Genomic DNA, 443,720 nt, shown 5'->3' on the forward strand with positions numbered 1-443,720 from the left:
GCACGGCACGGATGTTCTGCTCGACGCTGAGGCCGCGGAAGATCGAGGCTTCCTGCGGCAGATAGCCGATCCCGAGCCGCGCCCGCTGGTACATCGGCAGTTTGGTCACGTCGTGACCGTCGAGTTCGATGGCGCCGCGATCCGCGGGGATCAGACCAGTGATCATGTAGAATACGGTGGTCTTGCCGGCGCCGTTCGGACCCAAAAGTCCGACCGCCTCGCCCCGGCGGACATAAATGCTGACGCCGCGTACGACCTGACGGGAGCCGAAACTTTTTTCCACCCCGTGTACGGCGAGGTAACCAGAACGTGCGGCCATCTGCGGCGCGGAAGTCCCGTTGGAGGCGGCGCGCGGTCGGGAAGCTTTCGGCCGGGGCGTTTCAGGCGCTGAGCGAGCTGGAACCCGGGGTTGCGAAACGGGCGGGGCCGGTGGAGCGTTGCGACGGGTCCCGTGAGCAATCGGCGGTGCGTCGCGCACCGGGTTGGTCAGCATGTCGCCGATAGTATCGCCGAGTGCCGTGATGTCCGTCCGGGTCCGCGCAAATGCTTGCGCCCCGCGTTTCTGCGGCCGTTTACGGAATACATTGAAGATATCCACCATGGGCGCCTGCTCAGCCTCTCACGGTCGTTCGCCTGCATCCCGCAGCGTGCCTGATTCGTCGCGTCACCATGAATGAGGAAACAGCCGTTGCCCGCAACACCCGCCTCCGTCGCGGCAGCCTTAAATCCGCTCGTGGTAGATACAAACGAGCGACTGCGGATTCAACGTCCTGCCGCCATGTCCTTGGACAATTAACTGATATCATTTGGGTTTTTGTGTGGATCCAGGGAGCGACAGCGGTCCGCCCAGCGGCCCTCCCTGCCCGGACGACTGAAACAGGCCCTGTACCCGCCCATTCTTCGATTCGACGCGGGAAACGCCGGTGGTCATGTCTACGATCAGCCTGTCGCCGCGTAATACGTTCTTGCCCTGGGTCAGAACAACTCCGCCAAGCATGGTGACCAGATTTGTCTTGGTGTCGAACACCGCGGTTTCGCCGGTCACGACCTGGTCCTTCTGGGTCACGACCACGCTGCCCTTGGCCTCCAGCCGCTTGATCGAGGATGCGCCCGATGGGCCCGGTTCCGCCGATTTCATCGCCGTCTTCGCTGGTGCCTTTGTCTTGCCATCGGCGGACGAACTGCCACCCTCGTAATAGACCACGAGCGTCTTCGATGTCATCGTGGTGTCGCCCTGCACCACCTTGACGTTTCCGGAGAACGTCGCTTCCTTTTTTTTGTCACGCATCTCCAGCGCGGCGGCTTCGATCTGGATCGGCTGATCGCGATTCTGGGAAAAACCCTGCATCGCGTTGGGAACGCCCTGCACCGAGCTTTGCCCGGCCGCTTCGCCGACAGCCATCACAGCGGCGACGATCAATCCAGCCCGCATCAGGAGAGCTATGCGGGGGGCCGGGGGAAAGCAGCGAAAACTAGGCACGGTCGAATTCATTTCGTATCGCCGCCCGCACCGGCAGTTGCGGGAGGGCGGTCCATCACCAGATGCATGACGACATTTTTCTCGAATCGCACCACGTCGCCCTTTTCGGTGACCTGCATGGTGTCGGCGGTCAGCGTTCCGTTCAGCAGTTTGACATCGACGGGCTGGTCCGAGGTGACGGTGCCCCGGCCCATATCGACCATGGCATGGGTTAGCCGTGCCTCGTATCCGGTCGAAGACTGCATGAGGATATCCTTGTGCAGGTCGAGCACTTGCGTTTTCGTGTTGAACATCCCGGTGCGGGAATTCAAGGTCACCGCCGAGTTGTCCTCCATCCGCACTTTGGCCTGCAAGGTATGCAGTTCGACATGATCGGGGTCGGTGACGTCCTGCGTTGCTGTCGTGGCCTGCATCTCGTAGGGCCGCTTATCCGGCGTGAAGCCAGCGAGGCGCGGCGATTCCATCGTGATCTTGGTGCCGGAGACGACGAGATTATCCATGTCGAGCGGCAGGCTCGCCAGCGCGCGGAAGGGATTGAAGGTCGCGATCCCGATCAGCGCGGCCATCGCCAGTCCGACCGCCCCGGGCACCGCGATCCGCAATACCCGCACCAAGCGGCTGTGTCGGGCGGCGCGGGCGAACCTTGCTTCCAGCCCGGCCTGCATTCCGGCTTGATAGGTGGGATTGTGAACCGAGTACACCGCTGCTCCAGGCGCCTGTTCTGGTTATCCTACCCCGAAATGGGGGTCTTCGCAGCCCGGACATCGTGCGGCGGCACACCCGCACGGCGCATCTTCGGTCACTGCTGGCGCCGAGCGCGTTTGCTACATTAGCCGCTGTGACCTCGAAGCCTGCCCCACCGAGGACGAGGAGTGTGACCGAAAGGGGGCGAAAGGCCGACCACGAGGCGGCGATCTTCGCGGCTCACGAATGCGCGAAAATGTCGTCGGCTTCCCAGCCGGAGAGATCGAGCTTCGCTCGCGTCGGCAGGAACTCGAAACACGCTTGCGCCAGCGCGGTGCGATCCTCGCGCGCCAGCATCATGTCGAGCTTGGCGCGCAAAGCGTGCAGATGCAGCACGTCGGAAGCGGCGTAAGCGAGCTGCGCATCGCTCAGCGCCTGCGCTCCCCAATCGCTCGATTGCTGCTGCTTCGACAGGTCGATGCTGAGAGCCTCGCGCACCAGATCCTTCAAGCCGTGCCGATCAGTATAGGTGCGGGTCAGTCGCGAGGCGATCTTGGTGCAGTAGACCGGCCGAGGCATCACGCCAAATGCGTTGTACAGCGCGGCGAGGTCGAAGCGCGCGAAGTGGAAGATCTTGACGACGGCCGGATCGCCGAGAAGCTTCTTCAGGTTCGGCGCGTCACGCTGCCCTTTGGCGATCTGAATGACGTCGGCCGAACCGTCGCCCGGCGACATCTGGACCACGCACAGCCGGTCACGGTGCGGATTGAGGCCCATGGTCTCGGTGTCGATCGCCGCCGAACTGGTGTAGCGCGTAAGGTCCTGGTCCGGCAGGTCGCCACGGTGCAGGCGGATGGTCATGATGTCTCGGCCTCGTCGAATCGATTGGGGCTAAAATATCGTTGCAATGACTATAGCGTTTTCGAGCGAAGTGGGCACCGGTTCGCGCAAAGAAAACGCGTCAAATCAAGATCATAGAGCCTCGCTTCTGATTCCGTCGGAAGCGGGAAGGGTTCTAACAAACGAGGGACGATCCTTTGAAAGACCTGGGCGGCCAGCAGCGCTCGCAGCGGATAATGCCGGGTGGCTCATGAATACTTCCAATACAAGGAAAAATCTGGGTTCTTTCACAAGATTTCGCTGACTCCGATCCCTGCTTGTGTGCAGGACGGCGGCCCATCTTTCAAAAATATCAACGAAATCGCGACAACATCGGCAGGTTAGGTCTCTCAAGGTGTTGGATGAAAGTCGAGCAACAACGATCGCCCTGTTTAGCTGTCCTGATCGATGCTGAAAATGTTTCGCCGAAATTTGCTGACGGAATCTTTAAGACAATCGCCCAACTGGGCGACGCGCCGGTCCGGCTCATCTACGGAAATCTCTCGGGTTCGAACCTAAAGGGGTGGGCCCACGTCCTGCCAGATCATTCGCTCGAAAGGCGTGATCAAGCGCGCTCGGCGAAAGGCAAGAATTCTGCGGACATGGCGCTCGTTATCGACGCCATGGACCTCTTGCATGACGGCCGGATCAATGGATTCTGTCTGGTCTCGTCTGACAGCGATTTCACAAGTCTTGCCGCCCGGCTGCGGCGAGAAGGCGCGAAAGTTTATGGGTTTGGCGAAAAGAAAACGCCGGGCAGTTTTCAGCGAGCTTGCGATAGGTTCATCTCGCTTGAAAAGCTTCTTCCGCAAAAAACTGAACTCAAACCCGTAGCTACTCCGTCATCGATATTGCCCCACTCTAAAATCCTGAAGCCGCCGAGCGCCGCCGTTCCGATCCTTAACAAGGCCCTTTCGCAGATCGAAAGCGAGGATGGATGGGCGCTTCTCGGTCCTGTGGGGCAACAGATATCAAAACTGGCTTCGGATTTCGATGTCCGTACCTATGGGTTTGGAAAGCTCAGCAGTCTTGTCCGAGAAATCGATGCGTTTGAGATCGACGAAACGAACGGACCGATGCGCATCCGCCGTGCAAAACGACGGAAACCGACGCCCCTAGGGCGTCAAGTGCAGAATTGACCATGAACCTTGAAACCACGGGCAGGCAGTTCGGCCAGGTCGTCCTGATCCTTGCGTGGCGAGTTTCCCGACGATACGATTCCGAGCAGCGGAGTAGCTGGAGGCAAGGGTAGCGATGCAGGCGGATATCAAAGAACAGATACTTTCCATAATAAATCTCCGGCTGCTGACGATCTTGCTGCCGGCAGTCGTCCTGTCGATCCTGGCGGGATGGATAATGTACGCGCTGGGTTATCCGGCGATGGTGTACGGGGAGGTGGCGCTCATTCTTAAGACGCTCATGCACCTGTTGCTCGCAGTCTGGTCGGCGTTTAAGGCGATTCTTCTGGGGATCGTGGTCTTCGGGCTTCTGCTCGTTTTTCTATCGCCGGTCTTGATCGTCCTGCGGGAACTGCGGAAGAAACAGAACCCGCCATCCAACGCCTCAAGCTTGGCGGCCTCATCCAGCACGGCGGTAGAAACACGGCCATAAACGCGCGCCACATGGCATCCGGGCGGCCTCTCTCAGCGGCGGTCTCGGCGCTGGCATGGTTACCGTCACCTTAGCCGACGCTCATCCTGGCAGCGTTTTCGAGCGAAGTGGATGCCGATTCGCGTGATTTTATCAGAAGCGAAAAAGGCTCTAAGGACTGCCGGTGCTCCCCTTCTGGGCGCTATACAAGTCGTCCAAATTGCTTCGGGATTTCACGACATCGGCGTGGTCGGGGCCGAGCCCTTTCTCCCGGATCGCCAGCGCTCGTTTGTAGAGCGGCTCGGCCTCGGCGTAGCGGGCCTCCGCTTTGTAGAGTGAGGCCAGATTGTCCAGCGCCGACGCGACGGAGGGGTGACCCTCGCCGAGCGCCTTCTCGAAGATGACGACAGCCCGCTTGTAGAGCGGCTCGGCCTCGGCGTAGCGGCTCTGGGCGGTATACAGTTTGGCCAGACCGTTCAGCGATTGCACGAGATCGGGGTGACTGGGCCCGAGGGCTTTTTTCCAGGTCGCCAACGCCCGCTTGCAGAGCGGCTCGGCCTCGGCGTAGCGGCCCTGGAGGCCGTAGAGTTCGGCCAAATCGGTCAACCCTAGCGCGACAGAGGGGTGATCGAGCCCGCGCGTCTTCGCACAGATCGCCAGCGCTTGTCTGTAAAGCGGTTCGGCTTCGGCGTAGCGACCCTGCTCTTTAAAGAGCTCGGCCTGATCGTTCAGCCTCGCCGCCAGCATGATATCGGACACGGCCATGAACGGTGCACTCCTGACGCATGGATGAGTTTAGCAAGAAAGCCGGTATGCCACTAATTCCTACCGATTGGCAGTGGGTGCTTCCGGCGCCTCGGCGACAGCAAAGCAGGGCTGTTTCCGGTACGGGGTTGAAGGCTCGCCAACGCCCGCAACTCAGCGTTAGTATGTGGAACTCGGCAGATCAAGCATAGTTCTATCCACCAGCAGTTCCTCGCACGCAGCGTCTATTGGAGATCTGACCTGCTTACGAATTCCTCGATTCTCATACCGGGACAAACCGTGTGGTTCAAGTGCCGGGCGTCTCGAATGGCGGTTCTCAATGATGCCGCCGAATACTTCGCGGCGTTGCGGGAATCCTTTCTGCGGGCCGAAACACAAATACAGATTGTCGGATGGGATATTCATAGCGAAACCCCGCTGGTCGGGCCCTCGGGGGTCGTCAACGACGGATTACCGCTTTCGCTGGCCTCTTTTCTAAAGGCGCTGTTAAAACTCAAGCCCAAACTCACAATCAACATTCTCATTTGGGACTTTGCGGCGCTGTACGCCGCCGAGCGCGAAGTCAGTTCTGCTGCCAAATTCGCCGATGCGGCCGATGACAGGATTCGTTTCTGCTGGGATTCGTGCCTTCCGCTTGGATCGGCGCAGCACCAGAAATTTGTCGTCGTCGATAACTCGCTGGCTTTTGTCGGTGGGCTCGACCTGACGATCCGGCGCTGGGATACCAGCGACCATCTTCCCGAGCATCCATTTCGAAAAGATCCGCAAGGAAAGCGCTATCCCCCCTTCCATGACGTCCAGTGCATGGTCGACGGCGAAGCGGCAACGGCTCTCGGTGAGCTTGCGATGCGGCGCTGGCAGGCGGCGGGTTGCAATTTTGAGAAGGTCGGTTCTGTCGGCGACGACCGGTGGCCGAAATCCGTACCGATCGGGGCCCGGGAAGTCACCGTCGGGATCGCCAGAACAGAGGTGGCAAGCCACTTATCCGAGGACGTTCACGAGGTTGAACTCCTGTTCGAAAGGTTGATTGGCGCCGCGAAGACGTTTGTGTACCTCGAAAACCAGTTCATCAGTGTCGGGAAGATCGCCGAGCTCCTCGCCCAACGGATGGCAGCTGTCCCATCACTTCAAGTGCTGATTATCGTGCCGAAGCTACATTCGTCATGGCTTGAGTCGCGGGCGATGCAGAGCGGTCGCGACTCCTTTCTTGATCCATTCAAGAAAGCCGGCGTCACGGAACGATTGCGCATTCTTCATCCATCTACGGCGGGCCAGCCTATCATGGTCCACAGCAAGCTGATGATTATCGACGATGACCTCGTCCGGATCGGATCGGCCAATCTCAACAACCGCTCAATGGGTGCGGATAGCGAATGCGACCTTGTGTTTGAAGCGACGACCGAGGCCCACCGCGACTTTGTTCGCAGGTTGCGTCGGCGACTCATCGGTCATTTTTGCGGCGCGGCCGAAGAAGAAGTTGCTGAGAATGAATCTCGTCTGCTGCGGTTCCTCGATGCTTATGCAGTAGTGGGAGCGACCAAGGCGTTGCAGCCGATCGAGGTCGGTCAGGTTTCGTTTCGTGCGCTCAATGATTTTATCCAACCCATTGCCGATCCCCGCATACCTTTGAATCTCAAACGCGCCGCAAACAGAATGTGGACCACAAGAACCATCCTGGGAACGGCGGGCCTCGTGCTTATGCTTATGGCCCTGGCGTTGCTCTGGCGTTACACGCCGCTGCGCAGCTACGCTGATATCGGCTTTCTGTCGGCCATCATGAGTCAGCAGGACTCCCCGTTTGCTGCGCTCATCGCGGTTGCCTGCTTTGTGCTCGGCGGTTTGATCATATTTCCTGTCGTGGTTTTGATCGCAGCGACAGCCGCAGCATTGGGACCCTGGACCGGCGCGATAACTGCTGTGGCAGGGGTCATTTTGAGCGCCTCTCTACTCTTCATGATTGGGCGCTATCTTGGCCACAAACGGTTGCAAAACCTTGTCGGGCCTCGCGCGCTGCGCCTTCAGGGGCGGCTGGTTGGGAAGGGGATTATCGCGGTCGCCATCCTCCGGATGGTCCCACTCGCACCATTCTCGATCGTCAACGTTGTCGCGGGCGCGAGTCAGTTGAAATTGAGAGACTTCCTGGTGGGAACGATTTTTGGCATGATGCCGGGTATCGCGGTCATGGCTGCGCTGGGTTCACAGATCGCCGATTTTGCGAGGAACGAATCCTGGGCGAATGTGATTCCTCTCGGATTGACGATTGTTATCTGGATTGCGATCTGCCTCGCGGCTCAGTTTGTCGTCACTTGGCTCGCCGGGCGGAAAGCATGACGCTTACAATCCGCGTGATGACGTGGAACGTACACGGCACATTCAACCTCAATCCGCGCTTTGACATCGGGGTGGTCTCTTCGATCATTCGGAAATGGTCGCCCGATATTGTGGGACTGCAGGAGATCGACTCTCGCGGACGCAGCGACAATCCTTTTGAGCGTCTTGCAGGTGTCGTGGGCGCGCATAACGTCGATGCCAAATCGATCGTCACGGCGGATGGCGATTACGGACAGGTTTTGCTGAGTAAGTGGCCCTTCATCCGGGCGCCGACCATCGTGGATGTTTCATACCGGGAGCGAGAGGCGCGCAGGGCGATTTCCACTTGTATTCAGTCCCCTCTCGGAGAGATCGCAGTGATCGCTACCCATCTCGGGCTGAGCATCCGCGAGCGTCAGGAGCAGGCTCGCGCAATCGTCAATCTCATCGATGCTCCCAGAACGATCGTGCTCGGTGATTTCAACGATTGGCTCTGGGTCAAATCGGTCAGGCGAATACTGGCGCAGCGATGTCCTGTGCGGACCAGACTGCGCACCTTTCCATCATGGTGTCCCGTGCTTCGACTCGATCGCATTTACACCGTGCGGACGGGGAGTATCGCCAGGGCATGGACCGATCCGGAAGCCCGCGCTTGCTCGGATCATTTGCCGGTCATCGCCGACGTGACGTTCTCCTGAGGCCACGCTTAGGTTCCGCAGGCGGAGCAAGGACCGGGCCAGGCAAGCGCTCACTGATCGCACTGCTGCTTAGTCAGTGGATCTGCCGTTGAAAGAACGACGCGCGCAGCCTGGAGGAACGATCTCCGAGGTAGCCCGTTTTTTTCCTGAGCGATACGCAGTTCCGCAACGGATACCCAACAAATTTCGGAGCGATCGAATGGCAAAGATGGAAAACGGACACATCGTCGAAACCGCAATGGAAGCACGGGGCGCAGAGCGCGGACCAACGGTACGCAACGTTCTCGTGGCAGGAACCGGTTTGGTCGTGGCCGCCTTCATAGTTGTTTATATCGCGTACTTCGCAGCCTGAGGGCTGGCGGGCATATCGCCGCATCGCGAACTGCCCTGCGATCTTTTCCGCTCGCAGGGCAGTTCCTCTCAAGATTCCATCATCGTCCAATCCAAAATCAATGATGAGAAAACCCACCCCGGCACAGATTCGCCGCCGTGCGTATGAGCTATGGCAGAAAGAAGGCTTCCCTTCCGGGAAGGATGAGGAGTTCTATCGTCAGGCCGAGAAAGACTTATCCGACGAAGAAAAAGCAGATTCCATTCAGAACGAGTAGCGCGGACTGAATGACACCAGTCTGCCAGGTCCGATCGGACTATTTTAATTCATCGGTTGGATGTTTTGACAATCGGAGAAGGGCAGGCCGATAAGGCGGATAGGGATCTTCGTCGTCGGGGATCGCGCAATATCCAAATTCCTGCTGTATCCGCTGAATCTCAGCGGCGCGTTCATTCAAGCGTTGCGCATGCTCCTGCGACTGGGCCCTCCAATAGCGGAAGGTTTCGGACGTGACGGGTACGAACGCCGTGCCGAAGAGCGTCGGATCGGGGACGGCGGTTCGCCCGAGCAGGAGAAATTTGTCAGAACCGACGAAGACGAGGGTGGCATAGCCGGGGCTTCCTCTCGCCCTTATCCCATTGAGTGACAACTCGCACAGCTTGCTGAAGTACGGCTCCTGCCGCCATCGGTCGGGATATTCGGGATCGACCTGAACGTTGACCGTGTTCTCGCTGAAATGCATCACCAGGCGAGCCTTCTCGGGGAACCAGTCGTCGTTGAAATGACCTTGCAGCCAGGCGCACGTGAACGATCGACACATTTGAGGACGATCGTTGTAGATGGTGCATCCTTTGTCGGTCTCCCAATGCTTGCATAACTCATTCACCGGTTTTGCGACCGCTGTCACCTCGAGGATATCGCAACAGCAGTTGCACGATCCACATTGCCGGACGTTTGGTTTCGTCGGCATGCCGGTTGGCTTGAAGCCTGCACTGTCGCGAATAATCCGCTTCTGCTTCTCAAGCGATTGCAATGCGCGTTCGACTTTCAGACGAGACAATCCGGTCACGTCGATAATGCCACGAACCGTCGTTGCGCCTCTTTCGACCGCGAGAGCAACTTGCGAAATCGCTTCCATCGCTTTTTTCCTACTTATGACTCAGCTGCGGCGCGCCTCTTCCCACCCTTTCGTTGAAGCCGCCTTGTCCGAGTCAGCAGTGCGCTATTCTACAGGAATGCGCCGCAGATCGTATTGATTCCGCGAACCCTCGCGACTCATCGGAAATCCGCTTTGCCCTCCGGGCTTTTGCTCATTGGAACGGGCTCCGGGCGCGATTCTCACCGTCTGCCCAAATGCGATAGAGCTCGCCGCGAGTGCGGTAGCCTGGTGATGCGCGCATCTACGGGAATCCGCTACACGAAAATCGGAATGCGAGAGCCATCGCGCTTCATCGAACCGACCAGCCGAAACAGCATTGTTACTCACCCTTGTTACACAGCCGGGCAAGCGCAACACTCTGATAGGGCTTAACTTATTGAAGAGGAAAGAGGTCTTCAATGAAATGGTGCCCAGGATAAGGACTCGAACCTTCACGACCTTGCAGCCACTGGCACCTGAAGCCAGCGCGTCTACCAATCATCCCAACGGCGCGCTGTGTAGCACCCACGTGCGGCACTGACAATGACCCGACACTGCCCCAACGATCCGCCGCCCTTCGGGCGGCAGGAACGAGAGGGCGTTGGCAAAGCTGGTGAAGGAGCCACGCGAGCAGACTAACATCAGCGCAACCGAATCAGATGGCAGCGGATGTAATTAGCGACATGCAGTCGTTAACCCCAAGACGGGCTTTCTCTTTCGGGAACAACTCACGATTGCTAGGATTAAAGAATGGGCGGGCCTTTCTCCGATCCGTCCTCCCCAGAACCCGCCGGTGAGTCCCCTCATTGGCGGGTTCGCACGTTACCGACGCTTCATCGGGGAACTCGATGACCTGCGCTGAGATTTCGATCTACGCACGAACGTAGATGGTCATCATGTCGTCCCAAAAATGCCCCCGCCGATAAATAGAGCAACGCTGCGCTGATGGGCGCATTTCGTTGGTGTCGTCGCCCCGGGGGACCTCGATGGGGCGCGTGCCATGGGGAAACTATCGAAGCTATCAGGAGAAGTGTGGATGGCAACTATTCCGCTGAGCTGGAATGATCCGCTATTTAGCGACAATGCTAATTCGGGTTCGGTTTCGCTTAATAATGGCGCGACACTTTCGAATAAAAGTATTAGCTCTACTGCTGATGCCACTTCTGTCTCGGGGGGTGGCTCATTCACTCTCGATGACGTTCGAATCGACTCAAGAGAGGGCGTTCGCATTGGAGGAAGCGGCGACATCGTCATCAATAATTCGTACATTGAGACGACGGGATTGTCGGGCGATCACGCGGATGGCATTCAGGCTTATGCCCCTGGCAGCACTGGTAACGTAACCATCACCAACACGGCAATTGTATCCCATAACGATAACGCGACTGCCGGGATGTTTATTGCAGATGATTACAGTGGCACGTTTACGTTCAACAATGTGGTGTTCCAAGGTGGGCCATATGGGTTACGCATGGCCGCTGATGCGGACGATCTCTATCTCTCTCTCAAAGACGTGTATTTTGTGGGGCCGTTCAAGTACAATCCGTTCCTTCTTGAAGAAGTTAATGCGGACATACACATCACCCAATGGGACAATGTGCGTTACGCAACGATCGTGAACGGTGAACTCGTTCCGGGTGCTCTTATTTCGCCGCCCTCTCCGGTGGAGGGTGGTACGACGGCGCCGGCACCTGCGCCTACGCCGGGTACGACACTAGCTGCGCCCCATATCGCTTCCTACTCGACAGACAGCGGTAAAATCGGTGACGGTATTACCAACGACAACACCTTGACGCTGACGGGTTCAGCTCCTGTCAACACCACTGTGAATTTGTTCGATGGCGTGAGCAAGGTAGGCACCGCACAGGTGAACAGCAGCGGTCAGTGGAGCCTGACCACGTCGGCACTGAGTGACGGCCTCCATAAGCTGACGGCGACGGATACGAACTCGGTCGGTAAGACCAGTGCGGCCTCGGAAGCTATCTCCGTTACGATCGACACTCTTGCGCCTACCGCACCGAAGATGGGAATCTACTCGACGAGCGGCGCTGCGGTCAGCGGCACGACGGCGAATAACGACTTCATACTGAAAGGGACCGCTGAAGCATCTAGTACCGTCAAGGTTTTCGACGCTGATAAGCAGATCGGCACCGCGACAACTAACAGCAGCGGCGCCTGGAGCTTTGAGGCCAATGATCTGGCCAATGGCGGTCACAACTTCACCTCCAAGGCAATGGACGCCGCCGGCAATACCAGCTCTGCCTCCGCAGCCAGCGAGATCACAGTGTCAGCGCCAACGACAGCGCCAACGCCAACTTCTGGTAAAATAATCGAGTCGGCTGGTGCGACAAGTCTCGTTGAGAGCGGTGACAAATATTATCTCAACAGTAGCAGCGGATCGGGCCCCTCGCTGAAGGTTGATGGTGTGGCTTTTGTGGACGGGACAGATGGTACCTGGGCACCAATTGGTGCGGAGAAGACGACGACGGGCTATCAGGTTGCCTGGAAGGAGGCGAGCACCGGTCTGTACACGGCCTGGAACACCGACAACAACGGCAACTACGTTTCCCATGTCAGTACCCTGACCGGCTCCACGTCGGGCGGCGTCGTCTCGGGTACGAGCTCTGGCCTTAAATCGCTTGAGACGAGCTTCCATCAGGATCTCAACGGTGACGGGCAGATCGGTGCTTCCAGCGCAGCTGCGCCGACCGTTCCTACTTCGGGCCAGACGATAGTGGGCTCGACCGGAAACGACACTTTAAAGAGCACGACTGGCGACGACTTCCTCGTTGGCAACGGCGGCAATGATACATTTGTGTTCGCCGATAATTTCGGCAATGACACCATCAAAGACTTCGATGCAGTCGGATGGAATCACGATACGATCGAGTTCAGCAAAAGCGTGTTCGACAGTTTTGCGGATGTCCTTTCTCACGCAAGCCAAGTTGGTCAGGACGTCGTCATTTCCACTGGGAATGACTCGCTAACGCTGAAGAATGCCAAGCTAACCGATTTCAATCAGCATGACTTTCACTTCGCGTAAGCGTGCTTGGTAGTGGAAGTCGAATCGACTGAATTTGGCCTGATGCGTCACGCATCATCCGAAAAGGACAGGTAAGCAATCCCCCTTGTCCCATCCCAAACCCGTCGACGAGTTTCTTCGTCGGCGGGTTTTTGCTTTGGCTGCTAACGCCAAAAAACACACAACGCCGCACGGCGGAGTATGTTCGCAGACGGCGCTGTCTTTACGCACTGGGCCCTGAAATCCCCCAGCGATAATGAGACGATCGAACCCGTCAAAAGGTTCAGGTTAGGCTCGCGAAAAACTGGAGCCACTGGAAACCTCTGGTTACAGAACCGGGCAGCTTGTTGAGATGAGATGTGATGCTATGATCGTCGCAGAATCTCTGAGTGCGAGGGGTCCTACCCATGTACGCTCACATTCTCATTTCCACTGACGGCTCCGAACTGGCGCAGAAAGGTGTCGACCATGGCTTGTCGCTGGCCGACGAAAACGCCAGCAAGGTTACAATCATCACTGTGACGGAGCCATTTCCAGTTCCTTCTATCAGCGCATGGGGTATGGAGGGTATGGAGCCGGATCGGCTTAAAGATGCCAACACACGGCATGCACAAGCTATCCTTTCCGCAGCGAAAGCGGCGGCAGAGAAATGGGACTGACGGTCGAGACACTTCATATCTCGAATACCTCACCGGCCGCAGCTATCGTTGATGCTGCGAAAACGCAGGGGTGTGACCTGATCGTCATGGCCTCCCATGGGTACCGTGGAATCAAGAGGGTCCTTTTGGGCAGCCAGACTACCGAGGTTGTTGCTACTGCGCATATTCCGGTTCTTGTGGTCCACTAGATCGGGGGGCAGCATTGGCTTGTCCGGGCAGCGCCGTGCAACCCCGTCCCGCCATGGCATATGGGTGTAGATCGCCAGTGCGTTCGCTCGCTCCGTGCGCGGCCCGCGCAGCATGGTAGTCCGAATGATATTTCATATGGAGGACGAACACTATGAGCAGCGTCAAAACAGGCTGGATTATCGGAGGTGCAATCCTCGTGCTACTGGTCAGCCTTTCCAGCTTTTACACTGGGAGCGGCACGCATTCGTCGAATACCGCAACGCAGACGCAGTCGCAGAGATGAGCATGAAACCGCCGGTCCCGACGGTCGCGGACGACATACGAACTGCGCAAGGCAACCGCTAGCCTTGCTGCCCATCTGACCGGCGGTGTCGGCATTGCCGACGCCACTCTGAGCTTGTCATGCATCACCCCGCCGATTTCGACGGGGTGCGCAGGTTCGCTTATGACCGGGACCAGTGAGCCTTGCCCCCAGCAAAAGCGGGGGGCAAATGAATGCCGGACAGCGGTACTTCGTAGTGTCCGGCTCGAAAGCAAATCCGTTCAGTTGCTTCCCGGTCCGGATGCTTCCGGTAGAGGGTATCGTAGCTGACGACGCTGTCAGCGACCGGGTTGCGACTCAAGGCGATGTTAACGGCGGCAGTTTCCGTGTTGACCTCGGCCAACTTCGCAAGAATTTCCGCGATGGCATTGGCGTGCTCCGTGTAGGATGCAAGCAATACCTTAGCTTCCTTCGTGTTCGCATTCCGACACGCTTCGGCGCGCTTGCGCAGAGCCTCATCCTTGGCTGCGGCTTGAGCTGCTGCTTCTTCGGCTTCCACGCGAGGAAGGTCATCCTTCAAAAGCGATACGCGTGCTTCCAGGCGCGTGATGGCGCGGCGGTCTGCGGAGATTTCGTTCTCGATCTTGATGTGAGCTTCATCCGAAAGAAGGGCCACACTGACGTTTGCAGCCTGAATCTTTGCGCGATGGTTGGCGAGTTCGCTTTCGGCGCGCTCAATTTCCGCCGCGATGGTTGCAGACGTGATGGCGGTCTTAGCGGGGAAGAACTTTTCGAGGATACCCATGGTTTCTCTTCTTTCTGTCAGGTGTTGAGCGCCGCGAGTGAGCGACGCCAAAGTTGATTTGCGGAATACTCGTTCGCGGCAGCGGCTACCGTGTCGCGTTGGAGCGCTGTTGCCTCAATGAGTTGCTTTCTCGCGCGAGCATACGTCTGTGACGCAAGCTGTGCCGCGCGAATGGCGTTCTTTCGGGTCATGCCTTTAGTCCCGGCACGCCTGGAATGCTTCGCTCGCCCTGAGCCAGGCATGGAACGCTCCGGCTTCGACATGCAGTGCAAAGACGACGTCACTGGCGAATCCGGCGCGAGCGAGATTCCTCGCATCCTCGAGAGATTGCCGTGCCGATGCCAGCCGCTCCGTGGTCGCCGCGACCGACTGAAACAGAATTTTCTGGTTTGCAGTCATGACCGGGATTTCCTTTGGAGTGTGCCGCTGGGCCGGCGTAGGTGCGGTCGTTTGCTGCGTCGGCTTCGCTGGGGGATACTCGGATGCGCGGCGTTCGGCGGCGGCTGCCCTCTGTTCGGCGGCGATGGCGCGACGTTCAGCCGCTTCTGCACGTTGCGCGGCCGCATCCGCACGACGCGTCTGATCAGCTTCGGCTGCCGGCATTGATGCGCTGGCCCGCTTTTGGCGAGCAATCAACGGCTCGTCGATATACGCACTCAAGCCCATTGCGAGTCTCCATGCATATTGTCGGCTAACCACCGAACAAGCGCGGCCTCTGGGTAGGCAGGACGGTCTCCGATCAGCAAGAACGGAGGCCCTTCGCCGCGCTTGGCCAGGTTGCGCATGGTGCGGTGACAACGACCGCAGCGCCGGGCCGCTTGGGTGCGAGAAAGAAAGCGAGTCATCGTGTCCATTCCGAAAAATGGCCGGTGCATTGTAGATGAAACGCACCGGCCCAGTCTTTTCACTGGCGTTACTTGGTGAGGAAATGAACCAAGCAACGGTCGGAGTATGGGAAAAGCTGAGACGCTTGTCGGGGCGGTTCGAGATACCCTAAGCGGCGCTCTCGGCTTGCTTAGTGTTGTCGTTTGCGGGAGACTTGCGGCGGCGACGGGTTTTGTCGTTTGCGGCGCGGCTGGCGATGCGGGCATTTCGTAGTGCGACGCGCTCAGCCTCGCGCGCCTCAACGCGCTCCTTCGCGCGTTCACGAAGGAATGTTTGATCGGCCGCAAGTTCTCCCAATGCTGACCACACCTCAGGGAGGTCGGCTTTCATCTTCGCGGCGAGTCGCGCGAGGTCTGCCGCGATTTCACTGGGCAGAGTCTCTACCTTCGGGCACGGAAAAAAGTGCCAGCCGATTGCATTGAAGCACGCTTCGATTGAGGAGTAAGTTGGTGCCGTGCGGTGCCGCCAAGACTTCAGAGTGCTTCTCAAAATTCCTGACGCTTCGGCAACTTCGTCATAAGATCGGCCATTCGCCTTCAGCAGAGAGAACAGCAATCTGGCCACCGACACTGCGTTCGTCGGAACCGTCAATGCGCGCTGCGCGCGAGGGTTGAGCGGCCGAAGGTAGAGAGGACCTTGGGTTCTATCGTAAGGATGATAGCGAGGCATTTTCAGAAACTGCGCTGATGAATCTGTACGCAGGATCGCCCATGGCGCCATCAAAATGGAGCCCATTTCAGTTGTCTTTAAATCGCTCGCACCACCGCTGTCGGCCTCGATCGTAAGAACAACAACCTACTTTTATTTTTTTGTACCTACCACTATCTGGCAGTTGCGCGTCACCCGCTACCCGGGTACCGTCTGGAAGTACCTTTTTACCTTTGTGCATCGCAATAATAGAATAAATTTCTTTCAATCGTGCGTTTGAGAGAATTATATTCAGATGCGTTCAGGTTGATGAAGGCTGCGCACGACCGTCACCGCGTGGTCGCGGATCATGGCTGCGGGCATGGTCCGGTCGCTCCGCATCGCGCGTTCGATTGAAATCGAGGGACCAAAAACGGCTCGCTTCGATACCCTTTCGATCCGCGTCCCTTTCCAATCTTTATCGTTTCAATGCGCATCGTCGCGCGAACGTTTGTTCGCTGTGCTTGCGTTCTTGCTCGCCAATAATCGATCACGCTTCGTGTTACGTCCTTGCGGGCAGCTCGATCAGATGCGCCTCAGATCGATTTAGAGGCGCGCTGGCTGGTGTTGGCAGATGCTAGCAGTGTTGCCCGCTTCTCCTGGTTTACAGAGCGAGCACAGCGCGCTGTAAGACCTACAACACCAACTTCTCAAAGCTTCTCGATCCGGCTGAATCGCAAGATGAACTCCGGATCGCTCATTGAGCCGTGCAACGTCATGCTTCCTTCTTTGAAGCAATCCGTGGTCGAGGAAACAAGACCGCCAGAGAATTTGACCTCATCGCCCTTCTGCAATTCGCCGAGTTGTGAGAAGACACTTGTGCCGGGCTCAACGAGCGTTTTGTCTCCAATATCGGAAAGCGAATTGTTCCACGTCGTTAAAGTGACGTGATCGGAAATGCTAACTCCAATCACACCCTTGCCGTCGCTATTGGTGGTGAGCGTCGTAACTTTTCCAATCCAATCGGAAATGTTCTTTTTTATTTCTGATCGGCAGAGATTCTTCGCACGTGCCGGGCGGGTTGCCCCTTTCTTGAAGTCGGTATCGGCGGCCCGATATTCGTCGCGCGAGCCTTCGACAGCCTTTACGAAGCGATTCTGGTCATGAGGATGAACCTCGCCAGACGCAGTAGCAATCATTTGAGCAGGCGCGTTCGACGCGGCGGGGCTGGCAGCGGTCGCACTCTTCTCAGGGGCAAGCTGAACTGAAGCAATGATCAGAGCAACAAATGACGCACTCAAAATTCCGAGACCGCGAAGCCTGCTCTTGATCCCCACAAATCGTAACGGGATGATGATCGAAATGAGCCCAGCCAAACCGATGAAGAGTGCCGCCAGCGCAACAAATGTCCACATAGATAGCTCCCCAGCTATTTCATGTTGAACAGATATTACTCGTGTTTGGCGGCGTGGGAGAACCCCGCAAGCAAAGTATTCGCGTTACGCTTGCTCTGTTGGAGAACGATAGCGGTCCCGCAGAAGCGCCAGCAAGTTACGACGGTGTGGCCAAATCGATCCCACTCCGCAAGAAACGGCCGGTGTTTAGGTCACGGGCATTGGTTGCATGTTGATTGCCTCAAGCGGACGGCAGGGCGCGCGCCCCATCTCAAAGCGTCCCCACTGCGAATCATTCGCATGAAACGCTACTTTTTAAGTAATTGAAATATATCGTGTTTTAGCGTCCCCAAAAAGCGTCCCCCTATAGGACCTGGACGCTGCGACGCTTGTTATTTTGGGCATCCTACCCACCCACCCCTAAAGGGGTGGTGGGGTCGGATTTTGCCAGCGTCTCTAGCGTCCCTAAAGTGAGAATGGATTTGGGGACGCTAAATGTTCAATATCTTCAACAAGATAAATAGGCGTGTCCCGGGCGTCCCTAAGATATATAAAATCCGGGGGACGCTATACCCGCCAAATCAATGCATTCTCGGCATTGGGCTGCCAGCCGGCCACGGTGCCCGCCATCATGGCGTTATCGAACGCTCGCTTCCATGCGCTGCGCTCACCTGAGCCGGCATTGCCTGAACCATCTTCGACATAGCGTCGGGCAAATTCCTTACGCACATGTTCGCGGGATACAGCGCGAACCACAGGGCCATCGCCATGCACCCGGTGTTCCTTACCGTGAGCCAGGCTGATTTCGTCGAGCGCGGCGAAGAAACACCGGTCACCGCGCGTGAGCGGCTTGGTCTTGCCCTTGCTGCTCGTTTCCAGAGGAGCGTACTGCACATAACCGACCGGAATACCCTCGCCATCCCGATCAACCCCGATCACAACCTCGTCGATCGTGAACGTTGTCAGCGAGCCCGGAACGCCGCCCCGAGTCTTCGCGAGCGATAGGGTACGCGGTCCAGTTACTTGCCCGGTCGTGGGATGGATATCCGCCAAAGCAGCAAGCACAGCGTCCGCGCCTGCGCCGAGTGCACTTGCTCCCCGGAGTCCACCATCCGCGTTCTTGCCGACATGATGAATCGGCATGATCAGGACATTCATATCCCGCGCGATCTTGCCAAGCTTCGCCACGAAGGTTGCGACTTCAGCGTTGTCGTTTTCGTTTTCGAGTAAAAAATAAGCTGGCAACGTATCGACCACGACAAGCCGCAGAGGTCGGTCAGGATGAAGCTCTTCGCATTCGTTCTTCGCTTCCCGGATCATGGTACCAAGGCTGGCCAAAATGGCATCGGTGTCCCTCTCCGACTTCGGCTCTCTCCAAAGGAACGGGAAGTGAGTTGCATCAATGCAAGCCTCGAACTTCGCCAGCCTCGCGGCCTCCATACGTTGCTCCACGATGCCCGCGCCTTCCGCAGCAATCCATAGTACCGCGCCGTGCTTCGTCTTGCGTCCAAGGAACTCCGTCCCGTGGATGAGGTGCATCCCGATGTCCATCGCAAGAAAGGTCTTGCCGGCACTGTACTGCCCGCCGAGAACTGCAACGCCGTGCAGCGGGAGAATACCCTTAATCAGGTACTCGGCGACCTCGAACTGCCTAGGAACGAAGCGTTTGAATGATGAGCCCGGTGCGTTGGTAGCAATGCGCGGCCGGTTATCGTTGTCGTGAGGCGGCTTCTCAATGAGCGGTTCACGACCCTGCTCCCGGATTCTCGCGATAGTCTTCGGTCCATTGACCAGCATGGGTTCGCCCATCACGCTTCCTCCCGCGCGCGAATGCGCTCAAGCGTCTTCGGCCCGTTGACCAGCATGATTTTCGGCGTGTCATCCGGAAGTCGTTCGAGCAGCCAACCCAGCGCGGTGTCCGTATCACAGCCGCGCGCCTTCATGACCAGATCGATCGGCGTGAACTTCTCGCCCGTCCCGAAGTCTTCGATGCCCTTGCGGACGATGCTGAGATTCCGCTTGCGCAGTTCCAGTGCCCGCCCAGTGCTGGATGATCGCCAGTGCGCGACGGCCTCATAGCCGCCAGGCTTTCGCCGCCACCGGTAAAGATGAAGCTCGGGCACCCAACAGTCGAGATTGGCGAGCGCATCGTCATTGGCCTCGCGCCAGATACTGCTTGCCTTTGCAGCCCCAGCGCTGCGCTCCGGGGTCTCGCCCCGTGCCAGCGCCGGCCTCTCGGCTTCCGGGTCATACCCATATGGCTTCAGGACTTCGGCGAGGCGATCAGCGATGTCGTTCGGCAGTTCGGGAAGCTCTGACAACGGGGTGTCGCAGAGCGTGGCATCGGTCCACCAGAAGTAAGGCTCGTTGGTGTCGGGGTGGATCGATGGAGGCAAGACCGTCTGCTTACCTTCGGCGAGCAGATCGAGCAGGCCGATGCGCTCCTTGGTGCGATAGTTGCGCGACCTGATCTTCTCGGTGTCGCCGCGATAGAACAGCGAGATGCCCTTGCGACCTTTCTTCTGCACCGGGGACGGTGGCAGCATCGCGAGGATCGGATCGAGCAAATATTCCTGATCGATGTCGATGCAGATCAGGCCACGCCCGCAAGCGACGCCGACGCCGGCGTCTTCGGCGGTGCCGATCATGCGCCCCCATGCTCGTACCAGATGCGCGGAGACCTGCTCGTAGCACCACCCCTCCCAATGCAGCATGAATCGCCAACTGCCGTCAGCGTTGCGCAAACCGGGCGCTTTGCCTTCCGGCACATGAGGATCCTCATGTGCCGGTCGCTGATCCGGTGCGATCGGCAGCGGACTAAAGCCACGCTCAACGAGTGCAAGCGCGACTTCTTCAAACTCGGTGGCGTTCATTGGCGCGGCCCCTGACTCGCGAGCCAGCTATCCGAGTTCATACAGCGGTTCGGATTGGCGAGCATCCGCTCGCACTCTGAAATCCAGTATTCGCGCGGTGAGCCGTATCGATTCGCGTCGTAATCGCGAAAGTCCCACCGATCGCCAACGGCGTAGATTCCGATCCGCGTGACGACCTTGAACATGAAATAGCCCGGAGCGTAGCGTCGCGATCGGTGCAGCTTCAGCCGAAACGGCATCTCCGCATAATTGCGGAAATATTCTTCATCGGTTTCGGCGCGCGAGAACACGACGCGGTATTGGCCTCGATACATCACTGCGAACGTGCCGGGCGGCACATCAACCGGACGCCAGCGACCGTTCTTCAAGCAAATGAAATTTTGAGGGTGATCGGACTTATCTTGATGCGCGCGGGGCGCGTTGGTAATGTGAGACACTTCAGGAAGACTCCAAATTCAAAGGTCGCAGCGGTGGCACGCTTGCGGCCTTTTTGTTGCGGTTATGCTGGCTTTCCGCCCGGACGGATTTGCTGAGCGCGCATCCAGGACGCGACCGATTCGCGCGTGTACATTACGGATTGGCCAAACCGCATCGCGACCGGACCACGGCCTTGCGCGCGCCACCGCTGCATCGTCTTGGTGCTCTTGCCGATGAAATCGGCTACTTCCCGCTCCGTAAGGAGAGTGATGTCCATAGCTATTCCCTCTCTGAGTTTCGATTGCTCGATCTGAGCAGATGTGTCCGAGTTTGTCGGGGCTATTCGAGTATCCCCAAAATGAAATGACGGCTAAGTGGTTGTTCTAAAACAAAAACAGCCGTCAAACTTTCTTCATTGAACGGGTTGACTACAAGAAAAACCCCGCCGAAGCGGGGTTTCTGGGTCGGATCAAGCCACCGGGCCAGACCTCAGAGGCTTGCTGCAAGCCTGTCCAGCGCGGCGGCGCAAAGATCGCTGTCTGTCGGCCCCATCATAATCCCCTCGGAATCACGTAATTGATCCGCGAGGCCTTTGATATAATCGACCGTCGTCTCGCCAGTTTTGAGACTAGTAATCATATCGGTGATGTAAATTTCTTCGGCCGTTTTCAGTTTCTTCTCGTCGCTCATCTTAGGTCTTCCTCTATTTCATGCTGTGAAAAATAACGCCGCAAGCTTACCGGGCGGCGCATGCCGGCCGTCAGTCGTCTTGCCTCCTTTCGGTTTTGGGAACGGGAATCCGGTTGATGGCGTCTGCCATCGTCCTGAGAGAGATGTGTCTGTAAGTAGCCGCTGCCCCGCCTTTGAGCGTGTGGCCTTGGATGACATCCACAACGCTGTCTTGCATGCGAAGCGCGAGGCATTTGGATTTGAACCAGTGCCGGAGCGCGTGACTCGGGTCTTTCCTCGGATCGCAGAAACCCTGTTCGCGAATCCACGTCGCGAGATGATTCGCCACGCCCTTCGATGCGTGCTTCGGAGGCCGGCCGTTGGCGGGACGTTTTTTGGGCGTGCCACGATAGAACAGCGGTCCGCCAGCTTTCGTCCCGACGAAGTCGAGAAAGCCGCGATCTATGATGGCCGGATGGATCGGGACATCACGTTCGGACCCGACGTTCTTGATTGTGCCACCATCGGCTGCCGGTGCGATTCTCATGACGGGGATACCGTCAATTTCGACGACGCGGTTGCCCCATAGTTGGGCGATCTCGCCGACACGAGCACCGCTCAATGCGGTGAGCCAGGGTAGCCAGCGGCGCGAGGGTCGTGTTTCGCGGTCCGCCAGCGCAAGCAGCCGCGCAACTTCGTCGTCCGTATAGGGAAGCCTGCGCTTGCCAGCCGGTGTCTTCCGGACGGCGGTCAGCCCCTCGGCCGCGTTGCGCCTCAGCAGCCGATTACGAACGCCGTAGTTGAATAGCGTCTTGACCGCCGCGAGATGCCCATCGCGCACGCTTGTGAGCCCACGAGCCAATAAGGCGTCTTTCCACGCCACCACATCGTCCGGAGTGACACGGCGCGGATCGTCATGTCCCAGGTGCCGCTGAAATTGCAGCACGTAGCCCCACCACGTTGAAACGGTGCTCGGGGCGGGCTTCGCTTCCCGTTCCCAGCGTATCCAGAGCGACTCAAAGGTTAGGGGTGTCTGTTCGTCGGGCGAGGATGCGGACACATCGTCGCCCTGATCCGGCTGCCCGGCACGAACCGCGCTGCACCACCGTTCAAACTGGGAGACAACGACCGCATGACGCTCTTTTGCGAGGATCGCAATTGGCGTCCGCAATGAGAATGAGATTTCCGGTCGGACGGTGACGGCTATCTGAGCGCCTTCACTCCTGCCCGTAGGCAGGTGGAAGGTGACGCGTTGACCGAACGCCAACGCGAGCACGTCGGCGGGCACGCGCTTCCTGAATTGGTGATGCGACGATCGTCGCCGCTTCGTCGGTCTGGCAGTTCTAAGCGCCAATGTGCCTCACCCGTGTGCTACACTCGGGTGATTGCAGACCGATTTGTGCTCGATTATCAGTTACTTACGAACCGATGGTGCCCAGGAAAGGACTCGAACCTTCACGACCTTGCAGCCACTGGCACCTGAAGCCAGCGCGTCTACCAATTCCGCCACCTGGGCCCGGCCGGGTTAGTAGGCATCGGCCGCGCGCTTGTCAAATCCTTGAAGGCGTCCTCAATAGCCGGCTGAGCGGTCCGCCGGTTGACGTATCGCGGAACGGCGGAATATCCATTCCCTAGACCTGAAATTATCGCCCTTGAGGACCGCATCATGGCATCGCATTCGGACACGCTCGTCACGGTTTTCGGAGGCTCGGGCTTCCTCGGCCGGTATGTGGTGCGCGCTCTCGCCAAGCGGGATTACCGTATCCGGGTTGGTGTTCGGCGCCCTGAACTGGCCGGACATTTGCAGCCGCTCGGCAAGGTCGGCCAGATCCATGCCGTGCAGGTCAATCTGCGCCATCCGGGGTCGGTCGGCGCGGCCATGCGGGGATCCCACGTGGCCGTCAATCTGGTCGGCATTCTGACCAAGAACGGACGGCAGACTTTCGACGCCGTGGTGGCCAAAGGCGCCGCCACCATTGCGGAGGCAGCCGTGGCCGCCGGCGCCCGCATGGTGCATGTCTCGGCCATCGGTGCCGATGCGACATCGGCCTCGGCCTACGCCCGCGCCAAAGCCTCTGGGGAAAGGGCGGTACTGGCGGCGGTGCCGTCTGCGACCGTCCTACGGCCGTCGGTGATGTTCGGCCCCGAGGACCAGTTCACCAACCGGTTTGCCGCGCTGGCGCGGATGTCACCCATGCTGCCGCTGATCGGCGGCGGCGCGACCCGGATGCAGCCGGTCTATGTCGGCGACGTCGCAACCGCCGTGGCCAACGCGGTCGACGGCTGGACCAAAGCGGGCGCCGTTTATGAACTCGGCGGCCCCGAGGTGCTCTCGATGCGCGAGATCATGCAGATCATCCTGCGCGTCATCGAACGGGAGCGGATGCTGGTGCCACTGCCGTTCGCGATTGCCCGGCTCCAAGCGATGTTTCTGCAGTTCGCGCCGGGGCCACTGAAGCTGACGCCGGATCAGGTTACGCTGCTCAAGACCGACAACGTCGTTTCCGACGCGGCGACGGCCGCGGGCCTGACGTTGCAAGGACTCGGGATCGCACCGGACTCGATGGAGGCGGTGGTGCCGCAATATCTCTGGCGCTTCCGCAAGGCCGGTCAGTTCGCGCCGAAGGGGGCGTGACCTCTATCGTTGAGAGCGTATGAGCGACGAAGCGATGAGCTTCGTGGACTTCCGAGTTGATCCTGCGCTCGCGATGATGATGGTCCGGCGAGACTCTACCGTCCCAGCGCCAACGCGATCAGACCGAGCGTGCCGACGATCACCCGCCACCAGGCGAAGAACGTAAAGCCATTGCGCGTGACGTAGCTCAGGAATGCCTTGACCACGATGATTGCCGTGACGAACGACGTCACGAAGCCGATCGCAACGAGCCCGAGATCGTCGGTCGTCATATCGGCGCGGTTCTTGTAGAAATCATAAGCGAACGCTCCGATCATGGTGGGGATCGCGAGGAAGAACGAAAACTCCGCCGCCGCGCGCTTGTCGGCGCCGAGCAGCATCGCGGAGACAATGGTGGCGCCGGAGCGCGACACGCCGGGAATCATCGCAACGCATTGTGCGATGCCGATCCATATATACATCGGCAGCGGAAAGGCCGTGGCGTCGTGTTCGCGCGGCCGGTGATCGAGCTGATCGACCCACATTAAAGCCGCGCCGCCGACGATCAGCGAGAAGCACACCACCCACGGATTGAATAGTAGTTCCTTGATGTACTTGCCGGCGATCAGGCCGACGATCACAGCAGGCAGAAAGGCCGCCAGCACGCCGATGACGAAGCGCCGATCCGCGGCGTTGGAGAACATGCCGAGCGCGATCGGCCACAGTTTCGCAAAATAGATGACCACAATCGCCAAAATTGCGCCGAGCTGGATCAATACGGTGAATGTGTTCCAGAAATTCCCCGAACCGAGATCGAAAAAGCGCTCCGCCAGTAGCAGATGGCCGGTTGAGGACACCGGCAGGAATTCGGTGACGCCCTCAATGATGCCGAGAATCACGGCTCTGATCACATCGGAAATCATGGGAAGGGCCTACCCTGAATTCTAGTCGACTGCGAACGATGTGTCCTTCTCGCTTATTCGCCGCAGGGCAGCAATGCCCAAATCCATGAATCTGGCCCGGGCGAACGCAGTTTCACCCGCTACTCGACAGCTCAGTGGAGGCGCGCGTGCCGCTAACGCTCTGCCGTTAACGCTTTGGAGATAGTTTCTTAAGCATCGCAAACTTATCAAGGGCCCCATGTTCACGTTGCTTCACCATCCATTCTGTCCGCAATCGCGCTTTATTCGCTTGATTCTCGGCGAACACGGACTCGATGTCCGGCCGGTGGAAGAGCGGGTGTGGGAGCGGCGTGAAGCTTTCCTGACACTCAATCCGGCCGGCACCACGCCGGTGCTGATCGCCGAAGGCATCCCCGCGGTTCCCGGCGCCGGTATCATTGCGGACTATCTCGACGAGACCTATGGCGAGCGTGTCGGCGAGCGTCGGTTGTTGCCAACGTCGATGCCCGAGCGCATCGAGGTGCGCCGTCTGATGGCCTGGTTCAACGAGAAATTCTTCGAGGAGGTCTCCGGTCCGCTGGTGACCGAACGCATCTACAAGCGCTTCATGGGAGAGGAGATCGGCGGCGGCCCGCCGGAGACCGATGTGATGCGCGCTGCCCGGACGAATGTACGCTATCATCTGGCCTATATCGGCTGGCTGGCGCGAACGCGGAATTATCTGGCTGGCGATCGGTTGACCTATGCCGATCTCGCCGCGGCGGCTCATCTGTCGGCGATCGATTATCTCGGCGACGTACCGTGGGTCGAGGACGAGGCGGCGAAGGCGTGGTATGCGCGGATCAAGTCGCGGCCCTCGTTCCGTCCGTTGCTAAGCGAATGGCTGGCGGGCGTCCCGGCGTCGCGTACCTACGTGGACCTGGACTTCTAAAAAAAGACCTGGATTTTCCGGCGGCCGCTTTGGCCGGCGGGCTTGCCGCGTGGGAGTCATTCGCGCCGTTTCTCGTAAGCCTTCAGATGCGTGTAGACCGTGCGCAGCTTCGGCACCGGCAGCTTCGCGGCCTCAGCGCGGGTGATGAGATCGCCGATGATATGATCGGCTTCGACCCGCGCGCCGGCCTCGATATCGCGAAACATGGATGCGGTCAGCGGCGAGTTCTCCGTCGTCAGGATTCCGGTGGTGCGGGTCATAATCGCCTCGCGTGGCGGGTGACCGGCGGCCTTCGCGATGCCGGCGATTTCGTCGCGGGTGCTGAGGATGAAATCCCGGCCGCCGGGCGCGGCGACAATCTGTCCGATGGACGCGCGCATCAGGCAGGTGGCGCCGGCCAGCGTCGCCAGAAACACCCATTTCTCCCACATGTCCTGCACGATGTCGTCGGATGCCTGCGATCCGCAATCGCCGCTGGCGAAGACCGCAGCGATGGCCCTGACGCGATCGCTCGTGCCGCCGTCGCGCTCGCCGAAGCCGAGCGACTGCATCGGCGCGAGCTGGACGACTTCACGCATCTTGTTGAGCGTGACCGCGAGCGAACACAGGCCGCCGAGCACGCGCTCGCGGCCGAATTTCGCATCGAGCGTTTCCATGTGCCGCATCCCGTTGAGCAACGGGAGGATCGCCGTCCGCGGCCCGACCGCAGGCGCGAATGAAATGATCGCGTCATCGAGATCGAAGGCCTTGCAGCTCAGCAGGATGACGTCGAACGTCTCGCTCAAGCCGCTGGCCAGCACCGTCGGCGGATTGGTCAGCGTCGCGTCGCCGTGCGGACTCCTGATGACGAGACCGGCGCTCGCCAGCTCAGCGGCCCGTTTGGGGCGCACCAGGAAGGTGACGTCCTGACCGGCCTGGAGCAGTCTGCCGCCGAAATAGCCGCCGGTCGCGCCGGCTCCTACAACGAGAATGCGCATCGATCTGTTCTGTTTTGCCTTTTAAGTTTCTTCGACGCAGGTTCGCGCGGCGTAAGGCTCGTTCCTGTTTCGTCAGATCAGCCGCTCGATCGTCTGTTTGCGCCAGACCGTGGAGCGAATGTCAAATCCGCTCCACCAGCTTGACGATGTGATCGCGGATGTCGTCTGGCCAGCCGGCGATCAGGGCCGCTAGCCGCCGCCGGTCGTTGGCGAACAGCGCGCGTGCGGCTTCCTCGAAGTTTGCAAGATCGCCCGCCATCGCAGACATGAAGTAATAGGCGGCGTCGCGTGCCGCGCGGCTGCGATCCCTGTCGCTATTGGCGCGGCGCGCCTCGTCGACCAGCTTGCGCAAGGCGACCGACGCCCCGCCGGGTTGCGCGCTCAGCCACTCCCAGTGCCGCGGCAGCAGCGTCACCTCGCGCGCGACCACGCCGAGTTTCGGCCGGCCGCGGCCGCGCGGTTCGCCCGGTTTGGAGGCCCCGCTGGCTTCGGTCGTTTCCACCGGCAAGGTCTGCCGCAGGCGAGCCGCGATCTCGTCGTCGGACCCACGCAAATCGAGGTCGATCGGGCGCCCGGTTTCGTCGCTGTAGATTGCGATCGGAGCGGTCGTGCGCGTGCCCGCGTGTTTGACGGCGAGCGCGACATCGGTGAGCGGGCCAGATGCGATCCGTCGCTGGCCCTCGAAAGCGGTAAAATAGGAGGTTTGGTCATGCATCATCGGAGGTGTCCGGCTGCGGGTTGGCTGGTATTTATTACCCGGATATAATTAATCCGTCAATATTACCCGGATAAATATTGCGAGCCATATCGTTCGGCTTCAAACGGTACGCCCGACTCAATATCCCGCAGCATGCGAGCCGCGGGTACGCGGGTCCGGCGCACCGAACAACCCGTCCGGGGTGATGGCGATGGAGTTGGCCGAAGTCTGTCCCATCGGCGCGACAACCGTGTGGCCTCGCGCCTGCAATCCCGCGATGATGCCATCGGGGAATCCCTGTTCGGCGCGGACTTCGTCCGGCAGCCACTGATGATGCAGCCGAGGCGCCTGGACCGCGGCTGCAATGTTCATATCGTAGTCGAGCACGTTGACGATCACCTGAAGGACCGTGGAGACGATGCGGCTGCCGCCGGGCGATCCCGTCACCAGCACCGGTTTTCCGTCCTTCAGAACGATCGTCGGAGTCATCGAAGACAGTGGTCGCTTGCCGGGGCCGGGCAGGTTGGCCTCGAATCCGACCAGCCCGAAGGCGTTCGCCGCGCCCGGCGCGGCGGTGAAATCGTCAAGCTCATTGTTGAGCAGGACGCCAGTGCCCTCCGCCACCAGCCCGACGCCGTAGCTGAAGTTCAGCGTATAGGTGTTGCTGACGACATTGCCGAAGGCGTCGGCCACGGAAAAATGCGTGGTGTTGTCCCCCTCGCGCGGCGGCGGCTGGAGCACGGCGGCCGCGGGCGTCGCGCGCATCATGTCGATCGAGGCGTGCTGTTTTGCGGCATAGTCCTTCGCGAGCAGGGTTTGGATCGGGGCGTTGACAAAAGCGGGATCGCCGAGATAGCGCGCGCGATCCGCATAAGCGCGCTTCATCGCCTCGACCAGCACGTGCAGCGAATCCAGCGATCCCTGATGCAGATCACGCATCGGAAAGCCTTCGAGGATGTTCAGAGATTCAAGCAGCACGGTGCCACCCGACGAGGATAGCGGCATCGAAACGACGTCGTAGCCCCGATACCTGCCACGAACCGGCTCTCGGATCAGCGGCCGATAGGACTTGAGGTCTTCAAGCGTCATGATCCCGCCGGTCGCGTCGATCGCCTTCACCAGGTTCGAGGCCACCGAACCTTCATAGAAACCCTTCGGCCCGTACTCGGCGATTGCGGTCAGGGTCGCGGCCAGATCGGTTTGGACCAGCCGGTCGCCATCGCGCAGCGGAGTGCCGTCGGGATGCGCGAAAATCTTCATCGAGGACGGCCATCGCACAAAACGGTCATGCGATTGCGACAGCGTATCGGCGTTGTCGTCGGCGATTTCGAGTCCGTCGCGTGCCAGCGTGATCGCAGGCTTGAGAAGACGGGCGAGGGTGAACTTGCCCGAGCCGTATTTGTCGAGCGCCAGCGCGAGCCCCGCGACGGTGCCGGGCACACCGATGCCGAGCGCGGAATCGCGCGACTTCGCCGGGTCGGGCGCGCCGTCTGCGCCGAGGAAGATGTCGCGTCTGATCGCATCGGGTGCGGTCTCGCGATAATCGATGGCGATGTCGCGTCTGGAATCGGCGAGGTGTATCAGCATGAACCCGCCGCCGCCGATGTTTCCGGCGCGCGGGTAGGTGACCGCCAGGGCGAAGCCGGTCGCGACCGCTGCATCGACCGCATTGCCGCCCTGCGCAAGCACCTCCGCCCCGATCTTGGCCGCGAGCCGCTCCTGCGCCACCACCATGCCGTGTTTGGCGGCAACCGGACGGGCCGCATCGGAGGTCGCGGCCGGAGCCGTGCCGCGTGCATCCTGCGCGACCGCGGGCCATGACAGCGGCGCAAATGCTACGATCACGCAGAAGGCGATCACGGAAAATACGGACCGACGCGGCTCGCGGTGGATCATCCATTCGGTTCCGGATCTGGAGGAGTCGCTCTGTTGATGGGAGCAATGCTATAGGAACTCAGGCGCAAGGTCAGACGGCCACGTGATACGACACAACATATTGGGCATGACGGTGACGACAGCCTTACCGGCAGCCAAGGCGAATCTCGGAGAGGGCTGTGCCTCTCGCGCCGCCATTATCAGCTGGATCATGTTCGACTGGGCGGCGCAGCCCTATTTCACGCTGATCACGACCTTCGTATTCGCACCCTACTTCGCGACTTTCGTGGCGGCGACACCGGCGGAAGGGCAAACGCTTTGGGGATTTGCGACTGGCGCGGCCGGCATCGTGATCGCGCTCGCCTCGCCGGTGCTGGGCGCCATCGCCGACGCCAGCGGTCGGCGCAAGCCGTGGATCGCGGCCTTCGGCGCGCTATTGGTGCTCGGCTCCAGCCTGATGTGGATCGGCAAGCCCGGTGACTCCAGCCTGATCCTGCCGCTGTTGATCGCTTACGGCATCGCCACCATCGGCGTCGAATTCGCCACCGTGTTCAACAATGCGATGATGCCGTCGCTGGTGCCGCCGCACAAGATCGGTCGCCTGTCGGGGACCGGATGGGCCACCGGCTATATCGGCGGCATCCTCAGCCTGATCCTGGTGCTCGGTTTCCTCGCCGCCAATCCGACAACCGGCAAGACGCTGTTTGGCTTGTCGCCGCTGTTCGGTCTCGATCCCGTCACCCACCAGGGTGATCGCATCACAGGCCCGCTGACGGGCCTCTGGTTCATCGTCTTCGTCCTGCCGATGTTTTTGCTGACGCCGGATTTCCCGGCCAAGCGTCCGGTGCGAGCGGCGCTGCGCGAAGGGTTGATCGAGTTGCGCGGCACGCTCCACGAATTGCCGAAACGACGGTCGCTGGCGACCTTCCTGCTCGCCAACATGATCTACACCGACGGGCTGGTGTCGCTGTTCGCGTTCGGCGGCATTTATGCCGCCGGTACCTTCGGCTGGCACACCATCCAGATCGGAACCTTTGGCATTCTGCTCGCGGTTGCCGGCGCACTTGGCGCGTGGATCGGCGGCAAGCTCGACGACCGGGTGGGTCCGAAATTCGTCATCGCCGCGAGCATGACTGTTTTATTGTTGGCGATCGTGGCGATCCTGATGGTCGACAAGGATTCGATCCTGTTCGTGAAGGTCGCGCCGCCCGTGCCCGGCGGCGGGTTGTTCGCAGCACCCGCGGAAAAAGCCTATCTCATCCTCGGCTGCCTGATCGGCGGCGCCGGCGGTCCGTTGCAGGCGGCCTCGCGCACGTTGCTGATCCGGCTGGCGCCGAAGGATCGCATTGCGCAGTTTTTCGGATTGTTCGCGCTGACCGGAAAAGTGACGTCGTTCGTTGGCCCGCTGCTGGTCGGATTCATCACCGCGATCACCGCTAGCCAGAAGGCGGGCATGGCGGTGCTGGTGTTGTTCTTCGTCGCGGGGCTTGCACTGCTGTCGCGCGTGCGGGAGTAGCCGTGCTTCCGCGTTCAATCCTCCGCGTTGATCGTCCCTGACGGCGGCGACTTCTCGCCAAGCAGGACGCCGTTCACGACCAGGCCGTATTTCGATGTCGGCTCGTCGTGGAATCGCTTGCGAGTTTCCCCGACCGAATCGACGAACCTCGGATCCTGCGGCCGCTCCTGACTGTCCATGTAGGTTGCGATGTCCCACGCCTCCTGATCGCTCAGCGAGCCGCCGAGACCGAGCGGCATGTTGGCCTTGATGAATTCGGCGGCATTGTTGATCGAGGCCATGCCCGCGCCCCAGTTGAAGGAGCGCGGTCCCCATAGCGGCGGAAACGCGGTTTGTCCGCCCGCCAATTTTTGTCCTGCGCCGTCGGCGCCATGGCAAGACGAGCAATTCTGTGCGTAGGCTTTCGCGCCGCGATCATAGTCTGCCGGCTGATCTGGCGCTTTCAGCTTGGGATAGCCCTGGCCCTTGACGGCAACGCCGGTCGGACCGCCCTTCGCCAGGAAGTACGCATAGGTCTCGAGCGCCACCAGTACCTTGTCGTTGAACGGGGGCGCTTTGCCGTTCATGCTGAAGCGGAAACAGTCTTGCAGCCGCTCCTGAAAGGTATTCACGTGGCCGTTCTTCGCGCGATAGGCCGGATAAAGAAGATAAGCGGCGCCCAACGGTATGGCGTTCGGTTGACGGCCGCGATCGAGGTGACAGTTTGAGCACTGCAGATCGTTGCCGACGAAGCCCTTCGCATTGTTTTGGGTATCGTGAACGATCGCTTTGCCGAGCCGGATCATGTCGCCGAATGGCCCGTCCGGAATGTCGCTGTCCGCAGGCGGCGTGTAGGAGGGACGCGCGGCTTCCGTTTTTTGCACCGCAGGCTGTTCGGGCGTTGTACCTGCCGGCGGATTCGCCGCCCCAATATTGGGCAGCATGATAAACCCGGTGGCCGCGAGAACGAGAGCAACTGCTGCCGGGATCGAGGGTGCAACAGGATTGCCTCTCATGGCTTGGTTTCCGAGCCGTGAATTGGTGCTGCCACAGGCAAACTCTCGTAATAGGCGGCCACGCTTTTGATCTGATCGTTGGTCAGCTTGTTCGCGACATTGGCCATCACGCCCATTGGATCGTTCTTGCGGTCGCCGGACTTCCACGACTGAAGTACTTTCTCGATATAAAGGGCTGACTGTCCCGCGAGGCGGGGAAAGTTCGCTCCCGCGTCAAGGCCCGCTGCACCGTGGCACTGTCCGCAACCGGGCAAGTCTTTCGAGGGATCGCCGGTCGCGGCAAGCTTCGCTCCGGCCGCGATCACGGCTTGATCAGCGGGCGTGGTTTCGGGCTTCGGTGTCGTCATGCCCGCATAGTAGTTGGCCAGCGCCTTTCTTTCGTCGTTGGACAGATCCGATGCGATCATCAGCATGACACGGTTCTTGCGCGCGCCGTTATTGAAACCATCGAGCTGACGTTCAAGGTATTCCGCATTGAGACCGGCAAGGCGTGGAATGCCCCTTGCCGGCTGGCCCTCTCCATTCCGGCCGTGACACGGTGTGCAGGTTGTCGCTCTGCCCGGCGGCTTGGTGATGCCCTCGCCGTTGCCCGCGAGCACAGGTAGCGACGACACGCCCAGCAGCAGCAGCGCTCCGCCTATCACCTGTCTCATCCGTTCTGCCCGCATCCATCTCAACGTGTAGTATCTCGCTTTAAAGCGGGATGAGGAAAAGTGTGAAGCGGTTTTCCGCCCGCATCCCGCTTCTCAGAATACTGGAATCGATCATGTTCATGATTTTGGATCGATTCGATTCAAAATCATCGTGATCTAATGACGGAAATGCCTGATGCCGGTGAACACCATGGCGATGCCGTGCTCGTCGGCGGCCTTGATCACCTCTTCGTCACGCATGGAACCGCCGGGTTGAATGACCGCGGTGGCGCCGGCCTCGACGCAGGCGAGCATTCCGTCGGCGAATGGGAAGAACGCATCCGACGCCACGACCGAGCCTTTGGTCAGCGGCTCGGTGAGGTTCAGCTCGCGCGCGGCATCCTCCGCCTTGCGCGCTGCGATGCGCGCGGAATCGACACGGCTCATCTGTCCCGCGCCAATGCCGACGGTGGCCAGATCCCTGGCATAGACGATGGTGTTTGACTTGACGTGCTTTGCGACGCGGAAAGCAAAGCGCAGGTCGCGCATCTCAGCCTCGGTCGGTGCGCGTCTGGTTGCAACCTTGAGCGACATGTCGTCGACAACAGCGTTGTCCCGACCCTGCACTAAAAGTCCGCCGGCGACGGTCTTCGCGGTCAGGCCGCGCGCGCGCGGATCGGGCAGGCCACCGGCCAGCAGCAGCCGCAGGTTTTTGCGCTTACCAATGATCGCAATCGCTTCCTCGGTCGCATCGGGGGCGATGATGACTTCAGTGAAGATGCCGGCTACCGCATTGGCGGCGTCGGCGTCGATCGTGCGATTGAACGCGATAATGCCGCCAAAGGCCGAGGTCTGGTCGCAAGCGAGCGCTTTGCGATAGGCCTCGGTGAGACTTGAGCCTTCCGCGACGCCGCAGGGGTTCGCATGCTTAATGATGACGCAGGCTGCGGTGCGCGCCGCGTCAAATTCGGCGACGCACTCATAGGCCGCGTCGGTGTCGTTGATGTTGTTGTAGGACAATTCCTTGCCCTGCAATTGCCGCGCGGTGGAGACGCCGGCGCGACGTTCCGGCGTGCGGTAGAATGCGGCGGTCTGATGTGGGTTCTCTCCGTAACGCAGAGTCTGCGCGAGACGTCCGCCGACGGCGCGATAGTCGGGGGCATCGGTCTCAAGCTGCAGCGCAAACCAGTTGGAGATCGCGGCATCATAGGCGGCGGTCCGGGCGTAAGCTTTCGCGGCAAGGCGCTTGCGCAAGCTCAACCTGGTCGCGCCCGCGTTGGCGTTGAGCTCGTCGAGCACCGTCTGATAATCCTGCGGTTCGACCACGACCGCGACGTCATCATGGTTTTTCGCGGCGGCGCGAATCATCGCGGGGCCGCCGATGTCGATATTCTCGACGCAGTCGTCGTAAGCAGCGCCTCTGTCGACCGTCGACTCGAACGGATAGAGATTGACGACCAGCAGGTCGATCGGGGCAATGCCGTGGTCCTTCATGGCTTTCGCATGATCGGCATGGTCGCGGATGGCGAGCAGGCCGCCGTGTACCTTTGGATGCAGCGTCTTGACCCTGCCGTCCATCATTTCCGGAAAGCCCGTCAGGTCGGAGACATCGCTGACCCTCAGTCCTGCTGCTGCGATCGCCTTGGCGGTGCCGCCGGTCGACACCAGATCAATGCCAAGGCTGGCAAGCGCGCGGGCGAACTCGGTCAAGCCGGTCTTGTCGGAAACGGAAAGCAATGCGCGGGTCACGCGGCGCGGTCGGTCGGTCATGATTGTCGATCCTGGGAGGTCATAGCGTTTTCGAGCGAGGAGGGCATCGGTTCGCGTCAAGAAAACGCGTCAAAACGGAAGCCCGGTGCCGACTTTGATTCCATCAAAGCCGACAACTTTAGCGCAGCCGGTTAGCATGAATTTGCCAGTGATGAAACCGGCCTGCTCTGGCGAGGCCGCCGGCACATTTCGTCTACAGTGGCAATTCCGGTTCGCGCCGCGCATTACGGCGGGCGTTGGTGACCGTGGCCGACGTCGTCGAACGCACGAAACCCCAACGCACTCGGGGGACTTCCCGGGCATTCTGGTGAATCACGATCTGTGCGGACCGTCGCGGACCGTCGTTGCCGGCGAGAAAAACGCTGTCTTCGAGCTCGACCCGGTCGTCGGCCGCTTCGAACGTCCAGACCTCGCGGTTTGGCAAAACCAGCATCACGGCATGCGCATCATCGAGGCGGCTGGCCTTGACGGACGGATGGAGGTGAAAACGCAATGCGTAACGAATCTGGCCGCCTTTGATGCGGCCGCCGGGGGCAGGCGCTAGCATGTCCTCGCCCTCCAGCCGCGAGCCGTCCGGCGCCATCGTCAGCACACGGCGATGGATCAGACCAAACCGGGCGAGATAGCCGTCATGCGAAGCCGTCAGCCGCTCGCCGTCGTCGATGGTTTCGCGAAAAGTTTCGACGTGGGCCGGACCGCTGACAATCGGCGCCCCCTGGAGCAGCCGCTTCATCGCCGATTGTTCGACGAACTGACACGAGGACGTTTGATGGCAGACCAGCGTGGAATGCGCTGCTGTCGAGCGCGCGAAGACGCGCCATGTCTCGCGGCCGGTCGAGGACATTCCGCAATTCGTGACGACCCGGTTCAGTCCGGAGGACAGCTCGAACGACAGGCAGCCGGCATTCGCTTCCTCGCTGAGGTTCGGTGGCGGCGGCGGCCCGGCATCGACGATCAGGATTGTCGCGCCGGCGTCGATCCGCTGGAAGCCCGTGTGCGGCATGCTGGCCATCGGTATGCCGCGGGTGTCGTCATAGGCCAGGAGCGTCGCCAAAAGGTCGGACGGTGTGCTGCTCATGCCGTTGAACAGCGCAAAGCCGCCGTCGCCGTGACGGAAGAAGCGCAGCATCGGCATCACGCGGTCGATGGCGTTCAGCAGCGCCGGCGGCGGTGCGATGTTGCGTGCGGCAAAGGTTTGCCGGAGCGGCAGCAGGTCGATCAGCAGTTCGATTAAAGCTCCCGGATTGCGCGAGACATGTCCGCCGTCGGGCAGGATTTGCCGCCGCAATTCCTCGGAGAGCTTGCGGGTCGCGTTGCGGATGGTGCGGGCTTGGTTGGCAAGACACAGCGAGGCATAGCACAGCGCGATCAGAACCTGCAGCCGTGACACGCCGTCAGGCGCGTCGTGCAGGCCGAAACGTAACAGACGGATGTCGCGGGCAAGCGCGCGCAGATAGCGGCGGTAGAATTTTCCATCCGCATCGCCGAGCACAAGCGGGGCCTGCGACAGCAGCGAGATCACGCGCCTCGACATAACGTCGGCGCGCCGACCTACAGGCCGCCTGCGCGCGGGATTCGAGATCCAGTCTTCCATCAGCGATCGCGCATTGGCGCGCGTAATCGCCGTATCGGCGGCGCGGAGATGCCGCAGCCAGCCGAAGCCGAGCAGAGCGGCTTCCCAATCCTCGGACGGCGGTTCGAGGTCGAAAACGGAGCGGGAGTGACAGGTGACGATCTTGCCCGCGAATACGAAGCGGCCCGCATAAATTTCGGCGGCGCGGGTGGCGTCGGCCGTACGAAGGTCGTGTGGTGCGATGGTCAGGCGGTCGGCGCGGCCGGGCCATAGCCGCGAAAGCGCCGCAGGCCCGTCGCTGGCGCGCGCAATCGTCCGACGAGCGAAACGGCGGACGATCAGAATTGAAATGCGTCTGCGATGAGCGACCGACACGCGCGCCTTCGGTGTGAGGATTCCCGCGAATCCCTTTGCAGTGATGAGGACTGAGTCCTTGTAATCCGGAAAGGCCGGCAACGCACCATCTTGAAATGCCGCGAATCTCTCGCCCTCGTTTTGCGAATCAGAACTTGGTCAATCGTGCCGCATAGAAGCCGTCTAGTCCGCCCAGCGTGGGATCATCGTGTGGCAGATGGCAGGGCAGAGTGCGCAGATCCCCCGCGGGCGTCACGATATCAGACAGTCCGGCCACTTCGGCGTCGCTGACCGGCACGCGCCGGATGCCTGGTTCGGATGCAAGCAGCGTGGCAACGACCTGTTCGCCCTCTTCGGGTTCCAGCGAGCAGGTGCAATAGACCAGTGTTCCGCCGGGCTTGAGCAGCGTGATCGCCTTTTTCAGCAGCCTTTGTTGCAGGGCGGTCAGCGCCGCGATATCCGATTCCTGCTTGAGCCAGGCCACGTCCGGATGACGGCGGATGGTGCCGGTTGCGGAGCAGGGCGCATCGACGAGCACGCCGTCGAAGCCGTCGCCGTCGACATCATCGTGCCAGTCGATGGCATCGGCGACGAGCGACCGCGCGTTCAGCGATAGACGGCCAAGATTCTCGCGTAGCCGCGCTACCCGATTTGGCGATCGGTCGATCGCGGTTACGTCTGCACCGGCCTGCGCGAGTTGGGCGGTCTTGCCGCCCGGCGCCGCGCAGAGGTCGATGACCCGCCGTCCGGCGACATCGCCGAACAGTCGCGCGGGCAGCGCGGCGGCGGCGTCCTGTACCCACCACTGCCCCTCGGAGAATCCCGGCAGCATCGTCACCGGACCTTGCAGCGAGGTACGAACGGTTCCGGTCGGCAATGCCTCGCCGTGCAGTCGTGTCGCCCAGTGTGCCGCGTCGGCTTTGATGGTGAGATCGAGGGCGGGCTCGTGGTTGATCGCGTCGGCAATCGCTTTCGCGGTGCTTTCGCCGTAATGTCCGCACCAACGTGCCAATAGCCATGGCGGGATATCAAGCGACTCGGAGCGGACCTCATCGATCAGGGACTGGCCTTCGCGCGCGCAGCGGCGGAGCACCGCGTTGACAAGTCCGGCATATTTCGCTGCGCGGCGGTCGGATTGCACCAGCCGTACTGACAGATCGACAGCGGCATGATCCGGCACGTCCATCCAGAGAATCTGCGCCGCGCCGATCAAAAGCGCGCTTTGCGCGCGCGGCGCATCGGTCGGAATGCCGCGATCGAGCAACCGTGACAGCAAATGGCCGAGGGTTCCGAGCCGGCGCAGGATCGTCGCCACCAGACGCCGCATCAAGGCACGGTCGCGGTCGGCAAGCGATTTCAGCGCGGGATGCGCGGTGGGGCCCTCGAGCTGTTCATCGAGGGTGCGACGCTTGTGAAGGACGCCGTCGAGGATATCCGCTGCGATGCGCCGGGCCGCAAGGCCCGGAGCCTCGGTCGGCGGTGCGAATCTGGTGGACGGCATGAGGCAGGCACATCGCTTAAGGGGATCAGGGGATGACGGACGCATCTGCTGTGCGTCCGTCGCGGCGGATCCAGATTTATGACATGCGAATAAGCCAAATATAAGAATCGCCACCATCTTCACGCATTTGCATGATCTGTGGAAACGGTTTCATACGCTTCGTCTCGCTGACCGGAGAATATGCATGAGCGACGAGCCGTCCGCGTTGCTGCGGAGCGCAGAGATGGACCCGCGCAAGTCGCCGACGCCGGCGGCTCAGCGCGCGCTTGCCGAGGCCGAGGCTCGCCGCGCCGCGCAGACCGATGCATCTGCATGGGCTAAAGAGGTTTTGGGGCCGAAGGGTCCCGAACCGACGCGGTTCGGCGATTGGGAACGCAACGGCATCGCATCGGATTTCTGAGCGGCGCGCTTTTCGCTCAGCCACCGCTTGCGTGGGCTTGCCGGATGACCCGACTCGCTCTATGCTAGGAATATGTACCCAATATTGTACTTTACGGACCCCCGCTCGTACAATCGAAAGGCGGGTGAGTCGTGACGCCCGAGGAATCCGGTCTTCAAATTATTGGGCTGGTTTGCGGCTATCCGGGGGATCGGGCGCTGCGGCGGAATATTTTGATGCTCAATGCATTCAAGGCTTTTGTAGACGGAAGCGGCAGCGGGAACCCCAACCTACTGGTTATCGCCGGTTATATCGCTCCCGCCGCTACATGGCTTGAGTTTTCGAAAGAATGGCAGCGCCGCCTAGATGCGGCCGGCATCAACTGTTTCAAAATGAGCGAGATGGCCGCATCTAAAATGGAGATCGCGGCTTGGTTTTACCGGGCAATAGAGGAGTCGGGGGTTACCGCTGCGATCTCATGCTCTATCCGAACTGACGCGCTCGCAAAACTTGTACTTAACTATCCGTGGCCTCCGGAATTTGGAGACATGAGAGAAGCCGCTAATCCATTACTATTTCGGCTATAGGAAAATCATCGATCTACTAAGTATGAACCAAGAAAAATTACAGATCGATGAGCCGGTAGATTTCATATTCGATGATCAATCGGAGGCTCGCCGAGTTGAATCGTGGGGATGGCATTGGGACATGCTCAAACTTAGTAGCGGCGAATTTAGCCGTAACTTAGGTGACCGACCGACATTCAAATCGGATCAAAAAATTCTACCGTTGCAGGCGGCTGACTTATACGCTTGGTGGATAAGAAAATGGGAGACGGAGGGCATCGAATGGTCAGACGTCATTCCTTTTCCATGGAAAGAAAAGCGCTTGATACCACATCTACATGCCCACTATTCAGAAGAAGAGATACTGGACAAGCATCGAAAACATCCTTACTCCAGAAGCGCGTGAGCGAATGAGGCTTGTAAATCCTGAATGGGGCGGGCGGAGATCCCCCGAAAAAATTGGGATTACTATGACCCTACCCGACCCTTCTTCGCCTTTGTGGTTTTTGCGATCAGGGAAGTGAGTGCTTTCTCAAATTCCTTTCCGCTCTCGTCAAGACCAATCTCCCGCGCGGCTTTTATGAACCGCGCGGATTGTTCTTTTTGCTTGCTCGCAGCATCTGTTTTAGCCGGAGCCTTTCTAGCTTTTGGCTTCTCAGCCATCGCGGGCCTTCCTCAATTAGTCGTTCGATAGGTTAGGCGCTTGCCAACGATACCTTTGAGCGCGATGTCAGCCCGCGCCACATCGTCAACACCCAGCTTGACGCGATTGTTGTAACGGAAATCGAATTCCGCAAGGTAACGATGCAAGTGCTTTTCTTTGCAATGTTGGTAGTTGCCTTTCATGCCGCGCTTGAAGATTGAGAACACGCCTTCAATGGTGTTGGTATGAACGTCACCACGAACGTATTCCTTGGCGCTGTGCTTCACGGTTTCATGAGCAGCGAACTCGCTACCAACTACGGTGTAAAGGCGGCTTTCGTCGGTATGCAGACGGGTCTCGTGAGCGATGTTCTCGGCAACGATTTTCGCAACGGTGCTTTTGTCGGCATTCTCGACTTGGAAGGAACGGACCTTGCCGCCGCGTTGGACCAGAGAGACGATAGCGCGCTTGCTCGCGGGGCCGGTACGACCGCCCTTGGTGAAAGGCCGCCCCTTCCGCTGTGGTGAAATCTTCTTTTCTTCGGTAGGGCCGAAATAGGTTTCGTCCGCCTCAACGATCTGGCCAGCGCCGCCCATTGGCGCGAGATCGCCGTCCCGCATCGCCTCGCGGATGCGATGTCCCATGAACCAAGCGGTCTTGAGCGAAACGCCTACGCGGCATCGACACAGCGGAAATGAAGGCCTCATGTTCCGAGGAATTTCGGCTGGCGAAAGCCGCCAGCGCCCGGCTGCGGGATCTGCTCGGCGAGGGCGGCGTCACGATCGCCAATATCGGCCCCGACAAATATAACGGACGGGTGGTTGCCGATGCCGCGATGGCGCGAACCTCCGACATCGCAGCGGCGATGGTGGCAAGCGGTCTTGCCCCCGCCTATCATGGCGGTCATCGCGAAAGCTGGTGCAACAGCGTGGGCCGGTAGTCACCGCAAAAAAGCCGCGTGAGCCGCGGCCTTTTTGTTGGGACGGTGCGCTGCCGCGTTGTGATCGCGTCAGAAGTTTAAGAATCCAGGAATTCGCTCGCCGTGAACAGGGAGTCGAATTCAATATTTCTCCCTTTATAAACGGCCACGGCCCCCTCGCCTCTGTCGACGATCGATAACACCATCACGACTTCGGCGCCTGCAGCTTGGGCGGCCGACACCGCGATCATGGCTGACTCGCCGCTTGTCGTGACGTCTTCCAGGATGACAACCTTCTTGCCGGAGAGGCCGCCGTTGGGAACCCCTTCGATGAGTTTTTGGGTTCCGTGTTTTTTGACCTCTTTCCGAACGAAGAAGCCGGGAAGCGGTTCATTCTTGATGTGGCTGAGAAGGCTTACGGTCGAAATCAGCGGGACCGCTCCCATCTCCAATCCACCGATAAAATCTATGCCCTTGCCGAAAAGGCGAGCGAGAATGAGTTCGGACAGCGCATGGGCTCCTTCGGGAAACAACATCGTCGGCTTCATATCGAAGTAAAACGTGCTGCTTTTCCCGGAAGACAATTTGATGTCACCGCGACCGAACGATCGGGCCTTGATAATCTCAAAAGCCCTTTGGCGGACTTTGCTGTCTTCAGCCATGGCTTCGGGCTCAGTCGATGTGGCGAATTGACGGGCCATCGTGTCCTATCAGCGTATGGGAGAGAAGCCGTTCTATACGCTCAACCAGTCGCCGTGACAATGATTCCTCAGATAGGCGACCGATGTCGAGCATATTTAAAGACTCGTCGCGATCTATTGTTGCGTCACCACCACGGGCGTGCCGACCGACACGCGCTGATAGAGATCGTCAATGTCGGCATTATGCATGCGGATGCAGCCATAGGACACGAAGTGGCCGATCGTTCCCGGTCGGTTGGTGCCGTGAATGGCGTATTGCCCGCCGCCGGAGAGCGTCATCGCCGCGACGCCCATCGGATTCGCAGGTGATCCGCCGGCGATCACGTCCGCGATTTTCGGATTGTCGCGCTTTATATCCTCCGGGGGCGCCCATGCCGGGTCGCGATACTTGCCCTCGATGCGCGAGGTGCCTGTCCATTGCTTGCCGGCTTTGCCGACGCCAACGGGATATCGCAGCGCGCGATCATGATCGATGATCAGATACAGCCGGCGCTCGTTGGTTTTCACGACGATGGTACCGGGCGCATAGTCGCCCCGATAGCCGACCATATCGGGCCGCGCTTCGGCTGATGGGATGCCGGAAAAGCCCATTGTGATCATGGCGGCAAACACCGCCGCAACCCGCCTCAACATTTTTCGCTCCAATCCGCTTCAAAAAAAGTCCTGCTTCAAATCTGTTTGCATCAAATGAGCGGAGGAAGAAAGATGCTAACCCGCCCGCGCCAATGCGCCGTCGACCATCGCGATGGCATTCTGCGCGCCGTAGACCGCGACGAACGAGCCGAAGCGCGGTCCCTTCTCCTGACCCAGCAGCACCTGATAGAGCATGTTGAACCAGTCGAGCGAGACGCCGGGCCGTCCGTCCTTGGCGAGCTTCTTGTGGTTGAGAAAAGGTTCGCGGCGGCCGATCTCGTAGACCGTGTTCTGGATGTCTTCTGCCGAGGCGTCTGCGGGCAGTTGTGACAACGCATCGCGCAGGTCTTGCAAGGCGGCTCGTTCGCTCGCGGTCGGCTCGCGGAACGTTTTGGTCGGCGCCACGAAATCACGGTAATAGTTGATGGCATAGCCGACCAGTGCGTCAAGCCTCGGATGGGTAGTCGGCGTGACGCCCGGCCGATAGCGGCCGATGAAACCCCACAGGGTTTCGGCATTCTCCGCGTTCGAGGACGAGACCAGGGTCAGCAGCAACTGGAACGTGACTGGCATATCGGCCGCGGGCGGGTGGCCGGCATGAATGTGCCAGACCGGATTCGCGAGCTGCTGCCTCGCATCCTGACGCGGATAACTTTCGAGGAACTGCTGATAGTCGTCGACATTGCGCGGGATCACGTCGAAATGCAGCCGCTTCGCCGCCTTCGGTTCGCGGTACATGAACAGCGACAGCGATTCCGGCGAGGCGTAGCGCAGCCACTCGTCGATAGTCAGGCCGTTGCCTTTCGACTTGGAAATCTTCTGGCCCTTGTCGTCGAGGAACAGTTCGTAATTGAAGCCTTCCGGCGCCGTGCCGCCGAGCGCGGAACAGATTTTGCCGGACAGTTTGACCGAATCGATCAGGTCCTTGCCGGCCATCTCGTAATCGACGCCGAGCGCGGTCCAGCGCATCGCCCAGTCCGGCTTCCATTGCAATTTGCAGTGCCCGCCGGTGACGGGGACTGTGACCCGCTCTCCGGTTTCGGGGTCATCGTAGGAAACCGTGCCTGCTGCCGCGTCGTGCGCGACAATCGGCACCTGCAGCACCACGCCGGTGCGCGGGCAGATCGGCAAAAACGGCGAATAACTCGCCGCGCGCTCCTCGCGCAGGGATGGCAGCATGATCGCCATCACCTTGTCGATCTTTTCGAGCACCTTCAGAAGTGTCGCATCGAAGCGGCCCGACGTGTAGTAGGCGGTCGAACTGGCGAACTCGTAGTCGAAACCGAAGGTGTCGAGGAAAGCGCGCAGCCGGGCGTTGTTGTGCTCGCCGAAGCTCGGATGAGTGCCGAAGGGATCGCGGACTTTCGTCAGCGGCTTGCCGAGATCCAGCGCCAGCAGTTCCTTGTTGGGCACATTGTCCGGCACCTTGCGCAAGCCGTCCATGTCGTCGGAAAACGCCAGCAGCCGTGTCTTGATTTTGTCTTCGGTCAGCACGCGGAAAGCGTGACGCACCATCGTGGTGCGCGCGACCTCGCCGAAGGTGCCTATATGCGGCAGGCCGGAGGGGCCGTAGCCTGTCTCGAACAACACCTCGTCCTTCGGCGTCTTCTTCAGGCGCGCGACGATCGCCTTGGCCTGCTCGAACGGCCACGCATTGGATTGATCGGCGAGTTCACGAAGATCGCTCGCTGATGGGACGTCAGACATTTGGCTCTCCATGGCGCGGCGTCTTTCGCTGCGCCACATTTTTTCAGGATCGTGCTCTAAAACGGACTGACGGAAAAATACCGCAGCCACAGATCGGTATACCGGCCTTTCTCCCAGATCCGGAATAGCGCCCAGTTCAGTGTCTGGCGCAGCACGTCATTGCCCTTCTTCACTGCAATGCCGATGCCCTCGCCGAAATAGCGGCTCTCGATAAAGGGGCCGCCGCTGAATGCGCAGCAGCTTTCCGAATCGGTGCCGTTGATCCAGAACGCCAGTGAGATGGCGTCACCGAAAATAAAGTCGACTTCGTTCCGGCGCAGCGCCTGCCGCAGCGTCTCGTCGTTCGGATAGCCGTGGAGTTCGGCGTCGGTGAAGAAAACCTTGAGGTAGGCCTCGTGCGCGGATCCCCCAATGACGCCAACCTTCTTACCCTCGAGATACTCCGGGCGCACCTCGGACATGACGACGTCGCGCCGTGACACGAAGCGGGCAGGCGTTCGATAGTAAGGGTCGGTGAAATCCACACGCTTGCGTAATTCCGGAGTGACCGCGAGAGAGGCGATGATGGCATCGCCCCGGTTACTGGAAAGCGCGTCTACCAGCGTCTCGAATCGCCGCATCTGTACTGTGCAGGTGACTTTGATTTCCTCGCACAGGGTGCGCGCCAGATCGACATTGAAGCCGGCCGGGTTGCCGTCGGGACCGGTATAGTTGAAGGGCGGATAGTCGGTTTCCGTCAAAAAACGAATCACGGTGAGGCGGGACAGATCGGGCCGGTCCGGACGGTGGCGCGGGTCCCAGAAGCCCGGCACGGCCTGCGGCGCGACGGTTGCGGTCTCTGCGCGCGCGCAGCCGGTTGCTGCTCCTGCAACCAGCATCCAGCCGGCGGCGAGCAAACAACCCAGCGTGGCCGCGCTGCGGCGGATCAATCTTTCGTTGTCGGAAACTGTAATCTGTGGTTGCATTGACAGGGGCTTTTCGAACGGAGGGTTTTATAGACCATCCGGAACGGGATGCGAGTATCGTTTGCGTGGGACGCGACTTGTCGGGGTGGAATCGTGTAGAGGATGGCGGTCGGGCCGACGCGCTCCGCCGTGCTGTGCCTGAGAGTTCGGCGTTTCCTCCCGGCTTCATTTGCATCCCCCGGTCGAGCAACGACAATTGGCTGGGCGACCCCGAGCCCGGTCCGGCGAGCGAACTGGATTGCCTGCGGCATGTTCTCGCTCCGGCGCTGCTGAACGCTGCCGAAGCGCGCGGCCGGGAAGTGGGCACCGGCGCGGATCAAGCGCTGATCCGGTCGGGCGTCATTGACGAAGGCGCGTATCTGCAAGCACTTTCCTTTCAAACGGGTCTTGCGATCGAGACGTTTGCCGAGATTTCCCGCTCCGATTGCCCCTTGCCCGATCGTTACTTATCCCGCGTCGCACAACACGGGCTGCTTCCGCTGCGCCAGCGAGGACAGTTGTTTTGGGTTGTCGCGCCGCGCGGATTCACGGCACGGCGACTCTGCCGTCTCGCCGCCGCCTATCCATCTTTACGCGACCGGGTCCTGCTGACATCGAAGCAAAACCTCGATCAATTTCTGTTGCGGCAGGAGGCGGGCGACGCGCTCGGCCGCTCCGCCGCCAATGCGCTCGGCCGGCGATTCCCCACTTTGTCCGCCGCGCCCGTTGCCAATGACACTCCCCGCGGGCACCGGCTGCGCACAATGCGACGGCTTGCTCAGACTGTCCTCCTGAGCGTTATGATGACGCTGACGCCGACGGTCGTCCCGAACATCTGGAGCAGCGCGCTGGCGCTGTGGTTCCTCGCATTTATCGGCTTGCGGCTCGCGGCCAGCTTGATGCCGCGGCGCTCGGTCCGGAGCCCGGCACGCATTCCCGATGATTGTTTGCCGGTCTACACGGTGATTGCGGCGCCTTATCGCGAGGCCTCATCGGTCGCGTTGCTCTTACAAGCCATCGGAGCCTTGGACTACCCCGGTATTATGGCGCAAACGCCACTGGACTAAAAAACCAGTCGTTTCGACCTAATGCCGTTCATTCTTGAAAGGATGAACGATGTTCGGGGTTATTTTTGGAATACTAGCTTGTGGTATTGCCCTCATCGCAAAATGCGAAGTGGGGCTTGCCAACATCATCAATATCAACACGGAAACGGTATTGAGTAGTTCTGACTACATCTGTGAAAACGTCGCTGTAGGTGATCTTCCCAAATACAAAGAATTGTCCCCCGCCCTTCTTAATAGAAGGCAAGATCATGCTGTGCCACACCTCTCGCCCCATCACGCTAGACTTACCAATCTTCTGATCGGGGCCGAGGTCGGAAACATTGGTATCGTCCTTAAGATCAAAGGAGCCAGGTCCGGCGATGACCAACGTATTCCCAATTTTATGCCGAACCTTGAGAGCGGGCGTTTTTCCGAAATTCTTGATGTTAATCCTTATTACTGGCGACCAATCGTCATCAACGTGGGAGAGTTTAACGTCGAAGACGTGGATGTAAGCCCGCAATTGCCGCTCGGCGGTCTTGTCGGCGCCTCTTACGAGGCGGTCGGTGGCCCGCCAGAGCAGCCAAGTGGCGATTCCCAAGATAATTGTAAAGAGCGCTATAATCGCTTCGGCGTTTTTGTGGACAAACTCCCCCAAGCAGGGGGCAAAGCCCTCAGAGATTACGATGAAGTAGGCCGCACCCTTTTGAAGGCTATCGCCGGCCTCGTGTTGATAGCGCTCGCCTACGCAGGCCTGAAAAGATGGTGAAGTGCCTACGATAACACCGAAGAAAGACAACCACAGCACAATGAAAATTGCTGTTTTTACGCGCTCTTTGGTGATCATCTAAGACAGGCTGCTGCAATTAGGGTGCTTAAATCTCCTCCAAAGTTACCCCTTCAAGTTCCATCGCCGCAAGACAAGCCAGAAAGAACGTTGCGGAAAACGTCCCGCGTTTGAGCTTCATAGTAATCCCGGCTTCGGTTTCATCCTTGAACCCGTGTTTTTTCAGCCGTTTGGCTAGTTCTGCATAGGTAACCTCGGCCTCTTTCATCTTAGCCTTGAGAAAGGCGCTGGCTCGGTCAGCCCATTCCTTTTCTGCCTTGGGTAAGACCATGGCTCTCTCCTAACGAATCTGTGACCTAACGTATATGATAGATTGGTGTTGACAGGGCGTCAAACCTATCATATTCGTTACCTAACGAATACGTTAGGTAATGACGTGGCCCAACACTTCCTCCTCAGCAAAACGGCAAAGACCCTGAGCCTAGCTCAGGTCTTCCGCATGTCTGACGCGGAAGCCGAGACGATGTTCCGGAATATCCGTTGGGCCGATACCCAAGGTGCCCCGGTTTGCCTATCCTGCGGTTCGGTTGAGGCTTACGAATGCCGCCGTCCAAACGGCGCGCTTCGCTTCCGCTGTAAGGGCTGCAAATGCGATTTCAGCATCACCAGCGGGACGCTATTTGCCAGCCACAAGCTGCCCCTTAAGGGATATCTGGCGGCTATTGCAGTGTTCTGCAACGAGGTGAAGGGAAAGAGCGCTTTGGCTCTCAGCCGCGATTTGGGCCTGTCCTACAAGTCCGCATTCGTTCTGCTGCACAAGCTACGGGAAGCCATGGCAGAGGAAATGAAGGGCCGTGTTGTCGGCGGGGAAGGCAAAGAGGCTGAGGTGGACGGTGGCTATTTTGGCGGCTACGTGAAGCCTTCGAACATGAAAGAGAACCGCCGCGATCGTCGCTTGCTCCGCAACCAGAACGGTAAGCGCAAGGTCGTTGTGATCGTCCGCGAGCGTGGCGGAAATTCGGTTCCCGCCGTGTTCAACTCGGAAAGCGCCGCTTCCTCATTCATCCGCGCTCGTATCGCCAAGGGCACGACAGTTCATGCTGACGAGGCCGGATCATGGGACAATCTGCACGACCGTTTTGAAATGAAGCGTATCGACCATTCGCAGGCTTATAGCTTCGACGGTGCCTGCACGAACCAAGCCGAGGAATATTTCTCCCGCCTGCGCCGCGCTGAGATCGGCATTCATCACCACATTGCTGGCGCGTACCTGCTCCGCTATGCGCAGGAGTCGTCATGGCGGGAAGATAACCGCCGCCAGTCAAACGGCGAACAGATCAGCCGCCTAGCCTCGCTGGCAATGAAACGCAGCAAGTCCGTGGACTTTACCGGCTACTGGCAGCGTCACGTTCAGGCAGCTTAATCCTCAGCCGCTGCAGCCCAAATCCGAACGCCCTTAAATTTGCCGCCGTCAACGATTGATCCACGCAACAGTTGCTTGCGCAGGATATTAATAAGGCGGGACGCTACGGCTTTGGCCAGAACGCGGTCATTCGTATCCAGACCCTTGGCCTTCATGATCGCCAGTGACAGGTCGCGGGTATTCATAGGGCCTTGCTTTAGGGCCGCCAGCGCCATTTCAAACACTTCGCCATACTTGAACAGCCGGTGCGTATCGACATAGGCCGACAGGCCCTTAATGTTGCCCGATGCCTCAAAGATCGCGATTGCCGCGCTGATATGCGCCAAGTCCGAACGCGCCTGGTTCAGCTTTCGCTCGTAATTCTCAATAGATTTGACGATCTCGGAACGCTTGTGCCGTAGCGTCGTGACGGTTCTGATTTCTGACATACCGCCAAAATAAGCTACGGCTGGCTAAACCGCTTGTGGCGTTTGCGCCATAATACCGGACTACCCGCGCGAAAAGCTCGACGTCATCATCGTGATCGAGCTTGACGATCTCGAAACCCGCGCCGCGCTGGCAAGGCTAGGGCCGATGCCGCAAGTCCAGGTCCTGCTCGCTCCGGCGGAAGGGCCGCGCACCAAACCGAAGGCGTTGAACTGCGCGCTGCCGTTCGCGCGCGGCAGCTTCACCGCCGTGTTCGATGCCGAAGATCGTCCTGATCCCGGCCAGCTACGTGCCGCGCTCGATGCCTTCCGCACTCAAGGCGTCGATGTAGCTTGCGTGCAGGCCAGCCTCTGCATTGAAAACCAATCGGACAGCTGGCTCTCGCGCATGTTCGCCGCCGAATATGCCGGACAGTTCGACGTCTTCCTTCCCGGGCTCGCGTCCTTTGGCGTGCCATTGCCGCTCGGCGGGTCGTCGAACCACTTTCGCGGTATTAGGTAGCAAACTCACCAAGCGAGGGGGCTGCGGTCTGGCGAATTTTTGAGGAAGCCGGCTTCATACGCCTCACCAGAGATCGTGCAAACCTAAGCTTGGCTTCCGGGGATGGAGTGAGTCGCGCAGTAGCGACGTTCACAGCTTGTTCTTAGTTTCTCAGCTTACAGATTCTGCGGCGTCACTAAGACTTGTCCTTACAGGGCATTCCGTGTATCTAGTGGGCATGGACAAGATCGACAGCCCCGAAGTCTTTTCTCTAAAGACGCTCAACCGAAAGGTTCTGGCGGGCTTGGATGCCAAGGAAGCAGCGCTTGTAGATCGGGAGGTAGAAGCTTCTAAGGTATTGGAAGAATGTAAGAAAGAACGAAGTCTTATTGAGACACAGCGCAAGATGATTATTGAGGCCGAGGTGCTTCAGATAGAAGCATTGACCTTCGACTCAGTTAGCGAATTAGGAGCTGGGCCATCGTCCGCGCCGCAGCCAACTCCATCGCTCATAACAGAAACTTCGGCCGTCTCGGATGACGACGAGAAGAAACGCAGGGTTCGGATAGGCGATCAGCGCTATGCGATTCTGAAATCTCTGCAAGAGGGCTGGTCTAAATCGATAGCGGAGGTCGCTAATATAACCGGCCTGAACCTCAAGAGGATAGCGGACCAGTTTCGCGTGGACATCCCCAAAGGGGACGTGGGCGAAGATCAGATTCACGGGCAGACGCTTTATCGCCTTACCCAGTCCGGGCACGACCTTCTGAACAAGTTTGAGCAGAATCGGCGTGAAGCTGGTCTCCCTCTCCCCCCGCTACGGGTGGAACTTGCGACCATAGAAGAAGGAATTTTTGAATGATCTTAGGCAAGCCGCTTTCCGGAGAGTTGGTCCACATCGGAAAGTAAAACGGCTCAGGTCTGGAACACCTGAGCCGTCGTTAGGACCGCAAAAACTACCCCCTGTCAGGGAACAGTCGGCTTGCGGCGCTTTGGAATACTAAGAATCGCATGTTGAGCAGCCTTTTTCAAGACCGGGGTCCTGTTTATCTTAACAAGGACTTCTACACATGCACTCCCGAAAAGCCTTTCCCTGCAACTTCACTAAAGCGTGCCACGTTCTCTGGGTGGTTCGTGTGGTCGGTCTGTCTCAGACTGCCGCAGCGATCATGCTCGATCTCAACGTCGGGACTGTGAACCATATAGTTCACGGTCGCCGCTTCCACACCGCTTATCCGGTGCCGTTGCCCTAAACCAAGACCCCGGCAATCTACTGGTTGCCGGGGTCTTTCTGGGCCGGGGCTGGTGCCGCTAGCTGGATTTCCACCCGCGAAGCTTGGGTCCGATCCCCAACCGGTCCACCTTACTCTTTGCGAATCGGGCCTGTCAGGCCGGAACGGTCAGAGCCATCCAAAAATGACATACCGCCAGTTTCCAAAGCAGCTTTCATTGCCGTTAGATTGTTTCGTGTCGGCTCCCGCCGACCCGCTTCAAAGTCTCGCACCGTTGAAACGCCCACGTTCGCGGCTTTTGCAAGCGCGTCTTGAGGCCAGTTTAGCCATGCTCGCGCGGCTCGACACTGTTCCGGGGTCATTCCCCAAATCTACGAACCTAGACTATTTTCGTCAAGGTCATAGATTTTCGTTGACGCCATCACTTTCATTACTTATCAATGAGGTCAACGGAAAACGTTGGTCTCATGTCGCAGCACTTCCTCCTCTCAGCAAAGGCGCGGACGCTAAGTCTAGCGAAAGTCGCGCGCCTTTCTGACGACGAGGCTTATGAGACGTTCCGGCTGATCCGCTGGGCTGCGACCGATGGCTCTCCGGTCTGCCCGCGCTGCGAATGCGCCGCCGTCTACACCTACACCACGCGCCGCTTGTTCAAGTGCAAGGCTTGCTCGCATCAGTTTTCAGTTACGTCGGGCACGATCTTCGCCAGCCGGAAGCTGCCGGTCCGCGACTATCTCTTGGCCATCGCGATCTTCGTCAACGGCGCAAAGGGCCATAGCGCGCTCCAACTGAGCCGCGACCTCGATTGCCAGTATAAGACCGCGTTCGTGATGGCTCACAAAATCCGTGAAGCATTGGCTTCGGAAGCTCAGGGCGCTACGGCCTCGGGCCAGGTCGAAGTTGATGGCGCATACTTCGGCGGCTACGTGAAGCCTGCAAACCACAAAGGTAACCGCCGCGACCGCCGCCGCATCGTCAACCAAAACGGCAAGCGGCGCGTGGTGGTCATCATGCGTGAGCGAGGCGGTCGCACGTTGCCCTTCGTTTTTAAGAGCGAAGATGCTTCGCTTGTGAAAATCGCGCAAACCGTTGCGTCGGGCAGCGTCATCCACGCGGATGAAGCAACGCATTGGGACGCGCTACATGCGCGCTTCCTTACGAAGCGGATCAATCATAGTGAAAGCTATTCGGACGGCGACGCTTGCACCAATCAGGCCGAGTCGTTCTTCTCTCGGATGCGCCGCGCTGAAATCGGCATTCATCACCGTATCGCTGGTGACTACCTGTCAGCCTACGCTGGTGAAATGGCGTGGCGCGAGAACAACCGGCGCATTAGCAATGGCGAGCAGTACTTAATGGCTGCGGATGCAGCGTTGCAGCATCCTGTTTCTAGACAATGGAAGGGCTATTGGCAGCGGAAGCCTAGAAGACCGCATCACAGTGCTACTTTCTAAAAAGGCATAACAAAATGGTGGAAATCAATCCGATGACTGCCACGAACGTACTCCCGACAAGCAACTTCAAAACACTGTCCGGTAAACTGAACCCACCTGCCTTGAAGCCGTCACACACGATAATCGCAAAGGCACAAAACGAGAAAAAAAATACAAAACCTAAAGTCCCAAATGCTAGGGGGCGCATAAGCCTTGCTTTGATTGAATCGACGTCAGTCTCCGCCGTTAATCTAGCATTGTCCGCCTGAAGGGACTCGTTCTCAACCTGTAGATCGGAAACCAATCTCCAGATTGGATGATTAGCTGGTATTGGCGGAATAACGTCGCTTCCCGACGGCTGGACTGAATCCGGTGCGTCGGAAATCACAGATGGCGAAAGTTTACTATCCGGCGGCTGCGATTGGGGCACTATTCGCCAACGTTAGATAATGTTGACGAACCAAGTCGTCAGTGATCTCGGAATTTTTCCCCGGGCCAAAATAAGTCTCGTACCAAGGCGTCCCCGGCTTATGTGTCATATCCGAAAGACTAAATGCCGAATATCTGCTGTACCTGTCCCACACCCTATCAATTATTTCTCGTTCTTGTGGCGTTAGAACCGCCGCATAAGGCGACGCGTGTTCTTCGTTCTTACCAATAAAAAAAGAAACTTTGTTGTTGTCTCGGTCAGTAATCAGCCGTCCGATAGGGGATTTACCGAAGAACTTTGCGTGCTCATAAAGCATCGGGAACACAGGGCCATAATCCCACGCTTGCAACTCGTCGGTGACTAGCCTCGCTCCGTTCAGAGCAAGATTCCAACCATGAGAAATGTACGTAAGTTTTTGGAGCTGCATCTGCGTCAATACGCCGATGCCTCCCGGCTTCCGAAGAAACTCGTTTGCAACCGCCATCGAAAGATTGGGCATTATCGATCCTCGGATCACCCTACTTAGGCGTTGAGTGGCAAAAAGTCCACACGTGAGACGTATAAACCATTGAATCTGCGCACGGATTCGAATTGTTGCCTAAAAATTAGATAGATGATGCAGGGACATACGCTGATTGTGACAATCGTAACGACCAAGCTAAATTGCGCTTGGAATCTACTGCTGACCGCACCGCGCCGGTCTCTTTAAGTACCCGCAACGCCTTACTCACCCGTCTTGTCAGGTCCGTGACGCACTTACGGTCCCGCGCATCCTGACCACTGAGCGCAACAATCTCTTGAGCTATCTCCCGGCTTCCGAGTGGTCGCGGGGCGTCTCTCAATTCATCCAAGATCGCCCGCGTCAGCTCACCGCGCCCGAACAGGACTTGCCGCTTCTGGCGCGGCATTTCGGCGTCTAGATCGCCGGTATATCCGAGCGTCCCTAACACCCGATCCAATGCGCCAATGTCGTTCTTAATCTCCGCCATCCGGTCGCGGATGCGCGCGGCTTCGTTGAACAGATCGGCGCGCTTTTTGAGCAAGCCGGAGATGGTGTGCTCGTAGGTATCGGTTCGGGCAAGTCGGATGGAGTCGGACATAGGCCGAAACGTCGCAAAACGCGCCTCGCTAGACCATCCCCTGCTTGGTGAGTTTGCTACCTAATACCGCACTTTCGCACCGCGGTCCTTCGCGAGGTTGGCGCCTGGGATGCCTATAACGTCACCGAGGATGCCGATCTCGGCTTTCGGCTGGCGCGCTTCGGCTATCGATCGACCACCTTCGCGTCGACGACTTTCGAGGAGGCGCCGGCGCGTTTCGGCGGATGGTTGCGTCAGCGCTCGCGTTGGATGAAGGGTTGGATGCAGACCTGGAGCGTGCATATGCGCCGGCCCCAGCGGTTATGGAGGGATGCGGGTGCAAAGGGGTTTTTCACGCTGAATGCCATCATTGGGGGCAACGTGCTGACGGCGCTGACCTTTCCGATCCTCGTCGTCGATATGACGTTGCGCTTGCTGGCGGATGCCGGCGTCATCAGCGGTGGATTTGCCACGGGCGCGGTCACGCCGCTGCATCTGACTACAATCGCTGCCGGGTTCGTCTCCACGATCGTGGTCGGCCTGATGGGCCTCGCGCGGCGCGGGCAGTTGCGTCAGGGCTGGATCCTGGTGTTGACGCCGATCTATTGGGCCTGTCTTTCGATTGCGGCGTGGCGCGCGCTGTATCAACTGCTGAGCGAACCGTATAAATGGGAAAAGACCGAGCATGGCCTTTCCCCGCAAATCCGATCAGCTGCCGCCTCGCGAACGCCCGTCCTCCGCGACACGGCGGCGCAACGGTGGCAGCGCTACAGATAACGCTTGAGATCGGCGGCGGCCGCTTCAGCCGAACGTTTGAGATCGAACGGCGAGACGAAGCGGCCCTCGCGATCCATCAGATAGATCAGCGCCGTGTGATCCATCGAATAGGCACCATCCTTCAGCGGGACTTTTTTTGCGTAAACCCGAAAGGCGGACAGGGCTTTCTGGACAGCCGCCGGATCGCCGGTCAAGCCTTTCAGATGTGGATCGAAGCTGGAAAGATAGCTTGCCATCGTTTCCTGCGTATCGCGTTCCGGATCGACCGTGACGAAATAGGCGTTGATGCGGTCGGCGTCCGGCCCCATCGCCCGCAACACCTCCGACATCTCGAACAGCGAGGTCGGACAGACGTCGGGACAGTGAGTATAGCCGAAGAAGATAATCGTCGGCCGGCCGACCATGTTCTTTTCGGTGACAGTCTGACCGGTCTGGTCGGTCAGTTTGAATGGGCCACCGCCGACCGTCGCTGCGGTGCGTGTGTCGGCAAGACCGCCGAGCAGCCACAGCACCACCGTGAGACCGACGACGAGACTACCGGCGAAGGCCGCAAACAGGATCAGCGGACGGGCTACTCTATTTGACATCGGTTATCCTTGGTGTCGCGCCTTCCGAAGGCCGCGTCTTCGCTAGCAAGCCTTCGTAACTTACGGAAAAGCCTAGAGCATTTTCGCTTCTGACGAATCAGAGGCGAAGCTCTAGATTGTTGTTTTGACGCGTTTTCTTCACGCGAACAGGTCACCACTTCGCTCGAAAACGCTATGGAAGCGGACGGCGAGGCCGGAAGCGTGCGTCTCGAAGACCCCAGCGGTTCCGTAGCGCCCACAGCGCCCTGCCGACACGGCGAGGCTTCAGATAAGGCCAGTCCCGCCCTTAAGGCAAGCGCAACCGGGTGCGATCACGTGGTGATGAATTGGCCAATTTTGACGATGAATCGGCAATGTCAGATCAGCGCGCCGACGACGCCTGCGCGTCAAGGTAGCATGGACGATACATGTCAGCGAGTTGGCGGCCACGCAGGAAGATCATGCGCCGCGTCAAACCACCGCGCTCTTTGATCCAGCGCTGGATTGCGGAAGGGTACATCGAATACAGCATAAGGGTCGCCTCGGAATTGGTGACGGCGCGGCCGTTCGATCCGAGATCCCAAGCGGCATGAAACCCGAGAGCAGCGTGGGACGTCACGCAAATCTTGTCATGCGGGACCGTACCGAGAACGATGGTGCAAGCTGATGCACATAGACCGTCGATGACAACGGACTGACCAGAATTGCGAACGGCCTCATATTTATCAAGATAGGTTCCGATCCGGCCGCCCCGATCCTCTCCGATCCGAACCACGGCATGACTTGCAGCAACATGTCCCAGCAGGAATATCGCTGCAAGCAATCCCGTCACGACCCTCATCATCTGCCCCGTGTCGATTTCGAATCGGCGGTGATCTTTGCGCGACTCCAAGTCCGTAGCCTCTGGTGAGATCGGCGTTTTGTCCAGATCGCCTTGATCGCTCAAATAAGATTCGAATTCAGTGTTGCCGACGCGCTGCACTTGCCGGAGCGTGTTGGCTTAAGGAGAACCCGGTTCGCGTGAAGAAATGCTTGATCAATTTGCTCGGATACCGACGCAAAACCGGTATCCGCTTTTTCCCACGCCGCTCGAACGGGACGATTCATCGGAACAGCGGAATTATGGTTAACAAACCAAAGCCGGGAACCTGGCCGACTTTGCCGCATCTATTCCTCTAACGGTGAAGTATCCTGAGATCCGGAGTGATGCGACATGCAACAGGTTCAGTCCCGGCTGGTTGTCGGCCCCGGCGACAACGATTTGGAACTGGTTCGCCGCGCTCGTGCGCGCGACGAAGGCGCGATCCGCGCCATCATGCAGGCGAACAATCGCAAGCTCTACCGGATCGCGCGTGGCATCCTGCGCAACGACAGCGAGGCCGAGGACGTCGTGCAGGAAACCTACGTTCGTGCCTTCACGCATCTTGAGAGCTTTCGTGGCGACTCCCGTCTCGCGACCTGGCTGGCGCGCATCGCCATCAACGAGGCGCTTGGCCGGAGGCGACGCCTGCGTCCCACCGTCGACTGGACCACGTTGGAGCCGGGTGTGCTGAACGCTCAGATCATCCAGTTTCCCGTGTCCGCCGTTTCCGATGACCCCGAAAAAACCATGGCCCAGCGCGAAATACAGCATGTCGTCGAGCAGGCGGTTGACGAATTGCCAGAGGCGTTCCGCATTGTCTTCATCACTCGCGTGATCGAGGGAATGAATGTGGAGGAAACCGCTGAGATCCTCGATCTCAAGCCGGAAACCGTGAAGACGCGGCTTCATCGTGCCCGCGCGATGTTGCGCGCGAACGTGGAAAAGAAAGTCGGCCCGGTTTTGATGGAGGCCTTTCCCTTCGCCGGCAAACGCTGTGCGCGTCTCACCGATGCGGTTCTCGGCCGGCTTGGTCTGACCAAATAATTCGGGAACTTGTTCCGCGGGGCCACATCCAATCCTGTGTGTCGCAACAAAACGTCCGGCGATTTTCGAATCGCGGCGTCACAGGAGTATCAAGAATGTTCGTTCGACTGAGCACAGCGATCGCCGCCGCAGCACTGCTGAGCAGCGGTGCCTTCGCGCAGGGCGCGAAACCCACCGATCCGCAGATCGCGCATATCGCCTACACCGCCGGCGTCATCGATGTCACCGCTGCAAGGCAGGCGCTGAAGAAATCCAACAATAAGGAGGTGAAGGCTTTCGCTAGCGATATGGTGCGCGATCATGAGGCGGTGAACGACAAGGCACTCGCGCTGGTCAAGAAGCTCAAGGTCACGCCCGAGGATAACGACACCAGCCGCACGCTGTCCAAGAACGCCGCCGCCAAACTCCAGGAGCTGTCGAAGCTGAAGGGTGCCACGTTCGACAAGGCCTATGTCGACAACGAGGTCGCCTATCACAAGGCGGTCGACGACGCGCTCGAAACCCTGCTCATTCCGTCGGCCAGCAATGCCGAGCTGAAGAGTCTGTTGCAAACCGGGCTGAAGATCTTCCAGGGCCACGAGCAACATGCCGAACAAGTCGCGGCCGAACTGAAGTAGGGCGCACCATGAAGCCGGACGGATATCTCCCGATTGTCGCAGCCTTGGGAATCGCAGCCCTGAGTATCGTAGGCATGGGGGTCGCGACCTTGGGACTATCCGCCGTGGCCCGCGCGGCGACGGTTCGAGTTTCGATGCAGGATCTCGCTTTCATGCCAGTCGAGACGGAGGCCAAGGTCGGCGACACCGTCGAATGGGTCAACGAGGACATCTTCGCACATACCGCGACGGCGCGAAACGGCGACTGGGACGTGACGCTGCCGCCGAACAAAACCGTCAAGCTCGTTCTGAAAAAGGCGGGAATGATCGACTACTACTGCCGCTTCCATCCCAATATGAAAGCCAGGCTGACGATCGCGCCTTAATCCTTGGGTGCCGGAAGCGCACGGTCGCGCGACAGGAGACAGCCGGACGACGTTGGAGCGGGCGAAGGGAATCGAACCCTCGTATGCATGCAGCTTGGGAAGCTCAACGGTTCTCAACCTGCACAAGAAGTTAGGGGCAAAACCCCCGACAACACCCCTCAAGCTAATCAAGGGGTTAGCTCGCAAAAGCAAAACGTGGAACAAGGGGATGCGGCCGGCAGCTTTCCGCGCCTCATTTCTCAATGGGACCGTAACAGGCGCGAGGTGATTCGGGTTGAGCTTGACCAATACAATGGTCGGCACATCCTTGGCATTCGCGTGTGGTATCGCGACGGCGAGGTTTTGAAACCGAGCCGGACAGGCCTGACGGTTTCGGTGAAGCACCTGGCGCCGCTTGCAACGGCGTTGTTGCTCGCGTTGAGCGGTGCGCAGGATGCGGGTCTGATCGATGATGAGGATGAGCGATGAGCGCGCTCGCCAAACCGTCAGCGGACTTCCTCGCCCTTTGTGCGGCGCACGGTGTCGATCCAGACAGCATTCCGGATGCGCCGAGAGTAGCGGCCGCGAAGCGGCGCGCCCATAGATCGGTCCCACGCCAGCGCCCCCGCGCACCGGAGCGTCAGGCCGCACGCGACCGCCGGCGACTACTCGGTGGTTCGAACGTGCTGCCGCCGCAGCTCCGCTGCGCATACACGCAAGGGCAAACCGCTGTGCTTTGCGTCATTGCGGGCGAAGTGAAGAGCAGAGACGTTTGCAAGCTACCGATCGGCACGATTGCGTCGAGAGCTGGCGTCTGTCGGACCACGGTGCAGACGACGCTGCATGAAGCGCGGCGTCTTGGGCATCTTCGTATCGAGGAGGTTCGTCTTGCCCGAGATCGAAACGCGCCGAACGTCGTCAAGGTTATCTCGCGCGAATGGCTGACTTGGATCGAACATGGTCGAGCACGGCCGTGGTATGGCGGGAGTGGGTCCAATTCGATGGATTTGGTGAGCGCGTCGAAGACAAGAAGCAACAAAGCAGAAACGTTTCCGCCGAGGGATGTGCCGCAAGGGGCCTTGCAGAGGGACGTCCGGGGCTGGCCTTTGATACATTCGCGACTGGTCATGGTGCGGCCAGCGGAGCTCAATCTCCTAACTATCAGAAAACTACCGCGCGGCTTTAGAGGTCAAGGCTATGCCGTGTCGTGCGGTCTGACCATCGGCCCGCTGCGCGTCCGGAGCCAACATTCTTGGGTCCTTCCGTATTGGTTCGGCCTGCGGGGATACGTCCCCCCGAGATTTCGCTACAGTAAAATTGATAGCTAAATGCGAAGCGCAGAAAATGCCGGTGTATGCTGTTTATGCATGACTCTCGTTCATTCCAGCATCCGGCAGCGTCAGATAGTCCTGATGAACTTATTGTTCCGATGAAGAACAATTCGCGCGTGACGCTCGATGAGGCCTTGGCGTGCCGCGTCGTGAGTGTGGATAACCAAGGTTGCATCCATCATTGGAAAACATAGGCAAACGTCAGAAAAACTAAAATTCGGTCGAACACCGGAAACCCTTGCGGCGCAATGCTTTCAGCGCGCACCTGACGAGCGAGCTAAAAGTTTAGTTAGCCGCCGCAGGAAAGTTGATGTCGTCGCCATTCCAACTCGCCGCCGCTATAGCGTCAGCCTCGCTAGACCAAATCTTCGGCGAGGTGTTCGAGCTCGCCGCCATGAAAGCTGCCAGCGACGTTTGTTCTCCAAAGATTGCCGACGAGACGAGGCCCTCATTTTCCGTCGCAGGTATCCTGACTTCGCCGTCCGAGTCGACTTTTCCACGCGCTCGCGGCGCCATTCGCGATGTCGGCGCCGCGTTAATGGTTACTGTGACGCCGCCGCATCTCTCCTTGGACAGACGATTGCTTCCATGGTCCCCCCGACAAGGCGATCGCGTCACCCGGATCTAGACCGGTGACGTCTATGGATCAACAAAGTCTTGCCCGGTGCCTCCGCGGTGCGAACGGTGTTCGGTCTGACCAACCGTAGGGCGGCGGCGCAGTGATCCCTTTATCCCTGCAGCGCATGCTTCGTGCGATCGTAACCCGTTCATTCGGGTACGACGGGGCCGCCGGCGGCCGGCGCTGGCGCGGTCATCCTGATATGCCGGCGACGCTGGCCGCCATGCATGCGGCGCGTGGACCATTAGCGCGCCGGGCGCGGTACCTCGCCAGCAACAATGCACTGGCGGCTTCCGGTGTGGAAGCGTGGGTGTCTGCCCTCGTTGGCACCGGCATCAAGCCGCAATCCTCGCACCGAGATCAGTCCGTCCGGCAAGCGCTCAACCTATCGTTCGAAACATGGACTGATGACGCCGACGCGGATGGGTTGACAGACTTTTATGGTCTTCAAACGCTCATGGTGCGCCGCATGGTGATTGACGGTGAATCTTTCGCATTGCTGATCAGCACCGCCGTCGGTCTGCGGATTCGTGTCATTGACGCAGAGCAGGTCGATCCATCGCTCAATCGCGAACTGACCGGCGGCGGCCGGATCGTCCAGGGCATCGAATTCGATGCACAAGGGGCGCGCGTTGCCTACCATATTCTGCCGGAACGGCCGGGAATGCCCTTCGCGCATTTCGCACTGACGCCGCGACGCGTGCCTGCGGAAGCGTCATCCACCTTTTCCGACCGGAGGCACCGGGACAGGTGCGCGGCATCAGCTGGTTTGCGCCGGTGCTACTACGCCTGGCGGACCTCGATAGCTGGCGCGATGCGCAGCTTGTTCGCCAGAAGGTGGCGGCGATGCTTACAGCATTCGTCACGACGATGGACGGCGGCGGGGCGCCGTTTGAGGGTGCGCCGGATACAGGTGGTAACTTGGTCGGCGGCCTCGAGCCCGGCACGATCAAATTCCTTGACCCGCAACAGGATGTGAAATTCTCGACTCCGGCCGGCATCGGAGACGAGGTGATAGACTTCGCCAAGATCACCGAACGGGAGATTGCGGTCGGGCTTTGATTGCCGGCGTCGGTGCTCACTGGCGACTTGTCGGCAGTGAACTACTCCAGCATTCGCGCCGGCCTTATCGAATGGCGGCGACGTACCGAAGCGCTGCAGCACGGTGTCATCGCTTTTCAAGCATTGCGGCCGGTGTGGCGGCGCTGGGCGGCCATCGAAGTGCTGTCCGCTCGCGTCAGAGGCGAAGTATCGACGGCCTTGCCGGTCAAGTTCATCGCCCCGAAACAGCAGTGGGTCGATTCCAAGAAGGACGTTGAGGCCGAGCTCGATGCTATCGCGGGCGGGTTGATGTCGCGCCGCGAGGCAGTCACCAGCCGCGGCGTCGATATCGAAGCGCTCGACGCAGAGATCGCCGCCGACAAGGCGCGCGCAGAAACGCTTGGCCTCACGTTCACGAACAATCGCAAGAAGGACGATCGCGATGCTGACTCGCAACCTGCCGAGTGACGTGGCCAATATGCTGACCCGCGAAGCACCGATCCGGGTATCGTCGTGGAACGCCGAGCGGCGGACCTTCGAGGTTGTGCTTTCGGTCGGTAGCGCCGTCTCCCGCTACGATCATGCGGGTCCTATGACGAGATCCTTGATCTGCGTGGTGCGTCGGCGCCACCGCTATTGCCGTTGCTCAATTCGCACAATCGGTTCGATCTTGATGCACGGCTGCCCGACTGCGATCTGTGCGCCTCGTCAATCAACACGGCAAAGCGCCGGTTGCCCTGCCCGGTGATAACGCGAAGGTGCTCCGTCGAAAATTTTTGAATCGTTGTGATGACAATCTTCGCCTGTCCCTCGATAGCAGCTTTCAGTTGCCGGGAGGTGCCGTCGATCTTGCGGACGACGCCGGGCGTTTGTTCGAATTGCGCGATCGTGCCTTGAAGCTGGCGGTCGAGGACCACGCGATCCGTGACGACAATGGCCGTGTCGAAGACCGGCTCGTCGGCCTCGTCGTGCAAGGTAATCAGCCGATGCGCGGTCCATGCAATGGTGTTGGACTTTCCCGATCCCGCCGAATGCTGGATTAGATAATTCTTGCCGCTGCCGTTCGCGCGGGCGTGCGCAACCATTTTGAGGACGGCGTCGATCTGGTGGAAGCGCGGAAAAATCAGCGCTTCCTTCCCTCGCTGATGTCGAGGTGGACAAACCGCCCTATGATGTCGAGCAAGATGTCCCGCGAGAAGATAGCCTTGCCTTCCGGCTGGTCGGCCCAAAGGTAAGCGACGCGAAACTCGTTCTTGATGTCGGGGTTTCCGGCCCCGCCGCTGTTGCCGCGATTGAACGGGAGAAAGCGGGTCTTGCCGTTCTGAAGGCGGGTGGTCATGGACACGTTGTCCTGATCCACGGCGAAGTGGACCAGCGCGCCGCGCTTGAATGTCAGCAACGGCTCGTTGGCCGGGGCGCGGTCATAGCGATATTGGCGCTCGGCGTGCCGGAAAGTCTGTCCGGTCAATCCAATCGTTTCGAGCATCCAGCGCCGGATTTCGCTTTCGCCCGATCCGGCTCCGCCCGTGAAGAGCGGCGAGCCGTTCATGACGATGCCGATGCGCGAACCGACTTCGTCCGTCCGCATTTTGGAAATCATGTGCTGAAGAAAAAGAAGCTGGCCATCCGAGATGCGAGGCAAGCCCGCGCCGAAGCGGCCCTGCGTGCCTTTGGTCTGGGCTTCCTCCTTGATCGGCTCCTGATATTTCTTCCAGTCCACGTCTTAGGGCGGGTTCGACAACATGTAGTGAAACTGCCGGCCATTGTGGGCGTCGTGGGTCAGCGTGTTGCCGAAGGCGATGTTCTCCGGATCGTGCCCGGTGACCAGCATGTCGGACATACAGATGCCGAAGGACTCGCCGTTGAGTTCTTGCCCGAAAAGCTCAACCCGGACATCCGGGTTGAGGTCGCGCATTCCTTCTTCCGCGAGCGCCAACATGCCGCCCGTGCCACATGCCGGATCGTATACTTGCCGGATAATTCCCTTGCCGGTCAGGGCTTGCACGTCGTTGACCAGCAGAAGATCGACGATAAGGCGGATGACCTCGCGCGGCGTGAAATGCTCGCCCGCCGTCTCGTTTGAGATTTCCGAAAAGCGGCGGATCAGGTCTTCGAACAGGTAGCCCATCGCCAACGTCGTGACCGACTGAGGCCGCAGGTCGAGGGTCGCGAACTGCTCGAACACCTTCCACAGGATCGAGGCTTCGTTGAGCCGCTTCAGTTGATCGGTAAAGAGAAACTTGTCGAGGAAAACATCGCGAATCGAATCCGAGAAGTCGGTGATGTAGGCGATGAGATTCTTATGCGCGTCCGTCGGGTTCTGCGACCTGATCTTCGCGAAGGTGAGCGGGCTTTTATTGTAGACACGGATGCCGCCGCCAATGGCGGCATAGAGCATCATCTCGCGGGTCTGTTCGTCGATGCCCTTCGGAAGGGAAGCGTGAGCCGCGAGAACCGCGTCTTTGGATGGCTCAAGAATGCAATCCAGCCGTCGCAGGACGACGAACGGCAGGATAACCTTGCCGTACTCGGATTGTTTGAAGTCGCCTCGCAGGATTTCGGCGATCTGCCAGACGAAGCTGGCAAGCGTCTTAGCCTGTTGTGCGGTATTGTCGTCCATGCGGTCTTGCCCCGGTGCATTTCAACCGCAGGACCGAGGTGCCAAATCCAGTGCTTGGATTTGAAAAAATCGTGTTAACTCAGCAAGTTAACTCAACGCTCAATCCCGACACGGCCGGGGTAGCAGCCTGCCCCAAGGCATCATAGCGGCGGTCGATGAGGATGTCTGCACCGGGTTACGGGAGAGGTCGAGGTTCGACGACTGGGTAAACCGTGGAAATTAGCGCGCATGCTAAGTGAAATTTTCGACCACCGCCCAGATTTTTCGGCCACGGTGGGCGTTACGGCTCAATGACCCGTTCGCGGGGTAGGGGGAGCCCTCCCTCCCCCTTGGAGGTCTGAGTCATTTTGTCGTCGAATCGCTTGCGGCAGCATCATCGTACTTGCGGCGCTCGCTGCGAGGCACTGTTGGTATCGATGTTGGTATCGGTTTATTTGAACGAAATAAAAGCGATTCACGATCAATCGCTTACGTCCTTTATGCGGCTCCGCCCCTGGCACCATTTCATTGAAGACATCTATCCCTTCAATAAGTTAAGCCCTATCAGAGTGTTGCGCTTGCCCGACTGCCTAACAAGGGTGCGCAACAATGCTGTTTCGGGTGGTCCGTCCTATGAAGCGGAAAAGTTCGCGAGTTGCCTATTTCGTGCAGCGCAGGCATCCCTAGCGATCTGAGGGCCAAAGTCGTAGGTCAAAAGCTCGCGATTCCGTTCGGTGAACCGCTTCGCCAACTGATCGACCTTGCGCCAACAAAACATCGACCTGGCGCAGCTTCGCGACGATCTCTTCCGCCTTGTGCTTCTTCTGGGGCATTCCAAATCCTTTCTAACGGCGAATAGCCTAAGTCAGGGAGGACCACTTTTCAGGGGGCAGACCACCGGCCGGTTTCCTAACCGGCATTCAACCAGCCGGCGCGGATCGGAAATTCCTCGCCGCCGAGTAGCGCAATCGACTCATTGAGTGGCAATCCGACCACATTGGTATAGGAGCCCACCAGCTTGACCACGAACGAACCGGCGATGCCCTGAACCGCGTAGCCGCCTGCCTTGCCTCGCCATTCGCCTGAACCGACGTAGGCTCGAATGTCTTCCTCGGTCAGTCGTTTGAAGCGAACACGCGTTTCGACCAGCCGCTGACGAAAGTTTTCCTTCGGCGTCACGAGGCATACCGCGGTGTAGACGCGATGATTGCGGCCCGAGAGCAGCCGCAGGCACTGGGAGGCCTCATCGACCAGGTCGGCCTTGGGCAGGATGCGGCGGCCGACTGCGACAACGGTATCGGCCGCCAGAATGAACGAGCCGCGGAGTTCGTCGTCGAGCTGCAACGCTCTCAAGGCGGCATCAGCCTTGGCGCGAGCAAGACGATTAGCGCAGGCGCGTGGAAGCTCCCCTTTTGTCGGCGTCTCGTCAATGTCGACAGGCCGCAGCGCGTCGGGTTCGATGCCTGCCTGGTTGAGGAGGCTAAGCCGTCGCGGCGAACCGGAGGCGAGTACGAGTTTGGGGCGGCCTGACATGCGTTTCGTGTCTATAGCGTTTTCGAGCGAAGTGGAATCCGGTTCGCGTGAAGAAAACGCGTCAAATCCGGTTTTCGGACAAGATCATGTTCGGTGGAAGAAAATATAGCAGAGCTTAATTCAACGCAGTGAATTCGGACTCTTAAGGGCAGGGATCGAGTGCGCGGAAGCTATCGGAACGCGCCCGGTTCCACAACCGTGACCGCAACGATGTTCCGCTCTCCAAGCCCTTGAGAGCGTTCCGGCGGCGGGGGTGACCGATTGGCGGCTGACATCTGTCGAGGGCTTGCTACACAGGTGCGATGCGGAGCCGAGTGATTCGTCGTTGTCACCAAATCGTCGTGGGCGCATTGTTGCTTGCGCCGCTCGCCGACGTTTCCCAGGGCGTGGCGGCTCCCGCGACGCCAGCCGACGCGATGGCGCAGGCCGCGGCCCCGGCCGCAATTGCGGATTACCGCCGCAAGCTGAACGCGTATCAGGAGGCCCGCGCTGCTTTCGAGCAGGAGGCGGGCGCCTACTGGAACGCGATTGCCGACAAGAGACGTATTCGTAGTGCCAAGCGGCGCAGCCACCAGCCTGTCACGCTCGACGACTACGTGCTGGCCCGGCCTCCGCTCTACGAGGGACCGCCACGTCCCATCAATCCGGAGCCGGAAGAGGAGCGTTCGCCGCGGCAGCGCAAACACATTCCCGTCGTTGCCGACTTCCTGAAGGCTGCGGCGGAGCAGTTCCAGTTCGCGCCGCAGCGGCCCAGAACCGAAATCGATTTCAAGCGCGCATATGCGAGGGTGGCGCAAGCCTACGGCCTGACGAAAGAGCAGGCGGTTCGGGTCTATTCGTTCGAGACCGGCGGCAACGGCAATCACGACATGCAATCGGGTCTCAGCACGTCCCGACCGGGATCCCGCGCCATCTCCACCGCGATTGGCTATAACCAGTTGCTCACCACCAACAGCGTCGAACTTCTCGCCGAGCAAGGCGATGACATCCTGCGTGCGCTTGGGGAGAAAGCGGCGCGGTTGTCAGGACCGCAGCGCGCCGCGATGGAGCGCAAGATCGCGGCGATCAAGCGGATGGTCGCCTACGCACACTCGATGCCCGATACCTGGAGCGCGCACGAGAAGCTTGCCGACACGCCGAAAGGCTGGGCGATCCATGCGCTGGTGCTGGATATCGATGTCGGTCCGCTGTTGCAGACCCACAAGCTTCTGACCTCGATCATCTTCGCACGCAACAAGGGCTACGCTCGTCCGCTGACCGCCGCCGAACTGGAGATGATGAATCTCACCGGTGACGGCACCGGCCTCGACATGGTGACGATGCCGCCGGCAATGCGCGAACGCGTCCCGACAGCGAATTTTTTCCAGCGTCAGGGCTACGAACGCAATCCGGTGGCGATCCGTCACGACACGGTGGCGAAGCTGCTCGCGGTCACCGACGCCCGGATGGACAGCAACAGCGCGAAGCCGGGTGCGCGGGATCTGGCGGCGGTGTTCTAATCAGGTCAGAAGCGTTTCTGAGGGAAGCGTGTCTTCGGGCTTGACCCGAGGATGAATACCGGTTCGCCTGAAGACAACGCGTCAGATCAGAATGAACCCGAATTTTGCCAGGGGACCGCCGATGACCGAAGCCGTGATTGTTTCCACCGCCCGCACGCCGATCGGCAAGGCCTATCGCGGCGCCCTCAATGCCACTGAAGGCGCGACCCTGCTCGGCCATGCTATCGGAGAAGCCGTTACTCGCGCCAAAGTTGATCCCATGGAGATCGAGGACGTGGTGATGGGTGTCGCCATGCAGCAGGGTACCACAGGCGGCAACATCGCCCGCAAGGCGCTGCTTCGCGCCGGGCTCCCCGTAACCGTGGCCGGCACCACCATCGACCGCCAATGCGCCTCGGGCCTTCAGGCAATCGCTCTCGCCGCGCGCTCGGTCCTGTTCGACGGCGTCGGAATCGCGGTCGGCGGCGGCGGCGAATCGATCAGTCTGGTGCAGAACGAGCACGCCAATACCTTTCACGCGCAAGATCCCGCGCTTCTCGCGATCAAAGGCGAAGTCTACATGCCCATGATCGACACCGCGGAAGTGGTGGCGAAGCGCTACGGTATCTCGCGCGAGGCGCAGGATGAATACGCGCTGGAAAGCCAGCGCCGCACGGCGGCCGCGCAGCAGGCCGGCAGATTCAAGGACGAGTTGGCGCCGATCTCCACAAGAATGGCGATCGTCGACAAGCAGACCAAGGAGGTCACGTTCAAGGACGTGACGCTGTCGCAGGACGAAGGTCCGCGTCCTGATACGACCGCTGAAGGTCTCACCGGGCTCAAGCCGGTCCGCGGCGAAGGCTTCACGATCACAGCCGGCAACGCCAGCCAGTTATCGGATGGCGCCAGCGCCAGCGTGATCATGAGCGACAAGGAGGCGTCGAGGCGCGGGCTGAAACCACTTGGCATCTTCCGCGGTTTCGTCGCCGCGGGCTGCGAGCCCGATGAAATGGGCATCGGCCCGGTGTTCGCGGCTCCGCGCCTGCTCAAGCGTCACGGCCTCACGGTGGGAGACATCGATCTCTGGGAGTTGAATGAGGCATTCGCGGTGCAGGTGATCTATTGCCGCGACAAGCTCGGCATCGATCCGGAGAAACTCAACGTCGACGGCGGCGCCATCGCGGTCGGCCATCCCTATGGCATGTCGGGCGCGCGCCTCGCCGGCCATGCTCTGATCGAAGGGCGCCGGCGCAAGGCCAAGTACGCCGTGGTTACCATGTGCGTTGGCGGCGGCATGGGCGCGGCAGGCCTGTTCGAGGTGCTCTCGTAAGCTACTCTGCGCACCCGAAGCGCGGAATCCACACACGTGCATGGATTCCGCATCGCATTCTTTCGATTGAGCATGTGTCCGAAAACCGGTTTCCATTTTTCGGGATCATGCTCCAAGGGCAATCAGCTCCCCGCTAATCCACGTCGATTTTGGTGATGGTCTTTTCGGTACTTTTGGGATCGCCGCCGTCCCTGACGGAAAACTTCACCTTGTCGCCGGCGTGCACCGACTCCGACAGCTTGTGGTCGATCTTGAACTGCGTGGCCGCGTCTTCGACGTCAGCCTTATCCTTCTCTTTTTCCTTGGCCTTATTCTCTTTCTCTTTATCTCCCTCCTTGCCCTTGTCGTCCTGCTCCTCCCGGATCGCAATCGTGCCGTTGAGCCGGTTGACGACCGTCACCAGACCCTTCCGGGTCTCCGCCGATGGAGTCTGCTGGGTCGGAGGCGTTGCTTGAGCGGAGGCCGTTGCACCGACCATCGCGAACAAGGAGCCGGCCAAAATCATCTTTGCCAGTATCATCTAGGGTCTTTCGGTTGCTGAATTGTCATGGACCAACGAGTGTAATTTGCTTTCGGTCGGGCACTTCCGCCCGGTGGGACGGGCGGTCGGATAGAAGCCGTGCCGGTATCTTATCCTTTCGTCGGAGGGAAGCATGAATCAAAACGAAGGCACAAACTTGACCTTGGTCAGGCAATCCGCTTGCCTCGACCCTCCGCTTGCTTGGCGCAGCCGGGGAGCAAGCCCGCAAGTTTGAGAAGAAATTCATGGAAACTCACATTCTCGCCATCGATCAGGGCACCACATCGTCGCGCGCCATCGTGTTTCGCGCTGACATCTCCATCGCCGCGATCGCGCAGCAGGAATTTCCGCAGCACTTTCCAGCGTCGGGCTGGGTCGAGCACGAGCCGGAAGACATCTGGACCTCGACCGTTGCGACCTGCCGGCAGGCGATGACGAAAGCGGGCGTCACGCCGAAGGACATTGCCGCCATCGGCATCACCAACCAGCGGGAAACCACGGTGGTCTGGGATCGCGCCACCGGAAAGGCGGTGCATCGCGCGATCGTGTGGCAGGACCGGCGCACGGCGGATATTTGCGCGCGGCTGAAGGCCCAGGGCCATGAGCCCGCGATATCGGCGAAAACCGGCCTGATCGTCGATCCCTATTTTTCCGGCACCAAGGTCGCCTGGATCCTCGACTCGGTGCCCGGCGCGCGTGCGCGAGCGATGCGCGGAGAGCTGATGTTCGGTACCGTGGATTGTTATCTCTTGTGGCGGCTGACCGGCGGTAAGGTGCACGCGACCGACGCCACCAATGCGTCGCGCACGCTGCTGTTCAACATTCACACCGGGCAGTGGGACGACGAGCTCCTGGATATGCTTCAGGTACCGCGCGCGATGTTGCCGGAGGTGAAAGATTCGTCCGTGCATTTCGGAAACAGCGCCCCCGAGCTGTTTGGCGCGCCGATCTCGATCCGGGGCATCGCCGGCGACCAGCAGGCCGCGGTGGTGGGTCAGGCGTGTTTTGCCCCCGGTATGATCAAGTCGACCTATGGCACCGGCTGCTTTGCGCTGCTCAACACCGGTACGATGCCGGTCGCCTCGAACAACAAGCTGCTCACGACGATCGCCTATCAGCTGAACGGCCAACGCACCTACGCGCTGGAAGGCTCGATCTTCGTCGCAGGCTCTGCGGTGCAGTGGCTGCGGGACGGCCTCGGTCTCATCAAGCAGGCTTCGGAGACCGGGCCGCTGGCCGAACAGTCCGATCCCACCCAATCCGTGTATCTTGTGCCGGCTTTCGTCGGCATGGGAGCGCCGTACTGGAAACCGAATGTGCGCGGTGCGCTGTTCGGACTGACCCGCAACACCGGGCCGGCGGAATTCGCTCATGCGGCGCTGGAAAGCGTCTGCTACCAGACGTTTGATCTTTGGGACGCAATGCGCGCCGATTGGCCGGGCGCCGATGCCGCGCACACCGTGCTCCGTGTCGACGGCGGCATGACGGCCTCGGACTGGACCATGCAGCGCCTTGCGGACCTGCTCGAGGCACCGGTCGATCGGCCGGTGATTCAGGAGACCACGGCGTTGGGCGCGGCCTACCTCGCGGGGCTCTCCGCAGGCGTTTATCCGGAGCCGTCGAGATTTGCCGACAACTGGCGGCTCGAGCGCCGCTTCAGGCCGGCGATGAGCGCCGCGACGCGGACGCGAAAGCTCAAGGGTTGGGCGGCGGCAGTGCGTGGCGTGCTGGCGAGCGACGAGCAATAGGCTTTTCGTATGTGGGGAATGTGGCATGCCGGCCGCGCACGCGCGGCAGGACCCGGTCGTTCAGACTTTCGCCGCCGCCTTGTGGCGCAGTTGACGGATTTCCTCGAAACGGGCGGTGACATCGCGTAGCACCGACACCAGCCCGGTGATGCGGCCAGCGGCATCTGTCAGCGGCACGATGGTGAATTCGAGCGAGATGCGCCGGCCGTCTCGGTGAAGCGCGGGAACGGCAAGCACGTCGCCACCACTGTAGCGGCTCTGCCCGGTCAGCATCACCTCGCGGTATCCGGCCCAGTGCCGGGCGCGCTGGTTTTCCGGAATGATGAGGTCGAGCGACTGGCCGATTGCCTCGCTGGTGCTATGGCCGAAAATCCTGACTGCGCCTGGGCTCCAGAACGTGATCGTGCCGTTGCGATCGGTGGCAATGATCGCGTCCGCGGATGAATCCAGCAGTGCGGCGGCGATCGCGGATGTGTCCACGGTCAGCCCGCCCGCGCAGCGGTCTTGCGCAATTTGAGATGCACCGCGCATTGGCAGCCCGGCGGATGACCGGCGACGTCGGCGGAGGCGTCGTTGGCGGGCGCGGGCACCGGCGTCGCGGTGGGCTTTCCGGACTGGCCCGAAACATCCTGGCCGGGAATGTAGTTGAGGATCGACGCCAGCCAGCGCTCGATCTCGGCGACTTCCATCCCCTTGCGCGCGGCATAGTCCTCGACCTGATCGCGCTCGATCTTGCCGACGCCGAAATATTGGCTTTCGGGATGGCTGTAATAGAGACCGGAGACCGAGGAGCCGGGCCACATCGCAAAGCTTTCGGTGAGTTCAACGCCGGTCGCGCGAGTCGCATCCAGCAGGCGGAACAGTGTGGCCTTCTCGGTATGGTCGGGCTGCGCCGGATAGCCGGGCGCGGGGCGGATACCGACATATTCCTCCCGGATGAGCTGATCGTTGGTCAGCGCCTCATCCGGCGCGTAGCCCCAGAATTCCGTTCGCACGCGCTGATGCATCCGTTCGGCGAAGGCTTCCGCGAGGCGGTCGGCCAGCGCCTTCACCAGAATGGACGAGTAGTCGTCATTGGCGTTCTTGAAGCGCGCCGCGATTTCATCCTCGCCGAGCCCGGCGGTGACGGCGAAGCCGCCGATATAGTCGGCGATGCCGGTCTCCTTCGGCGCGATGAAGTCCGCCAGCGCGGCGTTGTGACGGCCCTCGCGTTTTTCGAGTTGCTGGCGCAGGGTGTGATAGGTCGCGATCTGTGTGGTGCGGCTCTCGTCGCTGTAGACCGCGATATCGTCGCCGACGCGGTTGGCGGGCCAAAAGCCGATCACGCTGGAGGCCTTGAACCACTTTTCTTTGACGATGCGGTCCAGCATCTTGCGTGCGTCGTCATAAAGGGCGCGCGCGGTTTCGCCCACCACCTTGTCGTCGAGGATCGCTGGAAAGCGCCCGGCCAGTTCCCACACCTGGAAGAACGGCGTCCAGTCGATCACCTCCACCAGTTCTTCCAGCGGATAGTCGGTGAAGGCTTTGGTTCCGAGGAAGGTCGGCTTGACCGGGCGGTAGCTGCTCCAGTCGATCGGCACTGCGTTGGCGCGGGCGACTGCGAGCGGCAGCCGTTTCTTATCCTGCTGGGCGCGGAAATGCGCCGCGGAAATCTTGGCGTATTCGGCGCGCACTCCGGCCGCGTAGGCCTCCCGCCGCTCCGGCGACATCAGCGAGGCAACGACGCCGACGGCGCGGCTGGCGTCGTTGACATGGATGACCGGGCCGTTGCGATAGTTGGGGTCGATCTTCACGGCGGTATGGACGCGGCTGGTGGTCGCGCCGCCGATCAGGAGTGGCAGGTTGAGGCCCTGACGCTCAAGCTCCGCCGCAAAATAACCCATCTCGTCCAGCGATGGCGTGATGAGGCCAGAGAGGCCGACGATATCGGCCTTCTCAGCCTTCGCTGTCTCGATGATTTTGGCGGCCGGCACCATCACGCCGAGGTCGATCACCTCGTAGTTGTTGCACTGGAGCACGATGCCGACGATGTTCTTCCCGATATCGTGGACGTCGCCCTTGACGGTGGCGAGCAAGATCTTGCCGGCGGAGGTGCTGCCCGCGCCCTCGATGCCGGCGGCCTGATTGAGTGCCTTCTCCTCCTCCATGAACGGCATCAGATAGGCGACCGCCTGCTTCATCACCCGCGCCGACTTCACCACCTGCGGCAGGAACATCTTGCCGTCGCCGAATAGGTCGCCGACCACGTTCATACCGGCCATCAGTGGCCCTTCGATTACGTTGAGCGGGCGCTCGACCGTCAAGCGCGCGGCTTCGGTGTCTTCCTCGATATATTCGGTGATACCGTTGACCAGCGCGTGGCTCAGCCGCTTCTCCACCGGCCATTCGCGCCAGGAAAGATCCTTCTCCTTCACTTCCTTGCCAGCGCCGCGGAATTTCTCGGCCAGTTGCAGCAGCCGTTCCGATGCGCCGGGATCGCGGTTCAGAATCACGTCTTCGCAGGTCAGTCGCAGCTCGGGGTCGATGTCGTCGTAGATGATCATCTGCCCAGCATTAACGATGCCCATGTCCATGCCGGCCTTGATGGCGTGATACAGGAACACCGAGTGCATCGCCTCGCGCACCGGCTCGTTGCCGCGGAACGAGAACGACAGGTTGGAGACGCCGCCTGAAATATGCGCGTGCGGCAGATTCTGGCGGATCCATCGCGTTCCTTCGATGAAATCGACGCCGTAGTTGTTGTGCTCCTCAAGGCCGGTGGCGATGGCGAAGATGTTCGGATCGAAGATGATGTCTTCCGGCGGAAAGCCGACCGTTTCGGTCAGAATGTCGTAGGCGCGCTTGCAGATTTCGGTCTTGCGCTGATAGGTGTCGGCCTGCCCGGTCTCGTCGAACGCCATTACCACCACAGCCGCGCCGTGGCGTCGTGCAATCCGCGCCTCGTGCAGAAACTTCTCCTCGCCTTCTTTCAGCGATATCGAGTTCACCACCGGCTTGCCCTGGATGCACTTCAGGCCGGCCTCGATCACCGAAAACTTGGAGGAATCGACCATCACCGGCACGCGGGCGATGTCGGGTTCGGACGCGATCAGGTTGAGGAAGGTGACCATCGCCGCTTCCGAGTCCAGGAGGCCTTCGTCCATGTTGACGTCGATGATCTGGGCGCCGTTCTCGACCTGGTTGCGCGCCACATCGAGCGCGGCGGTGTAATCGCCGGCCTTGATCAGGTTACGGAATTTGGCCGAGCCGGTGACGTTGGTGCGCTCGCCGACATTGACGAACGGAATATCCGCCGTCAGCGAGAACGGCTCCAGCCCCGACAGCCGCAGCCGCGGCGCAATGACCGGCACCACGCGCGGCTTGTGCGGGGCGACCGCGGCTGCGATGGCCGCGATATGATCCGGCGTGGTGCCGCAGCAGCCGCCGACGATGTTGACGAGGCCGGCCTGCGCGAACTCGCCGATCAGCCGCGCCATGTAGTCCGGGCTCTCGTCGTACTCGCCGAACTCGTTGGGCAGGCCCGCGTTCGGATAGGCGCAAACCAGCGTGTCGGCGACGCGTCCGATCTCGGCGACATGTGCGCGCAGGTCTTCCGCGCCGAGCGCGCAATTGAAACCGATGGTGAGCGGATTGGCGTGCCGTACCGAGTGCCAGAACGCTTCGGGCAATTGGCCCGAAAGCAAGCGGCCGGACTTGTCGGTGATGGTGCCGGAGACCATCACCGGAATCTCGATGCCGCGCTCCTCGCCGATTTCGGCGACGGCGTAAAGCGCCGCCTTGGCGTTCAGCGTGTCGAAGATGGTTTCAACCAGCAACAGATCGGCGCCGCCGTCGAGCAGGCCGTTGATCTGTTCGCCATAGGCCTTGCGCAGGTCGTCGAAGGTAACCGCCCGGTAGCCAGGATTGGCGACGTCTGGTGAGATCGACGCGGTGCGATTGGTTGGGCCGATAGCGCCGACGACAAAACGCGGCTTGCCATCCTCGGCGCTGACACGGGCGGCGGCGGCGAGCGCGAGCTTCGCGCCCTCGCGGTTGAGTTCGTAGACGAGATCCGACATGTCATAGTCGGCCTGCGCGATCGAGGTCGATGAAAACGTGTTGGTGGCGACGAGGTCAGCGCCGGCGCGCAGATATTGCGCGTGAATGTCTTCGATCGCTTGCGGTTGGGTGAGGATGAGGAGATCGTTGTTGCCGCGCACGTCGCGGTGAAAATCCTTGAATCGCTCGCCACGAAACGCGGCTTCATCGAACCCTCGCGCCTGGATCATGGTGCCCATGGCGCCGTCGAGCACCAGAATGCGCTCGCGCGCGAGGTTCCGGAGTTTCTCGGCAGTGGAATTCGAACTTTTTGTCACGCTTGTTATCCTGTGATCGTCATGCCCGCGTTTATCGCGGACATCCACGTCTTTGGGCGGAAGATGGGATCACGCTGCCTTCTGGGCGGCATCGGGCCGGATGCCGAGCAGATGGCAAATCGCGAACACCAGGTCGGCGCGGTTCATGGTGTAGAAGTGGAACGTATCGACGCCGCGCTTGGCGAGCTTCTGGACCTGACCGGCCGCGACCGTCGCCGCGATCAGCTTGCGCGTTTCCGGATCCTCATCGAGCCCTTCGAATTTTTCGGCGAGCCAGGTTGGAACCGTGGTGCCCGCCTTGGTCACAAAAGCTCTGGCCTGCTTGAAGTTGTGCATCGGCATGATGCCCGGCACAATCGGAATATCAATGCCGCGCGCGCGGACGCGATCGAGATAGCGAAGGTAAAGGTCGTTGTCGAAAAAGACCTGAGTGATGGCGCGGGTCGCGCCAGCATCGACCTTTGCCTTGAGGACATCGATATCGGTATCGATGTCGGGACTCTCCGGATGCTTTTCGGGATAGGCCGACACAGAAATTTCGATGTCGCCATGCCGCCGCTTGATGCCGGCGACGAGGTCGGTCGAACTGCGATAACCTTCGGGATGGGTGCTGTAGGCCGTGCCGATGCCGCCCGGGGGGTCTCCGCGAAGAGCGACGATATGGCGGACGCCGATGTCGCGATAGCGGCTGACAATCTCATCGACCTCCCCGCGCGGCGCGCCGACACAGGTGAGATGCGCTGCGGGGCGAAGCTGGGTCTCCGACAGGATGCGCGCGATGGTCGAATGGGTGCGCTCGCGAGTCGAGCCGCCGGCGCCGTATGTCACGGAGACAAAGCTCGGATCAAGGGGCGCGAGGCGAGTAATGGTGCCCCAAAGATTGTGCTCCATCTCCGCGGTTTTGGGCGGAAAGAACTCGAACGAGATCGTGGGTCGTTTTTGCGCACCAAGGTCATTATGAGCCGGGGCGGAAGCGTCTGTCATGACTCGTGAACTCCACTGCATCTGCCTCAACGTGCCCGCATCGCCGGAAAACGCCCAGGCGTCATGGCCGTGCCATCACAGGTTGGCGTTCCCACTAGGATAGCCCAAAATTGGACGCCACTACGATGGGAAGTAGCCCACCTTACCCATAAATGTAAGGCATATAGATTAGCCATGCAGTATAATGGGCAAACACAAAATCTATATTATATTGAATTCATTGATGATATAAAATATTCCGGCGTTGGGAAAATGCGCATATATCGACATAAACGTGAAATTGCCCAACTTGAGGGAACGGCAAAACGCGCGAAACTCGGTCAATCCGCTCGTTCGCGGAAAGTCGCGCGGAACGGATGAGCCGGATAGACGCCCACGATGCGAAGCTCCTTTGAAAAGAACCTCAACTCCTCCAGTGCGAATGCGAGGCCGCGATCGTCTGGGTGGCCTTCGACATCCGCATAGAATTGTGTAGCGAAGAAGTTGCCATCGACCATGTAGCTTTCGAGCTTGGTCATATTGACGCTGTTGGTGGCAAATCCCCCCATCGCTTTATAGAGCGCGGCCGGCAGGTTGCGCACTCGAAAGACGAAACTGGTGACCAGCGGCCCAGATCCTTGCTTGGCCCAGTTGGCCTCTCGTGCCAGCACCACGAAACGCGTGGTGTTGTGGTCCTCGTCCTCGACATCCTCGGCGAGAATGTCGAGATGATGGAGTTGCGCAGCGAGACGCGAAGCGATCGCCGCACAGCTGGTATCGCGGCGTTCGGCGACAAGGCGGGCGGCGCCGGCGGTATCGCCCGAGACGATCGGCCGGATGCCAAGTTTGCGGATGATACGGCGGCATTGCCCGAGCGCGTGAACGTGACTTTCGACGGTCTTGATATCCGCGAGCGTTGCTCCGCGTGGCGCCACCAGCTGATGGCGGACCGGCAGGAAGTATTCGCCGACGATGAATAACCCCGACTGCGGAAGCAGGTGGTGAATGTCGGCGACGCGGCCGGCCACCGAATTCTCGATCGGGATCATGCCGAGGTCGGCTTCGCCGGACGCGATGGCGGCGAGCGCGTCCTCGAAGGTCGCGCAAGGCAACGGTTCGGCATCGGGATAGGCGTCCGCAATGGCAATATGGGAATTCGCGCCGGGTTCGCCCTGGAATGCGATTTTCATCATCTTGGTCATAAGCTGTTCTATCAGCGGGCCGGGTGTTCGCCAGAGACTGAATTGGCGAGGAGCCGGCGGGCGGTTTCGAGGTCGGCCGGGGTATCGACGCCCCGCGGCACGTCGTCCACAATCATGATGTCTATCCGCATTCCGCCTTCCAGCGCCCGCAACTGCTCGAGCCGTTCCTGTCGCTCGAGAGGCGAGGGCGGCAGCTCGACAAAGCGCTGCAAGGCCTCGCGGCGATAAGCGTAAAGCCCGACATGATGGTAGCGCGGGCCCTCGCCATACGGGGCGGTGGCGCGGGTAAAATAAAGCGCGCGCAGTCGCCGAGAGTCGACCGGAGATCCGATGGCCTTGACCACATTCGGGTTGGTGGCCTCCTCATCGGAGTGAATTTCGGCGGCCAGCGTTGCGATATCGACCGAGGGGTCGGCCAGCGGCTTGAGCACGTCGCGAATCGTGCCCGGACGGATGGTCGGGAAGTCGCCCTGGAGGTTGACGATTGTATCGACGCTGCCTTCGGGGTCCAGTCTGCCCAGCGCCTCGAAAACGCGGTCGGACCCGGACGGATGATCGGCGCGCGTCATGATTGCCTCGCCGCCATGGGCCGTCACCGCGGCCGCGATGTCGGGAGTGTCGGTGGCGACGGCGACGCGCCCGATGCCGGCGGCCTCAGCCCGCCGCAAGACATGAACGACCATCGGCAGACCGCCGATATCCAGCAGTGGTTTGCCTGGAAGTCGGGTCGCGGCCATGCGGGCGGGTATCAGCACGAGGGTGCGGGTCTGGGTCATCGGTTGGGGGAGAGCCGAAATTGGCGCAGCTTCTTAAGATCTGCGGCATTTATACGGGTTGTCAGAACGCCGGCAAACCGTTATCTCGTCCTGCCGCCTCCGCGAGGCCGGTCCGCGGCATCTCCGTCGTCGTTCAGTCGGCCGTGCGGCCGACTTTCGAGCGTGGAGCCTTGCCGCAGATGGACTTCCTCAATGATCAATAAATTTCTTGGCGCGGTTCTGGGCACCTGCCTCGTTCTGCTGGTCATGAATTTCGTTGCCAAGGCGATTTTCGCGTCGCATGCGCCTGCGAAGCCTGGTTATAAAATTGAGGTCAAGGAAGCGCCGGAGGCAGCTCACAAGGAAGCAGTTCACAAGGACGACAAGCCGGCGGCTTCGAGCAAGGACGCCGACGTCGCGTCGGCGGTGTCGCTGGGGAAGAGGCTGCAAGCCGCTTCGGTTGAGAACGGCGCCATCGTGGCCAAGAAGTGCGCCGCCTGCCATACCCTTGAGAAGGGCGGACCGAACCGCGTCGGTCCTAATCTTTATGGCATCGTCGGCGAGCCGCGCGGCAAGGGTCATGACTTCAATTTCTCGGCTGCCATGAAGGCCAAGGGCGGCACCTGGACGCTTGATGAACTGGACAAGTTCCTGGCCGGTCCGAAGGAATACATCCCCGGCACGGCGATGTCGTTCGCCGGCGTGCCGAAGGATAGCGACCGTGCCGACCTCATTGCCTATCTGCGCAAGAATTCCGACAAGCCCTAGCCGCTGACGGATGCCGCGGGGTTACGCTGCATAGCCTGGCCAACCGGCGGTGGGAGTTTCCAAAGTCGCTTACCTTACCGGTCGCCCACACTCAATCGGCGGATTTCGCCGCACAAGTTCGAGAGGTGGGTGGCATCGTCCCCGAAAACCGACATAATCGGCCGAAACAGTGTGCTTCGTGTTGCACCGCCAGGGCATGATCCCGAAAGTGGAAACCGGTTTTCGGACAAGATCATGCTCAATCGAAAAAATAGAACAGAGTTTGATTCAACGCAGTTGAATCGGACTCTGGAGCGCGATCAGCAGTCCTGGATCGATTGCGCTCCAGGAGTGAGAACGCGCATGATCATCGCCAGCCGATCACACTTTGGCGCATCATGCGTAGCTCGCCCCGATAACTCGTAGGGATATTCGCATTGGCCTTCACACGACGACGTCTCCTTCACGGTGGTGCCCTGATCGCAGCCGCGCCCGCGATCAAGGTCTTCACCGGGGCTTCGACAATCGAAGCGGCGCATGCGCAGGCCGGATCGGTCGGCCCCAAATGGCGGCATGGGCTTTCGTTATTCGGCGACGTGAAGTATCCGGCAGGCTTCAAGCATTTCGACTATGTCAATCCGAACGCGCCCAAAGGGGGGATGGCGCGGCAGATCGGGATAGGCACTTTCGATAATTTCAACCCTGCCGTGGCGGGCGTGAAGGGTTTGATCGCGTCAGGAGTCGCGCTGATCTATGAATCGCTGACGACTCAATCGCTGGACGAGGTTTCAACGGAGTATGGCGCGCTGGCCGAGTCGGTTGGTTATCCCGACGATTTCTCGTTCGTGACCCACCGCCTGCGGGCTGAGGCAAAGTGGCACGACGGCAAGCCGGTCACGCCCGATGACGTGATTTTTTCGTTCAACGCGCTGAAGAAGCATCGTCCGTTTTATGCAGCTTATTACCGCCATGTTGTGAAAGCCGAAAAGACCGGGGAGCGCGAGGTGACCTTCACCTTCGATGCGCCGGGCAACCGCGAACTGCCGCAGATCGTCGGACAGTTGATGGTGCTTCCGAAGCACTGGTGGGAAGGCACCAACGAGGCGGGCGTCAAACGGGATATTTCCGCGACCACGCTGGAGCCGCCGCTCGGCAGCGGCCCCTACAGGATCAAGAGTTTTGATGCAGCGCGCTCGGTGACGCTGGAGCGGGTCAAGGATTACTGGGGCCGCGATCTCAATATCAACGTTGGCCAGAATAATTTCGACGAGCTGCGCTATGAATATTTCCGCGACGGCACGGTTGCGCTCGAAGCCTTTAAGGCCGACCAGGTCGACTGGCGTACCGAAAACAGCGCCAAGAACTGGGCCACGGCTTACAATTTTCCGGCGGTGAAGGACGGCCGCGTCATTTTGGAGGAATTTCCCAATCGCAGTTCGGGCGTGATGCAGGCGTTCGCCCTCAATATCCGCCGCGACAAATTCAAGGATTCTCGCGTGCGGCGAGCGCTGAACTTCGCGTTCGATTTCGAGGAAATGAACAAGCAATTGTTCTACGGGCAGTACAAGCGCGTCAGTAGCTATTTCCACGGCACCGAACTGGCATCAAGCGGCTTGCCCGAGGGCAGGGAGCTTGAAATCCTCGAGACCGTTCGCGCCGAAGTTCCGGCCGAAGTGTTTACGACGCCTTACAGCAATCCGGTCGGCGGCAATCCCGAAGCGGTTCGCAGCAACCTGCGCGAAGGTATGAAGCTCTTCAAAGAGGCGGGATATGAGGTGCGTGACCACAAGCTGGTGGACAGCAAGACCGGCGCGCCATTCGAACTGGAATTAATGTCGGAAGATCCGAGCGCTGAGCGCATCATGCTGTTCTTCAAGCCGTCGCTGGAGCGCATGGGCATCACTGCAACCGTCCGAACCGTTGATACGACGCAATACGAGAACCGGATGCGCAGCTGGGACTTCGATGTGGTCGTCAATAACTGGATTGAATCGCTGTCGCCCGGCAATGAGCAGCGAGAGTTCTGGGGTTCGCATGCGGCGGACATGCCGGGCTCGCGCAATGTCGTCGGCATCAAGAATCCTGCCGGCGACAAGCTGATCGAGCGGGTGATCTTCGCTAAGGACCGCGCCGATCTCGTCGCAGCCACCAAGGCGCTCGACCGCGTGCTGTTGTGGAATCACTACGTGGTGCCGCAATTTACCTATCCGTTCCATCGCACCGCCCGTTGGGACCGCTTTGGGCGGCCGGCCGAGATGCCGAAATACGGTCTCGACGCCTTTCCGGCTTTGTGGTGGTACGATGCCGACAAGGCGGCCAAGGTCGGCAAGCGATCTTGAGGAGGGTCGCGCGGATGAGGCAGCCCAGCCGCCGGCAGGTGATCGCTCTCGGGATCGGTGCGGCGAGCGCGGCCTGGCTACGGCCGGCCGCTGCCGCGAACGACGCGAAGACCGAATCCCATGGCGAATCCCACGGCATGTCGGCATTCGGCGACCTGAAATACCCTGCTGATTTCCACCACTTCGATTACGTCAATCCCGACGCGCCGAAAGGCGGCCTGTTCTCGACCATTCCGTCGAGCCGCGCCTTCAACCAGTCATTCCAGACCTTCAACTCGCTCAACGCTTTCATCCTGAAGGGCGATGGCGCGAAAGGCATGGAGATGACGTTCACGTCGCTGATGGCGCGCGCCGGCGACGAGCCCGATGCGATGTACGGCCTGGCTGCAAAGTCGGTGCGCATCTCGGCCGACGGTTTGACCTACCGTTTCACCATGCGGCCCGAAGTGCGGTTTCATGACGGGAAGAAACTGACGGCACGCGATGCCGCGTTTTCGCTGACGATCCTCAAGGCCAAGGGGCACCCGCTTATCACGCAACAGATGCGCGACATGGTGAGCGCGGAAGCGGCCGATGACGCGACGTTGATCGTGACCTTCGCGCCCAAGCGCGGGCGCGACGTGCCGCCGTTCGTCGCCAGCCTGCCGATCTTTTCGCAAGCCTACTACACCGCGCATCCGTTCGAGGAATCGACGCTCGACGTTCCGCTCGGCAGCGGGCCCTACAAGGTCGGCCGGTTCGAGTCGAATCGCTTCATCGAATTCGACCGCGTCAAGGACTGGTGGGGTGCGGATCTTCCTGTCTGCCGTGGTGCTTACAATTTCGACACGGTGCGGTTCGATTTCTACCGCGACCGCGACGTGGCGTTCGAGGGTTTCTCCGGCCGCAGCTATCTGTACCGCGAGGAGTTCACCTCACGCATCTGGAATACGCGCTACGATTTCCCGGCGTTGACCGAGGGCCGCGTGAAGCGCGAGCAGTTGCCCGACGAGACACCGTCCGGCGCTCAGGGCTGGTTCATCAACACCCGCCGCGACAAGTTCAAGGACCCGCGCGTTCGCGAGGCGCTGGGCTGCGCCTTCGATTTCGAGTGGACCAACAAGTCCATCATGTACGGTGCCTACGTTCGCACGGTGTCGCCGTTCCAGAACTCCGACCTGATGGCGAGTGGCCCGCCGTCGCCGGAAGAAGCGACGCTGCTGGAGCTGTTCCGCGGCAAGGTGCCGGATGAGGTGTTTGGAATGCCGTTCGTTCCGCCGGTGTCGGACGGCTCGGGGCAGGACCGCAAGCTGTTGCGCAGGGCGGCGCAACTGCTCAACGACGCGGGCTTTCCCATAAAGGACGGCAAGCGGATGACCCCGCAGGGCGAGGTCTTCCGCGTCGAGTTCCTGCTTGATGAGCCCGCGTTCCAGGCCCATCACATGCCGTATATCAAGAACCTCGGAACGCTCGGCGTCGATGCGACGTTGCGGTTGGTCGATTCGGTGCAGGCGAGAGCGCGGCGCGACGACTTCGACTTCGACATGGTGATCGAACGTTTCGGCTTCTCGACCGTTCCGGGCGATTCGCTACGGCCGTTCTTTTCGTCGAAGGCGGCAGGGACCAAGGGATCGAACAACCTCGCCGGCATCGCTGACCCCGCGGTCGATTCTCTGATGGAGCAGGTGATCGCCGCCGATACCCGCGCGAAACTGGTGTTCGCCGCGCGCGCGCTGGACCGCGTCATTCGCGCCGGCCGCTACTGGGTGCCGCAATGGTATTCGAACACGCACCGGCTGGCCTATTGGGATGTGTTCGGACATCCGCCGAGCCTGCCGAAGTATCTCGGCGTGATGGCTCCTGACATCTGGTGGTCGACGCAGACGGGTGCGGCGTCATCTGGGCAGGCAAAATAAGCATGGCTGCCTATATCGCCCGCCGCATTCTGCTGATGATCCCCACGCTGCTGGGCATCCTGTTCGTGTCGTTCGTCGTGGTGCAGTTCGCGCCCGGCGGTCCGGTCGAGCGGGTGATCGCGCAATTGAGCGGTTCGGATACCAGTGGGATGTCGCGCATTTCCGGCTCGTCCGGTGGCGACTTCGGCGCGCGCGGCCAGGTCGGGGCGTCGTCCGACGCCGTCAGTTCGAAATATCGCGGTGCCCAGGGGCTTGATCCGGCCTTCATCAAAAGCCTTGAGCAGCAGTTCGGATTCGACAAGCCGGCGCCCGAACGCTTTCTGCTGATGCTGTGGAACTTCTCCCGCTTCGATTTCGGAAAGAGCTATTTCCGCGACACCACCGTGATCCAGCTCATCAAGGAGAAGCTGCCGGTTTCGATGTCACTCGGCATCTGGATGACGCTTTTGACCTATCTGATTTCGATCCCGCTCGGAATCCGCAAGGCGGTGAGAGACGGATCGCGCTTCGATACCTGGACTTCGGCGGTCATCATTGTCGGGTTTGCGATTCCGGGATTCCTGTTTGCGATTCTTCTCATCATTCTGTTCGCCGGCGGATCGTTCTTCAGCATCTTCCCCTTGCGCGGATTGACGTCGGACGGCTGGAGCCAGTTTCCCTGGTACTGGAAGATTCTCGATTATTTCTGGCATCTCACGCTGCCCATCATCTCGATGGCGCTCGGCGCCTTCGCCACCATGACATTGCTGACCAAGAATTCGTTCCTCGACGAAATCCGCAAGCAGTATGTGATGACGGCGCGCGCCAAGGGCTGCAGCGAGCGGCAGGTGCTCTACAATCACGTATTCCGCAACGCCATGCTGATCGTCATCGCCGGATTTCCGGGCGCGTTCGTTCACGCTTTCTTTTCAGGTTCGCTTTTGATCGAAACCATCTTCTCGCTCGACGGCCTCGGCCTTCTCGGTTTTGAGAGCGTGCTCAATCGCGATTATCCGGTGGTGTTTGGCACGCTGTTCATCTTTTCGCTGGTTGGGCTTGTGATCAACCTGATCTCCGATCTGACCTACATGTGGATCGACCCGCGGATCGACTTCGAGGCGCGGGAGGTCTGATGGCGGTGACGTTGCCAAAGCCCGTTGAAGCCGATTCCGTGGCGCCGCTCGGGGAGGCCGTGCCGCCGGCCCGCCATCCGCTGCGCCTGTCGCCGCTCAATCGCCGCCGCTGGCAGAACTTCAAATCGAACCGGCGCGGCTACTGGTCGCTCTGGATATTCCTGATCCTTTTCTTCATCTCGCTGTTCGCGGAATTAATCGCCAACGACCGGCCATTCCTGATCCGGTTTGATGGGCACCTTTATTTCCCGGCATTCGTGACCTATCCGGAAACCGCATTTGGAGGCGACTTCGAGACCGCCGCCGATTATCGCGATCCCTATTTGCAGAAGCTGATCGCGGCCAAGGGCGGCACCATCATCTGGCCGCCGATCCGTTATTCCTATGACACCCACAACCTCGATTTGCCGACGCCGGCGCCTTCAAAACCGACCTGGCTTTTGACCGAGGCCGAATGCAAGGAGGTGGTGCAGCGAAAGAACCTCACAAGCTGCCGCGACCTCGAATACAACTGGCTCGGCACCGACGATCAGGGCCGCGACGTCGTGGCGCGGCTGATCTACGGATTCCGGATTTCGGTCCTGTTCGGGCTTTGCCTGACCATTGTCTCGTCGGTCATCGGTATCGCGGCTGGCGGGGTGCAGGGTTATTTCGGCGGCTGGGTTGATCTCGGCTTTCAGCGCTTCATCGAAGTCTGGACCGCGATCCCCTCGCTCTATCTGCTCTTGATCCTGTCGTCGATCTTGGTGCCGGGATTCTTCGTCCTGCTCGGAATCCTGCTGCTGTTCTCGTGGGTCTCGCTGGTCGGTCTTGTGCGCGCCGAATTCCTGCGTGGCCGAAACTTCGAATACATCACGGCGGCGCGGGCGCTCGGCGTATCGAATGCGACCATCATGTTCCGCCATCTTCTGCCGAACGCCATGGTCGCGACCATGACGTTCCTGCCGTTCATCGTATCGTCGTCGGTCATGACTCTCACTGCATTGGATTTTCTCGGCTTCGGATTGCCACCGGGCTCGCCTTCGCTCGGCGAAATGCTGGCGCAGGGCAAGGCTAACGTGCAGGCGCCGTGGCTCGGCTTCACAGGGTTCTTCGCGCTCGCGATCATGCTGTCGCTGCTGATCTTCATCGGCGAAGCCGTGCGTGACGCCTTCGATCCGCGCAAGACGTTCAGGTAAGGCCCCGGATGGACACCATCGATCAGCCGCTGCTCGACGTTCGCGACCTGTCCGTTGCATTTCACCATGCCGGCGGACCGTCGATTGCCGTTGATCGCATTTCATTTGAGATCAAGCGTGGCGAGTGCGTGGCATTGGTCGGCGAGTCCGGTTCTGGAAAGTCTGTCAGCGCGCTCTCGGTCCTGAAGCTGTTGCCTTATCCGGCCGCATCGCATCCCTCCGGGAACATCCGCTTTAACGGACGCGAGCTGCTCAGCCTGTCCGAGCGCGAAATCAGGAGCGTTCGCGGCAACGACATCTCGATTATCTTTCAGGAGCCGATGACCTCGCTCAATCCGCTGCACACCATCGAGGCGCAGATCGGCGAGATATTGCTGTTGCATGGCGGAATTCGCGGGGCGGCGGCGCGGAAGCGGACGCTGGAATTGCTGAGCCAGGTCGGCATTCTTGATCCGGAAACCCGCCTTGCCAGCTATCCGCATCAGTTGTCCGGCGGCCAGCGTCAGCGCGTGATGATCGCGATGGCGCTCGCCAATGAACCCGACCTTCTGATCGCGGACGAGCCGACCACCGCGCTCGATGTTACGGTGCAGGCGCAGATCCTGGCCCTGTTGGCGGATATCCGCGCCCGGCTCGGTATGAGCCTTCTGTTCATCACGCACGATCTCGGCATCGTCCGCCGCATCGCCGATCGCGTCTGCGTCATGAACGGCGGCAAGATCGTCGAGAAGGGATCGGTCGAGGAGGTTTTTGAGTCGCCGCGGCATCCTTACACGCGCGAACTGCTGGCTGCGGAGCCGAAGCCCGACCCGGCGCCGCCGCGGCCGGAATCGCCCGTTGTGATCGCGGCCGACGACCTCAAGGTCTGGTTTCCAGTCCGGCGCGGCCTGTTACGCAGAACAGTCGACCACATCAAGGCAGTGGACGGTGTGACGCTGAAGGTGCGCAAGGGCGAAACGCTCGGCGTCGTTGGCGAATCCGGGTCCGGTAAGACTACGCTCGGGCTGGCGCTGTTGCGGTTGATCTCGTCGGACGGCCCGATCGTGTTCCTCGGAAAAAATATCCAGGGTTTGCGCTTCAAGCAGATGCGGCCGTTCCGTCGCGATATGCAGATCGTTTTTCAGGATCCGTTCGGAGCGTTAAGTCCGCGGATGTCGGTCGGCGATATCGTGGCCGAGGGCTTGAGCGTGCATCAGCGTTCACTGACGGACGCCGAGCGCGAAACACGGGTGGTCAAGGCTTTGAAAGATGTCGGGCTCGATCCGGCGACGCGCTTCCGCTATCCGCACGAATTTTCCGGCGGCCAGCGCCAGCGTATCAGTATCGCGCGCGCCGTGGTGCTGGAGCCGAATTTCGTCGTGCTGGACGAACCGACCAGCGCACTCGACATGCTGTTTCAAGCACAGATGGTCGATCTCTTGCGTGAGCTTCAGCGCAAGCGCGACCTGACCTACATGTTCATCTCCCACGATCTGCGCGTGGTCGCTTCCCTTGCCAGTCATCTCATCGTGATGCGGCACGGCAAGGTCGTCGAGGAAGGGCCGGCGTCGGCGCTGTTCAAGAGTCCGAAATCAGATTACACGCGCGCGCTGTTCGCCGCCGCCTTCCGGCTGGAGACTGCGTCGGGGAAATCGAGCGCAGACTAGAGCCTTTCCGCTTCTGATGGAATCAGAAGCGGGACTTTGGATCCACTTCGCTCAAAAATGCTATCATCAATCAAGCCGCTTGATGCAGGTGACGGTGCTGCCTCCCGCCTGGATGCGGGCGAGCGCCACGTCGATGGTCTCGATCGCCGTTGCCATGTGATAGGCGTTGGCGTGGACGAGCGTGGTTGCGTCGCGGACGATGGCGACGTGTCCTTTCCAGAACATCAGATCACCGCGCCGCAGCTCTTGCGATTCCGCCGAAGACAACGTGCGACCCATGGCTTGCTCCTGCATATCGCTGTCGCGTGGACATGCGATGCCGGATGCGTTGAGCGCGACCTGCACGAGGCCAGAGCAGTCGATGCCGAGGCTGGTCTTGCCACCCCACAGATACGGCGTTCCGACGAACATTTCGGCGACCGCGACGAAATCCGCCACAATATGATCGAGTGGCGCGATATGGATGGCGGGTATGTAGAGATGACCATTGGCAACGGCAAAATCGCCGCCATGACGCTCGACGGTTAGTCTGGCGCCGATCGATAGCGTCTCAACCGGCGGCAGTTTGATCGACGGTCCGGGAAACGCAAACGTCCGCAAGGCAACGACCTTGTGCGTCGGTGCCGCGCCGGGCCTTGCAAGCGCGCGGTCGGGGAGCCAGCCGACATAGCCGTCGCCTTCCAACTGGCCCCAGGCCCAGCCTTCGGCACTATGGTCGTAGATCGTGACGCGTTCACCGCGCAGCGCCTGGGTCTCGAGCATTGCATCCGGCGCAGGCTCGCGCTGTAGGGGAGCTACCGCTTCGACGACTTCGTGTTCCTCGCCGTCGGTGAAGCGCGCCGCATTGATCTTGCCCTCGAGATAGCGGGCGGCGACCTCCGGTCGGGCCGGTGTGAGACGCGGATCATCCATAGCGTTCGCTCAGCAGTCTGTAGATCGCGCGCGCGGCCTGGCATTCGCCGCCTTCCGGACGCGCCGGTTTGGCCGACGGCGTCCAGCCGTAGATGTCGACGTGAAGCCAGCTCGTCGCCGCCTCGACAAAGCGTTGCAGGAACAGCGCGCATACGATCGATCCGGCAAAGCCGCCCGACGGCGCATTATTGATGTCGGCGACCTTGGAATCGAGCCAAGCACCGTAGGCCGGCCACAGTGGCATCCGCCACAGCGGATCGTTCTCGGTCTGCGCGCATCGCGCAATGTCGAGCGCCAATGCATCGTCGTTTGTATAGAACGGCGGCACGTCCGGCCCCAAGGCCACGCGGGCCGCGCCGGTGAGCGTTCCGAGATCGATCAGCAGCTCAGGTGCCTCTTCGTCGGCCAGCGCCAGCGCGTCGGCAAGGACCAGTCGGCCTTCGGCATCGGTGTTGCCGATCTCCACCGTCGGTCCCTTGCGCGACGGAAAGATGTCGAGCGGCCGGAATGCGTTCCCGGCCACGGCGTTCTCAACGGCCGGGATCAGCACGCGCAACCTGACTTTCAGCTTCGCATCCATCACCATCAGCGCCAAAGCGAGCACATTGGCGGCGCCGCCCATGTCCTTCTTCATGATCTGCATGCCGCTGGCGGGTTTGAGATCGACGCCACCGGTATCGAAGCAGACGCCCTTGCCGACCAGCGTGACCTTCGGGTGCGTGGGATCGCCCCAGGCCATATCGATCAGGCGCGGCGCGCGCGGCGAGGCCATGCCGACCGCATGGATCAGCGGAAAATTCCGCTGCCTTAGATCGTCGCCGACGATGCAACTAAATTCTCCGCCGAAACGCTGGGCGAGATGTTGAGCCGCTGCCGCAAGTTCTTCGGGTCCCATGTCGTTGGCGGGCGTATTGATCAGGTCGCGGGCAAGTGATGCCGCTTCCCCCATCCGCGAGATGGCCGCGATGTCGACGCCCTCGGGCGGCACCAGACGCGCTTTGGGTGCGTCGGCCTTGCGATAGCGATCGAAGCGATAGTTGCCGAGCGCGAAGGCCAGCGTTGTGAGATGGATATCGCGCGGCGCATTGGCAAAGCGGTAGGTGCCGGGCGGCAACAGACCCGGCAGCTTGCCCGCGAGAAAGGGATCACGCGCTTGGTCTGATTCCTCGCCGAGACCGAAGAGAATGTGTGAGATGTCGCCGTTCGCCGCGGGTAGCGCGAGGTACTGTCCTGACTTGGCCAGAAAGCCGCTCGCCTCGGCAAAACGGCGAGCAGGTCCGTCGGGCGTTGCGTCAGCCGCTTGCCAAGCTGCCTTCGACACAAAAATGATCGGAATAGCCGCCTCGGCTGACGAAGTCGCAAACGCGGGATGCATGGTGGGTGATCTCATTCCGTTAGAAGAGGGAGAGTTAAACCGGAAGCGACGCTGGCGCCAGTCGGAGTAGTTAACCAGACGTTAGGGTTAACAGTCTATTGCTGAAGTGGCCCAACTTTCGATCAGCCGCAATTGCGAGTGAAAGTGCCATGCGTCAGCAGTCGTGCCTTGCTAGGCTTCTCGCATCCGCTACCGTAACGGCAATGCTGGCGTCCGGTCTTGCCGGCTGTCAGACCGCGGGCATGCGTGATGTCACCGGCTCGCTCGGCACAAAATCCGCGACAAATTCCGAAACCGATCCTCATCAAGCGGCCGAACTTTATGGCGAGAAGTTTCACGCCAACCCCAAGGATGTCGACGCAGCCCTGAAATATGGAGCGGCATTGCGCGCCATCGGGCAGCGCGCTCAGGCGGCCGCGGTGTTGGAGCGCGCCGCGATTCTCAATCCTGGAAACAAGTTGGTGCTTGCCAGCTGGGGTCGGGCATTGGCTGACAACGGGCAGTCGCAGCAAGCCTTCGATGTTCTCGGCCGGGCGCACACGCCTGCGAATCCGGACTGGCGGATTCTTTCCGTCCAGGGGACGACGCTCGACAAGCTCGGCCGTCACGAGGATGCGCGCCGCTATTACGCGAGCGCGCTCAGAATCGTGCCCGACGAGCCCTCGGTGCTGTCCAATCTCGGAATGTCGTATGTCCTGACCAAGGAGTTGCCGAAAGCAGAGGAGACCTTGCGTCGTGCTTATGCCGGCGCTCCGGCCGATGGCCGGATCCGGCAGAACCTGGCTCTGGTCGTCGGATTGCAGGGCAGGTTCGACGAAGCCGAGGGTATCGTGAAGGCCGATCTGCCCGTCGATGAAGCAGCGGCGAACGTGGCCTATCTGAAGCAGATGCTCGGGCGCGGCGCCAACGCGCGGGTCGGTGCGGCTGATGCTGTCAGGCAAGACTCTCGCAGATCACGGGCGGAAAGCTATCCACGGTCGGACGGGCCGGTCTCTTAAACCGCCGTTCTGCAAAGCCTTCAGTGCATTTGCGCTGCGATCTTGATGCCGCTCGGTCCGAGAATGACCACGAACAGAACGGGCAGGAAGAACACGATCATCGGGACCGTCAGCTTGGGCGGAAGAGCGGCGGCCTTCTTCTCGGCCTCGTTCATGCGCATATCGCGATTTTCCTGCGCCATGACGCGAAGGCTTTGCGCGAGCGGGGTGCCGTATCGCTCTGACTGCTGGAGCGCGAGGCACACCGATTTAACTCCTTCGACACCGGTGCGGTTCGCCAGATTCTCGTAGGCGATCTTGCGGTCCTGAAGGTACGACAGTTCTGCTGTGGTCAGAGTAAATTCTTCTGCCAGCGCGACCGACTGGCTGCCGATCTCCGTGCTGACCTTGCGAAACGCGACTTCGATGGACATGCCGGATTCAATGCAGATCAGCAGCAGATCGAGCGAGTCGGGGAAAGCTCGCTTGATCGAGAGCTGGCGCTTGGTAATGGCGTTTTTCAGAAACAGCATTGGCGCCTGCAAGCCCAAGAACGCGGCGCCGATGCAGATGCCGATCTTGATAGGGGTGGACTGCTGCGTGTGCGATAGCAGAAAAACGTATATGATCGCTCCGATCAGCATCACGATCGGGGTGACCATGCGGAAGAATAGAAAGGTGATGTAAGGAGCCTGACCGCGATATCCCGCCATGACGAGTTTTTCGCGTGCGGCCTCCTGAGCCACCCACTTCCCAAGATTGAGATCGTCCACGATCTTCGAGACGAACTGCTTCGGTGCTTGACGAAGAGAGACCTTTTCGGATTTCGCGAGCCGCTCGCGCTCCCGCTGCCGAATGCGCTCGCGCTCGCTGGCGACGGCCTTCATCCGCTTGGTAAAGCCATCCGTCGCAAGAAAAGGCGTGACCAGCGTGTAGACCGTCGCGCTGGCGGCGATGGCGGCGAGGACCATCGTCATGAACCGCGGGTCGTGGAGTTTCTCGATCAGGAACTCGAGCATGTTGCACCGTCAGAAATCGAAATTGATCATTTTCTTCATCACATAGATGCCGGCCGACATCCACAGCACGGAGCCGGCCAGCATTAGCCGCCCGGTGGGATGGGTCCACAGCGTCGCGATGTAGTCAGGCGTGGATAGATAGACCAGCAGCATGACGATCGGGGGTAGCGAGCCGATGATCGCGGCGGACGCCTTGGCCTCCATCGACATGGCCTGGATTTTCTCGGCCATCTTCTTGCGGTCGCGCAGCACCTTGGACAGGTTGCCGAGTGCTTCCGACAGGTTGCCGCCGGATTTCTGCTGGACCGAAATCACGATCCCGAAAAAGTTCGCTTCCGGCACCGGCATGCGTTCGAACAATCGCGAACAGGCCTCGCCGAGTGGCATGCCGATCGCCTGTGTTTCGATGATGGCTCGGAATTCGCTTTTTAACGGCTCCGGCGAGTCGGTGGCGACGACCTTGAGCGATTCGAACAGCGGCAAGCCGGCCTTGATGCCGCGGACGATCACGTCCACCGCATCGGGAAGAGCCTGCAGAAACTTAGTCTCCCGGCGATTCTTGAGAAATCCGAGGAGCCAGCGCGGCACACCGAAGCCTGCCGCGAATGCCAGGCCGACCGCCGCAATCGGTCCGGCTCCCCAAATCATTGGAACGGCGAAACAGATCAGGGCGAAAATGCCGGAAGCGATCAGAAACTTCTCCTTCGACCATGACAGGCCCGCCTGTGTGATGCGATGGTTGAGGGTGACTTTTCTGTCGCTTTTCTGGCGTTGCTCGATTTCCCGTAGCGATCCCTCGATCTGCTCGCGGCGCGAGCGCTGGGTTCTATCGACTTGTCGGATATCCGGATTGGTTCGCGCGAACGCGGCTCGGCGCTTCTCCGCCTTCACCTCGCCCGACAGCGTCGGATACAGGAAAACCCATGCGACGCCGCCCACTGCGGTTGCAGCCATGAATGCCAAGGCCAGTATCTGCAAGCTCATGAGCGCGCGTCCTCAAATCTCGACCTTGACTTCCGACGCATCAAGCGCGGCTGCGAGCCGCTTCTCTTCGTTATAGTACCGCGCGCGTTCCCAAAATCGTGGCCGGCCGATTCCCGTCGAACGGTGCCGGCCGATCACGTTGCCGTTGGCATCCTCGCCAAGCAGGTCGTAGACGAAGATATCCTGGGTGATGATGGTTTCGCCCTCCATCCCCATCAACTCGGTAATGTGAGTGATGCGCCGCGAGCCGTCGCGCAGCCGTGCGGCCTGGATGATGATATCGATCGAGGCGCAGATCATCTCGCGGATTGTCCGCGAAGGCAGCGCAAAGCCGCCCATTGTGATCATCGACTCGCAGCGAGATAGCGCTTCGCGCGGATTGTTCGCGTGCAGTGTGCCCATCGAGCCGTCATGGCCTGTGTTCATTGCCTGTAGCAGGTCAAACGCTTCCGGTCCGCGAACCTCGCCGACGATGATGCGTTCGGGGCGCATGCGCAGGCAGTTGCGGACCAGGTCGCGCATCATGACCTGACCCTCGCCCTCGATGTTCGGCGGACGGGTTTCGAGCCGAACGACGTGCGGTTGCTGCAACTGAAGCTCGGCCGCGTCCTCGCAGGTGATGATGCGTTCGTCGTGGTCGATATAGTTGGTGAGGCAGTTTAGCAGCGTGGTCTTGCCGGAGCCGGTGCCGCCCGAGATCAGCACATTGGCACGGCACCGACCGATGATTTGAAGAATCGTGCTGCCTTCCTGGGTGATGGCGCCGAACTTTACCAAATGGTCGAGGGTCAGCTTGTCCTTCTTGAACTTGCGGATCGTCAGCGCGGGTCCGTCAATCGCGAGTGGCGGGACGATGGCGTTGACGCGGGATCCGTCGGCAAGACGCGCATCGCATATCGGCGAGGATTCGTCGACCCGCCGGCCAACCTGGCTGACGATGCGCTGACAGATGTTCAATAGTTGTTGGTTGTCGCGAAACCGGATTCCGGTTCGCTGGATTTTTCCTGCGACTTCGATGAAGACCGTGCCGGCGCCATTGACCATGATGTCTGCGATATCGTCGCGGGACAGGAGCGGCTCGAGCGGGCCATAACCGAGAACGTCGTTGCAGATGTCGTCAAGCAGTTCTTCCTGCTCGGCAATAGACATCACGATATTCTTGATCGCGATGATCTCGTTGACGATGTCGCGAATTTCCTCGCGCGCGGATTCGCCGTCGAGCTTGGCGAGCTGAGCGAGATCGATGGCCTCGATCAGCGCGCCGAAAATGGTGGCCTTGACCTGGTAATAGGTGTCTGACCGGCGGGTATCGATGGTCGGCGTTTGGGTCGCCGGGCGTGTTGGCGCGAGCTGCGGTGAGGAGACTTTGGGCGGAGCGATTTCCGTGGACGTTTGCGCAAGCGGGGCGGGCGGTGTGATCTCCGTCAGGCCCGCCAGCTTCCGGGCGTTATCCTCTGGTCCGCTACGCTTGCCAAACACGACGGTACTCCACGCAATGACTTATTTTGCCCGCAACTTCTCGATGAATGGCGGCAGGAACGATTTTCTCGGCTTTTTCGCTTCGCCGCGGCCGGTCAGGCGTTGGGCGATCTGCAGGAACATTTCGGTAGTGCGATGGTTCGGCGCGATTTCCGCGATCATCTGGCCGTTGTTCGCGGCCGACCCGAACATCTGTGGGTCGAACGGGATGCTGACGATCGGCTGGCTCTCAATGGCCTTGGCGAATTCACTGGCGTTGATTTCCGGCCGCTTTGGAACCCCGACCTGGTTGAGGCAATACAGCGGAGGTCGATCGTTCGGCCGCGCGGCCTTCAGCAGGTCGAACAGGTTTTTTGTGTTGCGAAGGCTGGCGAGATCGGGTGTCGCGACGATGAGGATATCGTCTGCTCCGATCAGGGCTCGCTTGGTCCAGCCCGACCATTGATGCGGAATATCGAGCACGATGCAGGGCATCGTCGCCCGCAGCGTATCAAGGGTCGAATCGAATGCTTCCGTCCCGAAGTCATAGACGCGGTCCAGCGTCGCCGGCGCGGCGAGCAGACTCAGATGATCGGTGCATTTCGACAACAGGCGATCGACGAAAGCGGTGTCGACACGGTCCGGCGAAAAGACGGCATCGGCGATACCTTGAGATGGGTCCTGATTAAAGTCGAGCCCAGCGGTACCGAAAGCGAGGTCGAGGTCGGCGACAACGGAATCGAGCGCCAGATCGCGTGCAATGGCCCAGGCGACATTGTGGGCGATCGCCGAGGCGCCGACGCCGCCCTTGGCGCCGGCAATTGCGATGACCCGGCCGACCGCTTTCGCTTCCGGGGCTGAAAACAAGCCGCAAACGGAGCGTACGATGTCGATGGGAGCGACGGGCGCGATGACATAATCGCTGACGCCGCGCTTGACCAACTCGCGATACAGCGTCACGTCGTTGATGCGGCCGATCACGATAACGCGCGTGCCTGCGTCGCACACGGTCGCAAGGTGGTCGAGTGCCGCCAGAATGTCGCCGCGCTCTTCGGTCTCGAGAATGATGACGTTCGGTGTCGGCGCCGACCGATAGGCTTCCACCGCAGCGGCCATGCCGCCCATCTGGATCTTGAGGTGAGCCTTGGCCAGCCGGCGGTCCTCGCCGGCGGCTTGAACGGCCGTGGCTGTTTCCATCGTCTCGCAAAAGACCTGCACCGATACGCGCGGCGCCGGTGCGATATGATCCTCCGCGCCCGGCGGAAGGGATGCGGTCGAGTCTGCGTCCTGGCGAGCGTAACTGATCATTTGGCTGTGTCGCTGAGTTTGGCTCTTTCGGCTTCGGGATAGTCCGTCGCGGTGGTCATGCCCTTGCGATACTTTTCAAAACCTTCCGTGCGGCGAGCCGTGTAGGGCGGGGTTTCGGGCCGCGGCTGGACGAGGTCCGATGGATTGTCGATCATCGATGCAAGGTTGCGCTGAGTGGCGCACCCAAAATTCCAGTAAGGCTTGTTATCGAGATAGCCCCTGTTCTTGATCGAAGGGCCGAGATCGTCAGGCCAGACACCGCACGGGCCTGCCACGGCGCCGATTCGCGGGTAGGTCAGGCGAATGGTTGCGAACAGGCGCGGATCGGCGGGGTGGTATTGCCGGACGATGATCCCGCGTGGCGGCACCCCGGCTGCGTTCAACAGCGAACGCACCTCCTTGAATGAATCTGCCGCCGCCTGGGCATTGCTGGTGCCCGTGGGTACCTCAGCGATAATGGCGCCGGTTCCCTCGCGGAGCCAGACGCTCGCAAGCCCGATGACATCTGCGCGCTGCGGAGCCGTCAGGCCGCCTCGTGTGTTGCCGACGAAGATATTGACGGTTTGGTCGGTTTCCTGGATCGCGATAGGATGCCGCAAGCGATAATCGTTCGGAATGCTCGCGGTGGTTTCCACCGGACCTGTATGAGTGCAGGCGCCAAGCGCGGCGGTAAGGCCGGCGACGAGGACGGCCATGCGAAGGCTGCGGCGTTCGGCGGAATCTGCGGATGTCATCGTTTCGTTCCTTGCCAGCCTCAGTCGGTGATGAAGCCGTAGGTGCCGCGATAGTTACGCGCGGGTTCGGCACGACCCGGAGCGCCGTAGATGCGGTTGATGCTTCCCAGGAGGTCGGACTGCGGGTCGGATGCGTCGGCGAAACCGTCATCGGGCCGTGACAGATCCTTTTGTGCGACGGCGCGCACCACATAGGGAGTTACGAGGACCACCAGTTCGGTCTGTCCGTTGACATAGTCGCGGCTGCGGAACAGCGATCCGAGGACCGGCAGCTGGGTGAGTCCGGGCAAGCCATTGATGGCCTGCTTGGTCTGCTCCTGGATCAGGCCGGCCATGGCCATCGAGCCGCCGGACGGAATCTCCAGTGTCGTTTCCGCGCGCCGGGTTCTTATCGATGGGACGGTGAGTGAGTTGCCGATTGTCTGGGTTATCGTCATCGAGTTCTCGCTCGACAGTTCCGAAACCTCGGTCATCACCCGCAGGCTGATCCGGCCTTCGGTCAGTACCACCGGCGTGAAATTTAGCGAGATGCCGAACTTCTTGAATCTGATCTGCGTCAAACAGACCCGGGTTGCGGGATCGCATGAATAGCCCGCTGGAATGGGAAACTCGCCTCCCGAGACGAACGTTGCCGACTCACCGGATATCGCGGTGAGGTTCGGCTCGGCGAGAGTCCGGATCACACCTGCGCTTTCCATGGCGCGAAGCGTGGCCTGTACGCTCGGGACCACACCAGGATAGCCGGCCTGCCCAGGCAGGAGATTTGTCAAGCCGGAGGATCCGGTAAGACCATTTCCAGTTACAAGCGGCCTACCGAGAGCGGTGAACGGATTCGAATTGCTGAAGTTCACGACTGCGGTGCCGTAGTTCATGTTGGCGGTGAGGTCGATGCCCATCTGCTTGATGATGGTGCGAGCGACTTCGGCGACCGTGACCTTGAGCATGACCTGGTCGCGGCCGCGGACGGCGATATTGTTGACGACTTTTTGTGCGCCGTCGGCGAGACGCGCGGCGAGATCGCCAGCCTGTTGCGCCTCGATCGGGCTCGACACCCATCCTGAGAGCATGACTCCGTCACCCAAGCCATCGACCTTGATAGCGGCATTCGGCAAAAGCTGCTTGAGCGCGGCGCGCAAGCCGTTTAGGTCGCGCGTGACCGCGATATCGTAAGCCGAAATCTGCTGGCCGCTGCTGTCAAAGAATATGATGTTGGTTTGACCGACTGCCGCGCCGATGATGTAGGCGCGTTGCGCTGACCTCACCACGGCATTTGCGATCTTCGGGTCGGCGACCAGAACGTCCTTCACATCGCGGGGCAAATCCACGACCACCGATTTACCGATACCGAGCGAGAGAGATTGCGCGGACATCTTTGCGCCGGCCGTTGCGGCGGACACGCGGTAATCGCTCGCGAACACCGGCGTCAGCGCCGGGTTCAGCGTGAAAGCGCCAATTGCTGCGAAGGCGAATGACCGTGACACAAAGGCCCGTACTGATGTGGGTTTTGTCGTCCATTCCATGACGGGCGTCCTCATTACCTCTGCACGGTGGTTTGAGACGGAACGCCGTAACGGACGACATTGATGCTGTCGCGCCTCCGATCATCGGTGTCGCTTTCCGGGGCATTGGCGTCGGCGAGGCTGCGTAGCGCGAGCGACAGCGTTCCCATCTGGCGCGACCGCGCCAGCGTCTCCGCCTGCTCCGGTTTCAATTCGAGCGTCGCGGTCCTGCCGACCACGACCTTTTGCCCGTTCTTCTCCTCGATGGTCTGATCGACCGCGAGAACGCGCACGTTGCTGAGAATGGTCTCCGAGTTGACGGAATCCCCGCTCGGATGATCGGCGTCTTTCTCCCGCCTCGAGAGGATCACGTCGACGCGGTCATTGGGAAGAATGAAGCCGCCAGCTCCTGTCTCCGGCGAAATTTCGGTCGAAATCGCGCGCATCCCCGTTGGCAGGATCGCCGCCATAAACCCGGATCCCTTTGCGCTGACGAGCTTGGGTTCGCGAATGGGCTCTCCGGCGATGAAGGGCGAGCGGGCGATCGACCCCTCGAGTTGCGTGGTGGCGTCCGGACGTCGGTCGCGGCGAATGAGGCTGCTACTGGCGCTATCCGCTGGCCAGGTCTGCCATGCCACGTCGCTTGCGGTGACCGCCTGGCCGAGCGGGATGTCGGACTTCGCAACCAGGACATCGACGGTCGGGAGTTGTACCGTCTGAGCGGGTTCGGGTTTCTTGTCGGATCCGCTCGCGAGGTAGGCGGCGAGGCCGCCAGCGCCGACTGCGATAGTCAGAACGACAATGCGTGCGGTATTCATGCGCTTGATTTTCCACGTTACGGCGCCGCGCTTGCGTCGCCGTAACGGGAGTTGAACATTTATTCGTCAAAGCATGGTTAATGAGGCGTATCTAAATCGCGTTAATGAGATGTTGCTTGTGCGCGATCACTGGAAACTAAAGCGCGTCAGATCGACTGCACGTATCCAGTCGGTCTCCGGATAGATCAGCAGAGCGGCAAAGGCGAGCGCGATGCCATAGGGAATTCCTGTATCCCTGCCGTGCAGTCGGAGAAGCCAGTCTTGACTGCAAAGCAATGCCGGCAAGGGCCATTGCCGGAACTGGAGCAGCGATAGCGTCAGAACTCCGCCGAGCAGGGAAGCATAGACGAGGTACTCCAGCGTATGTCCGAAGCCGAACCAGAGGGCGGCCGCTGCGGCCACCTTGGCGTCGCCGCCGCCGATCCAACCCATCGCAAAACAGGAGAAGGCCACAACGAGAACCGCCAGCCCCGCTCCCGCATGGGATAGCATCTCGTGAAGTCCCATGCCGCTCAGGAGAGCCATCACGAGAAAGCCGGCTACCAAAAGCAGCGAGACTCGATTCGAGATCGTCATGGTAAGCAGATCGCTCGCGGCCGCGAACGCCATCAAGGCGGGGAATAACAGCAATCGTGCGACATCGAGTGCCATGGAGATACCAGTCCCGATTTCCTCTACGGCGTAATCCGTTATGGAGTCCGATCGTAGCCGTCCGATGTGAACATTCTGGAAATGAGAAAGGTCATGGCCATACAGCGATAATTCTGGCTGCAATAGCAATGACGGCGATGGTGAGTGCCATGCAAATGGTTTGGATCGCCCGTTTCGTTGGCTCATCATAGGGCGAAGAATGCGTCTTGGGCACGGAAGGTCTGGACATGATCGTGGCTGCGCGAAAAAGAAGGGAAGTAGGAACAGAAAAGGTCCCGGCATGCCGGGACCTTTTCGATCGCAAAACCGGAAGGTTTTCGCTTACTTCATATTGTCTCTGACACTCTCGAACGCGGTGTTCACCTTGGTTCCGACCGCGTTGACGGCGGCGATGATCACGACGGCAATGCCGGCGGCGATGAGGCCATATTCGATGGCGGTCGCGCCGGACTCATCCTTCAGAAAACGGGAAAAAAGGGTCTTCATAACTGGCTCCATGTGCTCACGTGGCTGTCGAACTACACTGGTCCAAACGGCGTTCTCAGCACCGTGACCATGGCGCCACCGTATGAGGGGACAATTGCAGCGCAGTTAATTCGATTGAATAAAACAGAGTCATAACCGGCTGTGTGTGTCTCAGAGTGAATTTATATTTAAGGGAGGTTTATAAAAATGCGCTCTACTTAGAAGTCGCGCTGGAGCATGTTCGCGGCGGCGGCTTCTGCAGATCGCCCTCCGTCCGAAAGCGAGGCGCCGGCACGTTCCCCTGGTACGCGTTTGCAGTTCATTCATCAATTAACGGCAAATTTCACGTCGTGGCCGGCAGTGTTGGCATTGTCCTTTTCGGCCCCTGTGCGTTCCGGAGTAGAGTATGTGGTTTAAGTCCCTGCGCGGCCCTTCGCCTGCTTCGGTCATCGGCATGTCGCTCGCAGCGGCAATTTTGTTTGGTCCGGTGGCGGCTCCCGCCGAAGTGACCAGTGAGCCGATTTCGGTCAATGTCGACCAGGCGAAGCTGGTCAGGCTGCCCGGGCATATCGCAACGATTGTGGTCGGTAACCCGCTAATTGCCGACGTTACCCTGCAGCCTGGCGGCCTCGTTGTCGTGACCGGTAAGGGTTATGGCGCAACCAACATGATTGCGATGGACCGCGCTGGAAGCATTCTGGTCGATCGCGTCATTCAGGTCGAAGGGCCAAGCGATCAGGTGGTGACGGTCTATCGGGGCCTGGAGCGTGAATCGTATAGCTGCATGCCGATTTGCCAGAAGCGGGTCACCCTCGGGGACAGCACCGCTTACTTCAAGGCGACAATGGATCAGGCCAGCAACCTGAGTTCGCAGGCCGGCGGCACCTCCACAAAATAAGAACGCCGATTAATGACTGGCTTCCAGCTTTGCTGGCAGCATTCCTTCACGGATACTGAATCGGTTAATATCTGGTATACGGCGAGGGGCATTCTGCTCCTATCTGACGAAACACTTCAACAATCAGTTTCGGCTAGTCCTTGACGGTAGATAAATCCCGCCGTGTGCAAGGATTTCACGATGTCGCCGTTTCTCCGCTTCAGGTCCACAGCCGCAAGCGCGGCTCGGTTTCGCCGCAATCAGCGCGGATCCGCGGCGGTGGAATTTGCTCTCGTCGCGCCGCTGTTCTTCGCGCTCCTGTTCGCGATCATCGAGACAGGAATGGTGTTTTTTGCGAGCCAGAGCCTTGAGACCGCCTTGCAGGACTCCGCGCGGACGATCCTGACCGGCCAGGCGCAGATCAACAATCTCACGAAACAGAGTTTCAAGGCCAACATCGTCTGCAAGTACGCCAGTGTTCTGTTCGACTGTGAGAACGGCATCTTTGTCGATGTCCAGAGCTACCCGTCCGGATTCGGGAGCGTGGCGATCTCCGATCCGGTCTCGAGCGGAGATTTCAATAACACGAGATACAACCCCGGCGGTCCGGGAGACATCGTCGTCGTGCGGCTGTTCTATCAGTGGCCGCTGTATGTCACGGGGCTCGGTTACAACATCGCCAACCTAGGCGACAACAAGCGGCTGCTGTCGGCGACGGCCGCCTTCAAGAACGAGCCCTATCCGACCCCGACACCATCATCCTGATGATCGATGCGGGAACGGCAGTGTATACGAATTGAGAATGTGAAGCCGATGTTGAGAGTGTTTTCGAGCGAAGTGGATGCCGGTTCGCGTGAAGACAACGCGTCAAAACAAGAATCGGGAGCCTCGTTCCGATTTGGTCGGAACGGAAATGGCTCGAACATCCGGTCTTGCCTCAGACGTACGGCCGCAGCGCTGCGGCGGGATTCGCGCGGCATGGCAGCGACCGAGTTTGCGATGATCGTGCCGATGATGCTGGTGATGCTGTTCGGGACCATCGATGTGTCATCAGGCGTGGCTGTCAAGCGCAAGGTCACGCTGGTCGCGCGCACGCTGTCCGATCTCACCTCGCAGTCCAGGGCGGTTAACGATGCCGATGTGACGAATTTTTTGGCGGCCGGCTACGGCATCATGTGGCCCTATCCCTCGGCACCGGTTCAGGCTACGATTTCGGAGTTGTATATTGATCCTGCGTCTTCGGTGGCGCGGGTGCAATGGAGCCAGGGTAAAGCGCCGCGAGGTACAGGGTCGACTGTCGGCATTCCCGCAGGCCTCATCGGGCGGGATTCGTCGGGTAACGTGCTCCCCAATCAGTACCTGATCTTCAGCGAGGTCAGCTACCTCTATCAGCCGATCGTCGGCTACGTCATCTCGAAGGCCGGCATCAAGCTGAGCGACACCACCTATACCCGCCCGCGTAAGTTCAGCTGCGTCATCTATCCCACGCCGCCCTCGGGCAATTTTCCTTCTTGCCCGACCAATTGAAGTTACGCGACAACTCCAAGGTATCGTCACAAACCAAAAAAAGGCCGCGCTGAGGGCGCGGCCTTTTTTCTGATGTTATCTTTTGGTTATCAACAGGAGCGGGTCGCTGCCTAACCAGCCGCGCGGAGATTGTCGGCTGAAGATTTTCCAGAACGGCGATCAGCGACGATTTCGTAGCTGATCTTCTGTCCTTCACGCAGCGTTCCGAGTCCGGCACGCTCAACCGCGCTGATGTGAACGAACACGTCGTTGCCGCCATCGTCAGGTTGAATGAAGCCGTAGCCCTTGGTTGCGTTAAACCACTTCACGGTTCCCATGCTCACGGGTAGTCCCTTTATCAAGTACGTATGTCGAAGCCCGCTTTTGGCGGGCTGGTGAGATTGGATTTTTGGAAGGGTCGTCAGCGTCTAAACCGGCTATACCGGTGGTAGCTAATGTCGTCCGGCCGAAAATCGCTAACCCTATATTATTCGAAGGTAAGCTCCGAAACAATCCTGACGTGCAGGATTTTTTAAAGGTGCGTCGCCGGGCCTTTGGCCCCTATCGGCGAGCGGTCTCCCCCACGCCGAGAAGGGGTTATCTGCGGCGAAACTGGCCACCGCGCGGTGGGCCGCTGCGCGGCGGGCCACCGGGACGCTCGTCCTTGTGCCGGAAGATCAGACGTCCCTTCTCCAGATCGTAGGGGGACATCTCGATGGTGACGCGGTCGCCCGCCAGCGTCTTGATCCGATTTTTTTTCATCTTGCCGGCGGTATAGGCAACGATTTCGTGTCCCGCATCGAGCTGCACCCGATAGCGGGCGTCGGGCAGAATTTCGGTAACCAGTCCTTCGAACTGGATCAGTTCTTCTTTCGCCATGAGTTTCTCCGGATCGAGTGGCGGTTCACTAGATCACGATGATGGTGGATCGAAGCGATCCAAAACCATGACCGTGATCGATTCCGATATTCTGATAAGCGGGAAGGGTCGGAAAACCGCTACTTGCTCGCCCGCTCTGGTCTTGCGATTCTAGCATTTGCATCCGTCGGGCAGGAGTCCTGCACAGGAGTCCTGCAAATGATCTCTGGATCGGCATTCTCTTATCGACTTGCCGCGAGTGGATAGCAAACGTCACATTCACCCGCTAGCGCTGAGGCGGCTGGTTGGATTTAAGGCGCGCCGGCCGACTTTTGCGATGCAGGAACGCAACCCCCTGTATCCCGTCGGCCTTGCTCCCCTGTGATGAACGGGAAGGCTCTTGCCGGGCGGTCTCCGATCGGCGGTTTGTTTGCGGCGTCCCCTTGCCATTACGGCGGCGACGGCGCGGGCTTTTTGCGCCGGGAGCGGCGGTGTCCGCTCTGGTCGCATGACCGTGGGGTGCGGGGCGTCCGCTGCGAGGTTGTTGCTGAGCCGGCGCGGACTCGCGCTGCCCGGGTGTGCGGCGATCTTCTCTTGGCAGCGCCACGCGGATCAGCTTCTCGATATCGCGGAGATAGGCCATTTCTTCCGCTCCGGCGACCAGTGAGATCGCCGCGCCTTCGGTGCCTGCGCGCGCGGTGCGGCCAATGCGATGGACGTAGGTCTCCGGGACATTCGGAAGGTCGAAATTGACGACGTGGCTGATCCCGTCGACGTCGATGCCCCGCGCCGCGATGTCGGTCGCAACCAGCGTCCGGATCTCGCCGGTCCGGAACGCCGCCAGCACGCGCTCGCGGTGGTTCTGCGATTTGTTGCCGTGGATCGCGTTGGATTGGATGCCGGACTTGGCAAGGCTTTTCACGACCTTGTCGGCGCCGTGCTTGGTTCGCGTGAAGATCAACGCCCGGTTGACCGGCTCCTGCTTCAGGAACTGGGCTAGGAACGCGGACTTGTTGGCATGATCGACCTGGATGATGCGTTGGGCGATGCGGTCCACGGTCGAGGCGACCGGTGTTACCGCGACGCGAGCCGGATCGCGTAACATCTGGTTGGCGAGTTCTGCGATGTCCTTTGGCATGGTGGCCGAGAAAAGCAGCGTTTGCCGCTTCATCGGCAGCTTGGCGATGACTTTGCGAATGTCGTGGATGAAGCCCATGTCGAGCATGCGATCGGCTTCGTCCAGCACGAGAAATTCGACCTGGCCGAGTTTCAACCCGTTGCTTTGAACGAGATCGAGCAAGCGTCCTGGCGTAGCGACCATGACGTCGACGCCGTGCATGACAGAGCGGACCTGCCGTCCCATCGGGACGCCGCCGATCGCGAGAGCCGAAGTCAGGCGCATGTGACGGCCGTAGGCGTTGAAGTTTTCGAGGATCTGGCCCGAAAGCTCGCGCGTTGGGCTGAGCACCAGAACCCGGCAGTTCTTGGATTGCGGCTTGATGCGATTCTGTAGCAGCCGATGCAAGATCGGCAGCGCGAAGGCCGCCGTCTTGCCGGTGCCAGTCTGCGCAATCCCGACAATGTCGCGTCCCGTAAGGGCAAGAGGAATGGTTTGAGCTTGGATGGGCGTGGGCGTCAGATAGTTTTCTTCCGCGAGCGCACGCAAAATCGGATCGGCAAGGCCGAAATCCTGAAAGGTAGACAAAAGGCTGTTTCTTTCCATTATGCGACCAGGCGCCCGGGCCACATCGGCCGGAGCGTACCAGGGCGTCTGTGACACCCGCGTGTTTGGGGCGTCGATGAGGTTAGCTAGAGAAAGGGCAAGCCAGAAACCGTCGGACGGGCTCAGAACACGCGGCTCGCAGTGACCTGATATCTTTCAAGGTCGTGCTATCATATGAAGCAGGAACGCGACGGATTCAAGGTGAATTGTCGTGGTTTCGCCCCGCGACGAGTTCCCGTGGAGCTATAGCCAGCCTGCCATCGTCGGCGCTGAAGTTCCAACCCGGCCAGGAATGCACAGAACTTGGCCGTTGACTGACAGCCCGACTGCCAGTCGGCCTTTACTTTTACTGCCCGCTCCAACCGCAGACCTTGAGCAACGCGTGCAAATGCGCCGGCACCGGCGCGGTGACCACGACAGGCGGCTTGTTCTTCGAAAGGGGAATCGCGATCTCGCGCGCATGCAGGTGAAGGCTAGGCTCGCCGAAACGCGGGATGTATTGTTCGTTTCGCAGGCGGCGTAAACTGGCCTCGGTTCCGTAAATGGTGTCGCCGACGATCGGCCAGTCCATCGCCGCACAATGGACGCGCAGTTGATGGGTGCGGCCGGTAACCGGCTCCAGCGATAGCCAGGTGAACTGAACTCCTGTTGCCGCGACGGTGGAGGCGTCAGGAGAAGACCGCCCCAGCACTTTCCATTTCGTGACCGACGGCAACCCGTTCGGATCCGGTTTCTGCCACCAGCCGCGTTCTTCGTTCAGCCGCCCGAGCGGAATGTCGACGGTGCCCTCGTCATCAGTAGGGCCGCCCTCGACCACGGCCCAGTAGGTTTTTGAGACCTTGCCGTGCTTGAAGAGCAAGCCGAGCGAAGCCGTCGCCTTGCGATGGCGTCCGAGCACCAGACAGCCCGATGTGTCGCGGTCAAGCCGATGGGCAAGCACCGGCGGTCGCGGCAGGCCGAACCGCAGCGCATCGAACGACGCTTCGAGGTTGGCGCCGCCCTTGGGACCGCGATGCACGGGGATGCCGGCCGGCTTGTCGATCACCAGCATCAACCCGTCGCGGTGGAGCACGCGGGCCTGGATTTCCTCCGGCGTCGGCTGTGCTGTATCCATGGCTCACTTTAATTCCGATGTCGGCATAGCCTCATCCGAAAATCGCAGCTTTTTGGCATCGGGCCGCTCAACCCTTTCGCTCGCAGGTCGAAACGGCTAACACACCTCCATAATGAGCGACAGCACCGAGGACAAACCGAAACAAAGCTGGTGGCGTAGGCTGTCCGGCGGCCTCAAGCGGACTTCGACTTCGCTTGGGACCGCAGTGGCTGATCTTGTCACCAAGCGCAAGCTCGACCGCGCCATGCTCGACGACATCGAGGACGTGCTGCTGCGCGCCGATCTTGGAACCGCGGTCGCCGAACGCATCGCGGCGGCGGTCGGCGAGGGACGCTACGACAAGGCGATTTCCGCCGATGAGGTGAAGGCGGTCGTCGCGACCGAAGTGGAAAAGGTTCTTGCTCCGGTGGCGCGGCCGCTGGTCATCGACGACACGTTAGAGCCCTTCGTAATTCTGGTGGTGGGCGTCAACGGCTCGGGCAAGACGACGACCATCGGCAAGCTTGCGGCGAAATTTTCCGCCGAGGGCCGCAAGGTGATGATGGCGGCCGGCGACACATTTCGGGCTGCGGCGATCGAACAATTGAAGGTTTGGGGTGAGCGGACCGGATCGCCGGTCATCGCAGGCGCGCAGGGGTCGGATTCGGCCAGTCTGGCGTTCAACGCGCTGACGGAGGCGCGGAACGAGAAACGCGATGTGCTGCTGATCGATACGGCGGGCCGCCTGCAGAACAAGGCGGAACTGATGAACGAACTTGAAAAAATGGTTCGCGTCATCCGGAGGGTCGATGCATTGGCCCCACATGCGGTGCTGCTGGTGCTTGACGCCACCGTCGGACAGAACGCGCTGTCGCAAGTCGAGGCGTTTCATCGCACTGCCGGGGTCACCGGTCTCGTGATGACCAAGCTGGACGGCACCGCCCGCGGCGGCATTCTGGTGGCGCTGGCGGAGAAGCATAAATTGCCGGTACATTTCATCGGCGTCGGCGAGAGCATCGACGATCTCGCGCCGTTTACCGCACGCGATTTCGCGCGTGCGGTCGCAGGGATCGAGGCTTAGTTTTTTTGTCATACCCGCGTCGACGGGATATCGAAACCGTTCGGAATATCGGATCATCCGCTTTCGCGGACGGTTACAACAGGCAGGATGGATGGACAAGAAGCAACCGCACCCGCTGTTCAAGCTTGCGACCGAACTCGGGCCGCTGCTGGTGTTCTTCGCCGCCAATGCGAAGTTTAACCTGTTCGTCGCAACGGCTGCGTTCATGGTGGCGATCACTGTGGCGATGATCGCCTCCTATGCGGTGACCCGACATATTCCGCTGATGGCCCTGGTCACGGGGGGCATCGTCATCGTGTTCGGTACGCTGACGCTGGTGCTGCACGACGAAACCTTCATCAAGGTAAAGCCGACCATCATATACGGGCTGTTCGCAAGCGTGCTCGGCGGCGGGTTGCTGTTCGGCCGCTCCTTCATTGCCATCATGTTCGATCAGGTGTTCAATCTGACGCCGCGCGGCTGGCGGCTGTTGACGCTGCGCTGGGCGCTGTTCTTTTTCGCGATGGCGATCCTGAACGAATTCATCTGGCGTACCCAAAGCACGGATGTCTGGGTCAACTTCAAGGTTTTCGGCGCGGTCCCGCTCACCATGATCTTCGCGATGATGCAGATGCCGTTGACCAAACGCTATCAGCTGGAGCCCGCCACGCTCGAGGCCAGCGACGCGAGGGAAGGCGATATCGGGAAAGGATAATCGCTTTCATCCTTCGCGGCTTGCGAGAGCAATCTGCAACGAAGGCGTGATTTACTTCGGTTGCGAAGCGATGATCTGGTCGGAGATCTTCTTGTAGGTCGCTTCGGGAAGAATCTTCTTGGAGACGAGCTGGTCCTTCTTGGCGTAAGGACGGCCGGCGATGATCTTGTCGGAATACTTGTCGCCGATGCCCTTGAAGGCCATCAGTTCTTCCTTGGTCGCGGTGTTGATGTCGAGCTTCTCCACGTCGGATTTCGCGGGCGCCATCTTGCTGGCAGGCGCCGTCCTGTCGGAGTGGGGAGCGGGCTGAAACGACTGGGCCATTGATGGTGAGGAAGCAAGCAGACCGAGCGCAAGAACGGCGGTGGTGATCGAGGCGAGCGTGTAACGGCGCATGAAAACCTCCCTGAGCGGGTGTTTGCTGGCGACGCCAAGTTAGCTGGGAATTTGCGGCGGCGGCATGGCCGTCAAATGAACGGCGGATAAATGCCCTGAATATTCTCGCGGTGTCTTCGTCGCGACGACAAAGCGATGTTACGAGCCCGCCTTCAGGGCCTTTTCGATTTCCGGCTTCAGCACCGCTTCGATATTTTGGGGCGTGATTTCCCCGACCAGCTTGTAGGCGATGGTGCCGTCGCGCGCGACCACGAAGGTCTCGGGCACGCCGTAGACGCCCCATTCGATCGAGGCCCTGCCATGGCTGTCGACGCCGACGACGTCGAACGGGTTGCCGTAGCGGCCGAGGAAGCGGCGGGCGTTCTCGGGGGCGTCCTTGTAGTTGATGCCGACGAATTGCACGCGCCGGTCCTTGGCGAACTCGGTCAGCAGCGGCGCCTCGCTATGGCAGGGGACGCACCAGGAAGCCCAGACATTCACCAGGCTGACCTTGCCCACGAAGGTTGTGGGGTCGATCCCCGGCACCGGCTTGCCATCCGCCACGAGGTCGGATAGCGGCGGTAACGTGGTTTTGGGCGCGGCACGGCCGATCAGCGCGGAGGGGATTCGCGAAATGTCGCTGTCGCCGAGTCGGAACCAGAACAAGAGTGCCAGTGCGGCAAAGACGACCAGCGGCAGCGCCATCAACCAACGTCGTTTGGGGGTGGCCGACGGAATTGCGGGGTCGGTCATTGAACCTCCGCAGCGCTGCGCCCCGATCGCCTGATGGCGCCCGCGGCTTCAAGGCCGCGCAGGCGCGTCTTCTGACGACGGTAGTCCACGATCACCCAGACAATGAGCGCCACAACCACGGTTGCGACCGATACATAGGAGGTTACGATGAAAGAGGCATAAGGACCGAGCGTCATGATCGTCACGCCGCCGACTTGCTGGCTTGCAGCATCTGCAAGGTGCGCACGCGTCGGCGCAGGATCTCATTCCGCATCGCCGCGATATGCAGCGTCAGGAACAGCAGCGTAAATCCAATCGCCATCACCAGCAGGGGGATCAGAAACGAGCGGTCGAGTGTCGAACCACCCATGCGGATAACCGAGGCCGGCTGATGCAGCGTATTCCACCAGTCGACCGAGAACTTGATGATAGGGATGTTGACCGACCCGACCAGCGTCAGCACCGCGGCGGCGCGGGCGGCGCGCGAGGGATCCTCAACCGCGCGCCATAGCGCCATCAGGCCGAGATACATCAGGAACAGGATCAGCACCGAGGTCAGCCTCGCATCCCATTCCCAATAGGTGCCCCACATCGGCCGGCCCCACAGTGATCCCGTCAACAGTGCGAGGAAGGTGAAGGCTGCGCCGATCGGAGCGGCGGTCTTGGCCGCGACGTCCGCAAGCGGATGCCGCCACACCAGCGTGCCCAGCGCGGCGATGCTCATCACACCCCACACGAACATCGACAGCCACGCATTCGGAACGTGGATGAACATGATTTTCACGGTCGCGCCCTGCTGGTAGTCGTCGGGCGCGATGGCGGACTGGTACAGGCCGATCGCGAGCACGAGCGCGGTAACGGCCACGAGCCACGGCAGAATCCGGCCGGCAAGCGTGAGAAACCGGGAGGGGTTGGCGAGATCAATCAGGGTCATGGCACCACTGATAGTCGCCGTAGCTACGTCAGGCAATGCGGATTTGCGCTCGGTTTCTTTCCTGAGCAAAAATTGATCGGCTGCCTCAATAGCCTCAATCCAGTCCGTGCCGCAGGCTGGCGGCGGCGGCAAAAGGGCCGATCACAAGGCTCGCCAGCGACAGCGCGCACAGAATCGAGAACGGCGTGCCGAACGGCGATGGTCCGGACACCGCAGCGTTAGAAGCGGCGACGCCGAAGATCAGTACCGGGATCGACAACGGAAGGACCAGCACCGAGAGCAGTAGCCCGCCGCGACGCAAGACGACGGCTAGGGCGGCGCCGATCATTCCGGTGAAAGTGAGCGCGGGCGTTCCTGCAAAGAGCGTCAGCGCCACGGCGCCGGTCGCGACGGCGTCGAGGTTGAGCAGAAGTCCCAGGATCGGCGTTGCGGCGACCAGCGGCAATCCTACCGCCAGCCAGTGCGCCAACGCCTTCGCGGCACAAGCCAGCTCTAGCGGCGTGCGGCTCATGACGATCAGGTCGAGCGAACCATCGTCGTGGTCGGCGGTGAATAGGCGATCAAGCGTCAGCAGGCTTGCGAGCAGCGCGCCGAGCCAGAGAATCGCGGGGCCGAGTTTTTTTAGGAGCGCGAGATCGGGGCCGACTGCGAACGGCATCAGCACCACGACGATAAGGAAAAACAGCACGCCGATCAGCGCGCCGCCGCCAACGCGCAGCGCGACGCGAATATCCCGGCGGACCAGGGCGGAGAGGGCGGTCATGCCATCCCCCCGATCCGCAGTTCCTGCACGGCAATGCCGAGCGGCGTATGGGTTGCGGCCAGAATGATGCCGCCGCCCGCGAGATGGCCGGTCATGATGGCGGCGAAAGCGGCTTGGCCGGTGACGTCGAGGGCCGAGGTGGGCTCGTCCAGCAGCCAGACCGGGCGCTTGACCACCAGCAGCCGGGCAATCGAGAGTCGTCGCCGCTGTCCCGCCGAGAGATAGGCTGCCGGCAGATGCGCAACATGATCGAGTCCGACCGCCGCGAGCGCATCCGATTCGCCAGATTTTCCGCCGCCGAGGAAGTCCCGCCAGAACGACAGGTTTTCGCTGACCGTGAGCGCAGGTTTCAAAGCATCGCGATGGCCGAGGTAGTGCGCCTGTTCGGGCAGCGTCAGCTCGGGATCGCCACCCTCCAGGCCGATCGATCCGCCCGCCATGGCCAACAGCCCGGCCAGCAGCCGTAGTAGGGACGTTTTCCCCGCGCCGTTGGGGCCGGTGATCGCCACCGCACGGCCCGACTCCGCCGCCACATCAAGGCCGACAAAAACCTCCCGCCCTCCCCTTACGCACCGCAATCCGTTCCCTGAAAGTCTCATGATGGTCCTGTTCGCGGAACTGATGTTTTTCCGTGGAAAGCTGAAAGGCGGGGGCACAGGCATTGTGGACGTGGCGGACGATCTGGAAAGACTCTATAAAACTGGAACTTGATGCAGCACAAAACGCGCCACAACGAAACCCCGGGGACTCGGCGCGTCAGCGGTGTTTTAATACCTTAAAAGTTTACCGGACCGGTGCCCCAGACTTTTTGGATCGGGATTTCACATGGCTTCGCTCGATAGCTTCAAATGTCTGAAAACCCTCAAGGTCGGCGGCAAGACCTATGCTTACTACAGTCTGCCGGCTGCGGAGAAAAACGGTCTCAAGGGCATCTCTCGGCTGCCCTATTCCATGAAGGTTCTTCTGGAAAATCTGCTGCGCAACGAGGATGGCCGCTCGGTGACGAAGGAGGACATCACCGCATTCGCCAAATGGCTGAAGAAGCGTAGACTCGAGCACGAAATCGCTTTCCGGCCTGCTCGCGTGTTGATGCAGGATTTCACCGGTGTGCCCGCGGTGGTCGATCTCGCGGCGATGCGCAATGCGATGCAAAGTCTCGGCGGCAAGCCTGAGAAGATCAATCCGCTGGTGCCGGTTGATCTCGTCATCGACCACAGCGTGATCGTGAACTTCTTCGGTGACAACAAGGCGTTCGCCAAGAACGTGGTGGAGGAATACAGGCAGAACCAGGAACGCTACGAGTTCCTGAAATGGGGCCAGAAGGCATTTTCAAATTTCTCCGTGGTTCCGCCCGGCACCGGCATCTGCCATCAGGTCAATCTGGAATATCTGGCGCAGACGGTGTGGACGAGGAAGGAAAAGCTGACGATCGGTCGAAAGACCGCCAGCACCGAGGTTGCCTATCCGGATACGCTGCTCGGCACCGATTCCCACACCACCATGGTCAACGGTCTGGCCGTGCTGGGCTGGGGCGTCGGCGGCATCGAGGCGGAAGCCGCCATGCTTGGTCAGCCGCTATCGATGCTGCTGCCCGACGTGGTCGGCTTCAAGCTCAAGGGCGTGCTCAAGGAAGGCGTCACCGCCACCGATCTCGTGCTCACCGTCACCCAGATGCTGCGCAAGCAAGGCGTCGTCGGCAAGTTCGTCGAGTTCTACGGACCTGGCCTCGATCATCTGTCGGTCGCGGACAAGGCGACTATTGCCAACATGGCGCCAGAATACGGGGCGACCTGTGGCTTCTTTCCGATCGATGCGGCGACCATCGATTATCTCAAGACTTCCGGCCGCACGGCGGCTCGTGTTGCGCTGGTGACGAAATACGCCAAGGCGCAAGGTTTGTTTCGCAGCGTCGCTTCGACCGATCCGGTATTTACCGAAAAGCTGACGCTCGATCTCGGAACTGTGGTGCCATCACTCGCGGGACCGAAGCGGCCTGAGGGCCGCCAGCCGCTATCGGCAGTCGCGGATGGCTTCGCTGTTGCGCTCGCAGACGAATACAGGAAGACCGACGCCACGGCGCGTTTCCCGGTTGAAGGCCGCAACTTTGATCTCGGACATGGCGACGTGGTGATCGCTGCGATCACCTCATGCACCAACACATCCAATCCGAGCGTGCTGATGGCTGCCGGGCTGCTGGCGCGCAAGGCAGCGGCGAGGGGACTGACCGCGAAGCCCTGGGTGAAAACTTCGCTGGCTCCGGGCAGCCAGGTGGTTGCCGAATATCTCGCGGCGTCAGGGCTTCAACTCGACCTCGACAAGGTTGGTTTTAATCTGATCGGATTCGGCTGCACAACCTGCATCGGCAACTCCGGGCCGCTGCTGGAAGAGATATCGAAGTCGATCAACGACAACGGCATTGTCGCCGCCGCTGTGCTGTCGGGTAACCGCAACTTCGAGGGCCGCGTGTCGCCGGACGTACAGGCGAATTATCTCGCCTCGCCGCCGCTGGTCGTCGCCTATGCGCTGGCGGGGTCGGTGACCAAAGATTTAAGCCGCGAACCGCTGGGGACGGACAAGGACGGCAAGCCGGTATACCTGAAGGATATCTGGCCGACTTCGAAGGAGATCAACGCCTTCATCAAGAAGTACGTGACCTCAAAAATCTTCAAGAAGAAGTACGCCGACGTGTTCAAGGGCGACGATAACTGGCGCAAGATCCAGACGGTTGCGAGCGAGACCTATCGCTGGAACATGAATTCGACCTATGTGCAGAACCCGCCTTACTTCGAAGGTATGAAAAAGGAGCCGGAGCCGATTGCGGATATTGTCGATGCGCACATTCTGGCGATGCTCGGTGACAAGATCACCACCGATCACATCTCACCAGCGGGCGCGATCAAGCTGACGTCGCCGGCCGGGAAATATCTCAGCGAACATCAGGTGCGTCCGGCTGATTTCAATCAGTACGGCACGCGGCGCGGCAATCATGAGGTGATGATGCGGGGCACCTTCGCCAATATCCGCATCAAGAACTTCATGCTCAGGGGCGCTGATGGCACCGTCCCGGAGGGCGGGTTGACCAGGCACTGGCCGGACGGCGAGCAGATGTCGATTTACGACGCGGCGATGAAGTACCAGCAGGAGAATGTCCCGCTTGTCGTGTTCGCCGGAGCCGAATACGGCAACGGCTCGTCGCGCGATTGGGCAGCCAAGGGTACGCTGCTGCTCGGCGTGCGCGCGGTAATCTGCGAGAGCTTCGAGCGCATTCACCGCTCCAACCTCGTCGGTATGGGCGTCCTGCCGCTGACTTTCGAGGACGGCGCGTCCTGGCAATCCCTCGGGCTCAAGGGCGACGAGACGGTGACGATTCGCGGCTTGCAGGGCAATCTGAAACCGCGCCAGAAGCTTACGGCGGACATCGTTTCTCGCGATGGTTCGCTTCGCCGCGTCTTGCTGCTCTGCCGCATCGATACGCTCGACGAGCTCGACTACTACCGCAACGGGGGTATCCTGCACTATGTGTTGCGCAAACTCGCAGCTTGACCTGCCGATCCGATTCCGACATTTGCATCGCGTTCAAGCGATGCGTTGGAATCAAGAGGATCTGCAGCGATGTGAACTGGAATGACCATCGTATCCGGAAATCGTGATCGCCGGGGCGATGATGTCAAATCGGTGCACTCATGCATGATGCCTTCACCGCGAATTGAGTGGCGGGCAAGCCAGGGGCAGCCTATCAAAATGCCGGCTTCTCGCATTTGGAGGCGTGCTTTTCCTTCATGCCGCCGGCACATTTCGTGCCGCTGTCTCGGTGGTTGATGATGTCTCGTGTTGGTTTGTCACGACTGTCCGGAGCGCTCGGGGTTTGTGCGCTTGTCGCGATCAGTCATCCCGCTTTGGCGGAGCCGCGCGCCGTGGTCGAACTGTTCACGTCGCAGGGCTGCTCCTCATGCCCGGCCGCCGACGAGATTCTTGGCGATCTTTCCAAGGATTCTTCGATCGTCGCACTGAGTATGCCGATCGATTACTGGGATTATCTCGGCTGGAAGGATACGCTGGCAGACAATCGCTTCACGGCGCGCCAGAAGGCCTATTCGCAGATGCGCGGAGACCGCGATGTCTACACGCCGCAGGTGATTGTCAATGGATCGGCCCATGTGATCGGCAGCGACCGCGAAGCCATCGAAAGGTCGGTCCGCGATACGCGGAAAAACCAGGATGTAATGTCGGTGCCGGTTTCAATGTCGGTGTCGGGTAGTCAGCTCAATGTGTCGGTCGCATCCGCCAACGGCAACCATCCCTCCGATCACGGCGAAATCTGGATATGCGCGATCTCGAAGGCGGTTCCGATTGCGATCGGGCGCGGAGAAAATAGCGGCCGCGAGGTGATCTACCACAACGTCGTTCGGAGCTGGCTCAAGGTCGGTGACTGGACGGGCGCGGCCGGTACCTGGGCGGTGCCGATGGAGAATATCGCCCACAATGGCGTCGATGCCGCGGTCGTCTATGTTCAGGACGGCAATCGCGAAAGGCCCGGTGCGATGCTAGGTGCGGCTTACACCTTGCTGCATTGATTTTCCGAGTTTCGGCTCCGCGTGATAAACGCGTCACGCCTCCTAGTCGGGGATGCTCTGAAAAGAAAAAGGACCGGCTTTGGCCAGTCCGCAATCGTCGGAACTCAAGTTCTGCGATTAGGCCCGATCCTGATGATCCCGGGGGGCTGGGGGCTGAGGATCCGGTCCCAAAAGAATCGGGCCATCGCAGAGTATGCTTTTTCACAGTTCAGCGGGGCGGTTGCTTGACGGAATTTGGGCTGTATTATGATTTTGGCTAACGTTCTTGTTTAGCCGCCGTCATAGCGGATGTTATGATTCGCTTGCGGAAGGAACCGGCTATCCTGCGCCACTTGCGAGACAAGAGGTGAGACCTCTTGCGGCAAGTCGCATCCGGGACGAGGATGTCATCAACCTTGACAGGAGGTGCCGATGAGTTCGCTGCCGGACGATTTCGATCCAGGGGAAAGCCGCCCGACGGAACGTGCCCCCGCCGTTGTTCCCGTTCCAAGCAGAGTGACGTTCAACCGTCTCGAACTCAATCGGATCCTCAATCTATATGGACGGATGGTCGCCGACGGCGATTGGCGCGATTATGCCATCGACTTCTTTAAGGACCGCGCAGTGTTCTCGGTCTTCCGCCGTGCCTCTGAGGTTCCGATTTATCGTATCGAGAAAGATCCGCGGCTGGCGCGCAAACAAGGCGCTTATAGCGTGATCTCAGCAAGTGGTCTGATTCTGCGGCGCGGTCACGAACTTGACCGGGTTCTGCTTGTCATCGACCGCAAACTGGCGCTGGTCTGATTCGGCGCGGGTCGGACAACCCGCTGACCCTTGGAAGAGGAGTTCGAACTGTCGCTTTCCCACAGCCGACGAAAATCAAAAGCGGGATAAACCTCAATCCGGGCTGACAAGGCAGCGATTTTTCCCGAGAATCGTTCGATCGGGGAAGCGATGGACGGGGTTGTTGGCGGTGGCTGGCGCGAGAAGACTTCTGGCCGGTTTTGCAATTGTCTCCGGTATGGCGCTGGTCTCCGTCGATGCCCATGCGGGATGGTGGTCGCGCGCGCCGGTTGACTTCGAGGATTGCGCGGCAGGCGCCGAAAAGAATGCGACCTCGTCCGAGGAGAAGGGCAGACGGCTCACGGCATGCGAGGCCCGATTCGCCGGCCGGCGGAAGCCCGGCGGAGGCTACACTTATTACGACTTCATGCAGAACCGGCATTTCGATATTGCGGGGCCGAACCCGACGACGGAAGAGCAAAGGCACATCGATGAGCAATATGCTGCTTTTCTCAAGGATCAGCGGCGCAGCATCATCGCGGCGGCGTTTTTCCAGAAGCGGCAACAGGCCGAGCAGGCTAATGCCACGCCCTTGGCTAGCGACAAAGCAGACCCCGTCAATATCAGGTTGGCGCCGGCGCCGAAAACACTTGTAAAGCGCCTCACCGTGCTTCCGCGCCCGCGCCCGAAGACGGCCCCTCATTGTGGGGACGATATTTTGTCGGCCTGTAACTGGTCAAGAATTTCAACCGGCGTGCAGGACCTCAAAAACGCTCTCTTCGGTTCTCTCGCGAAGACGAGCACGAACGATGCTCAGACCGTTCGTGCTCATCTGCCTGCTAAACCGGCTCAGACCGCCAAATGAATCCTGGGCGATGGCGCGGTGATCGCCGACCGCCTTGCCATCAGCCACATCGCAAGGGCCTTAGATCGCAAGGGCCTTAGTTGGCGTTGCTGACCAGCTTGATCCTCGGCGCCGTAGCCTCGATCAGGTTGCGATAGGCGTCCAGATAATCCAGCGCCATACGACGCGCCGTAAAGCGTGCCTCGAACTCTGCCCGGATGGCGGCGCGATCGAGCGTTGCCAAGCCGTGGACGGCGGCAACCGCGCTGATCTCGTCCTCGACAATAAAGCCCGTTCGCCCGTCCGAAATGATTTCGGCGACAGAGCCGCGATTGTAGGCGATGACGGGCGTACCGCACGCCATCGCCTCGATCATAACCAGACCGAAAGGTTCAGGCCAGGCAATCGGCACCAGCAGCCCGATGGCGCCGCTGAGGAAGTCCGGCTTCTCATGGTCGCTGATCTCGCCGATAAATTCCACCAGCGGATGATCCATCATCGGTCGGATGCATTCGTCGTAATAATCCTGGTCCGCGCGATCGACCTTTGCGGCGATCTTGAGCGGGATGCCGCATCGAATCGCGATCCTGATTGCACGGTCTACGCCTTTCTCCGGAGCGATGCGGCCGAGCACGGCAAGATAGCTCGGTTGGCCGGGGCGGGGTGTCAGCAGTTTCTCCGGAAGACCGTGGTAAACAGTACGGAGCCAGCGGGCCTGGGGCGCCGGGCGGCGTTGTGCGTTGGAGATTGAAATCAAGGGAATTGTTGAAAATTCGTTGAATACAGGCTGGAGCTCTGGAAGATCGAGGCGGCCATGCAGCGTCGTGAGAAAGGGCGTCGGTTGCCTCGAAAACAGGGAGAAGGGATAGTAGTCGAGGTGAAAGTGGAGAAAGTCGAACTCTCTATCGTCGCATTTCCGGCGGACCCGTTCGAGCATCACCATATGCAGGGCGTTCGGATCGCGCACGGCACCATCTAGCCGCAAGGCTCTCGGCCAGGTCGCATCCAGACGAGCCGAGGTGAGAGAATCGCCGCTGGCGAAAAGAGTCACGTCGTGGCCCAACGCGACAAGTTCCTCTGTCAACCAGTGCACCACACGTTCGGTGCCGCCATACAATTTCGGGGGAACAGCTTCCGTTAGCGGGGCAACCTGCGCGATGCGCATCTAGCAGTCTCCTGTGATTTGTTCATGGCACTTCCGGTCAGCGGGCGGAGGCATCGGGGTTTATCGGGATTCAGGAACGTTCTCGGATTTGAGAGGTTCCTATCTTCTGTGCAACTTCTTCCACATTGTCGTCTTGGTGATGCCATCACTGCCTTGCAAATAGCCTATGCAGGCTTTGCAACGAAGTTTCTGCGCATTGACGGCTTTTCTGAGGGTCTTGTGCGGCATTGTCGAACAGGATCCCGAGCAGACGTCCTCTGGTGAACTTTCAACGCAGCTCGGTAGGAATGCATGGACGATTTCTCGGGATACGCCAGTCGGCCCTTTGCATTCGTGATGGGTTATTGCCGCCGGCGGTCAGCGTCGCACATTGGGATCCTTTTGTGCGTCGTGGCTGCGGTGGTGTGTTCAGTGGGAACGCAATACGGCGTCAAATCGCTGGTCGATGCGCTGGCGCACGGGCCAGCGCATAGCGGGGCGGTATGGCTGGCATTTATCTTTCTTGTGTCGCTAATCGCCGCCGATAATTTTCTCTGGCGCGTGGCGAGCTGGGTCGCGAGCTTCACTTTCGTCGGTGTCACCGGCGATTTGCGCCGCGATATCTTCAAGCACCTGACAGGTCATGCGCCGAGTTACTTCGCCAATCGGATGCCGGGGATGCTAACAAGCCGAATCACGGCGACTTCGAACGCCGTGTTTACCGTCGAAAATATGCTCGCCTGGAATGTGTTGCCCCCCTGCATCGCGACTATTGCCGCGATTGCGCTGATTGGAACCGTCAGTCTGCCGATGGCGGGCGGGCTGATGATCATGGCGGGCATCATGGTCGTCGCGATGTTCAAAATGGCGGCGGCAGGCAAACCCTTGCATGACGATTTCGCCAACAAGGCCGCGGCGGTTGACGGCGAGATGGTCGATGTCGTCAACAACATGCCGCTGGTCAGGGCTTTCTGCGGGATTGATCACGAGCATGATCGTTTCGATGCGACCGTCGGCCGCGAGCTGAGCGCGCGCGGACGAAGTCTTCGCTATCTCGAGAAACTCAGGCTCGCCCACGCCGCCATTACCGTCGCGCTGACCATTTCGCTGCTGGCTTGGGCCATCACGCTGTGGCACCACGGCGGTGCCACCACCGGCGATGTCGTGCTGGTCTGCACGCTCGGCCTGTCGATTCTGCACGCGACCCGCGATCTGGCGGTCGCCCTCGTGGATATCACCCAGCATATCGCGCGCCTGTCTGAAGCGGTCGCGATGCTGCTGATCCCGCACGAATTGACCGATCACCCGGAAGCGGAGCCGTTGCAGAAAAGCGGCGCGGCTATCGCGTTCAACAACGTTTCGTTTCGTTACCCCGGGAGTCCATCCGTTTTCAAGCGGTTCAATCTTAGGATTCAGCCAGGGCAACGCGTCGGATTGGTTGGAGAATCCGGCGGCGGCAAGTCGACGCTATTCGTCATGTTGCAGCGGTTCTACGATCCGGAGCGCGGAAGCGTAACGATCGACGATCAGGATATCTCGCGAGTTACACAGCAGAGCCTGCGCGCAGCCATATCTGTGGTGCCGCAGGATATTTCACTGTTTCACAGATCCATTCTGGAGAACATCCGCTACGGCCGTCCGACTGCAACTGACGACGAGGTGCTACGCGCGGCCATCGCGGCGCGTTGCGATTTCGTCGAAACCCTGCCCGAAGGGCTGGCGACTATGGTCGGCGATCGCGGCGTAAAACTGTCTGGTGGCCAGCGTCAGCGCATCGCCATCGCGCGCGCGTTCCTCAAGGATGCGCCGATCTTGCTGCTTGACGAGGCGACCTCGGCGTTGGACAGTGAATCCGAAGAGGCGATCCGCGAGGCGCTCGGCCATTTGATGCGAGGCCGCACAGTGATCGCGATCGCGCACCGGCTTTCGACCTTGCGCAATTTCGATCGCGTGGTCGTGCTCAAGAACGGCAAGATCATCGAAGACGGTCAACCTGCTTGTCTGATGCGCAAAGACGGACACTACCGGAATCTCGTCGCCAAGGAGATGAGCCGCCTCTCTGTTCACGCGGCTTAAAGTCCTGATCGCTGTCAAGCGTCGGGCGTTGGCCGGCGCCGTACGATCAGGAATTCGGCAAGGGGCAGGTGATGGCAACAAAACGCGCGGCTCAGATCACGATCACGCCGTTGTCCGATGTTCTTGCGGTGGAGTCGCCGTTCTATATTCCGATGACCGGGCCTTCCGCCCGCCCGCGCCGCACGTTGAAGCACGATGATACGTTCGTTGTGCTGGATAGCCACGGCGATATCGGAGCTTCCGCGGGGGGGCCCGACGGGCTTTTCAATACCGACACGCGCTATCTTGCTCGGCTGGAGCTGGTTCTCAACGACATGCAGCCGCTGCTGCTTGGCTCCAATCTGCGCAACGATAATTCCGGCCTGACGGTCGATCTGACCAATCCGGATATCTACGACGGCGACCGGCTCGTATTCCGCAAGGATACGATACATATCGTGCGCACGATCTTTCTCTGGCGCGGGATCGCGTATCAGAGGATCGGCATTCAGAACCATGGCGAGCAGACCGCGAGCTTCGATCTCTCCCTGCTGTTCGACAACGATTTCGCTGATTTGTTCGAGGTGCGCGGCGAACGACGTGCGCGCCGCGGCGTCGGCAGCGGCGAACTGTCCGGTCCCGCCACCGTCGTTCTGTCCTACATTGGTCTCGATGACATCGTTCGGTCCTCGCGCCTGCACTTTGACCCGCGGCCGACGCACCTTGCCGTCAATAGTGCGATCTATCACCTCGATCTGCCACCGCAGCAGTCCACCGCCATATTTCTTACCGTGTCCTGCAACACGCCGGCAACGGAGGTGCCCGGTCCGTTCTTTCGGGGATTGCTGGCGCATCGCCGTGAAATGCGACGTGCGTGGTCCGGTGCGACAAATATCGAAACCTCGAACAACATCTTCAACGAGGTGCTGTGCCAGTCGATGGCCGATCTGAATATCCTGATGACGCAGACGCCGCACGGCCGCTATCCCTATGCCGGGATCCCCTGGTATTCGACGACGTTTGGGCGGGACGGACTGATAACGGCGTTGCAGATGTTGTGGATTGACCCCGGCATCGCACGCGGCGTTCTCAGAAGGCTCGCGGCATTTCAGGCACAGGCCGTCGATCCCCTCGTGGACGCGGAGCCTGGAAAGATTCTTCACGAAATGCGCGGCGGAGAAATGGCCGCGTTGCGTGAGGTGCCGTTCGAGCGATACTACGGCAGTGTCGATTCGACGCCGCTGTTCGTGCTGTTGGCGGGGCTTTACGTCGAACGCACGGGCGACGAATCGATCCTGAATGAGCTGTGGCCGGCGATCGAGGCTGCGTTGGGCTGGATTGATGGTCCCGGCGATCCGGATGGCGACGGCTTCGTTGAGTACCGGTGCGCGTCCGAACAGGGGCTCGCCAATCAGGGCTGGAAGGATTCGTTCGACGCGATCTTTCATGCCGACGGCACGCTTGCTGAGGGCAATATCGCACTGGCGGAGGTGCAGGGTTATGTCTTCGCCGCCAAGCGATCGGCGGCGCGATGCGCGCGTGCTCTCGGTCTCACCGACCGCGCCCGTGAACTGGAGCGGGTCGCCGATCGTTTGGCGGCCCGGTTCGAGGAGGCCTTCTGGTTGCCGGATTTGCGCACCTACGCGCTGGCGCTAGACGGGAAGAAACGCCCCTGCAAAGTGCGGACGTCCAACGCCGGACAATTGCTGTTCACCGGTATCGTCCAGGAAGAACGGGCGAGGATGGTCGCCGCCGATCTGATGCGGCCGGCGTTTTTCACCGGATGGGGAATTCGTACCGTTTCTATCGGGGAAGCGCGTTACAATCCGATGTCCTATCACAATGGCTCGATCTGGCCGCACGACAACGCGCTGATCGCGCTCGGGCTCGCGCGATATGGCCTGAAGCACTCGGTTGAGCACGTTTTCAAGGGGCTGTTTGATGCGGCTTCCTATATGGATTTGCGGCGGCTGCCAGAACTGTTCTGCGGCTTCCGGCGTGAGCCGCGGCGTGGGCCTACGCTCTATCCCGTCGCCTGTTTGCCGCAGGCATGGGCGAGCGCCACGCCTTTCACGCTGCTCGAAGCGGCGCTGGGTCTGGAGTTCGATGCTGCAAGGAACGAGATAAGGCTGCGCAACCCGCGGCTTCCCGTATTCCTAAACGAGGTGATCCTGCGTGGGCTGCATCTCGGAGAATCCAGTGTTGATCTGCGTCTGCGCCGTCATGATGAGGACGTGTCGCTCGAGGTGTTGCGGACGCGAGGCCACATTCAGGTGTCGATCGTGATGACGCGCTAGGACGGACGGTCGCAAGGAATTGACCGCGTATGCAAGCATCGCGGGTTTTGACAGCGAGGATTCATGTCTCGAAATGGCTCGACGAACGTCGTTGTTTTGATGGCCGCCGCCCTGATCTGCGCTATCCCAAATGCGATGGCTGACGAAACCGGTTCGCCGCCGGCGAATCCCGTCCCCGCTAACCCGCCGGCGGCTGCAAAGCCCTCGGGCGAGACAACGCCGCCGCCATCGATCACCGTGATCAGTCCCGCCGATGCGCATGGCGTGCTGGGACGCGACGTGCGGAGCACGGGCGGTCAGAACATGGGGCGGATCGTCGAGGTGATCGTGGATCGGGCGGGCGTGGTTCGCGCCGCCGTAATCGATTTCGGCGGCTTCCTCGGGGTCGGCAGCCGGAAGATCGTGGTCGACTGGAACGCGCTCCACTTTGGAGGGGTTAAGGGCAAGAGCGACAGCATTAGCCTCGAACTGACGCAGGACCAGGTGAGGGCGGCGCCGGAATACAAGGAGGGCGCGTCAGTTGTGGTGCTGGGCGCGTCGGGAACCCTGCAGCCCCTTAATATCGGTCCTTGATCAGGAGGATATCCGATCTGTTTTGCGCGACGGGCCCGTCGATCGTCCGATCCGGATAGCGCGCGCCCGCGTCGGGCGGGCGCAGAGGGCGTGAGTCCGTCGCCGGTGGCAAGCGCGCGGGGCCATCATCCCTCGGCGCAAAGCCAGCGCGGCCTCGATTGGTTCATCTTCTTCCTTGCAGACGTGCAGACCGGTTTCGGTCCCTTCGTCGCGGTCTATCTCACCACGCAGAAGTGGACGCAATCCGAGATCGGACTGATCCTGTCTATCGGCGGGATCGTCGGGCTGATCGGTCAGATGCCGGGTGGCGCCGTCATCGATGCGGCCCGCTCGGAGCGTCTGGTCGCGGGGCTTGCTGTCGCCACGATCGGTCTCAGCGCGCTCGCCTACGCGGCGTGGCCGATCTTTCCGGTGATCGCGCTAGCGGCGATCCTGCATGCCGCGGCGAGTTGCGTGCTTGGACCTGCGATAGCCGCCATCAGCCTCGGACTTGTGGGACCGGAAGCGATCGGCGAGAGACTCGGACGCAACGCGCGCTACGCATCGCTTGGCAATGGCGTGGCTGCGGGGGTGATGGGTGTCGTCGGATACCTGCTATCGAGCCGCGCCGTGTTCGTGGTGAGTTTCGTGTTTGTGATCGCGACGCTGCTTTCGCTGGCGCGAATCCGCGACCGGGAGATCGATCCGGAACAGGCCCATGGTGCCATTGCGCGCGCGAAGCCGGATCCCGATGCGACCAGCATCGTGCATCTTCTGCATCAGCGGCCGCTGGTCGTTTTTGCCTGCGTGGTTTTCCTGCTCCAGTTTGCCAATGCGGCCATGCTGCCCCTGACGGCTGGTATCGTGACCGCGCGCTCGAGTCAGGGTGCGCCGATGCTGATTGCGCTCTGCATTATCGTTCCGCAAGCGATCGTCGCTTTGATATCGCCTTCCGTCGGCCGCAAGGCGCAGGTATGGGGACGCCGCCCGCTGCTCATGATTGCCTTCGCCGCGCTGGCCGCTCGCGGAACGTTGTTTGCGACGATCCACGATCCGTCGCTGCTGGTCGCTGTGCAGGTGCTGGATGGCATCACGGCTGCGGTCTTCGGCGTCATGATTCCCCTCATTGTCGCCGATGTTGCCTTCGGTTCAGGTCACTTCAACCTTGCGCAGGGCATCATCGGCACGGCCACCGGAATAGGCGCGTCGCTCAGCAACGTGGTTGGCGGCTACGTGAGCGATCACTTCGGACATGGCATCGCGTTTCTGCAATTGGCCGCCGTCGCGTTATTGGGCCTGCTTGTGGTGTGGACCCTCATGCCGGAAACCGCGCCTCGCGGAGGGAGCGAAGCAAGGGTCGTAGGGTGAAAACCCCGATAGCTCTCGAAAGAAATTATTTTCAAAACTCGCCGTGCAGCCGCCCGGAGAATACATGCACGGGGCCGCGGTCGGCGTTGTAGGCGGGGTTCGTAACAAGCTGATAGTCGGCGGTCAGCGTGAACCATTTGTTCAGCGCGTAGGCATAGTACGTTTCCAATATGCGCTCGCGGCTGTAATTGAGCTGGCCGTCGCCGATGAGAATGCCAAGGCCGCCGGCTGCGATGAAATCGCGATGATCCCGTGACAGACCGTTGATCGCGCCGCCGATGCCGATCACGTCGTCCGGCCGGCCCCATCGTGTGCCCTTGATCGAGGTTCCCAGCGAGAGGCTGGCGTCGATGTCGGTGAACGCCATGATCTCGGTCTTGCCGTCATTCCAGCTCCAGCGTCCGAATAGCCCGACGTCGTCAGTGACGACCTGCTCGACGCTGAAGACGTACCCGTACTTGATGCGCTCGGTACGAGTCAGCGCGATATTGAGATTGAACGCGGGGTTGTTCAGCGTGTCACGATAGCTGCCCATATAAGCGCTGTTGAGCCAGCCGATGGCGCGGAGCTTGCCCGGCTGGCCCAGCAGCGAATAGCGCGTCTCCAGTTCCAGCACATACTCGCCGCGCTGAAACAGGTTAGAATCGAAGCTGTTGGAGTTTGACTCAGAAACCATCAGAAAATAGCCGCCGCGCAGCGCCCATTGTTTCTGATTGAGTTCAGCGGTGGCACCGTAGCTAAGGCCAACCTTGTCTGCGGAGTAGTCGAAGGCGCCCGGCGCCCACAGCGCCCAGTTCATGAAGTCCTTGCGGGTGTCCTTGGCAAAGTCGTTGCCGTCGAACACGTCGAGAACGGCGAACTTGCCAGCTTGCAGCGTCAGCCGCGAGATATCGGCCTTTTCCGACAATTGGGTTGGTCCGTTGTCCAGCTCTTCCTGCTCGCCACCGAGGCCGAAGGTCTGACGTGCGAACAGCCGAGTGGTGTTGTAGTGCGGATAAGGAAAGTTGGATCTTTGCGCCTCGCCGTTTGTAAAGCCTCCTAGGCCGACGGTGTCGTTGAAGCCAAAACCCTGAAGCAACTCGGGATTATAATAGACCTCGCCGCCGTCCCATAGCCGGGCGTTCAGAAACAGGCTGTTGCTCCAGGTCGCCTTATATTGGGAGGCAGGCGTCAGGCTGTTGCTGCCGCTGTAGGGCGCGGGGAAAGATGGATAACCTTGGCCGAGGTAGGTGGTCTGGCCGTGAATTTCCCAGCGATCCGATTCGGGATCGGTGAGTGAGGCCGCCGAAAGGGTGGCGCTGGCCGGGTTTAGATCGAGCTTGCGGTTTAGGCCGACGCGGATCGACTGAAAATCCATGGTCGCGGTGTATTGCGCAGCCGATGGAAACTGAACGCTTGTTCCGTCGAATCGGTAGTAAAGATATTCAAGCCGTGCGCTCCAGTGCGGCGCGAAAGCGTATTCAAGCCCCGCGCCAGCGGTCCAGCCATAACGGGCGCCCAATGTTTTCTCCCGATCGCCCGACGGCAGATCGTTCAGGTAACGCTCACCGGCAAAGGCAAAGCCGCCGGTGGCATAAGCAAGCCACGGACCCGTGGCGTAACCGATGCGGCCGCGTGCCGATCCGATGAAGTCCCACTGGTGCGTGACGTCGGAGCGCGCTGTCGCGAGCTTTGAGACAATCGAATTTGATCCGATGTAGCTCGGAAATGAGATATCGGTTTCGGTGCCGAGCAGTAGTCCCGAGGGGAGCCAGAGGTTGTAGCCGCCCTGAACGCCGCCGATCAGCCCGCCGAAATCGTTGCGGCCAGTGACCAGCGCGGGGTCCGAGATTGTCGCGGCCGATCGGCCGCCACCGAACCCGGCATGGGCGCCAAAATAGAGACCGGTCCAGTCGACCAGCGGCTGGGCCATGGCTTTGGCCGGTTGGCGGGATACACCGACATCGGTGGCGACGGCCGTGCCGGTCAGCGTGCCCAGCACCACGCCGGCCAGCATAAGCCGTAGCAGGACCGGCCGGACTGCATTCATTGGACCGTTTGCTCAGACCAGTAAGACACCGTGGTGGTCATTGTCGTCCCATTCGACCGCGCCCCGTTTCGACCGCAATGCGCCACAGGTCTCTTCGGGTGGCAAGGCGATGGCCGATCCGCGACCAATTTGATACCGCCATTCTGCCTTCGATCCGTCTGCGGACCAGGTCCAGTTAAAATTATCCCGAGTTATTATTGCAACTAATTTGCAATAGCAACTATCAACAAAGCATGTCGATACATCCCATCTCCTGATGACACCGGTTCGACCCAGCCCTCTAGGAGGCACTGCGATGACGTGAAGGCCGAGAGCAAGTCACGTCGGATCGCGCGGGCCAGCTTTGAGTTGTGCCGGATCGAACCTCGCCATGTCGGCCAGCAATTCGCAGAAAGCGCGTGCGCCATGCTCGAGCAGCCGCTCGCCTTTCTCCGCGGAGGCCTGCGTCGCATCGCCCACCGCGCCGCTCGGGTGAAGGTCCTGCGTCTGCCAGGCAAACGGCGCGGGCCGCTGCGTGCCGAGCCAGCGATAGGTCTTTTCGATTGCGATGCTCGCGGGGCGGAAGTCGGCGATGCTGTCGCGACGGACCTCGGCGGGATAGCGTGCCAGCATGATCGAGGTTTCGACCGCGCCGCCGTGAATGCCATGGCGCAATTCCTCCGCATCAAACAGGTCATCCGGTACTCCGAAGCGCGACCATGCGGTGGTGACCGCGAGCATACGATGCCGCGCGCGCAAATCCTGCGCCACCATCGTCATCGCGGCGCTGTTGCCGCCATGACTGGACACCATCACGATCTTTCTGATTCCGCGCCGCGCCACCTCCTCGCCGAGCGTGGTCCAGGCCCTGAGCGCTGCCTCGCCGGTCAGCGTCTGGGTGCCCGGAAAATCCATGTGTTCAGTGGAAATGCCGACGGACTCCACGGGCATAAAGGTCGCGGGTGTATCCTGCGGCAGCAATTCGCGGACCTTTGCAATATAGGCGTCTGCGATCAGTACGTCGGTTGTGAGTGGCAGATGTGGCCCGTGCTGCTCGGTTGCGGCCAGGGGCAGCACCGCGATCCAGTTTGCGGCGTTCTCGGGTGCAACGCCGGGCCAATGGATGGTCAACCAGTCGAAGGGGGGCGTCCGGATCATCTCGCGCAGCGTTTCATTGAACGAGAACGCAGATTATAGCGTTTCAAGCAACGTGGACACCGTTTCGCGTGAAAACACGTCTTCAAATCCAAACCATAAAGCCTGCTTCTGTTTCTTCAGAAACCGAAAGGCTCTAAGTTGATATGTCCGATCAAGGTTGCGGGCTGAAACCAGCGGGCGGGCCGGTGTCGGTCGATTCCTGTCATGGGCCAGAAAGATCGAGGAGCCGAAGGATGAGCCTTGCCGTTTCGCTGCGAACGTTAACCGCCGCAATCGTGCTTGCGCTTGGCATCACGCCATCGGTCGCGGCTGAACCGGCGCTGGACAAAGTTTCCTTTGGCACGAACTGGGTCGCTGAGGGCGAGCACGGCGGTTTCTTTCAAGCCCTGGCCGATGGCACCTACAAAAAGTTTGGTCTGGACGTGACCATTGTTCCGGGTGGCCCCAATGTGAACAACCGGGTTCTCCTGATTGCCGGCAAGCTCGACTTCTTCATGACCGCGAACACCATGCAGTCGTTCGATGCGGTTGCCAATAACGTGCCCGTCGTGGCGGTCGCTGCGATGTTCCAGAAAGATCCGCAGGTTTTTCTCGCGCACCCGGAATCGAAGGTGACGACAATCGAGGACCTGAAGCCGCTCACCTTGTTTGTGTCAAAGGAAGGCATCACCAGCTATTTTCAGTGGCTCAAATCAGAACATGGATTCAGTGCGGAGAAGGTCAAACCTTATACCTTCAACGCTCAGCCCTTTCTCGCCGATAAAGGAAGCGCGATGCAGGGCTACGTCACCTCTGAGCCATTTGCGGTGGAGAAGCGGGCTGGCTTCAAGCCGACCGTGATTCTGCTAGCCGACGCCGGATTCAACCCATATTCGACGTTGATCGAAACCCGCCGCGATCTGGTCGAGAACAAACAGGATCTGGTACAGCGCTTCGTCGACGCCTCGATCGTCGGCTGGTATACATACCTCTACGGCGACAACACCGCCGGCAATGCCACGATCAAGAAGCTCAATCCAGAAATGACCGACGACCTCTTGGCGTATTCCGTAGCGAAAATGAAGGAGTACGGAATCGTCGATTCCGGCGACTCCCAGCGCGATGGCATCGGCGCCATGAACGACGCGCGCTATGCGAGCTTCTTCGACATGATGGTGCGGGCCGGTGTGGTGCGCCGGGACATCGATTTCCGCAAGGCCTACACGCTGCAGTTCGTCAACAAGGGCGTCGGCCTCGATTTGCGGCCCAAAAACTTGCAGCCCGCGAAATAGCGCCCGCAGCCGATGATCGAGCACGCAACAGCGTTGTCCGCAGCCGGCACATGCCCGCGCGCGGGAGACGCGGTAAGCCTGAAGGGCGTCACGAAACGCTATGACCGCGGCGTCGCGGCGCTGGGACCTGTCGATTTCACCGTGCGCAGAGGCGATTTCGTATCGCTGCTCGGGCCGTCCGGCTGCGGGAAATCGACCGCGCTGCGGATCATCGCCGGATTGAGCGATCCGACCTCCGGCACGGTTTGCGTTGCCGGCGGCAGGCGCTCCATCGGCTTCGTATTTCAGGAGCCGACGCTCATGCCATGGGCCAGCGTTCGCGACAACGTGGCGCTGCCGCTGAAACTGACGCACCGGCCGCGCGCCGACATCGGCGGCTGCGTCGAGGCTGCTCTGGCGCGGGTGGGCCTTGCAGAGTTCGCCGCCGCCTATCCGCGCGAACTGTCCGGCGGCATGAGGATGCGGGCATCGCTCGCCCGCGCCCTCGTCACTGACCCGGACGTTCTGTTGATGGACGAACCCTTCGCGGCGCTCGACGAGATCACCCGCTTCCGCCTCAACAACGATCTGCTCGCGCTGTGGCGCGATTTGCGAAAGACCGTCATCTTCGTCACGCATTCGGTGTTTGAGTCGGTCTATCTCGCACGCCGCGTCGTGGTGATGACGCCGCGTCCCGGCCGCATCAGCGCCGAGTACTGCATCGACACGGCCGAGCCGAGGGACGAGAACTTCAGAACCTCGGCGGAATACGGAGCGTATTGCCGTGAGGTGTCGGCCGCGCTGTCACTGGCCATGGGCAAGGGAGCGCATCGCCGATGACGGCATCCAGCCCATCGGCGCCGGCCGACAATGAGCCATCACAGAGCGCTCGGGGGACGCCGGTGGCACGCGTGCTGTTGCCGGTGATCGTGTTGGGGGCCGGCGTCCTGGTATGGCATTGGATCGTGGATGCCTACGAGATTCCGCCCTATGTGCTGCCTGGCCCAGTGCTGGTGGCGGCGACGCTGGTGGAAGACTGGCCGGTCCTGTGGCACTCGCTGCTGACAACCTTACTGACCACGGTGGAGGGCTTTGCCGCCGCCGCCGCAGGCGGGATCGTGCTGGCGCTGCTGTTCAACCAATCGAAATGGCTCGAACAGGCCTTCCTGCCCTATGCGATCGTCCTGCAGGTCACGCCGGTGATCGCGATTGCGCCGCTCCTTTTGATCTACCTGCCGCAGCAGACCGCGGTCGTCGTTTGCGCCTGGATCGTTGCGTTCTTTCCGGTGCTGTCAAACACCACGCTCGGTCTGAACTCGGTCGACCGCAGCCTCGTCGGCCTGTTTCAACTCTACGGGGCATCGCGGCTGCAGACGCTGCGTCATCTCAAACTGCCGGCGGCCCTGCCGTACATTCTCGGCGGGTTACGCATTGCCGGCGGCTTGTCGTTGATCGGCGCGGTGGTTGCGGAAATCGCGGCGGGTTCGGCCGGCGCCGGGTCGGGTCTGGCCTACAGAATTGCGGAGTCCGGCTACCGGCTCAACATTCCGCGCATGTTCGCGGCGTTATTGTTGCTCTCTGTGGCTGGCATTGTCATTTATATGTTCCTTGCGACAGTGTCGTATCTGATGTTGCGGCGCTGGCACGAAAGCGCGCTCGGGAGGGAAAACTGATGGCCGCCCCTGTCTTCCTGGACAAGATCGATGGCGGCAGAACGCCAGTGTGGCGGAAGTGGAGACCTGTTCTTGTCGTTGTGGCGATGTTGATGGCTTGCGGACCGGTCGCATCGGCGCAGGATGCATCCGCCTTGAAAAAAAACATGATCGGGCAGTGGGAGTTGTCCACGACCGAACGCAGCAAAACTTGCGTGGTGACGCTCAGGGGCGAGACGTTGCCGCAGGGTTTCAAGATCGATCTTGAGCCGGGCTGTGCGGCGTCGCTACCGTTTACGAAGGACATTGCAGCCTGGACTGTCGCGGGCCTCGATATTGTGCGCTTGCAGACCGCGACCGGACAGCCGGTGGTCGATTTCACCGAAGTCGAGAGCGGAATTCTCGAAGGCCGGCGGGAGAATGAGGGCATTTACATCCTGCAAAATCTCGCCGAGGCCCGTTCGCTCGCCAGATCGATGGACCAGATGATTGGCGACTGGACGTTCGTCCGCGGCAACGGTAAGCCGATCTGCGGCATCACGCTGACGAACACCGAAGTCCCACCGGACAATTTCCAGGCATTCCTTAAGCCCAAATGCGATGAGGCGATCGCGAACCTCAAGCCAGAGCTCTGGCGTCTGGAGCGCGGTGAAATCCTTCTGATGTCGGCGAGCGGCGAGACCTGGCACTTCCAGGCCGACGACAACGCACAGTGGCGGCTGGTTCCCGACAGCGCCAATCCGCTGATTCTCATGCGGCAGTAGCCCAGCTACCGTTCGGGTGGGTGGTCCGTCCGGCGGCTGTGATGCACCCCACGGTACGCACCGCTTGGCGTGGCGTTTTTCGCTAGATCAGCCGCAACCCTTTCAGACTGGCGTGGCCGTTCTTGCCGACAATGATGTGGTCATGCACGGAGATCCCGAGCGGTGACGAAATGTCGATAATCGATTTGGTCATTTGGATGTCGGCCTGCGATGGCGTCGGATCCCCGGATGGATGGTTATGCACCATGATGATCGAGGTTGCGGATAGCTCGAGCGCACGCTTGACGACTTCGCGAGGATAAACCGGAGTATGATCGACGGTTCCGACCTGTTGCAACTCGTCTGCGATAAGCTGGTTGCGCTTGTCGAGGAACAGGATGCGGAACTGTTCCTTGTCGGCGAAGGCCATCGACGTTCGGCAATAGTCGATCACCGCGGTCCACGACGACAGTACTGTCCGCTGCTTTAGCTGTCCTTTGGCCACACGACTGGCACTTGCCGCGATCAGCTTGAGCTCGATGATCGCCGACTCACCAAGACCGCTGATCTCACGAAGCCGAGCGTCGGGCGCATGAACCACCTCGGCGAATGATCCGAATCTGCCAATCAGGGACTTGGCCAGTGGTTTGACGTCGCGGCGGGGCAACGCGCGAAACAGCACCATTTCGAGCAGTTCGTAATCGCTGAGCGCGTCCGGCCCGGCGTCGCGGAAGCGCTCGCGCAATCGTTCGCGATGGCCGTGATAGTGCGGCGCTTCGGCAAATCCTGCGGGGTTGTCGGCCTTTGCGGGCATGGATGGAGCGAACCAGTTGGTTCCCGCAACCTTGCCGTGGCCGACGGTATTTGCAACCCCAATTCAGGGATGCGTGTCACGAAAGAACAGGTGGTCCAACGCGATCTTTGCTGGACCCGAGGTTCAGCTCCCGCAGGCCGGCTTGTCGAGTTTACCTGGCGACAGCGTGAAGATCTCAACTCCTGTCTGGGTCACGCCGACCGAATGCTCGAACTGCGCCGACAGCGAACGATCGCGGGTTACGGCGGTCCAGCCGTCCGACAGGATTTTCACGTGCGGTTTGCCCAGGTTAATCATCGGCTCGATGGTAAAGAACATCCCGGGCCTGAGCCGGACGCCCTCGCCGGGCCGGCCGACATGGATGATGTTCGGTTCGTCGTGGAATATGCGGCCGAGTCCGTGGCCGCAGAAATCGCGGACAACGCTCATGCCTTGGGGTTCGACGAAGCTCTGGATGGCGTGACCGATGTCGCCGGTCGTCGCGCCGGGCTTGACCGCCGCGATGCCGCGCATCATCGCTTCATAGGTAATCTCGATCAGCCGTTCGGCCTTGCGTGCAATCGGGCCAACCGAGTACATGCGACTGGAATCGCCGTACCAGCTATCAACGATAAAAGTGACGTCCACGTTGACGATATCGCCCTCTTTCAGGATGCGATCGCCGGGCATCCCGTGACAGACCACGTGATTGACCGACGTGCAAGTCGAGTAGCGATAGCCACGATACATCAGCGTTGCCGGGTAGGCGCCGTGGCTGAAGGCGAATTCACGGACAAAATCGTCAATCTGCGAGGTGAGGATGCCAGGCTTCACGAGATCGGCGAGTTCGTCGAGACAGCGCGCCGTCAGAGCACCGGCCTTGCGCATCCCGGCGAATCCGCTCGGGCCGTGCAGTTTAATCTGTCCGGTCTTTCGCAGGGGGGGTTCGGAGGCTTCGACGTAGCTCATCAGGTGGTCTGAGTCCGGATGAAAGGAGTTGTTGCCTCCTAATCTAATGGATGGCGCTGCCAGCGCAAGCTGAAGCCTCAAACGAGGCCGACCGGCAGAAATCGATTGGCGCGCCGCGGCGGCGGCGATAAGGATGAAAATGCTAGTGTTTACCGCTTCGGACGTCTGATGGCATCTCTGGATTCGGTCAGTCTGGCCATCCTGCTCGGCGCGATTCTGGTCATGGCCGGAATTCTGTCGAGCCTGTTGGCGTTGCGGTTTGGCGCCCCCTTGCTGCTCGTCTTTCTGTTCATCGGCATGTTGGCAGGTGATTCCGGGCCTGGGGGCCTGACGTTCAGCGATGTCCAAAACACCTACCTTGTCGGGTCAGCCGCACTGGCGCTGATTCTGTTCGACGGCGGTCTGAAGACGCGGTTCCAGAGCATCCGCACGGTCCTGGCGCCCTCGATGGTGCTCGCTACCCTCGGTGTGCTGCTGACCGCGCTGGTCACGGCGCCAGTCGCCAAATATGCGCTCGATCTCAACTGGACCGAGGCGCTGCTGATCGGTGCGGTCGTCGCCTCCACCGACGCGGCCGCGGTATTCTTGCTGGTCCACGCGCAAGGGCTACGGCTGCGTCCGCGCGTCGGTGCGACGCTGGAAGCGGAGTCTGGCACCAACGATCCCTTCGCGGTGTTTCTTACGTTGATGTTGGTCGAGCTGATCTCGGTCGGCGACAGCTCGGTCTGGCATGTGGTGCTTGAGTTCCTCCGGGAGTCCATGCTTGGCGGCATCGTCGGCGTGATCGGCGGGCGGCTCGTGGTGGTGGCGCTTAACCGGGTGGCGCTGCCCCAGGGGCTGCATGCGCCGTTCGTCACGACCGCAGCGCTCGTGATCTTCGGGGTGGCGCAGATATCCCATGCGTCCGGGTTTCTCGCGGTTTATCTCGCGGGAATTATCATCGGCAACCGTCCGACCCGCGCCCACAACTCCGTGGTGACGTTCCTCGACGCCGCGACCTGGCTGGCGCAGATCGTGATGTTCGTGCTGCTCGGCTTGCTGGTCTCGCCGTACCGTTTGCTGGACAGCGTCGTGCCGGCGGTGATGGTCGCGCTCGTGCTGATGCTGGTGGCGCGGCCGCTCGCGGTGTTCCTTTGCCTCGCGCCATTTCCTTTCAATTGGCGGGAAAAGCTGTTCATCGCCTGGACCGGGCTGCGGGGCGCGGTTGCAATCTTTCTTGCCTCGATTCCGATGCTGGTCGGGCTGTCGAAGGCGTATCTGTACTTCGATGTCGCATTCGTCGTGGTGATCATCTCGCTTTTGCTGCAGGGCTGGACGCTTGCTCCGGCTGCCCGGCTGCTGCATGTGGCGCTGCCGCGTGCCGACCGTGGGCCACGTCGGGTCGAACTTGATTTGCCAGGACAGCTCGAACAGCAGTTGGTCGGCTATGCCGTGCGACCAATGAGCCTGTTCCTTCGGCGCGGGCTGATTCCGTCATGGTCGAAGCCGACGCTCGTGATCCGCAATGAAAAAATTCTAACACCCGCCGAGGCCGATCCGATCACAGCGGGAGACTACCTCTATCTGCTGGCGCCGCCGGAAAAGGCCGAGGCACTCGACCGCTTTTTTGTGGACATGCAGCCGATGGCGTCACCAGACCCGCATCTGCTTGGCGATTTCCTGGTCTCGGGCGAAATCACCCTTGGCGATATCGCGCAGATCTATGGCATTTCCGTCGATCCGACCGCCGGGCAGTTGACGCTGGCGGACTACTTCGATGTTCATCTCGACCACGCACCGAAAAAGGGTGCGGTCCTGCCGCTTGACACTATCGTTCTCGTCGCACGCAATATCAGCGAAGGCCGCGTCAACGCAGTCGGACTTCGTTTACCCGAAGACGAGGAGAAGCTGCCGCCGCTGACCAGAATGGGCGCGTTCAGGCAGAAGGCGGCAAAGGCCTGGTCGTCGGTTGCAGGGACTTGACCGAAAATGCTCTCAATCAATAACTAGCGTGCATTCACATCTCAGAACCGGTAGCGCAATTTTGCGGAATACGCGCTAGGCGGGTAGGACCTCTGGGCCGCCGAAGGCGGCGACGCGTCCGCGCTTCAGAATCACGACTTGCGAAGCGAGCTGGCGCAATTCATCAGGATCGTGGGTGACGTAGACCATCGGCACGCCGGTTTCGTCGCGCAGCCGGATCAGGTAGGGCAGGATTTCCGCCTTGCGATCCTCATCCAGTGCTCCCATCGGTTCGTCCATCAACAGGAGACGGGGCCGCGTCAGCAGCGCACGGCCGAGCGCCACTCGCTGGCGCTCGCCGCCGGAGAGCTGGCCGGGCCGGCGATCCAGCAAATGACCGATATTGAGCATTTCGTTCAGCCGGGCTTCTTGCGCGCTGTCGCGGGTGAGGTGGTTCATCCGGCGCCCGTAGTCGAGGTTCCTGCGCACATCGAGATGCGGAAAAAGCCGAGCATCCTGGAAGACATAGCCGATGCGCCGGCGATGCACGGCGAGATGAAGCTGTTGGTCGGTATCGTCAAGCACGTCGCCGTCGACGGAGATCACGCCGCGATCCGGTGTCTGCAACCCCGCGATCATGTTGATCAGCGATGTCTTGCCCGAGCCTGATGCCCCGAAAAGGCCGGTGACGCGGCCTTCGCTCGCAAATGCGACATCGACCGAGAAACTGCCAAGTTGTTTCGACACCTCGACACGCAGCATGATCAGTTTCCGTGCAGCCGACGTGTCGCGCGCCGTGCGAACAGCTCAGAGGCGACCAGCGCCGCCATCGATAGGGCAATCGACACGACCACCAGCCGCAGCGCCGCCGTATCGCCATCTGGCGTCTGGATCAGCGAATAGATCGCTGCGGAAATGGTCTGGGTTTCACCGGGAATATTGGAGACGAATGTGATGGTCGCGCCGAATTCGCCGATCGCTTTCGCAAAGCCGAGCACCATGCCGGCCAGAATGCCTGGCAAAGCCAGCGGCAGCGTCACGGTGGCGAAGACCTGCCATGCCGAAGCCCCGAGCGTGCTCGCGGCCTGTTCCAGCCGCCGGTCGACGGCTTCGATCGACAGCCGGATTGGCCGCACCAGCAGCGGGAACGACATCACGCCACAGGCAAGCGCTGCGCCGGTCCAGCGAAATGCGAAAACGATCCCGAGATGATCGGCAAGCCACTCGCCGACCAGCCCGCGTCTGCCGAAGGTCAGAAGCAGCAGATAGCCGGTCACGACAGGAGGCAGCACCAGCGGCAGATGGACGGCGGCGTCGATAATCGATTTGCCCCAGAATTCGTACCGCGCCAGCGCCCATGCCAATCCGATGCCGATCGGTGTCGCGAACAGCGTCGCGACCACAGAGACCTTGAGCGAAAGCAGGATCGCTATCCATTCGGTTGGCGAAATGTCAAACATGTGGTCTCGGTATTATTGTTGTCGTGAGGAGGTCGAGATAAATTTGGCGAAGCCAAATCTGCTCTTGGCGCAAGGGCGACGCCAGGAGCGCAATCAGCAAAGTGGATTCCGGTTTTGCATACGACCGCGCTTCAAAAAATATCAGAATGCGCATGATCTTTTGGCCAAACCCACTACCCACTTTGGCGGATCATGCGCTTGCGTCGTCTGGATTGCGACGAAGCATATCCCTCCCCCGCAAGCGGGGGAGGGAAGGCGACGGCGACATTATTCAGTTTTAGGTGGTCGGGCTGACCAGGAACGAGAAGCCGTATTTCTCGAAGATCGCCTTGGCTTCCGAACTGCGCAGGAAAGCAAGATAATCCGCTGCGTCCTTATGAGCGTTGGAGGTGGCCGCGACCGGGTAGACGATCGCCGGATGCGAGGACGCCGGGAACATGCCGACGATCTTTACGCCGGGCTCGACCTTGGCGTCGGTTGAATAGACGATGCCCAGCACGGCTTCGTTTCGCGCCACCAGCGCCAGCGCTGCGCGAACGTTCTCCGCCATCGCCATTTTCGGTTCTACCGCGGCCCATGCGCCGAGTTTTTCCAGCGCCGCCTTGGCATATTTGCCGACGGGTACGGACTTGACATCGCCGGTCGTGACCTTGCCGTCGCCTGCGAGCTTGGCAAGATCAAAGCCCTGGTCGATGGTGACTTTGTCGATCTTCGAATCCTTCGGCGCGATCAGCACGATGCTGTTGCCGAGCAGGTCGACGCGCGTCGGCTCGTTGATGGACTTCTTGTCCTTCACGTAGTCCATCCACGTTGTATCGGCTGACATGAAAACATCGGCCGGCGCACCCTGTTCGATCTGCTTGGCAAGCGCCGAACTCGCCGCATAGCTCGCAACGATCTTTACGCCGGACTTTGCGGTGTAGGCGTTGTCGACCTCGTCAAGCGCGTTCTTCATCGAGGCGGCTGCGAACACGGTCAGCGTCTTGTCCTGTGCGGCGGCGGGCGCCATGGCCGAGGGTTTGGCATCCTTGGCAGTGGCCGGCACGGCGAGGAGGGCACCGACCAGCAATGCCGAGAACAATGAATGGGTGAATGTCTTCATAAGGCGCTCCAAATCGGTCCGGCGCGAGTGACCGCGCAGACGATGCAAGGGATTGACATGACGATCAGTGGAAGCGCCGTTCCATGGTTTCCAGGAGGCTTACGGCCAGCCGGAAGATCGCTTTGGCGACAGTATCAGCCGTACGACGCGTACGTAAAGAGCGGTGGCCACTGGTTTTTTTGAAAGGGGAAGTGGATGTAGGCTCTGGCTGAGCCGCTAACCTTTAGCGTTTCCAGGCGCGAGAAGGGCGAGCCAACTCTTTTCCACCAACGGCCGTGGGCGGTCATGAATTCCCCGGACACACCCTTCGTGGCGACTGCTAGTGGCTGGCATCCGGCGCAGCCAGAACCTGACGGCAGTTCGCGGGTAGTTGTGACAACGTGATCGGGGGTTTGGGTTTCGGCGGCACCTTCGGCGGTTTCGGATGCAGCACGGCGTCGCTGAACCAATAGGCCAAATCGTGCTCGCCGCATCCGTCTTTCGGCTCTGGCGGAGTTTGGGATTCGCACTGAGGGTTGCCCGGCGGACACTTGATGCGAATATGGAAGTGATAGTCGTGGCCGTACATGGGGCGAACCTTCGAGAGCCAACTGCGGTCGCCTTTGGCCTCGCGGCACAGCGCCTTCTTGATCGCGGCATTGACGAAAATGCGCTCGACCGACGGCTCCCTGGCAGCGGCACGGATGACGCTGAGGTGACTCGGCGTCCAGGCGTGGGGATCGATATCCAGGCGGTCGTGGCGCACCATCATGACCGCGGACATCTCCTCGCGCTCGTTGCGCGACAAAAGCCGGTCCGGCATTGGCGTGAGCCAGACGTCGGCATCGAGTCCGATTTGGTGGCTGGCATGACCGGAAAGCATCGGACCGCCGCGTGGTTGGGCCATGTCGCCGACCAGAAGCCCCGGCCAGCCGGCGTCTTTGCGCGCCCTCGCCGACAGTCGTTCAAGCAACGCCACCATAGCCGGATGCGCCCAGTTGCGGTTGCGCGACAGTCGCATCACCTGCCAGGTCGGCCCGGTGATCGGCAGCGCCTCGGCCCCGGCCATGCAGCCCCGCGCATAATAGCCGATGACGTATGGCGCGCCGGCAGCCGGAAGCATCTTGCGGCCGAACAGTTGCTTGGCGCCGAGCGTGGGATCGTCCGGATTGGCCAACGGCGGCAATGGCTTCGGGTTCAGCGTGCCTTTGTCTTGCGCGATCGCGGGAGGTGCCGTCGCAATGACGGCCACGACGGCAGCGGCAAACAGGCCGGGCGTGAGAATCAGGCGGCGCAAGATCATCGGGCGAAATGATAGCGGAAGAAGCGAACCGAGAAAATGGCGGATCAAGCTCCCGCTTTGATTCGTGAAGTGAGTAGATACGTAAAGCCGGCGGGACGGTCGGGCACTATTTCGCTAACGTTAAGATCGTCGACGATCATAGTCGGGGCAATGTTAGCTTTCTTAAAGCCGCTGTTCGTGCAGTCATTAAATTTCTACTCGGCTGGTATTCATTCATTGTCATCTTGGCGACACGACGAAATCAAGCAGTGCACGATCTGCTGACGCGATCGACCGTGCAAATTCGTGATCCAGCAAAGGCCTCGCCCCATCAGTACATCACCGAACGAACGAATTCTCAGGGCGCGAACATGCCGTCTCATTGGCGCCGAATGGCGGTCATTTGCGCTTATCTGCTATTAGTATTTTTTGTTCTTTTGGGCGTCTTGGTTGCCATGCTGATTATGGGTTTTATGTCGCCGAGTTGCCTAAATGGCAGTTTCTGCTCAAAAGGTGAGCAGATTCTGAACTTGATGATTTCCATCACATGGCTCGTCGTGATGGCTATGACTATAGGATGGGATGGAGAGGCAGACTCTTCGGCGCACGTAAAAAATACAACCCCAGCGACTGATTGCCTCAGCTATCGACCTTCAGCGCGGCGATGAAGGCTTCCTGCGGAATATCGACCTTGCCGAACTGCCGCATCTTCTTCTTGCCTTCCTTCTGCTTCTCGAGAAGTTTTCTCTTGCGGCTGACATCGCCGCCGTAGCACTTCGCGGTGACGTCCTTGCGCAGCGCGCGCACCGTCTCGCGCGCGATGACCTTGCCTCCGATTGCCGCCTGGATCGGAATCTGGAACATGTGCGGCGGGATCAACTCTTTCATCTTCTCGACCATGGCGCGGCCGCGGCCTTCGGCGCGGGTACGATGCACCAGCATGGACAACGCATCGACCGGCTCGGCGTTGACGAGAATCTGCATCTTCACGAGGTCGGCCGGTTTGTAATCGGTGAGATGATAATCGAACGAGGCGTAGCCCTTGGAGACGGACTTGAGCCGGTCGTAAAAGTCGAACACGACTTCGTTGAGCGGCAGATCGTATTTCACCATCGCGCGTGCGCCGACATAGGTGAGCTCTTTCTGCACGCCGCGGCGATCCTGGCAAAGCTTCAGCACGCTGCCGAGATAATCGTCGGGCGTGAGGATGGTGGCCTCGATCCACGGCTCCTCGATCTCGGCGATCTTCACCACGTCCGGCATGTCGATCGGATTGTGGATCTCGATCTCGCCGCCGTCGGTCAGTTTCATCTTGTAGATGACGCTCGGAGCGGTCGCGATCAGGTTGAGATCGAACTCCCGGGAGAGCCGTTCCTGGATGATCTCAAGATGCAACAGGCCGAGGAAGCCGCAGCGAAAGCCGAAGCCGAGCGCGGCGGAGGTTTCCATTTCAAATGAGAAGCTGGCGTCGTTGAGACGCAGCTTGCCCATCGCGGCACGCAGCGTCTCGAAATCGTCGGCGTCCACCGGGAACAGGCCGCAGAATACCACGGGAATCGCCGGCTTGAAGCCGGGCAGCATCTCCGCCACCGGTCGACGGTCGTCGGTGATGGTGTCGCCGACGCGGGTGTCTGCGACTTCCTTGATGGCGGCTGTGATAAAGCCGATCTCGCCGGGGCCGAGTTCGTCGACCTGTTGCATTTTCGGCGTGAAGAAGCCCACGCGCTCGACATCGTAAGCCGCGTTAGTGCCCATCATGCGGATGCGGCTGCCCTTCTTGAGCACGCCGTCGATGATGCGGATCAGCACGACCACGCCGAGGTAGACGTCGTACCAGCTATCGACCAGGAGCGCCTTCAGCGTGGCGTCGCGGTCGCCTTTCGGCGGTGGCAGCCGGGTGACGATGGCCTCCAGGACATCGGGCACGCCAAGGCCGGTTTTGGCCGAGATCATCACCGCGTCCGAGGCGTCGATTCCAATCACGTCCTCGATCTGTTGCTTCACCTTATCCGGCTCGGCCGCAGGCAGATCAACCTTGTTGAGGACGGGCACGATCTCGTGGTTGTTGTCGAGCGCCTGATAGACGTTGGCGAGCGTTTGCGCCTCCACGCCCTGGCTCGCATCCACCACCAGTAGCGAACCTTCACAAGCAGCGAGTGAACGCGAAACCTCGTAAGCGAAGTCGACGTGTCCGGGCGTATCCATCAGGTTGAAGACATAATCCTTGCCGTCTTTGGCGCGGTATTTCAGACGCACCGTTTGCGCCTTGATGGTGATGCCGCGCTCGCGCTCGATGTCCATCGAATCGAGCACCTGCTCCTTGCCCGCCATCTCTCGATCGGTCAGGCCGCCGGTTATTTGGATCAGGCGGTCAGCCAGCGTTGACTTGCCATGATCGATATGGGCGACGATGGAAAAGTTGCGGATGTTTGCAGTGGGGGGCGTGCCCTGCTTTTGAAGCTCGTCAGACATTACGGCAACCTCTAGAACCTTTCCGCTTCTGATGGAAACAGAAGCGGGGCTCCTTGATTGTGATTTGATGCGTTTTCGAACCGGCGCAAACTTCGTTCGAAAAACGCTGCAATTGCTGCAGGAACTGCAAACCGGCGGCACTGGTCGTCATGGGGCGCGGGATAGCACCCGCCCGAACGGCGGGCAAGCAAGCGTCAACCTCGGGAAACGCTTTCTGACGGCTGTCTTAAGGGCAAGAGTGAGAAGACGATCACTCGTCCTCGTTGAATTTATTGCCGACGAGCTCTGTGATCGCGTCGACTGCCGCTTTCGCCTCAGGACCAGTTGCCGAAACGATGATCGTCGTTCCGATTCCCGCGGACAGCATCATCAATCCCATGATCGAATTGCCTCCGACCGTCTCGCCATTGCGCGTTACGCGAACGTCGGCGTGGAAGCGTTCGACCAGGTGTACGAATTTCGCGGACGCCCTCGCATGAAGGCCGCGCTTGTTGATGATCGAAATTTCGCAGGAGACCGTTCCGGTAGGAGATGCCTCGCTCACCGTCGGTGGGGGACCCGAGGGGGCTGCGTCGTCAGGCTGCCCGGTCATTTCCCGGCGAGTACCCGGCTGGCGATCGTCACGTATTTACGTCCGGCTTCCTGCGCCGCCGCGATGGCTTCCGGCAGCGGGAGATCGTTGCGCACCTTGGCAAGCTTTACGAGCATGGGAAGGTTGATGCCTGCGAGCACCTCGACCTTGGGCCGGCTCATGCAAGAGATCGCGAGGTTTGAAGGCGTACCGCCGAACATGTCGGTGAGAATGGCAACCCCGTTGCCGCTGTCGACGCGATTGACGGCTTCGATGATATCGCCCCGGCACAGATCGGCATCGTCCTCGGCGCCGATGGTGATGGCTTCGATTTGCTTTTGCGGGCCCATTACATGCTCGAGTGCCGCCTTGAACTCATCGGCAAGGCGCCCGTGGGTCACAAGTACCAGACCAATCATTGAAAACTCCTCGCGGGTGCTTTTGGTGCACCGCACGAACAGGCCACATTGACCATCCAGAGCTCTCACGCAAGGGGGAGTGCTAGGTTTTTCCCTGAAAAGCGGGTCCGCTCTGAAAGCCGGGATGGTTTACTCCATGGCTGTAGTAGGACTTATATGGTTACCGGATTCCTCGGGACAATCGGTGGTGGAACGAGTGTCGCTGCAACCCGGAATAGTCGTCAGCGCGGCGATGGCTATCGGAAGTGGCGAAAAAGTAGCAGCAACCGGAATTCGGGCCAGATCGACCCCTAATATGGTGGTTCGCAGTGCTTTTGGCGGCGGCAAGCGCTCCGCGTCGGGCGCCTCGAGATCGATCACCAAGCCGACCTGTGCCTCCGCCACGAAAGCGCACCGGCGAATCCCGAACCCACGGATTTCTATCATTCCCTCAAGCTCAGGCGCGGGCCTGACGAGTAGCCCATCATGAAGCGGCGTCACGAAGAGGCGGTCATCGCCGACCAGCGTCGTTACGGGGAGCTGGCGGCTGCGGCCGGCGAGGATGAGGTCGAAGGCGAGACGAGACTTGCCGGCGCCGGAGGGGCCGCGGATCAGAACGGCGCGATCTCCCACCAGAACCGCGGAGCCATGGATCGTCGGTCCGGACGACGCGATCATGATGCGGGAAGCCGGACGATGAAACGCGCGCCGGCGATCCGGATGTCGCCATGGGCATCAGTCGGTCCGGGGCGGTTTTCAGCCCAGATCCGTCCGCGATGCGCTTCGATGATCTGTTTCGAAATCGAAAGGCCAAGACCGGAGTTCTGACCGAAACCCTGGTCGGGTCGGTCGGTGTAGAAGCGTTCGAACACGCGCTCCAACGCGTCGGGGCGAATGCCGGGGCCGTCGTCGTCCACGACGATCTCGATTTCGGATTTCAAGCGGCGACACACGATGCGCACACGGCCGCCGGGTTTCGAAAACGATTGAGCATTGGTCAGGAGGTTGGATATCACCTGTCCCAGTCGCAAGTCATGCCCCGGCACCGAGAAGGTGCGACTGCCCTCGAAGCGCACGTCGACACTGATGTCGCGGCCGAGCTTGGTTTCGTTCGCGACCGATATAAGCATGGTCAAAAGACGCTGGATATCGACGGGCGCCTCATCCTGCCGTTGTAGCTCGGCGTCGAGTCGGCTTGCGTCGGATATGTCGGAGATCAGTCGATCAAGCCGGCGGACATCGTGCTCGATGACTTCCAGTAGTCGGCTGCGGCTGGTGTCGGTCTTCGCGAGCGGCAGGGTCTCCACCGCGGAGCGCAGCGAGGTGAGGGGATTTTTCAGTTCATGGGAAACGTCGGCCGCGAAGGTCTCGATCGCCTCGATACGGTTGTAGAGCGCGTCGGTCATGTCGCGCAGCGCGCCGGATAGGTGACCGATTTCGTCGCGGCGGCGAGTGAAGTCGGGAATCTCGATGCGCGTCTTGATACGGCGTCGCACACGCTCCGCACTGTCTGCGAGCCGTCGTACCGGTCCGGCGATGGTGCTTGCGAGCAGCAGCGACAGCACGATCATGACGATCATGGCAACGCCGAATACTTTCAGGATTGCCAGCCGTTCCGCCATGACCATCTGGTCGATATCGTCGCCTTGAGTGGATAGCATCAGCGAGCCGAAAATGGTGGAGCGGGGGCGTTCGACCGGAACGGCGACCGAAACGATGATTTCGCCCCGATCGTTAATGCGCACCATGCTGGATTTCTCACCCTTTAACGACTGCGCAACCTCCTGATAGCCGTTGCCGTTTTCGGGACCGAGCTCACGATAGAGCGGAAGATCGCCGCGATTGAGCCAGGTGCGGATCGCGATCGTGGTGCGTTCCACGAAGCCGGGTTTGACGTCGGTCGGAGGCGGCAGTTCGAAACGTATGACATCGCCGCGACGAAAAAGGCTGCGGCTGTCGAGGATCAGCACACCGTCGCGGTCGTAGATGCGCGCGCGCGTTTTGGTCGGAGAGATCAGCCGCCGCAGCACGGGAGCGACGCGCTCGGGATTGATTGGAAAATCCAGCCCTGAAATTTCGTCCGGTGCCCCATAGCTCTCGCCGGGCTTGAGATCGAGCAGGCGATCCGTATCGATTGTAATCGTGTTGGTCTCGACCGTGGCCGAGGCGGCAATGGCGCTGGCTATGATCTCGCCCTGTACCAGCAAACTTTGCGCGCGCGCATCGATCAGGCCGGCGCGGAATTGTGAGAGATAGAGAATGCTGGCGACCAGCGCGATCAGGCCGGCGAGATTAAGCGATACGATGCGGCGGGTCAGGCTCGAAAAGCTGAGCGTGAAGAGAAACTGGCCTGCGCGCCTCAGCCAGCCAAGCGGCCGTTGCCAGGGCGGCGTCCGTTGGGCCTGATCGGCAAGACCTTCCGCCGCCAGGACTTGTGAGGTGTCCTCGGTCTCGGGATTCAAATCAGGCTGCGTTCGATCAAGCAAGGACTGAAACTGCCCGGTTGCACCAAATTCACTATTGCTGGTCATTCCCGCGTAAACGCTTCGCGTTTGTCGCTGAAGATGCGGCTAGGACGACGAACGTTTGCACTCACACCGAAAGCAAACCGGACATGCCATTGAACATCCGGTTCACGGGCCGCGCGCCCATAACGATGTTATCAGGTTTCCCTGAAGCGGTAACCCACGCCGTACAGGGTTTCGATCATTTCGAAGTCGTCGTCGACGACCTTGAACTTCTTGCGCAGTCGCTTGATGTGGCTGTCGATGGTGCGGTCATCGACGTAGACCTGATCATCGTAGGCGGCGTCCATCAGCGCGTTGCGACTTTTGACGACGCCGGGGCGTGTCGCCAGCGCTTGCAAGATAAGGAACTCCGTGACGGTCAGGGTGACGGGCTCGTTCTTCCAGGTGCAGGTGTGGCGCTCCGGGTCCATGCGCAGCAGGCCACGGTCGAGCGCCTTTGCGTCGCTCTCCTTGGGTACGGCGGCAGGATCTTTCGGGCAGGCTCGGCGCAAAACCGCTTTGACGCGCTCGACCAGCAACCGTTGCGAGAACGGCTTGCGGATGAAATCGTCGGCACCCATCTTGAGGCCGAACAGTTCATCAATCTCTTCGTCTTTGGAGGTGAGGAAAATAACGGGCAGGTCGGATTTCTGACGCAGTCGTCGCAGTGTCTCCATTCCGTCCATGCGCGGCATCTTGATGTCGAGGATCGCAAGGTCCGGCTGGCTGGTGCGGAAGCCGTCGAGTGCCGACGCTCCATCGGTATAAGTCATGATGCGATAGCCTTCGGCTTCGAGCGCAATCGACACCGATGTGAGAATGTTGCGGTCGTCATCGACCAAAGCAATTGTGGGCATATGCCTGCTTTCCGAAGCGGGTGGCGAGAGGCGAACAATTCGACCGTCTGCCATTGGTGTGACCTTAAGAACGCAGTCAACGAGCAATGCAAGCGAGGCTGAAGTGTGACCGAGGCTCTTTAAACGTGCGAAAGGCCCTGCTGTTCCCACTCTGTTCGGTTATCAGTTTAGCCCTGAAAAGGTGGTTTTTCAAATTTGAGGATATAAGCCATGCAGCCGACCGCCAATTTCACAGCCGCAAACCTGACCAGATCCCTGCTACGCCGCAGCCGGCAAGGCGCGCTGGCAACCTTAATGACCGCTAGCGGCGACCCTTATTGCTCCCTTGTGAATGTCGCAAGCCATTACGATGGTTCACCAATTCTTTTGATTTCACGCCTTGCGGTGCATACGAAAAATCTGCTCGCCGACCCCAGGGTGTCGCTGATGCTGGACGAGCGCGCAGCCGGCGACCCTCTGGAAGGCTCCCGGATCATGGTCGCGGGAACAGCCGAGGAGGCGGATGGGGAACTCAAGGCAATCCTGCGAAGACGCTATCTGAACGTTCACCCCTCGGCGGAATCTTTCGCGGATTTCAATGATTTTTCGTTCTTCCGGATTCGGCTAACCGGCATTCATTTGGTGGCGGGTTTCGGGCGGATTGTTGATCTCAGACCAGAAAAGGTTCTGACCAGCCTTGAGGGCGCGGACGCGTTGGTCGCGGCCGAACAAACTGCGATCGAACATATGAATAGCGATCATCGCGACGCCTTGAATCTTTATGCAACGCGATTGCTCGGCGCGGAGACGGCCGATTGGCGCTGCACTGGCTGCGATCCCGACGGCTTGGACATGAGTGCCGACAAGCGTGATGCGTTGCGCCTTGATTTTCCGCGGCGGATCGTCGCCCCCGATGAACTTCGCGTTATCTTGAAGGAACTGGCGGAAAAGGCCCGCGCGTCAGCATAGCCTTGATCCGAATCCCCTGGAGTAAGCCAGGATTGGCCAGATGAGTTTGGCCTTGATCGATGCCGGCTCTGGACGGCTATAATTTAGACATCGCTGCGGAAGCGCGATTGGTTATGATCGCGCCCTGCGATGCGGATTCGACGAGGAGGAATTCTCCGTGCCTGAGACAGGCGTGCGTAACGGCACCTTCGGCGCCGAAAAGTTCGGCCTAAAAAATCTCAAGGCCGTGTACTGGAATTTTGGCGCGCCGCAGCTCTACGAGCATGCTCTACGTACAGGCGAAGCGATGCTGAATGCGGATGGCGCGTTATGCGCGGAGACCGGTATCTTCACCGGCCGAAGCCCCAAGGATAAATTCGTGGTCCGCGATGCGGCCACCGATAAAAATATATGGTGGGCAGGCAACCAGTCGATGACGTCGGGGCAATTCGGCGCGTTGTATTCCGACTTTCTTGAGCACGCCGGGAACAAGACGCTGTTCGCACAGGACCTCTATGGCGGTGCCGATCCAAATTTCCGCATCAAGACCCGCGTTTTCACCGAGCTGGCCTGGCATTCGCTTTTTATTCGCACCCTATTGCGCCGGCCGGAGATATCGGAACTTACCAATTTCGTACCTGAACTGACCGTCATCGACCTGCCGAGCTTCCGCGCCGATCCCAAACGGCATGGCGTTCGCTCGGAGAACGTTGTGGCCATCGATTTCATCCGCAAGATCATTCTCATCGGCGGATCTCACTATGCCGGGGAGATGAAGAAAAGCATCTTCACCACGCTGAACTACCATCTGCCCGACAAGGGCGTGTTGCCGATGCACTGCTCGGCCAATGTCGGCCCCGGCGGTGACAGCGCGATCTTCTTCGGCCTCTCGGGAACGGGAAAGACCACGCTGTCCGCCGATCCCAAACGCACGCTGATCGGTGACGATGAGCACGGCTGGAGCAAGGACGGCATCTTCAATTTCGAGGGCGGCTGCTACGCCAAATGCATCAGGCTGTCGCAGGAGGCCGAACCCGAGATTTACGCCGCTTCGAAACGCTTCGGCGCAGTGCTTGAGAATGTTGTACACGACGAAGCCACGCGGGTACCTGATTTCAATGACGACTCGAAGACCGAGAACACCCGTTCGGCCTATCCGCTCGAATTCATTCCGAACGCGTCTTTGACAGGCTGTGCCGGCCAGCCAAAAAATCTGATCATGCTGGCCGCTGACGCCTTTGGCGTACTGCCGCCCATCGCCAGGCTGACGCCGGCGCAGGCAATGTATCATTTTCTTTCGGGTTACACCGCGAAGGTAGCGGGAACTGAGCGTGACCTCGGCAACGAGCCGCAGCCAGAATTCTCCACCTGCTTCGGCTCGCCGTTCTTGCCGCGCGATCCCAGCGTCTACGGCAACATGCTGCGCGCCTTGATCGCGAAGCACAAGGTCGATTGTTGGCTGGTGAACACCGGTTGGACCGGGGGCAAATACGGGACCGGCCGTCGCATGCCAATCAGGGTCACGCGCGCTCTGCTCGGCGCAGCGCTCGACGGCTCCTTGCGCGACGTCCAGTTTCACAATGACAGATATTTCGGGTTCGCAGTCCCAACCTCGGTACCAGGCGTCGAGCCGCATATCCTCGATCCGATCAAGACCTGGGCCGATAAGGTCGAGTTCGACAGGACCGCGCGCGCCCTGGTCGACATGTTCCGGAAGAATTTCAGTAGATTCGAGAACGACGTCGATGCCGAGGTCAAGGCCGCGGCTCCGGCGGCTAAGGAGGCGGCAGAGTAAGCCTGCACATCGATATCTTGAAGAGTGGTTCGATGCTCGCCCACCCATTCTTCGATAGTTACGCCGCGCTACGGCATATCTAACTATCTCGGCACAGCAAAATATGAGGACGATTAAAAAATGATCGGCAGACGACGATTGCTGCGTGCGACGGGTGCGGGTCTGGCGGGGCTGGTCGTCATGGGCCGGGCTGGCCGAGCCCGGGCGGTTTCGGCATTGCATGAGAAGTTTGTCGACGAATTGAAAAGGCTGGAGAATGAAAGCGGCGGCGGGCGGCTGGGTGTCACGCTGCTCGATACCAGCACCGGCCAGCGCGTCGGCCAGCGGATGGACGAGCGGTTTCCAATGTGCAGCACCTTCAAGGTGCTAGCGTCGGGCGCCGTTCTTCAAGGGGTCGATGCCGGCAAGGAAAATCTCTCGCGGCGGATTTATTTCAGTGAGACCGATCTCGCGGCCCATTCGCCGGAGACGCAGAAGCACGTCGGCCCGCACGGCATGACCGTCGCAGAACTATGCAAGGCCGCAATTACGCTCAGCGACAACACCGCGGGAAATCTGCTGCTCGCGAGCATTGGCGGCCCGCAGGGCCTGACCGCTTTTGTGCGGGGTCTGGGCGACGACATGACGCGTCTCGACCGCGCCGAGACGGCACTCAATGAAGCGCTGCCAGGCGATCCGCGCGATACCACGACACCGAACGCGATGGCCTCCGATTTGCGGGCGTTGGTGTTGGACGGCATGCTGTCGGCGGAGTCGCGCGCTCAACTCGCGGGCTGGCTCGCCGCCAATACGACTGGCGGCAAGCGCCTGCGCGCCGGATTGCCGGCCGCGTGGCGCGTCGGCGACAAAACCGGGTCCGGCGACCGGGGAACAGCGAATGATGTCGCTGTGATCTGGCCGCCGGATCGGGCGCCGTTTATTGTGACGGCCTATCTCACGGGCGCCACCGCCTCGGCGGATCGGCAAAACGCTGTCATCGCGGCCGTCGGACGCGCGGTTACGACCGCATTTGCATGATGTCCGCAAGACTGCCGCGCGTGTTCAGATTCTATCCGGCTCCAGCGCATTGCTCGGAGTCGGGCGGTCGGTGATCTGCTGCCCGAACAGGCTCGCGATCAATTCCACCGCGACCCGCGCGGTTCGCCCGCGTTCGTCGAGAAACGGATTGAGTTCGACGATGTCGACCGAACGGACCAGTCCGGAATCGTATAGCAGTTCCATGACGAGATGCGCCTCGCGATAGGTCGCTCCTCCCGGAACGGTCGTGCCGACGCCGGGCGCGATGCCGGGGTCCAGGACGTCGAGATCGAAGCTGACATGCAGGACGCCATTGTGTGCCCTCACTCGCTCGATGACGCGATGAATCAATACGGACACGCCGAACTCATCGATCGCGCGCATGTCAGCGACCGCGATGCGACGGTCTTGCACCAGCTTCTTCTCGAGCGGGTCAATCGAATGGATGCCGAACAGGTCCAGATGCGCTGGCGAGATGGCTGAGCGCGGCTCGTCGCCGAGCAGCCCATCAAGCCCGGGCTCGCCGCACGCAAAAGCGGCCGACATGCCGTGCATGTTCGCGGTCATGGTCGTCAGCGGCGTATTGTAATCGGCGTGAGCGTCGAGCCAAAGTACGAACAACTCGCGTCCTTGTTCATGCCAATAGCGTGCGACGCCGTTGATCGAACCCATCGAGAGGCTGTGGTCGCCGCCAAGAAAGATCGGGATCGCGCCGGACTTCGTCAGATCATAAGCGCGCGGGCTGAGTGCGCGGACCCATGCCTGGATATCGCGGTAGTTGTTGGCCTTCGCGGGAATTGGGTCGGTTGCCGGCACGACCTGAGCAATGGAGATGTCGCCATGATCCAGGACGTCGATGCCCAGGTTTTCCAGCACCGGCTTGATTCCCGCGGTCCGCAGTGCTGCTGGCCCCATCAAGGTGCCGCGTTGCGATGCGCCCATGTCGATGGGAATGCCGAGCAGCGCGACCCTTCGGCTACTACATGTCATGTTCGTCATCGTACGAGCCTGCTGATTGCGGTGGTTAGCGGACGCGCGGCCTTGTCATAGTCCGCCCACGCCTTACTCTTTTTCAAGAGATATGGCGCGGTGCGGAGTGTGAAACGTTTAGGATCGAGACCGGCTTTCACCTGAGACCAGTTCAGCGGCATGGATACAGTGGCGCTTGGACGCGCGCGCGGCGACAGCGGCGCGACAGCCGTCGATTTGGTATCGTTGCGAAGATAATCGAGAAAGATTTTTCCCTCGCGCTGCTTCTTCGACATGTTGATGAGATATTTATCGGGTGCGTCAGCGGCCATTTGTTCGCAGACGGCTTGGGCGAACATCTTGGCTTGCTTCCAGTTCAATCCGTCTTTTTGCTTGATTGCAAGCGGCGTGACGACGTGCAGCCCCTTGCCGCCGGTGGTCTTGCAGAACGTTTCTAGCCCGAGCGCCTCGAGCCGCTGCTTCATGTCCTTGGCCGCAGCGATCACGTCGGGGAATGCGATGTCCGGCGCGGGATCGAGGTCGAATACCAGCCGTCCCGGCACCGTGTATTCGTTGGGCGCGCAATTCCACGGATGCAATTCGATACCGCCGATCTGCGCCACCGCCGCCAGCGCTTCGACGCGGTCGATCTGCAGATAAGGCTTTCGGTCGCCCGACACCTTCGCTTGCGTGACCAGATCCGACAGGCCCGGCATGGCGTGGCGCTGGAAGAACGTCTCGCCGTCGATGCCATCTGGCGCGCGCACGATCGAACACGGCCGTCCGCGGATGTGGCCGATCATCCAGCCGCCCACGGCTTCCATGTAGGTGGCAAGATCGAGCTTGGTGACCGGCTGCCTGTCCCCCGCATCCGGCCATAGCGCTTTATCCGGATGCGAGATCACAACGCCCATCACCGTCGAGCGATCGCGCGCCGCAGTCGTGCGAGGTTGCCGCGATCTGGTCGTGTCGGTGTTCGCTGCTGGTGTGGCTTGCGCGTTGGGCTGCGTTGCGTTGAGCTTTGTCTTGTCGAGTCGTGCCTTGTTGAACCGTGGGGCGGGCGCACGGGCCGGCATTTCCGCCCGGACCTCGCGCGCCGGCTTGTCTGCGCGCAGCCCTTTGAAGGCTGCTTGCCGGACCATGCCGTCATCAGTCCAACCGGCGAATTCGATTTCGGCGACCAGTTCAGGTTTCAGCCAATGAACGTTGCGACCGCCGGCCGGCGCATTCTTGCCGGTGAAAGGACTTTTCGATGCGGCCGCGGCTTTCAATGCCGGCATGATGCGTTTCACGGTATCGCGGCCGTAGCCGGTGCCGACGATGCCGGTATAGACGAGGTGGTCGCCGTTATAGACGCCCGCCATTAGCGAGCGGAATTTCCCATTCGTGATTTTCCAGCCGCCGATAACCACCTCGTGGCCGGGCCGGCTCTTGATCTTGAGCCAACTTCCGCCACGGCCGGCGCGATAGGGCGCGTCAGCGCGCTTGGAGATGATGCCTTCGAGGCCGGCGTCGCGGGCGGATGCGAGCATCTGTTCGCCGTTCACGTCAAAATGCTCCACATAGCGGATCGGTGCGCGGTCGGATCTTGCAGAGCGCCCGAGCAGCTTGCGAAGCCGGTCCTTGCGCGTCAGCAGCGGCAGCGGGCGCAGATCCTCGCCTTCGGCAAACGGAAGGTCGAAAGCAAAGTACACCAGCGCATCCGTCTTGCCTTCGGACAGCGCGGCCTGCATCGCCGAGAAATCCGGATCGCCCTTTGCGTTGAGCGCGACGATCTCGCCGTCGAGGATGGCGTCTGGCAGTTTCGCGGCCGCCTTTGCGATGGCTGAAAACTTGTCGGTCCAGTCGAGGCCTTTGCGGGTTTTGAGCGTCACGTCACCGTTCTCGATCCGTATCTGGATGCGATAGCCGTCGAACTTGATTTCATGCACCCAGCCCTCCGCCGATGGCGGGCGCGTTGCCGTTTCGCAAAGCTGAAGTCCGGCGAAGTCCGGCATCTCGCCTTTGATCGCGCGGGCCTTGCTGGTTTGGGTCTTGGCTTTTGTCTTCGGCGCCTGCTTGCGGGCTGATGCAGGTTTGGCGCGCGTTCTTGTCGCGCGCGCCTCCGCGGCAGCGCCCTTGTTCGAATCCCAAACCGCGTCAGAGCCGGCGATTTGCCTGGTCATCATGAAAGGCTCCGGCGCTTTGCCCTTGCCATCCGCGATCTGCTTCAGTGTACGCCCGGACGCGACGGAGCGGTCGTCATTCAGCACGTCTTCGCCGCTTCCGGGTCTGGCATAATCGTCGCGGTGTTTGATCAGCAGCCAGTTGGTGCGCTTTCCGCCGCTGCGGTCATGCTTCATGCGCACCAGCACCCATTCGCCTTTGAGCTTCTCGCCCATCAGCGCGAATTTAAGGTCGCCCTTGGCGAGGCCTTTCGCCGGGTCTTCGGCGTACCAGTAGCCGCGATCCCAGATTTCCACCGTGCCGCCGCCATATTGGCCTTTGGGGATGGTGCCTTCGAAGTCGCCGTAGTCGAGCGGGTGATCCTCCACCTCGACCGCCAGACGTTTCTCGGTTGGGTCGAGCGAGGGGCCGCGCGTCACGGCCCAGGATTTGAACACTCCGTCATATTCGAGACGGAAGTCGTAATGCAGCCGTGTGGCGTCATGCATCTGGATGACGAAGCGCCGCTGCTGTGAGGTCGCGACGCGCGCTGCGCCGCTCGGCTCGGCGGTTTTCGAAAAGTCGCGTTTCTTGCGGTAGGTGCTGAGCTTTCGGGATGGCACGGCGACGGCTCCGATCAAGGATCAAACGTCGGCAACGCCCGGTAAGCGTAAGAGTGCTGCCGGCGTCACGCCTTTTTCTTTCCGACGCCCGCACTCTTCCGCAGGGCATCCTTGAGATCAATCGGCACGCCATGCTTTTTCAAGAGGTCGGCAAAAGCCTCGTCGGCCAGATCCTGAAGGGTCGCCATGCGATCGCGGCCGAGCTGCGTCAGCGCCGCCATGGTCTCGTCGTCGAAGGCGATTAGTTTGCGCATCGGTGCGGCCGGTTAACCGGCCTTGCGTTTCGCGGTGGAGCCCTTCGCCGTCGATGTCTTCGCAGTTTTGGCCGGACGCTTCGCAGGCTCCCGCTTAGCCTCCTTCGCGGCGGCCTTTTTGCCCTCGATCGGAAACAGCATCTCGCGCTGGCCTTCGATACGCTTCCTGGACTTCTTGCCCTTCGCAGGAGTTGCCTTGGTCACGGCCGGCGCAGATTTGCCGCCCTTCAGGCTCTGCCGCAAGGCATCCATCAGGTTGATGACATTGCCTTCGGTCTTGACCTTGGCTTTTGCGATCGGGTGGCCTGCCTTCTTCTGCTCGATCAGGTCCAGCAGCGCCGCTTCATAATGATCCTTAAAGGCGGTCGGCTCGAAGCGGCCGGACTTCTGCTCGACGATATGTTTGGCGAGATCGAGCATGTCCTTGGTGATCGTCGCCTCCTTGATGTCGTCGAAATAGTCCGATGCCTCGCGTACCTCGTAAGCGTAGCGCAGCAGCAGGCCGACCAACCCGTTGTCACGCGCTTCAAGAGCAATGACGTGCTCGCGATTGGTTAGCACCACCCGAGCCAGCGCGACCTTGCCCGTCGCCTTGATGGTGTCGCGGATCACGGCATAGGCATCGTGTCCGACCTTGCCGTCCGGCACCAGATAATACGGCCTGACGATATAAAGATCGTCGATCTCTGCGCGCGGCACAAACCGGTCGATATCGATGGTGTGGGTGGACTCCAGCGCGATGTTGTCGAGTTCGTCCTTCGTCACTTCGAGATACGTATCGGTATCGATCTTGTACCCCTTGACGATATCGTCGTTGTCGACCTCGTCGCCGGTTTCGGCATCGACCTTCTGATACTTGATACGGTGCCCGGTCTTGCGATTGATCTGGTTGAAGCTGACCTTCTCGGACTCCGAGGTCGCCGGAAACAGGGCTATCGGGCAGGTCACGAGCGAAAGACGTAAAAAGCCCTTCCAGTTAGCACGCGGGGCCATCGAAAACTCCATACGCAACGGGCTGAAAACTGCAGAAAGGGATTCAATATCACGAGCGGCGAAACGTTCCGAGTCGAAGACAGCGTGTGCAGCTATCAGCGCCGTCGTGCGGTTCTTGTTGTGTTCTTGCCAGGTCACGCCGTTGGGACGGTCCTAATGTGCCTCGTCCCAATTATCGGCGGCGCGGGCGTCAACCTGCAATGGCACCGACAGCAATACCGCCGGGAATGGCGCATCCTGCATCACATGCTGTACGACCGGCAGCGTTGCCGCGACCTCCTCGTTCGGCACTTCAAAAATCAGCTCGTCATGGACCTGCAGCAGCATCCGTGCGGACAGCCTCTTCGCCGCGAGCGCATCGTCCATCCGCGCCATGGCGCGGCGGATGATGTCGGCAGCCGACCCCTGCAGGCGCGCGTTGATCGCGGCGCGCTCGTTGAAGGCGCGATGCGAGGGGTTCGGCGACTTGATGTCGGGGTAATGGCATTTGCGGCCGAACAGGGTCGTGACATAGCCGTGCTCGCGGCAGAAATCGCGAGTCGCATCCATGTAGGCGCGAATGCCGGGAAAGCGCTCGAAATACTTCTTGATATAGGCGGCTGCTTCTTCGCGGGGGATGCCGAGCTGATTGGCGAGGCCAAAAGCCGAGATACCGTAGATGATGCCGAAGTTGATGGCTTTGGCCCGGCGGCGGATTTCGCCGGGCATTCCCTTTACGGGCACGCCGAACATTTCCGATGCGGTCATGGCGTGGATGTCGAGGCCGTCGCGGAACGCCTGCTTCAGCACCGGGATATCAGCGATTTCCGCAAGCAGCCGCAGTTCAATTTGAGAGTAATCGGCTGACACCAGCTTGTGTCCGGGGACCGCGATGAAGGCACGGCGAATCTTTCGTCCCTCCTCGTTGCGCACCGGGATGTTCTGCAGGTTCGGCTCGTTCGACGACAATCGGCCGGTGGTGGTGGCGGCGAGCGCATAGGTCGTGTGCACGCGCTTGGTCTGGGGATGAACGTATTCGGGCAGCGCGTCGGTATAGGTGGATTTCAGTTTGGACACCTGTCGCCAGTCAAGAATCTTGCGCGGGAAGGCGTGGCCCTGCTCGGCGAGTTCATCGAGGATTTGCGCCGAGGTCGACCACGCGCCGGTCTTGGTCTTGCTGCCCCCGGCCAGGCCCATCTTGCCGAACATGATGTCGCCGATCTGCTTCGGGCTGCCGACGTTGATCGGCTCGCCGGCAAGTTGCTGGATCTCGGCTTCCAGCCGGGCCGCGGTCTGCGCGAATTCACCCGAGAGGCGTGACAGCACCTGCCGGTCGATGGTGATGCCGCGCCGCTCCATCCGCGCCAGCGTCGCGACCATCGGCCGTTCCAGCGTCTCGTAGACCGCATTCATGCGCTCGGCGACCAGCCGTGGCTTTAAGACCTGCCACAGCCGCAAGGTGAGGTCGGCATGTTCCGCCGCGTAGGCCGTGGCGCGATCGATCGCCACCTGATCGAAGGCAAGCTTGTTCTTGCCGCTGCCGGTCAGTTCGCCATAACTCAGAGCGGTGTGCCCGAGCCAGCGTTGTGCCAGCGATTGAAGATCGTGGGAGCCCCGCCCGGCATCGAGCGCGTAGGAGATAAGTTCGACGTCGTCCTGATTCTGCATGATGATGCCATGCTGCGCGAGCAGCACGGCACTGAACTTGACGTTGAGCCCGATCTTCAAGTGACCGCTGGATTCAAGGATCGGCTTCAGGATCTCCAGCGCATCGCGGACCGCGATCTGACCGGGCGCAAGACCGGCGGCAAATAGGCCGGCGCCGTCGCCGGCCTGTTTGTGGCTGAGCGGGATGTAGCATGCATCGTTCGGCGCGAGAGCCAGAGTGAGGCCCGACAATTCGGCCTGCATGGGATCAATCGTCGGCGTCAGGGCTTCGAAGGCAAAGCTGCCGTTGTTATCGATGCGGGCGATCCAGTCCTGCAGCCGCTCTAGCGTGCGGATTGTTTCGTAGGTGTCACGCTGGACTGGCAGTTTGCGCACCGCTTCAAGACGGGCGGCGGCAAGGGCCGCAGGCGTTTTGATCTCCGCGTCGCCCGTCGCCTTTGCCTTGATGATCGGCGTGCTTTTCACGACGCTATCGCCGCTACCGAACAGATCGCCGGTGACGGCGGCTCCGGACGCCTTGGGCGCTGTCGAAGAGGCCCCGCTGGCATTTTTTCTGTCCGGCTCGATCTCGGCCGCGTTAAGCTCGGAATAGTCTGCGACGCGTTTTGTCAGCGTGGTGAATTCCATCGCCTTCAGGAAGGCGATCAGCTTGCGGGCGTCGGGCTCTTGCACCGCGAGGTCGTCCAGCGGCACATCGAGCGCGACCTTGTCGTCGAGCAATACGAGCTGCCGCGAGATGCGGGCCTTTTCGGCATTCTCGATCAGCGTCTCGCGCCGCTTCGGCTGCTTGATTTCGCCGGCGCGCTGTAGCAGCGTTTCGAGGTCGCCATATTCGGTGATGAGTTGCGCGGCGGTCTTGACGCCGATGCCCGGCACGCCCGGCACGTTGTCGACGCTGTCGCCGGCTAAAGCCTGCACCTCGACCACCTTCTCCGGCGGCACGCCGAACTTTTCGATCACTTCAGGTATGCCGAGGCGGCGGTCCTTCATGGTGTCGTACATGGTGACGCAGTCGGTGACGAGCTGCATCAAGTCCTTGTCAGAGGATACGATGGTCGCGGTCGCGCCACGCTCGCACGCCTGCCTCACATAGGTCGCGATCAGGTCGTCGGCTTCGAAGCCGATCTGTTCGAGGCAGGGCAGGTCGAACGCTTTCACCGCCTCGCGGATCAGCGCGAATTGCGGGATCAGGTCGTCGGGTGCGGGCGGCCGATGCGCCTTGTAGTCGGGATAGAGCTTGTTGCGGAACGTGACCTCGGACTTGTCGAAGATGATCGCGAGGTGTGTCGGCTTGTCGTCCTTCGGCATGTCGCGCAACAGCTTCCACAGCATATTGCAGAAGCCGAGCACCGCGTTGACCTGCAGCCCATCGGATTTGCGGCTCAACGGCGGCAGAGCGTGATAAGCGCGGAAGATGTAGGAGGAGCCGTCGACCAGAAAGACGTGCTGTCCCTGCATATTGGTCCCAGCTTCAGCTTTCGCCGCAGGAATCGTCGCGGGGATGGCGGCTGGGATCTCGGCTGCGTCGATCGCGGCAGTGGGCTTGGCGGCGGGCTTCTTCGGCATGGCCGCAACTTAAGGAGTTTTCCCGCTGATGGCACCCCCGCGGCGTTCTCATGACCGACAAAAATCGCAGGGGCTTCGGGTTGACCGGGCGACCGAGCCGGATTATTCGGCCGCCGCCTGAATCGCGGAGGCTCGTTTCTTCGGCGCGATCCAGAAGGCGTCAGGACGCTCGAACAGGAAGTTCGCCCGCGTGTTGTGGCAGGCCCACCAGATCAGCACCGCGCCGATCACGCCGGCGATGGTGACGATCAGAGAGATCAAGCCGACATCCTGGATCAAACCTGCTTTCAGCAGGATCGTGCGTGAGGCGGCCATCGGCAGGAAGAACGCGAGATAGATGACGATCGAGTGCTCGCCGCAATAGCGCACGGCGTTCAGCCAGCGCATTTTCGCAAGCAACGTGCCAACGGCGATGATGGCGCTGGCGCCGGCGAGACCGAGCGCGAGCGAAACGATCGGCCATTCGCTGAAGCCAGTATGGACCAGGCCGCCGTTGACAACAGCCCACAGCGCAAGCGCCGCCAGCGTCAATCCCGGATAAGCGCGGGCGCGGGCCGACCATGCGAATACGTAGTTCGCGAACAGGTATCCGGAATAGATGTAGACGAAGCGAGCGGCGAATTCGTCGATAAGCGTCCAGCCGGTCGAGATGTGCGTCATCTCGAGCGCCGCCGCAGCGCCCCAGATCGCCCAAGGCGCGATCCGGCGCGTGGCCTTGATGACCACGAAGAACACCGGCAGCAGATAGATGAACCACAGCGTGCCGAACGGATCGATGAACGACATCAGATAGAGATGGACGACGCCCGGCCAGCCCACCTCGGCGGCAAAGTGGGGGGCCTTGAAGCCGAACTGGATCGCGGTCCACAGAACGTAGAAGTAGAAGAAGTGCACGACCTTGCGGTCGAGGTAGGTGCGCCAGTCCCGGTTAATGACGAGCGGCAGGAATAGGCCGGAAATCAAAAAGAAATCCGGCATCCGGAACGGTTTTGCGAATTCGACCACGAGGTGCATGAAGCCGGTCTGTCCGGCTGCGGCCTCAACGCCCAGCACCGAGTGCATCATCACCACCATGATGATGCAGATGCCCTTGGCATAGTCGACCCAGTCGACCCGTTCGTTTTTCTGCGCAGCTGTGCCGTTTCCGGTCATGGTTGTCTCTTTTCGGCGCGATGGGGCCTGTTTACAGGCGGATCGGTTGCGTTCTCCTTTCACCAATCAAATAATGTGCCGGTTTCCCGGAAAAGTGATCGGACAGAGGTATCGCCTGGCCGTTTGGTAAGTGGTGCGCTAGAGCCTTTCCGCTTCTGATGGAATCAGAAGCGGGGCTCTATCATTCTGATCTGGGGCGTTTTCCCCACGCGAACCGGTTATCCACTTCGCTCGAAAACGCTATAGGACGGTCTTCCCGTTACCATGCCGTACGCGCAGACCTAATCCTTGACGGAAACATTCGCCAACCCGCTTCCGATCGACGCCGTGCTCGGCGAACTTGGGCGCACACTTGCTGCGCACAACGCCGCGGTGCTGGTGGCGCCGCCGGGAGCTGGCAAGACGACGCGGGTGCCGTTGGCACTGCTCGATGCGCCCTGGGTCGCCGGCAGGAAGATCGTCGTGCTGGAGCCACGCCGGATCGCGGCGCGCGCCAGCGCGGAGCGGATGGCGCAGACGCTGGGCGAGTGCGCTGGCGAGACCGTGGGCTATCGCGTGCGCTTCGGCTCCAAGATCTCGCGCAGAACGCGTATCGAGGTCGTCACCGAAGGGATCTTCTCGCGGCAGATCCTCGACGATCCCGAACTGAACGGCGTTGCCGCGATCCTGTTCGACGAGTTTCATGAGCGTTCGCTCGACGCAGACCTCGGGCTCGCACTGGCGTGCGACGTCCAGACCGGACTGCGGGAAGATCTGCGCATCCTGGTGATGTCCGCGACCATCGACGGTGCGCGGATCGCAAAACGTCTTGGCTGCGCGCCGGTGATCGAAAGCGAGGGCCGCGCCTTCCCGATTGAAACGCGATATCTTGGCCGCAAGGTGGATGCGCCGCTGGAGCGGCAGATGGCTGACGCGATCGCGACAGCGCTGCGCACCGATACAGGCTCCATGCTGGCGTTCCTGCCGGGCGCGGCCGAAATCCGGCGCACGCAAAATATGCTCGCTGAACGGGTTCACGATGCATCCGTTGAGATCGTGCCGCTGTTCGGCGCGCTCGACGCCGCGGTGCAGGATCGCGCCATCGCGCCCGCCCCGAGTGGGCGTCGCAAGGTGGTGCTGGCCACATCGATCGCCGAGACCTCGCTGACCATCGAGGGCGTCCGCATCGTGGTGGACTCCGGCATGGCGAGGGTGCCGCGCTTTGAGCCTGACATCGGCCTGACGCGGCTGGAAACCATGCGTGCCTCGCGCGCCGCGGTAGACCAGCGCCGGGGCCGCGCCGGCCGCACGGAGCCTGGTGTATGTTATCGGCTATGGGACGAGCCGCAGACCGCCTCGCTGTCCGCTTATACCCAGCCCGAGATCCTCTCAGCCGATCTGTCGTCGTTGGTGCTCGATCTCGCGCAATGGGGTGTGCACGATCCCGCCACACTGACGTTTCTCGATCCGCCGCCTGCTCCCGCGTTGAACGAGGCGCGAAACCTGCTGCGCGAGCTGGGCGCGCTGGATGCCGATGGCCGCATCACCGACGAAGGAAAAAGTTTGCGCGCGTTGGCGCTGCCCCCGCGGCTCGCGCGCATGATCGTGGGCGCGCATCGTCTCGGCGCAGGCCGGGAGGCTGCGGACATTGCGGCGGTGCTGACCGAGCGGGGTCTGGGCGGCGACAGCGTCGATCTCGATGCGAGGCTCGATAGTTTTCGCCGCGACCGCTCGCCACGCGCCACCGGCGCGAGGCAGCTTGCGGAACGGTGGGCGTCGCAGGTAGCGGCGCCTGTTACCCCTCCGGTCTCTGGTGGGGAGGGAGAAACCTTTCCTTCCAGCGGCGTGATGCTCGCTCTCGCGTTTCCCGATCGCGTGGCGCGCAATCGCGGCAACGGGTCGTTCGTGCTCGCCAACGGCCGCGGCGCGTCGGCCGATCAGGCCTCGGCGCTGGCGCGGTCGCCTTTTATCGCGGTTGCTGAACTGACCGGTACCGCAGCCAACGGCCGTATCTTGCTGGCTGCACCGATCGCGCAGGCGGAGATCGAATCGCGCTTCGCTGGCCAGATCGAGACCGACGAGGAGATCTCATTCGATCGCGCGGCGATGAGTTTGCGGGCACGGCGGCGCAAGCGGCTGCATGCGATCACGCTTGCCGAAGCGCCGGTGGCGGTCGTGCCGTCGGTTACGACAGCGCGCATCCTCGCCGAAGGATTGATAGGAGCAGGCCTGGATCGCTTGCCGTGGTCGAAGCCGCTCAAGCAATGGCGCGACCGGGTCATGTTCCTGCGCGCGGCGGAAGGCGAGGAGTGGCCGGACCTGTCCGATGCCGGGCTTGTGGCCACAACCGACATGTGGCTGGCGCCCGCGCTGTTCGACAAGACCGCTTTGACGGAATTTTCGGTCGGCGATCTGTCGGAAGCGCTGATGGCGTTGTTGCCTTGGAGTTTGCGCGCGCGGCTAGAGCGCGAGGCGCCGACCCATTTTGAGGCGCCGACTGGCACGATGCTCGCGATCGACTACGAAGCCGAGCAGGGGCCGACCATCGCCGTCAGATTGCAGGAATTGTTCGGCCTGACGACGCATCCGTCGATCGCGCAAGGCAAGGTGCCGCTGGTTCTGGAATTGCTCTCCCCGGCGCATCGCCCGGTGCAGGTGACGCGCGACCTGCCGGGCTTCTGGCGCGGCAGCTATGCCGCCGTTCGTTCTGATCTGCGCGGGCGCTATCCCCGGCATCCCTGGCCGGACGATCCGGCGAATGCGCCGCCGACACGGCGGGTTAAGCCGCGCGGGACCTGAAGGGGCCGATTGAGCGGGGAACTCGTGCCATTGATGAGGCGTTGACGTGACGTCTCGCGCCGTGACCCACCTTGAGGCCCTTCATGGACATGCCTCTGCACCCGACCTGGTCGGATATCGCGATCCGTCTCGCTCTGACAATGGTTGCGGGGGGCATCGTGGGGTTTGACCGGGGCGTGCAAGGGCATGCGGCCGGATTTCGCACCACCATTCTGGTCGGTCTTGCTGCTTCGATCGCCATGATCCAGGCGAACATTCTGCTATCGACCAGCGGCAAAACGGTTGAGTCCTTTGTCCAGATTGACGTCATGCGTTTGCCGCTCGGCATTTTGACCGGCGTGGGGTTCATCGGCGCCGGCACCATCTTCAAGAAGGGTGACCTCATCGCCGGCGTCACCACCGCGGCGACGCTGTGGCTGATGACCGTGATCGGGCTCGCGCTGGGTGGAGGTCAACTCGCGCTCGGCATGACTGCCACTGCACTGGCCGTCATGACTCTGGGGGCGCTCAAGTGGGTCGACTATTTCATTCCCCGTGAACGCAGGGCCCGGTTGATCGTCGCGGACGATACGCAGATGCGGGCGGTCATCGAACTGCCTGTGATGACCCAAGAAGTGGGCTACCGGGCTAGTTTTGCGGAAGCCAAGCGCCGCGATGACGGATGGATCGATTGCTCATTCGACATCTCGTGGCGTCGCGCTGGGCGGTCCTCGTCACCGACCGAACTATTGATGCTGATCCACAGGCGCTATGCGGTCGTGGCATTCGCCTTGACGACGGAAGATGGTCGCTAGCGAAGTCATCCACTTCGCTCCAAAACGCTATAGGTTTTCCCGATCGGCCCACAGCTCCGCGCGCGTGTTAACGCTTCGCTCATCCTTTTGGCACAAATAGCAGCTTCGCCATTGCTCGTAGCCGGCTGGTGGCGGTCGCGAGATCGCCGCGTCGTCATTTGTCAGTGAGTGTGCGCCATGCGTAATCTGATAATTCTTGCCGCGCTTCTGATCGGTGCCGGCTCCTATATGGCGCAACTGGCCGACGAGATGACCACGACCGCAGCCGCGCGGCCCACCACGTCGACGCAGCCGATGGCGTTCGCCGCGCTTCAGGATAATGCCCAGGCTGGAATCCGCAGCATTAGCATTGCACGCGACGGCCGGGGCCACTTCCAGACAGAAGGCCGAATCGACGGCCAGCGCATCGGCTTCATGGTCGACACCGGTGCCTCCGTCGTCGCGCTCAACGAAAGCTCGGCCGCGCGGCTCGGCGTGCGGCCCTCGCAGAACGACTACACGACGACGGTGACCACGGCCAACGGCAAGCTCAAGGCGGCGCGTACCCGGCTCGCCATGGTCGACATCGGCGGTCTCATTGTGCGCGATGTCGATGCCATGGTGCTGCCCGACGAAGCGCTGTCGGAAAATCTTCTTGGTTTATCTTTTTTGTCTAAACTCAAGCGCTTCGAATTCGCGAACGGGCGGATGATGCTGGAACAGTAATTCGGCGTCGGCGTCGGGGCTGACGCGTGTTGTTTCGCCGTCGCGAATTATGCCGCAATTGCCGTTCACAGACCTGTAGCGTTTTTAAGCGAAGTGGGTACCGGTTCGCGTCAAGAAAACGCGTTAAAATAAAAAGCTTGAGCCCTGCTTTGATGTCATCAAAGCAGGAATAGTTCTAGCTCCCGCATTCCAGCAGCAGTGGTATCGCCAGCGCTGCATTTCCTTATGTCATGTCCTTTCCTTGAGAGGCCCATCCGCATGTTTCCGAAGCCGAAACCCGTTCTGGCACCGAACACCTATGCCTATGAATCCGAGCCGATGGTGAAGGCGACCGGCTTTCGCGAATATGACGCGCGCTGGCTGTTCGGCAAGGAAATCAACCTGATGGGCATCCAGGCGCTGGGCATGGGCCTTGGCACGCTGATCGGCGAACTCGGCCAGAAGAAGGAGATCGTCACCGGTCACGATTTCCGCAGCTATTCGTCCTCCATCAAGTACGCGCTGATCTCCGGTCTGTTGGCGTCGGGCTGCAAGGTTCACGATATCGGACTTTGCATGACGCCGATGGCATACTTCGCGCAGTTCGAGCTCGACGTCCCCTGCGTCGCCATGGTGACGGCCTCGCATAACGACAATGGCTGGACCGGCGTCAAGATGGGCGCCAACCGGCCACTGACGTTTGGGCCAGACGAGATGACGCGACTCAAGGAAATCGTGCTCGGCGCTGCCTTCGCCACCAGGGCGGGCGGCTCCTATGAGTTTCACGACAGTTTCCCGGCGCGCTACATCGCTGATCTGACGAAACGGCCGAAACTGAAGCGCAAGCTGAAGGTCGTGGTGGCCTGTGGCAACGGTACCGCCGGTGCCTTCGCACCGCAGGTGATGGAGGCGATCGGCTGCGAGGTGATCCCGCTGGATACCGAACTTGATCACACTTTTCCGAAGTACAATCCCAATCCCGAAGACATGAAGATGCTGCACGCGATCCGCGACGCGGTGCTCGAACACAAGGCCGACGCCGGTCTCGGCTTCGACGGCGACGGAGATCGCTGCGGCGTGGTCGACAACACCGGCGAGGAGATCTTCGCCGACAAGGTCGGCGTGATGCTGGCGCGCGACATGTCGGCGATCCACAAGGATGCGCATTTCGTGGTCGATGTGAAGTCGACAGGATTGTTTGTCACTGATCCGGTATTGCAGCAGCAGGGCGCGCGGACGACCTACTGGAAAACCGGCCACTCCTACATGAAGCGGCGCACCAATGAGCTCGGCGCGCTCGCTGGTTTCGAAAAATCCGGGCACTTCTTTTTCAACGCGCCGATGGGCCGCGGTTACGACGACGGACTGATCTCGGCGATCGCTGTGTGCGAGATGCTCGATCGCGCCGCCGGCAAATCGCTGGCGGATCTGAAGGACGCCTTGCCCAAAACCTGGTCCTCGCCGACCATGTCGCCGCATTGCGCCGACGAGGCCAAGTACGGCATCGTTGACAGCGTGGTGAAGCATTTCGAGGCGGCCAAGGCCAACGGCGACAAGATCGCCGGCCAGCCGATCCGCGATCTTGTCACCGTCAACGGCATCAGGGTGACGGCGCAGGATGGAAGCTGGGGGTTGGTGCGGGCGTCATCGAACAAGCCAGAGCTTGTTGTGGTGGTTGAAAGCCCGGTCTCCGAGCAGCGGATGCGCGATATGTTCGAGGTGATGGACAGCGTGCTGCGTACCCATCCCGAGGTCGGCGAATACAATCAGAAGATTTGATTGTCAGGAATACACGGGTGAAACCGCGTATCCCGATTGAAATCGCTACACCGCGCTTGCTGCCGGCACCGGCAGCGCCGTTACCGATTTGATCTTCTCCATCGCGAATCGGGAGGTGACGTTCTTCAGCGCGACCGAACTAATCAGCTTCTTGTAAAAGAGGTCGTAGCTCGCCATGTCGGCGACCACGACGCGCAGCATGTAATCGACGTCGCCCGCCATGCGGTAGAGTTCCATCACCTCGGGCATCGCGCGGACCGCATTGGCGAAGGTTGTTAGCCACGTATCCGAGTGGTCGCCGCTTTCAACCGATACGAACACTGTTATGCCGAGCCCGATCTTGTTCTGATCGACCAGCGCCACGCGGCGCAGAATGATGTCATCGGCTTCGAGCCGCTGGATACGCTTCCAGCAGGGCGTCGAGGACAAACCGACCCGGTCGCCGATCTCGGCTACCGACAGGGATGCGTCCTCCTGGAGTACGGTGAGAATCTTGCGGTCGATGGCGTCGAGGCGGCGACCGGATTCAATGGTCTGAAGGGCAAGATCGCTCATGGCTAGAACATTATTCCAATATTGAGGGTGTTCAAGCTCATATATAGAAAAATATTCCAATGCAAGTGTCGTCAGCGGGGGCTTGGGTTAATTCGAACCGCCGTGCTCCAAAAAGGCTTCCACTTCAGCACGTTGCGGGCAGGCGAAGGCGCCGCCGAAACGGGTGCATTTGATGGCGGCCGCGGCGGAGGCGAACCTGAGTGCGTCTTCAAGACCCTGATTCTCGGTCATGGCGAGAGCGAATGCGCCATGGAAGACGTCTCCGGCGCCCAATGTGTCCACGGTGTGGACGGGGAAGGCGGCGGTCTGGCGGAGGCCGCCGCCATTCGGATCGCGCCACACTGTTCCTTGAGAGCCGCGCGTTCCGGCCAGGAAGGATGGAGTGACCTTGGCGAGCTTCTGCAATGCCGCTACGTCGTCGGCGATGTCGGCAGTAGCCTGAAGGGCTTCACTTGAGAAAATCAGATGTGAGGATGCTGTGAGCAGACCCTCGCGCATTGAAATGGCGGAATCGACATCGATCACGACCGGGATGCCGCGCCGCCGCGCTTCAGCGCAAAGATCTGTGCAGAATGCCGCGCATCGACTTTCAGCAAGGATGGCGTCGCAATCGCTGAGCATCCTGTCAGCCTCGGGCAAGCGCACCTTCCACAATTCGGGATCGCGGAAGGTGATGATGGTTCGCTCGCCGCCCGGATCGATCATGACGGTAGAGATCGGCGTCACCAGACCTGGCATGTGAACGATGTCCTGCATCGCGATGCCGAGCTCTGCCGCCTTGTCGAAGATGTAGCGGCTGGATGTTTCGCCGGCGTCCCCCATGGGGCCGCAAAACGCCACTCCGCCATCGAGCCGGGAAATGGCGATCGCCGCGTTGAATGCGTTGCCGCCGGCGATTTCCTCGAAGCGCTCGGCGCCGATCTTCAAGCCGCGTTTCGGGAGGCCCTGCACGTGAAAGGTCAGGTCGCGCACTGGCATGCCGATACACAGGATGCGTGGCTTTTTCATCATGCGGAAATCCTTGCCAATGAAGAAGATTGGGACAAGCGGTTAAACCGGCAGGTTTTGCTCAGGTTCCGTCGGCCGGAATTCTGACAATGGTCTCGCCGAGCCCTGTCCTGCGCCTGATAGCATCCAAGAATGCGTCGAGTTCTGCTGCATTGTATGCGAGCGCGGGCGCCACGCCCCAGACCGGGCGGGGCCATGCAAAGTCTGCTTTGCGACGCGCGATGATATGGACGTGAAGCTGGGGCACCTGATTGCCGAGCGCGGCCACGTTGAGTTTGTCGCAACCTGTGATGTCCTTGAGCGCTTCTGACGCCTGACAGATCTCCGTCATCAGGTGTGCGCGGTCATCGCGATCGAGGTCGATGATCTCGATCGCACCAGCCCGTCTTGGCACCAAAATAAGCCAGGGATAGCTGGCATCCTTGCTCAGCAGCAGACGGCTGAGCGGCAGGTCGCTGATGGAGACCGTGTCTTCCTCGAGCTGCGGATGAAGCGACCAGGCTTCGGACATCGTTCGCGGACACTTTTTGAGGACGGCCAATGCAAACTGGCGTGGCGATCCGCCGAGGTCAATGGTTCAGACGGCTCGTTCCGGGGGCGCCCTCGCTGCTTGCTTTCCTGGGCTTTTGGCCCCAAATAGGAATTGGGAGATTGGCGGTGGACGAGCCACTCGCCAACCGGGTCAGATCCGGAAGGAAGCAGCCCTAACGAGGTCCGGATCGGGTCGCTCGTCAGTCTCCTACCTCTTTTGGGCGAACCATGTTTTTCGGAAATCTTGCCAGCGCCGGATAGGCGCAGTCCGAAGGTTCGCTTCGTTGTTCCGCAAGCCGGCTTCGAGAGAGAAAATTGCGGATCGCTCAATGACCGATGCTGGCCATCCCTCAACGCTCCCCGATGACGCCGCCGGTCAAACCGGCCTCGACCTCGGCATGATGCCATCGGAAACGAGCGCGCAGTACCGGGTGCTGGCGCGCAAATACCGCCCCTCCAGCTTTGACGACCTCATCGGACAGGAGGCGCTGGTGCGCACGGTGTCCAATGCGTTCGAAACGGGGCGGATTCCGCAGGCCTGGATCCTGACCGGCGTGCGCGGTGTGGGAAAAACCACCACCGCGCGTATTCTTGCCCGCGTACTGAACTACGAGCTTGCGGACGGCTCGGTGCAAGGACCGACGATTCGGATGCCGGAACTCGGCGTTCATTGTCGGGCCATTATGGAAAGCCGGCATATCGATGTGCTGGAGATGGACGCGGCCTCGCATACCGGCGTCGATGACGTCAGGCAGATCAACGACAGCGTGCGCTATGCGCCGTCGAGCGCTCGCTACAAGGTCTATATCATCGACGAAGTTCACATGCTTTCGACGGCGGCCTTCAATGCGTTCCTGAAGACGCTGGAGGAGCCGCCAGAGCACGCGAAATTCGTGTTCGCGACCACCGAGATCCGGAAGGTTCCGGTGACGGTTCTGTCGCGCTGCCAGCGGTTTGATCTCCGACGTGTCGAAGCTGAGGTGCTGATGGCGCACCTCGCCAATATCGCGGCGAAAGAAAACGTCGAGGTGGAGCCGGAGGCGCTCGGCATCGTGGCGAGGGCGGCCGAAGGCTCGGTGCGCGATTCCCTGTCGCTGTTCGATCAGGCCATCGCCCATGCGGCTGGCGTGGTTCGGGCCGATGCTGTACGGCAAATGCTGGGGCTTGCTGACCGTACGCGGGTCATCGATCTGTTCGAGGCACTGGCGCGAGGCGACATCGCGAGCGCATTCGGCGAGTTTCGCGACCAGTACGATACCGGTGCCGATCCGGTCGTGGTGCTCAGTGATTTGGCCGAGTTCGTCAACTTCGTAACCCGCGTCAAGATCGTTCCGGCGATCGCCGACAATGTCTCATTCGGGGAAACGGAGCGTCTGCGCGCTCGCGATTTTGCCGTAAAACTGTCGATGCGCGTGTTGTCGCGGATGTGGCAGATGCTGCTGAAAGGAATCGCAGAAGTTCAGGGCGCGACGCGGCCGGCGGCCGCGGCCGAGATGGTGCTGGTGCGCATCGCCTATGTCGCGGACCTTCCGCCGCCCGATGAGGCGATCCGGATGTTGGATCGCAATGGCGGCGAATCGCCAGTTGTCCCGAACAACGCCGCGCCGCCCAGATCGAGCTCAGGATCGGTATCATCCGCCCGATCGTCGGCTGCGCGTTCATTGTCGCCGCGCGCCGCAGCAGAACCGGCTCGCCCGCAAGCCATCGCGCCGGTGGCCGATAGAGCGGATGCGAGTCCGGCGACGGCCATCGAAAGCTTTACCGAACTCGTGGCGCTCGCCGGCGAAAAACGCGATTTGATTATCAAGGCGGCGCTCGAGGCCGACATGCGGTTAGTCCGGATGGACGACGGCCGGCTTGAGATCGCGCTGGAGCGCAGTGCGGCGCGCACGCTGGTGAACGATCTTTCGCGCAAGCTGGAACAGTGGACAGGCCGGCGCTGGACGGTGATCGTTTCCAACGAGCCGGGCCAGCCGACATTGCGCTCCCAGGCGTTGCTGCAAAAAAACGAGCGGGAGCGCGCCGCTGAGGCCGATCCGCGCGTGCAGGATGTGCTGGCGCGTTTTCCCGGCGCCAAAGTGGTCGAGGTGCGCAAGTTCGCTTTGTCCTCGCCGGATTCCGATGCCGCTCCTGACGAGCCGGCTGACGATCTCGACAGCAACGATTAGGGCTTTTCCGCTTCTGGTACCAGGAAGCGGAAAGGCTCCAGCAAGAAAAGGAACTTTTTGATGGCTGATTTTCTCGGCATGATGAAGCAGGCGGCTCAATTCCAATCTAAGATGAAGGCGATGCAGGACGAGCTCGACCACATTGAGGTCGAGGGCACGTCTGGCGGTGGTCTTGTCACTGTGCGGATGACCGCCAAGATGGACGTCAAGGGGATCTCGATCGATCCGTCTCTAATTAAGCCAGACGAACGTGAAATTCTCGAAGATCTTGTCGTGACCGCGCTTGGCGATGCGCGCCGTAAGGCGGAAGTCGCAATGCAGGAGAAGATGCAGACATTGACCGGCGGGCTTGGTCTGCCGCCCGGCCTGGGGTTCTCGTGATCGGTCGCACGATGCGAATGTTGAAATCGGACCACTCAGGTGCGCGTGAAGAAGACGCGTCAGATTAATCATAGAGCCATGTTTCTGATTCTGTCAGAAGCGAAAAAGGCGCTAGTGTCCTTCGAATCGAAATTCGCGAAGGGGCGCAGCGCACTTTGGCGAATTTCGGATTCGGAAGCCCTAAGAGATGCCGACCGCCGTCACCGGACCTGAGATCGATCGTTTGATCCAGTTGCTTGCGCGGCTGCCGGGGCTTGGCCCGCGCTCGGCGCGGCGGGCGGCGTTGCATCTGATCAAGAAACGCGAGGCGTTGATGACGCCTCTGGCAGGCGCGCTGCAGGTTGCGATCGACAGGATCCGGGTCTGCGAAACCTGCGGTAACATCGACACCCGCAGCCCCTGCACGGTATGCACGGATGTCCGGCGCGATCCGTCTATCATTGTCGTGGTTGCCGATGTGGCGGATCTCTGGGCGCTGGAGCGCGCCGGCGCCACCAACGGATTCTATCACGTGCTGGGAGCGACGCTGTCACCGCTCGATGGCGTCGGTCCACAGGACCTGACGATCGATGCGCTGGTGTCGCGGGCGCACGATCCGCGTGTAGCGGAAATCGTCCTGGCGCTGAACGCGACCGTCGACGGCCAGACCACAGCGCATTACATCACCGATCTGCTTGGCGACGCCAACGTGAAGGTCACGCGGCTCGCCCACGGCGTTCCAGTGGGGGGTGAACTCGACTATCTCGATGAAGGGACGCTGTCGGCGGCGATGCGACAGCGCACGTTATTTTAGCTGGCGGTGTCGGCCCGGCGCGGGCATGAACATCATGCGCTCACGACTTGTTTTTGCGTTCGCGCAACTCGGTGAACACGTCGGCTCCGCTGGCTCCTTTCATGTGCACGCCGGCCGCCACCGCAGGATCGTCGGCGCGCAGGAACACGTTGGCCTTCTTTTCCTCGCCCATCAGCGTCGGCACCGTCGGCTTGCCCTCGGCGCGCAGCCGCGTGACCTCCTCGGCGCGGGCCTTGAGAACCGGATTATTCGGCTCGATGGTCAGCGCGAATTTCACGTTTGATGCGGTGTATTCGTGGCCGCAATAGAGCCGGAAATCATCGGGCAGCGCGCGCAGCTTCAAAAGCGAGTCCCACATCATTGGATAGGTGCCCTCGAAAACCCGGCCACAGCCGATCGAGAACAGGGTATCGGCGGCGAAGACCACCTTCTCGTCGTCGAACACGTAACTGATATGGTCCAGCGTGTGACCGGGCGTTTCCAGCACGCGTCCCAGCAGCGTTCCGACCTTGACGATGTCGCCCTGGCCGACTCGCAGATCGACGTTGGCGATTCCGGCGCCCCTGTCATGCGGTGCGACTACCCGGCAGTTGTATTTCTGTTTCAGTTTCGTGATGCCACCGACATGATCGCTGTGATGATGGGTGACCAGAATATCGGTCAGCATCCAGCCTTCGCGATCCAGCGCTTGGATGATCGGTTCGGCGTCCGGCGCGTCGATCGCGGCGGTCGCATCAGTTGCGGGGTCGTGAATCAGCGCGCCGAAATTATCGGTGAGGCAGGTGAACAGGCGGATGTCGGCGGTCATGTCGTCTCCGTGAGTCCGAGAGGTCGACGCGAGTGTCCCGGCCGCGAAGGTCGTTCGTCGGACTTGTGGGAAAAATGACGCGAACTCCGGGAAAGCCAGACTAGAACTATTCCGGCTTTGAGGGGATCGAGCCGCTCGAGCTTTTGTTTTGACACGTTATCTTGATCTTGCGGGATCCGTAGACATCCTCAGGTCGATCCCGAAGACATGCTCGCTCGGAGACGCTATAGCATAGGCAATTGCGTGGCGAAACAAGCCGTTAACGGCAGTTTACGATTGCACAAATCGGCAGGGCGGGGGTGCCCGGCCTGCCGGCAACATGGTAGATGTGGACATGGCGATCGACGTCATCGACCTTCGTGATTTCTACGCGCAACGTCTCGGCATGGTGGCCCGGCGGCTGATCAATCGCGCCATTCATGCACACTGGCCGAGTTTGGAGGGGCAGTGCGTGGTCGGCCTTGGCTATCCCACTCCTTACCTCGGTCTGTTCCGCGAGGAGTGCGAGCGCTGTATCGCCTTGATGCCGGCGGCCCAGGGCGTCTTGAAATGGCCGACGGCGCGGCCGGCGCTGGCGACCCTGGTCGATGAATTTTCGTTACCGCTGCAGGACGCGGTCGCAGACCGAATCCTGCTGGTTCATGCGCTGGAAGTGTCGGACGATCCGGAAAGTCTCCTGCGCGAGGTGTGGCGAATTCTTTCGCCGGCTGGCCGAATGATGGTGATCGTTCCCAATCGCCGGGGTATCTGGACCCGTACCGATACGACGCCGTTCGGCCACGGTCAGCCTTATTCGCGCTCGCAGATCACTCAACTGCTGCGGCAGACATGGTTCACGCCGTCCGCCTGGGGCGAGGCGCTATTCGTCCCGCCGATCAATGGCGGCTGGTTCCTGCGCTCCGCCGCGGCGTGGGAGCGCATCGGCGCGGCACTGTCGCTGCCGTTTGCCGGCGTTCACATCGTTGAGGCGACCAAGCAAGTTTACCGGCCCATTGCCGCGAAACGGGAACACAGCCGGCTGATCCCGGTGTTGCAGCCAACGCTCGCGCCGTCCTCGTGTAACGCCGAGGAGTGAGATATCCGATCGTGATCCGAATGGTTCACCCGCCCAGAAGAGGTGAGGTGAATCGCTATTCGTTGCCGGGATTGAAGTCCTCGCTCGGAGCCGGCGGCTGCACCATGCCGTCCGGACGCGGGCCATGCGGACGTCGGCGACGGCGTGGCGGGAAGCGGTCGCTGCGCTCGCCGCCCTGATGGCCGTTGCCTTCGAACCGGCCGCCATTCACCTGCGGCTGAGATCCCGTAATGAACGACGGGAGGCGATCGACGCCGCCATTGTCGGCAGGCTCCATCGCCGGCCGCGGCTGACGGTATTCTCGGGGCTGCTGCTGATCGCGCTGGTAGGGCTGCGCCTCGCGCTGATGATTGTCACGCGGTTGCTGAACCGGAACGAAGCCGGGCTCCGCTCCAAAATTCGAGTAGTTCTCGCTGTCGTCGTCACCTGCTTCATCCGTGACATCGACGTCGGTTCGCGGCTGTTGCTGCGGCTGGCTTTGGCGAAACTGTTCCTGCGCTGCGGCGATCAGGCGGAAATAATGCTCCGCATGTTGATAGTAGTTTTCGGCGGCCACGGGATCGCCGGATGAGCGAGCGTCGCGGGCGAGTTGGACGTATTTTTCGGCGACGTGAGAGGCGGTGCCGCGGATCTTGATGTCGGGGCCGTTGGATTCGAAAACCCGTGTCATCGGGTTCTGGCCGCGCCGGTTGTTATTGTTATTATTATTATTATTGTTCCGGTTACGCATCCGCTTGTTGTTATTCTGACCGTTTCTCATGTCCCGCCTTCAGTTATCAGCCTTGAAGTTCCAGCTTTGAAGTTTTCGCTTGGGTATTTGGGTATTGCCCTGTCGTTTTGGTGCGATTTCCCGCCCCTCGACGCGGCCTACGCAAAGCGCGTATCGGCCGCTACTCATCTCCATAGCAAAGACGCGTTCCCGGGTCGCCGGCAGGCGCATGGCACCAGCACGGCCAGATCATTCAGCCAGAGACTTCAAACTCAGGTTTTCTCGCGTGAGTGTTCAAGCGCAGTATTCAGGCTTTCGTTCGCTTCGCGGTCGCAAGCGGCGCAGCCCTCGGCCATCGCGCTCGATATGACCTGCCTTTAGGAACCGTTCACTCGGGCCGGTTTTCGTCCGAGAACTCTAAGGCTCACCGGCAGCAAAGCTGCGGGGCCAACCCGGGACCGATGATTGTGCATGAAACGTAATCGCTCCCGAGGGATATTCCAAGTGGTTTTTTATGGCTCAATCGGGCTTTCTAAGGGCAATCTTGCGGGCCACGATGGCGCGGCCGATACCCGCGAGATCAACCCTTGCCGATTCCATGACCGCCAACCCCGCCGCGGTCGCCAGCCGGCTGACGGCGCTGTCCTGACCTTGCCCGATCTCCAACACCAGGAGGCCGTCGGTCGCCAGCAGCGACACCGCCTGCGGCGCGATCCGGCGATAGGCATCAAGCCCGTCGCGGCCGCCGTCCAGTGCGAGATGCGGATCGTGGTCGCGTACCTCCGGCGACAGCATCGCGATGTCGGCCGATGGGATATAGGGCGGGTTCGAGACAATCAGGTCGAATGGGCCTGACAGACCATCCCCATAATCGCTGACCAGGAATTGCGCGCGCGTCGTGAGGCCGACGCCTTGTGCATTGGTTCTGGCCGTGTCGAGTGCCGCGGCGCTCAGGTCGGTCCCGACGCCGGTGGCAGCCGGCAGTTCGGTCAGCAATGCGAGCAGGATCGCACCGCTGCCGGTGCCAAGGTCCGCGATGCGGAGCGCAGCTTGGATCCGGCCTTCAGCGCGGAGAACGTCGAGCGCGGCCTCGACCACGGTTTCAGTGTCGACCCGAGGTACCAGCGTGTCCGCCGACAACTTCAGCGGCAGTCCCCAGAACTCCTTCGTTCCCAGAATGCGCGCCAGGGGCTCGCCCGCAAGCCGGCGTTGCGCAAAAGCATCGAGGCGCGCCGCGTCATCCTCGTTGAGTCTCCGCAAGCCTTGCGCGATCAGTCCAGTAAGATCGAGGCCCAGCACTTCGCCGGTGAGTGTGCGGGCTTCGAGCGCGGCACTGTCGATCCCCGCGGCCGCCAAGCGTGCCGTCAACATCCGCCGCGCGGACTCTATCGTCTCAGTGGCAAACGAAGCGGTCATGTGATTCGCTTTTTCCCTCTCCCGCCAGGGAAGACGGAAAGAAAGACGCCGCGTTGCGATAGGGGAATGTTCACCGGCCACTTTCGGCTGCCAGCTGCGCGGCCTGATGCTCTGTGGTCAACGCATCGATCAATTCGTGCAGCGCGTCGCCGGCGATCACCTGCGGCAGCTTGTAAAGCGTCAGGTTGATGCGGTGGTCCGTGACGCGGCCTTGCGGAAAATTGTAGGTGCGGATGCGCTCGGAACGATCGCCCGATCCAACTTGATCCTTGCGGTCGGCCGAGCGCGCGGCATTGATGCGCTGCCGCTCGGCGTCGTAGATGCGGGAACGCAGGATATTCATCGCCGACGCGCGGTTTTTGTGCTGTGAACGGCTGTCCTGCATGTTGACGACGATGCCAGTCGGGATGTGGGTGATGCGGATCGCCGATTCCGTCTTGTTGACGTGCTGGCCGCCTGCGCCCTGCGCGCGCATGGTCTCGATGCGCAGATCGTCGGGCTTGATCTCCACATCGACCTCTTCGGCTTCCGGCAACACCGCCACGGTGGCTGCTGAGGTATGGACACGTCCCTGCGCTTCGGTATCCGGCACGCGCTGCACACGATGCACGCCGGATTCGAACTTCATCTTGGCGTAGGCGCCGCGTCCCTGCACCTGAGCGACGATCTCCTTGTAGCCGCCCATGGTGCCCTCGCTTGCAGAGATCACCTCCACCTTCCATCCCAGCAGGGCTGCGAAGCGCTCGTACATCCGAAACAGATCGCCAGCGAACAATGAGGCCTCGTCGCCGCCGGTGCCAGCCCGGACTTCGAGCATGACGTTGCGTTCGTCCATCGCATCCTTTGGCAGCAGTGCTACTCGGATATTCTGCATAAGTTCATTGTTGCGTGCCTCCAGCGCGGGGCGCTCGGCCTCCGCCATCGCACGCATCTCAGCGTCCGTGGCGGGATCGGCGATCATCGCGTCGATTCCTGCAATCTCGGTCGTGACAGCGCGCCAGTTCCTGACGGCATCCACGATGGGATTGAGTTCCGCCAATTCGCGCGTCATCTGGACGTATCTGTCAGCACTGACTTGGCTCAGCAGCTCGTTTTCGAGCGCGGCGTGGCGAACCAGCAGGAGGTCGAGTTTGGCTTCGGGCAGCATTGTCAGAAGTGGCCTCTTTCCCCCTTCCCTTGCGGGAGAGGATGACGCGGACCACGTCCGTGCCGGGTGAGAAAGCTTTCGTACGTGACAGGCAAATTCGCTTTTCCCGCCCTCGCTTCACCATGGCCGATCCAAAGCATCGGTGCGTTCTGTGACGGCGGCCATTGGCCGCCTATGCACGCTCTTCCGCGAGGGGGGTGGGAAAACGACGTCCCGGTTCGGGAGACGATCACCGAAAAAAAGGTCACAGCGACAGCCCCTCGGCGTCGGCGAAGTTCTTAAGCTTGTCGCGGATCGAAATGCTGCCGGAGGGCGCTTCGAGCAGCGGCATGATGGCGGCCTCCGCCTTTTTGGTATCGAGATCGAGTATCATGGCCTTGACGGGACCGTGTGCAGTGGCCGAGAGCGAGAGCGAGCGATAGCCGAGCGCGATCAGAGCCAGCGCGCCCAGCGGTTGCGATGCCATTTCCCCGCATAGCGAAGCGCTTTTCCCCGCGGCCCGGGCCTTGACCACGATGTCGTGCAGCGCACGCAGGATCGGGGAGGAGAGCGTGTCGAAGCGGTTCGACACCTTGCTGTTTCCGCGATCGACCGCAAACATGAATTGAAACAGGTCGTTCGATCCAACGGAGACGAAATCGGCTTTCGCAAGCAATTCGTCAAGCTGGTACAACAGCGCGGGGACTTCGACCATGGTGCCGACATCCACCCGTTCCGGTAGCGTGTGGCCATGCTGGCGAAGATAGGTAAGTTCGCGCTCGACGATCGCTTTGGCCTGATCGAATTCGGCGACTTCCGAGATCATCGGGAACATGATGCGCAACGCGCGACCGCCTCCGGCGCGCAGCAGCGCGCGAATTTGGCCGCGCAGCAGCCCGGGACGATCGAGCCCGAGCCTGATCGCGCGCCAGCCGAGCGCAGGATTTTCCTCAACTGCGGCTTCCATATAGGGAAGCGCCTTGTCGCCGCCAATGTCGAGGGTGCGGAACGTCACCGGCTTGTCGCCGGCGGCGTCCAGCACCGTGCGGTACAGGGCAAGCTGCTCGCTTGCGCGCGGCAGGCTCTGTCCGATCATGAATTGGAGTTCGGTCCGGAACAGTCCGATGCCAGAACAATTGGTGTCCTCGATATGTGGAAGGTCGATCACGAGGCCCGCATTGATCATGAGATCGATCGGCTCGCCGTCCTTGGTGACGCAGGGTTTGTCGCGCAAGGCGATGTACTGCGCCTGCCGCCGGGCGCGAAAGCGCACGCGCTCCGCATAGGCCGATTCGATTTCCGCCGATGGCCGCAGGTAAATCGAACCAGAGGTGCCGTCGACGATGATGGCGTCGCCGGGATCGGCGATTCCGACCGCGTTCGGCACCTCGCCGACGGCGGGGATGCCCAGCGCGCGCGCGACGATGGCAACGTGCGAGGTCGCCGTGCCTTCCTCCAGCACCAGTCCGCGCAGCCGCTTGCGGTCATAATCCAGCAGGGCCGCCGGTCCCATGGCGCGCGCGATCAGGATCGCGTTATCGGGGAGCTGCTCGCGGGAAGGCGCGTGATCTTGCCCGACCAGCTGTCGCATCAAGCGGTGGCCGAGATCCTCGAGGTCATGAAGGCGATCACGCAGATAAGGGTCGGTCGAGCGCAACATCCGTGCGCGGGTGTCCGATTGCACACGCTCAACAGCGGCCTCGGCCGTCAAGCCGGTTGCAACCGCCTCCTGCAGCCTGTGCGACCAGCCATGGTCGTTGGCGAACATCCGGTAAGCCTCAAGCACCTCGCGATGCTCGCCGCCGTCAGCAACGTCGCCGCGCTCCAGCAGGTGGTCGAGATCGGCGCGCAGCTTGGAGAGCGCCGTATCCAGCCGCCGGATTTCCTTTGGCACATCGTCGGCGATGTAATTGGTGATGACGACGCGCGGTTCGTGCAGCACAACATGGCCCAGCGCGATACCGTCGGACAGGATCGCGCCAACCTGGTGGATCGTGTGGCGGGTGGCGGGCTCAAGGCCGGGCTGCGCGAGGGCAGCCAGTTCGCCGGAAGCGATCATCTCGGCGAGCACCATCGCCGTAGTCTGAAGCGCTTCGACCTCTTCTTCGACATAAGTGCGCTTGGCGCGATTCTGCACCACAAGCACGCCAAGCGTGTTGCCCGAGCGCAGGATCGGCACGCCGAGGAACGAATTGTAGATTTCTTCGCCGGTTTCGGGGTGGAACGAGAATGCCGGATGACTGCGTGCGTCCGACAGATTCAGTGGCGTCGCTTCGCTTGCGACCAGGCCGACGAGGCCTTCGTGTGCGGTCAGAACGGTGCGATGCACGGCATCGCGATTGAGGCCTTCAGTCGCGTAGAGTTCCAACGTGTTATCGACGCGCAGCACATAGGTCGAGCATACTTCCGCCACCATATTGGCGGCGATCAGCACCACGACCTTGTCGAGACGCTCTTGCGCGCTGACCCGCTCCGCCATGACCTCGCGGAGCCGTCTCAATAAGACGCGGGGGCCGCTCGACGCGCTCCGCATATCCCGGTCCTTCCCCTGCGAGCCAGTTTTTGGATATGTCTAAAAAAACGACATTCCGCGTCAGAAGCGTAGCGCGATTGTCTGAAGCCATTGCCCCAGCCGCAACGGCCATGTCATTCGCCGTATAACCAATCGATGTCCATTTTGCCAAGCAAAACGCCTGCCGTTGAGGAGCACAAGGTCCGAAAAACGGCAACGGCGTTCGCGCTACAATGGGCTTCGCCGGGGCTACGCCGCGCCGGCTCAGCCGAGGACGATGGAGGTGGCTGCAAGCGCTCGTCTCAGGTCCGATCGAGCCCGTAGAGCGTATGCAGGGTCCGTACCGCGAGTTCGGTATAGGCGGTGTCGATCAGCAACGAGAACTTGATCTCCGAGGTCGTGATGGCGCGGATATTGATACCCTTGTCGGACAGCGCCTTGAACGCCTGCGCCGCGACGCCGGCATGGCTACGCATGCCCGACCCGATTACCGAGATCTTCGCGACGTCGGTGGCGCTGTCGAGGCGCGCATAGCCGATCTTGTCCCTGGCGCCGGTGATGGTCTCCTTGGCGCGGGCATAGTCGGAGGCAGGCACCGTGAACGTCAGGTCGGTGGTCTTGCCATCCTCTGAGACGTTCTGGACGATCATGTCGACGTTGATATTGGCATCGGCAAGCGGGACGAAGATCGAGGCGGCGACGCCCGGCTTGTCTTCGATCTGGCGGACCGAGATCTGGGCCTCGTCCTTGGAGAAGGCGATCCCGGTAACGACGTGGCTTTCCATGATTTCCTCCTCGCCGCAGATCAGCGTACCCGGCGGCGTGCCATGGGGGTCGATGTCCTCCGGCTTGTCGAAACTGGAGCGGACGAAAATCGGCATGTTCTGGGTCATGCCGAGTTCCACGGAACGAACCTGCAGCACCTTGGCGCCCTGCGATGCCAGTTCCAGCATGTCCTCGAACGCGATCCTGTCGAGCCGGCGCGCTTTCGGGACCACCCGTGGATCGGTGGTATAGACGCCGTCGACATCGGTGTAGATGTCGCAGCGGTCGGCGCGGATGGCGGCGGCGATCGCCACCGCCGAGGTATCGGAGCCACCGCGGCCAAGCGTGGTGATCCGGCCGGTCTGCGGGCTGATTCCCTGAAAACCGGCGATCACGGCAACCTCTTTGCGCTCCGTGAAGCGGTTGACCAGTTCACTGCCGTCGATTTCAAGAATGCGGGCCGAGGCGTGGGCGTCGCTGGTCTGAATCGGGATCTGCCATCCCTGCCATGAGCGTGCCTGAATGCCGAGCGCCTGTAGCGCGATCGCCAAAAGCCCCGAGGTGATCTGCTCGCCGGATGCCACCACGGCGTCGTATTCGCGCGCGTCGTGCATCGACGAAGCGTCCCTGCACCATGCTACCAGCTCGTTAGTTTTGCCCGACATCGCCGACACCACCACCGCGACGTCGTGGCCGGCATCGACCTCGCGTTTGACATGCCGCGCGACGTTGCGGATACGGTCGAGATTGGCGACGGAGGTGCCGCCAAATTTCATCACAAGCCGGCTCATGACGGGTGTGCGTTCCTAAGGCTCTCTACAAGAAGGCTCTGGATACAAGCCAACTCGATGAAATGCGAAAAGCGGGGGCGCACGGGCGAGAAGGCGCGTATACATAACGGGGCGGATGCGGGCAGGCAACCCGGCTTTCGGTCGTGCTGCGGGGGCCGGATGTTCCAGGAAACGGCGTGAGGCAGGCCGGCAGGATGCCATATCAACGATTCTGCAACCGGACGAGACGATGTTGTATTCGAACGACGATGTTGTATTCGAACAATGTGCACCGCACAGCCCGCCGGACCATTAGGACCGAGCTGGCCCATTTGCAGGTTTTGCACGAAACCCTATGTGGGGTCGACGACTGGGCTGAGAAGGTCAGAACCATCGCCGCCGCGGCCGGCGTTCCGCAATCCCATCACGTCGCCCAAGGAGCCGCCCGGCAATGACGATGCAAGCCGACCCTTCCGCCAATTCTACAGCCGCATCCGAAACGACCGTCGATCACGCCGAGATCGAGAAGTTCTCAAAACTGTCGCAGGAGTGGTGGGATCCCACCGGCAAGATGGCGCCGCTGCACAGGATCAACCCGCTGCGGCTCCAGTTCATCCGCGACGCCGCCTGCCGCAAGTTCGAGCGCAGCGTCCGCAGCCTGAACTGTCTGGCGGACCTGCGGCTGCTTGATATCGGCTGCGGCGCGGGCCTTCTATGCGAGCCGTTCACGCGGCTCGGCGCGCAGGTGATCGGGGTCGATCCCTCCGCGTCCAATATCGCGGCAGCGAAGCTCCACGCCGAGAAAGCCCATCTGTCGATCGATTATCGCTGCACGACCGTGGATGACATGGACGTACGAGAGCGCTTTGACATCATCCTCGCGATGGAGGTGGTGGAGCATGTCGCCAACGTCGGACTGTTTCTGGATCGCTGCGCCGCGATGCTGAAGCCGGGCGGCATCATGGTGGCCTCCACCCTTAATCGCAACTGGAAGAGCTTTGCGCTGGGCATTGTCGCGGCCGAATACGTGCTGCGCTGGCTGCCGCGCGGCACTCATCAGTGGGATAAGTTCGTTACACCGGACGAACTTGCGCGTCACCTCGAGCGCAATGGGCTCGGCATCACCGAGCAGTCCGGCGTGGTGTACAGCCCGTTCGCGGACAAGTGGAGCCTGTCATCCGACATGGACGTCAACTACATGGTGGTGGCGGAAGCGGTGGGGTAAGGCTTCCTCGGCCTTCACACTTTCGGGAACGTGAAAGACACCTTCCATGTTCACCGTCGCCTCGCTCTGGATACCCTTCACCGTCACGGCAGCGTTCGGACAGGTCGCGCGTAACGCGATGCAGCGGTCGCTGACCGGCCCGCTCGGCACGTGGGGCGCGACCAACATCCGCTTCCTGTTCGGTTTTCCGTTCTCGCTGATCTTTTTCGCCGTGGTGATCGGGTTCACCGGAGACCCGGTCCCATGGCCCGTCGTGGCCTTCTGGCTGTGGCTGTTGCTCGGCGCACTCACCCAGATCGTCGGCACCGGCTTGATGCTGCTCGCGATGAACGGCAACTCGTTCGTGGTGACGATCGCGTATCTCAAGACCGAAGCGATCCAGACCGCGATCTTTGGGTTTGTGTTTCTTGGCGACCATCTCACCTTCCTAAAGGTGGTCGCGATTCTGATCGCCACCGTGGGCGTCGTTATCACCGCGTTCCGTCCCGGCGGCGCCAAGGGCTTCGCCGATCTCAAGCCGACGGCGTTGGGGCTGGTCGCAGCCGCCTGCTTCGCCCTGTCCGCTGTCGGCTTTCGCGGCGCCATCATCGCCGTGCCGGGCGTGTCGTTCGTCACCGCGGCGTCCTACACGCTGGTGCTCGGGCTATTCGTGCAGACGGCGGTGCTGACGGCGTATCTGTTGTTGCGCGCGCCCGACGTACCGAAAAGAATTCTCGGCCTGTGGCGGCCGTCGCTGTTCGCGGGTTTTTTGGGCGCGTTCGCCTCGCAGTTCTGGTTCCTGGCGTTCGCGCTCACCGCCGCCGCCAACGTTCGCACGCTGGCGCTGGTCGAGGTGCTGTTCGCGCAAGCGGTGTCATATTATTCGTTCAAGCAGCGGCTTTCGTTACATGAGTTCGGCGGCACCGTGCTGATTGTGATCGGCGTTGGGCTGTTGGTCGCGGTATAATCAGCGTTTGACGGCGATAATGACGGCGCCGGCTGCGATCAGGGCGATTCCAATCCAGCCATTAAGCGAGGGGCGCTCGCCAAGAAAGACGACGCCGAACAAGGCAACCAGTACGACGCTCAGCTTGTCAATCGGCGCGACCAGTGTGGCCGGACCGAGCTTGAGCGCGCGAAAATAGCAGAGCCACGACGCACCGGTGGCCAGTCCCGATAGTACAAGAAAAATCCAGCTCCGGGTCAGCATTGGGCCGGGGTGGCTGAACTGCCCCGTCGCCGACAGGATCAGGCCGAGACTGACAAGGACAACAATGGTGCGGAGGAAAGTGGCGAGATCGGAATCGATGCCTTCGACGCCGACCTTGGCAAAGATGGCGGTCAGTGCCGCGAATGCCGCCGACAGCAGTGCCCAGAACAGCCAGGACGGAAGCGTGAGCGTCATTGCCCGTTAGTTCCGGTTGTCCCGCAGCACCGGCAGCGACCCGACCTCGACGCCTTCCTCGATCAGCGATCTCGCTTCCTCGGGCGAGGCCTCGCCGTAGATCGGGCGATGCTCGATATCGCCGTAATGCATTTTGCGAGCTTCGTTCGGAAACCGTGCGCCGACATTGTCGGCGTTCTTGACGAGATGATCATGCAATTGTTTGAGCTCAGCCCGCAGCTCGCGCCCCTCCGCCATTGTTGCTGATGTGGATGAGTCCGCAGGTGCCGCCGATCCGCGCTTTTTGGTGCCGGCGATCCTTGGCGTCATGATCGCCTTCTCGACCTTGGCAGAGCCACAGATCGCGCAGGTCACAAGCTTGCGCTTGACCTGTGAATCATAGGCCGACGAGCTCTGAAACCAGCTTTCGAAGGTATGGCCACCATCGCAACGCAGGTTGTAGCGGATCATGCCGAACCTCCTCGCTCGGGAGGCTCATCTATCGTAAATGCGGGAGCGACTGCGAGTCTCGGCGAGCGGCGCTTGGAGCCGGCAATCTGCGGTGCCATGATCGCCTTCTCGACATTCGCCGAGCCGCAGAGCGCGCAGGTCACAAGCTTGCGCTTGACCTGCGCGTCGTAGGACGAGGAGCTCTGAAACCAGCTCTCGAAAGTGTGGCCCCGCTCGCAGCGCAGGGTGTAGCGGATCATGCAGAGCCTCGCACAAGATGCAGATGGTCGCTTGCCGACTTGTGGTCGACGAGGGAAAAGCGCCGCCCATGCTGTAATGAGGGTACGGCCTTGCGCGCGGTCGCGACGTTGGCCGGATCGATCGTAGCCAACACGATGCCGGGTTCGGTGCCGCTCGCTTCGGCCAACACTGTGCCCCACGGATCGACGATCAGCGAATGGCCGAACGTTTCGCGGTTGTTGTCGTGCATTCCGCCTTGGGCGGCGGCAAACACGAAGGAACCGTTCTCGATCGCGCGAGCGCGCAACAGGGTGTGCCAATGCGCCTCGCCGGTCTTCCTGGTGAAGGCCGCTGGCACCGTGAGGAACGACGCGCCGGCTTCGGCCAGCGCGCGATACAGCGCAGGAAAACGGACGTCGTAGCAGATCGTCATGCCCAGCCTGCCCCAGGGCAGGTCCGTTATCACGGCAGTCTCGCCCGGTTGATAGTTGGCCGACTCCCGATAGCTTTCGCCGCCTCCGAGGTCGATGTCGAACATGTGAATCTTGTCATAGCGCGCGAGGATGTCGCCGGACGGTCCGATCAGAAACGAGCGGTTGACGGCTTTCTCAGCCGTGAGCCGCAATGCGAGAGAGCCGACGTTGAGGTAAATTTTCAATTCGCGCGCAAGATCGCGATAACCGCTGAGCGAGCGGTCGTCGTCCTCGGTCCGAAGATGCTCAAAGAGTGCGACGCGATCGGCCTGCATGATGTTGCTGGCTTCGGGGGTCTGTACGAAGTCAGCACCCTGCGCCGCCGCCTCGCGAATCAGCCTTGAACCCTGATCGAAATTCGGCTCGGGAAAAAGACCGCTCCGCATCTGGATCATTGCGGCGATGAACGTGGGCTTGGTGTTCATGTTCTTGCCTTTCGCCCGCGAAAGCAGAACAAGGCTCCGGGGTCAAAGCTCAATTATATGGGGGCTTTCATGGTGTCGACAACCCGCGCGAATACCAGCACATCTACCTGTGCGGCTTTCGCGCGCAGCAGGACGCGCGCGCAGGCATCCACTGTGGCGCCAGACGTCAGGACGTCGTCGATCAGGATGACGCGGCGGCCCTGGATTTGGCTGGTGCGTTCCGCCGCGACTTTGAACGCGCCCTGCACATTGCGGGCGCGGTCATTTCGCGACAATCCAACCTGTTGCCGGGTCGGACGGGTGCGCCGCAGCGCGTCCGACGCGACCGGAATTCCGGATTGTCGGGCGATGACGCGCGCCAGCACGCCCGATTGGTTGTAGCGGCGGCTCCAGCCGCGTCGCCAGTGCAGCGGCACCGGGATCAGAACGTCGGCGCCGTCGAGCAATTCCGAGCCCGCACGAGCCATCCAGCGGCCCATCGCGGGCGCGAGATCGGTGCGGTCCTGATACTTCAGTGCATGAACCAGGACCTTGGCGACGTCGTCATAGCGTACCGCAGCGCGGGCGCGCTGATAGGCCGGGGGATTGGCAATCGCCTCCATCGACAGCATGCCGGAACCCGGATCATAAACAAAGGGCGTGCCGAGCCGAGGACAATAAGGACGTTCGATGAACGACAATTGCGTCCAGCAATCCGCACAGACGCCGACGCCAGCCACCGGTTCGCGGCAGGCGACACAGAGCGTTGGCAGCGCGATGTCCAGCGCCGAGCGCGCCGCATGGGACATGACGTCGCGACACGCGCGCCATGCTCCGCGCAGCGGATTGGCTTGCTGCGGCGAAACCAGGTTGTCCGTTGTGGTATCCATATCGGAAGGCTATTCCTCGAGGTGGCGGTACTCAAGCCAGACAAAGCAGGTCCTTTGCAATCGCGTTACGGCGGATTGCCAGCGACGGGATGATCGGCGTACCAAGCCGCATGGCTCCGAACCAATCCTCGCCGCCTGTTTTGTTCGATCGCACCCTGCTGCGCGTGCGTCAGCGCCGTGCGGCCAGGATGGGAGCGGTGCCGTTTCTGCTCGATCGCGTCGCGGAGGATATGGCGGAGCGGCTGAATGCCGTGTTGCGCGAATTTCAACACGCGGCGGATGTCGGCACGCCGGGCGATCAGATGCGCGGCGCGCTCTCGGCTCGTCTCAGAGAGACTGCGCGCGTCGATCTCCCGATTGACGAGAGCGAAGCCGTGCGGTTGTCGCCGGACTCCCTCGATCTTGCCGTCTCCGGACTTGCCTTCCAGTTTGTCAATGATCTTCCGGGCCTGCTGGTGCAGATCCGCCGTGCCCTGAAGCCGGACGGATTTCTGCTGGCAGCCACGATCGGTGGCGAGACGCTCACCGAGCTGCGTCAGGCGTTCGCGATAGCCGAGGCGGAGCTTGAGGGTGGCATCTCGCCGCGGGTCGCGCCGTTCGCCGACCTTCGCGATGTCGGCGCGCTGCTGCAACGCGCGGGCTTCGCACTGCCGGTGACGGACGTCGACCGCGTCGTAGTGCGCTATAACGATGCTTTTGCGCTGATGCATGATCTGCGTCGCATGGGCGCGACCAATATCATGGCCGAACGGCGGAGGACGCCTTTGCGCCGCGCAACGCTGCTACGGATGGCGCAAATCTATCATGAGCGCTTCACTGATCCCGACGGTCGCATCCGCGCCACCTTCGATATCGTCTGGCTCTCGGGATGGGCGCCGCATGAGAGCCAGCAGAAGCCGTTGCAGCCCGGTTCGGCGAAAGCGAGCCTGGAGGACGCGGTGAAGGGGCGTGGCAAGACTTGAAAAATAGTGTCCCGGGCGCGATGCGGCATTCCCGACGCCGCTCCGCAGAACCGGGATTGCCGAAACGTATTCCGTGCATGAGTCCCGACTCTGCACAGCACCGTTTCGCGCTGCGCCGCGCCCGGGGCGCGAACTCACATCAACAGATCAACCAGCGGCGGAATAAGAGGGATATCCGCGGGCGGCATCGGGTAGTCGCGAAGCTTGTTGGCCCGAACCCACTTCAGCGCCTGCCCCTCTTTTGAGGTCACCGCGCCTTCCCAGCGCCGGCAGATGTAGAGCGGCATCAGCAGATGGAAGCTCTCGTAAGCGTGGCTCGCGAAGGTCAGCGGCGCCAGGCACCCCTCCTGCGTGACGATGCCGAGCTCCTCGCGTAGCTCACGAATCAGCGCCTCTTCGGGGCGTTCTCCAGGCTCGAACTTGCCGCCGGGAAATTCCCACAGGCCGGCAAGCTGCTTGCCTTCCGGTCGCTGCGCGATCAGCACCCGGTTGTCGGTGTCGATCAGGGCGCAGGCGACGACGAGTGTGAGTTTCACGACCTGTAATCGCCGTTGATTGCGACATACTCCTTGGTGAGGTCGCAGGTCAGCACGCGGTCGCGGCCCTTGCCGAGACCTAGCGTCGTCTTGATCTGAATCCTGTCGTTCTTCATGGCTTTCGAGACTTCCGCCTCGTCGTAAGACGGATCCCGCGCGCCGCTTTTGGCGACGCGAATGCCGTTGAAATAGATCGATAGCTTGTCGCGGTCGGCCGGCTCTCCAGCCTTGCCCACCGCCATCACCACGCGACCCCAGTTGGCGTCCTCGCCGGCGATCGCGGTTTTTACCAGAGGCGAGTTGGCGATCGATTTGGCGATCCTGCGCGCCGATGTCTTCGACGTTGCGCCTTCGACGATGACCTCGACCAGCTTGCGCGCGCCTTCGCCGTCGCGCGCCACCTGTTCGGCAAGATTGGCCAGTACGCCGTGAAATGCTTTCGCGAACGCTTTCAGGCGCGGATCGCTGGCGCGGGTAATTTTCGGCGCGCCGCGGGCGCTTGCGGCGCCGGTCGCGAACGCTAGTAGGGTGTCGGAGGTGGAGGTGTCGCTGTCGATGGTGACGGCGTTGAAGGTGTCTTCGACACCGTTTTTCAACAGCGATTGCAATGCTGTCGCCGCTATCGGCGCATCGGTAAAGACAAAGGAGAGCATGGTCGCCATGTCGGGCGCGATCATGCCAGCGCCCTTGGCGATGCCGTTGATGGTGACGGTCGCCTTGCCGAGCTTCACCCTGGCGGTTGCAACCTTGGGGAAAGTATCGGTGGTCATGATGGCGCGCGCCGCGTCCATCCAGCGATCCGGCACGGCGTCGCGCGCCAATGTCTCCAGCACGCCGTTGAATTTCGTGGCGTCGAGCGGTTCGCCGATCACGCCGGTCGAGGCGAGATAGATGTCGCTTGCCTTGCAGCCGGCCGCCTTGGCGGCGACGTCGGCGGTCAGCTTGGTCGCCTGGCGGCCGGTTTTGCCGGTGAAGGCGTTGGCGTTGCCCGAATTCACCACCAAGGCCCGCGCGTTCCCACTTTTCAGTCGGGCGCGGCACCACTCGACCGGCGCCGACGGGCACTTGGATTTGGTGAACACCCCGGCCACCGTCGTGCCCTTGTCCAGCAGCGCCAGCAATACATCGGTGCGGCCCTTGTAGCGGATGCCGGCAGCGGCGGTCGCGAGGCGCACGCCCGCGATTTCGGGCATATCGGGGACATCGGTCGGGGCGAGGGGAGAAATGCCGGTGGACATGTGTGAGGCCTGTCGACAGCAAATTTTGTCGTCATGGCCGGATTTATTCCGGCCATCCACGTCTTTCTTGCGCTGAGCGGATTCCAAAGACGTGGATGGCCGGGACGAGCCCGACCATGACGATTGTCAATACTATCGGTTTCAACGACGCGACAGCGAATTTTACTTCGCGGGCGTTTTGCCGTCTGCGGGTTTGGTAGAGCTGGCCTTGTCCCCGCTTGCATTCGCGGGGTGGGCTGGCTTGTCCATACGCTCGACCTTGGCGGCCTCGCGCAGCTTGGTGACGTATTCCGCCTGCGCCTTTCGTGTCACAAACTGCTCGACTTGCGGCTTCACCTCGTCAAAGTCGGGGGCCTTGCGGGCGCGCTTTTCCTCGACCTTGATGATGTGCCAACCGAACTGGGTTTTGATCGGGTCGGAAATCTTGCCGGGCTCCAGCGCGAAGGCGACCTTTGAAAATTCCGGTACCATCTGCTCCTTGGTAAAGAAGCCGAGGTCGCCGCCGTCGGAGGCGCCGGGATCCTTGGATTCCTTCTTGGCGAGTTCGACGAAGTCTGCGCCCTTCTTCAACTCGTCCTCAATCTTCTTGGCCTCGTCCTCTGTCTGCACCAGGATGTGGCGCGCATGAACCTCCTGTTCGCTGGTGATCTGCTTGGAGGCATCCGCATAGACCGTCTTCATGGCATCGTCGGTGATCGCCGCTTTAGCTTGGGATGCCAGCAGTCGGTCCATCAGCAGGCGGTCGCGGGCGAAGGCGAGCCGTTTTTTGAACTCCTCGCTGTTTTCAATTTTCTTTTCTTCTGCGGCCTTGGCGATGATCTTCATGTCGATAAGGAAAGACAGCACATTCTCCTGCTTCGCCGCCGGATCCATCTGCGCGAGGCTCGGACCCAGTTCCTCCGTAGCAAGATTAACGTCGCTCTGGTGGATCTCGGAGCCGTTAACCTTTGCCAGCACGGGATCCGCATCGGCGCGGAGCGGTGTGCCGACGAACAAGACCGCGGCCAGGCAGCCGCCGAGAGCGGACGAAGCCAGGCGAACGCGCAGACTGTATTTTGTTGCGGGCAATGAGATGGTCATGGGATCCTTGATCTCCGGGAGGAGGATGTGGGCGGACACTCGCTCAATCGTGGGTTCTTGGCAATGCGAAAACTCTGTCAAAATCATGAACGCCCAGACCGGTGGACGCTGCCGCTTTTGGCGCAAACGCTTCGGATCGGTGCTCCGGCCACCGTTGACAACCCACGGGGCCGGCCATATTTCTGCCGGACGGTCGACGGCAAAGGCGGGTTCTGGCTGTGCTTTTGCGATTGAACCCCGGGTCACCGAATCTCAACCCATATGCGGACGCTCGGCTTTCGGGACTTACGGCCCTGATGCGTCACGATGAGTTGAGTTGATAGGCGGCTTGTGCGGTGGTTGCGAAGTTCGCTGTGCAGAACCAAGGCGAACTTTTGGGTTCGGACACTATAGCGTTCTCGAGCGGGATGACCGGTCGCGTGAAGCAAACTCGTTGCCGCTTCTGATCCATCAGAAGCGGAGGGTTCAGGAGACTACCCACATGGCTGCAACGGCGAACCGCGAAGACAGGAATTTGGGATGATTGGCGCGTTTGCCCGCAAGTTTTTCGGTTCCGCCAACGATCGGCGGGTCAAGGGATATCAATCCCGCCTCAAAGCCATTAACGCCTTGGAGCCCGAAATCGCCGCGCTGTCCGATGAGGCGGTGCGGGCGCGCACCGCCGAATTCAAGGAGCAGCTTGCGAGCGGCAAAACCCTCGACGACATTCTAGTTCCCGCCTTCGCCACAGTGCGCGAGGCAGCCAAGCGAACCCTCGGCCAGCGGCATTTCGACGTGCAGTTGATCGGCGGCATGGTGCTGCACGAGGGCGATATCGCCGAGATGAAGACCGGCGAAGGCAAGACGCTGGTCGCCACGCTTGCCGTTTATCTCAACGCGCTCGCCGGCAATGGCGTTCACGTCGTCACCGTCAACGATTATCTCGCACGCCGCGACGCCGGCTGGATGTCGCAGATCTACTCCTTCCTCGGCCTCACCACCGGCGTGATCGTGCACGGCCTCGACGACGTCGAGCGCAAGGTAGCCTATGCCTGCGACATCACCTACGGCACCAACAACGAGTATGGCTTCGACTATCTGCGCGACAATATGAAGTACCGGCTGGAGGATATGGTCCAGCGCGAGCACTTCTTCGCTATCGTCGACGAGGTTGACTCGATTCTGATCGACGAAGCGCGGACGCCGCTGATCATTTCGGGCCCGCTGGACGACCGCTCCGAATTTTACAACACCATCGACACCTTCATGCCGAATCTCGAGAAGGTGGCGGACTACGAGGTCGACGAGAAGCAGCGCACGGTGGCGCTCACCGAAGCCGGCATGGAGAAGATCGAGACGCTGCTGCGCGAGGCCGGCCAGCTCAAAGGTGACTCGCTTTACGACGTCGAGAACGTCTCCGTCGTCCACCACATCAACCAGGCGCTGCGCGCGCATTCGCTGTTCACCCGCGACAAGGACTACATTGTCCGCGACGGCGAGGTCGTCATCATCGATGAATTCACTGGCCGCATGATGCCGGGTCGCCGCTATTCGGAAGGCTTGCATCAGGCGCTGGAAGCGAAAGAGCATCAGCCGGTGCAGCCGGAGAACCAGACGCTCGCCTCCATCACCTTCCAGAACTACTTCCGGATGTACAAGAAGCTCGCGGGCATGACCGGCACGGCGTCGACGGAAGCCGACGAACTGGCCGACATCTACAAGCTCGAAGTCGTCGAGATACCGACGAACCTGCCGATTGCGCGTCTCGACGAGGACGACGAGGTCTACCGCACCCAGAACGAGAAATACGCCGCGATCCTGGCTGAGGTTGAGCGCGCCAATGCGCGGATGCAGCCTGTGCTGGTCGGCACCGCCTCGATCGAGAAATCCGAGGTGCTCGCCGATTATCTGAAGAAGCATGGTTACAAGCAGATCGACTTCAGCGATCCGAAATCGATGCGGAAGCTGTACGCTGCGGCTCGTGCGGGCAAACCGGCAAAGCTGTTTGCGGTGCTGAACGCCCGCTTCCATGAGCAGGAAGCTTATATTGTCGCCGAGGCCGGCGTGCCCGGCGCGATCACCATCGCGACCAACATGGCCGGTCGCGGCACCGATATCAAACTCGGCGGCTCGCTGGAGATGCGCGCTCAAGTCGAGACGGCCGACATCGCAGACGAAGCTGAAAGAGAAGCGAAAATAGGGGAAGTCAAGGCCGATATCGAGCGCTTCCGCGACATGGTGCTTAAGGCGGAGGAGATCGTCGAGATCGAGCCGGCCAAGGGTTCAAAGCCGGCCAAGACTGTGACCCGCCCGGGCGGGCTCTACATCATCGGTTCGGAACGCCACGAGTCGCGGCGCATCGACAACCAGTTGCGCGGCCGCTCCGGCCGCCAGGGCGATCCTGGCCGTTCGAAATTCTTCCTGTCGCTGGACGATGACCTGATGCGGATCTTCGGGTCGGATCGGCTCGACACCATGCTGCAGCGGCTTGGCCTGAAGGAAGGCGAGGCCATCACCCACCCCTGGATCAATAAGGCGCTGGAGAAAGCACAGCAGAAGGTCGAGGCGCGCAACTTCGACATCCGCAAGAATTTGCTGAAGTACGATGACGTGCAGAACGACCAGCGCAAGGTGATCTTCGAACAGCGCGTCGATCTGATGCAGAACGACAGCGTCGCCGAAACCGTCGTCGACATGCGCCATGCGTTCGTCGAGGACCTCGTCACAAAGCATGTGCCGGAGAACCAGTACCCTGAGCAGTGGGATGTCGCTGGCCTAAAAGAAGAGCTGAACCGCGTGCTCGATATCGAGTTGCCGGTGGATGAATGGGCCGCAGAAGAAGGCATTGCCGGCGAGGAGTTGCTGTCGCGTATCGAAAGCCGTGTCGACGAGCATATGGCGGCCAAGGTCGGGCAATGGGGGCCTGACGTCATGCGCTACGTCGAGAAGACCATCCTGCTGCAGACCCTGGACCATCTCTGGCGCGAACACCTGGTGATGCTGGATCATCTGCGTCAGGTCATCGGCCTGCGCGGCTATGGTCAGCGCGATCCGCTACAGGAATACAAGTCGGAAGCCTTTTCCCTGTTCGAAAGCTTGATTGCCAATCTGCGCGAGGCGGTGACGGGGCAGTTGATGCGCGTCGAGATCGTGCCGCCCGAGGAGGAACAGCCGGCGCTGCCTGTGATGGAAGCCCATAAGTTCGATCCGAATACCGGCGAGGACGAGATGGCGTTTGCGCAAAGCAGTTTTGCCGGGGTCTCGCTGGCGCCGGCAGCGCATGCGGACCGTTCCAGCCGCGATCCGAATAATCCGGCGAGCTGGGGCAAGGTCGGCCGCAATGAGGATTGTCCTTGCGGTTCAGGCAAGAAGTACAAGCATTGCCACGGCCGCTACGCCTGAAGCCCTTTCCACGCGGCTGTCATTCCTGCCGGCGAGCGACCTCGAGCGCTTCGAGCGAAGTGGATACCGGTTCGCGTGAAAAACGCGTCAGATTTAAATTATTGAGCCACGCTTTGATTCTGTCAGAATCAGAAGCGGAAAAGCTCTTAAGGCCTTCGTCGCCGCGCTCGGAATAACGCCCGTCCGACAGTTCTGGATGTTACCGGGATACCGAGAAGCGGCTATCGAACGAGTTCGATGACGCCACCGGCGCTGCGCTCGGAATCGAAGCCGTCGCGGGGGTGGGCGCGTCGACTGCGGGCTTGAGCGGGGGCCGCGCGGTTGCGACGTGTTCAGGCTTAGCTCCCTTTTCAGCGGTCTTCTCTGCCGTTTTGGGCGCTGCGTGTTTCTCCACGGCCGGGCGAGACGGAACGCTGCGCGCCGGAGTTGCCGTCTTCGGCTTGGCCGGAGCAGACTCTTTGGGTTTGGCCGAAGCCGAAACAGATTCCTTGGTTGTGGCGGTCGTGTCGGCGTCTCCGAAACCCATCTTGCGGGCAAGATTGCTGAAGATGCCGTTCGGCTTGGAGGGGGCGAGCAAAGATGACGACGGCCTTGTCGCGTCGGCCTCCGGTTCGTAGGAGGTCGCGACTGTCGCTGCTGCCGAATTGCGTGGCGGGTTGACCGTCGGTGGAATGGTGCCAGGCGCCGGCGAAAACGCCGTGGCCTTCAGGCCGGGTTCCACGGGGTCTGAAAGTCCCGTCTGACCCTCGGGCAGCTTGGCGGCGAACACCCGGTTCATGCCGCCGTCGATTCCGGTGTTGAGTTTGGCGACCGGCGATCCCTTCGAGATCAGGTTGGCTATTTCGGTATTGTCGCGCTGCTGCTTCTCGCGCACGGCGCTTGCGATCTCGTCAGGCACCGCATAGGCCGGACACTTCGCCGAGGCATTGAACTCAAGCGGCCTGGCGGAGCCGGGCGGGGACGCCGGATCAAACACGTACTTGTGCTCGCAGAACGCGACCTTCGGTTCTTGATGCGTCGCCTCGAAATGATCGTTGCCTTCCTTGATCATTTTCCAGAACGGCATGTTCGGGTTGTTGCGATGCTTCGCAAAGTTTACGGGCGTCATGCGGAACGGATAGGCCTGGAACTGGAAGGCGCGCTGACCGCCGAAGAATGACTCCCGTCCAATTGCATAGATTTCGGCGATCTGCTCGTCGGTCATGGCGTAGCAGCCGCGCGAGGAACAGTCGCCATGCACCATCAATTCGGAACCAGTATGACCCAGCGACTTGTCGTAGGCGTTGGGATAGCCAGTGTTGAACGAGAGGTAGTAGGCGGAGCGCGGATTCATTTGCGCCGGCGAGATGCTGTAGAATCCTTCCGGAGCCTGACGGTCCCCCTCGCGTGTCTTCGGGCCGAGATCGCCGGACCAGCGGCAGATCGGGTAGGTCTTGAGTAAGGCGAACTTGCCAGACCGGTCCTGCTTCCAAACCTCGAGTTCGGCTTCCTGCTTGAATAGCCTGACCAGGATCGGCGATTGCAGCTCCATGTCCTTCGCGGTCATGGCGGCGACAACCTTGGGCGGCACCGGCTGGTTGGCTTTGGCGTTGCTCGCGAGTGAGGCGTCGTCGGTGTTGCAGCCGGCCAGAAGCGCACCGCCCGTCAGCACGGCAAAGGTCACGATCGCGCGAGCAGCCGAGCGATTGATCAAAGCAAAGCTCCGCAAAGGACGGGCAAGCTGCACCCCAAATTCATGGCATCGTGCCCCAAGCCATTGAATAAAATATTATCCTTAAGCCTCCGGGCCCGCAAGCCAAGTGGAACCGAACAAGATGAACTACGACTTCGAGTGGTGAATGGAGACTAAATATTCCGGACGGGGCTGAATTAGGGCGGTTCAGCGGCTTCCGGAACCAAAGCCATGCTCTAATTCTAAGCGATGGGATTTGCCGGGACCCGGACCCGGTTCCGACAATCGAAAAGAGGCACAGATTTGTGTCGTCGAAACGTGGGTAAAGCGCTTGGTACTCAGCCCAGTTTACGCCCGATTTCGAGGAATTTCTGGCGGCGCTGCTTACGAAGCGAGTCGCGGTCGAGAGTACGCAGATCGTTCAACGCGTCGGCGATAGCGTCCCCGGCAAGCGCGACAGTGGCGGCGGGATCGCGGTGTGCACCGCCCCGCGGCTCCTTGAGGATGGTGTCGATCACGCCGAACCGCAGCAGATCCTGCGCGGTGATTTTCATGTTGGTCGCTGCTTCCTGCGCCTTGCTTCCGTCGCGCCAGAGGATAGACGACGCGGCTTCCGGCGAGATCACGCTATAGATCGCATGTTCCAGCATCAAAACGCGGTTTGCGGTGGCGATCGCGATGGCGCCGCCGGAGCCGCCCTCGCCGATGATCACGGCGATATTGGCGACGCCGAGCGACAGGCACGCGTCGGTCGAGCGCGCGATCGCCTCGGCCTGGCCGCGCTCCTCGGCGCCGATGCCGGGATAAGCTCCGGCGGAATCGACCAGCGACAGCACGGGAATGTCGAAACGGTCGGCCATATCCATCAGCCGGACCGCCTTGCGATAGCCTTCCGGGCGCGCCATCCCGAAATTGTGCTTCAGCCGGCTTTCGGTGGTTGCGCCCTTCTCCTGTCCGATAACGCAGATGCTTTCGCCTCGGAAGCGGCCGAAGCCGCCGATAAGCGCCTCGTCTTCGCCGAACTTTCGGTCGCCGGCCAGCGGCGTGAACTCGGTAATCAGCCCCTTGACGAAATCAGAGAAGTGCGGACGCTGCGGGTGCCGTGCCACCTGGGTTTTCTGCCAGGGAGTCAAGCTGGCGTAGAGATCCTTCAGAGCCTGCGCGGCCTTCTCCTCGATACTGGAAATCTCCTCGCTGATGTCGCTGCCGGAGGCGGCGAGCGCACGGAGTTCGTCGATCTTGGAATCGAGTTCGGCGACGGGTTTTTCGAAATCGAGGTAGCTACGCATGGGATCGGGCATTCCAGCAGTATAGAGACGAAGGCGCGTGGAGGCGAAATCTATCGATCGGATAGAGAAAAGTCTTTTTGTTCAAATATTTAGAAAGTGGGTGAGGCTGGGGGCCCGATGGCTGGTTAGGTACAGTTGAGCGCGAGCGCTCTTTCGCGGCTGATGGGCGTTAAGTCAAGGGTGAAGCGGAATACTTGAAGTCAGGGTCGGGTCGCAATGGTCTGTTCGATGGCGTCTGCGCATGAACGCCGGTCAGGCCTCCGCCAGCGGGTGCAGGTCGCGTACCAGGCTTTTCAGGCGCTCTTCCACGACGTGCGTATAGATTTGCGTGGTCGAGATATCGGTATGGCCGAGCAGCGTCTGTACGATTCGCAGGTCTGCGCCGTTATGCAGCAGATGGCTTGCGAAAGCATGGCGCAGCACGTGCGGTGAGACCAGCCGGGGCGCGAGACCGGCCGCCGCCGCGAGTTCCTTCAGCTCACGCGCAAAGTGCTGGCGTGTCAGGTGACCGCTTTCGCCGAACGATGGAAACAGCCATTTTGGCCGTGCTCCTGCGGCTTTGCCTGCGCCGCGCTGATCGTCCATCGCGACAAGATAGTCTGCCATCGCCTGCCGTGACGCGTTGTTGAGCGGTACCAATCGCTCCTTGTTGCCCTTGCCGCGCACCACGATCATGCGGGCATCGCGCCGCGCCGCCGACAGCGGTAGCGAGACCAGTTCGGATACGCGGAGCCCGGTAGCATATAGCACTTCCAGCAGGCAATACAGCCGCGCCGCGCGCAATCGCCGGGCAGGTGAGATGTCCGGAGATTCGGCATCCATCTTTGCGCGCGCGAGCAGGCGGTCGACATCAGCTATCGTCAGGATTTTCGGCAGGCTGCGTCCGCGCTTTGGACCCGAAAGGATGGCCGCCGGATCGTCGCTCCTGACGCGTTCGCTCAGCAGAAAACGAAACAGGTGACGCATCGCTGACAGACGCCGCGCGACGCTTGATGACTTAAACCCCCTCAGGTCGAGGTCATTGAGATAGTCTCGTAGCGTCTGGGTGCCGGCGATGACGAAATTCTGCCGCGAGCGGGTGAGGAATGCGGATAAGTCCTCGAGATCCCGGCGGTAGGCGTCGAGCGTGTTGTCGCCGGCGCCTTGCTCGGCCGCCAGCATGTCGAGGAACAGGGTGGCCAGCTTCGCGTCGGGGGAATTATCGGATTTCATACCGCAGGGGTAGCAGCTATTTCTTGAGAAATTGATCCGGGTGGATGGTCACCGTCATTTCCCGCGGCGTCGGGTCGACGAAATTCGCCAGCCCGAAAATTACGCCGTAGCCGATCGCACCGAGCGCCGCGACGATTGTCAGAAAGCGGAACAGGCTGGGCATTTGCAGTCCCGAGCACGATATTTACCTTCAGGCGAGCGCAACAAGTACCAACATGTTCGCAAGCCAGGCGCAAGAGTCTCTGGCAACCTCCTTGACGAGAGTAGTATAGCTGGCCGGGATGAGCGGTCCCGACTTGTCGTGGGCTTTGGATTCGAGCATTCGCCGCCGGAAACCATGGAAGGGCCGAATGTCAAATCCACTTCAAACGTGCAACCGCGTTCCAGCAGGTGTCTTTTGACGTCCGAAACCGTTTCACCGACCAACGTCGGCGCATCCCCCGAGACCGCCATAGTCGCGGCGCTCGCCGGGCGGTCGCTGGCGCTTGTCGGCATGATGGGAGCCGGCAAGTCCACCATCGGGCGGCGTCTTGCGGCGCGTCTCGGGATGCGATTCGTCGATGCTGACGTCGAGATCGAGCTCGCGGCCGGAATGTCGATTCCCGAAATTTTCGAAACCCATGGCGAACCCCATTTCCGGGATGGCGAAGCGCGCGTGATCGCGCGGCTGTTGAATGGGGGCCCGATCGTGCTCGCGACCGGTGGTGGCGCCGTGCTGCGCGAGGAAACCCGGGCGCGCCTGTGCGAGCGGGCGGTCTCGATCTGGCTCAAGGCGGACGCCGAGGTGATTCTGCGCCGGGTGAGGCGCCGAGCCGATCGACCCTTGCTGCAAACGGGCGATGCGGCCGCGACGATCGAGCGGCTGATCGCCGAGCGCGAGCCCATCTACCAGCTGGCGAATATCACGGTCGTCTCGCGCGACGCGCCGTACGAACGGATCGTCGATGAATGCATCGGCCTGCTTCATCTCGGGCTTTGCCGCGGCGAAACGACTGCAAAAAAAACTGATGAGGGATTTAACACCACGCAATGACCACTCCGCTGAAAAACCCGGACCCGATCACCGTTGACGTCGCGCTCGGTGAGCGTTCCTACGACATTGTCATCGGCCGGGGCATCCTGCCGTCGCTAGGCGAGCGAATCGCCGCGTTGCGTCCCGGCGCACGCGTCGCCGTCGTCACAGACGAATATGTTGCCACCCATTGGCTTAAGCGAACCGAGGCATCGCTTATCGGTGCCGGTCTCGCAACGTCGCGGATTGTCGTCGACGAAGGGGAGGTCTCAAAGAGTTACGAAGGCGTCGAATTTGTCTGTGAGGAACTGATCAAGGCCAGGATCGAGCGCAACGATCTTGTTGTCGCGCTTGGCGGAGGCGTGGTCGGCGATCTCGCGGGCTTCGCCGCCGCGATCGTACGCCGTGGCGTCGATTTCGTGCAGGTGCCGACCTCGCTGTTGGCGCAGGTAGATTCGTCCGTGGGCGGCAAGACAGGCATCAACTCGCCGCAGGGAAAAAATTTGGTCGGCGCCTTTCACCAGCCGATCTTGGTGGTCGCGGACACTGCCGTGCTGGATACGTTGTCGCCGCGCCAGTTCCGCGCTGGCTATGCCGAAGTCGCCAAATACGGCCTGCTCGGCGATGAGGCGTTCTTCGCGTGGCTGGAAGCCAATCATGCAAGCATCGTCCAGGGCGGCGCGGCGCGCGAGCACGCGGTCGCCACTAGCTGCCGCGCCAAGGCTGCCATCGTCGCTCGCGACGAGCGCGAGACCGGCGAGCGTGCGTTGCTCAATCTCGGACACACCTTCGGCCACGCGCTGGAAGCAGCCACCGGATTTTGCGGTCGCCTTTATCACGGCGAGGGCGTCTCGATCGGCATGGTGTTGGCCGCCGAACTCTCGGCGCAACTCGGAATGATCGCGGCTGCCGATGTGTCTCGCATCCAGCGGCACCTAGCGGCGGCGGGTCTGCCGACGCGCTTGCAGGACATCGCCGGATTCAAGCAAGAAGGCTTGGCCGATGCGGACGCGCTTATGGCGCTGATGGCGCAAGACAAAAAGGTGAAGCGCGGCCGGTTGACCTTCATTCTGCTGAAGGCGATCGGTCAGGCGGTCGTGTCATCGGACGTCGAGCCCTCGATGGTACGGGATTTTCTGGTCCGCAAGCTCGCAGACGCACCGGCCTAGAGCCTTTTCGCTTCTGATGGAATCAGAAGCGAGGCTCTATGATCTTGATTTGACGCATTTTCTTCACGCGAACCGGTTCCCACTTCGCTCGAAAACGCTATAGAGCGGGATGAGAAAAAGTGTGGGGCGGTTTTCCGTCCGCATCCCGCTCCAAATATTGGAATCGATCACGGTCATGATTTTGGGTCGATTCGATTCAAAGTCGTGAACGTGATCAAGTGTTGATCCCGACGTCGCAATGTCCTTACAGCAACTTTGATTCTGACATTCGCAGGCAATGCCTGGTGTGGGGGATGTGAATGGTCGAATCGGATAAGTTCGGCAAGGCCGTGGGGCCGCAATGAGTTCGACTTTCCTGCAGATACTGCTCGCCTTGCTGCTGCTTGCTGCCAACGGGTTCTTCGTTGCGGCGGAATTCGCGCTGGTGAAAAGCCGCGGCTATCGCGTCAAGGCGATGGTGGAACGCGGTCGGTTCGGGGCGCGGCTGATGCGCGACATCTTGGGCAACATCGAGGCCTATCTCGCCTGCTGCCAGCTCGGCATCACCATGGCATCTCTCGGCCTCGGCTGGATCGGCGAGCCAACGGTCGCGGCCCTGCTCGATCCTCTGCTGCGGCCGCTCGGCATGCCGGAACCGGCGCTGCATTTGACCTCGTTCCTGACCGGATTTCTTGTGTTCTCGTCGCTGCACATCGTGATCGGCGAGCAGGTGCCGAAGACCCTGGCGATCCGGCAGCCGGAGCCGGTTTCGCAGTGGATCGCTTATCCGCTGTATGTATCCTACATCCTGTTTTACCCGCTGAACTGGCTGCTCAATTCGGCCTCGCGCGCCATCCTGCGTGCACTTCGCGTCAAGGAAGTCTCGCAACATGACGTGTTGACCGGCGCGGAGATCGAAGGGCTGATCGGTGAATCCGCCGAACACGGCGGAATCGAAAGCGGTGAGGCCGAATACATCCAGAATGTGTTCCGCTTCGGCGATCTCGCGGTGTCGGACGTGATGGTTCATCGCACCGCGATGGTGACGGTCAATGCCGACTTGCCCCCCGAGGACCTCGTCCGCGAGGTGCTTGTTAGCGAATACACCCGCATTCCGCTCTGGCGCGACAAGCCGGAGAACATTGTCGGTGTGCTCCATGCCAAGGATCTATTGCGGGCGATCCACGCCTCGGAGGGCGATATTGCCCGAATCAACGTCAACGCGATTGCGCTGCCGCCGTGGTTCGTGCCGGAGATGCGCCCAGTTTCCGATCAGCTTAAGGCGTTTCGCCGCCGCAAGACTCACTTCGCGCTGGTGGTCGACGAATACGGTGAAGTCGAGGGCATGGTGACGCTGGAAGACGTTCTCGAGGAGATCGTCGGCGATATCTCCGACGAGCACGATGTGGTCGTAGCCGGGGTTCGGCAACAAGCCGACGGTTCGGTCGTGGTGGATGGTTCGGTGCCGATCCGTGATCTCAATCGCGCCATGGACTGGCATCTTCCAGACGAGGAGGCGACCACCATCGCAGGCCTCGTGATTCACGAGGCGCGTTCGATCCCGGAGCGTGGCCAGAATTTTACCTTTTACGGCTTTCGCTTCAGGGTTTTGCGTCGCGAGCGCAATCGCATCACGGCGCTGCGCATTCAGCCGGTGCCGCGCGGAGTGGAGACGATCTAGAACCGCTCGAAGCGGGCAGTAGCGTATCCATCATCGAGTCAAGTCCGAGGACATGCTTCGCTCAAAAACGCGCTATGTCACGAATCGGATTTGGCAAGCGCCCGGCCTTTCTTCTTGTTCGGAACCTTGTCCTCAACGAATTTGACGCCAATCTCATCGCCATTGACGCGGACGAGCTCACAGCGACGAAAGGCGAGGCCGGTCGATGACAGGAGCAGAAAGAATTCCTTGAGGTTCAATCCTTCGATCGAGTCTTTCACCTGAAGCCGCGCGCCGCTGTTGGAGATGTCCAGCATGGTGCATGACCGTTGCCATGTTCCGTCGATTCCCATCATCAGGACGGAATAGCCGGTAGCGAACGTCACCCGGTCGTCTTTCCGATTGCCCCAACTCATGGCTCAGATGTCCGAAATGGCGACCGCCGTGTCCGGCGCATCGGCTTTCCTCGCTGAGCCGCGCGCGGACCAGAACCGGATGGTGCGTTGCGCTGATGACAGAGAGAGCGCGTCGAACACTTCGCGGCCGCTTTCGAATTCCTGCTTGGTCAGAGGACGGCAATGCGGGCGATTGCGAAGGATCATATTGGTCGTTGACCAGTCCAGCCGCGCGGCCTTGCAGGCAACGATCAATCCGTCGGGGCGAGGGTTGGTGATCAGCGGCTCGATTGCTTCGGTTCTCACTGAGTTCAACAGCGCGAGCGCGGCAATGATGTGGGTGTACTCACCCTGTATCGCAAACCGGTTGATGGTTTGGTCGCCGAGCTTTCCGGCCCGGTTCAGGGCAAGGACCATCGACTCCGACTCGGCGTAGTTGACCGGGGCCACGCTGGGCGAGGCGATCTGTTCGACCACTGATTGGATCGCAGCTTGAATCTTCGCGCGCATTTCAGGGGGCGCCGCCTTGAGCAGACGCTCTCGCACCGCAGCGCTGGCTCGAGAAAGAAGTTCGCGGAGCACCTTGAGCGGGATGTCCAACCGCAGCCCAAGCTTCTCAGCGAGAGAATCGTCCTTTTCGGAGCTTTCAACCAGAACCGCGTAGCCGGTTTCGGAGAAGCGCGCGCCTGCATTCTTGGCCAGCGTATGGGAGACCCGCGAATCGCCGCGTTTAAGCAGCACGTCGGTCACTCCCTCGCTCAAAGTATCGCGGTGCGATATGGCGAGCAGGTGCTGCGGCCCGCGCAGGCTCGCGATTTCAATCAGGTCGCCGTCAGACAGTCTGTTTGATCTTGTCAAAACCGGTACTGCGACTGATTCATCCTGATGATAAGCAAGTTGCCGGACGGTCTCCTTCGGCGCGAGGCTTGACCCCGAAAGGTTCGTGCTGAGTTGCGCCAGCGTGCGCGCCTCCATCTGCTCCATCAGCCGGACGAGAACGTCATCGAAGACGCCGATCTGATTTTCGTTGAGCCGGTCGGCATCGGACAGGAACAGGTCGGTGACCTGGCGAAGCATCTGGAGCCGTCGCTCGGATGAGCCGCCCTTCACCGCACTTTCCAGTTCGGCGATGAGCGCCGTCGAGGCTGCTTCGGCCATGGATGATTCCAGCGAGTCGAATCCGAATGTGTTACGTCCTATTGCGTTCGCGTTTTGCCGTAACACGGAGGTAGTCTGCTCCGATGTACTGAAAAGCGGGTTAATATCCGATAAAAGCGCAAGGTGAATTTTGAACGGCGTGTGCGCTGGCGATGGACACGCTGCTTCGAAGCGGCTCTTGCCGGCCGGACTATCCACATCCAGTTGAAACCACCACGAGGGACGGGCCTTGTGTCCGCGTGCCCCGCACTCAGCTTCCCGGTTCGCCCGGTACCGTCGCCCGAATCGCCAGCGCGTGAATGGGTCCGGCCAGTTCCGCGGCGAGCAGCGTATTTATCATCCGATGACGCTCGACCCGGCTCTTTCCTTCGAAAGCCCGCGACACAATATGAATACGGAAATGCGTCTCGCCGCCCGGCCGATGGCCGGCGTGACCCTCATGAAGATACGACTCGTCGGCGACATCGAGGCTTTCTGGCGCGAAAGCTTCGTTGAGTTTCTGCGAGATGCTATCCTTCACGCTCATGGCGAGCGACTTAACGCCCATCGTTCGTTTCCGTCAATGGCGCGGATGCCGGACGGAATAAATGCGATGTCAAGACTTGAAGCCTAGAGCATTGCGGTGTCAAACACATCATGCCGATAGATTCGTCGAAATTCTTCGATAGCATCCGCATCAAGCCAAGGGCCGGTGCGAAGCAACCGCGCGCGCGCGAGGAAGTGGTCGCTTGCGAGTGGCCGGACTGTGAGAGCAGAGGATCGCACCGCGCACCGAAAGGCCGCGGCAATGAGCGCGAGTATTTCCATTTCTGCCTCAACCATGTTCGCGCGTACAACCAGTCCTACAATTTCTTTCAGGGCATGAATGCGGACGCAGTCGCGCGCTATCAGAAGGATGCGCTGACCGGCCACCGTCCGACCTGGAAGATGGGCGCCAACGGCACCAAGGGCAAAGGCAAGTCTGGCGACATCGACCTTGAGGGAATGGCCGATCCCTTCAGCGTGTTCGGTGAACTCAATGGCCGCGGAAAATGGCGTCCCGGTCCGGGGTCAGGCTCCGAAGCCAAACCCGAGACGCGCAAGATATTCAACGCGGAGCGCAAGGCGTTACAAGTATTGGGGCTCGGCGCCGACGCGACGCTCGAAACAGTGAAGGCGAAATACAAGATGCTGGTGAAGCAGCATCATCCCGATGCCAACGGCGGCGATCGCTCGACGGAAGATCGCCTGATCGAGATCATCAAGGCATACAATTACCTGAAGACGGTCGTGCGCAGCGCGTGAGGCGTCGCCTCGCGCTGGTCCCATCGAACGTTGGCGTCACCTGTCAACGTTCATCCGTTTTTTTCTCGAGCATCAGCGTGCCTTTTTTCTGAATCACGCCCTGAATTCCGTGGGCCAGGCGACTGAGCAGCCAGGGCAATGTCACTTCGAGACGAACATGGTCTTCGGAGACGTCCATAATTCCCGATACCTGCTGTTTCATGGCCGTGACGGAAAAAACCAGGCGGTCGCTGCTCCACAGTTCTTCATTGACCTGGATTAACTGGGCGTATTGCGTTCGGGCGCTGCCAAGTCCCGCTTTCATCCGGCGCACCGCTTCGTCCTTGCCGAGGCGGTGTGGAATGGACACCACAAGAGGTTTGGTCATGATCGCTCCAATGATAGCGAGTGGAGTGGATTTGACATTCGCACCCCACCTGCTGCGGGCGCGCATTGCGAATGTAGAATCCAAAACTCCACTAGAAGTTTCGAGTTGCTAGTGGTCCCGTGGTTCCAATCCCCGCAAAAGCGCCTGCTGAACCGGGATGCGAATGTTAGAACCGGACCACTAGCCGGTTCGCTTATCCACAGTGGCAGACACGTTGCAGCCGCGCCCGCGGTAACGCCACCATGTCCCGGCGCCGATGGTCGCGGCTACGACGATCACGGCAGCAATCCAGATCAGTTTGCCGAAATGATGAGGTAGCCCGCCATAATGATGCAGCGCCGATATTGCGAGCGCGCCGGGCAAGATATGCGCGGAAGCCCAGAGCAGGATCGCCGGGATGTTCACGGTAGAAAATAGCAACGGCGGTATCCCCAGCGCGCCGGCCGTCAGCGGCACCAGGGCGCGTACCGGTGCGACGAAGCGGGCAAAGAATACGGCCAGCGTGCCATAACGATTGAAGAAGGTTTTGCTCTGTGCGACGAGGCCGGGATAGCGCGACATCGGCCAGACCCCGAGGATTTCGCGTTCGGATCGATGCCCGATCCAGAACGCGCTGCCGTCGCCGATGACGGCCCCGACGATCGCGGCAAGCATGACCGGTAAAAGTTTCAATTCGCCGCTGCCGATCAGGGCGCTCATTGCGAGAATGATTGTCGAACCGGGGATGAGCGAGCCGAACACCGGAACGGCTTCGAGCAACGCAGCGAGAAAGACCGCGGAATAGGCGAGCCCTGCATGGGCGGCCACGAGGCTGCTCAAATGCGCGATGAAATCGGTCACGAAAGTCCTCGCGCCCCGGCTGGCGCCTAGTTACACCAAATGTCTCCAAGGTTTCCTTGGTTCAAGAGTTCTTCCGGTAAAATTTTGGCTGAGCGGGCCTGATTCGCGGAGCAGTCCTTCAAAATCTGCATTTGGTGCATATCTCGATGATATCCCAATGGAACTTTGATCGTCTGACGGGCTTCTGCCGGCTACTGCTCTCTGCTAAATTTCGCGCGGGCCTCTCATCCGTAGCCATGCGCGTCCTGGTTTCGGGAGCGCCCCCCGAACCTCGGAGGATTGATGACGACCGCCGCCATGACCAAAAACGAAACCTCCGCAGGCCTGCCAGACATGAAGGTGTCGGTGCGGCAGGTGTTCGGAATCGACAGTGATCTCGAGGTTTCCGCCTATTCCGGGGCTGATCCGCACGTGCCGGATATTGATCCCGACTACCGCTTCGATCGCGCAACCACGCTGGCAATTCTCGCCGGCTTCGCCAAGAACCGCCGTGTCATGGTCACCGGCTATCATGGTACCGGCAAATCAACCCATATCGAGCAGGTGGCGGCGCGATTGAACTGGCCTTGCGTGCGCGTCAATCTCGATAGTCACATCAGCCGGATCGATCTCGTCGGCAAGGATGCGATCGTGGTCAAGGACGGCAAGCAGGTCACCGAATTCCGCGACGGCATTCTGCCATGGGCCTACCAGAACAATGTGGCGTTGTGCTTCGACGAATACGATGCCGGCCGTCCGGACGTGATGTTCGTGATCCAGCGCGTGCTGGAATCTTCAGGGCGCTTGACGCTGCTCGATCAGAGCCGAGTCATCAAGCCACATCCGGCGTTCCGCCTGTTCGCGACGGCGAATACCATTGGTCTCGGCGACACTTCCGGCCTTTATCATGGCACCCAGCAGATCAATCAGGCGCAGATGGACCGCTGGAACATTGTTGCCACGCTGAACTATTTACCGCACGACAACGAGGTCGAGATTGTTCTGGCCAAGGCCCGACGCTATCGCACGCCAGAAGGCCGCGATACTGTCGGTAAAATGGTGAGGTTAGCGGATCTCACGCGTAATGCCTTCGCCAACGGCGATCTCTCCACGGTGATGAGCCCACGTACCGTCATCACCTGGGCGGAGAACGCCGAGATTTTCGACGATCTGGGCTTTGCCTTTCGCGTTACCTTCCTCAACAAGTGCGACGAACTCGAGCGTCCGCTGGTCGCTGAGTTCTACCAACGCTGCTTCAACGTCGAACTGAGCGAATCCGCGGTCAACGTGGCGTTGAGTTGATTCTGTATACCTCTCCCCGCGCGCGGGGAGAGGGAAAGGCGTTATGAGCACCGCATCACCCAGTAACAAGTTCCGTACCGCGCCGAAGGAAGCGCCGACCGAGCCTTTCAAGCGTGCGGTGACGTCCTGCCTGCGCGCCATCGCCCGACAACCTGAGCTTGAAGTGACGTTTGCCATCGAGCGGCCCGGTCTGTCGCCGGGTAAGGCGCGGCTGCCCGAGCCCGGGCGCAAGATGAGCAGGCGCGACGCGGCGATCGTGCGGGGTCATGCGGATTCCATCGCGCTGAAGATCGCCTGCCACGATCCGAAAGTGCACCGCAAGCTGATGCCCGGTAATCCGCAGGCGAAGGGCGTATTCGACGCAGTAGAGCAGGCTCGGGTCGAGGCCATTGGTTCTCGCCGGATGACAGGGGTCGCAAAGAATCTGACTGCGATGCTCGACGATCATTTCCATCGCGGCAAATACGACGAGATCACCGACCGTGCCGACGCGCCGCTGTCGGATGCGCTGGCGATGATGGTGCGCGAGCGGCTAACCGGCCTGCCGCCGCCTACCGCCGCGAGCAAGGTGGTCGATCTTTGGCGACCGTTCCTGGAAGACAAGATCGGCACTCGGCTGGATCAGCTCAGCCATTTTACCGAGGACCAGGCGAAGTTCGGCGACCTCGTGCACGACCTGTTGTCGGAGCTCGATCTCGGTGACGACACCAATACCGAGACAGAGAAGGAGGAGAACCAGGACGACAACCGCGAGGGCGAGAACGATCAGTCCGGCGCGGAAGGCTCGCTCGACAGCGAGGCCGCCCAGGAGATGAATGCGGATCAGGCGCAGGATGCGACTGATGAAATGCCGGACGGCGCCATGGAAAGCGCGCAGGCTTCCGCGAGCGACGCTTTCGAGGATGGCGACCTTGCTGAGGATGAGATGCCCGGCGAGGCAACGCGGCCCAATGTGAGGGGCGCCAATGAACCGCGCGGCCCGGAATATCACGCTTTCGCGCCAAAATTCGATGAGATCATCGCTGCTGAAGACCTCTGCGATCACGACGAACTGGAGCGGCTGCGTAGCTATCTCGACAAGCAGCTTGCGCACCTGCAGGGCATCGTGGCGCGGCTCGCCAATCGCCTTCAGCGTCGCTTGATGGCGCAACAAAATCGCGCCTGGGAGTTTGATCTGGAGGAAGGCATTCTCGATCCGGCGCGGTTGGCGCGCGTGGTGATCGATCCCTATCAGCCGCTATCTTTCAAGCACGAGAAAGAGGCGACCTTCCGTGATACCGTGGTGACGTTGCTGCTCGACAATTCCGGTTCGATGCGAGGCAGGCCGATCACGGTGGCCGCGACCTGCGCCGATATTCTGGCACGCACGCTGGAACGATGCGGCGTCAAGGTCGAAATTCTCGGCTTCACGACGCGAGCCTGGAAGGGTGGGCAGTCGCGTGAGGCGTGGCTCGCCGCCGGCAAGCCGGTCACGCCGGGGCGGCTCAACGATCTCCGTCATATCATTTATAAAGCCGCCGATGCCCCCTGGCGGCGGGCCCGGAAAAACCTCGGGTTGATGATGCGCGAGGGTCTGCTCAAGGAGAACATCGACGGTGAGGCGCTGGACTGGGCGCATAAGCGGCTGCTGGGCCGTTCCGAGCAGCGTAAAATTTTGATGATGATATCTGACGGTGCACCGGTCGATGATTCCACTCTCTCGGTCAATCCGGGAAATTATCTCGAGCGTCACCTGCGATGGGTGATCGAGGAAATCGAAACCCGATCTCCGGTCGAACTGATTGCCATCGGCATCGGTCACGATGTGACGCGCTATTATCGCCGCGCGGTGACCATCGTGGATGCCGAAGAACTCGGCGGCGCCATTACTGAACAGCTCGCCGAACTGTTCAGCGAGACGCATGATCCGCCGCCGGCGCCAGTACGCCGCCCGCGCAAGCTGCATTCGTAGTCGCTCGGCGCGCGTTGGTGGCATCCCGAACGGGATGCAAACGCGTTGCTTCGCAAAAGCGGGGCCATTACACACAGCGGTGTCCGCAGCATCCCCGGCGGTGCCAACATGCCGTGCTGCGTATGGGACGCATCACGGACAGATCGGTCCTTCGCGAATGGCACCATTGATCGATCGCCGCAGCCTGCTTTTCGTGATGTCAACCGGCCTGCTGTTGACGAACCCCTCCGTGGCCAGCGCGAGATTCGCAACCCACGCGCCTGAACAACCGCCGCCTGACGAGCTGACGCCGCCAGCGGCGGTGTCGATTGCCGTTAACGCCCGGCATGTCGCCTCGTTCGATCTGCGCGATCACTCGCGTACCCGCTTCGGATCGCTCGCCTTTCGCGGCGGGCTGATCCTTACCTCCTCGTTTCGCGGTTTCGGAGGGTTGTCGAGCTTGTTGCTTGATTCAAAAGGGCAACAGTTCATTTCCGCCAGCGACAAAGGCACCTGGTTCACCGGCCGCATCGTCTATGGGACGGTCGGTGAGATGGTCGGGCTCGCGGACGTCGAGGCCGCGCCGATGCTAGGACACGATGGCAAGCCGATCACCGCGCGCGGCTGGTTCGATACTGAATCGATCGCGCTCGATGGATCGCTGGTCTATGTCGGCATCGAGCGGGCCAACCGGATCATGCGCTTCGATTTCGACAGGGGATATACCCGCGCGCGGGGAGAAGAGGTCGAGGTGCCGGGGGCGATCCGCGGGTTGCCGTTCAACAGGGGCATTGAGGCGATGGTGGTCGTTCCACGCGACAGACCGCTCGGCGGTACGCTGATCGCGATCTCCGAACGTGGGCTCGATACGGGTCGCAATATCATCGCGTTCCTGATCGGCGGACCCTCGCCTGGCCGGTTCGCCATCCATCGGACCGAGAATTTCGATGTCAGCGACGCCTGTTTGCTGCCTGCGGGGGACCTGTTGATCCTCGAACGCAAATTCTCGCTGACAGGCGGCATCGGTGTCCGCATCCGCCGTATCAAGATCGATGCGATCGTGCCCGGCGCGCTGGTGGATGGCCCCTCGATTTTCGATGCCGATCTCGGACAGGAGATCGACAATTTCGAAGGACTCAGTGCGTTCGTGAACGACAATGGAGAAGTCGTTCTAACGCTCGTGTCCGATGACAATTTTTCGTTGATCCAGCGCACGCTGCTGATGCAGTTCACGCTGGTCGAGAATTGAAGGGGGGAGGGCCAGCGCTCGAGGCGGACAATCGGAGCTGCTGTTACTATAGCGTTTTCGAGCGAAGCATGGTCCTCGGGCTTGACCCGAGGATGGAGACCTGTTCGCGTGAAGAAAAAGGCGTCAGATCGAATGATAGAGTCCTGCTAAGAATCGGAAAGGCTCTAGCCGGCCTTGGCGGTCTGCTTCTTTTGGATCTGGCGCTTGATCTCGACCGCTTTCGGTGAAAGCTCTGAGTCCTTCGCCTTCAACAGGAAGGCATCGAAACCGCCGCGATGGTCCACGCTCCTCAGGGCATGGGTCGACACCCGGAACCGGACTGAACTGGCCAGAGTTTCTGACACAAAGGTGACGTTCACCAGGTTCGGCAGGAAGCGCCGCTTGGTCTTGATGTTGGAGTGGCTGACCCTGTGGCCCACCAAAGGAGCCTTGGCCGTCAGTTCGCAGCGCCGGGACATACGAAAATCCTCTGTCGTCCCCGGCATCTGCCTTCAAGGCGGGCTCGGGGTTCGAAATCGTGTCCATTTTAGGAACGCCGGACGTATAGGGGGACAGCAGCAGGGCGTCAAGGCGTCGGGACCGAACTCGGCTTATTTGCGCTCATGAACCCCATCCGCCTCATTATTCTGGCCGGATTTCTGCGCGCGTTGCCTGCATCGTGCCCTGCATCATATAAAGGGCGCAATCCGTATCGACGGATGGCCATCGACCACGGTGTTGCAGAGGAGGCCGAGATTTGTCAGGGCCCGAAGCGGTAATCCCGAGCCGACCCTGTTTTTTCACGTGTTCGCAGATGTGCCGGGCTGGGTTCCCTCGGTGGCTTCTGCTTAGATGAGGATTCAACGGTCGTTACAACCGGCGATAGTCTGCAGGCTTGGGAAAGCCAAGTCTGTTAGAATATTCGGGACCAGACGGAGACATGCAGGGCCACCCGTTGTGAGCTTATGCCGGACGACGTTGCTCCGATGGATTCTTTGTTCAATTTGGCAACTGGCCGGCGTGCCGTTTGCCATGTTTGCCGCGATGTTGACGGTGGCGGCGCCGGCGGCGGCGCAGGGCAAGCTTGAGGCTCGCTATGACGTCACCTTGGCGGGGATTCTCGTCGGCACCGGCGCCTGGACAGTCGATATCCTCGACGATCAGTATTCGGCCGCGGCAAGCGGGGGCGCCACGGGGCTTCTAAAGGCGCTTGCCCACGGGACCGGCACGGGCTCCTCGCAGGGCCGCATCGTCAACGGCGCGTTGATTCCCGCGAGCTATATTGCGACCATCTCGTCCTCCAAGAAATCCGAGACCATTCGCATGTCGCTGGCGGGCGGCAATGTAAAGGATTTCGTCATCGAGCCGAGCCCACCGGTCGACCCCAAGCGCATTCCGGTCAACGATGCGCACAAGCGCGGCGTGTTCGATCCAATGAGCGCAACGCTGCTGCGGGCTCCCGGCACTACCGACCCGCTCGGCCCCAGCGCCTGTCATGCCTCGACCGGGATCTTCGACGGCCGCATGCGCTACGACCTGCGCCTCGACTTCAAGCGCATGGACATGGTGAAGTCGGGAAAAGGCTATCAAGGCCCGGTCGTGGTCTGTGCGATCTTTTTTTCGCCGATCGCCGGCTACGTCCCGGACCGCTTCGCGATCAAATATCTCGCCGCCGAGCGCAACATGGAGATCTGGCTGGCGCCGATCGCCGGCACACGCGTGCTCGTACCCTATCGTCTGACGATTCCAACGCCGCTAGGCACGGGCAAGCTGGAGGCGACCGAGTTCCGCACGACGGCCATACCGCCGCAGACGGCAGCTAAAACCCGGTAGGAGTTGGCACTGGGCGGGACCGGCGACAGGGTCGTTTCGCTGCAAGAGAATCCTGTTGACTCCTGCTGTCGAATTCATGCGTCCATGGATTCATAAACTAAGAGAAATTGCTGCTCTTGTTAAGCGGCGCAGAACTTGATCTAGTTTCCATAGGTCCATTCAAACACGAGATGTTGCGGTGAACGAAGCCAGATAGATCAGGAGTCAGCGATTCGGGCGCGATTCGTTCCGGACTCGTTCCAAAGCTTAAGCTGCGGCTCGGCATGCGTCGCATTGTGAAACACATCCGATCCCGTGGTGCGGTTGCGTCCCCTGCAAGCAGGGTGCCTACGCAAATGTTGGGATCGATTGAGCCACGCCAATAGCCTCCAGTGGAGCTTTGGATTTGACATTCGCCTTCCCGCTCCGCTAGCGCCGCAAAAGCCCTCGGAAAATATGGCCTTTTCATCTTCGATATCTCCGCCCGGCAACGGTCGCGCGCCCGGCGCGGGCGTGACGGCAGTGCTCGGTCCGACCAACACTGGCAAGACCCACTTGGCCATCGAGCGGATGCTGGCGCATTCCTCCGGCATTATCGGCCTGCCGCTGCGCCTGCTCGCTCGCGAGATCTACAACAAGATTGTCGACCGCGCCGGGGCGGATTCCGTCGCCCTGGTCACCGGTGAGGAGAAGATCAAGCCGGCCCGCCCGCGCTTTTGGGTCTCGACCGTCGAAGCGATGCCGCGAGATCTTGACGTGTCTTTCCTCGCCATCGATGAAATCCAGATCGCGGCCGACCTTGAAAGGGGCCATGTTTTCACCGACCGCCTGCTACGCCGGCGTGGCCGCGACGAGACGTTGCTGCTCGGCGCAGCCACCATGCGCCCCATCGTCGAGCGGCTTCTGCCTGGCGCGAGTATCGTCACGCGCCCGCGGCTATCCCAGCTTGAATTCGCCGGCGACCGCAAGATCACCCGGCAGCCTCGCCGCACTGCGATCGTCGCCTTCTCGGCGGACGAGGTTTACGCCATTGCCGAACTGATCCGACGCCAACACGGCGGGGCAGCGGTGGTGTTGGGATCGCTTAGCCCGCGCACCCGTAATGCGCAGGTTGCGATGTTCCAATCCGGTGACGTCGATTATCTGGTCGCCACCGACGCGGTCGGCATGGGTCTCAATCTTGACGTCGATCACGTTGCCTTCGCTTCGGACCGTAAATACGACGGCTACCAGTTTCGCCGGCTCACGCCGGCTGAATTCGCGCAGATTGCTGGCCGCGCCGGCCGCGCCACTCGCAACGGCACCTTCGGCACCACCGGGCGCTGTGCGCCGTTCGAGCCCGAACTCGTGGACGCGCTGCAGAACCACACTTTTGAGGCAGTCAGAACGCTGCAGTGGCGCAATTCCGATCTCGATTTTTCTTCGCTCGGCGCCTTGCAAGTCTCGCTGGCGCTGACTCCTTCGCACGAGGCACTGACCCGCGCGCCGATTGCCGAAGATTTGCGGGTGCTCGATCACGCGGCGCGCGACGTCGAGGTGCGCGCCATGGCGCAAAGCGCGGCTGCGGTGGAGCGGCTGTGGGACGCTTGCCAAATTCCGGATTATCGCAAGATCGCGCCGGCGGCTCACGCCGAACTGGTGACGACACTGTTTGGCTTTCTGATGCGTGAAGGCAAGATTCCTGACGACTGGTTCGCGGCCCAGGTCGCGCAGGCCGATCGTGCCGACGGGGATATCGATACCTTGTCGGGACGGATCTCGCAGATCCGGACCTGGACTTTCGTGGCAAATCGCCCGGACTGGCTGGCCGATCCCGGGCACTGGCAGGCAATTTCGCGAGAGGTCGAAAATAAATTGTCCGATGCGCTGCACCAAAGGCTTACGGAGCGTTTCGTTGACCGCCGGACCAGTGTATTGATGCGCCGCCTGCGGGAAAACACGATGTTGGATACGGAAATCGGCAAGACGGGTGAGGTGATCGTTGAGGGCCATGTGATCGGCCGTCTCGACGGATTTACGTTCGCGCCGGATGCGGCGGAGGCGGGTTCCGAAGCCAAGGCCTTGCAGGCGATCGCGCAAAAGGCGCTAGCTGGCGAAATCGAGGCGCGCGCGGAGAAATTGTCGGGGGCGGCGGACGACCAGTTTGTGCTGACCTCGGATGGCACCATTCGCTGGACGGGAGACGCGGTGGCGCGACTGGTGGCCGCAGACGACGCGCTGCATCCGCGGCTGCGGATCATTTCCGACGAACGGCTGACCGGAGCGCCGCGCGAGGCGGTGCAAGCCAGGCTCGATCTATGGCTGAAAACCCATATCGAGAAGCTTCTCGGGCCGCTGTTCGAGTTGTCTAAAGCGGAGGATATCACCGGTATCGCACGCGGCATTGCCTTCCAGTTGATCGAGGCGCTCGGCGTGCTGGAGCGGCAAAAGGTCGCTGCGGAACTAAAGGATCTCGATCAGCCGTCGCGCTCGTCCTTGCGCAAATACGGGGTGCGTTTCGGCGCCTACCATATCTATTTCCCCTTGCTTTTGAAGCCGGCTGCGCGGTCGCTGGCCTCGCTGTTGTGGGCACTGAAGCAGGAGAATGCCGACCTTTCGGCGCTGTCCAGCGCGCAGCATCTCGCAAGTAGTGGCCGCACTTCGTTCCCGGCGGACAAGCTGCTCGATCGCGACGCCTATCGCGCCCTCGGCTATCGGCAATGTGGCGAACGCGCCGTCCGCGTCGATATTCTCGAAAGGCTTGCCGACCTGATCCGTCCGGCGCTGTCCTGGCGGGAAGGGGCGCCCGGCGAAAAGCCCGCCGGCGCATTCGATGGCCGCGGGTTTGTCGTGACGCAGGCCATGACGTCGCTCGCGGGCACTGCTGGTGAGGATTTCGCCTCCATCTTGAGCGCCCTCGGCTATCGCATGGAGCGGTGTCCGGTACCGCCACCTGCAACGGAGAGCGGTCCTGTGACGGGGATCACCGCGGAAGCGGTTTCTGGCGAAGTACCGGAAAGCGCGTCGCAGCAAGCGGCTGCGATGGATGGCGTGCTTGAGGGTCAGGAGTCTGTTTCCGACCGCGCGGATACAGCCGATATCGGACATGTTGAACCGGAGACCGCGGTGGATGCGGATTCATCCGGAGTCGCGGCGACGACCGTCGAAGCGGCGACTGAAGTTGCCGAGGAGCGGTCCGCGGCATCGCCAGCCGTCGGGGCCTCGGCGGCTTCCAACGCCGGCGAGGCGGCCATCAATAATGGTGTGCCGACTGATTCCGCGCCCGTTGTTGCCGGGAGCCCAATCGAAGGCGATGCGGTCTCCGCCGAGATCGCCGCGAATGTTGCGGCACCGGCTGAGGCGGACGGCGCGCCGGCGATGATTGAGGTCTGGCGGCCCGGCGGTCGGTCCGCCGATCGGCGTCCGCGTCACGATCGCAATCGGCATCGCCGGCAACAGGCGCGGCCGGATGGCCCGCAGCCGGCAACCGCTGACAAAGAGACGTCCGAGGGAGCGCAAGGGCGCGAGCGGTATGGGCGAGGCCGGCGTGGACAGTCTGCCGGTGGGGCAGCCGAAAGCGCGCCCGCGGGGAACGAGAGGGAATCGCGTGAAGGCAAGGGGGGGCGTCCGCGCGAGCGCTTCAAAGACAAGGGGCGGGACAGGGACCAGGATAAGGGTCGGGTTCAGGGTTCCCGCAAGGGCGGTCGCGAGGGGCGCTCCGACGCCGGACCCTCGCATCGTCCCTACGCCAGCAGCGCGCCGCGCGAGCGCGAGCAGTCGATAGATCCGAACTCGCCGTTTGCCAAACTGGCCGCACTCAAAGAGCAGCTTGCCAGCCGCAAGGATTGAACGGTCGGTCCTGAGAGCATGTCCGGCTGAGTGAAATCCGGATGCTCTCAATCAATAACTTGCGCGTATTCTGATCGCAAAACCGGTATCCACTTTTACGGAGCACGTGCTAGCGGCGTGGTTTCGCGATTGGAGTGACCCGTTGGGTGTGTTGGAGCGCCAGCGTCTCGATAAATGGTTGTGGCATGCGCGGATGGTCAAAGCCCGTACCCAAGCTGCTGCGCTGGTCGAGGCCGGCCATGTTCGTGTCAACGGCATACGGGAGAAATCCCCCGGTCACTCCCTCAAAATGTCTGACGTGCTCACGATCAGACTGGAGCGAGGCATCCGTATCCTTAAGGTCACGGGATTTGCCGAACGGCGAGGCGGTTCGACCGCAGCACGAACCCTTTATGACGACATGTCGGATGTTTCCGGCGGAGCCGATGGCTAGATTGTGATTCAGCTGCACCCGCGCGTGCGACCGTGGTCGCCCGTTTCGATCCGGTTCCTCAGTCGCGGTTCATAGATAACTTACGCCCGCTGAGCGGTTCCCCCGCTTGCGGCAGTGCTATTCCTGCGCTACCCCAGCCTGCAAAACTGAGCGTGCCGGAGCCTTGGATGACTTACGTCGTCAACGATGCCTGTATCAAATGCAAATATACCGATTGCGTTGAAGTCTGCCCTGTCGATTGCTTTTACGAAGGCGAGAACATGCTCGTCATTCATCCGGATGAGTGCATCGATTGCGGTGTTTGCGAACCGGAATGCCCCGCCGAAGCGATAAAGCCGGACAGTGAGCCGGGGCTCGAGAAGTGGCTTGAAGTCAATGCCGAATACGCCAAGAGCTGGCCAAACATCACGCAGAAGAAAGAGGCTCCGCCGGACGCCAAGGAATTTGAGGGCCAAAATGGCAAATTTGAGAAATATTTTTCTTCAAATCCCGGTGCAGGGGACTGAGTCTTTCCGGCGTGTTTTAGGCGTCTGATTTTGGGGCAGGCGTTTACTGGCCACTATTTACCTTTTTGCGACCAGAAGCGCCGGAAGTCCCGCCAGAGTGCGGGCGGGCGAGCATAAATCATTGATTTTCGCGGAAAATGTGCTAAACTGAGCAGGTTTTCGAATTCGACGATGCTTTTACCTGCTTATGGGTCCGGAAGGGCTCTGGCGTGAACATCCAGGAAGGCGTGGGAATACCCGCGCGCAGGCTGTGTCACAGAAAACACGCAAAAAAACGAACTCAAAAACGAACTCGAGGGCCTCTACCCCTCACCGCGGTGCAGCAAAAGTTCGTACCCGGACTGCTGCCCCGATCACCCGAACGACGGCTGCCAAGGGCTCGGCCGGAAAATCCTCAAGAAATAAAAGAGGCGAAATGCCAAGCAAGACCGCCAGGATGTCCGCTAAGACCGCTGCTTCTAAGACCGCTGCTTCGAAAGCCGGCTCGAAGACGATTGCTTCGAAGACCGCGTCTGCCTCGAAGGTAGTTTCAAGGACCTCTGTCAAGCCGACTGTAAAGTCCGCTGCGAAAGCAACCATGGCCAATAAGCCTGCGGTCAATACGAAGTCTGTTGCAAGGGCTGCCGCACACGTCGAGGAGCCGAAGAAGGTTCTGACCCAGCGCCAGGGGTTCAAGACCAACGAGTTTGTGGTCTATCCGGCGCATGGTGTCGGCCAGATTTTGGCGATCGAAGAACAGGAGATTGCCGGAGCCAAGCTCGAACTGTTCGTCATCAATTTCATCAAGGACAAGATGACACTGCGGGTACCGACGGCGAAGATTGCCAATGTTGGCATGCGTAAGCTGTCCGAGCCTGGTCTGGTCAAGCGGGCGCTCGAAACCTTGAAGGGCCGCGCGCGCATCAAACGCACCATGTGGTCGCGACGGGCGCAGGAGTATGAAGCGAAGATCAATTCCGGGGACATTGTTGCGATCGCCGAAGTGGTCCGCGATCTCTATCGATCGGAATCTCAGCCCGAGCAGTCTTACAGCGAACGTCAGCTCTACGAGGCTGCGCTTGATCGTCTGTCGCGCGAGATTGCGGTCGTTCAGCACGTCACGGAGACCGAAGCAGTCAAGGAGATCGAGGGGCAACTGGCCAAGAGTCCCCGCCGCGGTGCCAAGGCGGAGATGGACGCCGAGGCCGACGGCGACATGGAAGCCGATGGCGATGATGCTGCCGTTGCCGACGAAGCTGCGTAACCGGGTTCTGGTGAACCAAGACAAGCAAAAAGCCCGGCCTCTCGGCTGGGCTTTTTGCTGTGTGCTGTTCTGATTCCGTCAAGCGCGCATCTTCGTTTGCTCTCAAGCACTCTTATACTCCGTTTGCGTACTCCGCTTGCGCCCGCGGATTGGCAATGCGCTTTTAAAAAGTTGGAGAAGGTCAGTGCGAGAAATTGCCTGCGCGAGCCGGCTTTGGCGGATTTCGGCTTGAAGTGAGAGGACGGCTCTCGCAAGCGCGGGCGAAGCGTCAAGGGATTCTGTGCTAGTTTAAACCCGTCCTGATGCGCGGTGCTTCGCGTCACTCCACCACGATCTTGACTCGGCTGCGGACACTGACTTGGGCACGCGGATCAAGGCCGTTGACGACGCGAAAACGCTCGGCAGGATGATCGACGCCTGCCATGCGGTGTGACAGCGATTCCACGGTATCGCCCGGCTGTACGGTGATCACCTTGATTCGCAGCGGTCGTGCTGCCTGAATCTCGTCCAGCGACAGACGGCGGAAGGAGGCGACCGTTTCGCGCGCGTTGCGTTCGCTTTCCGTTGTTTTACGACGGGTGGCGAAAATGAAGCGATAGACGTCGCTGCCGAAGCGCAAGGCATAAATCCGGAACTGCCATTCCTCGCCGCTGGCAACCGCTGATGCCGCGGGAAAGCCGTTGATAGTTAGTTCCTCGGTCGATGCCTTGTTGACGTTCTCCATCCACCCGGAGTTGAGATATTCGGTAAGCTTCTGTTCCGCGGGCACCCGGACCACGTCGAAGCGCATGGCCTGACTGCCGCCCTCGCGAACGCCGATCACTGCCTGAGCCGTATTGTCGAGTACGAAACCTTCTGGCGCCTGAAACGTAAAGCCGAGCTTTGGATGCAGGAAACGCCGGCCACGAACGAACCCCTCACTCGGATCCTCGCCGTAGACAACGTTGTCGATCGCGTCGAGGTAAGTCTCGCGGTCTCGTTCGCCTTGCGCGGGAGCACTGTATTGCCGCGCATTGACCTGCGCGTTCTGAATGCGTTCTGGCGTTGCGGGATGCGACGAGAGGAAGTCCTGCGAGCGCGGGTCCAACGAGGGCTTGCCGGCCTTGAGCGCCGCATTGCGTTCCATTGCCGTCAGGAAGCGCGCTGCGCCATAAGGGTCAAAATGGGCCCGCGCGGAAATCCCGACGCCGATGCCGTCGGCTTCGAATTCCTGGGTGCGCGAAAAGCTTGCGAGCGTCAGCTTGGATTTGGCGAGCGCCAGCGCCGTCAGATCCGGGTCGGTCCCCATTTCGGTGACGACGTGGCTGACGAGGGCGGCCTGCCGCGCCTGGTCTTCGCGGATGATGGCGTGCTTGGCCAGAACATGCGCCATCTCGTGCGACAGCACCGAGGACAATTCCGAGGTGTCGTTGGCCAGCGCCATCAGGCCGCGTGTCACGTAAAGCTGGCCGGTTGGCAGCGCGAAGGCGTTCACCGCGCCTGAATTGAGGATCGTAACCTTGTAGGTGAGGTCGGGCCGCTCGGACGCCGCCACAAGCCGCTCGACCGTTTTGTTGATCAGCGCTTCGAGTTTGGGATCGTCATACGCCCCGCCGTAAGAGGCGAGGATGCGCTCGTGCTCGCGGTCGGACGCTGGAGTATGGGTCGCGGCCCGCGCGGGCTTTATCGGTTTGACGGATGAGGGAGAGCCGGTCTGGAACCGGGTCATGTCGCCGCATCCACTGAGGGCAAGCGCCACGCAGAGCAGCACGACAGGCGCAGCCAAAAGGCGGCTCACTCCTGTCTCGCGCCATACTGGGCTCGCCGTCATGGTCGCAACGTTCTCCCTCGGATTGAAGTTTCGATTTCAGCAGTCGCAATCTGTCAGCAAATCTGATGGCAAATGCTGACACTCGACCGCCGCATCTTGTATGTCCAGCGTAGGCCCGGTTGGCTTCGGCAGAACACCGAACTCTCTAGTCGCCGGCCACTTCGATCTGCCCAACCCGGAGCACCTCAATCCGCGGTCCTCCGCGTCGTTCGACCCAGCCGCGGACCCGAACCCGCCGATGTTCGAAAGACGTCGGCACTACGCCTGCCGCCTCGAAGGATGGCAGTATGCGCCTTGAAATAGTCGCAGCAAAGTCTCGTGTCCAGCGTGGGCCGAAGTTGAGATATATAGTGCCGCCGGCCTGCCTGACAGACCGGACGTAGCCTTCCACGATCGTGAACTGCCCAATACGCGCCAAAATATCGCCCGGACGTTCAGCGTTTTTGACCACGGACGATTCCGCCCAAGTTCCACGCCGGGTCTGTCGCGCCGCCGTTTCCGCAGCCGTGAGTTCCGCCGCGCACGCCTTTTCGGTGACGTCGGCAGACACAAGTGCGTCGCCGCGTGCCAGAAGATCGCTTTGGACCGAACTGGCGGATGGTCCAAGATATATGAAGGCGGTTTGCCGGCCATAGCGATCCGGATCGTCGCGCTCTCCGCGCAGGATCACGCGCCGACCGATCAGTCCTGCGAGTGCTGGCTGGCGATTGGCGGCCTCCCCCGCGACCACTTCGACGCCTGCGAGACGCACGTCACGGCCATCATCGAGACGGAGCGTCCGCGGGTCAATGACGGCGCTCACGACGCCGTCACTCTGAATGACCAGTTGGCAACCGTCGGCGAGTGTCGGCGCTACGCTGAACAACATTCCACAGAGCACCACTCCGAGCAGAATAGTGCACGTGTACGGAGGCTTGGCCGTCGCCTGATGACCGTGCCTCAAGACGTTACCCGAGGACGCGGTCGCTATTTCGATCCAGGACCGGAAATCGCGCCGCGCGCGACCAACCTGTTCCAGATGAACAGCACCACAACCGCGCCGATGGTTGAGGTGATGAAGCCTGCGCCTTGATCGGGGCTGTAGTGACCGATCGACTGCCCGATGAAGGTGGCCAGGAACGCACCGCCAATGCCGAGCGCCGTGGTGAGGATGAATCCGCTCGGATTGTTCGGGCCGGGCGATAAGAACTTTGCGATAACGCCGGCGATGAAGCCGACCAGAATGATCCAGAGAATGCCGCCCATGATGAAAGTCCTTCCTCAAAATGATTGTGACGGTGAACTCTCCGCGAGATCGGTCAGCCCCCGGGGCGACCACTCCCGGAGCGAGTGCAATCCTAAAGCATCCGTGATAGCTCATTCTCGGTCGGCAGGCGCCCGTCGGGCGTCAGATGGTTCACGACCTCGGGCAGGTGCTGACTCAAGCCGGCGAGCAACTCGTCCCGGGACAGGCCGGTCTGCGCTGCCAGGGTGTTGATCTGGTCGGCGCCCAGCGCGTCGGCGAGGTCGCGTGGCGCGATCTGCTTGTTCGGTCCCGGACTAACCCAGGAACTAGCAGTCTCGCCATGGCCTTTGTTCTGAAGCTGGTTCAGCAGGTCGCCGAGGCCGCCGCTCAGAATGCTTCCGGCCGCACCGCCCGCCAGCAGGCCACCAAGCCCGCCCTTGAGCAGGTCACCGAGGCCGCCTCCACTGCCGGGCAGTCCAGCATTGACCGTGCCTCCGGGTGGGCCCGCATTGATCGTGCTTCTGGGCGCGGGAGCCGGCGGCGCGGACGGGCGGGCTTCAGAATGGCTTCCGGTGAGATGTTTCAGCGCCTTGTAGCCCAGCACAGCGAGGATCGCCATTGTCAGTGGCGACATGCCGCTGCTTTCGCTTTCCGTATTGGGCTCGCTTGGACCGCGCGGGCCGTTCTGCATTCCGTTGAGGATGTCGAGCAAACCCATGATCATCTCCTGTTGCGATCCAGCCCCGCGGCAAAAAAGATAAGGTTGCCATATGACAGTCACAAGGCATTTTTGGCGGGCGAAGAGGCTGCCGCTTCATTCTGCAAGCGAAACAAGAGTGGCCGGGAGGATGAATGGCGGATCCGGGGAAAAGCGCTCGACGAGCGTAACGGGTCGCCGTGTCCTTTTTAGGACGTCTGCCTTGTGAAATGGCGAGCCGTACCGGCAGTGCATGTTGGCGAGACCTCCGGTCCGGTTGGGGTGGGCCGCGCGACGGCACCAGCCTCTTGAATCGGCAATACGATTCGGCTTGCCCGAGGCGCTGATGTGCCGGATAAGTGGCAGGGCTCGGCGTACAGTCCCGGTAGCTCAGCTGGATAGAGCACAGGTTTCCTAAACCTGGGGTCAGGGGTTCGACTCCCTTCCGGGACGCCATTTCCCAAATTCTAGTTTGAATTGTTGGATTTTATAGCTTGATTGTCCGATCCAATATTGGGCGGGACAGCATTTTTCTCGATTTACCCTACGTATCCTCCTGCAGATGATCACGGGCTTTCGTGATGTGTCCGGGCAGCCAGCCGGCGATGCAAAATACGCCGACGCAACTGGCCGGCAGAATGATCAGCACGATTCATGTAACGATGGCGTAGCCGCTCATCCCGAAACCCCTTAATTGGCTGGCTGCGGCTCAGGGAATTTCCATTTGCCGTTGAGGATTTCGGCACGCGGCCGATAGAGCCGCACCGTGTAGTTCCAGCCTTGCATGATCGGCAGGCAGTTCGGAATCTTGCCGTCGCAGCCGCCGAACTGGATAGCGATTGATCCATCCGTGCTCTTTTTGCCCGTGATGCTGTTGATGGAATAAGCATCGTATGGATTCTTTTCGAAGTAGCCGTCGGCGTTGTAGAGACTGTGGTCAGTTCACACCTGCAACAGCGATGCCTTCCATTGTCCATTCAGAGCCAGGCTTGCAGCCTCGTCCCCTAACTGACTCGCTGCACGGCCGGTGGCGTCCAGGTGCCATCCACCACCGCCGCCTTCGGCCAGTATGCACGTACATAGAGGGTGAAATCGCCATCCTTAGGCGCTGGCAGCCAGTTGTCGCGCTGCGCGGCCGGCGGTGCGTCGGCCTGCACATAGATCGTTAGCGAGCCGTCCGGACTGGTTTTCAGCGCCTTGTTCTTTGTGCCAAGCGAGTAGCGCTTGATCTCGTTCGGCGCGAAAAAATGGTGCTCATTATAAAGCGTCAGCGACCAAAAGCCGTTGACCGGCGGCGTCTGATCTTTCGCGAAGGTAACGGTGTAGCGATTGGCGCCGTTGAGTCTTGTGCCCGAGACATCGAGATCCTGATAGAAATATTTTGTTTCGTTCGGCGAGTTGACCAGGATGTTCGATTTGCCCACTGCCGTGCGGGTGAAGTAGTTGGTGCCGAAGGCGGCCTCGTTCGAGATCGTGCTCCAGTGATGCGGAAGCTGCTGGCCCCAGTTGCGGAATTGGAACAGCGGTTTGACGATCTGTTCATCGACCTCCGCGACCGCATTGATCAGCGGCTGTTTCAGCGCCGGGTTCTGCTTGATCGCTTCGAGCAAGGCGCGAATCTGAGCATAGCGTGATTCTTCGCCCGGCAAGGGTGGCGCGTCAGCGAGGATGTCGGGAAGCTGATCGAAAAACTTTTCAGGGAATACCCATTTCGTTTCGGCGTCGCCGGTCGTCGCAGCCGGAACTTTTTTGATTGCGCTCCAGTCCACCCGCTTCATCGTGCCGTCGTACTCAGCGAGCGGGTACATCGTGATCCATTGCAGCGCGCTCTGGACCGCCTTCTTGTCTTCAGCCGTATCGTCCTGAAAAACACGCGGTGCAGCGAAGCCGGTGTTGGTGGGAGAACGGAAAACTTTGGTGATGCCTTTGGGAATATCGCCTTTCCAGTTGGGTCCGACCAGGAGATAAAAGCCGGGCGTCGTGCCGTACATCTTGCCGAGTTGCACGAAACCGTCGGTGCGCAGGTTGACCAGCTGATAAACCCAAAACCGCTCGCCAAAATCCGGCACCTGGACCACGACCGGCGAAAGATCAAGCGCGAGCGAGCCGGCACCGTAGACCACGTCCTGATTGGGACAGGCGACCAGGCGCTGCCCCGGATCGATGTAATCGGTGAGCATCACTAGCCGATTGAGCGGAGCAGCGAGCGCGGGCCCCACCAGCATCGGTTCGGGCACGTCCTTAAAGCCGAGCCGCTTGTTGTAGAGGTTGACCAGCGGCCACGCCCAGAAATAGGCATCGCGCGCCACCATCGCCGCATAGGCTTCGGTGATCTTCACGCTGGTGTCCGGCCCGGGCGGCAGCGCGCGCGCCCATTCCGGTGAAGGGGGGAGCGGCTGCGGATTGAGCGAGGAGGTGTCCGCGCTTGCTACGGACGTCGTCGTGGTGGCAAGCGCAGAAGCGATTGCAAGCGTTGCTCCACCGAGCAGTATACTTCTGCGGTCAGGATGTGCGTTCGTGGTCATGGTGGATTCTCCAGATTGTTTACTGCGCGGCAACCTTCTCGACATCCGGCAGCACCCATTTCTTTTCAAAGAATTCCGGCTTCGGCCCGTAGAAGCGGGCCATCAACTCGAACTTGCGTGATGGATCGGTCGGCACCCAGTTCGCGTCCTTGCCGGCTGGAGCGTGCGGTCCGAAATAAACATCGATAGAACCGTCGGCGTTTTTCTGCATTTCGGGGATTTGCGAGGAACGGCTCGCGCGTGACATACCTTTGATAAGCGCATGTGTTTCGCGGTCATAGGCCGTCACAGACCAATACTGCTCGACCGGCACATTCGCCGGCACGTTCAGGCGATACGTCTTCGATCCGTCGAAGGCATCACCATCTTTGTCACGGATCGAAATCGAGTAGAACTGCCCGGTGCCAAGGCGCTTGAGGCCGATAAAGGCGTAGGTATAAGCCATGCCACGTTCGTCGACCGGATATACGTTCGGATCAGCAAAGCCCGACTGCATTGCCTTGATCAAATCGGGCGGGGCTGGATACATCCAGCGGCTCGTCGGCGTGAAGAATGGCGGCATCCCCGCGTCATATTTGGCCGCCAGCCACGTGCGCGCCTCGCCAATGGACTTTGTCAACAACGCAAGGGTCGCCTCGCTTGGCGCGTATGGCTTGCCTTTTTCAATTCCGAGGGACTTGAGCGTATCGATCATCACGCGATCGCGCTCAATCCACGGCTCGCTCTGAACGATCCGATCGAGATGCTCGAAGAAGCTGGCGTTGTATCGAATCGTCGAATCGTAATCGACGTCTTTCACATCCGTGAAAACCGTTGGCGGCGGATTGGCCGCTTGCGAGAGCGGATAGATTTTCATCTGCTTGCCGTAGGCAATCGATTTTTCCACATCGGCGGCGCTGTGGCTTTTCATATTGGCACGAAACAGCATGTAGCCGCCGTAAGTATCGGATTGCAGCGCGATGTAACCGTCCGGCTTCGCACCCGAATAGCCCGGCGGTAAAATCAGAAACTTTCCGCCTTTGCCTTTATCGACGCCGAGCAGACCCGCGTCCTCCAGGGGCTTTTGCCATACAGTCACGATATTGCCGTTGAATGAGCCGTTCGAATCTCCCGCAGGCAGGTCCAACACGACCGGACCATCCTTGGTATCGTAAAACACCATGAAATAGAGCGCATCCGGATTCGGCGTCAGGGTTTGGTTCTTTGAATCCAGGGGACGGCCCCAATAAATGACCTGTCCCACCTTGCCGTTAGTCTTGGTGAGCATCTCCTGCAGCATGAGGTCGTAGTTGACCGCGGGCATACCCCAGATCACGGCCTCGACCGCACGGCTCCGGACGAGCTGATCCTGTGGAGGAGGAGTTTGCGCGGCGGCAACTCCCGCAAGAGATGAAAGGACAAGTGAAACAAACAGAATTTTTCTCATCATCATTCTCCTCAAGACCTAGTTAAGGGTTGCGTCGCAAGTGAGAGCGCGCGACGAGCGGAACTAAATGCGATCACGAGGCCCGCAACGTAGATCGCGATGAAGAAAGCCTGCCCCAGCAGCCAGGCATTCTTGCCGGCCATTACTGGCGAATAATAGAAGCTCGGCCAGATCGCATCGAAGACGAAGTAGCCGGGATAGCCGATGGCAAAGACACCCAGCAGCCCTACGATGCAGAGCCAAAGCGCCACCGAACCTTCTGCCGCCGGAGGCGCTGGCGAGACGCGCGCAGCCAGCATCAGCGTGAGACCGATCGCTACCACCCGCGGCGTCTAACTGATATCTTGTGACGCCGGACGAGCCGATCACTTGCTCGGGTGGAATGCCGTAGGCCTTTTCCGCCCACACCCGCATGAACTCGACGCCGCCACCCGACACGATAAAGGTCTTGAAGCCGTTGGTTCGCAGATAGGCCAGCAGTTCGACCATCGGTTGATAGACGAGCTCGTTATAGGGTCTGTGTCGTTTGTACTGCTCGTCATTGCACTCTCCGTTCTTCACAAGGAAGTTGAAGGTCATTGCGCAGCGAGTTTCCTTGTCACACAGCGAAATCCGACATGGCTGGTCGACGTATCGACCGGTTCGGCGTGACGCGCGGCCGGACGGTAGCGGCGGCAATAGTTCGGCGCGCAGAGGTGCGAGCCGCCTTTGAGGACTTTGCGAGGGATTTTGATGCTTGGCTGGCAGGGATCGTAACTCGCGTCCTCACTGCCGCCGCGTGGGTTCGCGGGGATGCAGCACGCCTTGGGCGCATCGGCTTCATGCTTCGGGGTGTACCAGTCACTGGTCCACTCCCACACATTGCCGATCATGTCGTGCAGACCGTAACCATTCGGCGGAAACGCCGTCACCGGCGAAGTGCGTTCGTAGCCGTCTTCATTCAGGTTCTGCCGCGGGAATTCGCCCTGCCAGGTGTTGGCCATGTGGCGGCCGTTCGGCGTGAATTCATTTCCCCACGTAAATTCCATCTCCTCGAGTCCGCCGCGCGCGGCAAACTCCCATTCTGCCTCGGTTGGCAGTTCCTTGCCGGCCCAGGTTGCATAAGCCAGCGCGTCGGCATAAGCGACGTGGACCACCGGATGATGGTCCTGCACGTTGATGTTGCTCTTCGGTCCATAAGGATGCCGCCAGTCGGCGCCCTTCATGAACGTCCACCACTGGCTCCAGTCGCGGAGATTGGCTAGGCGCGCGGGCGGACAGAAAACAAGCGATCCCGCATAAATCATCTCCGGACGAGCGCCCGGATAGTCCTTGGGATCCGGCGGCACCTCCGCGACGGTGACATGGCCGGTGGCTTTCACAAACTGTTTGAACTGCCGGTTCGTGACAGGTGTTTTGTCGATCCAGAACCCATCAACCGTCACGCGATGGCTGGGCGCTTCTTCGGGATAGTGACGGTCGGAGCCCATGCGGAACGTGCCGCCGGGAAGCCAGACCATCTCATTCAATGACGCGCTGGCTCGCTCGGGTTTCTGAACATCGGCCTGCGCCATGGTGATGCCCCCGCTGCTCCAAGGCTACTGGGGGCAATAATCCCAGAAGCGCTGCCTGCGGGAGGAGTCCGTGTAGTGCCAGCACATCCCAGGCGAGGGCGCCGCGGATGCAGGCAAAAATTTCACTGGTGAGAAAGATGATAATGCACGGATAACTTTAAATCCACACAGCGACATTTGTCAGGCCCACCACGTCTCGTGTTCCAGGCCCACCGACGAACGGACGTGTCAGCCTTGTTGTCTTTAGTATTCGCTGAAAGAACGTTCGCGGTCGCTTGGCAATGACTTCAAGTCAAACAGTTACAGCACAGTTTAACGTAATTCCTTAGGGATGTCATGGGTGGTTTTTGCAAACGTAGCGCGGTGCCGCACGCTCGTTAAAAATCGGCTTTCGTCCGCTTGGATGATGGGGAGAAAATTTGATGCGAGTTGTCCGCGCTGCTTCCTGGACGAGGGACAGGCAGAGTATGCCTTCCGACACCTGCAGCGTCATGACGTCAACGAGAGCGAAACAGTTTAGCTGCGCAGATGACGATGGGCGATGTCAGTATTTGGTTCTGATCGCGGTCGCGGAAGGCACTGAGGATGAGCCTACGTGGATCGGGAGCGATACGGTGAGGTATCCCGCCGTTCCCTCCATGCGGTTCTGCACATCGAATTCGCGGTACACCTTGAGACGCGTTGAAATTGGAAGTTTTCCAACCTCGAAATTGTATCCAATCGTGCCACCGAGTGCCGCCGCTCGGCCTCTAAAAGGACCAAGTACAGCACCCGTTCCGGTATCATCGGTGAGCTGCTGATAGTAATAGCCGACGAGTCCGATGGAGATGTCCTTGTTGAGGGATTTCGACGCTGCCCATTCGAGATGGAATTCATTGCCAGTTTTATAGTCGGTTGCTGTGTTGGGTTGATTGAAAGTGAAACCAGCGGCCGCGGAAAGGTCGACCCCCGTAGCTGGATCAAGCCACGTCAGCGCACCGGATACGTCCACCGCCGGCCGATTGAGGGAGGCGTTTGAAAGTTGACCGGTAACATAGCTTCCGGACGGGATAATGCCTGCAACGCCAAGCTGCCAATGGAGTTTGCCAGCGTGCCAGCCGACGAACGAGTTGACGAAAATGTCGCTCATGTTGAATTCGGCATCGGTTACGTTTCGCCCGATGGGCCCGAACCGGGGAGAATTCACCAGCAGATTTGCATTGATGCGCGGTTCACCGAACGGCGTGGTGACTGAAAAAGCAAGATCGCCGCCGAGAACCTTTGCTGGCGTCACCCAGAGCAGCGTCGGAAGGTTGAGCCAACTTTGCGCGCTGATACCGGCTGTCAGCAGACCGCCAGTCGGGAGCGCACGGCCCGCGCCGATCTTGCCAGTATAGAAGTACATATCGTCCTGGAAATAGAGCCCTTCCGGTGGCGTGAAGCCGGCCATAGGACCCTTCCCACCCAGCAGATAGGCTCCGACTCCGCCTTCAGCGGCTAGGGCGGATCCACCAAACGACAACAACATCCCGCCCGCGACCAACGTCGCTTTCAAGCCGTAGCGCATCGCCAACCCCAATTAAGAGTGAGAACGATCCAACGATCACAACCGGAGATCAACTTTGGACAACTTAGGCGAATCGCTCAAAGCGCAGCAATCGATTTTTCGGATGGAGCTGCTTTAGCGGGTGCCACTTGGGTGTCGATAGAAGCTTGATGCAACATTTTTAATTCGAGCTAGCTGTGAAATCGGAAGCAAGATTGCCGGGTTCCTTTCTGGCGACAAATCCCTTCCGCGATTCAAGGGGGATCACCTTCCAGGGGGCCAGTTCACAATTTAAGGATCAATCGCGCGCGGTTGGCTCGAGACAGTTTTTAGAATGGATATAAATCATTGCGGTTGCAGAAGAATTATGGACGCAATAACGATTGGAGGCCCATCGCGCGACGGTGACGTCGTTTTGGCATCCTAAACCTTGGCCTTAGCATCATGGTTCTTTTTGCTCTCGGTTCCGTGCATCTGCGGTTGCTGTCACCGGCTCAATCTGCGCGCCGACGATGCACAGGTTGGTCCGCGGGGTGCCTATGAGCTGGGATTTTCACAACCTGTTCGTCCGGCACGCTCGCGAAATCAACCGCTTCCTCCGTCGTCGCGGGCACAATGCCGAGACGGCCGCCGACATCACGCAGGATACTTTTCTACGTGTGCTGGCGTCGCCTCCTGCGGCAGTCTGCACCAAACACAATCCTCGGGCCTATCTCTATCAGGTCTCGCGTAGTCTTAGCGTCAACCATCACCGTCGGGAGAGTTTGATCCAGACGACTGATCTCGACGAGGCTGCCGCCGTCGCCGATCCTGCGCCCACGGCGGAGGCCGTCGTTTATTCGCGCCAGTGCCTCACCCAGACACGGCGAGCGCTGGCGGAGCTTCCCGAGCGCACGCGCAGGGCCTTTGAGATGCATCGGCTGGGCGAGCACACGATCCAGGAAGTCGCGGATGAGTTGAACGTGTCGGCTTCGCGGGCCTGGGTTCTGATCCGGAACGCCTACCAGCATATCCTGACGCGAGTGGACGATTTCTGAGCCTTTAATTTGTCTGCTGTGTGAAATTCGACGCTGCTCGTTTGTATAAGTATGGGTAGGTGCGATGTTCGACCTGTGGTCGGCGCCTATCGAAGGGATATGAATGAGCCAGCCCGGGCAAGATCAAAATCGGCTCACGGATGAAGCGATCGACCTCGTCATCCGCTTGCAGAATGACCCCGGCAATCCGGTTGCGACCGAGATGGTGCGGGTCTGGCGTGCGCGCAGCGCCGAGCATGAGCGCATCTGGGCGCGGGTGGCTAAGGTCCACGGCGCCAGCGGCAAGGTTCTGACCCGACGTCGCAATGCGGAACGTCGCGAAAAACTGGGACTGACGCGCCGAAATTTCGTGATCGGCGGCCTCATCGGCGTTGGTGCCGTCGGCGCCAGCTATTCCATTCTTCCCCGTGCCTTGCTTCTCAGCCGGGCCGACCATGTCACTGCAAAGGGTGAAATCCGCAGCGTCAATCTTCCGGACGGAAGCGTCGCGACGCTCGGGCCGGATAGTGCCATTGCCTTGGACTTTACAGCCCAACTGCGCCGCGTTCAGCTTCTGGCTGGCATGTCGTTCTTCGATGTCGCGTCCGATTCGCAGCGCGCCTTTACCGTTCAGGCTGCCAAGCTGACGGCGACGGCGCTAGGTACGGCCTTCGATGTTGCCAACGATGCCGGCATGCTCTCGGTCTCGGTTGATCATGGCGTCGTCGAAGCGCAAGCGCCAGGCTCGACGATCGCGGCGGGCACGAAGCTCACGGCCGGGGAGTGGGTGACGATCGATAGCGCCACCCATGCCATCGAGCGCGGATCGCGCGAAGCGAGTCAGATCGCGTCATGGCGCGACAACCTTATCGTCGCCGAGAAGGAAGCAGTCTCGGCGCTGGTGGCGCGCATCGGCCGCTGGATTCCGGGGCGGATTGTGATGGCCGATCCCTTTATCGGCTCTCAGCGGGTCAGCGGCATTTTTGATTTGAATAATCCTAAACGGGCACTCGAAGCCGTCGTGCATCCGGCTGGCGCTCATATCCGGCAGGTTTCATCCTTCCTGACCGTGATTTCCCCCATCTAAAAATAACTTCGTGGATACGTGAAAAAATCGCGGCCCCGATTGTATCAGCTACAGGGGTTGGCGCGTCCGAGCGTTCAGGCAACCGCAGGCCCCTTCACGAGACGAATTTGGGGTGGGACTTATGGGTTACAAGGCTCGGACGTTTTCTGGCAGGACCAACAGAAGCAGGGTGTTGGCCGCAGCGCTGATGATGAGCACGGCGATCGTCGCCGGCGTCGTCGTGACAGACCGCGAAGCTTATGCCCAGAACGCGGCGCAGGCTTCGTTCAATGTGCCGGCTGGCCCGCTCAATCGCGCACTGACGGCATTTGGTCGACAGGCCGGCCTGCAAGTGACCTATCTGACCAGCATTGGGACCGGAAAGACGTCGCCGGGCATCTCAGGTTCGGCCACGCCTGAACAAGCGCTCGCGCGCATTCTTCAGGGCACCGGCCTGAGCTACCGCTTCACCAACGCCACTACGGTTGCGATCTCGCAGCAGGCAGTGAGTGGCGGTGGCGGCGCGACGCCGGCTGGCGCGATCGCCCTCGACACCATCGATGTGCAGGGTGAAAGCGCCACGGGTCCGGTTCAAGGTTACGTCGCGAACCGAAGCGTCACGGCAACCAAAACCAACACGCCGCTGATTGAGACGCCACAGTCGATCTCGGTAATCGGCGCGGAGCAGATTCGCGATCAGAAGCTGGTTTCAAAATTCGATGATACCCTGCGCTATACGCCGGGCGTCGTTGCCGGGACCTTTGGGACGGATTTTCGCGACGACTGGTTCATGATCCGTGGTTTTGACGCCCAACAGGACTCACTTTTCCTCGACGGCATGAATCTTTTCTATTTTTCGTTCGCCGGCTTTAAACTGCAGCCATTCAATCTTGAGCGTGTCGAGGTGCTTCGCGGTCCGTCGGCCTCTCTATACGGCGGATCGGCGCCGGGCGGGCTGGTCAATGCCGTGAGCAAGCTGCCTCCGGCGGAGCCCATTCGCTATATGGAGGCCGGCGTCAATAATTTCGGCAACGCCTATACGCAGTTCGATTTCGGCGGTCCTGTCGAGATGCAGCCGGGCAACGGCAAGTTGCTCTACAGAGTCGTCGGCCAGGTTCAGGGCGGCGGCACGCAAACGAACTTCGTCAATAATGACAATTATTTCATTGCGCCGTCCGTGACCTGGATGCCCGACATAGACACGCGACTGACGGTCTTCGCGATGGCGTCCCACAACCAGACCAGAGCACCGAATTTCTTGCCGTATGAAGGCACCGTGACCAATGCTCCGTTCGGCCGGATACCGACCAACCTTTTCACCGGCGATCCCTCGGCTGACCGTTATACGCGCACCCAACAAATGGTCAGTTACCAATTCGAAAAGCATCTCACGGACAATGCGACGTTCCGCCAGAACGCGCGCGCTGCCCATGTCGAGGTGAATTACACGGGAATGTTCGGCCAAGGCTGGGCCACCACTGCGGCTGACGCTAACATTATGCGGGGTAACTTCCTTGCGGCCTCGAAAGCGACTCAGCTCAATATGGACAATCAGTTCGAGTATCGCTTCGCAACGGGTCCGTTGCAGCATACCGCGCTGATGGGTCTCAACCTCAGGCATTATGCGATCGACGACAAGCAGGGTATCGGAACCGGCACGGATCTGAATGTTCTCAATCCGGTCTATGGCGTTAACACACCCTACGACGGCCCGCTTTATCAGGACACTTATCTGACCCAGGGGCAGGTCGGCCTCTACCTTCAGGACCAGATCAAGTGGGAGCGTTTCACGCTGATCCTGTCGGGCCGCAACGATTGGGTCAATCTGGTCAACAACGACCGGATTTATACGCCCGTGAGCCGACAGGACAGCAAATTTACCGGCCGCGCCGGGCTGATCTACAATTTTGACAATGGTCTCGCGCCCTATGCGTCATACTCAACGAGTTATAATCCGATCATTGGCCTGAACTCCTCCGGCGGATTGCTGTTACCTGAAACCGCGGAGCAGACCGAAGTCGGCGTGAAGTATCAGCCCGTAGGTCTCAACGCGCGGTTCGGCGTCGCTTTGTTCGACCTGAAGCGCAAGAACGCCCTGACCACCGACCCCAATAACGTGTTGTTCCAGACCCAGAATGGCGAGGTGACGTCGCGCGGCCTTGAACTGGAGGCCCTTGCCAATATTACCCGCGACTTCAAGGTGGTCGCGAGCTACACCAACTACGAGTTATTCGTCAGCAAGGATCTCGATACCACGTTGATCGGCAAGGTTCCGACTTCGAGGCCGCGCCAGGTGGCTTCGCTCTGGACGGATTACACGATCCGCGAGGGTTCGCTGGATGGGCTGGGTTTCGGCGGTGGCGTGCGCTATGTCGGCTCGTCTTTTGCGGATAATATGAATACTCTTTCCGTACCGGCGGTGGTCCTCGGAGATCTGGCGGTTCACTACGAATGGGCGAACCAGTGGCGCGCGGCGGTCAACGTCGTCAACATCGCCGACACCCAGTATGTCGCAAGCTGCGGTTTTGTTACGTCATGCTTCTACGGCGACCGGCGTCGCATCACGGGAAGTCTCTCCTATAAGTGGTGATGGTGACGGCTTCAAAATCAGCAAAGCAAACCTCCGCTGGCTTAATGCTGTGTCCACACGCGCGGTGATCGGCAGGGTGAGGGATCGCTCATAGCTGATATCCATTGTGGTGGCGATCCGGAAGACCGCCACCGCCATCGCGATCTAGGTCTTCGTCGGCCAACGCCGCTCGTGGAACCAGGTGCGGTACTCCGACGACATCTTCGCGCGTTGCGCCTGCGGTGCGTGCCGCTTGCACGTGGATGCCTCCTCGCTGCCTTCGGACGCGCCCCACCTCACCTCGGCGCAGTCGTTCGGATTATAGGCCATCTCTAAGTGCGCTGCCCGGTCGATGACCTCCTTGAGCGAAAGCGTCCATTGCGAGCCATCGCTGCGCATGTAGGATATTTTTCGCGAAGCAAGCTCGGACGCTAGCACCCCTTGTAATTCGCTTTTCACCCCCTCGATGCTCTTGTTGCTCGGCATCGCGTAGCGCGGCGCTCGCCGAATGACCCGTTCGGGAAAACCGCGCACGACATCGATCGCGATCAACAAACGTAAATCTCGCGCCGGAGTGGAGTAGTCCTCCCAAGCTCCCGTCGTCCCGAAGATCGAGGAGCCATTGGGCATCGTCACCTCTCCGGCATGCTTTTCCTGATATTGTCGTCCGTTTTCGACCGCGGTCACACGCGTCTTCACTTGTTCGTTCAGACTTGCGATGGCGTCTGTCATCGCTTTCACGGGATCGAGCGGCTCCGGCGACATCACGTCATCCATGCGATCGTAAAAGTCCTCGGCACTCATCCTTGTTTGATCGAGCGAAAAGTCGGCGTACTCGGGATTGTTGGTGATTTCGGCGTTGACCAGCCGCCGCAACGAACCGCCTTTGTTGCGCACGATCGGCCGAAAGTGCTTGAAGCCCGGGCTGCCCAGCGCAGGATCATGCACGAACAGGAAATTGCCGCGCCAGAAACGCTTTCGCGTGATCGAGCCGTCGGGCTCAGCATCGACGGCGAGGAAGACGCCCGGCTTGCCGTTCATCTCCGGCACGCGATGCACGAGCATCAGCACGTGGCCGTAGGGGTCAGCATACATCGTGCCCGGGCGAAGCGCTTCTTGGGTCAGTGAGACAGTATAGAAATCGGTGTTGTCGTCACTCGCGCCGACGCGCGCGGCGCCCGTATGCACGACGTCGCCAACGTCCCGCAGGTATTCGCTGAACGTCGTCGGCCGTTTTGGCCGCGCCTTCGGCGGAGCCGCAGGCGTTTCGGTCGACTGCGGCCGGGCAAACCCGGGCAGAAGGATGGGCGGTTGCTCGGGCGGCGGGGCATTGGTGATCGTAACCGACGCAATTTCCTGTTCGGGAGGCGGCGGCGGGCGCGTGACCTCGGGATGCTCCATGTCGAACCACTGGTAGCACTTGGGCGCCTTGCCATTGGCGCCTCGTGAGCAATTGGAGTAGCCGAACGGTAGCCCCATCTTGTAGGCAAAATAGGCGCGCAGAAAGTAGACGAAATCTGCGCAGTCGGGGCGAAGGCCCGTCCGCGCATTATCTTCACCGCGACCTAGATAATTGAACAGGAAATTGCGTGATCGGTCGTGCAGGATTTCATGCCAAACTTTCCACGACAGATCCTGATCGGGGGGCGCGTCAAATAGCTTTTCGATCCACGCAGAGAACAAGGATTCCGTCGCGCGATCCCAGCTGTTACGCACCTTCCAAAAGGCGCCGGGTGGAATAGGCAGGGGGTCTGGTTTGCGCGCGCTTACGGAGATATCGCGTGTGATCGTACTGCAGTCCGCCGTTGGGTGGTCGAGCGTCAGGGTGGCGTGCCACGTACCCGCGGCCGGGGCGGCGACCTCGGCGAACCAGAAGTACGGCGCACTGCCGCGCCGCTCAGACGAGTTGGCCGCGACGCTTCCGTCGGGCGCAACCAGCGAAATCTTACCCTGGAGCGGCTTTTCGGTGACGATCATGACGCGCAGCGGCGTCCCCTTCCAAGGTGCAAACGGCGAGGGCAAGATCGAGAACCCGGTCGCCTGCTCGCACGTGCCTGGGGCCGCTTCGGCCGGCGGGTCTGCCGTCGCGAAAATGAACGCTGCTGCCGCGGCAGCGGCGAATCGGGTGGCGAGACGAATCTTGCCAACCTTGTTGGAACCGGGAACTGCACTCGGTCCCGCCGATCTCGGCTGGGAATAGCGACGTTCAGGGCTTGTCATACTAAGCCTCCATGTTGCATCGCTGTCCCCCAGTGAGGTCAGCTGCCATACCCAGCCGCCGGAACTCTCAAAACGGACGGTTCGCACGCCAACAGCTGAGACAGATTGTCAGGCAAAACACCGTAGATGTGGCGAAAATCGGCGCGACGCGCGACTTTCTCAAAGGTTATCGCCGAACGGTCACGCAGAGGTCAGTGTTGAATGCAGGCTGGCTCGGGTCAGAAACAGAGAATCTGAAATATAGCAATAAGACCAGTTGGTTACGAAACTGGCGGAGAGGGAGACCAAATCTATAGGTATCGCCCTCATTCACATACGTTCGCTGACGTTCAAGAAACACCTGCGTTACAGGCGCAGCTGTGCGTCGGAGTTCTCGCGCATTCGTTCTAATCCGCGTGCAGTCTTTGCGCAAATATGGGCCGGCGTATGGGCGAAAACGTTCGGCGGAAGATAGGGGCTAGTTGGGAGTAGTCCTACTCGCTAGTTGATGCGAAAGCCTCTTCGGCTCCATCCAGACGCTCACGACGCAGGCTTCGAAGGCGGTCTTCTAACGACCGCGAACGAAGCCGCAGCGTCGCTCCCGCTGCGGCGAATCCAGGGTGCATCGAACACGGCGTTGGTCCGCCGGGTTGGTGGTGGTCAATGGGTTGTCAGCAAGGTTGCGCTGGCGATGTTTCTGGATGGCGATGATGTGGTGTTGACTGCGCATAAGGAAGGAAACCGATCCAACAACTGCGTGGTCCCCTGCTTCAGAAGAGAAGGACTGGAAGGGCTGCTCGAGAATCGCGGAAACCTTGTGCAATCTGGAACCACGCGGCAAACCTAATCTTGAAGGTGGAGGCCTTGTGAACGGCGCCCATGGATTTTACCTCCAAAGAAAGGGCTAAGATTTGCCGGAATACGGAGGATTGCTGATGGCTGGAACACGGACTCTCTCAGAGATTGATGCCCGGATCGGCATCATCCGGGACAATATCCGGCAATTGATCGAACAGGCGACAGCGACGTCAGGAGCGGAAAGCGAAGCCTTGGTGTCAGATAGGATCGCTCAACAAACGGAAGAACTGGAGCGACTCACCCACGAGCGGGACGCGCTTGCGAAGAAAACGAGCTGACAGGCGCCTCCTTCCGCGATTGCTAACCCATGGGGCCACTGGATGACTGACCTAGACCCGCTCGAATCTGTTGCCGCGTCCGAATTGGTTTCGTCATCGCTTCTGGCGTCGCTCATTCCTGCGCTGGTCAACCGCGGCGTCCTGACTCAGCAAGATGCCACGGAGATTTATGAAAACGCCCTGATGTTGCTTGAAATGCAACAGGGTGCCGATCCTGCTGTGCAACATGTCTACGAAACAGCTCGTGAGTTGATCGAAGCGCATTTGCGGCCGGAATAGAAAACCCCGCCGGAGCGGGGCTTTCCAAGACTATCTGAAGACGATGATCGGTTGGAGTCTGTGTTGAGCGATCCGCGCGCACCAGCCGCCTCGATTGCCATCGAGACGGCTCTTGCGAGAGCGAACCTCTTTCCATCAATCCGAACTATCGAAGAACCGGTGCTTGCGCCCGTAAGGGGGCAACAAGACGGACGGGAAATCGGCCGCGTAACGCTGTTCTCTCTCAATTTGCTCGGGCTCATGCGCTGACGACGTTAAAGGACTCTCGATCGCCTTGCGATAGAGATGCCACGTCGCATGACCCAGCAACGGCATGATGACCGTGAGACCGAGGAAGAAGGGAATCGACCCGAGCGTCAGCAGGACAGCAACGATCAGACCCCATTCCACGGCCGCGATTGGATTCTTCGCGACCACGCGCATCGACGTCAGAATGGCATCGCTCATGTCGGCGTGTTGATGAAGCATCAGCGGGAACGACACAATGCTGATGCACAAGGCAACGGCCGCGAACAGGAACCCGACGCCGACGCCCATCATGATCATGCGCCAGCCCTCGGACGTGGTGAAGACCTGCGTGAAGAAGTCGGGAATTGCCGAAGCCGGGATATCGCCGTAGGTGGACACGTAGATCGCGTGCGCCGTTACCACCCAAGCGACAAAAATAGCGAGCAACAGCGCGCCCAGTCCAAGCATCGATCCAAACGATGGCGCCCGCAGCACGCGGAATGCGTGCCAGGCTGACGCGTCCATACCGAGCTCGCGCCGATAGCTCAGTTCATAAAGTCCAAGCGCCGCGAATGGCCCGATAAGAGCAAAGCCGGCGGCGATCGGAACCATCATCGGCAAAACCGAGTAGCCGAGCACCATACGCCACAGCAGAATTCCGATTATGGGATAGATAACGCAAAGGACGATGGCGTGGCTGGGAACCGCCTTGAAGTCTTCCCAGCCCAGCCGCAACGCATCAAGCAGGTCGGAGAAGCTGATGTGCCGGATCACCTGTCCGTCTGCGGCGACCGCTCCTGGTCGTTGGTGTGAGGTGTCGTCGATAGGATAATAAGTGGCCATGTTCGTCGTCTCCCTTTCGTGGACTGATCTCTGACCGCCGGAAGGCGCGAGTTCGTCCCTTCGGAAACGATCACGATCAAGACCAGACGCAAGGGCAAGCAACCTGGCCTTGCCGCGACCTGTAAGACCATTCTAATTCCGATCTCTGATGTTGGTTGCTCACTCTTCAGTGAGTTTGTGCTGCGGGATGCATCGGTTATTATTTGTTCGGACGGGGTGCGCAGCCCAATCTTAGGTCATCCGGGATGGGCTGTGGTCTCCGACCAAAGACCCGCCGGTGGGTCTCCCTTGCCGGCGGGTTTTTGTCACGAGTCGCCGCCAACCATATCTTTCAAACCCATCAGATTAATTTCATTGCCTCAGAAGCGAGATAGCAGGCATCGGCACGCCTCGTACTGTGACAGCTGAAGCGATGAAGAATAAGTCCGCACCAGCAGACGCTGCGATGTCCCGCGTTTCCTTGGCCTGCGCCAGGAGCACGCTGCCACGAATTTGCGTGCACTTTCCCTACAATAAATTCTCTAGCATGCGTTTTGAGCACAAACAGTTTTCCCAGCGGGACACTGCTTGACCGCATCTCGAGATGTGAACGTCAATTCGCGCCGATCTGGGGTTACGTTGAAGTGGATACATGTGTTGCTTGCGGCGATGTGATCAAAGAGATCGGCCCAAGTCGCCGCCTTATAAGTGCCGCGTACCGACAATTGACTGACAGCAACTATGGTCGCTGCGTCACCCGAGATTTTGAGGTTCAATCCATCGCGCTTGGCCGTCGGAAGCGAGAACTGGTGGATGAGGTGGTCGAGCTTCGTCCAATCGGACTGTCCGGTTCCCCACTCCTTGAAAGGCACATTCTTGTGGGCATCCGAAGCCTCCAATATGCGATGTTTGGTCCAGTCGTAAATGCGCGAATTTCGGTCTTCGGGTTTTACGATTGCGAAATGGCCCGCCGAGACGGGGTAGGCCCGATCATCCTGCGGCGTTTCCGAGTAAAGCTGGGGAACCACCTTGATGCCGTAGGTGGCTTGGGTTTCATAGGCGACGAATGCGCGCGGGACTCGATCTCTGCGACCCTTATCGAAGTAGTCCTTCCATTGGTTCTCCAGAATCTGCAGATATGTGTTCACATCATATGATCGCAGATCAACGAGCGGGCGCGCAACGCCGCCAAGTCGCGTCAGCATCTCGAGGTAGTTGGCGGCATTTGCGCCTTTTGCCGGGGTCGAAATGAAAATGACCCCGCTGACTTGCTGTTCCAGAGCGGGGCTCCGCGCTTGCCAAAGGTCGATAAGAAATCTCTTTACGACCAAGCCGCCCATGCTGTGACAGACAAAGTAGATTTCATTGTAGTCGTCAAAAATGCGCTGATCGGTCATCGTTGTTCGCACGACCGTCGCAATCTGTTCGATGCTCATCCCCGATGTGATGCCCGCGTCATAGTTGATTGCGAGAACATCGAATGAACTCATCTCCGGATCGTCGGCAAGAAGCTGCGGCCAATAGGCGTGCGTCGTGTCATTCGTGAACGTTCCTCTGGCATCTCCAAGTATGCCATGGGCAAAAATGACGATTTTGTCGGCGCCCTTCCGCTTGACGAATAGGTCGGGCTGTTGGGCAGCCGCGGTAAGGGTTAGAAGTATCGAACTCGCGAACAGCCAGACTACGCTCAACATCAAATGTCGATACGACTTACCTTGGCGCTTCATCACAATCTCTCCGCACCTTGGCAAATCTAGTTTTCAATACAAGGAGGAACTGATCATCGCGGAACTGCACGCAGCCGGCAGTGATCGCGACGTTGTAGTTCCTGCCATCGGCAGAAAGCTGCTCTCTCGAAACCTCTCCTCGCGTATCCGGCGTGAAGAGCGAGGTGTATTTCTCATCCGAATATTTTGAAAGGAAGGCGCGATATAAGCCGAGCCGGTCCGGGGCGTTGCGGCCAAGAGCGCCTGCGATGAGCGTTCCCATCGCATTGACGGTCGTGCTGGGCTGCTGCGGCGTAAAGAGTGCGGATGCAGCCCGCTCAAATCCGTCGTCTCCCGGTCCACCGAAATCCGGCAGACTAAGCCCTTGTCGCTGAAGGTCGTTCAAGACGCGGGCGTTCTGGTCTCGGTTTCCCCCGCTATTCCAGTCCAATTTGCAAGACTGGCTGCCGTTCTGTGTCTTGGTGCAAGTACCGTTGCCCGATGAATCCGCTGGAATAGCATCGCGACAGGAGCAGTCGGTGGCAAAGCTCGGCGTGTTCGCCAAAAGTAGTGCAACGCAGATTGGCAAAAACAAAACCGACCTGGCTCGTTCAAATGCAGCAATCATACCCCGGCCGTCTCATTCGTTGCTTCGACACTTAAAATTAGCCCGTAGTTGAAGTCAACGTTGCTTACGTGCGCTCGGCGAAGGGTCGCAGTTCGACCTGAATGACTGAGCGTGATCCGCATACCGCAGGTTGTTGACGCGCCTTATATGGCCCTTCCCCTGAAGGGATTGTCATTTGGGGATGCCATGTTGCCTGCGCTCCTTCACCGGGTTGTCACAGTCCTGATGCAGCACGCGCACGGGCGAGCCGGTGCGACTTCGTGGTCATGCCTGAAAATGGAGCGCGTTCCGACCTAAGTCAGCCGCTAAGCATGGGGAGCGTTCAGTCCTCACCACAACAGTTAGATCAAGTAGGAACCAAGCTGTCATCCGGGACTCATTTGACGGGACGGAATTCTGCGACTCACGCGCACAATGCTTCCGATGCCTGAGCCCGATGGTGGGCGGCAGGACAAAACAACGATCCCGTGATCATTTCGGCGGTTGAAGTTCCGGCGAATTGATCCAATTGTAAAGCTTTGTGGCTTTGTCGGCCTGTGCGATTTTCTTGAGCAATGCGTCTTGTTCCGGCCCCGGCGCCATCGTCGCTGCCTGCTCTCGAACCTCGTCGGCCCATGCCGCAAGGCGATCTTGCAGGCTCGTGAGTTGCTTGGACATAAGGCTGCTGCTCCCGCTTTAGACGAAAGAGAGAGTGGGAGGGATCTTAGCGCCGGCGACTTCCGGTGCGCGAGTCAAAATGAGATGAACTCACCACCGAGGCGACCGGGGCCGGGCCGTGGCAACACGACCACTAATCATGCCTCCTCGCGCGGAGCGCGACAAAAGCGGCACCTGCAAATAGGCAGACCGGGACTATCAGCCCAAAGAGAACGCCGGGAATTCCCTTCTTCGTATAAAGTCCATAGCCGGGTCCGATGATAGAATCTTTGCCCTGACCGGACAAAACAAGGATAGCGATATGGTCCTCGCGACTAAACGCGCCTTGGCCAAAGTTTAAAAATACAAATGCCGTCGTTGCGCCGACCATTAAGAGCAGTCCGACTACTAAGATTCGCTGAGCGTCATTCACTAAAAGTGCCCTCCCTTGCCGTCGCTTAAGTCGAGTTAGGGCGAAGGAAGAGCGGCGAAAAGTACGCGAATCCGTACCTCTACCTATCGGATGAGGGTATCTCTGAGAGAAGTCGCTATTGAACGAGGGATCAGGCGGAGGCGACATCCTGAGCGCAGCCCGCGAAAAGGCCCGCCGGAGTTGTAGGGTGACAGCGGGCCAATTCGGGTTCGGGGATCATGAAGCTGTGGGTCAACCCGTTCCAGTGATTTAATACAGCCGAAGGAAAGTTGTTCCCCCGGGTTTGATACTGGAGGTGGGGTTGACGACGATGTGACTGCCGCATTGCGCTAGATCAAATCATGCGCCTGAGAGTGATGCTTGAACAATGCTTAGGCTACGGGCCCGCCCTGGGCCCTGTTTCTCCTCTGGACTGACCCGGCTGCCTTAACCAGCGGCCGGGTCTTTTTGCTTTTATCGATCCCTCGCCAGTTTCCGCTTTCCCAATTGCGCCCCTTCTTACCTTCCGGGTTGCCGATCGTGGCGATGTCTCGCCGTGCACGGCCTTATGAAAGACGATCCGCACCATGAACACGAACGGGCCGCTGTGCTCCGCCGCCTCATGCAGCACCTTCGCGGCGCGCTGCCATGGCTTTGTGGCGCCGGTCTTCCTCGGTAGAATCGTCGCATATTCAGCTTCTCCGATGGTGCGGATTATCCGGCCATCCGGCATCGGGATCGGATCCTCGAAGCGGTGGGACTATTCATCGTGTAAACAGGTCGGTCCCGGCTTGCGTGAAGGTTACATAGGTGCCGCTTTCGTGCATCGATAGCCGCAGTGCCGGCTGGCCGAGACGAAGTTCTCTCTACCCTGACGCGATGAGCGGCCCAATATGATGGCGGCAAAAGGCGCGGCCGCGACGATCGAGTATCGCCGGTAACGATTTCGTCAACGCGCCCGGCGCACCGACAAAATTCCAGACAAGCCAAGCCCTTGGCGTCTCCAGAACGCTCGGGAATAAATCCGGCGACGCGCCGATCAGGTCTGCATGCCCAATGAAGGGCTCTGGGAGACTTAATGATGAGCCACGACCACAATCACGACGGCGACGGTGTCAGCCGCCGCAAGGTGCTGGAATGCATGACCTGGGCAGGCACGGGTGTCCTATGGACCATTGCCGGCGGCGTGCCACGATCCCTCGGCATCGTCGGATCGGCACGGGCGGCGGAAGCGTCCGCATCCGCTTTCACTTTCCTGCAGATCAGTGACAGCCATATCGGCTTCGACAAGGCCGCCAACCCTCATGCGCTCGCCACGCTCGAGGAGGCAATCGGCAAGATCAAGACGCTGCCGGTGAAGCCGTCCTTCATGATCCATACCGGCGACATCACGCACCTGTCGAAAGCCTCCGAATTCGACGACGCGGAGCGCATCATCTCGCAATCGCGGCTCGACGTGCACTACGTGCCGGGCGAACACGACGTCATCGACGAGGAGGTCAGGCTGTACCGCGAACGCTATGGACGCGGCACCAAGGGCGCAGGCTGGTATTCCTTCGACGCCAACGGCGTGCACTTCATCGGCCTCGTCAATGTCGTCGATCTCAAGGCCGGAGGTCTTGGCAATCTCGGCGTTGAGCAACTGGCATGGCTCGCGGACGACCTGAAAGGTCGCTCCAACTCGCAGCCGATCGTTGTGTTCGCGCATATCCCGCTATGGAGCGTCTATCCGACGTGGGGCTGGGGCACCGACGACGGCGCGCGGGCGCTCGACCTGCTAAAGGACTTCGGCTCGGTGACCGTGCTCAACGGCCACATCCACCAGGTGATGCAGAAGGTCGAAGGCAACGTCACCTTCCATACCGCGCGCTCGACCGCCTTCCCACAACCTGTGCCGGGCACCGCGCCCTCACCCGGGCCGATGAAGGTCGCCGACGACAAGCTGCGCAGCCTGCTCGGCATCGCCAGCGTCGTTTTTAAACCCGGCGAGGAACGCCTCGCCATCATCGACACGCCGCTGCAAAGCTAAAGGAACGCGATGATGTTTCTGAACTTGCGCACAGGGACCGTCCGGCTCGCAGTGGCTGCGGCGCTTGCAATGCAAATCTCCGTTGCCCGTTGCGAGGAGGTGTCGGTGACAATCGACAACTTCACCTTCGCACCGGCGCAACTGACGGTGAAGATCGGCACCACCGTGACATGGACCAACCGCGACGACATTCCGCATACGGTCGTTTCGGCGGGTAAATTCCGCTCCAAGGCGTTGGATACCGACGACAAATACTCGTTCACCTTCACAAGCGCCGGCGACTACAAATATTTTTGCTCGCTGCATCCGCACATGGAGGGGATGATCAAGGTTGAGTAATGGCCAGAAACAAGGCATCACCTTGGGGTCTGGGCAGTGTCACGCCGCTCGGCCCCACCCGGCTGCGAAGACCACGATGTTGTTTGGTTCAACCGGAGACGATCAGGAAAAAGGGCGGCACTTTCGCGAGGCCGCGCTGCCCTACCTCGACGACGTCTACACCGTCGCGCGCTATCTCCTGCGCGACCCCGCCGACGCAGAGGACGCCGTGCAGGAATGCTATCTGCGCGCGCTGAAGCATTTCGATACCTACCGCGGGCCGGCGATGAAGCCGTGGCTGCTCGCGATCCTGCGCAATGTTTGCCACGCCGAACTCGCCCGCCGCGCCAGGTCGGCCGCAACGACGGTCGATGACCTGCCCGAACGCGCTGAGGCAACCGCACCGGTGTGGCAGGAGACCCAGGGCACACCGGAAACACAGACATTACAAAAAAGCGATGCGAATGCGATCCGGCGGATGATCGCGGCGCTTGAGGAGCCCTTCAGAGAAACCTTCGTGCTGCGCGAAATCCAAAATCTGTCCTATCGCGAGATCGCCGAGACTGTCGGCGTACCGGTCGGCACCGTCATGTCACGGCTCGCGCGGGCGCGCGCCATGCTGCGGTCGGCGTGGCTTGCGGAAGAGGAGCTACCCAAATGACCTGCGACGAAGCAGACATCCTTCTGCACGCGCTGCTCGATGGCGAACTCGATGCCGGCCATGCGCGCGAAGTCGAAAACCATATTGCCACCTGCGCGCGCTGCACGGTCGCACTCGAGAGCTACCGCGACATGAAGATGGCCATCGTGGCGGCGGATGTGCACTTCACCGCACCCGCGCATTTGCGCCAACGGATCGAAGCGGCATTACCAAAATCGCCGCACGGCACCAGCCGTCGCTCACTGCTCGCAGGCTTCGCCATGGGCTCGGCGGTCTCTGCGATAGCTGCGACTGGTATCGTTGCCATCGTGCTGCGCGATGATGACGAGCAACGCATTGCTTCGGAAGTTGTGTCGGCGCACCTGCGGTCGTTGCAGGCCGGGCATCTGACCGACGTACTGTCGACCGACCGGCACACGGTCAAACCGTGGTTCAACGGGCGGCTCGATGCATCGCCGCCCGTGATCGATCTGACGGCGCTGGGCTTCACGCTGATCGGCGGCCGGCTCGATTACATCGATGGGCGAACCATCGGCGCGGTCGTCTACAAGCGGCGCGCGCACGTTATCAATCTTTTCGTCGCACACACGCCGACCGCCACGCATAGCGCCGCGCATGCCACCGATGTACAAGGCTTCAACATCCGCCACTGGCGCGACCACGGTCTGAGCTTCTGGGCGGTGAGCGATCTCAATGTCGACGAGCTTGCCGAATTCAGCGACAAATTCGAAAGCGCGATGGGACCGAACGGAAACGGCTAAGCATGATCCCGAAACCGATTTCGGAAAGGCCGGAGTCTGAATTCAACGACGTTGGATCAGACGCTAGAGATGCTGCAGGCTAAACCCCTGCTATTTGCTCTCACGGTTGAACTTGCCGTTGACCAGCTGCTCTCTTTTGATCGCTTTTCGGACATTGACTGGCGCTGCCCGTCGGCCTCCCGACGCCAGCTCAGTATCTAACGAACGGGCGCGCTTCGCCGGCGGCGAGCGACCGATACGCAAAGGCAAGCAGTGATTTTTTCTTCTTTCGCCGAGGGCACTCAAAGAATTGATGATATTTGGTCCATTTTATCATCAGTTTGTATAAGCCATTAACTCACCAACATAGTTCCTCCGAACCTTGCTACCTAGCTAATACAAAAATGGCACGTAGGTGAAGTTTTATGATTGGCTGGGCCCCGCCGCTCCTCAAGCGGGTGTCACCGATCCGGTGCAGCTCATGGGGGTTAAAGTGAGTGACCAAAAATCCAATGCTTTGCCAAGGTTTGCTCCCGGTACTGTGACGCACCTTGTCACCCACTTCGCGGAAGTTTATGGGGCCGAATACGCCGATATCAGACAGGCACCGAGCGCGACTAGGTCGCCGAGCGCTCAGGACGGCATGATCGGGTTGGCTCTTTCCGGTGGGGGAATCCGTTCTGCTTCGTTCTGCCTAGGTGTCTTGCAAGCTCTCAATGCCGAAGGCGTCCTGAAGAAGTTCAGCTATCTTTCGACGGTGTCGGGCGGCGGCTACATTGGGACTTCAATGACAGTCTCGATGTCTGCGGCCGAGATTGAAGAGAGGGAGAAAGCGCCGGCGTCCGCCGTGCGACCAGAAGCTCACGACCGGGCGGCTTGGAGATTTCCGTTTGGCAAGACCGGAGAGGAGATCGGAGAGACCGACGAGACACGGCATTTGAGAGATCGCTCGAGATATCTGCTGCAAAATGGAATCGCCTCCGCTTTATCCGCTCTGGTGATTTACCTTCGCGGAATCGCAATGAATGTGCTCATTGTGTTTCCATTCTTGCTTTTGGCTGCCGCATTTTTCGTGCTCTGCAAACCGGATACACACGCGCTCGTCAGCCCTCTTTCATGGCTGTCGTGGCTGCCCAAGGGCATACTTGAAAGTGGATGGCCGCTGACGATTTGCGCGAGCGGAGCATTTTCCATTTTCCTGATAGTCTATGCGATTGCGGTATCAATCGTGCCCATTCTTCGCAAATCTGTCCGTCAAAATATTGCGAAGGGAGCAACGATCGTTCTTCTACTCTGTATAGTCCCCGTTCTGCTCGAAATTCATTTTGCTCTCCTGCGGCTTATGTTCAAGCCGGAGCACTTGGGCATGGTGTCAAATGCCGCGGGTCCTACTGCCGGACCTACCACGTGGTTCTCTGATGTTCCTCGGCTCGTGGGACTCATAACGCCGGTGGTAATTGCCGTGATGCCATTCCTAAAGCGTATATCGGAGAAGGCCGTTAAAGCGGCAACGACATCGCTTTCGGATGCGGCATCAAAATGGACGAGCAGAATTATCCTGATCGTCGTCGCGGCAGTTGTTCCGCTTCTTCTATGGCTTACTAGCCTTCAGCTTGCCTACTGGGCGATCGGTATCAGTTCGTGCGAAACGCTGGGTACTGCCGGATGCAATGGGCCTTGGGGTAGCGTTTCGTGGGACCAATCGCCTCCGATCCTCAATTGGCTTTTTCAGCAGGTAAACACATTTGTCCCTATCTACGGCGCGAGCGCTGCCTATGCGATGCTAGCCGTCCTTCAACTGATTCTATGGCCGCTCATTAACGTCAATTCTAACTCCCTCCATCAACTCTACCGAGATAGATTGGGGAGCGCCTTTCTTTTTCGGAGACGCGGTGTAGATGGTCTGCTGGAGGAAGCAGATAGATTTCCACTCTCTCAGCTTGTGTCAGAAGCCTCGCCTTATCATCTCATCAATGTTGCTTTGAATGTTCCCGGATCAAGCTTTGCCAATCGCAGGGGCAGAAACGCCGATTTCTTTCTGTTCAGCAAACGGTTCGTTGGCAGCGAACTGACCGGATATGTGGATACCAGACTGGCCGAGGCCGCCATGGATGGGCTGAACGCCGGCACCGCGATGGCCATATCGGGCGCGGCAGCTGCTCCGAACATGGGCATGGCCTCAATGCGCCCTCTTTCCGCGACGATAGCACTGCTCAACGTAAGGCTCGGACGGTGGATGCGGCATCCCTACGACATCGTAAAGTACGCAACAACAAGCGAGCTTACGCAATGGTGGCGCGGCCGTCCCGGCCCCACGCGTCTTCTGAGTGAGGCATTCTTCAAGTCGGGAGCGGACGTTACGGAGCTGAACCAAAACGGGGGGAAGGATGCCGGTTTTGTGTTCCTCACTGATGGCGGTCACATCGAGAACCTTGGAGTGTACGAACTCTTGCGCCGGCGCTGCTCAGTGATCGTGGCCGTCGACGCGGAAGCGGATCCGGACTACAACTTTTCGTCTTTGGTGCAGCTCGAACGCTTCGCCCGCATCGATCTCGGTACCCGCATAGTGCTCAACTGGCAGCCGATCAGCGAGCAGTCACGTTCGGTGTCGAAGAGCTTGGCTGCAGGTGAAAGATCCTCGCAGGCAGGTCCGCACGTAGCCATTGGCCTTATCGATTACCCTCCCTCGGTGGAGGGCGGGCCTAGGGAGGAAGGAGTGTTCGTCCATATCAAGTCATCGATGAGCGGCGACGAGAATGACTACATCTTCGATTATAAAAGAAGAAATCCGGAGTTCCCCCAAGAGTCGACAATGGAGCAACTGTTTTCCGAAGAGCAACTGGAGGCCTACAGGTCGTTGGGCGAGCATATCGCCCGGCGATTTTGCCGCGGCGAGGATGATGTTAGTCTCGTGCCTACGCATGCGCAATTTCTTACAAAACATGCAAGACAAATTTTTCCTAGTATGCGGTCCACGCTGGAGGGTGAAGGGGTGGGCACAGCTTGATAGCTCATTGGTCTCCCAGCCCGTTTCGGTTTTCGATTGATAGGTGAGTAACCGTTAGAGCAGTGACTGGCCGAAGCGCTGGCGTTAGCGTTTCAAGCTAGGAAGGCCACGAGGGAAGGCGCTATCAAACCAAGAGCCTGCTTCAACAAACGTGATGCGGTATCACGATTGTGGTCTATTCTGGTTTTTCTCCAGCCGAGGTCGGGGGTGAATCCATAAGCTCGGGCGGCCTGCAGATGCTCGCTTTGTGCGATCATCCGAAGCGGAAAACGGCATGCATTCCCTTCTCATCCGATCGGAACGTTTCACATTCTCGATAGCAGCGGTTTATCCACGCGAGACCGGCGCGAATGCGATCATACGACTTCAAACCCACCGCGCGCGTACCAACCCAGAGGTTCGAACATTGGGTCCACGCATAATCATGCATTGATTTAGATCAAGATCGCCTTACTCTCCGGATGAAAGGAAAGACGATCATGAACTCGGGGTCTCCTCATATGCACCGCCGCGCTCTCCTCTCGTCGCTGACGATGATACCCTTGCTCGCGGCTTCGCTTCGTTTCACCTCAGCCGTGGCACAAGCGCAAGGCGATCCGCTACCGTCATGGAACGAGGGCGCGACCAAAGCTTCAGTTCTCGATTTCGTCGCGCGCGTCACAACGCAAGGCGGACCATTCTTCGTTCCAATCCACCAACGCATCGCGACCTTCGATAACGACGGCACCCTTTGGGTCGAGCAACCGATGTATGTCCAGTTGGCCTTTGCGCTCGATCGCGCGAAAGCGATGGCGCCAATGCATCCGGACTGGAAGACCAAGCAGCCCTTCGCAGCGGTGCTGGACGGCGACTTGAAGGCCGTGGCGGCTTCCGGCGAAAAGGGTTTGGTCGAAATCATCGCCGCGACGCATGCCGGCATGACCACTGCAGAATTCGAGAAAATCGTTAGCGATTGGCTCGCGACCACGCGAGATCACCGTTTCAATCGGCCTTATATCGAACTGGTTTACCAGCCGATGCTCGAATTGCTCGCTTACCTCCGGGCCAACGGCTTCAAGACCTACATTGTCTCAGGCGGCGGTATCGAGTTCATGCGCCCATGGACCGAGCAAATCTACGGGGTGCCGCCGGAGCAGGTCATCGGGTCGTCGATTAAGACTAAATTTGAGATGAAGGACGATGAGCCGACACTTTTCCGGCTGCCCGACATGAACTTTATCGATGACAAGGCTGGAAAGCCGATCGGCATCAACGAGCACATTGGTCGCCGTCCGATCGCGGCATTCGGAAACTCCGACGGCGATCTCGAAATGCTGCAATGGACGACGCTCGGCGCCACCGGCGCACGGTTCGGTCTGATCGTCCACCATACCGACTCCGAACGCGAATACGCCTACGACCGCCAGTCGCATTTTGGGAAACTCGACATAGCGCTCGACGCCGCTGCGGTGAATAGGTGGACAGTGGTCGACATGAAGAAGGACTGGAAGCGGATCTTTGCATTCGATAGATGAGCCGGCTAACTATGGCACACCTCGGCTCGGCGAGTTTCCGCTTTGGTGTTCGTCGTCAGCGCCCCTGAGACATATTAAGGGACTTTCGGAAAGGAGGATTTCTGGTTCATCGTAGCCGCGAGGAGCGCAGCTGAAGCAGAAATCTGGGCCTGGCAAAGCGCCAGCAGACCAAGTGCTGAAGGACATTCGGCGTCAGACCCGCCGGCAGTATTCGGCCGAAGAGAAGATCCGCATTGTGCTGGAGGGATTGCGCGGCGAGGAGAACACCTCCGAGCTCTGCCGCCGGGAAGGCATCGCCGCCTCGATGTATTACGGCTGGTCGAAGGAGTTCCTCGAGGCCGGCAAACGCCGATTGGCCGGTGACACGGCGCGTGCCGCGACCTCCGGCGAGGTGAAGGATCTTCGTCGTGAGGCCGCGGCCTTTGAGGGAGGTTCTCGATCCGATCGTCGTCCGAATAGACGAGCGCGTCGTCGAGAATAACCGGCGCCGGCCGGCCGTCGCGGGCCGGACCGCCATCAGCCGCTCTTCGGCTTCGGCAACAGACGCCCGAACCTGCACCGGATCCTCTTTCAGTTCGAGGGCATCGGTATCGACCGCGCTTTGAGCGGCGAGCTCCTCCCTGAGCTTGGGCAAACCTTCCGGCGTAAGCTGGGACAGCCGGCCACGCAGTTGGCCAAGCCCGGAATCCATCTGCTGAGCTTGAACTTGCCTCGCCCGTGCGGCGGCGACGTCATCACGCCCATCGAAGCGAGGAGCGAGCGTCGCTTCGCCTGGCCTCCGTGTTGTCGAGTTGCTCCTTGATCTGGGAAAGGCGCCAGCAACGCTTTCAGCGCCGGGGCCCGAGACAACGTTTCTGTGATCGTCGCATGCCCGGACTAGGTGGACCTAAGTTACCCGCAATTCGCGGCCAAGCTCTTTTCAAGGTGCGAACGGAATATGGGCTGATATATATGGGCCGACAAGTCGTCTGATTTGTAGCGTGCTGATTTATAAGCACTTATGACGCTATATGGCGGAGAGGGAGGGATTCGAACCCCCGATAGGCTTGCACCTATGCCGCATTTCGAGTGCGGTGCATTCGACCACTCTGCCACCTCTCCAGGGGCCGCCCGGGCGGACGGGGTCGCGTTTAGCGTGTTTTCAGGCGAAGTGGAAACAGGTTCGCGCGAAGAACGCGCGCATTGATACATTGCCGCGGGATCAAATGCAAAATCGAACCGGCAGCGAGGTTCGCCATGGAAGCCGGGGACAAACCGAGGCCATCGGTGCCTCGTTGTGGCTGAGTGGTGGGACCGCCGGACGCGATAATAACCGGCGGTCCCGTGCCGCGTCATTAAAATCGTGGCCGGAAGTGCTGCTTCGCGGACCACCTGCGCGACCATCCGACCGTAGCGGTCTTTGCGCAACCGGCAACGCGATCCGGATTTTAACCTCACCAATCAAGGTTACTTTGTTGTGAAAGGAGATCAGTCCTTGGCTTTTCTGTCTTTCTTATCTTTATCTTTTCCGTTCTCGAGATTCTTTTCTTTTTTGTTCTCTTTCCTGCGATTGGTGTAGCGCGCGTTGCCAAGGCCGGTACCGATGGTCAATACGCCCCAGCGTTTGACATCCTGCATGTAGGGCATTTCGCTCAGGCCCTGCACCATGCCGTCGTTATGCATGAGCACGGTGGTGTCGTGACCGCAGATCTCCGGAATGGCCTCGATTAGCAAACCCGGCAGGTTGAACCTGCTGCTCTCCCAGTTCCCCGGAAGATTCTGCGCGCCTTTCTCGATCGATCCGTCCTCCTCGATTACGCCCGGACAGGAAATGCCGATGAAAGGCGCGAGCTTTAGCCCCTGTTTTTCCGCCTGCGAAATGAGGTCCTTCAGCATCTTCGCAAGTCTCTTCACCGCGCTCTCGCGGGTTGGCTCGTTGTCGGCATGACGCCACAGCTCGGACTTCCACACCCCGGCTTTGGACAGGTCGGCAGCCTTCTTCCATTTCGTTTCAACCACTCCGCAGCGGATGTTGGTGCCGCCGATATCAACCGCCAGAATGCTGTCGAACGCCTCGAAGATCCAGGAGGGCGCCAGATGCAGGCAGCCGATCAGCCCGGCTTCGTCGGGGTCGAAGCGAATCGGAATCAGGTGGATTTTGTGACCCTCGCTTTTCAGCAACAGGTCGGCGCGAGCGATCGCGATCTCGCCGACACGGCTTTTGCGAAAGCCGCCGCCGACCACGATGCATTCGGTGTCAGTCCAAGCCTTGGTCTTGAGGAAGCGCCCGGTCACATAGGCCAGTTCCTGCGCGAATTCCTCGATCGCCCCGTGCACCAGCGCCGCGGCCTCGATGTCATCGCCGACCAGCATCTGATCGAGCGATCCTTTGCCGATCTCGGCGGATGGGGTCTTGCCGAGCGGATCGTCGCCGTTTTTCTTCAGCGGCTTGCGCAGGTCGTCGAGAATTTTCCGGAAAGCCCCCTTACAGGCGCGGTCACCGAGAAAACCCTCCTCGTCCTTTAACTCGATGTTGTAGCTGTCGACGTCCACGGATGGCAGCCGCAGAACACCGTGCTTGCCGATGCCTGCGGTGCTTGCATTGCCTTCGGCCATTGCGCCCCTGCTGTTGTTGGTATTCCCGGAACACAACGGCGTGGGAACCGGATGGTTGCAACGGCCCGGTCAAATCGTCGCAGCGCCGTCCGCTCGCGCGGGCCGATTTCACGGGTACATCGATCGAATCCCACTGGAATCAGCGGGCTATGCACCCCCCAACGCAGCGCGCCGCCCGGCCGGACAATCGGAGCATTGACCCTCCAGTTAACACCCGCGATATCGCTGTCTGGCGCCGCGAAAGGTTTGATGCTTACGTTCGGCGTAGACTGCAAGGCATTTTCAGAAGACCCAGTTTTTCACGTCGCGTCGTTTCGCGAAAACATTCGACCGACCTATTCAGGGCATTTCATTGTGGGATTTTCTTACCGGAGCTGTTTGCTCGTAGCCGCCTGCACATTCGGATTTGCCGGTTCAGCTCTTGCAGCCGATCTCGCCGGCACCTGGCAAGGCAATTATTCGTGCGGCGCAAACCGCGACATTGCCTTCACACTCGACCTGCAACAGTCGGACGCCAAATTCGAAGGCACTTTCCGTTTCGCTGTGCCGAAATCGCGCGACAAAGGCGGCGCTTACAAGGTCAGCGGCAGCATCGATGCCAAGGGCGGGTTTACTTTCGTGCCGCGCGACTGGATCGAACGCCCTAGCGGCTACACTGCGGTCGGACTGGTCGGACGCCTGCGTGACAATGGCTTGATGATCGAAGGCACTATGCCGGGCTGCGGCGGCATTGGCGACAATTTTACCGCCACGCGCAACACCGCAGCGGCGCCATCGGGTAATGCCGCGGCCGCGAATACGCCCGTCACCAAACCGCAACCGCCCAGCGGCGGCAAGCTTCAGGGACAATGGCGAGGCACAATAACGTGCACGGCGAAGCGGCGCGAATCCGAGACGCACGACGCGCAGGCCGACATCGTTCAGGACGGCGACCAACTGGCTACGATATTTCGATTTAGAACACTGAATAAGGCACGCCCCGGCGTTGCCGAGACCGCCGAACAGATCGTCGTTACCACCGGTCACGCAGACAGCAGCCAGGTGAAATTTGACGCCGGTTTGGTTGTCGAGGGAAATCCGCGGTTCTCTTTCAAGATTGACGACGCGCTGCTCGATCCATCGGGCAAACAGCTGGCCGGCAACGTGACGGCGTCCGACTGTCAACAGATCAAGCTTGAACGACACGGCGAGAGCAAGCCTATCGCGCTCAACGCCAACATGGCAGGCGTTTGGATCTACGCTGGCCGCGGCCATACCGACCTGACGGTGTCGTTTAGCAACGATGGCTTCGCCGAATTGTTCGCCTCCATGCCCGACGATCAACCGCCCGCCGCGCGCGACCGGCTGCGGCGCGTGCTGGTGCCGCTTTACGTCAACGATCATCGGACCATTCTCATGGTGGCCGGAACTCGTGAGGCCACCGGAATATTTCGGCCCGAAGGTAGCGGTCCGCAGTATCATGTGCTGTCGCGCGCGCGCGCTTACATTATGTCGACCGTCGGTGACAACCTGGCTCTTGTGCCGGTGTGGAGCACGCGGGATATCTGGGAAGCGCCTGGGGGCGATGCACAGACTTCGCTGCGCAAGCCGCCCAACGAAATGCTGCTGACGCGCGCCGACCCAACCTTGCAGAAACAACTCGACGCGGGGCGAACGCCACCGGTCAAGCTGGCGGATGGCATCGGTGGGCTGCTTGCCGCCGCGCCCTCGCGCCAAGATCAATGCACGGTGTTGCGAAACTGGATCGCGCCATTTGTCGCCGACACCGACCTCAATCGCATGAGCCTCGATGCCGGCACACGCGTGATCATGGATGCTTTCGCCAATAAAGCATTCGTGCCGGTGTTCGGCCTGCCGTTTGCGGACATGCAGGAGGCGCAACGGCGCTCGATCTGGGAGTTGATGCAGACCCATTGCATCCGCGCCATGAAAATCCAGGCGCTCAACAATCTGGTGGTTACTAACCCGTTCTTGAATGAGCGCCACTTCGTCGACATCGCCTCGCTGTTGTCCAACCGCGCCGAGGCGGACAAGTGGTTCGACGAAATGGTCCAGACCGTCGGCCAGCTGCCGCTGGAGCGTCCGGCGCTGGAACGGATTGCCGCGATCGGCAAGGAGGCGGTGAGCCGCTACAACGACGTCGCACCGGCGAGGAAAGCTGCGTTCGAGGGCAGCCTCAAGACCAAAACCAATCAGGTGCTCGAGAGCGTTTTCAGCCAGGATCTGAAGTCGCTGATCGCCGCCGACGATAGTCTCGCAACATTGAGCAAGCTGTCGGACTTGCTCGGCACCATCGAGAAGTCGTTGCTGCCGCAAGAGCGACGGCAAGTTCTGGTGCAGCAAGCGGCGCCGAAGGCGAATGCGATTGCGCAGCCGCTTTACGTCGGGGCGGTCGCTCAGGCCGAGGCAGCACCGCAATCGCTCGATGGACTCGCCGCCATCCGGCGCATCTGGGCCGAACTCGCGCCGGTGTTGCGCATGATGGCGGCGCATTTCACGCCGGACCGTGACGGCTCGTTGCGCGCCGTGTCGGCGCGCGAGCGCACTCTGTTGGACGACACCGCGATCCAGCAGGCGTTCCGGACGGCGATGCTGGCGGTCAAACCGGCGGGCGATCCGGAGACCAGCGTGCGGAACGAAGCGTTGAAATATGTCGACGCCCGGACCATCGACGACGGACCGGGTGCGATCGGGGCTTATCAGACCGCCGTCAACGACGGCGTCGCGCGCGCGGAAATGCGGCTGATCGATTTCAGCGAGGGCAGCGCCCTGGCCGAGCCTGGCGAGCCGACCGCGGAAGGCATCTTCCTGCTGGTCAACCAGCGGCTGACCAAGGCTAATCAAGCAATTCGCGACTTAGAGCGGCAATGCCTCTCCGGCGGCTACCGCAACGACCCGGTCCTCGGCATCGAGTGCCTGCAAATCCTGGCGCTGACCGGCGGCAAGGGCGGCATGCGGGTGCGCCTGACCGCCTTCAAGAAAATCAGTTGCGCCAAGGATGCCGGCCAGAGCCGCTATCGCTGCCTGTTCTCGGTCTCTCATACCAGCAATAGTCCGGCGATCACCGGGCGGTTGGGGCAGCTTTTCTCGGCGCCCGGCGTGCAGGACAGCCTGTTCATCCGCAACACCGACGGCTGGACAATGGTCAGTGGAGGCCGCGATTCCCGATGAGCGCAACTTGGTGCAGCAACAGTCCCGCAGGTCGGACCGCACCGATCCGGTCGCGCCAGAACGTGACAATGAAGCAGCCAGCGGCGCGGACTCACGTCGGAACCATGGCGGGCCTGACCTTGGCAATCTTGCTTGCCGCTCCTTCGTACGGCATCGCGCAGCAGCGCGTGCCGGCGCGATTTCAGGGCGTCTGGCAGAACATGGAAGGCAAAACCGGCGTCTGCAAACAGGCCGATTGGGGCACCGCCGCGCAGACCGATACGCATATCCGCATCAGTCCGGAATCCGTTGATTATCACGAAACGCAGTGCCGTTACACGTCGGTCCCGACCCCCAAGGCTGATAACGGCAGCGGTGCGATCCGGCTGGCTCTTGCCTGTCGCGGCGAAGGCGAGACGTGGTCGGCGACCGAAATCTGGCAACTGCAAAAGATCAACGAACAGTCCATGTTGCTGGTCGCCTCACTGAACAGCAAGCACCCGTACATTTTCGCCTATCAGCAGTGCGTTGCGGCCGCCCATGGTACGGCGCCGTCGGACAGCAGCGTGTCGTCGCCCGCGAACGCCCCGCCAGCCAAGTCGATCGCTGCCGCCAGCCTGCCCTTGCAGCGCGGATATTATGTCGCCAGCGACACCCCCTGCGGCCAGGCATCCAACGCCACGCTGCAATTGCTTCGCCGCGGCGGCATCGGCGCGGCCCGTACGCTCTGCGAATTCAAGGCGATCGAGCAGACCGGCCCGACCAGCTACCGCGTGCGGGAATCCTGCAGCGAACTCGGCGGCACGACCGCCGCCACGGAGACTGTCAGCTACGAGATCGCAAACGACCGCAGCTTCACGACCCGACGTGCAGACGGCGCCGACTATAACGCCCGCTATTGCGTCCAATCCAGCCTTCCAAGCCCTTGGCGCGATAACGATATTCGCAGCCTCATCAAATAGGCGGCCGTCAGGCCAGCGCGCTGCCGCCTTAGCAGGCTAGAATGGCCGAAAATCCGCCAAATCCGGCATTTTCGCCGGCATTTGCCGAGCGGTTGCCTTGACTCCCCTCGCTGGGCCACTATAAAGCCGCCAACCGGCGCAGGGTGCTTCCCGCGCCGCTTGTTTTTGTGCGGCCGGCAGGCTTTCGCCCCGAGCGCGCGGAAACGATATTAACCCATGCGACTGAACAAAAAGCCGGCCCGGACCTGTCCGAGGCCGGGATCGAACACGAAGGAATAAAACGATGTTCGCAGTCATCAAAACCGGCGGCCGGCAGTATCGTGTCGTTCCGGATGATGTACTTGAGATTGGCAAGATCGCCGGCGAGGTCGGGACGATCGTGCAGCTTGGCGAGGTTCTGGTGCTGGGCGGCGACACGCCGGTGCTTGGCGCGCCCACCGTGGCAGGCGCCTCGGTTGCGGCGGAAGTGCTGCAGCACAAGCGCGGTCCCAAGGTGATCGCATTCAAGAAGCGTCGTCGGAAGCATTCGAAGCGTAAGCGTGGTTATCGCGACGAAATCACGATGCTGCGTATCACCGAGATTCTGGCTGACGGCAAGGCTCCGACAATCGGGCCGCGCCCGAAGAAGGAAAAGGTCGTCAAGCCTGCCGAAGGCGAGGGTAGCGACGAGGCGCCGAAGGCCGCGACGAAAAAAGCCGATTCTAAAAAGACATCCGCCAAGAAAGCTGCTGCCGAGGCTCCGGCAAAAAAGGCTCCGGCTAAGAAGGCCGCTGCCAAGAAGGCGAAATCCGACGATTAAGAGCAATTAAAAATCTCCGTGAGAGAAAATGAATGATTCTGTCACGGAAATGATCTAGAGATACGGACGAAGTTGGAGACGGGCGATGGCTCACAAAAAGGCAGGCGGTTCTTCGCGGAATGGACGCGATTCGCACGGCAAACGCCTTGGAATCAAGGCGTTCGGCGGCGAGCGCGTGATTCCCGGTAACATCATCGCCCGCCAGAGGGGGACCACTTGGCATCCCGGCCTTAATGTTGGCATGGGCACTGACCATACCCTGTTCGCCAAGGTCGAAGGTCGCGTCGCGTTTCGCGTAAAAGCCGGCGGCCGCACTTTCGTATCGGTCCTCCCGATGACGGAAGTCGCAGCCGAGTAGACGGTGGATGACATCACGTCCGCCGGTACCTGTTGAACCGGTGGGGCATCGATGGCTCCAAGGGGAGGCGGGAAACCGGCCTCCTTTTTTATTTTGCGCTCGCATGAAGGCTTGCGTTCGCATCACGGAGCCCGACCATGCTGCAGGACATGCCCATCCCCACGCCCTTGCTGCGCGATCGGCGGTCGTTTGCGCTTGAGACCGAGCGGTTGACGCTGCGCAAGCCGGCCCATGCGGACGCCAGGGTCATTGCGGCGCTCGCTAACGACCGTCGCATCGCGGAGATGGCGCGCCGTCTGCCATATCCTTATACGCTGGATGACGCGGTTCGCTTCGTCGACGCCGTCGCGTGCGATAGCCGCGAGATGGTGTTTCTGGTCGAGCACCATCATGTGCCGGTCGGAGTAGCTGGCGTTGATTGGAGCGAGCCAGATGCGCCTGAACTGGGCTATTGGTTCGGCGTGGATTATTGGGGCCGTGGCTTCGCTACCGAGGCCGCGCGCGCGGTGATCGACTACGCCTTCGAGGAGTATAACGTCGATCGCATGGTCTCCGGCGCGCGTGTGGTCAATCCGGCCTCGCGCAACGTGCTGGAGAAGTGCGGCTTCCAGTGGACCGGCGTCGAACTGCACCGAATCAGAGCGCTCGGCTCGTCCACGCCGATCGATCGTTTCCGTCTGTCCCGCAGCGTATGGTCGTCGCTGAAGCATTGGAATAGTGCGGCTCGTCGCGAACGGTGACATCTTGCGGAACGGCATGCCGACGCGTTTTCTTCACCCGAGCCGGCATCCATCCCCGGGGCAAGCCGGAGGACATGCTTCGCCCGAAAGCGCTTCATCTGACGATTTCAGGCAACGGCCGTGATCTGATCACGATGCAGGGCCGTTGCCTCGCCAGTCCACCTATCCTACCTAATCGGTTATGAAATTCCTCGATGAAGCCAAGGTCTATATCCGTTCCGGCGATGGCGGTAACGGCTGCGTGGCTTTCCGCCGCGAGAAGTTCATCGAGTTCGGAGGTCCTTCGGGCGGCAATGGCGGACGCGGCGGCGACGTCATCGTCGAGGTCGCCAACGGTCTCAACACGCTGATCGACTACCGCTACCAGCAGCACTTCAAGGCCCCGAAGGGCGCCAACGGCATGGGCTCCGACCGCCACGGTGCCAACGGCAAAGACATCGTGCTCAAGGTACCGCTCGGGACCCAGATCATCGACGAGGATCGCGAGACGCTGATTCACGATTTTACCCAGCTCGGCGAGCGTTTCGTGCTGGCGGAAGGCGGCAATGGCGGATTCGGCAATGCGCATTTCAAGTCGTCCACTAACCGCGCCCCGCGCAACGCTAATCCCGGCCAGCTAGGGGAGGAGCGCTGGATCTGGCTGCGGCTGAAACTGATCGCGGATGCCGGCCTCGTCGGGCTGCCCAATGCCGGCAAGTCGACGTTTCTCTCCAAGGTCAGCGCAGCGAAGCCGAAGATCGCCGACTATCCGTTCACGACGCTGCATCCGCAACTCGGCGTGGTGAATGCGGATGGCCGCGAATTCGTGCTGGCGGATATTCCCGGCCTGATCGAAGGCGCGCATGAGGGTGCGGGACTCGGCGATCGTTTTCTCGGACATGTCGAGCGCTGCCGGGTGCTGCTGCATCTGGTGGATGCCAGCGGCGATCATGCGGGCCGTGCCTACAAGATCGTGCGCGGAGAAATGGAGGCCTACGCCGGGACGCTTGCCGAGAAGATCGAGATCGTGGCGCTCAACAAGATCGACGCGGTATCGGCCGAGGATTTGAAGAAGCAGCGCGACCGCCTCAAGCGCGCCGCGAAAAAGACACCGCTGCTGGTATCAGGTGTCACGGGCGATGGCGTGCCGGAAGCATTGCGCGCGCTTGTCGAGGTCATCGGGCAAGCACCCGTCTCGGACAAGGCCAAAGGCGCGGATGCTTCGGTTGCGCAGGCGATAAAAACACCGGTGGCCCGGGCCAAGCCGTGGTCACCCTAGGCGATACCCGCGTAAGCAGGAACGATCCCATCGGTATTCCGCTTTCCTAGCCGCCGCTTTCATGTGATGAAAGCGGCGCTGTCGTTTCGATTGACCGTCGATTGCCATGACCCGCTCGCATCTCAAGAAATTTCGTCGCATCGTCGTCAAGGTCGGCTCGTCTCTTCTGATCGATGCCGCGGCGGGCAAGGTGCGCGCGGCGTGGCTGTCGGCGCTGGCCGCCGATATCGCGGCGCTTCATGGCGACGGCTGCGACGTGTTGATTGTCTCGTCCGGCGCGGTCGCGCTCGGCCGCAGCAAGCTGAAGTTGCCGCGCGGCCCGCTGAAGCTGGAGGAGAGTCAGGCCGCAGCCGCCGTTGGGCAGATCGCACTGGCCCGGATCTGGTCGAAAGTGCTGGGCGATCACGGCATCGGCGCGGGGCAGATTCTGGTGACATTGCAGGACACCGAGGAACGCCGTCGCTATCTCAATGCGCGCTCGACCATCGCAAAGCTGCTCGAGTGGCGCGCGGTGCCGGTCATCAATGAGAACGACACGGTGGCCACCAACGAAATCCGCTATGGCGACAACGATCGCCTTGCCGCGCGGGTCGCCACCATGGCGAGCGCGGATCTGCTGATCCTGTTGTCGGACATCGAAGGGCTTTATGACGCGCCGCCTCATCTCAATCCGGAGGCAAAACTGATTCCGGTGGTGAAGAGGGTTACCGCGGACATCGAGGCGATGGCAGGCAGCGCTGCGTCCGAACTGTCACGTGGCGGAATGCGGACCAAGATCGAGGCAGCGAAGATCGCAACAACCGCCGGCACGCACATGCTGATCGCTTCCGGCAAGATCGAGCATCCGCTGCAGGCCATTATGGATGGTGGCCCCTGCACATGGTTTCTGACGCCAGCGAATCCGGTCACGGCGCGCAAGCGTTGGATCGCCGGTTCGCTGGAGCCGAAAGGCACGCTGACGATCGATGCCGGTGCGGTCACAGCGCTACGCGCCGGCAAGAGTTTACTTCCGGCAGGCGTGACCCGGATTGATGGGCATTTCGCGCGGGGCGATGCTGTCATCGTGCGCGGCCCAAATACGCATGAAGTCGGCCGCGGTCTCGTCGCCTACGATGCAATCGATGCCGACAAGATCAAAGGGCGCTCGTCTTCCGACGCCGCACAGCTTCTGGGGGTCAGCGGCCGCTCCGAAATGATCCATCGCGACGACCTCGTGGTCGGTGGGTCGCGCGGCGAGGCTGATTAGAGGGACTGTTTAGAAAGGACAGGTTTGATTGAATCGTCAAGCCCGGCTTTATGCCGGGCCATGACGAGTCCTAGAGCATTTTCTGGCTAAGTGGAAACGCATTAGCTGACTATGCTGGAGCCAATCATACTGTTTAAGATCGCGTAGATGGTTCCCATGGCCGTGATTCCAAAGGCAGCCGCCGCCATCGGGAGCAATATCTCGGTAGCCGCCTGCCTGGAGCTCTGCTGACTGCCCCAAACCGCAAATTTGCCCGTAATCCAATCTCGGAACGGGACCTCGTTCGGATGCTTGTCGTAGTCCGGCTGATGCCTGTACCACACCAGAAACGACCCGCTGAAACACAGGCCGGCCACCAGAAACAGAACGGTGATGAAGGCCAGCGGAAGTGCGACGAAGCTCTGCCTGTCAAAAAAGACCCATGCCATCAGTACAAACCAGGCAACGAGGCCGGCTGCAATCTTTGGGATGGTGGAGTGAAGCTGAGTATAAGTCTCGTTTGCTGGGTGGTTATGAGCGATAGGTTCTCTCGTCATGGAACATTACCTTTCTTTGATGCGCAATGCGGGCTTGACGGTTTTGAGGTGGAGTGGCGAGACGCCATAACCGCGGCAACGGGACTGGCGCGACCGCATTGAGCTAGCCAGCCGTACAGAAAGAAAACAGCGTCGATCACGGCAGGTTTCAGGGTCACGGAGAGTTGTGTGCTGTTGCTAAGCTGATACTCGGTGTGGTTTTGTTCGCCCTGGATTTCCGTTCGTGCTGCCGGAAAGTACATCGGCAACGCCAGCATCGAATCCTGCTCGGCACTAGCTGATGTTTCAATGTTTGATATGAGGCGTTATGCGCGAGCACAGCCGTTCGAGCGCATCGCTTCACTCGACGGTGACCCATGCCCCTTTCAGAGACTGTACGCTTTTGCCTCGCGCCTCGCCGGATATGGATTTCTATGCTAGGACGTGACCTCAAGAGAGAACAAACAGCGGGGATTACTATTTGACATGACTGCCTCCCTGAAGGCGGTCGGCGCCTCCGCCGATCTTTCGGTCTTGATGAGCGACCTTGCAACACAGGCGCGCGTAGCCGCGCGAGCGCTCGGTCTTGCTTCAGCGGCGCAGAAAAATCAGGCGCTCGATGCGATGGAGCGCGCGATCCGGAGACATGCGGCTGCGATTCTCGAGGCCAACGCGGAAGATGTCACTGATGCACGCGACGGCGGTGCGACGGCGGCTTTCATCGATCGTCTCACGCTGACGCAAGCGCGCGTGGAGGCGATGGCTGACGGCGTGAAGGTTGTCCGCGAGATCGACGATCCGGTGGGGCGCGTCACCGAGCGCTGGCAGCGACCCAATGGCATGACCATTGAGCGCGTGCGTGTGCCGCTCGGGGTGGTCGCCGTGATCTTCGAGAGTCGTCCCAACGTCTGCGCTGACGCTGGCGTGCTGTGTCTCAAATCCGGCAACGCTGTAATCCTGCGCGGTGGCTCGGAAAGCTTTCGCTCATGCCGTGCGATTCATGATTGTCTGGTGCAGGGATTACGCGAGGCGCAATTGCCGGAAGCGGCGATCACGCTGGTGCCGACGCGGGACCGTGCTGCGGTCGGGCTGCTATTGAGCGGGTTGAACGGCGGCATCGACGTGATCGTGCCGCGCGGCGGCAAAAGCCTTGTCGCGCGTGTCGAGGCCGAGGCGCGCGTGCCGGTGTTTGCGCATCTTGAGGGTGTCAATCACGTCTATGTCGATGGCGCTGCCGATCTCGCGATGGCGAAGGCGATCGTGCTCAATGCCAAGATGCGTCGCCCTGGCGTTTGCGGTGCGGCCGAGACGCTGCTGGTCGATCGCGCCGGTGCGCGGGACACTCTGAAGCCACTGATCGAAACACTGATCGATGCCGGCTGCGAGGTGCGCGGCGATTCCGTCGTGCAGGGTATTGATCCGCGGGTCAGGCCCGCGACCGATATTGACTGGGACACCGAATATGGCGAAGCGATCATTGCCGCGCGCGTGGTCGATGGTTGCGGTGGTGCCATTGATCATATCCAGCGCCACGGCTCGCATCACACAGACGCGATCGTGACCGAGGATCCCGAAACGGCTGCCCGGTTTCTTAACGAGGTTGATTCAGCGATCGTGCTGCATAATGCTTCGACGCAATTTGCCGACGGCGGTGAATTTGGCTTTGGCGCCGAAATCGGCATCGCCACAGGCAAATTCCATGCGCGCGGGCCGGTTGGCGCCGAGCAACTGACCAGTTTTAAATATCGCATACATGGTAGCGGGCAGGTCCGTCCGTGAGCGCAATCGGATCATCCTGCGGGTTGCGCGGGGATTGATTTTGGGGTCGCGTTCCGTCGTCTCACGCGCCATCCCGCTTCATTCCGATGGCATGCGCATAGGTCTGCTTGGCGGGTCGTTCAACCCGCCTCACGCCGCGCATCGTGCCGTCAGCCTGTATGCCTTGAAGCGGCTGGATCTCGACCGGGTCTGGTGGCTCGTTTCACCCGCCAACCCGCTCAAGGATGCGCGGGCGCTGCGCGCTCTCAGCGAACGCGCTGCTGCGGCGTCGGCAATAGCCAGTGATCCGCGGATCGATATCAGTTGTCTCGAAGCTGTCATCGGAACGCGCTACACCATTGACACCATAACCTATCTGCGACGCAGGTGCGCGAAGGTGCACTTTGTCTGGATCATGGGCGCCGATAATCTGGAGCAGTTTCATCGCTGGGAAAACTGGCCGCGGATCGCTGCCGCGGTGCCGATCGCGGTGGTCGATCGTCCGCCGCATAGTTTCCGCGCTCTTGCGGCGCCAGCCGCGCAGGCGCTTGCGCGGTGGCGTTTGCCCGAAGCCAGGGCCGACCGGTTGGCCACGCACCGCCTGCCTGCCTGGGTTTTCCTCACGGGAATGAAATCGCGGTTGTCCTCGACCGGCCTGCGGAACCGGGACGGAACATGGATGGACGGAAGCCTTAAAACATGAAGGCGCGGCCTCACTGGAATATTGAAACTTCCGCCCCTACATGCGTATTATAACCCATCGGTGCCGGGAGTCGGCGTCGGTACAGCGAAAGGAAATGGTCCCTGACCGCACCTGTATTGTCCAGGTCTGCTTCATCCTCCGCGCCGGGATCGTCGGCGCTGAAGAGAACGAAAGCCAAGACTGACGGGCCTAGAACACGAAGGACTTCGGCAGACGCCGTCATTGCGGAGGCGCAGCCGGATGTGGAACAGACCCTTAAGCTGATCCTTTCACGCCTCGAGGATATGAAGGCGGAAGATGCGGTCACCATCGACCTCCGCGGCAGGTCGGCTTTTTCGGACTACATGGTCATCGCCACCGGCCGGTCCAACCGCCATGTCGGGGCCGTTGCCGAAAATGTGGCCAAGGGCCTCAAGGATGCCGGAGTCAAGAAAGTCCATATCGAGGGCATGCCCAATTGCGACTGGGTGCTGATCGATTCCGGCGGTGTGATCGTGCATGTGTTCAGGCCTGAGGTTCGTGAATTCTACAATCTCGAGAGATTGTGGATACAAAACACGGCAACGGCGAAGACGGTCTGAACCGTTCGCCGCTGCGATTCAATTATCGCATGTTAGCGTGCGCAGATGCGACTCGTCGTCGTTGCCGTTGGTCGTCTTAAGCAGGGTCCTGAGCGGGAGCTCGCCGATCGCTATCGCGGACGCTTCGAGGATATCGGGCGCAAGCTTGGCTTTCGCGGCTTGGATATCCATGAAATTGCGGAAAGCCGCGCCCGCGATGTTGAGCAGCGCATTCGCGAAGAGGCGGCCGCAGTTCTTGCTTTGGCTCCCGAAGAGATGGTCCTGGTGGCGCTGGACGAAAAAGGTAAAAATATCGACAGCGCCGCGTTGGCGGAACATCTTGGCCGCTGGCGGGATGAGTCGGTGGCGAGCACTGTTTTTGTCATCGGCGGCGCGGACGGACTTTCGCCCGAATTGCGGCGCAGGGCTAGATTGAGCGTTGCGTTCGGTGCTGCCACTTGGCCGCATCAGATGGTACGCGTCATGTTGCTGGAGCAGATCTACCGGGCCGCGACCATCCTGGCCGGCCATCCTTATCACCGCGGTTAGTGCGCTCGGCTGAACGCGCCGGCGCGAACGGATTAACATAGTGCGAGCAAACGAGCGCCGATCACCTGAATTGGGACTGATCCAGGGCCTCCGTTCACGGTCCCAGGAGGTGCGATTCGGACAGTCGCCACCTGCTTCCATGCTTGTGATCTCAGCTTGTCTGCTTGCGGGTCTTTCGTCTGCGGTTTCGCCATCCGTGATGGCGCAGACCGGAACACCCTCGCCGGCCAACCCGTCGTCGGACGACATCAAACAGCGCGAGCGGGATCTGGACGCGGTACGGGCGCAGCAAAAGAGCGCGGTTGAATTGCAGGAGCGACTGAAGGCCGACATTGCGGCGATTGGTCAAAATCGCGCCAAGCTCAATCAGCAGTTGATCGATGTCGCCGCCAGTGTCCGTGACATCGAGACCAAAATTGCAGAGGCCGAAGCGCGCCTGCTGCCGCTCGACGCCCGCGAACAGGAAATCCGAGCCTCGCTGGATTCGCGGCGGTCGGAGATCGTGGAGGTGCTCGCCGCCCTCCAGCGTGCCGGCCGTCGCACACCGCCCGCTTTGCTGGTGCGGCCGGAGGATGCTTTGCAATCTTTGCGCACCGCGATTCTGCTCGGCTCCGTTGTGCCGGAGATGCGCGTGCGCGCGGAAAAGCTCGTGGCTGATCTCGATGAACTTGTCGGCCTTCGGAAATCAATCGCCGCCGAGCGAGATCGAATGGCGGCCAATCGCGACAGCCTCAAGGACGATCAAACCCGTTTGGCGACGCTGGTGGACGAACGACAACGGCAGCAAAGCGGTATCGAAAAAAATATGGCCGTGGAGGCGGCGCGCGCGCTCGAACTGTCGCGCCAGGTCGACACGCTGCAAGGCCTGATCGCGAAGATGGAGCAGGATCTCAAGAGCGCGGCCAAGGCGGCGGCGACAGCCAGCCGGCAAGGTGTTCCGGGAGCGCCCAACGGCAAGCCGAATCTGGGCGCCCTCAAGGATCCCGGCCGGCTCAGTCCGGCTATTGCCTTTGCGTCGGCCAAGGGCTTGTTGGCGCTGCCGGTTAACGGCACGAAGATTCGTGACTTTGGCGGCTCCGATGGTGCCGGTGGCGCGGAAAAAGGCATTTCGTTAGCCGCCCGTCCTGGCGCTCAGGTCACGACACCCTGTGACGGCTGGGTGGTGTATGCGGGACCGTTCCGTAGTTATGGACAACTCTTGATCCTCAATGCCGGTGGCGGGTATCATGTGCTGATCGCCGGCATGGAACGTATTTCGGTTAACATTGGCCAGTTCGTGTTGACCGGGGAGCCGGTAGCGACGATGGGATCGACTTCCCGTGTCGCCTCGATTCTCGCGGCAAACGCTAGTCAGCCCGTCCTCTACATTGAGTTCCGTAAGGACGGCACTCCCATTGATCCAGCCCCGTGGTGGGTCGCAAACAAAGGTCAAAAGGTTCGCGGATGATGCGCAAGGTTTCCCTTATTGTTCTCAGCGCCGCAGCGGGTGCCGCGTTGACGCTGTTCGTGACACAGCCGCGGTCTATGACGATGGGATCAAGCGCGCGAGCCGCAACGTCGGATACCTATCGCCAGCTCAACCTGTTCGGCGATGTGTTCGAGCGGGTTCGTACCGACTACGTCGAAAAGCCTGACGACAGCAAGCTGGTCGAATCGGCGATCAGCGGCATGCTCACGGGTCTTGATCCGCATTCGAGCTACATGGATGCGAAGAGCTTCCGCGACATGCAGGTGCAGACACGCGGTGAGTTTGGAGGTCTCGGCATCGAGGTCACGATGGAGGATGGCCTGGTCAAGGTGGTCTCGCCGATCGACGACACGCCGGCATCCAAGGCGGGTATCCTGGCAAACGACATCATCACCAATCTCGACGACGAGGCGGTGCAGGGACTGACCCTCAACCAGGCCGTCGACAAGATGCGCGGTCCGATCGGCACCAAGATCAGGCTAAAGATCATCCGCAAGGGACAGGACAATCCGATCGACGTGACGCTGGTGCGCGACAACATTCGCGTCCGTTCGGTTCGCTCACGGATCGAATCCGACGACGTCGCCTATATCCGCATCACGACATTCAACGAGCAGACCACCGAGGGGCTCAAGAAGTCGATTTCCGATCTGCAAAGCCAGCTTGGCGACAAGCTCAAGGGTTACATCATCGACCTGCGCAACAACCCGGGCGGGCTGCTTGAGGAAGCGGTGACCGTTTCGGATGCCTTCCTCGATCGCGGCGAGATCGTATCGACGAGGGGCCGCAATGCCGAGGAAACCCAACGGCGCAGCGCACATCCCGGCGACCTCACCAAGGGCAAGCCCGTGATCGTTCTGACCAACGGTGGGTCGGCATCGGCTTCCGAAATTGTCGCCGGCGCGTTGCAGGACCACAAGCGGGCAACATTGATTGGGACCCGTTCGTTCGGCAAGGGCTCCGTGCAGACCATCATTCCACTCGGGTCGGGCAATGGCGCGCTTCGGCTGACGACCGCGCGCTATTACACGCCATCGGGCCGTTCGATTCAGGCCAAGGGCATCGTTCCGGATATCGAGGTACTTCAGGATGTGCCCGATGAACTGAAGTCAAGGACCGATACCAAGGGCGAGGCCTCGCTGCGGGGGCACCTACGAAACGGCACCGACGAGAAGACAGGCTCGCAATCCTACGTCCCGCCGGACACCAAGAACGACAAGGCCCTCAAGATGGCCGATGACCTTCTGCACGGGGGCAAGATCAACGCCTCGTCACCGTCCCCCAGCAACAAGGCGGCGATTGAAAAGCCCGCGAACAAGGCAGCGAACTGATCCTTTGAAATAATCAGGTTTTTCGGATTCGGGCGGCCTCTGGGTCGCCCGAATTCGTTTGCGAGTGGGGTCACTTCGGGCGTCGCTGCCAGATCTCGCGTTGCCGCCTTTGCGAGCGCCCATGGTATTCTCGATTCGGATGATTCGAGGGGGCCATGGCCGATACCACCGACGATCTCAGCACGCCGCTTGGACAGAACTCCGCGCCCAAGCGCCGCTTACGGCTTCCTGTCACGCTGACACAGGTGGCCGTTTTTTTGCTGGGATCGATCCTTGTCGTCTTTCTGGGCTTTGTTTTCTTCAATCACGATCCTCTCGGCGGCGAACCCGTGGCGCGGGTTGCGATCCAGCAGACCTCGGTCAGCGACGACAAGCCTGCGGCTATCAGATCCGCGCCGCAGCAGCCGGACAGTGCCGCCGCCGTTGCCGCTCAATCCGCAACCGGACAGAAGACCATCACCATCATCGACGGATCCAGCGGATCGCGTCAGGACGTCGTCGTCTCCGGTCCTGATTCCAATACGGCGGACGCTGGCTCACCGGCGGTGGCAACGGGAGTCGGTCAGCATCTGTTGGAAAAGTCGCGTTATGGAATGATTCCGGTTGTCGCTGCCGACGGACTGAAGCCTTTCAAGGCTTATGCAATGGGCACCGAGGCGGATCGCGCGAAGGCTGCAAAGACGCCGGTTGTCGCCATCGTGGTTAGCGGTCTCGGCGTCGGTGCGACGAAAACCACCGATGCAATCATGAAACTGCCGTCAGCCGTAACGTTGGCGTTCACACCCTATGGCTCTGATCCGGGTAAGATGGTGGAACAGGCGCATGCGCAACATCACGAGGTGCTGCTGCAAGTCCCTATGGAGCCCTATGATTATCCCGACAACGACCCCGGACCGCAAACCCTGCTCACGACACTTGGCGCCGAGCAGAATATCGATCGCCTGCATTGGCAGCTGAGCCGCTTTCAAGGCTATGTCGGCCTGACCAATTTCATGGGAGCGCGTTTTGTCACTGCGGCTACGGTCATGCAGTCATTCATTCGTGAGGCAGCAGGGCGAGGTCTCGGCTACCTCGACGACGGAACTGCGGCGACGAGCGTCGCGGGTCAACTTGCGGAAAGGCAGGCTATGCCTTTCGCCAAGGCCGACCTGACCATTGATGCCGTTCCGACCTCGGTGGAGATCGACAAAGCGCTCGCAAGACTTGAGGAACTGGCAATGAAGCGGGGGACCGCCGTGGGCATGACTTCGGCGCTTCCGGTTTCCATCGACCGAATTGGCGCTTGGATCAAGGGTCTCGAAAGCCGTGGCGTGATGCTTGTGCCATTGACAACCGCGATGCTGAAATCAAAATCGAACTAGCCTTCCGCATTTGATAGAATCAGAAGCGTGGCTCTATGGTTTTGGCTGACGCGTTTTCTTCACGCGAACCGGTATCCACTTCGCTCGAAAACGCTTTAATACGAGTCCTTTCCGTGCTCAGGGCGGAGGAGGCGTGCAGGACATTGATGGAATGGCGCGTTACGACGATCTACCCTACCGCACGTGCGTCGGCATGATGCTGTTCAACGAGAGGGGGCTCGTTTTCATTGGTCGCCGCGCAGGCATTGAGCAGGGCGATGACGATCAGCATGTCTGGCAGATGCCGCAAGGCGGCGTCGATCCCGGCGAGGACACATGGCTCGCGGCGAAACGCGAACTCTATGAGGAGACCAGCATTCGCTCGGTCGAGAAGCTCGCCGAGGTATCTGACTGGCTGATCTATGACATTCCACGCACCGTGGCCGGACGGGCCTGGAAGGGCCGCTATCGCGGACAGCGCCAGAAGTGGTACGCGATGCGCTTCACCGGCAAGGACAACGAGATCGACGTCGCTAATCCGGGCGATGGCCACAAGCCAGAATTTATCGCCTGGCGCTGGGAGCCGATGCAGAACCTGACCCGGTTAATCGTGCCCTTCAAGCGCCCGGTCTATGAGCGCGTGGTCAAGGAATTCACGAGCCTCTCCGGCGGTTAGAACACATGCGCGGCGCATCCGAAACCCGATCGCCGGTTCGCGGCTCAGTGCATTGCCGTCGTATTGAGCTGACTCTGAATGCTCTTGAAATGATCCAGCCGCTCGATGGCCCTGTCGAGCTCGGAGCCCTCCTTTTCCGCCAACTGGGCTTCCATGCTCGCGATCGTGTCCGCGAACTGCGTACGATCAAGCTCCTCGATGGAGGTGGCTACGTCGGCGAGGACGGTCAGGCCCTTCTCCGAGACTTCGGCGAGGCCGCCGAGCACGATGATCTTCTGTCGTGTGCCGCCAGCGGTGACGGTAAGGATTCCGGGGCGGATCGCCGCAACGACGGGCGCGTGGCCGGCCAGAACGCCGAAATCGCCCTCGACGCCGGGGATGTCGACCTGATCGACTTCGCCGGAGAAGGCGAGCTTTTCGGGCGATACGAGGTCAAAGTGGAAGGTGGCCATGGTGGATTGTTGTCCTCTTAATCACGCGATCCCCAGATCGAACCGAAACGTTTTCCCCACTTCTCCCACCGCGATACCCGACGTCTGTATGGATCATCACCGCGTTCGAGAGCTTCGATCTCTTCAAGACGATAACGAAATTCGATTCGAAATGACCTCTCGTAATCCTGATCCTTTGCACGGACATCATCGTCATTTACGAAATGACGAAGTCTGATCCATGCATCATTGGCAACTTCGCTGATGATCGGATCTTCTGACGAAAACCTGACGGTTTCGAGCGTCTCGTTAGAAATATCCTGTTCCTCAGCAACCGCCCGCAGAATTTGCTTGAGGTTGCCGAGGGACATTGTCCAGTTAAGCCGCTTCGGCCGCGAGCTTCTTGCCCTTCTCGACGGCTTCCTCGATGGTGCCAACCATGTAGAACGCCGCTTCCGGCAGATGATCGTACTTGCCCTGGCAAAGGTCGCGGAAGCCTTTGATGGTGTCGGCGAGATCGACGAACTTGCCCGGCGAGCCGGTGAACACCTCCGCGACGAAGAACGGCTGCGACAGGAAACGCTCGACCTTGCGGGCGCGGGCCACCGTGAGTTTGTCCTCTTCCGACAGCTCGTCCATGCCGAGAATGGCAATGATGTCCTGCAGCGACTTGTAACGTTGTAGAACCTGCTGCACGAGACGCGCCGTCTGGTAGTGTTCCTCGCCGACGATCAGCGGCGACAGCATGCGCGAGGTCGAGTCGAGCGGGTCCACCGCCGGGTAGATGCCTTTTTCCGAAATGGCGCGGTTGAGCACCGTGGTGGCGTCGAGATGCGCGAACGAGGTGGCCGGCGCCGGGTCGGTCAGGTCGTCGGCAGGAACGTAAATCGCCTGCACCGAGGTGATCGAGCCCTTGTTGGTGGTGGTGATACGCTCCTGCAGCGCGCCCATGTCGGTGGCGAGCGTCGGCTGATATCCAACGGCGCTGGGGATGCGGCCGAGCAGCGCCGACACTTCAGAGCCCGCCTGCGTGAAGCGGAAGATGTTGTCGACGAAGAACAGCACGTCCTGGCCCTGGTCGCGGAAGTGTTCTGCGACCGTGAGGCCGGACAGCGCAACGCGCGCACGCGCCCCGGGTGGCTCGTTCATCTGGCCGTAGACCAGCGCGCACTTTGAGCCTTCGCCGCCGCCCTTCTTGTTGACACCGGATTCGATGAATTCGTGATAGAGATCGTTGCCTTCGCGGGTACGCTCGCCGACGCCGGCGAACACCGAATAACCACCGTGCGCCTTGGCGACGTTGTTGATCAGTTCCTGAATCAGCACCGTCTTGCCCACGCCGGCGCCGCCGAACAGGCCGATCTTGCCGCCCTTGGCATAAGGCGCCAGCAAGTCCACGACCTTGATGCCGGTGACGAGAATTTCCGCCTCGGTCGACTGGTCGGTATAGGACGGCGCCTCTTGGTGAATCGGACGCAGGTCGTCGGCCTTGACCGGGCCCTGCTCGTCCACGGGCTCGCCGATCACGTTCATGATGCGGCCCAGCGTGCCTGCGCCGACCGGCACCCGGATCGGCGCGCCGGTGTCGGTCACGTCCTGGCCGCGCACCAGACCCTCGGTGGTGTCCATCGCGATGGTGCGCACCGTGGATTCGCCGAGATGCTGCGCCACTTCCAGAACCAGGCGGTTGTCGCCGTTCTTGGTTTCGATGGCGTTGAGAATAGCCGGCAGGTGGCCTTCGAACTGCACGTCGACGACAGCGCCGATGACCTGCGTGATGCGTCCGGTCTGGTTGGCGGGGGATGCCATTAGAAATATCTCCTTAGAACTCGTTTTAGTTTGCGCGTGATCTAATCTGAAAACCGGTTTCCACTTTTCAGGATCAAGCGCTTTAGACGGCGGTCAATTTGACGGGCACATTACCCTTGGTCGCCTTGGAATAAGGACAGATGGTGTGAGCGTCTTCGATCAGCGCTTGCAGCTTCGCCTTGTCGGCACCGGGCAGAGCGACCTTCAATTCGGCAGCGAGCGAGAATGCGCCGTCATCGATATTAAGCGTGACTTCGCAGGTCACCCTGGCGGCCTGCCCGTCGAGACCATGCTTCTTCGCCAGAACGAGAATGGCCTGTCCAAAGCAGGAGGACCAGCCAAGCGCGAACAGCTGTTCCGGATTGTGGCCGTCGCCGGCACCGCCGAGATCCTTCGGAAGCGCCATTGCCAATGCCAGCGCACCGCCGTCGAGGACGGCGCGGCCATTGCGGCCGCCGCTCGTTGTCGCCTTCGTGACGTAAGCCATGAACGCTCCTGCTGCTAGATGGCCTCGGCGCCGGAGATGATTTCGATCAGCTCCTTGGTGATCATCGCCTGGCGGGTCCGGTTGTAAACCAGCGTTTGCTTACGGATCATGTCGCCCGCGTTACGCGTCGCGTTGTCCATCGCCGTCATCTGTGCGCCGTAGAACGAGGCGTTGTTCTCTAGAAGCGCGCGGAAAATCTGCACCGCGAGATTGCGTGGAAGCAGCCGGTCGAGAATCTCATCCTCTTCCGGCTCGTATTCGTAGGATGGCGCCGCATCGCCATTTCCGGCCGCAGCCTCGACCGCAAGCGGAATGACCTGCTGGGCGGTCGGAATCTGTGCAATGACGGACTGGAAGCGCGAATAGAACAGGGTGCAGACGTCGAACTCGCCGGCGTCGAACCGAGCCAGCACTTTCTCTGCAATCGCTTCGGCATTGACGAAGCCAAGCTGGCGCACCGAGCGCAGTTCGACGGTCTCGACGATCTGCTTGTCGAAGTTGCGGCGAAGCTGCTCGTAACCCTTTCGCCCGACACAGAAGAACTTGACCTCCTTGCCCTGGTTCATCAAGGCGAAGGCCCTTTCACGGGCCAAGCGGACAATGGCCGAGTTGAACGCGCCGGACAGGCCGCGTTCTCCGGTGCAGACCAGAAGCAAGTGAACTTGATCCTTACCGGTGCCGACCAGGAGCGGCGACGCGTTGGGCGAGCCGGCCGCGGCGCTGGCAATGTTTGAAATCACCGTGTCCATTTTTTCGGCGTAGGGCCGCGCTGCTTCCGCGGCGTTCTGCGCGCGGCGGAGTTTGGAGGCCGCCACCATCTGCATGGCTTTGGTAATCTTTTGTGTCGCCTTGGTAGAGGCGATGCGGACCCGCATGTCTTTAAGGCTGGCCATCGATAACCCTGTCTATCTCCTGCTCGGCCTTTCGCCTCTCTCGCTTGCGGGGAGGGCGAGGGAGGGGTCCGACGCGATGTGTACCACTTGTTCCATTCCACCGGCCGCGCCGGCTGACCTCCCAAAAAGCGGGAGATGTGAAAAGATCAAGCAAAGGTCTTGGCGTAACCCTCGACGGCAGCCTTGAGCTTGGCGGCGGTATCGTCACTCAGGTCACGGCTTTCACGGATGGCATTGAGAATGTCAGCGTTCTTGCCGCGCAGCAGCGATAGGAGCCCGTCCTCGAACGCGCGCACCTTGTTGAGCGGCAGCGGATCAAGATAGCCATTGGTACCGGCCCATATCACCACCACCTGCTCTTCCATCTTCAGCGGCGAGAACTGCGGTTGCTTCAGGAGTTCGGTCAGGCGCGAGCCGCGGTTGAGCAGGCGCTGGGTCGATGCGTCGAGGTCGGAGCCGAACTGCGCGAAGGCCGCCATTTCGCGGTACTGCGCGAGTTCGCCCTTGATCTTGCCGGCGACCTTCTTCATCGCCTTGGTCTGCGCCGACGAACCGACGCGCGACACCGAAAGACCGACGTTCACCGCCGGGCGGATGCCCTGGAAGAACAGGTCGGTTTCGAGGAAGATCTGGCCGTCGGTGATCGAAATCACGTTGGTCGGGATGTAGGCCGACACGTCGTTGGCTTGGGTCTCGATCACCGGCAGCGCGGTCAGCGAGCCGTTGCCTTGGCTGTCGTTGAGCTTCGCGGCGCGTTCCAGAAGGCGGGAATGCAGGTAGAACACGTCGCCCGGATAGGCTTCGCGGCCCGGCGGGCGGCGCAGCAGCAGCGACATCTGACGATAGGCGACGGCCTGCTTGGAGAGGTCGTCATAAATAATGACGGCGTGCATGGCGTTGTCGCGGAAGTATTCGCCCATGGTGCAGCCGGTGAACGGCGCGAGGTACTGCATCGGGGCCGGATCGGACGCGGTCGCGGCGACGACGATCGAATATTCCAGCGCGCCCTGCTCTTCGAGCACCTTGACGAACTGCGCCACGGTGGAACGCTTCTGGCCGACCGCGACGTAGACGCAGTAGAGCTTCTGGCTCTCCGGGGCGCCAGCGACGTTCAGCGGCTTCTGATTGAGAATGGTGTCCAGCGCAATCGCGGTTTTGCCAGTCTGGCGGTCGCCGATGATCAACTCGCGCTGTCCGCGGCCGATCGGGATCAAGGCGTCGATGGCCTTGAGGCCGGTCGCCATCGGCTCGTGAACCGACTTGCGCGGAATGATGCCGGGAGCCTTGACGTCAACGCGCTTGCGCTCGGTGCCCTGGATCGGACCCTTGCCGTCGATCGGATTGCCCAGCGCATCGACCACGCGGCCGAGCAGGCCTTTGCCGACCGGCGTGTCGACGATGGCGCGGGTGCGCTTGACGGTCTGACCCTCTTTGATCTCGCGGTCGGCGCCAAAAATCACGATACCGACATTGTCGGTTTCGAGGTTCAGCGCCATGCCGCGCGTGCCGTTTTCGAACTCGACCATCTCGCCGGCCTGGATGTTGTCGAGGCCGTAGACGCGGGCAATACCGTCGCCGACGGACAGCACCTGTCCGACTTCCGAAACTTCGGCTTCCTTGCCGAAATTCTTGATCTGATCCTTCAGAATCGCGGAAATTTCCGCGGCGCGGATGTCCATCAGCCTGCCTCTTTCATCGCGTGCTTAATCGAATTGAGTTTGGTCCGGAGCGAAGTGTCCACCATGCGACTGCCGAGCTTGACGACAAGTCCGCCGATGATGGATGGGTCGACTTTCACGTTGAGCGTGATGTCCTTGCCCGTCACGGATTTCAGCGCGGTTTTCAGCGCGTCCAGATTCTTGTCATTGAGCTTCTCGGCGACGGTAACCTCCGCCGTGGCCTCGCCCTTGAACTTCGCGACCAGCGCGCGAAATGCCCGGATCACGTCGGCAACCGCAAACAGACGGCGGTTGGCGGCCAGGACTTTCAGGAAGTTTGCGGTCGTGCCGCCGATCCCGGCCTTGTTCAGTACGGCGGCGAGTGCCTTGCTTTGCGTATCGGCGCTGAAAACCGGACTGCGCACGAGGCGCACAAGCTCAGCGCTGTCCGCCAACATGGCATCGAACTTGTCGAGGTCGGCCTTGACGGCGTCGATCGATTTGTCTTCGCGCGCGAGTTCGAACAAGGCCGTCGCATAACGGCCGGACACACCAGAAACCGAGGGATCTACAGCAGCCACCAGAGCGCTCTTCAAGCTGTCAAACTCGCAAGGGAAAAGCCGTCGCCGAACAAGCGGCGCCAAAGCGGCCCAAGCCCTTGGAATTCAAGAGGGACTTCGATTTCCGGCCGACACGAGCGTACCGGCAGCGTTAAAATCGCGGCTTTGCTAACATAGCGCGCGCGCAGGTGCAATATGACGGCGGCGTGCGGCGATGCCTTGTCGCATGCCGTCGGATTCAACCGTGTTGGAAGTTCGGTCAATCGCGCGAAGCACAAGGCGCATTCCTGCGTACAGTCATTCGGTTGGCAAATGCTGCGTCAGGACAAAAGCAATTAGACCCTTGTCACGGCGGTTTCTCTACACGGTTGAACCCAGCTTAGTGCCTAGGCGCGCTCCGCAGTACTTAATGAATGGTCACTGATCGGGCGCTATGACTTTCTTTTACAGTATATTGATGTATATTATCATGTATATTTTATTAATATATGTATTGTCACGATTAGTGGATGAATCCCTCCCGATCAAAAGATATTTCATCCGAGTCACGAAGCAATTCCTTGCCCATTTTACGCCTTAGTTTGAGGATCAACCCTGCCGCGACGAAAAAGTCAGGGGTTTCACTTGCCGCAGGGGCGGCAATACTTTCAAGGGTCCTTCAATGTTGTACTCGCAAAAGACGACCTTAGGGTTTCTCATCCGGCCGCGTACGTTGGCCGCCGTGATCGCCGCAAGCGTTTTGATTGCAGGCAGCGTCACTGGGGCATCGGCCCGGTCGAGCAACCATCATCGGCATCACCACCACCATCAGGGGCATTATGCGAAGAGCCACGGCATCAGCGGATCGTCCTGGCTGAACGCCAATGCTTCTTTTGGAAGCTCGGCCCATTCGAGCCGATCGTTCTCTGGCATGGCCTCCTATTACGGCAACGAAGCCGGCAGCCGCACCGCATCCGGCCAGCGCTTCAATCAGAACGCCATGACCGCCGCCCATCGCCATCTGCCGTTCGGAACCAGGCTGAGGGTCACCCATGGCAGCCGCAGCGTGGTCGTCACCGTCAATGATCGCGGTCCGTTCATCCGCGGTCGTGTGCTGGATCTTTCCAAAGGTGCCGCCCGCGTGATCGGCTTGACCGGCAGCGGCGTCGGCCGTGTGGTCGCCGAGGTCATGTAAGTCCCGCGCCAAGGGCATTTTCCGGGCAAGCGGGCGCCCGGAGATTGCTTCGGCCCTTTGCTCAAGCCATAGCTTCCCGGGGCCGGAGTTGGCCTCGGTCCGATCCCACATGAGAGCCTCGCGATGGACCGGTCGTCTGACGGATCGGCTGGTCGTCCGCGAGGATGCGGCGCGTCGGCGAACCGGAGTGCTCGAAAGGGCTGCTAGAGAAAGCTCTGCTAGAGAAAGCTCTGCGGATCAATATCCACTTCGAGCTTGAGATTGCCCTTTGTCTTCGGCGTAGAGGCGAGCCAGCCGCGCAAATAGCCGGAGAGGTCCACGCTGCGCGCCGACTTCACCAGCAGACGAAATCGGTAGCGCCCCTTGATCAGGGCAAGCGGCGCTTCTGCCGGTCCGAGTACCTGAATGTCCTTGTCGATCGGCGCGATTGCGACGAGCCGGCGGGCGAAGCTCTCTGCGCTCGGGCGGTCGCCTGCGGATATGATCAGGCTGACCAGTCGGCCGAACGGCGGGTAGCCGGTCCGCTCCCGCGCCGCGATTTCGCTGGAATAGAACGCCTCGCGGTCGCTCGCGACCAGCGCCTTCATCACGGGATGTTCGGGCTGGTGAGTTTGCAGATAGCCGATGCCGTGACCCTGCTCGCGGCCGGTACGGCCGATCACCTGATTGAGCAGTTGGAAGGTTCGCTCGGCGGCGCGAGGGTCACCGTTGCCGAGGCCCAGGTCGGCATCAACCACTCCGACGAGGTTCAGGCGCGGAAAATGGTGTCCCTTCGCCACAAGCTGCGTGCCGATGATGATGTCGACGCGGCCCTCCGCGATGTCACTAAGCTCCGAGCGCATGGTCTCGATCGAGGTGATCAAGTCGCTCGACAGCACCATGGTGCGCGCGTCGGGGAATAGTGCGGCGGCCTCTTCCTGCAACCGTTCGACCCCGGGGCCAACCGCGACCAGCGATTCCTTCGCCGCGCAATGCGGGCATTGATGCGGGCGCGGCATTGAGAAGCCGCAGTGATGGCATACGAGCCGCTGACGGAAGCGGTGATCCACGAGCCAGGCATCGCAGATGGTGCAGGCGAAGCGGTGGCCGCAGGCGCGGCACAAGGTCAACGGCGCATAGCCGCGGCGATTGAGAAACAGCAGCGCCTGCTCGCGCCGCTCGATGGCGGTCCGAATCTCTTCGGCCAGACGTGGAGAAATGAAGCGGCCGCGCGCCGGTCCCTCGCGCCGAAGATCGATCAGTTCGATCTGTGGCAAATGCTGACCGCCGAACCGGGATGACAGCGCGATGCGCTGGTAGCGTCCCTTGCGCGCATTGACCTCGCTTTCGACGGATGGCGTCGCCGAGGCCAGTATGATCGGAATCTTCGCGACATGTGCGCGAACCACGGCCATGTCGCGGGCGTGATAGCGCACCCCTTCGTCCTGCTTGTAGGCTTGATCGTGCTCCTCGTCGACGAGGATCAGTCCGAGGTTAGCGTAGGGAAGAAACAGCGCGGAGCGGGCGCCGACCACAACCTGCGCCTCGCCCGCCGCAATGGCTGCCCAATTGCGCGCGCGGGTTCGCGGCGTCAATTCGGAATGCCATTCCAGCGGGCGCTCGCCGAAGCGGGCGGCGAAACGGTCGCGGAACTGCCCCGTCAACGCAATCTCGGGCATCAAGATCAAAGCCTGCTTGCCGCGGCGAACGGTTTCGGCGACCGCTTCGAAATAGACCTCGGTCTTGCCGGAGCCGGTCACGCCATCGAGCAGCGCGACGTGGAACGTGCCGTTTGACGCCAGCGTGCGCATGGCGTCCACGGCCGCTTGCTGCGAGCGGGAAAAGTCGGGGACGGCGAAGTCGGGATCGGGCGGCGGGGGCGGCGGCGCACGCGGCATTGGCTCGATTGTCAGCGTGCCTTCGTCGACAAGACCATCGACGACGCCGGCGCTGACGCCCGCTTCCTTGGCCGCATCGGATTTTGCACGCAGCAACCCATCCGACAGGACTTCCAGCAGCCGCCGTCGTGCCGGGGTCATGCGCCGGGGTGGCTCGCCGCTCAGCCGCACGCCTGGTCGCGCCCGCTCCGGCCCGAGGTGTTCGCCCATTCGCAGGCTCATGCGCATGACCATGCCGCGTGGCGACAATGTGTAGTTGGCGACCCAGTCGATCAGCGCGCGGAGTTCGTCCCTGAGCGGAGGCACGTCGAGCTTGTCGGAGATGTCCTTCAAGCGGTTGTGCAGTCGCGGATCGGGTGCGGGATTCTCGGCCCAGACCACGGCGACCACCTCGCGGGGGCCGAGCGGCACCGTCACCACGTCGCCGGGCCGCACCTCCATGCCGCTCGGCACGCGATAGGAATAGGCATGATCGATCGCAACGGGAACCTGCACATCGACGATGCGCGTCGTCGATGACGGGAATGTGCCATTGCGCGAAGAACGGTCCATCCGGAGAATCGGCCTCTGTCGGGAGTGGTGGACAGCTTAGAGCCTTTCCGCTCCTGACGAAATCAGAAGCGGAGCGCTATCATTTTGATCTCACGCATTTTCTTCACGCGAATCGGTATTCATCCTCGGGTCAAGCCCGAGGACATGCTTCGCTCGAAAACGCTATGGGAGGGCCGGCGCGATAGGCCAGTCGGCGGGAAAGTTAGCGAAAGATAAACGAAAGCGGCGCGATATAACCGCCGGACTTATAGCCAAGGTGCGAAGATGGCGAGACTCGCAGATCCGCTACTAGATCTCGCCTGCACGGCGTCGGATGTCGGGCAGCAAATCGTGCGATGGCTGGCGCATCTGCGTGCCGAGCGTCGGCTGTCGCCAAAGACGCTTGAAGCCTATGCGCGCGATGTCCGGCAATGCCTGATGTTTCTCGGCCAGCACTGGGGCGAGTTGGTGACGTTGAAGCGTTTCGTCGCGCTCGAGCCAGGCGATATCAGAGCCTTCATGGCCGCGCGGCGCGCGGAGGACATTGGTGGCCGCTCGTTGATGCGTTCGCTGGCGGGGCTGCGTTCATTCGCGCGATTTCTGGAACGGGAAGGGCTCGGCAAGATCGGTGCGCTCGGCGCGATCCGCGCGCCGAAGGTTGGCAAGAGCCTCCCGAAGCCGATCCATATGAGCGCGGCGAAGCGTTTTGCCGACGTTTCCGAGCGGGCCGGCGAGGATCGAGAGCCATGGATCTGGGCACGCGATGCAGCCGTCATGGCGCTATTATACGGATCCGGCCTGCGGATTTCCGAGGCGCTCGGGCTGAAGCGCCGCGATGTGCCGCAGCCCGGCGCGGGCGACGTTCTGGTGGTCACCGGGAAGGGCAACAAGACGCGGATGGTGCCGGTGCTGCAGAACGTGCTGGCGCTGGTTCATGAGTATGTGGCGATGTGCCCGCATTCGCTGCCGCCGGAAGGACCGATCTTCGTCGGCGCGCGGGGCGGCCCGCTCAGGGCCCGCATCATCCAGCTTGTGATGGCGCGAATGCGCGGCGCGCTCGGTCTGCCCGACAGCGCGACGCCTCATGCGCTGCGCCATTCATTCGCGACGCATCTCTTAAGCCGCGGCGGTGATTTGCGCGCGATTCAGGAACTGCTTGGCCACGCGTCGCTCTCGACCACGCAGATCTACACCGGCATCGACAGCGAGCGGCTGCTGGAAGTCTACAGGACGGCGCATCCTCGCGCCTGACCGAAGATCGCGGTGTAGGCAACTCGCCGTTCTCACATATGAATGGCTCGTTTGCCGACTGCGAGAGCGGCTTCCTTGATCGCTTCCGATCGCGTCGGGTGCGCGTGGCAGGTGCGCGCGAGGTCTTCAGCCGATCCGCCGAACTCCATCAGCACGCAAGCCTCGTGGATCAGCTCGCCAGCCTCGCGACCGATGATGTGAACGCCGAGCACGCGATCGGTTTTCGCGTCCGCGAGGATCTTCACAAAGCCGTCGGTGGTCTGGTTGACCTTGGAGCGGCCATTTGCCGTGAACGGAAACTTGCCGACGGTATAGGCGATGCCGGCCTGCTTCAGTTCCTCCTCGGTCTTGCCGACCGATGAAACCTCGGGCGTTGTGTAGATCACGCTGGGGATCACGTCGTAGTTCACATGGCCGGCCTGGCCTGCGAGGATTTCCGCGCACGCCACGCCTTCGTCCTCGGCCTTGTGCGCCAGCATCGGTCCCTTGACGACGTCGCCGATGGCGTAGATGCCTTTCACGCTGGTCGCAAAATGCGCGTCGATCTCCACGCGGCCGCGCTCGTCGAGCGCGACGCCTGCCTCCTTCAGGCCGAGGCCGTCGGTGTAGGGCGTGCGGCCGATCGCGACCAGAACCACGTCGGCTTCGATTGTCTCTGCCGCACCGCCTGCGGCGGGTTCGACCTGCGCCGCCAGCGTCTTGCCATATGTATCGACGCCCGTGACCTTGGCGCCGAGCTTGAATGCAAAGCCTTGCTTTTCGAGAAGGCGCTGAAACTGCCTTGCGACTTCGCCGTCCATGCCGGGCAGGATGCGTTCGAGGAATTCAACGACGGTGACTTGCGCGCCGAGGCGGCGCCATACCGAGCCGAGTTCGAGGCCGATCACGCCGGCGCCGACGATCAGAAGTTTGCCCGGTACCTTGTCGAGCGCTAGAGCGCCGGTGGATGACACGATGCGCTTTTCGTCGATCTCAAGGCCCTTGAGCTTCGCGACATCGGAGCCGGTGGCGATCACGATGTTTTTCGTCTCAACAGTCTGGGTCTTGCCGTCGGCGATCGTCACTTCGACCTTGCCAGCGCCGAGAATTTTGCCGGTGCCGCTGATGACGTCGATCTTGTTCTTCTTCATCAGGTACTCGACGCCCTTGACGTTGCCGTCGATGCCCTGCTGTTTGAAATTCATCATCGTGGGCAAATCGAGTTTGGGGGCGGAGACGCCGATGCCCATTTTTGCGAACGAATGTCCGGCTTCCTCGAACATTTCGGAGGCGTGCAACAAGGCTTTCGACGGCATGCAGCCGACATTGAGGCAGGTGCCGCCAAGCGTCGGGTTCTTCTCGACGACGGCAACCTTCATGCCGAGTTGCGCCGCGCGAATGGCGCAGACGTAGCCGCCGGGACCGGTGCCGATAACGATGAGGTCGTAAGTCGCCATGGTCTCAGATCAACCTGTTTGGTCCGGCCCGGGGAGCAATTTTGCACGCTGGTCGAAGAGCATTCCCCCGATGAGCCGGTTGACCTCGTCAGGATCCGCTCCGTCCTTGATCAGCTTTCGTCTCAAGGTGTGGGCTTTGTCGAGGTTGCCAAGCTTTTTCTCAATTGCCGATTGTTGCTTGTCTTCAGCTTTTGCTTTTTCCTGATCGGCCATCGCCCGTCGTCTGTGGTTGTCGTGGTAGAACAACGCTCGCGACAAGACCCAGTCTGCGGATTTTTTCGAGATGTTTTCGAAAGATCCGAGAACATCGAAAAGATTTTCATGGGCGATGCTTTTAACTTCCCCGCCGTATTCGGAGACGTACATATGTGCGGCGGATGGCCCGTGCTCAAAACTCAAACAAGCCAGATAAAATAACTCTAGAATGACTGCATTCAACTCCAAATCGATTGAGGTCAAATGACCAAACTCGGTGGCTTTGATATTGGACTTCAGCAAGACTTGCGTCATGTGGTTCCCTTAGCTTGAACTACAGATCCAGCACTAACCGCGCCGGGTCTTCCAGCGATTCCTTGACGCGCACGAGGAAGGTCACGGCCTCCTTGCCGTCGATGACGCGGTGGTCGTAGGAGAGCGCGAGATACATCATCGGGCGGATTTCCACCTTGCCGTCGATCGCCACCGGGCGCTCCTGTATTTTGTGCATGCCGAGGATGCCGGCCTGCGGAGCGTTCAGGATCGGCGTCGACATCAGCGAGCCGTAGATGCCGCCATTGGTAATGGTGAAGGTGCCGCCCTGCATCTCCTCGATTTTGAGCTGGCCGTCGCGGGCGCGGCGGCCATAGTCAGCGATGCTTTTCTCGATGTCGGCGATCGATTTGTGATCGCAGTCGCGCACGACAGGCACCACCAAGCCCTTGTCGGTGCCGACGGCGACTCCAATGTGATAGTAGTTCTTATAAATCAGGTCGGTACCGTCGATTTCGGCGTTGACGGCCGGAATGTCCTTCAGCGCCTGCACGATGGCTTTGGTAAAGAAGCCCATGAAGCCGAGCTTCGCGCCGTGCTTCTTCTCGAACGCTTCCTTGTAGTGCGTACGCAGCGCCATGACGCCGGTCATGTCGACCTCGTTGAAGGTCGTCAGTATCGCGGCGGTGTTCTGCACCTCCTTGAGGCGGCGCGCGATGGTCTGGCGCAGCCGCGTCATCTTCACGCGCTCCTCGCGCGAGGCGTCGTTCGGAGGAGAGGGCGCGCGCGCCTGCATGGCGGCAGCTGGCTGGTCGACCGAGGTCGGAGCGGAGGCCGCCTTTTCGATCGCCGCCAGCATATCGCTTTTGGTGATGCGGCCGTCCTTGCCGGAGCCCGGAACGGTCGAAGCGTCGATGCCGCTCTCGGCGGAGAGTTTACGCACCGATGGCGCGAGCGGTGCATCAGCCGCCACTGCGGTTTCCGGCCTTGGCTGCGGCTCCTCCGGGCCTGCGTTGATCGGTTTCGTGGTGTCGGACTTAAGGTCCGGCCGCCCGGTTGTTTTTTCGGCGGCGATGGCTTGCGTTTTGGCCGCCGCTGGTTTTGCCGACGCGCTGCCATCGGTTATCTGTCCAAGCAGCGCGCCGACGGCAACCGTCTCGCCCTCCTTGGCGACGAGCTCTGCGAGCGTGCCGGCGGAGGGCGCAGGCACTTCGATGGTCACCTTGTCGGTCTCGAGCTCGACGAGCGGCTCGTCGACGGATACGGCGTCGCCGGGCTTCTTGAACCATTTTCCGATGGTTGCCTCGGTCACCGATTCGCCGAGCGTCGGAACGCGTATCTCGGTCATGGTTCTCTTCCTTTCGTCATAGCCGACGTGTCCCGAAAAGACAGCAGTATGGATGCCAGAAAACATCCGCAACAAGTGGGCTTCGCGTTTCAGTCCGACATGACTGTTCGTGTCAGTTCAGCGCCTCGCCGATGAACGCCTTGAGTTGCGCAAGATGCTTCGACATCAATCCGGTCGCGGTGGCTGCAGCTGCGGCGCGGCCGGCATAACGCAGGCGTTTGTTGGATGCGCCGATCTGGTTGAGAACCCATTCGAGGTAAGGCTGGATGAAGTGCCATGCGCCCATATTGCGCGGTTCTTCCTGGCACCAGACGATCTCTGCGTTCTTGAAACTGCCGAGGACGTGCACCAGCGCCTTCAGCGGAACGGGATACAATTGTTCGATCCGCATCAGGTACACATCGTTGATGTTGCGCTTCTCGCGTTCCTCGTAGAGATCGTAGTAGACCTTGCCGGAACACAGCACCACGCGACGAATTTTGTCGTCGTTCACCAGCCTGATAGTTTGCTCCGGCAGCATCGCCGCGTCGTCGTAAAGGATACGATGGAATCCGGTGTCGGCGCCGAGTTCGTCGAGACGCGATACCGCCCGCTTGTGACGCAGCAGCGACTTCGGCGTCATCATGATCAGAGGCTTGCGGATCTGGCGTTTCAATTGGCGGCGCAGCGCATGAAAATGGTTGGCCGGCGTGGTGATATTGACGACCTGCATGTTGTCTTCCGCGCACATCTGCAGGAACCGCTCCAGCCGCGCCGACGAATGCTCCGGTCCCTGGCCCTCATAGCCGTGGGGCAGCATGCAAACGAGACCTGACATGCGCAGCCACTTGCGTTCACCAGAGGAGATGAACTGGTCGAACACCACCTGCGCTCCGTTGGCGAAGTCGCCGAACTGTGCTTCCCACATTGTAAGCGTGTTCGGCTCCGCGAGCGAATAGCCATACTCGAAACCGAGCACAGCTTCTTCCGACAGCAGCGAGTTGATGACCTCGTAGCTGCCCTGGTTCTTGCCGAGATGGTTGAACGGCGTGTAGCGACTCTCGTCTTCCTGATCGAACAGCACCGAATGCCGCTGCGAGAAGGTGCCACGCTCGCTGTCCTGGCCGGACAGGCGGACGTTGTGGCCCTCCAGCATCAGCGTGCATAAGGCGAGCGCCTCGGCCGTCGCCCAGTCGAGGTCGACGCCGCTCTCGATCGCCTTGGCACGATTATCGAGAAAGCGCTGCACCGTGCGATGCACCCGGAAACCGTCCGGCACCTGTGTGATGCTGTGGCCGATCTCCTTCAGCGCCTCGATGTTTGCGCCGGTGATGCCGCGGCGCGGCTCCTCGTTCTGATCGGCGAGCTTGAACCCGGCCCACTTGCCGTCGAGCCAGTCGGCCTTGTTCGGCTTGTAGCCGGTGCCGGCCTCGAATTCAGCGTCCAGCCGTGCGCGCCAGTCGGCTTTCAGCTTTTCGATCTCGCCCTCGGTTATGACGCCTTCAGTGGTCAGCCGCTTGGCGTAAAGTTCGAGCGTCGAGGGGTGCGCTGCGATCTTCTTGTACATCGTCGGATTGGTAAACGAGGGCTCGTCGCCCTCGTTGTGACCGTGGCGGCGATAGCAGAACATGTCGATTACGACCGGCTTGTGGAATTTCTGCCGGAATTCGACCGCGACCTTCGCCGCGAACACCACGGCTTCCGGATCGTCGCCATTGACGTGGAAGATCGGCGCGTCGATCATCTTTGCGACGTCGGACGGATAAGGGGATGAGCGCGAGTAGCGCGGATAGGTGGTGAAGCCGATCTGGTTGTTGACGATGAAGTGGATCGAGCCCCCGGTGCGGTAGCCCTTGAGGTCCGACAGGGCGAAGCATTCCGCCACGACGCCCTGTCCTGCGAACGCGGCGTCGCCGTGCATCAACAGCGGCAACACCGAGTCGCGCTGCTCGGGTGGATCGCCGTGCTGGTCCTGCTTGGCGCGCACCTTGCCGAGCACCACCGGGTCCACGATTTCCAGGTGCGAGGGATTGGCGGTCAGCGACAGGTGTATCCGGTTGTTGTCGAACTCGCGGTCGCTCGAGGCGCCGAGGTGATACTTGACGTCGCCGGAGCCCTCGACCGCCTCCGGATTTACCGAGCCGCCTTTGAACTCATGGAACAGGGCGCGATGAGGCTTGCCCATCACCTGCGTCAGCACGTTCAGCCGTCCGCGGTGCGGCATGCCGATCACGATTTCCTTCACGCCGAGATTGCCGCCGCGCTTGATGATCTGCTCAAGCGCCGGGATCAGCGATTCGCCGCCGTCGAGACCGAAGCGCTTGGTTCCCGTGAACTTGACATCGCAGAACTTCTCAAAACCCTCGGCCTCGATGAGCTTGGTCAGGATGGCGCGCCGGCCTTCCGGCGTGAAGCTGATCTCCTTGTCCGGCCCCTCGATGCGCTCTTGAATCCAGCCTTTCTGCTCGGCGTTCGAAATGTGCATGAACTCGACGCCCAGCGTCTGGCAGTAAGTGCGCCGGCAGATCGCCACGATCTCGCGCAGGGTGCCGTATTCGAGCCCAAGAACGTGGTCGAGGAAGATCTTGCGATCCATGTCGGCCTCGGTGAAGCCGTAGGCGTGGGGATCGAGTTCTTCGTGATCGCGCGCAGGTTCGAGACCGAGCGGGTCGAGCCTGGCATGAAAGTGCCCTCGCATGCGGTAAGCGCGGATCAGCATCAGCGCACGCACCGAATCGCGCGTAGCCTGAGTGACGTCGGCGCCGGCGAGCGCCGAAGGTTTCGCTTTCGTCCTCTCCTGCACCCTGGCGTCCACGGTCTTTTCGAGCCGAGCCCAGTTGCCGTCGAGCGCTGAGGTGAGGTCGTCCTGTGGAACCGGCGGCCAGTTGGCCCTCGCCCAGGATGGGCCTTCCGCGTTCTTTTCGACGTCCTGCGGAGGATCCTTCAGACTTTTGAAGAATTCCTGCCACTCGGGATCGACCGAACCGGGGTCTTTCTCATAGCGGGCGTAGAGTCCGTCGATGTAGCTGGCATTCGCGCCCTGCAAGAACGAGGAAAGGGCAAATGCGGCATTCGCGTCCTGGCGAGACATATCGCGTCCTGACGATTTCGGTCATGGGCGTAACAGACGGCGCACGCGCTTATGCCTGCGAGAACAGCCTTCCCCCGGCAAGATCAGCGCGAATTAAACGTTATCCTATTTATGAGGGAACTTCCCGCCGAAAAGACCAAGACCTGAATCATGACTTCAACTTTTCGACAAGAGTTTTCCCCAGTCGCGCCGGAGACGGGGAGACGAAGATGCCCGCCGCCTCCATGGCTGCGGTCTTGGATGCGGCGTCGCCCTTGCCGCCGGAAATGATCGCACCGGCATGGCCCATGCGGCGGCCGGGAGGCGCGGTGACACCGGCGATAAAGCCTACCACGGGCTTCTTGCGGCCGCGTTTGGCCTCATCGATCAGGAACTGGGCGGCATCTTCCTCGGCCGAGCCCCCGATCTCGCCGATCATCACGATCGAAGTGGTCTTGGGATCGGCCAGGAACATTTCCAGCACGTCGATGAACTCGGTGCCTTTGACCGGGTCGCCGCCGATGCCGACCGCCGTCGTCTGGCCGAGGCCTTCCTGACTGGTCTGGAATACCGCCTCGTAGGTCAGCGTGCCCGAGCGGGAGACGATCCCGACATGGCCCGGCTTGAAAATGTTCGCGGGCATGATGCCGATTTTGCACTCGCCAGCCGTCACAACGCCCGGGCAATTCGGCCCGATGAGCCGGGACTTCGATCCCGATAGCGAACGTCTGACACGCACCATGTCCAGCACCGGAATGCCCTCGGTGATGCAGACGATCAGCGGGATTTCGCTGTCGATCGCCTCGCAGATCGCGTCTGCGGCACCGGCCGGCGGCACGTAGATCACGCTGGCGTCGGCGCCGGTCGCCTCGCGCGCTTCCCGGACGGTGTCGAACACAGGCAGGCCGAGATGGGTTTGCCCGCCTTTGCCCGGCGAGGTGCCGCCGACCATTTTTGTGCCGTAGGCGATCGCGGCTTCGGAGTGAAACGTGCCGTTCTTGCCGGTGAAGCCCTGGCAGATGACCCGGGTGTTCTTGTCGATCAGAACGGACATTTACGCGACCCCTTTCACGGCCTTGACGATCTTCTGGGCGGCATCGTCGAGATCGTCGGCGGGCAGAACGTTGAGGCCGGACTCGCGGATGATGGTCTTGCCGGCGTCGACGTTGGTGCCTTCGAGGCGAACCACTAGCGGGACGTTGAGGCCGACCTGCTTCACCGCGGCGACAACACCATCGGCGATGACGTCGCATTTCATGATGCCGCCGAAGATATTGACCAGGATGCCCTTCACGTTCGGATCTGCGGTGATGATCTTGAAGGCGGCTGCGACCTTGTCCTTGGAGGCGCCGCCGCCAACGTCGAGAAAGTTTGCGGGCGACATGCCGTAGAGTTTAATGATGTCCATGGTCGCCATCGCAAGGCCCGCGCCATTGACCATGCAGCCGATCTGGCCGTCGAGCGCGACGTAGCTCAGATCGAACCTCGACGCCTCGATTTCCTTGGCGTCTTCCTCGCTCTCGTCGCGCAGCGCCACCACATCGGAATGGCGGTAAAGCGCGTTGCTATCGAACGATACCTTGGCATCGAGCACGCGCAGTTCGCCTTGCCTCGTGACGACGAGCGGATTGATCTCCAGCATCGCCATGTCTTTGGCGATGAAGGCATTATAAAGCTGCGCCACCAGCTTCTCCGCCTGCTTGCCGAGATCGCCGCGCAGTCCCAGCGCCTTGGCGACGGTACGGCCGTGATGGCCCATCACCCCTGTGACGGGATCAACCGAGAAGGTCACGATTTTCTCAGGGGTTTTGTGTGCGACGTCCTCGATGTTCACTCCACCTTCGGTGGAGACCACGAACGAAATTCTGGACGTTTCGCGGTCGACCAGTGCCGAGAGATAGAACTCCTTGTCGATGTCGAAGCCTTCCTCAATGTAAAGACGGTTGACCCGCTTGCCGACAGGACCGGTCTGCACAGTCACCAGCGTCGCGCCGAGCATCTGGCCAGCAAACTGCTTCACCTCGTCGATCGATTTGGCGAGACGGACGCCACCTTTGTCGCCGGCGGAGGCTTCCTTGAACTTGCCCTTGCCGCGGCCGCCCGCGTGAATCTGGCTTTTGACCACCCAAACCGGACCATCAAGCGCTTTAGCCGCCGCCTCCGCTTCCGATGCCTTCAGCACCGCAACCCCTCGCGAGACCGGCACTCCGAACTCCCGCAGCAACGCCTTGGCCTGATATTCGTGGATGTTCATCTGGATGGTCTCCGACCCGCGGCAAAAACAACTTTGGCAAGGACAATTTTGGCAGGGACAATTTCGACCATTTCCGCCGGCCAAGATATATCCGTCCAAGATATACCCGCCGGAGGGTCGGGCAGTCACCTCGAGATGGCCTTGCCAGCAGTGGGTTGCCGTATCTGAATTTCGCAATACCGGCCGCACGCGTATCCGTTCCGAACGATACCGAATGGCAGTGGCCGATCAGCCGTCAAGCAGATCGGGCGCGATCTTCTTGCAGGCATCGACGAGTCCCCGAACCGCAGCTACCGATTTATCGAAGGCTTCCTGGTCCTTGCCCGACAGTTCAATCTCGACAATGCGCTCGACGCCCTTGGCGCCGATCACCACGGGTACTCCGACATACATGTCATCCACGCCGAATTCGCCGTTGAGATAGGCGGCGCAAGGCAGCACACGTTTCTTGTCGCGCAGGAAACTTTCCGCCATCGCGATTGCGGAGGCGGCTGGGGCATAGAACGCCGAGCCGGTCTTGAGCAGATTGACGATCTCGGCGCCGCCGTTGCGGGTGCGATCCACGATCTCATCAATACGGGCCTGCGAGGTCCAACCCATTTTGACGAGGTCCGGCAGCGGAATGCCCGCTACTGTCGAGTACTTCACCAGTGGCACCATGCTGTCGCCGTGACCGCCGAGCACGAAGGCTGTCACGTCTTCGACCGAGACGTCGAATTCGTCTGCGAGAAAATAGCGGAAGCGTGAGGAGTCCAGCACGCCGGCCATGCCGACCACCTTCTTCGCGGGCAGGTTAGATGCCTTCTGAAGTGCCCACACCATGGCGTCGAGCGGATTGGTGATGCAGATGACGAAGGCATCGGGCGCGTATTTCTTGATGCCGGCGCCGACCTGCTCCATCACCTTGAGATTGATACCGAGCAGATCGTCGCGGCTCATGCCCGGCTTGCGCGGGACACCGGCGGTGACGATGCAGACGCTGGCGCCTTCGAGCGCTTCATAGGAATTGGTGCCGGTCAGCTTGGCGTCGAAGCCGTCCACCGGGGAGGATTGGGCGATATCGAGCGATTTGCCCTGCGGAACGCCCTCCGCGATATCGAACATCACGACATCGCCAAGTTCTTTCAGTCCGATGAGATGAGCGAGCGTCCCTCCGATCTGACCAGAGCCGATCAAGCCAATCTTGTCGCGCGCCATGGAAGTATTGTCCTTTGATGACAAAGAGCAGGGAAGGGAGAATTCCGACAGGATCGTGGTTAGACCTTTCGTGGGACCTGTTCAAGCGTTGCAAGGTGCAACGTCAAGTCTCCACCAGGCCGGTGGCTGTTCCGCTGGCGAGGGAATCGCTGCGACCATGGGCCCTCGCCAGATAGGAGTCCGAGTTCATCTCGATCAGACGCGAGGAGGTGCGTTTGAATTCATTCGCCTCGAAGCCGTCGTTGGCGCGATAGAGCGAAAGCGGATCGCTATCGCTCGACGCCATCAGTTTCACGCCGTTGTCATACAGCGCGTCGATTAGGGCGATGAACCGCTTGGCGGCGTTGCGGTCGTCATAGTCCATCACCGGGATGTGGTCGATCATAAGAGTGTGATAGTCGCGCGCGAGCCGTAGATAGTCGGACGCCGCAAGTGGCTGCTCGCAGAGATCGGCAAACGAAAACCGGGCCACGCCGTGGGCCGAGCATGGCACGTGCAGAAGGCGGCCCTTGACCGCGATGTCACGCGGCTCGCAGGGCGCACCGCCGGTCATGAGCGTCCAGGCTCTGTCGAGCGCCGCCTCAGCCTCGGTGTCGGCGGGTGTCAGCCACATCTTGACGCTGGCGAGCTTCTCCATGCGGAAATCAGTGCGGGCGTCGAGACGCAGAACGTCCATACGCTCCTCGATCTGCGCAATGAACGGCAGGAACAGCACGCGATTGAGACCCCCTTCGTAGAGGTTCTCAGGAGGGACGTTTGATGTCGCCACCACGACGGTGCCGAGTTCGAACAGCTGTGTGAACAGGCGGCCCAGGATCATGGCATCGGCGATATCGGTGACGTGAAATTCGTCGAAGCACAAAAGCCACGCCTGCTCGAAAATAGATGTCGCGGTGAGCTGAACGGCGTCGGCGTCGGCCAACTCGCCCCGAGCGATGCTTTGGCGAAAGGCAAAGATGCGCTCGTGCACGTCTGTCATGAACTCATGAAAATGGACTCGGCGTTTGTGGGCGACCCGGCTCTCCTGGAAGAACAGGTCCATCAGCATGGTTTTGCCGCGTCCGACGTCACCATGGATATAAAGTCCCTTCGGCGGAGGTTCGTCGTCGGAATGGAACAATTTGTCGAGGAAGCCCGACTTGCCCGCGGGTTTGTAGGTCATGAGCCGCTCGTCCAGCTCGGCAAGAGCTTCCACTGCGCGCGCCTGTGCGGCGTCCGCCTCGATCGCGCCTGATGTGACGAGGGCCTGATAGTGATTCCGGAACGATGCGGGTGATGCCGAAAGCATCGGTCGGTTTTCGACTCCTGAGGGACGGAAATGCAAGTCGTGAAATTTGGTGAAAGTCTTGTGATCGGCGGTCACGCACTGAGCGCGTAGGAGTCCTCGACAACATAAGGGCCGCCGCCGACCGAGGCACGCGAGGAGAACAGCACGAAGCGCTCGGCGGTGAATACCTTGGACGGAAAATAGCCGCGCACCGACAGATAGTTCGCGACGTCGTGGTTGGATGCGTCGCGCAAGCGGGCCAGCGTGACGTGGGGCGTGAACTTGCGGCCCTCGGGATCCAGCCCGCAGCGCCGCATCAGCCGTTCAAGTTCGGCTTGCAATTCGACCAGCGGCGCGCTCGGTTCCACCGAGGCGACGACGGCACGCGGTTTTTTGCCGCCGAAACTCGACAGTCCCCGCAGCGTCACGTCGAACGGTTTGCGGTTGATCCGGGGCAGCACCGACGCGATCTCGTTGGCGGAGGCGCCGTTGATATCGCCGATGAAGCGGAGCGTGAGGTGGTAGTTTTCGGGATCGATCCAGCGGGCGCCCGGCAGACCGCCGCGCAAATCGGACAGCGTGCGGCCGATATCGGGCGGTATTTCCAGCCCGGTGAACAAACGCGGCATCGCAAGACCCTCGATGCAAGTCCGAAATCAATCTGGTGACGAATCACCAGTAGCTGTTTTTACCGTAGTTCTGTGACCGTGCGAAGCAGCGCGGCTCTATGGTGAGTAATTCCTTACGAGAGCGGGGCGCTCACTTGGTTATCAGCCTTTCTGCTCACGGATAACGCGGACAAAGGCCTCAACCGTGGGCAGGATATGTTCGACGATAATTGCCACGCCCGCGGCGGTCGGGTGCATGCCGTCGGCCTGATTGAGATTTGTGTTCGCCGCGACTTTGTCGAGGAAGAACGGATAAAGCGGCACGTCGTATTTCTTGGCGAGATCTGGAAATATCGCATTGAATTGCGCGGCGTACTCGGCGCCGTAATTCGGCGGCGCGACCATGCCGCATAGCAGGACCGCGATATGGCGCGCCTTGAGGCGCTTCAGGATGTCCTCCAGTGCGGCCCGCGTCACTTTGGGATCGATGCCGCGCAGGGCATCGTTTGCGCCGAGTTCAAGGATCACGCCCTGCGTGCCGGCAGGCACCGACCAGTCGAGCCGGTCGAGACCGCCGGATGCGGTATCGCCGGAGACGCCGGCATTGCCGATCGTGACGTTCAGGCCCTTGTCTTTCAACGATTTTTCCAATTGTGCTGGAAAAGCGGCGGCGGCCGGAAGTCCGAGGCCGGCGCTTAGGGAGTCGCCGAGCACTACGATCTTGGCGGGGCCATCGGCCGTTTCATCGGCCGCCTGTGCCGGCACTGCCATGGCGATGCCAGCGCTAAGCAGAATCCACGCAAAGGTACGCATCAACCTCTCGACCGCCGTAAAAGAAATGCCATATGAGCCAGCATGGCGGTTTAGCAGGTCTCTCCCACTTTGCTGCGAGTCTTCTGGAGACCTTCTGAACCAAACCACTTTGGAATAATAAGTTTCTAGTGTCCTTCTGCATCCGAAGTTCGCTCGGAACGGTCCGGCGGGGCAGGCGAACTTTGGATTCAGGACACTAGGTATGGACAGTCTCATCGAACCCTCGTTACCGGCCAGTCATTCCCAAAATCTCAGGCCGGACGCCATCACCATTTCCAATGTTAATCTCACACTCGGCAGCGGCGCCGCGCGTGTCCATATTCTGAAAGACATCAGTCTCCGCATTGGCCGTGCCGAAGCGATCGGTTTGATTGGGCCGTCCGGGTCGGGAAAATCCACCCTGCTCATGGTCATGGCGGGGCTGGAGCGTCCCGACCGCGGAGAGGTGGTTGTCGATGGCACTCATTTCAATGCTCTCGACGAAGACGGTCTGGCGCGATTTCGCGGACGTCACGTCGGCATCGTGTTTCAGTCCTTTCATCTGATCCCCACCATGACGGCGCTGGAGAATGTCGCCGTGCCGCTCGAACTCGCTGGCACGCAGAACGCATCGGCGCGCGCAGCGAGCGAGCTGGAAGCGGTCGGTCTCGGCGCGCGGCTGCATCATTACCCAACGCAGCTCTCGGGCGGTGAGCAGCAACGCGTGGCGCTGGCACGGGCGTTCGCGCCTGATCCGGCGATTCTCGTCGCCGACGAGCCGACCGGCAATCTGGATGAGGTGACCGGCCAGCAGATCGTCGATCTCCTGTTCGCCAAGCATGCCGAGCGCGGTATGACGCTGGTGCTGGTGACTCATGATACCGCACTCGCGCAACGCTGCGACCGCGTGGTGAAGCTTCGCTCGGGACGTATCGACGAGGCAGGTCGATGATTCATCAGCCATCATTGGGGATGTGCGGTAGGCTAGAAACACGTCATCGGTGCGCCCGGTCCGTGTTCATGGACTCCAGAACCGCGCGCTTCTTTCGCATTCGTGGATGCACAATGGCGCTTCGCGCATGACGACAAACAGAACCCGCGGGCTGCTTCTTCCACTGCGTTTGGCGTTGCGCGAACTGCGCAGCGGGCTGCGCGGCTTCTATGTCTTCATCGCCTGCATCGCGCTCGGCGTCATGACGATTGCCGGTGTCGGCTCCGTGGCGTCCAGTCTGTCGGATGGGTTGGCGCGCGAGGGCCGCACGCTGCTTGGCGGCGATGTTTCGTTTTCGTTGATCCAGCGCGAGGCGAAGCCGGACGAGATCGCCTTCCTGCGTGCGCGAGGAACGGTCTCGGTGGCGGCGACGCTGCGCGCGATGGCGCGCGCGACGGACGGCAGGTTGGCGCTGATCGAACTGAAGGCGGTCGATCGGGCCTATCCCATGCTCGGCGCGCTGGCGCTGGAGCCGGACATCCGGATATCCGATCTGTTCGCCGAACGTGAGGGGGTATTCGGCGCGGCCGTCGACCAGGCTCTCCTGGCGCGACTGGATCTTAAGATCGGCGATCGTCTCACGGTCGGCAGCGCCACCTTCGAGATCCGCAGCGCGGTTGACGCCGAGCCCGACAAACTAGCTGGCGGTCTCGGGCTCGGACCGCGCTTCCTGGTCAGCATCGATGGCTTGCGCGCCGCGGCATTGCTTCAGCCCGGCAGTTTGGTGCGCTGGATTTACCGGGTCCGGCTTGCGGGCAATAGTGCGGATGATAGGGCGGCGACGGCACTGGCCGATGCCGCGCGGGCGGCGCTGCCGGAGGCTGGCTGGGACATCCGCAGCCGCAACAATGCCTCGCCGCAACTTGAGCGGAGCATCTTGCGGTTTACGCAGTATCTGACCCTGGTCGGGCTTGCCGCCTTGCTGGTGGGGGGCGTCGGCGTCGGCAATGCCGTCAAGAGCCACATCGACCGGCGACGCGACATCATTGCGACGTTCAAGGCAGTGGGCGCGACCGGACGCGACGTGTTTGCGATCTATCTAACTCAAATCATGGTGCTGGCCGCTCTCGGCTCACTTGCCGGTCTTGTGATCGGTGCGACGCTGCCTTTTATCGTTGTCGGCGCCTTCGGCGATCTGCTCCCGCTGCCGGTCGTTCCGGCGTTGCACCCCGATGAATTGGCGCTGTCGGCGGTATATGGCCTGTTGACGGCGTTGGCGTTCGGCATGTGGCCGCTAGCACGGGTTCATGACATTCCGGTCGCGGCCTTGTTTCGCGACACCATTGCTCACGAAGTCCTTCGGCCGAAGACCCGCTACCTTGTCTTGATGCTGCTTCTGATCGCAACGTTGGCCGGGATCGCTATTGGTCTAGCCTACGACAAGCGTGTGGCTCTGGTGTTCGTGGCGGCGTCGGCGATCGTGTTTGTGTTGTTGCGCGGCATCGCCTCCGGGTTGATGGCGCTGGCGCGGCGGCTGCCGCGATCCCGGATCACCATGCTGCGGCTTGCGGTTTCAAACATCCATCGTCCGGGAACGCTGACGCCGTCCGTGGTGCTTTCGCTCGGCCTTGGTCTCGCCGTTCTGGTCACGATCACCCAGATCGACGGTAATCTGCGGCGGCAGTTCTTGGCGTCGTTGCCGGAGCGTGCCCCTTCATTGTACTTCATCGATATCCCGTCGTCGGTATCGGACCGGTTCGACGATTTTCTCAAACGGCTGACTCCGCAGGCGATCGTGGAGGACGTGCCGATGCTGCGCGGGCGCATCGTCGCGGCGCGCGGCGTCAAAGCGGAAGACCTGAAACCCTCCCGCGATGCCCAATGGGTGCTGCATAGTGATCGCGGCCTGACCTACACTGGCGACGTGCCAAAGGGATCGAAGGTCGTAGAGGGCGAGTGGTGGGGACCGGATTATGACGGGCCGCCGCTGGTGTCGTTTGAGAAGAAGCTCGCCGACGGGCTCGGGCTCAAGATCGGCGACACCGTTGTTGTGAATGTGCTCGGTCGCGACATCACGGCTACCATCAGCAACATGCGCAGCGTTGACTGGCAGAGCCTTGGCATCAATTTCGTATTGGTGTTCTCGCCCCATGCTTTTCGCGGCGCGCCGCATACCCATATCGCGACCCTGACCGAGATGCATCACGGCGCTGCGGAAGATGCCGCGATCATCAAGGCTGTGGCCGACGCGTTCCCGATGGTGACGAGCGTGCGGGTTCGCGAGGCCCTCGAAACCATCGGGGCGGTCGTCACCAACCTGGTCATGGCGATCCGTGGCGCCAGCGCCGTCACTCTGGTCTCGGCGATCCTCGTCCTTGGCGGTGCGCTGGCGGCCGGCCATCGCCACCGCGTCTATGACGCGGTGATTCTGAAAACCCTCGGCGCCACGAGGTCGCGGCTGCTTGGCGCCTACACGCTCGAATACCTCATGATCGGTGCTGCCACCGCGGTGTTCGGCATGGCGGCTGGTTCGCTTGCCGCGTGGCTGATCGTGACGCGGTTGATGACGCTCGGTTTCGAATGGCAGGCCGGCAGTGCGGCTATCGTGGTCGGTGCCGCACTGATTGTCACAGTCGCGTTAGGACTGGCCGGCACGCTGATGGCACTCAATCAGAAGCCGGCCTCGGTATTGAGGAATTTATAACAAGATGTAGCGAGTTTCATGGCGATCTCCTACCGGGAGCAGGGTGGTCGGGTTCCTTGCGAGTTTTTGGCGCATCGCTCCCTAGGTGACGCCCCAAGCCTCTTTATCGGAGGGCGACATTCAGCCGCGCATGGAAGCTTGCGGCGAATGTGTTAGTTTCCCACATATGGGCTCGGTAGGACGCTGGTCCTGATGACCAAAAACCAATATCAGCAGGCCATGTATCCGAGACAGATTCGTACTGGTATCTTGCGATGCCAGCTAAACACGGGAATTCGACCATGTCGGACTTAGACCGCAACCATGCCACTCCGTTTGGCCGGACCGCCGGGCGCGTTGATACCGCGGCCGTCGATGCCGGTCTGCGGTCCTATATGCTCAAGATCTACAACTACATGTCGATCGGTCTCGCCATCACTGGCTTGGCCGCGCTGGGCGTCTACATGGCGGCCGTCACCAACGATCCATCGGGCGCAGCCGCCCAGATCGGCAAGGCTTACCTGACGCCGTTCGGCTACGCGATGTTTGTGAGCCCGTTGAAGTGGGTTTTCATCCTCGCGCCGCTGGCGATGGTTTTCGTCATCTCCTTTGGTATCAACCGGCTCAAGCCTGCGACCGCGCAGCTGTTGTTCTGGGCGTTCTCGGCGTTGATGGGCCTGTCGCTGTCGTCGGTCTTTCTGGTGTATACGCACACCTCGATCGTGCGGGTGTTCTTCATCACTGCGGCCTCGTTCGGTGCGCTGAGCTTGTTCGGCTACACCACCAAGCGTGACATGAGCGGCATGGGCTCATTCCTGCTCATGGGCCTGTTCGGCATCATCATCGCCAGTCTGGTGAATCTCGTCATCGCAAGCTCGGCGTTGCAGTTTGTGGTGTCTGTCGTTGGCGTGCTGGTGTTCGCGGGGCTGACCGCCTACGACACCCAGCGTCTGAAGAACGACTACATCTACGGCTATGCCTCACAGGGTGGTGAGATCGCGGAGCGCGCGGCGATAACCGGCGCGCTGTCGCTCTATCTGAACTTCATCAACCTTTTCACGCTGCTCCTGCAGTTGCTCGGACAGCGCGAGTAACCCACCGAGCGATCGGAGGATCGAAGCCCCGGCCAAGGCCGGGGCTTTTTCTTTGTGTTTAGGATATCTTCAGGCGCTGGACTCGAACGATATCCGCGTCCGCTTATATGCCCCTCATGCGCCCGCATGGCTGCGGGGTTGTATTAAGCCGATACTCAACTAAAATGTGTTTTGGGCAGTCAAGTCTATGGTTCAGGGTGCGTCGCATCCGCCCTCAAGGCACTATTTGTTGGTAACTTGGCTGCCCGCTAATAAGCCGATGAGCAAAACATTTTCAATTGACTTCCGTATCCCCGAATCGGCGCGTGATCTTGCCACTTATATTGGAATAAGCCCCAGCCTCTTTGAGGAAATGATTTCTTCAGAAGATAGAAAACAATTTTACTTCCACTACAAGATTCCAAAACGCGGCCGACATCGAACAGGTAAGTTTCGCGATGTGTGGGAAGCCATAGATCTGCGACTCACCGAAGCACATAAGTCAGTTGCGCGTCGGTTTGAGCTTTTCGCCCGCGTATCCGACTCGCGCTACCCGCATGAGGCGGCGTATGGATATGTCCGACATCGCGGAACGCGCAACAATGCAGAAATCCATTGTGGCGCGCCGCTGCTCTTGCGAGCGGATATCCGTAATTTCCTTCCCGTCAATTTCGATGAGCCGCCTTAAGAAGAGATTTCTCGAATTAAACATGCATCCAGCCGCGGCGGACGCATTGGCTAGATTTGTAACCATCAATGATCGTCTCGCGCTGGGATTGAATGCTAGTCCGATGCTGGCCAATCTCGTGTGCGTCGCTCTTGACATAAAGATTCAGAATCTGGCGCAGGCTTATGGTTGCAAATACACGCGTTACGCCGATGACATTACTATCTCGGGTAAGAGAAAGTTGCCTTCCCGGGTTGAACTTGAGAAAATTCTAGGAGAAGAGGACTTCGAGCTTAATGAAGAAAAATTTCGTATTACAAAAATAGGTCAGGCGCACTACGTCACTGGGCTCAGTATATCCGATACCAACGGTCCTCATGTGCCGCGTCGAATGAAACGGAGACTACGTCAAGAACTGTACTACAGCGAGAAATTCGGAGTCGGGGATCATCTATCGAAGATAGACGAAGAAATACAATCAGGCGTCAATCGGCTGGATGGAATGGTTCATTATGTGAGCCACATAGAGGATCGGATATCTCATCATTTAATATCCAGATGGAGCGAGCTTCAAGAAAGAGACAAAGTTGGCGTTAGTTACGATCCGCTATCACAGCGCCATCGTCGAAGTGTATTTTCGTCGATGAAGCCGAGATTGTATTTGAGAATAAGAGATTTCTTGCGTTGGGCTTGGCGTTCACGGAAAATGCTACGGCGCTTTTGACTTCGACCGTCGCTACGCTTCGTGATCACCAGATAGTTGATCCCTTTTATGCCGGCGACAAAGGCGCACTTGCGAAAAAGGGATTGCATTTCACGGATTCTCATCCTGATTTGCGGACTGCTTATATTAAAGTTCTCGCTAGTCTTCCCTATAGAGCCTTCGTAATTTACTGTGAATTAGCGAGCGATTCTAAATACCAAGAAACCTATATTTCTTTGCTCTCCACAATCTTGCCAAAACGGCTGATGTGGTACGATGGCGCAACTATCCGCTTCATTTTTGAAGAGAACTCAAAAATCAAGATGTCTTCCTTGGAGCAGGCTATCGACGGCGCCTATTATTCGCTTGAGAAAACAAACAACCGTAGGCCGGCTAAAAAGCCCGAGGTTGCGACCGGAAAGAAGCTTGAGCATCACTGTTTCGCAGTGCCGGATTATTTGCTGGCTGTTTTTTCACGGTATGCACAGATGAATGAAAATCCCAAGGAAAAAATCAGGCTACATCAGTTCGAGCGGCTTCGGGATAAGTATCGAACGATAATCGACGCAGACAATGGAGTGGAATATTCAAGGCGACGTCCATTTCAGCCTTGGATAGCTGCTAATAAGTGAACAGTTGTTATCGGCATGAATTTGCAGCGGCTCTGCCGCCCCGCGAGGCGGATCGGTTGGAGACGCTGGAGCGGATGCTGGTCTCCGAAGCTGCCGAATCAACCGGCGCTAGAGCATGACCCCGAAAAGAGGAAACCGGTTTTCGGATAAGATCACGTTCGATCAAAAAGCTAAGGTTAGAGTCTGATCCAACGCCGTTGAACCAGACTCTAACGGCCATTGACGGCAAAGCGGTGGTTCCCCATCTGCCTCACACTGATTATGTTGCGCGAATCCATGTCCCCGCGGGAGAGCCTCAATGCCGAACGACGACACCCGGAATTTGCGGGCCAGCCCCGACAGCCTGTCGCGTTTCCTGGGCGGCTCGCCGCTGGCGGTTGCGTTTCGTCTGATTTTGCTATCGACGCTGGTCGGCGTCATGCTCGCGGCGATCGGCTTCGATCCCTGGAATATCGTGCAAAGCATTCGCCTGCTGGTCGAACGCGTCTGGGACCTCGGCTTTGATGCGATCAATGGATTGTGGCGCTACTTCCTGCTGGGTGCCGTCATCGTGATCCCGATCTGGCTGCTGTCGCGCGTGTTCGGCGCGCCGCGCGGGCGTTAGAGCATGATCCCGAAAAGGGGGACACGATTTTCGGATAAGGTCATGCTCAATAAAAGAGCATGATTCCGAAAAGTTTTCGGCTCAGATCGTCTCGATCAAACGGCCGGTTAGTCTAGGCCGGCCAGTCTTCCGCCGTAATGTCCGCGGCGTCAGCGCCGATGACGTCCGATAGCGAGTCGCGCCCGGTCCGCAGCAACGTCGAGGTCAGATCGTTCTTGATGTCGTCGATCAGTCCGAGACCCTTGTAGACCAGGGATGAATAAAGCTGGATCAAGGTAGCGCCGGCGCGAATCTTGGTCAGTGCGGCGCCGCCTGAGTCGATGCCGCCGACGCCGACAAGCGGAAATGCGCCTTCCGCCCGCACATAAGTTTCCGCCACCATCCGGGTCGACAGCCGGAACAGCGGTCGCCCCGACAACCCGCCCTGTTCTTTCGCGCGCGATTGATCGCGCAGGGTCGAGGGCCGCGCCAAGGTGGTGTTGCCGACGATCATACCGTCGGCGCGGCGTGAGCGTGCGATGTGAACGACGTCGTCGAGCTCCGCCAGCGTCAGGTCGGGCGCGATCTTGAGCAGCACCGGCGTGTCGCCGGCATTCTGTCGGACACGCTCGCGGGCGTCGATCACCTTCGCCAGCAACTCGTCGAGCGCCGCCGCCTGTTGCAAGTTGCGCAGGCCGGGGGTGTTGGGCGACGACACGTTCACGGTGAAGTAGCTTGCCACCGGGGCAAAGATTTCGATCAGCCTGACATAGTCGGCGATGCGGTTGGCCGAGTCTTTGTTGGCGCCGATGTTAACTCCAACGATGCCGCCGGAATGCGCGCGGGCCGCGAGCCGGCGAAGCACGATGTGGGCGCCGTCGTTGTTGAATCCCATGCGGTTGATGACGCCCTCGTCGCGTTCAAGCCGGAAGACGCGGGGGCGCGGATTGCCGGGTTGCGCTCTCGGCGTCACCGAACCGATCTCCACGAAGCCGAATCCGAGCTTCAGCAGTGCGTCCGGAACCTCGGCGCTCTTGTCAAAGCCGGCGGCTAGGCCGATCGGGTTAGGAAAATTCAGGCCGAAGGCACGAACCGCGAGCTTTGGGTCGTCGGCGCGCTGGCGTATCGGCGGCAGGAGCCGCAATCCCTGTATCGCCATGCGATGCGCGTCTTCGGGATCGAACCAGCGCAGCAGCGGCAGCGAGAAGTTGTCGAAGGCGCGTATCACGGCGCGAGCTCCGGAATATCGTGATATCCGTCCGGTCGCGCGGGCATGTCCAACACTCTTGTGACATGGCGCAAATCGAGCTCGCCATAGAGATGCGGAAACGGTTCGCCGCCGCGCGAGATTTCCCAGCGCAGCGCATCGCCCAGTCCATCGGCATCGATCGCAATCAGGAGCAGATCGGTCTGGCCACTGAAGTGCTTGCGGGCCGTGCCTTCGAGCTGGGACGCGGTGGAAAAATGAATGAATCCATCACGGGAATCGTCGGCGCTGCCGCGATAAACGCCGTGCCGCTCGGCCTCCCGCCAGGCCGAAGCAGGACAGATTTTGTAGATCGTGCGCACGCGTGTCCTGAGCCCGTCGTTGCGCTCTCATGATACCGAAAAGCGCATAACCTTATTACCGCTCGCTTAAATTGTAGCGAAGCCTGCGTGACCGTATCGGTGGCTCGCTCGCACTTCAAGAGCCGCATTTTATCCCCGGCGCAATTGCAGGCTCGCGCCGGTTGAGGTAATAATTCCTAATCTTTGACAGAATTCACCGCCGCGGAAATCAGGACGCGCCACATGGTCATGCTGACACACGCCCAGATATGGACCGCGTTGGATCGTCTCGCTGAGCGCGCCGGCCTTTCGCCGTCTGGCCTTGCGAGAAAGGCAGGGCTCGACCCGACCACCTTCAACAAATCGAAACGCATCACCGGCGATGGGCGCGAGCGGTGGCCTTCAACCGAGTCGGTGGCCAAAGCGCTTGCCGCGACCGACACCGCGATCGACACCTTCGTGCAGTTCATTGAAGATTCGGCACGCGCCGCGCAGGCCGTGCCGTTGCTCGGTTTCGCCGAGGCCGGCGCCGGCGGCTATTTCGACGACGGCGGCTTTCCTGTCGGCAAGGGTTGGGACGAGGTGGGTCTTCCTTCCGTCCAAGACGAACACGCCTATGCGTTGGAGATTTCCGGCGACTCGATGAAGCCCGCTTATCGCGACGGTGATGTCATCGTGGTCTCGCCGGGGACCCCGATCCGGCGTGGCGACCGCGTGGTGGTGAAGACGAGGGACGGCGAGGTAATGGTGAAAGAACTCAAGCGCCGGACCGCGAAGATGATTGAATTGCAATCGCTCAATCCAAGCCACGCCAACCGCACGCTGCCCGCCTCTGACGTGGAATGGATCGCGCGAATCGTGTGGGCGAGCCAATGACCACTTCGTCCTCCCCGCAACCACGGGGAGGGGGCATGTTGCGGTTGTTACAGTTTAATCGACCTACGCTGCCGCGCCGTCCTTTTTGTTCTGACGATTCTTGACGAGATCGTCGACCACGGCAGGATCGGCAAGCGTCGTGGTGTCGCCGAGGCTGGACGGCTCATCCTCGGCAATCTTGCGCAGAATGCGGCGCATGATCTTGCCGGAACGGGTTTTCGGCAGGCCCGGCGCAAACTGGATCAGGTCGGGCGAAGCGATCGGGCCGATGTCCTTGCGCACCCAGGCGACCAGTTCCTTGCGCAGCGTCTCACTCGGCTCGACGCCCTTCATCAGGGTGACGTAAGCGTAGATGCCCTGGCCCTTGATGTTGTGGGGATAGCCGACCACGGCGGCCTCCGACACACTCTCATGCGCGACCAGCGAGCTTTCGACTTCCGCTGTGCCCATGCGATGGCCGGAGACGTTAATGACGTCATCGACGCGGCCGGTGATCCAGTAATAACCGTCGGCGTCGCGGCGGCAGCCATCGCCGGAGAAGTACTTGCCCTTGTAGGAGGAGAAGTAGGTCTGCTCGAAGCGGGCGTGATCGCCATACACCGTGCGCACCTGGGCCGGCCAGGATCTCGCGATGCACAGGTTGCCGGTGCACTCGCCTTCCAGAACTTTGCCGTCGGCATCGACGATCTCGGGGACGATTCCGAAGAACGGCTTGGTCGCGGAGCCGGGCTTCTGCGCGATTGCGCCCGGCAGGGCCGAGATCATGATGCCGCCGGTTTCGGTTTGCCACCAGGTATCAACCACCGGGCAGCGATTGTCGCCGACCACGCGGTGGTACCATTCCCAGGCTTCCGGATTGATCGGCTCTCCGACCGAGCCGAGCAGGCGCAGGGTTGCGCGCGAGGTTTTCTTCACCGGTTCGTCGCCCGCCTGCATCAAGGCGCGGATCGCGGTCGGGGCGGTGTAGAAGATGTTGACCTTGTGCTTGTCGATCACATTCCAGAACCGGGAAGTGTCCGGATAGTTCGGCACGCCCTCGAACATCATCGTGGTCGCGCCGTTCGCCAGCGGCCCGTAGAGAATGTAGCTGTGGCCGGTGACCCAGCCGACGTCGGCTGTGCACCAGTAGATGTCGCCGTCGTGATAATCGAACACATGCTGGTGCGTCATCGCCACGAAGATCAGATAGCCGGCGGTGGTGTGCAGCACGCCCTTGGGCTGCCCAGTCGATCCCGAGGTATAGAGAATGAACAGTGGATCTTCCGCGTTCATCGGTTCGCACGGGCATTCGCTTTCGACTACGGCAGCGGCTTCATGATACCAGACGTCGCGCGTTGGGTTCATGTTGACCTGGCCGCCGGTGCGTTTGACGACGATCACCCAGTCGACTTCGCCGTTGACCTTCTCGATCGCGGCATCGACGTTGGCCTTCATCGCGATGGTGCGACCGCCGCGCAGGCCCTCGTCGGAGGTGATGATGACGCGAGATTTGCAATCGCGCAGGCGGCCTGCGATTGAATCGGGCGAGAAGCCGCCGAACACCACCGAATGGATCGCGCCTATTCGCGCGCAGGCAAGGATCGCGTAGGCCGCTTCCGGAATCATCGGCAGGTAGATGGTGACGCGGTCGCCCTTCTTGACGTTGCGCAGCCGCAGGATATTGGCCATCTTGCAGACTTCGTCGTGCAGTTCGCGATAGGTGATATGCCGGGACTGCGAGGGATCGTCGCCTTCCCAGATGATCGCGGTCTGGTCGCCGCGTTTTTCCAGATGCCGGTCGATGCAGTTGTAGGCGGCGTTGAGCACGCCGTCCTCAAACCATTTGATCGAGACCTTGCCGAGTTCGAACGAGGTATTCTCGACCTTGGTGAACGGCTTGATCCAGTCCACGCGCTGCGCTGCCTCGGACCAGAATCCGTTCGGATCCTTGATCGAGCGCGCATACATCTCACGATATTTGACGTCGTCAATCCAGGCTCGCTGAGCCCAATCCGCGCTTACGTCATAAATCTTGTCGGACATGTTTTTGCTCCACCACAGGACCCGGGGCCGGAACCAGGCAGGTCCGTCTTCACCGTTGAGAAGATTATGCGTCGCGGCTTGGTACGGCGACAAGCCATCAGGTTGAATTCTCATTCAACTGTGTTGAGTCCAGAATCCAGCCTGGAGCACTCTGGCGTCACCCGCCTTTATAGCCCGCCCAACTTGCAGACCAGCTTCCATTCCGCCGGCGTAACCGGCTGCACCGAAAGGCGGGAGTATTTGACCAGCGCCATGTCGGCCAGGCGCTTGTCGGCCTTGACGGCGGCGATCGTCACCGGCGTGTTCAGCGGCTTGTCCGCCTTGATGTCGACGCAGACGAACTTGCCGGTCTTGTCGGTAGGATCAGGATAGGCCTCGCGGATGATTTCGGCGATGCCGACAATCTCCTTGCCTTCATTGGAATGATAGAAGAACGCCATGTCACCTTTTTTCATGGCGACAAGGTTCTGCCGCGCTGTGAAGTTGCGCACCCCGGTCCAGGCTTCGCCCTTGGCGCCCTTCGCCACCTGCTGCTCCCACGACCAAGCCGAAGGCTCCGATTTCACAAGCCAGTACGCCATCGCTATCCCTCCGCCCGGAACGGCCGCGTCAGCAGATTGTCGATGGCGCCATCGATCGTCAATCGGCCGGCGAGAATAGCCGCGACCGCCTGCGCGACCGGCATCTCCACGTCGTGGGCGACCGCCAGTTCGAGCAGCGCCGGCGCGGTGAGCGCGCCTTCGCTGAGTTTGTCGCGCGGCGCTTGCTCGCCGCGCCCCAGCGCGATACCGAGCGAGAAATTGCGCGACTGGGGGCTCGAACAGGTGAGGATGAGATCGCCGAGACCGGACAGGCCGGCAAGCGTTTCGCTGCGTCCGCCGCACGCGCATCCGAGGCGAACCAGCTCGCTGAACCCGCGCGTGGTCAGCGCCGCCAGCGCCGACGCTCCGAGTTGTTTTCCAACGACGATTCCGGCCGCGATCGCCAGGACGTTTTTGGCGGCGCCGCCGATCTCGACGCCGCGTACGTCCGTCGTATGATAGGGACGGAAGGCGGCCGAGCCGAGCGCGTGAACCAGCGCGACCGCCAACGCATCGTCTTTCGCCGCCAACGTCACGGCGGTCGGCAGCCCCCGCGCGACGTCGTCGGCAAAACTCGGTCCGGACAGGATCGCGGGGACGGCATGGGGCGCGGTCTCTTCGATCACCTCGGTCATGAAGCGCCGCGTGCCATGCTCGATGCCTTTGGCGCTGGCGATCACGGGCGTCCCGGAGGGGAGATGCGGGGCCAGTGCGGCGATCGCCGCGCGCGAGTTTTGCGCTGGCACCGCGATCACGACGATGTCGGCGCGGCCGGCGGCGGCGATGTCATGCGACACGATGATGCTGCGGTCGAGCGGAATGCCGGGCAGGCGCGGATTGTCCCGCGTTGCCGAGATCTTTGCTGCGATCGCCGCATCGCGTGCATGCAGCGTCACTTGCCGTCCAGCGCGCGCGGCGGCGCCCGCCAGCGCCGTGCCCCAGGCGCCGGCGCCGATGACCGAAACACGGTTGAGAGATCTCATCGCGACAACGCCTTCAAAATCCGGCGCGGGTATTGGCGAAGCCTGCCGGCGCCTGCGCGCTGGCATCGAGCAGCCAGCGGGCGCGCGGAGGAGTTTCAAGCGTGTCGGTCAAACCCGCCGCCAGGCGTTCGGCACCGGCCCATGCGATCATCGCGCCATTATCGGTGCAAAGCGCGGGCGGGGGGATGATGAGCGCGGTTTGTGCCCTGGCGGCGACGCTCTCGAGCGTAGCGCGGATCGCCTGATTGGCGGCGACGCCACCGGCGGCGACCAGTGCGCGCGGCATACCGAACCGCTCTTGAAACAGCTTGAGGCCGACGCCAAGCCTGTCCGCTGTCGCTTCCAGTACGGCGGCCTGAAATCCAGCGCAGAGATCGCTGATGTCTTGCGGCTCCAAGGGATTGATTCGACCGATCTCGTTACGCACGGCCGTCTTCAGCCCGGAGAGTGAGAAATTGGCGTCGGGACGCCCGAGCATCGGCCGCGGAAAATTGAACCGCGTCGCATCGCCGCTCGCCGCGGCGCGTTCGACCTGCGGGCCGCCGGGGTAGGGCAGGCCAAGCATCTTCGCAACCTTGTCGAAGGCTTCGCCCATGGCATCATCGACCGTGGTTCCGAGCCGCACATAGTTGCCGACGCCGAGCACCGCGACGATCTGGGTATGCCCGCCGGAGGCGAGGAACAGGCAATAGGGAAATTCCAGCGCGTCGGTCAGCCGCGGCGTTAGCGCGTGGGCTTCGAGATGGTTGACCGCGATCAGTGGCGTGCGATGAACGAAGGCGATCGCCTTGGCCGTGGTCAGCCCCACGATAACGCCGCCGATCAGGCCCGGACCGGCCGCGGCCGCGACCCCCGACAGCCGCGGGAATCCGACGCCTGATTCCTTCATCGCGCTGGCGACGATGCCGTCGAGTAGTTCGACATGGGCGCGGGCCGCGATTTCGGGAACCACGCCGCCATAGGGAGCATGTTCTCCGGTCTGGGACCGTACGATATTGGAAAGAATCCGCGCGCTGCCGTCCGCCTGGCGTTCGACCACGGCGGCTGCGGTTTCATCGCAGGTGGTCTCGATTCCCAGCACCAGCATTGGCGTGTTGTACCTAGACTAGATATGGCCCTTGCGCTATCGGGCAAACCAGCGTTTCCCTTTCCTTACGGCGTAGCATTATGAGGTCTTGGCGTGCAATCCTCGGATGAGACAGACATTCTGGCAACGATCGGCACCCGGGGCAGCCCGCTGGCGCAGGCGCAGGCCCATGAGGTGCGCGACCGGCTGGCGCGGGCGCATCAGGTGGCGCCCGAGCGGATCGCCATCAAGACCATTCGCACCTCGGGCGACGCCATTCAGGACCGGCCGCTGTTCGATGTCGGCGGCAAGGGACTTTTTACCAAGGAAATAGAGGAAGCCCTGCTCGCCGGCAGCATCGACTTTGCGGTGCATTCGTCCAAGGACGTGCCGACATTTCTGCCCGACGAGACCTGGTTGCCCGCATTTCTACCGCGCGAGGACGTGCGCGACGTCTTCATTAGTCCACGCGCAGCGTCTTTGGACGATCTTCCGGCGGGTTCGACCGTCGGGACCGCGTCGCTCCGGCGGCAGGCCATGGTGCTGCGGTTACGCCCCGACCTGAAGGTCAATACACTGCGCGGCAATGTCGAGACCCGATTGCGCAAGCTTGACGCCGGGGAGGCCGACGCCACGCTGTTGGCGCTGGCCGGTTTGAATCGCCTCGGATTGCGGGACAAGGCGACGCGCATTCTCGAGACAGAGGAATTCCTGCCGGCGGTCGGGCAGGGCGCCATCGCGATCGAATCGCGCCGTGACGACGACCGCATCAACGCGTTTGTGAAGGCTATCGGCGACTCTGAAACTGAAGTGGCGCTGAGCGCCGAGCGCAGTTTTCTGGCTTTGCTCGATGGCTCCTGCCGTACGCCGATCGGCGGTCATTGTCGGGTGAAGGGCGACCGCATTCACTTCCGCGGTCTCATCATTTCTCCCGATGGCACGGAATCCTATGAAACCGTGCGTGAGGGGATACGTGCGGATGCGGTCGCGCTTGGGGCGGACGCCGCGCATGAACTGCGCGAGCGCGCTGGCGAAAAGTTCTTCACCCTGTTCGCCGGAGCGTGAGGCGTGGCGGTTCTCGTCACACGGCCTGAACCGGACAATGAAGCCACGGCGGCGGCGCTCCGTGCGATGGGGCGCGACGTTTTGTTGTCGCCGGTGTTGCGCCTCGAGCCGATTGCTTTTGAAATCGAGCAGGATGCAAACTATGGCGCGGTCGTCGTGACCAGCGCTAACGCACTGCGCGCGCTCGCCGTTCATCCGGGAAGGGAATCGCTGCTGAAACTGGCCGTTTTCGCGGTCGGCGATCATACCGCCAACGCCGCGCGCCAGGCGGGTTTTCAGGATGTGGTGGCGGCAGGCGGAGATGCCGCGGCGTTGTGCGAACTCATTGTGGAGCGTGTCCGCGCGAAACGTCTAACAAAGGGTACCAGGATTCTTTATCTCGCTGCGGCTGATCGCTCATGCGATCTCGCCGGGAAGCTCGAAGGGCACGGTTTAGCTGTCGTGACGACAACATGTTACCGGATGGTGCCGGTGGCGAGCCTGTCTCGCGAGGTTTGTGACGCGTTTGCTTCGCACCGGATATCGGCGGTGCTGCATTATTCGCGCCGCAGCGCCCGCGCGTTCCTGGATGGCGTCCGCATCGGCGGCGTTGAAATATCGGCTTTGGCGGTCCCACAATGTTGCATTTCTGGCGCCGTTGCCGCGATTCTGCGGGATGCCGGCGCCTCCCATGTAGCGGAGGCGAGCGCCCCGGCCGAAGAAGCTGTACTGGAGGCGCTGGATTGTGCGTTGCGGTCGCTATCGCAGTAAGACGTGCGTTACGCAGATAATCGGGGTAAATAGGGGGAGGGGTTTGGAATCTGATACGCGATGTGTCGCTGCAATGGGGAACCGTGACGATGGCAGATGACAAGCATAACGACGCCTCCCAGGAGGGAAACTCACGCCCGCTTTCCGCAGGCGATGAAACCGCTGGAATCGTCGAGACGGCAGAGCATGCCGTCCCAACGGACGCGGGTGAAGCAGGCGATCAACAGGCCATTTCGGTCGCGAATGACACGCAAGATGACGCTCATCAGGACCGAGGCTGGCAGGATCAGTCGTCGGCCGCAGACCTTGAGGCCAACCGTATTTCCGGGACTTCTGACGATGCCGGTTCCGCTTCGGGTGACGCGGCTGATCATCAGCCTCTCGGCGAGCAGCCGGTTCCTCCGCGTTCTCCGTCCCGCGCGTCGTCGGCACTGATCGCCGCCTTTACAGGCGCTGTCGCCGCCGGGCTTGTGGTAGGCGGTGCGTGGCTGGCGGACTGGCCACCGTCATCCTCCGCCTCATCCTCTGCGTCGCAAGTGAGCGCGGCGGAATTCGGCGCTCTCGCGAATCGGGTGGCTCGGGTCGAATCGACGGCGAGCAAGCCGGCCGCTTCGTCGCTCGATCAGGCCGCGGCGACGCGCATCGACAACTTGGACAAATCGGTCGCATCCTTGCGCGAGGAATTGACAACGTTGCGCGGGGAGCTGGCAACCGTTCGCGGCCAATCCGACAAACCGGCGGCCGCCCTGAAGGACGGATCGCCCGTGCCGCAGCACGACGCCGATGGGGCATCTGATCTTGCGCCATCTGATCTTGCGGCTATCAGTGCGCGACTCGCGCAGACCGAGCAACAGGTCGAGCAGACGACGCAAGCCCTTACCGCGGAGATCGCCAAGCGCGGCGCGGAGACAACCAAGCATGACACGGCTCCGATCAGTGACGGACCGCTTCGTCAGGCCGTTGCCGCAACGCTCCTGAATGTCGCGGTGCGCCAAGGCCAACCTTATGGCGATTTGCTCGCGGCATCCAAGACGCTGATCTCCGATCCGGATACGTTCAAACCGCTGGAGACGTTCGCGGATTCCGGAGTGCCGAGCGCGAATGTGCTGTGTCGCGAACTTCTTGCGATCGTTCCGAAACTCGAGCCGCCGCCGGTCAAGATCTCCGCCAACGACATCGTGAACCGGTTGCAAGAAAGCGCCGTGCGTCTGGTGCACATCGAGCGCGCGGATGCGCCGGCTGGAGAATCCACCAGCGCCGTCGTCGCACGAATCAAGGCGGCCGCCCGGCAAAACGATGTCGCCGCCGCGAGAAAAGAACTGAATACACTTCCGCCGACCGGTCGTACCGCCGCCGAGCCCTGGATCGCCAAGGTCGACGCCCGCGATGCCGCTCTTGCCACCGCGCGTCAATTCGCTTCCGATGCGATGGCGGCATTGGCCAAACCGGCGCCATAGGTTCCAGATGTTTCGTATCATCCTGTTTCTCGTTCTTATTGCCCTCTCTGCATTGGGCGCCACCTGGATTGCTGATCAGACCGGCACGATCGTGATGTCGTGGGACGTCTGGCGGATCGAGACGACGCTACCGGTGTTCGCACTCGGGCTAGGCTTGCTGGTCGTTGCCTCGCTTCTGGTCTGGAGCGCCGTGCGCGGATTGTGGCATGCACCAATACGTCTCCGCCGCGCGCGCCGGGAGCGCCGGACTGCGCGCGGCAGGGACGCCATTACGCGTGGATTGCTCGCGATCGGTTATGGCGATGCTGTAGCCGCACGTAATCATGCCAAGGTTGCCCGGCGTCTAGTGTCACAGGATCCCTTGGCGTTGCTCTTGCATGCCCAGGCCGCGCAACTTGACGGCAACGCGGATCGCGCGCAGCGCGCCTTTCGCACCATGGCCGAACGCGCGGATACGCGGTTGTTGGGCTTGCGAGGGCTTTTCATCGAAGCTCAGCGTGCCGGCGATCCGGCGGCGGCAGTGGCGATCGCGGAAGAAGCGCTTAAAACTTCGCCATCTTCGATATGGGCTTCACAAGCCGCGCTCGGCTTTCGTTGTGCCAGGGGCGACTGGGCTGGTGCGCTCGCCATCCTCGACAGAAACGTCGCGTCAGGTCGTATCGACAAGGTGCTGTATCGCCGTCAGCGTGGTGTGCTGCTCACGGCGAGGGCGTTGGAGCTCGAAAAGTCCGATCGCGATTTGTCGCGCCAGAATGTGATGGAGGCGGTGAAGTTCGCGCCGACGCTGGTGCCAGCCGTGGTGCTCGCAAGCAAGTATCTGAGCGAAGCGAACCAGATGCGGCGCGCGATGCGTATCATCGAAATCGCGTGGCTGGCACAGCCGCATCCCGATCTCGCCGATGCCTATGCCCATGTGATGGCGGGAGATTCCGCGCTGCTGCGGTTGGCGCGGGTGGAGAAACTATCGGAAAAAGCGCCTGGTCATCCGGAAAGCGCGCTGGCAATCGCGCGCGCGGCGCTCGATGCCAGCGAGTTCGCTCGGGCTCGCGATGCTCTGGAGCCGCTGATCGCAGCGCCGACGCAACGCGTTGCGATGTTGATGGCCGAAATTGAGCATAGAGAGCATGGCGACAGCGGGCGTGCCCGCGCCTGGACGTTGCGAGCCGTACGCGCCCTGCACGATCCGGTCTGGACCGCAGACGGGTACGTGTCGGACCACTGGCGTCCGGTTTCGCCGGTAACCGGGCGGGTTGATGCGTTTCAGTGGCAGACTCCTTTGGCGGCGCTGCCTTCGAGCAGGCCTCCCTTGGTCGAGGCGGAAGTTTCGGACCAATTCGTGGGAGATACGCCCCGCGTCGAAGCCTTGCCCGCCGCTGAGGACTCCAAAGCTCAGGACGTCGCAATACCACCGGTTGATGTCGAAGTTGCATCGTCTGGAATTATTGCCATCCCGGACGAGACTGCGACATCACTGACCCATCACACGCAACTAGAGGAAGACAAGGCAGGTGCCGTTCCCGGCGTGATCCCGATCGTTCGCGCTCCGGACGATCCCGGGGTCGATGACAGTTCCCAAAACGAAGGGTTTGTTGAAGACGATCCCGCAGCTGCGCGCCAGGCCGGAGGGCTGCGGGGGCTCCTGTCGCGCCGGGGTAGCTGATGCGGCCGGGCGGCGATTTTTACCGGCGGCGTGGCGGCCTGGTTCTTGCCAAGGGGGATGGTGCCCGATATCAGAGGTCCCGCGCCTCGGGCTGTGGCCCGGGGGCCGCATGCACGGCATGTATGAAGGATAGCCGCTTTAGCTCAGTTGGTAGAGCACATCATTCGTAATGATGGGGTCGCGTGTTCGAGTCACGCAAGCGGCACCAACTTGAAATCAATAGGGAATTTGGCTTTTTATGAGGCTCTATTTGAGACTTATAGAATGGGCTGGGGTAACGGATAGGGTAACAGTATCTGCCATATTCTGCGCCCGCGTTGTTCCTACGAAAATCACCAAGCGAAATCGCTCATAGGCATTTTGGGTGCGGACGGGGAGCCGGAAGTGGCTGGCCGCACAACGAATCATGCGCGCGGATTCGTTGCGGGCAGGGCGCTCGGTAGTCAGGATGCCTCGCACGCCGCACGGCCACCGATTGCGGCAACCATCTCGGGTCCATTCGTTGAAACATTAAGCAGCGGTGCGGTACCCGCGTTAGCGAACCTGCTTCGCAACACGCTCTACCGCAGCCTAATCCAGGCCGGCGCGTGATCGCTGGCATTGTCTTCGCCTCTGACGTCGCCATCCACGCCCGCTTCCACTAAGCGGGAAGCCACGGAATGGCTGAGAAGAAAGTGGTCTAGCCGGAGACCGTGATCCTTTTCATAGCGATCTCGCCAGTAGGTCCAGAAGGTATAGATGCGCTCGTCACCGAAAATATCGCGGAGAGCGTCAGTCCATCCGTTCGCAAGGAGCGAGGCAAACGCCCTGCGCGGCGCGGGCTGAACCAGCGCATCCTTAGCCCATGACTTCGTTGGATAGATATCCAGGTCGGTTGGTGCAACGTTGTAGTCGCCAACCAGGAGGGTGGGGTGGTCTTGCTTCTGCAACTGAGCCGCATGACGAGCCAGCCGCGAAAACCATTTCATCTTGTAAGCGAACTTCGGTCCCGGTTGAGGATTTCCGTTCGGAAGATATAGGCAGCCGATCAGCAGGCCGTCGACTGCAGCTTCGATGTATCTGGCCTCGCGATCAGCGGGATCGCCGGGAAGCCGCCGGCGAGTAACGATCGGTTGCGACCGTTTCGACAAAATGGCGACGCCATTCCACGACCTTTGCCCCTCCCACACGGCCGAATAGCCGGCACGTTGGAGATCGGACTCCGGAAAGTCTTTCGCCTCGCATTTTAGTTCTTGCAGGCAAACAATATCGGGCTCGCTCCGCTTCAGCCATTGCAGGAGATTTGGCAGACGTTTCTTGACGTCGTTGATGTTGAAGGAGGCAATCTTCATGCGGGCTTGCCGGCGGACGTCGCGTCGACATTCTTGGTCATCGAATAGAGATTACACATGCCACCGCTCGCCCGGCCACCATATTGAACGCGGACGGCGCATCCTCATGTAGAGGTCTAAGAGGGTCACCCTAGCTGCCCGAGCCAAAGCCAGTCCTCGAAACCTTTGCGTGGCTAAATCCTTTCTGCCACCAGGCGGAGTGGAACCGGGCATAGTATGAAACGTTGCCGCAGAGGTTTATGCGCAGCTGGAGTAAAGAATATGTCACGCGGGATGCCATCTATGACAGCGTTACTCGGCTTGCTCGCGTTGGCAGGCTACCAGAACAGAGACAAGCTCGCCGACCTCTTACATGGCGCAAGCGGCAAGACCCCTCGGCCTGAGGCCGGAGATCAACGGGGTCAGCCCTTGGGTGGCCTGCTCGGCAATCTAAGTGGAGCCCTCGCGGGTGGCGGCGTGGGTGGTCTCCTTAGCGGGGGGCTCAGCGAATTGCTCGAGCGGTTTAAGGAAAATGGTCAGGGAGATGCTGCCGATTCCTGGGTGAGCAAAGGGCCTAATCAGGAGCTTCCTGCGCCGCGATTGAAGGAGGCTATTGGAGCGGATGTCTTGGCCGCCTTGGAACAGCAGACGGGCCTGTCCCAGGAGGAATTGCTGGCAAGACTTTCGCGCGAACTCCCTGCTGCCGTGGACAAGTATACGCCGGACGGACGCATTCCGAGCTGATGGTCGAACTACTGAAGAGGATTGGTGATATGGGTATTATCTGGACGATTATCATTGGGTTCGTAGCTGGAGTGATTGCGAAGTTCATCATGCCGGGTGACAATGAACCAGCCGGCTTTATCCTTACGGCAGTGCTCGGTATTGTCGGAGCTTTCGTCGCAACTTATCTTGGTCAGCAACTCGGCTGGTATCAACCTGGAGAGGGCGCTGGCTTGATCGGCGCTATAGTGGGCTCTGTTATCGTATTATTCGTTTACAGCTTCTTTGCCGGACGTCGACGCGCAATCTAAGCGCGAAAGAAGCTTGCGGCAGCCCCATCTATGAAGCCCAATAGCCGAGCGCGTGTAGGGCTCCATTAGACGCGCACGCGATCGGAGCTTCCTCTGCCCGAGGGGCTCGCGCATTCTTTTCTGTCAACGAACGCACCACGAAATTTTCTTCGTATGTATGGAAATTACATTGGGCGAGCCACTTCGCTTATTGCCGACATCACTTGATTAGTTGCAGTTTGGTGGATCATATGACCGTTTTCGGCAATTCGGTGAAATCTACTCTGCCGTACATCGGAATGCAGACGAGCCGATTGTGTGTCAATGTCGATTAGCCGGTCTTGCTCTCCGGCGATGATGGCGACGGGCATTTTCAAATCCGCATACTGATTGCGCAGCTTAAAGGCGTCCGGGATCATCAATGCCGATTCGGCCGCCGATGCCCGAACCTGCGAGGGACGCACGGCCAACTCCTTTGGAAACGCTGCGAACTTTTTAGGCACAGATCGAGGACCGAAGATTTTCGCCATCATCAACGGCCATATAGCGCGGCTAATAAGTGGCGACACGGTATAACTGAGGATATCGCCAATTAGCGGCAAGGCCGGAGTACCCATCGCGACGACGTCGGGTCTTGCGGTCGGGTAATAATACCCTGAGGCGAGAACCAGTCCGCGAACAAGATCGGGAAACTTCAGAGCTAGCGACACCGCAACCGACGCTCCCCATGAGTGTCCGAGGACGACAGCGTTTGAAACGTTGAGCCGATCCAGGGCGTGTTTAATGAGTTCGGCTTGGGCGTCCGGCGTCCATATGACGTTGCGCGGGCGGTCACTGTGGCCGAATCCGGGTCGGTCGAAAACAATGACTCGGTAATCCTTGGCAGCGAGATTAATCAGACCGCTGGATTCGAAATCCTCGATCATGCTGCCGTTTCCGTGAAGGAGCACCAGCGGATCGCCTGAGCCCCGCTCAACGTAGTGCAGCCGAACGCCGTCGACGTGCAGGAAGCTGCCGGTGGCCGGATTATTACGCTCCGCTTTCTTTGCAAAATTTCGATTGATCAAAGCCATTGCAGCGAGCGCCCCAATTGCGACCGCCGTAGCTATCGCTAAAGAAGGCGTCTTTGCGCTAAGGCGCTGCACTGAGATGGAGGAACGCAGGCGTTCAACACGGCGGGATGGGGTCATTGATCGCACTCCAAAACGCTTGCGCGAAATCCGGATGATCCCGGTAAATGCTGCAGCGCTACCTGAACCAGCGGAAACGCGGATCGTTCCTGCGTCGACCGACCCTGATTTGCTTTATGCCGGCAAGCGGAAATTCCTATTGCCGATTCTAATCCAACGTGCCTCCTACACCTCCGACAGAGCAGATCGCGACAACGCGCTTATATCGGTCAATGTCCACGCCCTTGCAGCTAACCGGCCTGTCAGCAATGAAGCGAGCTAGCTCGTTCGCAGCCTTCGCACCGCAGCGATATTGCAGACTATCGTCTCCACGACAGAGCTGATCGGACTCGGGCGCGTCCACGCCCGATAGACGAATGCGCTGCCCGTGAATTTCGAGCGTGTCGCCGTCGATGACGGATGCTTGGCCGGCGATTGTTCCGGCGTGGGAGGAGCTGGCCAATACAAGCGCGGCGGCGGCAGAAAACAAGCGTACCATCACTGGACCATTTCGATTGGGGGACCGGATGCAGCCCATCAATTGGCTCTTAAGACCCCCTGAATCACAACAACAAGAACCAGGACAGCATCGATGCGCGCTGTTCTTTAATCAGCGTCGTGTGCCCCACCACAGAGAAAATGGCGACAACCTCGGCGACTTTCGAATTTACCAAGCGGTGTGTTGAATTGATGTCCTTAGCCTGATCTGATGTCGTCGACCAATTTTGAGACGACGAGTCCGCCGCCGACTCCTACTACTGCGCCTGCCAGTTTGATCGCGACATCATGCGCGGTCCCGTGCCTGTAATTCACGAAATGCTGCAAGTACTCAAAACAGCATAGAGCGCCCGCAAGCAGAATAAAGACGACCAAGAGTCGACGGGGATAGGCAAGAGAGAAGGCAAACCCGAGCACAGCGAGTGCCAGTAATCGCTCAGCATTTGGATGCCCAAACGTCGGACGCAAACCAAGCGGCCCAACCGTAAGAATAAACAGGACGAATAAGAGTATCCAAGCCGTTGGTTTCAGTGCTTGCACCATTATTGAGTGCTTAGCGACACACCGATGGTATGCGCCTTCGCTGCCGTTGCGCCTGGCGTTCGCTTCAACGTTTTTGCAATCTTCGCGACGCCAGCCTTCTGCTTCGCGAGCGCCTTGAGAGTGCGAACGTCGTTCTTCGTCCATTCACGGCGAACAGCTGTTTTCTTCGTGGGCAAAATCTTCATTCCTTCAATCGTAGAATGCGGGATTTAGCAGATCGCGCGTTTTGCGCAAGGCAACGGCAATGTCTCGCGCGAGCTTAGCCAATAAGTGAGGTTGATGAAATGGAGCAGTGGGAAGGTCTCGTCGCAATTCCTCAAGCGATCTGACAAGGCTGTGCGTTTGGTCAACCGAGTCGCGGCCGCCATGTTGAGGAAATTGGACGTAGCGAACTATCGCTTCTGCGAGTGCAAGCGACGATGGTGACGTAGCCTCTTCACTGACCGTTAGTAATCACGGCGGGTTGATTTTAGCGACGCCGATTCGTTCTTCGAGAACGGAATAGAGCCGGAGGGGGAACGAGCATGACGAACGCGGGCGAGACGGCGAGCGCAACGATCGAGAGACGCTTGAGTCCTGAGGTCACTTAGCTTGATTCCTGGCCTTCCATTTGCCGTCACGAATTGCCAGCATGACTTGGGCCTGGGGCGTGAGAATGGGATTCTTCTTGCTCACTGCAAGCGCTTCGACTTCGTCCCAATCGATTAGAACGGTTCCGTCGTTCTTTCACTTCATAGAGCGCGGTATCGTTGAGCGATTGTGTGACTTTGACAGTCTTGATGGCTTTGGGCTCCTGAGCGGAAGCAGCTGTTATGACGAACAAGACTAAAAGCGGCATATAGCGCGACATGAATCGTCCTATCCGATTCCACCATGCCCAAGGTGATCCGGGCAAAGTTGACCGATTGCGTAGGCCTCAAGCAAAGCCCGCAGTCGATCATTTTCAACTTCGATGAACCGAAATTTATAGCCCGCTCTCAACTTCACGCCTTTGCCCTTAAGGGCGTGAATTACAAAAGACGATGCCCCTTGCAAATGATTGTTGAGCCGCTGGCGCAATCCATTCTTTCCCCGAACTGTTCTACCGACATGCGCGACCCGTCCTTTGGGGTCATAGATGATATAAACACCATGGTCGTTTGGCGCGTTGATTCGTTGACGCACGCTCGGGAACGCGATCATTGGTGATCGCAACATTTGCCCGAGCTTGGCTTTGATCGCCTTGGGTTCACCCCTCATGTCTATCGTCCCAATGGTCGCTGGCCGAACCGATCCATATCAGGTGGCTCGCAAAGCGCCAGCAAGCCCTTCGGACGATCCGAGTAAATGAACTCTTCGCCGCGAAGCGAGCGACCGTCGAAGCGGCCCCAAAATTGAATCGCGTCTCGCTGAATGCACTCACCTGTCCCGTCAAACGGGATGCTATTCATTCTGCAAACCGCGTCGATGAATCCCCAATGCGCGCGAATGTAGCTATCTTCAAGCGCGACATGATAGGGACGCGATCTCTTCCACCGGTATTCGCCGCCGCCACGTTGGTGAAAATCCTTCCGCTGAATCATGAACTCTGGCAGTCGCGGCGATGCCTTGGCTATCCGGTGCGCTTCGTCTGAGGTCAGGTGATTGTGGGCGAAGCGGACGCCCCAAACATCGGCCATGGACTCGAATAAGGCAGTCGTCTCTATCTCTAAATCTCAGTCTCAACCTCGGCAGATGGGATATCCACAATCGCTTTGATTGGCGTATAAAGGTCAACACTGACGTTCTGCGCTTTCAACGTTACGATCAGCGCATAGCGGGTTTGTTTGTTCGGGTAGTCTCGTCCGGCGCGATCACGCCACCAACCGTAAACGGGCTTGATACAAAGCGTGTCCCGCCCTAGCAATTCGATCGCGGGGCCTGACCATACATCGCAATGAAGCGAACCAGCCGAGATACTGTTAGGACCGAGCAGCCAGCGATCATCGTCAGCAACTGCCGGTCCAGCTGTTGCGGGCTCCGCCGTATTCACACGCGATTTGAATCGCGTCAGGGATTCGCCTTTACGGCGTAAGTCAAACCGTAGTCCGTGGGATTGATATCTTTGAGGTTCAACATTTGCTGACAGGCCAGGGTTTGGCTCGATAAAATACGAGAGGGTCATTTTGAGCTCGACGGGTTCGTTCTCCAGCCTCTCCAGCATATCGGGTGGGATCGGTAGCGCATAATAGTGACATTCGTTGAATCGACGGCCTTCGAACTTGAACGGCTGTATTTCTGCCTGCGCAAACAATGCTAGGTGGTTATTTGCAGATGCGGTCGCCCGTTCGTAGTCGGGCACGCCATAACCAAAACGGCGAACTAGCTCGTAGTTTTCTTTCTTGCCACCCGTACCGTTGGTTGAACGCATCCAACATTGGCTGAGTCCAATCGGCGCTGTGTACGATCAGAGCACGGATCGCTTCAGGCCAAAATTCCGGATGATCGGCCGCCAGGCGTCCAGCCAACCGAGCGGCCTGTGCAGCCGCTGCGCTTGTTGCCTGAAAAGGCACCAGCGGAGCTCGTGTTGCATCGTTCCCCGTCGAGAGCAGTGACAGTGAATGTACGGTGAGCGCTTCAGTCCTAGTCTTGTTGACGGCGCGATTTCCGGCCTCCATCACAATTTCGGGTTTGAACGGCGCACGCCCCTGCGGCCAGGTTGCGCTAGTGCGGCTGTGCGGGCTCAGGTCTCCTGCCTCGGCTATTGGCGTCCAGTCTTCGAAACCTTTATCGCGTACATCGACCAGGTCTGTATAACCGCCAACTGTCAGGGCGTTCCACGCTTGCGCTGGGTCCTCGATCGGATAATCGTCCTGCGGCTTGATCTTGTTGTAATCGATCTCCGCCTCGATATTTCCTGCTGACACTATCAAGAGACGTTTGGGAGCGTCATCGTCATCGCCCGGCATGGAGCCGGATGCAGCCTGATCGATAGCCGCACTCCAGCTGGATGGCGTCGAACCCGATACGTCGAGATTCGTAACCGCCATACAGAAGACACGGGCACGGTTCGGCTCTGCGATTTCGGGTAATGCGACCGCCGCCTGGGTCAGCACGCCGTAGCTTGCAGGTTCATTAGGATCGAATCCATCGGGAGGAAGAAGTTTTACCGACTCTAGGCGATGTCGAAGCGTGCGTTCTGAAGCATCGCCTAGCGGAGCAGTCAGGTCGCCGTGCAGGATCATGCCCGCCATCGCCGTGCCGTGACCTTCCGTAGGATCGTCTACGCCCCAATCGGCATCGATTGTATGGAGGTCTTTCGCGCCCAAAGCGGGTTCAATCAGCGCATGCGCCCGATTAACGCCCGTATCAAATACACAGACCGCCGGAACGTCATTGCCCGGCCACTTGATGCGTCCGGCAAGATCATCGCTCCATGGATGCTGATCGCCCCTCACGTCATCGAGGAAGAAAACAGGGTTATCGGTCGCCCGTCGCAGCTCGGCGATCGCCCCCGTCATGAACAGCATCAACTCGATTGCTGCTCGCGTGCCATGCACCGGCACAACCGTGATGTCCGGAAAATAAAGACGGCGATCCTTGCTAGCCGCTCGGACCCGAAGACGTTCACACGCTTGCTCAACTTTCTCTTCAGCGTCAGGCCAACACCAAAGGGCCCACCACATCTGGTGTTGCGGATCAGTCGGCAGCGCTGCCGGATCGTCGGTCCAAACTGTTTCCAGACGCGCTGCGCGGAAATTCTCGATCGCTTCGACCAGCGACTTGTTCGGCGGACTGCCCGTGTCCGGGCTGACCTCGCCGTGGAGATAGTCATTCAGGATTTTCGCGAAGACTTCCTTTGACCCGTCGGGGACGAAGACGGCAATCGTCCGGTCGTTGCGGTCATTGGCCTTGGCGGCGCTGGAGCGGATGTTGTCGCGCACGCGGTCAAGCTTTTCAGGGTCCGTCCCCCGGCGCAGTTCGACTTCGAGAATGCTGGTCGTGGCTGCTGGCAGACGCTCGTTCTTGGGGCGCAGCTCTTCGGCGAGCTTTAGCGCAGCGTCCAGCTCTCCTTGTAGACGGCGGCCATGTTCGGCGCGGATGCGATCGACGAGATTCCCGCCAGAGCCGCTGCTCGCATATTCGTGTTGTTGCCTGAAGCGCGTTATTTCAATGTGTGGAAGCGTAAACCGAGACACCATTCATTACGCGCCTTTCGACTCCATGAACGCGTTGCGCATTAAACGACGTTCGCGCAAACGATCGAGAATGTTTTTCGTGCTCAAATGGATGCGCTCGTCCAGAATAGCGGTCTTTACCGCATCATCGGTTGCCCGAACGATCTCGGACTGGCTTAAAAGCTTTGCGGCCCGAACGATTGACGCCCAGTTCGGTTCTTCAATCCGCATCTTGCCGAGATTGGCAGTGATGAGTTTCCGGATTTGCTGCGATGACGGGGCATCGAACTTCAGAACCTGATCGTATCGACGCAGCAACGCACGATCGAGCAGCTCAGGATGGTTTGTCGAACAAATGATGATGCTGTCAGTCGAATTGTTTTCTTCCATGAATTGCAAGAAGGAATTTAGCACGCGGCGCATTTCCGCAACGTCGTTGCTTGCGGTTCGTCGGCCACCGACCGCGTCGAACTCATCAAAGAGATATACGCCGCGACGTTTGCTTGTCTCGTCGAATATCAGGCGAAGCTTCGCTGCCGTCTCACCCATATAACGCGTGATCATCGATTCCAGACGGATGACGAAGAGAGGCAGGTGCAATTCGCCAGCCACGGCCTCGGCAGACATCGTCTTGCCCGAGCCGGGTGGCCCGACGAACAGAAGGCGGCGATTCGGAGTCCTACCATGCTCTCTCAACCAGTCCCGCTTGCGTTGCTGACGCAGCACGTCATCGACGCGGGCAAGCAAGCGATCATTCAGAACAACGTCTTTTAGACTAAAACGTGGTTGACGTAGCTCAAGCAAACCTTCCAGGTTGCCGCGCGGGGTGGCGAATGGGATCGCAACCGATTGGCCGCGCCCGCTCCGCGCGCGGGCCTTATCAATCTCCGAGCGCAGCTCATCAGCGATTTGGCGGTGGCCCTGACGCGCTTCCGAGGCCGCCACCTGCAACGCGATCGAATAGAACGCATCCTCGTCGCTTTCGGCGCGGCTGCGGATCATTGCGAGTATTTGCTTTGCATTGGACACGAGGCAACCTCAAACCATTCCCCGAATCCTACACTAACTCTGCTGCCGTCTCGAACGAAAAGTAATACTTTGCGCAGGATTCCAATACCTCAATATCATGGGCGGCCATGACCCACGCGCGATCGCGGGCCCTAGCCTTTGAACGGGCATGGGAGCGCTGTGGCGGTGGGCGCTCTTTCTGCGCGTCTCATCATCTAGCCGGCGCAGGCCGTGGTCAGAAATAGAAAACCCCGCCGGAGCGGGGTTTTCAGTAACCAGTGTGCTCAAAGCCGGCGAGCACGCTTTTGCCACGCAAGCGGCACATAACGTCTCACCATGTCATCGAATATTGAACCGCTTGCCCGAGCAATGGCCGAAAGAATTTGCCGCTCCCACGGGATGCGTGAATCTGAAATTCAGGACTGGGTGGATCGTCATTGGGAGGTCGCAGCCGCAATGCTGGAATCCGGCGCCATGGACGAAAGGGGCGAATGGCAGCCCGGACAAGATTGGCGACGCGGACTGGAAGCATACCGCGAGCGACTGGCGACGACGAAGCACAAGCCGAAATAGAAAAAAGCCGGAGCGGGTTAGCGCCAAAGTATCGTAAGCAGATGGCGCAAAGTTCTGGCCGTGACGACAAAAAGGACCCGCGGCCTATTTCTGCGACGAAAAGCCCGGAACAAAATTAAGCTGACCCAGGTTCTTTCCGCAACCACATGCAACCGGAGGAGGTTAGCAATGGACTGGAACCGCGTCGAAGGAAATTGGAAGCAGATCAAGGGCAAGGTGAAGGAGCAGTGGGGCAAGCTCACCGACGACGATCTCGATCAGATCGCTGGCAAGCGTGAGCAGCTCGAAGGTAAACTACAGGAGCGGTACGGCTACCAGAAAGACCAGACTAAAAAGCAAATCGATGACTGGTACGGCACTCAATCATGGCCCGACTAAATGAGTTTGCCCCGCTTCGGCGGGGCATTTTTTAATCCGCGCTCCGCAGCCGTTTCATTGTGAACTCGATCTCGCCGCTCGGAAGCTCGCGCCAGCTCTCGACTTCGGTCATGTAAGCCGCCGCCGGCCAGCGATTCAAGAACGCCCTCGCCGTCCGGCGCGCCTGGTCTCGCGGCTGAGTGAAGGTCTCTCGCGCATAGCCGTCATCGACATTTGCCTGTCGGCGCTGGGCCGCCATCCGATCAGCCAAGTGTCTTGGGGTCCGAGGCATCGCGAATACTCCACATGCGACGCGAAAAATGTAATGGTCAGCCGGGCGCATTGGGAGCCCTGCCTTGGGCGTGATTGGCTGGTTCAAGCGGCGTCGATCGCCGACCGCACAGGCCATGGCAGATTTTGCGCGTGTCGCGAAAACTCAGGATCTTCCGCTCAACTACGATAGCGAGCCCGAAAGATGGAACAGGATGGAGAACCTGCAATGAGTGATGAGCTGGTTCGATTGGTGGCTTTGGCCATCGCCCAGGCGGTCGTAGATCAAAAAGCCTCGGGGGCGACGTTCGATATAGAAAGCATGACGATAATTGATGCGGAGAGCAATCGCGGATGGGAAGTTCTGCCCGTCGCTAAGGCTGCCCTAAAAGTCATAGAACCTCCGGGCGGCGTACCGCAGTAGATTCGGGCAATGGACCTCCTGCTCCGTCCCGCAGTCATGCTGGCGAGGGACAAATGGTAAAAGCGGCTTTGAAGCTATGTGCCTGGCTCTGTATCATGGCATTGATGGCTGCATCGTGGACCCCGGGACAAGAAATGATCCGCACGGGTTTTAACCCTCGCATCGAGCATGTCTTTGCCTATCTCCTCGCGACAATTGCTGTTTCGCTCGCCTATCAGCGAGTGCGCTTCCTAAGTTTGGCGTGCGCGATGATCGCCTACGCCGCCCTCCTCGAAGTCGGACAGTTGTTGGTCCCGGGGCGACATGCAGGAGTGCTCGATTGGGTTGCCAGCTCGACAGGCGTCATTTGCGGGTGTGGTGGCGTGGTGCTCTGGCGATGGCGACGAGCCCAATAACAACCTGCGTCCGCCAGCCGGTAGCGCTCAGGAATCGCCTCGGCGGTTCAGTGCACAACGCCGCGCAGCGGAGTATGTTCGCTGCCGGGGCGTTGGCTAATACACACTGGACTCTGAAATACCCCAGCAATGATGAGGTCGCTCGAACCTGGTAAAAGGTTCAAGCGAGCTTTCGTATGCCGATTCAGTCTAGCGGTTGGCCAGAAGATCAATCTCTCCGGAGCGCTCAGCTAACGCTCCCTCTTGGAGCGCACCTGCCAGCAATCGCGCGCGGATCATCGCCGTTCATAAGTCGAATCGATGACGTAGTCCAGTTATCCGTTTGCCCCGAGCATCACGCTGGACACGGCAACAAGGCCCAATCCAATGACGATCGCGCGCCACAAACGCTGCTGGAGAGCGGTGCGCCGGTCGTGAAAAGCCAGCCAGTCACGTACAAATCCGGCGGGAACATCGAAGACAACCGTAGGCTCATCGCGATGATAGGTCTGGTATTCGCTGAACAACATTCTGACGTTCGGAACGCCCAATCGCTCAAGTTCGCAGTGCCACTGCCAAGCGCGCTCACCGTTAGTCCAGCGATTTTCAAACGGAATAATGTGTGGTTTCATGACGAGCCTCCATAGCTCACTCAAAACCTCACGTTCGTTAGTATACCCCGTTTCGCAAGGGGACGGGAGCTAATGCACGCGCGTTTGCCTAGGCGCGCTGGAACTACGCATAGTGGCTCGTCAGGCGTATGGCGGCACTTCAACGAGCGTACCTATTAGCCGAAGCAACGCTTGCTGCTCTGGACCGTTGCCGCTCCGAAGAAACTCTCCAAGTTCAATATGTGACAGTCGGCCACCAGATGGGGAGTTGGGCTGATGGATGATAAAGGCGTGCCCGTCCGTAGGCTCGCGGCCCAAGTACCAGGAATCGCCGTTCGGGCTTCGATATAGTTCGCGGCGTTCTGACATGACTGCTCCGGTCTTGGATAAGTATATCATAAGAGCGCATGCACAACCCGACGAAGCGCCTTTAACAGAGCGACGAGCCTACAAATGCCGAGACCGCCACCGGGTGATGCCTTGGGTGAGAACTTCTTTCTAGGTTTCGGTGGTGCGGCTCTAGTTATGATGGGTGAGGGTTCCCATATGGATACTATTGCCAGCACGCTTTTCACCGGCGCTGGCAACAGAGAGACGCTTCTGTGCTCCCGCCCACAAAGGGAGCCAGCCATGTATGCCACGGTCTATCCGATTCATCTTCAAAGAGGTTCGGAGCGCAGATGGGCAAATCGCGTCGCCCGTGAGATGCCCATCCGAAGATCGCGCCCCGAAGGGACTGATACCTGCGCTTGTGGGAATGCTGTAACAGCACCCGTGAGCTCGCAATATTCGTCCCAAGCGGTCACCAACGAATGGCACTGTTCTAAGTGCGATACCCGGTGGACGACCGAAGCATAAGTTCGGTGCGGCTAACGCATCAAATCCTCCCCTGATTCGGCTTTCTCGCCGCACCGTCGAATGATGAACGACGCATGCGGCGTTTGAGCTCGTTCGACCGCTCTTTCGTCGCCAGCCCCAACGCATCTATCGGTGATGAGAGTTGCGATCCCGTCGTTTGCAAACAAGGAGCCGTCATGCAGACCAGACCTCGTTCTCCAAAGAATGCAAAATCGCTTTATCAACGCCTCAATGATGAAGCTCAGCGCCTGCATAATGAGGCGCGCGATACTCGGCCGGGTATTAAACGAGAGCAATTGGTCAGAGAGGCGCGACAGGCCGAAACAGCGTCTCATATCGACGCGTGGCTGTCGTCCTCAAGCCTTCAGAGGCCGAAATGAAGGGCAGATGTCACGCCTAACAGCTAGGTCGTTTTCGGAGACCGGTTATGAAAGTTCTGTGATGTCTATCGATCAGGCCAGAAAGCTGTTTCTCTGTCATTCACTGGTTCAAATCGCCGCCCAACGGCGCAAGATTTCTTTTGAAATGGCAACGATGCAAAAAATAAGACGTGAGCTCAATGGGATTGCGCGGAGTGCGATGCTATCACGCGTCCGTGAGCACGTTGCGAGCTGCCATGCCGGCGAGGTTGGTACCTTAGTCGAGCGCAGCATGGTAAGTTCGGAATGACAGTTCCTTCAGGAGGACGAGCACTATGAGTAGCGTCAGAACAGGCTGGGTAATCGGCGGTGCGATCCTCGTGCTGCTGGTCAGCGCTTCCACCGTCTACACCGGGCGCGGAACACACTCATCACCAACCGCAGCGCAATCTCAGCCGCAGCCATGAGTTTAAGCTTAGATGCACTGCGACTGCGCAAATCGACGGTTGCCTCGCTGAGTATCTGACCAGCCTTGTGCGGAGTTCGCGACGTCGGCGAACCCCGCGAACTTGTCATGCATCACCCCGCCGATTTCGACGGGGTGCTTCAAGCGATCTCACTGGCGCGGCCAGTGCCACTTTCCGCCAGCAAAGGCGGGCGGCAAGAGCACACCGTTAAGCGGGTCCTCGTAACGAGGGGGTTTCGGTCGGGTTCGAGAAACCACCATCTCGCGCTTCTCCAACGTCGGCGTGATGATGACCTCTCGGCCATAGTAATTGTGAAGCTCAGTAGCACCCCGGACCGGTTCACCATCTGAGCCAATGGCCGCCCGCCGCACGTCCTCGCGCGGTGCTTCATACTGATACTTCGTTTCCTTCGTGTCGGGGGGACTACCCGGATAGCGGTAAACCCAGCATGGCACCTTCGCGCGCTGCTCCGTGCCTTCGGTGCCGGGAGTGGTGCGGTGAATGTCTACGTAGCTTCGCACCGGCTCGCAGACGTCGTTGGCGCGCAGCTGTGCGTTGATAGCCTCGCGTTCCCCGTCCATTGCCTTCAGCTTGGCGATGATTCCGCCGATCGCACTGGCGTGTTCGTCATAGGCGGCCAAGAGCTTCGCGGCTTCCTTTTCGTTCGTCTTGCGGCACGCTTCGGCAAGGGCGCGAAGCGCGGCGTCGGCGGTTGCTTTTGCGGCAGCTTCTTCCGCAGCGAGCACGACGGGGAGTTCTGACTGCAGATGTGCAATGCGCTGGTCGAACCGATCGATTGCGCGCTTGTTGGCGGCGACATCCGCCTCAGCCTTTACGTGCTCAGCGTCGTCCATCGTCGCGATGGCCGCAAGCTTGGGGCTGATCTCCGCCTGGAGGCGCTTGATTTCAGACTCGCTGTAATCGATTTCCGCCTTAATGGTTTCCGACGTAATGGCCGTCTTAGCGGGGAAGAATTTTTCGAGGAAACCCATAGTTTCTCTTCTTTCTGTCAGGTGTTGAGCGCGGCGAGTGCGCGATGATGGTTGTTGCGGGCCATGTATTCGGCGGCCGATAGTTCCAGCGTGTCAGGCGAGTGAAGCGCCTGGGCGGTGGTCAAGCGACGCAGGGTCGCGGCATATGCCTGAGATGCATCCCTGGCAGCGCGGATCGTGTTTTTCCGGGTCATGCGTTTAGTCCCGGCACGCCTGGAAAGCTTCGCTGGCTTTGAGCCAGGCTTGGAACGCGCTGGCCTCAACGTGCAGTGCGAATACGCGATTGTCGGCAAAACCGGCGCGTGCCAAGTTTCTCGCGTCCTCAAGAGATTGCCGCGCGGCAGCGAGCCGCGCCGTGGTCGTCGCGACCGACTGAAACAGAAGTTTCTGGTTTGCAGTCATGACCGGGATTCCCTTTGGAGTCAGCCGTGCGGCCGGCGTTGGCGCTGGCGCGGTGATGGGTTTTGGCTGAGACGGTCGCGCGATGATCGGCCGCGCGACGACAGATGCGCTGGCGTGCCGCTCCGCTTCGGCGGCACGCTGCTCAGCTTCGGCCGCGCGTCGTTCAGCTTGGTCTACCTCCTCGGCGCGACGTTCGGCGGCACGGTAGTTGGCTGCACGGCGGTTGGCTTCGGCTACGCGGCGCTCGGCGTCGGCCACGCGGCGCATGTGATCGGCTTCGGCGAGGGTCATTGTGCGCCCTCCGAAAACGTTCTGGCCGCGATCCAGGCGTTGAGGTCAGCGACATCGAAATAGCGGATGCCATCGAGGCTGACGTGACGCGGGCCACGGCCCGCTCGGACATATCCGGCGAACGTGCTTTCCGGGAGATCGAGGTATGCAGCGCTCTTCCGCTGACTGAGTTTTTTCGACATAGAGTTCGAGCCTTTCGAACCCGCCCCCGGTCGGTGGGGAAATCAAGACCACCGGCCGGGTTAGGTTCAAACGAGGAAAGTTGCTCTCGACTGGAGAAAAGCAACTCGCGCATTGTGCTCGATTGGATCGTTTCGACGAGTCTATTCGAGATACCCTTAAGCGGCGTTCTCGGACGATTGCTTGGCGTTGTCGTTTGCGGGAGCCTTGCGGCGAGAGCGGCGCTTTACATTGTGGTTTGCGGCGTGGCGTGCCGCGCGTTCAGCATCAAGCGTGGCAAGGATGCGCTCGCCCTCGACGGTTGATGCAAGCTGGAGCGCGGCGATCTGTACGGCAGCGCCCCAGACCTCGCCCAATTCAATCTTCGCGAGAGCGGCAACTTCGGCGGCCTTTGCCGCCACGGCCGGCGGGAGCATCTCGACGTGAGCGGGCACGGCGATGAAGTGCCAGCCAAGGGCGTTCAGCACCGCTTCGAGAGATTCCAAGCTAGGACGATTCTTCATCCTCCATTGCTTGACCGTTGGACGGCGAATCCAACTGGCGGCCTCAACCTCGTCATAGGTCCGCTGTTGGCGCGCCATTTCCGCGAAGACAAGCTTCACATGAGGACTGACGTGCTCCGGCATGGTTACCGTGCGTCGGTAGCCGGGCCGACGGTTCTTGTAACGGTGCAGCGGCCCGTCTTCGCGAGGATCATACGGGCGGTCGCGACGGCGCATTTTTAAAAACCTGCGTTGGTGAATCTGCGCGCAGGATCGCTTGATAGGCCATCGCTCTACAGCCCAAAGGAATATCCCTTCGAACGCACCGACCACCGCCGCCAAAGCTCAGATCGAGAACAACAACCCCCTTTTATTTTTTTGCACCTGCCACGATCTCGGGGTCGTCCGTCACCCGCTACCGCCCACGGCTCAGACAGTACCTTTTTACCGTTATGCATCGCAATATTGGAATAAAACGCTCTCAATCGCACGTTTGAAAGAATTACATTCAGATGCGTTTAGGTTGATGAAGGCTGCGCACGACCGATGATCCGGGACTGCCGATCATGGCTGCGGACAGGTTCGGTGGCTCTGCATTGCGCGCTCGGTTGGAAATCGAGCGATCAAGATCAGCCCGCTTTCAATGCTTTTCGATCCGCGCTGCTCTTGGTCTTGAACGGTTCAATGAGCATCGTCGTTCGAACGTTCTTTTGCTGCGCAGTTCATGCTTGCAACAATCGATACCGCCTTCACTTCGCCCTTGCGACAGGCCTCGATCAGATGCGTCTCAGATCATTTTAAAAGCTCGCTGATATGCTTTCCGGCTGGGTGCGTTCGGAGGTTGCGGATTCACCGACGTCGGACGTAGACGACGCCCCAGCCAAGCCCGAGCATCGCGGCCACCGAAGAGCCCAACAGCACACCGAGCTTTGCCGCGACCAGCAAGTTCTCATCGGCAAAGGCCAGCATGGCGATGAAGATGGACATGGTGAAGCCGATCCCGGCGAGCAGACCCACAAGCAGGACGCCGCCCCATGACACGCCTGGCGGGAGTCGGCACCAACCCAGCCGCACCATGAGCCATGTGACGGCGATGATGCCGAGCGGCTTACCTGCGACGAGGGCGATGCCGACTCCGATCATGACCAGTTGTGGACCTCCGGTGCCGAGGTCGGTTCCATCAAGAGTGATGCCGGCGTTTGCGAGCGCGAAGACCGGCATGATGCCATAAGCGACCCAGGGATGCAGCGCTGTCTGGACACGCACCACCGGCGGTAACATCTCCCTATTGGCGAGGCGCAACTGCCGCCGGGGGTAGGCCAGACGACGCGCGTCTTTCGCGGGTACCGCGTCATGGCCACGCAGTTCTGCGGCAATGCGGGACAATACGTCGATCGGCTGCTCGCGCATGGGAATGGAAATCACCGGCGTCATCAGGCCGAGGACCACTCCGGCCAAAGTCGGGTGAGCGCCGGTCACCAACAGGCCGATCCAAACAACCGCGCCCGGGATCACGTAAGCATAGGCTGAACCCACACCGATCCGTTGCAGGGCAACCACCATGATGATGCCAGCCCCCGCGATCGCAAAACCGCTCGGGTCCAGTCCGCCGGAATAGAAGAAAGCAATGATCAGAACCGCGATCACGTCGTCAATGATCGCCAGAGCCAGCAGGAACACCCGCACATTGGACGGGATCGAACGTCCCAGCAAAGCCAGCACGCCGATCGCGAATGCGATATCCGTAGCTGTGGGCACGGCCCAGCCGCGCGCGTGCGTCGGATCGCCGTTGAACACCAGATAGATTAGGGCCGGCGCGATCACTCCGCCGATCGCAGCGGCGATCGGGAGCACTGCCTGATCGAGTTTGCTCAGCGCCCCTTCATGAATCTCGCGCCGAATTTCCATCCCGACAACCAGGAAGAAGACCGTCATCAGCGCGTCGTTGACCCAGAAATGCAGGGACTGCGCATAGACGAAACTACCGAGCCCGATCGAGAGAGGCAGATGCCACAGGTCGTGATAGCTTTGGGCGAGAGGAGAGTTGGCCCAGAGCAGCGCTACAACCGCCGCCGCCAACAGCACAATGCCGCTGACAGCCTCGACATGCAGGAATTGATCAAGGGTCCTAAAGGCCCGTTCCGCCAGCCGCTGGGCTTTCGGCAGATCGTTAAATGAAGGGCTATCGTTCATGGGTCGCACGCGTCCCGCGTGGCGGCCCGACCATCGCTTGACCTGTCGCTACCCCAATGCAGCGAGCACCCGGGCATTGTTGTGACATCGCGATGGCGACAATTCAACTTTTGGAAAGAATAATCCGTCCGCTTGCGGCCGGCCTCACACCCCGACCAGCTTCGCGAACCCATGCCATAGAGAATGTCGACGGCTTGAGATCATGCTGGTGTTAGCGAGCGACCAATCACCACGAAGGGGTGAGGCTTGCCGTTCTGATTTGACTCGATCCGGAGTTTTTTCCAGAATCCGATCCCCCTATATACTCCACCCATCGAGATAGGGTGGAAACACACCTACCTGGAAAATACTGTAAAAACTCTCTCTTTGTATCGTAAGTACATGATTTACTTTTAGTTTTTGTCTCTGAGTTTTTACAAAAGCCGTCTGGAAAAAACTGGAAAAAACTCCGAAAGAACTCCTCCGGTGGCCTGCCCCTATGAGGTGGTCCGGTTTCAGTCTTAATGCATAATCGGCTTTTCGGCCATTGCTTGCGCTGCTGGCGGAAGCGATCCGGCTGGCTTTGAAGGCCAGGCGATGGCCTCTGGCGCCGGCGGTTTATATCCGAGCGATGAGTGTGGTCGCTCGGTGTTGTAGTAGCGCCGCCATGCCTCGATGATGACCTTGGCCTCGGCGAGGCTGTAGAAGATCTCACTGTTGAGCAGTTCGTCGCGAAGCTTCGAGTTGAAGCTCTCGCAGTAGCCGTTCTCCCAAGGGCTTCCGGGCTCGATGAACGCGGTCTTGGCGCCGACAGCTGCAATCCACTCTCGCACTGCCTTGGCGATGAACTCCGGCCCGTTATCAGAACGAACGTGGCCGGGCACGCCGCGTAGGATGAACAGGTCCGACAAGACGTCGATGACGTCGGTCGAGTTGAGCTTGCGATCAATCCGGATCGCCAGACATTCTCTGGTGAACTCGTCGATGATGTTGAGCATGCGGAACTTCCTGCCATTGTGGGTCCGGCCCTCGACGAAGTCATAGGACCAAACATGGTTTGGATGCTCGGGCCGAAGCCGGACGCACGATCCGTCATTCAGCCAGAGTCTGCCTCTCTTCGGTTGTTTCTGAGGAACCTTCAGCCCCTCCCGCCGCCAGATACGCTCGACACGCTTGGCATTCACCGTCCAACCCTCGGACCGCAGCATCGCCGTGATCCTGCGATAGCCATAGCGGCCGTAGCGTAAGGCCAGACTGATGATGTCGGTCGTCAATGCCTCTTCATCCGGTCGGCTTTGCGGCTTCTTGCGCTGGGTCGAGCGATGCTGGCCCAGAACCTTGCAGGCAAAGCGCTCCGAGACGGAGAACTTCACCATGACATGGTCGACGCAGCGGCGACGGCGGGAAGGGCTCAGAAGTTTCCCGAGGCAGCCTCTTTCAGGATCAGCTTCTCGAGCGTCAGGTCCGACACTGCCTTGCGCAGCCGGTCGTTCTCTTTCTCAAGCTCTTTCAAGCGCTTTACCTGATCGCCCTTCAGGCCACCAAACTCCTTGCGCCACCGGTAATACGTGAACTGCGTCACGCCGATCGAACGAACCGCTTCGCCAACCGATCTGCCTTGTGAAAGCAAAACATCGACCTGGCGCAGCTTCGCGACGATCTCTTCCGCCTTGTGCTTCTTCTGGGGCATTCCAATGTCCTCTCTAACGGCTAATAGCCTAATTCAGGGAGGACCACTTTTCAGGGGGCAGACCAATGAGCGCCCGCTGGTGCTCCTTGCTGCGGGCGGGGAATCACGCCGATTATGAGCATCCTGCTTTCCGGGGCTGGAGGCGTTCCCGAAGCGGGAAATCCTCGTTGTGCACGCGGTACTGAACGAGGACGTTCAGCCGTTCCGCAAGACGGTGAATGAGCTTGCGCGGCAACATGCCAACCTGCGTGCGTATTATCGCTATAGCGAGGGAGGCAGCCCTAGCGACAATGCGAGCGTTGGCTTCGTGACGGCGGAATATCTCGAAGGTCTGCTGTCATCGCGCGATGCGGACTATTACTTCTGCGGTCCGCAGCCGTTCATGGTTTCCATCTACCACGAACTGCTCAAGTGGGGCATTCCGGCTTCGCAGGTGCATTTCGAATTCTTCGGACCACGGCAGGAACTCGAACGGGCGGCCTAAGCGCGAGTTTGACGCATGTTGGGTTTCACTTCGCTCAAACGAGCGGGGTGAAGCTCATTGCGTTTGCTCTTCACCGCGATTTGTGTGCAGGTGCCGCGCAACGGGTAGGTGCCGGTCACGATCTGGGTTGTGGGCCTTGGCTTCATTCTCATCGGACTGGCTTGGAAGACTCTGGCGTCGCGCCTTTGGACAACATCGAATGAGAGTTCATGAAACAGTCCTGGTGGTTCTCTCTCGGCGAATCGACTTGGACGATCTTCGTCCGCCTCTCGCTCGCCGGTGTGTTTATAGACCGGCTACAAACCCCACTTCGGGCCATCGGCCGAAAGTTGGATCGCGATGGGATCACCGGCAATCCCGACTGACCGACAGCCGAGTCCGTTCCAGCGAAACAGATTCGCTTGCCCTACGAGGTCTCGGTTGGGAGGCCTCATCTCACCGCCGGATGTCGGGCGCGTCCGGCCAAGGCAGCAGCTCCAGCATCACTCATACCCACCGGTGAGCCCGAGGTGAGAGGGTTGAACTCAGGCGACAAGCCGCGCAGCCAGTACCACCAGCACTGCACCTATAACTGCCGTGACAATCCGGCTGGCAAGCGGGTTCCGGATGCCAAGTTCGATGCCCAGGCGATCTAACAGAAGCGTGCCTACGAATGAGCCGACAACTCCAGTGAGCGCGTATCGCAGCAGCCCACTACCGCCGACAATCCAGCTTGCCAGCCAGCCTGCGACGAGGCCGATGCCGAGCTGGGCGGCAAGGGCTTGCTTGTCGAGGGCGGCAAGTGCCTTGCGGTCAATGCTGATCCGGACAACCGAACGGAGACGCGGCGGCTCAGGTGAGCCTCCATCATTTGGACGCAGCTTGGTGCGGCCGCCGCTCGAAGGAGTAGTCATGGCGCAGTTACGGTGCCCGCTTTACGAAAACTCTTAAGATCGGCCCTGTGTCGGTATACCGAGCGCTTTGAGGGTAGCGCCTCTTAGGAGTTGCCGCTAGTCGTTTCCTCAAAGTGGCTCTTCTCTCTTTAAGCGGACACAGTCATCCGAACGGGAATGGCGAGTCCGATCGCGTAAGAGTGGGCCGCTGTCGAAAGTTGCACTTCGAATAGATGGCGTGACATGCCGGTGCCTGCCTTGAGGCGTTTGCTGTCATGTGCCTTGATCTGCAGCGACAATCGCACGCCTACCACCGTCAAGATTTACCGAAACGCCCCTGCGACGGATTTCTTCATATCGGCTAGATACCGACGGGCAAACTTGCTTATTCGGCGAATGGCCTTCCAGGCCTCAGTGTTTCTCAGCCACTTCTTGGCTTCTCGGAATTTAATGTACACCCAGGCAAAGGCGGAAATTTTCATCAGCTTGTCCCGGGTAAGGCGGAACAGGCGTTCGACCAAAATGAGCTTTACGAGCTCGCCGACGATCAATGTAACGACACTGCTCGTGATCCGACCGGTGGCAGCCAAATAGGCCGCCACCGGTTTGACTGGTTCCAGAATGATCACCGGTACCAGAAACAGCGCCAACGACGGGTAGGGACGTAACGATCTGATCCAGACGCACAATTGCCTCAGCACCACATGCTTCGCAAGCCAGTCCGATATCGGTTTGGCAATGGTTATAAAAGCCGCATCTGCCAAGAAATAGAGGGCGGCCAGTCCATAAATGATCGGTCGCAGGATTCGCTTCACTGCCATACTCCCAGCAAATGCAAACCCAGATGCTCCGAAAGGTTTCACGTGCCAGCGCGACATGCGGCTCCGGTATTCAGTAAACACCTGCCTTAGGGCCCAGGAGTGTACTCCCGGCAAGAGCGGCATCAGGTTTGTGCTGACGATCGAAGCGAGTTGCTCGCGGATTTTACTCGGAATGGTTCTGGACGATTTGGTGTTAGCTTTCCAGTCGGACGCGCAACTTTGACTCTCGACCAAAACGGAGGAGTTCGAATTGCAGCTCCTTGGAGGGTGCGATAGCGACTTGGCGAGCATCGTGGTCGTTCACTACGCAGGAGTTGCGGCAAAACTCACTTTCTTGCTTCGACGCACAAGTCTCGGCACCGATATCTCACTTGACAGGCGAGCGCGCGCCATGGTCTCCATTTTGCCAAGTGAATGGTGTTGATCAGGAGCTGAGTCGCGGCGCCCATGTTGCCCGACAGGGACCGCTGCATGCTTTTCCGGCGCGTGAAACCGCTCGATGCGATCCTTGCCACCGCCGAGAAGCGATCCCTGCACCGCACGCTCGGTGCCTTCCAACTCACGATGCTCGGTATAGGCGCGGTGATTGGCACGGGAATTTTCGTGCTGACATCTGAAGCCGCGCAGAAGGCCGGACCTGGAATGCTGCTCAGCTTCTGCGTCGCGGGCTTCGTGTGCGCGGTTGCAGCACTCTGCTATTCGGAGCTGGCCTCGATGGTCCCGGTCTCGGGATCGGCCTACACCTACACCTACGCGGTGATGGGCGAGCCGTTGGCCTGGATGGTAGGCTGGGGACTCATCCTCGAATATGCGGTGGGCGCGAGCGCGGTCGCGGTCGGCTGGTCTAATCATGCCGTTGGTCTGCTGCGGGGGCTGGGCATCGGTTTCCCATCGCTCATCAGCAATGCCGACGCGCTGATGGCGAAGGTGCAGCTCGCATTCGGCGCTGCGGCGACGCCCGACCTACTCAAGGCCATCCAGGTAGGCGGCTGGATCAATGTGCCCGCCATCATCGTGTCGATCTTAGTAACGTGGCTCCTGATCATCGGCACGACCGAGAGCGCGCGGGTGATCGTTTCGGCGAGCGCATTGTCGTAGCTGTCGCCGACGCTGCCGACGGAAGGCTCGATGCCCGCCTCAGCAAGGCGCTCGGTGTATCGAATACTGACGTATTGCGAACCCCTGTCGGAATGGTGCACCAGGCCACCACGTGCTGGTCGCCGTTCGTGAAGCGCTTGTTCCAGCGCGTCGAGCACGAAGCTTGCATACGCCGTTCGGGAGACGCGCCAGCCGACGATGCGACGAGCGTACCCCAGCCGCGCTCAGCCAAATGGGCCCGGACGCAATGCTTTTGGACGCCGGACCGAACCTGCGCCTGCAAGGCGAGGCCCTTGCGACGCAGCCCGGTGGTGCAAGTCGCATTGTAGGCGACGCCATTACTCAGCGAAATGAACTTGCCGGCGCTCGTATCCGAGACAGCGTTGATAGCGCGCTGGGCCCTTACCAGAATTTCCGGGACACACAGAACCAAGCCATCGCTTCGCGGCGGGCGACCGCCAATCAGGCTTATACGCAAGCTTTTGCCAGTGCCGGTCCGGTCGATGTCGCACCAGCTTTGGAATACATCGACAACATTGTCCCGCCTCAGCTCTCCAGGCGTGGCGCGCCAGATCCGAACAGCATCGAAACGGTTTTGAGTCATGCCCGCGACAAGCTCGCCGGGAACGCCGGACAGCGTGTGGATGCTCGTCAGTTACACGTCGTGAAGATGGACCTGGACGACGCCATTGAAGCGGCCGTTAGGGCGGGCCGGAGCAATCAGGCGAGGGTCTTGTCCGATGTGAGGTCCCGCGTGGTGGCAGGGCTGGATGAGGCAACCGGTGGTCTCTATCACGACGCTCGCTCGCAATTTCGATCCGACAGTGCGATTATCAACGCGCTCGACGATGGCCGGCAATTGTTCAACAAAGCCACACGCCCCGATGATGTACTGGCTCTCGTTCAGCAGATGCCGGCGGCGGAGCGTGACGCCTTCCGGATTAGCGCCCGTGATGCCATTGACGAAGTCATGGGCAAAACATTGACGCAGAAGGCAATTGATATGGCTCTTAACGGCGGCATGCCCGAGCCGCCGAGACAGCCGAGTTGGAAGAGCGCATCAGACGCCTTGAACAGGAGTGTCAGAATGACCCTAAAGGCTAGGTTGGAAAGCTGGAGGCCAGCAACAATGCAGGCGGCCTTCACGTCGTTTCGGGACGTGACGGACTCGACTTCAAGGCAGAACTTGAAAAGCTGGCAAAGAAACTCGGCAAGGCCCCAGCCGGCCTGATCATCTGTGTCCGACGTTTCACTGGAGAAGCAGCATGAAGACCGATCTGGTGAAGCGGTTGGAGGTGATGGAGCGGCGTCGGGCTACCAACGAGGATAACCGAGTTAGCGTCATGTTGGTGTTCGATGGCGACCCGAAACCCGTGCATCCGCCGCCCGGTGCGAAGGTCATACGCCTAGACTTCGCGCCATGAGTGATTCACTGCACCGCAGAGCGGGGGGAGTGCAAACATGAATGCTGCTGCCTTCACTCTTTTTTCTATCGGCTACGCCGCCGATAGCCTTAACTTTGCATTCATCCGACCATGAGAATCTAAGCTCAACCCGAGAGGGCCAGTATTCGTGCGTACAAAGCCCGCTGCCGGCTGGATCCCGGCAGCGGGTTTTTTGCGCTGAGCGCTTCAACGCACCGACACTGATCGACTTCATTTGACGCAGGATTACTGCCGCGTTGTGAAAGATGGGTATTCGTTCCTGCTTTCGACTCGTTCCGTTCCTTAAGAACAAATCAGGTCTGCAAAATCACGCCGGATAGTTGCTTAATAAGCGCAAAATTTTTGAGGCTGATCTGTCGATTAGTTCTCGGAACCCTTTCCCCGCCCCAGGCATTATCTGACCCGACGAGCAGTCTTAAAAAGTAGGATGATTGCAATGGATGAATGCAGAGAAGGTCAAATCGACCAGAAGCGCGCTAGCGATCTGTTCTTTTTTCTCGGCACCTTCGTAGGCTTCGCGGCTCTCGTTGGGTCCGGCTTCATTGTGGCAGCGGTGACAATCTAAAATCTAGCAGGCTGTTGAAAAAGGCCAGTCGCGGCCGAGCTGTGAGCATGATTCATTGGCTTTGAAGCGATTTGGATCTGATGGGTGCGCGGTGGTGACAATCTGACTGGCGAGTTGTTCAGCTACGTTGATCTGGAGGCGCGGGTTCGGCGCGATCACCCGCTTCGCGCCATCCGGGTAATTGTGAATGAAGCGCTTGTCGCTTTGGAGCGGGAGTTCGCGGCGCTGTATTCGCCACTCGGGCGGCCGTCGATCCCACCCGAGAAGTTGCTCAGGGCGATGCTGTTGCAGGCGTTCTACTCGATCCGCTCGGAGCGGTTGCCTATGGAGCGGCTGGAATACGACCTTCTGTTCCGCTGGTTCGTGGGCATCGGCGTCGACGATCCAGCCTGGGACCATTCGGTGTTCTCGAAGAACCGCGACCGGCTGCTTGAGGGCGACATCGCGGCCAAGTTCCTGAGTGCGGTGCTGGCCCAGCCCAAGGTGGAGAAGCTGCTGTCGAGCGATCACTTCTCGGTCGACGGCACGCTGATCGAGGCCTGGGCTTCGACGAAGAGCGTCAAACCGAAGGACGGCTCTGGCGAGCCGCCGGCCGGCGGCGTCGGGCGCAATGCCGAAGCCGACTTCCACGGCGAGAAGCGGACTAACGACACGCATGCTTCGACCACCGATCCGGACGCAAGGCTCTACAAGAAGGGCAAGGGCAAGGAGGCGAAGCTATGCTTCATGGGTCATGGGCTGATGGAGAACCGCCATGGCCTGTTGGTCGACGCCTGCCTGACGCTGGCCGGCGGACATGCCGAGCGGGTGGCGGCGTTGCACATGATCGAACCTCGCGCCGACCGGCCCCTGGCCATCACACTTGGCGCTGATAAGGCCTATGACACGGAGGACTTCGTCAACGAGTTGCGCGCGATGAAGGTGACGCCGCACGTGGCGCAGAACACAAGCGGCCGAAGCTCGGCGATCGACGGGCGCACGACGCGGCACCGCGGCTATGCCATCAGCCAGCGTCTCCGCAAGCGCATTGAGGAAGCGTTCGGCTGGATCAAGATGGTTGCCCGCCAGGACAAGACCCGCTTCCGTGGCCGCGACCGCGTCGGATGGGCCTTCACCTTCGCAGCCGCCGCTTACAATCTGGTGCGATTGCCGAAGCTCATGGCGGTGCCAGCATGACCGCGCCGTCTCACGGCCACGCCAAACTGCTCAACGGCTCAATCCAGATCGCATTCGCCTATCACAACGGCGATCAAGCCATCCCCAAAGCCAGACCGAACACTTCTTCAACAGCCTGCTAGCGGTCTTATCGAGTGCCTTCGTGCCATCAGCGTCGTTCAATGTCGAGGCGATTGAAGGGTCTCGAAAGGTACTACCGTTCTTCTGACCAATCGCCTTCCAGGCACGGGGCGGGGTTGGTCAGGAGGCGAAGCCTTCAGGAGAACAATGGCCGCTGGCTCGTATTCTCGGGTTCAGGAGCCGGCAATTCTCCGATTTACTTTGAACGCAGCGCCGACGAACTCATCATCGCGCCAGATCAGCTGACAACGCTGCGTTGAGCGGAAGTTATCAAACGAAATGTCAAACTCGGTAGGCAGGGTAGCCAGACCGTTCAGTCGGAGACCTACCCCCTCGTCGGTCGCATCGCGGACGAGGCAAGAGTAAATGCCGACATGCCCTGCGAAGAAAATTAATGCGCCTTGATCGATAACGGATCGCTTCTTCAGGCGACGCGCGAAGAGGTCGCACTCCGAAAGAGCTTCATCTGGCGTCGACATCATAATGGCCGGCTTCCAATTGATTAAGAAACGAAGCCGCCGAGCGTAATATGATCGGTCGACGACTTCGCCAGGGATGGCCCGGGCGAAGGGCAATTGCCCGGTGAGAAGAAGCTTTAGCCTCGCTTAGTCTCCGCGCAATGAAACTCGCGCATTAAGCTTGATATCGCTGCCGAAGGTTAAGACGGGAACTATCTAGGCTCAGGACCCATTAAATCTGTTGCGAGAGGACTGGCGGGTTGATTCAATGGCGATGTTTGGGGGACATCGCCATGGCCGATTTGTTGTTGCTGTCGGAGGCTCAGATGCGCCGGATTGAGCCGTATTTTCCGCTGTCGCACGGGATTGCGAGGGTTGACGATCGACGGGTGATCAGCGGCATCGTCTTCGTCATCAGAAACGGTCTGCGCTGGCGCGATGCGCCGCCCGGCTATGGTCCGCATAAGACGATCTATAACCGGTTCGTGCGCTGGAGCCGGCTCGGCGTGTTCAACAATATCTTTGCCGAGCTGGCACGCAAAGGTGGCAAGCCCTCTCTCCTGATGATCGATGCGACGCATCTGAAGGCGCATCGCACCGCCGCCAGCCTTTTAAAAAAGGACCTGTTCCCCGATGTATCGGGCGCACGAAGGGCGGCTTGAACTCCAAGCTGCACGCCGTCTGCGACGGTCAGGGACGCCCTGTCATCATGCTGCTCAGCGAAGGCCAGATGAGCGATTATAAGGGGGCGGCCTTGATGATCGATGCGCTGCCGCCCGGGAAGCAGTTGCTTGGCGACAAGGGCTACGACGCCAACTGGTTCCGCCAGCCGCTCGCGGCCCGCGGCATCACGGCCTGCATCCCATCGAAGGCCAGCCGCGCAAAGCCGATCGAACATGACCGCATGCTCTATCGCCAACGACACAAGATCGAAAATGCGTTCGGCAGGCTCAAGGACTGGCGCCGCCATCCACACCCGCTACGATCGATGCTCACATACCTTCATGTCTGCCATCTGCATCGCTGCAGCCGTCATCTTTTGGCTCTGATCAATGAGTCCTGAGCCTAGAAGCCTTCGTACCCCCCCCCCCCTGTATCGCTGGCGGTATAAACCCTGGCATCAGGGTAGCCTTTTCGGGATCATTCGGACTTTAGGGGAGGTCGTCGTCAGCATGCGCGAAGTTCCCTTCTAAGGGGCTTTCGCCGTTACCAGATCTGATACAGAATGGGTGAACGAATTCGCGATTGAGATGAGGATGGATCGATGGGCCGGCTGCGGACTGTTTTGCTACTAGCGACCGCCACAGTGGCCGTGTCGACGGTTATAGTTCAAGCGGCGGAAATCGAAATTGAGCGAGGAGCTACCAGGTCCGCCTCATATCACCATCATCACCACATTTCCGGTCGCTGTGATTTCGTTCAAGGCGTACGTGGCAGGAATCCGATGACGGTCCCCTTCTTCGGAGGAGGCTGGAGTAATGGCACTACTTACTTATCTGGATGGCAGCGGTGCACCTGCTGTGATGCGGCTGAGCCCGTGGTCTCCCTGAATTACTAGGTCGGCAATCCCCATCCTCTCGAAATAAACGAGGACTTTGGCACTAGATCGATCGCCTGCCTTGTAAAGGCGCAGCGCCTCTTCGTCGCCATCCAGGAACATCGCCAGCGCGACCTTGCTGACGATCCATTGACCACCACCAACCCTGCGACCAATGCCGTGTTCGATGCACCAGTTGCGGATCGTGCCTGGCGATTTGCCGGCGCGTTCGGCCGCCACATTGAGCGGCATGCCTTCACGCTTGTCACACGGGATGAGCGTCATGCAGACCTCAGGCATGGGCAGCCTCCGACAGAAGGACACCGCCAGCGGCCGGACGAGGGAAGCGTAGGACTGCACCGCTCGGTCGTCTGATCGATGCACCTTCCGCGATGAGTGCAATGACCTCACCGCCTTGCAACAGAAGTAGCAACCCCATGACATCGAACCGGACGGCCGGTCGGTTCGGATGAACGCCGAACAGATCAAGCGTCGTCCAGCCCATCGCGCTCGCGGTTGGTGACCATCGACCAAGGAAGCGCTCGGCGTCATGCAGCAGCATTTCCCACCGATCTGGCGTCATCCAATCGGGGCTCCGTCGCTCTGCCAGCCCTGCCAGAAGTGCATGCCATTCAGCAGGAAATTCATCGCCTGCAATCGCCGCTCGACCTTGCTCAAAAACACGGGTGACAGGGGTGACACGGGTGACACCACGGGCAAGCGACTGATTTGACTCGCCTTTGCCGCCACCCCTTGATTGCACGGCCTGGCACCCCTCGATTTCAAGGGGTGACAGCGATGCGCAGCAAGGGGTGACAGCTACAAGATTGTTTCGACTTGTGTTTTCGAACTTGTCACCCCTGTCACCCGTGTCACCCCTATTTTTCAGCAGGGTTGAGATGTCATTCGCTAGGCCTTCGAAGCTATGCATCATTGTCGGCCTCCAGGAAGCGCGCTGGCAGGTGATAGAGGCGTAGGCGGCTGTGCTCTGGGATGCGGATGACCTTCGCCCGATGACGCGGATTGTCGGTCACGAGCATGCCCTTCTGCTCCAGGATCGCCGCGACCCGGCGCGCATCGAGCCCGCGACACACTTCCTCTTTCCATGCGGTAGTGGTGACGAAGTAGTCCCAGCCGTCGCCAACCTTCTGGCGATAGCCGGCCACGTCGCGCGGCTGAATGCGCTTGTCCTGATCTTCTTCCCAAGCTGGAATGAAGCGGGCCATACCGTTGGCGAGCAGGAACGAGCGAACCTGATCGATGCCCTCACGGGCCTCTGCCGGTTCGATCCCGCCTCGAACGGCAAGCCAGTCATCGAAACACCGTCCGGCAGCCAGGGTTCCGCGCGCGCCTATCGAGCCCGAGGCCACCTTCCTCGTCGGAGTAGGTGCCAATCGTCAGCCGCCGGTCCCGGCCTCCACGGCCGGTGTAGCGGAGCGACCATGTTTTGACGCCGGATGGGTGAACGATCAGCCGCAAGCCGGTTACGTCTCGCAATTCGTAGCGGCGGGCTTCGGGCTTGGCGGCGGCGGCTGTCGCTTTGGTCAGATTCGGACGCATCGGATATGCCTCTTGAGGGACGGACAGGTGGCGGAAAACCGACCGAAACCTTGTGTTTCCTCAAGTGGAACGAAACGTCTCAAATGTCAGCAAGCTATTGAAAATACACAGATTTCGTGCCGCCTTGTGACCCTCTGATACCCTATGCTATCGTGTTCGTAATGATGGGGTCGCGTGTTCGAGTCACGCAAGCGGCACCACTTCCTTCATCGTTCGATCCCGCAGATATCGGTGCCGACGGTCGCCGTCGATACAGGCAGATGTCACCTTGACTTGATGGAGCGCCAATGATCCGTTTCGCCGTCATTTTATCGCTTCTTCCCATGCTCGCTGGCACCGCCGCGGCGTCGGCGCAGATCGCGGCGGAGCACGGCCAGTAACCCAACCGCGGGCTGAGTCTTGTCAACGTGTGTAATCCGGCTACGAGAAACTCTGGCGGATGGCGCATATTTTCTCTTCCGTGCGCTTATGAACGCACTCGTGCGACATTCCAAACATTGCGGTAGGCGGACCAATGCTTGATAGATTGCGGCATTTCATCATCGACGTCATATCGCCCGAAGCACCGGACCATCGATCATTCGATGAAACCGGTTGCAAGCTCGCGGCGACCGCGCTGTTCATCCATGTCATCTCGCTCGACGGCGAGCCGTCCGACGTGGAAATCCGCAAACTACACGAGCTGATCGAAACCCGTTTCGGATTAGATCCCGGCACCGCCAACAAGTTGATCACGTCTGCGACGCTGGCGGAAGGCGAGGCGGTCGATCTTTATCAATTCACCAGTGTGCTGATGCGCTCGCTGAATGATGAAGATCGCTTGCGTATCGTCGAAATGATGTGGGAGTTGGTGTATGCGGACGGCCGCGTCAGCGAATTCGAGGAGAATGTCGTGTGGCGCGCCGCTGATCTTCTGGCCATATCATCGCGCGATCGTATCGAACTCAAGCATCGCGTCGGCAGCAAGAGTTCAGCGCCAGATCCTGCAACCTGATCGGCAGCAGAACTGAGGGTAGCGCGATAGGCTGGCAGGCCCCGTCGTCGTGCCGAGCGTTGATCGTGTCATCTTCTAACCATTCAAGAGTGCAGATTGTGACCCATCCTGTGACATTGATAACAGGCGCTTCCTCCGGGATCGGCGCCGAACTGGCACGGGTGTTCTCCGCGCACGGGCACCGGGTGGCCCTGGTCGCCCGGCGTGCCGACCGCCTCCACGCGCTTGCGGCTGAAATCGTCGCATCGGGCCGCATCTCTCCGATTGTGATCCCCTGCGATCTCGGGGAGGCCGATGCGGCAGACCGGATCGCTGCGACGCTCACCGCCGAGAGCGTAGAGGTCATGTATCTCGTGAACAATGCCGGTTATGGATTGTTCGGCCGCGCCGCCGAACTGGATCGCGCCGATCAGCTTGCGATGATCGACCTCAATATCCGGGCGCTGACGGATCTGACGTTGCGTTTCGTCGCAAGCGTGATCCGGCTGCGCGGCGGTATTCTCAACGTCGGTTCGATTGGAGGATTTCTGCCGGGTCCCGGCATGGCAGTCTATTATGCGTCGAAGGCCTATGTCCTGTCGTTTAGCGAAGCGCTGCGCGGCGAACTCGGTCCCCGCGGCGTCCGTGTCACTGTGATCTGTCCCGGCCCCGTACCATCGGAATTTCAGGCGCGGGCAGGCGTGACGCCCGGTTTCGACTCTGCGATCCTGAATGTTTCCGCCAAGGATGTTGCTCAGGACGGCTACCGCGGCCTTATGGCCAATAAAAGGGCCGTGCTGCCCGGCCTCGGGACCAAGGTGATCCCGTTTCTGCTTCGGTTATTCCCGCGCGACTTCGTCCTGTGGGGGGTGGCCGGCTTCCAAATGCGGAGGCGGCGATCATGACGTCCACCGCCAGCGTCGCCTAAGACCTTCATGTTCTCGAAAGATTCGCGCAGGACGACGGCTTTAGCGCCGATCTGTTCGCGGCCACGGTTGTCTTGAAGAACGGTTCTCTTGAAGGAATCGATGGTGGAGCCAGGCGGGATCGAACCGCCGACCTCGTCATTGCGAACGACGCGCTCTCCCAGCTGAGCTATGGCCCCGTCTGCGATCGGCGGCGAATAAACGGGCGCTGCGACCGAAACGCTGCCATTTACAATCCTCGCCAACGGCAAGTCAAGAACGGCCGAAAACAGCGCGAATCGGCTCTTTAATCCTCATTTGCCCCGCGTTCCCTTGTTTAGCGGGAACCGAAACGGTATTTAGCAGGCTCGCGTTCCAAATTCGAAGCTCGTTGCCGTGGCTGCGTAACAAGGCGAATCTTCGAATTCTAGGGGACACGGGAGACCAATACTCCTAGTGTGGCTGCAATTCGGAGGTTCTCTTGACGGACTTTTGGCAAGGTGAAGGAACATCCGAATTGCAGTCACACCAGATACCGGTGGTCAGATCCTGACATTCGCATCCGGTTTCACCGAGCGTTCCTGCGAATGCCAGAATCGAACACCACTGGCAAATAAGTCGCGAACGTCAAATTCACTCCACTGGTCGTATTCACGATCAAACCCGCGAGCCAATCCGCCATGCGAGCCATACTGGATATCGTCCTTATCATCCTCGACCTCTATGTTTGGCTGCTGATTGCCTCGGCGATCCTGTCATGGCTGATTGCATTCAATGTGGTGAATACCCGCAATCAGTTCGTCGGCGCGGTGGCTGAGTTTCTGGAGCGGATCACCGAACCCCTGCTGGCGCCGATCCGTCGGTTGCTGCCGAATCTCGGCGGGCTCGACATTTCTCCGATCATTCTGATTCTGATCATCCTGTTCATGCAGCGAGTCATCACCTATTACATCTATCCTGCCGTGTTCTGACCGGCGGCCTGATGGAGCCGTGGCGGTATTCTTCGCAGGGCCTCAGCATTGCCCTGCGGGTGACGCCGCGCGGCGGCCGCGACGGGATCGACGGCATTGAAATGTTGGCCGACGGCCGGCCGGTGGTGAAGGTTCGCGTCCGCGCCGTTGCCGACGGTGGCGAGGCCAACCGTGCTGTCATGGCGGTGTTGGCAAAGGCGCTGGGGGTGCGGAAAATCGATGTCCGGATACTTGCGGGAGCGACGTCGCGGCTGAAGCAGGTCGCTGTCGACGGCGACCCCGTTCAACTCGGCAACGCCCTGCGTGAATTGACGGCGGCTCAATCGAAATAGCCCGAACTGAGGATCAGCATGGCGGCCAGTATCATCGATGGAAAAGTCATCGCCGCCGATTTGCGTGCGCAGGTGGCCGGTGAGGTGACGCGGTTGAAGCGTGACCACGGGCTGACGCCGGGTCTCGCCGTGGTGCTGGTCGGCAACGATCCGGCGAGCGAAGTCTACGTCCGCAGCAAGCACAAACAGACCCAGGCCGCCGGCATGGCGTCGTTCGAGCACATGCTGCCTGCGGACGTCGCGCAGGCCGATGTGTTGGCGCTGATCGCTGAATTGAACGCGGATGCCGCCGTTCACGGCATTCTGGTGCAATTGCCGCTCCCCAAGGGGCTTGATACCGAGGCGATCATCGCCGCCATCGATCCGGCGAAGGACGTCGATGGGTTGCATCCCTACAATGCCGGGCGCCTCGCAGGCGGTCTGTCAGCCCTGTCGCCATGCACGCCGCTTGGCTGCATCATCCTGACCAAAAGCGTGCATTCCTCGCTCGAAGGTCTGGACGCCATCGTGATCGGCCGTTCCAATCTCGTAGGACGACCACTGGTGCAGTTGTTACTCAATGAAAACGCCACGGTGACCATCGCGCATTCGCGCTCCCGCAACCTGCCCGAACTCTGTCGCCGCGCCGATCTAGTTTATGCGGCGGTCGGCAAGGCTGAAATGGTGCGCGGCGACTGGCTTAAGCCGGGCGCGACCGTGATTGATGTCGGCATCACACGTGTGCCGACAACCGAGGGCAAAACGCGGCTGATAGGCGATGTTGCATTCGACGAGGCGATGAAGGTTGCGGGCGCGGTGACGCCGGTGCCCGGCGGCGTCGGGCAGATGACCGTGGCCTGCCTGCTGGTCAATACGCTGCGCGCGGCCTGTGCAATCAGTGGGCTGCCTGCGCCGACGGTATGAGCGCCACGGGACCCGTCGTTGCCCGACCAGATCGTTTCTGGGTTAACGGATGCGCGTGCGACGCGAGCTGCGCCGTTCTTCGAAGACCTTGCCGGCGGATGACGCTTGACTACGCCCCTCCGGCCCGTGCGATGCCCTCCAGGATCAGTCTGCGGGCGTCGTCCGCGCTGCCCCAGCGCAGCACCTTGACCCATTTGCCGGGTTCGAGATCCTTGTAGTGCTCGAAGAAGTGCTGGATCTGCTGCAACGTAATATCCGGCAGGTCGCTGTAGTTTTTTACCCTGTCATAACGCTGGGTCAGTTTCGACGTCGGGACGGCGATGATTTTCTCGTCGCCTCCGGCCTCGTCCTCCATCAAGAGCACGCCGACGGGCCGCACGCACATCACGGCGCCCGGCACGATGGCGCGTGTGTTGGCGACGAGGACGTCGCAGGGGTCGCCGTCTTGCGAAAGCGTGTGCGGGATGAAGCCGTAGTTACCGGGGTAGCGCATCGCGGTATAAAGAAACCGGTCGACCACCAGCGTGCCGGCATCTTTGTCCAGCTCGTACTTGATCGGCTCACCGCCGACGGGCACTTCAATGATGACATTTACCTCATGCGGCGGATTAGGTCCGATCGAGATCGCGTCGATACGCATTGGGGCTCCATGATTGAAGAGCGTTGGTTAACACATGGTCGTCATACGCTGGCTTGACGCGCCTATCCATCTATCTTCGAGAAAAGTCTTCCAAAAAACGATGGATGGCCGGGCACAGGGGAGCGCAAGCGATGCCGTTATTCGCCTAGGCGAGCGCAAGCGATGCCGTTATTTCGAATGGCAATGCGCGCCACTGACCGAGAGCTGAAGAATGATGATCGGAGGTCTGGCTTCTAACTCGTCCAGGCGAACGCCATCTTGTCGAGCGACTTCGGCCCGAACCTCTCGGAGGAGCGGGCGACCATGCGGCCACCGAGCGCGCGATAGAATTCCATCGCCGGCTCGTTGTCGGACAGCGCCCAGGTCACCATGCTTTTCAGCCCGCTCTGTATCAAATCGCGCCGCGCCGCGGTGAACAGCCGCCGGCCGAAGCCTAAGCCCTGGAATTCGGGGCGCAGGTAAAGCTCGTAAATTTCGCCTTCGTACTGCAGGCTGCGGGCACGGTTGCGGCCGTAGTTGGCATAGCCTGCAACCTGCTCGCCGAAAACCAGAACACTGATGCGGCTGCCCTTGCGGATCGCGCTGTCCCACCAGTGCGGGCCGCGCCGGTTGATCAGCTTTTCCAGCTCCGCGCCGGGGATGATGCCCTGATAGGCCGAACGCCAGGACTCGTCATGGGTTGCTGCGACCGCGGATGCATCCGCGACCTTTGCCGGCCGGAGTTCGATCAGGATCGTGCTCATGTCCCGATCAAAGCAAGTCGGCGCGCTGTCTTCAAGGTCCATCGTTAATTAAGGGTTAAAATGTGCATTTCGCACATCACGAGTGCGACGTTTTGTATCGAAAAGGGACAGTCATGGTTGGAGGTATCGTGACGTCTGCAAGGGCAGACCTGTTCAGCTCGACCGGTCCAACAAACGCACGACGGTATCGGAGGAAATAACCGGCACGAGAAAGTTGTTGGTCCGCTCCAACGCACCCGCAAGCTGTCCCGTTTTCTTCGTGCTGTTCGTATTGTCGATGACGATGGGCAGCGTGTTGGCCGCAAACTTTCCTGTTTCATCCACGCCGGCGATCGAGACCGGGGCAACGTCGGTCAACAGCACCACTTTGACGCTGGGGGATCAGCGTTTTGGCAATTCTGCCGCCTTCATCACCTCCCGCGCCGCCTGCTCGCCGCTGTCGCGTGCACCGTGCGCCGTGGAGAAAAAGTTCGGTGAAGTGGCTTCGCCGGCAAAAAACAGTCGGCCATCAACGGGCGCGGCCAGCGCGGCGCGGTCGCCGGCATGCCCGGGCAGGGCGTGGGAGTAGGCGCCTTGCGTGAAAGGATCGCTGGCCCAACGCGATTCCGCGAGCGGCTTCAGCTTGCTGCGAAAACCGGAACCGAGCAGCGCCGCGATCTCGTCGATCGCCTGCGCGGCGAATGCGCCATCGCCGGCGTCTTCCAGTTCGCGCGCGAAGCTGCCGCCGAAAAATCCCTCGATGCAGGGCTGGCCGAACGGGCGCAAGTGATACGTTCCCATCTTCGTCCGCATGGTGGCGCCGCTCAGGTTGCCGTCCTTTGGCACCATGCCTTCCGGATCGTCGAGGGCCAGTATGACCTTGTCGTCGACGCCAAGCGGCAGGCCGGCCGCGGCGTCCACTTTTGCTGGCAGCTCGGGATGGAAGCGGATCGATTCGTTCGCGAGCAGGTTGGTCGGTACGGTGACGATTACCTGCGCCGCGGACAGCTCGCCTTTCGATGTTTCGATACGGATACGCCGGCCGGAATGATCGATGCGCCAAACTCGCGTGTTCAGCACCAGCGGACACGGCTTGGCGTAGGCCGCGATCAGCGCGCCGTAGCCGCGGCGCACCCGCCAGTTTATCCGTGTATCTTCGTAGGTGCTCGTGTCGCGAACCGAGACGCCGTCGAGTTCGCAGCCGTTCACATAGGTCGAGATGGCGTCGATCATCGGATTCCAGCGGTTGCCTTGTTCGAGATAGCGACTGGCGGAGTCATCGGCGTCGTTCTTCGCTGCTTTCTGGAGGCGTTCGTCGAATGCATCCAGCGCCGCGAGGAAGTCCTCGTGCTCGGCCATCGGAAATCCGGCATCAAGGCCGCGCTTGCGCCATGGGGGCGGTGTCTTGTCGATTTCGAAGCCGAGCTTGCCTGCGATCGGAACGAAGGAATTCCTGTCCGCTGAATGCAGCCAGCCGCAGCCGAGATCGAAGACAATGCCGGGGGCGGGGACAATGGTGTGGGCGCGTCCACCGACCCTGTCGCGGGCTTCGAGCATGACGACGGAGAGGCCGGAGTCTTTCAATGCATCGGCCGCGCCCAGCCCGGCGGCGCCGGCTCCGATAATGGCGACATCGATATTGGAGGGGAGATTTCGCGACATCGCAACACTGACTACTGTTTCGGCAGTTTCGCCTTGAGCGCGTAAAGCGCTTCCAGCGCCTCGCGCGGGGACATCTCGTCGGGATGCAGGGATTTCAACGCTTCGATCAATTGAACGGTTTCGCTCGGCGGTGCGGATTCGCCGGCGGCGCGCGCCGGGACCGCAAACAACGGCAGATCGTCCACCAGCGTTCGCACGGTCGATCCGCGATCCTGCGCCTCCAGTTTCGCCAGCACCGATTTGGCGCGCGCGATGACCGACGGCGGCAACCCGGCGAGCTTGGCCACCTGGATGCCGTAAGACCGGTCGGCGGCGCCGGGCAGCACCTCATGCAGAAACACCACCTCGCCGTGCCATTCCTTGACCCGCACGGTGGCGTTGAACAGCCGCGGCAGCTTTGCCGAGAGCGCGGTGAGTTCGTGATAGTGCGTCGCAAACAGCCCGCGGCACTTGTTGGCCTCATGCAGGTGCTCGATCGTCGCCCATGCGATCGACAGGCCGTCGAATGTCGCGGTGCCGCGACCGATTTCGTCCAGGATAACCAGCGCGCGTTCCGACGCCTGATTGAGGATGATGGCGGTTTCCACCATCTCGACCATGAAAGTTGAACGCCCGCGCGCCAGATCGTCGGCGGCGCCCACGCGTGAGAACAGCCGGTCGATGATGCCGATGCGTGCGCGGCGCGCCGGCACGAAACTGCCGGTCTGCGCCATCAACGCGATCAGCGCGTTCTGGCGCAAGAAGGTGGATTTCCCGGCCATGTTCGGGCCGGTGAGCAGCCAGATCTGCCCCGAAGTCTGGCTTGGGATTGGTGACAGATCACAGGCGTTGGCGATGAACGGATGGCCGGCGCGCTTCAGCGCCTGCTCGACCACCGGATGTCGCCCGCCTTCGACAGCGAAGCTGAGTGAGTTATCGACATCTGGCCGGGTGTAGTTCCCGTCGATCGCGAGCTTTGCCAGCGATGCCGCGACGTCCAACTGCGCAAAGGCGTGCGCAGCGTTGCGCAGCTCGTCGCCATTCTGGATTGCCATCTCGGCAAGCCGGTCGAAAATCTCGAGTTCAAGACCAAGCGCGCGGTCGCCGGCATTGGCGATCCTGGCTTCGATTTCACCGAGCTCCGATGTTGTGAAACGCACCTGACCGGCCAGCGTCTGGCGATGGATGAAGGTGGCGTTGAGTGGCGCGCTCATCAATCGGTCGCCGTGCTGCGCGGTCACCTCGACGAAATAGCCGAGTACGTTGTTGTGGCGGATCTTGAGCGTCTTGACGCCGGTCTCCTCGGCGTAGCGCGCCTGCATCGCCGCGACGACGAGACGTGAATCGTCGCGCAGCTTGCGCGCTTCGTCGAGCGCGCTCTCGTAGCCTTCGCGGACAAACCCACCCTCGCGCTTCATCAGCGGCAGGCTTTCGGACAGCGCATCACCGAGTTCGCGCGCGAGATCGCGGGACGGCAACTGCAGCGACTGCATCGCCGCGGCGATGTCCGCCGGTGGATCGGAAAACTCCTCAAGCCGCGCGAGCGCCTGGTCCGCCGCCAGCATACCGTCGCGCAGGCCGGCGAGGTCGCGCGGCCCGCCGCGCCCAACCGAGAGTCGCGCCAGCGCCCGCGACATGTCAGGAGCAGTCCGCAGGATGGTGCGGATGTCGTCTCGTGCCGGGCTGTCGGATGCAAATGCGGCGACGGCATCGAGCCGCCGTGTAATCGCGGCCGTGTCGGTTAGCGGGGCCGCCAGCCGTTGTGCCAGGAGGCGCGATCCCGCCGCCGTCATTGTGAGATCGATGGCGTCGAGCAGTGAACCGCGCCGTTCACCGGCGAGCGTGCGCGTCAGTTCGAGGTTAGCGCGGGTGGCGGGATCGACGGCCATGGTGCTGCCGGACGCCTCGCGTGATGGCGGCGAGAGCGGTGGCCGTTGGCTAATCTGAGTGCGGTCGATATAGGTGACGGCGGCGGCGGCCGCGGTCGCTTCCAGCCGTGACATGGCGCTGAGGCCATCCATGGTAGCGACCGCGAAATAATCGCACAGGCGACGTTCGGCGGTCGCGCTGTCGAACACGTCGCGGGTCAACGGCGTCACCGACGGCAATTCGCGCAGCAGGGCGCTCAGGTCCGGATCTCCATGAAGTGCGTCGGATACGATCACTTCGTTGGGATTGATGCGCGCGAGCGTCGCCCCGAGTTCACCCACCCCGCATTCGGTGACCATGAACTCGGCGGTCGAGATGTCGATCCAGGCCAGTGCGAAGCGATCGCCGCCGGAGGACGCTTGCGCCCTCGCCAATGCCAGCAGGTAATTGTTGGCCTTGGCGTCGAGCAGCGTGTCTTCGGTCAGCGTTCCCGGTGTGACGAGCCGGACCACGTCGCGGCGAACCACGCTCTTGTTGCCGCGCTTGCGCGCTGCAGACGGATCCTCCGTCTGCTCGCACACTGCGACGCGGTGGCCGGCTGCGATCAACCGGTGCAGGTAATCGTCGGAGCGTTCGACCGGAACGCCGCACATCGGAATATCCGCGCCCTGATGCTTGCCGCGTTTGGTCAGGGTGATGCCGAGCGCGCGCGAGGCGATTTCGGCATCCTCGAAGAACAGCTCGTAGAAATCGCCCATCCGGTAGAACAGCAAGAGGCCGGGATTGGCCGCTTTTATTTCAAGGTACTGTTCCATCATCGGCGTAACCCGCGTCGCCTCAACAGGGGCGGCCGGGTTCGGTGATGGCGGCATGGTGCGCTGGATCGTCATGGCGGCGAAGCTACAAAGTTTCGCCGCCGGCTCCTACGGCATTGCGGCGGTCGTGCGCCTTTTCCACGCATCGCTTCGCGTTTAATAGCGCTTGGATCAGGGCACGATTGCCCATGCCCCCACAAGCCGCGGGTAGAAAACGCAATATTCGTCGGAAGCGGCCTCCTGCAAAAGCCGCTGGCGTAGCGTATCGATTTCCACGGTTTCCTCGGTCGCTATTCCCAGCTTCACGATCGCCGGCAGCAGGCTGCGCACAGAATCGACCAGGAAGTCGATCCCCGCCTCGTCGTTAGCGGTCGTTATCCGGGTGAGCCCAGCCATCTGCGGTGTCAAACCTGCGGCACGGAACGTACTGAACAGCGCTACCCCCATATCGAGCTGGCGCCCGCTCCGGCGATAAACTTCACCGACCCAGCCGATACACTGTTGGAAAAACGCCAACGGTGGATGGACCGCTGCCGTACTCAGATCAAATTCAATAAACGACAAGATCGCGCCCGTCCGCAACCGGTTCCGCAGCCCGCTCAGCGCCTCCGCTGGGTTTGCAAGATGGATAAGGATGAATCGGCCTATGACCGCATCGAACTGAGAACAGTCTTCAAGGCTTTCGAGCCTCCCCGGCGAAAAGCTTGCCCAAGGCTTGCCGTCGGCATCGAGTCGCATCCGCGCAATCGCGAGCGCCTCGGTGGCCGGATCGATTCCCTTTACGGTTCCCTCTTGGGAAACAAGGTCTGCAGCAATCAGGGAAACATCACCAGCGCCGCAACCAATATCAAGAACGTGCATCGCTTTTTTCAAGCCGGCGCGCACCAGAAGATCACGCGTGAGATCGGAGAATAACGCTCCCTGGCGGCGAAGCCTCTCAAGTTCTCGGTCGGAATGGCCCAACACATAATCCGTGCGGATATTGCCATCCTGATCTTCGACCGCTGCAGTGCTGGTTTCGGAAGGAGGTGCCGAACAACTCACAATGTCTCCTAAATCTTTAACACCTCTTGCGTCTTATCGTGCCTAAGCTGAGAACAGAGGTAGGCGATGTTGTCGCGCACGATCAGTACATCGCAAGGGCAAATGGCGTTCCTGGAAAATTCAGGGAGCGGCACGCCTGTTGTTTTTATACATGGAAATTCGACCTGTCGTGACGTATTTCGGCATCAATTCGAAACAACGTTGGCGACGACACAGCATATCATCGCGATCGATCTGCTCGGGCACGGGCAATCGGATGATGCGCTGGAGCCGCGACAAGCTTACACCATTCCCGGTCATGCTGCCTCGCTGATCGAGGCTTTACGATCATTGAATGTCACGCGCGCGGCGCTTGTTGGCTGGTCGCTGGGTGGGCATATCAGCCTCGAAATGATCGGACAGGGGTTCGAAGCTACCGGTGTTATGGTGGTCGGAGCGCCGCCCATCAGGCGCGGTATTCTAGGAATGGTCCGCGGCTTTCGAATCCAGCGCGATCTGCTGCTCGCAACCAAAAGCGTCCTGAATGCGCACGAGATCAGCCGATTCGTGCGTGTCTGCGTCGGGGAGAAGCACGCGGCGCAGTTCCACGACACAATCGCTCGCACGGACGGTCGCGCACGCCAGATCCTGGGCCGTGGGTTGATAACTGGGCTAGGCGTCGATCAACGCTGGATCGTCGAAAAGCGGTCAACACCGATAGCCGTCGTCAACGGTTCTGAGGAGCCGTTTGCACGTCTCGACTACGTGGCAAGCATCTCCTACAGGTCACTTTGGGATCATCGCTGCCATATCATCGACGGTGTCGGCCACGCGCCCTTCCTCGAAGCGCCCGAGCGGTTCAATCCGCTGCTATTCCGCTTTCTGAGTGACATCAATTTCAGCCGCGTCGACAATACAACGCAGCGACAAATCTGTAGCGTTGCTTGAGCGCGGCACGCCAAGCATCCCGAGCGCCTGAACCCGGCAAGTCCTTCAGGCCGTCCTTCATCCATCCGATACGTCGGTGAACAGGCCTTTTTGAAAGGCTGGCGCAGTACGATGGGCCTTCAAATGCGTCGAATCGATCGCGCCAGCAGACCATTCTTGATGACGAAGACGATGCCGCTGATCGTCCCGTCGATCGTCACTTCTCGCAATTTCCGTGCGGCGGCGGCGTTGCTGGACTAGGCCCTTTATGTTGCATTGCAACAAGAACCAAAAATTGTCAGGGTGATGTTGCGGAAAGGGGAGCAGAACCGGCTTAAACGGGTTAGATGGGTGATCGGATGACCGCGACGAGACCGACATTCCCCGTTCCGGGGCACGACCATGACCGCTGCGCCGCGGAGGCGATCAGCCACGCGGAGCAAATCTGCGCGCGGCGTGCCCAGAAATTCACGCCTATCCGTCGCCAGGTGCTGCAGGCCCTGCTGTCGAGCCATCGGCCGCTCGGCGCCTATGAAGTGATAGAGGAATTGGCGAAGTCCATGCCGCGTCCCGCGCCGATCACGGTCTACCGCGCGCTGGATTTTTTGATAGCAAACGGCCTGGTTCACCGTATCGAAAGCCGTAATGCGTTCCTGGCCTGCGGGCACGACCACGATGAGAGCGCGATGGTGGCGTTTTTGATCTGCGAGCAGTGCGGCTCGGTCGGCGAAATTCCCGCAAGCCGCGTGGCGCAGAGTCTGAGCGATGCAGCCCGCACCACGGGGTTTACGCCAAAGCTGTCCGTGGTTGAAATTACCGGCACCTGCGCCCATTGCCAGAACGCGCCGTAGTTCGTGCGATTGGGCTCTTGCCGGGGCTACGAGGAACGAGGGTTCTTGACGATGGATGCTTCGCGACCTTGACAGGAGACACTCGTCGCCAATTCGCGGCAACGAATTAAGTGATCATCCGTACATTTTTCGTAAATTTTTCAGTGACTTAAATGCTTGCCAGCGAATTGTCGGCTTTTGTGTTCATAAGTTCTTTGTTTTGGTGTGGGACTGGCTATCTCATGCCGGGGATGCGGCTTTCGGGCATTGCAGCGTTGTTAAGCAATGCCTGCCCTGGCTCGAAACAGCTCTCTTACTCTCCATTGATCCGTTGCTGGATGTTACAAAAACCTGATATTTGAGCCCCATGAACAAGTTCGAAAGTCCGTCGGAGATCGACGTCGCAGGCCCAAGCCCGCGGCACACAACCACGCAAGTGATGGTCGGCAATGTCGCCGTCGGCGGTGGCGCGCCGATCGTGGTGCAATCGATGACCAACACCGACACCGCCGATGTCGAGGGCACGATCGCCCAGGTCGCAGCCTTGTCGCGCGCCGGCTCGGAAATGGTCCGCATCACGGTGGATCGCGACGAAGCCGCCGCCGCCGTGCCGCATATCCGCGACGGCTTGCGCAAACGCGGCATCACCACGCCGCTGATCGGCGATTTCCACTATATTGGCCATAAGCTGCTGGCCGAACATCCGGCCTGCGCGGAAGCGCTCGACAAGTATCGCATCAATCCGGGCAACGTCGGCTTCAAGAACAAGCGCGACAGCCAGTTCACCGACATCGTCGAAATGGCGATTAAGTACGGTAAGGCGGTGCGGATCGGCGCTAACTGGGGCTCGCTCGATCAGGAACTGCTTACCAAGCTGATGGAAGAGAACGCCAATTCGGCGGCGCCGCGCGATGCCCGGGCGGTGACCCGCGAGGCGATGGTGCAGTCGGCGCTGTTGTCGGCCAAGCGCGCCGAGGAGATCGGCCTGCCGAAGAACAAAATGGTTCTATCGGCGAAGGTCTCGGCGGTGCAGGATCTGATCGCCGTCTACCAGACGCTGGCGTCGCGTTCGGACTACGCGATCCATCTCGGCCTCACTGAAGCCGGCATGGGCTCGAAAGGTATTGTCGCCTCAAGCGCCGCGCTTGGCATTCTGCTCCAGCAAGGCATCGGCGATACCATCCGCATCTCGCTGACGCCCGAGCCCGGCGGCGACCGTACGCTGGAAGTTCAGGTCGCGCAGGAACTGTTGCAGACCATGGGCTTCCGGACCTTCGTGCCGCTGGTTGCGGCATGTCCCGGCTGCGGGCGCACCACCTCGACCACGTTCCAGGAACTGGCGCGATCGATCCAGGATTTCATCCGCGACGAAATGCCGAACTGGAAGGCGCAGTATCCCGGCGTGGAGCAGCTCAACGTCGCGGTCATGGGCTGCATCGTCAATGGTCCCGGCGAATCCAAGCACGCCGATATCGGCATCTCGTTGCCCGGCACCGGCGAGGCGCCGGCGGCGCCCGTCTTCGTCGACGGCAAGAAGTTCAAGACCTTGCGTGGGCCGGCGATCGCGCAGGACTTCAAGGCGCTGGTGATCGATTACATCGAGCAGCGCTATGGTAACGGCGCCAAGGCGCGGGCCGAAGCGGTGAGTGCCGCGGAGTAGGCCACCTCCTGAATTACGTGAGATAAATATGCGGGCTTCTCAGCCGGCATATTTTGATGGAGCGCGGCGTCGTATTCCTTACAGCGGCGTATTCTTTTCCCGGTTGTTGACGATCGCCTCTTCCAGATCGAGATCGCGCTCGATCCGGCGGCGGGTCTCGTCGGTGATCTTGCCCTCGCGCAGCAGCCTGTGCAGGTGCGCGCGCTCGATGGTGATGATTTCCCGCACCATGGATGCTCCCTTCGTCGCCGGCGAATGTTCGTCGCCCTCGCGCGGCGGCTCGGGCAACGCCCGCATCCGGGTTTCGTGCCGCGCCTCGAGAAACCTGGCGAGGCCTTCGGGCAGCTTGCGTTCGGCGATGATGGTGTCGAGGGCACCTCGCGCGGCCTCGAGAATGCTGCGCCGCGCCGCGATCTCGGCTTCGCGTTCATTCAGCGCTTCACGGTGGCCGTGCTGCGAAATGCCGAGCAGGTTGACGACAGGCGGTAGCGTCAGGCCGATGCCGAACAGCGTCGCGAAGATCACGCCGAAGCTCGTCAGCTGAATGAGGTCGCGGTAGGGAAACGGCTCGCCGTCCGGAAGCGTCAGCGGCAAAGCGAGGGCGACCGCGAGCGACACCGCGCCGCGAATGCCGGTGAAGCCGATGACGGCGACATAGCGCCACGGCGGCGTCGGATCGCGCCGCCTGACCCGCGCGCTTAGGATGCGGGTCAGGAAGGTGGCCGGAAACACCCAGATGAATCGCGCGGCGATTACGATGGCCGAAGTCAGTGCGATCGCCACCAGCACCTCGCTGATCGGAACCGCCTTGGCCTTCTCCATCAGCACCCGGACCTCGAATCCCATCAGCAGGAACAGCACGCCCTCGATCAGCCAGATCGCGAGATCCCAGAAGAAGATGCCCTGAAGCCGCGTTGCCGCCGAGATCAGCAGCGGTCCGTTCCAGCTCACGTAAAGTCCCGCGGCGACGGTGGCGATGACGCCGGAGCCGCCGAGATGTTCGGGAACCCAATAGGCGAGATAAGGCGTAAGCAACGACAGCAGGATTTCCACCCGCGCGTCATGGGCCCACTGGCGCAGCCGCAGGCTGAGCCAGCCGACAATGATGCCGAACGCGATTTCGCCGAACAGGATGAGGATGAACGATCCGGCGGCGGATGGCAGCGAAAACGCGCCGGTCGAGACGGCCAGCACCGCGAAACGATAAAGAATCAGCGCGGTGGCGTCGTTGGCGAGGCCTTCGCCTTCGAGGATGACGAGAATCCTGTGCGGCAGGTGCAGCCGTTTGGCGATGGCGAGCGGCGCCACGACGTCGGGCGGCGAGACGATGGCGCCGAGCACGAAGCCGACGCCCCAGGGCAGCCCGAGCAGCCAGTGCGTCGCGGCGGCGACCGCACAGGTTGTAAAAATGACGCAGCCGATGGCGAGCAGGGCGATCGGCCGCAGGTTGGATTTGAACTCGCGCCAGCTCATGGAAACGCCGGCCGAATAGATCAGCGGCGGCAACACCATCAGCAGCACGCTCTCCGGCTGCATTTCGATGGGCGGAAAGCCCGGCACGAAGGCCAGCATGATGCCGACCATTAGAAATACGATGGCCGGCGCCGTCACCAGCCGCCGTGCCAGCGCGGCCGATGCGGCCATCACGGTAAGAACGAGCAGGGATGTCAGGAAGGTTTCGGTCATGCCAGCGGATGGCTCCTGGGCCGAGAGCGTAATGGACAGAGCTTGACCGCAACCGCAAGGATATTCTGATTGTCCAGCCGCCGGGCGGGATCGCCGGAAACCGCCCGGAAGGAACGATTAGACGTGCCCCCATGATCTTGCTTGGTGGCGCGGCAATGTCCAGATCTGCAACTGTTTACCCGCGTGATGCCGGTCAGATTGCGCTCGCCGCGATATTGACCATCAGCGCCAGCAGCGCGGTGTTGTAGAAGAACGAGATCACGCCATGCGCCGTCGCGGTGCGGCGGATGATCTTGTCGGTAATGCCGACATCGGACACTTGCGCGGTCATCCCGATGACGAATGAGAAATAGACGAAATCCCAGTAGTCTGCGTCTTCGCGCTGATCGCCGCTCGGAAATTGCAGACCTCCGGGTTTGTTCCCGCGATAGTATTCGTGCGCGTAATGCAGAGCGAAGGTGGTGTGCACGGCCGCCCAGGACAGCGCGATAGTCAGCATCGCGAGTGTCAGGTCGAGGGCGCTATGGTTATGCGCGCCAAGCTCGAACACGATCGCTGCAATGCTGGCGAACGCACCGATTGCGGTCATCAGCAAAATCACGAAGCGGCCGTCGTCCTGAATCCGGGCATTTCGACGGATGTGGGCGGCACCGCTGCCGAATACCACGGTGAAGACCAGAAGGAGATAGAACGCGGCGAAGACGTCCCAGCCGATCAGGAGCCGGGGGACGAGCCGCACATTGTCGGGGATTAGGAAGCTGGCGACAACGCCGATCGCGATGGCCATGAAGGTTCGCCGTCGGGCGTAGATCACGCGCGCCGGCGCGGGCATTTTCCTGAAGCGAAGCAAGAACGGATCGTCATCGTCCTTGCCCGCCATGGCGGCTTCAGCTCTTGCGGTCGGCGACGAAGTGCGCGGCGGCGCGCAGCACGTCACCGCGTGGACCAAACACAGACAAAGCCTCATCCGCCTTCGCCAGAAGGTCCCGAACGCGTTTCTTGGCGCCGTCGATGCCGAGTTGGGTGACGAATGTGGTCTTGCCGAGCGCCGCGTCGGCGCCGGCCGGCTTGCCGAGCGCCGCCGCATCGCTTTCGACGTCGAGAAGGTCGTCGGCGATCTGGAAGGCTTCGCCCAGCGCGCGACCGTAAGCGTCGAGTGCCTGATAATCTTTTTGCGAGGCCTGGCCGAGCAGCGCGCCGGCGATGCAGCCGAAGCGGAGCAGCGCGCCCGTTTTCATCTGCTGCACGCGCGCCACGTCGACCGGCTCGCGGTCGCCGAAGCGGCCTTCACCGGCGAGATCGAGCAGCTGCCCGCCGACCATGCCGCCAATGCCGGCAGCGCGCGCCAGCGCGCGCGTCAGCAACAGGCGAACGGCTGGATCTTTATGGACCTCGTCGCGGGTGATGATGTCGAAGGCAAGCGTCAGCAGACCGTCCCCGGCGAGGATTGCCGTGGCATCGTCGGTGGTCTTATGCAGAGTTGGCCGCCCCCGGCGCAGGTCGCTGTTGTCCATCGCCGGCAGGTCGTCATGAATCAGCGAATAACAATGGATGCATTCGAGCGCTGCGCCGGCCAGCAGCGCCGCGTCGCGCGGAACGCCGAATACGGCCGAACTTTCGACCACGAGAAACGGCCGCAGCCGCTTACCGCCGCCGAGCGAGGAATAACGCATGGCGTCCATCAGCCGCTTCGGGCGCGCGATCTCGTCGGGCAGAGGGCTGTCGGATAGCAATTTTTCCAACAGGGCCTCGGTCTCGTCCGCCGTCGTGTCAAGGCGCTTTGTAAAATCAGCGGATGAAAGTCCTGACGTCATCAAAATGGCTCCAAGAACAGAAAAGGGCACCGAGACTGCAAAGGTTTGGCGAGGTCGATTTTTGCGGGACAATCCTTCATGGTGTCGGCTTCGTCAATTCCGGCCAACCGACAATCTGCTGCCTGGTCGCGGTGATCCGACAGAAGGAGTTTTCAATGCCTTCTTACGCCGGCTTCGGTGTAATTAACGGTGATGTTGTGAATCCCCTCCGTCACGGACGAGGTGAACCCGTTCGCCGATCGATTGAAGGCGTTGCAGCCTGATGCGGCGGGCGATCCGTATCGTGGTGCTCTCTGTCACTGGCCTGCTGCTGTTGCCTTATTTGCTGACGCCACTGTATCGGATCGGCCATCCGGTCTCGACGCTGATGATATGGCGCACGCTCTCAGGCGCCCCGATGTCGCGGCAATGGATCGATTTTTCCGCGCTTCCTTCGGCGTTGCCGCGCTCCGTGGTCGCGTCGGAAGATGCAAAGTTCTGCAGCCATCACGGCATCGATTGGGATTCGCTACGGGATGTGCTCGACGATGCCGAGGACGGCGAGTTCAGGCGCGGCGGCTCGACCATCACTCAGCAAGTGGCAAAAAACCTGTTCCTCTGGCCCGGACGCAGCATGGTCCGCAAGGCGTTGGAATTTCCGCTGGCGATGTGGATCGATGCGGTACTGCCCAAGCAGCGGATTCTCGAAATCTATCTGAATATCGCGGAATGGGGGCCGGGTGGCCAGTTCGGTGTCGAAGCAGGGTCCCGCTATGCCTTCGGGCGATCCGCAGCAAGCCTAACGGCGCGGGAAGCGGCGCTCTTGGCTGCGATTCTGCCTAATCCGGTCCGGCGTAGCGCCCGAAGGCCCGGCCCGGGGGTTCGCCGGCTGGCCGGGACCTATATGGTCCGGGCCAGGGCATCCGAACTGCGCAGTTGCTGGCACGGCGATCGTGGCCTATAAGGCCGGGCTTATCAGCATTCAACTCGCGCGTTCGGGACTCGCCGCGCCTGCCCATTGGCGTTTCGAGACGGAACTCGACAACCTCCTGTAAGGACACGGATATGGCCGTTCCAAGAAGAAAGACATCGCCGTCACGGCGCGGCATGCGCCGTTCGGCGGATGCGCTCAGCAAGCCGACCTACGCTGAGGACAAGGATTCCGGCGAACTGCGCCGTCCCCACCATCTCGACCTGAAAACCGGCATGTACAAGGGCCGGCAGGTTTTGAAGGCCAAGAGCGACGCCTGAGCCCAAGCCTGATCAGGCTTGCGGTCCGGAACAGGCGCCAGGGCGGAGGAATTCGGCACGCGGTTCTCGACCCTCCCGCTTGAATGAAGGAGGCCTTGGTGATGTCCGTGATCGGTTTCCCTCTGCTCCTGATTCCTCTGGCGATCTGCAACATCATCGTCTTCCTGATGCCGGGCGTCCTTTTGACGGAGCCCGTTCTCACCGTGACCTTGATGTCGGGTGTGCTTTGGCCGGTGACGCTCGGGGACACGCTGCTCGCGCTCGGCATCGTCCTGTTGCTGTTCGAAATTATCAAAGGCGTGCGCCCCGGTGGCAAGTATCTCACCGACCATCTGCTGTCGCTGGTGGTGTTCGGGGGCGCCGCTGCGGAATTCGTGATGCTGCCGCAATTCGGTTCGTCGACCTACTTCATGCTGACGCTGCTGGCGCTGGTCGATCTCCTCTCTGGTTTCGTCTTGCGGGCGCGGCGGCCTGCCCGTGCGGTCGCCGGACCGTTGCAAGGAGCGGCAGAGGCCGAAGCGTGTGAACCGCGCTTCGATCCGGCACCTGCATCCATGGCGACATCGGTTTCGTCGCCGGAGCCCGCCGACGCACCAGCGGCCGTTGCCGAACCGGTCCTGGAGAATGTCCCGCCGATCGTTCATGGCGAGACTGCCGGAGCCGAACGGCATCCGGACGTTCCGGGTCCTCGCATCCAGCCGGGCAGCGAAATGCCGATGCCTTCTGATCAGTCCCGCCGCTAGCGTGTAATGATCGGCCCCACGGGGGGCGGATTGCTCTGGATTGTCGCTGTTAGCGTTTTCGAGCGAAGCATGTCCTCGGGCTTCACCCGAGGATGGATACCGGTTCGCGTGAAGAGAACGCGTCCGATCATGGAACCACGCTCCTGATTCCATCAGAACGGAAAGGCTGGAGGCTCAGATGACGCGCAGTAGCCGCGGACCAGACTGTGCGCCCGCTTGATTCCGCTCGCTGGTTGAATGATAGGCTGCCTGCGCAACCTGCGGCGTCGCGCGGCGGAATATCCGCGTCTGTGGACTATGCTCCGCGACGGCGATCAGTTGCGTGACAAAGAACGCGTCATGGCGTGCTGTGGAACGCCGAACCAGCCGACGCTCCACAGGCGCGACGGCCAATATCGGCCCGGGGCTCGGAGACTTTGTCGTGCCGCTGTGGTCCCGTCCGGGATTGGCAGCGATTCCAGATATCCGGCCCGTTCCTGCGATCGTCATCGTTCATGCAGCCTGTGTGTTGTTCCGGGACATTGTGCCCGTGCTCGCAACGACCATCGCAAAAGCTGTGCCGGGACCGCTTCCTTGGGAAGGAAACCCCATTCGGGTTAGAAATGGCGATCTTCAGGGTTGTTTTATGAACTTTACCTAGCGTGTCCGGGACGGGACGCTCTATTCTTTAAGACGGGAATCACTTGGCAGCGTCCTAAAATGAGGCGACCGTGACATTCGCCATTTTACCGGCAGGCAATCCCTCGTCCGGCGCTGATGCGTCACAAGCCGCCAGCGCGCCCACGGCCTTGCCCCGAGCGACTCAAGAACCCCGGGTGCCGGCGATTCTTGCGGCGCTGGGTCGGGCCGCGTTTACTTGGGATATTCCAAGCGATTCCCTGACCTGGACCGAGGGAGCGGCGTCGATCTTTCAGGACATCGACCCGCCCTCGCTTGCTACCGGAACCGGGTATGGAGCCCTGATCGAACCGTCGGGATCGATCCGTGTCGATATTTTGTCAGCCACGCCAACCGACCGGCAGCGCTGCGGGGAGGGAGTGCCCTATCGCATCGAATATGGATTGCGCGCCAGTGCCTCCGCGCCGATGCTGTGGATTGAGGAGTCCGGATGCTGGTTCGCCGACGCCGATGGCAAAGCGGTGCGCGTCGAGGGTATCGTGCGGCTTGAGAATGAGCGGCGGGCGCGGGACGAGCGGCTTATCAGTCTGTCCCGGAACGATGCCCTGACCGGCGAGCTTAATCGCACGTATCTGACGGCGGCTCTCGCCGAAGCGATCGAAGAAGCCTCGCGCTATCGCTCGTCGTTCGCGTTCATGATGGTCGGGATCGATCACCTCGCGCGCATCAACAATGCTTTCGGCTTCGATGTCGCCGACGAGGTGATCGGCGATGTCGCCAGGCGCATCCGGGCGCGATTGCGCGGCGGCGACGTTCTTGGCCGCTTCTCCGGCAACAAGTTCGGAGTGATCCTGAAGAACTGCGGTTTGGACGACGTGAGTGTCGCGGCCGAACGCCTTCTGGCGGGCATTCGCGAAGAGATCGTGATGACCAAATCCGGCCCCGTTTCGGTCACCGCCTCGATCGGCGCCGTTCTGGCTCCGCGTTATGCTCGGACCGCTGATGAAGCGATCAATCGCGCCCAGGAAGTCCTCGAGGCTGCGAAAAGTCGCCGTAGCGGCTCGCTCGCAGTGTGGCGACCCGATATTGAACGCGACGCGCAGCGTCGAATCAACATCAGGGTTACCGACGAGATCGTCACCGCATTGAACGAGCGCCGCATTCTCACTGCTTTCGAGCGGGTGGTCGACGCGCGCACGCGCGAAACGGCGTTTTATGAGTGCCTGGTCCGGATGCAGCAGCAGAACGGTCAGGTCCTGCTCGCGCCTGATGTCGTGCCGGTAGCGGAGAAGCTCGGCCTGATTCGTCTGGTCGATCATCGCGTGCTGGAGCTTGTGATCGCCGAGCTCGCGGAAGCGCCCCACGTCCGGCTCAGCCTCAATATCTCGCCGGAGACCACCATGGACGTTGATTGGTGGACAGCGATCGAAGCACTGATGGGTGCGCATCCCGGCGTGGCCGAACGCCTGACCGTGGAGATTACCGAAACTGCGGCGATACAGGATATCGACGACGTCCAACGATTCGTCACGCGGTTGAAAGACTTGGGCAGTCGCATTGCGATCGACGATTTCGGAGCCGGCTACACCTCGTTCCGGAATTTACGCAAGCTCGGCGTGGACATCGTCAAAATCGACGGCGCGTTCGTGCACAACCTCGCGCGCTCCTCCGACGACCGGGCGTTCGTGCAGACGCTGATCGATCTCGCGCGGCGGCTCGATATCAGGACGGTTGCCGAGTGGGTTCAGGACGAGCAATCCGCCGCCATGCTGCGCGACTGGGGCTGCGACTACATCCAGGGGAGGCTGATCGGCCTCGCTTCGCCGACGCGGCCATGGAACGTTCCGGCGGCTATTCCGGCGGCGAACTGAAGCCTTTCATTCGCAATGAAGCAGATGCTGCCTCTTCGCTTCTGCCGGGATGATCGGAATTCACCGCGATGATGTGTGACGACGTGATGTTTACCCAATAGGCACGCTTGAGCACGATGTCTTCAAGCCTCAGGTGACATCAACGCGACGGAATCCATTCCACAGGGCGGTGGCAGCGCCCGACGTCAGCACCGGAAGGACGCGGGCAGTCTGATAGTTTCCGTTGAGGGAAATTCGCGGTAGTGCGGTCGGATACTCCGCATTCTCACGAAAGATCATGCCTGGTCGCGTTGTGACCGCGGTATTGAAACCGGCCGTTTTGGTCATAGCGAACTCGCGCGCTCCCGCGGCGTCACGGTCGCCGTAGGGATAGGCGAGATGGACGACCGCACGCTGCAAGACAGCTTCAATCTGTGTCCGGCTGAAGGTGATCTCCTGAAGGGCCTGCTCCTCGCTTCGCTTTGCGAGGTTGCAGTGACTGACGGTATGAGCGCCGATCGTGACCAGCGGATCGGTAGCGAACGCTTTCAATTCGTCCCAGGATAGACACAGCTCCGCGCTGATGATGGATTGATCGACGCTATAGCGTGCGCACAACCCATCCAGTTCGCGCGCGACATCGCGGTCGTCCGGCAGCCCACGCAGCAGATCGTGAATGAGAGAGAACGCTCCCTGCTTTTGTTCGACTGTGCGGGTATCGAGACGTATGGCGGTGTCACCGATCGTGCTGTCGATCCGCTCGGTGGAGGCAATGACCCGTTCGAGCGCCACCCACCAGAGGTGACCGGTTCCGCTTGCGAAATCATTCGCGACATAGACGGTGAACGGCGCGTCATATTCGCGCATTGCGGGCAGCGCGAAGTCGCGGTTATCGCGATAGCCATCATCGAAGGTAAAGCACGCAAACCGTCGCGAGAAGTCGCGTTGGGTCAACCGGCGATGCATCTCGTCCGCGGTCACGATGTCGATTCCGCGCGACCGGACATGGGCCAGGATCATGCGCAGAAATTCCGGAGTCACTTCCAGGTGATGATTGGGTTGGAACGGAGCATTTCGGCGCGGCCGCACATGGTGCAGCATGAAGATCGTTCCGACGCCTGCGAAGATCGGCCGCAGCAGGTGATGAGCGCCGCTGAAATACAGGGCATCCAATCCGGCCCGAATGACGGTGTTGCGGAGCTGCTTCATTTGAAGTGATCGGCCAGTCCCTGCTGTTGACCAAATCTTAGTCGGAAACGGTTGAAGAAACGGTTATCCCTTCGGTCCGTCGCTGATGAGGCCTCCATTTCATTTCGGTTTGACAGCCCGGCAAGGGTTTGTTTTCTCTTCATTCCGTTACGCGCGGCCGACCGAATCGCGTCCGGCTTTGCCCGGTGTGCGCTTCAAAAGCTGGAGCGGATTGCATGATCCGGTCCGTCGGCAGCCGGCAGATTTTTCGCGACAGGATATTGAATGCGCGGATTTTTCAGATGGAGCAGCAAGTGGTGGCCGGGTGTCATCCCGCTCACCGTTCTTTGGGGGCTAGCCGCTTGGACGACAACGGGTCCGCTAGAAGCCGATCTGAGCGAGCAGGCCGCCGCCGTCCTCAAGGACAGCGTTCTCGATAAGACCACGATCAGCGCTGCCGGACGCGACATTATGTTCTCCGCCGAGGCGTTTTCGGAGCAGGAACGCAGCAACGCGGTGGCCTCAGTAGAGACGGTCCCCGGTGTGCGACGGGTCAACGATCGCACCGCGCTCGTCGCCGAAGCCAAACCGTTTGTCTGGACCATCGAACGGGAGGTCGGAAGGGTAACGCTCGGCGGAAACGCGCCGTTGCCGGTGGTCAAGAACAAGCTGCTGGACGCCGCGCGTGCAACGTTTGCCGGCATCGACATCGCTGATCACATGGATTTAAAGCGCGGGGCGCCGCCGAGATTTGAAGCCGCAGCGACACTACTGATCGGTGAGACAGGCAAGCTCAAGACCGGCAAGGCAACGATTTCGGATTTAACCGTGAATCTATCGGGCATGGCGCGTGAACTGGGTGGACGCGAGGCAATTGCCTCGGCGCTGAAGAATTTGCCTGACGGATACTCGGTCGCCAACGATATTCACGCCCCGCCATATGTCTTCGAGGCCAACAAGGATCCGGTCGCCGGGACGCTGATATTGACGGGGTATGTGCCCGACAATGCGATTCATGCCACGATCGTTGCATCCGCTGGCCGCAAATTCGGCGAGAAAATTATTGATAAGCTCAAGGCAAGTCTCGGTGCGCCGGCAGGCTTCGATGCCGTCGTCACGCGGGCGCTGCGATCTTTGTCGCGTCTGTCGACAGGGAGACTCGTCGTCTCTGATCGGAGCGTCGATCTCTCCGGCGACGCGCTATATGACCCGGCCGAAAGGCAAATCCGCGCTAATTTGCCCAAGGATCTGTCTCGCGGCTGGGAGGCAAAAATGGAAATTTCGGTCAAGCCGCCAGCAGCCCCGGTCGATCCGACGGTGTGTCAGCAACTGTTCGGTGAACTTCTGGAAAAGCGTACCATTCAGTTTGAAACCAGTCAGGCGACGTTGGAGCTCGATTCGATCGGCCTGCTCGATCAATTGACGGAAACCGCGCTGCGTTGCCCGACGGCCACAATCGAGATCGTGGGGCACACCGACAGTGACGGTGATGCGTCATTTAACCAGACACTATCTGAACGACGCGCGCAGGCGGTTGTGGACTTTCTGGTGAAAGCCGGATTGCCTGCCAGTCGATTCAGGCCGATCGGATTCGGCAGCGCTCAGCCAATTGCCACCAATGACACCGACGAGGGCAAAGCGAAGAATCGACGCATTGATTTCATTGTGAGGCAGTAAAGATATGGTCTACCTGGCAGGATTTCACTGGGTTTGGCTCATTGTATCGTTGCTGCTTGGCCTTGCTATGGGTTGGATTGCGGTGGTGCATCGCGGACGGGGAGTCCCAAAACCAACTGCGCGGTGGCTATCGGCCCTGGTCTTAGCGCTGATTGTGGCGGCTGTCATGCACGTTGTTCCCGGCCGGTTCGGTTATTGGCTTGACCTTGGACTGGTGATGCTCGGAGTCTATCTTGTAGGTTGCGCGGTCGGATCGTGGTTGCGCGATGGGGTAGTGTCGCGTCAGGCGGCGTCCGGTGGATCGACGGAACACTCTGGCGAGACACTCTGATGTGTTCAAATTAAGGGATTTGTTGACGCCGGCTGAATTCCACTAGGAACCAAAACACGCTACGACCATGTCCCGTGAATGAATGCGGAAAGGCACGACGTTGCCGTGGACCGCATTTCGAGGTTCTCGATGCTTGGAATAATACGCAGAGCGATCTCGATTCTGCGCCGGAAACGAATCCTGCACAAGCTCGGTGTGGCGATCAGCGTCACTGTTATCGCGGCCGCTTTCTACGTGCTCTTCCATATTCTCCGGGACATTGATGTCGAGGAGGTGATGGAGGCCATCAAGCGGACCGAGTGGCGCTCGATCGCGTTGGCGGGCCTGTTCGTTGCCGCGGGCTATTTCACGCTGACATTCTATGACCTGTTTGCGGTGCGGACCATCGGGGTCACTCATGTCCCCTACCGCGTCACGGCGTTCGCGGCTTTTACCAGCTATTCGGTCGGCCACAACGTCGGCGCCAGCGTGTTTACTGGCGGGGCGGTGCGCTATCGCATCTATTCCGCCTGGGGGTTGAATGCGGTCGATGTCGCAAAAGTCTGCTTTCTGGCGGGTCTCACCTTCTGGCTCGGCAATGCCGCCGTGCTCGGACTTGGTATCGCCTACCACCCCGAGGCGGCGACGAGCATTGATCAGCTTCCGCCAGTGTTCAATAGGCTGATCGCAATCGCGATCATTCTTGCACTGATCGGGTATGTGATCTGGGTTGGGATCCGGCCGCGTCGCGTCGGTAGCGGGGCATGGACGGTGGTTCTGCCGGGTAGTCGGCTGACGCTGCTGCAAATTTTTATCGGAATCGTCGATCTGGGATTTTGCGCACTCGCGATGTACGTGCTGCTTCCCCACCAGCCCAATGTCGGCTTTGTCGTTGTCGCGGTGATTTTCGTGTCCGCGACGTTGCTGGGTTTTGCAAGTCATTCGCCCGGGGGGCTCGGCGTGTTCGACGCTGCCATGCTGATCGGCCTGTGGCAGATGGAGAAGAAGGATCTTCTGGCCGGGATGCTGTTGTTCCGGCTGTTCTATTATGTTTTGCCCTTCACCATTTCCATAATCTTGCTAACGTTTCGGGAAGTTTTTGTCAGCGCGCGAATGAGACGCGTGGGTAAGGCGCCGACCGGATCGAACGCTGGGCCCGACAGTAAACTGCCCTGTTTGGGGGAGCATGGCGATTCTGGCGCCTGACAGCACTCAAGCGGCTGCGGAAGCAGACGCCTCCCGGGTCTCAGGGCCCGGTGCGAGGTCCGCATCCTGGCCGGACCGGTTGCGCCGCTCCGCGCTCATCCTGCTCGTTGCCGGGCTTGTTTTGACCGCACTGGTTGTGTTTGGCGGCTTGCAGCCTTTGGGCGCCATCGCCGCCTTTGTCTGCATCACCGGTGCGGCGCTGGTGCCCTGGCAGGTTCAGGATCCGGATGCGTCGCGCGAAACCGAACTCTGGGCCAATCCGGTCGAGACGGAGGTGGCACACGCCATCGTTGCCGGTATGCCGGATCCCAACGTGCTGCTCGATAGGGCCGGCCGCGTCATCCATCTCAATGTCGCGGCGGCGCAGCTCGTACCGGCGTTGCGCCGGAGCGAGCTCGCGCAGTTCGCACTGCGAGCGCCTGAGATCGTCACGGCGTTGCGTGAGGCGATTGCGACCCGGGAATCGCGGCGAACGACCTATCTCAATCCTGTTCCGGTCGATCGGTGGATGGAATTGATCATCACACCGATTCCGGTGCCGACTGCATTCGGTGGCGTCGACTATTGCATGCTTTTGACGTTTCACGATCAGACGCCGTTGCGCCGGGTCGAGGAAATGCGCGCCGATTTCGTCGCCAATGCGAGCCACGAGTTGCGCACGCCTCTCGCGGCGCTCTCAGGGTTCATCGACACGCTGCAAGGTCCTGCGCGCGAGGATGCCCGGGCACGAGAGCGGTTTCTTGGCATTATGCACGCGCAGGCGGCGCGGATGGCACGGCTGATCGACGATCTCTTGTCGCTGTCGCGGGTCGAGCTGTCGGCGCATGTGCGTCCAGAGACGATTGTCGATGTTGTTCCGATCGTACGAGAGGTCGTCGATGGACTTGAGCCGCTGGCGGCGGAGCGTCATGTCGAGATCGAGGTCGCATTGCCCGAGGCCTCGGTGCGGATCTGCGGCGATCGTGAGGAGCTGCTGCGGCTATTCGAGAACCTGATCGAGAACGCGCTGAAATATGGCGCGTCCGGCGGCAGGGTCATGGTGTCGTCGATGCTCGGCGTCTCGCCGGAGGGCGCGCCGGAATTCCGGGTGGTGGTGCGGGATTTTGGTCCTGGCATCGCGCCTGAGCATTTGCCGCGCCTTACCGAACGCTTCTATCGGGTCGACGTCGGCGACAGCCGGGCTCAAGGCGGCACAGGCCTCGGCCTGTCCTTGGTGAAACATATTCTTAACCGTCATCGCGGTCGTCTTTTGATCGAGAGTGTGCCCGGCCACGGCGCGAGCTTTACCGCTTGTTTTCCACAGGCGCAGAACGCGACGGAAGCTGAAAATTAAATAATTTCAGATGGTTGGATGTGTCATGCCCCTGTCGTCAAACCTTCGTAAAAAGCAGCATCGGCTGTACCTAGAAGGAGGCGGTGAGCGCATCCGCGCTCTCTGCTCAATGCGAGGGAGATCACGCATGAATTTCTTCCGGGTCGTCGCCGCCGCCGGCCTTGTCGCCACCTCGGCGGCTGCCTTTTCGGTTCCGGCGAAGGCAGCCGATGTCACTGGCGCGGGCGCGACCTTCCCGTTTCCGGTCTATTCCAAATGGGCTGATGCCTACAAGAAAGAGACCGGCAACGGTCTGAACTATCAGTCGATCGGGTCGGGCGCCGGCATCAAGCAAATTCTTGCCAAGACGGTGACCTTCGGCGCGACCGACGCGCCACTGAAGGCCGACAAGCTCGAGAAGGATGGTCTTGTGCAGTGGCCGATGGTGATGGGAGCGATCGTACCCGTCGTGAATGTCGAGGGCGTGAAGCCTGGTGAACTGGTTCTTTCGGGCGAATTGCTCGGTGATATCTATCTCGGCAAGGTCACGAAGTGGGACGATCCTGTGATCGCGAAACTCAATCCGGGCGTCAAGCTGCCTTCGGCTCCGATCGCGGTGGTGCATCGTTCGGACGGGTCAGGCACCTCGTTCAATTTCACCAACTATCTGTCCAAGGCGAACGCGGAGTGGAAGTCCAAGGTCGGCGAGGGCACCGCGGTCGAATGGCCGGCGGGTGTCGGCGCCAAAGGCAATGAAGGGGTTTCCGGCAATGTCGGCCAGACCAAGAACTCGATCGGCTATGTCGAGTACGCCTATGCCAAGCAGAACAAGCTGACTTATGTCGCGCTCGTCAACAAGGCCGGCAAGGCGGTGCAGCCGACCATCGCTTCCTTCCAGGCCGCGGCCGCCAGCGCCGATTGGGCTCACTCGCCGGGATACTACGTCATCCTGACGGATCAGCTGGGCGAGACTTCCTGGCCAATCACAGCCGCGACGTTCATCCTGATGCACAATGAGCCGGCCGACAAGGCGGCCTCCGCTGAAGCTATCAAGTTCTTCAAATGGGCGTTCGAGAAGGGCGGCAGGATGGCCGAGGAACTCGACTACATTCCGATGCCGGACTCGGTCGTCGAGCAAATCAAGAAAACCTGGACCTCCGAGATCAAAAGCTGATCTTGGGGTAGTGGAGGAGCGCCAGAGCGCTCATCCACTAGTTTTTGACGGGTGCAAAAAAGCTGTCTCCGTATCCCGGGCATGATGTTTTGCGAGACATACAGGACATAGGAATAGGCGTGACGGAAATAGCCCTTCATGGCAGCGTGGTGGAGTCGGCGGACCGCTATGATCGAACCCGCGCTCTGAACGCATTCAGGTTCGGGGATCGCGCGTTCTACTGGACCACCCGCATTAGCGCGATGCTCGTTCTGATGTTGCTCGGCGGAATCATCATTTCGCTGGTCGTGGGATCTTGGCCTGCGATTGTGGAGTATGGAAGCGGGTTCCTGACGACGCAGCGCTGGGCGCCGTCCGCCGAGCCGCCGGTGCTGGGCGCGCTGAGTCCGGTGTATGGCACCGTCCTGACCTCGGTCATCGCCATGATGATCGCTGTCCCGGTCGGAATCGGAATTGCTGTTTTCCTCACCGAGCTGTGCCCGCTGTGGGCGCGCCGGCCGATCGGCATGGCGATTGAGCTGCTCGCGGGCATTCCTTCGATCATCTACGGCATGTGGGGCTTCTTCATCCTCGGCCCGATCCTCGCCAACACGGTGCAGCCCTTCTTCATAGATTTATTTGAAGGTGTGCCGGTCCTTGGCTCGATCTTCGGCGGTCCGCCGTCCTATTTGAGCCTGTTCAACGCCTCGCTGATCCTCGCGATCATGGTGTTGCCTTTCATCACCGCGATTTCGCGTGACGTGTTCGCAACCGTGCCGCCCGTCCTGAAGGAGGCGGCCTATGGCGTCGGCTGCACCACCTGGGAAGTCGTCTGGCACGTTGTGCTGCCCTATACGCGAGTTGGTGTGATTGGCGGCGCCATGCTGGCGCTCGGCCGTGCGCTCGGCGAAACGATGGCGGTGACATTCATTATCGGCAACTCGTTCCGCATCTCGCCATCGATCTTTGCGCCCGGCACGACGATTTCCGCAGCCATCGCCAGCGAGTTCGCGGAGAGCGACGGCTTGCATCAGTCGAGCCTGATGCTGCTCGGTCTGCTGTTGTTCGTTCTGACGTTCTTTGTGCTCGCCGCAGCGCGGCTGTTGCTGTTGCGGTTGGAGAAGAAGGCAGGGAAATAGGCATGGCACGGAAGAACGGAACCCAATTTTTCCCGACAAACGAATTCGTTTGTCCAGCGATTGTGCCTGTTCAGGTCAAGCCATGAATCCGATCTATGCGTCCCGCCGCCGTCGAGACGTTATCGTCCGCGCCCTCTGCTTTGTTGCCGCCGCATTCGGTGTTTCTTGGCTCGGGCTCATTCTGTTCACGCTGTTCTATAACGGTCTCGCCGGGATGAGCTGGCAGCTTTTCACCCAGAACACGCCGCCGCCCGGCGCGTCCGAAGGCGGTCTGCTGAACGCTCTCGTCGGCTCCATCATCATGACGGTCATAGGTGTGGGGGTAGGTGCGCCGATCGGGATGTTTGCGGGCACCTACCTTGCGGAATACGGCAAGCACGATCGCCTCGCGCCGGTCATTCGTTTCATCAACGACATCCTTCTCAGCGCGCCTTCAATCATCATCGGCTTGTTCGTATACGGCGCGGTGGTGGTCCCGATGGGAGGATTCTCGGCGCTCGCGGGGTCACTTGCGCTCGCCGTGATCGTCATTCCGATCGTGGTGCGCACCACTGAGGACATGCTGAGCCTGGTACCGAACTCGCTGCGTGAGGCCGCCTCCGCGCTCGGCTTACCGCGCTCGCTCGTCATCAAGCGCATCGCCTATCGCGCCGCGCGAACCGGCCTGATCACCGGCGTGCTGCTTGCCACCGCGCGCGTTGCCGGCGAGACCGCGCCGCTGCTGTTCACTGCCTTGAGCAACCAATTCTTCAGCATGGACCTGACCAACCCGGTCGCTAACCTTCCTGTCACCATCAACAACTTCGTGCAGAGCCCTTACGTCTACTGGAAAGAACTGGCGTGGAGCGCCGCGCTGTTGATCACCTTGGCGGTATTGGCGCTGAACATCATTGCGAGGTTGATGGGCTCTGAGAGGATCGCAAAATGACCCACGGTTCCGTCGCCGCCTCAGGCTCGGCTGCTCCACCGCCGGTGATTGATCCGGTCATTCCGGTGAAGATCGACGCTCTTAACCTCAATTTCTATTACGGCCAGCATCATGCGCTAAAGAACGTCAACCTGTCGATCGCCGGCAACCGCGTGACGGCCTTCATCGGCCCCTCGGGTTGCGGAAAATCGACCCTGCTTCGCATCTTCAACCGCATGTACGACCTGTACCCCGGCCAGCGCGTCGAAGGGCGCGTGTTATTGGACGACGCCAACATCCTGGACCCCAAGCTCGATCTTAATCTTTTGCGCGCCAGGGTCGGCATGGTGTTCCAGAAGCCGACGCCGTTTCCGATGACGATCTATGACAACATTGCGTTTGGCATCCGCTTGTACGAGAAGCTGCCGAAATCGGAAATGGACGATCGGGTGGAAAAGGCACTGCGGGACGGCGCCTTGTGGAACGAGGTCAAGGACAAGCTCAATGCGAGCGGACTCAGCCTCTCCGGTGGTCAGCAGCAGCGCCTGTGCATCGCGCGGACCGTTGCGGTGCGGCCCGAGGTGATCCTGTTCGATGAGCCGTGCTCGGCTCTTGACCCGATCTCAACGGCCAAAATCGAAGAGCTGATCGATGAGCTGAAAAGGCACTACACGATTGCGATCGTTACCCATAATATGCAGCAGGCGGCGCGCGTATCGGACTACACCGCGTTCATGTATCTCGGCGAGATGATCGAATTCGGTCCGACCAACAAGCTGTTCACATCGCCCTTAGATCGCCGCACCCAGGATTACATCACCGGCCGTTTCGGCTGAGGCTGCGTGCGGAGACGCGAGGAGAATTTTGATATGGCTTTCGAACACACCGCCAAGGCGTTCGACGACGACCTCCAGGAGCTGACGCGGCTGGTGTCCGAAATGGGCGGACTGGCTGAAAGGCAGATCGTGGAATCCCTGGACGCGCTGATCCGCCGCGACGGTGCATTGGGTGCTCGCGTCGTGGCCGCCGATGCCGAAATCGACAAGCTGCAGCGCATGATCGAGGAACGCGCCATGCTGACTATCGCTCGGCGACAACCGATGGCCGTGGATCTGCGTGAGATCGTCGGCGCCATGCGAGTTGCTATCGATCTGGAGCGCATCGGCGATCTCGCCAAGAACATGGGCAAGCGCGTGGTTGCGATCGACAGCGATTTCCGCCCGCTGAAACTGATCCGCGGTCTTGAGCATATGACCGATCTCGTGCGGTCCCAGGTCAAGTCGGTGCTCGACGCTTATGCGGCGCACGATCTGCCCTCGGCGATGGCCGTCTGGAAGGGGGACGAGGAGGTGGATGCTATCTGCACCTCTTTGTTCCGCGAACTCCTAACTTACATGATGGAGGATCCGCGGAACATCGGGTTCTGCATTCATCTCATGTTCTGCGCCAAGAACATCGAGCGGATCGGCGACCACGCCACCAACATCGCCGAGACCGTGTTCTACATGATCGAGGGTCAGCAGATTCTCGACAAGCGTCCCAAGGGGGATATGACTGGTTTCGCATCGGCGACTCCACAGAACTGAAACGGGATTAGGCGAGACACGATGGGTGCACGCATTCTGGTAGTGGAAGACGAGGAAGCGTTGACGACGCTGCTGCGTTACAATCTTGAAGCCGAAGGTTACGAGGTCGAAACGGTAACGCGGGGCGATGAGGCGGATACGCGGCTGAAAGAGCGCATCCCCGATCTTGTGGTGCTGGACTGGATGTTGCCGGGCCTGTCCGGCATCGAGCTATGCCGCCGGCTGCGGGCGCGTCCCGAAACCAAGCAGCTTCCGATTATCATGCTCACCGCTCGCGGCGAGGAGAGCGAGCGGGTGCGGGGGCTTGCGACCGGCGCCGACGACTACGTGGTCAAGCCATTCTCGGTGCCGGAGCTTCTGGCGAGGGTGAAAAGCCTGCTGCGGCGCGCGAGTCCGGCGCGGCTGGCATCGATCCTGAATTTTGGTGACCTGGAACTCGACCGCGACAGGCACCGCGTTGCGCGTTCCGGTCGTTCGATCGATCTTGGCCCGACCGAGTATCGGCTGTTGGAGTTTTTTCTCGAGCACCCCGGCCGGGTGTTCAGCCGCGAGCAATTGCTCAACAGCGTCTGGGGCCGTGACGTCTATATCGACGAGCGCACCGTCGACGTTCACATCGGACGACTGCGCAAACTGCTTAGTCCGGGTGGTGAGGCGGATCCGATCCGCACGGTGCGTGGTGCAGGCTACGCGTTGGACGAGCAGTTCGCGAGCGTCACTGAGTAAGCGGGGATAACTGAAAAGTGCCGACAATCGTCGTGATGCTGCGCTAGAGCATTTTGTTTTTGATTGAATCAGAAACGAAGGTCTAGATGTTGTTTTGACGCGTTTCCTTCACGCGAACCGGCATCGACTTCACTCGAAAACGCTATAAAGCGTCAACCGCGGCTTCCCGCAGATCTACGATCTGCTTGGGCGCAAAACGAAATGGCCGGCTCAAGCCTGGCTATGACGAGATTTGAAGTTACGCTGTGATTACCGCGCCTTCGGCGCTTGGCGGCGACGGTCGGCGGCGGGCTGATAGGCGATGCGCGAGTGGTGCGCGCAATAGGGCAGGCCGGTGAGAGCCTTGCCACCGCAGAAGAAGAATTCCGGACTCGAGGGGTCGCCAACCGGCCAATGGCAAGTGGCTTCGCTGAGTTCGAGTAGCGATAGCCGTTGGCTCATAGGCACGACATTGTCGTAGGCGATCGGGTCTGGCTCGAGCTCAATCTCGAAGGCTTGCGCGAGCGCGGTATTTCCCCGGGAGACAGGCCGGGATACTCGCATCATGTGCTGGGCCGGACGGGCCTTGCGCGGCCGTGGCACCGTTGACGAAGGACTCTTGGCGCGGCCCGATAGACCCAACCGGTGCACTTTGCCGATCACCGCGTTACGCGTCACGTTGCCGAGTTCGGCGGCGATCTGACTTGCGGAAAGTCCCGCTTCCCAAAGCTTCTTCAGTTGTTCGACACGGTCGTCGGTCCAGGTTATCACCGTCATCGCACATTGTTCCCTTGTTTAATGCGTGCCCCCCGCAAGGCCGCGCACCTGAAGCGCCCCCTGAGAAACTCGTGTCGGCAGAATCCCTTAACCCTCGCCGGGCGGGAAAACGCCCGGGCGCTTACGCTGAGAACAGGGACCGATCGAGGATCAAAACGCCGCACGAGATGTCGTATTCGACAAGCCCAAGGCTACAATATGCCGTGACTCACGCGCAAGAGTCGGGCCTTACGGCGTCCACATGTTCTGTAAGAAAATCAGAGAATCGGCTCATTCTGCGACTTTCCCGCATCACCGAAGCGCAAGTGGAATATTGACAGTAATCGCGGCGCACCTAGAATAACCGTCGCGTGCCGCCTTGAAAGGCGGCACATTTCGTTTCCGGGGCTGACAGTTCGTTGGTCGCGCCACAGCGCAGCCGAGCCGTTCCGCTTCCCATCAACCGGCAAATCGTCATGACTACAACAGCGGCGTCTCATCTATTGCCCGTTTTCGCAAGGGCCGATCTCTCATTCGAGAGCGGCGAGGGAGCCTGGTTGCTTGGCTCCGACGGCGGACGCTATCTCGATTTCACCAGTGGCGTTGCCGTGAATGCGCTTGGCCATTGCCACCCGCATCTCGTCGCCGCGCTTCAGGCGCAGGCGGCAAAGCTCTGGCACGTCTCGAACCTTTTCAAATCGCCCGACGGCGAGCGTCTGGCGGCGCGGCTCTGCGACCAGAGCTTTGCCGATTTCGTCTTCTTCGCCAATTCCGGCGCAGAGGCGGTGGAGTGCGCCATCAAGGTCGCGCGCCGTTATCATGCCCACAGGGGCAATCCGGAACGCTATCGGATGGTCACTTTTGAAGGCGCATTCCATGGCCGCACGCTGGCGATGCTGGCTGCCACCGGCTCGAAAAAGTATCTCGAAGGATACGGGCCGGCGGCGGACGGCTTTGACCAAGTGCCGCTCGGCGATATCGAAGCCGTAAAGAAGGCGGTCGGTCCTGAGACCGCCGGCATCCTGATCGAGCCGTTGCAAGGCGAAGGCGGCGTGCGCGAGCCGCCCCACGCGTTCTTCCGAGCGCTGCGTCAACTTTGCGACGAGCGCGGCCTGCTGTTGGTTTTTGACGAGGTGCAGACCGGTATGGGTCGCACCGGCGATCTCTTTGCCTACAAGCGCATTGGTGTTGCGCCGGATGTGATGTCATTGGCGAAGGCGCTCGGCGGCGGTTTTCCGATCGGTGCCTGTCTTGCGACCGCGGAAGCCGCTTCCGGCATGACGCCTGGCTCGCACGGTTCGACCTTTGGCGGCAATCCGCTAGCGGTTGCGGTGGCCAATGCCGTGCTCGACGTGATGCTAGAGCCTGGCTTCTTCGAGCGGACCCGAAAGATGTCGCTGCTTTTGAAACAGAAGCTGGCTTCGGTCGTCGATCGATATCCCGATGTGCTTAGCGATGTGCGAGGTGAGGGGCTTCTGATCGGCCTCAAGGCCGTGGTCCCATCGGGCGATCTGGTCAGCGCGCTACGTGAGGAAAAGCTCTTGACCGTTGGCGCTGGCGAAAATGTTGTGCGTTTGCTGCCGCCGCTGATCATTGGCGACGCCGAGATCGACGAGTCGGTGCGGCGGCTGGAGCGGGCTTGCGTCAGGCTGTCCGGCGCATCCGCCAAGAAGGAAGCCGCGCAATGAGCAAGGCGCCACGGCATTTTCTCGATCTGTTCGACGTGCCGATGACGGAACTGCGCGCGATTCTCGACGCCAGCGTTGCGATGAAGAAGCGACGCAAGGAGGGCCGGATCGCCGACAGGTCGCTCGAAGGCAAGACGCTGGCGATGATCTTCGACAAGCCCTCGACACGCACCCGCGTGTCGTTCGACGTCGGCATGCGCCAGCTCGGTGGCGAGGCGATCATGCTGACCGGGGCTGAAATGCAGCTCGGACGCGGCGAGACCATCGCGGATACCGCGAAGGTGCTGTCACGCTTCGTCGATATCATCATGATCCGCATCCTCAGCCACGACGCGCTGACGGAATTGGCGACGCACGCAACCGTGCCCGTCATCAACGGACTGACGCGGCGATCGCACCCCTGCCAGGTGATGGCCGACGTGATGACTTTCGAGGAACACCGCGGGCCGATCAAGGGCCATACCGTGGCGTGGATCGGCGACGACAACAACGTGCTGGCGTCGTGGGCGCATGCGGCGGAACGCTTCAGCTTTAATCTCAACATCGCGACTCCGCCGGAGCTCGCACCGAACAAGCTGCTGAAGGACTGGATCAGATCGAGCGGCGCGCCGATCAGGCTCGTCACGGATCCGGAAGCGGCGGTGCGCGGCGCAGACTGCATCGTCACCGACACCTGGGTGTCGATGGGCGACAAAGACGGCGAGCACCGTCACAATCTGCTCAAGCCCTACCAGGTCAATTCAAAGCTGATGCGGCTCGCAAAGCCGGACGCGCTGTTCATGCACTGCCTGCCGGCGCATCGCGGCGACGAGGTCACCGATGAGGTGATTGACGGACTGCAGTCGGTGGTGTTCGACGAGGCCGAAAACCGCCTGCACGCACAGAAGGGCATTCTGGCCTGGTGCCTCCACGCGGCTGGATAGCGGAGCGGTTTCGGCCGGTGCTTCCCGGAAGCGGCCAGGTCTGATGTAACGCGAGCTAGCCCGGTCGGCGCCCCGCGCGGGGGGCATGAGATTCCAGAGCACGGATGCGGTCGGCCAGCGTGCTAACCGGAATCGCTCCGTTACCCGCCGAGCCATTGACCGTTTTCGTGGTTTTGGCGGGACCCGTAGCTGTTGCCGCCAGGATGGCTTCGATCGGGGAATCCGGTCCTTCGATGGTCATGGCCAGCCTTGCAACCTCGGCGGCGATGTCATTGATATGCTCACGCAACAGCGCGTTTTCCATCTGCTCGACCGTACCGGACTCCGCCTGACGCTGGAGCACGTTGATGTCGCGCTGCAATTTGGCTCGCTCGTCGTGGGCTGCGCGCAGCGCCCGTTCGGTCGCGAGTATTTCGTTGCGCAGCCCATCGATGAGCGGAGACTTACCGCCGTTTAGCGACGCAATCTCGTCGCGTAACTCACTGTTGGCGCGTTCCGCGGCAGCTTTGACTCGCCGCAACTCACTGTTCTTCGTATTTCGCTCGGCAAGCGCCGTGGTCTGCGCAGCGAAGTCGGCTTCGAGTTCTCTGACCCGACCGCCGAGCCTTTCCGCGTCCTTGGTCTTGTCGATGAGCTGGCCGTCAACCTTGACGATGCGCTGGCTTAGATTCTCGACGTGTTGGCGTGCCTCGTCGCGCTCCCGGGCAGCGACTGTTGTTTGGCTGCGCTGTTGCTCGAGTAGTGTATGCGTAGCGGCGAGTTCGTTTTCGATATCGTTGAGGCGGCTCTGCAATCGCTCGATCTGCGCGCGTACGACGAACAGTTCGGCTTGCCGGCCTTCGGCAGTCAACGAGCGGTCCGACAAGTCCTGGCGAAGCCGCCCGAGGTCCTTTTGTCGCTCGGCGAGGGTCTGCTCGACGCTCCGCAACACTTCCGCCTTGGCGGCAAGCTCCTGTTCGGCTGACTGCAATCGCTCCCCTGCCGTTTTCCCGCGTCCCTCTAGACTGAATATCCTCGCGTTCTTCTCGCCGAGCTCCACCTTCAGGCGGTTGATTGCGTCGGCCTTTTTGCCGAGCTCAGCGGACTGGCTGGCGACCTTCCTCTTGAGTTGGTCGACACTCATTTCCAGCCGCCGCGCCGACATCGCGAATTCGGCACGCAACTGATCTTTGTCGGCCTGGATTTCAGCCATCGACATCGGGGTAGCGGCTTCCATGCGTTTGATGGTGAGGCGGACTGCGCGGTCGTGCACGAGCGGCATGACCATCAGTCCGCACAGCATCGAAATTAGAAAACCGATCGCCAGATACATGATCGGCTCGACCATGGGCAACGCTCCACAACCCGGATAGGCGCTAGGGATCTGGTTACCATGCCACGGGCGGCCGGTAAAACGCCAGCGCTACGCCTCAATCGGTTTCCCAACCAAACGGAATAGCCGCAAGAAAATGCTTTCAGTCAGTAACGTGCGCGTACTTTGATGCAAGACCGCATCCTTCTGCGGATATTCGCTGGAGGTCAGAACGGGTTCCAGGTCGCTTGGGGCGTATATTTCAAATAGCCGATATTGGCGCCGAGCCGTAGCCCGAGACCCGAGCGGATCGGCACCAGCACGATGTTGTTTGCGGTCAGCGCCGTCATTCCGAAGCCGCCGACGATATAGGCGGAACCGTCGATGCCTGCGAAACGCTGATAGATCGCGCTTGTGGCGGGCAGGTTGTAGACCAGCGTCATGGTGCGGGCGCCGTCGCCGCCCCAGTCGAAGCCGACGGATGGCCCCTGCCAATAGACTTTCAGGTCGCCGGCATTCTTGGTGTAGAGGGTACCCTCGCCGTAGCGCAGCCCCGCCACAAAGGCCCCTGAGCCTTCCTCGCCGAGGATGTAGCCGTTCGGCAGGCCCCACTGGCTCACCGCACGTTCGATGATCGAGGCGAGCCCGCGTGAGACGTTGCCGAAGAACCGGGTTCCGGATGTGAGGAGTTCATCCGACGAATAGGTGCCAGGACCGCTGCTCCGTTGTGCCGGTTGTGCCCGGTAAGGCGCCGATTGCTGGGCAGAGGCCGGCACAGTCCCGAACATCACCGCAGCGAGCGCGACCGCTGCAAGGCGCGAAATAAGAGTCATGAAAAGCACCCCAAGTAGCAACTTGTCGCTGCGTCCTTAACCCGATGCTGAGATGCAGGTTCGTAGGATGCGGCGATCGTCCCCCGACTCGCGAGTTATCGGCACCAACTATGACGGCACGGCGGCAGGAAAGATATGGCTTGCGCCTCGGAATAGCCGTGATCGCTTCGCTGGGGTGCGCCTTCGCTATCTCGGACACCGATTTCGCGGTTCGGGCCGCCACCTCCGAACGGGTCGTGGTCGACAGGTATACGGGGCTGGCGATCGGCGGGTTCGATCCCGTGGCTTTTTTTACCGACGCGCGGCCGGTGCAGGGCGACGCCGACTACGAGGTCTCGCAGGGCGGCGCTATCTGGCGCTTCAGCAATCCCGACAACCGCGCCTTTTTCATCGCCAACCCCGATGTTTATAGTCCACGTTTCGGGGGCTACGATCCGGTGGATATTGCGCGGGGTGTGACTTGCGCTGGAACGGCGCGACTCTGGCTGATTTTCGATCAGCGGCTTTATCTATTCGGTCATGAGGGCAGTCGCGCGGCTTTCGCGACTAATCCGGAGCACTATCTGCGCGAGGCGACGCGCCGCTGGGCAGTGCTGAAAGAAACCCTCGCGCAGTAGTGCTGCGCCGGCCTAACCTCGGGGCGCGGCAGAAGGGTCGCCCCAGGCGATAAACTCCGGGACCAGAAACCCCTCGCGGGCTAGGCCGAAACGTAGCGGCGCGCCCGACTCATCCGTGACCTTGCCGCCGGCGGCGGTGACCAGAGCGTGACCTGCCGCGACGTCCCATTCGCCGGTCGGGGCGAGCCGCGGATAGATATCGGCGCCGCCCTCCGCGATCCGGCAGAACTTGACGGCGGAGCCGAGCGGTTTGCGCACCGCGCCGGGCCGGCGCTCGATGAATGCGTCCGAGCGGTGGTCGGCGTGGGAGCGGCTGACGGCGGCGACCCATTGGGAACCGGGGGGAGGAAGCGGTCGGGTCGCAATCGGCTTTGCGGCGCCGGACTCCCCGCCGTCCGGCGTGACCGCGACGCGCTGTGCGCCGCGTCCGACAAGACCTCGCCAGATCGACCCCAGCGCCGGCGCGCCGATGATGCCGAGTAGTGGCACCCCGTCCGTCACGATTGCAAGGTTCACCGTGTATTCGTCGCGACCCGCGATGAATTCCTTGGTGCCATCCAGCGGATCGATCACGAACAAACTTCCGGAGTAAGGCGGTGTCGCGAGATGCACGCGCTCCTCGGACAGCACCGGAATATCGGGGCGGAGTTGCGCGAGTCCTTCGGCGATCACACGGTCGGAGGCGAGATCCGCGTCCGTGACGGGAGACCCGTCGATTTTGCCGCCGATCATCATGCGGCCGCGATTGACCGAGAGCACGGCGGCGCCGGCTTTCGCGACCAGTTCCGTGAGCGAGTCCATTAGCGTCGCAGCGGAGTGAGCGTCGATCACTGGCACGTTCGAGGTGTCCTTGCGTAGCACCGGGGGACGGCGGCGACTGCCTCAAGGTGGCAGCACAGGCTCAGGCCGTGTATCAAACCCTGAAGATCGTTTGATTCGCCGTGTCCGCGCGCTGCGGAGTTGCCGAAACTGATCTCAGGAATACATTTTATGTCTGGCACACCGTCTCCCGCTCCCGCTCCCGACGCGCTCGAACTCGCGGCACTGCTCTGTTCACGCGTCTGTCACGACCTCATTAGTCCCGTAGGCGCAATCGTCAACGGACTTGAGGTACTGGACGACGATCCCAAGCCGGACGATCGTGAGTTTGCCCTCGATTTGATTCGCAAGAGCGCCAAAATTGCGTCGGCGCGGTTGCAGTTTTGCCGTCTCGCATTCGGGGCAGCGGGCTCGGCCGGAGCGCAGATCGATCTGGGCGATGCCCAGAACATGGCGAAGGGCCATTTCGAGGACGGCAAGATCACGCTCGCCTGGAATTTGCCGCGTCTTCTGCTGCCGAAGAACAGGGTGAAACTCCTGCTCAACTTGCTGGTGATTGCGCAGCAGACGATTCCCCGCGGGGGAGTGCTGACGGTCGACTCGCTCGGGGAGGGTGAGGCTATGGGCTTTCGGATCACCGCCGCCGGGTTGAATGCTCGCGTGTCGCAGCCCGTCGCCGATCTTCTAGCGTCCGGTTCGTCCAACGCCGTCGATGCCCATGCGGTTCAACCCTATTACACCCGTCTGCTGGCAGACGCCTGCGGCATCAGCATCTCGCTTGTCGCCGATGGCGACAAGGTGGTTGCGACTGCCAATTAAGGCCTTCGCCTCACCGACCAGGGTTAACAAACGGTTTCCAGGTTGGGCACAATGGTTTCGAAGCTCGTTGCGAATGATCGTCTCGGTCGTTTTGTTTACCAGTTTGGCGCGTTCTTTTTGACGCGCTCAACCAATGTTAACGCTTTGCGTTGAAACTGGCTTGGCCGTGAAAGGCGCGACGACGTCGCCTCGGCGTTTCGAAGGCCAGAAGGCATGGATGATCTTCTTTGCGAATTCCTGACCGAGACCAACGAGAGTTTGGACACGGTTGACAACCAGCTCGTCCGATTCGAGCAGGATCCAAACAATGCGAAGATATTGGATAACATCTTCCGGCTGGTCCATACCATCAAGGGAACGTGCGGCTTTCTGGGCCTTCCAAGGCTAGAAGCGCTCGCTCATGCGGCGGAGACGCTGATGGGCAAGTTTCGTGACGGCATGCCGGTGACCGGTGAGGCCGTGACGCTTATTCTCTCCACCATCGATCGCATCAAGGACATCTTGGGCCAGCTCGAGGCGACCGGAACGGAGCCGGAGGGGGCCGATGCCGATCTGATCGATGCATTGCATCACATGGCCGAGGATGGTCCGTCCAACTCCGCTCCCGAGCCGACCGAGGCCGTGTTGGCAGATGAAACGGCGGGGACGCTCACCTACCAGATTCTCGAACGACCTCTGCGCCCCGGCGAGGTGTCGCTTGATGATCTCGAGCGCGCGTTCCGTGAGACGAATGTCGAGCCGACTGCGCCCGTTTCGCAGCCCGAGCCCGAAGTGTCCGCGGCGCCCGTTGCTTCGAAGCCAGTCGCAAAGGCTGCTCCGAAGAAAGTGGAGGACGCTCCGGAAGGCGATCGGATCGCCAACCAATCCATTCGCGTCAACGTGGATACGCTTGAGCACCTGATGACGATGGTGTCCGAGCTCGTGTTAACGCGCAACCAGCTGCTCGAGATCAGCCGCCGCCAAGAAGACAACGAATTCAAGGTGCCGCTGCAACGGCTGTCCAACGTCACCGCGGAGCTGCAGGAGGGCGTCATGAAGACGCGGATGCAGCCTATCGGCAACGCCTGGCAGAAGCTGCCCCGCATCGTGCGAGATCTCTCGAGCGAACTCGGCAAGCAGATCGAACTCGAGATGCATGGCGCCGACACCGAACTCGACCGTCAGGTTCTTGATCTCATCAAGGATCCGCTGACGCACATGGTACGAAATTCCGCCGATCATGGCCTGGAAACACCGGCCGAGCGCCTCAAGGCAGGCAAGCCGGAGCAGGGTGCGATCCGTCTTTCGGCGTATCACGAGGGCGGCCACATCATTATCTGCATCGCGGACAACGGCCGCGGCCTCAATACCGAGCGCATCAAGGCCAAGGCCCTTCAAAACGGTTTGGCGACCGAGGCCGAAATCGAAAAGATGACCGAGGCGCAGATCCACAAGTTCATCTTCGCACCGGGGTTCTCCACCGCTGCAGCCGTAACCAGCGTCTCCGGTCGCGGCGTCGGTATGGATGTGGTGCGGACCAATATCGATCAGATCGGCGGTACAATCGACGTCAAGTCGGTGGCCGGCGAGGGTTCGAGCGTCACCATCAAAATTCCGCTGACGCTGGCGATCGTGTCGGCGCTGATCGTGGAGGTCACGGGTGATCGCTTTGCGATACCGCAGCTTTCGGTGGTCGAGCTGGTGCGCGCGCGCGCCAATTCGGAGCACCGTATCGAGCGGATCAGGGACACTCCGGTCTTGCGGCTGCGCAATAAGCTCTTGCCATTGATGCACTTGAAGACCCTTCTGAAGATCGATGATGGCTCGGCCAGCGATCCCGAGAACGGTTTCATCGTGGTCACGCAGGTCGGCAACCAGACCTTCGGTATCGTCGTGGACGGCGTCTTCCATACGGAAGAAATCGTGGTCAAGCCGATGTCGACCATGCTGCGGCATATCGGCATGTTCTCGGGCAACACCATCCTGGGCGACGGTGCTGTGATCATGATCATCGACCCGAACGGGATCGCCCACGCGCTGGGCGCATCGGTCTTGTCTCAGCAAGAGATCTCCGATGAGAGCGCTGCGCGAGCCAGCGCCGCCGAGCAGACATCACTTCTGGTCTTCCGTGCCGGATCGGATCAACCCAAGGCCGTGCCGCTCGCACTGGTCACGCGACTGGAAGAGATCGCGGTCGACAAGATCGAGATTTCCGACGGCCGCTATATGGTGCAGTACCGCGATCAGCTTATGCCACTGATTCAGATGGATGGCGTTTCGGTTGGAAAAGACGGGTCGCAACCGGTCCTGGTGTTTGCTGATGACGACCGGGCAGCGGGGCTGGTGGTCGACGAGATCATCGACATCGTCGAGGAGCGTCTGAACATCGAGGTGGCGAGCAGCCAGCAGGGCATCCTCGGCTCCGCCGTCATCAAGGGCCGGGCGACGGACGTGATCGATATCGGTCATTTCCTGCCGATGGCCTTCGCCGACTGGTTCAAGCGCAAGGAGATGCGTGCGGCTGCCACTGCGCGGTCAGTGCTGCTGGTGGATGACAGCGCCTTCTTCCGCAACATGCTCGCGCCGGTTCTCAAGGCTGCAGGCTATCAGGTTCGGCTCGCGACCAACGCGCGGGAAGGTCTCGTCGTGCTGCGGTCGGGTCAGGAATTCGACGCGATCCTCACGGACATCGAAATGCCGGACATGAACGGCTTCGAGTTCGCGGAGACGGTGCGCTCCGATAACCGCTTGAACGGCACTCCGATCATTGCGCTGTCGTCGATGATTTCTCCGGCCGCGATCGAACGGGGCCGTCAGGCCGGCTTCCACGACTACGTCGCCAAATTCGACCGGCCTGGCCTGATTGCTGCACTGAAGGAGCAGACCGCCGAAATTTGCCGGGCGGCATGAAGGATCAGATGATGACGACGGTAAATCACGCAAACGAAAGCGCACTCACCGAATACGTCACCGCGACGATCGGCGACCAGTTGTTTGGGCTGCCGATCTCACGCGTGCAGGACGTGTTCAAGCCGGAACGTCTAACCCGCGTGCCGCTGGCCTCGAACGATATCGCGGGCGTACTGAATCTGCGGGGCCGTATCGTCACCGCGATCGATATGCGCGCCCGGCTCAAACTTCCCAGGGGGGAAGCCGGTCGCCCGCCCATGGCTATCGGCGTCGAGCTGCGCGGTGAGTCCTACGGACTTTTGATCGACTCGATCGGCGAGGTCATGAAACTCCCGGATGAAGGCCGCGAGGTCAATCCGGCTAATCTCGACCTGCGGATGGCGGAGCTGTCGGCAGGTGTGTATCGGCTGGATGGGCAGTTAATGGTTGTTCTCGATGTCGATCGTGTTCTGGAGATTGGACCTGACAAGCTTGCAGCTTGACCCCGGCAAATGCCGGCCGAGGGAAAGCGCTGAAAAGACACGGAGACCAAAATGAAAACGTGCCTGATCGTTGACGACTCGAGTGTCATTCGCAAGGTCGCACGACGTATCCTGGAGGGCTTTAATTTCCACATCGTCGAGGCGGAGGATGGCGAGAAGGCGCTGGATGTTTGCAGGCGTGAACTGCCTGACGCCGTGCTTCTGGACTGGAATATGCCGGTCATGGATGGCTACGAATTCCTTCGCAACCTTCGCCGGATGCCTGGCGGCGATCAGCCGAAGGTTGTGTTCTGCACCACCGAGAACGATGTGGCGCACATCGCTCGCGCGCTCCACGCCGGCGCCAACGAATACATCATGAAGCCGTTCGACAAGGACATCGTGACAGCCAAATTTCAGGAAATCGGCCTGATCTAAATCTCGTCGCGATCCGGGCGGCTGGACATTTTTATTCGTTGCGTGGGGTGGGGCATGAGTACTGCTGTGGCAAGTCCGGTGGCTCAAGATTCGAGAAAGCAGGAGCCGCTGCGCGTCATGGTGGTCGATGACTCCGTCGTTATACGCGGACTGATTTCCCGATGGATCGAGGCTGAGCCCGACATGATAGTTGCGGCCTCGCTGCGCACCGGGCTCGACGCCGTCAAGCAGGTTGAGCGCGCCAACCCCGATGTCGTGGTCCTCGATATCGAAATGCCCGAACTGGACGGCATTTCCGCGCTGCCGCAACTGCTGGCCAAGAAGCGCAACCTCATTGTCATCATGGCCTCGACGTTGACCCGCCGCAATGCGGAGATCAGCTTCAAGGCGCTGTCGCTCGGCGCCGCCGATTACATTCCGAAGCCCGAGAGCACGCGAGAGATCGCCGCGGCTGATATCTTCAAGCATGACCTGATCCAGAAGATCCGGCACCTCGCTGCAAAACGTCGTCGTCCGGCGCCTGCCGCCTCACCGCCGCTGGTCCCGCGCGAACAGGAACCGCTTGCCAAAGCCGTTCCTGCGACGAGCCGCCCCCCGCCAACGCTGCGTGCCTTCAGCGCAAACGTCCCACGTGTGCTGCTGATCGGCTCGTCCACGGGCGGGCCGCAGGCGCTGATGGCGCTGGTGGGCGGAATAGGGCCGGTGATCGACCGTTGCCCGGTGCTGATCACCCAGCACATGCCGCCGACGTTTACCACCATTCTCGCCGAGCATCTGGCGCGGGCTGCAGGGCGCCCCGCGCATGAGGGAGTGGATCAGGAGACCGTGAAGCAGGGTCATATCTATCTTGCACCCGGCGGCCGTCACATGCGGGTGGTCCGAAAAGGAGCAGACGCCGTCGTCGTTCTGGATGACGGCCCGGCGGTGAATTTCTGCAAACCAGCCGTCGATCCTCTGTTCACGTCGGCGATAGACGTCTGGCAGGGCGGCGCTCTCGCCGTGATCCTGACCGGAATGGGATCCGATGGAATGCGCGGCGGCAGGCAGATTGTTGCTGCCGGGGGGAATGTCATCGCGCAGGACGAAGCGAGCAGCGTGGTGTGGGGAATGCCAGGCGCCGCCGTCCACGACGGAATTTGCGCGGCCGTTCTGCCGCTTCAACAAATCGCCCCGAAGCTGGTTCGGTTATTTGCGGGAGACCGTCTGTGACACCGCTTGATTTTGAGTACTTGCGCAAGTTGCTGAAAGAGCGGTCCGGCCTCGATCTTGCCGCCGACAAGCAATATCTGGTCGAGAGCCGTTTGACTCCGCTCGCACGCAAGGCCGGCTTCTCTGGTATCGGCGACCTTGTGCAGAAAATGAAGAACGGTGCCGCGGCCCTGACGGTCGACGTCGTCGAGGCGATGACCACCAATGAAACCTTCTTCTTTCGCGACAAGACACCGTTCGATCATCTGCGCGAGACCGTGATCCCGGCGCTGCTCGAGGCCCGCGCGGCTCGTCGGAATCTGCGGATCTGGTGCGCCGCAGGTTCGACCGGGCAGGAGCCGTATTCGATCGCGATGTGCCTGAAGGAATGCGGTCCGTTGCTGACGGGTTGGCGCACCGAGATCATCGCTACCGATCTGTCGAACGAGGTGCTCGAAAAATCGCGCGCCGGCCTCTACAGCCAGTTCGAAGTGCAGCGTGGATTGCCCATTCAGTTGCTAATCAAGTATTTCAAGCAGGTTGGCGAACTGTGGCAGATCAACCCCGACATTCGCGCGATGGTTCAGCACCGCCAGCTCAACCTGTTGCAGGATTTTTCCCATCTTGGGACCTTCGACGTGATCTTCTGCCGCAACGTGCTGATCTATTTCAATCAGGAAACCAAAATCGGCGTCTTCACGCGGCTTGCGAAGCAGATGGAAGCTGATGGTTTCCTTGCGCTCGGCGCTGCTGAAACCGTAGTCGGGCTGACCGATGCGTTCAAACCGCATCCCGACAAGCGCGGTCTTTATCGGCCCAATCGCGTTTGCTCGCCCACGCTGGTGCCGGGCATGCCGTCACCCAAGGCGGCGGCCCGCGCGTAAAGTCTGCGCTTCGGGGGCATTCTGGAGCGCGGCTTTGGCGACGAATGCGTTGCGTTCGCCGCTTACGCGGCATTCGGAGTGATGCCGCGTTTCACAAGATCGCATGCGGCACAAAGCGAGACGTGTTGCCCGTGATCGGGTTCTCGTCCTCGCGGATCGACAGTCCGCAAGCCTGATCGCCAACGATCCAGCTTCCGATCACCGGATACTGACCATCAAAGGTCGGCAACGGCGCGAAGGCCTGACGCACGAACCCTTCGCTGCCGTAGGGGCCACCCTGCTGATCCAGCGCCGTTCCGCTGCTGACCAGTTCGATGTTGGCGCCTTCGCGTGAGTAGATCGGCTTGCGCACATACGAGTTGCCGAGCTTGCTCGCCGCGGCATCGTCCTCGAAATAGGCGGGCAGCAGGTTCGGGTGGTTGGGGAACATCTCCCACAGCAGCGGCAGAATTCCCTTGTTGGAGAGCACGACTTTCCAGGGCGGCTCAATCCATCGCGTCGACGCGGCCTGAACCTTGGAGCCAAAGCTGTCGCGCAGCATCCATTCCCAGGGGTAGAGCTTGAACGCGAGCTCAATGCGACGATTGTCAAGATCGACGAACTGGCCGGTGCCGTCGACGCCGATGCGTTCGATCTCCAGCGACGTCGTTTGAAGGCCGGCCTGCCGGGCGGTGTCCTCGAGATAGTTCAGTGTGACCGCATCCTCGGGGTTGTCGTACAGCCCGGTCAGATGCAGATGGCCATTCGTCGCGATCTCGCGCCAGCGCGCGATCAGTTTGTCGTGGATGGAATTAAACTGATCGACATTCTTGGGAATGATCTGGCGCTCCATCGCCTGTTCGAGCCAGGTCCATTGAAACACCGCGGCCTCGAACAGCGAGGTGGGGGTATCGGCATTGTATTCGAGCAGTTTCGCTGGCTCGTGACCGCTGAAGCTGAAGTCGAAGCGGCCGTAAAGCGTGGTATCGCTGCGCGCCCAGCTCTCGGTGAGGATCGGCCAGCAGGCTTGCGGGATCCTGAGGCGGCGTAGCACGCTCTCGTCATTCATCGCACGCTTGACCAGTTCGAGGCACATGGCGTGGATTTCGCCGGTCGGCGCTTCGATCTGTTGCTCGATCTCGTCAAGCGTGAACGCATAATAGGCCCGCTCGTCCCAGTACCGCGCCCCGTCAAGGGTATGAAATGCGAAGCCGGCATTCTCTGCGGTCGATTGCCAGTCGTCTCGTTCGGGGCAGGCGATGCGTTGCATAGGAGGAACTCGCGAGCCGCAGCGTGTCAGCCGCCGGAGAAGTGAGCCGAGATCGCATGGGCGAAGCCGCCGAAGCCGCCGCGTGTGACGGAACCGCTGCCGGATTCGGATGAGGAGTGGCTCGAGGAGGAATCGCTGCCGCCGTAATAACTCGATCGCGATGACCAGCCGCTGCTCGATGAACCCGAATTGCAGGTGGTATCGGTCTGGCCGGGTGTTGCGGATGTCGCGACGCCGGGCCGGTTAGGTTCGCAGTTGTTGTGAGGCATCAGCAAGTAGGCACCACCGCCGACCGCGAGCGTGCCCATCACCAGCAGCGCGACACGTCCGGAACGCTTCACCGGGGGCGACGATTCGAGCGGCGGCAGCCGTCGTTTTCCGAATTGTTCGGCGGGAGGCTGGGCCATGGTTAGTACACCATCGACGCAGCGTTGATCGCGCCGGCCGCGACCGATGACAGGCCGAGCCAGATCGCCGGCGCGAGTTCGCCGGCGGCGATTCGAGCCGACAGGTTCGGCACCGGAATTTTGACAATGTAATAGACCGCGATCTGCACGATCAGCGCGATCACGCTCCAGATCAGACAGTCGATCACGTTGACAGTGTGGATAATGGCGCTGACCACCGGAATGACGAAGCCGATCAGGCTGAGCCCGAGCGCGATCGCCGCAGCCGGATGGTTGTCGCAGATCAGCTTGAATTCATCGTGCCGCGTGACGCGCGTGTAGACGAACAGATACAGCACGACCGCGATCAGGCCTGTGCAGAAATACAGAAGGAAGGCCGGCAGCCCGGCCAGCGATTGCAGGATCATGTCAGCCCCCGTGATGACGCCTCAGCCCGGATAATCAGCCATGTTGTGTCAGTCGAGGCAACCCGGCGACGGGTTCAGGGCAGGATCTGGCCTTCGGGTCGAGTAAATGCAGACTTCTAAGTCTCACAAACAAAGACCCCGCCATTTGCGGCGGGGTCAGTCTGGGAGGAAAGGTGAAGTCCGGTATCACGCCGGAATGCGAACTTCGTCATCGTGCGGTTCACGGAGCACGTAGCCGCGGCCCCAGACGGTCTCGATGAAGTTGCGGCCTTCGGAGGCATTGGCGAGCTTCTTGCGCAGCTTGCAAATGAAGACGTCGATGATCTTCAACTCGGGCTCATCCATGCCGCCATAGAGGTGGTTAAGGAACATTTCCTTGGTCAGCGTGGTACCCTTGCGCAAGCTGAGCAGCTCGAGCATCTGATATTCTTTGCCCGTAAGGTGGACGCGCTGGCCGCCGACTTCCACCGTCTTGGTGTCGAGATTGACCACGAGATCGCCGGTCTGGATCACCGACTGGGCATGACCCTTGGAGCGGCGCACGATCGCATGGATGCGGGCCACCAGCTCGTCCTTGTGGAAGGGCTTTGTCATGTAGTCGTCGGCGCCGACGCCGAGACCCTTGACCTTGTCCTCGATGCCGGCGAGGCCGGAGAGGATCAGAATGGGTGTTTTGATTTTGGAGACGCGCAGCTGCTTGAGCACGTCGTAACCCGACATGTCGGGCAGGTTGAGGTCGAGAAGAATAATGTCGTAATCGTATAGCTTACCGAGATCGACGCCTTCTTCGCCGAGATCCGTCGTATAGACGTTGAAACTCTCGGACTTGAGCATCAGCTCGATCGACTGCGCGACGGCGCTGTCATCCTCAATCAGCAAAACGCGCATGCCAGTCCCCTAATCGTCGCCGCGCCGGGCGTCAGGCCGGCCGCAATACTTGCGGCACTGGAAACGCCTTTAAGCAACTGATTCGGATCCTGACAGCTTATGGTTAACAAAAACTGTTTCTGTTCTGCAAGTCTCTTCGGTGCAATTTTCATCGAATCGCCCTAAGCTGTTGCATTGAAGCAGCTTTCCTTATCCGACCGGCACTCAGGCTCCACATTAAAAGTCAGGCCTAACCGACTCTCGCGACTCGCCTTCGTCCTGAAGACACGTGCGCTCAGTCACCAAAGACAGTGACGCAATGATTAACGATGCGGGTAAACACGAGGTTAAGGAGCTCGGCTAATGCGCGGAAACCTAAGGATTTCACGATGAAGAGCTTGGCCGAGCGGATTGGCGAGATCGAGCGCGTCAATATTTATGGCCGCGTGGTCGGCGTACGTGGGCTGATGGTTGAGATAGCCGGCCCTATCCATGCGATGTCGGTGGGATCCCGTATCGTGATCGAGACCGGCGTTGGTCGGGCCATCCCGGCGGAGGTGGTTGGCTTCAACGGCGACAATGCCGTTGTCATGCCGTTTGCCGGCCTTGACGGGGTACGACGCGGCTGCCGCGCCTTGATCGCCAATGCCTCCGGCCAGGTGCGGCCGGCAGCCTCATGGCTCGGGCGTGTTATCAACGCCATGGGCGAGCCGATTGACGGCAAAGGGCCGCTACCACAGGGACCGGCGCCGGTGCCGTACCGTAATTCGCCGCCGTCGGCGCATTCGCGCAAACGAGTCGGCAAACCGCTCGATCTCGGCGTCCGCGCCCTGAACACATTCCTGACCTGCTGCCGTGGCCAGCGGCTCGGCATTTTCGCCGGCTCCGGCGTCGGCAAATCGGTGCTGCTGTCGATGTTGGCGCGCAACGCGGATGCCGACATTTCGGTAATCGGACTGGTCGGCGAACGCGGTCGTGAGGTGCAGGAGTTCCTGCAGGACGACCTTGGCGAAGAGGGCCTCGCACGATCGGTCGTCGTGGTGGCGACTTCTGATGAGCCAGCCTTGATGCGGCGTCAGGCCGCCTATCTGACTCTGGCGGTCGCGGAATATTTCCGCGACGAGGGCAGGGACGTCATGTGCATGATGGACTCGGTGACACGCTTTGCAATGGCGCAGCGCGAAATCGGACTGTCGACCGGCGAGCCGCCGACCACGAAGGGCTACACACCGACAGTGTTCACCGAATTGCCGAGGCTTCTGGAACGCGCCGGTCCCGGCGCCGACGAGGGAACCATCACCGGCATCTTCACCGTGCTGGTGGACGGTGACGATCATAACGAGCCGGTGGCCGACGCAGTGCGCGGCATTCTCGACGGCCATATCGTGATGGAGCGTGCCATTGCCGAGCGAGGTCGCTACCCCGCGATCAACATTTTGAAGTCGGTGTCCCGCACCATGCCGAAATCGGCTGATCCAGCCTTCCTGCCGATCATTACCCGCGCGCGACAGATGATGGCCACTTATTCCGATATGGAGGAACTCGTCCGGCTCGGCGCCTATAGGACCGGCTCCAACGCGGAGGTCGACGAGGCAATCAAGTTGAATCCGGTTTTAGAGGATTTTCTGCGCCAGGCGAAGGATGAGGTGACCAGCATCGAGGAGGGTTATCGAAGGTTGCAGCAAATCGTTAAGACCTTGGAAACGGAAAGCTAACTTTGTCGGGTCATCATCGGCTTCTCATAAGAGGAGTACGGCGGGATCCGAAGGAGGTGCCGCCGTTGTCCCGCGTAGATTGGGACTTCTGGGGAGTACGAGTCGATGAAGTCACGTGAAACGCTGATCCGCCTGAAGAAATTCCAGGTCGAGGAGAAGCGTCGGAGGGTGGCTCAGATCGAGGGCATGATTGCTGATTTTCAGCGCATGTCGGTCGATCTGGAGCGTGAGATCGAAATCGAGCAGGAACGTGCTGGGATCGATGATCCCGCACATTTCGCGTATCCGACCTATGCCAAGGCAGCGATCCAGCGCCGGGAAAACCTGACCCGCTCCGCCGACGAACTCCGCGTCCAGCTCGAAGATGCCAAGATGGGCTTGGCGGAAGCCTTTGAGGAGCTCAAGAAGGTCGAATTGCTGGATGAGCGCGATCAGGCTCGCGAACGCGCTGAAGAGAGCGCTCGCGAGCAGGCCGATCTTGATAGTATCGGTTTAATGCGCTCGCGCATGGGCGCCGCCACCATCGCGTGACGCGACATCGACGACGGCTTCTATCTGGGTACGCTTATTATTATGGGGTGTTTATAACGAAAGAAAACGCCCGTGGGGGGCGGGCGTTTTCCATCGTAGTCCACTTGGGGTTAGTGGGTCCTCTACGTACTCACGTGGCGACTTCGGGGGGCAAATGTAAAGAAGCCTCGTGAATTCCTTCAAACTCCTTCAGCGGACGACCATCGCGCCCGAACTCGTAACAGCCATCGGCTTCCCGGCCTTGATGATGCGTGCAGTCTGGGTATAGCCATCGTCAGCGCTCATCCGCGCTGAAATTGCGAAACCCGCCACTGCAATACCTGCAACAAGAGCCACAACCACGATCTTCAGGTGGGTCGTCCGATCCGCGCTGTAAATCGAATGGTTCATTGGAAGCCCTCCTGGCGTAACTTCCTTCTTGAAGATTGGTCGCCGCTGCCTGCGCAGAGGTTCATAGTCTCGCGCCTTTAGAACGTAGGAATCGACACCAATGTTCCGAAGGGTTGATCACAAAGTGGTGAAAAGGTGTGAAGATGCGCGATCATTGAACCCGGCCTAATATGGAGAAATTGATAAATTATGCAAATACATCAGCATTTTAACGTTAAACTGCGCACGCGGCGCGTCCCGACGGGGCCGACGGGGGTCGGGCAAGGGCTGGAGATAAACCAGTTGTCTGGTGCCAAAATGCCGCATTAAGAGCGGCGTGATTCGAGCAGCGTAATCAGATGCTGCCGACCGTCTTGAGCCGGGCCCGGGGATGGATTTCGGCCTGCGATAGAACAGAGGTCTGGGCGCGGAAACGCTCGACCAGCGAGCGGACGAACGGCCGGATTGCGGCCGAGGTTACCAGTACCGGCGCTTCGCCTTCCCGGGCGGCCTGTTCGAAGCGGTCGCGCACCGCGGCCATAAATTCTGATAACTTTGACGGCTGCATCGCAAGGCTGCGTTCCTCGCCCTGGCCGATGATGGAGTCGGCGAAGGCCTGTTCCCATTTGGCCGATAGTGCGACCAGTGGCAGGTAACCGTTGACGGAAGTGTTTTGGGCGCAGATTTGACGCGCAAGGCGGGCACGCACGTGCTCGACCAGCGTCGCCGGGTTGCGCGAGAAGGCCAGCGCTTCGGCGATGCCTTCGAGGATAGTGGATAAATCGCGGACGGAAATGCGCTCGGCGAGCAGGAGCTGCAGCACGCGCTGGATGCCGGATATCGTGATCTGGCCTGGAACAATGTCCTTGATCAGCTCGCCCTGTTCCTTCGGTAGATCCTTCAGAAGTTTTTGCACTTCGCCGTAAGAGAGCAGATCCGACATGTTGGTCTTGAGCAGTTCAGTGAGGTGGGTCGAAACTACGGTCGCGGCATCGACCACGGTATAGCCTTTCAGTGAGGCCTCCTCCTTGAGCGAGGCATCCACCCACGTTGCCGGCAGTCCGAAGGTCGGTTCGGTGGTGTGAATGCCGGGAACCCCGACCTGATCGCCGGCAGGATCCATCACCATGTACTGGTTCGGCCAGATACGGCCCGAGCCGGCGTCGACCTCTTTGATCTTGATGATGTAGGTGTTGGCCTCTAGCTGCACGTTGTCGAGAATCCGCACCGCCGGCATCACGAATCCCATCTCGATCGCGAGCGAGCGGCGCAGCGCCTTGATCTGCTCGGTGAGGCGATCCTGGCCATCCGGGCCGTTGACCAGCGGCAACAGCGCATAACCCAGCTCGATCTTCAGATCGTCGATCTTCAGCGCCGCCGAGATCGGCTCTTCCGTGCTCGGGGGGGCGACCGCGGCGTCCGCCGCCGCCGCCATGGCTGCCGCAGCCGCGGCGCTTTGGCGTTTTCGCGAACTCCAGGCAAGCGCCGCCGCTCCGCCGCCGAGCGCGACAAACGGCAGCATCGGAATGCCGGGCAGCAGACCCAGCACCAGCATGACCCCGGCTGACATACCAAGCGCTTGCGGATAGCCGGAGAGCTGCTTCATCAGCGCCTTGTCGGCGGCGCCGGTGACGGCAGCCTTGGAGACCAGAAGGCCCGCGGCGGTGGAGACGATGAGTGCGGGAATCTGTGTCACCAGCCCGTCGCCGACGGTGAGCAGCGTGTAGCTGCGCGCGGCGTCGGCGAAGCTCAGGCCCTCCTGCGCAATGCCGATGACCATGCCGCCGATGATGTTAATGAAGACGACGAGCAGGCCGGCGACCGCATCCCCCCGCACGAACTTTGAGGCGCCGTCCATGGCGCCGAAGAAGCCGCTTTCATCTTCCAGCGCCTTGCGGCGTTCCTTGGCGGTCTTTTCGTCGATGAGGCCGGCGGAGAGGTCGGCATCGATCGCCATCTGCTTGCCGGGCATGGAGTCGAGCTGAAAGCGCGCCGCCACCTCGGCGATGCGGCCCGAACCCTTGGTGATGACCACGAAGTTCACGATCACCAGGATCGCGAACACGATGATGCCGATCACGAAGTTGCCGCCCATCACGAAGTTGCCGAAGGCCTCGATGACGTGGCCGGCGGCGGCCGAGCCTTCATGCCCGTGCGACAGGATCAGCCGTGTTGAGGCGAGGTTGAGCGACAGCCGCAGCATGGTCGCAATCAGCAGCACGGTCGGGAAAGAGGAGAATTCCAGCGGCGCCTGGATGAACAGGGACGTCATCAGGATCAGGATTGACAGCGTGATCGAGATCGCCAGAAAGAGGTCGAGGATGATCGACGGCAGCGGAAGAATCAGGACGACAAGGATCGTCAGGATGCCGAAGGCGAGCGCGAGATCGCCGCGCTTCAGCATGATCCCGATCTCGCCAAAACTCGGAAAACCCGAGCCTGGCGAATTTGCGTCCTGATTCGCCGTGATGCCCCTCATCCCCCGTCTCCCCCACGCCCAAGGCCGCTCCCGCGCCGATCGTCTGCGCGGCGGCTGAGGCGCCTCCATTTCGAATCGAAGTGAGGCGCCGCCCTGGCGTTCATTGGGGGCGATGCCGTTCTGAGCGGCTGACGACGCGCGGTCCCCTAGGCAGAATTTGCCCGGTGTATGGTTAGCAAAGAGTTAAGACGCCCTCGTTGCGTCTGGTTCTGTCACTTCCGGTGCCGCTAGGTCTCGTGGTCGCTGGTGACCGCTGGAACGATGTCTTTTGGCCGGCGCCCAGACAGAACGTGTTCTTTCGGCGCTGCCGTCCCGGTCCGCATCGGGCCTGTACGCTCGCAACCAGCTAATAAGGTCATCGAAATAAAGGTCATCGAGATGTCCGGTTTGCGGAGCGGCGTCAAAAACCCGCTTGGTAAGACCTACGACCCCGCCTGATGCCTGCCGCAGTCGCACATCTTCTGTGGAACGCGTGCCACTTTTAGCGCGGTGGTCACGGAGAGGAGGAAATGCGCGCTCCGATCTGGCGCGCGTGCTCCGTATCGCGCTCGAAGCCACCCAAAGCCCTGACCGCCGATTGCCGCGCGGCACATGACATTGTAAGGGGATGCCTGCGCCGGCGGCGGTTGCACACGCGACGTCCGGCCGGGGCCTGTAGCTCAATGGTTAGAGCCGGCCGCTCATAACGGTCTGGTTGGGGGTTCGAGTCCCTCCGGGCCCACCAGCAAATCAGGCATCTACACGAGCCTGTGAGACCTTCCGACTCATGTGGCGCCAACGCGTATCAATTTTACGCGAGTGCGACGAAGGCGGCGAGACGATCGGGCCGCGAATTCTCCTGCCCTCGCGGGGCCATCTGGCCTGATGACCACAACATCTTTAAGTGCGAGATGCGGCGGGGCGACTGACATATCTGGACAATGTCACGGCGCAATGCACGGCACAAAGGTGCCGACTTGTTCGTCCGCGCGAGAAGCTGGTTACAAATCGAATCTGTGAGGTTTGATAGGTAGTTCCGCTGTGACGACTGCAGTCGTCTTACAGAATGCACGCGGAACGCAAGATGGGAAAGATAGGATCGACCACAGACCTTGGCGCCTGTGCTCTGAAGAAGTGATACGCCCGATCGCGGTCCTCGTGGGTATCTCGCCATATGATAACAATCGGGGATCGAAACAGATGGTTTCGGTTTTACGTTGCACTGCAGCTAACACGAAAGGCTAACGTGCGCGGAGCTTGATCCTGTGGCGATCGGCTGTCATATATTTATTTGTCTATTTTATCGTTGTGAAGTTGTTCTCAAAATGAGATTTATATTCGGTCTATTCCCTATCATCGAAGCCGTATCCAGGTAGGAAGATGAAGAAGCATTCGCGGGAGGAAATTCTTTCGAAGCTTGCCCGGGCAGACGAGCTTGCCCGCACGGGCAATTCCCAGGTTGATGTGTGCAAGGCGCTTGGTGTGAGTGTCATGACCCTTCATCGGTGGAGGAAACTGCCCCTGCCAAGGCAAGAAGCAAATGTTTTTCAGGACAATGCAGGAGAAGGTGTGGCGTCTGCCAGACCTCCGGCGATGGATCAGATGCGTCATGTTCTGGAGGAGCTTAAACTCGAGAACCAGCGGCTTCGAAAGATCGTCACGGATCTCTTGCTAGAGAAAATGAGGCTTGAGGAAGCCGCGGTTACGGCATCGTCTCGTCCGTCGGAGACGCCTGGTGTGATCCAGGCCCTGCTTGGTCCAGCCAATTCCAGATAGCTGTCCTTGGAAGGGAAAAGCGTCTCTCTGCGAGTGCGGAGTTACCTATTCCTCTTGGTCGGTCCGTTCGATTGCGTCCGCCAGTTCTTGGATTTCCCGATCGGCGTTATCTCCGGGCACGAAGCTTGTTACCGATTGACCGCTGGTGAAGCAACGAACGAAGGCGGCGCGGCTAGCGATCGGCGGCCCGACCGCTTCACCGAATGTATTTAACTCGTCGAGCAGTTGCCTTCCCTCGAGCGTGCGGCGATCGAGCCTGTTCGGCACCAGGATCACCTTGATTCGATCCCGGCGGCGTTCCCGTGCTGCGTTAATGATCGCAAGCGTCTGAAGTGTTGCGTCGAGGTCAAGGCCGGACGGGGTGCAGGGTACCAAAATCAGATTGGCCACAGCGATGGAGGCCCCCATTTCTCGAGCGTTGGGAGCGGTGTCGATGACGATCACCCCGGCTTCAATGCTGCGCACTTCCTGCGCCCAGGCGGAGACTGACATTTGCTCCAGGGCCATTTCATAGACCGGGAATTCGAGATTGCCGGGCTCCGCCCACTGTGAGGCGGAACGTTGAGGGTCGCTGTCGACAAGCGCAACGTCATGTCCCCGGCGCGCGAGCGCAGCGGCGACACAGACCGCAATTGTGGTTTTGCCGACACCGCCTTTGCGCTGAGTAACGGTTATAATTCTCCGTCTCAGTCCGGGAGAGCTCATGCGGGCGCCACGACAACAAATTCTCACATTTTCCGGTAAAAGCATCTGCCGACGTTACCATTTCTTGACCGAAAATCACAATTGGCTGGCCGGTCAGGGTTTTAATAGCGGTCCGTCCTTCTGATTTTATGCATGCCTAGTGGACGAATCCGACCCAGATTTAGTGAAATCGGCTCGGCAAAGTACGCAGATATCCGGCTGATGGGCCGACGGTCCCAATCGAATCTAAGTTAAGGGGATGTAATTTGATCCTTGACTTGCGCGATCTGGTGCCTCTAACATATACATAACAATTGAGAGGTAACATAACATTTATATGTTATGTGAGCCTCGGGTCGGCTCAGGACTAGCACATTCGAACTGCAGTATATTGGTGTCGATTGGCGTCGACTGAATATCTGCTTTCGTCATGAAAAAATCCAGCCAGAGGGCGCCATGGCCGTTTCCTATTTGACGAAGACCGAGTTAGGTGAGTTTCTCAATAATAACGGGAACATCGAAGCGGGCGTACGATCGGCGTTGATCGATTCGCTCGAGCAAAGCGGTGTGTTTAACGAGGGCGACAACAGTGCGAGGGGATGGTTGGAGTCAGGGCCGTTCGCCGGTGGGGCGGTGCCGCCGGTGGTCCAGATTCTGGACGTATCCAACTCGACAAGCGTCCAGACGAATCCGAATCTGAAAGCGATCGTCCTGGACGACCACAGCGCCAGACTGAACGTGACCGGCGGGGATAACGACATCTTTGTCGCCGCAGGCAGAGGTAATGATACGATCAACCTTCGCGATAGCGGTGACGATACGGTCTACGGTGGCGGCGGCAACGACGTCATCCGCGGAGGCCATGGCGATAGCTCGCTATTCGGCGGTGCCGGCAATGACAGCATTTACGGCGGCACCGGCAATGACACGCTGGACGGCGGCGCCGGCAACGATCTCCTGGTATCTGGTGCGCTGGCCGCCGGCGGCGGAGGCGGCGGCGGTAACGCGCGCGTTGCCAGCGCCGACGACAGCACCTTCGGGGATAATGATCGCGGCCGCGGCCGTGACGGCGGTCGTGGAGATGATCGTGGCGGCGGTCGCGGAGATGACCGTGACGGCGGTCGTGGAGATGACCGTGGCGGTGGTCGCGGAGATGACCGTGGCGGCGGTCGCGGAGACGACCATGGTGGCGGCCGCGGAGATGACCATGGCGGAGGTCATGGTCATGGCGGCGGTGGCAATAATGGTGGCAATAATGATGTGGAAGGACACAGCACGCTTATAGGCGGCGCTGGGAACGACACACTGGTTGGCGTGCAGGGCGACGTCATGCAAGGCGGTGCGGGCAACGACCATTTCAGGCTGTCCGGTGGTGGACATGGCAATTCCACGCTGGAAGGCGGAGGTGGCAATGACACCTTCCGGATCGAGTCGCATAGCGGCAGCGATACCATCTTCGGCGGTAACGGTAACGACTCCGCCGAGTTTGCCGGTCGTTCGTTCTTCGATGTCGCCAAGATCGACGTCGATGCGAGCACGTCGACCTACACCCTGCACTTCAACGACGAACAGACCGTTGCGGTCAGCGGAGTTGAGGAGCTGCACTTCAGCGATCAGGTCGTCACGCTGCCGAAACTCTCATAGTTCGGACGGAGGGACAGGATTGTTAAGGCCCCGCTTCGGTGGGGCCTTAACTTTTGTGATGCAAAGACACGCCACGGGGCCGCTCGTGCCTTTGTGAAGCCACATCGATAGGGTCATGGTCGTAGATCGCTGGAGCGGTATTGTTCTAACTTTTTTCCGATAGCTCCGATCGGAACGCCAGGAGCCGATGTTGCCCCGAGGTATCAAGCGCTTGCTCAATGCGGGCTCCGGCCCCGGATCTGCCCGACGAATCGCTCGAATGATTCAGGAGCGAGGACTGGAAGAATTACGCTTTGATATCGACCCGGGTGTCAAACCTCATGTCGTCGGCTCCATCCTCGAACTTGAAACGTCGTTCGAGCCACAATCGTTTGATGTGATATGGTCGTCGCACGTCCTTGAGCATCTTTATGCTCACGAGATCTTTCCCACGTTGCGCCAGTTCCATCGCGTGCTGCAACCGGACGGCTTTGCCTTGATCATGAGCCCTGACGTCGAAGCGGTGGCTCATTTTATAGTCGAGCAAGGTATTGCGGCCGTCGCCTACAATTCTCCTGCAGGTCCGATCAGGCCGCTCGATATGCTCTACGGCCATTCCCGGGCGATCGAGGAAGGACACCTGCATATGGCCCATCGCACCGGCTTTACCGCAGAGCGGCTCGGCAATCTGCTATTGACGGCCGGCTTCCCCACCGTGTCCGTCTCAATGCAGAATTTCGAGGTCTGCGCGCTGGCGTTGATGCCCGAGGCCGATGATGCAGCCATCAAGACGGCTTTGTTAGAAAGCGGATTCAATTTTCAGGAGCTGGCGGCTTAGAGCGTTTTCGAGCGAAGTGGAATCCGGTTTGCGTGAAGAAAACGCGTCAAATCAAAAAGCTAGAGTCTTTCACCGTTTCCGTGAAGCTATGAAAGACTCTATTCCGGTGCAGAGTGGCCATGCACGGACGCCCTTGCGTGGTTCGGAAGAACCCGTTGCATTTTCGGCAGTCCAATTTTGAACCGGACCAACCGAAGCATACGATAGCGAACTCCCGGGAAAGGGATGCTGGCGCAGCGCCCTAATACAAAGCGGGACACGCTGGAGCCGGGGCGCCGGCCTTTTGATGCCGGGCTCTGCCGCCCGACGAATGCGGGTAATTGCCGCCTCAACGCCGCCGCATCTCTTGAAATGTTCGTGTTTTCGTCACTTTCATTATATGTAATGTTATTAATGAGAGGTCATTATCACTCGCTTGATGGCATGGATGACCTTATCATGAATTGCAACGAACAGAGCGAGACTTCATGATCGCGCCAGCCGTCGCCGAGGATGCCGATATCGATCCGATGCTGCCGTCCGGGCTCGAATGCCTGGTCATTGTCGCTCGGCAGCACGGGCTGGATCTCACCTCGACGCAGCTCATCAAGGATAATCTTCTTACCGAAGGGGAAGTGTCTTCCAGCCAGTTGGTCCGCTGCGCCGAACAGGCCGGCATGCGATCGAAGCACGTCAAACTCGATTGGGACGGGCTTTCCCATCTGAAAAAGGCGCTTCCGGCCATTGTCGGTCTCCGCAATGGAAGCTTCATGGTGTTGTTGGGCGTCACTGGAGACGCCAACAATACGCGCATCGCGCTGAGGGATCCAAACGCCGCGGAAGACGCGCTGCTCGTGATCGACAGGCTTCGCTTCGAAGACATCTGGTCCGGGGACGTCATTCTCGCCAAGCGAAACTACGAAATCTCGGACGAATCGCAGCCGTTCAGTTTCGGTCTCGTGGTCGCATTGATGTTTCGCGAGCGTCGCATTGTTCGGGACGTCGCAATCGCTGCGCTGGTCCTCGGACTTCTGGGCCTCGCGCCTATCATGTTTTGGCGCCTGCTGTCGGACAAGGTGATCTTCTATCACGCGTACAATACCTTCTACGTGCTCTGCGTCGCGATGCTGGTCATCATCGCCTTCGAGGCGACGTTCGCGTTCCTCAGGCAAGTCCTTGTTCATCGCCTGACGACCAGGCTTGACGTCAAGTTGTCCACCTACGTTTTCGAAAAGGTCCTCAATCTTCCCATCGACTATTTCGAGCAGACCGCCGTCGGGCTCGTCGCGCGCGACATCCGCGAGGTGTTCCGCATTCGCTCGTTCCTGATGGGTCAGTTATTCGGAACGGTACTGGACTCAACGACGTTGATCTTTTTCCTGCCGATCATGTTTTTCTTCAGCCCGATGATGACTTTGATAGTCTTGGCGTTCTCGGCGTTGATCGTCGGGTGGCTTATTCTGATGCTGCCGACTTACCGCAAGGCGTCGAACGCCGTCCTGGTCGCGGAAGGCGATCAGGGTGCGTTTCTGGTTCAAACGCTTAACGGCATTCGGACGGTGAAATCGCTGGCGCTCGATTCGCGGCAGCGTCATTTCTGGGACGTGCTGGTGGCACGTGTCGCCAAGGCGCGGCTCGCGGAAGGGATGACTGGAAACGCGATCCAGGCGGTGGTGCGCCCGCTGGAGCGGCTGTCGGTGAGCGGTTCTTATGCGATCGGCGTTTATCTCGCGCTTATCAACGATGATCCGGTTTTCATCGGGGCATTGTTCGCTTTCCTGATGCTGTCGCAGCGGGTATCGGCCCCGTTGATGCAGATGGCGCAGTTGATCAATCAATATGACGAAGCGCGTAGTGCGGTCGCAACGGTCCGCAACCTCGTGAACCAGCCCCCCGAGGAGGGGCGTTCAGGGCATGGCGTTCGCTCCGCGATCGAGGGGAAAGTGGAGTTTTCCAACGTCACCTTCAGGTATAAAGGCGCTGTCTCGCCAACGCTGAACGGCGTTTCCTTTGAAGTCACCAGGGGAACCACGCTTGGCGTGATGGGCAAAAGCGGTTCCGGCAAGACCACGATCACACGACTCTTGCAACGATTGCATTCCGATTATGACGGGCTGATCAAGATCGACGGAATCGACGTTCGCGAATACGACGTCGATCATCTGCGCAGGAATGTCGGCATCGTGCTGCAGGAAAACTTTCTCTTTAGCGGGACGATTCGCGAAAACATCTGCGCAGCCGTGCCGGATGCCACCTTTGACGACGTCGTCAAGGCGGCGCGATTGGCGGGCGCGGAGGAATTCATCGACAAGTTGCCACGGGGTTATGAAACCCGTGTCTATGAGGGATCGCCCAACCTCTCCGGAGGGCAACGCCAGCGGCTTGCGATTGCGCGAGCGCTGATCGTCGATCCGCCGGTTCTCATCCTTGATGAGGCGACGAGCGCGCTCGACGCCGACAGCGAGGCCATCGTGAACAGCAATATCGCGCGGATAGCGAATGGCCGGACGCTGATCATCATCTCCCATCGGCTGTCGTCGCTAACAAAAGCGGATGCCATCCTTGTGCTCAACCGCGGGGTTGTCGACGATCTTGGGCGGCACGCGGAGCTGCTGGAACGGAACGACATCTACAGTTCGCTTTGGTACCAGCAGAACACGCATCTCGCGCCGACGGTCCGCAGTGACAGGCCTAAACTTCGGAGCCCGACCCTTGTCCCATAGCCAGGTTTCGCTGGCGACCGTTCGCCAATTTCAGTCGGAGACCGATGCAATCCGGGAAGCCGCCGAACCCCTGGTCGCGCGCGCCACCCTGTTCGTGCTTTCTGCATTCCTGGTTTCGATCATCGTGATCCTGTGTCTGACGCGGGTCGACCGTGTCATCACCAGCCTTAGCGGCAACATCGTGCCGCTCGGTCATGTCAATGTCTTGCAGGCGCTGGATCCCTCGATCATCAAGACGATCGACGTGCGCGAGGGCGAGCAGGTGGAACGGGGGCAGCTGCTCGCCACGCTCGACTCGACCTTCACATCCGCGGACTTGATGCAGGCGAAGTTGCAGATCGCGAGCCTTGAGGCCCAAGTGGCGCGCGATGAGGCCGAGCTGAAGCAGCAGCCGCTCGTTTTTGCCGACAAGTCGGATCCTGACTTCCAGAAATACGCAGGCTTGCAGAAGGCGCTCTACGGTCAGCGCGTGGCTCAATATAACGCCCAGCTCAACAGCTTCGAATCAAAGATCAGGGAGACCAAGGCGACGATTGAAAAACTGCGCGATGACGATGCTCGATATCGGCAGCGCGACGAGATCTTGGCGAAAATTGAAACTATGCGCACCACGCTCGCCGAACGCGGTACCGGATCGCAGCTCAACATGTACATCTCCCAAGACGCCCGGCTGGAATTATTACGGACGCTGGAAAATGCACACAACGGCCTGATTGTGGCGCAGAATTCACTGGGATCGATAACCGCCGATCGCGACGCATTCAAAGAGCAGTGGTTTGCGCAACTGAGCCAGGATCTGGTGACGACGCGTAACAAGCTCGATGAAGCAAGGGCGACCTATGAGAAGGCGCTCAAGCACCAGAATCTCGTGCGCTGGACGGCTGCCGAACCTTCGGTGGTGCTGACGATGGCAAGGCTGTCGGTCGGTTCCGTCCTCAAGCCGGGAGATCCCTTCATCACGCTCATGCCGATCGACATCAAGCTTGAAGCGGAAATCAGGATCGCTTCTCGCGATATTGGGTTCGTTCGGGCTGGCGATCCCTGCACCATGAAGGTCGATGCCTTCAATGCGGCGGAGCATGGCACGGCGAGCGGAAAGGTGCGTTGGATTAGCGAGGGCGCGTTCACCACGGACGATGACGGCAAGCCGCTCAACTATACTTATTACAAGGCACGGTGCTCGGTGGACACCTCCGATTTCAAGGACGTGCCGAGCAATTTTCGTCTGATTCCCGGCATGACCCTTCAGGGGGACGTCAATGTCGGAACCCGCTCGGTCGCGATGTATCTGCTCGGCGGAATGTTGAAGAGCTTCCACGAGGCCATGCGTGAACCATGATGCTGTCATCTAGATCGCTTTTACAGTGGTTGCGCCCGGCTTCTGCATCTTCTCGAGCTGGTGCTTTTGAGTGTGGAATGGCTGCGTATGAGCGTGGCCAATATCTTGAATCGATCAAGCACTGGAAGCTGGCGTCGGAGACAGGCGAGGCCGAGGCCGCCTACCGAATAGGAATGCTTTATGTAAAAGGCGAAGGGGTCGTCAGGAGCGTGCCCGATGCCGCAATCTGGTATGAGCGTGCAGCTCGGCTCGGCAACGTCGAAGCGCAGTTTCAGCTCGGTCTGATCTTTCTACAGGGAGAAAAGCCGCTGCTGGGCCCGCATCGCCACGAAACATGGCGCCAATCCTCGGCCGTACGTCTCGGCGACAAGGCGTCGAATATTCACCAGCTTGTGTTTCCGCATGGAACGAGTGTTGAGCGGAATATTGACGCTGCTTTCCATTGGATATCGGTCGCGGCGGAACGAGGTAAAGCCGAGGCGCAGACGGTCCTTGGCAATATGTATAGCGAGGGGCTCGGCTGCGAGAAGAATCTCCAGATAGCGTTCGCATGGTATGGAGTTGCTGCCGAGCAGAACTGCGCTGCGGCAGAATTCGCTCTCGGCGATATCTATTTCCAAGGCAAAGGGGTTCCCGTCGATTTCGAACAGGCGGCAGCCTGGTATCGCAACGCGGCCGGGCAGGATCATCTAAGGGCGCAGGTTGCGCTCGCGTTCATGAACCTGAAGGGCACGGGGATGCTGGAGAACCCTGCGGAAGCGGCCCGCCTATTCCAGGGCGCTGCCATGCACGACGATGTCATCGCGCTCTATAACATCGGCCTGTTGCGCTTGAAGGGCCATGGTGTTGCGAAGGATATCGACAGGGCCGAAACCGCGCTGCGCAAGGCGGCGCGCAAGGACTACTTTCCGGCGGTTCAGGCGTTGGCTGAATTCTATTCGCACGGCGCAGGTTTTGCGCCCGATCTGAGGGAGGCCGCGGTCTGGTATGAGAAGGCCGCCGAACGGGACGACGTGCAGGCGCAGTTCTTCATGGGCCGCTTCTATGCGACCGGAACCGGTGTCGGCCCGAATATCCGTCAGGCAGCAAGATGGTTTGAGCGCGCAGCCCGCAATGGTCACGCGACTGCCGCTTTCAACATCGCCATCTTCTACCTCAACGGCTCCGGCGTCGAACGCAACGTGGAAAGCGCGATTGAATGGTTTGAGCGCGCGTCCGAAGGCGGCATCCGCGCCGCGCAGTTGCAGCTTGGAAGACTTTACTCGGCAGGCAATGGGGTTCCGCGCGATCAGAAACGGGCGGAAGAGTGGCTCAGCAGGGCCGCTGTGGGTGGGGACCCGGACGCCAAGACAGCCTATGCGCTTTTCCTGCTCCATCAGGACGGTTCGACCGAGCAGCTTGAGCAGGCATGCGCGCTATTGATCGAGGCGGCTGAGGCAGATCACGCGCCGGCGGCATTCCAGCTCGGCGTATTGCATATGGGAAAGTTTGGAGGGGACGCAGACGTCGAAGCTGCTGTCACATGGTTCGCGCGTGCCGCCGGCGCGGGGCATGTCGATGCGCAATATGCCCTTGGGCTTCTTCATCTCGATCCAAACGGTATGAGCGATGCGAAGGCTGCGGCGTCCTGGATGACGAAGGCCGCGCATGCAGGCCATGCCGGCGCGCAGTTTCAACTCGCCGTACTGTATTGCACCGGCGCGGGCTTAGCCCAGGATGTTGCGCAGGGGGCGCAGTGGTACGAGGCCGCCGCGCGACAGGGACACAAGGTTGCGCAGTTCAACCTCGCGGTGATGCTTGGAAAAGGGCAAGGCTGCGAGGCCGATCCCGGGAAGGCAGTTGAATGGTTCGAAAGAGCAGCTCGGCAGGATATGGCGGAAGCGCAGTTTGCGCTCGGCGACGCGTTGATGGCGGGAAGCGGCGTTATGAAAGATCAGGACGCGGCGGTGCAGTGGTATCGCCGGGCAGCGAATCAAAACCATGAAGGTGCCCGGCGCCGTCTGGATGCGGCCGGCGTGACAACGGTCGATGGCTGAGCATCGCTCGCTATCGGGTTCGATCTTGAGAATTGAATGCGGGGTCACCTTCTTCACGCGAGATCTCGCCGGCGGAATACGAGTGGCTTGTCTTCAGGCCTCGCCCGCGTGTGATGCGGGATCATGAGTCTAACAGGTCAGGGCTGTCAGGAGACCCGGGTACGATGAACAAGATTGCGGAGCGCGATGTTAGGAATGCGAAGAATACGCGACCCGTCGCCAGTCCTATTTCACATGAGGAAAATCTTCAAAGCTCGTTCCTGGATCCAGATCTCAGCGATCTGGAGTCAGGCGCGCGCCTACGCGGGGCAATACTGGAGCATTCCGGCCGGGAAATTTCTGGCTGGATCGTCGATACGCGCTCGCCCACGGTATCTGTTTCTCTTTCTCTCTTTGTCGGCCCCCACGCGATCGAGGAGACGAGAACGGATCGCGCGGCTCCCGGCGGAATCGGCTCGGGAATGGCAATTGGCCGTCCCGGATTTCGTATCGATCTGGCGAACCCTGTCGCGCGTCGACGTCTGGCGCGCGCGCTCAGAAACACATGGGCGGACCCGGATCAGACACAGATCTATCTTCGCGTTCGTCTAGATGATGGAGAGTTTTTCGAGATTCCGCTCTTTGACGCCATCGCGCCCGATGAACTGGTCGTTGCGCTCGGATTTTCACCCTCCGATTATACCGACCTGCTGATTCCGAATAACAACAGACCTATCACACCTGATCCGGATCCTGCCGGCAAGCAGGTGCGTCATGTTTGTTTCTATCTCCCGCAGTTTCACTCGTTCGAGGAGAACGACAGATGGTGGGGACCCGGATTCACCGAATGGACCAATATCGCACGTATGCGCCCTCAGTTTCCTGCACATCAATCTCCCTGGCTGCCGGCAGATCTGGGCTTTTATGACGTGAGATTGACGGAGACCCGCCGGCAACAGGCCGAGTTGGCTCGCCGCTACGGCATCCATGGCTTCTGTTACTACGTTTACTGGTTCCAGGGTCGCAGGCTGCTCGAACGGCCATTGGAGCTTCTTCTGGAGGATGGAGAGCCAGACCTGCCGTTCTGCATTTGCTGGGCGAATGAGAACTGGTCGCGCCGCTGGGACGGTTCGGATGCCGAGCTCCTGCTCGGACAGAATCATGCGTTGGAAGATGACGTTCGCTTTATCGACGATATGGCGGAGCTCCTGCTCGATGAACGCTATATCACGGTAGATGGTCGCAAGATCATCTTGATCTATCGACCCTCGCTGTTGCCGGATAGGCAGAGCCTGTTTGAAACATGGCGCGCAAGAGCGAAGGAACTAGGTATCGGGGAAATTCTGATCTGTAATGCCATGACGTTCGGGGAGTTTGATCCACGCGATGTGAACTGCGATGCGGCAGTTGAGTTTCCTCCGCACACCGTCTCGACGACGGAGCAGCCGCTGGCCGAGTTGGGCGCGCCGGCGAACTTCACGGGAAAAGTCTACGACTATGTCGATGCCGTGCGCTCGTCTCTGGGTAAGACCTACGATTTTCCCTGCTTTCCGGCCGTCATGCCGCGCTGGGATAACACGCCCCGCAAAGGTTCACGCGGACACATCTTCAACAGATCGAGTCCGGAGGCGTTCGAGGTATGGCTGCGGGATGCTGCAGGGAGAGCAAGAAAGGGCCCGTTTGCGGAGCCGATTGTTTTCATCAACTCCTGGAATGAATGGGCCGAGGGAGCTCACCTGGAACCGGACTCGCGGTACGGTCGGGCGTTTCTGGAGGCAGTGAGAAGGGTGGCATCGTCCGAACCAATCTCGGCTCAGGTCCGTTCGAATCCGGATTTGCTGGATTGCCTAAGTCGGCAAGAGCTCGAGCAAGCGATGAAGGAAGCGAGTACCCACGTTCAATTGCTCGCTAATATTCATCGATCGGAGATGATCTATTCCGGCCTGCAACATATGCGAAGCGGGATTCCGGTTGAAGCCGAGGGCGCGTCGGAAAATCCGGCGGAATCGTTGTTGGTCATCGAAAACATTAATTCTCAAACGAACGAACGGGTGGTGGTGGACCCGCGATCGGTCGTGCTCGTGCGAGGATGGGTTTGCGCGGGCGGCTCCTTTGAGGCAAGCAAACACAGGATTGCCTTCCTCATCCTTCTCTCCACGGACTCCGAAATGCCGGAGCGAGACGGATATTGTCTGGTCGTGGACTGGCATGAGCGGTTTGACGTCAAGGAATATATGAGAACGAAGAGCAGTGATTGCTATTTTGGTTTCCAACTCTCCTTTCTCGTCCACGATCTTCCTGAGGGAGAGTACCAGATCGCGGTTCTGGAGGTAGGTGAGGGGAGTCGTGCGCTCATCAGATCGAATCATTCGATCATTGTTCGACGCTGAGCGGGGGAATCCGCATGTTGGCCAGCGTCGTCATCGCTTGCTACAGGCATGAAGCATATATCGAAGAATGCCTGGAGACTGTCTATCGACAGAACTTCCCCGACGTTGAGCTCATTATCGTCGACGATCACTCGCCCGATAGGAGCTTCGAAATCGCGCAACGGGTCCTCAAAAAAAGATCCTTTGCCAAGCGCTTCGCATCTTGCTCGCTCCTGAAGAATCCTCTCAACCTCGGAGCGCCCGGCACCTGGAATAGGGCGTTGTCTCTCGCGAAGGGAGACATGATCTTCTTCCTGAATTCGGATGATGCATTTTCGAAAGATCGTATTCGGATATTTGCGAGTCAATATGAAAGAGAAAAGCTGTTTTTCGGCTTTTCGGCCGTTGAGCCAATCGATGAACGCGGCAGGCCGATAACAACCCATCAATTTCCGACGAGCCTTCGATACGCCACTGATCGCGGCCGAATAACGGGTTCTCCGTTATCCTGGATCTTTCTGGATTCACAGGTCGCCGCTTCAAGCGGCAACTTCGTATTGAGCCGGGAATTGCTAAGGAAAATCGGGTTGCTGTCCGATCTGAAATACTGCCATGATTGGGAGTTCGCGCTACGTGCCGTAACAGTGGTCGAGCCCAAATATGTCGAATCGGATCGCTATATGTATCGGCTCCATTCAACGAATAGTTTTCGAAGCTTGAGCAACGTGGCCGAACGCGAAACAAGGGTCTGCATGTCGTCGTACTGCACAAACGCGATAGCTCAACGACCGATCAACAGAGCTTGTCTGAGCCCCATAAACTTCGGAGATGCCTTCTACAGTTTTATCAAGCTCCATCCGAACTTCAGCTATTGGTTGAAGCAACTGTATGCTCCTTACCATCCTGATCATCGCACCGTGGACTGGAACGAATGGACGATGCCGCTCAAGTGGCGGTGACCCAGATCGCGATGATTTCGGGCCGAATGAATCCAAATTAAACGGTTAGAGCGTTTTTCGAGCGAAGTGGATAACGGCTTCGCGTGAAGAAAACGCGTAAGATCAAAACCATAGAGCCAAGAATCCGAAGCGAAAAAGATTTCAATCCAGTTGAAATGGCCTAGCAGAGTTTAGGCTTGCGGCTCGGGACGGCTGTCTTCTTGAGAACTTGACGCAGCGCATCAAGACGGTCTGTCTGGCAAGGCAACGTCGGCATCAGCCAGCCGCCTTCATCGTTCTCGTTCCAGGCATAGATCAGCACGACGGGGGCCTGCTCGCCCGGTGGCCGAGCGGTGACCCAACCGAGCGCGCGTTCCAGATGATCGGCGAGTTCTTTCTTCGTCGGCGCTGTGAAGAAGTTCTCTATGCCTTCTCCTGGTTTCTGTTTTTTTTCCCATGGGACAGGATGTTCAATGCGAGGGCGTCGATCCCATCCCGTCATCACGGTCGGCACCACAGGCAGGTGACCATTACTGAGTTCGTTCCAGCCTCGCTCAGCAACCCGCGTAAGCTCGGCAAAAGATCCTCGGCCATTCCCAATCGTGAGCGCGTATGATCCGGTCGCATCCCCGCCGATATGTTTGGCTTCCCGCATCAAGAAATTCTGGTCTCCGGCCAGCACGATGTAGGGATTGGCCAACCCCGCCTCGGTTGCGCTACTTCTAAACTTTTCGATTTGCTCTTTCAGACCCGCGACTCCTTTCCAGTTTCGTTCTATCGAGGCCGGCGCGATGAAACCCAGAAAATATAAAGGTCGGTCACCCGAGACTCGCAGGTAATTCCTGTCCGCCATGAGACCGATATGCTCTTGAGGCAAGGTTGTCGGCTTGTTGCGTGACCCCCACCGGTCAAGTTCAGTAAATAGACAATATCTGAGGCTGTCACTCGCCGCGCTAGCTCTGAACTGATAAAGCGCCTTCGACATCGGATGGTTTGATCCGTAGGCAACGAAGGCCCAGTAGTCGAGGCCGGCGAAGACGGCTTGGCCTATCTCCTTGTCCATTTCCTCCGGCGTGATGGGAGGGAAAGAAAAAGGCTTCGCATCATGAGCGGAGCTTTTGGCGAAAAATGGCGCTCGCCAGCGATATTTCTCAGGCGATAGCGAGTTCTCGACTGCTTCAGTCGGCGCCGAGCCCGGCGAATACCAAGCATCCCAGCGGATTGCTCCCACCAAAGGTCGGGGTTTCATCGCCGTTGCGGCGAAACTCCCGCGCCGGAAGATCGGCGTGATAGGCGGAACCAAGCTTGCCGCCAGCGAAGCGACAATCGTGCGTCGGGTCAACATGCGCGAACGCCTTCCGTCTGTAGTCATTTTCGGCCGTCGAGTGTCAGGCTCGTTCATTCAACCATAACACTGCACAGTGGTATTCGTTAACTGATCTGTTGATTTTCCTCGAAAAGACCTTACAAAAATCTAGAATAGGCTTCACACGTGAATTGAACACTGCTCTGATATGTTAAGATCGTGCCGCGATCCGGCAAATCAAAGTCGGCTTCGCCGGAATTGGGAGTCGGTGTCAGGGTTTTTGAACAAGCCTGGAGCGCGACAGGGTGGGAATGGAAACTGCGACACTGACAAAATTCGGCCTGGACCTGGACGTCGATGCGCTCACGGCCAACGAGATCGAACCAAGATTGAAAGAGTTCTTTTCCGGCCGGATTGCCAATCCGAATCCGGAAGAACTGATGCAGTCGGTCAGGGAGCTGGAAGAGCAGTTTAGCGGGTACAGCGAGTATCAGTTCGCGAGAGCTGCGGTGCTGATGCAGGCGTGCGATTTTGCGCGAGCACGAGAGATTCTGACGCGTCTCGCGAGAGAACTGCCGTCCGATTCCCGTATCCTGCATCGACTTGCCGTAACCCATCTGAACATGGGTTCGGCCCAAGCGGCGCAGGATACCTATCTTGCCGCCTTGGCGGTCGCTCCCTCGAGCGAGAATCTCCGCCGGGAATTCGCTGGCCTTCTCCGAGTCATGGAGGCCAAAAAGCTGTATGCCGGCGTAAGCCGCAAGAAGCACAGACTGTCTGTTGTTTGTGCGATCAAGAACGAAGCGGACGATCTGCTTGAGTGGCTGCACCTCCACAAGCTGGTCGGCGTTGATCATTTCTATTTGTACGACAACGAAAGTACCGACGAAACGCGAGCGATAATTGAATCCTTTCCTTGGCCGGACATGATCACCTACCACCATGTGAAAGGTGAGTTCGGACAGATACGCGCCTTTCATCACGCAATCGACAGCTATCGGAATAGCTCCGAATGGTGCGCGTTTATCGACGCCGACGAGTTTCTTTATCCCGTCGAGGGTAACAGCATCAGGGATGTTCTGGACGATATTCCCTCGGCGCCGGCTGTCGCGGTTCAATGGCTGAATTTCGGTTCCAATGGTCATGAGGCAAAACCACAAGGCCTCTGCATCGAGTCGTTTACGCGACGGGCTCCTGATGATTTTCCGGATCATTATGTGATGAAGTCGATCGTGCGCCCCGATGCGATCGTGGCCTATCTTCACCCCCATCAGTCGCTGGTATTGGGATGTTACGTCCAGGAGGACGGCGCGCCCGTTTTCCCGATCGGCGGTCGGTGCTCGGTTCCGAAGCGCAAGAAGCTGGCCATCAATCATTACTATACGAAATCTCGACAGCAGCTTTTGAAGAAGCGGGAACGGGGGAGGCCTTTAGCGGAAGGTGACCCCGAGCGCATACGGGCGATGGAGTTCTTCACGCTCCGCGACCGTAATGACGTCGAGGATCTGACGATCCTGAAATTCCTGCCTGAGCTCAAGAAACTGGCTCATCGCTGAAAGTTACGATGCAGATGTAGCGCACGGTGCGCGCAGTATGCGAATCCAACCTCTTCGCCGGTTGCGGCGCGGACACCAGCGAAGCTGTTTAGCTATAGCGTTTTCGAACGAAGTGAATTTCTCTTCGCGTGAAGAAGCGCGTCAACGAAAAGCTATTGATTCCATCGGAGCCGGAATAGCTGTTAGGCCGGCTCGGCATGAAATGATTGGAGGAGGGCCTCTGCAATTCTCCTTTCCGGAAGAGGGCGGAAAAACGAGATATCGCCGGCAGTTGCAATCTCGCGCGCGATCTCCCTGACGCAATGATACTTTGGTCGTGAAGTGAAATCGTGAATGCCGATAATCGCATTCGGGCTACAGTGCAATACGATCTGCGCGAAGCACGCGACCCTGAAACGACCGTCGACGAAATAGAGATCCGCAGCCGCGCTATGCGGCATTTTCCAGATGGCCGAGTGATAGTCCGGCCAGCGAGATTTCGTGGACGCGTCAGTCGGAAATCCCCATTCGCCAGTCGGACCGATATCGACAAAAATCAGCTCTGGCTTTGTTTGACTCGAGGCGCATGCGGTCCTGACTTGATCGAGCCATTCCCGGGAAGAATCAACAGAAAGTATCGAACTCTGAACGTGCCTTGATGCGACGGCAGTGCTTCCGCCGGTTCCAAATTCCACGTAGATACGGCTGTTTCTGACGAACGACAGAAATAAAGCCGCCTCATCTGAAGACATCCTCGGCAACAACTGTTGCTTCGTGTCGGTTGCGGCCATGTGGGGGGGCAGCAAGGTGTCGCTCCCCGAAATGTTCGTCTTATTGGCGACCAATGCTTTCATACTTGAATCCTGCCGATCGTACTTCTTCCGGCCTGTAGATGTTTCGCAAATCCACGATAACAGGCGTGGCCATGTCGGTTTTGATCCGTTCGAGGTCCAGCGCGCGGAACTGTCGCCACTCGGTCACGATCACCAGTGCGTCGGCGCCGCGAGCGCAGGCGTAGGGGTCGTCGCAGTATTCGATATCGGAGAGCTCTTTCTTCGCCTGCTCCATGCCGACGGGATCGTGCGCTCTTACCTTGGCGCCGAAATCGAGTAGACCGGCAATCAGTGCGATCGACGGCGCTTCACGCATGTCATCGGTGTCGGGTTTGAAGGTCAGGCCCAGTACGGCGATCGTCTTTCCGCGAATATCATGGTCGAGCGCGCCGGCTACCTTTCGCGACATCGTACGCTTGCGGATCTCGTTCACGGTCAGGGTGGCCTCGACGACGCGAAGCTGCACGCCAAAATCGAGCGCGGTTTTCGATAACGCGCGGGTGTCCTTCGGAAAGCACGAGCCGCCATAGCCCGGTCCAGCATGAAGAAACTTGGCGCCGATGCGATTGTCGAGCCCGATGCCTCGCGCAACGTCCTGCACGTTGGCTCCGACACGTTCCGCAAGATCCGCGATCTCGTTGATGAAGGTGATCTTGGTCGCGAGAAAGGCGTTGGCGGCGTACTTGATCAATTCAGCGGTCCGTCGGCTGGTATAGAGGATGGGCGCCTGGTTGAGATAAAGCGGGCGGTAGATCCGGCCCATCACTTTCCTGGCGCGCTCGTCCTCGGTCCCGACCACGATGCGATCCGGATGCTGGAAGTCACGGATTGCCGCGCCCTCCCGCAGGAACTCTGGGTTCGCAACGACAGCGAAGTCGGCCGCCGGATTTGTCTCCTGAATGATCCGCTCCACCTCGTCGCCTGTTCCTACAGGCACCGTCGATTTCGTGACGATGAGTGTGAAACCCTCCAGAAGACCAGCTATTTCGCGAGCAGCGGCATGCACGTAGCTCAAGTCTGCATGCCCATCTCCGCGTCGTGACGGCGTTCCGACCGCGATAAATACGGCATCGGCGTTGCCTATATCGGAGAGATCGACCCCAAATCTCAGCCGGCCCGAATTGATGCCGGACTCGACGAGTTTGTCGAGATCGGGTTCAAAAATCGGAATCCTGTATTGGTTCAGTGCTGCGATCTTGTTGGAATCCTTGTCGACGCAGGTCACGTCATGACCGAAATCTGCGAAGCAGGCTGCCGATACCAGGCCCACATAGCCGGCGCCGATCATCACGATGCGCATGGTATTATGGACTCCGATTTCCGATCACAGAGCGAGTTTTTGAGCGAGCCATCGGCAGGCTACTGCCTGAGTCCCACGCGCTTTGCTGTGTAGCCTCGCTCCAGGATCGTCCGCCACCACGGTTGTTCGTCGACATACCAACGCACCGTCTTCTCAATCCCACTCTCAAAGGTCTCCTCCGCGAGCCAACCGAGTTCGCGCTCGAGCTTGGATGCGTCGATGGCGTAGCGCCGATCGTGGCCGGGGCGGTCGGCGACGAAAGTAATGAGGTCACGATGCCGTGCCGCACCCGGCAGGATTTCGTCGAGCAGATCGCAGATGCTCTCGACGACGTGCAGGTTAGTGCGCTCGTTACGTCCGCCGACATTGTAAGTTTCGCCGACAGCGCCGTGCTCGAGGGTCAGTGAGAGCGCCTTCGCGTGATCATTGACATAGAGCCAGTCTCGAATGTTCTTGCCGTCGCCATAAACAGGCAGCGGCTCGCCGGCGAGGCCCTTGATGATCATGTGCGGGATCAGCTTTTCAGGAAAGTGATAGGGGCCGTAATTATTCGAGCAATTGGTGACCAGCGTGGGCAGCTCATAGGTTTCGCGCCATGCGCGCACCAGATGGTCGGAGGATGCTTTGCTAGCCGAGTAGGGTGAGTTCGGCGCGTAGGCGGTGGCCTCCGTAAAAAAGCCATCGTCGCCAAGCGAGCCGAATACCTCGTCGGTTGAGACGTGCAGGAAGCGGAATTTCTTTTGTTTCTCGGGCGACAGCGAACGCCAATGACGCAATGTTTCCTGCAGAAGAGTGAATGTACCGACGATGTTGGTCTGGATGAACTCAGTTGGGCCGTCGATTGAGCGGTCTACATGACTCTCGGCGGCGAGGTTCATCACGGCGTCTGGTCGATATTTCTCGAAAAGATGACGCAGCCCGAGGCCGTCGCAGATGCATTGCTTCTCGAAGGCATAATTCAGGTTCTCGTTCGTATCAGGCAGTGAGTCGAGGTTCGCTGCGTAGGTGCATTTATCGATGTTGACCACGCGAGCGTGAGTATTGTGCAGGAGGTGGCGAACCACCGCCGAACCGATGAATCCCGCGCCGCCTGTGACAAAAATGGTCGAAGCCTTAAAGCGCATAACCGATCGCCTCCGCGAACTGGAATTAACACTGGTATGAAATGGCAACGGATCTCAGATATTCGCCGTAGCTGCTTTTCCCATTCTTCTCGGCAGCCTTCTCAAATGCCGGAAGCGAGATGTAGCCTTGCCGCAGCGCGATTTCCTCGGGGCAAGCGATGCGTAAGCCCTGACGCTGCTCCAGGATCTGGACAAAGTGGCTGGCCTCGACCAGCGAGGAATGCGTTCCGGTGTCGAGCCAGGCGAAGCCGCGCCCGAGAACCTCGACGTACAGATCGCCGCGCTCAAGATAGGCGTTGTTGACGTCCGTGATCTCGATCTCGCCGCGCGGAGATGGCTTGATTCCAGCTGCAATCTCCACGACGTCGTTGTCATAAAAATACAGCCCGGTCACGGCCACGTTGGATTTCGGCTGCTTCGGCTTCTCTTCGATCGAGCGCGCTCGTCCGGTGTCGTCGAGCTCAACGACCCCGTATTGTTCAGGGGTGTTCACGACATAGCCGAACACAGTGGCGCCCTTGTTGCGGGAGGACGCGGCCGATAGCAGTTGGGGCAACCCATGACCGTAGAAAATGTTGTCGCCCAATACGAGCGCGACGGAGTCGGAGCCTATAAAATCGCGGCCGACGATGAAGGCATCCGCCAGCCCGCGCGGGGTTTCCTGCGTCGCATAGGCAAAGCGCATGCCGATTTCGCTGCCGTCGCCGAGTAGCCGATGAAACAACGGCCCGTCCTGCGGTGTCGAAATGATCAGAATCTCGCGAATGCCGCCCAGCATCAGTGTGGACAGCGGATAGTAGATCATTGGCTTGTCAAAGACGGGCAGGAGCTGCTTGGAAACGACCGTCGTCACCGGGTAGAGGCGGGAACCCGTCCCCCCGGCAAGAATGATGCCTTTCATGGCCCCTCTCATTTAATCGCTGATAACATAACATATAGTGTTAAGCGTGCAAGTTTGTTATCAATGCGGAGGCATCATACGTTAACAAATATAAAGTGACGCGACATGAATGTTATTCGGACCGAAGTTCCCGACGCAGTGGTCATCGAGCCCAGGCTGTTCGGAGATCAGCGCGGCTTTTTTCTCGAGACGTATCAATTTCCCCGTTACTCCGAGCACGGAGTCACTTGCCCGTTCGTCCAGGACAATCTGTCCCGCTCTGCCCGGGGCGTGCTGCGCGGGTTGCACCTGCAAAATCCTTTTCCGCAAGGGAAGCTGGTGACGGTGCTCCGCGGCAAGGTTCTGGATGTCGCCGTCGACGTCCGCGTTGGCAGTCCGAATTTCGGCCGCCACGTGGCCGTTGAGCTGAGCGAAGACAACAGGCGGCAGCTCTGGGTTCCCCGCGGCTTCGCGCACGGCTTTGTCGTTCTCTCCGAGACCGCTGATTTCTTCTACAAATGCGACGATCTCTACAGTCCGAAGGACGAGGTCTCGATCCGCTGGAACGATCCAGCAATCGGCATCGATTGGGGCGTGGAAACGCCGTCCTTGTCAGCCAAGGATGCGGATGCGCCGCTGCTCGCGGAGATCAAGGACCTTCCTCGCTATGGGCAAGTCTGATGCGGATATTGTTGACGGGTACCAGCGGTCAAGTCGGCGGGGCGCTTCGGCCGTTGCTGGATAAGCGCGGTACGGTCATTGCGCCGTCGCGCAGTGCGTTCGACCTTTCGAAGCCCGAAATGCTTGCCGGAGCGCTCGACGGATTCAAGCCCGATCTCATTGTCAATCCCGCAGCCTATACCGCGGTGGATCGCGCAGAGGACGAGCGTGAACTCGCTTTCCTCATCAACGCCAAAGCGCCCGCGGCGATCGCGGAATGGTCGGCAAGGCATCGTGTGCCGTTGATCCATTTCTCGACCGACTATGTTTTCGACGGCTCGGGCAACAAGCCGTGGCGCGAGGACAGTCCCGTCGGCCCGCTCTCGGTCTATGGCGGAAGTAAGCTCGCCGGCGATCTCGCCATCCAGGCGGCTGGTGGGCCGCATCTGATTGCACGCACCTCCTGGGTCTACGCCGCGATCGGCGCCAATTTTCTGCGGACCATCGCGCGGCTGGCTGGTGAACGCGAGGAATTGCGCATTGTCGCCGATCAGACCGGCGCCCCGACCACGGCAAGCACCATCGCTAATGCCATTTCCAACATCGTGTTCTCGAATGCATCGAACTTGAGCGCGTTGTTCGCGCGCCACAGCAGTGTGGTCAATCTCTCCTGTGCTGGCGAAACGAGTTGGCACGGCTTTGCCACCGCCATCGTCGACGGATTGAAGTCTCGCGGTGTGAAGCTCCTGGTGGAAAGGATTACCCCGATAGCCACGGCCGATTTTCCGACCAAGGCCAAGCGACCTGGTAATTCCAGGCTCGACCTGTCGCAATTGCGAGATCGTTTCGCGTTGACTCCGCCAACTTGGCAGGAAGCGCTATCGGCGGAACTCGACAGCCTTGTTACCCGTCAAGGCGAGCAGGCGGTCTTGGCAATGAGAGCATGATCCCGGCCTCAGCGCCCCGCCAAAAAGGCAAACCTGGTTTCGGATAAGATCATGCTCGAAAGGATTACTCCTGGAGCATATTTCGATTTCTTGAACCAGCTTCCGGTGTTGCGTCAGAATCCCAACGGCAGATCGTGCGCGACCGGCGGACGATTGTATCGGGGTGTCCGTCGTCCCGGCGGCCATGCCAAGCCGCTATAGGGGACACCGTCGCGTGACAATTGCGGATTGTAAGCCGGGTCGTCGTTCAGCCGTTCACCCCAGCGCGCACGAAGCAGATTGAGTTCATGTTCGAACCGGCCTCGCCGGTCGGCGCGATGATCGCTACCCCGGCTAGCGGACTCGGCGTGAATCAGTTTGGCGTACGGTGTCAAGACGATGCGCTTGCCGGCCTCGCGCAGCCGCAGGCAATAGTCGACATCGTTGAGCGCCACCGCGAAGCGGCCCTGGTCCATTCCGCCGACGGCGAGATAGTCGTTTCGTCGGGTTGCAAGGCAAGCCGCGGTCACCGCGCTGCATTCGTGCGCCACAAGAAGCTGATCGAGAAAGCCCGGGTCATCGCTGAACCGGTCCGTAAAGGCGTGCGCGACCGAAAAGTTCATGCCCAACACCACGCCACCGTGCTGGACGACGTCACCGGGCCAGGTCAGCAGCGCGCCGACCGCGCCGACGTCCGGCTCGCCCAGACGCGAGAGCATCTCCTCGAGCCAGTCATCGGAACTCGCTTCGATGTCGTTGTTGAGCAGGCACAAGATGTCGCTGTCGAGTGTTGCGGCGGCCTGATTGTTGAGCCTTGCGAAATTGAATGGTCCCTCGATCCGCAATGTTCGAATGCCGCGTCGCGGGAGATCGGAAAGAAAGTCTAGAGTCTGCGGATGTGCGCTGTCGTTGTCGACAACAAGGATATCGGCGCGGCAGCGCTCAACGGCAGGCGCGATGGTCTCAAGGCAACGTTGCAGGAGAGAAACGCGGTCGCGCGTCGGGATGATCACCGTCACGCGTTGTTTGGAGAGCGGTCGCTTGATTCGAACCGCTGGGAAAAAGTTTCCGGTCTGCTGGGTCACGTGCGCATGGATTCCACGCGCCCGCAGGTGCGACTGGCTTGCCGCGGACAGCAGCGCACCAGCTGTCGCTCGGTCGAGCTTTGGCATGGTCGCCAATGCTCCTGGCAAGTGAAGGATATCTGTTTGCAGAGGACCGATTTGATCCAGCAGGCTGTTGAAAAGGCGGTAGAGGTTATTCGGCCGCGCCGCCTCGATGGCCGCAAATAATGCGTTACGCCGGAGTGCGAACAGGTGGGCGCAATAGCCTTGTTCCAGTAACCTTTCGTAATCGAACGCTGGAAAAGCAAGCGGCCAGAGGCGGCCGTCGTCAGTGAGAAAGTCGAGGTCACCGTACAAAGCTAATGCATCAGGATGGGAGTCGAACGCAGCCGCGATGCGTGCAAGAGCGGTTCGTTCCAGCGACACGCCCGCCATGGTCACGACGATGTAGTCCGCATCGGGCGCGGCGTCCTCGAGAAACTCCAGCATGGCGTCGCTGTCGATCGACAGCGGCTGGCCGTCGATAGCGCCAGCGGTCCAATTCTCGTGGCTTTGCGCTTCGAGGCTGGCGAGCGTCTGCTGGGTGCCGGAGCTTCCAGCGATCACGACGGCCAGCCGAAGCGGGCTTGGCTGAGGCTCCGGTAACGGAAAGCGCTCGCGCCAGTCGGCATAGTCGTGCAACGGCAGCGAGGCTGGAATAAGCCGGTCGTAAAGTTTGCCGCGCAGCCGCTCGGCGGCATAACCGCCGATGACATCAATCATTCCGGCTAGGCCGTCGGGAAACGCCACGAAGGTGGCGGTTGCCGGAATTTGTTCGCCATCCTCTTTCCGCAGCAGGATTCGATGGACTCTTCCGTCGGCGAGACGTTGCGGGACGTGGAAATCGAATGCACGAACGTTGCGGGACGCACCTCCTTCGGCATCGCCACCGATGTGCGTCCAGGCCGTGGCGCGGACCTGTGCGACGGATTCCCCGTCGACGATTGCTTCCAGAGTGACGACGAACTCGCTATCGATCCACCCTTGGAAGTGCAGGCCGCCCAGCCAGCGCAGCTTGCAGGTCGGGCGAAGGTCGGCTCGAAACGTCGTGTCATTCTCAAGGTCTATGGGGTGGCCGACGGGAGTTCCGAGATTGGCGAGTCGCGCCGAAAGATGACGCGCGGCATGGAGCAGATCGATGTCAATGCTCACAGCGAAGCCGCAAGTGTTACTTCGGTCTAGCTCAGAGCATTTCGGCGCGAACGCGTCGGCGTAAGCAGTCTTCAGCACCAGGCCGTCGAGTAGGATATCGATCGTGAAGCGGTGTTCCGGCGCATCCGGATCGAACGCGAAACCGGACACGGTGCCGTCGTCGCCGAGCAAGAGCCGGCTGATCAGCTTTGGCTTGGCGATTTGTGCCTTGCGAGCCCGGATGACGCGCGTCATGTTTAGGACAGTCCGGCCCACGCGATAACGGCATCGATAAATTCCTCCTCGCCTGCGTCTGCCGGGATGGCAAGATCGCCCTTTCGCGGTTCGATCGATCCGGCTGACCAGTCGCGGTATGCGACGGGTATCGACGCTCGTCTTGCAGTTTCGATCAGAGGATGACCGAATGCCGGTTCGTCGAAATCCGTTAACAGCCAGCCAGGGTTATGCGGCGCCAGCACATCGCCGATCTCACCAGCTGCGATCCTGCCGGTAACGAAGACATTCGTGCAGGACATCAGACGGTCATCGTCACAGGTCACGCCGGCAACAACGATCGACCGTCGCAAGTCATCGACCAAACGTCGTATCAAGCGGAAGGATGCGGGGGAGGGCTCGGATGGCACGATGGCAAGCGATCGACTCGCGCCATGGATCGGCTCAGGGGTCAGCGGGTGGGTCGGCCAATCCTGGAGGACGATTTCGCGCTCGGGCCAGCGAGCCTTCGCAAACGCCTGGGCAATTTTGCCGGGAACGAAAAGCTGAGTCTCGTCGGGAAGCGAAGTGATTGCTTCGCTCAAGGTCCCTGCCGTAAGCCACGGATGGATGGGAAGACCAAGTTTCCGTATCAGATCAATCAGCTGAGGTAACGGGGTCGGCTCGAAAATCTCGACGCGCTCGGGGTGCAGCCGTGTGATGATGGCAGCCGCCTCGGTGGCGCCTGTCTCAGTGCCGATATTCAACTGAATGGCTTGTGGGCTGCTCCCATTTGCGGCTCTGACATGAATGAAATCCCGTTCGCGGGACAGGAAAATCGCACGCTCGCCACGCTTACCGAGATGGCGTGCCCGCTCCTCGGCAACGGCAAATCTCCGTCGATTGCCGAGAATCAGAACGGAAGGCTGGCAGGGCCATGTTAACGCCCGGTCGAGCTTCGCACGCGCCGGTCGCAACGGATCTGCGATCTCGAATGCGCGACATTCCCGCCGATAGTCAGGAAATCGCTGGTCAAGCACCTCCAGATTGCGAAGCACCAAACGTCGCTTTTCGTGCTGGAAGGATTTCGAGCCGTGATGCCCGACATAGACTGACGGCGCGCAGACGTTACGAAAACCCTTGCCGCGCGCGCGTAAGCAGAGATCGACGTCCTCAAGATAGCCTCGTTCGAAGTTTTCCGATAGCGCGCCAATGCCCTTGAGACAGTCGCGCGTGACATAGAGACAGAAGCCAATGCCGCTCGGCACGTCGGTGACATCACCGGCATTGGCGATGCTCGCGATCCGGTCGATCTCAAGAATTCCTTCATAGCCTTGCATCGGATTGACATTGTTCGGTATTGGAAACGAAAAAATGTCACCGTTGTTCGACAAGGGAGTGACTGTTCCAATATCCGGTGCGGAACGCGCTACGTCCGCCAGTCTCTCAACGAAGTCCGGCGGCACAATGGTGTCCGAATTGAGCAGAACGACGTCGCCCGCCAGTACATTCTCCAGCGCGCGATTGATCGCGCCGACGAAGCCGAGATTGCTCTCGTTCACGAGGAGATCGATCGTCCCTCGGGCGGCAAGCTCGCTGAGATAGCGCCGCAACTCCGGTTCAGGGCTGGCATCGTCGATTGCCAGGATACGAAAGGAAAGTTTCCCAGTCGTATTCGATGCGCGTGCCTTGATGAGGCTGTCAAAACAGTCCAGCGTCGCCGCTACGTCCCGGTAAACCGGAACGATAACGGTGGGTGGCGAGGTGTCGGATTGTGGCGCGGTTGGGCGGCACGCTTGGCTTGGCAGGTCAGGTGGTGAAGACAGGTTGGGAGCCAGCCGTCGAACCCGGAAGATCTCGCCGTCGCATGTCAGCGTCAGAGTCTGAGGCGCTCGCGACGTTGGACGCCGAACCAGGAACGCTGCTGCCTGAACGTCCACGCTGGCCAAGGGGTGAAACGGGTCGGGCTCGAGCTGGCTGATCAGTGCGCCGTTTTCGACCCCCACGCTCACTTCTATGGCGTTCGCTGTGGTCCACGCGATCCAGCCGGTCACGTGGTTGTCAAATGCCGAATAGGCGGCCCAATGCCGATACCCCGCTTGTCGGAGTTCCTCAATGGCAAGGCGCAGGACGGCCGGATTGCTGTCGCGGCCGATCAGATCGGCGGCTGCGGTGCGCCGTCGATCGTCGGTGGCCCAGGCAAACATTCTGCGGTTGGCGGCAAGATCGGATGGATCGACGAGGAGCGCTTCGGCGAGATCAGCCATGGCCGCTTCCTTGCGTTCGAGTCTCCAGTTCGCCTCCGCGCGGAGAACGAAGCAATGTGCAGCCGATGATGGATCGACCCGGCAACGTCTGTCCGCGTACTTGAATGCAGCAAAATAGTCCTTAGCCGTTAACGCTTGCGCGGCCATGCGTTCGAGCATGACATACGAGGAATATGCAGCACGGCCCTGATTGTCAGTGACGGGGCCGAGAACCATCTGCCGGTGTCCTGACAAGTTGGCGCTTGGCCGGAGCTTCAAATTCGCAGCCGGCCTCCAGCGCGCAATCCGAAAAGCGATGATCGGCTTCTATCTGGCGGCGCCCGCCTGACGCTGCTGGCTGCGGAAGACTCGCACCCGTGCTGAACCGGCAGACTTGCGTGGTGCAGACGTTGCAACCACCTCCGCAGGCGCGCTACGCTCGATTCCGATGCGAATGCCGACCAGGGGTTCGCGGCTGGTCGGACCCGATAAAACCACGCGCTTGCCAACTGCGCGGAGAGTGGGCGCATTTAAAAAGCCTGCCTCCGCCACAAACTTCAGTTCATCGGTGCCGCTCATCTCGAGAACCACGCCGGTAAGGGGCAGGGCCCGGCCGCGCGTGCCTGCATAGGTGCCGAGCGGCACCATCTTGCCACTGCCAGTCTGACCGTTGGCGAGCTGGACCGCATAACGAATATCGACGCTCGCAGGTTTGTCCGGCCATTCCAGCGCCACGCCTTCCACGCGCGACGGCGCGGCCGGACCAGCGATCCACGCATTCGGACCGACGACAATGTCGCCGCGGCCTGCAACGTGGCCGAGCACCTTCAGACCGTCCGTTGCAACATGCAGCCCCACGCCGTTGCCTGGACTTGCCGCGTCGGGAATCCGTCCGGCCTGGATCTGTTCGACGCGCACGATGGCAGATCGCGATCCTCCTGGTCTCGTCGGCCGGACCTGAACCTGCAAAGTCGCGGGTGTGTTAATCCGCACGACCAGTCCAGAATTGGGACTGTATAAAGTCGGCTCGGTCGCGTCTGGATGCAGAATGATCTCCATGCGGCGCTCATGCCCCTCGGCCGGCGCGACGATTACGCGAGGTGGCGAGACGGAGTCTTCGGCGCTTTTGTAATTGATAAAGAAAAGCCCGCGGTCGAGACTCAGATTTTTCTGTTGCTCAGTCTCGTTTGTCATGCCCCGAAACAAATCCACGAGCCATCTCCCTCAATCGTGCCAATTCGTCATGCACCACCGGCTGTCTCAGAAAACCCGCTGTCGTGAAATCACGGGAAGACGATCAAACCGCGACGCAACCACTATAGACATCATTTCCGTTCTCAAGTTATCGGTCCCGCGATTGCCGTCTCTCTGAGAAAACGAAGCGGCCGGGATACATCAATTTCTCTCCGAGATACCGACGCGAATCATGTTCCTAGTGGCAGTCGTGGTGAGCACATGGTTCCAGTAAATGATCAGGCCAACAAGGTCGTCGATTTCGTAGGCGAAAGAGATCGTCGCATGTCCTCAGCCTCCACACTCAGCGATGCGGCCATCTTGCGCAACCTGTCGTTTTCGTCTTTCAGCAGGATGATGGAGTCTGCGATGCTGTCGACGGAATCCGGAATATCCTCAACGCTGCTCAAATCCGGGTGCGGAATTTGCGGAAGATAATCGGAAACATGTTGTTTAAACTTGAGCCTCATCGCGAATGTCCCGCGCTAGCCATATTTATGGGTGATACGGCGACTTCGTTATCCGTGTCCATCCGGTCTCGACTATTCGACGACTTTTAGGGCAGGAAGATGTCAGACGGAAGTGAAAGCTCAATGAACAAGCCTCGAGTTATTTGGAACTTGTCAACGTACAAACATTTAGACGAGATTGTCTCGAAGGCATCGACGATGAGAAGGCAACGACGATGGAAGGTCTTTCTAAATAGCGACACGCATGCTTTAGCGCGATCCTGACCAGAGGTATCACGCCGATGAAAATTTTATTCGTGCATAATAATTTCCCGGCGCAGTACCGCAATCTCGCGGCGGCGTTAGCGGGTGCGCCAGGGTTTGAACTCGCCGCAATTGGTGCATCGAATGCGCAGCCGATGCCTTCGGTCAAGTTGATTAAATATGCTCTGCCTGACGCTGACGTTTCGGGCACGCATCCGTTTGCCAGACGTTTCGATCTTGAATGTCGTCGCGCCGAGCAGGTGCTTTACAGCCTTTCGACACTGGCGACATCGGGATTTACGCCGGATGTCATCCTTGCCCATCCCGGATGGGGCGAAACGCTGCCGTTGCGCACCATGTTTCCCAAGGCGCGGCAAGTGGTCTATTGCGAGTTCTTCTACGGCGCCGAAGGTCGCGACATCGGCTTCGATCCGGAATTCCCAATCTCGGGCCTAGATGGCCATATCGGGTTGCAACTCAAGAACGCGACGACCCTACTTGCATTAGCTGATTGCGATGTCGGAATTTCGCCGACAAATTGGCAGCAGTCGACTTTTCCAAGGCATTATCAAAGCAAGATCGAAGTTATTCACGAGGGGATCGATACATCGCGTGTGCGACCTGATCCCCAGGCGCGTCTGGTGCTTCCAAACGGCCGTCAAGTCGGCCGCTCGGATGAAATCGTGACATTTGTCGTGCGTAACCTGGAGCCGCTGAGGGGCTACCATATCTTCATGCGCGCGCTTCCGGAAATATTGAGGCGACGGCCCAATGCGCAGATTGTCATTATCGGCAGGGACGGATTGTCGTATGGCCTTCCTCCGCCGGCGGGCAGCAATTGGAAGTCGATTTTTCTGCAGGAAGTGCGCGATCGGATCGACATGTCGCGCGTTCATTTTATGGGCGGTGTTCCGTACAGCACTTTTATCGCAGCACTTCAGGTGTCATCGGCGCATGTCTATCTGACGTATCCCTTCGTGCTGTCGTGGTCTGCGCTGGAAGCGATGAGCGCCGGCTGTCTGGTGATAGGGTCGGACACGCCGCCTGTGCGTGAAGTCATCAGTTCCGGATACAACGGTCTGCTGGTTCCTTTTTTTGCGGTCGATGAAGTGGCTGCGCGGGTCGTTGAAGCGCTTCAGGAACCCGATCGGTTTTACGCCATCAGAGAGGCAGCCCGGCAATTTGTCGTCGAGCATTTCGACGCGGAGCGGGTATGCCTGCCGCAAATGCGTCAGCTTCTCGACCTCAAGGGATCCCCATCATCGGCTGCTGCCCGACGAAACGTCTGGAGAGGGCGTTCTGCGTCGGAATGGCCTAAAGCCGCCCGACGCTCCCGCAAATCTATATCGCCGCCCAAGGTGGAATGGTCAGACGAAGGTTGTTCCGGCCGGACTGGCTGAGACCATGAATGAAAATAATTTTGATGGATTTGCAAGAAGAGGCGTTCTGAAAAGAATCGTTTTGGCGAACGCGCTTTCTTTATTTGTTCTAAAATCCTCGACGAGAGAATCTCTCCGATCACATATCCGATTTATTTTCAGGCATGTCTGAAATGTGAGTGAAGTCATCGATCGTAAAAGCCGCGCCTGAAAAGTCATCGTCGCTGAAATAAGCGCTGCGTGAAATCAGGACAGGAATTCCCGCGGCCGATGCCGAAGCGAGACCATTGCCGGAATCTTCGATAGCAAGGCATTGGGATCCCGGCAGATCCAGTTGGGAAAGAACCTTGAGATAGACATCCGGTGCAGGCTTCTTGTTCCGCACCTCGTCCCCGGCTGCAATAGCCACAAACCACTGTGCCCAGTCCTTGCCCAGCGAGACTGTCAGCAACGCATCGATATTGTCGCGCGAGGTCGTGGTCGCAATCGCCAGAGGCTGCGCGCGCTTTCGTGCCGCGGCTAACAGGGTCTGAATGCCCGGCCGAAGCGAACAGCCGCCATTGGTTACCAATTCGGCGTATAGCCTGGTTTTGGCTTGATGTAATTCCGCGATCTCGCGATCCGACAGCTGTGGAGAAGTCCCATTTCGCGACGCGTCGAATGCGCGGATACGTTCCTTTCCACCTGTCACTCGAAGCAATTCCTTGTAGAGGGTGCGGTCCCAGCACCAATCAAGGCCAGCTTCGGCGAATGCGGTATTGAAGGCCTTGCGATGAGCCTCCTCCGTTTCGGCGAGCGTTCCGTCGACATCGAAGATCAAGGCGTGTGCCTGAACGATCAAGGCTCTTACGTCATCCAGCGGAATATTATTGGCAGACGCTTCGCTCATTCCATTTCACCGGGAGGCAGATCGCAGAAAGTCATGCGATCGACATGTCATCTCCGCAACTGTCGCCGCAGACTCGTTGCAGACAGCGAAACATCGGCGCCTGATATTTACGCCACCATCTCCTTGGTCTTCTCGGCGCGCTTGCGCTCGTTGGGATCGAGATGCTTCTTGCGCAGGCGTATCGACTTCGGCGTTACTTCGACGAGTTCGTCGTCCTCGATATAGGCCAGCGCCTTTTCCAGAGTCATCTTAATCGGTGGCGTCAGCCGCACCGCCTCGTCCTTCGATGTGGTGCGGATGTTGGTGAGCTGCTTGCCCTTCAGCACGTTGATCTCGAGGTCGTTATCGCGAGTGTGCTCACCGACGATCATGCCGCGATAGACCTTCCAGCCGGGCTCGATCATCATCGGGCCACGATCCTCCAGCTTGAACATCGCGTAGGCCACGGCTTCGCCCTGTTCGTTGGAAATCAGCACCCCGTTGCGGCGGCCTTGAATGTCGCCCTTGTAGGGCGCGTAGCCGTGGAACAGCCGGTTCATGATCGCCGTCCCGCGGGTGTCGGTGAGAAGTTCGCCCTGATAGCCGATCAGGCCGCGCGTCGGTGCGTAGAAAACCAACCGTAGCCGGTTGCCGCCCGACGGCTTCATCTCCGTCATTTCGGCTTTGCGCTCGCTCATCTTCTGCACCACGACGCCGGAATGCTCCTCGTCGACGTCGACCACGACCTCCTCGATCGGCTCTTGCCATTCGCCGCTCGCCTCGTCCTTTTTCAGCACCACGCGCGGCCGCGATACCGATAGCTCGAATCCCTCGCGCCGCATGGTCTCAATCAGGATCGCGAGCTGCAATTCGCCGCGGCCAGATACCTCCATCGAATCTTTGTCCGCAGCCTCCGTCACACGTAGCGCGACATTGCCTTCAGCCTCGCGCAGCAATCGGTCGCGGATCATGCGACTCGTCACCTTGCTGCCCTCGGTGCCAGCCAGCGGCGAATTGTTGACCATGAAGGTCATGGAGACAGTCGGCGGATCGATCGGCTGCGCGGGAAGCGGCTCCTCGACAGCGGGATCGCAAAAGGTGTCGGCCACCGTCCCTTTGGTCAATCCTGCGATGGCGACGATGTCACCAGCCGTCGCCTCCTCGAGCGGCGTGCGCTCGAGACCGCGGAAGGCGAGGATTTTCGAGATGCGGCCCTGCTCGATCAGTTTCCCGTCCCGCGCCAGCACCTTGATGCTCTGGTTCGGTTTGATCATCCCTGAGGAGATTCGGCCGGTGATGACACGGCCTAGATAGGGATTGGCCTCGATGATCGTCCCGATCATGCGGAATGGTCCGTCCTCCACCTGCGGCGGTGGGACATGCCGCACGATCAGGTCGAACAGCGGTTGCATGCCGGCATCCTGGGGTCCCTCCGCGCTATCTGCCATCCAGCCCTGCTTTGCCGAGCCGTAGAGGATCGGAAAGTCGAGTTGCTCGTCGCTGGCCTCGAGCGCCGCAAACAGATCGAACACCTCGTTGATGACCTCGGTCGGACGGGCGTCCGGGCGATCTACCTTGTTGATGACGACGATCGGCTTCAGCCCGACCTTCAGTGCTTTGGAGACCACGAACTTGGTCTGCGGGAGGGGACCCTCGGCCGCATCCACCAGCACCAAGGCGCCATCCACCATGTTAAGGATGCGCTCAACTTCACCGCCGAAATCCGCGTGGCCGGGCGTGTCCACGATATTGATGCGGATGTCGTTCCATTGCACCGAAGCGGCCTTGGCGAGGATGGTGATGCCACGCTCGCGTTCCAGGTCGTTGGAATCCATGGCGCGCTCGACCACGCGCTGATTGTCGCGGTAAGTGCCGGACTGCTGGAGCAGGCGATCCACGAGAGTGGTCTTGCCATGGTCGACGTGAGCGATAATCGCGACGTTGCGGAGATTCATGGGTTGATTCTTCTTCATCAAGAAAACCGCGCATCGCCCAGATTCTGGGCGGCGGTCTTATTTGCGGGGATTAAGGTCACGAGAAGGGCGCGGCGTGATCGATTCACGCGGCAAAAGCGGTCAGGGATTCGTCGCTTCCGGCCAGGTCATTGCCACTTCTTGTCTGAAATGCCGAATCAGGTGCGAACAGCCACATTGCGGCTCCGGCACTTTCGCTGCGACGCTATATAGCCGGAAATCATCAAAAAACAATGCGTCGTTTGCCGTTTGGCGAATTCATTTTGCAGATGACGGGAACCGCTTTGCGGGTTCTGGTGCTTCGGTCGGGTAAACGCCACGCAAAACCTCTTCAAAATGGTTCCTTACGGCGTCGTTGCAGAGGCAGGCGCGAGTAGCCAAGGCTGCCCGGTCGCATACCAGAATGGCGCCTCGCCGGGTCGCCAGAACGCCTTCAATCTTGAAGGTCTGGATCACGCGGCTGGTATAGCTGCGCCCGACACCCAGCATGGTCGATAACTGCTCGTGGGTAAGTGGTACGAGATCGTTGCCGGTACGCTCCATCGCCGAGAGGATCCACTTGGCCGTGCGTTGCTCGATCGAATGGATGGCGTTGCAGGCGGTGGATTGAAAGACCTGCGCCAGCATGCAGTCAGCATAACGCGCGAAGAGATCTTGCAGCGTGGGGGATTTTGTTTTTGCGGCTTCCAGTTTCGCAACCCGTAACCTTACAAATGGCCCGCCGACCTTGACCATGATGCGTGTATAGGCTGGCAGATGGCCGTGACTAACGATACCGCCGACCGCCCCCTCCCGTCCGACCAGAATGGTTTCGACATCGCGGCCATCCTCGTTGGGGACGAGATAGGACGCGAGACTAGATCCGCAGGGAAAGTGGACGGTTTCGACATCGTCTCCCGGATTATAGAGCAGGTCGTCGTTTTGACTGCTGACGGTCTCGAGACCGGACTTGATCAGTGTGAAATCGGTATCGCTTAGCCGACGCAGAAGGTTGTTGTACGGTCGGTCCTGCTGGTTCGTGTCCTGTGCCGCCATGCTGCGCCTTCCTTTTTAGCGCTTCCTAACGCAAGCGCTTGTCAAGTTATGTGCAGAAGTGAACAGACAAAGCTTCATCGCTGTGGTCAGTTCCATGCGGGAACCGGATCAGATTGGGTTCCAGCGAGTTCGTCGCCATGGCGTTCGGACGACACCTCATGGAAGTTATGGATTCCGTTGTTCCCGATGATCCAGCTTCGGTGCCGGCCGGCATCCCTCGCGACGTGTTGATCGTTGAGGACGATATCATTATCGCGATCGACGTTGAGCAGACCGTTGCGGAGTTTGGCGTGACGTCAGCCCGGACCGCTTCAAATGTGGCGCAGGCGCTGGCCATGATCGCTGAACGCGCTCCCGATTTCGCGCTTCTTGACGTCGGTCTTTCGGAAGATAAGAGTTTTGCAGTCGCCAATCGGCTGGCCGCCTTGAAGATTCCGTTTGCTTTCATGACTGGCTACAGCAGCGACAAAGCCTTTCCAGCGGAATACTCGGATCGGCCCAGACTTTCGAAACCGTTTTCGCGCGATGAATTGTTCGCGATCTTGTCGAACTGGCGAAGCTGCAACCCGGGCTAATCCGAGCATCGTCTAGGGTGATAGTACGGTTTTTCCGACTCAAAACCTGAGCGGGCAAGCTGTGCTCACGCAATCTCATGCGCGAGTATCGAGGATACCATCCAGACCGCGCACTAAACACCGCACTTGCTGATATGGTCGTGCGGAACCATGGGAGGATGGCGCATGGCCATGTCGGAAGTGGAGAATGCAAGAGCGAGGCCGTTTGCGATCTGGACGATCGGCTTCAGACCGTTCTTCCTGATGGCTGGCGTCTGGTCGACGGTGGCGCTCGCCGGATGGATCGCCATGCTCGCAATGGGACTCACGCTGCCCAGCCGCTTCGATCCCCTCACATGGCATATCCATGAAATGCTGTTCGGGTTCGTCCTGGCTGTGATCGCCGGTTTTCTGCTGACCGCGATTCCGAACTGGACCGGCCGCGCTCCGATCAGCGGTCTGCCGCTCGCCGCACTGGCGACGTTGTGGCTTACGGGTCGCGTTACGTGTCTCGTTTCAACGTCGATCCCGCTCGGGCTGGCTGCGGCAATCGATCTCGCTTTCCCATTCGTGCTTTGCGGGGTTGTCGCTCGCGAAATCATTGTGGGCCGCAACTGGCGCAACATGGTCATGCCGGTTCCACTTGCCGTGCTCGGCGTCGCAGATCTTCTGATGTATCTGGAACTCGCAGGTTCTTCGGTACCCGCGGGTCTGGGATGGCGCCTGGCGCTGACCGCGATCATCGTCCTGATCTCGGTCGTTGGCGGCCGGATCGTCCCGAGTTTCACGCGTAACTGGCTCGTCAAGAAAAATGCGCCCCGCCTTCCGCCCGAGCACGGACACATCGATAGCCTCGCACTTGTGACGCTCCATGCGGGGATGATCGGATGGGCGATTTTCCCCGGGGGCGGGCCTTTTGGGTGGCTGTTGCTTCTCGCCGCGGCGCTCAATCTTTGGCGGCTCGGCCGCTGGCGCGGCATGGCCACCAGGGCTGAACCGCTATTGACCGTTCTTCACATCGGATATCTGTGGGTCATCGTCGGGGCGGCTTTGCTGGGCGTTTCGATGCTGAGCGATCGTGTGCCTCAGGCTGCGGCAATCCACGCGCTGACCGACGGCGCCATCGGAACGATGACGCTTGGTGTCATGACCCGCGTTTCGCTGGGCCACACCGGACGTGCCCTCACAGCGGATCGGATCACCGCCTTGATCTACCTGCTCGTGATACTCGCCGCCATCGCGCGGGTGGCAGCTTGGGATAGTGGATCGTCAGCGATGTTGATCGAGGTTTCGGCTGCGTTGTGGATCGGCAGCTTCGGCCTGTTCGCGCTCCGATACGGACCGATCTTGGTGGCGCCCCGCGTGCAGCCCGTGGACGCTCAGCGTCGCAAATAACATTATTCGCCGAGCGTCGAGTGCTGGCGCGGTGCTGCAACCTCGGAACATTCGTGGCCTTGTTCGATCTAATGGTATTTATCGGTCGATGTTGAGCACCGCGCCCGTCGTGGCATCGACGTCGACTTCCATATACTGGCCGGCTGCGTCGCGGCCTTCGATCTGCCACTCATGACCGGCGAACTCCGCGTCAGAGACAGCGGCAATACCGACTTCAAACGCGACGCCAAGCGCCTCTTGCATCGAGAGAAGACTACCGGAGTCATAGGCCATCGCCGGAGTGGCCGCGCCGAGGGAAACCGCGGCAGCCATAGACAGAATGTACTTTCGCATGTGGAACTCCTTGTCGAGGTCATCAAGCTGCGCACGTCGCAGCGCAACATCAACAGAACCGAGAGCTCTGCATTGCGTTCCCGCGCCCCTCTCGCGGCAAGTTTGAGCGCATGGGCGGGCGGCCGTGGCGTTTTTCTGGCCATACCTTGGCGAGCCAACATGCGGGGTCGTCGCGATCGGATGCCGAGAGACCTATTCTGAAGATGTGGCGATCAACTCCTGCATCTGCGCTCCACCGACCCCGTCGCGCTGCAAGAATTACCGCCCGGATAAACTTCCGCTTTTTTTCTTATCGGCCGGTGGCGGATCGATCCGACATTGCAATATGCAGTGCAGCCCTGTGCCGAGGAACGCGATCTCCGCTTTCCCATCGAACGCCCGCAGACCGGCATTCAGGAGCTGCGTTCCAAATCCCGGCTTGCCCTGCGCAGTGATCATAGGCCCGCCTGATTCGTCCCAGACGATTGACAGCAGGCCGTTGGTTACAGTCCAAGACACATGGAGCAGGCCATGGGGCGTGGAGAACGCGCCGTATTTGGCGGCGTTGGTGGCGAGTTCGTGAAACATCAGCGCCAAACTGACCGCGAGCTTCGTCGGCAGAAAGAGGGGACCGCCGTTCAGCGTAAACCGGACGTGGCCGTAGGGGCCGAGCTCCGAGCGTAGCAGATCGATGATATCGCAGCCACGTTCGTCGGTGCGTGCGATCAGGTCATCGGCTGTGGCCAGCGCGCCGAAGCAGCCGTCGATCTTGGCCCGGGCCGCCGGATAATCGTGAAGCGCCTGTCTGCTCACCGCATGAATGGTGGCGAGTTTGTTCTTGAGGCGGTGGCGGAGTTCTTCCACCACGAGTTCGCGATAGCGCTGTTCCTTTTCGAGTTCGGTCGTGAGTTCGCGGTGATGAACGACTAGAGAACGATGGCGTCGCACCCCCAGGATGATGAGCGCCGCGACGACGAAATAGACCGCCATGAGTATTGCCGCAGTCATAACCTGCGGTGCCTCGCCGAAATTCAGCATCAGGCCGAGCGCTGCGCCGCCAATCGCGGCGGCAATTCCAGCTCGCTCTCCGCCGAACGCGGCTGCGACAAAAACGCCGGGAAGATAGATGCTGTAAGGCACGTCCGTTCGCAGCAGCGAGATGCCGAAGCGGAACGCGGTGGCGAGCATCAGGCAGACGGCCGTGAGGCCGAAACCCAGAACCGCCGGAGGCTCGGAGACTCCCTGCCATCCGCGCCGGAATTCCTCGATCCACTTGGCCATCCGGCCCCCACTGCAATGTCACGCCGGCACCGCTGAAATTCGCCGGGGCAGATGTCTGCAGGCAGCTTAGCTTAAAGGCACGGCCGGCTAGCATACAATCTTTCTTCTGCAAGGGAATTTGACCCGACCGTCCTCGAGGCTCGATGCTTTCGAGACAAGCTGATGTGATCCGTTTCCGGTCTGCGGAACGTCCGCAACAGGATGCGTCTGGCTTGCCTCCCTGGCGCTAGTCCAGCCCTCGCCAGTTGCGCGCGCGCCTGGCGGCGATCTAGCGTCACGCCCACGGACAAAAGGCAGCTCTCCCCAGCGCGCGTTTTTTGCCGGGATATTGGATAGAATTCGGTATAACTTCCGCTGTCTTCCCTATAGTTCGCTACGCTTCTCATCACGTCAGGAATTTTGGCTGGATTGCCATGGACATATCACATTTAGCCGAACATTTCGGGACCGTCGGCGGCGTGGCCGCTTCGTTCTTTGTGGTCGCCACCTGCACCATGCGGACTATGATCCCGCTCCGTGCTTTCGGCATGCTGGCCAATCTCATGCTGATGATCACTGCGCTTCCGCTCCACAATTTCCTGCAATTTGGGCTTCACGCAGGACTGTTCTGTCTCAACGGCTATCGCTTGCGCCAGATGCTTCTGCTCGTGCGCGAGGTGAAGAAGTCCGTCAACAGCGATCTATCGATGGACTGGCTGAAGCCCTTTATGACCAAGCGCAAGTGCAAGACCGGAGAAATGCTGTTCTATAAGAACGAAAAGGCGGAGACGATGTTCTACATCGTCAGCGGCCGCTACCGTCTGGTGGAGTCCGGCATTGAGCTTCCGGTTGGCGCAATCGTTGGTGAGCTCGGCATGCTGTCTCCTTACAACGAGCGCACCCAATCGCTGGAGTGCATCGAGAGCGGCACGGTGCTCAGCGTGAGCTACCGCCAAGTCGAGGAGCTTTACGTCCAGAACCCGGAATTCGGTTTCTATTTCCTGCGGCTGGCCAGCGCGCGGCTGTTTCAGAACATCGGCAGGCTCGAAGAGCGGCTCGCTGAACATGCGCCGCCCGCGGTCATGACGCCCAAGCTCGCATGAATTTCGGCAGAAGCAAAGCCGCAGACGTTCTTCCCGCCATCCGTTCGATGTTCGCGACTGTTTCAGGCGAGAACAACCATCTGATTCCGACGCTGCCGGCGGACATGCCTGAAGAAGCGAGGCTTGTGGCGGTCGATGGCGTGAAACACCTGATCGATTATCAAGGAGCAGGTTACGCGCAGTTGTATGTCGCCCGGCTTCGGCGGTTCATCGGCCGGCGCAATGTAGATGACAAAGTGTTTGCCGATATCGCGCGTCTGATGGCCGCGCGTATGGCTTATGACGATCCTATCCGCATGGCGCAGCTCAAGCTTGCTGAATTCCGAATGGGTCCGCATGTTCGGTCTGACATTCGCAAGCTACGTCTCGACGAGCTGGTGTCCTTGCTCCCAAAACGGGGAGCCGATCCTGTATTCTCGCTGCTTGACCGCCTCGGGTGGCGGCACTTGCCGGTCACCATGCGGTTCAGTGCAGCGAGTGGATTGGGGGTTAGGTCCCTCAGAATCAAGACGTCGCTCAGGCGATGGCGGCTGTCATCTCTCCGTTATGCCAATGAGCGCGTTTGGGTCGAGCGCTGGCTGCATATGATCGATCGCAGTTTGGCAAAGCAGCCTGCCGCAGTCGCCGCGGTGGTTGCGACGGCTGAAATGGTGCAGGGATACGGGAATGACTACGCTCAGAATCTGCGTAACTGGAATCTGATTATCGACCATCTTGTCAAACCGACCTTCGACGGCGCGATGGTCTGCTCTGATCTGGGTGCCTCAATAGCCGAGGCGCGGGCGATCGTGGATTGTGATCCCCAGCAGAAATCGTTGAAGCGTGTTATCGCGGGGATGAGGGAGCGGGCCGGTGCCGACACCCGGAGGGTCGATTGAGCGGTGTATCCCGGTCCAGAGATGGCATAATGAAGGTGTTTGAGCCGCTCGATGCGCAGAACGCTCGCACAGCTTGCCTCGTTCATGAATATGCGAACTTCAAAACCCGGACACTAGCAGGGGCGTCTGCGTGATATTTCCTTCGTTGTCGTCGTCGATCGCAGTGGGTCCGCTTGTGGGCTGGATGGTCGTGCTGACCATCAAGCATGTGTTGGCCGATTTCGTGTTGCAGAATTCCTGGATGGCGGTCGGCAAGGATCAAAAGACCGGCTGGGCGCTGCCGCTGCTCTCGCACTGCCTCGTGCATCTCGTGTTGGCGCTGGTGCTGATTCTGCTTATCACGCCACGCTTCTGGTTCATCGCCTTTATCGATTTCGCGATTCATATCGTCGTGGATCGCGCCAAGGGTATCTGTGTCTCCGCCTTCGACGTGACACATCAGCACCCGTGGTTCTGGACGCTGATAGGCGTCGATCAGACACTGCATCATCTCACCGGATTCGGTCTGGCGATCGTCATGGCATTCAACGCCTGACCTGAAATACGTGATCTGGCGGCGGCACCTGCGAATCGCGAATCATGGCCCGGTTTGATTCGGAACCGGAATGCAAGTCTCCCCGGCCTGACTTTGCGGGCGTGGTTAACTACTCGTTAGGGAATTGTGTTGCATCCTCAGGACTTGAGGAGAGTTGCGCATGTGCTCTAGCGCCGACGCTTTCGAGAACGACATCTGCCCAGTCAACGATGATCTGTTGGGCGCCATGTATCGCGCCAGCGAGCATGGGTTGCCTCAGCTCATTGCCAGCGTCGCTCCGGATGTACGAGCGATGCTGGCACTGTTCTGCTACCACCGGAGCCATCTGCACGCACTGGCTTTGTCAATCGCTTCAAGCTGCGCCGAGCGTGATCTGGTCGCAGTCGGTGGCCGCGTCGGTTCCACGCTGTTCGCGCTGTCACGCAACGCACGGCAACCCCATGCTCCGTCGCAGCACGGCCAGCGCAAGCCCATTACGTTGTCAACAAAGCCGCTCAGCACGTTCGTGCCGCTCGACGACCTGGCCGACGACGAGGAGGCTGCGCTGGTACCGGCTTAACGGTCGCGCAGCTCAAACGCCTATTTCTTTTCCCTGGTGATGATGCCCGGCAATGTAAGATTGCCGGAAGCGACCTTGTAGGTGCCGGTGACGCAAAGAAGCGGTGCCTTTCCGGCTTCGTTGACCTGCAGATGCGCGGCGACGGCATCGAAGTTGACGTTCTCCGCTCCCTTGACTGGCACGGTAATACGCACCGTTTGTCCTTTGAGGATGGGGCTCATGCCTGGGCTGTCCAACGCGAGAGGCAGGCCGGGCGCGGTGGCCGGCAATAGATCCTGCCCCGGCGAAATGTCCAGCACCTTGAGGCCGCCGGCACAGGCCTTGTCGTTGGCCAGCACCACCCAGTGCGAATGCCAGCCCGCGCCGTCATTGGTCGGATCGCCATCGCCGTTTTCGTCGAACAGCGGTGTGTCGTCAAAGTCCGGATGCGCGGTAATGGCGAGCGCCAGGATACCGGAACCTTTGGCAAAGCCGACCGTCGCGGGATCGAGCTTGGTCGGCCAGACGTAGGCATCCACCTTGGCGCCGGCGAGCTTTCCGACCTTTTGCGGTTTCAGCGTACCGGCATCGCCGCTAACCTCCATTGCGAAGGTGGCAAGCCGACCGTCGGTCGAGGCGGAGGCGCTGGTGACGTCGAACGCCGGCGGTACGGTGGCATCGGGCTTGGCGCGGATGTCGTGGGCGAGGGCGGAGGTCGCCAGCGCACCTTGCAGCAGGATGAAAGCTAACGTTCTCGTGGAGAACTTGGGCATGGAGGCGAACATAGAGAACTCCAGGTTTGTTAATATCGAGTCGATACTATATGTCTGATCGACGATCGGAGTGTCAACTAAAAATAGCGAGTCGCTACTATGCCAATGTCCACGGCCCTTGAGGCGGCTTATCTGATTGACCGCCTGGACCGGTTGACCCGCAGCAGCGGAAACATCCCGGAGCTCAATCCTGCGCAGTGGGAGGCGTTGCGCTACCTGTCGCGCGCCAACCGTTTTTCGCGCACGCCGGCGGCGCTTGCCGGTTACGTTGGCTCGACTCGCGGGACCATTTCACAAACCCTGATTGCGCTGGAGCAGAAGGGGTTGGCGTCGCGGCAGTCCAGCCGGCGCGACGGCCGCTCGATCGAATTGGCGCTGACCCGGCGCGGTGAGGCCGTATTGAGGAGTGATCCGCTGCGGCGGCTGGCGGACGACATTACGGCCGCCACGGGCGGCGATGCTGGCGAGTTGCTCGCGACGTTACAGGGCATCCTATCGGCAACGATCGCGAGGAACGACGGGCGGGCCTTCGGAGTCTGCCGCACATGCAGGCATTTCCGCCGCAATGCCAAACCGGGCAGCGCCTCGCCGCATCATTGCAGCTTGCTCGATGAAACCCTCTCCGACTACGACGGAGATGCGATCTGTCAGGAGCACGAAGCTGCCGCCTGAACAGCGGCTAGAGCCTTTCCGCTCCCAATGGAATCAAAAGCGGGGTTCTATGATTTGATCTGACGCGTTTCTTCACGCGAACCGATGTCCATTTCGCTTGAAAACGCCATAGACCGCGATGATTCGGATCGGAGCGATCCAAAATCACGCACGTGATCGATTCCAGAATTTGAGAGGTGGGATGCGGGCGGAAAGCCGGTACGCACCTCTTCATCCCGCTCGGGTTAAGCTAATTGCGCAGCGCGAGCGCGCCAATCAGACGGCATCCACCAGAATGACGCGTATGTCGTTGACGTTGGTGAGCGTCGGTCCTGTGAATAGCAGGTCACCGCTGGCTGCGAAGAAGCCGGTGGCGTCGTTGTTGGCGAGATAGACGGCCGGATCGAGGTTTTGCGCGCGCATCGCCCCGTACGTGCGGGCATCGATCACGGCGCCGGCAGGATCGGAGGCATCGCCCGCTCCGCCGTCGGCGCCATCGGTATCGGCCGCCAACGCGGAAATGCCCCGCGCGTCCTTAAGCTGTGATGCAAGCGACAGCGCATATTCCTGATTGGGGCCGCCGCGCCCGTTGCCGCGAACCGTTACGGTGAATTCGCCGCCCGACAGGATGGCAAGCTTGCGGCCGTCGGCTCGCGCCTTCAGCGCTAGTTTCGCGTGCTCCATTGCAACGTCGCGAGCTTCTCCTTCGAGATTGGCGCCGAGGTCGAGCACGTCAAAGCCGGCATCGCGTGCGAGTCTGACGGCGGCGTCGAGCGAAGTCCTTGGCCGTGCGACGATCTCGAAACGGGTGCGGGCGAACGCGGCGTCGCCGGGCTTGCAGCTTTCGTTGGCGGGATCGTTGAGGGCACGGCTAATAGCATCGTCGCATACGATTTTGTATTTTGTGACCAACGCGCGGGCGTCGGCCAGCGTGGTTGGGTCGGGCACCGTGGGGCCGGAGGCAATGGCCGTCGGCTCATCGCGCGGCACGTCCGATATCGCCAGCGTTACGATCTCGGCGCGCCTGCCCGCGCGCGCAAGCCGCCCGCCCTTGATCCGCGACAAGTGCTTGCGCACCGTGTTGACTTCGCCGATCGGGGCGCCGGAGCGGAGCAGGGCATGGTTGAGCTGCTGCTTCTGAGCGAACGACACGCCATCCACAGGCGCAATCCAGTTCGCCGAGCCGCCGCCCGAAAGCAATACCAGCAGCAGATCGTCGGCTGTCGCGGTACTCGCGAGGGTCAGACTGACGCCGGCGCTGTGCCAACCCGCTTCATCCGGCACCGGATGGCCGGCCTCGATCACCTTGATTCGACGCGTCGGCACGCTATGGCCGTAACGTGTGGCGGCGAGGCCGGTCAGCCGGGCGGGATCAAGACCGGCAGCGTCGAGATAGTGTCGTTCCACCACTGCGGCCATGGCAGCGGCGGCTTTGCCGGCGGCGAGGCAGATCACGCGGCCTTCCGGCGCGGGTGGCAGATGTGCCTCGAGAATGTTGTCAGGATGCGCGGCGGCGACACTCGCGTCGAAGAGGGCCCGCAGCAGCTTGCGATGGTCGGTCATGCTCGGATCGGCGCGAGAAGTCGAACGGGTCGCATGTCCGTCGGAAGCGGACAGGGCCAGCCATGCTCAAAAAACGCACTTGAAATGTCGGCTCGGGCCATCGCCGTTCGTCTGGAAGAGAGGCACACACTCTGACCGGATGGACGTCCCATGCAGCTACTATCGATATGCTCGAATCTGGATTGTCTCTACTTGATCGTATGCTGGATCAAGTTGCGAATCTCCGCCGCGCTGAGAGATTTTTTCCTGCCTTTACTCTTTCGGCGAACCAACCAGGCTTGTTCCGACTAGGGCGTTTCGAGCGAAGTGGATGCCGGTTCGCGCGAAGACAACGCGTCAGATCGCAATCATAGAAGCCATGCGTCTAATCTGCGTCAGAAGCGAAAAAGTCTAGCGGTTGGAGACCTGCCGAGGCAGCGGTAGGGCAGGTGAGCCTGCGGCATCCGATACCCTGGCAACGGCGCCGCGGCTATTCATCATCGCCTCGAGCCGGTCGCGTTCCTTCTCAAAGCCGGCCAGGATCATGCCGTCCAGTGATCGCCCCCGCGGAAGCCGGACGCGCATCGGGTCGACGAAGCGGTCGTTAACGAGAATTTCATAGTGCACGTGCGCTCCGGTGGAGCGGCCGGTCGAACCGACAAAGCCGATCACCTGCCCTTGCCGGACGCGCTTGCCTGGCTCGAGGCCCTTGGCGAAGGCCGACATGTGGCCGTACGCGGTTTCATAGCCGTTGTTGTGCTTGATACGGACATACTTGCCGTAGCCGCCTTCCCATTCTGCTTTTTCGACGACGCCGTTGCCGGTCGCGAAAATTGGTGTGCCATAAGGTGCCGCCCAATCGACGCCGGTGTGCATTTTCACGTAGCCGAGGATGGGGTGGCGCCGAACGCCGAATCCTGATCGCATGATCGCGCTGGCGACCGGTTTGCGGACCAGGAACTTCTTCGCGCTCTTGCCGGTCTCGTCATAATAATCGACGGCGGCGTCGTCGGGAGTCTGGAAACGATAGTATTTCTTGGTCTCACCACCCACTGTAAGAGAGGCATAAAGCACTTCGTTTTTCTCGGTCGTCGGCGTTCCTTCGTCGTCGCCGGCGTAGAAGACGTCAAATGAATCGCCGGGTTGGACCTTGCGCTGGAAATCGATGTCGTAGGAGTAGATGCGGACCATGTCCTCGATGATCGCTGGCGGCACTTTGTCCCGCAGCGCGGTCTCGTAGATGCTTTGATAAAGTCGGACTCCGCGGTCATCGTCGGTGTCGCTGCTGTCGGCGACATCGGCGATCGAATTCATGCTGGCGACGTCGACAGCGACGTAATTGCCGAGATCCGACAGTGCGGCGACAGCCTCGATGGTGGAATCGTTCGCCACGATCACGCGGTAGGGGACGAGTCGCTGGTCGGAGGCCCCAGGCGCCATCAGGACACGCAACTTCTGGCCTTCCCTGAGTCCGCCGTCGCGGCCTCGAGGTCCGAGCGTGCTTGCGATCGCATGGGCTTCTTCCGGTGTTGCGCCCTGGTCCCGCAGCACCGAGGCGATAGTGTCGCCTCTCCTGACCAGATGCACGCGCTCGCCCAGTGGATTGCCGCCGGTAAGTTGTTCGCTGGTTTTCGAAAGCAGCGTGACGTTTTCCGGGACGATACGGGCCTCAAACCCGGCATAGGGGTCCACGCTACCTTCGGCGGCGTAGGCCATTTTGATGCCCGACGTCGGGCCAGCGGTCTCTACCGCGGTCTCGGCCATCGTGTACCGCACGCCGCTGTTGCCGCGCCAGTTTGAGGCATCGCGTACCCGCATCAGAACTTCATCGATCGGGATGGTTGCCGCGATGGTCGCCTTCGGGAGGATCGGTGCGAGATCACGGGTCACGAAGGAAACTTCGGCGTCTGGTTCGGCTGCGGCGGCGGCGCTTGCATCTTCTGTGGTAGTGCGGGCGTGGCTACCACCGTCGGCCAGCAGGCGTTGCGCGTTGAATGGCGGAATCTTTGCGCTGAGATCGCCGGTCGCCATCGACAGGTTGCCGGATACTCGAACGAAGGGCCGGACCCGCATCACGTCGCGATTGCCGGCGCGGGTTACGGTCGAGACGCGAATGACCTGCCTTGCAGCGGCCGCCTCGCTCGGCGGCGGCAGCCGATCGCTCTTGTGAAGGCTGGCCTGATGGTCACCGGTTCCGAACGAGCCGCGAAGTCCACCTTCGACGCGCTCGGCTACCCTCGCAAAGGTGGTTTCACCATCGAGCGACGCAAAAACGGCGCCGCCGATAAGAGCCGCGCCGCACAGGCCTGTAAGAATGGTGCCGCTGAACCACTGCACGGAGATGCGGCGGCGGTCGATGACGGCGGCTTCAGATCCGTCCGCAGAAAGCGGCGGCTCATGACCCAGGTCAATGATCCCCGTCTCGCGTCCTCGATCCCCACTGCGTGCTGCGTTCAATCCGCCGTCCCCCAAATTCCTGCAACCGGCGAAACTCTTGCGTATCCCGGCGTCCGACGCCCTCGGGCGAGAGACGAAAGATTCGCGTGCTTCATGCTCAAGGCTCCCGCCGGTTGGCCTGGGTCACGAACATCGACGGCGCCTGAGCCCTCGATGCATTGCGGCCGCCTGGACAAGGCGATGCGACCGTGGACGACCACCGTCTGCTGAAAGCTACCGATTCCTGGACTTACCGAAATGGCCGCTGCCCCTAGCAATCGGCGATTCAAGACTTATTTCTAGAGAACGTCGCAGGAATGTGGCTCAAGTACGGCGTTTCGCAGGGCTTTTTGACCTGCGAAATCGTTTTACCAGATGCAACAATTTGTTGACGATGGGCGTTGACAAGCGTCCGAGGGTGGGACTATAAACCGCCCACTGAACGCGGCGCGGCCTTGGGCCTTACCAAGGCCCTTAGCTGCGTCGGTGAAGCTCATCACGAGGTTGAGTGAATCAACAGCCGATAGTCGTCGGTTGTTATTTGTCGTCCGGTGAGTGCTTTACAGAGCTTCCAGAGATGGAAGATGGGTCTTTAGGGCCCGGGCTGTTTGACAAGTGAAGATGAAGAAAGAGAAACGTGGACGGCGGAGTCCTTGCGGGTCTCGATCAATGAAGGCTTCGGCTTTCGTGGATTGAGGCCGGACGAAAGACTTCGGCGGTACACGTTTTAAAGGTTACACCATCGTCATCAGCGATGTGAATCGTGGATGGCTGTTAGCTTCGGCTAACAAAAAATGGTGGGACCTCGTCAAACGTTGTGATCAGCCGGCTCAAAGTTTCAAGTCCAACTTGAGAGTTTGATCCTGGCTCAGAGCGAACGCTGGCGGCAGGCTTAACACATGCAAGTCGAACGGGCGTAGCAATACGTCAGTGGCAGACGGGTGAGTAACGCGTGGGAACGTACCTTTTGGTTCGGAACAACACAGGGAAACTTGTGCTAATACCGGATAAGCCCTTACGGGGAAAGATTTATCGCCGAAAGATCGGCCCGCGTCTGATTAGCTTGTTGGTGAGGTAATGGCTCACCAAGGCGACGATCAGTAGCTGGTCTGAGAGGATGATCAGCCACATTGGGACTGAGACACGGCCCAAACTCCTACGGGAGGCAGCAGTGGGGAATATTGGACAATGGGCGCAAGCCTGATCCAGCCATGCCGCGTGAGTGATGAAGGCCCTAGGGTTGTAAAGCTCTTTTGTGCGGGAAGATAATGACGGTACCGCAAGAATAAGCCCCGGCTAACTTCGTGCCAGCAGCCGCGGTAATACGAAGGGGGCTAGCGTTGCTCGGAATTACTGGGCGTAAAGGGTGCGTAGGCGGGTCTTTAAGTCAGAGGTGAAATCCTGGAGCTCAACTCCAGAACTGCCTTTGATACTGAGGATCTTGAGTTCGGGAGAGGTGAGTGGAACTGCGAGTGTAGAGGTGAAATTCGTAGATATTCGCAAGAACACCAGTGGCGAAGGCGGCTCACTGGCCCGATACTGACGCTGAGGCACGAAAGCGTGGGGAGCAAACAGGATTAGATACCCTGGTAGTCCACGCCGTAAACGATGAATGCCAGCCGTTAGTGGGTTTACTCACTAGTGGCGCAGCTAACGCTTTAAGCATTCCGCCTGGGGAGTACGGTCGCAAGATTAAAACTCAAAGGAATTGACGGGGGCCCGCACAAGCGGTGGAGCATGTGGTTTAATTCGACGCAACGCGCAGAACCTTACCAGCCCTTGACATGTCCATGACCGGTCGCAGAGATGTGACCTTCTCTTCGGAGCATGGAGCACAGGTGCTGCATGGCTGTCGTCAGCTCGTGTCGTGAGATGTTGGGTTAAGTCCCGCAACGAGCGCAACCCCCGTCCTTAGTTGCTACCATTTAGTTGAGCACTCTAAGGAGACTGCCGGTGATAAGCCGCGAGGAAGGTGGGGATGACGTCAAGTCCTCATGGCCCTTACGGGCTGGGCTACACACGTGCTACAATGGCGGTGACAATGGGAAGCAAAGGGGCAACCTCTAGCAAATCTCAAAAAACCGTCTCAGTTCGGATTGGGCTCTGCAACCCGAGCCCATGAAGTTGGAATCGCTAGTAATCGTGGATCAGCATGCCACGGTGAATACGTTCCCGGGCCTTGTACACACCGCCCGTCACACCATGGGAGTTGGTTTTACCTGAAGGCGGTGCGCTAACCCGCAAGGGAGGCAGCCGACCACGGTAGGGTCAGCGACTGGGGTGAAGTCGTAACAAGGTAGCCGTAGGGGAACCTGCGGCTGGATCACCTCCTTTCTAAGGATGGTTCTTCAACAGCTTGCTGTTATCGAACCGTTTTAGAAACATCAGTGGCCAATGATCGTCAGGATCGTTGAGCTGCATTGGCGGGATTTCGCCGTCTTCGTTTCTCTTTCTTCGCGGACGAACACGCGCCAGGGGCGGCGCTTGTGCTCATGATCCGGTTTAGCCGGCGGAGTGCGCTGTCCCTAGTCGTTAGGGGCTTGTAGCTCAGTTGGTTAGAGCGCGCGCTTGATAAGCGTGAGGTCGGAAGTTCAAGTCTTCCCAGGCCCACCATTTGATCAAGTGCAGCATTCGTCTTCTGGTACGGGGCCATAGCTCAGCTGGGAGAGCGCGTGCTTTGCAAGCATGAGGTCGTCGGTTCGATCCCGTCTGGCTCCACCAGATGGTTGATTGATCGACATTATTTGATTGATATCGTCCGCGAAAACAACGCTTCGCATGTCTCATTTGTTATAGATGGACGTGCGAGATTTCTGACATCGTAAAGAGGAGATCGATCCGAGTCTGGATCGCGGGTCGTGCTGTGAAGCACGGTCGGCGCCCATTCACTATCTCCAGGTCATTTCGGCGCTCGATCATGTCGTAACGCAAGTTGCGAGGTGAGCGGGTTGTAAATGATCCTGTTAGCGAAGCTTGACCGCCTCGCTATCGGTTCGATCTTACGAAGCAAGCTGGTCTTTCTAATCAATTTCCAGCCGCGCGCAGCATTCATCGAGGGTGCGTGTTGAGGGGGGCTTTCGGGCTCCTGACGCAAGTGTGCGGATAACATTCTGCCGAGTGTGTGGATATTGATAATGAGAGCAATCAAGTGCCTTAAGGGTGTTCGGTGGATGCCTTGGCGCTGAGAGGCGATGAAGGACGTACTACGCTGCGATAAGCCGTGAGGAGCTGCGAAGAAGCTTTGATCCACGGATTTCCGAATGGGGAAACCCACCTTCGATAGCCGAAACTCTAAGCTCATGATGACGCAAGTTGTTGTGGGTTTGGATTTTCGGTTATCAAGCGAAGGTATGAGACTTCTGAATACATAGGAGGTTTCAAGCAAACCCAGGGAACTGAAACATCTAAGTACCTGGAGGAAAGGACATCAACAGAGACTCCGGTAGTAGTGGCGAGCGAACCCGGACCAGGCCAGTCATGAATGTGAGACAACCAGAACCTGTCAGGAAAGCAGGGCCTCAGAGGGTGATAGCCCCGTATGGGTAATGCAAGCATTCATGCTCGAGTAAGGCGGGACACGTGAAATCCTGTCTGAACATGGGGGGACCACCCTCCAAGCCTAAGTACTCCTCAGCGACCGATAGTGAACCAGTACCGTGAGGGAAAGGTGAAAAGCACCCCGACGAGGGGAGTGAAATAGACCTGAAACCGGACACCTACAAACAGACGGAGCCCAAGATACGTTCTGGGTGACGTCGTACCTTTTGTATTATGGGCCAGCGACTTAATTTAACGAGCAAGCTTAAGCCGATAGGTGTAGGCGTAGCGAAAGCGAGTCTGAATAGGGCGTCAAGTTCGTTGTATTAGACCCGAAACCTAGTGATCTAGCCATGAGCAGGTTGAAGGTGAGGTAACACTCACTGGAGGACCGAACGGGTGTCTGTTGAAAAAGACTCCGATGACTTGTGGTTAGGGGTGAAAGGCCAATCAAACTGGGAAATAGCTGGTTCTCCGCGAAAGATATTTAGGTATCGCCTCGCGTGAATACTTGGGGGGGTAGAGCACTGGATGGGCTAGGGGGACTTACCGTCTTACCAAACCCAACCAAACTCCGAATACCCCAAAGTAATGCGCGGGAGTCACACGGCGGGTGCTAACGTCCGTCGTGGAGAGGGAAACAACCCGGACCTACAGCTAAGGCCCCTAATTCGTGGCTAAGTGGGAAAGGATGTGGAAATCCCAAAACAACCAGGAGGTTGGCTTAGAAGCAGCCATCCTTTAAAGAAAGCGTAACAGCTCACTGGTCTAAATAAGGGTTTCTGCGCCGAAGATGTAACGGG

Annotated in this window: 416 protein-coding genes, 9 tRNA genes, 2 rRNA genes, 1 other RNA gene and 11 pseudogenes (2 of these 439 running past the window's edge); 209 read left to right on the forward strand and 230 right to left on the reverse strand. The window is 60.3% G+C overall.

The window, feature by feature from the left end:
• From lptB to ACZ5IL_RS01560, 4 genes are all read right to left on the reverse strand, one after another.
• A protein-coding gene (gene lptB / locus ACZ5IL_RS01545) for an LPS export ABC transporter ATP-binding protein (RefSeq protein ID WP_464594736.1) crosses the window boundary here: on the reverse strand, nucleotides 1–601 show its 5' portion. It extends 416 nt beyond the left edge of the window; 601 of the gene's 1,017 nt are visible here — the first part of the coding sequence; its start codon is at nucleotides 599–601; the stop codon falls past the left edge of the window.
• 201 nt (nucleotides 602–802) lie between these two features.
• Nucleotides 803–1,432: an LptA/OstA family protein gene (locus ACZ5IL_RS01550; protein WP_464594737.1), complete on the reverse strand. Its 630-nt coding sequence runs from the start codon at nucleotides 1,430–1,432 to the stop codon at nucleotides 803–805.
• A gap of 56 nt (nucleotides 1,433–1,488) precedes the next feature.
• Nucleotides 1,489–2,181, reverse strand: a complete 693-nt coding sequence (gene lptC / locus ACZ5IL_RS01555) for an LPS export ABC transporter periplasmic protein LptC (protein WP_464594739.1) — start codon at nucleotides 2,179–2,181, stop codon at nucleotides 1,489–1,491.
• Nucleotides 2,182–2,404: 223 nt separating this feature from the next.
• Nucleotides 2,405–3,025, reverse strand: a complete 621-nt coding sequence (locus tag ACZ5IL_RS01560; RefSeq protein WP_464594741.1) for a ribonuclease D — start codon at nucleotides 3,023–3,025, stop codon at nucleotides 2,405–2,407.
• 380 nt (nucleotides 3,026–3,405) lie between these two features.
• Between ACZ5IL_RS01560 and ACZ5IL_RS01565 the strand changes: the two genes are divergently transcribed.
• Both ACZ5IL_RS01565 and ACZ5IL_RS01570 read left to right on the forward strand, forming a co-directional pair.
• Nucleotides 3,406–4,182, forward strand: coding sequence for an NYN domain-containing protein (locus ACZ5IL_RS01565; protein WP_464594742.1), 777 nt, complete (start codon nucleotides 3,406–3,408; stop codon nucleotides 4,180–4,182).
• Between the two features lie 115 nt (nucleotides 4,183–4,297).
• Nucleotides 4,298–4,654 carry a hypothetical protein gene (locus ACZ5IL_RS01570; RefSeq protein ID WP_464594744.1) on the forward strand — a complete coding sequence of 119 codons (357 nt, stop codon included), beginning with the start codon at nucleotides 4,298–4,300 and terminating at the stop codon, nucleotides 4,652–4,654.
• Nucleotides 4,655–4,804: 150 nt separating this feature from the next.
• Here the strand turns inward: ACZ5IL_RS01570 and ACZ5IL_RS01575 are convergent, their stop codons facing one another.
• On the reverse strand, nucleotides 4,805–5,398 hold the full coding sequence (locus ACZ5IL_RS01575; protein WP_464594745.1) for a tetratricopeptide repeat protein: 594 nt from the start codon (nucleotides 5,396–5,398) through the stop codon (nucleotides 4,805–4,807).
• 306 nt (nucleotides 5,399–5,704) lie between these two features.
• Between ACZ5IL_RS01575 and ACZ5IL_RS01580 the strand changes: the two genes are divergently transcribed.
• From ACZ5IL_RS01580 to ACZ5IL_RS01595, 4 genes are all read left to right on the forward strand, one after another.
• A complete protein-coding gene (locus ACZ5IL_RS01580; RefSeq protein ID WP_464594747.1) occupies nucleotides 5,705–7,729 on the forward strand; it encodes a VTT domain-containing protein in 2,025 nt (674 codons plus the stop codon).
• On the forward strand, nucleotides 7,726–8,406 hold the full coding sequence (locus tag ACZ5IL_RS01585) for an endonuclease/exonuclease/phosphatase family protein (protein WP_464594748.1): 681 nt from the start codon (nucleotides 7,726–7,728) through the stop codon (nucleotides 8,404–8,406). The genes ACZ5IL_RS01580 and ACZ5IL_RS01585 overlap by 4 nt, the downstream gene beginning before the upstream one ends.
• Nucleotides 8,407–8,605: 199 nt before the next feature.
• Nucleotides 8,606–8,758 (forward strand): hypothetical protein, encoded by a 153-nt coding sequence (locus ACZ5IL_RS01590; RefSeq protein ID WP_425907209.1) that lies wholly within the window; start codon nucleotides 8,606–8,608, stop codon nucleotides 8,756–8,758.
• 103 nt (nucleotides 8,759–8,861) lie between these two features.
• Complete coding sequence (locus ACZ5IL_RS01595; RefSeq protein WP_464594749.1) at nucleotides 8,862–9,014, forward strand: DUF2934 domain-containing protein; 153 nt, start codon at nucleotides 8,862–8,864, stop codon at nucleotides 9,012–9,014.
• A gap of 39 nt (nucleotides 9,015–9,053) precedes the next feature.
• Here the strand turns inward: ACZ5IL_RS01595 and ACZ5IL_RS01600 are convergent, their stop codons facing one another.
• Nucleotides 9,054–9,875 carry a YkgJ family cysteine cluster protein gene (locus tag ACZ5IL_RS01600; RefSeq protein ID WP_464594750.1) on the reverse strand — a complete coding sequence of 274 codons (822 nt, stop codon included), beginning with the start codon at nucleotides 9,873–9,875 and terminating at the stop codon, nucleotides 9,054–9,056.
• Between the two features lie 425 nt (nucleotides 9,876–10,300).
• Nucleotides 10,301–10,386, reverse strand: a tRNA-Leu gene (locus ACZ5IL_RS01605).
• Nucleotides 10,387–10,911: 525 nt separating this feature from the next.
• Here ACZ5IL_RS01605 and ACZ5IL_RS01610 point away from each other — a divergent pair.
• Both ACZ5IL_RS01610 and ACZ5IL_RS01615 read left to right on the forward strand, forming a co-directional pair.
• Nucleotides 10,912–12,918: an Ig-like domain-containing protein gene (locus ACZ5IL_RS01610; RefSeq protein ID WP_464594752.1), complete on the forward strand. Its 2,007-nt coding sequence runs from the start codon at nucleotides 10,912–10,914 to the stop codon at nucleotides 12,916–12,918.
• 386 nt (nucleotides 12,919–13,304) lie between these two features.
• Nucleotides 13,305–13,744: pseudogene (locus ACZ5IL_RS01615) on the forward strand (universal stress protein).
• A 444-nt stretch (nucleotides 13,745–14,188) separates the two neighbouring features.
• Here ACZ5IL_RS01615 and ACZ5IL_RS01620 read toward each other — a convergent pair.
• The 12 genes from ACZ5IL_RS01620 to ACZ5IL_RS01675 form a co-directional block, all read right to left on the reverse strand.
• Nucleotides 14,189–14,812: a hypothetical protein gene (locus ACZ5IL_RS01620; protein WP_464594753.1), complete on the reverse strand. Its 624-nt coding sequence runs from the start codon at nucleotides 14,810–14,812 to the stop codon at nucleotides 14,189–14,191.
• Between the two features lie 17 nt (nucleotides 14,813–14,829).
• Entirely contained in the window at nucleotides 14,830–15,003 is a 174-nt protein-coding gene (locus ACZ5IL_RS01625) for a hypothetical protein (RefSeq protein ID WP_464594755.1), read from the reverse strand.
• A 4-nt stretch (nucleotides 15,004–15,007) separates the two neighbouring features.
• Complete coding sequence (locus ACZ5IL_RS01630; RefSeq protein ID WP_464594757.1) at nucleotides 15,008–15,478, reverse strand: hypothetical protein; 471 nt, start codon at nucleotides 15,476–15,478, stop codon at nucleotides 15,008–15,010.
• 327 nt (nucleotides 15,479–15,805) lie between these two features.
• Complete coding sequence (locus ACZ5IL_RS01635; RefSeq protein ID WP_464594758.1) at nucleotides 15,806–16,432, reverse strand: hypothetical protein; 627 nt, start codon at nucleotides 16,430–16,432, stop codon at nucleotides 15,806–15,808.
• Between the two features lie 602 nt (nucleotides 16,433–17,034).
• Nucleotides 17,035–17,739, reverse strand: a complete 705-nt coding sequence (locus ACZ5IL_RS01640; protein WP_464594760.1) for a hypothetical protein — start codon at nucleotides 17,737–17,739, stop codon at nucleotides 17,035–17,037.
• A gap of 546 nt (nucleotides 17,740–18,285) precedes the next feature.
• Nucleotides 18,286–19,527: an AAA family ATPase gene (locus ACZ5IL_RS01645; RefSeq protein WP_464594762.1), complete on the reverse strand. Its 1,242-nt coding sequence runs from the start codon at nucleotides 19,525–19,527 to the stop codon at nucleotides 18,286–18,288.
• Nucleotides 19,527–20,591 (reverse strand): bifunctional DNA primase/polymerase, encoded by a 1,065-nt coding sequence (locus tag ACZ5IL_RS01650; protein WP_464594763.1) that lies wholly within the window; start codon nucleotides 20,589–20,591, stop codon nucleotides 19,527–19,529. Before ACZ5IL_RS01650 ends, ACZ5IL_RS01645 begins: the two co-directional genes overlap by 1 nt.
• The gene (locus ACZ5IL_RS01655) at nucleotides 20,588–21,028 is read right to left on the reverse strand and encodes a hypothetical protein (protein WP_464594764.1); all 441 of its coding nucleotides are present in this window, start codon (nucleotides 21,026–21,028) and stop codon (nucleotides 20,588–20,590) included. The genes ACZ5IL_RS01650 and ACZ5IL_RS01655 overlap by 4 nt, the downstream gene beginning before the upstream one ends.
• A gap of 62 nt (nucleotides 21,029–21,090) precedes the next feature.
• Nucleotides 21,091–21,285 carry a helix-turn-helix domain-containing protein gene (locus ACZ5IL_RS01660; protein ID WP_464594765.1) on the reverse strand — a complete coding sequence of 65 codons (195 nt, stop codon included), beginning with the start codon at nucleotides 21,283–21,285 and terminating at the stop codon, nucleotides 21,091–21,093.
• 212 nt (nucleotides 21,286–21,497) lie between these two features.
• Nucleotides 21,498–21,698, reverse strand: a complete 201-nt coding sequence (locus ACZ5IL_RS01665; protein ID WP_464594766.1) for a hypothetical protein — start codon at nucleotides 21,696–21,698, stop codon at nucleotides 21,498–21,500.
• 70 nt (nucleotides 21,699–21,768) lie between these two features.
• A complete protein-coding gene (locus tag ACZ5IL_RS01670) occupies nucleotides 21,769–22,965 on the reverse strand; it encodes a site-specific integrase (protein ID WP_464594767.1) in 1,197 nt (398 codons plus the stop codon).
• Between the two features lie 141 nt (nucleotides 22,966–23,106).
• Nucleotides 23,107–23,193, reverse strand: a tRNA-Leu gene (locus ACZ5IL_RS01675).
• A 150-nt stretch (nucleotides 23,194–23,343) separates the two neighbouring features.
• Here ACZ5IL_RS01675 and ACZ5IL_RS01680 point away from each other — a divergent pair.
• On the forward strand, nucleotides 23,344–24,312 hold the full coding sequence (locus tag ACZ5IL_RS01680) for a complex I NDUFA9 subunit family protein (RefSeq protein ID WP_464594769.1): 969 nt from the start codon (nucleotides 23,344–23,346) through the stop codon (nucleotides 24,310–24,312).
• Between the two features lie 95 nt (nucleotides 24,313–24,407).
• Here the strand turns inward: ACZ5IL_RS01680 and ACZ5IL_RS01685 are convergent, their stop codons facing one another.
• Complete coding sequence (locus tag ACZ5IL_RS01685) at nucleotides 24,408–25,214, reverse strand: undecaprenyl-diphosphate phosphatase (RefSeq protein ID WP_464594770.1); 807 nt, start codon at nucleotides 25,212–25,214, stop codon at nucleotides 24,408–24,410.
• 217 nt (nucleotides 25,215–25,431) lie between these two features.
• On the opposite strand from ACZ5IL_RS01685, the gene ACZ5IL_RS01690 reads away from it, so the two are divergent.
• Nucleotides 25,432–26,124 (forward strand): glutathione S-transferase family protein, encoded by a 693-nt coding sequence (locus ACZ5IL_RS01690; protein ID WP_079445241.1) that lies wholly within the window; start codon nucleotides 25,432–25,434, stop codon nucleotides 26,122–26,124.
• Nucleotides 26,125–26,180: 56 nt separating this feature from the next.
• Here the strand turns inward: ACZ5IL_RS01690 and panE are convergent, their stop codons facing one another.
• The 3 genes from panE to ggt form a co-directional block, all read right to left on the reverse strand.
• Complete coding sequence (panE, locus tag ACZ5IL_RS01695; RefSeq protein WP_464594772.1) at nucleotides 26,181–27,101, reverse strand: 2-dehydropantoate 2-reductase; 921 nt, start codon at nucleotides 27,099–27,101, stop codon at nucleotides 26,181–26,183.
• Between the two features lie 121 nt (nucleotides 27,102–27,222).
• On the reverse strand, nucleotides 27,223–27,819 hold the full coding sequence (locus ACZ5IL_RS01700) for a DUF2239 family protein (protein WP_464594774.1): 597 nt from the start codon (nucleotides 27,817–27,819) through the stop codon (nucleotides 27,223–27,225).
• Between the two features lie 117 nt (nucleotides 27,820–27,936).
• Nucleotides 27,937–29,694 (reverse strand): gamma-glutamyltransferase, encoded by a 1,758-nt coding sequence (ggt, locus tag ACZ5IL_RS01705; protein ID WP_464594775.1) that lies wholly within the window; start codon nucleotides 29,692–29,694, stop codon nucleotides 27,937–27,939.
• A gap of 106 nt (nucleotides 29,695–29,800) precedes the next feature.
• Here ggt and ACZ5IL_RS01710 point away from each other — a divergent pair, with 106 nt between their 5' ends.
• On the forward strand, nucleotides 29,801–31,189 hold the full coding sequence (locus tag ACZ5IL_RS01710) for an MFS transporter (protein ID WP_464594777.1): 1,389 nt from the start codon (nucleotides 29,801–29,803) through the stop codon (nucleotides 31,187–31,189).
• Between the two features lie 14 nt (nucleotides 31,190–31,203).
• On the opposite strand, the gene ACZ5IL_RS01715 is transcribed toward ACZ5IL_RS01710, so the two are convergent.
• From ACZ5IL_RS01715 to ACZ5IL_RS01735, 5 genes are all read right to left on the reverse strand, one after another.
• Nucleotides 31,204–32,184, reverse strand: a complete 981-nt coding sequence (locus ACZ5IL_RS01715) for a c-type cytochrome (RefSeq protein ID WP_464594779.1) — start codon at nucleotides 32,182–32,184, stop codon at nucleotides 31,204–31,206.
• The gene (locus ACZ5IL_RS01720; protein ID WP_464594780.1) at nucleotides 32,181–32,837 is read right to left on the reverse strand and encodes a c-type cytochrome; all 657 of its coding nucleotides are present in this window, start codon (nucleotides 32,835–32,837) and stop codon (nucleotides 32,181–32,183) included. The genes ACZ5IL_RS01715 and ACZ5IL_RS01720 overlap by 4 nt, the downstream gene beginning before the upstream one ends.
• A 156-nt stretch (nucleotides 32,838–32,993) precedes the next feature.
• Nucleotides 32,994–34,586 carry a bifunctional phosphoribosylaminoimidazolecarboxamide formyltransferase/IMP cyclohydrolase gene (gene purH / locus ACZ5IL_RS01725; RefSeq protein WP_464594782.1) on the reverse strand — a complete coding sequence of 531 codons (1,593 nt, stop codon included), beginning with the start codon at nucleotides 34,584–34,586 and terminating at the stop codon, nucleotides 32,994–32,996.
• A 193-nt stretch (nucleotides 34,587–34,779) separates the two neighbouring features.
• Nucleotides 34,780–36,534, reverse strand: coding sequence for a heparinase II/III family protein (locus ACZ5IL_RS01730; protein WP_464596974.1), 1,755 nt, complete (start codon nucleotides 36,532–36,534; stop codon nucleotides 34,780–34,782).
• Between the two features lie 127 nt (nucleotides 36,535–36,661).
• On the reverse strand, nucleotides 36,662–38,014 hold the full coding sequence (locus ACZ5IL_RS01735) for an RsmB/NOP family class I SAM-dependent RNA methyltransferase (protein ID WP_464594783.1): 1,353 nt from the start codon (nucleotides 38,012–38,014) through the stop codon (nucleotides 36,662–36,664).
• A gap of 184 nt (nucleotides 38,015–38,198) precedes the next feature.
• Here ACZ5IL_RS01735 and ACZ5IL_RS01740 point away from each other — a divergent pair, with 184 nt between their 5' ends.
• The 3 genes from ACZ5IL_RS01740 to ACZ5IL_RS01750 all read left to right on the forward strand — a co-directional run bounded on the left by ACZ5IL_RS01740 (nucleotide 38,199) and on the right by ACZ5IL_RS01750 (nucleotide 39,365).
• The gene (locus tag ACZ5IL_RS01740; RefSeq protein WP_464594784.1) at nucleotides 38,199–38,414 is read left to right on the forward strand and encodes a DUF1674 domain-containing protein; all 216 of its coding nucleotides are present in this window, start codon (nucleotides 38,199–38,201) and stop codon (nucleotides 38,412–38,414) included.
• A gap of 131 nt (nucleotides 38,415–38,545) precedes the next feature.
• Nucleotides 38,546–38,980 carry a hypothetical protein gene (locus ACZ5IL_RS01745; protein WP_464594785.1) on the forward strand — a complete coding sequence of 145 codons (435 nt, stop codon included), beginning with the start codon at nucleotides 38,546–38,548 and terminating at the stop codon, nucleotides 38,978–38,980.
• A gap of 22 nt (nucleotides 38,981–39,002) precedes the next feature.
• Nucleotides 39,003–39,365 carry a DUF3800 domain-containing protein gene (locus ACZ5IL_RS01750; protein ID WP_464594787.1) on the forward strand — a complete coding sequence of 121 codons (363 nt, stop codon included), beginning with the start codon at nucleotides 39,003–39,005 and terminating at the stop codon, nucleotides 39,363–39,365.
• A 62-nt stretch (nucleotides 39,366–39,427) separates the two neighbouring features.
• Here the strand turns inward: ACZ5IL_RS01750 and ACZ5IL_RS01755 are convergent, their stop codons facing one another.
• Together ACZ5IL_RS01755 and ACZ5IL_RS01760 are read right to left on the reverse strand one after the other, a co-directional pair.
• Nucleotides 39,428–39,622: a hypothetical protein gene (locus tag ACZ5IL_RS01755; protein ID WP_464594788.1), complete on the reverse strand. Its 195-nt coding sequence runs from the start codon at nucleotides 39,620–39,622 to the stop codon at nucleotides 39,428–39,430.
• 12 nt (nucleotides 39,623–39,634) lie between these two features.
• Nucleotides 39,635–40,276: pseudogene (locus ACZ5IL_RS01760) on the reverse strand (IS1595 family transposase); the annotation flags it as partial.
• Between ACZ5IL_RS01760 and ACZ5IL_RS01765 the strand changes: the two are divergent.
• Nucleotides 40,270–40,542, forward strand: a pseudogene (locus ACZ5IL_RS01765) (thermonuclease family protein); the annotation flags it as partial. The pseudogenes ACZ5IL_RS01760 and ACZ5IL_RS01765 sit on opposite strands and share 7 nt — an antisense overlap.
• A gap of 77 nt (nucleotides 40,543–40,619) precedes the next feature.
• On the opposite strand, the gene pyrE reads toward ACZ5IL_RS01765, so the two are convergent.
• The 4 genes from pyrE to ACZ5IL_RS01785 all read right to left on the reverse strand — a co-directional run bounded on the left by pyrE (nucleotide 40,620) and on the right by ACZ5IL_RS01785 (nucleotide 44,440).
• Complete coding sequence (pyrE, locus tag ACZ5IL_RS01770) at nucleotides 40,620–41,183, reverse strand: orotate phosphoribosyltransferase (protein ID WP_425909845.1); 564 nt, start codon at nucleotides 41,181–41,183, stop codon at nucleotides 40,620–40,622.
• A gap of 153 nt (nucleotides 41,184–41,336) precedes the next feature.
• Nucleotides 41,337–41,855, reverse strand: coding sequence for a L,D-transpeptidase (locus tag ACZ5IL_RS01775; protein ID WP_464594790.1), 519 nt, complete (start codon nucleotides 41,853–41,855; stop codon nucleotides 41,337–41,339).
• A 75-nt stretch (nucleotides 41,856–41,930) separates the two neighbouring features.
• On the reverse strand, nucleotides 41,931–43,562 hold the full coding sequence (locus ACZ5IL_RS01780; protein WP_464594791.1) for a lysine--tRNA ligase: 1,632 nt from the start codon (nucleotides 43,560–43,562) through the stop codon (nucleotides 41,931–41,933).
• A gap of 56 nt (nucleotides 43,563–43,618) precedes the next feature.
• Nucleotides 43,619–44,440: a transporter substrate-binding domain-containing protein gene (locus ACZ5IL_RS01785; RefSeq protein WP_464596975.1), complete on the reverse strand. Its 822-nt coding sequence runs from the start codon at nucleotides 44,438–44,440 to the stop codon at nucleotides 43,619–43,621.
• A 164-nt stretch (nucleotides 44,441–44,604) separates the two neighbouring features.
• Between ACZ5IL_RS01785 and ACZ5IL_RS01790 the strand changes: the two genes are divergently transcribed.
• Entirely contained in the window at nucleotides 44,605–45,573 is a 969-nt protein-coding gene (locus tag ACZ5IL_RS01790) for a hypothetical protein (protein ID WP_464594792.1), read from the forward strand.
• 49 nt (nucleotides 45,574–45,622) lie between these two features.
• A complete protein-coding gene (locus ACZ5IL_RS01795) occupies nucleotides 45,623–46,321 on the forward strand; it encodes a hypothetical protein (protein ID WP_464594793.1) in 699 nt (232 codons plus the stop codon).
• A 106-nt stretch (nucleotides 46,322–46,427) separates the two neighbouring features.
• Here ACZ5IL_RS01795 and ACZ5IL_RS01800 read toward each other — a convergent pair whose 3' ends face one another.
• On the reverse strand, nucleotides 46,428–46,670 hold the full coding sequence (locus tag ACZ5IL_RS01800; protein ID WP_464594795.1) for a DUF6471 domain-containing protein: 243 nt from the start codon (nucleotides 46,668–46,670) through the stop codon (nucleotides 46,428–46,430).
• A gap of 105 nt (nucleotides 46,671–46,775) precedes the next feature.
• On the opposite strand from ACZ5IL_RS01800, the gene ACZ5IL_RS01805 reads away from it, so the two are divergent.
• Nucleotides 46,776–47,762, forward strand: coding sequence for an IS1595 family transposase (locus tag ACZ5IL_RS01805; protein ID WP_464594796.1), 987 nt, complete (start codon nucleotides 46,776–46,778; stop codon nucleotides 47,760–47,762).
• Here the strand turns inward: ACZ5IL_RS01805 and ACZ5IL_RS01810 are convergent.
• Nucleotides 47,759–48,190, reverse strand: a complete 432-nt coding sequence (locus tag ACZ5IL_RS01810; RefSeq protein WP_464594797.1) for a hypothetical protein — start codon at nucleotides 48,188–48,190, stop codon at nucleotides 47,759–47,761. The two genes, ACZ5IL_RS01805 and ACZ5IL_RS01810, sit on opposite strands and share 4 nt — an antisense overlap.
• A gap of 58 nt (nucleotides 48,191–48,248) precedes the next feature.
• Here ACZ5IL_RS01810 and ACZ5IL_RS01815 point away from each other — a divergent pair.
• The 3 genes and pseudogenes from ACZ5IL_RS01815 to ACZ5IL_RS01825 form a co-directional block, all read left to right on the forward strand.
• A pseudogene (locus ACZ5IL_RS01815) lies at nucleotides 48,249–48,677 on the forward strand (glycosyltransferase); the annotation flags it as partial.
• A 229-nt stretch (nucleotides 48,678–48,906) separates the two neighbouring features.
• Nucleotides 48,907–49,530: a hypothetical protein gene (locus ACZ5IL_RS01820; protein WP_464594798.1), complete on the forward strand. Its 624-nt coding sequence runs from the start codon at nucleotides 48,907–48,909 to the stop codon at nucleotides 49,528–49,530.
• A 208-nt stretch (nucleotides 49,531–49,738) separates the two neighbouring features.
• Nucleotides 49,739–49,921, forward strand: a complete 183-nt coding sequence (locus ACZ5IL_RS01825; protein WP_464594800.1) for a hypothetical protein — start codon at nucleotides 49,739–49,741, stop codon at nucleotides 49,919–49,921.
• Between the two features lie 110 nt (nucleotides 49,922–50,031).
• On the opposite strand, the gene ACZ5IL_RS01830 is transcribed toward ACZ5IL_RS01825, so the two are convergent.
• On the reverse strand, nucleotides 50,032–50,262 hold the full coding sequence (locus ACZ5IL_RS01830; protein WP_464594801.1) for a helix-turn-helix domain-containing protein: 231 nt from the start codon (nucleotides 50,260–50,262) through the stop codon (nucleotides 50,032–50,034).
• A gap of 78 nt (nucleotides 50,263–50,340) precedes the next feature.
• On the opposite strand from ACZ5IL_RS01830, the gene ACZ5IL_RS01835 reads away from it, so the two are divergent.
• Nucleotides 50,341–51,354, forward strand: coding sequence for an IS1595 family transposase (locus ACZ5IL_RS01835; RefSeq protein ID WP_464594802.1), 1,014 nt, complete (start codon nucleotides 50,341–50,343; stop codon nucleotides 51,352–51,354).
• A 383-nt stretch (nucleotides 51,355–51,737) separates the two neighbouring features.
• On the opposite strand, the gene ACZ5IL_RS01840 is transcribed toward ACZ5IL_RS01835, so the two are convergent.
• Nucleotides 51,738–52,262 carry a Panacea domain-containing protein gene (locus ACZ5IL_RS01840; protein ID WP_464594803.1) on the reverse strand — a complete coding sequence of 175 codons (525 nt, stop codon included), beginning with the start codon at nucleotides 52,260–52,262 and terminating at the stop codon, nucleotides 51,738–51,740.
• Nucleotides 52,263–52,368: 106 nt separating this feature from the next.
• On the reverse strand, nucleotides 52,369–52,863 hold the full coding sequence (locus ACZ5IL_RS01845; RefSeq protein ID WP_464594804.1) for a hypothetical protein: 495 nt from the start codon (nucleotides 52,861–52,863) through the stop codon (nucleotides 52,369–52,371).
• Between the two features lie 63 nt (nucleotides 52,864–52,926).
• Here ACZ5IL_RS01845 and ACZ5IL_RS01850 point away from each other — a divergent pair, with 63 nt between their 5' ends.
• On the forward strand, nucleotides 52,927–53,619 hold the full coding sequence (locus tag ACZ5IL_RS01850) for a glycosyltransferase family 2 protein (protein ID WP_464596976.1): 693 nt from the start codon (nucleotides 52,927–52,929) through the stop codon (nucleotides 53,617–53,619).
• Here ACZ5IL_RS01850 and ACZ5IL_RS01855 read toward each other — a convergent pair.
• On the reverse strand, nucleotides 53,610–54,206 hold the full coding sequence (locus tag ACZ5IL_RS01855) for an SCO family protein (RefSeq protein WP_464594806.1): 597 nt from the start codon (nucleotides 54,204–54,206) through the stop codon (nucleotides 53,610–53,612). The two genes, ACZ5IL_RS01850 and ACZ5IL_RS01855, sit on opposite strands and share 10 nt — an antisense overlap.
• A 361-nt stretch (nucleotides 54,207–54,567) precedes the next feature.
• Entirely contained in the window at nucleotides 54,568–55,026 is a 459-nt protein-coding gene (locus ACZ5IL_RS01860; protein ID WP_464594807.1) for a hypothetical protein, read from the reverse strand.
• 372 nt (nucleotides 55,027–55,398) lie between these two features.
• On the opposite strand from ACZ5IL_RS01860, the gene ACZ5IL_RS01865 reads away from it, so the two are divergent.
• From ACZ5IL_RS01865 to ACZ5IL_RS01890, 6 genes and pseudogenes are all read left to right on the forward strand, one after another.
• Entirely contained in the window at nucleotides 55,399–56,091 is a 693-nt protein-coding gene (locus ACZ5IL_RS01865) for an RNA polymerase sigma factor (RefSeq protein ID WP_464594809.1), read from the forward strand.
• A 95-nt stretch (nucleotides 56,092–56,186) separates the two neighbouring features.
• Nucleotides 56,187–56,708 (forward strand): DUF4142 domain-containing protein, encoded by a 522-nt coding sequence (locus tag ACZ5IL_RS01870; RefSeq protein ID WP_464594811.1) that lies wholly within the window; start codon nucleotides 56,187–56,189, stop codon nucleotides 56,706–56,708.
• A gap of 74 nt (nucleotides 56,709–56,782) precedes the next feature.
• A complete protein-coding gene (locus ACZ5IL_RS01875; RefSeq protein WP_464596977.1) occupies nucleotides 56,783–57,073 on the forward strand; it encodes a cupredoxin domain-containing protein in 291 nt (96 codons plus the stop codon).
• Between the two features lie 87 nt (nucleotides 57,074–57,160).
• Nucleotides 57,161–57,541 (forward strand): PC4/YdbC family ssDNA-binding protein, encoded by a 381-nt coding sequence (locus ACZ5IL_RS01880; protein WP_464594812.1) that lies wholly within the window; start codon nucleotides 57,161–57,163, stop codon nucleotides 57,539–57,541.
• A gap of 1,684 nt (nucleotides 57,542–59,225) precedes the next feature.
• A pseudogene (locus ACZ5IL_RS01885) lies at nucleotides 59,226–60,064 on the forward strand (phage portal protein).
• Between the two features lie 12 nt (nucleotides 60,065–60,076).
• The gene (locus ACZ5IL_RS01890; protein ID WP_464594813.1) at nucleotides 60,077–60,511 is read left to right on the forward strand and encodes a hypothetical protein; all 435 of its coding nucleotides are present in this window, start codon (nucleotides 60,077–60,079) and stop codon (nucleotides 60,509–60,511) included.
• A gap of 122 nt (nucleotides 60,512–60,633) precedes the next feature.
• Here ACZ5IL_RS01890 and ACZ5IL_RS01895 read toward each other — a convergent pair whose 3' ends face one another.
• From ACZ5IL_RS01895 to ACZ5IL_RS01915, 5 genes are all read right to left on the reverse strand, one after another.
• Entirely contained in the window at nucleotides 60,634–61,128 is a 495-nt protein-coding gene (locus ACZ5IL_RS01895; RefSeq protein WP_464594815.1) for a DEAD/DEAH box helicase family protein, read from the reverse strand.
• 38 nt (nucleotides 61,129–61,166) lie between these two features.
• Nucleotides 61,167–61,763 (reverse strand): hypothetical protein, encoded by a 597-nt coding sequence (locus tag ACZ5IL_RS01900; RefSeq protein WP_464594817.1) that lies wholly within the window; start codon nucleotides 61,761–61,763, stop codon nucleotides 61,167–61,169.
• Between the two features lie 3 nt (nucleotides 61,764–61,766).
• Nucleotides 61,767–62,663 (reverse strand): type I restriction-modification system subunit M, encoded by an 897-nt coding sequence (locus ACZ5IL_RS01905; RefSeq protein WP_464594818.1) that lies wholly within the window; start codon nucleotides 62,661–62,663, stop codon nucleotides 61,767–61,769.
• A 662-nt stretch (nucleotides 62,664–63,325) separates the two neighbouring features.
• Nucleotides 63,326–63,475, reverse strand: coding sequence for a hypothetical protein (locus ACZ5IL_RS01910; RefSeq protein ID WP_464596991.1), 150 nt, complete (start codon nucleotides 63,473–63,475; stop codon nucleotides 63,326–63,328).
• A gap of 76 nt (nucleotides 63,476–63,551) precedes the next feature.
• Nucleotides 63,552–64,175, reverse strand: a complete 624-nt coding sequence (locus tag ACZ5IL_RS01915) for a Maf-like protein (protein ID WP_464594819.1) — start codon at nucleotides 64,173–64,175, stop codon at nucleotides 63,552–63,554.
• Nucleotides 64,176–64,477: 302 nt separating this feature from the next.
• Between ACZ5IL_RS01915 and ACZ5IL_RS01920 the strand changes: the two genes are divergently transcribed.
• Together ACZ5IL_RS01920 and ACZ5IL_RS01925 are read left to right on the forward strand one after the other, a co-directional pair.
• The gene (locus ACZ5IL_RS01920; RefSeq protein ID WP_464594821.1) at nucleotides 64,478–65,674 is read left to right on the forward strand and encodes a hypothetical protein; all 1,197 of its coding nucleotides are present in this window, start codon (nucleotides 64,478–64,480) and stop codon (nucleotides 65,672–65,674) included.
• 121 nt (nucleotides 65,675–65,795) lie between these two features.
• Nucleotides 65,796–66,983: an acetyl-CoA C-acyltransferase gene (locus tag ACZ5IL_RS01925; RefSeq protein WP_464594823.1), complete on the forward strand. Its 1,188-nt coding sequence runs from the start codon at nucleotides 65,796–65,798 to the stop codon at nucleotides 66,981–66,983.
• A 133-nt stretch (nucleotides 66,984–67,116) separates the two neighbouring features.
• On the opposite strand, the gene ACZ5IL_RS01930 is transcribed toward ACZ5IL_RS01925, so the two are convergent.
• Nucleotides 67,117–67,503, reverse strand: coding sequence for a hypothetical protein (locus ACZ5IL_RS01930; RefSeq protein WP_464594824.1), 387 nt, complete (start codon nucleotides 67,501–67,503; stop codon nucleotides 67,117–67,119).
• 245 nt (nucleotides 67,504–67,748) lie between these two features.
• Between ACZ5IL_RS01930 and glpK the strand changes: the two genes are divergently transcribed.
• Nucleotides 67,749–69,251: a glycerol kinase GlpK gene (glpK, locus tag ACZ5IL_RS01935; RefSeq protein ID WP_464594826.1), complete on the forward strand. Its 1,503-nt coding sequence runs from the start codon at nucleotides 67,749–67,751 to the stop codon at nucleotides 69,249–69,251.
• A 60-nt stretch (nucleotides 69,252–69,311) separates the two neighbouring features.
• Here the strand turns inward: glpK and ACZ5IL_RS01940 are convergent, their stop codons facing one another.
• The 5 genes from ACZ5IL_RS01940 to ACZ5IL_RS01960 all read right to left on the reverse strand — a co-directional run bounded on the left by ACZ5IL_RS01940 (nucleotide 69,312) and on the right by ACZ5IL_RS01960 (nucleotide 76,547).
• Nucleotides 69,312–69,731: a PAS domain-containing protein gene (locus tag ACZ5IL_RS01940; protein WP_464594828.1), complete on the reverse strand. Its 420-nt coding sequence runs from the start codon at nucleotides 69,729–69,731 to the stop codon at nucleotides 69,312–69,314.
• A 2-nt stretch (nucleotides 69,732–69,733) separates the two neighbouring features.
• Entirely contained in the window at nucleotides 69,734–73,606 is a 3,873-nt protein-coding gene (gene metH, locus ACZ5IL_RS01945) for a methionine synthase (protein WP_464594830.1), read from the reverse strand.
• 69 nt (nucleotides 73,607–73,675) lie between these two features.
• The gene (metF, locus tag ACZ5IL_RS01950) at nucleotides 73,676–74,590 is read right to left on the reverse strand and encodes a methylenetetrahydrofolate reductase [NAD(P)H] (RefSeq protein ID WP_464594831.1); all 915 of its coding nucleotides are present in this window, start codon (nucleotides 74,588–74,590) and stop codon (nucleotides 73,676–73,678) included.
• Nucleotides 74,591–74,910: 320 nt separating this feature from the next.
• Complete coding sequence (locus tag ACZ5IL_RS01955; protein WP_464594832.1) at nucleotides 74,911–75,771, reverse strand: prephenate dehydratase; 861 nt, start codon at nucleotides 75,769–75,771, stop codon at nucleotides 74,911–74,913.
• A gap of 11 nt (nucleotides 75,772–75,782) precedes the next feature.
• Nucleotides 75,783–76,547: a 3-deoxy-manno-octulosonate cytidylyltransferase gene (locus tag ACZ5IL_RS01960; RefSeq protein ID WP_464594834.1), complete on the reverse strand. Its 765-nt coding sequence runs from the start codon at nucleotides 76,545–76,547 to the stop codon at nucleotides 75,783–75,785.
• A 20-nt stretch (nucleotides 76,548–76,567) separates the two neighbouring features.
• Here ACZ5IL_RS01960 and ACZ5IL_RS01965 point away from each other — a divergent pair, with 20 nt between their 5' ends.
• The 7 genes from ACZ5IL_RS01965 (at nucleotide 76,568) to ACZ5IL_RS01995 (ending at nucleotide 85,443) form a co-directional block, all read left to right on the forward strand.
• Nucleotides 76,568–76,750: a hypothetical protein gene (locus ACZ5IL_RS01965; protein WP_464594835.1), complete on the forward strand. Its 183-nt coding sequence runs from the start codon at nucleotides 76,568–76,570 to the stop codon at nucleotides 76,748–76,750.
• Nucleotides 76,740–77,294 carry a c-type cytochrome gene (locus ACZ5IL_RS01970; RefSeq protein WP_464594836.1) on the forward strand — a complete coding sequence of 185 codons (555 nt, stop codon included), beginning with the start codon at nucleotides 76,740–76,742 and terminating at the stop codon, nucleotides 77,292–77,294. Before ACZ5IL_RS01965 ends, ACZ5IL_RS01970 begins: the two co-directional genes overlap by 11 nt.
• 416 nt (nucleotides 77,295–77,710) lie before the next feature.
• Nucleotides 77,711–79,612, forward strand: coding sequence for an extracellular solute-binding protein (locus tag ACZ5IL_RS01975; RefSeq protein ID WP_464594838.1), 1,902 nt, complete (start codon nucleotides 77,711–77,713; stop codon nucleotides 79,610–79,612).
• 14 nt (nucleotides 79,613–79,626) lie between these two features.
• Nucleotides 79,627–81,507 carry an extracellular solute-binding protein gene (locus tag ACZ5IL_RS01980; RefSeq protein ID WP_464594839.1) on the forward strand — a complete coding sequence of 627 codons (1,881 nt, stop codon included), beginning with the start codon at nucleotides 79,627–79,629 and terminating at the stop codon, nucleotides 81,505–81,507.
• 2 nt (nucleotides 81,508–81,509) lie between these two features.
• Nucleotides 81,510–82,619 (forward strand): microcin C ABC transporter permease YejB, encoded by a 1,110-nt coding sequence (locus ACZ5IL_RS01985; RefSeq protein WP_464594840.1) that lies wholly within the window; start codon nucleotides 81,510–81,512, stop codon nucleotides 82,617–82,619.
• On the forward strand, nucleotides 82,619–83,797 hold the full coding sequence (locus ACZ5IL_RS01990; protein WP_079445350.1) for an ABC transporter permease: 1,179 nt from the start codon (nucleotides 82,619–82,621) through the stop codon (nucleotides 83,795–83,797). Before ACZ5IL_RS01985 ends, ACZ5IL_RS01990 begins: the two co-directional genes overlap by 1 nt.
• Nucleotides 83,798–83,805: 8 nt before the next feature.
• On the forward strand, nucleotides 83,806–85,443 hold the full coding sequence (locus ACZ5IL_RS01995; protein ID WP_464594842.1) for an ABC transporter ATP-binding protein: 1,638 nt from the start codon (nucleotides 83,806–83,808) through the stop codon (nucleotides 85,441–85,443).
• 66 nt (nucleotides 85,444–85,509) lie between these two features.
• Here the strand turns inward: ACZ5IL_RS01995 and ACZ5IL_RS02000 are convergent, their stop codons facing one another.
• The gene (locus ACZ5IL_RS02000) at nucleotides 85,510–86,355 is read right to left on the reverse strand and encodes a C40 family peptidase (RefSeq protein WP_464594844.1); all 846 of its coding nucleotides are present in this window, start codon (nucleotides 86,353–86,355) and stop codon (nucleotides 85,510–85,512) included.
• Nucleotides 86,348–87,730, reverse strand: a complete 1,383-nt coding sequence (locus ACZ5IL_RS02005) for a leucyl aminopeptidase family protein (RefSeq protein ID WP_464594846.1) — start codon at nucleotides 87,728–87,730, stop codon at nucleotides 86,348–86,350. The genes ACZ5IL_RS02000 and ACZ5IL_RS02005 overlap by 8 nt, the downstream gene beginning before the upstream one ends.
• A gap of 149 nt (nucleotides 87,731–87,879) precedes the next feature.
• On the opposite strand from ACZ5IL_RS02005, the gene ACZ5IL_RS02010 reads away from it, so the two are divergent.
• The gene (locus ACZ5IL_RS02010) at nucleotides 87,880–88,728 is read left to right on the forward strand and encodes a tetratricopeptide repeat protein (protein WP_464594847.1); all 849 of its coding nucleotides are present in this window, start codon (nucleotides 87,880–87,882) and stop codon (nucleotides 88,726–88,728) included.
• Between the two features lie 20 nt (nucleotides 88,729–88,748).
• On the opposite strand, the gene ACZ5IL_RS02015 is transcribed toward ACZ5IL_RS02010, so the two are convergent.
• The 9 genes from ACZ5IL_RS02015 to ACZ5IL_RS02055 all read right to left on the reverse strand — a co-directional run bounded on the left by ACZ5IL_RS02015 (nucleotide 88,749) and on the right by ACZ5IL_RS02055 (nucleotide 97,664).
• Nucleotides 88,749–89,726: a type II secretion system F family protein gene (locus ACZ5IL_RS02015; RefSeq protein WP_464594848.1), complete on the reverse strand. Its 978-nt coding sequence runs from the start codon at nucleotides 89,724–89,726 to the stop codon at nucleotides 88,749–88,751.
• 9 nt (nucleotides 89,727–89,735) lie between these two features.
• Nucleotides 89,736–90,710 carry a type II secretion system F family protein gene (locus tag ACZ5IL_RS02020; protein WP_464594850.1) on the reverse strand — a complete coding sequence of 325 codons (975 nt, stop codon included), beginning with the start codon at nucleotides 90,708–90,710 and terminating at the stop codon, nucleotides 89,736–89,738.
• A 12-nt stretch (nucleotides 90,711–90,722) separates the two neighbouring features.
• The gene (locus ACZ5IL_RS02025) at nucleotides 90,723–92,129 is read right to left on the reverse strand and encodes a CpaF family protein (RefSeq protein ID WP_374708850.1); all 1,407 of its coding nucleotides are present in this window, start codon (nucleotides 92,127–92,129) and stop codon (nucleotides 90,723–90,725) included.
• Nucleotides 92,130–92,210: 81 nt separating this feature from the next.
• The gene (locus ACZ5IL_RS02030; RefSeq protein ID WP_464594852.1) at nucleotides 92,211–93,476 is read right to left on the reverse strand and encodes an AAA family ATPase; all 1,266 of its coding nucleotides are present in this window, start codon (nucleotides 93,474–93,476) and stop codon (nucleotides 92,211–92,213) included.
• A complete protein-coding gene (locus tag ACZ5IL_RS02035; RefSeq protein ID WP_464594853.1) occupies nucleotides 93,473–94,210 on the reverse strand; it encodes a CpaD family pilus assembly protein in 738 nt (245 codons plus the stop codon). The genes ACZ5IL_RS02030 and ACZ5IL_RS02035 overlap by 4 nt, the downstream gene beginning before the upstream one ends.
• Nucleotides 94,211–94,230: 20 nt before the next feature.
• Nucleotides 94,231–95,730, reverse strand: coding sequence for a type II and III secretion system protein family protein (locus tag ACZ5IL_RS02040; RefSeq protein WP_464594854.1), 1,500 nt, complete (start codon nucleotides 95,728–95,730; stop codon nucleotides 94,231–94,233).
• Between the two features lie 14 nt (nucleotides 95,731–95,744).
• Nucleotides 95,745–96,527: a Flp pilus assembly protein CpaB gene (cpaB, locus tag ACZ5IL_RS02045; RefSeq protein WP_464594855.1), complete on the reverse strand. Its 783-nt coding sequence runs from the start codon at nucleotides 96,525–96,527 to the stop codon at nucleotides 95,745–95,747.
• Between the two features lie 126 nt (nucleotides 96,528–96,653).
• Complete coding sequence (locus ACZ5IL_RS02050) at nucleotides 96,654–97,178, reverse strand: A24 family peptidase (protein ID WP_464594856.1); 525 nt, start codon at nucleotides 97,176–97,178, stop codon at nucleotides 96,654–96,656.
• Between the two features lie 321 nt (nucleotides 97,179–97,499).
• Nucleotides 97,500–97,664 (reverse strand): Flp family type IVb pilin, encoded by a 165-nt coding sequence (locus ACZ5IL_RS02055; protein ID WP_464594858.1) that lies wholly within the window; start codon nucleotides 97,662–97,664, stop codon nucleotides 97,500–97,502.
• 385 nt (nucleotides 97,665–98,049) lie between these two features.
• Here ACZ5IL_RS02055 and ACZ5IL_RS02060 point away from each other — a divergent pair, with 385 nt between their 5' ends.
• From ACZ5IL_RS02060 to ACZ5IL_RS02070, 3 genes are all read left to right on the forward strand, one after another.
• Nucleotides 98,050–98,541, forward strand: a complete 492-nt coding sequence (locus tag ACZ5IL_RS02060) for a pilus assembly protein N-terminal domain-containing protein (RefSeq protein WP_464594859.1) — start codon at nucleotides 98,050–98,052, stop codon at nucleotides 98,539–98,541.
• Nucleotides 98,542–98,721: 180 nt separating this feature from the next.
• Nucleotides 98,722–99,285: a TadE/TadG family type IV pilus assembly protein gene (locus tag ACZ5IL_RS02065; RefSeq protein ID WP_464594860.1), complete on the forward strand. Its 564-nt coding sequence runs from the start codon at nucleotides 98,722–98,724 to the stop codon at nucleotides 99,283–99,285.
• Between the two features lie 213 nt (nucleotides 99,286–99,498).
• Complete coding sequence (locus tag ACZ5IL_RS02070; RefSeq protein ID WP_464594862.1) at nucleotides 99,499–100,047, forward strand: TadE/TadG family type IV pilus assembly protein; 549 nt, start codon at nucleotides 99,499–99,501, stop codon at nucleotides 100,045–100,047.
• Nucleotides 100,048–100,157: 110 nt separating this feature from the next.
• Here the strand turns inward: ACZ5IL_RS02070 and ACZ5IL_RS02075 are convergent, their stop codons facing one another.
• From ACZ5IL_RS02075 to ACZ5IL_RS02090, 4 genes are all read right to left on the reverse strand, one after another.
• A complete protein-coding gene (locus tag ACZ5IL_RS02075) occupies nucleotides 100,158–100,370 on the reverse strand; it encodes a cold-shock protein (RefSeq protein ID WP_002714433.1) in 213 nt (70 codons plus the stop codon).
• A gap of 253 nt (nucleotides 100,371–100,623) precedes the next feature.
• Nucleotides 100,624–100,905 (reverse strand): translation initiation factor IF-1, encoded by a 282-nt coding sequence (gene infA / locus ACZ5IL_RS02080; RefSeq protein WP_011313644.1) that lies wholly within the window; start codon nucleotides 100,903–100,905, stop codon nucleotides 100,624–100,626.
• A gap of 265 nt (nucleotides 100,906–101,170) precedes the next feature.
• Nucleotides 101,171–102,607: a DEAD/DEAH box helicase gene (locus ACZ5IL_RS02085; RefSeq protein WP_464594864.1), complete on the reverse strand. Its 1,437-nt coding sequence runs from the start codon at nucleotides 102,605–102,607 to the stop codon at nucleotides 101,171–101,173.
• 346 nt (nucleotides 102,608–102,953) lie between these two features.
• Nucleotides 102,954–103,721, reverse strand: coding sequence for an RluA family pseudouridine synthase (locus ACZ5IL_RS02090; protein ID WP_464594866.1), 768 nt, complete (start codon nucleotides 103,719–103,721; stop codon nucleotides 102,954–102,956).
• 112 nt (nucleotides 103,722–103,833) lie between these two features.
• On the opposite strand from ACZ5IL_RS02090, the gene ftsY reads away from it, so the two are divergent.
• Nucleotides 103,834–104,781 (forward strand): signal recognition particle-docking protein FtsY, encoded by a 948-nt coding sequence (gene ftsY / locus ACZ5IL_RS02095; protein ID WP_464594867.1) that lies wholly within the window; start codon nucleotides 103,834–103,836, stop codon nucleotides 104,779–104,781.
• Nucleotides 104,782–104,872: 91 nt separating this feature from the next.
• Complete coding sequence (locus ACZ5IL_RS02100) at nucleotides 104,873–105,475, forward strand: septation protein A (protein ID WP_079445369.1); 603 nt, start codon at nucleotides 104,873–104,875, stop codon at nucleotides 105,473–105,475.
• A 51-nt stretch (nucleotides 105,476–105,526) separates the two neighbouring features.
• Here the strand turns inward: ACZ5IL_RS02100 and ACZ5IL_RS02105 are convergent, their stop codons facing one another.
• From ACZ5IL_RS02105 to ccmA, 6 genes are all read right to left on the reverse strand, one after another.
• Nucleotides 105,527–105,871 carry a ComEA family DNA-binding protein gene (locus tag ACZ5IL_RS02105; RefSeq protein ID WP_464594869.1) on the reverse strand — a complete coding sequence of 115 codons (345 nt, stop codon included), beginning with the start codon at nucleotides 105,869–105,871 and terminating at the stop codon, nucleotides 105,527–105,529.
• 138 nt (nucleotides 105,872–106,009) lie between these two features.
• Complete coding sequence (locus ACZ5IL_RS02110; protein ID WP_464594870.1) at nucleotides 106,010–106,603, reverse strand: DsbE family thiol:disulfide interchange protein; 594 nt, start codon at nucleotides 106,601–106,603, stop codon at nucleotides 106,010–106,012.
• Complete coding sequence (gene ccmD, locus ACZ5IL_RS02115) at nucleotides 106,600–106,779, reverse strand: heme exporter protein CcmD (protein ID WP_464594872.1); 180 nt, start codon at nucleotides 106,777–106,779, stop codon at nucleotides 106,600–106,602. Before ccmD ends, ACZ5IL_RS02110 begins: the two co-directional genes overlap by 4 nt.
• Nucleotides 106,780–106,784: 5 nt before the next feature.
• Nucleotides 106,785–107,516, reverse strand: a complete 732-nt coding sequence (locus ACZ5IL_RS02120) for a heme ABC transporter permease (RefSeq protein WP_079445372.1) — start codon at nucleotides 107,514–107,516, stop codon at nucleotides 106,785–106,787.
• A 94-nt stretch (nucleotides 107,517–107,610) separates the two neighbouring features.
• Nucleotides 107,611–108,279, reverse strand: coding sequence for a heme exporter protein CcmB (gene ccmB / locus ACZ5IL_RS02125; protein ID WP_464594874.1), 669 nt, complete (start codon nucleotides 108,277–108,279; stop codon nucleotides 107,611–107,613).
• Nucleotides 108,276–108,878 carry a heme ABC exporter ATP-binding protein CcmA gene (gene ccmA, locus ACZ5IL_RS02130; protein WP_464594875.1) on the reverse strand — a complete coding sequence of 201 codons (603 nt, stop codon included), beginning with the start codon at nucleotides 108,876–108,878 and terminating at the stop codon, nucleotides 108,276–108,278. Before ccmA ends, ccmB begins: the two co-directional genes overlap by 4 nt.
• A 226-nt stretch (nucleotides 108,879–109,104) precedes the next feature.
• Here ccmA and acnA point away from each other — a divergent pair, with 226 nt between their 5' ends.
• The 4 genes from acnA to ACZ5IL_RS02150 all read left to right on the forward strand — a co-directional run bounded on the left by acnA (nucleotide 109,105) and on the right by ACZ5IL_RS02150 (nucleotide 114,480).
• A complete protein-coding gene (gene acnA, locus ACZ5IL_RS02135; RefSeq protein WP_464594877.1) occupies nucleotides 109,105–111,822 on the forward strand; it encodes an aconitate hydratase AcnA in 2,718 nt (905 codons plus the stop codon).
• Between the two features lie 275 nt (nucleotides 111,823–112,097).
• Complete coding sequence (locus tag ACZ5IL_RS02140; RefSeq protein WP_464596978.1) at nucleotides 112,098–112,853, forward strand: DUF1223 domain-containing protein; 756 nt, start codon at nucleotides 112,098–112,100, stop codon at nucleotides 112,851–112,853.
• A gap of 411 nt (nucleotides 112,854–113,264) precedes the next feature.
• On the forward strand, nucleotides 113,265–113,636 hold the full coding sequence (locus ACZ5IL_RS02145) for a DUF2794 domain-containing protein (RefSeq protein ID WP_464594879.1): 372 nt from the start codon (nucleotides 113,265–113,267) through the stop codon (nucleotides 113,634–113,636).
• Between the two features lie 406 nt (nucleotides 113,637–114,042).
• A complete protein-coding gene (locus ACZ5IL_RS02150; RefSeq protein WP_464594881.1) occupies nucleotides 114,043–114,480 on the forward strand; it encodes a hypothetical protein in 438 nt (145 codons plus the stop codon).
• A 76-nt stretch (nucleotides 114,481–114,556) separates the two neighbouring features.
• Here ACZ5IL_RS02150 and ACZ5IL_RS02155 read toward each other — a convergent pair whose 3' ends face one another.
• On the reverse strand, nucleotides 114,557–115,624 hold the full coding sequence (locus ACZ5IL_RS02155) for a glycosyltransferase family 4 protein (RefSeq protein WP_464594882.1): 1,068 nt from the start codon (nucleotides 115,622–115,624) through the stop codon (nucleotides 114,557–114,559).
• 291 nt (nucleotides 115,625–115,915) lie between these two features.
• Here ACZ5IL_RS02155 and ACZ5IL_RS02160 point away from each other — a divergent pair, with 291 nt between their 5' ends.
• From ACZ5IL_RS02160 to ACZ5IL_RS02175, 4 genes are all read left to right on the forward strand, one after another.
• Nucleotides 115,916–117,679 carry an ABC transporter ATP-binding protein gene (locus tag ACZ5IL_RS02160; protein ID WP_464594884.1) on the forward strand — a complete coding sequence of 588 codons (1,764 nt, stop codon included), beginning with the start codon at nucleotides 115,916–115,918 and terminating at the stop codon, nucleotides 117,677–117,679.
• Between the two features lie 71 nt (nucleotides 117,680–117,750).
• Nucleotides 117,751–119,955 (forward strand): amylo-alpha-1,6-glucosidase, encoded by a 2,205-nt coding sequence (locus ACZ5IL_RS02165; RefSeq protein WP_464594886.1) that lies wholly within the window; start codon nucleotides 117,751–117,753, stop codon nucleotides 119,953–119,955.
• Nucleotides 119,956–120,054: 99 nt separating this feature from the next.
• Nucleotides 120,055–120,528 (forward strand): PRC-barrel domain-containing protein, encoded by a 474-nt coding sequence (locus tag ACZ5IL_RS02170; protein WP_464594888.1) that lies wholly within the window; start codon nucleotides 120,055–120,057, stop codon nucleotides 120,526–120,528.
• Nucleotides 120,529–120,618: 90 nt separating this feature from the next.
• A complete protein-coding gene (locus ACZ5IL_RS02175; RefSeq protein WP_464594890.1) occupies nucleotides 120,619–121,875 on the forward strand; it encodes an MFS transporter in 1,257 nt (418 codons plus the stop codon).
• Between the two features lie 31 nt (nucleotides 121,876–121,906).
• Here ACZ5IL_RS02175 and ACZ5IL_RS02180 read toward each other — a convergent pair whose 3' ends face one another.
• The gene (locus tag ACZ5IL_RS02180; RefSeq protein WP_464594892.1) at nucleotides 121,907–123,904 is read right to left on the reverse strand and encodes a carbohydrate porin; all 1,998 of its coding nucleotides are present in this window, start codon (nucleotides 123,902–123,904) and stop codon (nucleotides 121,907–121,909) included.
• 318 nt (nucleotides 123,905–124,222) lie between these two features.
• Entirely contained in the window at nucleotides 124,223–125,041 is an 819-nt protein-coding gene (locus ACZ5IL_RS02185; protein WP_464594893.1) for a creatininase family protein, read from the reverse strand.
• Nucleotides 125,042–125,274: 233 nt separating this feature from the next.
• Here ACZ5IL_RS02185 and ACZ5IL_RS02190 point away from each other — a divergent pair, with 233 nt between their 5' ends.
• The 4 genes from ACZ5IL_RS02190 to ACZ5IL_RS02205 are packed head-to-tail and all read left to right on the forward strand — an operon-like array spanning nucleotide 125,275 to nucleotide 128,707.
• Nucleotides 125,275–126,312: an ABC transporter substrate-binding protein gene (locus ACZ5IL_RS02190; RefSeq protein WP_464594895.1), complete on the forward strand. Its 1,038-nt coding sequence runs from the start codon at nucleotides 125,275–125,277 to the stop codon at nucleotides 126,310–126,312.
• A 12-nt stretch (nucleotides 126,313–126,324) separates the two neighbouring features.
• Nucleotides 126,325–127,131: an ABC transporter ATP-binding protein gene (locus ACZ5IL_RS02195; protein WP_464594897.1), complete on the forward strand. Its 807-nt coding sequence runs from the start codon at nucleotides 126,325–126,327 to the stop codon at nucleotides 127,129–127,131.
• Nucleotides 127,128–127,964 (forward strand): ABC transporter permease, encoded by an 837-nt coding sequence (locus ACZ5IL_RS02200; protein ID WP_464594899.1) that lies wholly within the window; start codon nucleotides 127,128–127,130, stop codon nucleotides 127,962–127,964. Before ACZ5IL_RS02195 ends, ACZ5IL_RS02200 begins: the two co-directional genes overlap by 4 nt.
• Nucleotides 127,964–128,707, forward strand: a complete 744-nt coding sequence (locus ACZ5IL_RS02205) for an AprI/Inh family metalloprotease inhibitor (RefSeq protein ID WP_464594901.1) — start codon at nucleotides 127,964–127,966, stop codon at nucleotides 128,705–128,707. The genes ACZ5IL_RS02200 and ACZ5IL_RS02205 overlap by 1 nt, the downstream gene beginning before the upstream one ends.
• Nucleotides 128,708–128,789: 82 nt before the next feature.
• On the opposite strand, the gene radC is transcribed toward ACZ5IL_RS02205, so the two are convergent.
• Entirely contained in the window at nucleotides 128,790–129,500 is a 711-nt protein-coding gene (radC, locus tag ACZ5IL_RS02210; protein WP_464594903.1) for a RadC family protein, read from the reverse strand.
• Nucleotides 129,501–129,623: 123 nt separating this feature from the next.
• Nucleotides 129,624–130,448: a type I methionyl aminopeptidase gene (map, locus tag ACZ5IL_RS02215; protein WP_464594904.1), complete on the reverse strand. Its 825-nt coding sequence runs from the start codon at nucleotides 130,446–130,448 to the stop codon at nucleotides 129,624–129,626.
• Between the two features lie 168 nt (nucleotides 130,449–130,616).
• Here map and ACZ5IL_RS02220 point away from each other — a divergent pair, with 168 nt between their 5' ends.
• The gene (locus tag ACZ5IL_RS02220) at nucleotides 130,617–132,410 is read left to right on the forward strand and encodes a potassium/proton antiporter (protein ID WP_464594906.1); all 1,794 of its coding nucleotides are present in this window, start codon (nucleotides 130,617–130,619) and stop codon (nucleotides 132,408–132,410) included.
• A gap of 75 nt (nucleotides 132,411–132,485) precedes the next feature.
• On the opposite strand, the gene modC is transcribed toward ACZ5IL_RS02220, so the two are convergent.
• From modC to mepA, 4 genes are all read right to left on the reverse strand, one after another.
• The gene (gene modC / locus ACZ5IL_RS02225; protein WP_464594907.1) at nucleotides 132,486–133,151 is read right to left on the reverse strand and encodes a molybdenum ABC transporter ATP-binding protein; all 666 of its coding nucleotides are present in this window, start codon (nucleotides 133,149–133,151) and stop codon (nucleotides 132,486–132,488) included.
• Nucleotides 133,152–133,153: 2 nt separating this feature from the next.
• Nucleotides 133,154–133,849, reverse strand: coding sequence for a molybdate ABC transporter permease subunit (gene modB / locus ACZ5IL_RS02230; RefSeq protein WP_464594909.1), 696 nt, complete (start codon nucleotides 133,847–133,849; stop codon nucleotides 133,154–133,156).
• Between the two features lie 277 nt (nucleotides 133,850–134,126).
• Nucleotides 134,127–134,951, reverse strand: a complete 825-nt coding sequence (modA, locus tag ACZ5IL_RS02235) for a molybdate ABC transporter substrate-binding protein (protein ID WP_464594911.1) — start codon at nucleotides 134,949–134,951, stop codon at nucleotides 134,127–134,129.
• A 319-nt stretch (nucleotides 134,952–135,270) separates the two neighbouring features.
• The gene (gene mepA, locus ACZ5IL_RS02240) at nucleotides 135,271–136,233 is read right to left on the reverse strand and encodes a penicillin-insensitive murein endopeptidase (RefSeq protein ID WP_464594912.1); all 963 of its coding nucleotides are present in this window, start codon (nucleotides 136,231–136,233) and stop codon (nucleotides 135,271–135,273) included.
• A gap of 125 nt (nucleotides 136,234–136,358) precedes the next feature.
• Between mepA and ACZ5IL_RS02245 the strand changes: the two are divergent.
• Both ACZ5IL_RS02245 and ACZ5IL_RS02250 read left to right on the forward strand, forming a co-directional pair.
• Nucleotides 136,359–136,439 (forward strand): annotated as a pseudogene (locus tag ACZ5IL_RS02245) (hypothetical protein); the annotation flags it as partial.
• Between the two features lie 42 nt (nucleotides 136,440–136,481).
• Nucleotides 136,482–136,880: a hypothetical protein gene (locus ACZ5IL_RS02250; RefSeq protein ID WP_464594913.1), complete on the forward strand. Its 399-nt coding sequence runs from the start codon at nucleotides 136,482–136,484 to the stop codon at nucleotides 136,878–136,880.
• On the opposite strand, the gene lepA is transcribed toward ACZ5IL_RS02250, so the two are convergent.
• The 6 genes from lepA to ACZ5IL_RS02280 form a co-directional block, all read right to left on the reverse strand.
• Entirely contained in the window at nucleotides 136,852–138,684 is a 1,833-nt protein-coding gene (gene lepA / locus ACZ5IL_RS02255) for a translation elongation factor 4 (RefSeq protein ID WP_425907642.1), read from the reverse strand. The genes ACZ5IL_RS02250 and lepA overlap by 29 nt on opposite strands.
• Before the next feature lie 250 nt (nucleotides 138,685–138,934).
• Nucleotides 138,935–139,276: an HPr family phosphocarrier protein gene (locus tag ACZ5IL_RS02260; RefSeq protein ID WP_464594915.1), complete on the reverse strand. Its 342-nt coding sequence runs from the start codon at nucleotides 139,274–139,276 to the stop codon at nucleotides 138,935–138,937.
• Nucleotides 139,273–139,674 (reverse strand): PTS sugar transporter subunit IIA, encoded by a 402-nt coding sequence (locus tag ACZ5IL_RS02265; protein WP_079445421.1) that lies wholly within the window; start codon nucleotides 139,672–139,674, stop codon nucleotides 139,273–139,275. Before ACZ5IL_RS02265 ends, ACZ5IL_RS02260 begins: the two co-directional genes overlap by 4 nt.
• A 129-nt stretch (nucleotides 139,675–139,803) precedes the next feature.
• Nucleotides 139,804–140,331 (reverse strand): HPr kinase/phosphorylase, encoded by a 528-nt coding sequence (locus ACZ5IL_RS02270; protein ID WP_464594917.1) that lies wholly within the window; start codon nucleotides 140,329–140,331, stop codon nucleotides 139,804–139,806.
• Nucleotides 140,328–142,139, reverse strand: coding sequence for a stimulus-sensing domain-containing protein (locus ACZ5IL_RS02275; protein WP_464596979.1), 1,812 nt, complete (start codon nucleotides 142,137–142,139; stop codon nucleotides 140,328–140,330). Before ACZ5IL_RS02275 ends, ACZ5IL_RS02270 begins: the two co-directional genes overlap by 4 nt.
• Nucleotides 142,140–142,315: 176 nt before the next feature.
• The gene (locus ACZ5IL_RS02280) at nucleotides 142,316–143,017 is read right to left on the reverse strand and encodes a response regulator transcription factor (protein ID WP_079445423.1); all 702 of its coding nucleotides are present in this window, start codon (nucleotides 143,015–143,017) and stop codon (nucleotides 142,316–142,318) included.
• Nucleotides 143,018–143,227: 210 nt separating this feature from the next.
• On the opposite strand from ACZ5IL_RS02280, the gene ACZ5IL_RS02285 reads away from it, so the two are divergent.
• The 3 genes from ACZ5IL_RS02285 (at nucleotide 143,228) to bla (ending at nucleotide 146,756) form a co-directional block, all read left to right on the forward strand.
• Nucleotides 143,228–143,965 (forward strand): HugZ family pyridoxamine 5'-phosphate oxidase, encoded by a 738-nt coding sequence (locus ACZ5IL_RS02285; RefSeq protein ID WP_464594918.1) that lies wholly within the window; start codon nucleotides 143,228–143,230, stop codon nucleotides 143,963–143,965.
• Nucleotides 143,966–144,122: 157 nt separating this feature from the next.
• Nucleotides 144,123–145,739 (forward strand): phosphoenolpyruvate carboxykinase, encoded by a 1,617-nt coding sequence (locus tag ACZ5IL_RS02290; RefSeq protein ID WP_464594920.1) that lies wholly within the window; start codon nucleotides 144,123–144,125, stop codon nucleotides 145,737–145,739.
• Nucleotides 145,740–145,859: 120 nt separating this feature from the next.
• Complete coding sequence (gene bla, locus ACZ5IL_RS02295) at nucleotides 145,860–146,756, forward strand: class A beta-lactamase (protein ID WP_464594921.1); 897 nt, start codon at nucleotides 145,860–145,862, stop codon at nucleotides 146,754–146,756.
• A gap of 24 nt (nucleotides 146,757–146,780) precedes the next feature.
• On the opposite strand, the gene rocF is transcribed toward bla, so the two are convergent.
• From rocF to ACZ5IL_RS02325, 6 genes are all read right to left on the reverse strand, one after another.
• Nucleotides 146,781–147,755, reverse strand: coding sequence for an arginase (rocF, locus tag ACZ5IL_RS02300; protein WP_464594923.1), 975 nt, complete (start codon nucleotides 147,753–147,755; stop codon nucleotides 146,781–146,783).
• Nucleotides 147,752–150,493, reverse strand: coding sequence for a DNA ligase D (ligD, locus tag ACZ5IL_RS02305; RefSeq protein WP_464594924.1), 2,742 nt, complete (start codon nucleotides 150,491–150,493; stop codon nucleotides 147,752–147,754). Before ligD ends, rocF begins: the two co-directional genes overlap by 4 nt.
• A gap of 65 nt (nucleotides 150,494–150,558) precedes the next feature.
• Complete coding sequence (locus ACZ5IL_RS02310; protein ID WP_425907659.1) at nucleotides 150,559–150,747, reverse strand: hypothetical protein; 189 nt, start codon at nucleotides 150,745–150,747, stop codon at nucleotides 150,559–150,561.
• Between the two features lie 12 nt (nucleotides 150,748–150,759).
• A complete protein-coding gene (ku, locus tag ACZ5IL_RS02315; protein ID WP_464594926.1) occupies nucleotides 150,760–151,740 on the reverse strand; it encodes a non-homologous end joining protein Ku in 981 nt (326 codons plus the stop codon).
• A gap of 153 nt (nucleotides 151,741–151,893) precedes the next feature.
• Nucleotides 151,894–154,953 carry a DNA polymerase I gene (gene polA, locus ACZ5IL_RS02320; protein WP_464594928.1) on the reverse strand — a complete coding sequence of 1,020 codons (3,060 nt, stop codon included), beginning with the start codon at nucleotides 154,951–154,953 and terminating at the stop codon, nucleotides 151,894–151,896.
• 102 nt (nucleotides 154,954–155,055) lie between these two features.
• Nucleotides 155,056–156,105: an acyltransferase family protein gene (locus ACZ5IL_RS02325; RefSeq protein ID WP_464594930.1), complete on the reverse strand. Its 1,050-nt coding sequence runs from the start codon at nucleotides 156,103–156,105 to the stop codon at nucleotides 155,056–155,058.
• Nucleotides 156,106–156,393: 288 nt separating this feature from the next.
• Between ACZ5IL_RS02325 and hrpB the strand changes: the two genes are divergently transcribed.
• The 4 genes from hrpB to ACZ5IL_RS02345 all read left to right on the forward strand — a co-directional run bounded on the left by hrpB (nucleotide 156,394) and on the right by ACZ5IL_RS02345 (nucleotide 162,140).
• Nucleotides 156,394–158,883 carry an ATP-dependent helicase HrpB gene (gene hrpB, locus ACZ5IL_RS02330; protein WP_464594931.1) on the forward strand — a complete coding sequence of 830 codons (2,490 nt, stop codon included), beginning with the start codon at nucleotides 156,394–156,396 and terminating at the stop codon, nucleotides 158,881–158,883.
• A gap of 83 nt (nucleotides 158,884–158,966) precedes the next feature.
• Nucleotides 158,967–159,677: an MgtC/SapB family protein gene (locus ACZ5IL_RS02335; protein WP_464594933.1), complete on the forward strand. Its 711-nt coding sequence runs from the start codon at nucleotides 158,967–158,969 to the stop codon at nucleotides 159,675–159,677.
• A gap of 177 nt (nucleotides 159,678–159,854) precedes the next feature.
• Nucleotides 159,855–160,382 carry a TIGR02281 family clan AA aspartic protease gene (locus ACZ5IL_RS02340; RefSeq protein ID WP_464594935.1) on the forward strand — a complete coding sequence of 176 codons (528 nt, stop codon included), beginning with the start codon at nucleotides 159,855–159,857 and terminating at the stop codon, nucleotides 160,380–160,382.
• A 258-nt stretch (nucleotides 160,383–160,640) separates the two neighbouring features.
• Nucleotides 160,641–162,140, forward strand: a complete 1,500-nt coding sequence (locus ACZ5IL_RS02345) for a phosphomannomutase/phosphoglucomutase (RefSeq protein ID WP_079445433.1) — start codon at nucleotides 160,641–160,643, stop codon at nucleotides 162,138–162,140.
• A 45-nt stretch (nucleotides 162,141–162,185) separates the two neighbouring features.
• Here ACZ5IL_RS02345 and ACZ5IL_RS02350 read toward each other — a convergent pair whose 3' ends face one another.
• The 3 genes from ACZ5IL_RS02350 to ACZ5IL_RS02360 form a co-directional block, all read right to left on the reverse strand.
• Nucleotides 162,186–162,695, reverse strand: a complete 510-nt coding sequence (locus tag ACZ5IL_RS02350; RefSeq protein WP_079445434.1) for an Lrp/AsnC family transcriptional regulator — start codon at nucleotides 162,693–162,695, stop codon at nucleotides 162,186–162,188.
• 87 nt (nucleotides 162,696–162,782) lie between these two features.
• A complete protein-coding gene (locus ACZ5IL_RS02355; RefSeq protein ID WP_464594936.1) occupies nucleotides 162,783–163,706 on the reverse strand; it encodes a sugar kinase in 924 nt (307 codons plus the stop codon).
• Nucleotides 163,707–163,764: 58 nt separating this feature from the next.
• Complete coding sequence (locus ACZ5IL_RS02360; RefSeq protein WP_464594937.1) at nucleotides 163,765–164,214, reverse strand: HIT domain-containing protein; 450 nt, start codon at nucleotides 164,212–164,214, stop codon at nucleotides 163,765–163,767.
• 135 nt (nucleotides 164,215–164,349) lie between these two features.
• Between ACZ5IL_RS02360 and ffs the strand changes: the two genes are divergently transcribed.
• The 4 genes from ffs to recR all read left to right on the forward strand — a co-directional run bounded on the left by ffs (nucleotide 164,350) and on the right by recR (nucleotide 167,576).
• Nucleotides 164,350–164,446: signal recognition particle sRNA small type (ffs, locus tag ACZ5IL_RS02365), an RNA gene on the forward strand.
• A 117-nt stretch (nucleotides 164,447–164,563) separates the two neighbouring features.
• Nucleotides 164,564–166,402 carry a DNA polymerase III subunit gamma/tau gene (locus ACZ5IL_RS02370; protein WP_464594939.1) on the forward strand — a complete coding sequence of 613 codons (1,839 nt, stop codon included), beginning with the start codon at nucleotides 164,564–164,566 and terminating at the stop codon, nucleotides 166,400–166,402.
• Nucleotides 166,403–166,462: 60 nt separating this feature from the next.
• Nucleotides 166,463–166,783: a YbaB/EbfC family nucleoid-associated protein gene (locus tag ACZ5IL_RS02375; RefSeq protein WP_079445438.1), complete on the forward strand. Its 321-nt coding sequence runs from the start codon at nucleotides 166,463–166,465 to the stop codon at nucleotides 166,781–166,783.
• Nucleotides 166,784–166,970: 187 nt separating this feature from the next.
• A complete protein-coding gene (recR, locus tag ACZ5IL_RS02380; protein ID WP_464594941.1) occupies nucleotides 166,971–167,576 on the forward strand; it encodes a recombination mediator RecR in 606 nt (201 codons plus the stop codon).
• A 40-nt stretch (nucleotides 167,577–167,616) separates the two neighbouring features.
• On the opposite strand, the gene gloB is transcribed toward recR, so the two are convergent.
• Nucleotides 167,617–168,384 carry a hydroxyacylglutathione hydrolase gene (gloB, locus tag ACZ5IL_RS02385; protein WP_425907681.1) on the reverse strand — a complete coding sequence of 256 codons (768 nt, stop codon included), beginning with the start codon at nucleotides 168,382–168,384 and terminating at the stop codon, nucleotides 167,617–167,619.
• Nucleotides 168,385–168,718: 334 nt separating this feature from the next.
• Here gloB and ACZ5IL_RS02390 point away from each other — a divergent pair, with 334 nt between their 5' ends.
• Nucleotides 168,719–169,459, forward strand: coding sequence for a class I SAM-dependent methyltransferase (locus ACZ5IL_RS02390; RefSeq protein WP_464594942.1), 741 nt, complete (start codon nucleotides 168,719–168,721; stop codon nucleotides 169,457–169,459).
• 55 nt (nucleotides 169,460–169,514) lie between these two features.
• Here ACZ5IL_RS02390 and ACZ5IL_RS02395 read toward each other — a convergent pair whose 3' ends face one another.
• From ACZ5IL_RS02395 to ACZ5IL_RS02415, 5 genes are all read right to left on the reverse strand, one after another.
• A complete protein-coding gene (locus tag ACZ5IL_RS02395) occupies nucleotides 169,515–170,219 on the reverse strand; it encodes a DUF4167 domain-containing protein (RefSeq protein ID WP_079445442.1) in 705 nt (234 codons plus the stop codon).
• A gap of 468 nt (nucleotides 170,220–170,687) precedes the next feature.
• Nucleotides 170,688–171,584 carry a peptide chain release factor N(5)-glutamine methyltransferase gene (prmC, locus tag ACZ5IL_RS02400; RefSeq protein WP_464594943.1) on the reverse strand — a complete coding sequence of 299 codons (897 nt, stop codon included), beginning with the start codon at nucleotides 171,582–171,584 and terminating at the stop codon, nucleotides 170,688–170,690.
• A gap of 70 nt (nucleotides 171,585–171,654) precedes the next feature.
• A complete protein-coding gene (prfA, locus tag ACZ5IL_RS02405; protein ID WP_464594945.1) occupies nucleotides 171,655–172,731 on the reverse strand; it encodes a peptide chain release factor 1 in 1,077 nt (358 codons plus the stop codon).
• 244 nt (nucleotides 172,732–172,975) lie between these two features.
• Entirely contained in the window at nucleotides 172,976–175,243 is a 2,268-nt protein-coding gene (ptsP, locus tag ACZ5IL_RS02410) for a phosphoenolpyruvate--protein phosphotransferase (RefSeq protein ID WP_464594946.1), read from the reverse strand.
• A 281-nt stretch (nucleotides 175,244–175,524) separates the two neighbouring features.
• Nucleotides 175,525–176,778, reverse strand: a complete 1,254-nt coding sequence (locus tag ACZ5IL_RS02415; protein WP_425907689.1) for an aspartate kinase — start codon at nucleotides 176,776–176,778, stop codon at nucleotides 175,525–175,527.
• Nucleotides 176,779–177,208: 430 nt separating this feature from the next.
• Between ACZ5IL_RS02415 and ubiG the strand changes: the two genes are divergently transcribed.
• Together ubiG and ACZ5IL_RS02425 are read left to right on the forward strand one after the other, a co-directional pair.
• A complete protein-coding gene (gene ubiG, locus ACZ5IL_RS02420; protein WP_464594947.1) occupies nucleotides 177,209–177,982 on the forward strand; it encodes a bifunctional 2-polyprenyl-6-hydroxyphenol methylase/3-demethylubiquinol 3-O-methyltransferase UbiG in 774 nt (257 codons plus the stop codon).
• A gap of 46 nt (nucleotides 177,983–178,028) precedes the next feature.
• Complete coding sequence (locus tag ACZ5IL_RS02425; RefSeq protein WP_464594949.1) at nucleotides 178,029–178,928, forward strand: EamA family transporter; 900 nt, start codon at nucleotides 178,029–178,031, stop codon at nucleotides 178,926–178,928.
• Here ACZ5IL_RS02425 and ACZ5IL_RS02430 read toward each other — a convergent pair whose 3' ends face one another.
• Genes ACZ5IL_RS02430 through ACZ5IL_RS02450 form a run of 5 tightly spaced genes read right to left on the reverse strand, consistent with a single transcriptional unit; the run spans nucleotide 178,929 to nucleotide 181,802 of the window.
• Nucleotides 178,929–179,366 carry an EamA family transporter gene (locus ACZ5IL_RS02430; RefSeq protein WP_464594950.1) on the reverse strand — a complete coding sequence of 146 codons (438 nt, stop codon included), beginning with the start codon at nucleotides 179,364–179,366 and terminating at the stop codon, nucleotides 178,929–178,931.
• A gap of 6 nt (nucleotides 179,367–179,372) precedes the next feature.
• Nucleotides 179,373–179,816, reverse strand: a complete 444-nt coding sequence (locus ACZ5IL_RS02435; RefSeq protein ID WP_464594952.1) for a DUF1178 family protein — start codon at nucleotides 179,814–179,816, stop codon at nucleotides 179,373–179,375.
• On the reverse strand, nucleotides 179,813–180,055 hold the full coding sequence (locus ACZ5IL_RS02440) for a DUF1178 family protein (RefSeq protein WP_425907695.1): 243 nt from the start codon (nucleotides 180,053–180,055) through the stop codon (nucleotides 179,813–179,815). The genes ACZ5IL_RS02435 and ACZ5IL_RS02440 overlap by 4 nt, the downstream gene beginning before the upstream one ends.
• On the reverse strand, nucleotides 180,052–180,933 hold the full coding sequence (locus ACZ5IL_RS02445) for a carbon-nitrogen hydrolase family protein (RefSeq protein ID WP_464594953.1): 882 nt from the start codon (nucleotides 180,931–180,933) through the stop codon (nucleotides 180,052–180,054). The genes ACZ5IL_RS02440 and ACZ5IL_RS02445 overlap by 4 nt, the downstream gene beginning before the upstream one ends.
• Before the next feature lie 53 nt (nucleotides 180,934–180,986).
• The gene (locus tag ACZ5IL_RS02450) at nucleotides 180,987–181,802 is read right to left on the reverse strand and encodes a ComF family protein (protein ID WP_464594954.1); all 816 of its coding nucleotides are present in this window, start codon (nucleotides 181,800–181,802) and stop codon (nucleotides 180,987–180,989) included.
• Between the two features lie 89 nt (nucleotides 181,803–181,891).
• Here ACZ5IL_RS02450 and ACZ5IL_RS02455 point away from each other — a divergent pair, with 89 nt between their 5' ends.
• Nucleotides 181,892–182,764, forward strand: a complete 873-nt coding sequence (locus ACZ5IL_RS02455; protein ID WP_464594955.1) for a methyltransferase domain-containing protein — start codon at nucleotides 181,892–181,894, stop codon at nucleotides 182,762–182,764.
• A gap of 134 nt (nucleotides 182,765–182,898) precedes the next feature.
• On the opposite strand, the gene mutT is transcribed toward ACZ5IL_RS02455, so the two are convergent.
• The 3 genes from mutT to ACZ5IL_RS02470 form a co-directional block, all read right to left on the reverse strand.
• Nucleotides 182,899–183,300: an 8-oxo-dGTP diphosphatase MutT gene (gene mutT / locus ACZ5IL_RS02460; protein ID WP_464594956.1), complete on the reverse strand. Its 402-nt coding sequence runs from the start codon at nucleotides 183,298–183,300 to the stop codon at nucleotides 182,899–182,901.
• The gene (gene argJ / locus ACZ5IL_RS02465; protein WP_464594958.1) at nucleotides 183,297–184,538 is read right to left on the reverse strand and encodes a bifunctional glutamate N-acetyltransferase/amino-acid acetyltransferase ArgJ; all 1,242 of its coding nucleotides are present in this window, start codon (nucleotides 184,536–184,538) and stop codon (nucleotides 183,297–183,299) included. The genes mutT and argJ overlap by 4 nt, the downstream gene beginning before the upstream one ends.
• Before the next feature lie 162 nt (nucleotides 184,539–184,700).
• Entirely contained in the window at nucleotides 184,701–185,618 is a 918-nt protein-coding gene (locus tag ACZ5IL_RS02470) for a peptidylprolyl isomerase (protein WP_464594959.1), read from the reverse strand.
• 519 nt (nucleotides 185,619–186,137) lie between these two features.
• Between ACZ5IL_RS02470 and secA the strand changes: the two genes are divergently transcribed.
• Nucleotides 186,138–188,999: a preprotein translocase subunit SecA gene (secA, locus tag ACZ5IL_RS02475; protein ID WP_464594960.1), complete on the forward strand. Its 2,862-nt coding sequence runs from the start codon at nucleotides 186,138–186,140 to the stop codon at nucleotides 188,997–188,999.
• Nucleotides 189,000–189,198: 199 nt separating this feature from the next.
• Here secA and ACZ5IL_RS02480 read toward each other — a convergent pair whose 3' ends face one another.
• The 4 genes from ACZ5IL_RS02480 to ACZ5IL_RS02495 form a co-directional block, all read right to left on the reverse strand.
• Nucleotides 189,199–190,692 carry a L,D-transpeptidase family protein gene (locus ACZ5IL_RS02480; protein ID WP_464594962.1) on the reverse strand — a complete coding sequence of 498 codons (1,494 nt, stop codon included), beginning with the start codon at nucleotides 190,690–190,692 and terminating at the stop codon, nucleotides 189,199–189,201.
• A 317-nt stretch (nucleotides 190,693–191,009) separates the two neighbouring features.
• Nucleotides 191,010–191,972, reverse strand: a complete 963-nt coding sequence (locus ACZ5IL_RS02485; RefSeq protein WP_425907711.1) for an acetyl-CoA carboxylase carboxyltransferase subunit alpha — start codon at nucleotides 191,970–191,972, stop codon at nucleotides 191,010–191,012.
• Between the two features lie 240 nt (nucleotides 191,973–192,212).
• Nucleotides 192,213–193,172, reverse strand: coding sequence for a site-specific tyrosine recombinase XerD (gene xerD / locus ACZ5IL_RS02490; protein ID WP_464594964.1), 960 nt, complete (start codon nucleotides 193,170–193,172; stop codon nucleotides 192,213–192,215).
• 16 nt (nucleotides 193,173–193,188) lie between these two features.
• Entirely contained in the window at nucleotides 193,189–193,335 is a 147-nt protein-coding gene (locus ACZ5IL_RS02495) for a histidine kinase (RefSeq protein ID WP_464594965.1), read from the reverse strand.
• A 234-nt stretch (nucleotides 193,336–193,569) separates the two neighbouring features.
• Here ACZ5IL_RS02495 and ACZ5IL_RS02500 point away from each other — a divergent pair, with 234 nt between their 5' ends.
• The 3 genes from ACZ5IL_RS02500 (at nucleotide 193,570) to ACZ5IL_RS02510 (ending at nucleotide 197,013) form a co-directional block, all read left to right on the forward strand.
• Entirely contained in the window at nucleotides 193,570–194,205 is a 636-nt protein-coding gene (locus ACZ5IL_RS02500; protein WP_464594966.1) for a shikimate kinase, read from the forward strand.
• A complete protein-coding gene (gene aroB, locus ACZ5IL_RS02505; protein ID WP_464594967.1) occupies nucleotides 194,202–195,353 on the forward strand; it encodes a 3-dehydroquinate synthase in 1,152 nt (383 codons plus the stop codon). Before ACZ5IL_RS02500 ends, aroB begins: the two co-directional genes overlap by 4 nt.
• Nucleotides 195,354–195,693: 340 nt before the next feature.
• The gene (locus ACZ5IL_RS02510) at nucleotides 195,694–197,013 is read left to right on the forward strand and encodes a hemolysin family protein (protein WP_464594968.1); all 1,320 of its coding nucleotides are present in this window, start codon (nucleotides 195,694–195,696) and stop codon (nucleotides 197,011–197,013) included.
• A gap of 77 nt (nucleotides 197,014–197,090) precedes the next feature.
• Here ACZ5IL_RS02510 and ACZ5IL_RS02515 read toward each other — a convergent pair whose 3' ends face one another.
• The 3 genes from ACZ5IL_RS02515 to ACZ5IL_RS02525 all read right to left on the reverse strand — a co-directional run bounded on the left by ACZ5IL_RS02515 (nucleotide 197,091) and on the right by ACZ5IL_RS02525 (nucleotide 199,071).
• On the reverse strand, nucleotides 197,091–197,408 hold the full coding sequence (locus ACZ5IL_RS02515; RefSeq protein WP_079445466.1) for a PilZ domain-containing protein: 318 nt from the start codon (nucleotides 197,406–197,408) through the stop codon (nucleotides 197,091–197,093).
• A gap of 3 nt (nucleotides 197,409–197,411) precedes the next feature.
• A complete protein-coding gene (locus ACZ5IL_RS02520; RefSeq protein WP_464594969.1) occupies nucleotides 197,412–198,545 on the reverse strand; it encodes a DUF2336 domain-containing protein in 1,134 nt (377 codons plus the stop codon).
• A gap of 250 nt (nucleotides 198,546–198,795) precedes the next feature.
• Entirely contained in the window at nucleotides 198,796–199,071 is a 276-nt protein-coding gene (locus tag ACZ5IL_RS02525; RefSeq protein ID WP_079445540.1) for a BolA family protein, read from the reverse strand.
• A 110-nt stretch (nucleotides 199,072–199,181) separates the two neighbouring features.
• On the opposite strand from ACZ5IL_RS02525, the gene ACZ5IL_RS02530 reads away from it, so the two are divergent.
• Complete coding sequence (locus ACZ5IL_RS02530; protein ID WP_464594970.1) at nucleotides 199,182–199,829, forward strand: J domain-containing protein; 648 nt, start codon at nucleotides 199,182–199,184, stop codon at nucleotides 199,827–199,829.
• Between the two features lie 43 nt (nucleotides 199,830–199,872).
• On the opposite strand, the gene ACZ5IL_RS02535 is transcribed toward ACZ5IL_RS02530, so the two are convergent.
• Entirely contained in the window at nucleotides 199,873–200,196 is a 324-nt protein-coding gene (locus ACZ5IL_RS02535; protein ID WP_464594971.1) for a polyhydroxyalkanoic acid system family protein, read from the reverse strand.
• A gap of 180 nt (nucleotides 200,197–200,376) precedes the next feature.
• Entirely contained in the window at nucleotides 200,377–201,036 is a 660-nt protein-coding gene (locus tag ACZ5IL_RS02540) for a DedA family protein (protein WP_464594972.1), read from the reverse strand.
• A gap of 282 nt (nucleotides 201,037–201,318) precedes the next feature.
• Between ACZ5IL_RS02540 and cobS the strand changes: the two genes are divergently transcribed.
• From cobS to ACZ5IL_RS02555, 3 genes are all read left to right on the forward strand, one after another.
• Nucleotides 201,319–202,317 carry a cobaltochelatase subunit CobS gene (gene cobS, locus ACZ5IL_RS02545; protein ID WP_464594973.1) on the forward strand — a complete coding sequence of 333 codons (999 nt, stop codon included), beginning with the start codon at nucleotides 201,319–201,321 and terminating at the stop codon, nucleotides 202,315–202,317.
• A 43-nt stretch (nucleotides 202,318–202,360) separates the two neighbouring features.
• Nucleotides 202,361–204,268: a cobaltochelatase subunit CobT gene (cobT, locus tag ACZ5IL_RS02550; protein WP_464594975.1), complete on the forward strand. Its 1,908-nt coding sequence runs from the start codon at nucleotides 202,361–202,363 to the stop codon at nucleotides 204,266–204,268.
• Nucleotides 204,269–204,425: 157 nt separating this feature from the next.
• Nucleotides 204,426–205,496 (forward strand): esterase-like activity of phytase family protein, encoded by a 1,071-nt coding sequence (locus ACZ5IL_RS02555; protein WP_464594976.1) that lies wholly within the window; start codon nucleotides 204,426–204,428, stop codon nucleotides 205,494–205,496.
• A gap of 164 nt (nucleotides 205,497–205,660) precedes the next feature.
• Here the strand turns inward: ACZ5IL_RS02555 and rpmB are convergent, their stop codons facing one another.
• Complete coding sequence (gene rpmB / locus ACZ5IL_RS02560) at nucleotides 205,661–205,954, reverse strand: 50S ribosomal protein L28 (protein ID WP_464594977.1); 294 nt, start codon at nucleotides 205,952–205,954, stop codon at nucleotides 205,661–205,663.
• Between the two features lie 553 nt (nucleotides 205,955–206,507).
• Between rpmB and ACZ5IL_RS02565 the strand changes: the two genes are divergently transcribed.
• The 5 genes from ACZ5IL_RS02565 to ACZ5IL_RS02585 all read left to right on the forward strand — a co-directional run bounded on the left by ACZ5IL_RS02565 (nucleotide 206,508) and on the right by ACZ5IL_RS02585 (nucleotide 213,297).
• Entirely contained in the window at nucleotides 206,508–207,308 is an 801-nt protein-coding gene (locus ACZ5IL_RS02565; protein ID WP_464594978.1) for a DUF3108 domain-containing protein, read from the forward strand.
• Nucleotides 207,309–207,743: 435 nt separating this feature from the next.
• Nucleotides 207,744–211,115, forward strand: a complete 3,372-nt coding sequence (locus tag ACZ5IL_RS02570) for a helicase-related protein (RefSeq protein WP_464594979.1) — start codon at nucleotides 207,744–207,746, stop codon at nucleotides 211,113–211,115.
• Between the two features lie 151 nt (nucleotides 211,116–211,266).
• Complete coding sequence (locus tag ACZ5IL_RS02575; RefSeq protein WP_425909613.1) at nucleotides 211,267–211,548, forward strand: RNA-binding S4 domain-containing protein; 282 nt, start codon at nucleotides 211,267–211,269, stop codon at nucleotides 211,546–211,548.
• Between the two features lie 167 nt (nucleotides 211,549–211,715).
• On the forward strand, nucleotides 211,716–212,054 hold the full coding sequence (fdxA, locus tag ACZ5IL_RS02580) for a ferredoxin FdxA (protein WP_079445480.1): 339 nt from the start codon (nucleotides 211,716–211,718) through the stop codon (nucleotides 212,052–212,054).
• A 187-nt stretch (nucleotides 212,055–212,241) separates the two neighbouring features.
• On the forward strand, nucleotides 212,242–213,297 hold the full coding sequence (locus ACZ5IL_RS02585; RefSeq protein WP_464594980.1) for a CarD family transcriptional regulator: 1,056 nt from the start codon (nucleotides 212,242–212,244) through the stop codon (nucleotides 213,295–213,297).
• A 319-nt stretch (nucleotides 213,298–213,616) separates the two neighbouring features.
• On the opposite strand, the gene ACZ5IL_RS02590 is transcribed toward ACZ5IL_RS02585, so the two are convergent.
• The 4 genes from ACZ5IL_RS02590 to ACZ5IL_RS02605 all read right to left on the reverse strand — a co-directional run bounded on the left by ACZ5IL_RS02590 (nucleotide 213,617) and on the right by ACZ5IL_RS02605 (nucleotide 217,050).
• Nucleotides 213,617–215,107 carry a M48 family metalloprotease gene (locus ACZ5IL_RS02590; RefSeq protein WP_464594981.1) on the reverse strand — a complete coding sequence of 497 codons (1,491 nt, stop codon included), beginning with the start codon at nucleotides 215,105–215,107 and terminating at the stop codon, nucleotides 213,617–213,619.
• Between the two features lie 145 nt (nucleotides 215,108–215,252).
• Nucleotides 215,253–215,909 (reverse strand): thermonuclease family protein, encoded by a 657-nt coding sequence (locus ACZ5IL_RS02595; protein ID WP_464594982.1) that lies wholly within the window; start codon nucleotides 215,907–215,909, stop codon nucleotides 215,253–215,255.
• Nucleotides 215,910–216,073: 164 nt separating this feature from the next.
• The gene (locus ACZ5IL_RS02600) at nucleotides 216,074–216,352 is read right to left on the reverse strand and encodes a GlsB/YeaQ/YmgE family stress response membrane protein (RefSeq protein WP_464594983.1); all 279 of its coding nucleotides are present in this window, start codon (nucleotides 216,350–216,352) and stop codon (nucleotides 216,074–216,076) included.
• Between the two features lie 92 nt (nucleotides 216,353–216,444).
• Nucleotides 216,445–217,050: a YidB family protein gene (locus tag ACZ5IL_RS02605; RefSeq protein ID WP_464594984.1), complete on the reverse strand. Its 606-nt coding sequence runs from the start codon at nucleotides 217,048–217,050 to the stop codon at nucleotides 216,445–216,447.
• Between the two features lie 358 nt (nucleotides 217,051–217,408).
• Between ACZ5IL_RS02605 and ACZ5IL_RS02610 the strand changes: the two genes are divergently transcribed.
• Nucleotides 217,409–217,485 (forward strand) — tRNA-Arg (locus tag ACZ5IL_RS02610).
• Between the two features lie 234 nt (nucleotides 217,486–217,719).
• On the opposite strand, the pseudogene ACZ5IL_RS02615 reads toward ACZ5IL_RS02610, so the two are convergent.
• The 7 genes and pseudogenes from ACZ5IL_RS02615 to ACZ5IL_RS02645 form a co-directional block, all read right to left on the reverse strand.
• Nucleotides 217,720–217,962 (reverse strand): annotated as a pseudogene (locus tag ACZ5IL_RS02615) (DUF1214 domain-containing protein); the annotation flags it as partial.
• A 71-nt stretch (nucleotides 217,963–218,033) separates the two neighbouring features.
• Entirely contained in the window at nucleotides 218,034–219,554 is a 1,521-nt protein-coding gene (locus ACZ5IL_RS02620) for a DUF1254 domain-containing protein (protein ID WP_464594985.1), read from the reverse strand.
• Nucleotides 219,555–219,573: 19 nt separating this feature from the next.
• Nucleotides 219,574–220,980: a DUF1254 domain-containing protein gene (locus ACZ5IL_RS02625; protein WP_464594986.1), complete on the reverse strand. Its 1,407-nt coding sequence runs from the start codon at nucleotides 220,978–220,980 to the stop codon at nucleotides 219,574–219,576.
• A gap of 11 nt (nucleotides 220,981–220,991) precedes the next feature.
• Complete coding sequence (locus tag ACZ5IL_RS02630; RefSeq protein ID WP_464596992.1) at nucleotides 220,992–221,303, reverse strand: hypothetical protein; 312 nt, start codon at nucleotides 221,301–221,303, stop codon at nucleotides 220,992–220,994.
• Nucleotides 221,304–221,313: 10 nt separating this feature from the next.
• Nucleotides 221,314–221,508 (reverse strand): annotated as a pseudogene (locus tag ACZ5IL_RS02635) (haloacid dehalogenase-like hydrolase); the annotation flags it as partial.
• A gap of 47 nt (nucleotides 221,509–221,555) precedes the next feature.
• The gene (locus ACZ5IL_RS02640) at nucleotides 221,556–222,533 is read right to left on the reverse strand and encodes a formylglycine-generating enzyme family protein (protein ID WP_464594987.1); all 978 of its coding nucleotides are present in this window, start codon (nucleotides 222,531–222,533) and stop codon (nucleotides 221,556–221,558) included.
• A 544-nt stretch (nucleotides 222,534–223,077) separates the two neighbouring features.
• Complete coding sequence (locus ACZ5IL_RS02645; protein ID WP_464594989.1) at nucleotides 223,078–224,079, reverse strand: SphA family protein; 1,002 nt, start codon at nucleotides 224,077–224,079, stop codon at nucleotides 223,078–223,080.
• A gap of 518 nt (nucleotides 224,080–224,597) precedes the next feature.
• Here ACZ5IL_RS02645 and ACZ5IL_RS02650 point away from each other — a divergent pair.
• From ACZ5IL_RS02650 to ACZ5IL_RS02660, 3 genes are all read left to right on the forward strand, one after another.
• The gene (locus ACZ5IL_RS02650; RefSeq protein WP_425907751.1) at nucleotides 224,598–225,095 is read left to right on the forward strand and encodes a sigma-70 family RNA polymerase sigma factor; all 498 of its coding nucleotides are present in this window, start codon (nucleotides 224,598–224,600) and stop codon (nucleotides 225,093–225,095) included.
• A gap of 103 nt (nucleotides 225,096–225,198) precedes the next feature.
• Complete coding sequence (locus ACZ5IL_RS02655; RefSeq protein WP_464594991.1) at nucleotides 225,199–226,161, forward strand: FecR family protein; 963 nt, start codon at nucleotides 225,199–225,201, stop codon at nucleotides 226,159–226,161.
• 121 nt (nucleotides 226,162–226,282) lie between these two features.
• On the forward strand, nucleotides 226,283–228,730 hold the full coding sequence (locus tag ACZ5IL_RS02660) for a TonB-dependent siderophore receptor (RefSeq protein WP_464594993.1): 2,448 nt from the start codon (nucleotides 226,283–226,285) through the stop codon (nucleotides 228,728–228,730).
• Nucleotides 228,731–228,874: 144 nt separating this feature from the next.
• On the opposite strand, the gene ACZ5IL_RS02665 is transcribed toward ACZ5IL_RS02660, so the two are convergent.
• Nucleotides 228,875–230,929 (reverse strand): hypothetical protein, encoded by a 2,055-nt coding sequence (locus ACZ5IL_RS02665; RefSeq protein ID WP_464594995.1) that lies wholly within the window; start codon nucleotides 230,927–230,929, stop codon nucleotides 228,875–228,877.
• A 487-nt stretch (nucleotides 230,930–231,416) separates the two neighbouring features.
• Here ACZ5IL_RS02665 and ACZ5IL_RS02670 point away from each other — a divergent pair, with 487 nt between their 5' ends.
• The 3 genes from ACZ5IL_RS02670 to ACZ5IL_RS02680 all read left to right on the forward strand — a co-directional run bounded on the left by ACZ5IL_RS02670 (nucleotide 231,417) and on the right by ACZ5IL_RS02680 (nucleotide 232,323).
• Complete coding sequence (locus ACZ5IL_RS02670) at nucleotides 231,417–231,755, forward strand: hypothetical protein (RefSeq protein ID WP_464594997.1); 339 nt, start codon at nucleotides 231,417–231,419, stop codon at nucleotides 231,753–231,755.
• Between the two features lie 88 nt (nucleotides 231,756–231,843).
• On the forward strand, nucleotides 231,844–232,044 hold the full coding sequence (locus ACZ5IL_RS02675) for a hypothetical protein (protein WP_425907758.1): 201 nt from the start codon (nucleotides 231,844–231,846) through the stop codon (nucleotides 232,042–232,044).
• A 42-nt stretch (nucleotides 232,045–232,086) separates the two neighbouring features.
• Nucleotides 232,087–232,323: a hypothetical protein gene (locus ACZ5IL_RS02680; protein ID WP_464594999.1), complete on the forward strand. Its 237-nt coding sequence runs from the start codon at nucleotides 232,087–232,089 to the stop codon at nucleotides 232,321–232,323.
• Between the two features lie 135 nt (nucleotides 232,324–232,458).
• On the opposite strand, the gene ACZ5IL_RS02685 is transcribed toward ACZ5IL_RS02680, so the two are convergent.
• From ACZ5IL_RS02685 to ACZ5IL_RS02700, 4 genes are all read right to left on the reverse strand, one after another.
• Complete coding sequence (locus ACZ5IL_RS02685) at nucleotides 232,459–233,394, reverse strand: DUF2189 domain-containing protein (RefSeq protein ID WP_464593853.1); 936 nt, start codon at nucleotides 233,392–233,394, stop codon at nucleotides 232,459–232,461.
• A 521-nt stretch (nucleotides 233,395–233,915) separates the two neighbouring features.
• Nucleotides 233,916–235,100: an esterase/lipase family protein gene (locus tag ACZ5IL_RS02690; RefSeq protein ID WP_464595001.1), complete on the reverse strand. Its 1,185-nt coding sequence runs from the start codon at nucleotides 235,098–235,100 to the stop codon at nucleotides 233,916–233,918.
• Nucleotides 235,084–235,362, reverse strand: a complete 279-nt coding sequence (locus tag ACZ5IL_RS02695) for a hypothetical protein (protein WP_464595003.1) — start codon at nucleotides 235,360–235,362, stop codon at nucleotides 235,084–235,086. Before ACZ5IL_RS02695 ends, ACZ5IL_RS02690 begins: the two co-directional genes overlap by 17 nt.
• Nucleotides 235,363–236,178: 816 nt before the next feature.
• Nucleotides 236,179–236,364, reverse strand: a complete 186-nt coding sequence (locus ACZ5IL_RS02700; protein ID WP_464595005.1) for a hypothetical protein — start codon at nucleotides 236,362–236,364, stop codon at nucleotides 236,179–236,181.
• Nucleotides 236,365–237,836: 1,472 nt separating this feature from the next.
• Between ACZ5IL_RS02700 and ACZ5IL_RS02705 the strand changes: the two genes are divergently transcribed.
• The 7 genes and pseudogenes from ACZ5IL_RS02705 to ACZ5IL_RS02735 all read left to right on the forward strand — a co-directional run.
• The gene (locus tag ACZ5IL_RS02705; protein ID WP_464596787.1) at nucleotides 237,837–238,784 is read left to right on the forward strand and encodes a metallophosphoesterase family protein; all 948 of its coding nucleotides are present in this window, start codon (nucleotides 237,837–237,839) and stop codon (nucleotides 238,782–238,784) included.
• Between the two features lie 9 nt (nucleotides 238,785–238,793).
• A complete protein-coding gene (locus ACZ5IL_RS02710) occupies nucleotides 238,794–239,123 on the forward strand; it encodes a cupredoxin domain-containing protein (RefSeq protein ID WP_464595007.1) in 330 nt (109 codons plus the stop codon).
• Nucleotides 239,124–239,199: 76 nt separating this feature from the next.
• Nucleotides 239,200–239,763, forward strand: a complete 564-nt coding sequence (locus ACZ5IL_RS02715; RefSeq protein WP_464595009.1) for a sigma-70 family RNA polymerase sigma factor — start codon at nucleotides 239,200–239,202, stop codon at nucleotides 239,761–239,763.
• Nucleotides 239,760–240,524, forward strand: a complete 765-nt coding sequence (locus ACZ5IL_RS02720) for an anti-sigma factor family protein (RefSeq protein ID WP_464595011.1) — start codon at nucleotides 239,760–239,762, stop codon at nucleotides 240,522–240,524. Before ACZ5IL_RS02715 ends, ACZ5IL_RS02720 begins: the two co-directional genes overlap by 4 nt.
• A 394-nt stretch (nucleotides 240,525–240,918) precedes the next feature.
• A complete protein-coding gene (locus tag ACZ5IL_RS02725) occupies nucleotides 240,919–243,510 on the forward strand; it encodes a patatin-like phospholipase family protein (RefSeq protein ID WP_464595013.1) in 2,592 nt (863 codons plus the stop codon).
• Nucleotides 243,511–243,989: 479 nt separating this feature from the next.
• Complete coding sequence (locus ACZ5IL_RS02730; RefSeq protein WP_464595015.1) at nucleotides 243,990–245,024, forward strand: HAD family hydrolase; 1,035 nt, start codon at nucleotides 243,990–243,992, stop codon at nucleotides 245,022–245,024.
• 130 nt (nucleotides 245,025–245,154) lie between these two features.
• Nucleotides 245,155–245,451: pseudogene (locus ACZ5IL_RS02735) on the forward strand (transposase); the annotation flags it as partial.
• 584 nt (nucleotides 245,452–246,035) lie between these two features.
• Here ACZ5IL_RS02735 and ACZ5IL_RS02740 read toward each other — a convergent pair.
• Both ACZ5IL_RS02740 and ACZ5IL_RS02745 read right to left on the reverse strand, forming a co-directional pair.
• Nucleotides 246,036–246,125 (reverse strand) — tRNA-Ser (locus ACZ5IL_RS02740).
• Nucleotides 246,126–246,491: 366 nt separating this feature from the next.
• Complete coding sequence (locus ACZ5IL_RS02745; RefSeq protein WP_464595017.1) at nucleotides 246,492–247,619, reverse strand: ROK family protein; 1,128 nt, start codon at nucleotides 247,617–247,619, stop codon at nucleotides 246,492–246,494.
• A gap of 378 nt (nucleotides 247,620–247,997) precedes the next feature.
• On the opposite strand from ACZ5IL_RS02745, the gene ACZ5IL_RS02750 reads away from it, so the two are divergent.
• The 7 genes from ACZ5IL_RS02750 to proB all read left to right on the forward strand — a co-directional run bounded on the left by ACZ5IL_RS02750 (nucleotide 247,998) and on the right by proB (nucleotide 256,132).
• Complete coding sequence (locus tag ACZ5IL_RS02750; protein ID WP_464595019.1) at nucleotides 247,998–250,790, forward strand: hypothetical protein; 2,793 nt, start codon at nucleotides 247,998–248,000, stop codon at nucleotides 250,788–250,790.
• A 68-nt stretch (nucleotides 250,791–250,858) separates the two neighbouring features.
• Complete coding sequence (locus ACZ5IL_RS02755; RefSeq protein WP_464595021.1) at nucleotides 250,859–251,731, forward strand: hypothetical protein; 873 nt, start codon at nucleotides 250,859–250,861, stop codon at nucleotides 251,729–251,731.
• A gap of 283 nt (nucleotides 251,732–252,014) precedes the next feature.
• Nucleotides 252,015–252,530: a 50S ribosomal protein L21 gene (gene rplU / locus ACZ5IL_RS02760; protein ID WP_464595023.1), complete on the forward strand. Its 516-nt coding sequence runs from the start codon at nucleotides 252,015–252,017 to the stop codon at nucleotides 252,528–252,530.
• An 85-nt stretch (nucleotides 252,531–252,615) separates the two neighbouring features.
• Entirely contained in the window at nucleotides 252,616–252,888 is a 273-nt protein-coding gene (gene rpmA / locus ACZ5IL_RS02765; RefSeq protein ID WP_079445558.1) for a 50S ribosomal protein L27, read from the forward strand.
• A gap of 137 nt (nucleotides 252,889–253,025) precedes the next feature.
• A complete protein-coding gene (locus ACZ5IL_RS02770; RefSeq protein WP_464595025.1) occupies nucleotides 253,026–253,628 on the forward strand; it encodes a GNAT family N-acetyltransferase in 603 nt (200 codons plus the stop codon).
• 181 nt (nucleotides 253,629–253,809) lie between these two features.
• The gene (gene obgE, locus ACZ5IL_RS02775) at nucleotides 253,810–254,886 is read left to right on the forward strand and encodes a GTPase ObgE (protein ID WP_464595027.1); all 1,077 of its coding nucleotides are present in this window, start codon (nucleotides 253,810–253,812) and stop codon (nucleotides 254,884–254,886) included.
• A 106-nt stretch (nucleotides 254,887–254,992) separates the two neighbouring features.
• Nucleotides 254,993–256,132 carry a glutamate 5-kinase gene (proB, locus tag ACZ5IL_RS02780; RefSeq protein ID WP_464595029.1) on the forward strand — a complete coding sequence of 380 codons (1,140 nt, stop codon included), beginning with the start codon at nucleotides 254,993–254,995 and terminating at the stop codon, nucleotides 256,130–256,132.
• Nucleotides 256,133–256,233: 101 nt separating this feature from the next.
• On the opposite strand, the gene ACZ5IL_RS02785 is transcribed toward proB, so the two are convergent.
• Both ACZ5IL_RS02785 and ACZ5IL_RS02790 read right to left on the reverse strand, forming a co-directional pair.
• A complete protein-coding gene (locus ACZ5IL_RS02785) occupies nucleotides 256,234–256,668 on the reverse strand; it encodes a hypothetical protein (protein ID WP_464595031.1) in 435 nt (144 codons plus the stop codon).
• Nucleotides 256,665–256,925: a hypothetical protein gene (locus ACZ5IL_RS02790; RefSeq protein ID WP_464595033.1), complete on the reverse strand. Its 261-nt coding sequence runs from the start codon at nucleotides 256,923–256,925 to the stop codon at nucleotides 256,665–256,667. The genes ACZ5IL_RS02785 and ACZ5IL_RS02790 overlap by 4 nt, the downstream gene beginning before the upstream one ends.
• 208 nt (nucleotides 256,926–257,133) lie before the next feature.
• Here ACZ5IL_RS02790 and ACZ5IL_RS02795 point away from each other — a divergent pair, with 208 nt between their 5' ends.
• From ACZ5IL_RS02795 to ACZ5IL_RS02830, 8 genes are all read left to right on the forward strand, one after another.
• Complete coding sequence (locus ACZ5IL_RS02795; RefSeq protein WP_464595035.1) at nucleotides 257,134–258,426, forward strand: glutamate-5-semialdehyde dehydrogenase; 1,293 nt, start codon at nucleotides 257,134–257,136, stop codon at nucleotides 258,424–258,426.
• A gap of 91 nt (nucleotides 258,427–258,517) precedes the next feature.
• Nucleotides 258,518–259,108, forward strand: coding sequence for a nicotinate-nucleotide adenylyltransferase (locus ACZ5IL_RS02800; protein WP_464595037.1), 591 nt, complete (start codon nucleotides 258,518–258,520; stop codon nucleotides 259,106–259,108).
• Nucleotides 259,109–259,392: 284 nt separating this feature from the next.
• Complete coding sequence (gene rsfS, locus ACZ5IL_RS02805) at nucleotides 259,393–259,689, forward strand: ribosome silencing factor (protein WP_464596789.1); 297 nt, start codon at nucleotides 259,393–259,395, stop codon at nucleotides 259,687–259,689.
• A gap of 45 nt (nucleotides 259,690–259,734) precedes the next feature.
• Nucleotides 259,735–260,217: a 23S rRNA (pseudouridine(1915)-N(3))-methyltransferase RlmH gene (gene rlmH, locus ACZ5IL_RS02810; RefSeq protein WP_464595039.1), complete on the forward strand. Its 483-nt coding sequence runs from the start codon at nucleotides 259,735–259,737 to the stop codon at nucleotides 260,215–260,217.
• Nucleotides 260,218–260,356: 139 nt separating this feature from the next.
• Nucleotides 260,357–261,664, forward strand: a complete 1,308-nt coding sequence (locus ACZ5IL_RS02815) for a murein hydrolase activator EnvC family protein (RefSeq protein ID WP_464595041.1) — start codon at nucleotides 260,357–260,359, stop codon at nucleotides 261,662–261,664.
• Nucleotides 261,661–263,016, forward strand: a complete 1,356-nt coding sequence (locus ACZ5IL_RS02820) for a S41 family peptidase (protein ID WP_464595043.1) — start codon at nucleotides 261,661–261,663, stop codon at nucleotides 263,014–263,016. The genes ACZ5IL_RS02815 and ACZ5IL_RS02820 overlap by 4 nt, the downstream gene beginning before the upstream one ends.
• Before the next feature lie 155 nt (nucleotides 263,017–263,171).
• A complete protein-coding gene (locus tag ACZ5IL_RS02825) occupies nucleotides 263,172–264,377 on the forward strand; it encodes a divergent polysaccharide deacetylase family protein (RefSeq protein ID WP_464595045.1) in 1,206 nt (401 codons plus the stop codon).
• Between the two features lie 151 nt (nucleotides 264,378–264,528).
• Nucleotides 264,529–265,032, forward strand: a complete 504-nt coding sequence (locus ACZ5IL_RS02830; RefSeq protein ID WP_464595047.1) for an RNA pyrophosphohydrolase — start codon at nucleotides 264,529–264,531, stop codon at nucleotides 265,030–265,032.
• 44 nt (nucleotides 265,033–265,076) lie between these two features.
• Here the strand turns inward: ACZ5IL_RS02830 and ACZ5IL_RS02835 are convergent, their stop codons facing one another.
• From ACZ5IL_RS02835 to ACZ5IL_RS02865, 7 genes are all read right to left on the reverse strand, one after another.
• On the reverse strand, nucleotides 265,077–265,484 hold the full coding sequence (locus tag ACZ5IL_RS02835; RefSeq protein ID WP_464595049.1) for a F0F1 ATP synthase subunit epsilon: 408 nt from the start codon (nucleotides 265,482–265,484) through the stop codon (nucleotides 265,077–265,079).
• Between the two features lie 17 nt (nucleotides 265,485–265,501).
• Complete coding sequence (locus ACZ5IL_RS02840; protein WP_464595050.1) at nucleotides 265,502–265,834, reverse strand: hypothetical protein; 333 nt, start codon at nucleotides 265,832–265,834, stop codon at nucleotides 265,502–265,504.
• Between the two features lie 7 nt (nucleotides 265,835–265,841).
• A complete protein-coding gene (atpD, locus tag ACZ5IL_RS02845) occupies nucleotides 265,842–267,272 on the reverse strand; it encodes a F0F1 ATP synthase subunit beta (RefSeq protein WP_425907817.1) in 1,431 nt (476 codons plus the stop codon).
• A gap of 82 nt (nucleotides 267,273–267,354) precedes the next feature.
• Nucleotides 267,355–267,759, reverse strand: coding sequence for an organic hydroperoxide resistance protein (locus tag ACZ5IL_RS02850; RefSeq protein WP_079445570.1), 405 nt, complete (start codon nucleotides 267,757–267,759; stop codon nucleotides 267,355–267,357).
• Between the two features lie 14 nt (nucleotides 267,760–267,773).
• The gene (locus ACZ5IL_RS02855) at nucleotides 267,774–268,652 is read right to left on the reverse strand and encodes a F0F1 ATP synthase subunit gamma (protein WP_079445571.1); all 879 of its coding nucleotides are present in this window, start codon (nucleotides 268,650–268,652) and stop codon (nucleotides 267,774–267,776) included.
• Between the two features lie 146 nt (nucleotides 268,653–268,798).
• The gene (gene atpA / locus ACZ5IL_RS02860) at nucleotides 268,799–270,331 is read right to left on the reverse strand and encodes a F0F1 ATP synthase subunit alpha (protein WP_079445572.1); all 1,533 of its coding nucleotides are present in this window, start codon (nucleotides 270,329–270,331) and stop codon (nucleotides 268,799–268,801) included.
• Nucleotides 270,331–270,891, reverse strand: coding sequence for a F0F1 ATP synthase subunit delta (locus ACZ5IL_RS02865; protein WP_464595052.1), 561 nt, complete (start codon nucleotides 270,889–270,891; stop codon nucleotides 270,331–270,333). Before ACZ5IL_RS02865 ends, atpA begins: the two co-directional genes overlap by 1 nt.
• A gap of 640 nt (nucleotides 270,892–271,531) precedes the next feature.
• Between ACZ5IL_RS02865 and ACZ5IL_RS02870 the strand changes: the two genes are divergently transcribed.
• The gene (locus ACZ5IL_RS02870; protein WP_309773915.1) at nucleotides 271,532–272,044 is read left to right on the forward strand and encodes a septal ring lytic transglycosylase RlpA family protein; all 513 of its coding nucleotides are present in this window, start codon (nucleotides 271,532–271,534) and stop codon (nucleotides 272,042–272,044) included.
• Between the two features lie 218 nt (nucleotides 272,045–272,262).
• Here the strand turns inward: ACZ5IL_RS02870 and ACZ5IL_RS02875 are convergent, their stop codons facing one another.
• Nucleotides 272,263–274,473 carry a primosomal protein N' gene (locus ACZ5IL_RS02875; RefSeq protein WP_464595054.1) on the reverse strand — a complete coding sequence of 737 codons (2,211 nt, stop codon included), beginning with the start codon at nucleotides 274,471–274,473 and terminating at the stop codon, nucleotides 272,263–272,265.
• A 264-nt stretch (nucleotides 274,474–274,737) separates the two neighbouring features.
• Here ACZ5IL_RS02875 and ACZ5IL_RS02880 point away from each other — a divergent pair, with 264 nt between their 5' ends.
• Nucleotides 274,738–275,703, forward strand: coding sequence for a tyrosine recombinase XerC (locus ACZ5IL_RS02880; RefSeq protein WP_464595056.1), 966 nt, complete (start codon nucleotides 274,738–274,740; stop codon nucleotides 275,701–275,703).
• Between the two features lie 32 nt (nucleotides 275,704–275,735).
• Here ACZ5IL_RS02880 and lpdA read toward each other — a convergent pair whose 3' ends face one another.
• The 10 genes from lpdA to ACZ5IL_RS02930 all read right to left on the reverse strand — a co-directional run bounded on the left by lpdA (nucleotide 275,736) and on the right by ACZ5IL_RS02930 (nucleotide 288,143).
• Entirely contained in the window at nucleotides 275,736–277,139 is a 1,404-nt protein-coding gene (gene lpdA, locus ACZ5IL_RS02885; RefSeq protein ID WP_464595058.1) for a dihydrolipoyl dehydrogenase, read from the reverse strand.
• A 9-nt stretch (nucleotides 277,140–277,148) separates the two neighbouring features.
• Nucleotides 277,149–277,649, reverse strand: coding sequence for a hypothetical protein (locus ACZ5IL_RS02890; RefSeq protein WP_464595060.1), 501 nt, complete (start codon nucleotides 277,647–277,649; stop codon nucleotides 277,149–277,151).
• Nucleotides 277,650–277,668: 19 nt separating this feature from the next.
• Nucleotides 277,669–278,955, reverse strand: a complete 1,287-nt coding sequence (odhB, locus tag ACZ5IL_RS02895; protein ID WP_464595062.1) for a 2-oxoglutarate dehydrogenase complex dihydrolipoyllysine-residue succinyltransferase — start codon at nucleotides 278,953–278,955, stop codon at nucleotides 277,669–277,671.
• Between the two features lie 112 nt (nucleotides 278,956–279,067).
• Nucleotides 279,068–282,025 carry a 2-oxoglutarate dehydrogenase E1 component gene (locus ACZ5IL_RS02900; RefSeq protein ID WP_464595064.1) on the reverse strand — a complete coding sequence of 986 codons (2,958 nt, stop codon included), beginning with the start codon at nucleotides 282,023–282,025 and terminating at the stop codon, nucleotides 279,068–279,070.
• 148 nt (nucleotides 282,026–282,173) lie between these two features.
• Nucleotides 282,174–283,058 carry a succinate--CoA ligase subunit alpha gene (gene sucD, locus ACZ5IL_RS02905; protein ID WP_464595066.1) on the reverse strand — a complete coding sequence of 295 codons (885 nt, stop codon included), beginning with the start codon at nucleotides 283,056–283,058 and terminating at the stop codon, nucleotides 282,174–282,176.
• A complete protein-coding gene (gene sucC / locus ACZ5IL_RS02910) occupies nucleotides 283,059–284,258 on the reverse strand; it encodes an ADP-forming succinate--CoA ligase subunit beta (protein WP_464595068.1) in 1,200 nt (399 codons plus the stop codon).
• Between the two features lie 228 nt (nucleotides 284,259–284,486).
• On the reverse strand, nucleotides 284,487–285,455 hold the full coding sequence (gene mdh / locus ACZ5IL_RS02915) for a malate dehydrogenase (RefSeq protein ID WP_464595070.1): 969 nt from the start codon (nucleotides 285,453–285,455) through the stop codon (nucleotides 284,487–284,489).
• 103 nt (nucleotides 285,456–285,558) lie between these two features.
• Nucleotides 285,559–286,743, reverse strand: coding sequence for a cell division protein ZapE (zapE, locus tag ACZ5IL_RS02920; protein WP_464595072.1), 1,185 nt, complete (start codon nucleotides 286,741–286,743; stop codon nucleotides 285,559–285,561).
• Nucleotides 286,744–286,814: 71 nt separating this feature from the next.
• Nucleotides 286,815–287,351: an RNA 2',3'-cyclic phosphodiesterase gene (gene thpR / locus ACZ5IL_RS02925; protein WP_464595074.1), complete on the reverse strand. Its 537-nt coding sequence runs from the start codon at nucleotides 287,349–287,351 to the stop codon at nucleotides 286,815–286,817.
• Nucleotides 287,352–287,492: 141 nt separating this feature from the next.
• Nucleotides 287,493–288,143 carry an arylesterase gene (locus ACZ5IL_RS02930; RefSeq protein WP_464595076.1) on the reverse strand — a complete coding sequence of 217 codons (651 nt, stop codon included), beginning with the start codon at nucleotides 288,141–288,143 and terminating at the stop codon, nucleotides 287,493–287,495.
• 202 nt (nucleotides 288,144–288,345) lie between these two features.
• On the opposite strand from ACZ5IL_RS02930, the gene ACZ5IL_RS02935 reads away from it, so the two are divergent.
• The 7 genes from ACZ5IL_RS02935 to ACZ5IL_RS02965 all read left to right on the forward strand — a co-directional run bounded on the left by ACZ5IL_RS02935 (nucleotide 288,346) and on the right by ACZ5IL_RS02965 (nucleotide 295,415).
• On the forward strand, nucleotides 288,346–289,074 hold the full coding sequence (locus ACZ5IL_RS02935) for an ABC transporter ATP-binding protein (protein WP_464595078.1): 729 nt from the start codon (nucleotides 288,346–288,348) through the stop codon (nucleotides 289,072–289,074).
• A gap of 127 nt (nucleotides 289,075–289,201) precedes the next feature.
• Nucleotides 289,202–291,757, forward strand: coding sequence for an ABC transporter permease (locus ACZ5IL_RS02940; protein ID WP_464595079.1), 2,556 nt, complete (start codon nucleotides 289,202–289,204; stop codon nucleotides 291,755–291,757).
• Nucleotides 291,758–292,038: 281 nt separating this feature from the next.
• Complete coding sequence (locus ACZ5IL_RS02945; protein WP_464595081.1) at nucleotides 292,039–292,830, forward strand: Bax inhibitor-1/YccA family protein; 792 nt, start codon at nucleotides 292,039–292,041, stop codon at nucleotides 292,828–292,830.
• Nucleotides 292,831–293,089: 259 nt separating this feature from the next.
• Nucleotides 293,090–293,497, forward strand: a complete 408-nt coding sequence (locus ACZ5IL_RS02950) for a hypothetical protein (protein ID WP_464595083.1) — start codon at nucleotides 293,090–293,092, stop codon at nucleotides 293,495–293,497.
• Nucleotides 293,484–294,200 (forward strand): RNA-dependent RNA polymerase family protein, encoded by a 717-nt coding sequence (locus ACZ5IL_RS02955; RefSeq protein ID WP_464595085.1) that lies wholly within the window; start codon nucleotides 293,484–293,486, stop codon nucleotides 294,198–294,200. The genes ACZ5IL_RS02950 and ACZ5IL_RS02955 overlap by 14 nt, the downstream gene beginning before the upstream one ends.
• Entirely contained in the window at nucleotides 294,161–294,811 is a 651-nt protein-coding gene (locus tag ACZ5IL_RS02960) for a hypothetical protein (protein WP_464595087.1), read from the forward strand. The genes ACZ5IL_RS02955 and ACZ5IL_RS02960 overlap by 40 nt, the downstream gene beginning before the upstream one ends.
• Before the next feature lie 298 nt (nucleotides 294,812–295,109).
• Entirely contained in the window at nucleotides 295,110–295,415 is a 306-nt protein-coding gene (locus tag ACZ5IL_RS02965) for a DUF6460 domain-containing protein (protein ID WP_464595089.1), read from the forward strand.
• Between the two features lie 112 nt (nucleotides 295,416–295,527).
• Here the strand turns inward: ACZ5IL_RS02965 and ACZ5IL_RS02970 are convergent, their stop codons facing one another.
• Nucleotides 295,528–296,622, reverse strand: a complete 1,095-nt coding sequence (locus ACZ5IL_RS02970) for a quinone-dependent dihydroorotate dehydrogenase (protein WP_464595091.1) — start codon at nucleotides 296,620–296,622, stop codon at nucleotides 295,528–295,530.
• Nucleotides 296,619–296,963 carry a DUF952 domain-containing protein gene (locus ACZ5IL_RS02975; protein ID WP_464595092.1) on the reverse strand — a complete coding sequence of 115 codons (345 nt, stop codon included), beginning with the start codon at nucleotides 296,961–296,963 and terminating at the stop codon, nucleotides 296,619–296,621. Before ACZ5IL_RS02975 ends, ACZ5IL_RS02970 begins: the two co-directional genes overlap by 4 nt.
• A gap of 228 nt (nucleotides 296,964–297,191) precedes the next feature.
• Here ACZ5IL_RS02975 and ACZ5IL_RS02980 point away from each other — a divergent pair, with 228 nt between their 5' ends.
• The gene (locus ACZ5IL_RS02980; RefSeq protein WP_079445623.1) at nucleotides 297,192–297,818 is read left to right on the forward strand and encodes a S24 family peptidase; all 627 of its coding nucleotides are present in this window, start codon (nucleotides 297,192–297,194) and stop codon (nucleotides 297,816–297,818) included.
• 63 nt (nucleotides 297,819–297,881) lie between these two features.
• On the opposite strand, the gene acs is transcribed toward ACZ5IL_RS02980, so the two are convergent.
• From acs to tsaD, 4 genes are all read right to left on the reverse strand, one after another.
• A complete protein-coding gene (gene acs, locus ACZ5IL_RS02985) occupies nucleotides 297,882–299,840 on the reverse strand; it encodes an acetate--CoA ligase (RefSeq protein WP_464595093.1) in 1,959 nt (652 codons plus the stop codon).
• A 167-nt stretch (nucleotides 299,841–300,007) separates the two neighbouring features.
• Nucleotides 300,008–300,421 (reverse strand): EVE domain-containing protein, encoded by a 414-nt coding sequence (locus tag ACZ5IL_RS02990; protein ID WP_079445592.1) that lies wholly within the window; start codon nucleotides 300,419–300,421, stop codon nucleotides 300,008–300,010.
• A 2-nt stretch (nucleotides 300,422–300,423) separates the two neighbouring features.
• A complete protein-coding gene (locus tag ACZ5IL_RS02995) occupies nucleotides 300,424–301,404 on the reverse strand; it encodes an NAD(P)H-dependent glycerol-3-phosphate dehydrogenase (RefSeq protein WP_464595095.1) in 981 nt (326 codons plus the stop codon).
• A gap of 13 nt (nucleotides 301,405–301,417) precedes the next feature.
• Entirely contained in the window at nucleotides 301,418–302,491 is a 1,074-nt protein-coding gene (gene tsaD, locus ACZ5IL_RS03000; protein ID WP_464595096.1) for a tRNA (adenosine(37)-N6)-threonylcarbamoyltransferase complex transferase subunit TsaD, read from the reverse strand.
• Between the two features lie 93 nt (nucleotides 302,492–302,584).
• Here tsaD and hemC point away from each other — a divergent pair, with 93 nt between their 5' ends.
• From hemC to ACZ5IL_RS03025, 5 genes are all read left to right on the forward strand, one after another.
• Entirely contained in the window at nucleotides 302,585–303,535 is a 951-nt protein-coding gene (hemC, locus tag ACZ5IL_RS03005) for a hydroxymethylbilane synthase (protein WP_464595097.1), read from the forward strand.
• A gap of 3 nt (nucleotides 303,536–303,538) precedes the next feature.
• Entirely contained in the window at nucleotides 303,539–304,285 is a 747-nt protein-coding gene (locus tag ACZ5IL_RS03010) for a uroporphyrinogen-III synthase (protein ID WP_464595098.1), read from the forward strand.
• Between the two features lie 89 nt (nucleotides 304,286–304,374).
• On the forward strand, nucleotides 304,375–305,742 hold the full coding sequence (locus ACZ5IL_RS03015) for a COG4223 family protein (protein WP_464595100.1): 1,368 nt from the start codon (nucleotides 304,375–304,377) through the stop codon (nucleotides 305,740–305,742).
• A 7-nt stretch (nucleotides 305,743–305,749) separates the two neighbouring features.
• Nucleotides 305,750–307,402 carry a heme biosynthesis HemY N-terminal domain-containing protein gene (locus ACZ5IL_RS03020; RefSeq protein ID WP_464595102.1) on the forward strand — a complete coding sequence of 551 codons (1,653 nt, stop codon included), beginning with the start codon at nucleotides 305,750–305,752 and terminating at the stop codon, nucleotides 307,400–307,402.
• A gap of 132 nt (nucleotides 307,403–307,534) precedes the next feature.
• Nucleotides 307,535–307,610, forward strand: a tRNA-Thr gene (locus tag ACZ5IL_RS03025).
• Nucleotides 307,611–307,962: 352 nt separating this feature from the next.
• On the opposite strand, the gene ACZ5IL_RS03030 is transcribed toward ACZ5IL_RS03025, so the two are convergent.
• Nucleotides 307,963–308,733: an exodeoxyribonuclease III gene (locus ACZ5IL_RS03030; protein WP_464595103.1), complete on the reverse strand. Its 771-nt coding sequence runs from the start codon at nucleotides 308,731–308,733 to the stop codon at nucleotides 307,963–307,965.
• A gap of 261 nt (nucleotides 308,734–308,994) precedes the next feature.
• On the opposite strand from ACZ5IL_RS03030, the gene ACZ5IL_RS03035 reads away from it, so the two are divergent.
• Nucleotides 308,995–309,456, forward strand: coding sequence for a YidB family protein (locus tag ACZ5IL_RS03035; RefSeq protein ID WP_464595105.1), 462 nt, complete (start codon nucleotides 308,995–308,997; stop codon nucleotides 309,454–309,456).
• Between the two features lie 29 nt (nucleotides 309,457–309,485).
• Nucleotides 309,486–309,746 carry a GlsB/YeaQ/YmgE family stress response membrane protein gene (locus ACZ5IL_RS03040; protein ID WP_464595106.1) on the forward strand — a complete coding sequence of 87 codons (261 nt, stop codon included), beginning with the start codon at nucleotides 309,486–309,488 and terminating at the stop codon, nucleotides 309,744–309,746.
• Between the two features lie 164 nt (nucleotides 309,747–309,910).
• On the opposite strand, the gene ACZ5IL_RS03045 is transcribed toward ACZ5IL_RS03040, so the two are convergent.
• Entirely contained in the window at nucleotides 309,911–310,870 is a 960-nt protein-coding gene (locus ACZ5IL_RS03045; RefSeq protein ID WP_464596791.1) for an alpha/beta fold hydrolase, read from the reverse strand.
• Between ACZ5IL_RS03045 and ACZ5IL_RS03050 the strand changes: the two genes are divergently transcribed.
• On the forward strand, nucleotides 310,785–311,177 hold the full coding sequence (locus ACZ5IL_RS03050) for a hypothetical protein (protein WP_464596993.1): 393 nt from the start codon (nucleotides 310,785–310,787) through the stop codon (nucleotides 311,175–311,177). The two genes, ACZ5IL_RS03045 and ACZ5IL_RS03050, sit on opposite strands and share 86 nt — an antisense overlap.
• Here the strand turns inward: ACZ5IL_RS03050 and ACZ5IL_RS03055 are convergent.
• The 6 genes from ACZ5IL_RS03055 to ACZ5IL_RS03080 all read right to left on the reverse strand — a co-directional run bounded on the left by ACZ5IL_RS03055 (nucleotide 311,064) and on the right by ACZ5IL_RS03080 (nucleotide 317,100).
• Nucleotides 311,064–311,432: a thermonuclease family protein gene (locus ACZ5IL_RS03055; RefSeq protein WP_464595108.1), complete on the reverse strand. Its 369-nt coding sequence runs from the start codon at nucleotides 311,430–311,432 to the stop codon at nucleotides 311,064–311,066. The two genes, ACZ5IL_RS03050 and ACZ5IL_RS03055, sit on opposite strands and share 114 nt — an antisense overlap.
• A 502-nt stretch (nucleotides 311,433–311,934) precedes the next feature.
• Nucleotides 311,935–312,120 (reverse strand): hypothetical protein, encoded by a 186-nt coding sequence (locus tag ACZ5IL_RS03060; RefSeq protein ID WP_464596994.1) that lies wholly within the window; start codon nucleotides 312,118–312,120, stop codon nucleotides 311,935–311,937.
• Between the two features lie 673 nt (nucleotides 312,121–312,793).
• The gene (locus ACZ5IL_RS03065; RefSeq protein ID WP_464595110.1) at nucleotides 312,794–313,174 is read right to left on the reverse strand and encodes a GIY-YIG nuclease family protein; all 381 of its coding nucleotides are present in this window, start codon (nucleotides 313,172–313,174) and stop codon (nucleotides 312,794–312,796) included.
• A 448-nt stretch (nucleotides 313,175–313,622) separates the two neighbouring features.
• On the reverse strand, nucleotides 313,623–314,255 hold the full coding sequence (locus ACZ5IL_RS03070; protein WP_464595111.1) for a hypothetical protein: 633 nt from the start codon (nucleotides 314,253–314,255) through the stop codon (nucleotides 313,623–313,625).
• Complete coding sequence (locus ACZ5IL_RS03075; RefSeq protein WP_464595112.1) at nucleotides 314,218–316,095, reverse strand: S8 family peptidase; 1,878 nt, start codon at nucleotides 316,093–316,095, stop codon at nucleotides 314,218–314,220. Before ACZ5IL_RS03075 ends, ACZ5IL_RS03070 begins: the two co-directional genes overlap by 38 nt.
• Nucleotides 316,096–316,098: 3 nt before the next feature.
• Nucleotides 316,099–317,100: an AAA family ATPase gene (locus ACZ5IL_RS03080; protein ID WP_464595113.1), complete on the reverse strand. Its 1,002-nt coding sequence runs from the start codon at nucleotides 317,098–317,100 to the stop codon at nucleotides 316,099–316,101.
• 378 nt (nucleotides 317,101–317,478) lie between these two features.
• Here ACZ5IL_RS03080 and ACZ5IL_RS03085 point away from each other — a divergent pair, with 378 nt between their 5' ends.
• The gene (locus ACZ5IL_RS03085) at nucleotides 317,479–317,652 is read left to right on the forward strand and encodes a hypothetical protein (RefSeq protein WP_464595114.1); all 174 of its coding nucleotides are present in this window, start codon (nucleotides 317,479–317,481) and stop codon (nucleotides 317,650–317,652) included.
• A 168-nt stretch (nucleotides 317,653–317,820) separates the two neighbouring features.
• The gene (locus ACZ5IL_RS03090; protein ID WP_464595116.1) at nucleotides 317,821–318,030 is read left to right on the forward strand and encodes a CsbD family protein; all 210 of its coding nucleotides are present in this window, start codon (nucleotides 317,821–317,823) and stop codon (nucleotides 318,028–318,030) included.
• Nucleotides 318,031–318,061: 31 nt separating this feature from the next.
• Here the strand turns inward: ACZ5IL_RS03090 and ACZ5IL_RS03095 are convergent, their stop codons facing one another.
• Nucleotides 318,062–318,301, reverse strand: coding sequence for a hypothetical protein (locus tag ACZ5IL_RS03095; protein ID WP_464595117.1), 240 nt, complete (start codon nucleotides 318,299–318,301; stop codon nucleotides 318,062–318,064).
• Between the two features lie 207 nt (nucleotides 318,302–318,508).
• On the opposite strand from ACZ5IL_RS03095, the gene ACZ5IL_RS03100 reads away from it, so the two are divergent.
• The gene (locus ACZ5IL_RS03100) at nucleotides 318,509–318,703 is read left to right on the forward strand and encodes a hypothetical protein (protein ID WP_464595119.1); all 195 of its coding nucleotides are present in this window, start codon (nucleotides 318,509–318,511) and stop codon (nucleotides 318,701–318,703) included.
• Between the two features lie 53 nt (nucleotides 318,704–318,756).
• Nucleotides 318,757–319,098 (forward strand): VanZ family protein, encoded by a 342-nt coding sequence (locus ACZ5IL_RS03105; RefSeq protein WP_464595121.1) that lies wholly within the window; start codon nucleotides 318,757–318,759, stop codon nucleotides 319,096–319,098.
• Between the two features lie 314 nt (nucleotides 319,099–319,412).
• Here the strand turns inward: ACZ5IL_RS03105 and ACZ5IL_RS03110 are convergent, their stop codons facing one another.
• On the reverse strand, nucleotides 319,413–319,709 hold the full coding sequence (locus ACZ5IL_RS03110; protein WP_464595123.1) for a hypothetical protein: 297 nt from the start codon (nucleotides 319,707–319,709) through the stop codon (nucleotides 319,413–319,415).
• A gap of 1,278 nt (nucleotides 319,710–320,987) precedes the next feature.
• Here ACZ5IL_RS03110 and ACZ5IL_RS03115 point away from each other — a divergent pair.
• Nucleotides 320,988–321,215: a hypothetical protein gene (locus tag ACZ5IL_RS03115; protein WP_464595124.1), complete on the forward strand. Its 228-nt coding sequence runs from the start codon at nucleotides 320,988–320,990 to the stop codon at nucleotides 321,213–321,215.
• A gap of 25 nt (nucleotides 321,216–321,240) precedes the next feature.
• Complete coding sequence (locus ACZ5IL_RS03120) at nucleotides 321,241–321,372, forward strand: hypothetical protein (protein WP_464595126.1); 132 nt, start codon at nucleotides 321,241–321,243, stop codon at nucleotides 321,370–321,372.
• A 149-nt stretch (nucleotides 321,373–321,521) separates the two neighbouring features.
• On the opposite strand, the gene ACZ5IL_RS03125 is transcribed toward ACZ5IL_RS03120, so the two are convergent.
• From ACZ5IL_RS03125 to ACZ5IL_RS03155, 7 genes are all read right to left on the reverse strand, one after another.
• Nucleotides 321,522–322,364 (reverse strand): hypothetical protein, encoded by an 843-nt coding sequence (locus tag ACZ5IL_RS03125; protein ID WP_464595127.1) that lies wholly within the window; start codon nucleotides 322,362–322,364, stop codon nucleotides 321,522–321,524.
• A 17-nt stretch (nucleotides 322,365–322,381) separates the two neighbouring features.
• A complete protein-coding gene (locus tag ACZ5IL_RS03130; RefSeq protein ID WP_464595129.1) occupies nucleotides 322,382–322,558 on the reverse strand; it encodes a hypothetical protein in 177 nt (58 codons plus the stop codon).
• Between the two features lie 4 nt (nucleotides 322,559–322,562).
• Entirely contained in the window at nucleotides 322,563–323,057 is a 495-nt protein-coding gene (locus ACZ5IL_RS03135; protein ID WP_464595130.1) for a hypothetical protein, read from the reverse strand.
• Nucleotides 323,054–323,239: a hypothetical protein gene (locus tag ACZ5IL_RS03140; protein ID WP_464595132.1), complete on the reverse strand. Its 186-nt coding sequence runs from the start codon at nucleotides 323,237–323,239 to the stop codon at nucleotides 323,054–323,056. Before ACZ5IL_RS03140 ends, ACZ5IL_RS03135 begins: the two co-directional genes overlap by 4 nt.
• Nucleotides 323,240–323,395: 156 nt before the next feature.
• Nucleotides 323,396–323,956, reverse strand: coding sequence for a hypothetical protein (locus ACZ5IL_RS03145; RefSeq protein ID WP_464595133.1), 561 nt, complete (start codon nucleotides 323,954–323,956; stop codon nucleotides 323,396–323,398).
• A 612-nt stretch (nucleotides 323,957–324,568) separates the two neighbouring features.
• Nucleotides 324,569–325,912, reverse strand: coding sequence for a Na+/H+ antiporter NhaA (gene nhaA / locus ACZ5IL_RS03150; protein WP_464595134.1), 1,344 nt, complete (start codon nucleotides 325,910–325,912; stop codon nucleotides 324,569–324,571).
• Nucleotides 325,913–326,412: 500 nt separating this feature from the next.
• Nucleotides 326,413–327,581, reverse strand: a protein-coding gene (locus ACZ5IL_RS03155; RefSeq protein ID WP_464592339.1) for an IS3 family transposase whose coding sequence is annotated in 2 segments (ribosomal slippage) — nucleotides 326,413–327,317 and nucleotides 327,317–327,581 — 1,170 coding nt in all. Because the reading frame shifts where the segments join, the coding sequence is not laid out codon by codon here.
• 169 nt (nucleotides 327,582–327,750) lie between these two features.
• On the opposite strand from ACZ5IL_RS03155, the gene ACZ5IL_RS03160 reads away from it, so the two are divergent.
• Together ACZ5IL_RS03160 and ACZ5IL_RS03165 are read left to right on the forward strand one after the other, a co-directional pair.
• Nucleotides 327,751–328,065 (forward strand): ferredoxin reductase domain-containing protein, encoded by a 315-nt coding sequence (locus tag ACZ5IL_RS03160; RefSeq protein ID WP_464595135.1) that lies wholly within the window; start codon nucleotides 327,751–327,753, stop codon nucleotides 328,063–328,065.
• 209 nt (nucleotides 328,066–328,274) lie between these two features.
• Nucleotides 328,275–328,430, forward strand: a complete 156-nt coding sequence (locus tag ACZ5IL_RS03165) for a hypothetical protein (protein ID WP_464595136.1) — start codon at nucleotides 328,275–328,277, stop codon at nucleotides 328,428–328,430.
• A gap of 159 nt (nucleotides 328,431–328,589) precedes the next feature.
• Here ACZ5IL_RS03165 and ACZ5IL_RS03170 read toward each other — a convergent pair whose 3' ends face one another.
• Both ACZ5IL_RS03170 and ACZ5IL_RS03175 read right to left on the reverse strand, forming a co-directional pair.
• Complete coding sequence (locus tag ACZ5IL_RS03170) at nucleotides 328,590–328,958, reverse strand: GlsB/YeaQ/YmgE family stress response membrane protein (protein ID WP_464595137.1); 369 nt, start codon at nucleotides 328,956–328,958, stop codon at nucleotides 328,590–328,592.
• Nucleotides 328,959–329,260: 302 nt separating this feature from the next.
• Nucleotides 329,261–329,752, reverse strand: coding sequence for a hypothetical protein (locus ACZ5IL_RS03175; protein WP_464595138.1), 492 nt, complete (start codon nucleotides 329,750–329,752; stop codon nucleotides 329,261–329,263).
• Nucleotides 329,753–330,322: 570 nt separating this feature from the next.
• Between ACZ5IL_RS03175 and ACZ5IL_RS03180 the strand changes: the two genes are divergently transcribed.
• Nucleotides 330,323–330,856: an amino acid permease gene (locus ACZ5IL_RS03180; protein ID WP_464596793.1), complete on the forward strand. Its 534-nt coding sequence runs from the start codon at nucleotides 330,323–330,325 to the stop codon at nucleotides 330,854–330,856.
• Here ACZ5IL_RS03180 and ACZ5IL_RS03185 read toward each other — a convergent pair.
• A pseudogene (locus tag ACZ5IL_RS03185) lies at nucleotides 330,829–331,068 on the reverse strand (DDE-type integrase/transposase/recombinase); the annotation flags it as partial. The gene ACZ5IL_RS03180 and the pseudogene ACZ5IL_RS03185 overlap by 28 nt on opposite strands.
• Before the next feature lie 35 nt (nucleotides 331,069–331,103).
• On the opposite strand from ACZ5IL_RS03185, the gene ACZ5IL_RS03190 reads away from it, so the two are divergent.
• From ACZ5IL_RS03190 to ACZ5IL_RS03210, 5 genes are all read left to right on the forward strand, one after another.
• Nucleotides 331,104–332,087, forward strand: coding sequence for a hypothetical protein (locus tag ACZ5IL_RS03190; protein WP_464595139.1), 984 nt, complete (start codon nucleotides 331,104–331,106; stop codon nucleotides 332,085–332,087).
• A gap of 34 nt (nucleotides 332,088–332,121) precedes the next feature.
• Nucleotides 332,122–332,280 (forward strand): hypothetical protein, encoded by a 159-nt coding sequence (locus ACZ5IL_RS03195; RefSeq protein ID WP_464595140.1) that lies wholly within the window; start codon nucleotides 332,122–332,124, stop codon nucleotides 332,278–332,280.
• Nucleotides 332,281–332,737: 457 nt separating this feature from the next.
• A complete protein-coding gene (locus ACZ5IL_RS03200) occupies nucleotides 332,738–332,866 on the forward strand; it encodes a hypothetical protein (protein ID WP_464595141.1) in 129 nt (42 codons plus the stop codon).
• A gap of 84 nt (nucleotides 332,867–332,950) precedes the next feature.
• Nucleotides 332,951–334,042: an IS5 family transposase gene (locus ACZ5IL_RS03205; protein ID WP_464592499.1), complete on the forward strand. Its 1,092-nt coding sequence runs from the start codon at nucleotides 332,951–332,953 to the stop codon at nucleotides 334,040–334,042.
• Nucleotides 334,039–334,164: a hypothetical protein gene (locus ACZ5IL_RS03210; protein WP_464595142.1), complete on the forward strand. Its 126-nt coding sequence runs from the start codon at nucleotides 334,039–334,041 to the stop codon at nucleotides 334,162–334,164. The genes ACZ5IL_RS03205 and ACZ5IL_RS03210 overlap by 4 nt, the downstream gene beginning before the upstream one ends.
• Before the next feature lie 171 nt (nucleotides 334,165–334,335).
• Here the strand turns inward: ACZ5IL_RS03210 and ACZ5IL_RS03215 are convergent, their stop codons facing one another.
• Nucleotides 334,336–334,641 (reverse strand): hypothetical protein, encoded by a 306-nt coding sequence (locus tag ACZ5IL_RS03215; protein ID WP_464595143.1) that lies wholly within the window; start codon nucleotides 334,639–334,641, stop codon nucleotides 334,336–334,338.
• Between the two features lie 272 nt (nucleotides 334,642–334,913).
• On the opposite strand from ACZ5IL_RS03215, the pseudogene ACZ5IL_RS03220 reads away from it, so the two are divergent.
• Nucleotides 334,914–335,669: pseudogene (locus ACZ5IL_RS03220) on the forward strand (IS5 family transposase).
• 443 nt (nucleotides 335,670–336,112) lie between these two features.
• Here ACZ5IL_RS03220 and ACZ5IL_RS03225 read toward each other — a convergent pair.
• The 4 genes from ACZ5IL_RS03225 to ACZ5IL_RS03240 all read right to left on the reverse strand — a co-directional run bounded on the left by ACZ5IL_RS03225 (nucleotide 336,113) and on the right by ACZ5IL_RS03240 (nucleotide 337,717).
• Nucleotides 336,113–336,457, reverse strand: coding sequence for a hypothetical protein (locus ACZ5IL_RS03225; protein ID WP_464595144.1), 345 nt, complete (start codon nucleotides 336,455–336,457; stop codon nucleotides 336,113–336,115).
• A complete protein-coding gene (locus ACZ5IL_RS03230; RefSeq protein ID WP_464595145.1) occupies nucleotides 336,450–336,740 on the reverse strand; it encodes a hypothetical protein in 291 nt (96 codons plus the stop codon). The genes ACZ5IL_RS03225 and ACZ5IL_RS03230 overlap by 8 nt, the downstream gene beginning before the upstream one ends.
• A 340-nt stretch (nucleotides 336,741–337,080) precedes the next feature.
• Nucleotides 337,081–337,527, reverse strand: coding sequence for a hypothetical protein (locus ACZ5IL_RS03235; RefSeq protein ID WP_464595146.1), 447 nt, complete (start codon nucleotides 337,525–337,527; stop codon nucleotides 337,081–337,083).
• Nucleotides 337,469–337,717 carry an Arm DNA-binding domain-containing protein gene (locus tag ACZ5IL_RS03240; RefSeq protein ID WP_464595147.1) on the reverse strand — a complete coding sequence of 83 codons (249 nt, stop codon included), beginning with the start codon at nucleotides 337,715–337,717 and terminating at the stop codon, nucleotides 337,469–337,471. Before ACZ5IL_RS03240 ends, ACZ5IL_RS03235 begins: the two co-directional genes overlap by 59 nt.
• Before the next feature lie 514 nt (nucleotides 337,718–338,231).
• Between ACZ5IL_RS03240 and ACZ5IL_RS03245 the strand changes: the two genes are divergently transcribed.
• Together ACZ5IL_RS03245 and ACZ5IL_RS03250 are read left to right on the forward strand one after the other, a co-directional pair.
• Nucleotides 338,232–338,711: a tellurite resistance TerB family protein gene (locus ACZ5IL_RS03245; RefSeq protein ID WP_425907886.1), complete on the forward strand. Its 480-nt coding sequence runs from the start codon at nucleotides 338,232–338,234 to the stop codon at nucleotides 338,709–338,711.
• Nucleotides 338,712–338,809: 98 nt separating this feature from the next.
• A complete protein-coding gene (locus tag ACZ5IL_RS03250; RefSeq protein ID WP_464595150.1) occupies nucleotides 338,810–339,595 on the forward strand; it encodes an SDR family NAD(P)-dependent oxidoreductase in 786 nt (261 codons plus the stop codon).
• Between the two features lie 124 nt (nucleotides 339,596–339,719).
• On the opposite strand, the gene ACZ5IL_RS03255 is transcribed toward ACZ5IL_RS03250, so the two are convergent.
• Nucleotides 339,720–339,795, reverse strand: a tRNA-Ala gene (locus tag ACZ5IL_RS03255).
• 480 nt (nucleotides 339,796–340,275) lie between these two features.
• Between ACZ5IL_RS03255 and ACZ5IL_RS03260 the strand changes: the two genes are divergently transcribed.
• The 3 genes from ACZ5IL_RS03260 to folD are packed head-to-tail and all read left to right on the forward strand — an operon-like array spanning nucleotide 340,276 to nucleotide 341,801.
• Entirely contained in the window at nucleotides 340,276–340,566 is a 291-nt protein-coding gene (locus ACZ5IL_RS03260; protein ID WP_011313809.1) for a YggT family protein, read from the forward strand.
• Nucleotides 340,567–340,577: 11 nt separating this feature from the next.
• Nucleotides 340,578–340,898 carry a DUF167 domain-containing protein gene (locus ACZ5IL_RS03265; protein ID WP_464595151.1) on the forward strand — a complete coding sequence of 107 codons (321 nt, stop codon included), beginning with the start codon at nucleotides 340,578–340,580 and terminating at the stop codon, nucleotides 340,896–340,898.
• A gap of 18 nt (nucleotides 340,899–340,916) precedes the next feature.
• Nucleotides 340,917–341,801 (forward strand): bifunctional methylenetetrahydrofolate dehydrogenase/methenyltetrahydrofolate cyclohydrolase FolD, encoded by an 885-nt coding sequence (folD, locus tag ACZ5IL_RS03270; protein WP_464595152.1) that lies wholly within the window; start codon nucleotides 340,917–340,919, stop codon nucleotides 341,799–341,801.
• Nucleotides 341,802–341,910: 109 nt separating this feature from the next.
• Here the strand turns inward: folD and ppa are convergent, their stop codons facing one another.
• The 6 genes from ppa to ACZ5IL_RS03300 form a co-directional block, all read right to left on the reverse strand.
• Complete coding sequence (gene ppa, locus ACZ5IL_RS03275; protein WP_425907895.1) at nucleotides 341,911–342,441, reverse strand: inorganic diphosphatase; 531 nt, start codon at nucleotides 342,439–342,441, stop codon at nucleotides 341,911–341,913.
• A 233-nt stretch (nucleotides 342,442–342,674) separates the two neighbouring features.
• A complete protein-coding gene (locus tag ACZ5IL_RS03280) occupies nucleotides 342,675–343,184 on the reverse strand; it encodes a GNAT family N-acetyltransferase (RefSeq protein WP_079445681.1) in 510 nt (169 codons plus the stop codon).
• Between the two features lie 153 nt (nucleotides 343,185–343,337).
• Complete coding sequence (locus ACZ5IL_RS03285; protein WP_464595154.1) at nucleotides 343,338–343,547, reverse strand: hypothetical protein; 210 nt, start codon at nucleotides 343,545–343,547, stop codon at nucleotides 343,338–343,340.
• An 18-nt stretch (nucleotides 343,548–343,565) separates the two neighbouring features.
• The gene (locus ACZ5IL_RS03290; RefSeq protein ID WP_464595155.1) at nucleotides 343,566–344,825 is read right to left on the reverse strand and encodes a flavin monoamine oxidase family protein; all 1,260 of its coding nucleotides are present in this window, start codon (nucleotides 344,823–344,825) and stop codon (nucleotides 343,566–343,568) included.
• Between the two features lie 11 nt (nucleotides 344,826–344,836).
• Complete coding sequence (gene mutS, locus ACZ5IL_RS03295; RefSeq protein ID WP_464595156.1) at nucleotides 344,837–347,563, reverse strand: DNA mismatch repair protein MutS; 2,727 nt, start codon at nucleotides 347,561–347,563, stop codon at nucleotides 344,837–344,839.
• 96 nt (nucleotides 347,564–347,659) lie between these two features.
• Nucleotides 347,660–348,454 carry a class I SAM-dependent methyltransferase gene (locus tag ACZ5IL_RS03300; RefSeq protein WP_464596794.1) on the reverse strand — a complete coding sequence of 265 codons (795 nt, stop codon included), beginning with the start codon at nucleotides 348,452–348,454 and terminating at the stop codon, nucleotides 347,660–347,662.
• 180 nt (nucleotides 348,455–348,634) lie between these two features.
• Here ACZ5IL_RS03300 and ACZ5IL_RS03305 point away from each other — a divergent pair, with 180 nt between their 5' ends.
• The 4 genes from ACZ5IL_RS03305 to ispG all read left to right on the forward strand — a co-directional run bounded on the left by ACZ5IL_RS03305 (nucleotide 348,635) and on the right by ispG (nucleotide 351,928).
• A complete protein-coding gene (locus tag ACZ5IL_RS03305) occupies nucleotides 348,635–349,459 on the forward strand; it encodes an alpha/beta fold hydrolase (protein ID WP_464596795.1) in 825 nt (274 codons plus the stop codon).
• Nucleotides 349,460–349,797: 338 nt separating this feature from the next.
• Nucleotides 349,798–350,289, forward strand: coding sequence for a Fur family transcriptional regulator (locus ACZ5IL_RS03310; protein WP_464596796.1), 492 nt, complete (start codon nucleotides 349,798–349,800; stop codon nucleotides 350,287–350,289).
• Nucleotides 350,290–350,344: 55 nt separating this feature from the next.
• On the forward strand, nucleotides 350,345–350,623 hold the full coding sequence (locus ACZ5IL_RS03315) for a hypothetical protein (RefSeq protein ID WP_464595157.1): 279 nt from the start codon (nucleotides 350,345–350,347) through the stop codon (nucleotides 350,621–350,623).
• 12 nt (nucleotides 350,624–350,635) lie between these two features.
• Entirely contained in the window at nucleotides 350,636–351,928 is a 1,293-nt protein-coding gene (gene ispG / locus ACZ5IL_RS03320) for a flavodoxin-dependent (E)-4-hydroxy-3-methylbut-2-enyl-diphosphate synthase (RefSeq protein WP_464595158.1), read from the forward strand.
• Between the two features lie 78 nt (nucleotides 351,929–352,006).
• Here the strand turns inward: ispG and ACZ5IL_RS03325 are convergent, their stop codons facing one another.
• The 3 genes from ACZ5IL_RS03325 to ACZ5IL_RS03335 form a co-directional block, all read right to left on the reverse strand.
• Nucleotides 352,007–353,614 (reverse strand): Na+/H+ antiporter, encoded by a 1,608-nt coding sequence (locus tag ACZ5IL_RS03325; protein WP_464595159.1) that lies wholly within the window; start codon nucleotides 353,612–353,614, stop codon nucleotides 352,007–352,009.
• 193 nt (nucleotides 353,615–353,807) lie between these two features.
• The gene (locus tag ACZ5IL_RS03330) at nucleotides 353,808–354,494 is read right to left on the reverse strand and encodes a DUF1345 domain-containing protein (protein WP_464595160.1); all 687 of its coding nucleotides are present in this window, start codon (nucleotides 354,492–354,494) and stop codon (nucleotides 353,808–353,810) included.
• A gap of 7 nt (nucleotides 354,495–354,501) precedes the next feature.
• Nucleotides 354,502–355,428 (reverse strand): polyprenyl synthetase family protein, encoded by a 927-nt coding sequence (locus tag ACZ5IL_RS03335; protein ID WP_464595161.1) that lies wholly within the window; start codon nucleotides 355,426–355,428, stop codon nucleotides 354,502–354,504.
• Between the two features lie 262 nt (nucleotides 355,429–355,690).
• On the opposite strand from ACZ5IL_RS03335, the gene mtgA reads away from it, so the two are divergent.
• The 3 genes from mtgA to ACZ5IL_RS03350 all read left to right on the forward strand — a co-directional run bounded on the left by mtgA (nucleotide 355,691) and on the right by ACZ5IL_RS03350 (nucleotide 357,401).
• On the forward strand, nucleotides 355,691–356,371 hold the full coding sequence (gene mtgA / locus ACZ5IL_RS03340; RefSeq protein WP_464595162.1) for a monofunctional biosynthetic peptidoglycan transglycosylase: 681 nt from the start codon (nucleotides 355,691–355,693) through the stop codon (nucleotides 356,369–356,371).
• Between the two features lie 101 nt (nucleotides 356,372–356,472).
• Nucleotides 356,473–356,658 (forward strand): 50S ribosomal protein L32, encoded by a 186-nt coding sequence (gene rpmF / locus ACZ5IL_RS03345; protein WP_464595163.1) that lies wholly within the window; start codon nucleotides 356,473–356,475, stop codon nucleotides 356,656–356,658.
• Between the two features lie 101 nt (nucleotides 356,659–356,759).
• Entirely contained in the window at nucleotides 356,760–357,401 is a 642-nt protein-coding gene (locus ACZ5IL_RS03350; protein WP_464595164.1) for a hypothetical protein, read from the forward strand.
• Between the two features lie 174 nt (nucleotides 357,402–357,575).
• Here the strand turns inward: ACZ5IL_RS03350 and ACZ5IL_RS03355 are convergent, their stop codons facing one another.
• Entirely contained in the window at nucleotides 357,576–357,890 is a 315-nt protein-coding gene (locus tag ACZ5IL_RS03355) for a hypothetical protein (RefSeq protein WP_464595165.1), read from the reverse strand.
• A 221-nt stretch (nucleotides 357,891–358,111) separates the two neighbouring features.
• Here ACZ5IL_RS03355 and ACZ5IL_RS03360 point away from each other — a divergent pair, with 221 nt between their 5' ends.
• A complete protein-coding gene (locus tag ACZ5IL_RS03360) occupies nucleotides 358,112–359,890 on the forward strand; it encodes an EAL domain-containing protein (RefSeq protein ID WP_464595166.1) in 1,779 nt (592 codons plus the stop codon).
• Between the two features lie 129 nt (nucleotides 359,891–360,019).
• Here ACZ5IL_RS03360 and ACZ5IL_RS03365 read toward each other — a convergent pair whose 3' ends face one another.
• Nucleotides 360,020–361,078, reverse strand: coding sequence for a polysaccharide deacetylase family protein (locus tag ACZ5IL_RS03365; RefSeq protein ID WP_464595167.1), 1,059 nt, complete (start codon nucleotides 361,076–361,078; stop codon nucleotides 360,020–360,022).
• A 264-nt stretch (nucleotides 361,079–361,342) separates the two neighbouring features.
• Here ACZ5IL_RS03365 and ACZ5IL_RS03370 point away from each other — a divergent pair, with 264 nt between their 5' ends.
• From ACZ5IL_RS03370 to phoB, 10 genes are all read left to right on the forward strand, one after another.
• Nucleotides 361,343–362,734, forward strand: a complete 1,392-nt coding sequence (locus tag ACZ5IL_RS03370; protein WP_464595168.1) for an OmpA family protein — start codon at nucleotides 361,343–361,345, stop codon at nucleotides 362,732–362,734.
• 4 nt (nucleotides 362,735–362,738) lie between these two features.
• Nucleotides 362,739–363,065, forward strand: coding sequence for a hypothetical protein (locus ACZ5IL_RS03375; protein ID WP_464595169.1), 327 nt, complete (start codon nucleotides 362,739–362,741; stop codon nucleotides 363,063–363,065).
• Between the two features lie 129 nt (nucleotides 363,066–363,194).
• Nucleotides 363,195–364,250 carry a UPF0104 family protein gene (locus ACZ5IL_RS03380; RefSeq protein WP_464595170.1) on the forward strand — a complete coding sequence of 352 codons (1,056 nt, stop codon included), beginning with the start codon at nucleotides 363,195–363,197 and terminating at the stop codon, nucleotides 364,248–364,250.
• A complete protein-coding gene (locus ACZ5IL_RS03385; protein ID WP_464595171.1) occupies nucleotides 364,231–365,583 on the forward strand; it encodes an ATP-binding protein in 1,353 nt (450 codons plus the stop codon). Before ACZ5IL_RS03380 ends, ACZ5IL_RS03385 begins: the two co-directional genes overlap by 20 nt.
• A gap of 127 nt (nucleotides 365,584–365,710) precedes the next feature.
• Nucleotides 365,711–366,736 carry a phosphate ABC transporter substrate-binding protein PstS gene (gene pstS / locus ACZ5IL_RS03390; protein WP_464595173.1) on the forward strand — a complete coding sequence of 342 codons (1,026 nt, stop codon included), beginning with the start codon at nucleotides 365,711–365,713 and terminating at the stop codon, nucleotides 366,734–366,736.
• Between the two features lie 128 nt (nucleotides 366,737–366,864).
• The gene (pstC, locus tag ACZ5IL_RS03395) at nucleotides 366,865–367,854 is read left to right on the forward strand and encodes a phosphate ABC transporter permease subunit PstC (RefSeq protein ID WP_464596797.1); all 990 of its coding nucleotides are present in this window, start codon (nucleotides 366,865–366,867) and stop codon (nucleotides 367,852–367,854) included.
• An 82-nt stretch (nucleotides 367,855–367,936) separates the two neighbouring features.
• Nucleotides 367,937–368,782, forward strand: coding sequence for a phosphate ABC transporter permease PstA (pstA, locus tag ACZ5IL_RS03400; RefSeq protein WP_079445659.1), 846 nt, complete (start codon nucleotides 367,937–367,939; stop codon nucleotides 368,780–368,782).
• Nucleotides 368,779–369,597 carry a phosphate ABC transporter ATP-binding protein PstB gene (gene pstB, locus ACZ5IL_RS03405; RefSeq protein ID WP_464595174.1) on the forward strand — a complete coding sequence of 273 codons (819 nt, stop codon included), beginning with the start codon at nucleotides 368,779–368,781 and terminating at the stop codon, nucleotides 369,595–369,597. Before pstA ends, pstB begins: the two co-directional genes overlap by 4 nt.
• Before the next feature lie 33 nt (nucleotides 369,598–369,630).
• Nucleotides 369,631–370,347, forward strand: coding sequence for a phosphate signaling complex protein PhoU (phoU, locus tag ACZ5IL_RS03410; protein WP_464595175.1), 717 nt, complete (start codon nucleotides 369,631–369,633; stop codon nucleotides 370,345–370,347).
• A gap of 21 nt (nucleotides 370,348–370,368) precedes the next feature.
• Nucleotides 370,369–371,073: a phosphate regulon transcriptional regulator PhoB gene (gene phoB / locus ACZ5IL_RS03415; protein WP_464595176.1), complete on the forward strand. Its 705-nt coding sequence runs from the start codon at nucleotides 370,369–370,371 to the stop codon at nucleotides 371,071–371,073.
• A gap of 249 nt (nucleotides 371,074–371,322) precedes the next feature.
• On the opposite strand, the gene ACZ5IL_RS03420 is transcribed toward phoB, so the two are convergent.
• Nucleotides 371,323–371,829, reverse strand: a complete 507-nt coding sequence (locus tag ACZ5IL_RS03420; protein WP_079445663.1) for a GcrA family cell cycle regulator — start codon at nucleotides 371,827–371,829, stop codon at nucleotides 371,323–371,325.
• 455 nt (nucleotides 371,830–372,284) lie between these two features.
• On the opposite strand from ACZ5IL_RS03420, the gene ACZ5IL_RS03425 reads away from it, so the two are divergent.
• Entirely contained in the window at nucleotides 372,285–373,496 is a 1,212-nt protein-coding gene (locus ACZ5IL_RS03425; protein WP_464595177.1) for an acetylornithine transaminase, read from the forward strand.
• Entirely contained in the window at nucleotides 373,493–374,419 is a 927-nt protein-coding gene (gene argF, locus ACZ5IL_RS03430) for an ornithine carbamoyltransferase (RefSeq protein ID WP_464595179.1), read from the forward strand. The genes ACZ5IL_RS03425 and argF overlap by 4 nt, the downstream gene beginning before the upstream one ends.
• A gap of 55 nt (nucleotides 374,420–374,474) precedes the next feature.
• Here argF and ACZ5IL_RS03435 read toward each other — a convergent pair whose 3' ends face one another.
• Entirely contained in the window at nucleotides 374,475–375,746 is a 1,272-nt protein-coding gene (locus ACZ5IL_RS03435; RefSeq protein WP_464595180.1) for a hypothetical protein, read from the reverse strand.
• Between the two features lie 191 nt (nucleotides 375,747–375,937).
• Complete coding sequence (locus tag ACZ5IL_RS03440) at nucleotides 375,938–376,543, reverse strand: DUF1134 domain-containing protein (RefSeq protein WP_464595181.1); 606 nt, start codon at nucleotides 376,541–376,543, stop codon at nucleotides 375,938–375,940.
• Nucleotides 376,544–376,653: 110 nt separating this feature from the next.
• Here ACZ5IL_RS03440 and ACZ5IL_RS03445 point away from each other — a divergent pair, with 110 nt between their 5' ends.
• On the forward strand, nucleotides 376,654–377,160 hold the full coding sequence (locus ACZ5IL_RS03445; RefSeq protein WP_464595183.1) for a YHS domain-containing (seleno)protein: 507 nt from the start codon (nucleotides 376,654–376,656) through the stop codon (nucleotides 377,158–377,160).
• Between the two features lie 12 nt (nucleotides 377,161–377,172).
• Here the strand turns inward: ACZ5IL_RS03445 and ACZ5IL_RS03450 are convergent, their stop codons facing one another.
• Complete coding sequence (locus ACZ5IL_RS03450) at nucleotides 377,173–377,961, reverse strand: 3'(2'),5'-bisphosphate nucleotidase CysQ family protein (protein WP_464596798.1); 789 nt, start codon at nucleotides 377,959–377,961, stop codon at nucleotides 377,173–377,175.
• 189 nt (nucleotides 377,962–378,150) lie between these two features.
• Here ACZ5IL_RS03450 and chpT point away from each other — a divergent pair, with 189 nt between their 5' ends.
• The 6 genes from chpT (at nucleotide 378,151) to ACZ5IL_RS03480 (ending at nucleotide 384,658) form a co-directional block, all read left to right on the forward strand.
• Nucleotides 378,151–378,798, forward strand: a complete 648-nt coding sequence (gene chpT, locus ACZ5IL_RS03455) for a histidine phosphotransferase ChpT (RefSeq protein ID WP_464595185.1) — start codon at nucleotides 378,151–378,153, stop codon at nucleotides 378,796–378,798.
• Between the two features lie 213 nt (nucleotides 378,799–379,011).
• Nucleotides 379,012–381,687 carry a hybrid sensor histidine kinase/response regulator gene (locus ACZ5IL_RS03460; protein ID WP_464595186.1) on the forward strand — a complete coding sequence of 892 codons (2,676 nt, stop codon included), beginning with the start codon at nucleotides 379,012–379,014 and terminating at the stop codon, nucleotides 381,685–381,687.
• 11 nt (nucleotides 381,688–381,698) lie between these two features.
• Complete coding sequence (locus ACZ5IL_RS03465) at nucleotides 381,699–382,169, forward strand: chemotaxis protein CheW (RefSeq protein ID WP_425907951.1); 471 nt, start codon at nucleotides 381,699–381,701, stop codon at nucleotides 382,167–382,169.
• Nucleotides 382,170–382,220: 51 nt separating this feature from the next.
• A complete protein-coding gene (locus tag ACZ5IL_RS03470; RefSeq protein WP_309773957.1) occupies nucleotides 382,221–382,586 on the forward strand; it encodes a response regulator in 366 nt (121 codons plus the stop codon).
• Nucleotides 382,587–382,640: 54 nt separating this feature from the next.
• Nucleotides 382,641–383,795 carry a protein-glutamate methylesterase/protein-glutamine glutaminase gene (locus ACZ5IL_RS03475; protein ID WP_464595188.1) on the forward strand — a complete coding sequence of 385 codons (1,155 nt, stop codon included), beginning with the start codon at nucleotides 382,641–382,643 and terminating at the stop codon, nucleotides 383,793–383,795.
• Nucleotides 383,792–384,658 (forward strand): CheR family methyltransferase, encoded by an 867-nt coding sequence (locus ACZ5IL_RS03480; protein WP_464595189.1) that lies wholly within the window; start codon nucleotides 383,792–383,794, stop codon nucleotides 384,656–384,658. The genes ACZ5IL_RS03475 and ACZ5IL_RS03480 overlap by 4 nt, the downstream gene beginning before the upstream one ends.
• 91 nt (nucleotides 384,659–384,749) lie before the next feature.
• On the opposite strand, the gene ACZ5IL_RS03485 is transcribed toward ACZ5IL_RS03480, so the two are convergent.
• The 4 genes from ACZ5IL_RS03485 to ctrA form a co-directional block, all read right to left on the reverse strand.
• A complete protein-coding gene (locus ACZ5IL_RS03485; protein WP_464595190.1) occupies nucleotides 384,750–385,907 on the reverse strand; it encodes a glutathionylspermidine synthase family protein in 1,158 nt (385 codons plus the stop codon).
• Nucleotides 385,908–385,933: 26 nt separating this feature from the next.
• Nucleotides 385,934–386,314, reverse strand: coding sequence for a hypothetical protein (locus ACZ5IL_RS03490; RefSeq protein ID WP_464595191.1), 381 nt, complete (start codon nucleotides 386,312–386,314; stop codon nucleotides 385,934–385,936).
• 2 nt (nucleotides 386,315–386,316) lie between these two features.
• Nucleotides 386,317–386,721 carry a DUF350 domain-containing protein gene (locus ACZ5IL_RS03495; protein WP_464595192.1) on the reverse strand — a complete coding sequence of 135 codons (405 nt, stop codon included), beginning with the start codon at nucleotides 386,719–386,721 and terminating at the stop codon, nucleotides 386,317–386,319.
• A gap of 186 nt (nucleotides 386,722–386,907) precedes the next feature.
• Nucleotides 386,908–387,609, reverse strand: a complete 702-nt coding sequence (gene ctrA / locus ACZ5IL_RS03500; protein WP_009798468.1) for a response regulator transcription factor CtrA — start codon at nucleotides 387,607–387,609, stop codon at nucleotides 386,908–386,910.
• 368 nt (nucleotides 387,610–387,977) lie between these two features.
• Between ctrA and fliI the strand changes: the two genes are divergently transcribed.
• Nucleotides 387,978–389,303: a flagellar protein export ATPase FliI gene (fliI, locus tag ACZ5IL_RS03505; RefSeq protein WP_464595194.1), complete on the forward strand. Its 1,326-nt coding sequence runs from the start codon at nucleotides 387,978–387,980 to the stop codon at nucleotides 389,301–389,303.
• 105 nt (nucleotides 389,304–389,408) lie between these two features.
• On the forward strand, nucleotides 389,409–389,834 hold the full coding sequence (gene fliJ / locus ACZ5IL_RS03510) for a flagellar export protein FliJ (protein ID WP_464595195.1): 426 nt from the start codon (nucleotides 389,409–389,411) through the stop codon (nucleotides 389,832–389,834).
• Between the two features lie 189 nt (nucleotides 389,835–390,023).
• On the opposite strand, the gene ACZ5IL_RS03515 is transcribed toward fliJ, so the two are convergent.
• The gene (locus ACZ5IL_RS03515; RefSeq protein ID WP_425907966.1) at nucleotides 390,024–390,224 is read right to left on the reverse strand and encodes a hypothetical protein; all 201 of its coding nucleotides are present in this window, start codon (nucleotides 390,222–390,224) and stop codon (nucleotides 390,024–390,026) included.
• A gap of 334 nt (nucleotides 390,225–390,558) precedes the next feature.
• The gene (gene flhA, locus ACZ5IL_RS03520; protein WP_464595196.1) at nucleotides 390,559–392,682 is read right to left on the reverse strand and encodes a flagellar biosynthesis protein FlhA; all 2,124 of its coding nucleotides are present in this window, start codon (nucleotides 392,680–392,682) and stop codon (nucleotides 390,559–390,561) included.
• Between the two features lie 648 nt (nucleotides 392,683–393,330).
• On the opposite strand from flhA, the gene ACZ5IL_RS03525 reads away from it, so the two are divergent.
• Together ACZ5IL_RS03525 and ACZ5IL_RS03530 are read left to right on the forward strand one after the other, a co-directional pair.
• Nucleotides 393,331–393,406: transfer RNA gene (locus ACZ5IL_RS03525), tRNA-Ile, on the forward strand.
• 635 nt (nucleotides 393,407–394,041) lie between these two features.
• Nucleotides 394,042–394,437, forward strand: coding sequence for a transposase (locus ACZ5IL_RS03530; RefSeq protein ID WP_464595197.1), 396 nt, complete (start codon nucleotides 394,042–394,044; stop codon nucleotides 394,435–394,437).
• Nucleotides 394,438–394,482: 45 nt separating this feature from the next.
• On the opposite strand, the gene ACZ5IL_RS03535 is transcribed toward ACZ5IL_RS03530, so the two are convergent.
• The gene (locus tag ACZ5IL_RS03535) at nucleotides 394,483–395,142 is read right to left on the reverse strand and encodes a ParA family protein (RefSeq protein ID WP_309773965.1); all 660 of its coding nucleotides are present in this window, start codon (nucleotides 395,140–395,142) and stop codon (nucleotides 394,483–394,485) included.
• Nucleotides 395,143–395,577: 435 nt separating this feature from the next.
• Here ACZ5IL_RS03535 and ACZ5IL_RS03540 point away from each other — a divergent pair, with 435 nt between their 5' ends.
• The 8 genes from ACZ5IL_RS03540 to ACZ5IL_RS03575 all read left to right on the forward strand — a co-directional run bounded on the left by ACZ5IL_RS03540 (nucleotide 395,578) and on the right by ACZ5IL_RS03575 (nucleotide 406,966).
• Nucleotides 395,578–396,765: a calcium-binding protein gene (locus ACZ5IL_RS03540; RefSeq protein WP_464595198.1), complete on the forward strand. Its 1,188-nt coding sequence runs from the start codon at nucleotides 395,578–395,580 to the stop codon at nucleotides 396,763–396,765.
• A gap of 259 nt (nucleotides 396,766–397,024) precedes the next feature.
• On the forward strand, nucleotides 397,025–397,582 hold the full coding sequence (locus ACZ5IL_RS03545) for a class I SAM-dependent methyltransferase (protein ID WP_464595199.1): 558 nt from the start codon (nucleotides 397,025–397,027) through the stop codon (nucleotides 397,580–397,582).
• Between the two features lie 225 nt (nucleotides 397,583–397,807).
• Nucleotides 397,808–398,053: a hypothetical protein gene (locus tag ACZ5IL_RS03550; RefSeq protein WP_464595200.1), complete on the forward strand. Its 246-nt coding sequence runs from the start codon at nucleotides 397,808–397,810 to the stop codon at nucleotides 398,051–398,053.
• Complete coding sequence (locus tag ACZ5IL_RS03555) at nucleotides 398,050–400,284, forward strand: peptidase domain-containing ABC transporter (protein WP_464595201.1); 2,235 nt, start codon at nucleotides 398,050–398,052, stop codon at nucleotides 400,282–400,284. Before ACZ5IL_RS03550 ends, ACZ5IL_RS03555 begins: the two co-directional genes overlap by 4 nt.
• Nucleotides 400,274–401,623: an HlyD family type I secretion periplasmic adaptor subunit gene (locus tag ACZ5IL_RS03560; RefSeq protein ID WP_464595202.1), complete on the forward strand. Its 1,350-nt coding sequence runs from the start codon at nucleotides 400,274–400,276 to the stop codon at nucleotides 401,621–401,623. Before ACZ5IL_RS03555 ends, ACZ5IL_RS03560 begins: the two co-directional genes overlap by 11 nt.
• Nucleotides 401,623–403,659: a tetratricopeptide repeat protein gene (locus ACZ5IL_RS03565; protein ID WP_464596800.1), complete on the forward strand. Its 2,037-nt coding sequence runs from the start codon at nucleotides 401,623–401,625 to the stop codon at nucleotides 403,657–403,659. Before ACZ5IL_RS03560 ends, ACZ5IL_RS03565 begins: the two co-directional genes overlap by 1 nt.
• 164 nt (nucleotides 403,660–403,823) lie before the next feature.
• Entirely contained in the window at nucleotides 403,824–406,028 is a 2,205-nt protein-coding gene (locus ACZ5IL_RS03570) for a glycoside hydrolase family 99-like domain-containing protein (RefSeq protein WP_464595203.1), read from the forward strand.
• A 14-nt stretch (nucleotides 406,029–406,042) separates the two neighbouring features.
• Nucleotides 406,043–406,966 (forward strand): glycosyltransferase family 2 protein, encoded by a 924-nt coding sequence (locus tag ACZ5IL_RS03575; RefSeq protein ID WP_464595204.1) that lies wholly within the window; start codon nucleotides 406,043–406,045, stop codon nucleotides 406,964–406,966.
• 160 nt (nucleotides 406,967–407,126) lie between these two features.
• Here the strand turns inward: ACZ5IL_RS03575 and ACZ5IL_RS03580 are convergent, their stop codons facing one another.
• Nucleotides 407,127–407,930: a glycoside hydrolase family 71/99 protein gene (locus ACZ5IL_RS03580; protein WP_464595205.1), complete on the reverse strand. Its 804-nt coding sequence runs from the start codon at nucleotides 407,928–407,930 to the stop codon at nucleotides 407,127–407,129.
• A 632-nt stretch (nucleotides 407,931–408,562) separates the two neighbouring features.
• On the opposite strand from ACZ5IL_RS03580, the gene ACZ5IL_RS03585 reads away from it, so the two are divergent.
• Nucleotides 408,563–409,807 (forward strand): glycosyltransferase family 92 protein, encoded by a 1,245-nt coding sequence (locus ACZ5IL_RS03585; protein ID WP_464595206.1) that lies wholly within the window; start codon nucleotides 408,563–408,565, stop codon nucleotides 409,805–409,807.
• 182 nt (nucleotides 409,808–409,989) lie between these two features.
• Here ACZ5IL_RS03585 and ACZ5IL_RS03590 read toward each other — a convergent pair whose 3' ends face one another.
• From ACZ5IL_RS03590 to rfbA, 4 genes are read right to left on the reverse strand one after another with little or no spacing between them, the layout of a single operon-like run.
• Nucleotides 409,990–410,640 carry a hypothetical protein gene (locus ACZ5IL_RS03590; protein WP_464595207.1) on the reverse strand — a complete coding sequence of 217 codons (651 nt, stop codon included), beginning with the start codon at nucleotides 410,638–410,640 and terminating at the stop codon, nucleotides 409,990–409,992.
• Nucleotides 410,618–411,919, reverse strand: a complete 1,302-nt coding sequence (locus tag ACZ5IL_RS03595) for a UDP-glucose dehydrogenase family protein (RefSeq protein WP_464595209.1) — start codon at nucleotides 411,917–411,919, stop codon at nucleotides 410,618–410,620. Before ACZ5IL_RS03595 ends, ACZ5IL_RS03590 begins: the two co-directional genes overlap by 23 nt.
• 59 nt (nucleotides 411,920–411,978) lie before the next feature.
• Entirely contained in the window at nucleotides 411,979–413,043 is a 1,065-nt protein-coding gene (gene rfbB, locus ACZ5IL_RS03600) for a dTDP-glucose 4,6-dehydratase (protein ID WP_464595210.1), read from the reverse strand.
• 25 nt (nucleotides 413,044–413,068) lie between these two features.
• Nucleotides 413,069–413,944 (reverse strand): glucose-1-phosphate thymidylyltransferase RfbA, encoded by an 876-nt coding sequence (gene rfbA, locus ACZ5IL_RS03605; protein WP_464595212.1) that lies wholly within the window; start codon nucleotides 413,942–413,944, stop codon nucleotides 413,069–413,071.
• Between the two features lie 105 nt (nucleotides 413,945–414,049).
• On the opposite strand from rfbA, the gene rfbC reads away from it, so the two are divergent.
• Both rfbC and rfbD read left to right on the forward strand, forming a co-directional pair.
• Entirely contained in the window at nucleotides 414,050–414,604 is a 555-nt protein-coding gene (rfbC, locus tag ACZ5IL_RS03610; RefSeq protein ID WP_464595213.1) for a dTDP-4-dehydrorhamnose 3,5-epimerase, read from the forward strand.
• Entirely contained in the window at nucleotides 414,604–415,530 is a 927-nt protein-coding gene (gene rfbD / locus ACZ5IL_RS03615) for a dTDP-4-dehydrorhamnose reductase (protein WP_464595214.1), read from the forward strand. The genes rfbC and rfbD overlap by 1 nt, the downstream gene beginning before the upstream one ends.
• Before the next feature lie 113 nt (nucleotides 415,531–415,643).
• Here the strand turns inward: rfbD and ACZ5IL_RS03620 are convergent, their stop codons facing one another.
• The 4 genes from ACZ5IL_RS03620 to ACZ5IL_RS03635 form a co-directional block, all read right to left on the reverse strand.
• The gene (locus ACZ5IL_RS03620; protein WP_464595216.1) at nucleotides 415,644–417,998 is read right to left on the reverse strand and encodes a glycosyltransferase family 2 protein; all 2,355 of its coding nucleotides are present in this window, start codon (nucleotides 417,996–417,998) and stop codon (nucleotides 415,644–415,646) included.
• 2 nt (nucleotides 417,999–418,000) lie between these two features.
• On the reverse strand, nucleotides 418,001–420,439 hold the full coding sequence (locus ACZ5IL_RS03625; protein ID WP_464595217.1) for a glycosyltransferase family 2 protein: 2,439 nt from the start codon (nucleotides 420,437–420,439) through the stop codon (nucleotides 418,001–418,003).
• Between the two features lie 90 nt (nucleotides 420,440–420,529).
• The gene (locus ACZ5IL_RS03630; protein WP_464595218.1) at nucleotides 420,530–421,396 is read right to left on the reverse strand and encodes a hypothetical protein; all 867 of its coding nucleotides are present in this window, start codon (nucleotides 421,394–421,396) and stop codon (nucleotides 420,530–420,532) included.
• A gap of 278 nt (nucleotides 421,397–421,674) precedes the next feature.
• On the reverse strand, nucleotides 421,675–421,905 hold the full coding sequence (locus ACZ5IL_RS03635) for a hypothetical protein (protein WP_464595219.1): 231 nt from the start codon (nucleotides 421,903–421,905) through the stop codon (nucleotides 421,675–421,677).
• Nucleotides 421,906–422,186: 281 nt separating this feature from the next.
• On the opposite strand from ACZ5IL_RS03635, the gene ACZ5IL_RS03640 reads away from it, so the two are divergent.
• The gene (locus tag ACZ5IL_RS03640; RefSeq protein WP_464595220.1) at nucleotides 422,187–423,548 is read left to right on the forward strand and encodes a glycosyltransferase; all 1,362 of its coding nucleotides are present in this window, start codon (nucleotides 422,187–422,189) and stop codon (nucleotides 423,546–423,548) included.
• 118 nt (nucleotides 423,549–423,666) lie between these two features.
• On the opposite strand, the gene ACZ5IL_RS03645 is transcribed toward ACZ5IL_RS03640, so the two are convergent.
• From ACZ5IL_RS03645 to ACZ5IL_RS03655, 3 genes are all read right to left on the reverse strand, one after another.
• Nucleotides 423,667–424,416 (reverse strand): HAD-IA family hydrolase, encoded by a 750-nt coding sequence (locus tag ACZ5IL_RS03645; RefSeq protein ID WP_464595222.1) that lies wholly within the window; start codon nucleotides 424,414–424,416, stop codon nucleotides 423,667–423,669.
• Nucleotides 424,417–424,523: 107 nt separating this feature from the next.
• A complete protein-coding gene (gene typA, locus ACZ5IL_RS03650; RefSeq protein WP_079445780.1) occupies nucleotides 424,524–426,350 on the reverse strand; it encodes a translational GTPase TypA in 1,827 nt (608 codons plus the stop codon).
• 276 nt (nucleotides 426,351–426,626) lie between these two features.
• A complete protein-coding gene (locus ACZ5IL_RS03655; protein ID WP_464595224.1) occupies nucleotides 426,627–427,403 on the reverse strand; it encodes a Crp/Fnr family transcriptional regulator in 777 nt (258 codons plus the stop codon).
• A gap of 167 nt (nucleotides 427,404–427,570) precedes the next feature.
• Between ACZ5IL_RS03655 and ACZ5IL_RS03660 the strand changes: the two genes are divergently transcribed.
• Nucleotides 427,571–427,978, forward strand: coding sequence for a response regulator (locus tag ACZ5IL_RS03660; RefSeq protein WP_464596802.1), 408 nt, complete (start codon nucleotides 427,571–427,573; stop codon nucleotides 427,976–427,978).
• A gap of 165 nt (nucleotides 427,979–428,143) precedes the next feature.
• Nucleotides 428,144–429,352 (forward strand): NnrS family protein, encoded by a 1,209-nt coding sequence (locus tag ACZ5IL_RS03665; protein ID WP_464595226.1) that lies wholly within the window; start codon nucleotides 428,144–428,146, stop codon nucleotides 429,350–429,352.
• Between the two features lie 78 nt (nucleotides 429,353–429,430).
• Here the strand turns inward: ACZ5IL_RS03665 and ACZ5IL_RS03670 are convergent, their stop codons facing one another.
• Both ACZ5IL_RS03670 and ACZ5IL_RS03675 read right to left on the reverse strand, forming a co-directional pair.
• Nucleotides 429,431–429,685: a PepSY domain-containing protein gene (locus ACZ5IL_RS03670; protein ID WP_464595228.1), complete on the reverse strand. Its 255-nt coding sequence runs from the start codon at nucleotides 429,683–429,685 to the stop codon at nucleotides 429,431–429,433.
• Between the two features lie 258 nt (nucleotides 429,686–429,943).
• Nucleotides 429,944–430,945 (reverse strand): sensor histidine kinase, encoded by a 1,002-nt coding sequence (locus ACZ5IL_RS03675; protein WP_464595230.1) that lies wholly within the window; start codon nucleotides 430,943–430,945, stop codon nucleotides 429,944–429,946.
• Between the two features lie 413 nt (nucleotides 430,946–431,358).
• Here ACZ5IL_RS03675 and ACZ5IL_RS03680 point away from each other — a divergent pair, with 413 nt between their 5' ends.
• From ACZ5IL_RS03680 to ACZ5IL_RS03695, 4 genes are all read left to right on the forward strand, one after another.
• Nucleotides 431,359–432,027 carry a Crp/Fnr family transcriptional regulator gene (locus ACZ5IL_RS03680; RefSeq protein ID WP_464595232.1) on the forward strand — a complete coding sequence of 223 codons (669 nt, stop codon included), beginning with the start codon at nucleotides 431,359–431,361 and terminating at the stop codon, nucleotides 432,025–432,027.
• Nucleotides 432,024–432,905: a DUF6537 domain-containing protein gene (locus ACZ5IL_RS03685; RefSeq protein WP_464595233.1), complete on the forward strand. Its 882-nt coding sequence runs from the start codon at nucleotides 432,024–432,026 to the stop codon at nucleotides 432,903–432,905. The genes ACZ5IL_RS03680 and ACZ5IL_RS03685 overlap by 4 nt, the downstream gene beginning before the upstream one ends.
• A 130-nt stretch (nucleotides 432,906–433,035) precedes the next feature.
• Nucleotides 433,036–433,440, forward strand: coding sequence for a DUF3307 domain-containing protein (locus ACZ5IL_RS03690; protein ID WP_464595235.1), 405 nt, complete (start codon nucleotides 433,036–433,038; stop codon nucleotides 433,438–433,440).
• Nucleotides 433,441–433,600: 160 nt separating this feature from the next.
• The gene (locus ACZ5IL_RS03695; protein ID WP_464595237.1) at nucleotides 433,601–433,999 is read left to right on the forward strand and encodes a hypothetical protein; all 399 of its coding nucleotides are present in this window, start codon (nucleotides 433,601–433,603) and stop codon (nucleotides 433,997–433,999) included.
• Between the two features lie 20 nt (nucleotides 434,000–434,019).
• Here ACZ5IL_RS03695 and ACZ5IL_RS03700 read toward each other — a convergent pair whose 3' ends face one another.
• Nucleotides 434,020–434,751 (reverse strand): hypothetical protein, encoded by a 732-nt coding sequence (locus ACZ5IL_RS03700; RefSeq protein ID WP_464595238.1) that lies wholly within the window; start codon nucleotides 434,749–434,751, stop codon nucleotides 434,020–434,022.
• Between the two features lie 105 nt (nucleotides 434,752–434,856).
• Between ACZ5IL_RS03700 and ACZ5IL_RS03705 the strand changes: the two genes are divergently transcribed.
• Nucleotides 434,857–435,423 (forward strand): MarR family transcriptional regulator, encoded by a 567-nt coding sequence (locus ACZ5IL_RS03705; RefSeq protein WP_464595240.1) that lies wholly within the window; start codon nucleotides 434,857–434,859, stop codon nucleotides 435,421–435,423.
• A 255-nt stretch (nucleotides 435,424–435,678) separates the two neighbouring features.
• On the opposite strand, the gene ACZ5IL_RS03710 is transcribed toward ACZ5IL_RS03705, so the two are convergent.
• The gene (locus ACZ5IL_RS03710; protein ID WP_464595241.1) at nucleotides 435,679–436,965 is read right to left on the reverse strand and encodes a glycerate kinase type-2 family protein; all 1,287 of its coding nucleotides are present in this window, start codon (nucleotides 436,963–436,965) and stop codon (nucleotides 435,679–435,681) included.
• A 390-nt stretch (nucleotides 436,966–437,355) separates the two neighbouring features.
• Nucleotides 437,356–439,401, reverse strand: coding sequence for a peptidoglycan DD-metalloendopeptidase family protein (locus tag ACZ5IL_RS03715; RefSeq protein ID WP_464595243.1), 2,046 nt, complete (start codon nucleotides 439,399–439,401; stop codon nucleotides 437,356–437,358).
• An 824-nt stretch (nucleotides 439,402–440,225) separates the two neighbouring features.
• Between ACZ5IL_RS03715 and ACZ5IL_RS03720 the strand changes: the two genes are divergently transcribed.
• The 4 genes from ACZ5IL_RS03720 to ACZ5IL_RS03735 all read left to right on the forward strand — a co-directional run.
• Nucleotides 440,226–441,714: ribosomal RNA gene (locus ACZ5IL_RS03720) — 16S ribosomal RNA — on the forward strand.
• A gap of 202 nt (nucleotides 441,715–441,916) precedes the next feature.
• Nucleotides 441,917–441,993: transfer RNA gene (locus ACZ5IL_RS03725), tRNA-Ile, on the forward strand.
• A 32-nt stretch (nucleotides 441,994–442,025) separates the two neighbouring features.
• A tRNA-Ala gene (locus tag ACZ5IL_RS03730) sits at nucleotides 442,026–442,101 on the forward strand.
• 421 nt (nucleotides 442,102–442,522) lie between these two features.
• A 23S ribosomal RNA gene (locus ACZ5IL_RS03735) occupies nucleotides 442,523–443,720 on the forward strand; it runs 1,622 nt beyond the window's last position.
• Together the 16S and 23S rRNA genes with 2 tRNA genes alongside form the textbook arrangement of a ribosomal RNA operon.

It is taken from the genome of Nitrobacter sp. CN101, assembly GCF_055390255.1.

Coding starts and splice junctions, on each gene's coding strand:
- ACZ5IL_RS01550 (WP_464594737.1), bottom strand. CDS start 1,432: ATGCGGGCTGGATTGATCGTCGCCGCTGTGATGGCTGTCGGCGAAGCG.
- ACZ5IL_RS01560 (WP_464594741.1), bottom strand. CDS start 3,025: ATGACCATCCGCCTGCACCGTGGCGACCTGCCGGACCAGGACCTTACG.
- ACZ5IL_RS01565 (WP_464594742.1), top strand. CDS start 3,406: ATGAAAGTCGAGCAACAACGATCGCCCTGTTTAGCTGTCCTGATCGAT.
- ACZ5IL_RS01570 (WP_464594744.1), top strand. CDS start 4,298: ATGCAGGCGGATATCAAAGAACAGATACTTTCCATAATAAATCTCCGG.
- ACZ5IL_RS01575 (WP_464594745.1), bottom strand. CDS start 5,398: ATGGCCGTGTCCGATATCATGCTGGCGGCGAGGCTGAACGATCAGGCC.
- ACZ5IL_RS01580 (WP_464594747.1), top strand. CDS start 5,705: ATGGCGGTTCTCAATGATGCCGCCGAATACTTCGCGGCGTTGCGGGAA.
- ACZ5IL_RS01585 (WP_464594748.1), top strand. CDS start 7,726: ATGACGCTTACAATCCGCGTGATGACGTGGAACGTACACGGCACATTC.
- ACZ5IL_RS01590 (WP_425907209.1), top strand. CDS start 8,606: ATGGCAAAGATGGAAAACGGACACATCGTCGAAACCGCAATGGAAGCA.
- ACZ5IL_RS01595 (WP_464594749.1), top strand. CDS start 8,862: ATGAGAAAACCCACCCCGGCACAGATTCGCCGCCGTGCGTATGAGCTA.
- ACZ5IL_RS01600 (WP_464594750.1), bottom strand. CDS start 9,875: ATGGAAGCGATTTCGCAAGTTGCTCTCGCGGTCGAAAGAGGCGCAACG.
- ACZ5IL_RS01610 (WP_464594752.1), top strand. CDS start 10,912: ATGGCAACTATTCCGCTGAGCTGGAATGATCCGCTATTTAGCGACAAT.
- ACZ5IL_RS01620 (WP_464594753.1), bottom strand. CDS start 14,812: ATGGGTATCCTCGAAAAGTTCTTCCCCGCTAAGACCGCCATCACGTCT.
- ACZ5IL_RS01625 (WP_464594755.1), bottom strand. CDS start 15,003: ATGACCCGAAAGAACGCCATTCGCGCGGCACAGCTTGCGTCACAGACG.
- ACZ5IL_RS01630 (WP_464594757.1), bottom strand. CDS start 15,478: ATGGGCTTGAGTGCGTATATCGACGAGCCGTTGATTGCTCGCCAAAAG.
- ACZ5IL_RS01635 (WP_464594758.1), bottom strand. CDS start 16,432: ATGGGCTCCATTTTGATGGCGCCATGGGCGATCCTGCGTACAGATTCA.
- ACZ5IL_RS01640 (WP_464594760.1), bottom strand. CDS start 17,739: ATGTGGACATTTGTTGCGCTGGCGGCACTCTTCATCGGTTTGGCTGGG.
- ACZ5IL_RS01645 (WP_464594762.1), bottom strand. CDS start 19,527: ATGGGCGAACCCATGCTGGTCAATGGACCGAAGACTATCGCGAGAATC.
- ACZ5IL_RS01650 (WP_464594763.1), bottom strand. CDS start 20,591: ATGAACGCCACCGAGTTTGAAGAAGTCGCGCTTGCACTCGTTGAGCGT.
- ACZ5IL_RS01660 (WP_464594765.1), bottom strand. CDS start 21,285: ATGGACATCACTCTCCTTACGGAGCGGGAAGTAGCCGATTTCATCGGC.
- ACZ5IL_RS01665 (WP_464594766.1), bottom strand. CDS start 21,698: ATGAGCGACGAGAAGAAACTGAAAACGGCCGAAGAAATTTACATCACC.
- ACZ5IL_RS01680 (WP_464594769.1), top strand. CDS start 23,344: ATGGCATCGCATTCGGACACGCTCGTCACGGTTTTCGGAGGCTCGGGC.
- ACZ5IL_RS01685 (WP_464594770.1), bottom strand. CDS start 25,214: ATGATTTCCGATGTGATCAGAGCCGTGATTCTCGGCATCATTGAGGGC.
- ACZ5IL_RS01690 (WP_079445241.1), top strand. CDS start 25,432: ATGTTCACGTTGCTTCACCATCCATTCTGTCCGCAATCGCGCTTTATT.
- panE (WP_464594772.1), bottom strand. CDS start 27,101: ATGCGCATTCTCGTTGTAGGAGCCGGCGCGACCGGCGGCTATTTCGGC.
- ACZ5IL_RS01700 (WP_464594774.1), bottom strand. CDS start 27,819: ATGATGCATGACCAAACCTCCTATTTTACCGCTTTCGAGGGCCAGCGA.
- ggt (WP_464594775.1), bottom strand. CDS start 29,694: ATGATCCACCGCGAGCCGCGTCGGTCCGTATTTTCCGTGATCGCCTTC.
- ACZ5IL_RS01710 (WP_464594777.1), top strand. CDS start 29,801: ATGACGGTGACGACAGCCTTACCGGCAGCCAAGGCGAATCTCGGAGAG.
- ACZ5IL_RS01715 (WP_464594779.1), bottom strand. CDS start 32,184: ATGAGAGGCAATCCTGTTGCACCCTCGATCCCGGCAGCAGTTGCTCTC.
- ACZ5IL_RS01720 (WP_464594780.1), bottom strand. CDS start 32,837: ATGAGACAGGTGATAGGCGGAGCGCTGCTGCTGCTGGGCGTGTCGTCG.
- purH (WP_464594782.1), bottom strand. CDS start 34,586: ATGACCGACCGACCGCGCCGCGTGACCCGCGCATTGCTTTCCGTTTCC.
- ACZ5IL_RS01735 (WP_464594783.1), bottom strand. CDS start 38,014: ATGCCGTCCACCAGATTCGCACCGCCGACCGAGGCTCCGGGCCTTGCG.
- ACZ5IL_RS01740 (WP_464594784.1), top strand. CDS start 38,199: ATGAGCGACGAGCCGTCCGCGTTGCTGCGGAGCGCAGAGATGGACCCG.
- ACZ5IL_RS01750 (WP_464594787.1), top strand. CDS start 39,003: ATGAACCAAGAAAAATTACAGATCGATGAGCCGGTAGATTTCATATTC.
- ACZ5IL_RS01755 (WP_464594788.1), bottom strand. CDS start 39,622: ATGGCTGAGAAGCCAAAAGCTAGAAAGGCTCCGGCTAAAACAGATGCT.
- pyrE (WP_425909845.1), bottom strand. CDS start 41,183: ATGGCTGAAGACAGCAAAGTCCGCCAAAGGGCTTTTGAGATTATCAAG.
- ACZ5IL_RS01775 (WP_464594790.1), bottom strand. CDS start 41,855: ATGTTGAGGCGGGTTGCGGCGGTGTTTGCCGCCATGATCACAATGGGC.
- ACZ5IL_RS01780 (WP_464594791.1), bottom strand. CDS start 43,562: ATGTCTGACGTCCCATCAGCGAGCGATCTTCGTGAACTCGCCGATCAA.
- ACZ5IL_RS01785 (WP_464596975.1), bottom strand. CDS start 44,440: ATGCTGGTTGCAGGAGCAGCAACCGGCTGCGCGCGCGCAGAGACCGCA.
- ACZ5IL_RS01795 (WP_464594793.1), top strand. CDS start 45,623: ATGTTCGGGGTTATTTTTGGAATACTAGCTTGTGGTATTGCCCTCATC.
- ACZ5IL_RS01800 (WP_464594795.1), bottom strand. CDS start 46,670: ATGGTCTTACCCAAGGCAGAAAAGGAATGGGCTGACCGAGCCAGCGCC.
- ACZ5IL_RS01810 (WP_464594797.1), bottom strand. CDS start 48,190: ATGTCAGAAATCAGAACCGTCACGACGCTACGGCACAAGCGTTCCGAG.
- ACZ5IL_RS01820 (WP_464594798.1), top strand. CDS start 48,907: ATGGACAAGATCGACAGCCCCGAAGTCTTTTCTCTAAAGACGCTCAAC.
- ACZ5IL_RS01825 (WP_464594800.1), top strand. CDS start 49,739: ATGCACTCCCGAAAAGCCTTTCCCTGCAACTTCACTAAAGCGTGCCAC.
- ACZ5IL_RS01830 (WP_464594801.1), bottom strand. CDS start 50,262: ATGACCCCGGAACAGTGTCGAGCCGCGCGAGCATGGCTAAACTGGCCT.
- ACZ5IL_RS01835 (WP_464594802.1), top strand. CDS start 50,341: ATGAGGTCAACGGAAAACGTTGGTCTCATGTCGCAGCACTTCCTCCTC.
- ACZ5IL_RS01840 (WP_464594803.1), bottom strand. CDS start 52,262: ATGCCCAATCTTTCGATGGCGGTTGCAAACGAGTTTCTTCGGAAGCCG.
- ACZ5IL_RS01845 (WP_464594804.1), bottom strand. CDS start 52,863: ATGTCCGACTCCATCCGACTTGCCCGAACCGATACCTACGAGCACACC.
- ACZ5IL_RS01855 (WP_464594806.1), bottom strand. CDS start 54,206: ATGTCAAATAGAGTAGCCCGTCCGCTGATCCTGTTTGCGGCCTTCGCC.
- ACZ5IL_RS01860 (WP_464594807.1), bottom strand. CDS start 55,026: ATGAGGGTCGTGACGGGATTGCTTGCAGCGATATTCCTGCTGGGACAT.
- ACZ5IL_RS01865 (WP_464594809.1), top strand. CDS start 55,399: ATGCAACAGGTTCAGTCCCGGCTGGTTGTCGGCCCCGGCGACAACGAT.
- ACZ5IL_RS01870 (WP_464594811.1), top strand. CDS start 56,187: ATGTTCGTTCGACTGAGCACAGCGATCGCCGCCGCAGCACTGCTGAGC.
- ACZ5IL_RS01875 (WP_464596977.1), top strand. CDS start 56,783: ATGGGGGTCGCGACCTTGGGACTATCCGCCGTGGCCCGCGCGGCGACG.
- ACZ5IL_RS01880 (WP_464594812.1), top strand. CDS start 57,161: ATGCAGCTTGGGAAGCTCAACGGTTCTCAACCTGCACAAGAAGTTAGG.
- ACZ5IL_RS01895 (WP_464594815.1), bottom strand. CDS start 61,128: ATGGTTGCGCACGCCCGCGCGAACGGCAGCGGCAAGAATTATCTAATC.
- ACZ5IL_RS01905 (WP_464594818.1), bottom strand. CDS start 62,663: ATGGACGACAATACCGCACAACAGGCTAAGACGCTTGCCAGCTTCGTC.
- ACZ5IL_RS01910 (WP_464596991.1), bottom strand. CDS start 63,475: ATGCCCCAGAAGAAGCACAAGGCGGAAGAGATCGTCGCGAAGCTGCGC.
- ACZ5IL_RS01915 (WP_464594819.1), bottom strand. CDS start 64,175: ATGTCAGGCCGCCCCAAACTCGTACTCGCCTCCGGTTCGCCGCGACGG.
- ACZ5IL_RS01920 (WP_464594821.1), top strand. CDS start 64,478: ATGCGGAGCCGAGTGATTCGTCGTTGTCACCAAATCGTCGTGGGCGCA.
- ACZ5IL_RS01925 (WP_464594823.1), top strand. CDS start 65,796: ATGACCGAAGCCGTGATTGTTTCCACCGCCCGCACGCCGATCGGCAAG.
- ACZ5IL_RS01930 (WP_464594824.1), bottom strand. CDS start 67,503: ATGATACTGGCAAAGATGATTTTGGCCGGCTCCTTGTTCGCGATGGTC.
- glpK (WP_464594826.1), top strand. CDS start 67,749: ATGGAAACTCACATTCTCGCCATCGATCAGGGCACCACATCGTCGCGC.
- metF (WP_464594831.1), bottom strand. CDS start 74,590: ATGACAGACGCTTCCGCCCCGGCTCATAATGACCTTGGTGCGCAAAAA.
- ACZ5IL_RS01955 (WP_464594832.1), bottom strand. CDS start 75,771: ATGACCAAGATGATGAAAATCGCATTCCAGGGCGAACCCGGCGCGAAT.
- ACZ5IL_RS01960 (WP_464594834.1), bottom strand. CDS start 76,547: ATGACCCAGACCCGCACCCTCGTGCTGATACCCGCCCGCATGGCCGCG.
- ACZ5IL_RS01970 (WP_464594836.1), top strand. CDS start 76,740: ATGATCAATAAATTTCTTGGCGCGGTTCTGGGCACCTGCCTCGTTCTG.
- ACZ5IL_RS01980 (WP_464594839.1), top strand. CDS start 79,627: ATGAGGCAGCCCAGCCGCCGGCAGGTGATCGCTCTCGGGATCGGTGCG.
- ACZ5IL_RS01985 (WP_464594840.1), top strand. CDS start 81,510: ATGGCTGCCTATATCGCCCGCCGCATTCTGCTGATGATCCCCACGCTG.
- ACZ5IL_RS01990 (WP_079445350.1), top strand. CDS start 82,619: ATGGCGGTGACGTTGCCAAAGCCCGTTGAAGCCGATTCCGTGGCGCCG.
- ACZ5IL_RS01995 (WP_464594842.1), top strand. CDS start 83,806: ATGGACACCATCGATCAGCCGCTGCTCGACGTTCGCGACCTGTCCGTT.
- ACZ5IL_RS02000 (WP_464594844.1), bottom strand. CDS start 86,355: ATGGATGATCCGCGTCTCACACCGGCCCGACCGGAGGTCGCCGCCCGC.
- ACZ5IL_RS02005 (WP_464594846.1), bottom strand. CDS start 87,730: ATGCATCCCGCGTTTGCGACTTCGTCAGCCGAGGCGGCTATTCCGATC.
- ACZ5IL_RS02010 (WP_464594847.1), top strand. CDS start 87,880: ATGCGTCAGCAGTCGTGCCTTGCTAGGCTTCTCGCATCCGCTACCGTA.
- ACZ5IL_RS02015 (WP_464594848.1), bottom strand. CDS start 89,726: ATGCTCGAGTTCCTGATCGAGAAACTCCACGACCCGCGGTTCATGACG.
- ACZ5IL_RS02020 (WP_464594850.1), bottom strand. CDS start 90,710: ATGAGCTTGCAGATACTGGCCTTGGCATTCATGGCTGCAACCGCAGTG.
- ACZ5IL_RS02030 (WP_464594852.1), bottom strand. CDS start 93,476: ATGATCAGTTACGCTCGCCAGGACGCAGACTCGACCGCATCCCTTCCG.
- ACZ5IL_RS02035 (WP_464594853.1), bottom strand. CDS start 94,210: ATGACATCCGCAGATTCCGCCGAACGCCGCAGCCTTCGCATGGCCGTC.
- ACZ5IL_RS02040 (WP_464594854.1), bottom strand. CDS start 95,730: ATGGAATGGACGACAAAACCCACATCAGTACGGGCCTTTGTGTCACGG.
- cpaB (WP_464594855.1), bottom strand. CDS start 96,527: ATGAATACCGCACGCATTGTCGTTCTGACTATCGCAGTCGGCGCTGGC.
- ACZ5IL_RS02050 (WP_464594856.1), bottom strand. CDS start 97,178: ATGGCACTCGATGTCGCACGATTGCTGTTATTCCCCGCCTTGATGGCG.
- ACZ5IL_RS02055 (WP_464594858.1), bottom strand. CDS start 97,664: ATGAAGACCCTTTTTTCCCGTTTTCTGAAGGATGAGTCCGGCGCGACC.
- ACZ5IL_RS02060 (WP_464594859.1), top strand. CDS start 98,050: ATGTGGTTTAAGTCCCTGCGCGGCCCTTCGCCTGCTTCGGTCATCGGC.
- ACZ5IL_RS02065 (WP_464594860.1), top strand. CDS start 98,722: ATGTCGCCGTTTCTCCGCTTCAGGTCCACAGCCGCAAGCGCGGCTCGG.
- ACZ5IL_RS02070 (WP_464594862.1), top strand. CDS start 99,499: ATGGCAGCGACCGAGTTTGCGATGATCGTGCCGATGATGCTGGTGATG.
- infA (WP_011313644.1), bottom strand. CDS start 100,905: ATGGCGAAAGAAGAACTGATCCAGTTCGAAGGACTGGTTACCGAAATT.
- ACZ5IL_RS02085 (WP_464594864.1), bottom strand. CDS start 102,607: ATGGAAAGAAACAGCCTTTTGTCTACCTTTCAGGATTTCGGCCTTGCC.
- ACZ5IL_RS02090 (WP_464594866.1), bottom strand. CDS start 103,721: ATGGATACAGCACAGCCGACGCCGGAGGAAATCCAGGCCCGCGTGCTC.
- ftsY (WP_464594867.1), top strand. CDS start 103,834: ATGAGCGACAGCACCGAGGACAAACCGAAACAAAGCTGGTGGCGTAGG.
- ACZ5IL_RS02100 (WP_079445369.1), top strand. CDS start 104,873: ATGGACAAGAAGCAACCGCACCCGCTGTTCAAGCTTGCGACCGAACTC.
- ACZ5IL_RS02105 (WP_464594869.1), bottom strand. CDS start 105,871: ATGCGCCGTTACACGCTCGCCTCGATCACCACCGCCGTTCTTGCGCTC.
- ACZ5IL_RS02110 (WP_464594870.1), bottom strand. CDS start 106,603: ATGACCGACCCCGCAATTCCGTCGGCCACCCCCAAACGACGTTGGTTG.
- ccmD (WP_464594872.1), bottom strand. CDS start 106,779: ATGACGCTCGGTCCTTATGCCTCTTTCATCGTAACCTCCTATGTATCG.
- ACZ5IL_RS02120 (WP_079445372.1), bottom strand. CDS start 107,516: ATGACCCTGATTGATCTCGCCAACCCCTCCCGGTTTCTCACGCTTGCC.
- ccmB (WP_464594874.1), bottom strand. CDS start 108,279: ATGACCGCCCTCTCCGCCCTGGTCCGCCGGGATATTCGCGTCGCGCTG.
- ccmA (WP_464594875.1), bottom strand. CDS start 108,878: ATGAGACTTTCAGGGAACGGATTGCGGTGCGTAAGGGGAGGGCGGGAG.
- acnA (WP_464594877.1), top strand. CDS start 109,105: ATGGCTTCGCTCGATAGCTTCAAATGTCTGAAAACCCTCAAGGTCGGC.
- ACZ5IL_RS02140 (WP_464596978.1), top strand. CDS start 112,098: ATGATGTCTCGTGTTGGTTTGTCACGACTGTCCGGAGCGCTCGGGGTT.
- ACZ5IL_RS02145 (WP_464594879.1), top strand. CDS start 113,265: ATGAGTTCGCTGCCGGACGATTTCGATCCAGGGGAAAGCCGCCCGACG.
- ACZ5IL_RS02150 (WP_464594881.1), top strand. CDS start 114,043: ATGCAGAACCGGCATTTCGATATTGCGGGGCCGAACCCGACGACGGAA.
- ACZ5IL_RS02155 (WP_464594882.1), bottom strand. CDS start 115,624: ATGCGCATCGCGCAGGTTGCCCCGCTAACGGAAGCTGTTCCCCCGAAA.
- ACZ5IL_RS02160 (WP_464594884.1), top strand. CDS start 115,916: ATGGACGATTTCTCGGGATACGCCAGTCGGCCCTTTGCATTCGTGATG.
- ACZ5IL_RS02165 (WP_464594886.1), top strand. CDS start 117,751: ATGGCAACAAAACGCGCGGCTCAGATCACGATCACGCCGTTGTCCGAT.
- ACZ5IL_RS02170 (WP_464594888.1), top strand. CDS start 120,055: ATGGCCGCCGCCCTGATCTGCGCTATCCCAAATGCGATGGCTGACGAA.
- ACZ5IL_RS02180 (WP_464594892.1), bottom strand. CDS start 123,904: ATGAATGCAGTCCGGCCGGTCCTGCTACGGCTTATGCTGGCCGGCGTG.
- ACZ5IL_RS02185 (WP_464594893.1), bottom strand. CDS start 125,041: ATGATCCGGACGCCCCCCTTCGACTGGTTGACCATCCATTGGCCCGGC.
- ACZ5IL_RS02190 (WP_464594895.1), top strand. CDS start 125,275: ATGAGCCTTGCCGTTTCGCTGCGAACGTTAACCGCCGCAATCGTGCTT.
- ACZ5IL_RS02195 (WP_464594897.1), top strand. CDS start 126,325: ATGATCGAGCACGCAACAGCGTTGTCCGCAGCCGGCACATGCCCGCGC.
- ACZ5IL_RS02200 (WP_464594899.1), top strand. CDS start 127,128: ATGACGGCATCCAGCCCATCGGCGCCGGCCGACAATGAGCCATCACAG.
- ACZ5IL_RS02205 (WP_464594901.1), top strand. CDS start 127,964: ATGGCCGCCCCTGTCTTCCTGGACAAGATCGATGGCGGCAGAACGCCA.
- radC (WP_464594903.1), bottom strand. CDS start 129,500: ATGCCCGCAAAGGCCGACAACCCCGCAGGATTTGCCGAAGCGCCGCAC.
- map (WP_464594904.1), bottom strand. CDS start 130,448: ATGAGCTACGTCGAAGCCTCCGAACCCCCCCTGCGAAAGACCGGACAG.
- ACZ5IL_RS02220 (WP_464594906.1), top strand. CDS start 130,617: ATGGCATCTCTGGATTCGGTCAGTCTGGCCATCCTGCTCGGCGCGATT.
- modC (WP_464594907.1), bottom strand. CDS start 133,151: ATGCTGCGTGTCGAGGTGTCGAAACAACTTGGCAGTTTCTCGGTCGAT.
- modB (WP_464594909.1), bottom strand. CDS start 133,849: ATGTTTGACATTTCGCCAACCGAATGGATAGCGATCCTGCTTTCGCTC.
- modA (WP_464594911.1), bottom strand. CDS start 134,951: ATGAAGACATTCACCCATTCATTGTTCTCGGCATTGCTGGTCGGTGCC.
- mepA (WP_464594912.1), bottom strand. CDS start 136,233: ATGATCTTGCGCCGCCTGATTCTCACGCCCGGCCTGTTTGCCGCTGCC.
- lepA (WP_425907642.1), bottom strand. CDS start 138,684: ATGTCTGACGAGCTTCAAAAGCAGGGCACGCCCCCCACTGCAAACATC.
- ACZ5IL_RS02260 (WP_464594915.1), bottom strand. CDS start 139,276: ATGACCGGGCAGCCTGACGACGCAGCCCCCTCGGGTCCCCCACCGACG.
- ACZ5IL_RS02265 (WP_079445421.1), bottom strand. CDS start 139,674: ATGATTGGTCTGGTACTTGTGACCCACGGGCGCCTTGCCGATGAGTTC.
- ACZ5IL_RS02270 (WP_464594917.1), bottom strand. CDS start 140,331: ATGATCGCGTCGTCCGGACCGACGATCCATGGCTCCGCGGTTCTGGTG.
- ACZ5IL_RS02280 (WP_079445423.1), bottom strand. CDS start 143,017: ATGCCCACAATTGCTTTGGTCGATGACGACCGCAACATTCTCACATCG.
- ACZ5IL_RS02285 (WP_464594918.1), top strand. CDS start 143,228: ATGCAGCCGACCGCCAATTTCACAGCCGCAAACCTGACCAGATCCCTG.
- bla (WP_464594921.1), top strand. CDS start 145,860: ATGATCGGCAGACGACGATTGCTGCGTGCGACGGGTGCGGGTCTGGCG.
- rocF (WP_464594923.1), bottom strand. CDS start 147,755: ATGACGAACATGACATGTAGTAGCCGAAGGGTCGCGCTGCTCGGCATT.
- ACZ5IL_RS02310 (WP_425907659.1), bottom strand. CDS start 150,747: ATGCGCAAACTAATCGCCTTCGACGACGAGACCATGGCGGCGCTGACG.
- ku (WP_464594926.1), bottom strand. CDS start 151,740: ATGGCCCCGCGTGCTAACTGGAAGGGCTTTTTACGTCTTTCGCTCGTG.
- polA (WP_464594928.1), bottom strand. CDS start 154,953: ATGCCGAAGAAGCCCGCCGCCAAGCCCACTGCCGCGATCGACGCAGCC.
- ACZ5IL_RS02325 (WP_464594930.1), bottom strand. CDS start 156,105: ATGACCGGAAACGGCACAGCTGCGCAGAAAAACGAACGGGTCGACTGG.
- ACZ5IL_RS02335 (WP_464594933.1), top strand. CDS start 158,967: ATGGACATGCCTCTGCACCCGACCTGGTCGGATATCGCGATCCGTCTC.
- ACZ5IL_RS02340 (WP_464594935.1), top strand. CDS start 159,855: ATGCGTAATCTGATAATTCTTGCCGCGCTTCTGATCGGTGCCGGCTCC.
- ACZ5IL_RS02345 (WP_079445433.1), top strand. CDS start 160,641: ATGTTTCCGAAGCCGAAACCCGTTCTGGCACCGAACACCTATGCCTAT.
- ACZ5IL_RS02350 (WP_079445434.1), bottom strand. CDS start 162,695: ATGAGCGATCTTGCCCTTCAGACCATTGAATCCGGTCGCCGCCTCGAC.
- ACZ5IL_RS02355 (WP_464594936.1), bottom strand. CDS start 163,706: ATGATGAAAAAGCCACGCATCCTGTGTATCGGCATGCCAGTGCGCGAC.
- ACZ5IL_RS02360 (WP_464594937.1), bottom strand. CDS start 164,214: ATGTCCGAAGCCTGGTCGCTTCATCCGCAGCTCGAGGAAGACACGGTC.
- ACZ5IL_RS02370 (WP_464594939.1), top strand. CDS start 164,564: ATGACCGATGCTGGCCATCCCTCAACGCTCCCCGATGACGCCGCCGGT.
- ACZ5IL_RS02375 (WP_079445438.1), top strand. CDS start 166,463: ATGGCTGATTTTCTCGGCATGATGAAGCAGGCGGCTCAATTCCAATCT.
- recR (WP_464594941.1), top strand. CDS start 166,971: ATGCCGACCGCCGTCACCGGACCTGAGATCGATCGTTTGATCCAGTTG.
- gloB (WP_425907681.1), bottom strand. CDS start 168,384: ATGACCGCCGACATCCGCCTGTTCACCTGCCTCACCGATAATTTCGGC.
- ACZ5IL_RS02390 (WP_464594942.1), top strand. CDS start 168,719: ATGGCGATCGACGTCATCGACCTTCGTGATTTCTACGCGCAACGTCTC.
- ACZ5IL_RS02395 (WP_079445442.1), bottom strand. CDS start 170,219: ATGAGAAACGGTCAGAATAACAACAAGCGGATGCGTAACCGGAACAAT.
- prmC (WP_464594943.1), bottom strand. CDS start 171,584: ATGACCGCTTCGTTTGCCACTGAGACGATAGAGTCCGCGCGGCGGATG.
- prfA (WP_464594945.1), bottom strand. CDS start 172,731: ATGCTGCCCGAAGCCAAACTCGACCTCCTGCTGGTTCGCCACGCCGCG.
- ptsP (WP_464594946.1), bottom strand. CDS start 175,243: ATGCGGAGCGCGTCGAGCGGCCCCCGCGTCTTATTGAGACGGCTCCGC.
- ACZ5IL_RS02415 (WP_425907689.1), bottom strand. CDS start 176,778: ATGAGCCGGCTTGTGATGAAATTTGGCGGCACCTCCGTCGCCAATCTC.
- ubiG (WP_464594947.1), top strand. CDS start 177,209: ATGACGATGCAAGCCGACCCTTCCGCCAATTCTACAGCCGCATCCGAA.
- ACZ5IL_RS02425 (WP_464594949.1), top strand. CDS start 178,029: ATGTTCACCGTCGCCTCGCTCTGGATACCCTTCACCGTCACGGCAGCG.
- ACZ5IL_RS02430 (WP_464594950.1), bottom strand. CDS start 179,366: ATGACGCTCACGCTTCCGTCCTGGCTGTTCTGGGCACTGCTGTCGGCG.
- ACZ5IL_RS02435 (WP_464594952.1), bottom strand. CDS start 179,816: ATGATCCGCTACAACCTGCGTTGCGATGGTGGCCATACCTTCGAAAGC.
- ACZ5IL_RS02440 (WP_425907695.1), bottom strand. CDS start 180,055: ATGATCCGCTACACCCTGCGCTGCGAGCGGGGCCACACTTTCGAGAGC.
- ACZ5IL_RS02445 (WP_464594953.1), bottom strand. CDS start 180,933: ATGAACACCAAGCCCACGTTCATCGCCGCAATGATCCAGATGCGGAGC.
- ACZ5IL_RS02450 (WP_464594954.1), bottom strand. CDS start 181,802: ATGGATACCACAACGGACAACCTGGTTTCGCCGCAGCAAGCCAATCCG.
- ACZ5IL_RS02455 (WP_464594955.1), top strand. CDS start 181,892: ATGATCGGCGTACCAAGCCGCATGGCTCCGAACCAATCCTCGCCGCCT.
- argJ (WP_464594958.1), bottom strand. CDS start 184,538: ATGTCCACCGGCATTTCTCCCCTCGCCCCGACCGATGTCCCCGATATG.
- ACZ5IL_RS02470 (WP_464594959.1), bottom strand. CDS start 185,618: ATGACCATCTCATTGCCCGCAACAAAATACAGTCTGCGCGTTCGCCTG.
- secA (WP_464594960.1), top strand. CDS start 186,138: ATGATTGGCGCGTTTGCCCGCAAGTTTTTCGGTTCCGCCAACGATCGG.
- ACZ5IL_RS02485 (WP_425907711.1), bottom strand. CDS start 191,972: ATGCCCGATCCCATGCGTAGCTACCTCGATTTCGAAAAACCCGTCGCC.
- xerD (WP_464594964.1), bottom strand. CDS start 193,172: ATGAAATCCGATAATTCCCCCGACGCGAAGCTGGCCACCCTGTTCCTC.
- ACZ5IL_RS02495 (WP_464594965.1), bottom strand. CDS start 193,335: ATGCCCAGCCTGTTCCGCTTTCTGACAATCGTCGCGGCGCTCGGTGCG.
- aroB (WP_464594967.1), top strand. CDS start 194,202: ATGACCACTCCGCTGAAAAACCCGGACCCGATCACCGTTGACGTCGCG.
- ACZ5IL_RS02510 (WP_464594968.1), top strand. CDS start 195,694: ATGAGTTCGACTTTCCTGCAGATACTGCTCGCCTTGCTGCTGCTTGCT.
- ACZ5IL_RS02515 (WP_079445466.1), bottom strand. CDS start 197,408: ATGAGTTGGGGCAATCGGAAAGACGACCGGGTGACGTTCGCTACCGGC.
- ACZ5IL_RS02520 (WP_464594969.1), bottom strand. CDS start 198,545: ATGGCCGAAGCAGCCTCGACGGCGCTCATCGCCGAACTGGAAAGTGCG.
- ACZ5IL_RS02525 (WP_079445540.1), bottom strand. CDS start 199,071: ATGAGCGTGAAGGATAGCATCTCGCAGAAACTCAACGAAGCTTTCGCG.
- ACZ5IL_RS02530 (WP_464594970.1), top strand. CDS start 199,182: ATGCCGATAGATTCGTCGAAATTCTTCGATAGCATCCGCATCAAGCCA.
- ACZ5IL_RS02535 (WP_464594971.1), bottom strand. CDS start 200,196: ATGACCAAACCTCTTGTGGTGTCCATTCCACACCGCCTCGGCAAGGAC.
- cobS (WP_464594973.1), top strand. CDS start 201,319: ATGACGACCGCCGCCATGACCAAAAACGAAACCTCCGCAGGCCTGCCA.
- cobT (WP_464594975.1), top strand. CDS start 202,361: ATGAGCACCGCATCACCCAGTAACAAGTTCCGTACCGCGCCGAAGGAA.
- ACZ5IL_RS02555 (WP_464594976.1), top strand. CDS start 204,426: ATGGCACCATTGATCGATCGCCGCAGCCTGCTTTTCGTGATGTCAACC.
- rpmB (WP_464594977.1), bottom strand. CDS start 205,954: ATGTCCCGGCGCTGCGAACTGACGGCCAAGGCTCCTTTGGTGGGCCAC.
- ACZ5IL_RS02565 (WP_464594978.1), top strand. CDS start 206,508: ATGTTTGCCGCGATGTTGACGGTGGCGGCGCCGGCGGCGGCGCAGGGC.
- ACZ5IL_RS02570 (WP_464594979.1), top strand. CDS start 207,744: ATGGCCTTTTCATCTTCGATATCTCCGCCCGGCAACGGTCGCGCGCCC.
- fdxA (WP_079445480.1), top strand. CDS start 211,716: ATGACTTACGTCGTCAACGATGCCTGTATCAAATGCAAATATACCGAT.
- ACZ5IL_RS02585 (WP_464594980.1), top strand. CDS start 212,242: ATGGGTCCGGAAGGGCTCTGGCGTGAACATCCAGGAAGGCGTGGGAAT.
- ACZ5IL_RS02590 (WP_464594981.1), bottom strand. CDS start 215,107: ATGACGGCGAGCCCAGTATGGCGCGAGACAGGAGTGAGCCGCCTTTTG.
- ACZ5IL_RS02600 (WP_464594983.1), bottom strand. CDS start 216,352: ATGGGCGGCATTCTCTGGATCATTCTGGTCGGCTTCATCGCCGGCGTT.
- ACZ5IL_RS02605 (WP_464594984.1), bottom strand. CDS start 217,050: ATGGGTTTGCTCGACATCCTCAACGGAATGCAGAACGGCCCGCGCGGT.
- ACZ5IL_RS02620 (WP_464594985.1), bottom strand. CDS start 219,554: ATGACCACGAACGCACATCCTGACCGCAGAAGTATACTGCTCGGTGGA.
- ACZ5IL_RS02625 (WP_464594986.1), bottom strand. CDS start 220,980: ATGAGAAAAATTCTGTTTGTTTCACTTGTCCTTTCATCTCTTGCGGGA.
- ACZ5IL_RS02640 (WP_464594987.1), bottom strand. CDS start 222,533: ATGGCGCAGGCCGATGTTCAGAAACCCGAGCGAGCCAGCGCGTCATTG.
- ACZ5IL_RS02645 (WP_464594989.1), bottom strand. CDS start 224,079: ATGCGCTACGGCTTGAAAGCGACGTTGGTCGCGGGCGGGATGTTGTTG.
- ACZ5IL_RS02650 (WP_425907751.1), top strand. CDS start 224,598: ATGAGCTGGGATTTTCACAACCTGTTCGTCCGGCACGCTCGCGAAATC.
- ACZ5IL_RS02655 (WP_464594991.1), top strand. CDS start 225,199: ATGAGCCAGCCCGGGCAAGATCAAAATCGGCTCACGGATGAAGCGATC.
- ACZ5IL_RS02660 (WP_464594993.1), top strand. CDS start 226,283: ATGGGTTACAAGGCTCGGACGTTTTCTGGCAGGACCAACAGAAGCAGG.
- ACZ5IL_RS02665 (WP_464594995.1), bottom strand. CDS start 230,929: ATGACAAGCCCTGAACGTCGCTATTCCCAGCCGAGATCGGCGGGACCG.
- ACZ5IL_RS02670 (WP_464594997.1), top strand. CDS start 231,417: ATGCGAAAGCCTCTTCGGCTCCATCCAGACGCTCACGACGCAGGCTTC.
- ACZ5IL_RS02675 (WP_425907758.1), top strand. CDS start 231,844: ATGGCTGGAACACGGACTCTCTCAGAGATTGATGCCCGGATCGGCATC.
- ACZ5IL_RS02680 (WP_464594999.1), top strand. CDS start 232,087: ATGACTGACCTAGACCCGCTCGAATCTGTTGCCGCGTCCGAATTGGTT.
- ACZ5IL_RS02685 (WP_464593853.1), bottom strand. CDS start 233,394: ATGGCCACTTATTATCCTATCGACGACACCTCACACCAACGACCAGGA.
- ACZ5IL_RS02690 (WP_464595001.1), bottom strand. CDS start 235,100: ATGAAGCGCCAAGGTAAGTCGTATCGACATTTGATGTTGAGCGTAGTC.
- ACZ5IL_RS02695 (WP_464595003.1), bottom strand. CDS start 235,362: ATGGGAACGCTCATCGCAGGCGCTCTTGGCCGCAACGCCCCGGACCGG.
- ACZ5IL_RS02700 (WP_464595005.1), bottom strand. CDS start 236,364: ATGTCCAAGCAACTCACGAGCCTGCAAGATCGCCTTGCGGCATGGGCC.
- ACZ5IL_RS02705 (WP_464596787.1), top strand. CDS start 237,837: ATGAGCCACGACCACAATCACGACGGCGACGGTGTCAGCCGCCGCAAG.
- ACZ5IL_RS02710 (WP_464595007.1), top strand. CDS start 238,794: ATGATGTTTCTGAACTTGCGCACAGGGACCGTCCGGCTCGCAGTGGCT.
- ACZ5IL_RS02715 (WP_464595009.1), top strand. CDS start 239,200: ATGTTGTTTGGTTCAACCGGAGACGATCAGGAAAAAGGGCGGCACTTT.
- ACZ5IL_RS02720 (WP_464595011.1), top strand. CDS start 239,760: ATGACCTGCGACGAAGCAGACATCCTTCTGCACGCGCTGCTCGATGGC.
- ACZ5IL_RS02730 (WP_464595015.1), top strand. CDS start 243,990: ATGAACTCGGGGTCTCCTCATATGCACCGCCGCGCTCTCCTCTCGTCG.
- ACZ5IL_RS02745 (WP_464595017.1), bottom strand. CDS start 247,619: ATGGCCGAAGGCAATGCAAGCACCGCAGGCATCGGCAAGCACGGTGTT.
- ACZ5IL_RS02755 (WP_464595021.1), top strand. CDS start 250,859: ATGAAGCAGCCAGCGGCGCGGACTCACGTCGGAACCATGGCGGGCCTG.
- rplU (WP_464595023.1), top strand. CDS start 252,015: ATGTTCGCAGTCATCAAAACCGGCGGCCGGCAGTATCGTGTCGTTCCG.
- rpmA (WP_079445558.1), top strand. CDS start 252,616: ATGGCTCACAAAAAGGCAGGCGGTTCTTCGCGGAATGGACGCGATTCG.
- ACZ5IL_RS02770 (WP_464595025.1), top strand. CDS start 253,026: ATGCTGCAGGACATGCCCATCCCCACGCCCTTGCTGCGCGATCGGCGG.
- obgE (WP_464595027.1), top strand. CDS start 253,810: ATGAAATTCCTCGATGAAGCCAAGGTCTATATCCGTTCCGGCGATGGC.
- proB (WP_464595029.1), top strand. CDS start 254,993: ATGACCCGCTCGCATCTCAAGAAATTTCGTCGCATCGTCGTCAAGGTC.
- ACZ5IL_RS02785 (WP_464595031.1), bottom strand. CDS start 256,668: ATGACGAGAGAACCTATCGCTCATAACCACCCAGCAAACGAGACTTAT.
- ACZ5IL_RS02790 (WP_464595033.1), bottom strand. CDS start 256,925: ATGCTGGCGTTGCCGATGTACTTTCCGGCAGCACGAACGGAAATCCAG.
- ACZ5IL_RS02795 (WP_464595035.1), top strand. CDS start 257,134: ATGACTGCCTCCCTGAAGGCGGTCGGCGCCTCCGCCGATCTTTCGGTC.
- ACZ5IL_RS02800 (WP_464595037.1), top strand. CDS start 258,518: ATGCGCATAGGTCTGCTTGGCGGGTCGTTCAACCCGCCTCACGCCGCG.
- rsfS (WP_464596789.1), top strand. CDS start 259,393: ATGAAGGCGGAAGATGCGGTCACCATCGACCTCCGCGGCAGGTCGGCT.
- rlmH (WP_464595039.1), top strand. CDS start 259,735: ATGCGACTCGTCGTCGTTGCCGTTGGTCGTCTTAAGCAGGGTCCTGAG.
- ACZ5IL_RS02815 (WP_464595041.1), top strand. CDS start 260,357: ATGCTTGTGATCTCAGCTTGTCTGCTTGCGGGTCTTTCGTCTGCGGTT.
- ACZ5IL_RS02820 (WP_464595043.1), top strand. CDS start 261,661: ATGATGCGCAAGGTTTCCCTTATTGTTCTCAGCGCCGCAGCGGGTGCC.
- ACZ5IL_RS02825 (WP_464595045.1), top strand. CDS start 263,172: ATGGCCGATACCACCGACGATCTCAGCACGCCGCTTGGACAGAACTCC.
- ACZ5IL_RS02830 (WP_464595047.1), top strand. CDS start 264,529: ATGGCGCGTTACGACGATCTACCCTACCGCACGTGCGTCGGCATGATG.
- ACZ5IL_RS02835 (WP_464595049.1), bottom strand. CDS start 265,484: ATGGCCACCTTCCACTTTGACCTCGTATCGCCCGAAAAGCTCGCCTTC.
- ACZ5IL_RS02840 (WP_464595050.1), bottom strand. CDS start 265,834: ATGTCCCTCGGCAACCTCAAGCAAATTCTGCGGGCGGTTGCTGAGGAA.
- atpD (WP_425907817.1), bottom strand. CDS start 267,272: ATGGCATCCCCCGCCAACCAGACCGGACGCATCACGCAGGTCATCGGC.
- ACZ5IL_RS02850 (WP_079445570.1), bottom strand. CDS start 267,759: ATGGCTTACGTCACGAAGGCGACAACGAGCGGCGGCCGCAATGGCCGC.
- ACZ5IL_RS02855 (WP_079445571.1), bottom strand. CDS start 268,652: ATGGCCAGCCTTAAAGACATGCGGGTCCGCATCGCCTCTACCAAGGCG.
- atpA (WP_079445572.1), bottom strand. CDS start 270,331: ATGGACATCCGCGCCGCGGAAATTTCCGCGATTCTGAAGGATCAGATC.
- ACZ5IL_RS02870 (WP_309773915.1), top strand. CDS start 271,532: ATGTTGTACTCGCAAAAGACGACCTTAGGGTTTCTCATCCGGCCGCGT.
- ACZ5IL_RS02875 (WP_464595054.1), bottom strand. CDS start 274,473: ATGGACCGTTCTTCGCGCAATGGCACATTCCCGTCATCGACGACGCGC.
- ACZ5IL_RS02880 (WP_464595056.1), top strand. CDS start 274,738: ATGGCGAGACTCGCAGATCCGCTACTAGATCTCGCCTGCACGGCGTCG.
- lpdA (WP_464595058.1), bottom strand. CDS start 277,139: ATGGCGACTTACGACCTCATCGTTATCGGCACCGGTCCCGGCGGCTAC.
- ACZ5IL_RS02890 (WP_464595060.1), bottom strand. CDS start 277,649: ATGACGCAAGTCTTGCTGAAGTCCAATATCAAAGCCACCGAGTTTGGT.
- odhB (WP_464595062.1), bottom strand. CDS start 278,955: ATGACCGAGATACGCGTTCCGACGCTCGGCGAATCGGTGACCGAGGCA.
- ACZ5IL_RS02900 (WP_464595064.1), bottom strand. CDS start 282,025: ATGTCTCGCCAGGACGCGAATGCCGCATTTGCCCTTTCCTCGTTCTTG.
- sucD (WP_464595066.1), bottom strand. CDS start 283,058: ATGTCCGTTCTGATCGACAAGAACACCCGGGTCATCTGCCAGGGCTTC.
- sucC (WP_464595068.1), bottom strand. CDS start 284,258: ATGAACATCCACGAATATCAGGCCAAGGCGTTGCTGCGGGAGTTCGGA.
- mdh (WP_464595070.1), bottom strand. CDS start 285,455: ATGGCGCGCGACAAGATTGGCTTGATCGGCTCTGGTCAGATCGGAGGG.
- zapE (WP_464595072.1), bottom strand. CDS start 286,743: ATGCTTTCGGCATCACCCGCATCGTTCCGGAATCACTATCAGGCCCTC.
- thpR (WP_464595074.1), bottom strand. CDS start 287,351: ATGCCGCGTTTGTTCACCGGGCTGGAAATACCGCCCGATATCGGCCGC.
- ACZ5IL_RS02930 (WP_464595076.1), bottom strand. CDS start 288,143: ATGCGTACCTTTGCGTGGATTCTGCTTAGCGCTGGCATCGCCATGGCA.
- ACZ5IL_RS02935 (WP_464595078.1), top strand. CDS start 288,346: ATGGACAGTCTCATCGAACCCTCGTTACCGGCCAGTCATTCCCAAAAT.
- ACZ5IL_RS02940 (WP_464595079.1), top strand. CDS start 289,202: ATGACGACAAACAGAACCCGCGGGCTGCTTCTTCCACTGCGTTTGGCG.
- ACZ5IL_RS02945 (WP_464595081.1), top strand. CDS start 292,039: ATGTCGGACTTAGACCGCAACCATGCCACTCCGTTTGGCCGGACCGCC.
- ACZ5IL_RS02950 (WP_464595083.1), top strand. CDS start 293,090: ATGAGCAAAACATTTTCAATTGACTTCCGTATCCCCGAATCGGCGCGT.
- ACZ5IL_RS02955 (WP_464595085.1), top strand. CDS start 293,484: ATGAGCCGCCTTAAGAAGAGATTTCTCGAATTAAACATGCATCCAGCC.
- ACZ5IL_RS02965 (WP_464595089.1), top strand. CDS start 295,110: ATGCCGAACGACGACACCCGGAATTTGCGGGCCAGCCCCGACAGCCTG.
- ACZ5IL_RS02980 (WP_079445623.1), top strand. CDS start 297,192: ATGCTGACACACGCCCAGATATGGACCGCGTTGGATCGTCTCGCTGAG.
- acs (WP_464595093.1), bottom strand. CDS start 299,840: ATGTCCGACAAGATTTATGACGTAAGCGCGGATTGGGCTCAGCGAGCC.
- ACZ5IL_RS02990 (WP_079445592.1), bottom strand. CDS start 300,421: ATGGCGTACTGGCTTGTGAAATCGGAGCCTTCGGCTTGGTCGTGGGAG.
- ACZ5IL_RS02995 (WP_464595095.1), bottom strand. CDS start 301,404: ATGAGATCTCTCAACCGTGTTTCGGTCATCGGCGCCGGCGCCTGGGGC.
- tsaD (WP_464595096.1), bottom strand. CDS start 302,491: ATGCTGGTGCTGGGAATCGAGACCACCTGCGATGAAACCGCAGCCGCC.
- ACZ5IL_RS03015 (WP_464595100.1), top strand. CDS start 304,375: ATGGCAGATGACAAGCATAACGACGCCTCCCAGGAGGGAAACTCACGC.
- ACZ5IL_RS03020 (WP_464595102.1), top strand. CDS start 305,750: ATGTTTCGTATCATCCTGTTTCTCGTTCTTATTGCCCTCTCTGCATTG.
- ACZ5IL_RS03030 (WP_464595103.1), bottom strand. CDS start 308,733: ATGAAGATTGCCTCCTTCAACATCAACGACGTCAAGAAACGTCTGCCA.
- ACZ5IL_RS03035 (WP_464595105.1), top strand. CDS start 308,995: ATGTCACGCGGGATGCCATCTATGACAGCGTTACTCGGCTTGCTCGCG.
- ACZ5IL_RS03040 (WP_464595106.1), top strand. CDS start 309,486: ATGGGTATTATCTGGACGATTATCATTGGGTTCGTAGCTGGAGTGATT.
- ACZ5IL_RS03055 (WP_464595108.1), bottom strand. CDS start 311,432: ATGGGCTGCATCCGGTCCCCCAATCGAAATGGTCCAGTGATGGTACGC.
- ACZ5IL_RS03060 (WP_464596994.1), bottom strand. CDS start 312,120: ATGAAGATTTTGCCCACGAAGAAAACAGCTGTTCGCCGTGAATGGACG.
- ACZ5IL_RS03065 (WP_464595110.1), bottom strand. CDS start 313,174: ATGAGGGGTGAACCCAAGGCGATCAAAGCCAAGCTCGGGCAAATGTTG.
- ACZ5IL_RS03075 (WP_464595112.1), bottom strand. CDS start 316,095: ATGGTGTCTCGGTTTACGCTTCCACACATTGAAATAACGCGCTTCAGG.
- ACZ5IL_RS03085 (WP_464595114.1), top strand. CDS start 317,479: ATGCGTGAATCTGAAATTCAGGACTGGGTGGATCGTCATTGGGAGGTC.
- ACZ5IL_RS03090 (WP_464595116.1), top strand. CDS start 317,821: ATGGACTGGAACCGCGTCGAAGGAAATTGGAAGCAGATCAAGGGCAAG.
- ACZ5IL_RS03095 (WP_464595117.1), bottom strand. CDS start 318,301: ATGCCTCGGACCCCAAGACACTTGGCTGATCGGATGGCGGCCCAGCGC.
- ACZ5IL_RS03100 (WP_464595119.1), top strand. CDS start 318,509: ATGAGTGATGAGCTGGTTCGATTGGTGGCTTTGGCCATCGCCCAGGCG.
- ACZ5IL_RS03105 (WP_464595121.1), top strand. CDS start 318,757: ATGGTAAAAGCGGCTTTGAAGCTATGTGCCTGGCTCTGTATCATGGCA.
- ACZ5IL_RS03110 (WP_464595123.1), bottom strand. CDS start 319,709: ATGAAACCACACATTATTCCGTTTGAAAATCGCTGGACTAACGGTGAG.
- ACZ5IL_RS03115 (WP_464595124.1), top strand. CDS start 320,988: ATGTCTATCGATCAGGCCAGAAAGCTGTTTCTCTGTCATTCACTGGTT.
- ACZ5IL_RS03120 (WP_464595126.1), top strand. CDS start 321,241: ATGAGTAGCGTCAGAACAGGCTGGGTAATCGGCGGTGCGATCCTCGTG.
- ACZ5IL_RS03125 (WP_464595127.1), bottom strand. CDS start 322,364: ATGGGTTTCCTCGAAAAATTCTTCCCCGCTAAGACGGCCATTACGTCG.
- ACZ5IL_RS03130 (WP_464595129.1), bottom strand. CDS start 322,558: ATGACCCGGAAAAACACGATCCGCGCTGCCAGGGATGCATCTCAGGCA.
- ACZ5IL_RS03135 (WP_464595130.1), bottom strand. CDS start 323,057: ATGACCCTCGCCGAAGCCGATCACATGCGCCGCGTGGCCGACGCCGAG.
- ACZ5IL_RS03140 (WP_464595132.1), bottom strand. CDS start 323,239: ATGTCGAAAAAACTCAGTCAGCGGAAGAGCGCTGCATACCTCGATCTC.
- ACZ5IL_RS03145 (WP_464595133.1), bottom strand. CDS start 323,956: ATGCGCCGTCGCGACCGCCCGTATGATCCTCGCGAAGACGGGCCGCTG.
- nhaA (WP_464595134.1), bottom strand. CDS start 325,912: ATGAACGATAGCCCTTCATTTAACGATCTGCCGAAAGCCCAGCGGCTG.
- ACZ5IL_RS03165 (WP_464595136.1), top strand. CDS start 328,275: ATGAAACAGTCCTGGTGGTTCTCTCTCGGCGAATCGACTTGGACGATC.
- ACZ5IL_RS03170 (WP_464595137.1), bottom strand. CDS start 328,958: ATGACTACTCCTTCGAGCGGCGGCCGCACCAAGCTGCGTCCAAATGAT.
- ACZ5IL_RS03180 (WP_464596793.1), top strand. CDS start 330,323: ATGCTCGGTATAGGCGCGGTGATTGGCACGGGAATTTTCGTGCTGACA.
- ACZ5IL_RS03190 (WP_464595139.1), top strand. CDS start 331,104: ATGCTTTTGGACGCCGGACCGAACCTGCGCCTGCAAGGCGAGGCCCTT.
- ACZ5IL_RS03195 (WP_464595140.1), top strand. CDS start 332,122: ATGAAGACCGATCTGGTGAAGCGGTTGGAGGTGATGGAGCGGCGTCGG.
- ACZ5IL_RS03200 (WP_464595141.1), top strand. CDS start 332,738: ATGGATGAATGCAGAGAAGGTCAAATCGACCAGAAGCGCGCTAGCGAT.
- ACZ5IL_RS03210 (WP_464595142.1), top strand. CDS start 334,039: ATGACCGCGCCGTCTCACGGCCACGCCAAACTGCTCAACGGCTCAATC.
- ACZ5IL_RS03215 (WP_464595143.1), bottom strand. CDS start 334,641: ATGTCGACGCCAGATGAAGCTCTTTCGGAGTGCGACCTCTTCGCGCGT.
- ACZ5IL_RS03225 (WP_464595144.1), bottom strand. CDS start 336,457: ATGCCTGAGGTCTGCATGACGCTCATCCCGTGTGACAAGCGTGAAGGC.
- ACZ5IL_RS03230 (WP_464595145.1), bottom strand. CDS start 336,740: ATGACGCCAGATCGGTGGGAAATGCTGCTGCATGACGCCGAGCGCTTC.
- ACZ5IL_RS03240 (WP_464595147.1), bottom strand. CDS start 337,717: ATGCGTCCGAATCTGACCAAAGCGACAGCCGCCGCCGCCAAGCCCGAA.
- ACZ5IL_RS03245 (WP_425907886.1), top strand. CDS start 338,232: ATGCTTGATAGATTGCGGCATTTCATCATCGACGTCATATCGCCCGAA.
- ACZ5IL_RS03260 (WP_011313809.1), top strand. CDS start 340,276: ATGCGAGCCATACTGGATATCGTCCTTATCATCCTCGACCTCTATGTT.
- ACZ5IL_RS03265 (WP_464595151.1), top strand. CDS start 340,578: ATGGAGCCGTGGCGGTATTCTTCGCAGGGCCTCAGCATTGCCCTGCGG.
- folD (WP_464595152.1), top strand. CDS start 340,917: ATGGCGGCCAGTATCATCGATGGAAAAGTCATCGCCGCCGATTTGCGT.
- ppa (WP_425907895.1), bottom strand. CDS start 342,441: ATGCGTATCGACGCGATCTCGATCGGACCTAATCCGCCGCATGAGGTA.
- ACZ5IL_RS03280 (WP_079445681.1), bottom strand. CDS start 343,184: ATGAGCACGATCCTGATCGAACTCCGGCCGGCAAAGGTCGCGGATGCA.
- ACZ5IL_RS03290 (WP_464595155.1), bottom strand. CDS start 344,825: ATGTCGCGAAATCTCCCCTCCAATATCGATGTCGCCATTATCGGAGCC.
- mutS (WP_464595156.1), bottom strand. CDS start 347,563: ATGACGATCCAGCGCACCATGCCGCCATCACCGAACCCGGCCGCCCCT.
- ACZ5IL_RS03305 (WP_464596795.1), top strand. CDS start 348,635: ATGGCGTTCCTGGAAAATTCAGGGAGCGGCACGCCTGTTGTTTTTATA.
- ACZ5IL_RS03310 (WP_464596796.1), top strand. CDS start 349,798: ATGACCGCGACGAGACCGACATTCCCCGTTCCGGGGCACGACCATGAC.
- ACZ5IL_RS03315 (WP_464595157.1), top strand. CDS start 350,345: ATGCTTCGCGACCTTGACAGGAGACACTCGTCGCCAATTCGCGGCAAC.
- ispG (WP_464595158.1), top strand. CDS start 350,636: ATGAACAAGTTCGAAAGTCCGTCGGAGATCGACGTCGCAGGCCCAAGC.
- ACZ5IL_RS03325 (WP_464595159.1), bottom strand. CDS start 353,614: ATGACCGAAACCTTCCTGACATCCCTGCTCGTTCTTACCGTGATGGCC.
- ACZ5IL_RS03330 (WP_464595160.1), bottom strand. CDS start 354,494: ATGGCGGGCAAGGACGATGACGATCCGTTCTTGCTTCGCTTCAGGAAA.
- ACZ5IL_RS03335 (WP_464595161.1), bottom strand. CDS start 355,428: ATGACGTCAGGACTTTCATCCGCTGATTTTACAAAGCGCCTTGACACG.
- mtgA (WP_464595162.1), top strand. CDS start 355,691: ATGCGGCGGGCGATCCGTATCGTGGTGCTCTCTGTCACTGGCCTGCTG.
- rpmF (WP_464595163.1), top strand. CDS start 356,473: ATGGCCGTTCCAAGAAGAAAGACATCGCCGTCACGGCGCGGCATGCGC.
- ACZ5IL_RS03350 (WP_464595164.1), top strand. CDS start 356,760: ATGTCCGTGATCGGTTTCCCTCTGCTCCTGATTCCTCTGGCGATCTGC.
- ACZ5IL_RS03355 (WP_464595165.1), bottom strand. CDS start 357,890: ATGACGATCGCAGGAACGGGCCGGATATCTGGAATCGCTGCCAATCCC.
- ACZ5IL_RS03365 (WP_464595167.1), bottom strand. CDS start 361,078: ATGAAGCAGCTCCGCAACACCGTCATTCGGGCCGGATTGGATGCCCTG.
- ACZ5IL_RS03370 (WP_464595168.1), top strand. CDS start 361,343: ATGCGCGGATTTTTCAGATGGAGCAGCAAGTGGTGGCCGGGTGTCATC.
- ACZ5IL_RS03375 (WP_464595169.1), top strand. CDS start 362,739: ATGGTCTACCTGGCAGGATTTCACTGGGTTTGGCTCATTGTATCGTTG.
- ACZ5IL_RS03380 (WP_464595170.1), top strand. CDS start 363,195: ATGCTTGGAATAATACGCAGAGCGATCTCGATTCTGCGCCGGAAACGA.
- ACZ5IL_RS03385 (WP_464595171.1), top strand. CDS start 364,231: ATGGCGATTCTGGCGCCTGACAGCACTCAAGCGGCTGCGGAAGCAGAC.
- pstS (WP_464595173.1), top strand. CDS start 365,711: ATGAATTTCTTCCGGGTCGTCGCCGCCGCCGGCCTTGTCGCCACCTCG.
- pstA (WP_079445659.1), top strand. CDS start 367,937: ATGAATCCGATCTATGCGTCCCGCCGCCGTCGAGACGTTATCGTCCGC.
- pstB (WP_464595174.1), top strand. CDS start 368,779: ATGACCCACGGTTCCGTCGCCGCCTCAGGCTCGGCTGCTCCACCGCCG.
- phoU (WP_464595175.1), top strand. CDS start 369,631: ATGGCTTTCGAACACACCGCCAAGGCGTTCGACGACGACCTCCAGGAG.
- phoB (WP_464595176.1), top strand. CDS start 370,369: ATGGGTGCACGCATTCTGGTAGTGGAAGACGAGGAAGCGTTGACGACG.
- ACZ5IL_RS03420 (WP_079445663.1), bottom strand. CDS start 371,829: ATGACGGTGATAACCTGGACCGACGACCGTGTCGAACAACTGAAGAAG.
- ACZ5IL_RS03425 (WP_464595177.1), top strand. CDS start 372,285: ATGACTACAACAGCGGCGTCTCATCTATTGCCCGTTTTCGCAAGGGCC.
- argF (WP_464595179.1), top strand. CDS start 373,493: ATGAGCAAGGCGCCACGGCATTTTCTCGATCTGTTCGACGTGCCGATG.
- ACZ5IL_RS03435 (WP_464595180.1), bottom strand. CDS start 375,746: ATGGTCGAGCCGATCATGTATCTGGCGATCGGTTTTCTAATTTCGATG.
- ACZ5IL_RS03440 (WP_464595181.1), bottom strand. CDS start 376,543: ATGACTCTTATTTCGCGCCTTGCAGCGGTCGCGCTCGCTGCGGTGATG.
- ACZ5IL_RS03445 (WP_464595183.1), top strand. CDS start 376,654: ATGACGGCACGGCGGCAGGAAAGATATGGCTTGCGCCTCGGAATAGCC.
- ACZ5IL_RS03450 (WP_464596798.1), bottom strand. CDS start 377,961: ATGGACTCGCTCACGGAACTGGTCGCGAAAGCCGGCGCCGCCGTGCTC.
- chpT (WP_464595185.1), top strand. CDS start 378,151: ATGTCTGGCACACCGTCTCCCGCTCCCGCTCCCGACGCGCTCGAACTC.
- ACZ5IL_RS03460 (WP_464595186.1), top strand. CDS start 379,012: ATGGATGATCTTCTTTGCGAATTCCTGACCGAGACCAACGAGAGTTTG.
- ACZ5IL_RS03465 (WP_425907951.1), top strand. CDS start 381,699: ATGACGACGGTAAATCACGCAAACGAAAGCGCACTCACCGAATACGTC.
- ACZ5IL_RS03470 (WP_309773957.1), top strand. CDS start 382,221: ATGAAAACGTGCCTGATCGTTGACGACTCGAGTGTCATTCGCAAGGTC.
- ACZ5IL_RS03475 (WP_464595188.1), top strand. CDS start 382,641: ATGAGTACTGCTGTGGCAAGTCCGGTGGCTCAAGATTCGAGAAAGCAG.
- ACZ5IL_RS03485 (WP_464595190.1), bottom strand. CDS start 385,907: ATGCAACGCATCGCCTGCCCCGAACGAGACGACTGGCAATCGACCGCA.
- ACZ5IL_RS03490 (WP_464595191.1), bottom strand. CDS start 386,314: ATGGCCCAGCCTCCCGCCGAACAATTCGGAAAACGACGGCTGCCGCCG.
- ACZ5IL_RS03495 (WP_464595192.1), bottom strand. CDS start 386,721: ATGATCCTGCAATCGCTGGCCGGGCTGCCGGCCTTCCTTCTGTATTTC.
- ctrA (WP_009798468.1), bottom strand. CDS start 387,609: ATGCGCGTTTTGCTGATTGAGGATGACAGCGCCGTCGCGCAGTCGATC.
- fliI (WP_464595194.1), top strand. CDS start 387,978: ATGAAGAGCTTGGCCGAGCGGATTGGCGAGATCGAGCGCGTCAATATT.
- fliJ (WP_464595195.1), top strand. CDS start 389,409: ATGAAGTCACGTGAAACGCTGATCCGCCTGAAGAAATTCCAGGTCGAG.
- ACZ5IL_RS03515 (WP_425907966.1), bottom strand. CDS start 390,224: ATGAACCATTCGATTTACAGCGCGGATCGGACGACCCACCTGAAGATC.
- flhA (WP_464595196.1), bottom strand. CDS start 392,682: ATGAGGGGCATCACGGCGAATCAGGACGCAAATTCGCCAGGCTCGGGT.
- ACZ5IL_RS03530 (WP_464595197.1), top strand. CDS start 394,042: ATGAAGAAGCATTCGCGGGAGGAAATTCTTTCGAAGCTTGCCCGGGCA.
- ACZ5IL_RS03535 (WP_309773965.1), bottom strand. CDS start 395,142: ATGAGCTCTCCCGGACTGAGACGGAGAATTATAACCGTTACTCAGCGC.
- ACZ5IL_RS03540 (WP_464595198.1), top strand. CDS start 395,578: ATGGCCGTTTCCTATTTGACGAAGACCGAGTTAGGTGAGTTTCTCAAT.
- ACZ5IL_RS03545 (WP_464595199.1), top strand. CDS start 397,025: ATGATTCAGGAGCGAGGACTGGAAGAATTACGCTTTGATATCGACCCG.
- ACZ5IL_RS03550 (WP_464595200.1), top strand. CDS start 397,808: ATGCTGGCGCAGCGCCCTAATACAAAGCGGGACACGCTGGAGCCGGGG.
- ACZ5IL_RS03555 (WP_464595201.1), top strand. CDS start 398,050: ATGATCGCGCCAGCCGTCGCCGAGGATGCCGATATCGATCCGATGCTG.
- ACZ5IL_RS03565 (WP_464596800.1), top strand. CDS start 401,623: ATGCTGTCATCTAGATCGCTTTTACAGTGGTTGCGCCCGGCTTCTGCA.
- ACZ5IL_RS03570 (WP_464595203.1), top strand. CDS start 403,824: ATGAACAAGATTGCGGAGCGCGATGTTAGGAATGCGAAGAATACGCGA.
- ACZ5IL_RS03575 (WP_464595204.1), top strand. CDS start 406,043: ATGTTGGCCAGCGTCGTCATCGCTTGCTACAGGCATGAAGCATATATC.
- ACZ5IL_RS03580 (WP_464595205.1), bottom strand. CDS start 407,930: ATGTCGAAGGCGCTTTATCAGTTCAGAGCTAGCGCGGCGAGTGACAGC.
- ACZ5IL_RS03585 (WP_464595206.1), top strand. CDS start 408,563: ATGGAAACTGCGACACTGACAAAATTCGGCCTGGACCTGGACGTCGAT.
- ACZ5IL_RS03590 (WP_464595207.1), bottom strand. CDS start 410,640: ATGAAAGCATTGGTCGCCAATAAGACGAACATTTCGGGGAGCGACACC.
- ACZ5IL_RS03595 (WP_464595209.1), bottom strand. CDS start 411,919: ATGCGCATCGTGATGATCGGCGCCGGCTATGTGGGCCTGGTATCGGCA.
- rfbB (WP_464595210.1), bottom strand. CDS start 413,043: ATGCGCTTTAAGGCTTCGACCATTTTTGTCACAGGCGGCGCGGGATTC.
- rfbA (WP_464595212.1), bottom strand. CDS start 413,944: ATGAAAGGCATCATTCTTGCCGGGGGGACGGGTTCCCGCCTCTACCCG.
- rfbC (WP_464595213.1), top strand. CDS start 414,050: ATGAATGTTATTCGGACCGAAGTTCCCGACGCAGTGGTCATCGAGCCC.
- rfbD (WP_464595214.1), top strand. CDS start 414,604: ATGCGGATATTGTTGACGGGTACCAGCGGTCAAGTCGGCGGGGCGCTT.
- ACZ5IL_RS03620 (WP_464595216.1), bottom strand. CDS start 417,998: ATGACGCGCGTCATCCGGGCTCGCAAGGCACAAATCGCCAAGCCAAAG.
- ACZ5IL_RS03625 (WP_464595217.1), bottom strand. CDS start 420,439: ATGGTTCTCGGCCCCGTCACTGACAATCAGGGCCGTGCTGCATATTCC.
- ACZ5IL_RS03630 (WP_464595218.1), bottom strand. CDS start 421,396: ATGACAAACGAGACTGAGCAACAGAAAAATCTGAGTCTCGACCGCGGG.
- ACZ5IL_RS03635 (WP_464595219.1), bottom strand. CDS start 421,905: ATGAGGCTCAAGTTTAAACAACATGTTTCCGATTATCTTCCGCAAATT.
- ACZ5IL_RS03640 (WP_464595220.1), top strand. CDS start 422,187: ATGAAAATTTTATTCGTGCATAATAATTTCCCGGCGCAGTACCGCAAT.
- ACZ5IL_RS03645 (WP_464595222.1), bottom strand. CDS start 424,416: ATGAGCGAAGCGTCTGCCAATAATATTCCGCTGGATGACGTAAGAGCC.
- typA (WP_079445780.1), bottom strand. CDS start 426,350: ATGAATCTCCGCAACGTCGCGATTATCGCTCACGTCGACCATGGCAAG.
- ACZ5IL_RS03655 (WP_464595224.1), bottom strand. CDS start 427,403: ATGGCGGCACAGGACACGAACCAGCAGGACCGACCGTACAACAACCTT.
- ACZ5IL_RS03660 (WP_464596802.1), top strand. CDS start 427,571: ATGGATTCCGTTGTTCCCGATGATCCAGCTTCGGTGCCGGCCGGCATC.
- ACZ5IL_RS03665 (WP_464595226.1), top strand. CDS start 428,144: ATGGCCATGTCGGAAGTGGAGAATGCAAGAGCGAGGCCGTTTGCGATC.
- ACZ5IL_RS03670 (WP_464595228.1), bottom strand. CDS start 429,685: ATGCGAAAGTACATTCTGTCTATGGCTGCCGCGGTTTCCCTCGGCGCG.
- ACZ5IL_RS03675 (WP_464595230.1), bottom strand. CDS start 430,945: ATGGCCAAGTGGATCGAGGAATTCCGGCGCGGATGGCAGGGAGTCTCC.
- ACZ5IL_RS03680 (WP_464595232.1), top strand. CDS start 431,359: ATGGACATATCACATTTAGCCGAACATTTCGGGACCGTCGGCGGCGTG.
- ACZ5IL_RS03685 (WP_464595233.1), top strand. CDS start 432,024: ATGAATTTCGGCAGAAGCAAAGCCGCAGACGTTCTTCCCGCCATCCGT.
- ACZ5IL_RS03695 (WP_464595237.1), top strand. CDS start 433,601: ATGTGCTCTAGCGCCGACGCTTTCGAGAACGACATCTGCCCAGTCAAC.
- ACZ5IL_RS03700 (WP_464595238.1), bottom strand. CDS start 434,751: ATGCCCAAGTTCTCCACGAGAACGTTAGCTTTCATCCTGCTGCAAGGT.
- ACZ5IL_RS03705 (WP_464595240.1), top strand. CDS start 434,857: ATGTCCACGGCCCTTGAGGCGGCTTATCTGATTGACCGCCTGGACCGG.
- ACZ5IL_RS03710 (WP_464595241.1), bottom strand. CDS start 436,965: ATGACCGACCATCGCAAGCTGCTGCGGGCCCTCTTCGACGCGAGTGTC.